380 protein-coding genes, 1 other RNA gene, 7 pseudogenes and 1 riboswitch (1 of these 389 only partly in view) are annotated in these 461373 nt (G+C 71.5%); of the genes and pseudogenes, 187 read left to right on the forward strand and 201 right to left on the reverse strand.

Features of this window, described 5'->3' with window-relative positions:
- Positions 1-280: 280 nt before the first annotated feature.
- The 5 genes from WMF28_RS27965 to WMF28_RS27985 form a co-directional block, all read right to left on the reverse strand.
- Positions 281-730, reverse strand: coding sequence for a hypothetical protein (locus WMF28_RS27965; RefSeq protein ID WP_437596382.1), 450 nt, complete (start codon positions 728-730; stop codon positions 281-283).
- 8 nt (positions 731-738) lie between these two features.
- Positions 739-1713, reverse strand: coding sequence for a hypothetical protein (locus tag WMF28_RS27970; RefSeq protein ID WP_437596383.1), 975 nt, complete (start codon positions 1711-1713; stop codon positions 739-741).
- Positions 1714-1940: 227 nt separating this feature from the next.
- On the reverse strand, positions 1941-6965 hold the full coding sequence (locus tag WMF28_RS27975; protein ID WP_437596384.1) for an AAA family ATPase: 5025 nt from the start codon (positions 6963-6965) through the stop codon (positions 1941-1943).
- A gap of 308 nt (positions 6966-7273) precedes the next feature.
- Complete coding sequence (locus WMF28_RS27980) at positions 7274-7543, reverse strand: Imm10 family immunity protein (RefSeq protein WP_437596385.1); 270 nt, start codon at positions 7541-7543, stop codon at positions 7274-7276.
- Positions 7544-7965: 422 nt separating this feature from the next.
- Positions 7966-8883 carry a hypothetical protein gene (locus tag WMF28_RS27985; RefSeq protein ID WP_437596386.1) on the reverse strand — a complete coding sequence of 306 codons (918 nt, stop codon included), beginning with the start codon at positions 8881-8883 and terminating at the stop codon, positions 7966-7968.
- A gap of 552 nt (positions 8884-9435) precedes the next feature.
- Between WMF28_RS27985 and WMF28_RS27990 the strand changes: the two genes are divergently transcribed.
- The 4 genes from WMF28_RS27990 (at position 9436) to WMF28_RS28005 (ending at position 12158) form a co-directional block, all read left to right on the forward strand.
- Positions 9436-10419: a DUF1552 domain-containing protein gene (locus WMF28_RS27990; protein ID WP_437596387.1), complete on the forward strand. Its 984-nt coding sequence runs from the start codon at positions 9436-9438 to the stop codon at positions 10417-10419.
- Positions 10416-10592, forward strand: a complete 177-nt coding sequence (locus WMF28_RS27995; RefSeq protein WP_437596388.1) for a hypothetical protein — start codon at positions 10416-10418, stop codon at positions 10590-10592. Before WMF28_RS27990 ends, WMF28_RS27995 begins: the two co-directional genes overlap by 4 nt.
- Positions 10593-10707: 115 nt before the next feature.
- Entirely contained in the window at positions 10708-11010 is a 303-nt protein-coding gene (locus tag WMF28_RS28000; RefSeq protein ID WP_437596389.1) for a hypothetical protein, read from the forward strand.
- Positions 11011-11225: 215 nt separating this feature from the next.
- Positions 11226-12158 carry an integrase core domain-containing protein gene (locus tag WMF28_RS28005; RefSeq protein WP_437596390.1) on the forward strand — a complete coding sequence of 311 codons (933 nt, stop codon included), beginning with the start codon at positions 11226-11228 and terminating at the stop codon, positions 12156-12158.
- A gap of 224 nt (positions 12159-12382) precedes the next feature.
- Here the strand turns inward: WMF28_RS28005 and WMF28_RS28010 are convergent, their stop codons facing one another.
- Positions 12383-12589 carry a hypothetical protein gene (locus tag WMF28_RS28010; protein ID WP_437596391.1) on the reverse strand — a complete coding sequence of 69 codons (207 nt, stop codon included), beginning with the start codon at positions 12587-12589 and terminating at the stop codon, positions 12383-12385.
- A 28-nt stretch (positions 12590-12617) separates the two neighbouring features.
- On the opposite strand from WMF28_RS28010, the gene WMF28_RS28015 reads away from it, so the two are divergent.
- Both WMF28_RS28015 and WMF28_RS28020 read left to right on the forward strand, forming a co-directional pair.
- On the forward strand, positions 12618-13778 hold the full coding sequence (locus WMF28_RS28015) for a glycoside hydrolase family 11 protein (RefSeq protein WP_437596392.1): 1161 nt from the start codon (positions 12618-12620) through the stop codon (positions 13776-13778).
- Positions 13779-15025: 1247 nt separating this feature from the next.
- Entirely contained in the window at positions 15026-15208 is a 183-nt protein-coding gene (locus WMF28_RS28020) for a hypothetical protein (protein WP_437596393.1), read from the forward strand.
- Here WMF28_RS28020 and WMF28_RS28025 read toward each other — a convergent pair.
- Positions 15195-15671 (reverse strand): DUF4260 domain-containing protein, encoded by a 477-nt coding sequence (locus tag WMF28_RS28025; RefSeq protein ID WP_437596394.1) that lies wholly within the window; start codon positions 15669-15671, stop codon positions 15195-15197. The two genes, WMF28_RS28020 and WMF28_RS28025, sit on opposite strands and share 14 nt — an antisense overlap.
- Positions 15672-15784: 113 nt before the next feature.
- Here WMF28_RS28025 and WMF28_RS28030 point away from each other — a divergent pair, with 113 nt between their 5' ends.
- Positions 15785-16747: a LysR family transcriptional regulator gene (locus tag WMF28_RS28030; RefSeq protein WP_437596395.1), complete on the forward strand. Its 963-nt coding sequence runs from the start codon at positions 15785-15787 to the stop codon at positions 16745-16747.
- 166 nt (positions 16748-16913) lie between these two features.
- Here WMF28_RS28030 and WMF28_RS28035 read toward each other — a convergent pair whose 3' ends face one another.
- Complete coding sequence (locus WMF28_RS28035; protein WP_437596396.1) at positions 16914-17114, reverse strand: hypothetical protein; 201 nt, start codon at positions 17112-17114, stop codon at positions 16914-16916.
- 88 nt (positions 17115-17202) lie between these two features.
- Complete coding sequence (locus WMF28_RS28040; protein WP_437596397.1) at positions 17203-17454, reverse strand: addiction module protein; 252 nt, start codon at positions 17452-17454, stop codon at positions 17203-17205.
- A 254-nt stretch (positions 17455-17708) separates the two neighbouring features.
- On the opposite strand from WMF28_RS28040, the gene WMF28_RS28045 reads away from it, so the two are divergent.
- Entirely contained in the window at positions 17709-18230 is a 522-nt protein-coding gene (locus WMF28_RS28045; protein ID WP_437596398.1) for a hypothetical protein, read from the forward strand.
- 114 nt (positions 18231-18344) lie between these two features.
- Here the strand turns inward: WMF28_RS28045 and WMF28_RS28050 are convergent.
- From WMF28_RS28050 to WMF28_RS28060, 3 genes and pseudogenes are all read right to left on the reverse strand, one after another.
- A pseudogene (locus WMF28_RS28050) lies at positions 18345-18571 on the reverse strand (dihydrofolate reductase family protein); the annotation flags it as partial.
- Between the two features lie 152 nt (positions 18572-18723).
- The gene (locus tag WMF28_RS28055; RefSeq protein WP_437596399.1) at positions 18724-19173 is read right to left on the reverse strand and encodes a hypothetical protein; all 450 of its coding nucleotides are present in this window, start codon (positions 19171-19173) and stop codon (positions 18724-18726) included.
- A 130-nt stretch (positions 19174-19303) separates the two neighbouring features.
- Complete coding sequence (locus tag WMF28_RS28060; RefSeq protein ID WP_437596400.1) at positions 19304-19483, reverse strand: hypothetical protein; 180 nt, start codon at positions 19481-19483, stop codon at positions 19304-19306.
- Between the two features lie 388 nt (positions 19484-19871).
- Here WMF28_RS28060 and WMF28_RS28065 point away from each other — a divergent pair, with 388 nt between their 5' ends.
- The gene (locus WMF28_RS28065) at positions 19872-20063 is read left to right on the forward strand and encodes a hypothetical protein (protein ID WP_437596401.1); all 192 of its coding nucleotides are present in this window, start codon (positions 19872-19874) and stop codon (positions 20061-20063) included.
- 472 nt (positions 20064-20535) lie between these two features.
- Positions 20536-21363 carry an NAD-dependent epimerase/dehydratase family protein gene (locus WMF28_RS28070; protein ID WP_437596402.1) on the forward strand — a complete coding sequence of 276 codons (828 nt, stop codon included), beginning with the start codon at positions 20536-20538 and terminating at the stop codon, positions 21361-21363.
- A 319-nt stretch (positions 21364-21682) separates the two neighbouring features.
- On the opposite strand, the gene WMF28_RS28075 is transcribed toward WMF28_RS28070, so the two are convergent.
- The 4 genes from WMF28_RS28075 to WMF28_RS28090 form a co-directional block, all read right to left on the reverse strand.
- On the reverse strand, positions 21683-23035 hold the full coding sequence (locus tag WMF28_RS28075; RefSeq protein WP_437596403.1) for a DUF1552 domain-containing protein: 1353 nt from the start codon (positions 23033-23035) through the stop codon (positions 21683-21685).
- A 522-nt stretch (positions 23036-23557) separates the two neighbouring features.
- Positions 23558-24175, reverse strand: coding sequence for a hypothetical protein (locus WMF28_RS28080; RefSeq protein WP_061626173.1), 618 nt, complete (start codon positions 24173-24175; stop codon positions 23558-23560).
- Between the two features lie 104 nt (positions 24176-24279).
- Entirely contained in the window at positions 24280-24951 is a 672-nt protein-coding gene (locus tag WMF28_RS28085) for a hypothetical protein (protein WP_437596404.1), read from the reverse strand.
- A gap of 1115 nt (positions 24952-26066) precedes the next feature.
- Entirely contained in the window at positions 26067-26195 is a 129-nt protein-coding gene (locus WMF28_RS28090) for a hypothetical protein (protein WP_437596405.1), read from the reverse strand.
- Positions 26196-26588: 393 nt separating this feature from the next.
- Between WMF28_RS28090 and WMF28_RS28095 the strand changes: the two genes are divergently transcribed.
- From WMF28_RS28095 to tnpC (WMF28_RS28115), 5 genes are all read left to right on the forward strand, one after another.
- Positions 26589-30437 carry an RHS repeat-associated core domain-containing protein gene (locus tag WMF28_RS28095; RefSeq protein WP_437596406.1) on the forward strand — a complete coding sequence of 1283 codons (3849 nt, stop codon included), beginning with the start codon at positions 26589-26591 and terminating at the stop codon, positions 30435-30437.
- Positions 30438-30472: 35 nt separating this feature from the next.
- Positions 30473-32989: an AAA family ATPase gene (locus WMF28_RS28100; RefSeq protein ID WP_437596407.1), complete on the forward strand. Its 2517-nt coding sequence runs from the start codon at positions 30473-30475 to the stop codon at positions 32987-32989.
- A gap of 299 nt (positions 32990-33288) precedes the next feature.
- A complete protein-coding gene (locus WMF28_RS28105; protein ID WP_437604222.1) occupies positions 33289-33702 on the forward strand; it encodes a helix-turn-helix domain-containing protein in 414 nt (137 codons plus the stop codon).
- Positions 33699-34043, forward strand: coding sequence for an IS66 family insertion sequence element accessory protein TnpB (gene tnpB / locus WMF28_RS28110; protein WP_165374362.1), 345 nt, complete (start codon positions 33699-33701; stop codon positions 34041-34043). The genes WMF28_RS28105 and tnpB (WMF28_RS28110) overlap by 4 nt, the downstream gene beginning before the upstream one ends.
- Before the next feature lie 257 nt (positions 34044-34300).
- The gene (tnpC, locus tag WMF28_RS28115; protein ID WP_437596408.1) at positions 34301-36343 is read left to right on the forward strand and encodes an IS66 family transposase; all 2043 of its coding nucleotides are present in this window, start codon (positions 34301-34303) and stop codon (positions 36341-36343) included.
- A 1151-nt stretch (positions 36344-37494) separates the two neighbouring features.
- Here tnpC (WMF28_RS28115) and tnpC (WMF28_RS28120) read toward each other — a convergent pair.
- From tnpC (WMF28_RS28120) to tnpA (WMF28_RS28130), 3 genes are all read right to left on the reverse strand, one after another.
- Positions 37495-39099 carry an IS66 family transposase gene (gene tnpC, locus WMF28_RS28120; RefSeq protein ID WP_437596409.1) on the reverse strand — a complete coding sequence of 535 codons (1605 nt, stop codon included), beginning with the start codon at positions 39097-39099 and terminating at the stop codon, positions 37495-37497.
- Between the two features lie 120 nt (positions 39100-39219).
- Positions 39220-39591: an IS66 family insertion sequence element accessory protein TnpB gene (gene tnpB, locus WMF28_RS28125; RefSeq protein ID WP_437596410.1), complete on the reverse strand. Its 372-nt coding sequence runs from the start codon at positions 39589-39591 to the stop codon at positions 39220-39222.
- A complete protein-coding gene (tnpA, locus tag WMF28_RS28130; protein WP_437596411.1) occupies positions 39588-39929 on the reverse strand; it encodes an IS66 family insertion sequence element accessory protein TnpA in 342 nt (113 codons plus the stop codon). The genes tnpB (WMF28_RS28125) and tnpA (WMF28_RS28130) overlap by 4 nt, the downstream gene beginning before the upstream one ends.
- A gap of 299 nt (positions 39930-40228) precedes the next feature.
- On the opposite strand from tnpA (WMF28_RS28130), the gene WMF28_RS28135 reads away from it, so the two are divergent.
- On the forward strand, positions 40229-40894 hold the full coding sequence (locus WMF28_RS28135; RefSeq protein WP_437596412.1) for a hypothetical protein: 666 nt from the start codon (positions 40229-40231) through the stop codon (positions 40892-40894).
- A 215-nt stretch (positions 40895-41109) separates the two neighbouring features.
- On the forward strand, positions 41110-41346 hold the full coding sequence (locus tag WMF28_RS28140; RefSeq protein WP_437596413.1) for a hypothetical protein: 237 nt from the start codon (positions 41110-41112) through the stop codon (positions 41344-41346).
- A gap of 241 nt (positions 41347-41587) precedes the next feature.
- Here the strand turns inward: WMF28_RS28140 and WMF28_RS28145 are convergent, their stop codons facing one another.
- The 5 genes from WMF28_RS28145 to WMF28_RS28165 form a co-directional block, all read right to left on the reverse strand.
- Complete coding sequence (locus tag WMF28_RS28145) at positions 41588-42700, reverse strand: ImmA/IrrE family metallo-endopeptidase (protein ID WP_437596414.1); 1113 nt, start codon at positions 42698-42700, stop codon at positions 41588-41590.
- A 150-nt stretch (positions 42701-42850) separates the two neighbouring features.
- Positions 42851-44386 (reverse strand): RNA-directed DNA polymerase, encoded by a 1536-nt coding sequence (locus tag WMF28_RS28150; RefSeq protein WP_437596415.1) that lies wholly within the window; start codon positions 44384-44386, stop codon positions 42851-42853.
- A gap of 306 nt (positions 44387-44692) precedes the next feature.
- Positions 44693-45928, reverse strand: a complete 1236-nt coding sequence (locus WMF28_RS28155) for a phosphorylase family protein (protein WP_437596416.1) — start codon at positions 45926-45928, stop codon at positions 44693-44695.
- Positions 45925-46269: a hypothetical protein gene (locus tag WMF28_RS28160; protein ID WP_437596417.1), complete on the reverse strand. Its 345-nt coding sequence runs from the start codon at positions 46267-46269 to the stop codon at positions 45925-45927. The genes WMF28_RS28155 and WMF28_RS28160 overlap by 4 nt, the downstream gene beginning before the upstream one ends.
- A gap of 167 nt (positions 46270-46436) precedes the next feature.
- Positions 46437-47408, reverse strand: coding sequence for a hypothetical protein (locus WMF28_RS28165; protein ID WP_437596418.1), 972 nt, complete (start codon positions 47406-47408; stop codon positions 46437-46439).
- Positions 47409-47813: 405 nt separating this feature from the next.
- On the opposite strand from WMF28_RS28165, the gene WMF28_RS28170 reads away from it, so the two are divergent.
- A complete protein-coding gene (locus WMF28_RS28170) occupies positions 47814-48764 on the forward strand; it encodes an integron integrase (RefSeq protein ID WP_437596419.1) in 951 nt (316 codons plus the stop codon).
- A gap of 365 nt (positions 48765-49129) precedes the next feature.
- Here the strand turns inward: WMF28_RS28170 and WMF28_RS28175 are convergent, their stop codons facing one another.
- Positions 49130-49408, reverse strand: coding sequence for a helix-turn-helix domain-containing protein (locus WMF28_RS28175; RefSeq protein ID WP_020464947.1), 279 nt, complete (start codon positions 49406-49408; stop codon positions 49130-49132).
- Between the two features lie 161 nt (positions 49409-49569).
- Between WMF28_RS28175 and WMF28_RS28180 the strand changes: the two genes are divergently transcribed.
- From WMF28_RS28180 to WMF28_RS28200, 5 genes are all read left to right on the forward strand, one after another.
- Positions 49570-50223 carry an RNA polymerase sigma factor gene (locus WMF28_RS28180; RefSeq protein ID WP_437596420.1) on the forward strand — a complete coding sequence of 218 codons (654 nt, stop codon included), beginning with the start codon at positions 49570-49572 and terminating at the stop codon, positions 50221-50223.
- 5 nt (positions 50224-50228) lie between these two features.
- Positions 50229-50855, forward strand: a complete 627-nt coding sequence (locus WMF28_RS28185; RefSeq protein ID WP_437604322.1) for a JAB domain-containing protein — start codon at positions 50229-50231, stop codon at positions 50853-50855.
- 395 nt (positions 50856-51250) lie between these two features.
- Complete coding sequence (locus WMF28_RS28190) at positions 51251-51502, forward strand: UPF0175 family protein (protein ID WP_129572626.1); 252 nt, start codon at positions 51251-51253, stop codon at positions 51500-51502.
- A 272-nt stretch (positions 51503-51774) separates the two neighbouring features.
- Positions 51775-51996, forward strand: coding sequence for a DUF3368 domain-containing protein (locus WMF28_RS28195; RefSeq protein WP_437596421.1), 222 nt, complete (start codon positions 51775-51777; stop codon positions 51994-51996).
- Positions 51996-52172: a JAB domain-containing protein gene (locus WMF28_RS28200; protein WP_437596422.1), complete on the forward strand. Its 177-nt coding sequence runs from the start codon at positions 51996-51998 to the stop codon at positions 52170-52172. Before WMF28_RS28195 ends, WMF28_RS28200 begins: the two co-directional genes overlap by 1 nt.
- A 65-nt stretch (positions 52173-52237) precedes the next feature.
- Here WMF28_RS28200 and WMF28_RS28205 read toward each other — a convergent pair whose 3' ends face one another.
- Entirely contained in the window at positions 52238-52480 is a 243-nt protein-coding gene (locus WMF28_RS28205; protein WP_437596423.1) for an addiction module protein, read from the reverse strand.
- 212 nt (positions 52481-52692) lie between these two features.
- Between WMF28_RS28205 and WMF28_RS28210 the strand changes: the two genes are divergently transcribed.
- The 3 genes from WMF28_RS28210 to WMF28_RS28220 are packed head-to-tail and all read left to right on the forward strand — an operon-like array spanning position 52693 to position 54125.
- Positions 52693-53097: a hypothetical protein gene (locus WMF28_RS28210; protein WP_437596424.1), complete on the forward strand. Its 405-nt coding sequence runs from the start codon at positions 52693-52695 to the stop codon at positions 53095-53097.
- Positions 53098-53131: 34 nt separating this feature from the next.
- Positions 53132-53554: an HNH endonuclease gene (locus WMF28_RS28215; RefSeq protein WP_437596425.1), complete on the forward strand. Its 423-nt coding sequence runs from the start codon at positions 53132-53134 to the stop codon at positions 53552-53554.
- Between the two features lie 22 nt (positions 53555-53576).
- Positions 53577-54125 carry a JAB domain-containing protein gene (locus WMF28_RS28220; RefSeq protein WP_437596426.1) on the forward strand — a complete coding sequence of 183 codons (549 nt, stop codon included), beginning with the start codon at positions 53577-53579 and terminating at the stop codon, positions 54123-54125.
- Positions 54126-54769: 644 nt separating this feature from the next.
- On the opposite strand, the gene WMF28_RS28225 is transcribed toward WMF28_RS28220, so the two are convergent.
- On the reverse strand, positions 54770-55123 hold the full coding sequence (locus tag WMF28_RS28225; RefSeq protein ID WP_437596427.1) for a hypothetical protein: 354 nt from the start codon (positions 55121-55123) through the stop codon (positions 54770-54772).
- A 174-nt stretch (positions 55124-55297) separates the two neighbouring features.
- Here WMF28_RS28225 and WMF28_RS28230 point away from each other — a divergent pair, with 174 nt between their 5' ends.
- From WMF28_RS28230 to WMF28_RS28245, 4 genes and pseudogenes are all read left to right on the forward strand, one after another.
- Positions 55298-55522 carry an addiction module protein gene (locus tag WMF28_RS28230; RefSeq protein WP_437596428.1) on the forward strand — a complete coding sequence of 75 codons (225 nt, stop codon included), beginning with the start codon at positions 55298-55300 and terminating at the stop codon, positions 55520-55522.
- 88 nt (positions 55523-55610) lie between these two features.
- A pseudogene (locus WMF28_RS28235) lies at positions 55611-55859 on the forward strand (JAB domain-containing protein); the annotation flags it as partial.
- A gap of 703 nt (positions 55860-56562) precedes the next feature.
- A complete protein-coding gene (locus tag WMF28_RS28240; protein ID WP_437596429.1) occupies positions 56563-57432 on the forward strand; it encodes a formate/nitrite transporter family protein in 870 nt (289 codons plus the stop codon).
- 410 nt (positions 57433-57842) lie between these two features.
- Entirely contained in the window at positions 57843-58238 is a 396-nt protein-coding gene (locus WMF28_RS28245) for a VOC family protein (protein WP_437596430.1), read from the forward strand.
- A gap of 156 nt (positions 58239-58394) precedes the next feature.
- Here WMF28_RS28245 and WMF28_RS28250 read toward each other — a convergent pair whose 3' ends face one another.
- The 4 genes and pseudogenes from WMF28_RS28250 to WMF28_RS28265 all read right to left on the reverse strand — a co-directional run bounded on the left by WMF28_RS28250 (position 58395) and on the right by WMF28_RS28265 (position 61508).
- Complete coding sequence (locus WMF28_RS28250) at positions 58395-59099, reverse strand: NADPH-dependent F420 reductase (protein ID WP_437596431.1); 705 nt, start codon at positions 59097-59099, stop codon at positions 58395-58397.
- Between the two features lie 386 nt (positions 59100-59485).
- Positions 59486-59572 (reverse strand): annotated as a pseudogene (locus WMF28_RS28255) (alpha/beta fold hydrolase); the annotation flags it as partial.
- Between the two features lie 104 nt (positions 59573-59676).
- A complete protein-coding gene (locus tag WMF28_RS28260; RefSeq protein ID WP_437596432.1) occupies positions 59677-60594 on the reverse strand; it encodes a hypothetical protein in 918 nt (305 codons plus the stop codon).
- A gap of 305 nt (positions 60595-60899) precedes the next feature.
- Positions 60900-61508, reverse strand: a complete 609-nt coding sequence (locus tag WMF28_RS28265; RefSeq protein WP_437596433.1) for a GyrI-like domain-containing protein — start codon at positions 61506-61508, stop codon at positions 60900-60902.
- 712 nt (positions 61509-62220) lie between these two features.
- On the opposite strand from WMF28_RS28265, the gene WMF28_RS28270 reads away from it, so the two are divergent.
- The 5 genes from WMF28_RS28270 (at position 62221) to WMF28_RS28290 (ending at position 69182) form a co-directional block, all read left to right on the forward strand.
- Positions 62221-63840: a serine/threonine-protein kinase gene (locus WMF28_RS28270; protein WP_437596434.1), complete on the forward strand. Its 1620-nt coding sequence runs from the start codon at positions 62221-62223 to the stop codon at positions 63838-63840.
- 10 nt (positions 63841-63850) lie between these two features.
- On the forward strand, positions 63851-64837 hold the full coding sequence (locus WMF28_RS28275; protein ID WP_437596435.1) for a tetratricopeptide repeat protein: 987 nt from the start codon (positions 63851-63853) through the stop codon (positions 64835-64837).
- A gap of 52 nt (positions 64838-64889) precedes the next feature.
- Positions 64890-66503, forward strand: a complete 1614-nt coding sequence (locus WMF28_RS28280) for a hypothetical protein (protein ID WP_437596436.1) — start codon at positions 64890-64892, stop codon at positions 66501-66503.
- A 160-nt stretch (positions 66504-66663) separates the two neighbouring features.
- Positions 66664-67431 carry a hypothetical protein gene (locus WMF28_RS28285; protein WP_437596437.1) on the forward strand — a complete coding sequence of 256 codons (768 nt, stop codon included), beginning with the start codon at positions 66664-66666 and terminating at the stop codon, positions 67429-67431.
- 56 nt (positions 67432-67487) lie between these two features.
- Positions 67488-69182 carry a hypothetical protein gene (locus WMF28_RS28290; protein ID WP_437596438.1) on the forward strand — a complete coding sequence of 565 codons (1695 nt, stop codon included), beginning with the start codon at positions 67488-67490 and terminating at the stop codon, positions 69180-69182.
- A gap of 78 nt (positions 69183-69260) precedes the next feature.
- On the opposite strand, the gene WMF28_RS28295 is transcribed toward WMF28_RS28290, so the two are convergent.
- Both WMF28_RS28295 and WMF28_RS28300 read right to left on the reverse strand, forming a co-directional pair.
- The gene (locus WMF28_RS28295) at positions 69261-70118 is read right to left on the reverse strand and encodes a hypothetical protein (protein WP_437596439.1); all 858 of its coding nucleotides are present in this window, start codon (positions 70116-70118) and stop codon (positions 69261-69263) included.
- Positions 70119-70134: 16 nt separating this feature from the next.
- Entirely contained in the window at positions 70135-70347 is a 213-nt protein-coding gene (locus tag WMF28_RS28300; RefSeq protein ID WP_437596440.1) for a hypothetical protein, read from the reverse strand.
- A gap of 1012 nt (positions 70348-71359) precedes the next feature.
- Here WMF28_RS28300 and WMF28_RS28305 point away from each other — a divergent pair.
- From WMF28_RS28305 to WMF28_RS28315, 3 genes are all read left to right on the forward strand, one after another.
- A complete protein-coding gene (locus WMF28_RS28305) occupies positions 71360-72739 on the forward strand; it encodes a S41 family peptidase (protein WP_437596441.1) in 1380 nt (459 codons plus the stop codon).
- 90 nt (positions 72740-72829) lie between these two features.
- Complete coding sequence (locus WMF28_RS28310; RefSeq protein WP_437596442.1) at positions 72830-73564, forward strand: hypothetical protein; 735 nt, start codon at positions 72830-72832, stop codon at positions 73562-73564.
- A 40-nt stretch (positions 73565-73604) separates the two neighbouring features.
- A complete protein-coding gene (locus WMF28_RS28315; protein WP_437596443.1) occupies positions 73605-74387 on the forward strand; it encodes a hypothetical protein in 783 nt (260 codons plus the stop codon).
- Between the two features lie 135 nt (positions 74388-74522).
- Here WMF28_RS28315 and WMF28_RS28320 read toward each other — a convergent pair whose 3' ends face one another.
- A complete protein-coding gene (locus WMF28_RS28320) occupies positions 74523-76160 on the reverse strand; it encodes a glucose-6-phosphate isomerase (RefSeq protein WP_437596444.1) in 1638 nt (545 codons plus the stop codon).
- 144 nt (positions 76161-76304) lie between these two features.
- Between WMF28_RS28320 and WMF28_RS28325 the strand changes: the two genes are divergently transcribed.
- The 7 genes from WMF28_RS28325 to WMF28_RS28355 all read left to right on the forward strand — a co-directional run bounded on the left by WMF28_RS28325 (position 76305) and on the right by WMF28_RS28355 (position 86766).
- Positions 76305-79232 carry a 2-oxoglutarate dehydrogenase E1 component gene (locus WMF28_RS28325; RefSeq protein ID WP_437596445.1) on the forward strand — a complete coding sequence of 976 codons (2928 nt, stop codon included), beginning with the start codon at positions 76305-76307 and terminating at the stop codon, positions 79230-79232.
- Positions 79229-79693, forward strand: a complete 465-nt coding sequence (locus WMF28_RS28330; protein ID WP_437596446.1) for a PaaI family thioesterase — start codon at positions 79229-79231, stop codon at positions 79691-79693. The genes WMF28_RS28325 and WMF28_RS28330 overlap by 4 nt, the downstream gene beginning before the upstream one ends.
- A gap of 242 nt (positions 79694-79935) precedes the next feature.
- A complete protein-coding gene (locus WMF28_RS28335; RefSeq protein ID WP_437596447.1) occupies positions 79936-80652 on the forward strand; it encodes a hypothetical protein in 717 nt (238 codons plus the stop codon).
- A gap of 435 nt (positions 80653-81087) precedes the next feature.
- On the forward strand, positions 81088-81462 hold the full coding sequence (locus WMF28_RS28340) for a response regulator (RefSeq protein WP_437596448.1): 375 nt from the start codon (positions 81088-81090) through the stop codon (positions 81460-81462).
- Positions 81459-82505, forward strand: a complete 1047-nt coding sequence (locus WMF28_RS28345; RefSeq protein WP_437596449.1) for a response regulator transcription factor — start codon at positions 81459-81461, stop codon at positions 82503-82505. Before WMF28_RS28340 ends, WMF28_RS28345 begins: the two co-directional genes overlap by 4 nt.
- An 89-nt stretch (positions 82506-82594) precedes the next feature.
- Entirely contained in the window at positions 82595-86245 is a 3651-nt protein-coding gene (locus tag WMF28_RS28350) for a hybrid sensor histidine kinase/response regulator (RefSeq protein WP_437596450.1), read from the forward strand.
- 161 nt (positions 86246-86406) lie between these two features.
- Entirely contained in the window at positions 86407-86766 is a 360-nt protein-coding gene (locus tag WMF28_RS28355; protein WP_437596451.1) for an S-adenosylmethionine decarboxylase family protein, read from the forward strand.
- Between the two features lie 53 nt (positions 86767-86819).
- Here the strand turns inward: WMF28_RS28355 and WMF28_RS28360 are convergent, their stop codons facing one another.
- Positions 86820-88244: a peptide MFS transporter gene (locus WMF28_RS28360; protein ID WP_437596452.1), complete on the reverse strand. Its 1425-nt coding sequence runs from the start codon at positions 88242-88244 to the stop codon at positions 86820-86822.
- Positions 88245-88750: 506 nt separating this feature from the next.
- Between WMF28_RS28360 and WMF28_RS28365 the strand changes: the two genes are divergently transcribed.
- Complete coding sequence (locus tag WMF28_RS28365; RefSeq protein ID WP_437596453.1) at positions 88751-89839, forward strand: hypothetical protein; 1089 nt, start codon at positions 88751-88753, stop codon at positions 89837-89839.
- Positions 89840-90141: 302 nt separating this feature from the next.
- Positions 90142-91230, forward strand: a complete 1089-nt coding sequence (locus tag WMF28_RS28370) for a proteinase inhibitor (protein WP_437596454.1) — start codon at positions 90142-90144, stop codon at positions 91228-91230.
- A gap of 344 nt (positions 91231-91574) precedes the next feature.
- Here the strand turns inward: WMF28_RS28370 and WMF28_RS28375 are convergent, their stop codons facing one another.
- Complete coding sequence (locus tag WMF28_RS28375) at positions 91575-92168, reverse strand: RNA polymerase sigma factor (protein WP_437596455.1); 594 nt, start codon at positions 92166-92168, stop codon at positions 91575-91577.
- A gap of 255 nt (positions 92169-92423) precedes the next feature.
- Between WMF28_RS28375 and WMF28_RS28380 the strand changes: the two genes are divergently transcribed.
- Complete coding sequence (locus WMF28_RS28380; RefSeq protein ID WP_437596456.1) at positions 92424-93497, forward strand: endo-1,4-beta-xylanase; 1074 nt, start codon at positions 92424-92426, stop codon at positions 93495-93497.
- 116 nt (positions 93498-93613) lie between these two features.
- On the opposite strand, the gene WMF28_RS28385 is transcribed toward WMF28_RS28380, so the two are convergent.
- Positions 93614-94192, reverse strand: coding sequence for an HdeD family acid-resistance protein (locus WMF28_RS28385; protein ID WP_437596457.1), 579 nt, complete (start codon positions 94190-94192; stop codon positions 93614-93616).
- A 41-nt stretch (positions 94193-94233) separates the two neighbouring features.
- On the opposite strand from WMF28_RS28385, the gene WMF28_RS28390 reads away from it, so the two are divergent.
- From WMF28_RS28390 to tpx, 6 genes are all read left to right on the forward strand, one after another.
- Entirely contained in the window at positions 94234-94722 is a 489-nt protein-coding gene (locus tag WMF28_RS28390) for a hypothetical protein (RefSeq protein ID WP_437596458.1), read from the forward strand.
- A gap of 194 nt (positions 94723-94916) precedes the next feature.
- On the forward strand, positions 94917-95465 hold the full coding sequence (locus WMF28_RS28395; protein WP_437596459.1) for a tetratricopeptide repeat protein: 549 nt from the start codon (positions 94917-94919) through the stop codon (positions 95463-95465).
- A 157-nt stretch (positions 95466-95622) separates the two neighbouring features.
- Positions 95623-96975: an endo-1,4-beta-glucanase gene (locus WMF28_RS28400; protein WP_437596460.1), complete on the forward strand. Its 1353-nt coding sequence runs from the start codon at positions 95623-95625 to the stop codon at positions 96973-96975.
- A 353-nt stretch (positions 96976-97328) separates the two neighbouring features.
- A complete protein-coding gene (locus WMF28_RS28405) occupies positions 97329-98624 on the forward strand; it encodes an SGNH/GDSL hydrolase family protein (RefSeq protein ID WP_437596461.1) in 1296 nt (431 codons plus the stop codon).
- 415 nt (positions 98625-99039) lie between these two features.
- Positions 99040-99411, forward strand: coding sequence for a hypothetical protein (locus WMF28_RS28410; RefSeq protein ID WP_437596462.1), 372 nt, complete (start codon positions 99040-99042; stop codon positions 99409-99411).
- Positions 99412-99692: 281 nt separating this feature from the next.
- Complete coding sequence (gene tpx, locus WMF28_RS28415; RefSeq protein WP_437574250.1) at positions 99693-100187, forward strand: thiol peroxidase; 495 nt, start codon at positions 99693-99695, stop codon at positions 100185-100187.
- Between the two features lie 24 nt (positions 100188-100211).
- Here tpx and WMF28_RS28420 read toward each other — a convergent pair whose 3' ends face one another.
- Positions 100212-101681: a cytochrome P450 gene (locus WMF28_RS28420; RefSeq protein WP_437596463.1), complete on the reverse strand. Its 1470-nt coding sequence runs from the start codon at positions 101679-101681 to the stop codon at positions 100212-100214.
- Positions 101682-101925: 244 nt separating this feature from the next.
- Here WMF28_RS28420 and WMF28_RS28425 point away from each other — a divergent pair, with 244 nt between their 5' ends.
- Both WMF28_RS28425 and WMF28_RS28430 read left to right on the forward strand, forming a co-directional pair.
- Positions 101926-102909 carry a 1-acyl-sn-glycerol-3-phosphate acyltransferase gene (locus tag WMF28_RS28425; RefSeq protein ID WP_437596464.1) on the forward strand — a complete coding sequence of 328 codons (984 nt, stop codon included), beginning with the start codon at positions 101926-101928 and terminating at the stop codon, positions 102907-102909.
- Between the two features lie 374 nt (positions 102910-103283).
- On the forward strand, positions 103284-103814 hold the full coding sequence (locus tag WMF28_RS28430; protein ID WP_437596465.1) for a hypothetical protein: 531 nt from the start codon (positions 103284-103286) through the stop codon (positions 103812-103814).
- Between the two features lie 4 nt (positions 103815-103818).
- Here the strand turns inward: WMF28_RS28430 and WMF28_RS28435 are convergent, their stop codons facing one another.
- The 4 genes from WMF28_RS28435 to WMF28_RS28450 form a co-directional block, all read right to left on the reverse strand.
- Positions 103819-104865: a glycosyltransferase family 4 protein gene (locus WMF28_RS28435; RefSeq protein WP_437596466.1), complete on the reverse strand. Its 1047-nt coding sequence runs from the start codon at positions 104863-104865 to the stop codon at positions 103819-103821.
- A gap of 137 nt (positions 104866-105002) precedes the next feature.
- A complete protein-coding gene (locus WMF28_RS28440) occupies positions 105003-105401 on the reverse strand; it encodes a 6-pyruvoyl trahydropterin synthase family protein (protein ID WP_437596467.1) in 399 nt (132 codons plus the stop codon).
- A 9-nt stretch (positions 105402-105410) separates the two neighbouring features.
- Complete coding sequence (locus WMF28_RS28445; RefSeq protein ID WP_437596468.1) at positions 105411-106514, reverse strand: zinc-dependent alcohol dehydrogenase; 1104 nt, start codon at positions 106512-106514, stop codon at positions 105411-105413.
- On the reverse strand, positions 106498-107187 hold the full coding sequence (locus WMF28_RS28450; RefSeq protein ID WP_437596469.1) for a RibD family protein: 690 nt from the start codon (positions 107185-107187) through the stop codon (positions 106498-106500). The genes WMF28_RS28445 and WMF28_RS28450 overlap by 17 nt, the downstream gene beginning before the upstream one ends.
- A gap of 339 nt (positions 107188-107526) precedes the next feature.
- Between WMF28_RS28450 and WMF28_RS28455 the strand changes: the two genes are divergently transcribed.
- Positions 107527-108216, forward strand: a complete 690-nt coding sequence (locus WMF28_RS28455; protein ID WP_437596470.1) for a hypothetical protein — start codon at positions 107527-107529, stop codon at positions 108214-108216.
- Between the two features lie 110 nt (positions 108217-108326).
- Positions 108327-109322, forward strand: a complete 996-nt coding sequence (locus WMF28_RS28460; RefSeq protein ID WP_437596471.1) for an alpha/beta hydrolase family esterase — start codon at positions 108327-108329, stop codon at positions 109320-109322.
- Between the two features lie 33 nt (positions 109323-109355).
- On the opposite strand, the gene WMF28_RS28465 is transcribed toward WMF28_RS28460, so the two are convergent.
- The 4 genes from WMF28_RS28465 to WMF28_RS28480 all read right to left on the reverse strand — a co-directional run bounded on the left by WMF28_RS28465 (position 109356) and on the right by WMF28_RS28480 (position 115092).
- Entirely contained in the window at positions 109356-110033 is a 678-nt protein-coding gene (locus tag WMF28_RS28465; protein ID WP_437596472.1) for a hypothetical protein, read from the reverse strand.
- A gap of 242 nt (positions 110034-110275) precedes the next feature.
- Positions 110276-111181 (reverse strand): pectinesterase family protein, encoded by a 906-nt coding sequence (locus WMF28_RS28470; RefSeq protein WP_437596473.1) that lies wholly within the window; start codon positions 111179-111181, stop codon positions 110276-110278.
- Between the two features lie 797 nt (positions 111182-111978).
- Positions 111979-113877, reverse strand: coding sequence for a DUF4215 domain-containing protein (locus WMF28_RS28475; RefSeq protein ID WP_437596474.1), 1899 nt, complete (start codon positions 113875-113877; stop codon positions 111979-111981).
- Between the two features lie 303 nt (positions 113878-114180).
- The gene (locus WMF28_RS28480) at positions 114181-115092 is read right to left on the reverse strand and encodes a glutathione S-transferase family protein (protein WP_437596475.1); all 912 of its coding nucleotides are present in this window, start codon (positions 115090-115092) and stop codon (positions 114181-114183) included.
- Positions 115093-115272: 180 nt separating this feature from the next.
- Between WMF28_RS28480 and WMF28_RS28485 the strand changes: the two genes are divergently transcribed.
- From WMF28_RS28485 to WMF28_RS28505, 5 genes and pseudogenes are all read left to right on the forward strand, one after another.
- A complete protein-coding gene (locus tag WMF28_RS28485; protein ID WP_437596476.1) occupies positions 115273-115737 on the forward strand; it encodes a DUF3565 domain-containing protein in 465 nt (154 codons plus the stop codon).
- Positions 115738-116159: 422 nt separating this feature from the next.
- Positions 116160-116876: pseudogene (locus tag WMF28_RS28490) on the forward strand (glucuronyl esterase domain-containing protein); the annotation flags it as partial.
- Positions 116877-117193: 317 nt separating this feature from the next.
- On the forward strand, positions 117194-117655 hold the full coding sequence (locus WMF28_RS28495; RefSeq protein WP_437596477.1) for a PaaI family thioesterase: 462 nt from the start codon (positions 117194-117196) through the stop codon (positions 117653-117655).
- A 70-nt stretch (positions 117656-117725) separates the two neighbouring features.
- Positions 117726-118496 (forward strand): hypothetical protein, encoded by a 771-nt coding sequence (locus WMF28_RS28500; protein ID WP_437596478.1) that lies wholly within the window; start codon positions 117726-117728, stop codon positions 118494-118496.
- A gap of 143 nt (positions 118497-118639) precedes the next feature.
- Positions 118640-119470, forward strand: coding sequence for a fibro-slime domain-containing protein (locus WMF28_RS28505; RefSeq protein WP_437596479.1), 831 nt, complete (start codon positions 118640-118642; stop codon positions 119468-119470).
- A gap of 156 nt (positions 119471-119626) precedes the next feature.
- Here WMF28_RS28505 and WMF28_RS28510 read toward each other — a convergent pair whose 3' ends face one another.
- Positions 119627-121918: a M20/M25/M40 family metallo-hydrolase gene (locus WMF28_RS28510; RefSeq protein WP_437596480.1), complete on the reverse strand. Its 2292-nt coding sequence runs from the start codon at positions 121916-121918 to the stop codon at positions 119627-119629.
- Positions 121919-121988: 70 nt separating this feature from the next.
- Positions 121989-124295, reverse strand: coding sequence for a hypothetical protein (locus tag WMF28_RS28515; protein WP_437596481.1), 2307 nt, complete (start codon positions 124293-124295; stop codon positions 121989-121991).
- Between the two features lie 329 nt (positions 124296-124624).
- Here WMF28_RS28515 and WMF28_RS28520 point away from each other — a divergent pair, with 329 nt between their 5' ends.
- Positions 124625-124912, forward strand: coding sequence for a hypothetical protein (locus WMF28_RS28520; protein WP_437596482.1), 288 nt, complete (start codon positions 124625-124627; stop codon positions 124910-124912).
- Between the two features lie 37 nt (positions 124913-124949).
- On the opposite strand, the gene WMF28_RS28525 is transcribed toward WMF28_RS28520, so the two are convergent.
- Positions 124950-126026, reverse strand: coding sequence for an SMP-30/gluconolactonase/LRE family protein (locus WMF28_RS28525; protein ID WP_437596483.1), 1077 nt, complete (start codon positions 126024-126026; stop codon positions 124950-124952).
- A 131-nt stretch (positions 126027-126157) separates the two neighbouring features.
- On the reverse strand, positions 126158-127360 hold the full coding sequence (gene yedA, locus WMF28_RS28530; RefSeq protein WP_437596484.1) for a drug/metabolite exporter YedA: 1203 nt from the start codon (positions 127358-127360) through the stop codon (positions 126158-126160).
- A 155-nt stretch (positions 127361-127515) separates the two neighbouring features.
- On the opposite strand from yedA, the gene WMF28_RS28535 reads away from it, so the two are divergent.
- The 6 genes and pseudogenes from WMF28_RS28535 (at position 127516) to WMF28_RS28560 (ending at position 134251) form a co-directional block, all read left to right on the forward strand.
- Positions 127516-128964, forward strand: a complete 1449-nt coding sequence (locus WMF28_RS28535) for a PLP-dependent aminotransferase family protein (protein WP_437596485.1) — start codon at positions 127516-127518, stop codon at positions 128962-128964.
- Between the two features lie 161 nt (positions 128965-129125).
- Positions 129126-130892 (forward strand): hypothetical protein, encoded by a 1767-nt coding sequence (locus WMF28_RS28540; protein ID WP_437596486.1) that lies wholly within the window; start codon positions 129126-129128, stop codon positions 130890-130892.
- Between the two features lie 81 nt (positions 130893-130973).
- Complete coding sequence (locus WMF28_RS28545) at positions 130974-131420, forward strand: Rrf2 family transcriptional regulator (RefSeq protein ID WP_437596487.1); 447 nt, start codon at positions 130974-130976, stop codon at positions 131418-131420.
- A gap of 153 nt (positions 131421-131573) precedes the next feature.
- A pseudogene (locus tag WMF28_RS28550) lies at positions 131574-131651 on the forward strand (thioredoxin); the annotation flags it as partial.
- A 55-nt stretch (positions 131652-131706) separates the two neighbouring features.
- Entirely contained in the window at positions 131707-131898 is a 192-nt protein-coding gene (locus WMF28_RS28555) for a thioredoxin family protein (protein WP_437596488.1), read from the forward strand.
- A gap of 379 nt (positions 131899-132277) precedes the next feature.
- The gene (locus WMF28_RS28560; protein ID WP_437596489.1) at positions 132278-134251 is read left to right on the forward strand and encodes a serine/threonine protein kinase; all 1974 of its coding nucleotides are present in this window, start codon (positions 132278-132280) and stop codon (positions 134249-134251) included.
- A 7-nt stretch (positions 134252-134258) separates the two neighbouring features.
- On the opposite strand, the gene WMF28_RS28565 is transcribed toward WMF28_RS28560, so the two are convergent.
- From WMF28_RS28565 to WMF28_RS28605, 9 genes are all read right to left on the reverse strand, one after another.
- Positions 134259-135647, reverse strand: coding sequence for a hypothetical protein (locus WMF28_RS28565; protein WP_437596490.1), 1389 nt, complete (start codon positions 135645-135647; stop codon positions 134259-134261).
- 13 nt (positions 135648-135660) lie between these two features.
- Positions 135661-137406, reverse strand: coding sequence for a sulfate adenylyltransferase (gene sat / locus WMF28_RS28570; protein ID WP_437596491.1), 1746 nt, complete (start codon positions 137404-137406; stop codon positions 135661-135663).
- 124 nt (positions 137407-137530) lie between these two features.
- Positions 137531-138103 (reverse strand): Mov34/MPN/PAD-1 family protein, encoded by a 573-nt coding sequence (locus WMF28_RS28575; protein ID WP_437596492.1) that lies wholly within the window; start codon positions 138101-138103, stop codon positions 137531-137533.
- Entirely contained in the window at positions 138097-139047 is a 951-nt protein-coding gene (locus WMF28_RS28580) for a PLP-dependent cysteine synthase family protein (protein WP_437596493.1), read from the reverse strand. Before WMF28_RS28580 ends, WMF28_RS28575 begins: the two co-directional genes overlap by 7 nt.
- Complete coding sequence (locus WMF28_RS28585; RefSeq protein WP_437596494.1) at positions 139044-139403, reverse strand: hypothetical protein; 360 nt, start codon at positions 139401-139403, stop codon at positions 139044-139046. The genes WMF28_RS28580 and WMF28_RS28585 overlap by 4 nt, the downstream gene beginning before the upstream one ends.
- Before the next feature lies 1 nt (position 139404).
- Positions 139405-139683, reverse strand: coding sequence for a MoaD/ThiS family protein (locus tag WMF28_RS28590; RefSeq protein WP_437596495.1), 279 nt, complete (start codon positions 139681-139683; stop codon positions 139405-139407).
- Positions 139676-140548, reverse strand: a complete 873-nt coding sequence (locus WMF28_RS28595) for a HesA/MoeB/ThiF family protein (protein ID WP_437596496.1) — start codon at positions 140546-140548, stop codon at positions 139676-139678. Before WMF28_RS28595 ends, WMF28_RS28590 begins: the two co-directional genes overlap by 8 nt.
- Positions 140545-141603, reverse strand: a complete 1059-nt coding sequence (gene cysK / locus WMF28_RS28600) for a cysteine synthase A (protein ID WP_437596497.1) — start codon at positions 141601-141603, stop codon at positions 140545-140547. The genes WMF28_RS28595 and cysK overlap by 4 nt, the downstream gene beginning before the upstream one ends.
- A gap of 10 nt (positions 141604-141613) precedes the next feature.
- On the reverse strand, positions 141614-142093 hold the full coding sequence (locus WMF28_RS28605; protein WP_437596498.1) for an RrF2 family transcriptional regulator: 480 nt from the start codon (positions 142091-142093) through the stop codon (positions 141614-141616).
- A gap of 295 nt (positions 142094-142388) precedes the next feature.
- Between WMF28_RS28605 and WMF28_RS28610 the strand changes: the two genes are divergently transcribed.
- Positions 142389-144077 carry an acyl-CoA dehydrogenase family protein gene (locus WMF28_RS28610; RefSeq protein ID WP_437596499.1) on the forward strand — a complete coding sequence of 563 codons (1689 nt, stop codon included), beginning with the start codon at positions 142389-142391 and terminating at the stop codon, positions 144075-144077.
- A 489-nt stretch (positions 144078-144566) separates the two neighbouring features.
- Positions 144567-145373 carry a helix-turn-helix domain-containing protein gene (locus WMF28_RS28615; RefSeq protein ID WP_437596500.1) on the forward strand — a complete coding sequence of 269 codons (807 nt, stop codon included), beginning with the start codon at positions 144567-144569 and terminating at the stop codon, positions 145371-145373.
- A 392-nt stretch (positions 145374-145765) separates the two neighbouring features.
- On the opposite strand, the gene ptsP is transcribed toward WMF28_RS28615, so the two are convergent.
- From ptsP to WMF28_RS28650, 7 genes are all read right to left on the reverse strand, one after another.
- Positions 145766-147763, reverse strand: coding sequence for a phosphoenolpyruvate--protein phosphotransferase (ptsP, locus tag WMF28_RS28620; protein ID WP_437596501.1), 1998 nt, complete (start codon positions 147761-147763; stop codon positions 145766-145768).
- The gene (locus tag WMF28_RS28625; RefSeq protein WP_437596502.1) at positions 147760-148044 is read right to left on the reverse strand and encodes an HPr family phosphocarrier protein; all 285 of its coding nucleotides are present in this window, start codon (positions 148042-148044) and stop codon (positions 147760-147762) included. The genes ptsP and WMF28_RS28625 overlap by 4 nt, the downstream gene beginning before the upstream one ends.
- Entirely contained in the window at positions 148041-149102 is a 1062-nt protein-coding gene (gene rapZ / locus WMF28_RS28630; protein ID WP_437596503.1) for an RNase adapter RapZ, read from the reverse strand. The genes WMF28_RS28625 and rapZ overlap by 4 nt, the downstream gene beginning before the upstream one ends.
- Positions 149099-150394 (reverse strand): HPr(Ser) kinase/phosphatase, encoded by a 1296-nt coding sequence (hprK, locus tag WMF28_RS28635; RefSeq protein ID WP_437596504.1) that lies wholly within the window; start codon positions 150392-150394, stop codon positions 149099-149101. The genes rapZ and hprK overlap by 4 nt, the downstream gene beginning before the upstream one ends.
- Complete coding sequence (locus tag WMF28_RS28640; RefSeq protein WP_437596505.1) at positions 150391-150870, reverse strand: PTS sugar transporter subunit IIA; 480 nt, start codon at positions 150868-150870, stop codon at positions 150391-150393. Before WMF28_RS28640 ends, hprK begins: the two co-directional genes overlap by 4 nt.
- 414 nt (positions 150871-151284) lie before the next feature.
- On the reverse strand, positions 151285-151653 hold the full coding sequence (gene hpf / locus WMF28_RS28645) for a ribosome hibernation-promoting factor, HPF/YfiA family (RefSeq protein ID WP_437596506.1): 369 nt from the start codon (positions 151651-151653) through the stop codon (positions 151285-151287).
- Positions 151654-151892: 239 nt separating this feature from the next.
- Positions 151893-152237, reverse strand: coding sequence for a sigma-70 domain-containing protein (locus WMF28_RS28650; protein WP_437596507.1), 345 nt, complete (start codon positions 152235-152237; stop codon positions 151893-151895).
- A gap of 340 nt (positions 152238-152577) precedes the next feature.
- Between WMF28_RS28650 and WMF28_RS28655 the strand changes: the two genes are divergently transcribed.
- Positions 152578-153444 carry an oxygenase MpaB family protein gene (locus tag WMF28_RS28655; protein ID WP_437596508.1) on the forward strand — a complete coding sequence of 289 codons (867 nt, stop codon included), beginning with the start codon at positions 152578-152580 and terminating at the stop codon, positions 153442-153444.
- A gap of 61 nt (positions 153445-153505) precedes the next feature.
- Here the strand turns inward: WMF28_RS28655 and WMF28_RS28660 are convergent, their stop codons facing one another.
- The gene (locus tag WMF28_RS28660; RefSeq protein ID WP_437596509.1) at positions 153506-154561 is read right to left on the reverse strand and encodes a serine/threonine-protein kinase; all 1056 of its coding nucleotides are present in this window, start codon (positions 154559-154561) and stop codon (positions 153506-153508) included.
- Between the two features lie 227 nt (positions 154562-154788).
- On the opposite strand from WMF28_RS28660, the gene WMF28_RS28665 reads away from it, so the two are divergent.
- Positions 154789-155820, forward strand: a complete 1032-nt coding sequence (locus WMF28_RS28665) for an isocitrate/isopropylmalate dehydrogenase family protein (RefSeq protein WP_437596510.1) — start codon at positions 154789-154791, stop codon at positions 155818-155820.
- Between the two features lie 493 nt (positions 155821-156313).
- On the opposite strand, the gene WMF28_RS28670 is transcribed toward WMF28_RS28665, so the two are convergent.
- A complete protein-coding gene (locus WMF28_RS28670) occupies positions 156314-156757 on the reverse strand; it encodes a gamma-glutamylcyclotransferase family protein (RefSeq protein ID WP_437596511.1) in 444 nt (147 codons plus the stop codon).
- A 346-nt stretch (positions 156758-157103) separates the two neighbouring features.
- The gene (locus tag WMF28_RS28675) at positions 157104-157775 is read right to left on the reverse strand and encodes a DUF2378 family protein (protein WP_437596512.1); all 672 of its coding nucleotides are present in this window, start codon (positions 157773-157775) and stop codon (positions 157104-157106) included.
- Between the two features lie 536 nt (positions 157776-158311).
- On the opposite strand from WMF28_RS28675, the gene WMF28_RS28680 reads away from it, so the two are divergent.
- Complete coding sequence (locus WMF28_RS28680; protein WP_437596513.1) at positions 158312-159025, forward strand: M15 family metallopeptidase; 714 nt, start codon at positions 158312-158314, stop codon at positions 159023-159025.
- A gap of 3 nt (positions 159026-159028) precedes the next feature.
- Here WMF28_RS28680 and WMF28_RS28685 read toward each other — a convergent pair whose 3' ends face one another.
- Positions 159029-159520, reverse strand: a complete 492-nt coding sequence (locus WMF28_RS28685) for an acyl-CoA thioesterase (protein ID WP_437596514.1) — start codon at positions 159518-159520, stop codon at positions 159029-159031.
- A 134-nt stretch (positions 159521-159654) separates the two neighbouring features.
- Positions 159655-162525: an ATP-binding protein gene (locus WMF28_RS28690; protein WP_437596515.1), complete on the reverse strand. Its 2871-nt coding sequence runs from the start codon at positions 162523-162525 to the stop codon at positions 159655-159657.
- Between the two features lie 112 nt (positions 162526-162637).
- Between WMF28_RS28690 and WMF28_RS28695 the strand changes: the two genes are divergently transcribed.
- Entirely contained in the window at positions 162638-163771 is a 1134-nt protein-coding gene (locus WMF28_RS28695; RefSeq protein ID WP_437596516.1) for a hypothetical protein, read from the forward strand.
- 120 nt (positions 163772-163891) lie between these two features.
- Here the strand turns inward: WMF28_RS28695 and WMF28_RS28700 are convergent, their stop codons facing one another.
- The gene (locus WMF28_RS28700; protein ID WP_437596517.1) at positions 163892-164509 is read right to left on the reverse strand and encodes a hypothetical protein; all 618 of its coding nucleotides are present in this window, start codon (positions 164507-164509) and stop codon (positions 163892-163894) included.
- 147 nt (positions 164510-164656) lie between these two features.
- A complete protein-coding gene (locus tag WMF28_RS28705) occupies positions 164657-166009 on the reverse strand; it encodes a penicillin-insensitive murein endopeptidase (protein ID WP_437596518.1) in 1353 nt (450 codons plus the stop codon).
- A gap of 125 nt (positions 166010-166134) precedes the next feature.
- Here WMF28_RS28705 and WMF28_RS28710 point away from each other — a divergent pair, with 125 nt between their 5' ends.
- The 6 genes from WMF28_RS28710 (at position 166135) to glmM (ending at position 172571) form a co-directional block, all read left to right on the forward strand.
- Positions 166135-166893: a CoA transferase subunit A gene (locus WMF28_RS28710; RefSeq protein WP_437596519.1), complete on the forward strand. Its 759-nt coding sequence runs from the start codon at positions 166135-166137 to the stop codon at positions 166891-166893.
- Between the two features lie 25 nt (positions 166894-166918).
- The gene (locus tag WMF28_RS28715) at positions 166919-167584 is read left to right on the forward strand and encodes a CoA transferase subunit B (protein ID WP_437596520.1); all 666 of its coding nucleotides are present in this window, start codon (positions 166919-166921) and stop codon (positions 167582-167584) included.
- A gap of 10 nt (positions 167585-167594) precedes the next feature.
- Positions 167595-168452 (forward strand): acetyl-CoA carboxylase, carboxyltransferase subunit beta, encoded by an 858-nt coding sequence (accD, locus tag WMF28_RS28720; RefSeq protein WP_437574310.1) that lies wholly within the window; start codon positions 167595-167597, stop codon positions 168450-168452.
- Complete coding sequence (locus WMF28_RS28725) at positions 168449-169771, forward strand: bifunctional folylpolyglutamate synthase/dihydrofolate synthase (RefSeq protein ID WP_437596521.1); 1323 nt, start codon at positions 168449-168451, stop codon at positions 169769-169771. The genes accD and WMF28_RS28725 overlap by 4 nt, the downstream gene beginning before the upstream one ends.
- An 84-nt stretch (positions 169772-169855) precedes the next feature.
- A complete protein-coding gene (locus tag WMF28_RS28730) occupies positions 169856-170908 on the forward strand; it encodes an SDR family NAD(P)-dependent oxidoreductase (RefSeq protein WP_437596522.1) in 1053 nt (350 codons plus the stop codon).
- A gap of 220 nt (positions 170909-171128) precedes the next feature.
- Complete coding sequence (glmM, locus tag WMF28_RS28735) at positions 171129-172571, forward strand: phosphoglucosamine mutase (protein WP_437596523.1); 1443 nt, start codon at positions 171129-171131, stop codon at positions 172569-172571.
- 43 nt (positions 172572-172614) lie between these two features.
- On the opposite strand, the gene WMF28_RS28740 is transcribed toward glmM, so the two are convergent.
- Complete coding sequence (locus WMF28_RS28740) at positions 172615-173619, reverse strand: ATP-binding cassette domain-containing protein (RefSeq protein WP_437596524.1); 1005 nt, start codon at positions 173617-173619, stop codon at positions 172615-172617.
- Positions 173616-175040: a sigma-54-dependent transcriptional regulator gene (locus WMF28_RS28745; protein ID WP_437596525.1), complete on the reverse strand. Its 1425-nt coding sequence runs from the start codon at positions 175038-175040 to the stop codon at positions 173616-173618. Before WMF28_RS28745 ends, WMF28_RS28740 begins: the two co-directional genes overlap by 4 nt.
- Before the next feature lie 391 nt (positions 175041-175431).
- Here WMF28_RS28745 and WMF28_RS28750 point away from each other — a divergent pair, with 391 nt between their 5' ends.
- The 5 genes from WMF28_RS28750 (at position 175432) to aat (ending at position 182548) form a co-directional block, all read left to right on the forward strand.
- Positions 175432-178401: a carboxypeptidase regulatory-like domain-containing protein gene (locus WMF28_RS28750; RefSeq protein ID WP_437596526.1), complete on the forward strand. Its 2970-nt coding sequence runs from the start codon at positions 175432-175434 to the stop codon at positions 178399-178401.
- A gap of 86 nt (positions 178402-178487) precedes the next feature.
- Positions 178488-179228, forward strand: coding sequence for a hypothetical protein (locus WMF28_RS28755; protein WP_437596527.1), 741 nt, complete (start codon positions 178488-178490; stop codon positions 179226-179228).
- Positions 179229-179291: 63 nt separating this feature from the next.
- Positions 179292-180614 carry an ergothioneine biosynthesis protein EgtB gene (gene egtB / locus WMF28_RS28760; protein WP_437596528.1) on the forward strand — a complete coding sequence of 441 codons (1323 nt, stop codon included), beginning with the start codon at positions 179292-179294 and terminating at the stop codon, positions 180612-180614.
- 143 nt (positions 180615-180757) lie between these two features.
- A complete protein-coding gene (locus WMF28_RS28765; protein ID WP_437596529.1) occupies positions 180758-181759 on the forward strand; it encodes a glycosyltransferase in 1002 nt (333 codons plus the stop codon).
- Between the two features lie 66 nt (positions 181760-181825).
- Positions 181826-182548 carry a leucyl/phenylalanyl-tRNA--protein transferase gene (gene aat, locus WMF28_RS28770; RefSeq protein WP_437596530.1) on the forward strand — a complete coding sequence of 241 codons (723 nt, stop codon included), beginning with the start codon at positions 181826-181828 and terminating at the stop codon, positions 182546-182548.
- Between the two features lie 39 nt (positions 182549-182587).
- Here aat and rbfA read toward each other — a convergent pair whose 3' ends face one another.
- The 7 genes from rbfA to WMF28_RS28805 form a co-directional block, all read right to left on the reverse strand.
- Positions 182588-182962 carry a 30S ribosome-binding factor RbfA gene (gene rbfA, locus WMF28_RS28775; RefSeq protein ID WP_437596531.1) on the reverse strand — a complete coding sequence of 125 codons (375 nt, stop codon included), beginning with the start codon at positions 182960-182962 and terminating at the stop codon, positions 182588-182590.
- Positions 182959-183354 (reverse strand): DUF503 domain-containing protein, encoded by a 396-nt coding sequence (locus tag WMF28_RS28780; RefSeq protein ID WP_437596532.1) that lies wholly within the window; start codon positions 183352-183354, stop codon positions 182959-182961. Before WMF28_RS28780 ends, rbfA begins: the two co-directional genes overlap by 4 nt.
- Positions 183355-183362: 8 nt before the next feature.
- On the reverse strand, positions 183363-186482 hold the full coding sequence (infB, locus tag WMF28_RS28785) for a translation initiation factor IF-2 (RefSeq protein WP_437596533.1): 3120 nt from the start codon (positions 186480-186482) through the stop codon (positions 183363-183365).
- Between the two features lie 15 nt (positions 186483-186497).
- On the reverse strand, positions 186498-187634 hold the full coding sequence (locus WMF28_RS28790) for a DUF448 domain-containing protein (protein WP_437596534.1): 1137 nt from the start codon (positions 187632-187634) through the stop codon (positions 186498-186500).
- Between the two features lie 46 nt (positions 187635-187680).
- Positions 187681-189324, reverse strand: a complete 1644-nt coding sequence (gene nusA / locus WMF28_RS28795; RefSeq protein ID WP_437574324.1) for a transcription termination factor NusA — start codon at positions 189322-189324, stop codon at positions 187681-187683.
- 30 nt (positions 189325-189354) lie between these two features.
- On the reverse strand, positions 189355-189999 hold the full coding sequence (gene rimP / locus WMF28_RS28800; protein WP_437596535.1) for a ribosome maturation factor RimP: 645 nt from the start codon (positions 189997-189999) through the stop codon (positions 189355-189357).
- A 274-nt stretch (positions 190000-190273) separates the two neighbouring features.
- Positions 190274-191458: a phosphoglycerate dehydrogenase gene (locus WMF28_RS28805; protein ID WP_437596536.1), complete on the reverse strand. Its 1185-nt coding sequence runs from the start codon at positions 191456-191458 to the stop codon at positions 190274-190276.
- 61 nt (positions 191459-191519) lie between these two features.
- Here WMF28_RS28805 and WMF28_RS28810 point away from each other — a divergent pair, with 61 nt between their 5' ends.
- Positions 191520-192533, forward strand: coding sequence for an FG-GAP repeat domain-containing protein (locus tag WMF28_RS28810; protein WP_437596537.1), 1014 nt, complete (start codon positions 191520-191522; stop codon positions 192531-192533).
- Here WMF28_RS28810 and WMF28_RS28815 read toward each other — a convergent pair.
- The 3 genes from WMF28_RS28815 to WMF28_RS28825 are packed head-to-tail and all read right to left on the reverse strand — an operon-like array spanning position 192490 to position 196716.
- Positions 192490-194304, reverse strand: coding sequence for a hypothetical protein (locus tag WMF28_RS28815; protein WP_437596538.1), 1815 nt, complete (start codon positions 194302-194304; stop codon positions 192490-192492). The two genes, WMF28_RS28810 and WMF28_RS28815, sit on opposite strands and share 44 nt — an antisense overlap.
- Positions 194305-194316: 12 nt before the next feature.
- On the reverse strand, positions 194317-194955 hold the full coding sequence (locus WMF28_RS28820) for a hypothetical protein (RefSeq protein WP_437596539.1): 639 nt from the start codon (positions 194953-194955) through the stop codon (positions 194317-194319).
- A gap of 15 nt (positions 194956-194970) precedes the next feature.
- Positions 194971-196716: a protein kinase domain-containing protein gene (locus tag WMF28_RS28825; RefSeq protein WP_437581981.1), complete on the reverse strand. Its 1746-nt coding sequence runs from the start codon at positions 196714-196716 to the stop codon at positions 194971-194973.
- Between the two features lie 325 nt (positions 196717-197041).
- Here WMF28_RS28825 and WMF28_RS28830 point away from each other — a divergent pair, with 325 nt between their 5' ends.
- The 7 genes from WMF28_RS28830 (at position 197042) to WMF28_RS28860 (ending at position 209398) form a co-directional block, all read left to right on the forward strand.
- Positions 197042-198208, forward strand: a complete 1167-nt coding sequence (locus WMF28_RS28830) for a hypothetical protein (protein ID WP_437596540.1) — start codon at positions 197042-197044, stop codon at positions 198206-198208.
- A 221-nt stretch (positions 198209-198429) separates the two neighbouring features.
- Positions 198430-200175 (forward strand): serine/threonine protein kinase, encoded by a 1746-nt coding sequence (locus WMF28_RS28835; protein WP_437596541.1) that lies wholly within the window; start codon positions 198430-198432, stop codon positions 200173-200175.
- Positions 200176-200430: 255 nt separating this feature from the next.
- The gene (locus WMF28_RS28840; protein WP_437596542.1) at positions 200431-203037 is read left to right on the forward strand and encodes a TonB-dependent receptor domain-containing protein; all 2607 of its coding nucleotides are present in this window, start codon (positions 200431-200433) and stop codon (positions 203035-203037) included.
- 8 nt (positions 203038-203045) lie between these two features.
- A complete protein-coding gene (locus WMF28_RS28845) occupies positions 203046-204596 on the forward strand; it encodes a hypothetical protein (RefSeq protein WP_437596543.1) in 1551 nt (516 codons plus the stop codon).
- Positions 204597-204729: 133 nt separating this feature from the next.
- Entirely contained in the window at positions 204730-208362 is a 3633-nt protein-coding gene (locus WMF28_RS28850; RefSeq protein WP_437596544.1) for a S8 family serine peptidase, read from the forward strand.
- Positions 208363-208647: 285 nt separating this feature from the next.
- Positions 208648-208959: a hypothetical protein gene (locus tag WMF28_RS28855; protein ID WP_437596545.1), complete on the forward strand. Its 312-nt coding sequence runs from the start codon at positions 208648-208650 to the stop codon at positions 208957-208959.
- Between the two features lie 13 nt (positions 208960-208972).
- Positions 208973-209398, forward strand: a complete 426-nt coding sequence (locus WMF28_RS28860) for a DUF6968 family protein (protein ID WP_437596546.1) — start codon at positions 208973-208975, stop codon at positions 209396-209398.
- A gap of 271 nt (positions 209399-209669) precedes the next feature.
- Here the strand turns inward: WMF28_RS28860 and WMF28_RS28865 are convergent, their stop codons facing one another.
- From WMF28_RS28865 to WMF28_RS28895, 7 genes are all read right to left on the reverse strand, one after another.
- A complete protein-coding gene (locus tag WMF28_RS28865) occupies positions 209670-210008 on the reverse strand; it encodes a hypothetical protein (protein ID WP_437596547.1) in 339 nt (112 codons plus the stop codon).
- A 556-nt stretch (positions 210009-210564) separates the two neighbouring features.
- Positions 210565-210873: a DUF6968 family protein gene (locus WMF28_RS28870; protein WP_437596548.1), complete on the reverse strand. Its 309-nt coding sequence runs from the start codon at positions 210871-210873 to the stop codon at positions 210565-210567.
- Positions 210874-211729: 856 nt separating this feature from the next.
- The gene (locus WMF28_RS28875) at positions 211730-212473 is read right to left on the reverse strand and encodes a hypothetical protein (RefSeq protein ID WP_437596549.1); all 744 of its coding nucleotides are present in this window, start codon (positions 212471-212473) and stop codon (positions 211730-211732) included.
- A 147-nt stretch (positions 212474-212620) separates the two neighbouring features.
- On the reverse strand, positions 212621-213679 hold the full coding sequence (locus WMF28_RS28880) for a hypothetical protein (protein ID WP_437596550.1): 1059 nt from the start codon (positions 213677-213679) through the stop codon (positions 212621-212623).
- 168 nt (positions 213680-213847) lie between these two features.
- The gene (locus tag WMF28_RS28885; RefSeq protein WP_437596551.1) at positions 213848-214885 is read right to left on the reverse strand and encodes a hypothetical protein; all 1038 of its coding nucleotides are present in this window, start codon (positions 214883-214885) and stop codon (positions 213848-213850) included.
- 220 nt (positions 214886-215105) lie between these two features.
- The gene (locus tag WMF28_RS28890; RefSeq protein WP_437596552.1) at positions 215106-215633 is read right to left on the reverse strand and encodes a hypothetical protein; all 528 of its coding nucleotides are present in this window, start codon (positions 215631-215633) and stop codon (positions 215106-215108) included.
- The gene (locus WMF28_RS28895; RefSeq protein ID WP_437596553.1) at positions 215633-216109 is read right to left on the reverse strand and encodes a hypothetical protein; all 477 of its coding nucleotides are present in this window, start codon (positions 216107-216109) and stop codon (positions 215633-215635) included. The genes WMF28_RS28890 and WMF28_RS28895 overlap by 1 nt, the downstream gene beginning before the upstream one ends.
- A gap of 154 nt (positions 216110-216263) precedes the next feature.
- Between WMF28_RS28895 and WMF28_RS28900 the strand changes: the two genes are divergently transcribed.
- From WMF28_RS28900 to tnpC (WMF28_RS28920), 5 genes are all read left to right on the forward strand, one after another.
- Entirely contained in the window at positions 216264-217049 is a 786-nt protein-coding gene (locus WMF28_RS28900; RefSeq protein ID WP_437596554.1) for a hypothetical protein, read from the forward strand.
- An 870-nt stretch (positions 217050-217919) separates the two neighbouring features.
- Positions 217920-218789, forward strand: coding sequence for a hypothetical protein (locus tag WMF28_RS28905; protein ID WP_437596555.1), 870 nt, complete (start codon positions 217920-217922; stop codon positions 218787-218789).
- Between the two features lie 363 nt (positions 218790-219152).
- Positions 219153-219491: an IS66 family insertion sequence element accessory protein TnpA gene (gene tnpA / locus WMF28_RS28910; protein WP_437596556.1), complete on the forward strand. Its 339-nt coding sequence runs from the start codon at positions 219153-219155 to the stop codon at positions 219489-219491.
- On the forward strand, positions 219485-219907 hold the full coding sequence (gene tnpB, locus WMF28_RS28915; protein ID WP_437596557.1) for an IS66 family insertion sequence element accessory protein TnpB: 423 nt from the start codon (positions 219485-219487) through the stop codon (positions 219905-219907). Before tnpA (WMF28_RS28910) ends, tnpB (WMF28_RS28915) begins: the two co-directional genes overlap by 7 nt.
- Complete coding sequence (gene tnpC, locus WMF28_RS28920; protein WP_437596558.1) at positions 219904-221580, forward strand: IS66 family transposase; 1677 nt, start codon at positions 219904-219906, stop codon at positions 221578-221580. The genes tnpB (WMF28_RS28915) and tnpC (WMF28_RS28920) overlap by 4 nt, the downstream gene beginning before the upstream one ends.
- 391 nt (positions 221581-221971) lie before the next feature.
- On the opposite strand, the gene WMF28_RS28925 is transcribed toward tnpC (WMF28_RS28920), so the two are convergent.
- The 3 genes from WMF28_RS28925 to WMF28_RS28935 form a co-directional block, all read right to left on the reverse strand.
- The gene (locus WMF28_RS28925; RefSeq protein ID WP_437596559.1) at positions 221972-222196 is read right to left on the reverse strand and encodes a hypothetical protein; all 225 of its coding nucleotides are present in this window, start codon (positions 222194-222196) and stop codon (positions 221972-221974) included.
- Positions 222193-222672, reverse strand: a complete 480-nt coding sequence (locus tag WMF28_RS28930; protein WP_437596560.1) for a type II toxin-antitoxin system VapC family toxin — start codon at positions 222670-222672, stop codon at positions 222193-222195. Before WMF28_RS28930 ends, WMF28_RS28925 begins: the two co-directional genes overlap by 4 nt.
- A 428-nt stretch (positions 222673-223100) precedes the next feature.
- Positions 223101-224681 carry a phosphorylase family protein gene (locus WMF28_RS28935; RefSeq protein WP_437596561.1) on the reverse strand — a complete coding sequence of 527 codons (1581 nt, stop codon included), beginning with the start codon at positions 224679-224681 and terminating at the stop codon, positions 223101-223103.
- Between the two features lie 444 nt (positions 224682-225125).
- Here WMF28_RS28935 and WMF28_RS28940 point away from each other — a divergent pair.
- A pseudogene (locus WMF28_RS28940) lies at positions 225126-225913 on the forward strand (IS5 family transposase).
- On the opposite strand, the gene WMF28_RS28945 reads toward WMF28_RS28940, so the two are convergent.
- Positions 225910-226593 carry a hypothetical protein gene (locus WMF28_RS28945; RefSeq protein WP_437596562.1) on the reverse strand — a complete coding sequence of 228 codons (684 nt, stop codon included), beginning with the start codon at positions 226591-226593 and terminating at the stop codon, positions 225910-225912. The pseudogene WMF28_RS28940 and the gene WMF28_RS28945 sit on opposite strands and share 4 nt — an antisense overlap.
- Positions 226594-227094: 501 nt before the next feature.
- Here WMF28_RS28945 and WMF28_RS28950 point away from each other — a divergent pair.
- Positions 227095-227724 (forward strand): tyrosine-type recombinase/integrase, encoded by a 630-nt coding sequence (locus WMF28_RS28950; RefSeq protein WP_437596563.1) that lies wholly within the window; start codon positions 227095-227097, stop codon positions 227722-227724.
- Positions 227725-228088: 364 nt separating this feature from the next.
- Here the strand turns inward: WMF28_RS28950 and WMF28_RS28955 are convergent, their stop codons facing one another.
- On the reverse strand, positions 228089-228370 hold the full coding sequence (locus WMF28_RS28955) for a helix-turn-helix domain-containing protein (protein WP_437596564.1): 282 nt from the start codon (positions 228368-228370) through the stop codon (positions 228089-228091).
- A 165-nt stretch (positions 228371-228535) separates the two neighbouring features.
- On the opposite strand from WMF28_RS28955, the gene WMF28_RS28960 reads away from it, so the two are divergent.
- The 5 genes from WMF28_RS28960 to WMF28_RS28980 all read left to right on the forward strand — a co-directional run bounded on the left by WMF28_RS28960 (position 228536) and on the right by WMF28_RS28980 (position 234273).
- Positions 228536-229186 carry an RNA polymerase sigma factor gene (locus tag WMF28_RS28960; RefSeq protein ID WP_437596565.1) on the forward strand — a complete coding sequence of 217 codons (651 nt, stop codon included), beginning with the start codon at positions 228536-228538 and terminating at the stop codon, positions 229184-229186.
- Positions 229183-229809 carry a JAB domain-containing protein gene (locus WMF28_RS28965; RefSeq protein WP_437596566.1) on the forward strand — a complete coding sequence of 209 codons (627 nt, stop codon included), beginning with the start codon at positions 229183-229185 and terminating at the stop codon, positions 229807-229809. Before WMF28_RS28960 ends, WMF28_RS28965 begins: the two co-directional genes overlap by 4 nt.
- Before the next feature lie 202 nt (positions 229810-230011).
- Positions 230012-232708 carry a vWA domain-containing protein gene (locus tag WMF28_RS28970; RefSeq protein WP_437596567.1) on the forward strand — a complete coding sequence of 899 codons (2697 nt, stop codon included), beginning with the start codon at positions 230012-230014 and terminating at the stop codon, positions 232706-232708.
- Positions 232709-232864: 156 nt separating this feature from the next.
- Positions 232865-233107 (forward strand): hypothetical protein, encoded by a 243-nt coding sequence (locus WMF28_RS28975; RefSeq protein WP_437596568.1) that lies wholly within the window; start codon positions 232865-232867, stop codon positions 233105-233107.
- Positions 233108-233538: 431 nt separating this feature from the next.
- Positions 233539-234273 (forward strand): high-affinity nickel-transport family protein, encoded by a 735-nt coding sequence (locus WMF28_RS28980; RefSeq protein ID WP_437596569.1) that lies wholly within the window; start codon positions 233539-233541, stop codon positions 234271-234273.
- Between the two features lie 27 nt (positions 234274-234300).
- Here the strand turns inward: WMF28_RS28980 and WMF28_RS28985 are convergent, their stop codons facing one another.
- From WMF28_RS28985 to WMF28_RS29020, 8 genes are all read right to left on the reverse strand, one after another.
- Entirely contained in the window at positions 234301-235059 is a 759-nt protein-coding gene (locus WMF28_RS28985; RefSeq protein ID WP_437596570.1) for a response regulator, read from the reverse strand.
- 4 nt (positions 235060-235063) lie between these two features.
- Complete coding sequence (locus WMF28_RS28990) at positions 235064-236251, reverse strand: sensor histidine kinase (protein ID WP_437596571.1); 1188 nt, start codon at positions 236249-236251, stop codon at positions 235064-235066.
- Positions 236251-236772, reverse strand: a complete 522-nt coding sequence (locus WMF28_RS28995; protein WP_437596572.1) for a Rab family GTPase — start codon at positions 236770-236772, stop codon at positions 236251-236253. The genes WMF28_RS28990 and WMF28_RS28995 overlap by 1 nt, the downstream gene beginning before the upstream one ends.
- 3 nt (positions 236773-236775) lie before the next feature.
- A complete protein-coding gene (locus WMF28_RS29000) occupies positions 236776-238515 on the reverse strand; it encodes an OmpA family protein (protein ID WP_437596573.1) in 1740 nt (579 codons plus the stop codon).
- Positions 238516-238609: 94 nt separating this feature from the next.
- Entirely contained in the window at positions 238610-239200 is a 591-nt protein-coding gene (locus tag WMF28_RS29005; RefSeq protein ID WP_437596574.1) for a hypothetical protein, read from the reverse strand.
- 322 nt (positions 239201-239522) lie between these two features.
- A complete protein-coding gene (locus tag WMF28_RS29010; protein WP_437596575.1) occupies positions 239523-240221 on the reverse strand; it encodes a hypothetical protein in 699 nt (232 codons plus the stop codon).
- Positions 240218-241465: an MbnH family di-heme enzyme gene (locus WMF28_RS29015; protein ID WP_437596576.1), complete on the reverse strand. Its 1248-nt coding sequence runs from the start codon at positions 241463-241465 to the stop codon at positions 240218-240220. Before WMF28_RS29015 ends, WMF28_RS29010 begins: the two co-directional genes overlap by 4 nt.
- Positions 241466-241470: 5 nt before the next feature.
- Entirely contained in the window at positions 241471-242436 is a 966-nt protein-coding gene (locus WMF28_RS29020) for an MbnP family copper-binding protein (RefSeq protein ID WP_437596577.1), read from the reverse strand.
- Positions 242437-242743: 307 nt separating this feature from the next.
- Here WMF28_RS29020 and WMF28_RS29025 point away from each other — a divergent pair, with 307 nt between their 5' ends.
- Genes WMF28_RS29025 through WMF28_RS29035 form a run of 3 tightly spaced genes read left to right on the forward strand, consistent with a single transcriptional unit; the run spans position 242744 to position 246608 of the window.
- Positions 242744-244846 (forward strand): TonB-dependent receptor, encoded by a 2103-nt coding sequence (locus WMF28_RS29025; protein WP_437596578.1) that lies wholly within the window; start codon positions 242744-242746, stop codon positions 244844-244846.
- An 8-nt stretch (positions 244847-244854) separates the two neighbouring features.
- Positions 244855-245748 carry a hypothetical protein gene (locus tag WMF28_RS29030; RefSeq protein ID WP_437596579.1) on the forward strand — a complete coding sequence of 298 codons (894 nt, stop codon included), beginning with the start codon at positions 244855-244857 and terminating at the stop codon, positions 245746-245748.
- Entirely contained in the window at positions 245745-246608 is an 864-nt protein-coding gene (locus WMF28_RS29035) for a hypothetical protein (RefSeq protein WP_437596580.1), read from the forward strand. Before WMF28_RS29030 ends, WMF28_RS29035 begins: the two co-directional genes overlap by 4 nt.
- Before the next feature lie 180 nt (positions 246609-246788).
- On the opposite strand, the gene WMF28_RS29040 is transcribed toward WMF28_RS29035, so the two are convergent.
- The 7 genes from WMF28_RS29040 to WMF28_RS29070 form a co-directional block, all read right to left on the reverse strand.
- On the reverse strand, positions 246789-248543 hold the full coding sequence (locus WMF28_RS29040) for a protein kinase domain-containing protein (RefSeq protein WP_437596581.1): 1755 nt from the start codon (positions 248541-248543) through the stop codon (positions 246789-246791).
- Between the two features lie 63 nt (positions 248544-248606).
- Positions 248607-249854, reverse strand: coding sequence for an NAD(P)/FAD-dependent oxidoreductase (locus tag WMF28_RS29045; RefSeq protein ID WP_437596582.1), 1248 nt, complete (start codon positions 249852-249854; stop codon positions 248607-248609).
- A gap of 68 nt (positions 249855-249922) precedes the next feature.
- Complete coding sequence (locus WMF28_RS29050) at positions 249923-250687, reverse strand: class I SAM-dependent methyltransferase (protein WP_437596583.1); 765 nt, start codon at positions 250685-250687, stop codon at positions 249923-249925.
- A gap of 80 nt (positions 250688-250767) precedes the next feature.
- The gene (locus tag WMF28_RS29055) at positions 250768-251793 is read right to left on the reverse strand and encodes a dipeptidase (protein WP_437596584.1); all 1026 of its coding nucleotides are present in this window, start codon (positions 251791-251793) and stop codon (positions 250768-250770) included.
- A 57-nt stretch (positions 251794-251850) separates the two neighbouring features.
- Positions 251851-252168: a quaternary ammonium compound efflux SMR transporter SugE gene (sugE, locus tag WMF28_RS29060; RefSeq protein ID WP_437596585.1), complete on the reverse strand. Its 318-nt coding sequence runs from the start codon at positions 252166-252168 to the stop codon at positions 251851-251853.
- A 19-nt stretch (positions 252169-252187) separates the two neighbouring features.
- Positions 252188-252253: riboswitch (guanidine-III (ykkC-III) riboswitch) on the reverse strand.
- 91 nt (positions 252254-252344) lie between these two features.
- Positions 252345-253769, reverse strand: a complete 1425-nt coding sequence (locus tag WMF28_RS29065; protein WP_437596586.1) for a pectate lyase family protein — start codon at positions 253767-253769, stop codon at positions 252345-252347.
- Positions 253770-254095: 326 nt separating this feature from the next.
- Positions 254096-255007: a LysR family transcriptional regulator gene (locus WMF28_RS29070; protein WP_437596587.1), complete on the reverse strand. Its 912-nt coding sequence runs from the start codon at positions 255005-255007 to the stop codon at positions 254096-254098.
- Positions 255008-255125: 118 nt separating this feature from the next.
- Between WMF28_RS29070 and WMF28_RS29075 the strand changes: the two genes are divergently transcribed.
- The 4 genes from WMF28_RS29075 to WMF28_RS29090 all read left to right on the forward strand — a co-directional run bounded on the left by WMF28_RS29075 (position 255126) and on the right by WMF28_RS29090 (position 257826).
- Positions 255126-255896, forward strand: coding sequence for an SDR family NAD(P)-dependent oxidoreductase (locus WMF28_RS29075; protein ID WP_437596588.1), 771 nt, complete (start codon positions 255126-255128; stop codon positions 255894-255896).
- Positions 255897-256131: 235 nt separating this feature from the next.
- Positions 256132-256332 (forward strand): hypothetical protein, encoded by a 201-nt coding sequence (locus WMF28_RS29080; protein ID WP_437596589.1) that lies wholly within the window; start codon positions 256132-256134, stop codon positions 256330-256332.
- A 37-nt stretch (positions 256333-256369) separates the two neighbouring features.
- Positions 256370-257425 (forward strand): hypothetical protein, encoded by a 1056-nt coding sequence (locus WMF28_RS29085; RefSeq protein WP_437596590.1) that lies wholly within the window; start codon positions 256370-256372, stop codon positions 257423-257425.
- Between the two features lie 5 nt (positions 257426-257430).
- Positions 257431-257826: a hypothetical protein gene (locus tag WMF28_RS29090; protein ID WP_437596591.1), complete on the forward strand. Its 396-nt coding sequence runs from the start codon at positions 257431-257433 to the stop codon at positions 257824-257826.
- Here the strand turns inward: WMF28_RS29090 and WMF28_RS29095 are convergent.
- The 3 genes from WMF28_RS29095 to WMF28_RS29105 form a co-directional block, all read right to left on the reverse strand.
- Positions 257732-258517: a prolipoprotein diacylglyceryl transferase family protein gene (locus tag WMF28_RS29095; protein ID WP_437596592.1), complete on the reverse strand. Its 786-nt coding sequence runs from the start codon at positions 258515-258517 to the stop codon at positions 257732-257734. The two genes, WMF28_RS29090 and WMF28_RS29095, sit on opposite strands and share 95 nt — an antisense overlap.
- Positions 258518-258599: 82 nt before the next feature.
- On the reverse strand, positions 258600-260069 hold the full coding sequence (locus WMF28_RS29100; RefSeq protein ID WP_437596593.1) for a glycosyl hydrolase family 8: 1470 nt from the start codon (positions 260067-260069) through the stop codon (positions 258600-258602).
- Positions 260070-260170: 101 nt separating this feature from the next.
- Positions 260171-260617 (reverse strand): hypothetical protein, encoded by a 447-nt coding sequence (locus tag WMF28_RS29105; protein ID WP_437596594.1) that lies wholly within the window; start codon positions 260615-260617, stop codon positions 260171-260173.
- A gap of 322 nt (positions 260618-260939) precedes the next feature.
- On the opposite strand from WMF28_RS29105, the gene WMF28_RS29110 reads away from it, so the two are divergent.
- Positions 260940-261326, forward strand: a complete 387-nt coding sequence (locus tag WMF28_RS29110) for a fucose-binding lectin II (RefSeq protein WP_437596595.1) — start codon at positions 260940-260942, stop codon at positions 261324-261326.
- A gap of 1007 nt (positions 261327-262333) precedes the next feature.
- On the opposite strand, the gene WMF28_RS29115 is transcribed toward WMF28_RS29110, so the two are convergent.
- Entirely contained in the window at positions 262334-263071 is a 738-nt protein-coding gene (locus WMF28_RS29115; protein WP_437596596.1) for a pyridoxine 5'-phosphate synthase, read from the reverse strand.
- A gap of 164 nt (positions 263072-263235) precedes the next feature.
- Positions 263236-263577 (reverse strand): SPW repeat domain-containing protein, encoded by a 342-nt coding sequence (locus WMF28_RS29120; RefSeq protein ID WP_437596597.1) that lies wholly within the window; start codon positions 263575-263577, stop codon positions 263236-263238.
- 335 nt (positions 263578-263912) lie between these two features.
- Between WMF28_RS29120 and WMF28_RS29125 the strand changes: the two genes are divergently transcribed.
- Positions 263913-265022 (forward strand): THUMP domain-containing class I SAM-dependent RNA methyltransferase, encoded by a 1110-nt coding sequence (locus WMF28_RS29125; protein WP_437596598.1) that lies wholly within the window; start codon positions 263913-263915, stop codon positions 265020-265022.
- 67 nt (positions 265023-265089) lie between these two features.
- Here the strand turns inward: WMF28_RS29125 and WMF28_RS29130 are convergent, their stop codons facing one another.
- Positions 265090-267132 (reverse strand): protein kinase domain-containing protein, encoded by a 2043-nt coding sequence (locus WMF28_RS29130; protein WP_437596599.1) that lies wholly within the window; start codon positions 267130-267132, stop codon positions 265090-265092.
- A 488-nt stretch (positions 267133-267620) separates the two neighbouring features.
- Between WMF28_RS29130 and WMF28_RS29135 the strand changes: the two genes are divergently transcribed.
- From WMF28_RS29135 to WMF28_RS29145, 3 genes are all read left to right on the forward strand, one after another.
- Positions 267621-272576: a hypothetical protein gene (locus tag WMF28_RS29135; protein ID WP_437596600.1), complete on the forward strand. Its 4956-nt coding sequence runs from the start codon at positions 267621-267623 to the stop codon at positions 272574-272576.
- Positions 272577-272811: 235 nt separating this feature from the next.
- On the forward strand, positions 272812-273414 hold the full coding sequence (locus WMF28_RS29140; RefSeq protein WP_437596601.1) for an N-acetyltransferase family protein: 603 nt from the start codon (positions 272812-272814) through the stop codon (positions 273412-273414).
- A gap of 190 nt (positions 273415-273604) precedes the next feature.
- A complete protein-coding gene (locus WMF28_RS29145; RefSeq protein WP_437596602.1) occupies positions 273605-274807 on the forward strand; it encodes an MFS transporter in 1203 nt (400 codons plus the stop codon).
- 34 nt (positions 274808-274841) lie between these two features.
- Here the strand turns inward: WMF28_RS29145 and WMF28_RS29150 are convergent, their stop codons facing one another.
- Positions 274842-276029 carry a M14 family metallopeptidase gene (locus WMF28_RS29150; protein WP_437596603.1) on the reverse strand — a complete coding sequence of 396 codons (1188 nt, stop codon included), beginning with the start codon at positions 276027-276029 and terminating at the stop codon, positions 274842-274844.
- 108 nt (positions 276030-276137) lie between these two features.
- On the opposite strand from WMF28_RS29150, the gene WMF28_RS29155 reads away from it, so the two are divergent.
- Together WMF28_RS29155 and WMF28_RS29160 are read left to right on the forward strand one after the other, a co-directional pair.
- Positions 276138-276668 (forward strand): hypothetical protein, encoded by a 531-nt coding sequence (locus tag WMF28_RS29155; protein WP_437596604.1) that lies wholly within the window; start codon positions 276138-276140, stop codon positions 276666-276668.
- A gap of 195 nt (positions 276669-276863) precedes the next feature.
- Complete coding sequence (locus WMF28_RS29160; protein WP_437596605.1) at positions 276864-279278, forward strand: fused MFS/spermidine synthase; 2415 nt, start codon at positions 276864-276866, stop codon at positions 279276-279278.
- Positions 279279-279301: 23 nt separating this feature from the next.
- Here the strand turns inward: WMF28_RS29160 and WMF28_RS29165 are convergent, their stop codons facing one another.
- Entirely contained in the window at positions 279302-280114 is an 813-nt protein-coding gene (locus WMF28_RS29165) for an OmpA family protein (RefSeq protein WP_437596606.1), read from the reverse strand.
- A gap of 127 nt (positions 280115-280241) precedes the next feature.
- On the opposite strand from WMF28_RS29165, the gene larE reads away from it, so the two are divergent.
- A complete protein-coding gene (gene larE / locus WMF28_RS29170; RefSeq protein WP_437596607.1) occupies positions 280242-281102 on the forward strand; it encodes an ATP-dependent sacrificial sulfur transferase LarE in 861 nt (286 codons plus the stop codon).
- Between the two features lie 180 nt (positions 281103-281282).
- On the opposite strand, the gene WMF28_RS29175 is transcribed toward larE, so the two are convergent.
- The 3 genes from WMF28_RS29175 to WMF28_RS29185 all read right to left on the reverse strand — a co-directional run bounded on the left by WMF28_RS29175 (position 281283) and on the right by WMF28_RS29185 (position 285122).
- Positions 281283-282128 (reverse strand): pyruvate, water dikinase regulatory protein, encoded by an 846-nt coding sequence (locus WMF28_RS29175; RefSeq protein WP_437596608.1) that lies wholly within the window; start codon positions 282126-282128, stop codon positions 281283-281285.
- Positions 282129-282229: 101 nt separating this feature from the next.
- A complete protein-coding gene (dnaJ, locus tag WMF28_RS29180; protein WP_437596609.1) occupies positions 282230-283330 on the reverse strand; it encodes a molecular chaperone DnaJ in 1101 nt (366 codons plus the stop codon).
- A gap of 52 nt (positions 283331-283382) precedes the next feature.
- Positions 283383-285122, reverse strand: coding sequence for a class I adenylate-forming enzyme family protein (locus tag WMF28_RS29185; protein ID WP_437596610.1), 1740 nt, complete (start codon positions 285120-285122; stop codon positions 283383-283385).
- Between the two features lie 48 nt (positions 285123-285170).
- On the opposite strand from WMF28_RS29185, the gene WMF28_RS29190 reads away from it, so the two are divergent.
- The 3 genes from WMF28_RS29190 (at position 285171) to WMF28_RS29200 (ending at position 288577) form a co-directional block, all read left to right on the forward strand.
- The gene (locus WMF28_RS29190; protein WP_437596611.1) at positions 285171-285575 is read left to right on the forward strand and encodes a PilZ domain-containing protein; all 405 of its coding nucleotides are present in this window, start codon (positions 285171-285173) and stop codon (positions 285573-285575) included.
- Positions 285576-285635: 60 nt separating this feature from the next.
- Complete coding sequence (locus WMF28_RS29195; RefSeq protein ID WP_437596612.1) at positions 285636-287879, forward strand: hypothetical protein; 2244 nt, start codon at positions 285636-285638, stop codon at positions 287877-287879.
- Positions 287880-288013: 134 nt separating this feature from the next.
- Positions 288014-288577, forward strand: coding sequence for a hemerythrin domain-containing protein (locus WMF28_RS29200; RefSeq protein WP_437596613.1), 564 nt, complete (start codon positions 288014-288016; stop codon positions 288575-288577).
- A 50-nt stretch (positions 288578-288627) separates the two neighbouring features.
- Here the strand turns inward: WMF28_RS29200 and WMF28_RS29205 are convergent, their stop codons facing one another.
- On the reverse strand, positions 288628-289785 hold the full coding sequence (locus WMF28_RS29205; protein ID WP_437596614.1) for a hypothetical protein: 1158 nt from the start codon (positions 289783-289785) through the stop codon (positions 288628-288630).
- A 73-nt stretch (positions 289786-289858) separates the two neighbouring features.
- Between WMF28_RS29205 and WMF28_RS29210 the strand changes: the two genes are divergently transcribed.
- Positions 289859-290164, forward strand: coding sequence for a PilZ domain-containing protein (locus WMF28_RS29210; protein WP_437596615.1), 306 nt, complete (start codon positions 289859-289861; stop codon positions 290162-290164).
- A 47-nt stretch (positions 290165-290211) separates the two neighbouring features.
- On the opposite strand, the gene WMF28_RS29215 is transcribed toward WMF28_RS29210, so the two are convergent.
- From WMF28_RS29215 to WMF28_RS29225, 3 genes are all read right to left on the reverse strand, one after another.
- On the reverse strand, positions 290212-291498 hold the full coding sequence (locus tag WMF28_RS29215; RefSeq protein ID WP_437596616.1) for a FecR domain-containing protein: 1287 nt from the start codon (positions 291496-291498) through the stop codon (positions 290212-290214).
- On the reverse strand, positions 291495-292460 hold the full coding sequence (locus tag WMF28_RS29220; protein ID WP_437596617.1) for an RNA polymerase sigma factor: 966 nt from the start codon (positions 292458-292460) through the stop codon (positions 291495-291497). Before WMF28_RS29220 ends, WMF28_RS29215 begins: the two co-directional genes overlap by 4 nt.
- A gap of 320 nt (positions 292461-292780) precedes the next feature.
- Positions 292781-293167, reverse strand: coding sequence for a hypothetical protein (locus tag WMF28_RS29225; protein WP_437596618.1), 387 nt, complete (start codon positions 293165-293167; stop codon positions 292781-292783).
- Between the two features lie 101 nt (positions 293168-293268).
- Between WMF28_RS29225 and WMF28_RS29230 the strand changes: the two genes are divergently transcribed.
- Both WMF28_RS29230 and WMF28_RS29235 read left to right on the forward strand, forming a co-directional pair.
- Entirely contained in the window at positions 293269-294120 is an 852-nt protein-coding gene (locus WMF28_RS29230; RefSeq protein WP_437596619.1) for a purine-nucleoside phosphorylase, read from the forward strand.
- Positions 294117-294581 carry a cytidine deaminase gene (locus tag WMF28_RS29235; protein ID WP_437596620.1) on the forward strand — a complete coding sequence of 155 codons (465 nt, stop codon included), beginning with the start codon at positions 294117-294119 and terminating at the stop codon, positions 294579-294581. The genes WMF28_RS29230 and WMF28_RS29235 overlap by 4 nt, the downstream gene beginning before the upstream one ends.
- Positions 294582-294615: 34 nt before the next feature.
- Here the strand turns inward: WMF28_RS29235 and WMF28_RS29240 are convergent, their stop codons facing one another.
- Positions 294616-297738, reverse strand: coding sequence for a response regulator (locus tag WMF28_RS29240; protein ID WP_437596621.1), 3123 nt, complete (start codon positions 297736-297738; stop codon positions 294616-294618).
- 205 nt (positions 297739-297943) lie between these two features.
- The gene (locus tag WMF28_RS29245) at positions 297944-299068 is read right to left on the reverse strand and encodes a 6-phosphofructokinase (protein ID WP_437596622.1); all 1125 of its coding nucleotides are present in this window, start codon (positions 299066-299068) and stop codon (positions 297944-297946) included.
- Between the two features lie 325 nt (positions 299069-299393).
- Here WMF28_RS29245 and WMF28_RS29250 point away from each other — a divergent pair, with 325 nt between their 5' ends.
- On the forward strand, positions 299394-300638 hold the full coding sequence (locus tag WMF28_RS29250; RefSeq protein WP_437596623.1) for a lysylphosphatidylglycerol synthase transmembrane domain-containing protein: 1245 nt from the start codon (positions 299394-299396) through the stop codon (positions 300636-300638).
- 47 nt (positions 300639-300685) lie between these two features.
- Here the strand turns inward: WMF28_RS29250 and WMF28_RS29255 are convergent, their stop codons facing one another.
- Positions 300686-302170 (reverse strand): Do family serine endopeptidase, encoded by a 1485-nt coding sequence (locus WMF28_RS29255; protein ID WP_437596624.1) that lies wholly within the window; start codon positions 302168-302170, stop codon positions 300686-300688.
- A 315-nt stretch (positions 302171-302485) separates the two neighbouring features.
- Between WMF28_RS29255 and proC the strand changes: the two genes are divergently transcribed.
- Together proC and rnpB are read left to right on the forward strand one after the other, a co-directional pair.
- Positions 302486-303343 carry a pyrroline-5-carboxylate reductase gene (proC, locus tag WMF28_RS29260; protein ID WP_437596625.1) on the forward strand — a complete coding sequence of 286 codons (858 nt, stop codon included), beginning with the start codon at positions 302486-302488 and terminating at the stop codon, positions 303341-303343.
- Positions 303344-303417: 74 nt separating this feature from the next.
- Positions 303418-303837, forward strand: an RNA gene (rnpB, locus tag WMF28_RS29265) — RNase P RNA component class A.
- A gap of 66 nt (positions 303838-303903) precedes the next feature.
- On the opposite strand, the gene WMF28_RS29270 is transcribed toward rnpB, so the two are convergent.
- Both WMF28_RS29270 and erpA read right to left on the reverse strand, forming a co-directional pair.
- On the reverse strand, positions 303904-304755 hold the full coding sequence (locus WMF28_RS29270; protein ID WP_437596626.1) for a sigma-70 family RNA polymerase sigma factor: 852 nt from the start codon (positions 304753-304755) through the stop codon (positions 303904-303906).
- A 425-nt stretch (positions 304756-305180) separates the two neighbouring features.
- On the reverse strand, positions 305181-305504 hold the full coding sequence (gene erpA / locus WMF28_RS29275; protein WP_437478668.1) for an iron-sulfur cluster insertion protein ErpA: 324 nt from the start codon (positions 305502-305504) through the stop codon (positions 305181-305183).
- Positions 305505-305899: 395 nt separating this feature from the next.
- On the opposite strand from erpA, the gene metH reads away from it, so the two are divergent.
- Positions 305900-309655, forward strand: a complete 3756-nt coding sequence (metH, locus tag WMF28_RS29280) for a methionine synthase (protein WP_437596627.1) — start codon at positions 305900-305902, stop codon at positions 309653-309655.
- 80 nt (positions 309656-309735) lie between these two features.
- Positions 309736-310542, forward strand: coding sequence for a class I SAM-dependent methyltransferase (locus tag WMF28_RS29285; RefSeq protein ID WP_437596628.1), 807 nt, complete (start codon positions 309736-309738; stop codon positions 310540-310542).
- Positions 310543-310714: 172 nt separating this feature from the next.
- Here WMF28_RS29285 and WMF28_RS29290 read toward each other — a convergent pair whose 3' ends face one another.
- Both WMF28_RS29290 and WMF28_RS29295 read right to left on the reverse strand, forming a co-directional pair.
- Positions 310715-311419, reverse strand: a complete 705-nt coding sequence (locus WMF28_RS29290; protein WP_437596629.1) for a glutathione S-transferase family protein — start codon at positions 311417-311419, stop codon at positions 310715-310717.
- Between the two features lie 170 nt (positions 311420-311589).
- Positions 311590-312417, reverse strand: a complete 828-nt coding sequence (locus tag WMF28_RS29295; protein ID WP_437596630.1) for a DUF3025 domain-containing protein — start codon at positions 312415-312417, stop codon at positions 311590-311592.
- 113 nt (positions 312418-312530) lie between these two features.
- Here WMF28_RS29295 and allB point away from each other — a divergent pair, with 113 nt between their 5' ends.
- On the forward strand, positions 312531-313886 hold the full coding sequence (gene allB, locus WMF28_RS29300; protein ID WP_437596631.1) for an allantoinase AllB: 1356 nt from the start codon (positions 312531-312533) through the stop codon (positions 313884-313886).
- The gene (locus WMF28_RS29305; protein WP_437596632.1) at positions 313865-315418 is read left to right on the forward strand and encodes an allantoicase; all 1554 of its coding nucleotides are present in this window, start codon (positions 313865-313867) and stop codon (positions 315416-315418) included. Before allB ends, WMF28_RS29305 begins: the two co-directional genes overlap by 22 nt.
- A gap of 91 nt (positions 315419-315509) precedes the next feature.
- Here WMF28_RS29305 and WMF28_RS29310 read toward each other — a convergent pair whose 3' ends face one another.
- Positions 315510-315959 (reverse strand): CHRD domain-containing protein, encoded by a 450-nt coding sequence (locus WMF28_RS29310; protein ID WP_437596633.1) that lies wholly within the window; start codon positions 315957-315959, stop codon positions 315510-315512.
- Between the two features lie 317 nt (positions 315960-316276).
- Here WMF28_RS29310 and WMF28_RS29315 point away from each other — a divergent pair, with 317 nt between their 5' ends.
- Positions 316277-316945, forward strand: a complete 669-nt coding sequence (locus WMF28_RS29315; protein WP_437596634.1) for a TetR/AcrR family transcriptional regulator — start codon at positions 316277-316279, stop codon at positions 316943-316945.
- A 234-nt stretch (positions 316946-317179) separates the two neighbouring features.
- On the opposite strand, the gene WMF28_RS29320 is transcribed toward WMF28_RS29315, so the two are convergent.
- From WMF28_RS29320 to WMF28_RS29330, 3 genes are all read right to left on the reverse strand, one after another.
- Entirely contained in the window at positions 317180-318352 is a 1173-nt protein-coding gene (locus WMF28_RS29320; RefSeq protein ID WP_437596635.1) for a formylglycine-generating enzyme family protein, read from the reverse strand.
- Positions 318353-318634: 282 nt separating this feature from the next.
- Positions 318635-318976, reverse strand: a complete 342-nt coding sequence (uraH, locus tag WMF28_RS29325) for a hydroxyisourate hydrolase (RefSeq protein ID WP_437596636.1) — start codon at positions 318974-318976, stop codon at positions 318635-318637.
- Between the two features lie 69 nt (positions 318977-319045).
- Positions 319046-320479, reverse strand: coding sequence for a DUF6986 family protein (locus WMF28_RS29330; RefSeq protein ID WP_437596637.1), 1434 nt, complete (start codon positions 320477-320479; stop codon positions 319046-319048).
- 213 nt (positions 320480-320692) lie between these two features.
- On the opposite strand from WMF28_RS29330, the gene WMF28_RS29335 reads away from it, so the two are divergent.
- Positions 320693-322963 carry an alkaline phosphatase D family protein gene (locus WMF28_RS29335; RefSeq protein ID WP_437596638.1) on the forward strand — a complete coding sequence of 757 codons (2271 nt, stop codon included), beginning with the start codon at positions 320693-320695 and terminating at the stop codon, positions 322961-322963.
- Between the two features lie 88 nt (positions 322964-323051).
- Here the strand turns inward: WMF28_RS29335 and WMF28_RS29340 are convergent, their stop codons facing one another.
- Together WMF28_RS29340 and WMF28_RS29345 are read right to left on the reverse strand one after the other, a co-directional pair.
- Complete coding sequence (locus WMF28_RS29340; protein WP_437596639.1) at positions 323052-324314, reverse strand: hypothetical protein; 1263 nt, start codon at positions 324312-324314, stop codon at positions 323052-323054.
- The gene (locus WMF28_RS29345) at positions 324311-326320 is read right to left on the reverse strand and encodes a zinc ribbon domain-containing protein (RefSeq protein ID WP_437596640.1); all 2010 of its coding nucleotides are present in this window, start codon (positions 326318-326320) and stop codon (positions 324311-324313) included. Before WMF28_RS29345 ends, WMF28_RS29340 begins: the two co-directional genes overlap by 4 nt.
- A 145-nt stretch (positions 326321-326465) precedes the next feature.
- Here WMF28_RS29345 and hisF point away from each other — a divergent pair, with 145 nt between their 5' ends.
- From hisF to WMF28_RS29375, 6 genes are all read left to right on the forward strand, one after another.
- Positions 326466-327269 carry an imidazole glycerol phosphate synthase subunit HisF gene (hisF, locus tag WMF28_RS29350; protein ID WP_437596641.1) on the forward strand — a complete coding sequence of 268 codons (804 nt, stop codon included), beginning with the start codon at positions 326466-326468 and terminating at the stop codon, positions 327267-327269.
- On the forward strand, positions 327266-329647 hold the full coding sequence (locus WMF28_RS29355) for a hypothetical protein (RefSeq protein ID WP_437596642.1): 2382 nt from the start codon (positions 327266-327268) through the stop codon (positions 329645-329647). Before hisF ends, WMF28_RS29355 begins: the two co-directional genes overlap by 4 nt.
- Positions 329648-329680: 33 nt before the next feature.
- On the forward strand, positions 329681-330064 hold the full coding sequence (locus tag WMF28_RS29360; protein WP_437596643.1) for a TerB family tellurite resistance protein: 384 nt from the start codon (positions 329681-329683) through the stop codon (positions 330062-330064).
- Positions 330065-330383: 319 nt separating this feature from the next.
- Positions 330384-331997, forward strand: a complete 1614-nt coding sequence (locus tag WMF28_RS29365) for a delta-60 repeat domain-containing protein (protein WP_437596644.1) — start codon at positions 330384-330386, stop codon at positions 331995-331997.
- Between the two features lie 140 nt (positions 331998-332137).
- Positions 332138-333589, forward strand: a complete 1452-nt coding sequence (locus WMF28_RS29370) for an imelysin family protein (RefSeq protein WP_437596645.1) — start codon at positions 332138-332140, stop codon at positions 333587-333589.
- The gene (locus tag WMF28_RS29375) at positions 333576-335045 is read left to right on the forward strand and encodes an HTTM domain-containing protein (RefSeq protein WP_437596646.1); all 1470 of its coding nucleotides are present in this window, start codon (positions 333576-333578) and stop codon (positions 335043-335045) included. The genes WMF28_RS29370 and WMF28_RS29375 overlap by 14 nt, the downstream gene beginning before the upstream one ends.
- An 18-nt stretch (positions 335046-335063) precedes the next feature.
- On the opposite strand, the gene WMF28_RS29380 is transcribed toward WMF28_RS29375, so the two are convergent.
- Positions 335064-337325, reverse strand: coding sequence for a TonB-dependent receptor family protein (locus WMF28_RS29380; protein ID WP_437596647.1), 2262 nt, complete (start codon positions 337323-337325; stop codon positions 335064-335066).
- 443 nt (positions 337326-337768) lie between these two features.
- Between WMF28_RS29380 and WMF28_RS29385 the strand changes: the two genes are divergently transcribed.
- A complete protein-coding gene (locus WMF28_RS29385) occupies positions 337769-337972 on the forward strand; it encodes a hypothetical protein (RefSeq protein WP_437596648.1) in 204 nt (67 codons plus the stop codon).
- Here the strand turns inward: WMF28_RS29385 and WMF28_RS29390 are convergent, their stop codons facing one another.
- The 5 genes from WMF28_RS29390 to WMF28_RS29410 form a co-directional block, all read right to left on the reverse strand.
- Complete coding sequence (locus tag WMF28_RS29390; protein ID WP_437596649.1) at positions 337973-338908, reverse strand: FAD binding domain-containing protein; 936 nt, start codon at positions 338906-338908, stop codon at positions 337973-337975.
- On the reverse strand, positions 338905-339390 hold the full coding sequence (locus WMF28_RS29395) for a (2Fe-2S)-binding protein (protein ID WP_437596650.1): 486 nt from the start codon (positions 339388-339390) through the stop codon (positions 338905-338907). Before WMF28_RS29395 ends, WMF28_RS29390 begins: the two co-directional genes overlap by 4 nt.
- Complete coding sequence (locus WMF28_RS29400; RefSeq protein WP_437596651.1) at positions 339387-341732, reverse strand: xanthine dehydrogenase family protein molybdopterin-binding subunit; 2346 nt, start codon at positions 341730-341732, stop codon at positions 339387-339389. Before WMF28_RS29400 ends, WMF28_RS29395 begins: the two co-directional genes overlap by 4 nt.
- 93 nt (positions 341733-341825) lie before the next feature.
- Entirely contained in the window at positions 341826-342464 is a 639-nt protein-coding gene (locus WMF28_RS29405; RefSeq protein WP_437596652.1) for a nucleotidyltransferase family protein, read from the reverse strand.
- Positions 342461-343405 carry an XdhC family protein gene (locus WMF28_RS29410; protein ID WP_437596653.1) on the reverse strand — a complete coding sequence of 315 codons (945 nt, stop codon included), beginning with the start codon at positions 343403-343405 and terminating at the stop codon, positions 342461-342463. Before WMF28_RS29410 ends, WMF28_RS29405 begins: the two co-directional genes overlap by 4 nt.
- Before the next feature lie 188 nt (positions 343406-343593).
- Between WMF28_RS29410 and WMF28_RS29415 the strand changes: the two genes are divergently transcribed.
- Positions 343594-345498, forward strand: coding sequence for a HEAT repeat domain-containing protein (locus WMF28_RS29415; RefSeq protein WP_437596654.1), 1905 nt, complete (start codon positions 343594-343596; stop codon positions 345496-345498).
- 1739 nt (positions 345499-347237) lie between these two features.
- On the opposite strand, the gene WMF28_RS29420 is transcribed toward WMF28_RS29415, so the two are convergent.
- The 11 genes from WMF28_RS29420 to WMF28_RS29470 all read right to left on the reverse strand — a co-directional run bounded on the left by WMF28_RS29420 (position 347238) and on the right by WMF28_RS29470 (position 362480).
- Positions 347238-348551: a hemolysin family protein gene (locus WMF28_RS29420; protein WP_437596655.1), complete on the reverse strand. Its 1314-nt coding sequence runs from the start codon at positions 348549-348551 to the stop codon at positions 347238-347240.
- 60 nt (positions 348552-348611) lie between these two features.
- Positions 348612-349955 carry a glutamate--cysteine ligase gene (locus WMF28_RS29425; protein ID WP_437596656.1) on the reverse strand — a complete coding sequence of 448 codons (1344 nt, stop codon included), beginning with the start codon at positions 349953-349955 and terminating at the stop codon, positions 348612-348614.
- A 60-nt stretch (positions 349956-350015) separates the two neighbouring features.
- The gene (locus tag WMF28_RS29430) at positions 350016-350990 is read right to left on the reverse strand and encodes a homocysteine S-methyltransferase family protein (RefSeq protein WP_437596657.1); all 975 of its coding nucleotides are present in this window, start codon (positions 350988-350990) and stop codon (positions 350016-350018) included.
- Positions 350991-351181: 191 nt separating this feature from the next.
- On the reverse strand, positions 351182-354004 hold the full coding sequence (locus WMF28_RS29435) for a VWA domain-containing protein (protein WP_437596658.1): 2823 nt from the start codon (positions 354002-354004) through the stop codon (positions 351182-351184).
- The gene (locus tag WMF28_RS29440) at positions 354001-355908 is read right to left on the reverse strand and encodes a vWA domain-containing protein (protein WP_437596659.1); all 1908 of its coding nucleotides are present in this window, start codon (positions 355906-355908) and stop codon (positions 354001-354003) included. Before WMF28_RS29440 ends, WMF28_RS29435 begins: the two co-directional genes overlap by 4 nt.
- A gap of 2 nt (positions 355909-355910) precedes the next feature.
- Complete coding sequence (locus tag WMF28_RS29445) at positions 355911-356864, reverse strand: DUF58 domain-containing protein (RefSeq protein WP_437596660.1); 954 nt, start codon at positions 356862-356864, stop codon at positions 355911-355913.
- An 18-nt stretch (positions 356865-356882) separates the two neighbouring features.
- Entirely contained in the window at positions 356883-357887 is a 1005-nt protein-coding gene (locus WMF28_RS29450; protein WP_437596661.1) for an AAA family ATPase, read from the reverse strand.
- Positions 357888-357966: 79 nt separating this feature from the next.
- Positions 357967-359904: a hypothetical protein gene (locus WMF28_RS29455; protein ID WP_437596662.1), complete on the reverse strand. Its 1938-nt coding sequence runs from the start codon at positions 359902-359904 to the stop codon at positions 357967-357969.
- Positions 359905-360242: 338 nt separating this feature from the next.
- Positions 360243-361145 (reverse strand): response regulator transcription factor, encoded by a 903-nt coding sequence (locus tag WMF28_RS29460; protein WP_437596663.1) that lies wholly within the window; start codon positions 361143-361145, stop codon positions 360243-360245.
- 118 nt (positions 361146-361263) lie between these two features.
- Positions 361264-361929 (reverse strand): hypothetical protein, encoded by a 666-nt coding sequence (locus WMF28_RS29465; RefSeq protein ID WP_437596664.1) that lies wholly within the window; start codon positions 361927-361929, stop codon positions 361264-361266.
- The gene (locus WMF28_RS29470; protein ID WP_437596665.1) at positions 361929-362480 is read right to left on the reverse strand and encodes a hypothetical protein; all 552 of its coding nucleotides are present in this window, start codon (positions 362478-362480) and stop codon (positions 361929-361931) included. Before WMF28_RS29470 ends, WMF28_RS29465 begins: the two co-directional genes overlap by 1 nt.
- A gap of 506 nt (positions 362481-362986) precedes the next feature.
- Between WMF28_RS29470 and groES the strand changes: the two genes are divergently transcribed.
- The 3 genes from groES (at position 362987) to WMF28_RS29485 (ending at position 365592) form a co-directional block, all read left to right on the forward strand.
- A complete protein-coding gene (groES, locus tag WMF28_RS29475) occupies positions 362987-363277 on the forward strand; it encodes a co-chaperone GroES (protein ID WP_437478775.1) in 291 nt (96 codons plus the stop codon).
- A gap of 33 nt (positions 363278-363310) precedes the next feature.
- The gene (gene groL, locus WMF28_RS29480) at positions 363311-364939 is read left to right on the forward strand and encodes a chaperonin GroEL (protein WP_437596666.1); all 1629 of its coding nucleotides are present in this window, start codon (positions 363311-363313) and stop codon (positions 364937-364939) included.
- A 119-nt stretch (positions 364940-365058) separates the two neighbouring features.
- The gene (locus tag WMF28_RS29485; protein ID WP_437478779.1) at positions 365059-365592 is read left to right on the forward strand and encodes a GNAT family N-acetyltransferase; all 534 of its coding nucleotides are present in this window, start codon (positions 365059-365061) and stop codon (positions 365590-365592) included.
- An 88-nt stretch (positions 365593-365680) separates the two neighbouring features.
- On the opposite strand, the gene WMF28_RS29490 is transcribed toward WMF28_RS29485, so the two are convergent.
- Both WMF28_RS29490 and WMF28_RS29495 read right to left on the reverse strand, forming a co-directional pair.
- A complete protein-coding gene (locus tag WMF28_RS29490) occupies positions 365681-366208 on the reverse strand; it encodes a TrmH family RNA methyltransferase (RefSeq protein WP_437596667.1) in 528 nt (175 codons plus the stop codon).
- 15 nt (positions 366209-366223) lie between these two features.
- Positions 366224-367021 carry a PDZ domain-containing protein gene (locus WMF28_RS29495; RefSeq protein ID WP_437596668.1) on the reverse strand — a complete coding sequence of 266 codons (798 nt, stop codon included), beginning with the start codon at positions 367019-367021 and terminating at the stop codon, positions 366224-366226.
- A gap of 103 nt (positions 367022-367124) precedes the next feature.
- On the opposite strand from WMF28_RS29495, the gene asnS reads away from it, so the two are divergent.
- The 4 genes from asnS to WMF28_RS29515 all read left to right on the forward strand — a co-directional run bounded on the left by asnS (position 367125) and on the right by WMF28_RS29515 (position 371676).
- Entirely contained in the window at positions 367125-368465 is a 1341-nt protein-coding gene (gene asnS, locus WMF28_RS29500; RefSeq protein WP_437596669.1) for an asparagine--tRNA ligase, read from the forward strand.
- 790 nt (positions 368466-369255) lie between these two features.
- Positions 369256-369993, forward strand: coding sequence for a class II glutamine amidotransferase (locus tag WMF28_RS29505; protein WP_437478787.1), 738 nt, complete (start codon positions 369256-369258; stop codon positions 369991-369993).
- A 28-nt stretch (positions 369994-370021) separates the two neighbouring features.
- Positions 370022-370720 (forward strand): hypothetical protein, encoded by a 699-nt coding sequence (locus WMF28_RS29510; protein WP_437596670.1) that lies wholly within the window; start codon positions 370022-370024, stop codon positions 370718-370720.
- Positions 370721-370761: 41 nt separating this feature from the next.
- Positions 370762-371676, forward strand: a complete 915-nt coding sequence (locus tag WMF28_RS29515) for a patatin-like phospholipase family protein (RefSeq protein ID WP_437567525.1) — start codon at positions 370762-370764, stop codon at positions 371674-371676.
- A gap of 49 nt (positions 371677-371725) precedes the next feature.
- Here WMF28_RS29515 and WMF28_RS29520 read toward each other — a convergent pair whose 3' ends face one another.
- The 5 genes from WMF28_RS29520 to WMF28_RS29540 form a co-directional block, all read right to left on the reverse strand.
- Positions 371726-372211 carry a hypothetical protein gene (locus WMF28_RS29520; protein ID WP_437596671.1) on the reverse strand — a complete coding sequence of 162 codons (486 nt, stop codon included), beginning with the start codon at positions 372209-372211 and terminating at the stop codon, positions 371726-371728.
- Between the two features lie 124 nt (positions 372212-372335).
- Positions 372336-374270, reverse strand: a complete 1935-nt coding sequence (locus WMF28_RS29525; protein ID WP_437596672.1) for a beta-ketoacyl synthase N-terminal-like domain-containing protein — start codon at positions 374268-374270, stop codon at positions 372336-372338.
- Positions 374267-375133 carry a hypothetical protein gene (locus WMF28_RS29530; protein WP_437596673.1) on the reverse strand — a complete coding sequence of 289 codons (867 nt, stop codon included), beginning with the start codon at positions 375131-375133 and terminating at the stop codon, positions 374267-374269. The genes WMF28_RS29525 and WMF28_RS29530 overlap by 4 nt, the downstream gene beginning before the upstream one ends.
- 41 nt (positions 375134-375174) lie before the next feature.
- Positions 375175-377487 carry a beta-ketoacyl synthase N-terminal-like domain-containing protein gene (locus WMF28_RS29535; RefSeq protein WP_437596674.1) on the reverse strand — a complete coding sequence of 771 codons (2313 nt, stop codon included), beginning with the start codon at positions 377485-377487 and terminating at the stop codon, positions 375175-375177.
- A gap of 25 nt (positions 377488-377512) precedes the next feature.
- Complete coding sequence (locus WMF28_RS29540) at positions 377513-377779, reverse strand: phosphopantetheine-binding protein (RefSeq protein WP_433927994.1); 267 nt, start codon at positions 377777-377779, stop codon at positions 377513-377515.
- A gap of 83 nt (positions 377780-377862) precedes the next feature.
- On the opposite strand from WMF28_RS29540, the gene WMF28_RS29545 reads away from it, so the two are divergent.
- Together WMF28_RS29545 and WMF28_RS29550 are read left to right on the forward strand one after the other, a co-directional pair.
- Entirely contained in the window at positions 377863-378654 is a 792-nt protein-coding gene (locus WMF28_RS29545) for an enoyl-CoA hydratase/isomerase family protein (RefSeq protein ID WP_437596675.1), read from the forward strand.
- A gap of 113 nt (positions 378655-378767) precedes the next feature.
- Entirely contained in the window at positions 378768-379616 is an 849-nt protein-coding gene (locus tag WMF28_RS29550; RefSeq protein WP_437596676.1) for an RNA polymerase sigma factor, read from the forward strand.
- Positions 379617-379675: 59 nt separating this feature from the next.
- Here WMF28_RS29550 and WMF28_RS29555 read toward each other — a convergent pair whose 3' ends face one another.
- Complete coding sequence (locus tag WMF28_RS29555; protein WP_437596677.1) at positions 379676-381220, reverse strand: flavohemoglobin expression-modulating QEGLA motif protein; 1545 nt, start codon at positions 381218-381220, stop codon at positions 379676-379678.
- Positions 381221-381349: 129 nt separating this feature from the next.
- Here WMF28_RS29555 and WMF28_RS29560 point away from each other — a divergent pair, with 129 nt between their 5' ends.
- Positions 381350-382384, forward strand: coding sequence for an AAA family ATPase (locus WMF28_RS29560; protein WP_437596678.1), 1035 nt, complete (start codon positions 381350-381352; stop codon positions 382382-382384).
- 25 nt (positions 382385-382409) lie between these two features.
- On the opposite strand, the gene sixA is transcribed toward WMF28_RS29560, so the two are convergent.
- On the reverse strand, positions 382410-382931 hold the full coding sequence (gene sixA, locus WMF28_RS29565; protein WP_437596679.1) for a phosphohistidine phosphatase SixA: 522 nt from the start codon (positions 382929-382931) through the stop codon (positions 382410-382412).
- Positions 382932-383013: 82 nt separating this feature from the next.
- Positions 383014-384963 (reverse strand): MopE-related protein, encoded by a 1950-nt coding sequence (locus WMF28_RS29570; protein ID WP_437596680.1) that lies wholly within the window; start codon positions 384961-384963, stop codon positions 383014-383016.
- Between the two features lie 258 nt (positions 384964-385221).
- On the opposite strand from WMF28_RS29570, the gene WMF28_RS29575 reads away from it, so the two are divergent.
- The 3 genes from WMF28_RS29575 (at position 385222) to WMF28_RS29585 (ending at position 387419) form a co-directional block, all read left to right on the forward strand.
- Entirely contained in the window at positions 385222-385389 is a 168-nt protein-coding gene (locus WMF28_RS29575) for a hypothetical protein (protein WP_437596681.1), read from the forward strand.
- 347 nt (positions 385390-385736) lie between these two features.
- Positions 385737-386255, forward strand: a complete 519-nt coding sequence (locus WMF28_RS29580) for an SMI1/KNR4 family protein (RefSeq protein ID WP_437596682.1) — start codon at positions 385737-385739, stop codon at positions 386253-386255.
- A 54-nt stretch (positions 386256-386309) separates the two neighbouring features.
- Positions 386310-387419: an RluA family pseudouridine synthase gene (locus WMF28_RS29585; protein WP_437596683.1), complete on the forward strand. Its 1110-nt coding sequence runs from the start codon at positions 386310-386312 to the stop codon at positions 387417-387419.
- Here the strand turns inward: WMF28_RS29585 and WMF28_RS29590 are convergent.
- The 3 genes from WMF28_RS29590 to WMF28_RS29600 all read right to left on the reverse strand — a co-directional run bounded on the left by WMF28_RS29590 (position 387400) and on the right by WMF28_RS29600 (position 389945).
- A complete protein-coding gene (locus WMF28_RS29590; protein ID WP_437596684.1) occupies positions 387400-387663 on the reverse strand; it encodes a hypothetical protein in 264 nt (87 codons plus the stop codon). The genes WMF28_RS29585 and WMF28_RS29590 overlap by 20 nt on opposite strands.
- 84 nt (positions 387664-387747) lie before the next feature.
- A complete protein-coding gene (locus tag WMF28_RS29595) occupies positions 387748-389289 on the reverse strand; it encodes a hypothetical protein (protein WP_437596685.1) in 1542 nt (513 codons plus the stop codon).
- Complete coding sequence (locus WMF28_RS29600) at positions 389286-389945, reverse strand: Maf family protein (protein ID WP_437596686.1); 660 nt, start codon at positions 389943-389945, stop codon at positions 389286-389288. The genes WMF28_RS29595 and WMF28_RS29600 overlap by 4 nt, the downstream gene beginning before the upstream one ends.
- 233 nt (positions 389946-390178) lie before the next feature.
- Here WMF28_RS29600 and WMF28_RS29605 point away from each other — a divergent pair, with 233 nt between their 5' ends.
- Entirely contained in the window at positions 390179-392134 is a 1956-nt protein-coding gene (locus WMF28_RS29605) for an OmpA family protein (protein WP_437596687.1), read from the forward strand.
- Positions 392131-393015 carry a PPC domain-containing DNA-binding protein gene (locus WMF28_RS29610; protein WP_437596688.1) on the forward strand — a complete coding sequence of 295 codons (885 nt, stop codon included), beginning with the start codon at positions 392131-392133 and terminating at the stop codon, positions 393013-393015. Before WMF28_RS29605 ends, WMF28_RS29610 begins: the two co-directional genes overlap by 4 nt.
- A gap of 50 nt (positions 393016-393065) precedes the next feature.
- Here WMF28_RS29610 and WMF28_RS29615 read toward each other — a convergent pair whose 3' ends face one another.
- The 10 genes from WMF28_RS29615 to WMF28_RS29660 all read right to left on the reverse strand — a co-directional run bounded on the left by WMF28_RS29615 (position 393066) and on the right by WMF28_RS29660 (position 407411).
- Positions 393066-393659, reverse strand: a complete 594-nt coding sequence (locus WMF28_RS29615; protein ID WP_437596689.1) for a polysaccharide biosynthesis/export family protein — start codon at positions 393657-393659, stop codon at positions 393066-393068.
- A complete protein-coding gene (locus WMF28_RS29620; protein ID WP_437596690.1) occupies positions 393659-394996 on the reverse strand; it encodes a hypothetical protein in 1338 nt (445 codons plus the stop codon). Before WMF28_RS29620 ends, WMF28_RS29615 begins: the two co-directional genes overlap by 1 nt.
- 95 nt (positions 394997-395091) lie before the next feature.
- The gene (locus tag WMF28_RS29625) at positions 395092-395667 is read right to left on the reverse strand and encodes a hypothetical protein (RefSeq protein ID WP_437596691.1); all 576 of its coding nucleotides are present in this window, start codon (positions 395665-395667) and stop codon (positions 395092-395094) included.
- A 211-nt stretch (positions 395668-395878) separates the two neighbouring features.
- Positions 395879-397321 carry an AgmX/PglI C-terminal domain-containing protein gene (locus WMF28_RS29630; RefSeq protein WP_437596692.1) on the reverse strand — a complete coding sequence of 481 codons (1443 nt, stop codon included), beginning with the start codon at positions 397319-397321 and terminating at the stop codon, positions 395879-395881.
- A gap of 190 nt (positions 397322-397511) precedes the next feature.
- Positions 397512-398102 (reverse strand): hypothetical protein, encoded by a 591-nt coding sequence (locus WMF28_RS29635; RefSeq protein WP_437596693.1) that lies wholly within the window; start codon positions 398100-398102, stop codon positions 397512-397514.
- 49 nt (positions 398103-398151) lie between these two features.
- Positions 398152-398406 carry a hypothetical protein gene (locus tag WMF28_RS29640; RefSeq protein ID WP_437596694.1) on the reverse strand — a complete coding sequence of 85 codons (255 nt, stop codon included), beginning with the start codon at positions 398404-398406 and terminating at the stop codon, positions 398152-398154.
- Between the two features lie 8 nt (positions 398407-398414).
- Positions 398415-399767 (reverse strand): tetratricopeptide repeat protein, encoded by a 1353-nt coding sequence (locus tag WMF28_RS29645; protein WP_437596695.1) that lies wholly within the window; start codon positions 399765-399767, stop codon positions 398415-398417.
- Complete coding sequence (locus WMF28_RS29650) at positions 399764-404131, reverse strand: tetratricopeptide repeat protein (RefSeq protein ID WP_437596696.1); 4368 nt, start codon at positions 404129-404131, stop codon at positions 399764-399766. Before WMF28_RS29650 ends, WMF28_RS29645 begins: the two co-directional genes overlap by 4 nt.
- Positions 404128-406536: a tetratricopeptide repeat protein gene (locus WMF28_RS29655; protein WP_437596697.1), complete on the reverse strand. Its 2409-nt coding sequence runs from the start codon at positions 406534-406536 to the stop codon at positions 404128-404130. Before WMF28_RS29655 ends, WMF28_RS29650 begins: the two co-directional genes overlap by 4 nt.
- A 26-nt stretch (positions 406537-406562) precedes the next feature.
- Positions 406563-407411, reverse strand: coding sequence for a hypothetical protein (locus WMF28_RS29660; protein ID WP_437596698.1), 849 nt, complete (start codon positions 407409-407411; stop codon positions 406563-406565).
- 493 nt (positions 407412-407904) lie between these two features.
- On the opposite strand from WMF28_RS29660, the gene WMF28_RS29665 reads away from it, so the two are divergent.
- Both WMF28_RS29665 and WMF28_RS29670 read left to right on the forward strand, forming a co-directional pair.
- Entirely contained in the window at positions 407905-408525 is a 621-nt protein-coding gene (locus WMF28_RS29665) for an RNA polymerase sigma factor (RefSeq protein WP_437596699.1), read from the forward strand.
- 19 nt (positions 408526-408544) lie between these two features.
- Positions 408545-409522, forward strand: coding sequence for a zf-HC2 domain-containing protein (locus WMF28_RS29670; protein ID WP_437596700.1), 978 nt, complete (start codon positions 408545-408547; stop codon positions 409520-409522).
- 72 nt (positions 409523-409594) lie between these two features.
- On the opposite strand, the gene WMF28_RS29675 is transcribed toward WMF28_RS29670, so the two are convergent.
- A complete protein-coding gene (locus WMF28_RS29675; protein WP_437596701.1) occupies positions 409595-410095 on the reverse strand; it encodes a TIGR02266 family protein in 501 nt (166 codons plus the stop codon).
- Positions 410096-410218: 123 nt separating this feature from the next.
- Positions 410219-412933, reverse strand: coding sequence for a glycosyltransferase family 39 protein (locus WMF28_RS29680; RefSeq protein ID WP_437596702.1), 2715 nt, complete (start codon positions 412931-412933; stop codon positions 410219-410221).
- A 657-nt stretch (positions 412934-413590) separates the two neighbouring features.
- Here WMF28_RS29680 and era point away from each other — a divergent pair.
- Together era and der are read left to right on the forward strand one after the other, a co-directional pair.
- The gene (gene era / locus WMF28_RS29685) at positions 413591-414523 is read left to right on the forward strand and encodes a GTPase Era (protein WP_437596703.1); all 933 of its coding nucleotides are present in this window, start codon (positions 413591-413593) and stop codon (positions 414521-414523) included.
- The gene (gene der / locus WMF28_RS29690; RefSeq protein ID WP_437596704.1) at positions 414520-416403 is read left to right on the forward strand and encodes a ribosome biogenesis GTPase Der; all 1884 of its coding nucleotides are present in this window, start codon (positions 414520-414522) and stop codon (positions 416401-416403) included. The genes era and der overlap by 4 nt, the downstream gene beginning before the upstream one ends.
- A gap of 76 nt (positions 416404-416479) precedes the next feature.
- Here der and WMF28_RS29695 read toward each other — a convergent pair whose 3' ends face one another.
- Together WMF28_RS29695 and WMF28_RS29700 are read right to left on the reverse strand one after the other, a co-directional pair.
- Positions 416480-417706, reverse strand: a complete 1227-nt coding sequence (locus WMF28_RS29695; protein ID WP_437596705.1) for an ArsA family ATPase — start codon at positions 417704-417706, stop codon at positions 416480-416482.
- Between the two features lie 102 nt (positions 417707-417808).
- Positions 417809-418375, reverse strand: coding sequence for a hypothetical protein (locus WMF28_RS29700; RefSeq protein ID WP_437596706.1), 567 nt, complete (start codon positions 418373-418375; stop codon positions 417809-417811).
- A 47-nt stretch (positions 418376-418422) separates the two neighbouring features.
- Here WMF28_RS29700 and WMF28_RS29705 point away from each other — a divergent pair, with 47 nt between their 5' ends.
- From WMF28_RS29705 to WMF28_RS29715, 3 genes are all read left to right on the forward strand, one after another.
- The gene (locus tag WMF28_RS29705; RefSeq protein ID WP_437596707.1) at positions 418423-419157 is read left to right on the forward strand and encodes a tyrosine-protein phosphatase; all 735 of its coding nucleotides are present in this window, start codon (positions 418423-418425) and stop codon (positions 419155-419157) included.
- A gap of 72 nt (positions 419158-419229) precedes the next feature.
- Positions 419230-419844 carry a TetR/AcrR family transcriptional regulator gene (locus WMF28_RS29710; protein ID WP_437596708.1) on the forward strand — a complete coding sequence of 205 codons (615 nt, stop codon included), beginning with the start codon at positions 419230-419232 and terminating at the stop codon, positions 419842-419844.
- Positions 419845-419929: 85 nt separating this feature from the next.
- Positions 419930-422044, forward strand: a complete 2115-nt coding sequence (locus WMF28_RS29715; protein WP_437596709.1) for an ATP-binding domain-containing protein — start codon at positions 419930-419932, stop codon at positions 422042-422044.
- Here WMF28_RS29715 and WMF28_RS29720 read toward each other — a convergent pair.
- Positions 421992-423359, reverse strand: coding sequence for a protein kinase domain-containing protein (locus WMF28_RS29720; protein ID WP_437596710.1), 1368 nt, complete (start codon positions 423357-423359; stop codon positions 421992-421994). The two genes, WMF28_RS29715 and WMF28_RS29720, sit on opposite strands and share 53 nt — an antisense overlap.
- Before the next feature lie 357 nt (positions 423360-423716).
- Here WMF28_RS29720 and recA point away from each other — a divergent pair, with 357 nt between their 5' ends.
- The 4 genes from recA to WMF28_RS29740 all read left to right on the forward strand — a co-directional run bounded on the left by recA (position 423717) and on the right by WMF28_RS29740 (position 427748).
- Positions 423717-424895: a recombinase RecA gene (gene recA, locus WMF28_RS29725; RefSeq protein ID WP_437596711.1), complete on the forward strand. Its 1179-nt coding sequence runs from the start codon at positions 423717-423719 to the stop codon at positions 424893-424895.
- A gap of 19 nt (positions 424896-424914) precedes the next feature.
- On the forward strand, positions 424915-425412 hold the full coding sequence (locus WMF28_RS29730) for a SixA phosphatase family protein (RefSeq protein WP_437596712.1): 498 nt from the start codon (positions 424915-424917) through the stop codon (positions 425410-425412).
- Positions 425413-425741: 329 nt separating this feature from the next.
- A complete protein-coding gene (locus WMF28_RS29735; protein ID WP_437596713.1) occupies positions 425742-426602 on the forward strand; it encodes a hypothetical protein in 861 nt (286 codons plus the stop codon).
- Positions 426603-426776: 174 nt separating this feature from the next.
- Positions 426777-427748, forward strand: a complete 972-nt coding sequence (locus tag WMF28_RS29740) for an HDIG domain-containing metalloprotein (protein ID WP_437596714.1) — start codon at positions 426777-426779, stop codon at positions 427746-427748.
- Positions 427749-427769: 21 nt separating this feature from the next.
- Here WMF28_RS29740 and WMF28_RS29745 read toward each other — a convergent pair whose 3' ends face one another.
- Positions 427770-428504 carry a hypothetical protein gene (locus WMF28_RS29745; RefSeq protein WP_437596715.1) on the reverse strand — a complete coding sequence of 245 codons (735 nt, stop codon included), beginning with the start codon at positions 428502-428504 and terminating at the stop codon, positions 427770-427772.
- A gap of 131 nt (positions 428505-428635) precedes the next feature.
- Here WMF28_RS29745 and WMF28_RS29750 point away from each other — a divergent pair, with 131 nt between their 5' ends.
- The 5 genes from WMF28_RS29750 (at position 428636) to WMF28_RS29770 (ending at position 433667) form a co-directional block, all read left to right on the forward strand.
- Entirely contained in the window at positions 428636-430075 is a 1440-nt protein-coding gene (locus tag WMF28_RS29750; RefSeq protein ID WP_437596716.1) for a hypothetical protein, read from the forward strand.
- Between the two features lie 105 nt (positions 430076-430180).
- The gene (locus tag WMF28_RS29755; protein WP_437596717.1) at positions 430181-431389 is read left to right on the forward strand and encodes a serine/threonine protein kinase; all 1209 of its coding nucleotides are present in this window, start codon (positions 430181-430183) and stop codon (positions 431387-431389) included.
- A gap of 110 nt (positions 431390-431499) precedes the next feature.
- A complete protein-coding gene (locus tag WMF28_RS29760) occupies positions 431500-431967 on the forward strand; it encodes a peroxiredoxin (RefSeq protein ID WP_437596718.1) in 468 nt (155 codons plus the stop codon).
- Positions 431968-432095: 128 nt separating this feature from the next.
- Positions 432096-432644 (forward strand): hypothetical protein, encoded by a 549-nt coding sequence (locus tag WMF28_RS29765; RefSeq protein WP_437596719.1) that lies wholly within the window; start codon positions 432096-432098, stop codon positions 432642-432644.
- 201 nt (positions 432645-432845) lie between these two features.
- Complete coding sequence (locus tag WMF28_RS29770) at positions 432846-433667, forward strand: alpha/beta hydrolase (RefSeq protein ID WP_437596720.1); 822 nt, start codon at positions 432846-432848, stop codon at positions 433665-433667.
- A 10-nt stretch (positions 433668-433677) separates the two neighbouring features.
- On the opposite strand, the gene WMF28_RS29775 is transcribed toward WMF28_RS29770, so the two are convergent.
- Together WMF28_RS29775 and WMF28_RS29780 are read right to left on the reverse strand one after the other, a co-directional pair.
- Complete coding sequence (locus WMF28_RS29775; protein ID WP_437596721.1) at positions 433678-434424, reverse strand: metallophosphoesterase family protein; 747 nt, start codon at positions 434422-434424, stop codon at positions 433678-433680.
- Entirely contained in the window at positions 434421-435326 is a 906-nt protein-coding gene (locus tag WMF28_RS29780; RefSeq protein WP_437596722.1) for a hypothetical protein, read from the reverse strand. The genes WMF28_RS29775 and WMF28_RS29780 overlap by 4 nt, the downstream gene beginning before the upstream one ends.
- A 337-nt stretch (positions 435327-435663) precedes the next feature.
- On the opposite strand from WMF28_RS29780, the gene WMF28_RS29785 reads away from it, so the two are divergent.
- Together WMF28_RS29785 and WMF28_RS29790 are read left to right on the forward strand one after the other, a co-directional pair.
- The gene (locus WMF28_RS29785) at positions 435664-437070 is read left to right on the forward strand and encodes an NAD-dependent succinate-semialdehyde dehydrogenase (protein ID WP_437596723.1); all 1407 of its coding nucleotides are present in this window, start codon (positions 435664-435666) and stop codon (positions 437068-437070) included.
- 148 nt (positions 437071-437218) lie between these two features.
- On the forward strand, positions 437219-437572 hold the full coding sequence (locus tag WMF28_RS29790) for a DUF1801 domain-containing protein (protein ID WP_437596724.1): 354 nt from the start codon (positions 437219-437221) through the stop codon (positions 437570-437572).
- 61 nt (positions 437573-437633) lie between these two features.
- Here the strand turns inward: WMF28_RS29790 and WMF28_RS29795 are convergent, their stop codons facing one another.
- Positions 437634-440060, reverse strand: coding sequence for a substrate-binding domain-containing protein (locus tag WMF28_RS29795; protein WP_437596725.1), 2427 nt, complete (start codon positions 440058-440060; stop codon positions 437634-437636).
- Positions 440061-440199: 139 nt separating this feature from the next.
- On the opposite strand from WMF28_RS29795, the gene WMF28_RS29800 reads away from it, so the two are divergent.
- From WMF28_RS29800 to WMF28_RS29815, 4 genes are read left to right on the forward strand one after another with little or no spacing between them, the layout of a single operon-like run.
- The gene (locus tag WMF28_RS29800; RefSeq protein ID WP_437596726.1) at positions 440200-441177 is read left to right on the forward strand and encodes a fumarylacetoacetate hydrolase family protein; all 978 of its coding nucleotides are present in this window, start codon (positions 440200-440202) and stop codon (positions 441175-441177) included.
- Positions 441174-441848 carry a maleylacetoacetate isomerase gene (gene maiA, locus WMF28_RS29805; RefSeq protein WP_437596727.1) on the forward strand — a complete coding sequence of 225 codons (675 nt, stop codon included), beginning with the start codon at positions 441174-441176 and terminating at the stop codon, positions 441846-441848. Before WMF28_RS29800 ends, maiA begins: the two co-directional genes overlap by 4 nt.
- 39 nt (positions 441849-441887) lie before the next feature.
- Positions 441888-443039: a 4-hydroxyphenylpyruvate dioxygenase family protein gene (locus WMF28_RS29810; RefSeq protein WP_437596728.1), complete on the forward strand. Its 1152-nt coding sequence runs from the start codon at positions 441888-441890 to the stop codon at positions 443037-443039.
- Entirely contained in the window at positions 443039-444199 is a 1161-nt protein-coding gene (locus WMF28_RS29815; RefSeq protein WP_437595317.1) for a homogentisate 1,2-dioxygenase, read from the forward strand. Before WMF28_RS29810 ends, WMF28_RS29815 begins: the two co-directional genes overlap by 1 nt.
- Before the next feature lie 14 nt (positions 444200-444213).
- On the opposite strand, the gene WMF28_RS29820 is transcribed toward WMF28_RS29815, so the two are convergent.
- The 4 genes from WMF28_RS29820 to WMF28_RS29835 form a co-directional block, all read right to left on the reverse strand.
- Entirely contained in the window at positions 444214-444759 is a 546-nt protein-coding gene (locus WMF28_RS29820) for a hypothetical protein (RefSeq protein WP_437596729.1), read from the reverse strand.
- 14 nt (positions 444760-444773) lie between these two features.
- Entirely contained in the window at positions 444774-445205 is a 432-nt protein-coding gene (locus WMF28_RS29825) for a deoxyhypusine synthase family protein (RefSeq protein ID WP_437596730.1), read from the reverse strand.
- A gap of 70 nt (positions 445206-445275) precedes the next feature.
- A complete protein-coding gene (locus WMF28_RS29830; protein WP_437596731.1) occupies positions 445276-448497 on the reverse strand; it encodes a hypothetical protein in 3222 nt (1073 codons plus the stop codon).
- Between the two features lie 120 nt (positions 448498-448617).
- Positions 448618-449691, reverse strand: coding sequence for a DUF72 domain-containing protein (locus WMF28_RS29835; protein WP_437596732.1), 1074 nt, complete (start codon positions 449689-449691; stop codon positions 448618-448620).
- A 556-nt stretch (positions 449692-450247) separates the two neighbouring features.
- Here WMF28_RS29835 and WMF28_RS29840 point away from each other — a divergent pair.
- Together WMF28_RS29840 and WMF28_RS29845 are read left to right on the forward strand one after the other, a co-directional pair.
- Positions 450248-450448 (forward strand): hypothetical protein, encoded by a 201-nt coding sequence (locus WMF28_RS29840; protein WP_437596733.1) that lies wholly within the window; start codon positions 450248-450250, stop codon positions 450446-450448.
- A gap of 377 nt (positions 450449-450825) precedes the next feature.
- Entirely contained in the window at positions 450826-451230 is a 405-nt protein-coding gene (locus WMF28_RS29845; RefSeq protein ID WP_437596734.1) for a hypothetical protein, read from the forward strand.
- A 276-nt stretch (positions 451231-451506) separates the two neighbouring features.
- On the opposite strand, the gene WMF28_RS29850 is transcribed toward WMF28_RS29845, so the two are convergent.
- The 5 genes and pseudogenes from WMF28_RS29850 to WMF28_RS29870 all read right to left on the reverse strand — a co-directional run.
- On the reverse strand, positions 451507-451869 hold the full coding sequence (locus WMF28_RS29850) for a hypothetical protein (protein ID WP_437596735.1): 363 nt from the start codon (positions 451867-451869) through the stop codon (positions 451507-451509).
- Complete coding sequence (locus WMF28_RS29855; RefSeq protein ID WP_437478904.1) at positions 451866-452048, reverse strand: hypothetical protein; 183 nt, start codon at positions 452046-452048, stop codon at positions 451866-451868. The genes WMF28_RS29850 and WMF28_RS29855 overlap by 4 nt, the downstream gene beginning before the upstream one ends.
- Positions 452049-452156: 108 nt before the next feature.
- Positions 452157-452546, reverse strand: coding sequence for an RNA recognition motif domain-containing protein (locus WMF28_RS29860; RefSeq protein WP_437596736.1), 390 nt, complete (start codon positions 452544-452546; stop codon positions 452157-452159).
- A 502-nt stretch (positions 452547-453048) separates the two neighbouring features.
- A complete protein-coding gene (locus tag WMF28_RS29865) occupies positions 453049-453972 on the reverse strand; it encodes an undecaprenyl-diphosphate phosphatase (RefSeq protein ID WP_437596737.1) in 924 nt (307 codons plus the stop codon).
- Between the two features lie 849 nt (positions 453973-454821).
- Positions 454822-455085: pseudogene (locus tag WMF28_RS29870) on the reverse strand (hypothetical protein); the annotation flags it as partial.
- Positions 455086-455782: 697 nt separating this feature from the next.
- On the opposite strand from WMF28_RS29870, the gene WMF28_RS29875 reads away from it, so the two are divergent.
- Positions 455783-456313: a response regulator gene (locus tag WMF28_RS29875; protein WP_437596738.1), complete on the forward strand. Its 531-nt coding sequence runs from the start codon at positions 455783-455785 to the stop codon at positions 456311-456313.
- 131 nt (positions 456314-456444) lie between these two features.
- Here WMF28_RS29875 and WMF28_RS29880 read toward each other — a convergent pair whose 3' ends face one another.
- Entirely contained in the window at positions 456445-456939 is a 495-nt protein-coding gene (locus WMF28_RS29880; RefSeq protein WP_437478915.1) for a VOC family protein, read from the reverse strand.
- A gap of 55 nt (positions 456940-456994) precedes the next feature.
- Positions 456995-457888, reverse strand: a complete 894-nt coding sequence (locus tag WMF28_RS29885; RefSeq protein ID WP_437596739.1) for a helix-turn-helix domain-containing protein — start codon at positions 457886-457888, stop codon at positions 456995-456997.
- A 172-nt stretch (positions 457889-458060) separates the two neighbouring features.
- Between WMF28_RS29885 and WMF28_RS29890 the strand changes: the two genes are divergently transcribed.
- Positions 458061-458363 carry a hypothetical protein gene (locus WMF28_RS29890; protein WP_437596740.1) on the forward strand — a complete coding sequence of 101 codons (303 nt, stop codon included), beginning with the start codon at positions 458061-458063 and terminating at the stop codon, positions 458361-458363.
- Between the two features lie 46 nt (positions 458364-458409).
- On the opposite strand, the gene WMF28_RS29895 is transcribed toward WMF28_RS29890, so the two are convergent.
- Positions 458410-459525 carry an ADP-ribosylglycohydrolase family protein gene (locus tag WMF28_RS29895; protein WP_437596741.1) on the reverse strand — a complete coding sequence of 372 codons (1116 nt, stop codon included), beginning with the start codon at positions 459523-459525 and terminating at the stop codon, positions 458410-458412.
- A 629-nt stretch (positions 459526-460154) separates the two neighbouring features.
- On the opposite strand from WMF28_RS29895, the gene WMF28_RS29900 reads away from it, so the two are divergent.
- Positions 460155-461373: the 5' portion of a glycoside hydrolase 5 family protein gene (locus tag WMF28_RS29900; protein ID WP_437596742.1), read on the forward strand. 425 nt of this gene lie beyond the right edge of the window; 1219 of the gene's 1644 nt are visible here — the first part of the coding sequence; its start codon is at positions 460155-460157; its stop codon lies beyond the right edge, outside the window.

Below are 461373 nucleotides of genomic sequence, written 5' to 3' on the forward strand. Positions count from 1 at the left end.
CGCCGATTTCACGACGGCCGACATCAGGATGGCCGGCGTCCTGCGCAGCACCCGCAAGGCCGACCTGATGGAGCCCTTCCCGAGGCTCAAGGCCTACTACGAGCACTGTCAGGCCCGCCCGGCGTGGCGGCGCACCCTTGGCCTCTACGCCGAGCGACTCGGCGTGAACGTCGACGACATCCGCCAGAGCGTAACGATCCTGCGAATGAGCGGCGGGCGCAAGCCCGTCCAATCCATTCGCCAGTCAGGCCGCCTCTTGGCCTCTTCCTGCATGAACGCGTCACGAGCGATGTCGCGCGGTCGGCGACCATTCGAGTCGAAGCCTCGGACACTCATGCCCAAAGGGGTCTCGCTCCAGCTGCGCGGCTTTACTGAACTCGACATCTCGTGCACCATCAACGTAGAGCAGCCGAAACGGGCAGTAGCAGCCGTCGACAAAGGCGACGCAGAAGGTCGTAAACGGATTCGTCAGCCCCGCGGGGCCAAGGATGAACGCTTCAAGCTCCGTACGATTGGCGAAGCCCCAGACAGAGGACTCTGGCACATGGCCCGCGTGATCGACCACGATGAAGCGATCGTTCAGCTCGATCTCCGGGAAAAACGGCGGCTGAAGAATGCCAGCCGTCATTTCGACCCTGGAGAGCGTCTCCAAGAAGTCGCCGCCGTCGAACGCCCAGGGGTCAGCGACCGCGCATGCGGTCAGGGCGTCGGCCAGCTGAATCAGGCTCATAGAAGCGCTCATGCACTCGTTAGCCAGGACAGCGATGGCGACTGCTGGAGCCCGATACGCCACGCAGCCACAACCCCTTGCTTGGACGTCGTGTCGATCGCAATCAGAAGCTCACGATCATGAATGACCAGCGCGGCCTCAAGCGAGGCTGGGAGCTTATGCTGTGCCGCGATCTCCACGGATGTCCCGTCGCACGTGCACACATAGACATCCTGCCCATCAGCAAGAACCAGTTGCCGGCCGTCAGGGCTCAGGCTCATCCAGGAAAACGGAACGGGGGCATCCATCGCGACTACCTTGGCGTCAGGCTGAGCTCGCACGAACGCCAAGCGTCCCGACATGCGATTGTGCGTCACGCTCTGGATGGTCACGTCAAACGGAACGCCGAGACCAAGCAGAACCACAGCTGCCTGATCCGCATACGCTGCATGAATGAAGGGGCCGGGTGCTGCGATCGTTGTGAGTGTCACTTCGGCGACATCGAGCATCGTAACGACGCCCTCACTGCCTGAACATATCAGCGCGCTTCGAGCGTCATGACGATAGAGCCCCTGGCAGGAACCGACTGACTTGCGGCGACAGGAGCCGTCATCAAGGTTGAAGAGTCCTACCGTCGGTCCTCGCGAGGACATGCACACAGCAAGCTCGCCGATGCGCACAGAGCGATGAGCGTACTGTGGCACACCCTTGTCCCAACGCCTTGTCTCGCACAGCGTTGCTCGTTCAAGCTCAAGAAGGCGCTTGCCGGACGCGACGAGGATGGATTCTGGCGAGGGGCTCAAAGCCGTCGAATACACGGCGGACCGGACGCGAGCGCCGCCGGTGACTTCACCGTCCGACAACGACAAGCGCCGAAGCGACAACGACGCGAAAGGAGTGCCCCAGCCATCCGAGACCAGCAGAGATCCCGTCATGGCGTCATAGACAGGCACCATCGAGCCGGTCAGCGAGTACGGAAGGTCGGTCGTCCAGATGGGTGTCATTGAAGCGTGGGAGGATGAAGAAACGGGCTTTCAGGGTCTCTGGCGTGACCAGCCCTCTCGACCGCTGACCGCCGCTTCCGCGTGGCGCGCCTTGAACTCCGACCCCACCCCCTCGCGCCGCCCCGATACATCGTGGCAAGATAGCGTATCCGAGGGCTGCCCCACCTTGTCAAGGAGACCGGCGCACGGTCGCCTGGCGCATGGTCGCCCTCCCCGGCGGCGGCGCCTCAGCCGCGGCCGCGGGTATGGGCGAGCGCGTAGGCCATGCCGCTCTGCAGCGTGCCGAGCGTCAGCAGGCCGCCGAGCCCGGCTGCATCGCGGACGAGCAGCTTGGCCGCCTCGGGCCGCACCCCGGTGAGGATCGCCTGGGCGCCGACCAGGCGCAGCGCGCTCGCGGTCCGGGCGAGGATCGCCGCCGGGGCGGCATCGAGCTGGCGCACGCCGGTGATGTCGAGGATCACCACCTGCGCGCGCGTGCGGACCGAGCCCTCGAGGGCCGTCGCCAGCACCTGCGACGCGCGGGCGTCGTCGAGCACCCCGATCAGCGGCATCACCACGATGCTCTCCGTGATCGGCAGCAGCGGCGCCGCCATGTCCGCCAGGCGCTCCTCCTGGACGCGCAAGATCTCCGTCTGCGCCGCCGACCGCTCGCGCTCGGCCCGCTCTCGCTCGCCGATCTCGCGGCGCGTCTGCGCGTGGGCCTCGCGCAGCGCCTCGCCCTGGCGCACCAGGTCGGCGTTGACCGCCTGGAGCTGCTCGAGCGCGGTCTGCAGCTCGTGTGTGCGCACCTCGACCTGCTGCTCGAGCTGCTCGCGGGCCTGCTGCACGCTGGCGTACAGCCGGGCGTTCTCGATCGCCACCGCCACCTGCGCCGACAGCAGCTGCAGCAGCTCGACGCGCTCGGGCGCGAAGGCGTCGCGGGTCGCGTTGTTCTCGACGTAGAGGATCCCCGACAGCCGGCCCTGGTGGAGCAGCGGCAGGCACAGCACGGAGCGCGGGCGCTGGCTGGCGACGTAGGGGTCGCGGGCGAAGCGGGGCTCGGCGCCGGCGTCGCCGAGCAGCACGCCCTCGCGGCTGCGAGCGACGAAGCGGACCACCGAGGTCGCCAGGGCGGCGTCGTCGCGCATCGGCTGGTCGAGGCCGACGCGGACCTCGTCGGGCGCGGTGCGCATCTCGGCGGCGATCGACAGGTCCTCGCCCTGCGGCACGAGCAGGAAGCCGCGCTGGGCGCCGGCGCGGAGCATGACGATCCGCATCAGGCGGTCGAGCAGTCGGTCGAGCACCAGCTCGCCGGCGACCGCCTGGGCGGCGCGCATCAGGCCCTCGAGGTCGAGCGAGCTGCCGCCGAGCATGCGGTTGGTGGTCGTCGAGCGGCCCGTGCTGTGCCCGGCGCGTGCGGGCGCGGGCGGGGCGAGCAGGTCGGCGCGGGTGAGGAGCAGCTGGCTCGCCTTGGCGGCCGCGCCCCAGCGGGCGAAGCCGACGTGGGCGTCCTGCAGGTAGGCGCCGGCCAGCGCGCGACGGTTGCGGCGCAGGTGCAACCGCGCCGCGCACTCGCTCGCCAGCGCCGCGTGGAGCACGAACCCACGCGCCTGCGCCTCGGTGATCGCCTGCTCGTAGCCCGCGATCGCCTCGGCGTCGCGGCCGGCCAGGCGCGCCGCCTCGGCGTCGAGCAGGTGCTGGAGCGCCACGAACTGCGACGGGTTATTCGTCGACCACGGCCGCAGGGCCGCGCGCTCGCGGTCGAGCTGTTGCACCAGCGCCTCGCGCTCCGCCTCGCCGGCCGCGTCCCAGCGGGCCGCGGCGACCAGGCCCGAGTAGGAGTACTGCTCGGGCGAGTACATGTGCCCGGCCCCGGCGCCGCTCTCGTGCAGCTCGCGGGCGCGGACGGCGAGCTCGAGCCCGCGCTCGTGCTCGCCGTACAGGTAGGCGAGGCGCAGCTTGCTGACCGCGTAGAGCCACGGCACGAGCCCCCCGGGCGGCATGTGGGCGACGAACGCGTCCTCATCGAAGCCGTCGCCGCCGAGGGCGCTCGTCGCCGACTCGCCCATCAAGTTGACGACCACGCGGCGCATGAACTCGACCACCGCCGTCGACGCGACGTCGCGGGTCTTCCGCAGGAGCGTCGTGACGTCGTCGATGCGGGCCTCGGCGCCGCGGATGTCGGCGTCGGCGATCAGCGCCAGCGCGGCCGATTGCAGGCAGTAGAACGACACGTAGGCGAAGTTGCCGACCTCGAGCGCGACGCGCCGCGCCGAATCGCGGTACTCCTCGCCGGCCGCGTACGGCTGGCGGTAGAACACGACCGACGTGCCGAACAAGAAGTGCACCATGCAGCGGGTGCGCAGGTTGCCGGTGCGCTCGTTGAGCTTGACCCCGAGCTCGCCGAATTCGTAGGCCTTGCCGAGCTCGCCGGTGACGCCGGCGAGCAGGATGCTGTACACCGCGTAGCTGTAGTCCGACCCGTCGACGTTGCCGTGGCGCAGCGACAGGTTGACCATGTGCAGCACGATCAGGGGGAACAGCGCCGGCCTGCCGACGAACACCGGCCCCGACATCGAGGCCAGGAGCCGCATCACGACCTCGACGTCCGGGTCGCGCGCCGGCGGGGCGTCGAGCAGGGCGCCGATCCGCCGCTCGCCGAGGTTCTCGTGGGCCGCCGCGAACGCGGCCGCGACGGCCTCCTGCAGCGCCGGGCCCTCATCGGGCAGGCCGATGCCGTACATCGCCAGCGCCGCGCGCCCGGCCGCGACCACCGCCGCGAAGTCGCCCATCGCCGCGTGCAGCAGGACGCGGAGGTCGTAGACCTGCGCCCGCTCCTCGCGCGAGCGCGCCCGCGCGAGCGCCTCCTCGAACAGCGCGTCGGCCTCGGCGAACGCCCCGCACAGGTACGCGCACTCGGCCAGCTCGACGCGCAGCGCGAACCCGAGCTCGAACCAGTGCGCCCACGGGTCGGCGCCGAGGCACTCGCAGCCGGCCTGGAAGTACTGCCGCGCCGCGTGGTAGGCCGTCGCCGCGCGCGCCCGCCGGCCCGCGCGGAGGTTGAGTCGCGAAAGCTCGAGCCGCTCGTCGCCGCCGATCCGCGGCAGCGCCATATCGAGGTGGCCGACGACCTCGAACAGCGCCTCGTCGGGCACGCCCGCCGGGTACGCGTCGCGCAGCAGCCGGCCGACGCGCAGGTGCGTCGCCTCCCGCACCTCGCTCGCCAGCAGCGAGTCGGCGGCCTGCTGCACGCGGTCGTGGAGGAAGCGGTGGAGATCGTCGCCCTCGCCGCCGGCGAGCGGCACCACCAGGCCCTCGCGGACCAGCTCGCCGAGCGCCGCGGTCGCGTCGTCGCCGTCGTCGCCGCCGACGGCCGCGAGCACGCGCCACGAGAAGCGATAGCCGACGCACGCGGCCCGCTGCAGCAGCCGCTGGGCCGCGGGGGTCAGGCGGCGGATCTTGCTGGTGACGAGGGTGACGACATTGTCGGTGACGTCGCGCGCCTGCACCTGCGCGTCGTCCCACACCCACCGGCACGCGGCGGGGTCCCAGCGCAGGAGGCCGTCCTCGGCGAGCAGCAGCAGGAACTGGCCGATGAAGAACGGGTTGCAGTGGGTCTTCTCGCCGACGATCCGCGCCAGCGCGGCGACCTGCGGCCGCTCCATCACCAGCGTGTCCGCCAGCAGCTCCTCGACGTCGGCGAGCGCCAGCGGACCGAGCGGCACGTCGCCGACCTCGACCCCCGCCGCGCGCAGATCGGCGAGCGCGGCCGGCAGCGGGGGCCCGCGACCGACGTCGTCGTCGCGGTAGGTGCCGAGCACCAGCAGGTGCCTGCACTCGGCGTCGAGCAGCATCTCTTGCAAGAGGCGCAGCGACGCCGGGTCGACCCACTGCAGATCGTCGAACGCGAGCACGAGCGGGTGGTCGGCGGCGGCGAAGACCCGCAGCAGGGCGGTGAAGATCAGGTTGAAGCGGTTCTGCGACTCGGCCGGGCCGAGCCGCGGGACCTCGGGCTGCGGGCCGACGATGAGCTCGAGCTCGGGGATCAGATCGGTGAGCAGCTTGCCGCTGCTGCCGAGGGCGGACGCGAGGGCGCGCCGCCACGCCTCGAGGACCTCGGGCGCGGCCGTCAGCAGGGTGCGGCACAGCTCGCGCAGCGCCGCGGCGATCGGGGCGTACGGCGCGCCGCGGTCGTATTGATCGCACTTGGCGGCGACGAAGAACCCGCCGCGGGCGACCGGCGCCGCCAGCGTCTGGACCAGCGCCGACTTGCCGGCGCCGCCGGGCCCGCGCACGAGCAGCAGCGTGCGCGCGCCGTCGGCGACGCCGGCGTAGGCCGCGAGCAGGACGTCGATCTCCTGCTGCCGTCCGTACAGGCGCGGCGGGATCCGCGGGGTCGACGGCCGGTCGGCGCTGCCGAGCGCGAACGGCTCGATCGTCCCCGTCGCTGCCCACGCGGCGGCGCAGCGCTGCAGGTCGGCCCGCAGCCCGGCCGCGCTCTGGTAGCGATCCTCGGCCGCCTTGGCGAGCAGCTTCATGATGATGTCCGACAGCACCGGCGGCACCTTCGGCATCAGCACCGCCGGGGCGACCGGCACGCGCGCGAGCTGGCTGTGGACCAGCGCCATCGCGTCGCCGGCCTCGAACGGCAGCACCCCGGTCACCAGCTCGTAGAGCGTCACGCCGAGCGAGTACAGGTCCGAGCGCGCGTCGACCGGCCGGTTCATCCGCCCGGTCTGCTCGGGCGACATGTACGCCAGAGTGCCCGCCATCCCCGCGCCCGCATCGACGCGCAGCGCCCCGTCCTCGCCGCCGGCGATCGCCAGGCTGAAGTCGATCAGCTTCACCTGCCCGGTCGCCGGGTTGTGGACGATGTTGTGCGGCTTGACGTCGCGGTGCAGCAGCGGATAGCGGTGCAGCAGGTCGAGCGTGCCCGCCACCTCGACGCCGATCGCCAGCACCGCCGCGAGGTCGAGGGCGCCGGCGTGGAACAGCACGTCGAGCGAGCGGCCATCGCAGTCCTCGAGCACCAGCGCGAGCTCGTCGCCGATCGTCTCGAGCGCGTGCGCCTTGATCACCCCCGGCAGATCGAGCGATCGCAGCACCGCGAACTCCCGCCGCAGCGCGCCGTGGATCGCCGGCGCGAGCGGCCCGCCCTTGCCGATCTTGACGACCACGCGGGCGCCGTCGCGGGCGCGGACAGCCCGATGGATCACCACGCCCGCGCTCTCGTGCAGCTTCGCGGTGAACGTGTACGCGCCCTGTTCTGCCATGCTTTTGTGCCTCGTGACCTGTCGATCGTCGCGCCCAGCCGCCGCGCGAACCATCGATCGCGCCACCGCTTCCGAGTGTACGTCCAGAGCGTACGTGGCGCGGCACCACCGGGTAAAGCATCGGCGTCAGCGCATCGCCGCCCCGCCGGCCGCCTCGCCGACCGCCGCGGCGACTCGAGGCGCGCGGACACCGCGGACTGTACGCAGCAACACGCGCCGGCATTCACCGCGAGGACCTCCGCGCCGGCGCCAATCACCGCACTGCGGGGTTGCGCTCGAATCCGCGTGCACCCCTGCCTTCGCGCACCTCACTCGGCGAAGACCATGTCTTCCGGGGGGAGAGTGCTCCCTCGGAGCCGGCACGCCTCGATCCCAGCGTAGGTCGTGGCGCCCGTGTGAGTCGAGATGGAGTACGTGTCCTGCCCCAGCTCTCGGTCCTGATCATCGAACGGGTCGAGCCGACGCTGGACCTCGATCCGCTCACCCTCGCCATCGGTCGACGACGCGAGCACGACGACGTAGGCGTCCATCTCCGGGACGGCGAGCGCTTCACCGGCTCGTGCGTGGAGCGTGGTCATCCGGGTCCGGCCTCCGTGGTCGCCGCGTAACAGGACGCGAACTCCCGGTCTGAGGAGGGTATCCACCCCGGCAGGAAGCTAACGTGCTGAACCTTGCAGCGCGGTCACGTGGCTAGCTCGAAGCAATATCGAGTCGAAGGCTGGCAGAGCAGCGCGCTGCACGACATGCACAAGGGTGGCATCTGTTCTGCGAAGTGGACCATTCTTGGGCTCTGACCATCCGTCGATTGGTCGACCGAAGCCGCCGGGCCAGGTCTGTCCAGATGGTCGCCGTCCGTGATCTCCTCACCGAAAATCTCACGGTTCGGCTCCGCGCCGCAAGGCCCAAGCGCTGTCCAGCGCCACAGGGTAGATTCGCCGAACAGCCGCGGCAGTCACCGCCTCTCCGACGCATCGCCTTGTTGGGCCGCATCCGTCCATCCTCAGGAGAGCACTTCGGTGGCCGTCTTCGCCCCGAGGACGTTATCGATCCAGCGGTCGAGGGTCGCGACGTCCGTGCATGCCTGGATGTGCGCGCTCTCGTCCTCGGTGAGCGCGATCCCTGCACGCGCAAGCAGCCGCAGCAGCGTGTCCCTCTTGCCCTTGAGCTCGCCCTCACGCATGCCCTCGAGCTTGCCTTCACGCATGCCCTCGAGCTTGCCGCGATCGACGAGCTTCTGCACGAACGGGGGAAAGGTCGCCTCGCCTTCGATCTGCCGTTCCATGACCAATGCCTCCAGAGCCTGCCTCATCGGCTCACGCAACCCGTTCCAGATGAGCTGAAAATAGACCATCGCGTGCGCCTGGTCGAGCCGGCCGAGGGCAGCGAGCGCCGCCTGCACCACGGTGAGCCCGCTCGGCCCGTTGCCGTGCGCCACCGCCGACAGCACGGCGAGCTCCGTCTCCTTCTCCGCGTCGGCCGGGTCGATGCTCTCGGGGACCACCGCCGGACCGAGCACCAGCGGCGCGACGTGGCCGCGCCCCAGGCCGAGGTCGATGTTCTCCGCGGCCCAGGCGGCCACGCCGGCGTCCGGCGCGATCACCAGGACGATCGTGCCGCAGCGCTTCCTGACGCGCACGACCGCGACGTACGCCGGCCACGAGTACTTCTTGTCCGGGTCCATGTCGCGCTGTACCTCGATGACGATCGCCAGCACCAGCGCGTCGCTCTCGTCGCGAAGCTCGAGCACCAGATCGGCGCGGAACTCCACCGGGATGAGCTGGTCGAGCGACGACTCGACCACCGCGACCGCGGCGTGCGGCGGCACCTCGACGTGGAGGAGCGTCGCGAGCCAGCGGGGCGCGAGCTCCGGGTGCTCGCGGAACATCTCGACGAGGGCGTTGTGCTCGAGCGTCGGCATGACGCTCGGCCTTCAGCACCCCCCATGCCGGCACGAAACGCCGGGAAAATGCGAGCAGATCTCCAGCTCAGGGGGTGGCGGCGCCATGGCGGACGCAGGCGGCCAGCGACGCCGGCTGGGAAGCGGACCGGGCCGGCGACGGCGGCTGGGGCACGCCGGGCCAGGGCGGCGGCGGAGGCGGCGGCCGCAGGGGAGGGCACGGCGCGTGCGGCGCGGCGAGCAGGAGAGGCGTCGGGGGAGGCTCGGGCGGGGCCGGCGGCTGCGGGCGCGTCTCGCGGTCGTTCATCGGTCGCTTCGGAGCGTCAGCGCCACCGCCTCGATCGCTCTCGAGGACTGCCGCGACGTGCCGAGTTGCCGCGTCGAGCCGTGCTCGGCGGGGCACCTTTCCGCTCGACGGACGCCCGGCCGAACGAAATACAAATACGTTCACGGGCCCGTGGGCATTCTATGGATGATGGAGCGGTGGCAACCCCGGGCATCCGAGGGCGTTCCGAGTGGCAGCTGGGCGTTTACCTCCATTGAGGCAGGAGAATTGCGACCATGTCGAAGCGCATGAACCGAAGAATTTTCCTCCGGGGGCTGGGCGGAGCTTGTGTCGCGGCGCCGTTCCTCGGCTCGATCTCCGACCGCACCGTGATGGCTCAGCCGGCCACGCCACCGAAGCGGCTGATCGTGATGTACACGCACTATGGCTGCATCACGACGCGGTGGTTCCCGAAGAAGTCGCACGGACCGCTCACCGCCGCGGACCTCGAGTCGACGACGCTCAAGCACCTGGCGCCGTACGTCGACAAGCTCCTCATGCCCCGAGGCATCCGCGCGATGAACGAGTGGACGGCGACGCTGGCGCGGGGGCAAGGGAACGATCGCCACACGCAGGTGAACGGGTCGTACTTCACTTGCCACCCGGTCACTCCCAACAGCGACGACCCGTTCAGCTTCGTCGAGGAGACGAAGTTCAAGGCCATGCCGACCGGTCCCTCGCTGGACCACGTCATCGCACGACAGCTCAGCCCGCAAGGCACTCCGTTGCTCTTGAACACGACGGGTCAGACGGATAACGCCCAGTCAGCGTTCTCCTACTCCGCCGCCGTGACCCTCTTCAAGGGCCTGAACGCGTCGCAGGCCTTCAGCAGCCTCACGGGCATCTTCGAGGCGGGGGAGCCGCCGTCTCCGGACACCTACGCGGCGATGCGCGGCAAGAGCATCCTCGACCTCGTGAAGGATGATCTTCAGACGCTCGAGCGGTTCGACATGAGCCGAGCCGACAAGCAGAAGCTCGCAGCCTGGAAGGAGCTCCTCCACTCGACAGGAAACGTTGTGGCTTCTGCGCAGTGCGACACGTCCCTCGCCACGGCGCTCGGTGTGACGCCGGAAAACATCGACCTGGCGAGCACGGTCCCGAGCGTCGACGACAGGCTAGCGAGATCACGTGTGCCGACGGCACTCCGAACGAGGTCGACGGGATGTCCCAAGAAACGGGGACCGATCCGTCGCTCGCCAACGCGCCGATCAACAAGTACTTCTGCAGCTTGATGAACGCCCTCGGGGTCAAGGCAGGCGCGGATGGTTTCCCGGCACGGGGCGGTTCGGAGCCGGTGACCCACTTCGGCATGTACGACCGGACGGAAGACTTCATCGGTGGCGGGATCAATCCCCCCACCATCCACGATCCAGGCGAGTTCGCCGCGCTCAGGGCGAGCTCCTGAGCGGTCTCGTTCCCGAGCCTGTCGCGCCCGGGTCATGAACGCGCCGCGGCGGCCCGGTGCTCCGGCGTGGCGGCAAGCGGCCTCGGCGAGCGCGGCGCCGACGTAGCTCTTGCCCGTGCCGGTCATGCCGATGGCGATCACGTTCTGCTTGGCGCGCCCCCCAGCCGCAGGCGCCGAGCCCACGCACGACGCTCTTGTCGAGGCCGCGGGCGGGGTCGCACCACAAGTCCTCAGCGACGACAACGCGTTCTCCGAGGCGCAGCTCAAGACGCTCAAGTGCCAGCCCGACTATCCGGCGTCGACGCACACGGGTACGACCAGCGACGCGCCCGAGCCCGGCGCCACGCCCGCCGCGGCGCGACCTCTGCCGCTCACGTCCCAGAGCCGGAACGCGCCTCTCCGCGCGATCCACGCATAGGATTCTCGTCCGGCCTGTCTCAAGCCTGGTGGCATTTTCCGCTCTCTCTGTGCCAAGGTCGGGTGAGACAAGCTGCCCCTGGAAATCTGTGGTGAGACGGCGGAGAATGGACCTGACCCGTGCTGAAGCCTTCCCACCTCCGATCCGTCGACCCTACCCCAGCCCCAGCGGCGCAGGGCACGGCTTCCCGCCCGAGTGGCGTTGCCGTCGAGACCGTGCCGACGCCGGGCAAGCGGCGGAAGTTCTCGGCGGCGGAGGAGCTGCGCATCGTTCGCGAGGCGGCCGCGTGCCCCCAGCGCGGGGACATCGAGCCGCTGCTGCGCCGCGAGGGCATCTACGGCTCCCTCCTGACGGCCTGGCGCAAGCAGCCCGCCCTCCACGGCAGCGAGGCTCTCGCGGGGCGCAAGCCCGGCCGCAAGCCGAAGCAGGACGCGAAGGACCGGCGCATCGCCGAGCTCGAGAAGCGCCTCGCCTCCACCCGCACGATGTACCGGTTGCTCGCGGTGTCCGGCGAGAGCGCGCAGCTCGCCGAGCAGCTCTTCGCGGAGACCGTCGCCCGCCACGGCGTCGAGCCCGGCTCGCTCACGGTGCACGCCGACCGCGGCTCCGCGATGAGGTCGGAGGGGCTCGCCCAGCTCCTCGGATCCATCGGCGTCGGTCGTACCTTCAGCTGGCCTCACGTCAGCGATGACAACGCGTTCTCCGAGGCGCAGCTCAAGACGCTCAAGTACCAGCCCGACCATCCGGAGCGCTTTGCATCGCTGACTCATGCACGAGCGTGGTGCCAGGAGTTCTTCGGCTGGTACAACGACCTTCATCAGCATGCTGGCCTTGCGCTCTTCACACCTGCTGATGTATTCTACGGCCGCGTCGAAGGTATCGCGGCCCGTCGGCAGGTCGCCCTCGATGCGGCCTACGCCGCGCATCCTGAGCGCTTCCCGAACGGTCCGCCCGTCGTACGCAGGCCGCCTGCCGCGGCAGCCATCAACCCGCTGTCCGTAGACGACGCCGGAGAGGCCGCGGCGTCGACGCACACGGGTACGACCAGCGACGCGCCCGAGCCTGGCGCCACGCCCTCCGCAGCGGCGCGACATCAACCGCTCACATCCCAGAGCCGGAGCGCGCCTCTCAACGCGATCCACGCATAGGATTCTCGTCCGGCCTGCCTCAAACCTGTTGGCAACTTCCGCGGACGCTCCATGGCGCATAGATTCAGTCGAAGGACCGCATAATCTTCCAGAGAGAGCATGGCCCAGGACACAATTTTTGCCAGAGAATGGGTCAAGGCATAAGCCGTGAAGCATCATATGACCACATATCGTCAGCAAGCAATCTGGAAAACATCTATGACAAATTTGAAGCAGAATCAATTCTATCGTTGGTTCGCACTGGCGTTCGCGTCAGTCGCGCTAGCAGGCTGTGGCGGTGACAACAATACCGCAGACACCTCGAGCAGCTCATCGTCTTCTAGCAGCTCTTCATCCTCCAGCTCCAGCTCCAGCTCCAGCTCCAGCGCCAGCTCATCTTCGAGCAGCGCCAGCTCATCTTCGAGCAGCTCCAGCTCGTCTTCGAGCAGCACCGGTTCTTCTAGTGGCGATCTCGCATTGGTGGTCGCCATCAACTCCGGTAGCAATTCGAGCGCAACGATTGATGGCGTAGAGTACCAGGCGGACAAATACGCTCGCGGCGGCTCGACCAATAGCACGCAAGACGCTGTCGTTGGTGGGCCGCTCTATCAAACAGAGCGGCATGGCTCATTCAGTTATGAAGTCCCGGTTACCGCCAACGGCAACTTCACCGTTAAATTGCACTTTGCGGAAATTGCTCAAAACAGCGCTGGCTCACGCAGCTTTAGCGTTGCAATCGAAGGCAAGACCGTCATTAGCAATTTGGATCTTTATGCCGAAGTTGGTCATGACGTGGGCTACACGGAGACCTTCGCGGATATTGCGGTGAATGACGGCAGCGTCACTATTGAGCTGATTAAGGGCGCAGAGAACCCCACCATCGCAGGATTCGCTATTTTTTCCAACGATGGAGAATTGGACACAACGGTCACACCCGTCCCCGACCTGTCCAAGTTCTCAGCCTACACTCAGAGATACACTGACAAAACAGTGATCACTTCAAATCACGCAACGGGCCACGTTGGTGATTTCTTCTTCACCCACTGGAAAGATGGCGGTTCGACATCTTTGACCGTGGACCCGAATGGCGAATTCAGCGTGACCTGGCAGGGCGGTGGCTACAACTATGTCGGTGGTCCAGGATGGCATTACGGAGATGAGAACCGGGTGATCGGCTACCGCTTCAACAGCGACAGCGGCGCGAGCTATATCACGTTGTACGGCTGGGGGTACGACAAGAGTATGCCCACTTCAAACGCGGCACACCTGGTGGAGTATTACATCCTGCAACGATGGAGTTATGATCCCAGCCAGGGTGCCACCGCCGGCAAGAGCTTCGTGAGCAATGGTGTTGAGTATTCCACTTACCGCTCAACGCGGCAGCAGCAGCCCTCTATCAATGGTCGCTCCACTTTCTACCAGTACTGGAGCAAGCCTGCTCGGCAGCAGGCCCTCGGACAGGACCACAAAATCATATTCGCCGATCACGTGAAGGCATGGGCCGACACCGGCTGGATCATTCCGAACATGAACAATCTGGACGCGAGCGACGATCCCACCTATCAGGTCATGGCCGTCGAGGTGTTCAACCCCGGCAGCAATGGAACTGCAGCTGGTCGCGTTTGGAACGAGACGCCCTAATCGGTCGGGTAGCCCCGGGCGGTTACCCGCCCGGGGCCCCCAGTCCCGGTAGGGACGACCCTTTCGGGTCGCCCCCCGGACAGAGCCCGGCGTGCAGATTTCCCGCACCGGGCTCCCACCGCCGGTCTACGGGCCAGCGAATCTTCGATCGGGCCAGGGGTGCACGACGCGCGGAGGCGGAAGAGGGTATAGGGCTCGGCGAGCTCGGCAAATCACCCGGATCCGAGCTGAGCGTCGCTTCTCCGCAGCGCCCGTTCCAGCACGCCCGGACCTCGATGTGCGCCGACGCATTCGCGGCGAGCCCGATAGGCCCCGAGATCTGGACGCCGTCCTCGCAACCGACGTCCGTGCCGTTGCACAACGGACATCCGGCGATGAGCGCCGCGAGCGCGAGGAGGGCCGTCCCGGCGGCGGCCGCGCGCAGCACCGCCCGGCCGCGCCAGCCGCCTCCCGCTCGGGTGTCCCCACGCCTCGAGGAGGACGGATCGATATTCAGGATCGCTGTGGCCGAGGTGCCGGTTCCCTTCATGATACCCTCATTGATGCTGGCTAACGCGCCGTGGGCGGGCCGGACCTCCGATGCGGGATCAGGCTAGCCGGGCTGGCGATAAGCAGGTGTCGAGGATCCCATCCACGCACGGGGCGAGCAAGTTATATGCTCGCCCGCCGGGCGCCGCGGGGGGTCCAGCACGGTTCCGGCAGCGAGGCGCGAAGGGGCGTGGGGTCCGGGCGGCGGGCGGCGTTCGGAGCGCATCCAGCGCGGCGCGCTCGTGCCGCCCTCGAGCCCGTGCCGCGCGCCGCGCACCTTGACGCCGGCGAGCGCGTCGCCCCGAGGCGGGTACCGTCGGCGGCGATCGGCACGGCATCGTTCGCCGGACCGCCAAAGCCCCATGCGGCGATCGTGACGATGCGCAGCCTCACACTTTCGCCCTCCGGCTCGACCCGGGCAGCACGCCACCCTGGCGCGGCAGGGCGGGGTCAGCCATCAGACGCCCGTGCGCGCCGCGCGAACTGCTCGGCACTCAGCCAGCTCCGCTCCCATCGGTCCCCCGCTCGCCCCACGCCACTCTCGTCGCCATCGCTCGCTCCTTCGTCGCGATGGGAACTGGTAACCGGCGCCGCACGGACCGTCACGATGGCGTTGGGTTGCGCGACGAGCGCGCGGCCATTCTTCACTGTCCGAGTGCTCTCACAGATTTCTGATCCACTGTTCGAACTCACCCACCGGGCACTGCGGGTGCAAGAGGGTGCAAGAGATAGACACCAGCGCCGTCTGCGGCGCGGACCATCTCGATCAGGTGATGCGGCTCGATCCGAAGCTCTCGCAGAATTTCGAGGTCCTCGGTGAAGTTGTCGAGCCGGGCTGCCGTCCACTCTGTTACTTCAGCAGCCGTCTTCAGGTCGCGACCGTTGTCATCATCGTTGCTTGACAGAGCGCTTCGAGCCCACGCGGCCGAGGTGCGTGTCGCCGAACGCCGTCCCGTACTTGAGCCCATAGCCCAGCATCCGGTCGAAGCCGATGTGCCCGACCCAGATCGCCGCGCCGAGCAGCAGCGCCGGCGAGCCAAGCGCGACCGACGCGACCGCGAGCAGCGCCGGAGCCAGATGGCTGTGCCCCGCGTTGTAGGCCACCGCGCCCACCCGCGGGCCCGCAAGGTAGCCGAGCATCGACAGGTCGGGCAGGAGGAACAGCGCCGCGAACCATCCCCAGCTCCCGCCCAGGTGCGCGTAGGCGAGCAGCGCTGCTCCGAGCACGAGCGCGCCCTCGAGGCGCAGGAGCGCGCGCGGCATGCCCTTGGCCCCGCCCGCCGAGACCTCGCAGGTGGGCTGCGGCGCGGGGCGGCGGGCAGAGGGAGCAAGGTCGAGCGCAGGGAGCGTCGCGGCGGTGGTCATGGTCGTTCTCCTCGTCGTGCGTACCGGCGCGGGTGCCGGCGACGTGGAGAGCATGGTCGCTGCGGGTGCTCATGAACATTGTACAAATGCGTCCATCCGCTCATCATCTTTTGATGAGCCCAGCCGAGCCCTCGTGGGACCTCTACGGTGCCTTCCTTGCCGTCATGCGCACCGGCAGCCTCTCCGCCGCCGCGCGTGCCCTCGACGTCGCGCAGCCCACCGTGCGCCGTCAGATCGAGCAGCTCGAGTCGCAGCTCGGCGTCGTGCTTTTCACCCGCGCGCCGAACGGCCTGGTGCCGACCGAGCTCGCGCTTGCCACCCTGCCCTACGCCGAGTCCATCGCCGCGAGCGCGCGCGCCCTCGTGCGCGCCGTGTCGAGCCCCACCGGTGCCGACCGCGGCACCGTGCGCGTCACGTGCAGCGAGGTCGTCGGCGCCGAGGTGCTTCCCCCGATGCTCGCCGCGCTCCTCGTTGCTCATCCGCGCCTTCAGATCGAGCTCGTCGCCACGAATCGCACCGAGGATCTCCTGCGCCGCGACGCCGATGTCGCCGTGCGCATGGCGGAGCCGACGCAGGCCGGCCTGGTGAGGCGCTGCGCCGGGCGCGTCGAGCTCGGCCTCTTCGCCACCAAGGCGTACCTCGCCGCGCGCGGTGCCCCGACGTCGCTCGCGGGGCTCGTGCCGGACCACGCCCTCATCGGCGCCGACGGCTCCCGCGCCATGATCGACGCGATGGCCGCCGCCGGGCTCGCCACCACGCCGCGCGATTATGCGTTCCGCAGCGACAGCGACATCGCCAAGCTCGCCGCGGTGCGCGCCGGCCTCGGCATCGGGGTGTGCCAGCTCCCGCTCAGCCGGCGTCCGGTGCCGCTCGTGCGCGTGCTGCCCGCGCTCGCCTTCCACCTGGACGCGTGGGTCGTCATGCACGAGGATCTGCGCGCCGTGCGCCGCGTCCGCCTCGTCTTCGAGCACCTCGTCGCGCAGCTGGGTGCCTACGCGACCCAGGCACGCGAAACACGGCCCGTGGCGGCGAAGGCCCGGCCGCCGGGCACGCGGGGGAGGCCCAGCTCGGGCTGAGCGGCGAGGGCCCCTTCAGGACGACCGAGGTGGGGTCTCCCACCTGGCCCACGTTGACACCGCGCCCGCCTCGCTGGAGTGGAGCTCGCCCGCGTCCGTGCAACGCCTTGAGAGTCACGTGCAGCGAGAAGCGACGTCGGGTGCATTGCCGTATTGGGCGGGCCATTCACAAGGCACGAGTGAGCCAGTACAGCGGACGCCGCTTTGCATGCGCGATGGCGAGCACGAGCGTGTGCTCGGGGTGCACCTCGAACGCAATGACGTACGGAAAACGGTCGACGATCGCTCTGCGAATGCTCTGTGGTGCAGGAGAAGTTCCTGGCCAGATCTGAAAAGATGTCGGGACCTCTCCGATCCGATCGAGCATCGACGAGACCTCGGCGATGAACTCGTCGCCCAGCCCGGGGCGCGTCTCGTCGTATCAGATCGCCGCCGCGCGAAGCTCGGCGCGCGCCTCAGGATGAAGCTCGACCCGCACGCCGGTCCTCGAGCTCCTTCAGGAGCTCCGCCCGCGCCGTGCCCCAGTCGACCGTCTGGACCTTACCCTCCGCGACCTCGCGCGCTCGGCGCGTCAGCTCACCCGCCCACGCTGCTGCGACCTCCTCGGCGTCGGGCTCCTCAAGGCTGGAGAGCACTTCTTCTGCCAGCCGGGCCCGCTCGTGGCGGGGCAACAGCAGCACCTGCGCGAGAAGTTCCTCGGTGGACATAGGGAAACTATAGCATGGCTCGGGTCCGCCACGCACGGCGATGCCGCCTCCAGCTCGATGGCCCGCCGCACCCGCGCCAGGCTGGTCTGCTCGCAGCCAGAACAGGCGATGGCACGGGCATGCCGATGCTTCTCCGAGCCGCGCAAACACGGAGGTCGAGATCCTCCGAAGCTGGATTCACCCCTCCTACGGCTGGAGGGGATGGCGGCGGGGACTTGCCCGGGCCGAGCCGTGCACCCGACGGCGCCGATGGGATGGTTGGCGGGAACGCGTGCTCGGCGGAGACCGTGGCCGGCGGGCCTGCCGTGGCGAACCCGCGCGAGGGCGGGCTCCCGAGCGTCGGCGGCAAGGGCGATGACGGATTGCCCGACGGCGCGGAGGACTGTCGCGACGGCGAGACGACGCCGACGCCGAACCCCAGCAACTACGGACGGCGAGGACGCGGGGACGGGGCCGACGTGGGCTGCACGGACGGTGACTACGGGAGCTACGACGCGCGAGGCACCGTCGGCGCCCTCGGCCAGGGCATCGGGCGCATCAGCGAGGCCGGCTGGGAGGCGAACTGGACCGGCGACGGCGGCTGGGGCACGCCGGGCCAGGGCGGCGGCGGAGGCGGCCGCAGGGGCGGGCTCGGCGTGTGCGGCGCGGCGTCCAGGGGGAGCGCCGGGGGAGGCTCGGGCGGGGCCGGCGGCCGCGGTGGACGAGGCGGCAAGGCGGCAAGGGGGGCGAGAACGGCTATCCGAGCATCGGCATCGTCGCGCGGCACGCCAGGGTGACCGTGCGCGACAGCGAGATCGAGACGTCCGACGGCGGCCCGGGCGGCGACGGCGGCGAGCCCCAGCGAGGCGGACGAGGCGGCCGGGGCGCACGGGGCGGCGTGCTGGAGGACCCGCGATCGGACTGCTCGGCGCCTTTGGCCAGAAGCCCGACCAGATATCGTAGGTGCGACGGCCAAGCCGCAGATCGAAGCTCTCGTCATGCGCGGCGATGACTGCGTCCCGGCCAGCGGGGTCCGATAGGGCGCGGTCCAGTCGCCGTTGGGGAAGTCGCCGTCTTCGCCGGAGACCTGGATCATGCCGTCCAGCGAGATGTGTTCGATGATCGCGAGCTTTCTCAGTTGAGTCTTCGTGCTCTGGGGTGCCAACACCCAGGCATCGGCATCAAGCGATGTGTGCCGTCTGCCCAACGATCCTGCGAATCAACGGCGGCCGCAAGCCCGTCGGATCCATTCGCCAGTCAGGCTGCCTCTTGGCCTCCTGCATGGACGCGTCACGAGCGATGCTGCGCGGTCGGCAGCCATTCGAGTCGAAGCTTCGGATACTCATGCCCAGAGGGATCGCGCTCCAGCTGCGCGGCTTTGCTGAACTCGATATCTCGTGCACCATCAACGTATAGCAGCCGAAACGGGCAGCAGCTGCCGTCCACAAAGGCGACGCAGAAGGTCGTGAACGGATTCGTCAGCCCCGCGGGGCCAAGGATGAACGCCTCAAGCTCCGTACGATCGGCGAAGCCCCAGACAGAGGACTCTGGCACATGGCCCGCGTGATCGACCACGATAAAGCGATCGTTCAGCTCGATCTCCGGGGAAAACGGCGGCTGAAGAGCGCCAGCCGTCATTTCGATCCTGGAGAGCGTCTCCAAGAAGTCGCTGCCGTCGAACGCCCAGGGGTCAGCGACGGCGCATGCGGTCAGGGCGTCGGCCAGCTGAATCAGGTTCATAGAAGCGCGCGGGAGGCGGCTACGTAGGTCGGCCTGACGTCTTGGGCTTCTGCCGCGTGTGGGTGCGCTGCGCGCGCCCACACGCCGGTCAGCAGGCCCTTGTTGGGCGGAGCTATCGCCCATCGCCTCGTCACGAGGCGTTGCGAACGAGCGTCACCTCGCGCGGTGGCAGCCGTACGATCTTCCGCCCGCTCTTGGCCTCGCGCGCCTTGAGCGCCTCGGCGAGCTTATCAATATCATAGTCGTGCTCCTTGGCGATGGCGTCGCGGGGAGCACGGACCTCGTCGATGATGGAATCGGAATAGCGCATGATGTTACTCCTCCACGAGCTCCAGAGGCGTGCAGATAACCGGAGGCTCGAAGCCACCAGCTCGGCAGATCTCCGGGGTCGCCCGCCGAAGCTTCGTCGACCACGAGCTGCGAGATGTACAAATCGTAGGCGTCCCGCCGTGCCCACCACTCGCCGGTCACCTCTTGATGCGCCGCTCGCACCAGATCGCGGCTCGGCCTGGCAGTCAGGTAGCTGACGATGCTGGTTTCCACCTAGACGCTCGGTTTCATGCACGGGCCTCGGGGATGAAGCTCGTGGATCGTACAGGCCCGCGGCAGACCAGGCAACGCTCATTCGGCCACCCCGACCGACGAGCGAGCAGGCGGTCTGCATCGCCGCGAGGAGGCCGAATCGTTCATGGCGGCGGGTGCTCGCGCTGCACGGCGCCGTCTGCGTGCTCGCCGCGCCCGCCCTCGCCGCGCTCCCTGCTGTCGTGGCGCTGAACGCGGCGGTGTCGCTGGCGCTGCTGGCCATCGCCGTCCGCGCGTTTCCGCCGCCGCCGATCGTGACCATGCTGGTCGCGACGGCGTGCTTCGGCGCGGCGCTCGTGGTGCGCTGAGCGTGCGGGCGATGATAGCTCATAGCCCATCGCAGTCGCCACGAGCGGCCCGTCGGACGAACCGTTGCGGCATCGCTCGTTCAGGTTCCGGCGCACCGCGCTGCAATCGTGAGGCGGCGGCCCGAATGCGCGCTGGCTCGTCTCGGTACACGACGAGATATGGAAAGCGACGCACCCGCTGCCGCGCGCCGAACGCATGCGCTTCGAGCCCGCGTGGCGCCGCCGGCCCGAAGCGAAACATCAGCTCGATCTCGGGGCGCGGGATCGAGACGTGCGGCGCGTCGCCTGTGCGCTCGTTCGCGAACAGCGCCTCGACGGCCGGCGCAATCGACGCGCTGGGCGCGAGGCGATGGCGGCGGGGGCTCGCGTGCAGGACCGGAGGACGAACGTGCGCGCCGATCGCGCATGCCCGCGCGTGACATTGTCCGCTTCTTCCAATTCCCAACCCGCGCGCGTCGCTAGCATCGCGGTCATGAAGATCCTCGTCACCGGAGCGACCGGAAAGGTCGGAAGCCGTCTCGCAAAGCGCCTCGCCCGCCGGGGCGATCATGTCCGCGCCCTCGTGCGCGATCCGAACCGCGCCGCCGAGCTGCGCGAGCACCGGGTCGAGACCGTGAAGGGCGATCTCCTCGACGAAGCCTCGCTCGCGCCCGCGGTGCGCGGCATCGACGCGGTCGTCCATTGCGCCGCCTTCTTCCGCGGCGCCACCCCGGAACAAGCGCACACCGTCAACGACCTCGGCACGCAACGACTCGCGGCCGCCGCCCGCGCCGCGAACGTGAACCGCTTCGTCTTCACCAGCACCGGGTTGGTTTACGGACCGAGCGGCGGCCGCCTCGCCCACGAGGGCGACGACTGCGCGCCGCCACCGGGCTACCCCGCGAGCAAGCTCGCCGCCGAACGCGCGCTCTTCGCCCTCGAGGGCCTCGATGTGCGCGTCCTCCGCCTCCCCTTCGTCTACGGCGACGGTGATCCGCACATCGAGGAAGCGATCCCGATGATGCGCGGCTGGCCGCCGTCGCAGCGCATGGCCTTGATTCATCACGCCGACGTCGCGCAGGCTGTCGCGCGCGTGCTCGACACCGCATCGCCTTCGCACCGCATCTACAACGTGGTCGACGACGAAGCCCCCGACCTCGCCACCGTCTTCGCGTCGGTCGGCGCCCCACCGCCCGACGGCTCGGCCGGCGAAGCGGCCCGAGCCTTCGACGTCCTCCTCGACGGCCGCCGCATCCGCGAAGATCTCGGCTTCAAGCCCGAGTTCCCGCGCCTCCAGGATGCGATCGCGGCGGGCGCGTGATGTTCTCCGGTCGTCCAGGTAGGCGGACGCGCATGCCTCAACACGCGCGCCATCGACCACAGTCGGTCAACGAGCGCCACGAGACGCGGGGCACCGCTGGATACGGCGCTCCACATCGCCGGTGAAGTCGGGTAAGTCCGCGCCACAGTCGCGAGGCGGCGGCCCGCAGGCTGGGGCGTGAAGGCGACCCGCGGGCGCGTAGCGACGACGAGCACGTGGAGATCCACCCGATCGTCGATCTCGACGGTCGAGGATGGCTCGCGCCCGCCGCTTGCGCCGGCGGCGAAGCTCGCCTTCAGCCAAGCATCGCGGGAAATGCCTACATGAGGTTCGTGAGCGGCCCGGTGCAGTACGCCGGCGCGCCGAACCTGGTCCGGGTGTCGCCGAACAGGTTCAGGATCGAGACGAGCAGGTTGTTGTGCGGGAGGTTCGGGTACCGGACCCAGCGCCCGGTGCGCAGGCCCCCGCCGCCGCCGGCCAGCAGGAACGGCATGTTCGTCTTCGCGTGGGTCGGCGGATGCGAGATCTCGGAGCCGAAGAAGACGACGCTCTCGTCGAGCAGCGAGCGCCCGCCCATGTCGACCTTCTCCATCTCCTGCAAGAGATAGAGGTGCTGCTCCGAGTACCAGGTGTAGATGAGCTCGCACTCGGCCGGCCTGAAGCCGCCCATTTCCTGGTAGAAATGGTGGTGCTCGGCCAGGTTCAGCCACGGCAACGTGTACTTCGCCTCGGTGTCGCTCCACTGCAGGGTGCCGACCGCGGTGATGTCGCAGGCGAGCGCCATCACCAGCATATCCGTCATGAGCTTGCCGACCTTGGGGATCGCCGCGTCGGTCGAGGGGTCCTTGATCGAGCCGGGGTCGTCCGCGTTGAGCCCCGCGCTCGGGTTGTAGTCGGACGTGTCGACCCTCGTCGGGACCCGGCAGGCGCTCGTCGCAGCCGGCGTGCTGCCGAGGCTCTGCTCGATCTCGCGGATCTTCGTCAGGTGCTGGTCGATCTTGTGCTTGTCGGCCGCGCCGAGCCGCGCGGAGAGGGCGGCGTAGCGCCCGTCGAGGAAGTCGAGGATCGATCGCTTCCGCGCGAGGCGGAGGGCGGCGTCGTCGCTGGCGCCGGGGTTCAGCGTGCCGAAGAGCTCGGTGAAGATCTCCACCGGATCCAGGCGCGGCGGGATGGGGCTGTACGACGCGGTGTCCTCGAAATTGGCGACGTTCATCGGCGACATCAGGCCGTGGGACTTGCCCGTCGCCCAGCGCACCGCGAGCTGGACGCTCGCCTTCGCCGTCCGACCGGCGGAGATCCGGGAGGCGATCACCTGATCGATGGACGGCCCCCCCGCGTAGCCCGCGTAGCCGGTCGAGTGAACCATCTGCTCCGTGCCCGTGAGCCAGGCGATGATCCCGGCCTGGTGCTGCTCACCGCGCGCGCTCTTCATGTCGAGGCCGTCGACGACGAGCAGCCGGTCCTGCACCGGCGCGAGCGGCGCCAGGATGGGACCCAGGGTGAAGCTCGTCTCGGTGCCGGTCGGACGCCAGCGGTCGATCAAGGTCCCGCCGGGCGTGTAGACGGCGACGAAGCGCCGGGCGGGGGCGGGTTGCGCGCGCGCCAGGCGCTCGGTTCCCATGATCTCCAGCCACGGGAGCGCGACGGCGATGGCGCCGGCTCCTCGCAGCATGGCACGTCGGCTCAAGCGGAATTTCGACATACCCCTCTCTCCTGTCGTCGGGATGGCCGAGCGAGGCCCCCGAGAGGACGCGCCTGCTTTGCTGTCACGCCTCGTCCGCTCCGGACGCACGGAGGCTTCCTCATCGAACCACAGGCATTCTTCATGAGGAGTTCGAGGTCATCGCGAAGGCCACGAACGGAGCTTCCGGCAGCGCAGAGAACGCCAGCATCGTTCTGGCGAATCAACGGTTTCACCAATGGCAGTAGCAGATCGCCATCGGACCGGCTCACCACGAGAGCAGATATTGCCGGAGCGAAGTTTTTCCGTCGCAGCGTGAACCTGCTGCTCACCGCGACGTGGCATGCCACAGCATCTCGGTCGCGGCCCGCGCGTTCGGCCGCCGCCGTGCTCTTCCCCGGCGGACACCCCTCGCCCCCATCACGCCGCCGCGCCGGCCCGCCCGCCGCGGTGCCTGAGCTCCGGCGTCCAGGAAGAGCACCGGGGCATCATCCCCAGCAGCCTGCTCGCGGTTCAAGACGAGGGGCGCAGCGTGGGATCGTCGCCCGAGAGCTGGGGAAGCATCGCGACGAACGCCCAGTCCTGCCCGCCCGAGTCATCGAACGTCAGGTGAACGCGGTCGCCGTCGCGCTCGAACGTGATGGTGAACGGCGCACGATCGAGCAAGGCGTCGTCCGTCGTCGTGAACGGCTCCTCGTAGTCCTCCTCGACGAGGAACTCGGCCGACGCCGCCGCGCGAGCCTCGGGATCGTCCACGCGCACCACCAGCCGCGGCGCGTCGGTGGAATGCACCGCGCCGAGCCCGCGCAGCAGCACCTCACGCAGCCACGCGCCGCCGAGATCGAAGCCGCCGCCCCAGAAGAACACCAGGCGATCGACGCTGAGCACGTTCGCCTCGTCATTGAACAGGCCCTTGAGCAGGAACCGCGACGTTGCGTCGCCTGGCCACGGCACGCCGTGCCGCCGCCCGAACTCGACCAGCGGCGCGGGCACGGCGCCCTCGCTCCACGGCGCGTCGGCGGTCTTCTCGTAGATGGCATAGTCGGCGACGAGCCGCCGCAGCTCCGCCGCGGCCTGCTCCGCCGCAGCGACCGTCGAGAACTCCGCTGCCTGCATCACGACCTGACTCATGCATGCAGCGTATACGATTCCGCGGGGCGACTGCGAGGAAACCGCCTGTTCACGGGACGCCGCGCTCCAGGAGGCGGGGCGGAGCGGTGAGCGGAGACGAACGGTCAGTTGATGTCGAAGAACTGCTGGCAGCAGCCCTGCGTGAGGTGACACACCTCCCTGGGCGCGCCCTCGCACGTCCCGACCTCGACTCCCTCGACGAGACACGAGCACATCGTCGTACCGTCCTCGGATGGCCCGCACTTGACCTCGTGCTTCTTGCTGAGGCACGTGGACGAACACGCGCACTCGTTGCCCTCCAGGCCGTGCGGGTAGTCGCACTCCAGCCCGATGCACCCGTGAGCGTCCAGGCACGCGTAGTACGCGTCCTTCTCGTCCTGGCAGTCGGCGGGCAACCCCTGCTTACAGGTGGAGGCTTCAGGCAGCCAGCACGAATAGTACGCGACGAGCTCGTCCTCGCACGCGGGGCGGGACAGCGGGACGACTATCAAGCTACAGTCCTGGACGCAGTTCGTATCCGGCGGATCGCAGCCGTACAGCTTGTGCGCCTCACAGATAGCCAAGCACGCCTGCATAGCGCTCGGGCCTTCCGCTTCGCCGCCGCCGCTGCCGCCGCTGCCGCCGTCGCCGACCATGGTGGTGCCGGTGCTGCCGCCGCTGCCGCCGCTGCCGCCGTCGCTGCTGCTTGGCCCGCCGCCGCTGTCACTGCACGCCACCACCAGCGTGGACAGGGCCATCATCGACACGAGCCAACCGGTGCGAACGTCACGTTTCATTGCAATCTCCTTAGCTTGTCATTCAGTGCTCGCCGAGCGCGGTGAGGAAGCGGGCGATGCTGCTCGGCTCGGTGATCATGGCGACGAGCTTCATCCTGCCTGATCGAGGTCGCGCTGCTGCAATCGTTGTCATCGGTGCATTCGCCGCCATCGGCCACCTTGCCCACGAAGACCGTGGAGCACTCGGGGTGCGAGTCGAACAGAGCGTCGATATCGAGGAAGTCCGCACAAGTGTTCTTCAGTACGGCAATGCAGCGCGCGGCTTTCTCGTACTCCTGGACGGAGGGGGCCGAGTGGCCGGGCAGCTTTCCCGGTCCCATGGCGCGTGCCGCCACCCGCCGCCTGCGACGCAGTTCCGGCGACGCTTGCGCGACGCGGAGCAGGTCGGATGTGGATGCGAGGCGAGCGGCCGATCCATGATGGGAGCGGCGCCCTCACCTCGCTCGGCGTACACCCATCGACATCGCGACAGCGCAACGAGCGTGCCACGGGAATCTGGCCTGTGACGCTCCGGCGCGACGAGGGGGCGCCCGTCCCGGCGGAGCGCGGGAGCGGTCGCCTCGTCGCGTCCGGGACGCGGGCATCGGCGCGTGATGGCAGTCCTTGCCGCTTTTGCCTCCCGGGGGGCTGGCAAGCCTTGCCATGAAGGCAACGCTTGCCATGCGCACGCCGGTCCAGGGCGAGTCCCACGGCGTGCTCGATCCCGGGGCGGCCGCGTCGGCCGTCCTGCGCAGCGCCGTCGGCCGTCCTGCGCAAGCCCCGGCGCCCTCCTGCGCGGCCCCGACGCCCTCCTGTGCGGCCCCGGCGCCCTCCTGTGCCGCCCGGCGCCATCCTGCGCGGCCCCGGCGCCCTCCTGCGCGGCCTCGGCGCCCTCCTGCGCGGCCTCGGCGCCCTCCTGTGCACCGCCGTTGGTGTCCTATGCAACAGTCGCCGCCGTCCTACGCGGCCCCGTGCCCCTCCTGGGCGCCTCCATTGGTGTCCTTTGTTACAACCGTCCGGCTCCCGCGCAGCCCCGGTGGTCTCCCGCGCAGCCCCGGTGGTCTCCTGCGCAGCCCCGTCGCCGTCTCGGGTGCCTTTCTCCCTTCCGGCTCGCCGTTTTCCGTTCCGTCGTCCTGCTACCCGAGCATCGCCCTCGCCGCGCTGCACGCCAAGGTGGCCGTGCGCGACACCGAGATCCGGCCGCTCCTCGCCCCCTCGATCGTCTGCTCGGGCTCGTCGAGGCTCTGGATCCGGGCGGCCGCCACGGCCGCTCCGGCGCATCGCCCCCCGCCTCCCTCCTCACGCCGCTTGACGACTATCCGCTGCTCGGCCCAGGCGGCGCGGCGGAGTCGTACTCCGGCCTCCCCACGCGCACGCTCAACATGGCGGCGCTGCTCCTCTGCTCTCCGCGGCGTCACCCAGACGTTGGCTCTCGTGCAGCCGACCCTGCGGACGCTCGCGCCCGGGCCGGGAGACATTCCGCGCACGCGCTGGAGCGAGCGCGGCACGCGAATCGCGGCGGAGCAGTCGCGTTCGACGCGGCGGGGCGGCGAGATTGACGGTTACATTCGAGTTCTGGCAGCATTCCCGTCATGGCTCGCACCGCCCCTGTCCCGAACATCCCGGCAATTCCTGGCATGAACCCAGGTGTGTTTGTCATGGGCGGAGGCGCTGTTTCCGGCGGGCGTGGCGGAGTCTCGGGCCGCGGCAAGGGGCGAGGACAGGGGGCCGGCGGCAAGAACGGCGGCGACAAGGCCAAGGGCGGTGGGAAAAACGCGTGCGGTGCCGGTAAAGACGGCGGCGGCTGCCCGAACCACCATGGAAGCAGCGGTAGCGGAAGAATCGCTCAGGGCGAGCCGGTCGATGTGGTCACCGGCCGAGTGTTCACGGTCCCCGAGACGGACGTCGACCTCCCGGGTCCCCTGCCCCTCCAGTTCGTCCGGTCGTACGGGAGCCAGGCGCGTGAGCGGGACGTCGGCCTCGGCTTCGGATGGAGCCACAGCCTCGCATGGGCGATCGAACTTCGCCGGCGGACCACCATCGTCGTCACGGCGGACGGGATCGAGGAGGAATTCGGGCTCGTTCCGCGGGACTCCGGCGTGATCGGCCCGCACGGCTGGATCCTCCATAGGGAGGGCGACGGCTTCTCCCTCGATTTTCCGGACGGGGACCGCCTGCTGTTCGAGCCGGATCCGGCCGCCGGTACGCAGCATCGCTTCCGCCTCGCTGCGCAGGTCGATGCGTTCAACAACCGAATCGCCCTCACCTATGTCGAAGGGCGCCTGGCCCAGGTCACCGACAGCGTGGGGCGCGTCCTGCGGCTTCGACCGGCGTCCGCGGGACGTATCGGCCAGATCGAGTTCGTGAGCCGCGCGTCCGGGGGGCGTTCGCTCGTCCTCGCGCGCTACCAGCACGATCAAGCCGGCGATCTCGTGGCGGTGACCGATGTGGACGGACACAGCACGAAGTACGGCTACGACGACGACCACCGGCTCGTCTGGCAGCAGAGGCCGACTGGGCTCACATTCCACTATCGATACGACGCCGCCGGACGATGTGTCGAGACATGGGCAGACTACCCCGGCGCGGTCGATCCGTGCCTCGCCGCCTCAGTCCCGGCGTTTCTGTCGGACGGCAAGACGCCGGCGAAGGGCATCCACCACGTTCGGCTCGACTTCTATCCCGATGGCTACTCGGAGGCCACAGACGCAGTCACATTTCACCGTTACTTCGGTAACGAGCATGGGAAGGTCGACAAGGCCATCACGGCCGGGAGCGTGTATACGCGCACGTATGACGAGCGGGGCCACCTGAGCTCGTTCACCGATCCGCTCGGAGCGACGACCCGCTGGACGCGCGATATCTTCGGCAACGAGACGCGAATCGTGGACCCGCTCGGGAACGAGACCTTGATCGAGCGGCTGCGGAACGGGAATATCCGCAAGATCATCGATCCGGAAGGGGGCGTGACGGAGGTGGCGTACGCCGAGCGAGCGATCTTCTGGACCGATCCGATCGGCGCGACCTTCGAGGTCCGCTTCGATTCTCGCGGCCTCATGGAATCGACTGTGGCCCCGACGGGGCATCAGACACGTTACCGTCACGATGATCACGGCAATCTCGTCGAGGTGATCCGCGCCTCCGGCGCGCGCTGGACGGCCGCGTACGACGAGCTCGGGCGGCGCACGGCGGAGCGCGACGAGGGCGGGCGCGTGACCGAGTTCTCCTACAGCGACAAGGGGCTGCTCCTCGCGGTACGCGAGCCGAACGGCGCTGTCACGCGCTACGACTACGATGGTGACGAGAACCTCATCCGCGTGACGGACGCTGACGGTCGAACGACCCGCCTCGTGCGCGGAGGCACCGGCTCGCTGGCGGACGCCATCCTGCCGGACGGGAGCGTCGTTCAGCTCCGGTACGACCGGCAGGAGCGACTCGTCGAGATCCACAACGCGAAGGGGGAGGTGTACTCGATCGAGGTCGGCGCCCTCGGCCTCCCGATCGAGGAGAAGACGTTCGATGGTCGGGAGATCCGCTATCAACGCGACGCGCTCGGGCGCGTCCTCCTGATCCGCCGTGGCAGCGAGTCAACGGCGCTCGAGCGCGACCTCGCCGGGCGCGTGGTGAGGAAGATCTACGACGACGGGGCCGAGGAGCGGTTCATCTACAACGGCCGTGGCGAGGTGATCCTGGCGGAGGGGAGCGGGTGCACGGTCGAGCTTCGACGCAACGCGGTCGGATGGGTGATCGGGGAGAAGCAGGTCGTGGACGGCGAGGCGTTCCTGATCGAGGTGACCTGCGATCGGGTCGGGACTGCGCTCCGGAGGGCGACGTCCCGTGGTCACGTGGTGGAATGGGCCTTTGATGAGGCCGGGCGCCGCACGCGCACGCGGCTCGACGGCAGGCACGAGATCCTCTCGTGCCACGACGAACGGGGGCTCACGGTCGAGACCCTCCTGCCCGATGGAGGCCGCATCGACACGCGGCACGATGCGCTCGGCAGGCTCGTTACACGGCGGGTGTCGTCGTCATCCAGCCCGATCGCGATGCGGCCAGGCGAGCCGGAGTGGGTCGGACCCAAAAGGGCCAACGTGACCGTGGATCAGGCCTTCCAGTATACCTCGGCAGGGCACCTCGCGGCCGTGTGGGATGCGCATCTCGGACACAAGCGCTTCGAGCACGATGCGCTCGGCCAGCTCCTGGCGGTGATCCCCGAGGAGGCGCGCGATGGGCTCGCGGCCGGGCGGCCCTCTGCTGTCGAGCTCTTCCGCTATGATTCCGCCGGAAACCTTCACGAGCGAGGCGAAGGGGCGGAGGAGCGCAGCTATGGGAAAGGGGGCCGGCTGGAGACCAAGGGCTCCACCCGCCTCCTCTACGACGAGCAGGGGCGGCTGATCGAGAAAAGGGCGCGAGGCGCTGCCGGGGACGAGCACGTGACGCGTTATGCCTGGTCGGCGAGCGGCATGCTCACGAAGGTCGAGGGGCCGGGCGGGACGACGGTCGAGCTCACGTACGATGCGTTCGCGCGAAGGATGAAGAAGACCGTGTGGCAGCGGGGAGAGGGCGGTGAGGTGCGCCTCCTGCGCACGACGCGCTTCTGCTGGGACGCGATGACCCTCGCGCACGAGATCGCGTCGACCCCCGAGGGGAATACCGAGGAGCGCACCTACTGCTTCGATGAGAGCGGGGCTCCGTGGGCTCACCGCGACACGAGGCACACCGGGGAGGGGCCGGTCGTGGGGCCGTGGCTCTTTTATTTGAACGAAGCCATGACGGGCTTTCCGGAGCGCCTCGTGGATGGCAAAGGTGAGGTCGCGGGCGAGCTGTTCCGCACTGCCTGGGGGAAGGTGACGTCCGAAGCCGGAGACCGCGCGCCGACACCGGTGCGCTTCCTGGGGCAGTACGAGGACGTGGAGACGGGGCTCTTCTACAACAGGCACCGCTACTACGATCCCGATCTCGGGAGGTACATCTCGCCCGATCCCGCGGAGATCGACGGCGAGATGAACGCCTACTGGTACGCGCGCAACCAGCCGTGGACCCTCGTCGATCCCGATGGGCTCATCTATTCCCGCATCCTCGACAGGGACGGCAACGTCCTCACGTACGTGGATGAAGACGGCAGCACGAAGCCGTACACGGGAAGGAACCCCAGCGAGGGAGGCAAGGTCTCGCCCGCCGGTCACATCAGCGACAAGCCGTGCGCGGAGGCGCAGGTCTTGACGGTGATGGGGGACAACATCCGGAGAGACGTGATGAAAGAGCAGAAAAAGGTGCGCGTTCAGGATCGCATGACCCCCGAGCAGACCGACGCCGAGGTGAACCGGCGCATCAAGAAGAAGTTCCAGGACGAAGGCCTCTCGATCGAGACGTACGACAGCGCGAAGATGCGGAAGCGGGTCGACCCGTGCGAGAAATGCGGAGCGATGTTCGAGAGGCTCGGCATTCAGGAGCACGTCATCGGGGCGAAGGGCAAGAAGGGTCAATACGGCGTTTACAGGGCCTAGAACAGCGGAGGCGAACGCCCCACGCCGAGGTGCGCATGCATCAAAAGGAAAAGGAAAGAGCTCCCGCGCCCATCTCGTGGACCGAGGGGGAAGAGCGCGCCCGTGAAGCGCTCGAGCGATGGCGCGCTGCTCCGGGCCCCGCGTGCGTGCTGCACGGCCCTCCGGGAGCCGGCAAGACGGCGCTGTGTACCCGGCTCGTTGACGAGGCGGTCGAGCGCACGCGGGGTTGTGTCGCCGCGGTGCAGGTAGGACGGGCGAGCGCCTTCGTCTTCGAGCAGGAGATCCTCGCGTCGCTCCTCGAGCAGCTCGGCGAGGACGTGCTGCACCCTCCGCGGGACGTCCTGAAGCTGCGCTCCGAGCTCCGGAACAGGCTGGCCAATGGCCAGGACGAGGACGAGCCCGAGGTGCTCCTCGTGCTCGATGGTCTCGACGAGTGCGTCGACTGGCCTCGCGACGCTCGGGGTTCGACGCTCCGGGAGCTAGGACTGCGCGTTCGATGTCTGGTCTCCATCTCGGGCGGAGAGGGCGAAGCGCACGCCTGGAGGGAGCGCCTCGGATGGGAGGACGCGGATGCGCTCCTCGTCGAGATTGCACCACCTTCCCCCGCGGCGGCGGAGAGCCGAGGCATTCCGAGCTGGGCGGCGGCAGGGGGAGACGGCGGACCGGAGGCGCTCGCCGCGGAGGTCGAGCGTGAGCTCCGGCGCCTCGACGGAGGAGAGGTCGCGCTGGAGGTGCTCTCCCTGCTGGCGCGCGCGCTCTCGCCGCTCGATGCAGAGGATGTCGCGGAGCTCCTGGAGATTGACGACTTTACCGCGCGCGGTCTCCTGCACGTGGTCCTACCGTCCCTCGATCGGATCCTGCGCTGGGATGGGCCGGCGCGCGCGCTGAGGTTCCAGCATGAGGCGCTGCGGGTCGCGTGGGCGCAGCGGAGCGCCGGTCGCGACGAGGCGATCGAGGCGTGTTACCGGGACGCGATCGCGCGATGTACCGCGGAGACCTCCCGCCGCCGGCCGGCCTACTTCCGCCGTCATGCGAGCGCGCACCTCGCGCTCGGCGGCGCTCCCGTCGCCTCGATGCTCGCCTTTGCCGAGCCGGGCTGGGTAGCGGCTGCCTCTGCCGAGGCGCTCGCCGATGCCCTCCTCGATCTCCGCCGCCTGCGCGATCGTATCGGAGAGGAGGTGGAGCGCTGCGGCTCCATGCCTCCCTCCCTCGCCGCAGCGCTCGTCCGCTGTGCGGCGGCGCAGGGCGCGGCGGCGACGCTGGGAGACGCGGAGCCCTGGGCGACCCCGGACGCAGACCTCGTGACTCCATGGCTTGAGGCGCACGCGGCGCGCGCGCTGTCCTTGCTCGCCCTCTCTGCGGAGGTCTCGCCGTCCGCCCGAGCCGGGGTCCTCGAGCGAGCGTTCGAGATCGCCGAGAACACGGGCGCGGGGTGGCCAAGCCCCTCGGCGCTGGTCGCCGTGGCGGAGGCGGCGGAGGGCGAGAGGCGCATCCGGGTTGCGCGCTTCGCGCTGGCAGCTGCGCGCCGGTCGGAGGAGGGGGATGCGGTCTGGGGGCTCGTCGCGGCGGCGGGCCTGCTCCCCGAAGAGGAAGCCCAGGAGGTCGCGGCAGAGGCCATCGCGCGCGCGGGAGGGGCGCCCGCGCTCGTGCCTGGGCCGAGGGTGAGCGAAGCTTCCGCCGTCGCGCTGGAGCGGGCTTCGCGTTCCCTGCCTGCGCCCCAGCGGATCCGCGTCCTCGCCCGGTTGCTCTCCGCGCTGCCGGCAGAGGCGAGAGTTCGTGCTGTTCAGGAGATCGAACGACTCTGGGCGCCCTGGTGCTTCGAGACCAGGGAGGAAGCCGAGGCCGTGACGCCTTACCTGTCCGAGCCTCTCCTGGAGAGGGCGCTCGAGGAGGTCCCGGTCTGGCCGGTGCATGCTCTCGGTGCACGCCTGGTCTCGGTCGGGCGAGAGGACGAGGCGCGCGCGCTCGTGCTGCGGTGGGCGGGGAGCAGCGCAGGCTACCGGGCGGACGCGTTGCTTCGCCTTGGTGAGGCGCTCCCTCCGGGCCGGCGGCCGGTGGAGGAGGTGCGGGCACTCTTCGAGGAGCTCGCCCCGGAGGAGCGGTGCCATCGGGTCAAGGAGCACCCTTCCGCTTCGGTCGCGCTCCTGGGGGACGAAGCGGCTTTACGAATCGCGGAGGGCTGCGTCGAGCCCTCCGGGAGCTATGCGCGGACTGGCGCGCTGGCGCGGCTTGCAGGGGCGCTCCCTGAATCGATGCGCGCCGAGGCGGCACGGCGTGCGGTGCTTGCCTTCGAGGCAGGAGGCCACGACGCCGACGCGCTCGGCGATCTCTGCGGGGCCGCCCCCTGGATGAGCCCCGCCGATGCGGCGCGGCTGCTTTCGGCGAGCCTGCTGGACGCCTCGGGGACTCCGTCGCTGGCCGGTGTCTTCCAGGGATGGGCGAGCGTGGCGCAGCTCGCCGGCCTCTTCCGTCGAGCCGGAGGGGAGGAGACCGTGCTTGCGGCCGCAGAGGAGGTGGCGCTCGCCGGAAGGTGGTTGCACCGCGTGGGGTGACCGCGTGCGCACACGCTTCGATACCCCGGGGCCGTCCTGCGCAGCCCATTGGCCCTCCTGGATAAGCCCCAGCGCCGTCCTGTGCGGCCCCGGTGGGCCTCCTGCGCGGCCCCCGGCGCCCTCCTGCGCAGCCCCCGGCGCCCTCCTGCGCGGCCTCGGCGCCCTCCTGTGCACCGCCGTTGGTGTCCTATGCAACGTAGCCGCTCCGCGGACCGCATCTTTTCCCTGGCCAGCTTCGGTTGCACGCTACGCGACGTCCGATGAGGGCCGCGCCCTCGTCGAGCGAAGAGGAGCGAGCAATGCCAGGAAGCAGGGAGCTGGTGCAGCTGCGTGCAGAGCTGTCGAGGTATCGAGAGCAGAAGAGCCGTGGGAAGTACCCGAGCGAGCTGCGGGAGCGAGCCGAGGCGTACGCCAGGGAGCGTTCCCGCGCGGGGGCGACGCCGACCGAGATCGCCACGGAGCTCGGTGTCCACAAGATGACCGTCGACCGATGGGTGGCTGGCGGTGAGCGCGCAGACGAGGGTGCGTTGCCAAGAGCCACCAATGCGGCTCAGCATGTTCCGTTTCTCCCCGTCGTGGTGCGCCCGGAGCGCCGAGAGGCGCCGCCTGTGCGGCTCAACGTGGCATTTGCCGATGGGACGCGGATGCAGGTATGTGGGATAGGCGCGCGCGACCTCGTGGAAGCGATCGAAGCGCTGCGGAGGGGACGGTGACCCCCGCGACGATAGCCGTCTATCTGGCGGTCGGTCCAGTGGACTTGCGTGGCGCGTTCGACCGGCTCGCCGCGATCACCCGGCAGGTGCTGTGCCTGGACCCGGCCAGTGGCGCGCTGTTCTTGTTCCTCAACAGGAGGCGCAACCGGCTAAAAGCACTTTGGTGGGACCGCAACGGATATACGATTCTGTATAAGCGTCTCTCGAAGGGTGCGTTTGCTCTGCCCTCGTTCACCGAGGCCGACGGCAAGTGTATCGAGCTGTCAGCACAGGACTTCGCGCAGCTGCTCGCCGGCCTACCCGTGGAAGAGCTGGCAAGCCGCCGCCGGCTGGTCCACTGAGGCGCCTGCGCCGGCGCTCGTTCACCACGCTGCCGGCGTCAGCGCGGCCCGATGGCGGCCGGCGCAGCCGGATGCGGAGATGGAGCAGGGCGCGAGCTGCATCGCGCCCGAAGACCTCGCGGGAGCGCGGCGCCGATGGCGCACCACGTCTGCCCTGCATTCCCGTCTTCGGTGAGAGATTCTCGTCGAAAGTAGCGACACGTCGGCTGCATAAGGTACTTGTCAAGGGCAAGCGGAGAGGGCATCCATGGCGCGCCTTGACCTCGACGACACGATCCGGTGAGGCCGCGCTGCCGCAGTCGGCGGAGCCAGAGCGCCTTGACGGCGCGGCGCTCGTGCTCGGCTACCTCCAGGCCAGGGGACAAGCCCAGGGGAGCCCCGCCGACCCCGGGTCGGCGGTCGACGCGCTGCTCCGGCGGGTGCAGGAGCTCGAGGCGAGGCTGGCCGAGCTCTCGACGGCGGAGCAGCAGGCCCAAGAGCTCGCTCGCACTGTCGAGTCGCTCAAGGCGTACAATCAACAGCTGCAGGAGACGATTCGGACCTTGGAGATCGGGTTCCGGCGCCACGTCTCCGAGCAGGTCTCGCCTGACCAACTGCGGCTTTCGCTGGCCGGCGAGCCAGGCGCCTGTCCGGCGGAAGCTTCGTCGCAGGCCGAGCACTGCGCGTCGCGCGATGCGGACCCGAGCGACGGCAGCAACCAGCCGCCGGGCTCCGCGAGCCCGCCGGAGCGCGCGGGGACGGCAGAGTCCTCCTCCGGCTCGGAGCCCAGAGGCGGCAAGCGAGCCAAGCGCCACGAGCACGGGCGCCGTCGCATCGGTGTCATCCCGAGGGTGGTCATCGAGTCGCTGCCGCCGGAGGTGCTGCTCAAAGGCATCGAGCGCTTCGAGCGTGTGGGCGCCGAAGACAGCTCGGTGATCGGCCACCGGCGCGGCGGCCCCGTGGAGATCGTCTGGCGTCGCCTCAAGTACGTGGCCAAGGCGGAAGCCCCGGCGGCGAGCAGCGGAGCGGGCGAGATGCCTGCTCCTTTGCCAGCAGGTGGGCCGGCCGTCACGCACGAGCTCGACGAGCCCCTGGTCGTGCGGGAGCACGAGCTCTTGGGGATCCCCGCGGACACGGGCTTCAAGCAAAACCCCTTCGTCGACGGCGTCCTCGTACGCTACACGCCCGGGTCGGACGCTGCGGAGGACAGCGGCGGACCGGTGAAGATCGCCTCGCTGCCGGAGCGCCCGATCGATAGATGCCTTGCCGATCCGAGCCTCTTGGCCCATCTGTTCGTCCACAAGCTCGATTACCACACGCCCTACTACCGGCAAGAGGTGGAGTCGGAGCGCCGCGGCTTCCGCATCAGCCGCGGCAACATGACACGCTGGCAGTACGATTGTGGTGGCATCGCGATGCGCATCGCCGATGCCCTGTGGAGCGACGCGCTCTCGAGGTCGTGGTTCGCCATGGATGCGACGGGCACCGCCATCCGGGCCAAGGAGAAGCACCGCTACGGGCATGTCTTCGTCCTGGTCGCGCCGGGCGATGGGGTGCTGTTTCGCTATACACCGACGTACGACGGCCCCACGGTCGCGAAGCTCTTCGGCGGCTACCAGGGGACGCTCGTCGCCGATGCCTCGGCCAACCACAACGTGCTGTTCGGGCCGGGCAAGGCGCGCGAGGCCGGCTGCTGGAGCCATGCACGAAGGCGCTTCTTCAAGGCGTTCAAGGCCGGGGCGGGCAAGGAGGCGGTGTTCGCGCTGCAGGCCATCCAGGCGCTCTTCCGCGTCGAGGAGGGATGTGCCCTGTGCAGCCCGGACGAGCGTCTCGAGATCCGGCAGCGCGAGTCCGCACCGCTGATTGAGAAGCTCTTCGCCTGGGTCGAAGCGCAGCGGCAGGTCATCCCGGAGCATTCGCCGTTGCGCGAAGGGCTGGTCTATCTGCACAACCAGAGGGAGGCACTCTGCGAGTTCGTCTCCAACGGGGAGATCCCCATCCACAATAATGCCAGCGAGAGGGCGCTGCGCCGCGTCGTCAAGGGACGGCGCAACTGGCTCTTCCACGGCAGCGACGAGCATGCTGTCCGGGCGTGTGCCATCACGTCGCTCATCGCTACCTGCCAGGTACACGGGCTCGACCCCGAGCTCTACTTGCAGGAGATCCTGACCGTGGCTCCGAGCTATCCGCTCAGTCGCATCCTCGACCTGAGCCCCAAGAATTGGGTCGCGACGCGACAACGCCTCATCGCCGAGGGGCGGCTCAAGTACCTGGACTTGGCTCGGATCACCGGCTCGCGCCTCGCCCTGCGCGATCGCTGATCGCGCCGCGTTGCCCGCGTCCGTCGCGCCCACAGCGCTCGCCGCGTCCAGCACGGCCGAGCCAGGCGCGCGTCCTTTCCGCGCCGAGGTGCGTCGGGTCGTCGAGCCGGTGCTGTCGTCGCATCGCCCTGCCACCGTCGAGCGCGTCTTGGCGGGGCGCCTTCGGGTCGCTTCGCTTCGGAGCTGCTTGTCTGCGCCTCGGGTCGGCCGCCGTTCGCCCATCTCGTCCGCGGACGGCTGGGCGGCGCTCTTGCGGCGCCGCACGCCTGTGGCCTCGGCAGATCCCGCGCGCTCCTCCTGCCCGGCCGCGCCACGCGCGCGCCCCTTCGCGCGGGCGGGGGCGTCCTCGCGGCCTTGCCACGCGACATGCGGCGCGGACAGCTTCAGCACCGCCGTCGTCAGGCTCGGGACTTCGACCCCCTCCTCCCCGCTCCGTCGCTTCGCCATCGCACCGCGACTCTACGCACGTGGCCGCCTTCCACAAGCACGCTTCAGAACGCGCTCTGCGGAGCGGCAACTATGCAACACTCGCCGCCGTCCTACGCGGCCCCGTGCCCCTCCTGGGCGGCTCCATTGGTGTCCTTTGTTACAACCGTCCGGCTCCTGCGCAGCCCCGGTGGTCTCCCGCGCAGCCCCGGTGGTCTCCTGCGCAGCCCCGTCGCCGTCTCGGGTGCCCTTTGTGGTTGCTGCGCAACCCTTTCTCCCTTCCGGCTCGCCGTCTTCCGTTCCGTCGTCCTGCTACCCGAGCATCGGCCTCGTCGCGCTGCACGCCGGGGTGACCGTGCGGTATGCGTCCTGTAGACCCCATCCTCGCGTGGTGCGCGCCGTCGCCGTAGATTCGCGACGCGATGCGAGAGCAAGAGCGGTCTGCGACGAAGGGTGGCTGGGCCCAGCAGCGAGCGGAGGAAACGGCGGTCGACGCCGAGGTCGCCGCCCGCGTGCACGTCGCCCGCAGGCGCGCGGCGGCGAAGCCGCGTGCCGCCGATGCCGCTGCCGGGCCCGAGTCGTCGACGAGGCGCCGGAAGCCATGCGTCGACCGCGCGAGCATCGAAGAGGCGGCACCAGCACCCCAAAGCCGGCGAGCGACGCGCCCGGCGGGCGGCAAGGCGGCGTCCATGCCCGCGGCAGTGGACGGCGACGCAGAGCAGCGATCAGCTGGGCGTCGCGGCTGGCGCCCGGGGCCACGGACTGGCCGCGAGCCGCTGCCGAGCGTCGGCGTTCTCGAGGGTCTGCTTCCAGGACTTGGGAGCGAGCTCGATGACCCGCTCGGGGGGCCAGGTTGGCAACAGGATCAACACGTCGCGCAAGTAGGCCCACGGCTCGATGCCGTGCAGCGCACAGGAGGCGATGAGCGACACGATGGTGGCGTTCCACTCGGCGCCGTCCTTGCTGCCCACGAAGAGCCAGTTCTTCCTGCCCACGGCTTCACGACGGAGCTCAAGCTCGCTCCGATTGTTATCCAAGCGAAGCCGCCCATCCTCGAGGAAGCGAGTGAGTGCGGTCCATTGGTTGAGCGCGTAGCCGATGGCCCCGGCGATGGGGCTCCGCGGCAGGACGAGCAGATCCTCTGTCTCAAGCCAGACGCGGAAGGCCACGAGCACGGGCTCGGCATCGATCCGGCGCTGCTCGGTTCGACGGCTCGGAGGCAGCTCCTTGGTCTCCTTGTCGATCGCGTAGAGCTTGCGAATGAAGCCGATGGCTACCGTCGCGCGGTCCCGGTCGGAGGTCATCGCTTCGAAGAACTTCCGCCGGCAATGGGCCCAGCAACCGACCTCGGTCACCTGCTCGGTGCGGTAGAGCTGCTCGTAGACATTCGAGGCGTCGGCCTGGACATAGCCCTTGTAGCCGCGAAGGAACGCCTTCGGGCCATCCTGGTTGTGATGGGGCGTGAATCGGAACAGGACGTGCTCTCGGTCCGCCACCAGGACCCAGAAGTGGCCCCGCCGGCACTTGTCCTTTGCTTGCACGAGCACGCCGGTGGCATCGATGGCGATGCAGTGCGCGTTCAGGGCATCGTTGGTCATCGCCCCGACGAGGATCGCGAGCTTATTGGCGCACGATTCGACCCAGCCGCACAGCGTCGAGCGCGAGAGGTGAAGGCCCCAGCGCTCGAAGATCTTCTCCAGCCGGTGGAGCGGCAAGTGATCCGCGTACTTGCTCACCAGCACGTGCGCGAGCAAACCCGGACCGGCGAGACAGCGCGGGATCGGGCTGTCGGGGACGTCGGCGATCGTGATGCCCTGCTCGGGCTCCCCTTTGACCGCGAACTTCGGCCTCACGATCTGCAGCCGCACGAAGCTCGCGGGCCGCCACTCCAGCGTCTCCGATATCTCCTCGCCGACGCGGACAAGCGCGGTCGCGCGCTCATCGTGCGCCTCCGGCGGCAACAGCTCGATCCGCTCGACAGGCAGATGCTCGGGCAGGCGTTGCCGTCCGTGCGGGCGGACCTGGCGCCCCTTGTCCCCGCCTCCGGAGGAGCCGTTCGGCGCCGCGCCATCGCGGCCGTCCGGCGAGCTGGTCGCGCCCGCGTCCGGCTGCGCACCGGCGCCCGCGAGCAGCTGCACGATCGCGTCGAAGGCGAGCTGCATCTGCCCGGGGTCGACGTGCTCGGCCTTCTGGCCGAAGATGTGCCGGCGAAGCCGCTCCAGCTCGATGCTGGCGAGCTCGTAGAGCTTGCGGTACTCGTCCCGCTCGTGGGCAGCGCGCGCGAGCTTGTCCTTGAGCTCACGAATCTGCTCCTCGATCGGCTTGCTCACGGCGCGGTAAGTACTCGTGAGCTCCTGCTTTTTGAAGGGGTTTGTTGAGAAAAATTACTGCCTCTCACGGGAATGCATCCATGGGTGCTACCCGCGAGAAGGCAGAGCTATCAGGTAGGATCAGGGGGCTGGAGGCGAGGCAGTCTCGGCGAGCCGGACCTCTCGCCGCAACTTCGAAGGCGAAAGCGCGATGCCTTCAAGGATCTTCGCGAGCTCGGCGGCGTCGATGAGGACGCTTGTGGCTCCCGGAGTGACGGCACGCGGGGCTCGGAATGCCCCGCGCTCAAGCCTTTTGTAAAGTAGACAGTACCCGCTGCGGTCCCACCAAAGGGCCTTGCAGCGGTCGGCTGCCCGGTTGAAGAAGAGAAACAGCGCTCCGGAGAGCGGGTCTTGTCGTAGCACCTCGCGCACAACGGCAGCGAGACCATCGAACGAGCGGCGCAAGTCGAGCGGCTCGGTGGCAACGTAGATCGAGACGCGGCCAGGGATCATCGCGCCCCCCCGAGCGCACGAACAACGCGCGCTAGCATCACCTCATCGAACGACGGCGGGACGCGGACGACCGCTCCGTCCGGCAAGACGATCTCCAGCGGTGCGCTCGAGGAGGGCGCCGTCGCCTCCGGGGAGGCTACCACCACCGGGAGGAATGAAGGCAGCTTCGCCGCGTCCGAGCGGTGCCGGTACTCGCTCCGCTTCATCCCCAGTCGGCGGCTCCAGGAGTAGAGCGTACCTGGGTTGACCCCCTCCTTCTCCGCGAACACGCGGGCTGAGTGCCCGCTCTTATGCCAGCGCGCCACTCGGTCGCGCCAGGTGCGTGTGCTCTCGTTCATCGACACCTCCGGCTCGGGGTTTTACGCAGCGCCGGTGCTCCAGGACAGCATGGTGGTCGCCGAACGGATACACCGTGCGCGACAGCGAGATCGAGACGTCCGACGGTGGCCAGGCCGGCGACGGCGGCGAGCCCCAGCGAGGCGGACGGCGGGCTCTCGAGCGTCGGCGGCGAGGGGGCTGACGGATTGCCCGGCGGCGCGGAGGACGGGCGCGACGGCGGCCCGGCGCGGTCGGCCGGTGAGACCATCCGGTGCCGTATTGAAATCTCCAGGGCCGTGATCCAGGTCCACACGGCAGCATGTGGAGCGCACTGGCCGAGGACCGGCGGCAAAGAAACGAGGGCTGGCGCACCCGGCCAGGGCATCGGCCGCATCAGCGAGGCCGCGAGGCCGGCTGGGCGACGGACTGGGCCGGCGACGGCGGCCGGGGCACGCCGGGCCAGGGCGGCGGCGGCGCCCGCAGGGGCGGGCTCGGCGTGTGCGGCGCGGCGTCCAAGGGGGGCGCCGGGGGAGGCTCGGGCGGGGCCGGCGGCTGCGGTGGACGAAGCGGCAAGGGGGGCGAGAGCGGCTACCCGAGCATCGGCATCGTCGCCGCTACACGCCGAGGTGACGGGGCGCGACTGCGAGATCGAGATGGCCGACGGCGGCGAGGGCAGCGACGGCGGCGAGCCCCAGCGAGGCGGACGAGGCGGCCGGGGCGCACCGGGCGGCGTGCTGGAGGACCACTCGGCCTATTCCTGCAACGGGGCCCCGGGGGCGACGGCGGCGAGGGCGGTTATGGCGGCCCGGGGCGCGGCGGCGACTCGATCGGAATCGCCCACCTCGACGAGGACCGGCTCACGGCCCTGGGCGTCACCTTCACGCTGGGGCCGCCGGGCAAGGGCGGCATCAGCTGGGATGAGGAGGGCAAGGTGATCTCGGGCGAGGATGGCGTCGCCGTGGAGACGCTCCGCCTTCCTGAATAGCTGGATTGGATCTCGCCCGCGCCCGCGCAACGATCTGGCGATGAGCCGCGCCGTCCAAGGTGGGCCGCTGGCCCACCTTGGACGGCGTCGGATCCATCGCTGAGTTGGGCGACTGGGCGCGATCAGGTCGACCTCCCCGCCGCTAGCAACCGGGCGTAAAGAGCGCGCTCGTAAGCGCTTCGAAACCTTCTGCCCATGTTCCTACCGACGTTCTCGTGCTCTTCGACAATTGTGTTCAGCTCATGGTCCCGCAGATGCCCATGAAAAAAGAGCCACCCGAGTACGTGAGGAGTCGTCTGAACGCGCGCGAGCGAGAGTACCTCCACCGCCAACTTCTCGCCGCGGTCGTCATCGGTTTGCGCGCCAATGTTAAGCCGCTTTGCGAGGGCGATGGTAGCAAGCTCGCCCTTTCCGAGTCGCCTCCGCTCGCGAAGCAGGTCAATCTCTTGTAGGTCTTCGACAGCAAGGGGGTGATCCCCAAACTGACCGCGTCCACGCGCATCCGCCAAACGTGCACAAAGTTCCGCGTCACCAACCGTCGGGTTCTTGCGCGGCTTGTGAAGGCACTCGTAGACACAGTATCCCGCCAGAGCGAAGTGAAACCCAACCGCCTTGCAAACACCGTAAAGCTTCTGCGAGGACAGAAGGTTCCAGACTGCGCACGTATCTACAACTACGTGCGCGACAACTTGGTCAGGTCGCCGCTCGATCATGACCGCCACCTTGAAATAGCTGCTGCAGCTCACTCATCTCAGCCTCGTCAAGCATCAGCATTTCGGCCGTACGGGATCTGGTAACGAATCCCCGCTGACATGCCTCGAAGCAAAGATCGACATAATACGAGGAAAGCCCTTGCTGTAGTAATCGCACTTTGCGAGTTCGCTGCTTCGGCGTAAGCGACAACGGCAACTCGGGGTCATTTTTCGCATTTCGCGGGATACGAAGGCCTCTAAATTTCAGGGCCGCAGCGTCGGTCAGACGCCCGTCCCGCACCAGGGCACGGCGAAGTGGCTCGACGTTGACCTTCAACCGGTCAGCAAGATCCAAAAACATATCCTCCGTCAGGGTCTCGCCGTCAACTCGTCGGAGGAGTGTCGGCGACATGAGAAACGCCGCAGCAAAGGTGTCAGCGCGCACTTCGCGAAGACGGTCGTGTGACCAGCGTGACGATGACGGCACGAAGGAAACGACATATTCTTGGTCGCGATCAAAAATGGCATGAGCCGCTTCGTGCGCTGCCGTAAACCGCTGTCGGTATACATCCTCGGAGTAGTTTACGAGGATGCTTGGGCCCGCTGTTGGATGATCGATAAATAGCCCTGAGATATTCTCGTTGTCCAAGCGCCGTCGGAAGACGTGGAACCCGAGCGCCCGCAAGTCGTGAAACACGTCGGGGACTTCGTTTGCACTATGGCCCAGCGCGCGCCGCAGGCGTTCAGCTGCCTCATCGCCATGCGCCTTGAAATAGGTCCCTTTGGGCACGAAGGCAAACCGAACTCGCGGTGGCCGTCCGAGTTCGTGGAGCAAGAACGACTCATTCTCGCAAAGAAACAGGAATTCTTGAATCGCCCAACGATCACTTGTCGACAGTTCTGAGGCATATGCGCGAAAGAGCTTCTCAGTTCGCTCCAGGGCCGTCTGCTGTTCGTTCGAAATCAGAAATCGGTAATCCTCAAGTTTAAAATGATCGGCGAGAATGAGGATCTCGTCCCCCGTTGGCATCGCCGCTGCAGCTTCAAGGGCGCCGATTCGTGCCTCAGAGACTCCAGTCGTGCGTGCCAACTCGGCGCTCGTCTCGCCAAACATATCGCGAAGCCGACGAAGCTTGTCAGCGAAGGAGGGGAGGTCTAGCGGCACAAGGAACTCTCACAGGCTCGCAAATGGTGCGTTCGGATCTTACCTCGACGGCATGTTCCGTTGGGCGGCTCCTGGTGCACAATAGCGAACGAGCGGCCGCTAGTCATACTTCCCCCCGGGCGAAGGTTCAGGAATCTCGAGTGGGGTTGCTGGATCGATGAAGCGTACTCCCTTGCTCCGGGCACTTGCGAAGAACGGATCTGATGCGGCCGGATCGACTGTCACAGCGGGAAGCCACCCATGTCCGAAAGCTTCGTACGCCACGAGCCAACGAGGTTCAAAGAGCTCGCTCGCATGGGCCATAGGAGCCCACAGAGCCTTCTGAAGTGGGCGCGAGAACGCAGACTTGCTCTCGGCAAATAGCGTCATGAGTACGCCGATGGGGTCGGTGACCTTCTCCAACGCCGCAATAACTGGCTCCTCGAGTCGGATCCCAAAGACAATTGCCCCCCAGAGTGCCCAGGCAATGTCGCCGCCATGCTGCAGCGCGGAATGCCTGCCAAGGATCGCGCTGAGAGCGCGAGCCAGCGATGACGTAGCAACAGGAAGCCCGGCGCGCTTATGCTGGTAGGCGATGTAGAGAGCCGTCTGAAGCGTGCCCGGATCCGCCACAGCTGCTTGAAAAAGCAGTTGCTGAAGAACCGACGATGCGGATTTTGTGTCGACATCGGAGAGGCGCCTTACCGCATATTTCAGCACCGGGTCCCCAGGGAATGCGTTGGCAAGGTCAAACGTCCTGCTAAAATACCTGATGAGCTGGGACTGGAGTACGCTCTGACTCTTTGAGCCGAGTGAAAAGGCAGCCAAGTCTTGAGCCCACGGAGTGTCAAGCGTGCCGGGCAGCTCAATGATCCGAGTTTTTCGTGGGTTGAGTTGCAGTTCATACTCGGCCAGAGAGTCTTGTAGAACATTCCGCGCCTGCTCAGCCTCGGCGAATGTGTCGAAGACAAACTCATAGTCATCGACGAATCGAAACCCGAGCACGGACGAGCCGAGCCTTCCGACCACGATCTTGTCTACTTCGGTGAGAATCGCCTCACCAAGCGGGAGTGACGTGTCGGGGCCGATCGGGATGCCGACGGTTTGCCCTGATTGAATGTTTCGGCTCGCCTCGTCGAGTACGTTCCCGAGGAGAGGAGGCCCACCGGTTGCGGATTTCTTCGTGCTACGATCTGACTTGGCGATCGCCTTTGTGTGAAGTGCCCACGGAATAGCGTGTGTATACATACTAGCGTAGCAGGCCGACACATCTCCCTGAAGAACGTATCGGGCTCCGACACGATACTCCGCGCGGAGTTGGGGAATATGTTCTAACGGCGTCTCCCACGTGATCGCGCGAACCGAGTCCACTTTAGGTTTCGTCCAAGAAAGGGGCGACGTCTGACAATGGCCATAAAGCGCAGCCCAGTTGGAGCTAATGGCATCTGCCAGGGCGATAAAGTGGACGGGATTGGGGATGGAGAGTGCGCGGCGCACTGAAGCGTATTTTGAGTACGAGTAGCGAAGGGCGTACGAGTCCCGAACCAAACTTGCGGGAAGTGCCCGGAAGTGCGCCGCCAGGGAGGCTGAGGTGAACGGGGGAGGCAACTCTTTCGGCAGGTACCCGCGGGCGAGAAGATCGGTCGTGGTTGTCATCGTAAAGTCTCGAAATAGGGTGCGCGCTCCTGAGCTCGCGTCACTGGCGCAGCAATACCGATCGCCTTACGATAGCGCGCCCGGTCCCCAGATGGAAGAGCCACGTTGAATGGCCTCCGCGTCCTCGAAGCTGACGGTCCAGCTTGGCGTCCGCCGGTCGCGGCCACGGCCTGCAGGCGCCGCTGCCCGTGGCCGTAGGCGCCGTCTCTGCTCCGCCTTGGCGCCCAGTGACCGCCCGCCCAACGCTCGGATGAGCCGCAAAGCAAGCGCACGAAGTAAGCTTGGTTTGTCGGATCCATCCGTGAGTTAGGCACCTCTTCCCTCTCGCAGTGATCGAAGTTGATCGTACACCGCCCAGATCGCGTGAAATGCGCTCGACTCCCGCGGCTTAAGGCGCTTCGTCTGTGGCCCCTCGATGTCGCAGAGTTCGATGATCTCCTGACCGAGAACGTTGTTAAATCCTGCCAGGGAAATCGTACCGTTGAGGACCCGACCAGATGCGTCTTCATAGACGTTGAGCCACGTCTCCAAGGCCTGTTCATGGTCCGCAACGAGGGTTGCATAGTATGCGTCAGAGTTGTCGGGGATTCGAGGGGCGCCCCCAGGCTGACCGGAAGTCAGAAACCGCATGATGACATCGCCAGTCTTTGCTCGTTGTTGATTCGCATCGTTGCGAGCCTTGACCAGATTCTCAAGTATGAAGTCTTCTGCTGATGGTGGTCGGGGGGCGAGTTCGGCGGCAATAGTGCCAGTCGGTCGAGCGAGCGCGTCCGCGAGACCGGGTTCCAGTAAGAGTGCCTTCAGTAGAGTCGCCGAGTTCACAGCGGCCAGGGGCTGTGCGTCCTTGTTCTTGGTTCCGTCCGCCCAATCGCATATCGACTTGATGATGAGCCACTCTACTCTCGCTCGTTCTGCTGCCGCGTATGCCCCTGCGCCTTCCATCTCCCCACCAACAGCATCCGGAAATGCGAGAAAAAGCTGCCTCTTTCGGTCGATGTTGTCAACCAGCTCTTCGCCAGAGATAATGGGACCGAATATCGGCTTGCGTTCATCAGCGTTACTGTCGGGTTTCCACCGAAAGCGAAGATTCTTGACGCGGTTGAGGAGAGTGAGCCCCGCCTCCGGGCGCGGACCGCGCTGCTCGGTAGTCGTAGCGCCGACTCGAGCGGAATCGTACGGACAGACCTGGGTCGAAACCAAGATGTCGCCGAGCATCTGCTTTTGGTCGTTGACATTCTTCCCAAAAGCGATCCCGATCAAGAAGAGCGCTCGCGGGTGCCACCGCTCGAGAAGGCGAGTCCCAGCCTGAATGGATCCATCGCGGCCGATGGATCCCTTCTCGCACATGGACAGGGCACATGTGTACGTGCCGAGTGTACCGAAGTAGTAAATGGATTCGCGCCAGAAGACCTTGAGGACGTGGTCTTGATCGGGAGCAGGCTGCATCAGCGCAAGAGTGGCATCGAGCTCGACTTCAACGGCAACGAGTACGCCGACATCGGCTGAACGAGAGAAAAGGGCATCATGCTGGACCGACTTCATTTCTTGGCCTGGGCAGTTGACTGTACCTGTTGCATGAGTGCGGCGAGGGCATTCTCGTACGCTAGGGCGCCTTGGATCGACGACTTCTTGACAAGAACCATCACTCCGACTTCGATCCCAAGGGCCTTGTCGACGGCCTTGAGCAGCGTCTCTTCGTCGGCAGACGCTAGCTTTGCGCCAGTGTCCGAGTAGGTAAGAGAGTCGATGTCGGAAAGAATGCTGGAGACCGTCGCTTCGAACGACGCTCTGTCCGCGCTGGCAGTTTTCGCCTTGGTGACGGTGGTTGCGGCTTGGGCGATCTGCGAAGCGTACTTCTTTGCATAGTCGTCAATGGTTGCCATCTACTTCAACTCCTTCGTAACCGATCTCATGACGTGACACCAACGGTTGCTCGTGTGCCTAACGCCAAATTCAGCGGCGGCGCGAAGCGCCGTCCGATGTAATTTGATGTTAGCAGGCCCCGGCACCGGGCTCCGACTCATAAGCGCAACAAATCCGTGCCCCCAGGTCATGATTCCATCCGTCCGGTGGCGGGATCCCAGCGACGCACTTGACCGCGCGGCCGGAGGGGTGGAACCGCCACTAAGCCGCCCGACTTCTGGATGATGGCCTCGCATAGAGCCTTCGCAGTGGCGAAACGTGGGAACTCCACGATCCATCCGCCTTTCGGCCCATTCGGTACCGGTCGAATCAAGCCATCGATCATGCCCTGAAGATCGTCCCAGACCATCTTGCCCACGTCAAGAGCCGTGACCGTCGCCGGGGCTATACGTGTGGCGCGCGGAACGAAGCTCGTGGAGAGGTCCGCGAGCGCGGAGGAAGTTGGCTGCGTCCTCCCGACGATTACCCGATAGTGCTCGAGGTTCGTGCAGCAGTGGATTCCCGCCGAAGTCGCGTCCGAGAGATTGTACCGATATGCGTCACTGTTCTCAAGGCCCCGGCCAGCGACGGTGGTGGGGTCACCGATCAGGTACCGCCGCGCGCGGCAGTGCCCGCGGTTGTTGCAGGGGCTCCGCGAAGTGCGCCTCGTCGTCGCCCATGGGAGGACTTCATCGACCACCAGAACGGTATCGACCCAAACTTGAGTGGTAGGGCCGCGACCGCCCTTCGGGTCGTACTTCCCGTAGATGATGACGTCGCCTGTCGCGACGCAGTGGGACAGCAGTCGGTCATGTCGGCCCGAGGACTCACGGACATAGTGGTTCCGAGCCCGCTTGTTGATGCGACAGAACGAGTGGAGCGGCCCGAACGGAGCGGAGAGGACGCAAGGGTCCTGATTACTCCCAACCACGTTTTGGCCGTAGCCGTCCGCGAAGACTATCGCGTGGTCCGTCTTCACTTCCGTCAACGAGACGAGGGTCGCGTCGACGTCGAATGGGACGCGGCCGGGCGGTGTCCCGGCCCCGCGGCCCGGCTGCAGAGCATGCGGGAAGAAGAAGGCTCGCCGCGGGAGGTGTTCTGCTTCTGCGGGAAGTGTCATGCGCTCCTATGCCCTGCTAACGTCGCAATCATCTGTGCCGCGCGACATATCTTCGCATTTTTGCATGTAGGCTGCGAACCGCGGTGCCCGATCACCGTGTTCTCGCGGATGAGTCGCGGCACCCCGCAGCATATCTAGATATCCCCGCGGATAGGTCGCGATCTTCCGCAGGCTATCTGCGCATCTCCGGAGATAGGCCGCCGCTACACAACTACGTATCGCTGTTGATGGGCTTCGGACGGCGACGGTGTGCCGAGAAGCAAGATGCGTGCCTGTGATTGATTGCCTCGGGCGACTGATGTGCGGCCCAAATATCCGCTGGCCGCCGCAAATCGCGCCCGCCCTGCGCCGATAAGGGTCACTGCGGGTCCGACGAACCGGCCCCAACCAATCGGAACCACCCCCATGACCCTCATCGAAGCCGTGCGCGCCACCATCCGGCGCCTGCATTACTCGCCGCGTACCGAAGAGGCGTATGTCCACTGGATCCGGGCATTTATTCGCTTTCATCACGGCAAGCACCCACGGCAGATGGGCGCGGAAGAGGTCACGGCCTTCCTCAACGATGTTGCGGTCGCGCGCCGCAGCGCGGCGTCCACGCAGAACCAAGCGCTGTGCGCGCTCCTCTTCCTTTACAAGCGGGTCCTCGACCTGCAGATACCCCGGCTCGAAGCGCTCGAGCGTGCCCGCCGGCCGGAGCACCTCCCCACGGTCCTCTCGCGAAAGGACGCTCTCACCTTGCTCGAGCACCTGATTCCACCTTTTCGACTCATCGGCGAGCTCCTCTACGGAAGCGGCCTCCGCCTCCTCGAAGCGCTTTCGATTCGCGTCAAAGACGTCGACCTTGATCGACGGCAAATCATGGTGCGCCGCGGGAAAGGACAGCACGACCGGCCGGCCTTGCTCCCCGCTCGGGCGCGCGACGAGCTGCAGGCCCAGCTCGACGCCGGGGCGCAACGGCACAAGAAGGAACTCGCGGCTGGCCGCGGCGAGGTCGACCTGCCCCACGCTCTGCGAGCGAAGATGCCAGGAGCAGCCACGAGCCTCCCCTGGCAGTACCTCTTCCCCGCCTCTCGCCGTTGCACCGATCCAGCGACGGGTCGACAGGTCCTCTACCACCTGCACGAATCGGCGGTGCAAAGGGCCGTGAACAATGCCGGACGGGCGTCGGGGCTCACCAAGCGCGCGACATGCCATACCCTCCGCCACAGCTTCGCGACCCACCTGCTCGAGGCGGGCACCGACATCCGGACGATCCAGACATTGCTCGGCCACAAGGATGTGCGGACCACGATGATCTACACCCACATCGTCGACCGCGGCCCTCTCGGCGTAATCAGTCCTCTCGACCGCTGACCGCCGCTTCCGCGTGGAGCGCCTTGAACTCCGCCCCCACCCCCTCGTGCCGCCCCCATGCATCGTGGAAAGGTAGCCTAGCCGACGGCTGGCCCACCTTGTCAAGGAGGCCAGCGCAGGACCGAGCGGGCTCTCCAACGGACGAAGGCGCGAGCGGTTCCTCGATGCCCTACCCCTCCGAAGCGAAGAAGTGGCCCTGCAATGGCCCGGCCAGTCATCGGCTGGGGCCCTCAAGCTGCTACGGCCTGTAGAGTTCGCCGCGGCGCGGTGCAGCGTCTGCGCAAAGCATGCGCCAGTTCTGCGTCACGGTGAGGAGCACCGGCGATAGCCGTAGGCGGTCGACTGCGGGCAGCGAGGGATGGCCGTCAAGGGCCGGCGAGACGCTTGCGCGGCCTCCCGCGCGTCGTCTCCGGCATCTCGGCTGGCCGGAACAGTGCTGCTGGTGTCACGCCGAGGGCGTTGGCGATCGCCACAAGCGCCGCGACGCTGACGTTGGTCTTCGCGCGCTCGAGGCGATGGAGCAGGCCAGGGCTCACGTCCGCCGCTGCCGCCAGCTCGTCCTGGGTCAGCCCTCGCCTGACCCGAAGCCGCTGCACGTTCGCCGCGATGTACCGAAAAACCGTATCAGTCTCGATGGGTTCCATCGCCACGGGCTGAACCTGGGAGGGCCAAAAGTAGTCGTGGATTGCGACTTTACTTGACTCGGATCGTGCCTCGCACGTACCCTGAACAAAACACAAAGTGCCCCCGCGACGGCTGGCACCGTCCGGAGGCGTGGCCGAACCCCGCGTTCACGAGGTCCGACATGGAAACCGTACGTCTACGCCCTGACCAGGGCCAAGAGATCGATCCGCCCTCCCGTCGCCGCCCCCGCCCCGCTGCTCTTAGCCAGCTCGCCCGCCCGTCCAAACCCCTTCATCCCCAGCCCCCGCACCCCGCCGTCTACCTCGACCCCACCGCGCTCCTCGAACAGCGCCCGCTCATCCGCCGCACCCTCCGCGCCCGCGGCGTTCTCCCCGCCGATCTCGACGACCTCACCCAGGACACCCTCCTCGGCGCCTGGCGCAGCCTGCGCGCCGGCAGCTTCCGCCCGTCCCCCGCGCTCCCTCCCGCCGACGCCCTCCGCCGCTGGCTCGCCGGCATCGCCTCGCGGCAGGCCTCGCACTACCGCGCCAAGGCCCACCGCCGCCACGAGCTCCCCGCGGTCGACCCGGACCGCCTCTCCGCCTTCGCCGCCCCCTCTCCCGAGGCCCGCCTCGTCGCCCGCGGCCTCCTCCGCGCCTTCCACCGTCTCCGCCCCGAGCTGCGCGAGATCCTGTCGCTCGCCGCCACCGGCCTTTCCTCGCTCGAGATCGCCGCCTCCCTCTCGCTCCCGCGCCCCACGGTCGCCACCCGCCTCCGCCTCGCGCGCCGCCTCTTCGCCCGCGCCCTCACCCGCTCTCGGAGGTGGCCCCGATGAGCCCGATGAGCCGCGCCCCCGTCGACGCCCCCGCCGAGACGGCGGCCGAGCTCCCGACCGCGACCGAGGCCGCCCTCCTCGAGATGGTGCTCGGCCTGCCCGGCGTCGGCCCGCGCCTCCTCGGCACGGCCGCTCTCCCCTCGCTCGGCCGCCTCTCGCCCGCGGCGCTCGCCGAGCGCACCCAGATCGCGCTGTTCGACGCGACCCGGCTCGCCGCCGCCTTCGAGCTCGGCCGCCGCTACCACGCCGCCCGCGCGCGCCGGGGCGCGCTCCTCACCGACGCCGCCCGCGTGGCGCGGTACTTCGGCCCGAGGCTCGCCTCCCTGGTCCACGAGGAGCTCTGGATCGCGGCGCTCGACACCCACGGCCGCGTCCGCGAGACGCGCCTGCTCGCCCGCGGTTCCGACGACGCCCTCTACGTCGGCCGCTCGACCGTCCTGCGCACGGCGCTGGACATGGCCGCCCACAGCTTCGTCCTGGCCCATAACCACCCGAGCGGCGACCCGACGCCGACCCGCGAGGACGAAGCGATGACCCTGGAGCTGCGCCACCTCGGCTCGGAGCTGCACGTCCCGCTCACCGCCCACGTCATCGTCACCCCCAGCGGCCGCTACGCCGCCGTCCACGAGTAGGTCTCCTCGCGGGGCGCTGCGCCCCGCCGCCGGCGCGCCCCGCCCCTGCGCATCCAGCCGAAAGCCCCGGCGCATCGCGCCGGCCGACTGCTCCGCAAGCCTCCGGCAGCGGCGGCTCAGACTGGCGGATGGCGTCCCCGCCCCATCTGGTCCGGCCTGGTGGATGGCCATCGCGGAAGTCTCTGGTCACAACACCGGGCAGGATCCGGGCAATGACGGTCGGCGAGACGCCTGGCGCCGCTTGCCTCGCCCGTGAGAGCAGGCGCGCGCGAGGACCGCATGCTCGCTCCGATGAAGATCGCTGAGCTCCTCAGCGTGCTCGCCCGGCACCTTTCGCGCTAAAATTCGTGCTAAAAGCAGAATTGCCCGCCCCTCCGAGCAACCAAGGATGGAACATGGCAACTCGACAGATTGTGGTGGATGTGCCCGAGAAGGTGCTCCTTGCGGAGAAGATGGACGAAGCTGAGTTCGCGCGAGAGCTCCGCACCCTCGCCGCGGTCAAGCTGTACGAGCTGGGGCGGCTCTCGTCCGGCCGCGCTGCGGAGCTCGCCGGCATGGCGCGAGTCGAATTTCTCTTGAGTCTGGGTCGTTACAAGGTTTTCCCTCTCGACGCCGAGCTCCGCGCGCTGGAGGCCGCAGTTGGTTGAGGCCATCAGCAATACCTCACCCCTGCTGTACCTTCACCGCATCGGCGCCATCGACTGGCTCGCCGAGATGTTCAAAGACGTCTGGGTCCCCAGCGCTGTGGATCTTGAGTTGAAGGAGGGGCGACGCAAGGGGTATGAGGTCCCCACGCTGAGCACTCATGGGTGGGTGAAGATCGTCGACCCCCAATCCAAGCCATCGGAATGGCTCGCGCTCGACCTGGGAGCGGGAGAGCTTGCAGCCATGGCCCTGGCTCTGGAAAATCCAATCCCGTGTGATTCTCCTCGACGATGCGCTGGCACGACGCACGGCTCAAGCGGCAGGGCTGGTCGTCTGGGGAACGCTCAAGATCTTGCTGGAGGCAAAGTCTCGAGGGATCACGCAGAACGTCGGACCGTGGGTCGACAAGCTCGCCGATGCGGGCATGTGGCTGTCTGGCGAGATCCGCCAGAGAATCCTGTCGCTGGCTGGGGAACTGGGTGAGCGGCCGCCTTGATGAATCGTCGATCGTCGAAGCGCCAACGATCCCACCCCAGCAGCGACCCGACGCCGATCCGCGAGGACGAAGCGATGACCCTGGAGCTGCGCCACCTCTCCGCGGAACTGCACGTCCCGCTCACCGCCCACGTCATCGTCACGCCCAGCGGCCGCTGCGCCGCCGTCCACGAGTAAGCCCTCGTACCAGTCCGCCGCCTCCCGGATGTCCAGCTCGGCAGACGGGCGAACGAGGAGCCGACTCATCGACGCGTTGCGAGGCGCGCACGGAGGTCGGCCTCGACCTGTTCCCAGGACCGGCCAGCATCCGGTGCGGCCTCGTACTCGGCGAACCGGCGATCGAGCTCGGCCTTGTGCCACTCGGGTACCGGCACCTCGTCCTCCCTCGCCGCGATCCGCTCCCAGAGCGCCTGGACGTACTCGATCTGCTCGTGCACGGTGAGGTCGTCGAAGCCGGGCGGCGGGCCCTGGATGGCTCGTTCCATGAGCCGCAAGATACCACGAGGTACCGCGACGGCGCAGCACACGGCCCTGGCGGTCGAGAACGAGCGGCGCCGACGACGAACCACGCACTGCCGCGCCGTCCGGCCGAGCCCGGGCCGCCTCGTCATCGCGGTCGGCGGAGAGGAGCGGGGGGTGCTCCTCGTGCTAGGCTCGACGGCGGAGCGGGCTTGCCTCCCGCGTCCACCCCAGCGCGATGTCGACCGCCACCGTCACCCTCGCTCTCCCCGAGGCGCTCTACCAGCGGCTGAGGGGGACTGCGCTCGCGACCCGACAGCCGCTCGAAGCCGTGATGCTGCGGGCGCTGAGCCTCGGCAGCCCTCCCGCCTGGGACGACGCGCCCCCGGAGTTCCAGGTCGACCTCGCCTGCCTCGACAAGATGGACGACCAGGCGCTCTGGCAAATCGCGAAGAGCCACAGGTCCGAAGCCGAGCTCGCACGCTACGACGAGCTGCTCGACCGGAACACTCAGGGGCTCCTCACGCCGGCGGAGCGCATCGAGCTCGCGCGTCTTCGCCACGAGAGCGACCTGTTCATGCTCCGCAAGGCGCACGCTGCGGCGCTCCTGCGATGGCGCGGGCACGCCGTCGCTTCTCCGTAGCGCGCGCCCTCCACGAGATGGAAGACGGACTGCGGTGTCAACCTACGTCTCCGAACTGCTCCGTTCTCGTATCGAGGAGGCCGATCGGCGCCGCTGTCAATACTGCCTGACAAGCGAGGCCAATAGCGGAATTCCCCTGACTTACGATCACATCACGCCGGTCTCGAAGGGCGGGCCGACCTCGTTCGAGAATGTATGCCTCGCATGCCGCCCATGCAACGAGTTCAAGGCAGGCGCCACGGAGTCGGTCGACCCGCTGACGGGAGACGTCGTGCCGCTCTTCAATCCGCGCCTCCCTCGCTGGAGCGATCACTTCACGTGGAGCGTCGACGCAACCAGGGTAGAGGGCGTGACACCGTCCGGTAGAGCAACGGTCATCGCGCTCCGGATGAACCGCCCGACGATCGTCGCCGCACGTCGGCGCTGGGCCGAGGTGGGCTGGCACCCGCCCGCGTAGCGCTGGCTACCCCTTCATCGAGATGGTGCTCGGCCTGCCCGGCGTCGGGCCGCGCCTCCTCGGCACGGCCGCTCTCCCCTCGCTCGGTCGCCTCTCGCCCGCGGCGCTCGCCGAGCGCACCCAGATCGCCCTCTTCGACGCGACCCGGCTCGCCGCCGCCTTCGAGCTCGGCCGCCGCTACCACGCCGCCCGCGCGCGCCGGGGCGCGCTCCTCACCGACGCCGCCCGCGTGGCGCGGTACTTCGGCCCGAGGCTGGCGTCCCTGGTCCACGAGGAGCTCTGGATCGCCGCGCTCGACACCCACGGCCGCGTCCGCGAGACGCGCCTGCTCGCCCGCGGTTCCGACCACGCCCTCTACGTCGGCCGCTCCACCGTCCTGCGCACGGCGCTGGACATGGCCGCCCACAGCTTCGTCCTGGCCCACAACCACCCGAGCGGCGACCCGACGCCGACCCCCGAGGACGAAGCGATGACCCTGGAGCTGCGCCACCTCTCCGCGGAGCTGCACGTCCCGCTCACCGCCCACGTCGTCGTCACCCCCAGCGGCCGCTACGCCGCCGTCCACGAGTAGGTCTCCTCGCGCGGCGCAGCGCCCCTGCGGAGGGGCGCCCCGCCCCTGCGGGATCACACCCGGAGCAAGGCCCGGTCAACCTCCAGCACGGATGTGGCGGCACCGCGAAGGGCCGGACGTTTCAGCGCTCGCTTCCACCAAGCAAAGCGGCCACGGCTGCCCGAAGACGCGTGATCTCTCCGTGGAGCGCCTCGTTTTCGCGCCGCAGACGCGCCTCCGCCTCCCGTGAACGCGAGAGATCGGATCTCTGCGCGTGAAGGACGTGGAGCAGATGGCGCCTCTCGATGAGCTGCGGGCGGTTGAGGTGCAGTCGCTGGATGTGAAACCAGCCACGAGGCGTGAGCCCGATGAGCCGGCCGTGGACCGTCTCCTCGACGTGCGCGCCGAAATCGTCACGCTGAGGGCGAAGGAGCCGCAAGCTCTCAGGTGCATCGTGTGCGGGCGCATAGTCGCCCTTGAACCGGTTGCACGCGGTGCAAGCGTAGACGAGGTTCTCGATGTCATCGGACCCCACCCGCTGCCAGCGGGTGGAAGTGTTCAATCTCTAGCTCGCCCCCCACGGACGTTTCGGAAACGTCGCAGTAACCACACCGGCCACCGAAGGCGACCCGGACGACGGCGCGCATTTCCGTCGAGACGGCCATTCACGCAGCGTGCAGCGGGCCGCCGTCGATGCGGGCAAATCCGTCGAGGATGGAGGCGCGGCGCCGGTCGAACTCCTCGAGGAACCTGCGCGTGTCGGCCACGAGGGCCTGTTGCTGGGCCATGAGCTGGGCCAGCTGTTCGTTCTCGCTCTCGACCCGAGCCAGCTCGGCCGCCACGTCTCCGGCCTCGGCACGCAGCCGAGCCATCTCCGGGGCAAGCAGCGCCGCCTCCTCCGCCTCGATCCGCGCCATGAGCGCCGCTAGCTCCGCCTGCTCGGGCTCCGTCAACGTGCCGGAGAGCTCCTTGCCACGGAGATGGTCGAGCTTGCTCTGGTCATCCTTGGTCCAGCTCATGACAGCCACCCTAGCCATACCAGGCCAGGAGCACCGGGGCAACGGCCGGCCTCTCCTACCTTGCACGAGAGCATGGTCGTTGAGCAGGACAGCTCGTCGCCGTCGTCGTGGCATCGCCTCGGCGATGGGGAAGCGCGCCTGGGCAGCCTCCGAGGCGCGCGGTACAATCCCCCCGTGAACCTTCCCGAGCTGGAAACCGCAGCCCTGAAGCTGCCCCTCGCGGAGCGCGCACGTCTCGCAGAGACGCTTCTGGAAAGCCTGGATGAGCTCTCCGAGGAGGAGCACAGGCGCCTCTGGACCGAGGAAGCGACGCGCCGCGATGCAGAGCTCGACGCGGATCCGTCCCGGGGACGACCGGCCGAGGACGTCTTTCGTGACGCCCGCGCGCGGCTCCGGTGACGCTCCCGGTCATCGTTCACGATCTGGCTGAGGTCGAGCCAGAAGCGGCGGCCCTTCACCTGGCGCGGGCGCCAGTAGTCCGGCTCGGCGCCTGCTCGCCCGCGGATCCGACGACGCCCTCTACGTCGGCCGCTCCACCGTCCTGCGCACGGCGCTGGACATGGCCGCCCACAGCTTCGTCCTGGCCCACAACCACCCGAGCGGCGACCCGACGCCGACCCGCGAGGATGAAGCGATGACCCTGGAGCTGCGCCACCTCTCCGCGGAGCTGCACGTCCCGCTCACCGCCCACGTCGTCGTCACCCCCAGCGGCCGCTACGCCGCCGTCCACGAGTAGGTCTCCTCGCGCGGCGCTGCGCCCCTGCGCATCCAGCCGAAAGCCTCCCGCGCACCGCCCCAGCCGGCAGCCCCGCGGTGCGTTCGCTCCCGTCATCGCGGCTGGCCGGGGAGGAGCCGGGGTGCTCCTCGTGCTTGGCTCGACGGCGAAGCGGGCTTGCCTCCCGCGTCCACCCCGGCGCGATGTCGACCGCCACCGTCACCCTCGCTCTCCCCGAAGCGCTCTACCAGCGACCGAGGGGGACTGCGCTCGCGACCCGACAGCCGCTCGAAGCCGCGATGCTGCGCGCGCTGAGCCTCGGCTGCCCTCCCGCCTGGGGGAGAAGGAAGTCCAGACGTTTCGGAGACGTCAAGTCCCACCGTTGGGACTCTTCATCCAGGATTCCGATTCGCAGGACAAGACACGGCAAACGCGCCTCGGCGGGTCCACCTGGGGCGGCGTGAAAGGGGATCCCTGCGCCGGCCCCAAACATCTCCTCTCGATAAATCGCAGTTCGATCGTCGACGGAAACATTGACGAAATGAAGCCGCGTCTACACTCCGCGGGACGTCGAGAGAGCTCGATCACTCCGGCACACGCCGGGGCGATCCGTTCGCGCTGCCGCCCAGGCCGCGCCGGCCAGCGCGGCGCGGCCTGACAGGGGCGGGCGCGCCAAGCTCGAGTCCTGTCGCAAGTCACGTCTTCACGGAGGAAAGCCAAGCTTATGTCCTATTTGGCGCCGGCAGAATTTGTCACCAAGATGGTCGATGCGGGCGAGTCCAAGGTCTTCATGTCGACCCGGGACACGTTGATCCGAGCGTACATGGCCGGCGCGCTGCTCGCGCTCGCCGCCGTCTTCGCGGTGATGGTCACCCAGCAGACGGGATACCCGATCATCGGCGCGATGCTGTTCCCGGTCGGCTTCTGCATGCTGTACCTGCTGGGCTTCGATCTGCTCACGGGTGTGTTCGTGCTGTCGCCGCTGGCGCTGATCGATCGCCGCAAGGGCGTCACCCTGGGCGGCGTCCTGCGCAACTGGGGCCTGGTCTTCACGGGCAACTTCGCCGGCGCCGTCACCGTCGCCGTGATGATGGCGGTCGTCTTCACCTTCGGCTTCTCCACGGAGCCGAGCGCCGTCGGCAAGGCCATCTCCGGCATCGGCGAGGCGCGCACGCTCGGCTACAAGGAGTATGGCGCCGCCGGCATGCTGACGCTCTTCGTGCGCGGCGTGCTCTGCAACTGGATGGTCTCGACCGGCGTGGTCGGCGCGATGATCTCCAACACCGTCGGCGGCAAGGTGACGGCGATGTGGATGCCCATCATGCTGTTCTTCGCGATGACGTTCGAGCACTCCGTGGTGAACATGTTCCTGTTCCCGTCGGCCATGCTCATGGGCGGCAACTTCTCGGTCATGGACTACATCGTGTGGAACGAGATCCCGACCGTCGTCGGCAACATGCTCGGCGGCATCACCTTCACGGGCCTCACCCTGTACGTCACCCACCTCAAGACCGCCCCCAAGCTCGTCCCCGCCGCCAGGGAGCGCGAGCTCCCCGCCGAGCCGCTCCGCGCCTCCACCAGCTCCGCCTCCTGACGCGCCCGCAAGCAAGCGGCCCGCCCCCGGCGCTGCGCACCTCCAGAATCCACGTCCGCAGCCCCTGGCAGCACAGGCCGTGCGTCCGACGGCGGCCGGGCCCCGGCGGCAGGCCCATGATGCGCGTTGCGACCTGCGCTGGACGGGCCCCCTCCGGTGTTCCGCAGCCCCGTCTCGGGTTCCAGCCGAGGCGGAGCGCTCTGCCCGACGTGCAAGGTAGCACGGAAACCTACGTTTCCCGGCGTTTCCGCGTCGATGTGACATCACGCGTCCTGGCCCGTGCGCGACGGGCCGCTCCCGGCGTTGGGCCTGCCCATGGAGCTGCCGGCGTGGGGCGCGAAGATTTTTTTCGAGCGACCGATGACTTCTCCGCGGGCGGGGGGTCCATGGAGCAAAAGGAAGACCACCTCATGTCCCACAAGCTCTTCGTCAGCCTGCCCATCAAGAACCTCGATCGCACCATGGCGTTCTTCAAAACCCTCGGCTTCACGTTCAAGTTCACGGACGAGAACGCCGCCTGCATGCTCATCGGCGAGCACGCCTACGCGATGCTGCTCGTCGAGCCGTTCTTCAAGACGTTCACCAAGAAGGAGATCTGCGACACCGCGACGCACGTGGAGGGGGCCTTCGGGCTCTCGTGCGCGAGCCGCGCCGAGGTGGACGCGATGGTGGCGAAGGCGCTCGCCGGCGGCGGCAAGGAGGCGGGGCCGCCGCAGGACCACGGGTTCATGTACGGGCGGAGCTTCGAGGACCTCGACGGGCACCACTGGGAGGTGCTGTGGATGGATCCAACGGCCGCGCAGTAAGCCGCACGGATCTCGGCGGAGGAGGAGGGATTCGAACCTCTCGTCCCCGGTCGGTCGATCCTGGCAGCAGCCGTCAACTGCCTGGTGGGCCGTCTGCCCTGATCAGGGCACCACCTCTCGACACCCTCCGGGTTGAATTCAATTCTCCCCGGAGGCTCAGCTCGGGCTCTGCGACGCGATGAGCGATCGCAGCCAGTCGTCCGAGGCCTTGCGGTACTCGGGGACGCGGCTCCGCTCGGCCGCGGCGAGCGCCTCCTTCAGCCGAGGCGCGTCGAAGTCGTGGATGTAGCAGGGGGTGCCCGGCTGCTGGCGCCACGAGTCCTCGAGGCCGCCCGCGTCGACCGGATCGAAGCCGAGCTCGTCGACGAGGCGCATGACCTTCGCCCGCGCTTCCGGCGGATCCCCCGCGATCGGGAGGGCGACGCGCCCCGGCGTGCCCTTCGGGCTGCCCTTCGCGAGCAGGCTCTCGAAGTAGATGTTGTTGAACGCCTTGACCACCGGCCGCCCGATCTGCTCGGCGACCCACGCGCTCTCGACCTGCCCCGCCTCGATGGCCGGGATGCTGCCGTCGCGGACCGGGTAGTAGTTGTTTGTGTCGATCACGACCACGTCGGCGGGCACGCCGGCGAAGAGATCCTTCGGCAGGTCCACGACCGCGCGCTGGGGGATCGTGACGACCACGATCTCGCCGCCGCGCGCGGCCTCCGCGGCCGTGACGGGGGTGGCCCCGGTCTCGGCGGCGAGCTCGCGGAGCGTTTCCGGCCCGCGCGAGTTCGCGATCACGACCTGGTGACCGAGCTTCCCCAACCGCTTCGCCAGCGACCCGCCGATCAAGCCGGCACCGATGATTCCGATCTTCATTCGTCACTCCTTCGAGCCGAGCCGCCCGCGATCGAGCGCGGAGGCCGGCGGTCCAGGTGCGTCGTCTGACGCAGACGGGCGATCGCTCGCGCCGTTCACGTCGGAGACGGGCTGTACCACAACGGGCCGCCCCCGGCCCGCGCAGGAGGCTGCCCCCAGGACGACCTTGCCCTCGGGGGTTGACCTGACCCTCAAGGTAGGACGACCTCATCCACGGACAGCGCGACGTCGCGCCCTTGCTGGGCCAGCAGCGGGCGCGTGCTGCGCGTGCAGCAACACCCGATTCGGCACAGCGGACGAGTGACCGCAGCAGCTACGCCAGCTCACGCAAGAACGACAGGACCACCTCTCCCAGGCGCTCGGGTTGTTAAAATCGATCTCGGGCGAAGGATGAGGCCGCGGATGGCCCCCGCCCCTCGACTCGCCACCACCGCGGCGGTCATGCCGCCCATCGAGTGGCCAAGCAGAACCGGAATAGCTGGATTCGAGCTCGCCCGCGCCCTCGCAACGCCCCGCGATGAATCAGCCGGCAAGGCCCGTCGGATTCATCGCCTTGCTGGGCCGCGTCCGTCCATCGTCAGGAGAGCACTTCGGTGGCAGTCTTCGCCCCGAGGACGTTATCGATCCAGCGGTCGAGGGTCGCGATGTCCGTGCATGCCTGGATGCGCGCGCTCTCGTTCTCGGTGAGCACGATCCCTGCACGCGCAAGCAGCCGCAGCAGCGTGTCCCTCTTGCCCTCCAGCCTGCCCTCACGCATGCCCTTGAGCTCGCCCTCACGCATGCCCTCGAGCTTGCCGCGATCGACGAGCTTCTGCACGAACGGGGGAAACGTCGCCTCGCCTTCGATCTGCCGTTCCATGACCAATACCTCCAGAGCCTGCCTCATCGGCTCACGCAACCCGTTCCAGATGAGCTGAAAATAGACCATCGCGTGCGCCTGGTCGAGCCGGCCGAGGCCGGCGAGCGCCGCCTGGACCACGGTCAGCCCGCTCGGCCCGTTGCCGTGCGCCACCGCCGACAGCACGGCGAGCTCCGTCTCGTTCTCCGCGTCGGCCGGGTCGGTGATCTCGGGGACGACCGCCGGACCGAGCACAAGCGGCTCGACGTTGCCGCGGCCCAGGCCGAGATCGATGTTCTCCGCGGCCCAGGCAGCCACGCCGGCGTCCGGCGCGACCACGAGGACGATCGTGCCGCAGCGCTTCCTGGCGCGCACGACCGTGACGTACGTCGGCCACGAGAACCTCTTGTCCGGGTCCACGTCGCGCTGGACCTCGATGACGATCGCCAGCACGAGCGCGCCGCTCGCGGCTCGAAGCTCGAGCACCAGATCGGCGCGGAACTCCACCGGGAGGAGCTGGTCGAGCGACGACTCGACAACCGCGACCGAGGCGTGCGGCGGCACCTCGACGTGGAAGAGCGTCGCGAGCCAGCGGGGCGCGAGCTCCGGGTGCTCGCGGAACATCTCGACGAGGGCGTTGTGCTCGAGGGTCGGCATGACGCTCGGCCTTCAGCACCCCCCATGCCGACACGAAACGCCGGGAAAATGCGAGCAGAGCTCCAGCTCAGGGGTGGCGGCGCCATGGCGGACGGGGATGGCCACCTCGCGCCACGCCAGGACACGGCGGCCCAACGTCGTCGTTCACTTCACACGCGGCCGGAGGCCGTCGGGTGGAATCACCACAGCCGGGGCAGTGTGCGTGGGCGATGACGACGTCGAAAAGCCCCATGATCCTTCGCTCGGCTAACGCCTGAGTCAAGCCGTGCCGCGAAGCGGCGTGGGCTTGAACGATCGGCCAGCCATCACTCCATAGGCTGGCGGACGATGGTCTTCCACTTGGCCGGATCGGCGCGACGTATGTCGCTCAGATACACCTCGTGGTGCTTTCCTGCAAGCGCCGAGCGCGCACCGATAAAATCATGGACTCGCTGGATGGTCGGTCCTTCTTCAGTGAAGGGGCCAATGTGAAGTACCTGAGCACATGATCCTTCGGCGAAGCTCTCCAGCCTGAGCGCGTCCACCACGGGGAGCGCCTTCTTTCGCCTCACCTCCACCATGGCCCCCTGGATCACCGCCTCCTCCACGAAATGAGGCTGCATGATCATCATCGTCCATTTCCACCTCGACCTATCGTCCGAGGTGAAGACGGACATGTCATCCGACCACCAAAGGCCTTCGAGAGGCATCACCGCATAGTCGATTCCTTGCGCCCCCTTCTTCACCATGAACTTCGTCGTGTAGGAAACGGAGAACAGCGCTTCCACTGCCCCGGCATACCCCTGTGATGTGTTGGGGTCGCCCTCGCCGTCGATCATGAGGAACCGAAACGTTGGCACTTCAACCTGAACCACCTCCTTCGCGGATGCCTGGTAGAGATGCTTGAGCTCCCTCTTGAGATCAACCTTCGACACGAATGCACCTGTTGATAGCTAACGGCCACGTGCTCACCAGCGGCTGACCGAGCAGCGAGGCCGGGCGGCGGGCCCTGGATGGCTCGTTCCATGAACCGCAAGATACCACGAGGCACCGCGACGGCGCAGCACACGGCCCTCGCGGGGCGCAGCGGCCCCGCCGCCGGGGCGCTGCGCCCGTGCGCATCCAGCCGGAAGCCTCCGTCGTTCGGGGAACCATGGACTCCCCCTGGCGGGTTCAAGGTCGATGGTGGCTCCGTCAGCATGGAATGATGGGTCGGCCATCATTCCATGCTGCAACGGCCATCGTCGAAGCCTGCGGGGTCAACCCCCGAGCATGGCTCGGCCAACCTCCAGCACGGGTTCAGCAACATCGCGAATGGCCAGGCGTTCACCCTCCCAGGATGGGGGCATGCTGGCGAGGACTTGCCCGGGCCGAGCCGTACCCCCGACGGCGCCGATGGGATGTACGGCGGCGACGCGTGCTCGGCGGAGACCGTGGCCGACGGGCCTGCCGTGGTGAACCCGTGCGAGGGCGGGCGCGGGCGTACCTTGACGGTTTCGCGCCCCGCCGCGCCAGACCGGGGTAACATGCGCCCGTCATGCATCGCGCGCCCGCCAGCCATCCCTGCCGCGCTCGCCGCGCTGGCTTCGCCGGCCTGGCCGGCGCAGCGATGACCCCCGTGGCCACGACCGGGGGTGGTCTTCGCCGATGACCCGAGTCGAACCCGCGGGCTTCCGGCCCGAGGCGCTTGTAGGCCAGGTCCTGCGCGGCAAGTGGCGCCTTGAGCACCTGCTCGGCTTCGGCGGCATGGCCATGGTCTACGCCGGCACGCACCGCAACGGGATGCGCGGCGCGGTGAAGATCCTCCGCCGCGAGCTGTCCGAGGACCAGGAGGCGCGCTCGCGGTTCCTGCGCGAGGGCTACGTCGCCAACCGCGTGGACCACCCGGGCATCGTCCGGGTGCTCGACGACGACGTCACCGACGACGGCTCGGTGTTCCTGGTCATGGAGCTGCTCGAGGGCGAGACGGTCGAGGCGCGCCGCGCGCGCGAGCCGAGCGGCATGCTCGGCGTGAACGAGGTGCTCGGCATCGCCGACGACCTGCTCGACGTGCTCGCCGTCGCGCACGAGCGCGGGATCGTGCACCGCGACCTCAAGCCAGACAACCTGTTCCTCACGCGCCAGGGACAGCTGAAGGTGCTCGATTTCGGCATCGCGCGGTTGCGCGAGCTCTCGTCCCCGACGAACAACGCGACGACGCGCGCCGGCACCCTGATGGGGACGCCGCAGTTCATGCCGCCCGAACAGGCAAGGGGGCAGTGGGACAAGGTCGACGCGCGCACCGACCTCTGGGCCGTCGGGAGCACGATGTTCCAGCTCCTCTCGGGGCGGTACGTGCACGAGGCCGAGACATTCCCGCTGCTCCTGCTCGCCGCCATGACCCAGCCGGCGCCGCCCGTGGGCAGCGTCCTGCCCGCCGTGCCCCCGCCGATCGCCGCCGTCATGGACGTGGCCCTCGCGTTCGATCCCGACCGGCGCTGGCCGAACGCCCACGCGATGCAGCGCGCGCTCCGCCAGGCGCGGGGGGGCGCGGCGTTCGACCCGGCCCCGGGCTCGCACGCGGATCCGGCGCGCATGTCCGCGCACCCGGATCGGGGGCGCGCGCTCATGTCCTCGGATCCCGGGCGCCCGACCGTGCAGGCGCGAGGCCCAGGGAGCGGGCCGCGCGGCACGGAGCTCACCGCGGCGAGCCCGGGGAGCGGCGGCGCGGTCGGCGCCGGCTCGGCCGGCGGCGGCACGGCCAGCGCCGGCACGGTCTCGCCGGTCGTGGAGCGCTCGGTCGGCACGGAGCGCCCGGCGCCGCGCTCGGCGGTCCTGGGCGCGATCCTGGCCGGCGCCGGCGCGCTGGCCGTGGGTGCCCTTGTCGCGCTCGTGTGGTGGCAGCGGGGGAGCGCTGGCGGGGACGCAGAGCACCCGTCCAGCGGATCCGCGGTGGAGGCCGAGCCGCGCCCTGCCGCGAGCGCCGGGGCGGAGCCGGAGCCGCACGGCGGCGCGGGTGCGCAGCCCGCTCCGTCCGGCGACGCGGTCCCGGCGATCGCGCCGTCCGCGCCCGCGCCCACGCCGCCGCCCGCGCCCACGCCGCCGCCCGCGCCCACGCCGAGCGCGTCGGCGACCGGGGCGCCGTCGAGCGCGACCGCGGCCACCTCGAGGCCCGCCTCGGTGGGAAAGGCGCGACCGCCCGCGACCGCTCCGGTGAAGACGCCGCCCGCGCCGACGCCGGCTCCCGCGCCGACGCCGGCGGAGGACCCGTACAACCGGAGACGTTGAGGTCGCACGGATGGGTAGATTGAGCTCGCGTAGACGATTCCCGGCCGAGGTGCTCGCCCTGGGAGGGGCCGCGCTCCTCGCCTGCCCCGACGCCTCGGCGCAGGCGCGCGATCCCGCGGTCGCGGAGGCGCTGTTCGACGCCGGCAGGGCGGCGCTCCACGCGAAGGACTACGAGACCGCGTGCCCGAAGTTCCGGGAGAGCTACGAGCTCGATCCGGCGCCCGGGGCGCTGCTCAACCTCGGCGACTGCGAGGAGAAGCGCGGCAAGATCGCGACCGCGTGGTCGATCTTCCGGCAGCTCGCGCGCGATCTGCCGGCGAACGACGACCGGCGCCCCATCGCGCAGGCGCGCGCCGCCGCGCTGGAGGGCCGCGTGCCGAGGCTCACCATCCGGCTCGCGCCCGGCGCGCCGGCGGACACCGCCGTGCAGCGCTCGGGGATCCCGGTCGGCGCGGGCTCGCTGGGCGCGCCGTTGCCCGTGGACCCGGGCGAGGTCCAGGTGACGGCGACGGCGCCGGGCCGGAAGCCGAAGACGTTCACGGCGCAGCTCGCCGAGGGCGCGCAGGCCGAGCTGCTCGTGGCGCCTGAGGAGCCCGCGGCCGGCGGCGCGAGCGCAGGGCCCGCGCTCCCCCCGAAGCAGGGCCCGGAGGGGGCGGGGAGCTCGACCTGGCGAACGGCCGGCTGGATCGGCGCCGGCGTCGGCGCGGTCGGGATCGGCGTCGGCGCCGCGTTCGGGCTGCGCGCGCTCGGGAAGAAGGGCGACGCGGAGGCCTACTGCAACGAGGCCAACGTCTGCGGGGAACAGGGGATCCGGCTGCAGGAGCAGGGCACGACCGCAGGGACGATCTCGACGGTCGCGTTCCTCGTCGGGGCGGCGGCGCTGGGCGCCGGCGCGGTGCTCATCTTCACGGCGCCTTCCCCGGCGCAGGCGTCCTCGGCCCCCAGGGCGATGGTGGGCGTGGTGCCAGGAGGCGCCGTGGCGAAGGTGATCTTTTGACGGCGGCCGTACGCGCCGCGCCACGGGAGGCGGGAAGATGACGCGCGATCTCATGAGCACTCGACCCCTGTTCTGCGCCGGGCTGCTCGCCGTCGTGGCCACAGGGGGCTGCAACGCGATCATCGGGCTCGAGGTCGGCGAGCTGGACTCATCGTCCGGCAGCGCGGGCGCGACGTCGGCGAGCGTGTCCGCGGTCGGCACGGGCGGCGGCGGCCATGGCGGGGGTGGCGGCGGCGGGGGTGGCAGCGGCGGGGGTGGCAGCGGCGGCGAGGGTGGCGGCGGCGGGGAGGAGGCGCTCTGCGGCCATGTCCGCGAGGGGGCTGTCCGCGCGCCGTCGAGCGAGTGGGGAAAGCTGTCGGGCCTGTCGGTCGCCGGCATCGCGGCGCTGGACGGCGCGGTGACGGCGATCGTCAAGGAAAGCCGAGGGCTCGACACCGCGCCCGACAAGATCGGGTTCTCGGTCGCGAGGTGGGACCCGTCCGGGACCCTCGACGGCGCGTACGGGATGCGGACCGGGGACCTGCCCGGCAGCGTCTGGCCCGAGCACCTCCTCGTCGTCTCGGACGTCGCCTACGTGACCGGGGCGTCGGATGCGCCGTTCACCCTGCTCACGCCGGACGGCGGGTGCTCCGTCGGCGCGCACGCCGATACCGGGCATAAACCGAGCTTTCTGGCGGCGCTCGACCAGCTGGGCAAATGCAGCTGGATCTGGAGCGTCGACGCCGAGCTCAACACCTCCCCGATCGCTCTGGCGGCGACGCCCAAGCGGGTCGTGTTCGCTGTCTCGGTGTCGGGAGCGGCGCGCGCGAGCACCGACGATTGCCTCCTCGGGACCGGCGACGCGCGCGGGTCCACGGAGCTCGTGGGGCTCGACGCGGACGGCATGTGCATCTGGAACCTCGCGTTCGATACCACCGCGACCGTCCGCGTCGAAGAGCTCGTCGCCTCCCCGGAGACCGGGGAGGTGCTCGTCGTCGGCGACTACAATGCGCCGGATGGGGGGATCAAGATCCAGGCGAAAGAGCTCCCCGCCACACCGGATCGCGACCTGTTCGTCGCGCGCGTCCGGCTCGAGGACGGCGAGGTGACGGAGGTCCTCCCGCTCAGGGCCCCTGGAAACCAGTCGGCGGCGCGACACGGGGCCGCGCTGCTCCCGGGCGGCGACCTCGTGCTCTCCGGGACGTACACCGGGCCGTCCTTCAGCTTCCAGGACGACTGCCCGCTCCTGCCGGAGGCGGGGGAGACGGAGAACACCTTCGTCGCGCGCGTCTCGAGGGGTGGAGTGGCCTGGAGCCGTGGATTCGGCGACGCCGCGGAAGATCAGATGGTCGTCAGCCTCGAAGTGGACAGCGTCGGCTCGATCTACGTGACGGGGACGCTCGAGGGCGAGATTCCTCTGGGGCCCGGCGAGAGGCTCGCGGCCGAGGCGGATCAGCTGTCGAGCTATCTGATCGTGCTCAGTCCGGGCGGCGGCGTCCTCTCGGCCACCGCGCTCGCGGGGGCCGGCACCGTGGCCGTCTGGTCGGTCGCGCCGGGCGCGACGCTCGGCGATCCGCTCTACATCGCCGGTGAGCTGACGGACACGTTCCCTCTCGTGCCCACCGACAACCATCCCATCCAGGCGCCGGGAGAAGGGTTCATCGCTCGGTTGAAGGGCATGCCGTGACCGCCGCGCGCGCTCTCGAGCGCGCGCCAGGCGAATAGCCCACGACATTTCCACACGACACCGCAGAGCCTGCCACGCACGGCAGAGCCTGCCAGGTGCGGCGCGGCGCATAATCCAGCCACCGGTTGACGCCGGTGGGATCGGCAGCTTCCATTCGTGCATGCGCTTGCTTCACCGATGTTTCCACCTGGCTCTCCCCACCGCCGCCGCCGCCCTGAGCGCCGCAGCGGGGTGTGATTTCCCCGACGCCACGTTCACCGACGACACGAGCGCCGCGAGCGCTGGCGGAGCCGGCGCCGGCGCCACCACGTCGTCGGCGAGCACCGCCGCCTCGTCCTCGGACGCAGCGGGCTCCGGCGGCGGCGCGGCGACCTCCGGCGCGGGCGGCGACGGCGGCGGCGCGGCGGCCTCCGGCTCCGGCGGCGCGGGCGGCGCGGGCGGCGACGGCGCTGGCGGCAACGGCGCGGGCGGCGACGGCGCGGGCGGCGACGCGGCGACCTCCAGCGCGAGCGCGAGCTCGGCGGTCTCCGGCTCCGGCGGCGGCGCGGCGAGCTCCAGCTCCAGCTCGGCCGTCTCCGGCTCCGGCGGGGGCGGCAGCGTCGACTGCGACGCCGACGACGATGGCTATCGTTCGACCGCGTGCGAGGGCGGCAACGACTGCAACGACAACAACCCCTCGGTCCACCCCGGCCAGCCCAGCACGTTCTACGAGACGCCGATCAGGCCGGGGGGCGGCTTCGATTACGACTGCAGCGGCGCGGAGGAGCGGGAGCTCCCGGTGGTCAACTGCAGCGGCCTCGTTTGCGCGGCGACGACCAACGTGTTCCTGACGAACGTCGCGTGCGGAGCCCGAGGTCCATTCGGCGGTTGCAACGCCCTCTGCCAGACCACCATCATCTATCCTGACTCCGTCAGGGCTTGCCACTGAGCCCGCGCTGGCGCGATGGTGGCCTCGGGGATGCCACGCAGCGGAGAACCGAGCCGATGAAACGCGAACCTCGTACGATCCGATCCATCGTGTCCTGCGCCGGCCTGTTCGCCGCCGTGGCGGGCGGCTGCAACGCGCTCATCGGGCTCGAGGTCGGCGAGCTGGATTCATCGCAGGCCGGCGCGGGCGCGGCCCCGGGCGCGACCTCCTCCTCGGAGGTCTCGGGCACGGGCGGCTCGGGCACCGGCGGCATCGGAACGGGCGGCATAGGCGCGGGTGGCTCCGGTGCGGACGGCTCCGGTGCGGGTGGCTCCGGCGCCGGAGAGTCGGGCGGCGGGGGCTCGGGCGCGGGAGGTGCGGGCAGCGGCGGCGGGGGCAGCGGCGGCGGGAGTCCGGTGTGCAGCGACGCCGGCGGCGCCATCATCGAGCCGTCGGCCAAGTGGGGCGAGACCCTCGGCTTCGACGTGGGCGACCTCGCCGCATCGGGCGGCGCGTTGACGGCCGTCGTCACGGATGTCCTCGACGATTCGGCGTATCACTTCACCGTCGCGAAGTGGAGCGCCGGCGGGGCGCGCGACAGCCGCTACGGGCTGGCGGCGAAGGGCGTGTGGGGCTTGCACCTGGCTGCCGGCAGTGACTTCACCTATGTGGCCGGGGAGTCCGAGGGGGCCATCAACCTGCCCACCGGGAATCTCAGCGCATGCCGCGTTGGCCCGCCTCTGCTCGATACCGCCTTCACGACGAGCTTCGTGGCGGCGCTCGGTCCAGAGGGCAAGTGCGGGTGGGTGTGGAGCGTCGACGCCAAGCACGGTACCACCGCGCGCGGCCTCGCGGCGACCTCCGAGGCGGTCGTCTTCGCCGTCGACGTGTCGGAGGCCGGCAGGAGCTTCGGGCCGTGCGCGCCCGGGGACATCCCGGCCGATTCGGCGCTGCTCGCCGCGCTCTACCCGGCGGACGGCGCGTGCAGGTGGCAGCGCCGCCTCGGACCGCGAGCGGCCGTGACCGTCAAGGCGATCGCCGCCGACACGAGGTCGGGATCGAGGCTCTTGACCGTCGTGGGCGACTACGACTCGCTGAGCGGAGACGTCTCGTTCGGCGGAGACACCCCCTTCGCCTCGCAGCGCCGCGATGTCTTCATCGCGCGCTATGTGTCGAGCAGCGGCGCCCTGCAGGACGTGAAGCCGCTGAACCTCGACGGCGATCAGCAGGTGGCGCAGCACGGGGCCGCGCTGCTCCCTGGCGGCGACGTCGTGATCGCCGGCACGTACCGCGGGCGCATCAGCTTCGGCGATCGCTGCCCGGCGCTGCCCGACGCGGGGGAGACGGAGAACTTCTTCATCGCGCGCGTCTCGGACGATGGCGTCGTGTGGAGCCGCGGGTTCGGCGACGCGACGGAGAGCCAGATCGCCGCCGGCGTGGCGGTGGACGAGGGTGGCTCGATCTACGTCACGGGCGAGTTCACGGGCGCGATCGCGCTGGGGAGCGCCGGGATGCTCACGACCTCCCGGAAGCGGGCGGGATTCCTCATGAGGCTGGATGCCCAAGGCAACCTCATCTCGGCGGCCCGGTTCGAGGGAGACGGCTCCGTCGCCGTGCGGATCGTCGCGGCGAGCGGGGCATCCGGCGAGCCTCTCTACATCGCAGGCGTCGTGGCGGGGACGCTCGACCTCCCCGGGCTCGACAAGCCGCTCGGCAGCGACGGCGATCGGGAATCGCACGGGTTCATCGCGAGGCTGTCGGGCATGCGCTGATCCGCGGGCGCGTGCGCGGACGCGCCGGGAGCGGCGGCTCCGGCGTGGAGGATCTGCGGGACCAGGAGGGGACCGGGGTCAGCGGTCGCAGCACGCCACGTGCGTCTCCCCCGGCTCCAGCTTGCCGCCTTCGATCGTGGAGACCGAAGGGGTGCAGGAGCCGGGTTCGTCCTGGATGAAAGCGGATCGCATCGCCGCGAGCGGTGCGTTGGCGACCCTGCTGCACAGCGGTGACTCGATGTTGGTGATCAACGTGTTGCCAAGTGCGTCGAAGCAGCGTTCATCCTGGTAGAGCGTGATTTGCGCCGTGCATTCCCCGCCGGTCGGCGCGCCGCAGGAGCAAGGCGTGCAGGTGCGGGCATCGATGACGGTGGAAAAATCATGCCGAAACGGGTAGCCCTTCCAGCATTCTCCATTGGCCTGCGTAGGGTAGCAAGAAAAGGCGTATCCAGGAATCCGGTGTGGAGTCTTGGGCTTGCAAGCCCTCACATCTGCCAGGGGACGGCGCCACGGTTCCGGCGCCGGTGCCACGGGGGCGCAGGGAGCCAGCGCCGGCGGCTCGAAGGTCACGGACGCGAAGGCGTCGCTCTGGATGGGCGTGGCAGCCGCCGCGCAAGACCCGTCCCAGGATTCGCTGGCTTCCACGGAGCCGACGTCGTCCTCGCCAGGGCAGACCGAGGCGTGCACGGTCACCTTCGACGGCAGCGTGCAGGCGGCTGGGCCGCACTCGCAGGCTTCGCATTTGTCCGGCGTCTCCTTCCCGACCAACCCCTCCCACAAGACCTCATCTCCGAAGAGGCAATCGGTGCTATCGCCATGGTTCTCAAACCGAACGTAGAAGTGTTCGCGCTCGTCTGGAGACGGCAAATCGTAGGACTCCGGCGAACAGCCGATGGGAGCGAACGCGGTCAACGTGAGGAACACAGCCGAGCGCATCGTGGTCACCAACCCTTCACGGCAGCGGTTCCGTGGCGCAGCAGAACACGCGCGTATCGTCATGTTCCACCAGGCCGCGAGTTTCGGAGGTGCTCGTCGTCGGCGTGCAGGTGCCCGGCTCGTCCTGCGTGAGGATCACGCGCACAGCCGAGAGCGGCTCGGGCGCGGGGGTGTCGTGGCATGTCGTGTCGTTGAGCCCGACCCCGAAACCCGTGTCAAGCTGATTCACACACGTGGTATCGCCGTACAGGAGCACGTCGACCCTGCAATTACCTCCTGACGCTGCAAGCACACGGCGTACACGTGCGGTTGTCCCGCCCTCGATGGGTGTTCGCTAAGATGCAAGCTTGCATGGCTCGCCGCGCCGGACGCGAGGGGACCTTATCCGGCGTGGCGTTGCTCTCTACATCATCTAGCCGCCGGCAGGGAGCGTCCCAGCTGCCACCGTGTTTCATTCGTTCAAGATTGTCGCATTGGGAAATCGACAACAAAATTCTCGCTCGATAACAAAAAAAGCACGTAACAAGGGCGACGGGCCGTCAGGAGCGGACCGTTCTGTTGATTTTTTGGGACTCCAAGGTGATCGGTACTCTAGGTCCGCCGGCGCGGAGCCGCCGCGAAGCGGCGCAGAAGTCCGGCCATCCTGGCCGACCTCCTGGCTGGCGGGACTGGTCAGCGGGTCGGGACGGGTTGTGTGCCGCAGCGTCGAAGGCCATGGTGTGCCGAGCGCCGTGGACCGTGGGGCTGGCGAAGAGCGTGAGGAGGCCCAATTGCTGCGCAGGACACATACAAGACCGCGCAGGAGGGTACCGGCGCTGCGCAGGAGGGTACCGGCGCCGCGCAGGAGGGTACCGGCGCCGCGCAGGAGGGTACCGGCGCCGCGCAGGAGGGTGCGCGACGCTGCGCAGGAGGACACCGAGGCTGCGCAGGAGGGACGGCGACGGTGCGCAGGCGCCGAACCATGGTTGCGCAGGACACGAACAGGGCTGCGCAGGAGGGTGCGCGACGCTGCGCAGGACGCGCGCGATCCTGACGCAGGACACCCCAACGGGTGCGCAGGAGGAGAGCGCCGGCTGCGCAGGACGCCGCCGAGACGCTCTGCAGATGCGCCCGGGTCGGCCTCGCCCACGCCTCGCCGCCGCGCCGGAGCCCTGGATCTCGCTGCGATGCCGTGACCTCCTTCACGGACCCGAGCGGCTCCGGTTGCGCCGGCGGCGCGGGCCGTCGCACCCTCGCGCGCGATGCCCGCCCCATGCTCGCTCCGCCGGCCGCGGCGCGCCGCGGCCGGCGCGAGCGCGGCGCTCTCCTGCGCCTTGCTCGCATGCGCCGCGCTCTCCTGCGCCCCGGCGCCGGCGCTCTCCCCCACGAGGGAGCCCGCGCCGCTCCGGAGCGTGCGCATCGCCGACGGTGATCTCGACGGCGAGCCGCGGACCGTGTCCGCGGCCGAGGCGCTCCGCGATCTCGATGACGCGCGCTACGCCTTCGAGCACGCCTACGCGGGCCTCGACGGGCGCTCGCCGTCTCCCTCGCCGCTCGCGATCGCCCGGGCCCAGGGCGCGCTCCGCAGCCGCGCGGCGTGGCGCCCCGCCGAGCTCGCGCGGCTCCTCCACGACGTGTTCGCGGCGCCCGACGGTCACCTCGCGTTCGGCCACGGCGGCCGCGCGCCGCTCCGGCTGGCCGCGACCTCGCCGCCCGCGCCGCGCCTCGAGCGCGCGGCCGCCGCCGAGACCGCGCCCCGCGCGGCACCTCCGCGGCGGCGCGATGCCCCTCCGCGGCGGCTCGATTCGCCGCGCCGCCTCGGCCACGGCCCGCCCGTCGAGCTCACGCGGAGCCGCGATGGCGTCCCCATGCTCGCCATCCGCACCTTCAGCAGCGCCGCCGCCCCGGCGCTCGCGGCGCTCCCTGCGCTCGCGGCCGAGCTGCGGCGAGCGCCCGCCTTCGTCGTGGATCTGCGCGGCAACGCCGGCGGCAACTACCTCTTCGCCGAGCGCTTCGCGCTCGCGCTCACCGACGCGCCGCTCTGCGCGCTCGACGAGCGCGAGGTCATCTCCGTCGCGGCCGCCGAGGGGCGCGCCAACAGCGTCCGCCGGCGGCTCGCGCGCGGCGACGTCCCGGACGAGGCGCGACCGCGCTTCGTCGAGCACCTCGCCGCGCTCGAGCGCCTCGCCGGGACGCTGCGGGCGCGCGCCGTGGGCCGCGGCGCCGCGGCGCCGCGCGCCGACCTCACGACCCGCGGCGCGCAGGTCCGCGGGCGGGCGACGGGGCCGCTCGAGGGGCGCGCCGTCTTCCTGGTCGACCGCGGCTGCGCGTCGGCGTGCGAGATGCTGCTCGCGCTGGTCCGACAGATCCCGGGCGTCCTCGTGGCCGGGCAGAACACCCGCGGCGGCATGAGCGTCGGCGAGCTCGCGTTCTTCCGGCTCCCGCGCTCGGGCGTCACCCTCTCGTTCGGCACCCGCGCGTTCCGCGACCCGCTCGGCGACTTCGCCGAGCTGCGCGGGTTCGAGCCCGACGTCCGGCTCGACGGCGCGGACCTCGTCGAGGAGGCGGCTGCGCTCGCGCTGCGCGGAGCGCCCTCGGGCCCACCCCGCCGCGACGCGCGGACATCGTGCGCGCCTCGTTGAGTTCGCGAGCGGTGCGCGTATCCTGGCCTCGCTGCACCGAAGCCACCCGCAGTTCCTTGGAGTCGCCGCGCGAGCGCGACGGGAGCCAGCATGCCGATCGGGCATACCGAAGGGAGTATCGTTCCACGTCGCCGCCTCGCCGCGCCGCGCGCCCGCCGCGCGCAGGCCGCCGCGCTGCTCGCGGCGCTGCTCGGGCTGGCCGCGACGGCGGCCGCGCAGGAGCCGGCCGCGCCGCCGGAGCCCGCGCTCGGCAGCACATCGGCGAGCCCCGCCGCGCCGAGCGCTCCTCCCGCGCCTGCGGGCGCTCCTCCCGCGCCTGCGGGCGGCGCGCTGGTGCCCGTTCCGCAGGGCTACTACTTGCCGCCGCCGTCGCTCCCGCCGTGGGCGAACCCGCGGACCATCCAGTACGAAGAGGGGGACCCGATCCCGCGCGGCTACGCGCTCAGGACCAGGCCGGACCGCACGCTCCTCGGGGCGGGGCTCCTGACGTTCGGCGTTCCGTACGCGATCTCGTTCACGGTCGCGGGCATCGCGACCCTCGCGGACGAGGATTTCGACGAGTTCGGGCCGCTGTTCATCCCGTTCGTCGGCCCGATGATCGGCACGGCGACCATGGACGTCGAGGGCGCGGGCCTCTTCTGGCTCGCGATGGACAGCGTGCTCCAGGTGAGCGGGCTGCTCCTGTATGCCGCCAGCTTCGCCCACGAGGAGGTCTATTTGGAGCGCCAGTTCTCGGTGAGCCCGCGCGGCCCCGAGCACGCTGCGTCCAGGTGGCCTGCGATCTCGATAGGCCCGTCGTCCGCGGAGCTCCGATGGCGATTCTGAGCCGGCGATCCTGCGCCGGGAGCTCTCACCCCGAAGGGAGATGCACGTGATCGCGATCCGCACTGTCCTTTCGATGGCCTCGCTGCTCGGCGTGCTCGCGCTCGCTACGCCGGCCGCCGCGGAGGGCGTCGCACCGTCCGTGCAGGGCGCGCAGCCGCCCCCTGGCTACCCGCCGCCGGGCGACGCGCCTCCAGGCTACCCGCCGCCTCCAGGCTACGCGCCTCCAGGCTACCTGCCTCCAGGCTACGCGCCTCCAGGCTACCCGCCGCCGCCGGGCTACGCGCCTCCAGGCTACCCGCCGCCGCCGGGCTACGCGCCTCCAGGCTACCCGCCGCCGCCGGGCTACGCGCCAGCTGCACCGCCCGTCATCCTCGGCATGCCGCGGACGCTGCCCTTCAAGGAACGCGAGCCGCCGCCGGCGGGCTACCGCCTCGAGACGCAGATGAGCCGCCGACTGGTGGTCGCGGGGTCCATCGTCCTCGGCACCGCGTGGGCGCTCGCCGCGCTGACGGCCGGGAGCATCCTCGCCGAGGGAGAGAGCGAGGCCGGCAGCTACACGCCGCTGTTCGTGCCCGTGGGCGGCCCGTTCATCACGCTCGCCACGGGCGAGGACATCGACTTCTCCAGCGACGGCGGCCAGGTCGCCGGCACGCTCGTGCTCCTCAACGGGCTCACCCAGGTGACGGGCTTCGCGCTGCTCGTCGCGGGCCTCGTCTCCAATCAGCAGGTCTGGGTGCGCAGCGACATCCCGCGCAAGGTGTCGCTCCACACCCCCGAGCTCCTCGTCGGCCCGACCGGCGGGACCCTGCGCGTCCAGTTCTGAGGCGCGAGCGCCAGGAGCGCCTCTCGGCTCCCGGCGCCTCCTGCGTCCTTCACGCCTCGCCTCGCGCCTCGCCGGGGGCCCGTCGGCCGCCCCGAGCAAGGCAGCACGCTCCCCCCGGGGGGGTGGACGCCCCCCTCACCGCGCCAGCCGGTACGTCGCGTCGAACGGCGAGCCCCCCTGCGGCACCTCCCGGACGACCCCGCGCTCCGGGTTCGCCGCGAGGTGGCGCAGGATCCAGAAGACCGTCTCGACGTCGTCGGTGCCCGCCGCGCGCGCGATCTCCTCGATCGGCAGCGCGCGCCCCGCGCCGGCGGCCAGCGCAGCGAGCACCTTGGTCTGCAGATCCAGCACCTCCTGCGCGGCCTTCTTCCCGGCCTCGACGCCGGGCTGGTGGTACGCGTTGATGCCCACGAGCGACGCATACAGCCCGACCGCGCGCTCGTAGAGCGCGATCAGCATGCCGACGGCGCGCGCGTCGACCGTCTCGATCGTGATCGAGATCGACTCGCGCCCGCTCTCGCTGAGCGCCTTGCGCGTCCCCTGGAGGAAGCCGGAGAGGTAGTCGCCCGTCGTGACGCCGGGGTCGACCTCGATCGCGCCGCGCGACGGCGCGCGATCGCGGAGCACCTCGATGAACGTGACGAAGAAATTGTCGAGCCCGTCACGCAGCTGCTGCACGTACGCGTGCTGATCGGTCGAGCCCTTGTTGCCGTAGACGGCGATCCCCTGGCAGACCTCCTTGCCCTGGAGATCGAGCCGCTTGCCCAGCGACTCCATCACGAGCTGCTGGAGATAGCGGGAGAACAGCTCGAGCCTGTCCTTGTACGGGAGCAGCACCATGTCCTTCCGGCCCACGCCGCCCGTCGCCGAGTACCAGGCGAGCGCGAGCAGCGCCGCCGGGTTCCGGGGCACCTCCTTCGAGCGCGTGACCTCATCCATCTCGCGCGCCCCCTGCAGCATCTCCACGATCGACAGCCCCTGCAGCGCCGCCGGCAGCAGGCCGACCGCCGAGAGCTCGCTCGTCCGCCCGCCGACCCAGTCCCACATCGGGAAGCGGGCCAGAAAGCCGTGCTTCGTCGCGAACCTGTCGAGCTCGCTCCCCTCCCCTGTCACCGCGACCGCGTGCGCGCCGAGCGAGAGGCCGAGCCGCCGGTACGCCGCCTCGAGCTCGAGCATCCCGTTGCGCGTCTCCTTCGTCCCGCCCGATTTCGAGACAATCACCGCGAGCGTCGCGCCGAGGTCGTCCCCTATCGCGTCCAGCGTGCGATCGATCCCGTCAGGATCCGTGTTGTCGAAGAAGTACGGCTGCATCCGGTCGGCCGGCGTCCCCAGCGCCGACGCGACGAACTGCGGCCCGAGCGCCGAGCCGCCGATCCCGACGACGAGCACCTTGCGGAAGCGGGCCGCCCGCTCCGGCCGCACGCGCGCCGCGTGCACGTCCGCCGCGAAGCTCAGGATCCGCGCGTTCGTCGCCTCGATCGCGGCGCGCAGCGCGGCCTCGGGCGCGAGCTCCGGCGCGCGCAGCCAGTAATGGCCGACCCGGCGGTCCTCGTCGGGGTTCGCGATGCTCCCGCCCTCGAGCGCCGCCATCTCGGCGAGCGCCGCCTGGATGCGCGGCTCCATCGTGGCGAAAAAATCTTTCTCGAAGTGGATCCGGCTCACGTCCAGCCACAGACCGAGGCTGGGGTCGTGGAAGAGGTGGTCCCGGAAGCGATCGAAGGGGAGGACGGCGGGCGCCGGTCCTCGACCCGGGGTTGCGCGGTCTTGATCCATGGTCCCCCTTGTACCGCTTCTCCCTACCATTTCTCCAGGCGCTCGGACCCCTTGTCCGGACGATGATCCGCCCCATGAGCCGGAGTCATCGGAAAACGACTCTAGCGTGCCGACCCGACCCGCGTTATTTGCACCACGAACACGATGCAGCTTGATTTCGGAATCAATGCAGGGCTCGTCGAGGAGCTCTATGCTCAGTACCTCGAGAACCCCGAGTCGGTAGACCCTGGCTGGCGCTCGTTCTTCGAGAGCAAGAACGGCGGAGCGGCGCCCATCAGGCTGCCCGCTCCCGCCGCGCTGCCGGCCATCCAGCCTCACGTGCTGCGGCCGTCGACGGCGCCCGGGAACGGGCACGGCAAGACGAACGGCGAGGCCGCGAAGACGCTGGAGGCCGCGTTCGCGCAGACGCTCAGCGAGCACCCGACCTCGCTCGAGACGCCGCGCGATCTGAAGGTGCTCGCGGAGGCCGCGCTCAAGGCGCGCGTGTACGCCCTCGTGAACGCCTACCGCGTGCGCGGCCACCTCTTCGCGCACGTCGACCCGCTCGGCCTGCCGCCCGCCACGCCGCCCGAGCTCGACCTCACGAACTTCGGGCTCCGCGTCGAGGACCTCGACCTGGCCTTCCCGACGACCGACCTCGCCGGCGTGCCGCCCGTCCTCACGCTGCGCGAGATCATCCGCCGGCTCGAGGAGACGTACTGCCGCTCGATCGGCGTCGAGTTCACGTTCATCGAGGAGCCCGAGGCGCGCCAGTGGCTCCAGCAGCAGATGGAGTCGACGCGCAACCGGCTCACGCTCGACCGCCAGAAGCAGCTCCGGATCCTGACGAAGCTCTCCGACGCCGAGATCTTCGAGCAGTTCATCCACAAGTCCTACGAGGCGGGGACGAAGCGCTTCTCGCTGGAGGGCGCCGAGAGCCTCATCCCGCTGCTCGACCTCATCATCGAGCGCGCGGGGTCGCACGAGGTCGACGAGATCGTGGTCGGCATGGCGCACCGCGGCCGGCTCAACGTCCTCGCGAACATCATGGACAAGAGCCTGCGCGAGATCTTCGCGGCCTTCGAGGACAAGGAGGCGGAGCGCCACCTCGGCAGCGGCGACGTCAAGTACCACCTCGGCTACTCGACCGACCGGACGCTCGAGAACGGGCGCAACGTCCACCTCACGCTCACGTTCAACCCGAGCCACCTCGAGTTCGTGAACCCCGTCGTGCAGGGGCGCGTCCGCGCGAAGCAGGACCGGCGGCTCGCCGACGGCGCCCCCGACGCGCGCCGCCGCGTGATGCCGCTGCTCATCCACGGCGACGCGGCGTTCATCGGCCAGGGCGTCGTCGCCGAGACGCTCAACATGATGAACCTCCCCGGCTACACGACCGCCGGCACGGTCCACGTCATCGTGAACAACCAGGTGGGCTTCACGACCGATCCGATGGAGGGGCGCTCGACCCGCTACGCGTCGGACATCACCCGGATGCTCAAGGTCCCGGTGTTCCACGTGAACGGCGAGGACCCCGAGGCGGTCGCGCACGTCGCGCAGCTCGCGATCGACTACCGCGCGCGCTTCGGCTCGGACGTGGTCATCGACATGTACTGCTACCGGCGGTACGGCCACAACGAGGGCGACGAGCCGCGCTACACGCAGCCGCGGATGTACGCCGCGATCGACAAGAAGCCGACCGTGCGGCAGGTCTACGTCCGGCGCCTCATGGAGCTCGGGCAGGTCACCGAGGAGAAGGCCGAGGAGATCGTCGTGCGGCGCCGCGAGGCGCTCGCCGCCGCGCTCGACGAGGTGAAGCAGAAGGGCTTCGCGCCGGTGCTCTACTCGATGGGCGGCGTGTGGTCGCACTACCGCGGCGGCGCCGATCACGCGACGCCGGACGCGCCGACGAACGTGCCGGCCGAGAAGCTCATCGCGCTGTCGCAGCGGCTCCTCGAGCTGCCCCAGGGCTTCAAGGCGCACCCGAAGGTGCTGCCGACGCTCAAGCTGCGGCACGATCGGCTCGTCGCCGGCGAGCCGTTCGACTGGGGCACGGGCGAGATGCTCGCCTACGCGACGCTGCTCGCCGAGAAGACGCCGGTGCGGCTCTCCGGGCAGGACGTGCAGCGCGGCACCTTCAGCCACCGGCACGCGGTGCTGCGCGACGTGGAGACGAGCGCGCGCTACGCGCCGCTGTCGCACGTGGCCGAGGCGCCGGGCCGCTTCGAGGCGTTCAACAGCCCGCTCAGCGAGGCGGGGGTGCTCGGCTTCGACTTCGGCTACAGCCTCGACTACCCGGACGGGCTCGTCATCTGGGAGGCGCAGTTCGGCGATTTCCTCAACGGCGCGCAGGTCATCGTCGACCAGTTCCTCACGTCGAGCGAGGACAAGTGGCACCGCCTGAGCGGCATCGTGCTCTACCTGCCGCACGGCTACGAGGGCCAGGGGCCGGAGCACTCGAGCGCGCGCATCGAGCGCTGCCTGCAGAACAGCGCCGAGGACAACATCCAGGTGTGCAACCTGACAACGCCGGCGCAGCTGTTCCACGTGCTGCGGCGGCAGGTGCACCGGCCGTGGCGCAAGCCGCTCATCATCGCGACGCCGAAGAGCCTGCTGCGCGTCCCGGCGACGTCGAAGGGCCCGCACCGGCCGGTGTCGACGATCAAGGACCTCGCCGAGGGCAAGTTCCACCGCGTGCTGCCCGACACGAGCGGGGTCGATCCCGGCGACGTGAAGCGGGTCCTGCTCTGCTCGGGCAAGGTGTACTACGACCTCGCGCTCGCGCGGGAGGCGCGCGGGCTCAAGGACGTGGCGATCCTGCGGCTGGAGCAGCTGTTCCCGCTCAACGAGGAGATCGTGAACGCGCTCGCGCCCTACAAGGACGGCACGCCGCTCGTGTGGGTGCAGGAGGAGCCGCGCAACTACGGGGCCTGGTACTACATCCTCGCGGTGCTCCGGCAGCGCATCGGCGACCGGCTGCCGCTCTCGTGCGTGAGCCGCTCGCCGAGCGCGAGCCCGGCGACCGGCTCGCGCGCGAGCCACCTCCTCGAGCAGAAGATGCTGATGGACGAGGCGTTCGTCGGGGGCAGGAGTTGAGCGAAGCGGCGAGCCTGCAGGACAGGTACGCGCCGCAGAGCCGCTGCTTCGGGTGCGGGCCTGCGAACGACAAGGGGCTCCGGCTGAAGAGCCGCGTCGAGGGCGACGCGGTGGTCTGCGACTTCACGCCGGAGCCGCACCACGAGGCGTTCCCCGGGATGCTCAACGGCGGCATCATCGGCGCGCTGCTCGACTGTCACTCGAACTGGACCGCGGCCCACCACCTCATGCAGGCGCGGGGGGCCGACGCGCCGCCGTGCACGGTGACGGCGGACTTCCACGTGAAGCTGAGGAAGCCGACGCCGCTCGGCCCGCTGCGCCTGCGAGCGCAGGTGGCGGAGGCGGAGGGCGACCGCGTCGTGATCGAGGCGACCCTGGAGGCGGGGGGCCGGGTCACGGCGACGTGCCGCGGGACGTTCGTGGCCGTCAAGGAAGGGCACCCGGCCTACCACCGCTGGTAGGCCTGCGGGCCGCGCCGGGCGGCGTCGTGCGGTGAGCGGCGGGCGGCCTCTCGCGCCGCCGCGCCGCCCGTCCGTGACCGAGAAGGCGGTGCTCGCCGCCCCGTGGCACACGCGATGCTCGCGCCCCGGCGAGCGGCGCCCCCGGCGGGTCGCGCGGCGCAGGTCGCGCAGCGCGGATCGTGGAGCGCGGATCGCGGATCGGCTCCGCCGCCTCGTGGCGCCGCGAACGAGGAGGATCCGCAATGAAGGCAAACACGGGGTTCGTGGTCGCCGCGGGCGCGCTCGGCGTGCTCTGCGCGCGCGCCGCCTCGGCGCAGGATTTCGGGGGCGACGTCTCGCCGAGCTACCTGAGCTCGCCGCTCAGGGCGCCGAGCAACGCGCTCGAGCTCGGGGTCGGCGCCGGGTACACGCAGGGGTTCGGTCGCATCGGGAGCGAGCGGCGCCTTCGCGACGTGTCGGGCCCCGGCGCCGGCGTGGCCGTGAAGCTCGGCTACCGCGCGACGCCGAAGCTCGGCCTCGGCCTGACGTCGAGCTACGAGCAGTACATGGCCATGGGCCCGGAGCGGCGCGATACCGACGTCCGCGGCATGACGGCGGGCGTGGAGGCGAGGTTTCACCTCGCGCCGTTCGAGCGCATCGATCCGGTGATCTCGCTGGGCAGCGGCTACCGGGCCCTCTGGACCGCAGCGCCGGGCCGGCAGCGCGACACGCTCACCCACGGCTTCGAGCTCGCGCGCCTCGGCGCGGTGATCGACGTCCGCATGTCGGACAGCGTCGCGCTCGGCCCATCGATCGGCGGCGGGCTCGACGTGTTCCTCCTGGAGCGCACCGGGGGCGCCAGCGCCGCCCGCGAGGTCCGGGGCAGCCGCGTGAACAGCTTCGTGTTCGCGGGGCTCGAGGGGCGCTTCGACATCGGCGGCCACCGCGCGCGCGAGATCGTCGAGATCGCGCGGCGCTGAGCGCCCGGGGACCGGCTCGCTCCGGCAGCGTACGTCCTGAATCGACTCCTCCCACCTGCGACAGGCCATCTCGCGGCCGCGCCGCTCTCCCCGTCACCGCTCGACACGTGCTGGACACAACGCAGCTCCCCCGCCGGGGAGAGGCGCCGACCGAGGACACCCGCTCTCGGAGAAGCACCTTCGTGACGGAGCAAACACCGATTTATATGGACCCTCAAAAACCGATACCGTAACGTACGAGACATCGACTCGACGAAGGCGGCGCAGACGGGGGACACGACCGCTCGGGAGCTCTTGAAGGCGGAATAGCCGCCTGCCGACGCCGCGCTCGCGGGCAGCGCGGGGCGCCGCCTCCTGGCGCGCGTCGGGGTGACGGCGGCCGCGTTCGTCATCGGGCGGGGCGCTGCGAGATCTTGCTTTCAAGGGGGCCACCTCATGACCACCATTCTCCTCGTCGAAGACAACGAGATGAACCGTGACATGTTATCGCGACGCCTGCTTCGCCGTGGATACGCCGTGGTGACCGCCGTGGACGGCGAGTCGGGGGTGGAGCTGGCGCGGGCCAAGCAGCCGCAGCTGATCCTCATGGACGTCGGCTTGCCCAGCATCGACGGCCTCGAGGCCACCCGTCGCCTCAAGGGAGACACGCGCACCAGGGACATTCCCATCATCGTCCTCACCGCCCACGCGATGACCAGCGACAGAGAGCAGGCCATCGAGGCGGGAGGCGACGACTACGACATCAAGCCCGTCGAGATCGAGCGCCTCGACGCGAAGATCCAGACGCTGCTCGGCCGGGAGTCGCCGTGAAGCGCCCGGCCGATCCCCTCGCCGGGCGCAGCGCCGCGACGAGCGACAGGCCTGGCCGACAGGAGCTCTGGAGATCGCTCGTCGCGCACCTCCGCCACGAGCTCCACACGTCGCTCACCGCGATCGTGGGCTACGGCGACCACCTCCTGGAGTGCCTGCCCCTCGACGCGCCGACGAGCACGTTCGACGCGCTCAACGGGCTCCGGGGCATCGGGGCCTTCGTGCTCACCCAGGTCGACGAGCGCATCTCGGAGGAAGCCCTCGGCAGCCGCGACGCGCAGGCGCTGCTCTGCAGCCTGCGTGAGCTCAACGCCGCCACCGAGCCGCACACGAGCAAGATCGAGCCTCTCTGCGCGGAGCTGCTCTCCCGGTTCGAGCGCGAGGAGCGGTCCGCGTTGATCCCCATCCTCTGCAGGATCCAGGCGGCGGGGGTGATGCTGCGCAACCTCATCGCGGGGTACTCGCAGAGCGCCCTCCCGAAGGCCCCTTGGCTCGGGCTGCCGCTCGGCCAGGACGAGCCTGCCCCTCCTGCGCCGCTCCCCCAGGCCAGGGCCGGGGGCATCGGAGGACGCCTGCTCATCGTGGACGACAACTCCGTGAACCGCGACATGCTGACCTCGTGCCTCGAGCGGCGGGGGTACGAGGTGGACCAGGCGCCCGGGGGGCGCACGGCGCTGCAGCTCATCCGCGAGAACGACTATGACTTGATCCTGCTCGATCTCGTCATGCCGGATCTGAACGGCCTCGAGGTCCTGGAGAAGCTGAGGGGCGAGGGGCGCCTCGGCTTCGCGCCGGTGGTCCTGCTCTCCGCGTCCGACAAGCTCGGCGACGTGGCGCGCGGCATCGAGTGCGGCGCCGAGGACTACGTGACAAAGCCGTTCAACATGGTCCTGCTCCACGCGCGCATCCGCGCCTGTCTCGAGCTCAAGCGGCTCAGGCAGTGCGAGGAGGCCTATGTCACGCTGCTCCGCGAGCACCGGGCGCGCGCGGAGGAGGCGCAGCGCGCGGCGCGCGGCGCCGCGGACGAGCCGGGCGGGGGCTGAGCGAGGGGGACCGCTCCGGCCGGGGCGAGGGTCCGTGAACACCAGGGCGCCTGGCCGCGGCGTGCCGCGGCGGCGCGGAGCGGCAGGCCATGCAGGTCATCCACGGCATCGTCAGGGAGAGGCGCGAGTACAACAGCTGGGTCGCCAACGAGACCATGGAGGACTACTCCCTCCGCTACGCGCCGAGGTCGTTCCGGAAGTGGTCCCCGGCGCTCCTCGCCAACACGGCGCTCGGCGGCATCTCGTTCCTGGCGCTGGAGGCCATCGGCGGCTCGCTGATCGTCAGTTACGGATTCACGAACTCGCTCTGGGCGATCCTTGTCTGCAGCGCCGTCATCTTCCTCACGGGCCTGCCGATCACCTATTACTCGGCGACCTACAACCTCGACATGGACCTCCTGACGCGAGGCGCCGGGTTCGGTTACATCGGCTCGACGATCACGTCGGTCATCTACGCGTCGTTCACGTTCATCTTCTTCGCCCTCGAGGCCGCCATCATGGCGCAGGCCCTCGAGCTCTACTTCGGGCTGCCGCTCGTGCCCGGGTACCTCGTGTGCTCGGCGGTGATCATCCCGCTCGTGCTCTACGGCGTGACCCTGATCAACAAATTCCAGCTCTGGACCCAGCCGCTGTGGCTCGTGCTCATGGCGCTGCCGTTCGTCTTCGTGCTCCAGAAGGACCCGGAGGCGCTGTCCGGCTGGACGAGCTTCGCCGGCAGGTCGCCGAGCGGCAACGCGTTCGACCCGCTCCTCTTCGGCCTCGCGGCCAACGTGAGCTTCTCCCTCATCGTGCAGATCGGCGAGCAGGTCGACTACCTGCGGTTCATGCCGGACAGGACGAGATCCAACCGCCGCCTGTGGTGGATCGCGCTGATCCTCGCGGGCCCGGGGTGGATCCTCCTCGGCGGCGCCAAGCAGCTGGCCGGCGCCTTCCTCGCGTCGCTCGCGGTGAGGCAGGGCTCCAGCGTGGACGCGGCGCTCCGGCCGGTGGTGATGTACCTGGCCGGCTACGAGCACGTCTTCTCGAACCGGAGCGTGGTCCTCCTCGTGGCGATGGCGTTCGTCGTCGTCTCGCAGCTCAAGATCAACGTGACCAACGCCTACGCCGGGTCGCTCGCGTGGTCCAACTTCTTCTCGCGGCTCACGCACCGCCACCCCGGCCGCGTCGTGTGGCTCGTGTTCAACGTCGCGATCGCGCTCCTCCTCATGATGTTCGGGGTCTTTCAGACCCTCGAGAAGGTGCTCGCGATCTACTCCAGCGTCGCGATCGCGTGGATCGGCGCGATCGTGGCCGACCTCGTCGTCAACAAGCCCCTCGGGCTGAGCCCGCGGTACATCGAGTTCAAGCGGGCGCACCTCTACGACGTGAACCCGGTCGGGGTCGGCGCGATGGGCGTGGGCGCCGCGGCGTCCATGCTCTGCTTCGCCGGGGTGTTCGGCCCCGCCGCCGCGGCGTACTCCTCGTTCATCGCGCTCGGCCTCGCGTTCGCGCTGTCCCCCGCCATCGCCTGGCTCACCAAGGGCAAGTATTACATCGCCCGCCACAACGCTCATTTCTCGAACGACAAGGACCATGGCGTCGCGCAGTGCTGCGTCTGCGAGCACGGCTACGAGCCGCAGGACATGGCGTACTGCCCCGTGTACGAGGGGGCGATCTGCTCGCTCTGCTGCACGCTGGACGCGCGCTGCCACGACGTCTGCAAGACGCCGCGGGCCGGGGTCGACGCGCGCCGGGCGACGGCGCTCCGCGCCTTCGTGGCGGAGCGGCTGTCGGCGCGGCTCTCGTCGCGGCTCCTGCGCTTCGCGCTCGTGTTCCTCGCCATGGCCGGCGTCGTCGGGGCGCTCTTCTGGCTGTTCTACTGGAGCGCTGCCCTGACCCCCGAGGCGCGGCCGGAGGTCCTCGCCGCGTTCATCAAGCTCTATTCGGCGGTGGTGGTCCTCATCGGCGTGGGCGCCTGGTGGCTCGTCCTCTCCTGGGAGAGCCGGGAGCTCGTCGAGGAGGAGCTGGATCGGCAGAACGAGCAGCTGCAGCAGGAGATCGCCCTGCACAAGGAGACGGAGCGGGCGCTGTCCCAGGCGATGGAGAGGGCCGAGGTCGTGAACCTGCAGCTCTCCGAGGCCAAGACGCACGCCGAGGCCATGGCGAGGGCGGCCGAGCGCGCGAACCTGGCCAAGAGCCAGTTCGTCGCCAACATGAGCCACGAGCTGCGGACGCCGCTCAACGCGATCCTGGGCTACAGCGAGATGCTCCAGGAGGACGCGACCGACCTCGGCAACCAGGCGTTCGTGTCGGACCTGGGGAAGATCCATCAGGCCGGCGCCCACCTCCTCGGCCTCATCAACGACGTCCTCGACATGTCGAAGATCGAGGCGAGCAGGATGGAGCTCCACCCCGAGTCCTTCGACGTCCAGGCCCTGCTCGACGAGGTGACCTCGACCGTGCGCCCGCTGGTCGCGCAGCACCGGAACACGCTCTCGATCCACCGCCCCGACAGCGCGATCACCCTGCACGCCGACCCGCGGAGGACGCGGCAGATCCTCTACAACCTCCTCAGCAACGCGGCGAAGTTCACCGCCGACGGCGCCGTGCGGGTGCGGGTGGCGCTCGAGGGCGGGCCCGGCCGGCCGACGCTGCACCTGCAGATCGAGGATGAGGGCATCGGGATGACGGAGGAGCAGCTGAAGCGGCTGTTCCAGCCGTTCGTCCAGGCCGACTCGTCGACGTCGCGCAGGTACGGCGGCACCGGGCTGGGCCTCATGCTCACGAAGCGGCTCGTCGAGCTCATGGGCGGCGCCATCGACGTGACGAGCGAGCCCGGCAAAGGCTCCACGTTCAGCGTGCGGCTGCCGCTCGCGGCGGCGCCCGACGAGGCCGCAGCGCGGAACGGCGCGGCGGACGGCCACGGCCGAGCCGGCGCCGAGGCGTGGACACCGGGTCACGGGGACGCGCAGCGGCTCGTCCTCGTGGTGGATGACGACGCCACGGTGCGCGACCTGCTCAAGCGGCACATCGAGGCGCTCGGCCACCACGTGGCGCTCGCGCCGGGCGGAAAGGAGGGGCTGCGCCTCGCCGGCACGCTGTTTCCCGATGTGATCACGCTCGATCTCCTGATGCCCGAGATGGACGGCTGGCGGGTGCTCTCGGCGCTCAAGTCGACCCCGGCGCTCGCGTCGATCCCGGTGATCGTCATCTCGATCGTCGAGGAGCGGGGCATCGGGTATTCGCTCGGCGCCGCGGACTACATCACGAAGCCGGTCGAGCGCGAGGCCCTGGAGCGCGCCCTCGCGCGCTGCGCGCTCCGGAGCGGGCGCAGCCCGCGCGTCCTGGTGGTCGAGGACGACGCGCCGAGCCGGGAGCTGCTCGAGGGGATGCTGCGCCGGTCGGGCTGCGACGCGCTGTCGGCGGCGAACGGGCGGCTCGCGCTCGATCTCCTGGCCACCGACACGGAGGCTCCGGACGCGGCCATCGTCGATCTGATGATGCCGGAGATGGACGGGTTCGAGCTGATCGAGCGGCTGCGCCTCCACGAGCACTGGCGCCGGATGCCGCTCATCGTGCTCACCGCCAAGGAGCTCACGGACGAGGATCGCGCGCGGCTCCGGATGGGCACGGAGAGGGTGTTCCAGAAGGGCCAGCTCGGCCTCCAGGAGCTGCTGGAGGAGGTCCGTGTCTGCGTCGAGGCCGCGGCGCGGGCCGGCACCTCCCGGGCGCCAGCGCCGGCCGGAGCGCCCGCGGCGTGAGCTCGCCGGCGCGCCCCGCGCGGCGCCGGCGCGCCGACCCGCTCGTGCTCGCGGCGAGGCGCCCCCGCGGCTCGGGCCGCTCCGATTCCGGTCCCGCGCCGCCCGGCCTCGGCTATCCTGCCCAGCCAGCGCGGCGCCGCCGCTGCGCGCCCTGCCCACCGATGCGGTTGTACGTCGCCCTCGCTCACTTCGAAGGCTGTCCCTTCGACTTCCTGAACAGCCCGACCGCGCTCCGCGGGGCGCTGGAGGCGGCCGTCGCCGCCGGCCCGTTCACCCTGCTCGAGGTGGTGGTCGTCCCGTTCTCGCCGCAGGGCATCACCGCGTGCGCGGTCGTCAGCGAGTCGCACGTGGCGCTGCACTCCTGGCCCGAGTCGGGGCGGCTCTTCGTCGACGTCGCCTCGTGCAGCACGCTGGAGAGCGTCCGCCGCGCCGTGGCCGCCATCGGGAGCGCGCTGCCCGAGGGGCGGCTCGCGGTGCTCGACGAGCGGATCGTCGAGCCCGGCGGGGCCCGGGCGCCCTGACGCGGGCGGCGCCCCCCGCCTCGGGGGCGCCGCCGCGCCGGGAGCTGCCCGGTTCACTGATTGCCGATGACCCGGCGGAGCGGCTTGTTGAACGCGAACATCGCGGCGCCGGCGCCGATGCCGAGGACGGTGAGCATCAGGAAGAACATGTCCTTCGACCAGCGCTCGTAGAAGATGCCGAGGAAGCCGCTCAGCGTGTTGCCGAAGAAGCTCGAGACGAACCACATGCCCATCATCATCGAGACGATGCGCACCGGCGAGACCTTGGTCACGAGCGACAGGCCGATGGGCGACAGGTAGAGCTCGCCGATCGTGAGGAGCAGCGTGCAGAAGAGCGGCCAGAACAGGCTGCCCTTGCCGTCGCCGACGGCCTGCGCGCCGAGGATCATCACGATGAACGACACCCCGAGGAGGGTGCAGCCGATCGCCATCTTGGACACGCTCGTCGGCTCCGTGCCCCGCCTCGCCTGCCAGCGCCAGAAGATGTCGAGGAGCGGGGCGAGCAGGATGATGCAGAGCGGATTCCACGACTGAAACCACGTCGAGGGGAGCTGGAAGCCGAGGACGCTGGGCCATATCGTCTTCTCGTCGGCCCAGCTCTGCATCGTGTTGCCCTGCTGCTCGTAGACCGCCCAGAAGACGATGTTGAGGGCGCAGAGCGCCACGAGCGCGCCGACGCGCTTCCACTCGTCGCTCGTGAGCGGCTGCTTCTCCTCGCCGGTGCCCTCCGCCGCCTTCATCAGGTTGTCCTTGGCGAGGTACTTCTGCCCCATCAGGTAGACGACGAGCCCAAGGCACATCCCGACGCCCGCGGCGGCGAAGCCGTAGTGCCAGCCGTAGATGGCGGCCAGCGTGCCGCACGCCAGGTTGCTGATGAAGGCGCCGAGGTTGATGCCCATGTAGAAGATGGTGAAGGCGCCGTCGCGGCGCGGATCACCCTTCGGGTACAGGCTGCCGACCTGCGTCGAGATGTTGGGCTTGAACGCGCCATTACCGAGGATGAGCAGGAGCAGCGCGAGGAAGAACGAGTTCTCCAGCGCCATGACGAAGTGTCCGACGGCCATCAGGACACCGCCGATCACCACCGTCTTGCGCTGGCCCCACACCCGGTCGGCGAGGATGCCGCCGAAGAACGGGGTGAGGTAGACGAGGCCCGTGTACAGCCCGTAGAGCACGGACGCCTGCTCGCCGGGCGCGCTCGGGAGCAGGCCCCGGATGAACTCCCAGCCGAACACCGAGGCCGGATCGCCATGGACGAGCTCGCACGGCGGCGCGTGCTGTCGGCACCCCTGGTACGCCTCGCGCGCCGTGACGAACAGGTAGTTCGCCATATACAGCTTGAGGAGGCCGCGCATGCCGTAATAGGAAAAGCGCTCCCACATCTCCGCGAAGAAGAGGATCACGAGCCCCGGCGGGTGCTTGAAGCGCCTCTCGAAAGCGGTGACGGGGAGGGCGGGCTCGATTGCTTGCTCGCTCAATGCTGTCTCTCCACGAGCCGGGACCACGCTGCGTGGTCGTCGGGTGATGCAGGGGATCGTGGGGCGTGATGCCCCTCGCAGGCGGATGCTAGACGATCCGCGACGCCCACGTCACGCCCTTGTTGCGCACAGCGTCGAGCCGGGTGAGCAGGGTGTTCACGTGGGCGACCCCGCCGCGCCGTGGCGACGACCCGGCGTTCCAGACCGGCGGGATGTGCTGAGGTCGCCCTACCCCGGCAGCGCAGCCGCCGCGCTGGCGGAGAGGCCGCCGCGCCGGCGCCCCCCGGCGGGACGGCGGTCGCGGCGACTGGGCAGCATCGGCCCGGGCTGTCCTCGGTTGTGCCGGGAGCGCCACGGAGGCCGCGGGATCCGCCCTGGCCGCGTGCTGGCCTTGTCTTCCGGCAGGGGAGATCGCCAGTCGAGGCTTCCGGTGAGGCGCCGCCGGTCGCAGGTGATTCGTGATGCGAACTCCCCAGCTCCGCTCCGTCCCGAGGGACAGAGCACGTTTGAAGAGTCTCCTCTGGATTCCGCTCCTCCCTGCCTGCGCCGGGCTCGAGCCCTCGCCGCCCGCGGCGTGCGCTCCCGGCGAGGAGCTCTTTCGCGGGCGGTGCGTCCACCCTGCTGCCCGCTACGAGCCTGAAGCGCGCATCGACCGGGACAACGTCGTCGCCTTCGGCGAGCCGCCCACCCGGCTCACGCTGCCGGAGCCGCCGCGCAGCGGCTTCAGGCTCATCGCGCCGCCGCGGCCCCTCGCGCCCGGCGAGGAGGCGACCTTCTGCCTCTCATGGCCCTTCCCTGCCCTCGTGAACGAGACCGTCCACGCGGCGCGCGTTTACACGACGGCCGGGCTGCACCACAGCAACGTCATCGCCAAGCCGGTCGATCCATCGCTCGGGCCGAACCCGTACCCGGACTGCCATCCTGGCGCCGACGACCCCTTTGGCGCGCTGCCGGCGGTCATCCCCGACGTCCTCTTCGCGAGCTCCACCCAGGTCGTCGGCGACGAGACGCTCGTCTTCCCGGAGGGGATGGGCTTCACCCTCGACTCGTCCCGCGAGATCGCGACGAGCGTCCACCTGCTCAACACGTCGGCCGAGCCCGCGGTCGTCGAGCTCGCTTACGACTTCTTCACCATGCCTCTCTCGGAGCGCACGGAGGAGCTCGTGCCGTTCGTCATGAACGTGAACGACTTCCTCGTCCCGCCGCGCGCCACCCGGACCGTCGGCGCCGCGTGCTCGACGTTCGGCGGGAACATCGTCTCCCTCATGCCCCACACGCACCGTTACGCCGAGGCCTTCGACGTGGATGTCGTCCGCGAGGACGGCGGCGAGGCGCGCGTCTACGCGGGCGGGGCGTTCGACCTGGAGGGCGACATCGAGGTCTACCGGCCCGCAATCGCGCTCGAGGAGGGCGACTCCCTCCGGTACGCGTGCAGGTTCCGGAACACGTCGGACCACGATCTCACCTTCGGCCTCGGCGACAACGAGATGTGCACGCTGTTCGGGTACATGTACCCTCCCGAGAAGCAGCTCGCGGCGATCTCGGTGCGCGACGGAGAGCCCTGTCTCTCGTTCGGCATCGGCGCGTTCCGGTGAGGGGCTGTCGTCGCCGGCGGGCCGCTGCGCCTCCGAGGAGGGTCTGTCGAGCGTCGGGGGTGGAGAGCTCACGCCGGCCGGCCCGTCACCTCGGACCGCCGTGGCTGCCGAGCTTGCCAGCCCTCCGAGCCGCGCCTTCACCCACATAGATGTGATCTGGCACACTTTTTTTCACCACAAAACATTGTGCAATGATTGCACAATCATGAACAAACAGTATACATCGGGACGCTCGCCGCGCAGAACAGTAAGCTAAATCACAATATCCTTTCGTTCGAAGGCCACGTTCAGGAGATTCGACCGTGAAGCAAGAGCTCCTCCATTCACCGCACGTGATGCTGGGCGCAGCGCTCCTCGTCTCGGCCTTCGGAGGGCTGGGGGCCTGTCGAGAGACCGAGGGGGAGCCCGGCGGCGGCGCCGGCGGCGTGGGCACGGGCGGCGCCGTCTTCCAGTGGCCCGAGCAGGCCTGCGTCGACCCGATGGCCGGCGAGCCGGCCGGGCAGAGCGACGGCAAGGTCTGCACGTTCGGCGCGATCTCGGGCTGCACCGAGCCCGGCCGCCTGTTCACCGACTACGCGTCGTGCGAGCCGGTCTTCACGCAGCGCCCGTACTGGCCCGCTCCTCCCTCGGAGTACAGGACCCCGAGCGATGATCCACGCCTCTCCGACCCGCAATGGCTCGGCGAGCTCGCCTGGGTCACGGAGCAGACCGAGGCGTGCGGGTGCGTGTGCTGTCACTCGGAGGACGCCGCGCCGGCCGCGGGGCCGTCGAACTGGTACATCGAGGCCGGGCCGGTCTGGACCGACAGCTTCTATCCGGCGGGCCTCGCGCTGGTCGCCGGCTGGGTCTCCTCGGATGCGCTCGGCGCGTATCCGGCGGACCAGAACAACGGCTTCTCCCGCGACGTCGCCGGCCTGCCCACCACCGACCCGGCGCGGATGGTCGCGTTCTTCGAGGGCGAGCTCCGGCGCCGCGGATTCACGAAGGAGGATTTCGCGGACCAGACCCCGTTCGGCGGGCCTCTCTACCAGCAGAGCCTTTACGCGCCGAGCGCGTGCGCGGCGGGGGAAGGCGTGGACGCCGCAGGCAAGATCACCTGGACCGGCGGCGACGCCCGCTACGTCTATGTCTTGTCGGCGGACGCCGAGAACCCGGGCGCCCCGCCCAACCTCGACCTGCCCGAGGGGACGATCTGGCGGCTCGACGTGCCCTCGAGCGGCCAGCCTGTGAAGAGCGGTATCACCTACGGCGAGGTTCCACCGGATACGAAGCAGGGCTATCCCGCCGACGGGAGCCCCGAAAAGCTCGTCCCGGGCACGAGATACTACCTGTACGTGTGGGCGGACGTCGCCATCCCGATCACGCGGTGCCTGTTCGAGGTTTCACCCTGAAGCCAGCCTGCTCGACCGGTGGCTGTGGCGCCGAACCTGTCGCGGGCGCCACCAGGCCTCGGAGGAATATTCTGTGGGTCAGATTCCTCGTCATGCCGTATTCGATCCTCAGTTTCCAGCGACCCGCAGACCGAAGGAATCGGCTTGTGTAAGATCGGCGCCCCGCGCCCGCCACGACGCCGCCGACGCCCACGGCCGCGCCCCCCGTGCTCGCCGCGGCCGCGACGACGCCGAGCGCGACGAGCGTGCGCCGGGTCAGGCCGCTCGGCGGGCTCTCGTCGAGCGCCGCGCGGAGGAGCGTCGTTTGCAGCGCTCTCTCCTTCTGGTCCAGGAGGCGCTCAGGATCACTCATGGCACTCACCTCGCAAATGGCCCCGCGCCTCGAGCCGCCTCACGGCGGCCTGGAAGTGCTCCCGCGCGCGGCGGAGGCGAGAGGCGACCGTGCCCGGTGGGAGCTCGAGCATCGCGGCGATGGCCGCCATCGTCATCTGCTCCAGCTCGAACAGCACGAAGATCGCGCGCAGCTCGAGCGGCATGCTCTCGAGGATGGCGTCGAGCGCCTCGCGGGCGCGAGCACGATCCATCATCTCCTCGGGATCCGGCGCCGGATCCACGCGCTCGTGGGGCTCCTCCAGGAGGACCTCCCGTCGCCGCTGCTGCGTCCTCCGCGCGTGCCAGGCGATCCGCTGCGCCGTGCTGAACAGGAACGCGGACTCACGGCCGGTCTCGATGGCCGAGAGCTTCCGGGTCGCCACGAGGAAGACCTGCTGCACCGCGTCTTCCGCGTCGGCGCGCGGCACGCCGAGCCGCACAAGCGAGCGCCACACGAACTCCGAGTGCTCCGCCACGAGCGCGGCGATCCGCCCCGCCGCCCCCCGGCCCTCGGTCAGAACGGCGGCGGGGAGATCCATCAGGGTCAGCGCTTCACCACGGCTCACACCTCGTGCAATCTCCGGATCGCGACCGCCTGATCATCAAAAACAGAGGCCTGCGCCGACATGGAGCGCCCACGTGACCGCGGACACCTCGTGGATGAGCAGGGCGGGCTCCTCGAACACGAACGAGCGCCGCACCAGCGGAAATTGCGGTCCATCGTGCGCGTCGGCGCGCACGCGGGCGCCGTGCGAGTACAGGTTTACTGTACCTGGCTGGCGCGTGCGCTGGCTGCACGAGCTGCTCGGCTGAAACGAGGAGTGCCGCACTCGCCTGGCGACCTTGGCGACCCCAGGAACCTAGCGGAGAAGTACGCGAGCTACTTCCCGATCGGAGCAGCGGTGGATTCGCAGTCGTACATGACGCACGCCGCGCTGCTGAAGACGCACTTCAACAGCGTCACCGCCGAGAACGAGATGAAGTTCGAGTCGCTGCAGAGGACCGAGGGCAGCTTCTCCTACGACGCGGCGGATCGCATCGTGAATTTCGCGGTCGCGAGCGGGATGAAGATCCGCGGACACGCCCTGGTCTGGCACAGCCAGAACCCCGCTTGGCTGTTCTCGAACGGCTCTGGCGGCACCGTCTCGAAGCAGACCTTGCTGGCACGCATGAACAGCCACATCAGCAACGTGATGCGTCACTTCCGGGGCAAGGTCTACGCGTGGGACGTCGTGAACGAGGCCATGATGGAGGACGGCACGTACCGCACGGGCAACCTGGCGGAGGGTCAGAAGAGCCGCTGGCACGAGATCATCGGCGAGAGCTATATCGCGGAGGCCTTCAAGTCCGCGCACGCAGCCGACCCGGACGCCAAGCTGTTCTACAACGACTTCTACAACTACATCCCCGCCAAGCAGCAGGGCATCTACAACATGCTCAAAGGCTTGCTCGCTCAGGGCGTGCCAGTCCACGGCGTGGGGCTGCAAGCTCACTTCAACGTCGAGCCCTCCACGGTGACCACGAACCAGGCATATTACCAGCACGTGGCCAACCTGGAAGAGGCGATCAAGCTCTATTCGTCGCTCGGCCTGGAGGTGCAGGTCACGGAGCTCGACATCTCGTTGTACATCCCCGGCATGACGTACAACCAGAGCACGTTCTACACGGCCGCGACCTTCAGCGACGACCTGAAGGCCAAGCAAGCCGCGCGCTATCGGGAGTTCTTCGAGCTGTTCCGGGAGTACAGGACCGTGATCACGGGCGTCACCTTCTGGGGCATAGCGGACGACAACACCTGGCTGTCCGAGTTCAGCTCGGGGCGCAAGGACTTCCCCCTGCTCTTCGACGTCAACCACGACCCGAAGCCGGCCTACGACGCCGTGGTGGGCTTCTGAGCGGTCACGAAGGCGATACGAGCTGACCTGGCGCGACCGGGGGGGCGTTCGATCTGGAGGGCGACATCGAGATCTATCGGCCGGTGAGCGCGCTCGATGAGGGGGATCCCTCCCCCTCAGGTCCCGTGGATCGGACCGGCGCCCTGGCGCAACCTGGCGACGCCGATCCCGCGAAGCCGGATCCCCAGCGCGATCAGGAACACGCCGAACACGAGCGCATACGCCCCGATCCACACGATCATCACGAGCGCGCCAGCGCCGGGCGACGCGAACATGAACACCCCGAGCGCGATGGAGAGCACCCCCGCGAGGCCGAGCAGCCACTCGCCCTCGATGTGATCGCGGAGCCGGATGGCCACGCCGATCTCGAGCGCGCCCCGGAGGATTGCCCACGCGCCGATCCAGAAGACGAGCGCGACGGCGGTGATACCCGGCAAGAGCAGCGCGATGAGCCCGATGCCGACGCCCACGATCCCCTCGAGGAGCAGCACCCACCAGCGCCGCCGCTCGTCACCGCCTCGGACGGCGCCGGCGATGCTCGTCACGCCCTCCGCGACGGCATAGACGCCGAAGACGAGGATGAGCGCCTTCAGGCTGATCCGCGGCACGGCGAGCGTGAACGCGCCGAAGAGCACCGCGAACACGCCGCGGAGGACGGGCGCCCACCAGTTTCGAACAACGAAGTCGGTCATCATCGCATTCTCCAAGAAGGCGCGCCCTCGGGGCGACGTGCATCATGCGACGCACCATCGCGAAGGCGCTGAGCCTGCCGCCCGCCGCCGTAGCGACCTATCTGCTCGTCCGCTCGCTGCCGCTGCATTCCGGTGCATTCACCGCCGGCCCCCTGAAATGCCGGCTGTCCGGTCGCCCGGCTGCTCTGCTTGCCTTGCTGCGACCTGGAGACCGGCACGCCCTGGTCCGCCTGCTGGCGCTGCTGTTCCGCCATGGGAACCTCCTCTCCCCTGAGCGATCAGCAAGCGCAGTGCCGCGCCACCAGCGTGAAGCAACGCGCTGCACGGCGAGCGGGCGCGACGCTTCGCGCTGTGCAAGGCCACGCCGCGCGCGGCGCGACGTCGCAGAAAGCCCACAAGAGCCCGCCTCGCGGGGAGAGCGCGCCCGGGAGAGCCTCGAGGAATCGGCCATCGCCACTGCGCGACTGCCTCACGATCTCCACGAAGCGCTCGAGGCTGTACGGCTCCTCGGCCGGAGCAGCGGCTCGTGCTGAGCGGGCAACTCTCGCGCGGGGGCCGCCCTCATCAGCAAGCGCACGAGCCATGGCCTGCGGCGGATCCATGTCGACGGCACCGACGTCTCCCCCGCCTCGCTGACGCCGGCGGCGCCATCTCTCGTGAGCGGCTCTCCCCTTCTCCTCACTCCGATCGCTACCGCCCACCGCCCCTCCGCGCTACGTTGGCCGCCGTGGACGCACCCCGACCGTCCGGCCCCCGCCGCGCGCTGCTCATCGGCCTCCCCCTCGCCGCGCTCGCCACGGCGGCCTTCTTCTTCATGGACCGCGACGAGCCCCCCGCACCGAAGGCGCGGCCGTCGAGCGCCGAGTCCACCGCAGACACGAGGCCGCAGCGACGCGATGAGCCATCGGCCATCCCCCCCGCGCCGCCGCCGGCCGCCGCCACCATGCGCGCCGCAGCACGGGAGTTGGAAGCAGCGCCAGCCCCGCCGGACACCGACCCCGAGGCCCGTGTCATCGAGCGTATGCGCGCCGCGTTGACGAGCGACCCCGAGGAGGTGCTCCGGCTCGACGACGCCGCGTCGCGCGACTTCGGCGACAGCCCCCGCGTCGCCGAGCGCGGCCTGCTCCGCGTGCGGGCGCTCGTGCGCATGGACCGGACCGGCCAGGCCCGCAGCCTCGCGGAAGACCTCGTCGAACGCTATCCGGACGACCCCTCGGCGAAGAGCGCCGCCGCGTACATGGGGATTCACCCCAGGCCGCGTGGGCCCTCCCGGTAAGGCGAAATACGCTGGCTGCCTTGCAGGAGAGGCGATGACCTCGCCAGGGCCGCTGTGACAATCATCTTGTAGCCATGGCAGAACGTTACGCGCCGAGTCACTGAACCGATTAAGAGATCGGGCTGGCTCGCTCGCGCGTTTCTGGCGATAATCGGCCATGCGCAACTGGCTTCTTCTTGTTGGGGTTCTCCAGCTCACCACGGCTGGACTGGGCTGTGGCGACGGGGCAGGCTACGGCGGCGAGGGCGGCGAGGGCGGCGCGGGCGGCGACCCGGCGGACAGCGGCCCTACCGGCAGCGGCTCCTGGGGCACGGCCGGGCCGACAGGCACGGGCGCCGGCTCGCCCACCGGCACGGGCGCCGGCTCGCCCACCGGCACGGGCGCCGGCTCGCCCACGGGCGGGCCCGCGAGCACGGGCAGCGGCGACCCCGTGGGCAGCAGCACCAGCAGCGGCGGAGAGCCCAGCACCTGCACCGAGGAGGACGTCTGTCCGTTCGACGCAGGGGTCGAGATCGCCTGCCGCCTCCGCTTCATGTACGGCGTCAACTACGCCTGGCGCGACTTCGGCGCCGATTTCGGCGGTCAGTCCCGGTGGAGCCAGGCGGGCATCTCGGGCAAGCGGGGCCAGGTGCTCGCCGATCTCCAGGACATGCGCGCCAACGGCGTCGACGTGGTCCGCTGGTGGATCTACCCCCGCTTCTACGGGGACCAGATCACGTTCGACGGGCAGGGCAACCCGACCGGGCTCGGCGGCACCTCGAAGCAGGACATCCTGGCGGCGCTCGAGCTCGCGGACCAGGCGCAGGTCAACGTGATGTTCACGCTGTTCTCCTTCGACGGCTTCCACAAGACGTCGCACAACCCGCCGAACGGCCTGTCGGTCTGGAGCATGGGGCCCCTCGTCGCGGACGCGGGCCGGCGCGCCCGGCTCATCGAGAACGTCGTCCGGCCCATCGCCCAGACGGTCGCGTCGAGCCCGCACCGCAGCCGCATGCTGGCCTGGGACGTCATCAACGAGCCCGAGTGGGCGATGACCGGGCCGAGCCTCCACGGCGACGACCCGCCGTTCGAGGGGGACTCCAGCAAGTTCGACCTCGTCACGCACCCGCAGATGGAGGCGCTCGCCAAGGAGTCGGCCGCCGTGCTGAGGGGCGAGACCGGCGCGCCCGTGAGCGTCGGCAGCGCCGCGATCAAGTGGGGTCAGGCGTGGACGAAGTCGGACGTCGACTTCTACCAGGTCCACATGTACGGCTGGGTCAACGACCACTTCGCGTACAACAAGCCCCTCTCCGAGTACGGGCTCACGGACAAGCCGGTCGTCATGGGCGAGTTCCCCATCAACATGGCCGAGATGAACGTGGGCTACGACAAGTTCGTGAGCGATCTCTACAACATCGGCTATGCGGGCGCGCTCTCCTGGTCGATCACCGATGGGAACTTCCCCTGGTCGTCCCACAAGACCGCCGTGAAGGCGTTCGCCGATCAGCACCCCTGCGAGACGCGGTACTGAGCACCGGGTGAGCGCCGCTGTCCGCGGCGCCCCGCACCGCTCCATCGAAGCCGAACCTGGCTGTCACGCCGGCGTGGCGAGCTCGTCCCGGACAGGCCAGGCCGCGCCGGTGTGACAGATTGCCCCAGCGTGTGGCGCATTGGCGCATGGGCGCTCGGCGGCGCCCTATCGAGCCCGGCGAGGCCATCTTTCGGGGTGCCGGCGCTCCTTCTCCGCTCCTCCGGCGGCTCATGCCGCCCCCCGGGGCATCTACCGATCTCGGCGTCTCCACGCCCGCATCGCGGAGTCTGGTCCCGGTTCGCAGGGAAAGATTGGTGTTGTGTGCGCCACGGGCCTGCAGCATCCTCCGCCGCATGAAGACAGCTGCTTACACAAGCCTCCCGAAGCTCGCTTTCGCCGTCTGCATCGCCTTGTCGGCGCTGGCCGGGTGCGGGGACGACGATCCGAACGGGACGACGGGCGCAGGCGCATCGACATCGACCAGCGCCTCGGGCGCAGGCGGCGACGGCGGCACCGGCGGCACCGGCGGCGCAGGCGAGGGCGGCGCAGGCGAGGGCGGCGCAGGCGCAGGCGCGACGTCGTCGAGCGCGAGCGGCACCGGCGGGGGAAACCCCTCCGGGGACACCATCCGCTTCATCGGCCGCTTCGACACGACGAAGCCCGAAGGCCCCCGCTTCTCCTGGGCCGGCAGCGCGATCGCCACGCGGTTCTCGGGGACGTCGATCAGCGTCCGCTTCAACGACGCGTCGACCGCGGCGCAATCCAACTTCTTCCAGGTGGTGATCGACGGCGAATCGAAGGGCGTCCTCAAGGTCAACGGAGACGAGGAGCTCTACAAGGTCGCCGAAGGGCTGCCCGACGGCGAGCACGATCTCCTGCTCCACCGCCGGACCGAGCCGCTGGTCGGCGTGACGCAGTTCGTCGAGTTCGTCCCGGAGCAGGGCGAGGCGCTCCTGCCGGTCCCGCCCGCGCCCGAGCGCCGGATCGAGGTGATCGGCGACTCGATCTCCGCCGGCTACGGCGTCGACGGCGCGGACGAGACCTGCCCCTTCACGAGCGACACGGAGAACAACTACCTTGCCTACAGCGCCCTGACGGGCCGGATGCTCGAGGCCGACACCACGATCGTCGCCTGGTCCGGCAGAGGCGTTTACCGGAACTACGACGATGAAGCGGCCGACACCATGCCGAAGATCTACGGCCGGACGATCGCCGACGAGCCGCAGCCCGCATGGGACTTCTCGTCCTGGGTGCCGCAGGTCGTCGTGATCAACCTGGGCACGAACGACTTCAGCATCAACGTCCCGGCCGACGCCCAGTTCCGTGGGCCGTTCACGAACGCCTACGCAGGCCTCGTCGACACGGTCAGGAAGAACTATCCGGACGCGTTCATCTTCTGCACCATCGGGCCCATGCTCAGCGACGGTTTCCCGGAGGGCGCCGAGGCGCTCAGCCGCGCGCGCGACTACATCGGCCAGGTGGTGGAGGACCGGACCGAAAGCGGCGACGATCGGGTGCGCTTCCTCGAGTTCCCCCCGCACGCCAAGGAGACGGATGGGCTCGGCTGCGACTGGCACCCGAGCGCGAAGAAGAACCAGCAGATGGCCCAGCAGCTCTCCGAGGCCATCAGCGAAGAGCTCGGCTGGTAAGAGCAGGGCGACGAGGCGCAGGGACATCGATCCCCTCCCCCGCGCCCCCAGCCGCGCCGCGGCTCGTCGCTCTCTGCGCTCCATCGAGCAGCCTACCCACCAGAGCGACCTTTTCTCCAGCACCCCGCAGCAGCTCGACGCGCCGAGCCACCGCGGTACGACCGCCGTGCGGCGCCGGAGCATCGTGTCACCGGCGCCTCTCATCCGCTGTGGCACGCCGCTACACCCGCTGCACATCCGGTACAGCGCGCGCGCCACGGCGCGCGAAAACCGATCCGATTTCCTCGCCAAAGCGTGATCAGGATGGCGTTCCAGCCTTGGTACACGCGGTGCATCTCTTTTTATATCAGAACACCGGGCGGGCGGCGCAGCGGGAAGCGCGTGGGAGTGCCGCCGAGCGAGGAGATGATCCATCATGCAGACCAAGCAAGGCGGCTCCCAGCGGGCCACCCGCAGAAGCCACGGACAGGATATCGTGGAGGCAGCGCGCAATAGCGCGAGTCGCGCGGACGATCGCGACGCGTTCATCCCCGACCCGGGGGACGGCCCCACGCAGGGGGTGGACGAGTTCGCCGAGCAGATCGCCGAGCAGTACCTCGCCTCCGCGACGTCGGGCAGGGGCGACACCGCCGAGGATTACGAAGACACGATGGATTCCGAGGAGCTCGGGGGCCCCTTCATCGTCACCACGGCCGAAGAGGAGATGGGGTACAGCAGGGATTCGATGAACCCCGACGACGCCGAGGTCGAGCCGTTCCCCCTGGTCAGCCGCTCGCCCATCGGCTGAGGGTCCAGCGCGAGCGGCGGCTCGCGCTGGCGGGCGCGACCGAGAGCTCGCGCTGACGGATGCGCGCGGCAGCTCTCGCCGGCAAGACGGTCCGACAGCGCATCGCCCACGCGGCAGGTCGACCGGCGCCTCGAAGCCGGCGGCCTGGGTGGATCTGCTTGGCTTCCGCCCTCCGCGCGCTTACGACCGCCGCTGCCGCACAGCTGCGCAGAAACAGCTGCACAGAAACAGCTGCGCAGAAACAGCTGCGCAGAAACAGCTGCACAGAGGAGGATACGACCATGGCTCAGACCAAGTTCAAGGGAAGCCCCGTCCACACCGCCGGCGAGCTGCCGTCCGTCGGCGCGACTGCCCCCGATTTCACGCTCGTGAAGAGCGACCTCTCGGAAGGAAAGCTCTCGTCCTATTCCGGCAAGAAGATCCTCAACATCTTCCCGAGCGTCGACACGGGGGTCTGCGCGAAGTCCGTGCGCACGTTCCACGAGCGCGCCGAGAAGCTCCCGGGCGTGACGGTGCTCAACATCTCGGCGGACCTGCCGTTCGCGCACGGCCGCTTCTGCGCGGCCGAGGGCATCAAGAACGCGGAGGGCCTCTCGACCTTCCGGGGCGATTTCGGCGAGAAGTACGGGGTCAAGCTGGTGGACGGGCCGCTCGCCGGCCTGCTCGCGCGCTCGGTCCTCGTGCTCGACGAGCAGAACAAGGTCGTCCACGCGGAGCTCGTCCCGGAGATCGCGCAGGAGCCCGACTACGACGCGGCCCTCGCCAAGGTGCGGTGAGCCGGATCGCGGGCGGCTGCGCCCTCACGTGCACGCGCGCCTGGTGAACCGGATGCGCAGCCCCTCCGGCTGCATCGCGAACGCCATCCGCTCCCGCACCGGCGCGGTGTGATCCGCGAGGTGCACCGTGAAGCTCCGGAGCACCATGCCGACCGTCACGGCGCACTCCAGGAGCGCCATCGAGCGACCCGGGCAGATGCGCGGCCCGCCGCCGAAGGCGAGCGCCATCCTCGGCTCGTGCGGCAGCGTCGCGGGCGCGCCGGCGAGCCAGCGCTCGGGGAGAAACGACTCCGGATCGCCGAAATACTCGCGCTTGCGACCCGCCGCGCGCGTGAGCGCCATGACGCCCGCGCCGGCGGGCACCGCCACGTCGCCCACCGCGGTGTCGTGGTTCGCCTCGAGGCAGAGCAGCGGCGCCGCGGAGCGCAGGCGCAGCGTCTCGTGCGTGACGGCGCTCGTGTACTCGAGGCGCTTGCTCTGCTCGAGCGTCGGGATCAGGGCGGCGCCGAGGACGCGATCCGCCTCCTCGCGAGCGCGCGCCTGCACGTCGGGGCGTGAGCCCAGGTAATAGAGGATCCACGCGAGGGTGTTCGCCGTCGTGTCCTCGCCGGCGAGCAGCATCGTGAGGACGTTCGCGTAGACCTCGGCGTCCGAGAGGCGCGCCTTCGGGTCCTCGCCGTCGCGCGCCGCGATCATGAGCTCAAGGAGCGTCCGCGGGCGGGCGGGCCGGTCCGCGCCGCCCTCGATCTCGCGCCGCGCGGCGGTCACGAGCTCGAGGATGAACCGCTTCACCGCGACCACGGCGCGGTCGTAGGCGCGGTCGGCGGGGAGGCCCAGGTAGCGCCAGTAGGGCAGCGGCGCGAGTATCCGCCGGTTCAGGCCGAGAAAGACGCGCTGGAGGTGCTCCTGGAGCGCGTCCGGCCCGCGGGCGAGCGTGTTGAGATCGCGACCGAAGGCGACCGACGAGGTGACGTCGACCGAGTAGCGCATGAGATCGCCGAGGACGTCGCGCGCGGCGCGCTCGTCGGCCGCCTGCGCCCAGAGGTCGCGCAGCCTGCCCGTGATCTCGCAGATGCTCGGGAAGAAGCTCTCGATGTGCCGCGCGTGGAACGTCGGGTTGATGAGCTGCCGCTGCTTCCGCCACGTGTCCCCGTCCGCCGAGAACAGCCCGACCATGTCCGCCTCGCGCGACACGTCCTCGATGGTGCGCATCCGCCGGAACACCGCGGGGCGGCGGTGGAGCACGTCGCGCACGAGCTCGCCGTCGGCCACGACGAGGATCGGCCGGCGGCCGAGCCGCACGACGAACAGGTCTCCATGGACGCGCCACCATCGCTCGAACTCGAGGTGCCAGCGGTCGGGGTGGATCGCGAGCAGATTGCCGATCACGGGCAGCCCCCTCGGCCCCGGGAGGTCCGCCAGCGCCCGCCGCGGGCGCGCGGGCTCGGCGCCGCGGCGGATGGAGTCATCCATGGCAGGGAGCGTGGCCTTCATGCTCTCTTCATACAGAGCCGGCGCGCCCCGGCGCAAACCCGACAGGCCATGAAGGACGCGCGCTGGTCGCGCGCTGGTAACGCTGGGCCCATCGAGGCAGGCGCGCTCTGCGTCGGCGTCCAACAGCGACGCCGGTGGGCGTGCGTCGAGGCGCTCGAGGCGGTGCGGATCCGGGCGCCTCGCGATCGGCCGGGCGGGAGCGCGGCGCTGGCGTGGCGGCGTGGGCGCGGGTAGAGACGCGGACATGGCGGAGCCGCTGGAGAGAGAGCTCGCGAGGCTGTCCGGCGAGGAGATGGTGGCGGCGCTCGGCCTCGGCGGGGCGCCCGCGTGGGTGCGCCGCGCGGGGTGCGCGGCCTTCGCGGTGCCGTCGTTGCCGCTCGGGCGGGTGCTCGCGCGGTTCGATCGGCGCACCGGCGAGGCGGGGCTCCACGTGGCGGCGCGGGAGGCGCTCTCCGGCTTCGGCGCGCGGTGGGCGGCCGACGCGGCGCCGCCGTCGCGGGGGGCGCTGCTGGTGGTGTCGAATCACCCCGGGGCCTACGACGCGCTCGCGCTGATGGCGGCGCTCGGCCGGGGGGATCTCATGATCGTCGCGGCCGAGCGGCGGTTTCTGCGGGCGCTGCCTCATGTGAGCCAGCGGCTGCTCTTCGTGCCGATCGACGCGGGCGGCGGCCGGCGCGAGCTCGCGGCGCGGACGGCCGGGGTGCGCCGCGCGCTGCGGCACCTGCGCGGCGGGGGCGCGCTGCTGCACTTCCCGGCGGGTCGCATCGAGGCGGATCCGGCGTTCGCGGGCGCGGGCGAGGCGCTGCTCGGGGCGTGGCACCCGAGCGCCGGGACGCTGCTGCGCGCGGCGGCGGCGGCGGGGGGGCGCGTCGCGGTGGCGGTCGTCTCGGGGGTGCACTCGCCGCGGGCGAAGCGGCTGGCCGTCACGCGGTGGGCCGAGCGCCGCGGGATCAGCACGCTGGCGCCGCTCCTCCAGGTGGCGCTGCCGGGCTTCGGCGACGTCGACGTGCGGGTGCGGCTCGGCGAGGCGCGGGAGGCGGCGGCGGTGGTGGCGGGCGGGAGGGACGATGACGCGGGGCTCACGCGGCGGCTCCGGGAGGAGGCGGCGGCGCTGCTCGCGGGGGACGCGAGGGGCGCGGGGGGCTCACCTCTCCAGCGGCCCTCCAGGCCTTGGGTCCGCTCGCCGGGGGACGACAGAAAACGAGATTGTCCCGGCTGCTGCGGTTGAGTGCATGCAACCGCCTCAAGCGGTCGGCCGACGCCACGGACAGCCAGACATCTGACCAGGAATCCATCGTGCAAGACGAGAGCACGAGAGGACGAGAGCACCGCCACGCGCCACGGCAGTTCGAGCCGATGCGATGAAGCGCACAGGCGAGTCCATTCCCGCGAACAGGACAAAATTGTCGCAACCTGAGCTGATTATCGTCCGAAAGGCGCACGAAAGGTGATGAGGGTCGACGGGAAGACGGATTTCCACACTCCCGGCCCTGATCATTCCCATGGGCTCGCGCAAATTACCGCGGCAAAACGCGCAAATTGGTCGATTTGCAGATTGACTTGTGGATCGACCACGCATGATCCTCACGACTGAGGACACCCATGCTCAGAACACTGCTCGCCACCGCGTTGTTGCTCGCGCCGCTCGGGTGCGGCAGCGACTTCGAGCCGCCGCTGGTCGCGGGGAGAGCCGTGCTCACCCTCGGGGCGAAGCAGTTCTTTCTCGACACGGGCAACAACGGGGAGACCGCGGTCGCGTTCGACGAGGACAATCAGCGCAGCTGGTACACCGATTGTGGGGTGAAAGGCGATGAGTTCGAGGTGATGATCCTCAACAGTCCAATCCGCGAGAAGAAGGGGTTCTGGGGGATCACCCTCCGCGCATCCCACGACATGAGCCAGGACGCCTGGAACGTGTCCGCCAACCTGGGCGACGACGCGCTCAACGGTGTTTGCCAGCTGAACCACAAGACGACGCGCGAGAAGGACCCTTACGAGGGGGAGCTCTCCGTGGCGGCGTGCATCGTGAAGGACCCGACCCCCGACGCGGACGGCCTGCAGGAGGCCCGGTTCGACGCCTTCGTCCGCGCCAAGCGGTGCTTCCTGCGCAATCCCGTCGGCGTCGCGGAATGACGGCTCAGCGCGCCGTCGCCACCCGCGCGAGCACCGCGCGCACCGCGACCGCGGCGCCGTCCCAGGTGGGCAGCGCCGCAGCCCGGAGCAGCGCCGCGCGGCGCATGCTCTCCCGCAACGCCCCGTCCTCGATGAAGCGGGAGAGCGCCCGCACGAGCCCCTCGCCGTCGTCCCACAGCAGCGCCTCGGCGCCGTCCTGCACGACCTCGGCGATCGCGCCAGCGCGGGCGGCGAGCACCGGGACGCCGGCGCGGACCGCCTCGGTGAGCACCATGCCGTAGCCCTCCAGCAACGAGGGCAAGACCAGCGCGTCCGTCTCGGCGAGCGCGGCCGCGAGCGCCTCGTCGTCGAGCACGCCGGGCACCGCGACGCGCGCCCGCAGGTAGGCGGAGCCGGCGATCGCCCGGCGCACCCGCTCGGCATAGGCCGGATCGCGCGCCGCATCGCCGATGAGGCGCAGCGTGGCGCGCGCGCTCCCGACCCGCTCGAACGCCGCGAGCAGCTCCAGCAGCCCCTTGCGCGGGATGAAGCTCCCCACGAACGTGAGCCGCAGCGGGCCGCCGTCCCGCGCGGCGCGGGGGCGCAAGGGGAGCCGGTCCGCGCCCGGCGTCGCCACGTCGACCCGGTCGAGCCCGTGCTCGCGCCGGAGCCGCGCCGCGCTCGTCGCGCTCGTCGCGAGGTGCGCATCGCAGAGCCGGATCACCGCCCCCTCGGCGAGCGAGAGCGCCGCGCGCCGCGGGCCGGGCGGGAGCTCCCACGCGCTCAGGTGGTGCACGAGGAGCACGCGCGCGATCCGCCGCGGCAGCGCCGCGAACGCCGGCACGAGCTCCGGGAAGCAGAGCTCGTCGCCGACCACGACGGCAGGGTCGATCCGGGCGAGGCGCCGCGCGAGCGCGAGCCCGGCCAGCGCGCGCGACCGCGGCGCCGGGTCGAGGGACACGACCTCCACGACGTCGCCCCGCGACCGCAGCCGCTCGATGACGAGCCGATCGTAGATGTACCCGCCCGTTGTCTGGTCGAGGGCGCCGTAGACGATCCAGGCGATGCGCATGGGTCCGGAGAGCAGCTCGACCTGATATACCCCCCTCGCGACGCGCAGCAACGCGACGCCTGCCCTGGCCCCGCGGCGCGGCTCGCCCGACGCCCGCCCTCGCGGCACGCCCCGCGGGGCTCGCCCGGCGGCGGGCGCTACAGGTCGCGCTCGAAGCCCGCGTACGCCGACGGCGACTCGCGGACGAGCACCCGCAGCGTCGCGCCCGGGTGCGGCGCCTCGTCGGCGGGCAGCTTCGCGATGTCCGCGGCGAGGAGGCCGGCCACGTGCTCGGCCACGCGCTCGGTCGTGGAGGTGCGCCCGGGGAAGGCCTGGTGCTCGTCGAGGTTCTGGTAGTCGATCGTGTCGAGCGCCCGGCGCAGCGCCGCGTGCAGCGCGCCGATGTCCATGACCACGTGGTGCGGGCCGAGCGCCTTCGCGCGGATCTCGACCTCGATGGCGTACGTCGCGCCGTGCATCCGGGTCGCCGGACCGAAGAACGGATCGGAGAAGCTGTGCGCGATCATCACGTGATCGCTGACGCCGAGGAGGAACATGGCAGACCTCTAGGTGGCCTCTCGCGTACCCGATCGCGCGCCGTACTGGAAGACCGTCTGCAGCCTCGCCCCGGGCGCGGCGGCGAGCTCGGCGTACACGGACGGCGCGGCGTCGAACGGGACGGGCGGGTCCAGCAGCGCGTCGAGGGCGGCGTCCTCCAGGAGGGCGCGCACCAGCGCGAAGCGCCGCGCGTGATCCCAGCGGGGCGCGCGCTCGGGCGGGATCGTCGAGACCTGGCTCGCGCGCAGGCGCAGCCGCCGGCGGTGGAACTCGGCGCCGAGCGCGACCGGGCTCGTCCGCGCCCCGTAGAACGACGCGACCGTCACCGTCGCCTCGCGCGCCGCGTGCGCGATCGCGCGGTCGAGCTCGCCCGGGTCGCCCGTCGCGGCGATGACGATGTCCGCGTCGCCGCGCGGCCGGTCGTCCTCCGGCCGGATCGCCGCGGCAGCGCCGAGCGCGAGGCCGGCCAGGCGCCGCCGCTCGCTCGGCTCGATCAGCCGCACCGCTGCCCCGGCGCGCCGCGCGAGCGCCACGACGAGCAGCCCGACGACGCCGCCCCCGAGCACCACCACGGCGTCCCCGAGGCCCACCCCCGCGTCCCACACGCACGTGATCGCCGTCTCGAGGTTCGCGGCCAGCACCGCGCGCTCGCCCGGGATCGCGCGGGGCAGCGCGCGCGCCGCGCCCGGCCCGAGCAGGTGCAGATCGCCGTGCGGCGCGAGCGCGAAGACGCGGTCGCCCAGGCCGAGCGCCGCGCCCTCGCCGCGGGCGACGACCTCGCCCACCCACGCATAGCCGTAACGGCGCGGGTAGGTCGGCGCGCCCGGCGCGTCGAGCGAGGGATCGAACGGCGTCGGCCCCTCGCCGCGGAAGAGCAGGAGCTCGGTCCCCTGGCTGACGCCCGAGGCGACCGCTCGCGCCACGACCTCGCCGGCCCGGGGCTCGCGCGGCGGGGCGCCCCGGCGCACCTCGACGAGGCCGGGCCGGACGAACCAGAGCTCACGGGCGGGCGGCGCGGGCGCCGTGAGCGGCGCGGGCATCTCCGGCGGCGCGGGCATCTCCGGCGGCGCGGGCATCTCCGGCGGCGCGGGATCGTCAGTCGGGATAGGCAACTTTCCCTCGCAAGAGCAGGTTGCTCCCCAGGAGCTCGAGCGCCGTCTCCCGCAGGTCGATCGCCGACGCGGGCGACGCCTCTCCCAGGGCGCCGACCGCGGGGATCGCCGTATCACCGAGCAGGCGCGGCGCGATCTCGACCTCCGCGCGGTCGGCGAGCCGCGCGCGCAGGAACGAGGTGAGCACGGCGCCGCCCCCCTCGACGAGCAGCCGCCGCACGCCGCGCGCGTGGAGCTCGGCGAGGGCGTGCGGCAGCGAGACGCGGTCGTGGTCGTCCGCGGGCACGACGACCACCTCCGCGCCGTGCTCCTCTAGCCGCGCGCGCGCAGCGTCCAGCGCGCGGCCTGCCGCGCCGAGGACGAGCACGCGCCCGCCGGCCGGCTGCCCTCGGCTGGACGACCGCAGCAGGCGCGCCCCCTCCGGCACGCCGAGGGCGCTCGCCAGCACGACGCGCATCGGCTGCGGGCCCTCGCACAAGCGTACGGTCAGCAGGGGATCATCGATCACGACGGTGCGGATCCCGACGAGCACCGCGTCGTGCTCCGCGCGCGCCCGGTGGGCGTGCTCGAGCCCCGCGGGCGTGCTGATCTCGACGCGCTCGTTGAGGGTCGCGATGCGGCCGTCGAGCGTCTGGGCGAAGTGGAGCGTGACCACCGGGCGCGGAGGGCTCATGGCGTGCTCGCGGGCGCCCGCGCGGCGCGGCTGACCGCGCGCGCCGCGCGGGCGTTGGGGGACGGCGTCTTCGTCCCGAGCCGGAAATCGAGCCTCCGCGCCACGGCGCCACTCTAGAACAGAACGCCTTATCCGGGGAGGAGGGCGCGCCCTGAGGAGCGCGCGGCGCTCGCGCCGGATGAGCAGGGCCCCCGGGTTGCCCGTCTGAACTTGTACCCCGTCTCCGAGCGCCTTCATGCCCACGACGGAAGCCTTCATGCCCGCGACGGAAGCCTTCGCGAAGGCGGCGGGGCCAGAGCTCGCTTGCCGCGCCGGTCCGGGCGCCTTAAGCGAGCCCCGGTGCCCATCGGCTGGCCAGATCTCTCGGCGCGCTGCGACCGCGCGGGTATCCCGCTGCGCGGCGGCTTCCACCCCCTCGACGCCGACGGCGTCCCCGCGGCCGGAGGCCTCGCCGCGGGGACGCTCGTCCTGCTCGGCCATGCCGGCCCGTCCATGTGGCGCGCCTTCTCCCGCGCTCGCGCGCAGGCCCCCGATCTCGCGCTCGACGACTGGACCCTCGCGGTGGTCTCCGCGCTCGCCGCGGAGCTCGGCGCGGCCGCGCTGTTCCCCTTCACCGGCCCTCCGTACTGGCCTTTCCAGCGCTGGGCGCAGCGGGCCGAGCCGGTGTACCCGTCGCCCCTCGGCATCCTCATCCACCCGCGGTTCGGCCTCTGGCACGGGTATCGCGCCGCCCTCGTCTTCGCCGAGCGGCTGTCGCTCCCGCCGCGCGAGGCCCCGCCGAGCCCCTGCGCGTCCTGCGCCGACAAGCCCTGTCTTGGCGCCTGCCCCGTCTCCGCGTTCTCGCCCCGCAGCTACGATGTCGCCGCCTGCGTCGGCCGCCTCGACGCCGAGCCCGCCGGGGCGTGCATGACCGGAGGGTGCCTGTCGCGCCGCGCGTGCCCGGTCGGGCAAGAGCACATCTATCCCGACGAGCAACGCCGCTTCCACATGCGCGCGTTCCGCCGCGCCGCGCCGCCCGCGGGACGCTAGACCAGAGCGCCGCGTCGCCCGAAGCCGCGAAGCGGGGGCACGACGCACCCGGCGTGCAGGACGCGATCGCAGGTGACAGCACGGGACCGCTGGCAGATAGTGAGCCCGCCATGCTCCAGCGCCCCCTGCCAGCCCTGATCGCCTCGCTCTCTCTCGTGGTCGCGTGCAGCAGCGACAACCCCGGCGCGGGCGGTGGAGGCGCAGGCGGCGCGATCTCCCAGGACGGAGGCGGCGGCGGCGCAGGCGGCGCGGCATCCGGTGCGTCGGGCAGCACAGGCAGCGGCGCGGGCGGCGGCGGCACGTCCGGCAGCGGGAGCGCACAGGGGAGCTCGACAGCCAGCAGCGGCGGTGGCTCCGGCGGCGCGAGCCCGACGCCGAGCGCCGGCTGCGACAAGGACGCCTCGCAGCCCCTCGCGCAGTGGGTCGCGCAACCCGACCTGAACATCGAGTCGGTCGATCGGAAGTGGTGGGTATGGCTGCCCGCGAAGTACGACCCGACGCGAGCCTACCCGGTGGTGTTTCTCTTTCATGGCTGCAGCTCGGGCGACAACAACGTGCCGATGCAGCGCCAGACAGGGGAGGACGCCATCCTGGTGCGCGGCGTCGGCGTGTCGAGCAACACCTGCTGGGACGCGTCCGCGAACGGCCCAGACGTCGCTTTCTTCGATCGGATGCTCGACGCCGTGCTCCAGGATCACTGCGCCGACGCGTCGCGCGTCTTCGCGGCCGGTTACAGCAGCGGCGCGTGGCTCATCAACACGCTCGAGTGCCGTCGCGGCGACAGGCTGCGCGCCGCCGGGTCGGTGGCGGGCGGCGCGGTGAACCCCCGCGACTGCGTCGGACAGGTCGCGCGCATCTTCGTGCACGACGCGAACGACAGGGACAACGACATCAGCGGCAGCGTTGTCGAGCGCGACCGCCTGCTCGAGGCCAATCACTGCGACGCCGAGCGCGAACCGGTGCCCGAGGCGCCGTCGCCGTGCGTGCGCTATCAGGGCTGCGACGAGGGGTACCCGGTGATCTGGTGCGAGACCAGCGGACAGGGCCACGATCGCCAGGACGCCCTCGCGCCCGCTGCGTTCTGGGGCCTGTTCACCGAGCTCTGAGCCGGAAACGAGCGACGCGCAGCTCCGCGCCGGTCAGCGCGGGCTGCACTGCACCACGCAGATGGCCGAGGCGCCCTTCGCACGCGCGCTCGCCTCGCACGACCGCTTGGCTTGCTGCGAGGCCAGGAAGCGGTCCTTCCCTCCGCCGTTGCCGAACACCATCTGATAGTTGCAGGCGCCCGCAAAGCCGCAGACGCGCACGGATGCGCTCGCCGTGCACCACCAGGACGCCCCGCCCGTCGCGCTACCGCTGCTGGGGCCTCCGTTCGAGGAGCCCTCGCTCGGCGCGGTGGGCGTCCGCCCCCCAGCCAGCGAGGGCGTCGGCGCTTCGCCCTTCCCGTCGTCGCCGGAGGGCGACGCGACATCGCCCGCCACCTCATCGGCCTCCAGGTCCGGGCGGAGCGGGGTGCTCGTCGACGCGGGCGGCACGGGCAGCAGGGGCGAGCCGCCGCCCGTCGTCGACACGTCGGAGAGCACGGGCTCGCCGACCGCTTGCTCCGGCTCCGCCCTCGCCACCAGGTACACCGCGCCGCCGATCACGACGAGGGCGCCCACGCCGAGCGCGAACAACCCGCCCACGACGGCGAGCACGATCACGAGCGGCGACACGCCGGGCTTCGGACGCTGCGGAGGAGGGTAGTAAGGCGGCCGCTGGGGAGGATAGTAAGGCGGCGGCGGCGGACGGTTCTGAGGATGCCCATGACCGAACATCCCGCAGTCGTAGCGCAACGGAGCCGTCCGCGCTGCGTGGGATACTTGCTCACGCTGTCGGCGAACGACGGTTCACGAGGCGACCGAGGCCGCCCGCACGCCGGCCTTGCCGCGCGCGCGCCTTCGCCGGCTCGGCGGGGGGAGGATCGGACCGGGGGCTCATCCCCCGCCTCGTCGCGCTCCCGGCGACGCAGAGGCCGACGTCGTTGGTCGTGAGCGACAAGGGCTGACGAGCGGCGCTCTCAGTCCGCAAAAGTGGGTGTCCAGGGCGCGAGCATGTTCTCGACCGTATAGCTTGCAGCCTCGGCCGCGCTGAGCTGCTTGGACTCGCGGGCTCGCTCGCTCGGCCTCGCGCCGGGTCCCGTGGTCATGTGCTCGGCGAAGCGCGCTGTCGCGAGCGTGTTTTCGCTCATGCGGACCCATCCGACGGCCGAGATGTGCGCGCCGAGCTCGGTTCCGAGGTAGGTGGCCGCGCCGTAGGGTCTCCAGTTGCGACCGAGGGCGATCGAACCGGACCTGATCGATCCGGCCGCCGTGGCCTTTCCTCCGAGGAACACGATTCCGAAGGGAATGGATGCGTCCGTGCTCGGCGCGGTGATCGCCGTCCCGCTCGCGACGTTATGGACCGTACAGTCCTCGAACACGGCCGTGGCGCCGCCGAAGATGAAGTCGACGGTGCCCTCGATGTAGCAATCCCTGAAGTACTGCGATCCGTTCTTCACATAGAGCGTGTCCTGGTAACCGATGGCCCGGCAGCGACGGAACTGCACGCGACTGCCGGAAACGAGGAGCGCCACGGCCTGCACGCCTGGGCCCGTGCTGTTGGCGAAGGTGATGTTCTCGGCGGAGACGTCGTTCGCGGAGATATTGACGCTGAAGCTCCCCGAGGTGCCCAGCGTGCCCCCTGCGCCGTTCGAGGTGTTCGCGTTATCGCCGTAGGTGAGCACGGTCGTCTCGGCCTGACCTGTCTGGCCGCAGAGCGTCACGTGGGGACGGTCGACGACGAGCTTCTCGGCGTAGGTCCCGGGGGCGATGCGAAGGATGGTGGGCGTCGTGTTCGACCTGGCGACGCTGTTGATCGCGGCCTGAATCGAGGTGAAATCACCCGAGCCATCTCGGTTCACCTCGATGAGCGGCCCCCTCGTCACGCTGTTGCAGTCGGACGTACCGCTGCCGCCGCCTGAACCACCTGCGCCTGAACCACCTGTGCCTGAACCACCTGCGCCTGAGCCGCCGGTCCCCGAGCTTCCGCCGGTACCGCTCGCGGGGCCGCGACACAGGCAATGGTCGGACTGGTGCCCCGAGTCGCACGACACGGGCGGGAGCGCCTCGTCGGCGCCGCAGCTTCCCTCGAGGTTCTCGGAGGCGGCCTCACAGGCGAGACCTGCGGCTGCGCACACCGCCGTGCAGCCGCTCCCGTCCTGGAAGACGGCGCCGCAGAAATCCTCGCCCGAGGTGCAAAGCTCGAAGCCGGCCGCTTCGATCCGTGAGCAATCGACGGGCGCGCCGGCGCTCCCGCCGGTGCCTGCGCCTCCCGAGCCCCCGGGCGACACCGTACCGCCGCTCCCCGTCGTGCCGCTCGATGGCCCGCCGGACGCGGCGGACGAGCCGCCTCCGGCGGGCGAGCCGCCTCCGGCGGGCGCGGCCAGATCATCGGGGCCTTGCTCGCTCGAACAGGCGAACGAGGCGAATGAGCAAAAGAGAGCGAGAAGCGACGGGAGCGCGAGACAGGAGCCAGGACGCGACATAGGGGAGTTCTCCAGAACGCAGGCAGGGGGCGTGTCAGGTGCACCTCAGCGAGCGGATGCGAGGCGAGCCGGCGGCGGACGCGTCCGCAGGAGCCAAGGGGCGAGCGAGCGACGGATCTCCAGCGCTCCCCAGCTCGCGCGCCGCCGTCCAGCTGCTCGTTTTGAGCGGGCATGGCGAGGGGCGCGCCTCCGCCGGCTCAGCGGGGGACGAGGTTGCGGCAGCCGCTGCCGCAGGCGTCGCCGTCGCGGTTGTTGCCATCGTCGCACTCCTCGACATCCTGCACGATGCCATCGCCGCAGAACTCGCCGAGCTGGCAGCTCGGTCCGCACTCGCCATAGCCGCCGTCGTTCACGCCGTCGTCGCACTGCTCGCCCAGGCCGACGACGCCATCGCCGCAGATCGCGGTGCACTCGCTGCGCGCCGTCGCGAAGCCCTGCAGCGTGAGCTTGAACGTCGACGCCGCGGTCTGGCGCTCGGCGTGGAACACGGCGATCTGATAGACGCCGCCGTCCACGAGGCCGAGGTCGACGTTCCGCGCCGGGATGACGTCGTCCTCTCCTCCGGCGTAGGTCACCCGGCCTGCCCCGCTTCCGCCGATGACGAGGTGCCCGGTGACGGCGCTGTGGATGCCGCCCACGTCGACCGCGAGGCGATCGTTGATGAACACCCACACGTCGTCGTCGCCGGTGAAATCGAGCACGTACTCCTCGCCCGCCGTGTACTGGAACCAGTAGCGGATCTCGCTCGTGAAGTGGAAGTTGTGGTCCGGGGTGCCATCCTCTTTCAACCAGCTCCCGTCCCCGTAGCTCGGGAAGATATCGGCCGGGACGCGCTCGGCCGCCGGGGTGAAGCGATCGCTGTCGACCGGAAAGAACAGCGGATTCCCATCGTAGGTGGCGTCCACGTACCTCGCCCAGTAGACCCCGCCGCGCGCCTCGCAGCTGTGGAACTCGGGGCTGTGGATATCGCCGCAGGCCGCGGTGTTCTCGGTCGTCGAGGTACAGGGCTCCCCGTCCTCCTCGTTACCGACGTTGCCGCAATAGTGCGCGCTCTCCGGGGACAGCAGGGTCCACGGCTCGCCGTCCGCGCCCCAGCGGTTCACGAAGCGACCATCGCCGGTGTCCCACAGCGTGAGGGTGGCGACCGTGGTGCTGTTGGTGCCGGGCACGTCGTGGTACCAGTCGGCGAAGCTCTGCGCGCTCGTGACCAGGCTGTTCGCGACCGCCATGTGCGCAGGCTTCTTCTCGGCGTCGAGCCGGTTCGCGACCATGCCGAAGACCGGCACGCTGCGGCCGGGACCCTTCGGCTCGAAGTCGGGGTGGGCCGCCCGGAAGTCGCGGAACACCACCGGCACAGCCATGGATCCCGAAGGCTGGGGCACGGCGCAGCGATACCCGGGCTCTGTCGTGCAGGCCCCGGAGCACCCGTCGCCGTCGATGTTGTTGCCGTCGTCGCAGTCCTCCCCGAGCACGAGGCCGTCTCCACAGCGGGAGGCGCAGGAGCCCGCGGAGCAATCGGGCTCGGCCTGACACGTCGAGGAGCAGCCATCGAAGGGCATCGTGTTGCCGTCTTCGCAGCTCTCGGCCCCCTCCTGGGCGTCGTCGCCGCAGGTCGTCTCGGTGCAGGCGCTCGGGCTGCCGCCGCATTTGTAGCCCACCTCCACCTTGCAGGTCGGCGAGCAGCCGTCGCCCGGCTCGGTGTTGGCGTCGTCGCAGAGCTCCGGAAACACCACGGCACCGTCCCCGCAGCGGGCGGCGCGGGTGCAGGCAGCGCCGGGCCTGGGGCAGGACCAGCCCGGCTCGACCGAGAGGCAATCTGCGGGGCAACCGTCGCCTCCCGCGAGGTTGCTGTCGTCGCAGGCTTCGTCCGAGGTCAGGATCCCGTCACCACAACGGAATGTGGCGCCGTTGTCGCCGATACCGAAGTCGCCGCCGCCGAGCCCGCCGCCGGTGCCGGTGTTGTCCCCGGCGCCCGAGCCACCGCCGCCGGGGATGCCCGTGCTGTTGCTCACGCCGGACGCAGAGCAGCTCGCCAGCACGGCAAGGCTGCTCGCGATGGTGATCGTCGACCCAAGCCACGAAGCACGAGCACGCATGACCCGCTCCTTTCGGCCGCGCCCCCGATCGCTCGGGACGCGTGAAGCGGCCGCAGTCTTCCACGCGGATGCCCTGAACTCGAGCCCCTCGTGCGCCGAGCCGACGCCCGCACGATCGTGGCGTGGAGGATACGCCTTCGCCGCGCGGAGAAATCCCGACACAGCGTTGTTTTTCTGCGAGGGTGGATCGCAGAGGGCTCTTGATCAACCAGGTATGCAGCGTGGCTGTATGATGGGGCGGAGGCCGCGAGGGGCTTGCTTTTCGGATCCCTTCTCATCGCGCGCCTGACACCTCGGCGCGGCTCACTGCTTCGTGATGCGATACCCCGCGCGCGGGAAGTGCAGCGCGATCTCGCCCACGGCCGGATCGTGGCGCCGGACCGTGATCTCGGAGGCCGAGAGCCGCACGACGACGCCCCGGCTCTCCTCTGGACCGTAATCGTCGGCCGCGATCGCCACCGCATCTCCCGGCCGGAGGCCCTCTCCTGCCGCGATCTCCCCGCCTGCGACGTCGGCCGGCTCGGACGCCCGGGCGCTCGCGAGCGCCTCGGCGGCGCTCATCGGTCGAGGGTCGCCCGGGCCGAAGGCCTCGATGCGCGCGAGCCACGCCGCGAGCGCCGGACGCGCCTCGACCGCCGCGAACAGCCTCACGCCTTGTTTCATGAACCACACCGGGTGGAAGCACGCCGCGTCCGCGATCGAGAACGCGTCGCCCAGCAGGAAAGGCCGGTCGCGCAGCTGGCCGTCCAGGCGATCGAGCGACAGCAGCGCCTGACCCAGGGCGTGCGGCGCCGCCCCGAAGATCGCGTCCTTGCTCAACGCCGGCGACATCGCCGCGCGATCCGCGAGGATGCCGGGCGGCAGGACAGGAAACAGCTCGACGACCACCGGCGGCACGATCTGCTGCATCAACCGGTGGTCCGCCCAGTCCTCGATCAGCCCGGCCAGCCCGGCCTCCCCGGGCGGGAAGCAGGCAGGCTCCGGCCGTAGCTGCTCCAGGCGCCGCGCGATGCACGCCGTGTCGCAATAGACGTCCGCGCCGATCTGCATGACCGGGATCCGCCGGTAACCGCCGGTGAGCGGCGTCAGCTCCGGCTTCGGCGCCGTCATCGGCTGTTCGACCGAGCGCCACGCGATCTTCTTGTATGCGAGGATCCGGCGGATCTTCTCGGCGAAGAGCGACAGGGGATAGTGGTGGAGAACGATCTCGGCCATGGGAAAACCTCGCGTCGGGGCGACCTTCTCTGGTCGACGCTCATCCTGGACAGCGCGCCGCGCGCCGTTCCTGGAGGATCTTGCGATCTTTGAGCCATCGCCGGAGGCGCTCGGCAGAGCGCCCGCCAGGCCGGCGGAAGCCGGCGTGACACCCGTCCTCGGATCGGGTAGCTCGACGCCATGCATCGAGCGATCACGGGCTACCATCGGGACGACGCGAACGACTGGGTGGCCGAGCTGAGCTGCGGTCACGGCCAGCACGTCCGGCACACCCCGCCCTTCATGGTGCGCCCCTGGGTGCTCACGCCCGAGGGCCGTGCGTCCATGCTCGGAACCGAGCTCGACTGCGTGCGTTGCGATCGGCTGGAGATGCCCGACGGGATGGTGGCGTACAGCCGGACGGCCGAGTTCGACGAGGGCACGATCCCGGGCGGCCTGAGAAAGAACCACACGACCAAGCCCGGTGTGTGGGGCGTGATCCACGTCGTCTCGGGGCAGCTCCGCTATCACATCGACGGGCTCGGCGGTCGCGAGATGCTGCTGGATCCGGAGTCCCCGGGGATCGTCGTGCCAGAGGTGCTGCACCACGTCGACCTCCACGGTCCAGTCCGGTTCTTCGTGGAGTTTTACCGCAAGGCAGGGTGACCCCGATCGGCCGGCCGCGTCGATTATCGGTAGAGCATCGCATTTCCAGGAGAGTGAACGAGCCTCATAAGGTTCTATGCCCGAGCCAGCGCGCGCAACGTGACTGTACGCTGCACGGCAAGCTGCACGCGAACAGCACGGCAAGCTGCACGCAAGCAGCACGCAAAACCGCCTCGACCAATTAAAGAGTCTTTACTTTCGCCACGAATTTGCATCAATGTTTTTTTGGCGGCTGCGCGTCCGAGCTGCTCTTGCTTTCTAAGATGCCCAGCCTCCTCACGCGGTGTATCCGCAGGTGAGCATCTCTCCGACCAACATCGTGGTTGCCAGGCATGTCGTCGGCACAGGCCCGCGGGTGCGACCGTGATCGGGAGCACGCTGGCCGCTCATCTTGAACTCTAACCAATGGATCGGGGGGCGGCTCACGTGGGACGGGCAAGTTCTACGACCTCTACGGCAGGAACCACTCGGCCAGCTCGATGATAGCGTGGGCGTGGGGTATCAGCCGGATCATCGACGCGCTCGAGAAGCCCCCGTCAGCCAACATCGACCCGAGGCGCATCGCCGTGACGGGTTGCTCGCGGGATGGAAAGGGCGCTCTCACTGCAGGCGCGTTCGACGAGCGCATCGTGCTGACGATCCCTCAGGAGTCGGGCGCCGGAGGCTCGGCGAGCTGGCGCGTCTCGCAGGCAGCCGCCAACTCTGGGCAGAACGTGCAGACCCTGTCCAACGCGGCCAATGAGCAGCCGTGGTTCCGCCAGAATTTCGGCTCGACCTTCGGCAGCAGGGTGAATAACCTCCCCTTCGATCACCACATGGTCATGGGCCTCGTCGCGCCGCGCGCGCTGCTCGTCCTCGACAACAGAATCGACTGGCTCGGCATCGATAGCACCTTCACGGCTGGGTCCATCGCCCACGCGATCTGGGAGGGCCTCGGCGCGCCCGACAAGATGGCCTACTGGCAGCTCGGCGGCCATGAACACTGCCAGTTCCCCGCCGCGCAGCGGGCGCTCCTCGAGGCCTACGTGAAGAAGTTCCTCGTCGGAGGCGGCAGCGGCGAGACCAACGTGGTCAGGAGCGACGGGGCGAGGGCCGACCTGAACCGGTGGATGAGGTGGACGGCGCCGCGCCTCGAGTGACCGCTCCCGCCGGAGCGGTCGCCTGGCCACCGCACGAAGCGCTCGTGCAGACGACATGATGTCTGCCGCCGGCAGGGCGCGTCACTGGACGCGCCTGCCCGCGCGCACACTCGGGAGCAGCCCGTGACACCGAGCCGTGCGCGGCGTCGATCCAGAGAAGATCGGTGCGCTCTGGAACGAACCAGCGCTCGTCGCCCATGCGCTCTTCACCTGTACGATAATTTTACACCGAATGCCATATCGGCTCACGGCTCACGGCTCATCAAGGCGCCCGGAATTGTCACCAATCAACCTGAGCGGTGCTCTACGCTGTCTCCATGGCCGAAGGGGAATCCGAGGACTTCGCCGCGGCGCTCAACGCCGCGAGCATCGACGGCTGGGTCAGCGCCATGGGTCTCCGGCTGATCCGCGCCACGGGCGACGGGGTGGAGGCCGAGCTCGACGTCGGACCGCAGCACCGGCAGGCGTACGGCATCGTGCACGGCGGCGTCCACGCGGGGCTCATCGAGACGCTGGCGTCGGTCGGCGCCGCGCTCCACGCCCTGCCGGCCGGCCGCTCGGTCGTCGGGCTCGAGAACCATACGAGCTTCCTGCGCGCGGTCCGGTCGGGGCGGCTCCGCGCCACGGCGCGGCCGCTCGACCGCGGGCGGCGCACCCAGGTCTGGGAGGGCTCGGTCCACGACGAGGAGGGCCGGCTCTGCGCCACGGGCCGCGTGCGCCTCCTCGTGCTGGAGCCGGACGCCGTGCTCGCGGGCCAGCGCGCCGGCACGCCTGGCTGACGCCGCCTGGCCGCCTGATCGCAGCCGCCTTCGCGAGGTGCCCCCGTTGCGCGACGCAGCCGCCCTTCGGATGATCGATCGCATTCCCCGGCTCGGGTGGGTCACCGCGCCCTCGCCGGTCGCCGCGCTGCCGCGGCTCGCCTCCGCGCTCGGCCTCGACTTTCTCGGGATCAAGCGCGACGACCTCTGCGAGCCCCTCCACGGCGGGATGAAGATGCGGAAGCTCGACTACGTGCTCGCCGCGCCCCCGCGCTCGACCGCGGCGGCGTGGTCCGCGGTGGGCGGCATCGGCTCGGGCAACGTGGCGGCGCTCGCCGTCGCGGCGGAGCGGCTCGGCTGGCGGGTGCACGCGCACCTGTTCTGGACCGACCCGTCCAGGAGCGTGATCGACAACCTCGCGTTCATCGCCTCGGGGCCGACCTCGATCCGGTTCTATCCCTCGCGCCTCGAGCTCGCGCTCGCGCGCCCTTCGCTCTTCCTGCCGCTGCGCGCGCGGGACGGCGACGGCGCGGCCATCGTGCCGCTCGGCGCCACGTCGGCGTTCGGCATGGTGGGCGTCGTGCGCGCGGCGCTCGAGTCTACACCGGCAAGGCCATGGCCGCGCTCATGGCCGACGCGCGGGGTCGGCGGCTCGGCCCGGTGCTGTTCTGGCAGACCGCGCGGCGCGAGCCCCTGCCCCGCCCATCCGGCTTCTGCGAGCGGCTCCCGTCGGCGCTGTCGCGGCGGCTCGACACCTACCGTGGCGGCAGCTCTCGATAAAAAACCTACCTACCCACCAGCGCGTCTCCGGTGGACCGGCCGCTGTCGCGTCGTCACAATTTTGTGGTTCGACCCGCTATGATGGCGGGATAAGATCGTTTTCTCCCTTGCGCCCTGGGCCGGCGTTTGGTTTGGCTGCCCTGGCGCGTATCCGCGCAACTCACGCTCAGAAGGAGTCTTCGCATGCTTCAGCCGCTGCAATCGAACTGGTGTGCTCCGCTCGCAATGATGCTGGTCTTGGCCGGGGTCGCCTGTGGCGGCGGCGACGGCGGGTCGAACGGCTCCGGGGACAGCTCCGGCGCCGGGGCTGGCGCGGGCGCGGGCTCGGGCGGCGACGACTTCGGAAGCGGCGTGGCGGTGGGGCCGGGCGCGGGAAGCGGCAGCGGCAGCGGCAGCGGCAGCGGCAGCGGTTGCGACGCGAACCTCACGGGCATCGTGCGCGACTTCCGCGCCTATGCCCGCGGCGACGGGCACCCCGACTTCGAGACGTTCACGGGCAGCGGCCTGAAAGGCATCGTCGAGCGCGAGCTGGGGCCGGATCAGAAGCCCGTCTATGCGCACCAGGGGGGCACCGAGCACACAACCGGGCCGGCCGAGTTCGATCAGTGGTATCGCGACGTGCAAGGGGTGAACATGCCGATCCAGTTCACCATCACGCCCACGGTCGACGCGAACGGCATTGCCACCTACGACAACCGGGCGTTCTTCCCCATCGACGGGAAGGGCTTCGGGAACGAGCGGAGGGAGCACAACTTCCACTTCACGTTCGAGCTCCACATGAAGTTCGTTTACAGCGGCGGCGAGGTGTTCTCGTTCAGGGGCGACGACGATCTCTGGGTGTTCATCAACAACCGGCTCGCCATCGATCTCGGCGGCCTCCACAGCCCGCAGTCCGACGAGCTCGACCTCGACGCGATGGCCTCCGAGCTCGGGATCGTGCCCGGCCAGGAGGTTCCGCTCGACTTCTTCCACGCCGAGCGGCACACGGACGAGTCGAACTTCGTGATCCAGTCGACGCTCGCGTTCACGAACTGCGAGCCCATCTTCGTCGACTGAGCAGGGCTCGCGCGGCGCGCGGAAGAATTCGAGGCACAGAGCCACAGAGCCACAGAGCCACGGAGGACACAGAGTTTCTCTGTTCTCTCCTCTGTGTCCTCCGTGCCTCTGTGGTTCGAATTCTCATGAACCCACAGACGACGTGACGACGCGGCGCTAGAACCGGAACGACCCGCTGACGAACGTCGAATCCGCGAGCCGGTAGGGCACCCCCATGATCTCTCTCGGCCGCGGCCCGCGCGCGAGCTCGCGCGGGAGCTCGTAGGTCTGGTCCATCAGCCGGATCTCGAGCGGCCCGGAGTCCTCGACCTCCAGCGACCACTCGATGCCTCCGGGCGGCAAGCCCATGTAGGTGAATCCCCAGCGGACGTTCCGCCTCGCCCCCGCGCCGCGGGCCGACTCCTCCACGCGCCGCCCGTCCACCTCCGCGCGAATCACCTCGGTCGGGGACGCCACCTCGGCGAGCAGCCAGGGGGCTCCCCGGGGCGACGCGACGCGGACCCGGAGCGACCGGACGCCGCCGCGCACCGCGTCGCCGAGCACCGTGAGCGAGGGCGGCGGCAGGGCGAGGGACGGCGCCTCGCTCTGGCGGGTCACGCGCACGAACGGCACCGCGAACGAGGGCGACTGCGCGCGCTCCGCCGGGAAGTACCCGGCGGTCCACGGGTCGAGGTCCCGGTCGGCCGAGAGCCAGTGGGCCCGCTCGGCGGCGGTGTCGAGCGCGTAGGCGAGGCTCGCGGGCCGGGGCTCTGCCTCGGTGAAGCCGAGGGGCGCGCAGGCGACGACGAGCGCGGCGAGGCCCGGCAGGGCGAACGCGAGCGCGAGACGCCGCGAGAGGCCGCCGCCGAGCAGCTCGGCGTGCGGCAGGAAGAGCCCGAACACGAGCGCGACGGCGAGGGCCGGCGCCGCCGCCATCGGCAGCCCCAGCGCGACGAAGAGCAGGTACGGGCCGGGCACGGCCAGCGCGACCACCGGCACCGCGGCGGCGACGAGGAGCGCCGCGTCGGCGAGCGTGGGAGGGGCGTCGCCGCGCCGGATCGTCACGGCCACGAGGCCGAGCAGGGAGAACGCGAGCGGCCAGGCGAAGTAGAAGCTCGCGCCCGGCATGAAGAGGCTCGCCCCGACGAGGAGCAGCAGCCACAGGAGCAGCGCGCCGAGGGCGAGCTCGCAGGCGCCGAGGCGCCGCCGGAAGAGCCGGTAGCCCGCCGCGGAGACCGCGAGCGCGGCGAGGGCGAGCGCGAGCCGGAACGCGGGCGCGTTGTAGGGCTCGAACGGCATCACCCGCAGCACCGGGTGGACGCGCCGGAGGATCCACCCGAGCCCGCCCACCGCCGCGGCGGCGCCGGCGAGCAACGCAAGAAAGGCGAGGAATCCCGAGGAGATGCGGCCGAGCGAGGCGACCTGCCGGCGCCGCGCGACAACGACGGCGCCGGCGAACAGGCCGGCGACCAGCGCGGCGATCGGGCTCGCCCAGCCGATCGGGTGGGAGACGACGTGGGCGCCCCAGGTGTTGAAGTACACCGCGTCCTCGCGGTCCCGGTGCCGCAGGTCGAGCCCGCCGAAGCGGCGCGCGAGCGAGAGCGCGTAGTCCCCGGCGTGCTGCACGCTCCGGAGGTCGAGGTTGCTCAGGGTGTCGGACGGCGTGTGGTAGTGCGCGGCGTCGTCGCTGAAGGCGAAGTTCAGCCCGGGGATGCCGGCTCGCTTGAAGACGCTGAAATCGGTGCTGTGGCCCAGGCGCCGCGCGACCTCGGGGAAGAGCGACGACGCGATCGGGAACGGCGCGGCGCGGCCGAGCTCGCGGACGGGAAACGCGTCCCCGGGCCCGGTCTCGAACATCGCGACCACGCCGCCGGCGCCGCGGGCGTCGAAGTTGAGCGCGATCCCCACCTCGCCGCGCAGCGGGTGCTCGTCCATGAACGCCTTGCCGCCGAGCACGCCTCCCTCCTCCGCGTCCGTGAACAGGAGGAGCACGTCGTTGCGCAGCGGTGGGCCGCTCTTCAGCGCGCGCAGCGTCTCCAGCAGCGCCGCCACCGCGCTGCCGTCGTCGGCGGCCCCCGGACTGCCGGGCACCGAGTCGTAGTGCGCCACGAGCGCGACCGCCCGGGTGCTGTCCGCGCCCGGCAGCCGCGCCACGAGGTTCTCGACGTGCGCGGCGTCGTACGGCAGGCCCCACTGCCGGCTGAGGACCGAGGTGCTCTGGACCTCGGCCTGCACGCCGAGGTCCGCGAGCTTCGCCAGCAGGTAGTCGCGCGCCCGCCGGTGCCCCGCCGAGCCCGTGGGGCGCGGCTCCGCGGCGATCTCCAGGAGGTGCGCCCTGGCCCGCTCGGCCGAGAACACGTCGGGCGGGGCGCTGGCCGGGATGACGCTGGGAGGGCTCAGCTGCGCGATGCGCAGCGCGACGAGCGCGAGGAGCGCAAGGGCCAGGGCGAGACGGGGCGACCGCGCCATGCCGCGGTCGTATCACCGTTCCTCGGCGATGCAGAGCGCGCGGTCTGCCCGCTCTCGCCCGGGCTCCGCGTCAGCCCACCGGCGGGGCGTGCCTCGCGCCGCCCTGCGGCCTGCCGCCGCCCCCGCCGGGCCGGTCGATGTCCGGGCCGTCGTCCTCGGGCCGGCGCGACAGGCGCACGGCCGCGCGCCGGTAGAGCTCGGTGAGCGGCGCGCGGTGCGCGGCGAGGAGGATCGTCGCCCCGGCCAGCCACAGCAGCGCGAGCGGCACGAGCGCCGAGGACGTCGTGTAGATGAGCACGGGGTGGAAGACGCGATCGCGCGTGACGAGCTCGCGGCTCGCCTGGACGGCGCGGTCGTAGTCCGGGAGCGTCAGCGCCACCGGCGTCACCCCCTCCAGCACGGCGCCGCCGGGCGCGAGGGAGCCTCCGCCCTTGGCCTGGTCGTCCAACTTGGCGATGCGCGCGGACGAAGGCGGCGCCATGGACGTCTCGTACGACGAGTTCCATCGCTCGCCCCGGTAGCGCCCCGCCGAGACCGCGAAGAGCCCGACCAGCAGCGCGATGCCGCCCATGCCGAGCAGCACAACCATCGCGACCGCGCGGCTCGTGCCCCGGAAGAGCCGCCCCACGAGCCACGCCGCCCCGGCCGTCGCGATCCCGACCAGGAGCGCCACGAACGTGGCAGGCGCCACGAACCACAGGCCCGCCATGATCAGCCCGCCCAGCGCGCGCAGCGCGCGCAGGCGCCCGCGGCTCGGCGCCCCGCCGGGGCGGACGGCGATCCACGCCGCCACGAAGCCGAACGCCACGGCGACGGCGTCGCCCGAGTCCGCGAACCACACCGGCCGGTCGCCGCCGAGCAGCGCGAGCGGCACCACGCGCTCGGGCAGCCCGACCGTGAGCGCCACCTCGCTCGCGGTGAGCGGGTAGCTCGGCATCGGCAGCTCCATGGATCCGCCGAGCGGGCGCACAACCGCCTGCGCCAGCGACTGCACCTGGATCCTGTGGCTCCCCGTCTGCAGGGGCACGAGGACCTCCTCCGCGGCCGCGCCCTGGTGCATGATCCGCTGGGCCTTGCCGTCGGTGGCGAGGAAGATCGGCCGCCCGCCGGGCGCGTAGGTCAGGTAATCGATGCCGTTGTTCTCGTAGGTCAGCGCGTCGTCGGCCACGAGGTCCCCGCGCTCGGTCAGGATCAGGGTGCGGCGGTGCTCGCGCACCACCGCGGCGAGCACGTCGACGCCCGCGAGCGGCTCGACCTCGACCTCGACGCGCTGCCCTCGCTTCAGGAGCAGCAGCCGCGACGTCGCCTGGGTCCGCGGAATCGGCGACTCGGCGGCGTCGACCTGGCGAATGTCGCCCTTCACCGTGAGGCGGTGCTCCACGTCCGACTCGAACAGCCACCACTCGTAGGCGGAGCGCGGATCGGGCGAGAAGCCCCCGACCTTCGGGAGCGTGCCCGAGATCGTCATCTCCGCGGTGCGGCCCGACGTGGGCAGCACGAGCTCCCCGCCCTCGATCCGGAAGCCGCTCGCGCCGGTGACGTCGAGCACCTTCTCCCCGAACGCGAGCGGCAGGCGCACCACGCCGAGATCGCTGCCCGACCGCAGGACGAGCCGGTACTCGAAGCTGACCTCCCGCCCGACCCGCACCGCGCGCGCGAGCTGGAAGACCGTGGGGCCCGCGCTCTGCGCCGCCGCGCCCCCGTCGCGGCTGAAGTGGAGCGTCGCCCCCGAGAGCCCCGAGAGCTGGGCGCCCTCCGCGACCGAGCCGCCGGTGACGTCGGCCTCGAACGTGTTGAGCGGACCGGCCACGAGCAGCGTGAGGTCGCCCTCGAGCCACAGCGAGCCTCGGAGCACGAAGCGGCGCGCGGCCGTCCAGAGGTAGTAATGGCCCTCGGCGAAGCTGATCGGCGCGGCCTCGCGGCGCGACGCGGGCCTTCCATCGTCGAGCACGGCCTCGATGCGGAGGTGCGCCGGCGGCCCGAAGAGCGGGATCGCCACCGGGCCGTCCGCGAGCACGCCGCCCGAGAGCTCGAACTGGAGCGGCCCCTCGCCCACCGCGCCGGTGATGCGCAGCCGGTCGAGCGCGTAACAACGCTCCGCGCAGCGCCCCGGGCCGCGGCGCTGGTCGACCCAGCGGGAGAGCATCTCCAGCTGGCCTGCCCACGAGTCCGGTGGAGGCCCAAGCGCCTGTGCCTGCGCCTGCGCCGCGGCCGTCTTCGCCGGGGGCGCCGCGGGCGCCGCGCCCGCGGCAGGCGCCGCCGTCGGCTCGCCCGGCCCCTGCGCCAGCGAAGGCGCGGGAACGGCGAGCAGCAACAGCACCACGAGGAGCCAGAAGAGCCTTGAAGGCGCCGCCTTGTTCCAGCGCGCTATCGACATAGGGAAACTCCCTTCCTTGACCTGCCGAGCGAACGCGATGGCCGCCGCAGCGTCCTCATCAAACAACTTAGTGAAAAGCGACTGCAACAAAATCGACATGAACCCTTGACAGTTAACGCGTTGCGTCGCAGTGTCGTGACGTCGCGCTTGTGCCTCCGACGGGACCACCGAGTGGCGCTGTTGGCTGGCATGGCCGCGCGGCGAGGCCCCTCGCTCCAGTGCACATCGCGTCTTGCGGCGACGCGCGGGACCGGGAGGTCTGCGCTCGATGGATCCTTTCTGTACGCCCGCGGCCGTCGCGGGGGGACAAACGAAGTGGGAGGCAGATCATGAGTGAGACCCAGAGCATCACGGAGCCGAAGGCCGAGAACAGCGTGAACGGGAGCGCCGCCCCCGCAACGCAGGCGGACGCGGGCGCCGCGACGCCGGCGACCAAGCCGCCCTTCGTCGAGACGCTGCGCGAGCTGGGCACCTCCTGGGCGGGGGTGGCGATCGGGTATGGGCGGATCGCGCTCGAGCACGCTGCGCGCACCCTCGACCGGACGGCGGGAAAGCTCGGCGAGCTTCAAGGGAAGCTCAAGAAGGGTGACGTGGCCGCGGCCGAGGGCGCCCGCTGAATTGCCACCGATCCGGCGCGCCGCCGAGGAGCGTTCATCACGGCGCTTCTGGCGGCGCGGGGACCGGCGCGCCGACGATGCCGACCGCAACAGCGTAGATCGAGCCGGCTGCGCCCCCGACATAAAGGGTCCTTGCATCGAAGCCGGGGCCCGATCCGAACTGCGCATTGGCGACCCCGGTCGGAAAGCTCGCCAGGAGCTCCGGCCCTCCCAGGGCCGCGCCGCCCCGATCGAGCCGCACGCGATAGAGCTCTCTGTCCTTGTTATCGAGCGTGTAGAGGTGACCGCACGTGTCGAGGACGAGCCCATCGAGCGTGGCCGACGCGACCGTCGCCACGAGCGCGGGCCGCGCGTCGGGGGCGGCGAGGTCGATCCTGCGGATCTCGCCCGCGGAGGAGTTCGTGTAGAAAACCGCCCTTCGCGCCGGGTCGAAGACGATTCCGTTCGGCTGGCTCACCTCGGGAGCGCCGCTCGCGATCTCGTCGACCGTGGCGTCCGGGTTGAGGCGGAGCACCCGGCCGCCGGCGAGGTCCGTCGCCCAGACGTTGCCGTCCGCGTCCGGAGAGAGACCGTTCGGGTCCTGGAGACCCTCGACGTACTCGGAGACGATGCCGGTCGCCGAGATCTGGACGACGTCGCCCTGGCGGGGCCGCGCCGCCACGAGGGTCCCGTTGGACCGATAGCGCAGCCCGAGCACGTCGCCCGGCAGAGACGCGAAATTCGAGGTGTGCGTCGTGGCGTCGAAGCGAACGAGGTTCGGCCCCTGCTTCGCGACGAGGTAACCCTGGCCATCGAACGCGAAGTCCTCGCTGCCGCTGAACACGTTTGTGACCAGCGTCGGCTCGAAGGGCCCGGGCGCGACCGCCGCGCACTCGCCCGTCGGGCCCCCACCGCCGCCGCCGCCCGCGCCCACGCCCACACCCGCGCCCACGCCCACGCTGCCCTCCGGCCCGCCGCCTTCGCCGCCGACGCCTTCACCGCCGCCCCCGCCGCCCGAGCTGCTCGACGTCGCGCCCGCCCCGCCGCCCGACGTCGCGCCGATGTCGCCGCCGCAGGCCGAGGGCGCGCCTGAAAGGAGCAGCGCCCATCCGAGCAGCCGGAAACCTCTCCTCATCGACCTCGCCTCCTCGCGGCGCACACTACACGTCGCCCCCCGCATTGCCTACGGTCGACGGCGTTCGTGCAGAGCGGCGTCCGCCCGGGGACCACCACCGCGGCCGAGGCGCCCCACGCTGCCCCCGCTCTCTAGTGGCGGGACCGGGAGACGATGACGACGCCGGCGCCGACGATGGCGGCCGCCGCCCACGTCGTCGCGGAGGCGCGCTCGCCGCCGAGCAGGATGCCGAGCGCGATGGCGACGATCGGGTTCACGTAGGCATAGCTCGTCGCGATCGCCGGGCGCGTGTTCCGGAGCAGGAACGTGTACGCGCTGAGGGCCACGATCGACCCGAACACCGTCATGTAGCCGAGCGCGAGGAGCGATCGCGCAGACGGGGGCGCCGCGAGGTGCTCGCCGGTGAGCGCGCTGATCCCGAGCATCACCGGGCCCGCCGCCAGCATCTCCGCCGCGACCGCCATCGGCCCTTCAGGCAGCGGCAGCGAGCGGCTGTACATCGAGCCGAGCGCCCACGCCACGGGGGCCAGCACGATGAGCAGCGCCCCGGCGTGCGCCGCGTGGAGATCGCCGCCGAGGTGGAGCAGCGCCGCGCCGGCGAACCCGACGAGGAGCCCGAGCCATTCGCCCCGGGAGACCTCCGGGGCCCCGGCGGACGCGCCGCGCGCGCCGCGCACGGTCGTGAACAGCGCCAGCCAGAGCGGCATCGTGGACACCACGACGGCGGCGACGCCGGAGCTCACCCACTGCTGCGCGACGACGACGAGCCCGTTGCCGAAGACGAGCAGCAGCACCCCCACCCGCGCCGCCGCGCCCCACTGCCGCAAGGTCGGGCGAGGGACGCCGCGCAGCCGGAGCCCCCCGTAGAGCAGCGCGCCCGCCGTCACGAAGCGCACCCCGGCCAGCAGGAACGGCGGCAGCGTCTCGAGCGCGATCGAGACCGCCAGGTACGTCGAGCCCCAGATCAGGTACAGCGCGGCGAGCGAGAGGAGCACGAGCCAGCTCCCCCGCGCCCCCTCGATCGCCGCGCGCCCCCGATCGAGCGCCGCGCGCACCGTCCGCTGCGCCTCGCCCGCGGCCACCGCGATCTGCGCCGGCTCGAGCGCCTCCACCACGAGGAGCCCGCGCCCCTCGCCTCCATAGCTGGCCCCCGCCTCCAGCACCACGTCGTCCGGCGCCCCCTCCCGGGTGATCCAGACCGAGCCGGCGGTACAGCTCAGGAGCAGCGGCCCGCCCCGGAGACGGTGCGTCCACAGGCCCCCCTTCCCCAGCGCGATCCGCGACGATTCTCGGGGGCGCGAGCGCGCCTCCGGAACAAGTGAGGTCAATTTCATGGCGCCGAGCTTGGGCTCAAGCGAGCGACCGGCACAGAGGCAGTCCGCCCGGCATTGAGGCCGGCACAGTTCGCGGAATCGGCGACTGTGCTGGTCCTCACGCCCGCCGGCTGTACCGGTACCGCAGCGCCCGCCCGGTTGTACACTCGTCCCTCGTGCAGGTGCCCATCGAAGCGGAGGCCGAGGCCCATCTCTACGATCGCGTCGCCGCGCACATCGCCGCTCTGATCGGGCGCGGCGCGCTGCGGCCGGGCGACCGGATCCCGTCGGTGCGGCGGCTCAGCCGGCAGCAGGGGGTGAGCGTCGCGACGGTGCTGCAGGCGTACCTGCAGCTCGAGAACCGCGGGATCATCGAGGCGCGCCCCCAGTCGGGGCACTACGTCCGCGCCCGCCGCCTCTCGGCGCTCCCCGAGCCGCGGGCCGCGCGCGCCTGCACAACCGCCTCGCGCGTCAGCGTGAAGAGCCTCGTCTCGAAGGTCTACCGGGCCTCCCGGGATCCGCACATCGTCCCGTTCGGCGCGGCCTGCCCGAGCCCCGAGCTCCTGCCCACCGACAAGCTGAACCGGATCCTCAGCGCGATCGCGCGGAGCGCGGGCGGCGCGGGCGTCTCGTACGACCCGCCACCCGGGCTGCCGGCGCTGCGGCGGCAGATCGCCCGGCGCTCGGTCGAGTGGGGCGTCGCGCTCTCCGCCGACGACATCGTGACCACGGTCGGCGCCATGGAGGGGCTCCACCTCTGCCTGCGCGCGGTCGCGCGCCGCGGCGACACGGTCGCGCTGGAGTCGCCGGCGTACTACGGGCTCCTCCAGCTCATCGAGAGCCTCGGCATCAAGGCGATCGAGGTCCCGTCGCACCCCCGCACCGGCATGGACCTCGACGTCCTCGAGGAGATGCTGGGCCGCCACCGCATCAAGGCGTGCCTCGCGATCCCGAACTTCAACAACCCCCTCGGCAGCGCCATGCCCGACGAGGCGAAGGAGCGGCTCGTCGCGATGCTCGCGCGCCGCGACGTGCCGCTCATCGAGGACGACATCTACGGCGACCTGCACTTCGGCGACGTCCGCCCCCGCCCGGCGAAGGCGTTCGATCGCAAGGGCCTCGTGATGCTCTGCTCGTCGTTCTCGAAGACGATGGCGCCGGGCTACCGGGTCGGCTGGACGGCCCCCGGCCGCTTCCTCGACGAGGTCGAGCAGCTCAAGTTCGGGCAGAGCGTGGCGTGCGCGACCTTGCCGCAGATGGCGGTCGCCGAGTTCCTCGAGATCGGCGGGTACGACCACCACCTGCGGACGCTCCGGCGCCGGCTCGCCGCCCAGGTCGCGCGCATGAGCGAGGCGATCGCCGAGCACTTTCCCGCCGGCACCCGCGTCTCGCGCCCGGCGGGCGGCTTCGTGCTCTGGGTCGAGCTCCCGCCCGGCGCGAGCGCGCTGGACGTGCACGATCGCGCGCTCGATCACGGCATCAGCGTCGCGCCGGGGCCGATCTTCTCGGCCAAGCACCGGTTCTCGAACTACATCCGGGTGAACTGCGGCTACCCGTTCACCGACCTCACCGAGCACGCGGTCCGGACGCTCGGGCGGCTCTGCGCCGAGGCGGCGGAGGCGTGACCCGCCCGCCGAGGCGGCGAGGGGCGCCCGCGCGTCGGGACGGCGAGGGCGCGCCGCGGCGGACGGCGCGGCGGGCCACGGGCGGTCGCGCCCTGGATGCCGTACCCGCCCTGAAGTAGAACCTCGTCGCTCGCCACGAGCGCCCCGACGAGCCCACGACCTTGCGTCCCAGACTTCCCGCGTCCCTTCCTTCGCCCGCGCCGCCGCCTGCGCTCCGTCCCTCCAGGCCCGCGTGCGCGGCCCGTCCCTCGCCCGCCCGCGCGGCCTGGGCGCTCGCGGCCCTGCTGGCGGTCGCGCCCGCCTGCCGCGCCGGGGCGACCACCTCGCCGGGCGCGCCGGTGCCGGAGGCGCTGCGCGCGCTCCCGGATCGCATCGACGGCAGCACCCTGCTCGGCCGGGACGCGCAGCGCGCCGCCGAGGCCGGCGCGGGCCCGCTCCGGGTGATCGGCGCCGACATGGCGTCCGACGGCGATCGGGTCGGCGCCTTCGTCGAGGTGCCCGCCGGGGAGTGCATGCTCGCGATGGCGCGCGTCTCGCCCACGATCGGCGACGTCGACCTGTTCGCCTTCGAGGACGACGGCAGCGCCTTCTCCACGGACGAGGCCGCCGACGCGCGCGCCTCCATCCTCGTCTGCCCGCCGCACCCGCGGCGGCTCTATGTCATGGCGCGCGTCATGTCGGGCGCCGGGGCGGTCAGCGTCGGCGTGCAAGGCGTCCCGGTCGAGGCGGCCGACGCCGTCGCCCGCGCCGTCGGCGCGCGCGGCCGGGCCGGCGACGAGAGCGGGCGGCTCGAGTCGTGGCCCGGCCTCGAGGCGAAGGTCCGGGCGCACCGCGGCGCGGTCGGCGCGCGCTGGGAGGACGTCCGGCGCGTCGCGCTGCCCGTCGGCTCGAGGACCGCGAGCCGCATCGGGGCCACCCTCGACGGCGGCCGCTGCATCGACGTGCTCGTCTCGCCGAGCGACGAGGTCGCCTCGCTCGAGGTGGTCGCGGAGGACGAGACCGGCAGGATCGTCGCGCGCGCCCGCGAGCGGGGCCAGGATCGCCTGCTGCTCCTCTGCTCGACGATCTCGATCGAGCTCTCGATCGCCGTCCGCTCGCGCGGCACCCAGGGCCTCGTGGCCGTGGTCGTCGGCCGCTCGCAGCCGGGCGCCGAGGCGGAGATCTCCGGGGCCACGCCGATCGAGCGCGTGACCGAGAGCCGCGACCTCGCCGAGGCGCGGGCGGCCCACGGCCGCGCGCTCGCGGGCCGGGGCTACGGCGCGCCGCGCGTGTCGACCGGGGCGGCGCGGCTCGGCAGCCGCACGACGCTCCCGATCGAGCTGCCGGCCGGCTGCGCGCGGATCGACGTGCTGGCCGGCAGGCCGCTCGCCGACGTGCTCGCGGAGCTCTGGAGCGACGCCCACGCCCTCCTCGGCCGCGCCCGGGGCGGCGCCCGGGCGACGCTCTTCGCCTGCGGGAGCGGCGGCCCCGCCCGGATCGACGTCGAGTCGATGGCGCAGCCCGGCCCGTTCGCCGTGGAGGTCCGGAAGGAGCCCAAGGCCCCGCCCGCGCTCGTCGCGCACCCGCTCGCCGCCGCGAGGCTGCTCGGGCGCATGAGCGCCGCCGGCCTCGTCGACGCCGCGGCGGCCTCCGGCGCCCAGGCGGTGGCGCTCGACGCCTCCCGCCTCAAGATCCTCCCGCTCCAGATCCCGGCCAACACGTGCGCCGAGGTGATCGCGGCGCTCGACGCCGGGGGCGCCGGCGTCGATCTGCGGCTCGTCGACACCTCGACCGGGGAGAGCTCGCTCGCCCGCGCGCGCCATATCGTGTCCGACAGCCGCTGCGCCGGCGCCTCGCCCGTCCCCGCGTCGATCGAGCTCAGGCTCGCCGACGGCAAGGGCGAAGCCCTCGTGCTGACCCGCACCTCCTCCCGATCGCCGTCGCCCTAAGGCCGCCGCCGCGGAGCGGCGCCTCCGCAGGCTTGACAGCGGACACCTCGGAGCCCTCAGATACGGCCGAGAGGCCCTTTCATGTCGTCGGGTCGCTTCGCCATCGCCACGCACGCCCTGGCGCTGCTCGCGCAGACCGGTGAGAGCTGCGCGAGCGACGCGCTGTCGGCGAGCATCAACACGAACCCGGCGTTCCTGCGGCGCATCCTCGCGCGCCTGTCGCAGGCCGGGCTCATCGAGGCGCGGGAGGGCCGCGCGGGCGGCTATCGCCTGGCGAGGCCGGCGAAACGGATCCGGCTGAGCGAAGTGTATGCCGCCGTGGAGCCGGAGGGCGCCATCGCGCCGAGCCCGTGCGAGCCGAACGCGAAGTGCCCGATCGGGGCGGGGATCCTGCGGGCGTTCGACGAGGTCGCGGACGCGGCCAACGAAGGGCTGCTGCGCGGCCTCTCGCAGAAGACCGTCGCGGACATCGCGCTCCGGGCGCAGCACCTCGGTCGCCCTGCGCCGGCGCCGGCCAAGGCCCGCTGATCGGCCCGCGCGGCGGTCTCCCCTCCCCTGGCAGAAACTGAAACCGTGCCTATAACAGTTCATGCGAGCGTCGCTGTCGCGACAAGGCCGGCGTCGAGCCGGCGCGCGCGGCAAGGGGCGCTCGCTCCCGAGGAGAACTGAAAGGACAGCGCCATGGGCAGCAGCAACGTCATTGAAGTCAACGACCTGAATTTCACTCGAGAGGTCCTGGAGACGGACACACCGGTGCTCGTGGACTTCTCCGCGTCCTGGTGCGCCCCCTGCAAGCGGCTCGCGCCGATCGTCGATGACGATCGCGGCGGAGACGGCGGGCCAGGTCAAGGTGGTCAAGCTGGACGTCGACGCGTCGCCCGCAGCCGCGAAGCGCTTCGGGATCCGGGGGCTGCCGACCGTTGTCGCCTTCCAGAACGGCGAGCCTCTGGGGCGGCACATCGGCCTCACGAACAAGAAGACGCTGCTCGCGCTCCTCGGACGTTGAGCATGTCGAGCGCGCCGGGCCTTCCGCCGGCGCCTCACCGCCGATCGCCTGCGTCGTGATGCTCCCCACACATGACGCGGATGCCGCCGCGGCGGCGTGCGCGGGTTTCCGACATCGACCTTCATTTGCGCGAGTCGCGCGCCTTCACCGCAGCGGCGCGCGTGGTGTGCGACGCTGCATCGCTCGTCCGCTGTCTTCGACGGACGCAGCATCCCGTTGACATCACCCCCCGATACGAGATCCTCTCGGCAAGGAAGCCCAGCATTCCGCAGCGCTGCTCGCGGCCGTCCGTCGAGGAGGTCCGGGGGTCGCCACGCGGAGCCCTGCCGGTGTGGGGTTTTGCTGGCATGGCGCGACTCAGCCTGGCTTCCCGAAGGCCATGGCTCTGTTCGACGACGACTTCGAGACGCTCGAGCAGCTCCCCGAGATGCGAAAATCTCGCGGAAAGGGCGGGGATTCGCACGGCCAGAGCCCCACGCCCGTGAACCCCGGCCGCGCCCGGGCGGAGCTCTCGGATCTCACGAGCGACGGCCCCCGCTACCAGGTGCGCTCGCTCCTCGGCGTCGGGGGGATGGGGGAGGTCCACTTCTGCAGGGACCGCCGCATCGGCCGCGACGTGGCCATGAAGGTCATCCGCGCGGAGCACCAGGGCGACACGACGCTCCGCCACCGGTTCCTCCGCGAGGCCCGGGTCCAGGGCCAGCTCGAGCACCCCTCGATCGTGCCCGTCTACGACCTCGGCCTGGACGCCAAGGGCTCGGCGTACTTCACGATGAAGCGCCTCCGGGGCCTCACGCTGGCGAGGATCCTGAACGAGCTCCGCGAGGGCGACGCGACGGCGCTGCAGAGCTTCTCGCGCCGCAAGCTGCTCACCGCGTTCTCGTCCATCTGCATCGCCGTGGACTTCGCCCACTCGCGCGGCGTGCTCCACCGCGACCTCAAGCCCGCCAACATCATCCTCGGCGACTTCGGCGAGGTGTACCTGCTCGACTGGGGCGTCGCGAAGCTCATCGATTCGCCGCACCAGACGATCGACATGGGGGAAGATCCCATGAGCACGAGGACCATCCCCGGCGACGTGCTCGGGACCCTCGGGTACATGTCGCCGGAGCAGGCGCAGGGGTGCGTCGACACGCTCGACGTGCGCAGCGACGTGTACTCGCTCGGGGCCATCCTCTTCGAGCTGCTCACGCTCAAGCCGCTCCATCCGAAGAAGGATCGCGGCGAGATGCTCGACTCGCTCATCCACGGGGCCGACGCGCGGGCGTCGGTGCGCGCGCCCGAGCGCGAGGTGCCCCCGGAGCTCGACGCCATCTGCGTGCGGGCGACCCGGCGCGAGCCGTCCGAGCGGTACCCGACCGCGCGCTCGCTCTACGAGGCGGTCGAGCGGTTCCTCGACGGCGACAAGGACGTGGAGCTCCGCCGCGGCCTCGCGGCGCGGCACGCGGGCCTGGCCGAGGAGAAGGTCGCCATGGCGCTCGCCGGCGGGAGGGAGGCCGAGAGCGCCCGCAAGGCGCTGCTCAGCGAGGTCGGCCAGGCGCTCGCCCTCGATCCGTCCAACGAGCGCGCCCTGGAGACGCTCCGGCGCATCCTGACCGAGCCGCCGCGCGAGATGCCGCAGGAGGTGCTCGCCGAGCTGGACGCGACCGCGGCGACGCGGCACCGGCTGCAGCTGCACGCGGGCATCCGCGCCGAGCTGCTCGCCACGGCGATCGCGACGCTCGTGGCCGCGGTGTGGCTGGGCATCCGCGAGTGGCAGGTCTTCGGCTTCATCCTGGGCTTCACGGCCCTGGCGGCGCTGATGAAGTTCATCGCGGCGCGCCTCGTCCACCGCCGGTCCGCAGAGTGGTACGCCTACGCCGGGTTCGTCTTCAACGTGCTCAGCTTCCTGTTCATCGCGCGCGGCTTCGGCCCGCTGCTCTTCATGCCGATGCTCCTCGTGATCTTCACGTACGGCAATTCGTTCACGTACCGGACGGCCTACCGCGTCGCCGTCGTCGTCACCGGCTGCGTCGCGGTGCTGGCCGCCGCGTGGATCGAGTACTCGGGCATCCTGCCCCGCTCGTACGAGTTCACGGGCGGCGCGATGGTCATCCTGCCCCAGGCCGTCGAGCACTCGAAGGTCCCGACGATCACGGCGCTGACGCTGACCACCCTGTTCATGCTTGTCGTGCCGGCGTTCATGATGGGCCAGCACCAGCACGCGCTCCGCGACGCGGAGCGACGCGCGTTCCTGCAGGCGTGGCAGCTCCGCCAGCTCCTGCCGGAGCGGGCCCAGTCGGGCGCCGTGACAAGGCCCACGCCGGAGCCGATCACCTCGCGCCGCCCGAGACGCCCCCGCACCGAGGGGTGAGCCGGCGTCAGTCCATGGGCCAGACCGAGAGGACCCAGACCGGCGAGCCGCCGCGCGCGGACACGCGGACGGCGGCGCTCTCCTCGATCTCGGAGCAGAAGGCCACGCCGGCGCCCTCGCTGTGCTCGCCCGCGTCGTCGCGCGCGGCGCGATCGCCCAGCTCGACCGAGATCCGGAGCGCGCGCATCTCGCCCCGGACCAGCGCCGCCGCCGCGAAGTAGCAGCGGCCCGGCTCGACCTGGACGGGGACGAGCGTGTCGCCCTGCGCGCCGACGGCCTCGACGATCGCCTGCGCGCGCGGCGCGGGCGCGCGGCGGCGCTGCAGCGCGAAGGCCAGGTTGCCCCGGGCGCGCGCGCCGAAATACCCCGGCACGTGCGAGGGCATCGGCCACTGCGCGTCGGACAGCACGACCTTCACCGGGCCCGCCGCCCCGAGGAACGGCACCTCGACGACCCCGGGCTCCCCGAGACAGAAGTCGAGCCGCGTGTCGGGCGCGTCGGACCGGTCGCGACCGAGCAGCCTCCCCGTGCCCACCTCGCGCGCCTCGGCGTCCAGGTCGGTCGCGCGGCGCACCGCGACGCCCGGGACCTCGGCCATCAGATCGAGCCGGTGACAGCCCTCGCTGAGCTTGACCGAGAACTGCCCGGTCCCGACCGATGAGGCGCGCATCTCGACAGGCGCGACGCGCGACGCCCCGTCCGCGCGGGCGCGGCGCGCGGCGCGCGCGACCCGGGCGTCGAGCGGCCCCGGCTCGGCCGGTCGCCCCGGGTCGCCGCGCGGCGCGATGGGCCCGGACACCCGCTCGGGCAGGATGGCCTCGAGGCGCTCCGGCGGCCCGCTCGACGCCGCGACAACGACATCGAAGGCGCCTCGCGTCGAGAGCACCTCGACCGCCACGCGGCGCAGCCCCTCGCGCGCGGCCCCGCACCGGAGGATCGCCGCAGCCCCGGCGACGCTGTGGATGCGGCGCTCGTCCTCGGGATCCTGGCCCCGCAGCCGGTGCACGAGGCCCTCCAGGGCGGAGGGCTCGCCCGCGAAAGAGTCCGGCTCCAGCGTGAACTCGACGGTGCGCGACGCGAGGAACACGACGGTGAGGCACTCCTCGGCCTTCGGTCCAGCCGCGCCGGCCGCGCCGGCCGCGCCGGCCGGCGGCGGGTCCACCGCCACCACCCTGACGCGGCCGTGCTCGATGAAGAGGGGGGAGAGGCGCGCCACGCGCGCGCCCGAGAGCGACCACATCCGCGCGACGCGCGCGGCATCATCGCTGAGGTCCGCGCGCGCCGGCGCCGCCGCGGAGAGGCCGGCGAGCGCGGTCAGGAGCGCGAGGGCCGCGCCGCGCGCGGCGCCGGCGGCCGCGCGGCGGCCCCGCTCGACGAGGCCGCGCGCCGCCGCCATCACGGCTCCAGGGCTACGACGAGCGGCGCATCGCCTCGATGAGGATGCGCGCGACCTCCGGACGGGAGAACTCGGGCGGCGGCAGCTCGCCGCGCTGGAGCATCTCGCGCACCTTCGTCCCGGACAGATTGACCTGCGTCGACGCGTCGCCCGGCGCCGTCTTCGCGGTGGCCATCGCTCCGACCACCGTCGAGTAGAACGCGTTCTCGAAGTTGAGCGTGGCGATGCCGAGCTCGCCGGGGCTGAAGACATTGAAGATCTCCTGCGCGTCGTACGTGCCGTAGTAGCTGCCGACGCCGGCGTGATCGCGCCCGACGATGAAGTGCGAGCAGCCGTAGTTCTTGCGCGCGAGCGCGTGGAAGATCGCCTCGCGCGGGCCCGCGTAGCGCATCGCCGCCGGGTAGATCGAGAGGAGCACGCGGTCCTTCACATAGTACTTCGCGATGAGCTCCTCGTAGCAGCGCATCCGGACGTCCGCCGGGATGTCGTCCGACTTCGTCGCGCCGACCAGCGGGTGGATCATCAGCGCGTCGCAGCTCTCCAGCGCCGTCTTGGTGATGAACTCGTGCGCCCGGTGGATCGGGTTCCGCGTCTGGAACCCGACGATGCGGCGCCACCCCTTCTCGGCGAAGTACGCCCGCGTCACCGCCGGGCCCCGGTCGTACGCCGGGAACGGCGACTCGACCGGCCGCTCCAGCACGCGGATCTCGCCGCCGACGTACACGGCGCCCGTGCTCATCAGGTAGGCGACGCCCGGGTGCTTCGTCTCGGTCGTCCGGAACACCTCCTGCGCCTCGAGCTCCTTGTTCGGCCGCCACTTGTCGCTCAGCTCGATGACCGCCACGATGCGGCCGTCGCGCGCGCGGAGCGCGGCCTCGGAGCCCACGCGGAGCCCCTCCGCCGCCTGCTCCGAGACGGCGAGCGTGATCGGCATCGACCACGGCAGGCCGCTCTCGAGCCGCATCTCGCGCACCACGCGCAGGTAGTCCTTCGAGTTCATGAAGCCGCGCAGCGGCGAGAACGCGCCGACCGCGATCATCTCGACGTCGCTCTCGGTCCGCTCGTCGAGCTCGATGACCGGCAGGCCCTTCGCCCGCTCGGCGAGCGACGCCTTCTCCGCGCCCTCGACCCACCGGTTCACGAGCTCGCCGCCGTGCGGCGCGATGAGCCCGCGGCCGCCGCCCGCCGCCGCCCCCGCGGCAGCAGCGCCGGACACCGCGACCGCGGCGCCGCGGCGCGGGACGTACCCGACCTCCTCGAGCTTGGCGAGGATCTTGGCGAGGCTCTCCTCCTTGGTCTCCTTGTCCGTGTAGACGACCACCTCGGGGCTCTCGGGCGCCTCGTACGGGTCGTCGATTCCCGTGAAGTTCTTGATCTCGCCCGCGAGCGCCTTCTTGTAGAGCCCCTTCGCGTCGCGCTCGGCGAGCACGGGGATCGCACAGGAGCAGTACACCTCGACGAACTGCGGGATCTGCGCCCGCTGCTCGTCACGGATCGCCTTGTACGGGCTGATGGCGGCCGTCATCGCGCACGCGCCCGAGCGGGCGATGAGCTTCGCCACGTATCCGATCCGCCGGATGTTCGTATCGCGGTCCTCCTTCGAGAACCCGAGCCCCTTCGAGAGGTTCGTGCGCACCTCGTCGCCGTCGAGCACCTCCACGTGGACGGAGCGGGCGCGGAGCTCGGCCGAGAGCATCGCCGCGAGCGTGCTCTTGCCAGCGCCGCTCAAACCGGTGAACCAGACAACAAAACCTGACATTTAGGCAACTCCTTCGATGATCAAGTGACAACTGCGGAATCGGCCTCGCTGGGCCTCGGGAGTAGATCCCTGCGAGCGGGTGCGGGCAGCGCGAGGACGACGGACGCGCCCCGGCGCGATGAGCTCAATCGACGACGGTGAACGTCGACGCGACGAACGCGGTGCCATCCCAGACGAAGAGGCGGTGCTCGGCGATCCGGGGCTTCCCGTCCGGGCCCCCGTCGCCCGAGCCGCCGCGCACGCTGGTGACGAGGAACGCGAGCGGGAACGCTGGCCCGGGCCCCATCACGATCTGGGCCCCCTCCTCGGCCGGCGGCTCGCCGCCGCTCATCATGGCGGCGTCCGTCGGGCTGAAGTAGGCGCCGGCATCGAGGTGCGAGTGGTATAGCACCTTCACCGGGCGCCCCTCCGCGGCCCCCTTCTCGACGGCATCGGAGAAGCGCTTCCCGTTGAAGTCGAAGAACGTCCGCGCCGTCCGGAAATACCGCTCCGGATCGACGGCGTGGAGCTTGTTCGCGATGTTATCCATCCGGATGTGCTCGTCGCAGAGCAACGACTCGCCCGCGGGCCCCTTCAGGTACCCGCAGGCCTCCTCGTCGCGCGCGTAGCCGGCCAGCGCCTCGTCCTCGACCGCCTTCAGGACGCCCGCCTTCAGGACGACTCCGCCGGCGGTCCACGGGTGAGGTGACATCACCATAGGTAACGCTTCTCCCATTTCATAGGCGCAAAATAGCGGTCGCCCCGGTCCGGGACAATCGCCACCACGCACCCTCCCTGCTGTTCGCGGTGCAGGCGCTTCGCCACCTCGAAGGCGGCGAAGATGGCCGCGCCGCCCGAGTGCCCCACGTGCAGCGCCTCCTCGCGGGCGAGGCGGTCGGACATGTCCCAGCCGTCCTCCGTCGTGATGCGCATCGTCTCGTGGTACGCGCCCCCGTCGTGGATGGCGGGCACCAGCGAGCTCGGCAGGTGCTTGAGCCCCTCCAGCCCGTGGAGCGCGTCCGCGGGCTCGACCGCGATGCAGCGGATCGGCCGGTGGTGCTCCCGGAGCCGGCGGCTCGTCCCGACGATGGTGCCGCTCGTGCCGACCCCGGCCACGAAGTGCGTGATCCGGTCGCCGACCGCCTCGAGGATCTCCCGCGCGGTGCCGTGGTAGTGGGCGAGCGGGTTGTCCTCGTTCGAGTACTGGTCCGGGTAGAAGTACTTCTCCGGGTCCTTCTCGACCAGCGCGCGCACGTGGCGGATCGCGCCGTCGGAGCCCTCCATCGGGTCGCTGAGGATGAGCTCCGTGCCGAACGCGCGCGCGATGTCCTTGCGCGCCTTGGACACGTTCGACGGCATGACGAGCGCCACCTTGAAGCCCATCGCCGCGCCGAAGATCGAGTAGGCGACGCCGGTGTTGCCGCTCGTCGAGTCGATGAGCGTCTTTCGGCTGGTCAGGCGGCCATCTTCGGCCGCGCGGCTCATCATCCGCAGCGCGGCGCGGTCCTTCACCGAGCCGCCGGGGTTCGTGAACTCGAGCTTCGCGTACACCTCGACCGACGGCGTCTCGCGGCCGATGCGCGAGAGGCGCACGAGCGGCGTGTCGCCCACGGCGTCGACGACCGACCCGAGCCGGATCGAGCGGGCGAGGGAGTGCCTCATGACGGCGCGCCCTCCGGCAGCCCGCCCTCCGGCGCGCTCCGCTGCCCCGCCCCGGCGCCGCCCCGGCCGAGCGCGACCCGCATCTCGGCGAGGGTCGCCCGCGCCCCGGCAAGCACCGCCCGCGCGGCGGGCGACGCGACGAGCTCCGCGGGCGCGAGCGCGGCGACGTCGATCGCGCCCTCCGCGAGCGCGCCGAAGCCGGCGCCGCGCGCGTAGCGCTCCGCCACCTCGTGCGCGAGCGGCGGCGCGCCGCCGCTGCCGCCGAGCACGCGCGCCGTCGCCGCCCCGAGCCTCGCCTGTCCCTCTGGACCGATCTCCGCGAGCAGCACCTGGCGGAGATAGCGCGGGTCGTCCACCTCAGCCCCCGGCGATCGCCGGCACGATCGCGATCTGATCGCCGCCCTTCACGGGCGTCTTCAGCCCGTCGAGGAAGCGGATGTCCTCGTCGCCCACGAAGATGTTCACGAAGCGCCGCACCCCCTTCTCGTCGAGGAGGCGGTCGCGGATGCCCGGGTAGCTCTTCTCGAGGTTCTCGAGCAGCTCGCCGACGGTGCCGCCGGCGGCTTGGACCTCGTCCTGCCCGCCGGTGAGGGTGCGGAGCGGGGTCGGGATGCGGACGGTCGCGGTGTCAGCCATGGTCTTGGTCTCCAGTGTTGAGATGGGTCGGGGAGCCGCTCTCGCGGTCCTTTTCAACGTGGGTCGGGGAGCCGCTCTCGCGGTCCTTTTCAACGTGGGTCGGGGAGCCGCTCTCGCGGTCCCCTTCTTCTACAGCACACGAGATCACGTAGCGGGACGCGTCGATGGTCGCGATGTCGGCGCGCTCGCCGCACAGGGCGCAGCTGGGGCGCGCGGCGACAGGGACGCTCCGCAGGGTGTCCGAGAGGCCGTCGTAGGTCGCGATCCGGCCGTAGACCGACGTGTCGCCCGCGAGGATCGCGAGCGCCCGGTCCGCCGCGAGCGCGCCGGCCACGCCGCACACAGGGCCCGCCACGCCGGCCGTGGCGCAGTCCGGCGCGTCCCCGGTCGGCAGGTCCTCGAACAGGCAGCGGTAGCAAGGCCCCCCCTCCGCCGCCACCGCCATCACCGTCGTGCGCCAGCGGATCGCCGCCGCGTGCACAACCGGCGTCCTCGTGAGGCGACACACGTCGGCGATCAGGAACCGCGACGCGAAATTGTCGGTCGCGTCGACCACGACCGAGACGCCCGGCAGCAGGCCCGCCGCCGCGCTCGGCGCGAAGCGGCCGTGCCGGCGGTCGACCCGGAGCCCCGGGAAGCGGCGGCGCAGCGCCTCGGCGAAGGCGTCGAGCTTCGGGCGGCCGACGTCGTCGGCGTCGAACAGGATCTGCCGGTGCAGGTTGGTGAGATCGACCTGGTCGTCGTCGACCACCCGGAGCTCCCGCACGCCCCCCGCCGCGAGCACGAGCGCGGCGGGCGCGGCGATGCCCCCCGCCCCGACGAGGAGCACGCACCCGCGGATCGCCTCGCCGTCGCCGCCGCTCATCGGAAATACTCGTCCAGGCTGAAGTACCGCTCGCCTGTGTCGCAGAGGACCGTCACGACGTTGGCGTCGGGGCCGAGCTCGCGGGCGACGTCGAGCGCCACCCGCACCGCGGCGCCGGCGCTGATGCCGACGAGCAGCCCCTCCTGCCGCGCGAGCGCCGCCTTCGTCTCGTACGCGGCGCGATCGCTGACCGTGCGCACCTCGTCGACCACGCCCGGATCGTAGTTCGCCGGGACGAACCCGGCCGCGAGCCCCTGGATCTTCGTGGGCCCGCGCTCGCCGCGCGAGATCGTCGCGCACGACTCGGGCTCGACCGCGATGACGCGCGTCGCGGGGCGCAGCCGCTTGAGCACGCGCCCGACGCCGCTCACCGAGCCGCCCGTCCCCACGCCGGCCACGAACGCGTCGATCGCCAGCGACTGCCGCGGGCCGGACCGCCCGGGCCGGTCGAGGCCGGCCATCGCGTGCAGGATCTCCCGCGCGGTCGTCTCCGCGTGGACGCGCGGGTTGTCGGGGTTGTCGAACTGGCTGAGGATGACCGCCCCCGGGATCTCGGCCGCGAGCGCGCGCGCCCGCTCGATGGCGCCCTCCATCTGCAGCTCGGGCTCCGTCAGCACGACCTCCGCACCGTAGGCCTCGAGCAGCTGGCGCCGCTCCAGGCTCATGCTCGCCGGCATCGTCAGGATGCACCGGTACCCCTTGGCCGCGCACACGATCGCGAGCCCGATCCCGGTGTTCCCCGACGTCGGCTCGATGACCACGCCGCCCGCGCCCGCGCCGAGCTGCCCGCGCGCCTCGGCGCCCTCGATCATCGCGAGGCAGATCCGGTCCTTCAGCGAGCCGCCCGGGTTGTACTGCTCGGCCTTCCCGAAGACGCGCCCCCGGGGCGTCGCCACGTCGACGCGGCCGACCTCGAAGAGCGGCGTGTCGCCCACGAGGTCGAGCACGCTGTCGACGACGCGCGGGTGCGAGGGCAGCGGGGGCAGCTCGGCCTCGCCCGCCGCGGGTGCGCGGGGGACGCCGGGGGACAGGTCGGCTTGGTCGGGGCTTCTCATGGCTGTCAGCTCAGATCACGTAGGTCGACCGCTCCGGCCGCCCCTTGCGGTGCACGCCGAGCTCGACCCCGCGCTCACAGACGTCGGCGATCGACACCGAATCGAAGCAGCGCTCGATCGCGAGGGCCAGATCGAGAAACACCGCCGTGGGCGGATCGAACGGCGAGCTCTCCGGGCTGCCGTCGTCGTCCGGCACGAGCACCGCGACCGGCCCTTCCAGGGCGCGGACGACGTCGCCCAGGCTGATCTCGCTCGCCGGCCGCGCCAGGTGGTAGCCCCCGCGCGGACCCCGCTTCGAGCTGATGAGCCCGGCCTTCTTCAGATCCTGGAAAATCTGCTCCAGGAACCGGGCCGGGATGAGCTCCCGCTCCGAGATCTCGCGGATCTGCGTCGGCCGCCCGTCGTTGTGGAACGCGATATCGAACAATGCGCGCACACCGTAGCGACCCTTGTTCGAGAGCTTCACCGACAGCCATATGCATTGGTGCATCGGAGAAGTCAAGAACCGCACAAAGAGCGACTTGTGCTTCGTTCCGTGCGACACGGCACCCGAACAGCGCACAGAAACCGGGCGACGCGCCGAAATTGACAGCCGGGGTTCACCGTCCGCTGCGTCACGGCGACGCGTCGCTCGGCTTCCTGTTGAACCGGATGGGACGTGTTCAGTAGCTTCGAGTCGATGAGGCTGCGAGTCGCCGCGCCTGCCCACATGGGCGCGCGGAACCGGATCGACGCGTCCGCGTCGGACGGTTCGGGCTGCGGCGCACCAACCCAGGAGTCGGCCGGTGGCTTTCTATCAAGACCCCCCATCACTCGGGAACCAGTACGACGATGACCGCGTGCTGCGGTCCTACCTCGCGCGGGTGCTGCCGCGCGAGGTAGCCGCGTCGATCACGCCCTCGCTCCGGGAGATGGGCGAGCTCGCGGGCGGCCGCCTCTACCGCCTGCAGCTCGCCGATCGCCCGAACGAGCCGAAGCTCACGTCGTGGGACGCCTGGGGCAAGCGCGTCGACCAGGTCGAGGTGACGCAGCTCTGGAAGGAGGCGGCGCGGATCGCGTGCGAGCACGGGGTCGTCGCGACGGCGTACGAGCGGGCGCACGGCGCGCTCTCCCGTGTCCACCAGTTCGCGCTCGCGTACCTCTTCGACGCGTCGAGCGACGTGTACACGTGCCCGCTCGCGATGACCGACGGCGCCGCGCGGGCCCTGCTCGCGAGCGAGAACCGCGCGCTCATCGACCGCGCGGTGCCCCGCCTGACGAGCCGCGACCCGGCGCTCGCCTGGACGTCGGGGCAGTGGATGACCGAGCGCGCCGGCGGCTCGGACGTGGGGCGGAGCGAGACCGTGGCGCGGCCCGGGCCGGACGGGGCCTACCGGCTCTACGGGACGAAGTGGTTCGCCTCGGCCGCCACGTCCGAGATGGCGCTCGCGCTCGCGCGCCCCGAGGGCAACCCGGAGGGCAGCCGCGGGCTCGCGCTGTTCTACGTCGAGCTCGCGGGCGAGGCGGGGCGCCGCGAGGGCGTGCTGCTGAACCGGCTGAAGGACAAGCTCGGCACCCGCAAGGTCCCGACCGCCGAGCTCACGCTCGACGGCGTCCTCGCGACGCCCGTCGCGGGCCTCACGAACGGCGTCCGGGCGATCGCGCCGATGCTCAACGTCACGCGCACCTGGAACGCGATCGGCGCCATCGCGGGGATGCGGCGGGGGCTCTCGCTGGCGCGCTCCTACGCCCAGAGCCGCGTCCAGTTCGGCACGACGCTGGCGGAGAAGCCGCTGCACATGGACACGCTCGCCGAGCTCCAGGCCGAGTTCGAGGGCGCCTTCCACATCACCTTCCGCGCGATCGAGCTGCTCGGGCGCGAGGAGACGGGCTCGCTCACCGAGTCGGAGGCGAAGCTCCTGCGGCTGATGATCCCGCTCGCGAAGCTCACGACCGCGAAGCAGGCGGTGTCGGTGCTGAGCGAGGTGCTCGAGGCGTTCGGCGGCGCCGGCTACGTCGAGGACACGGGGCTGCCCCGCCTGCTGCGGGACGCGCAGGTCCTCACGATCTGGGAGGGCACGACGAACGTGCTCGCCCTCGACGCGCTGCGGGTGATCCAGAACGACGGCTCGCTCGACATCCTCGCGGCCGAGGTGGCGCGCCTCCTCACCGGCGTGGTCGAGCCGAAGCTCGCCGAGGCCGAGACGGCCGCGTCGCGCGCGGTGTCCCACGCCCGCGCGTGGATCAAGGAGATGGCCGCCAAAGACCGCCCCGGCCTCGAGGCGGGCGCCCGCCGGGTCGCGATCACCCTGGGCCGGGCGCTGCAGCTCGCCCTGCTGGTGCGCCACGCGGCGTGGGCCATGGACCGCGAGCGCAGCCGGACCGCGCTGGCCGCGGCGGTCCAGTTCGAGCGCAACGGGGTCGACTGCATCCGCGACCACGACCCCGACACCATCGGGGCGCTCGCCGAGACGCGGCAGAAGCCCGCCACCTGAACCGACGACGCCGCACACGGCACTGAACAGCGCCCCGAGCAACCCGGGTGCTGCGCCGCCTTCAGCGGCCGGATCCGTCCTGCCTCGCGAGCCTGCGACGAATTTTCCGCGGACTACCTGCGTTCTAAGCGCACAGAATAAATGATGGGTTTCAGATAGTTGCGGACGCCGTGACGGACCGGATGCGGACGATCTTTGTCCTACCGGCGCGCGAAGGCACTAGACGGAACTAACTGAACGGGCATACAGTAATCCGTAGCTGCGGCGCTGAACGCGTGCCCGACGGGGGCGGCGTGCGGGTGGTCCTGTCCCTGGGGGCGGGGGCCGCCGGCGCGGCGTCTCCGGTGGGGCGAGATCCGCCTGCGCGCGCCCGCTCCGGCGCGTGAGGGACTTCGTCCGCCTCGTGGACGGATCGGGCACGCGTGGCCCCGGGCACGCGTGCGGCGCGCGGTGGTGGCGAGCGCACACGACGAGCTGCGAAGAGGCGAGATGAAGACGCAATACACGCTGCTGTCCGGCGAGACGGTCGAGTTCGCGACGCCGACCGGCGAGCTCGGCACCTTCCTGTGCCGGGTGCTGGCGGCGGCCCGGGATCCGTCGGTGTCCGAGGCCGAGTTGACCGAGCTCGTCCTCGGTCCGGAGAACCCGCTGCTGGACAGGACCGCCGTGGCGGGGCGGAGCATCGCGACGGCGGAGGTGTACCGCGATCCGGCGTTCCACGTGATGCTCGACTGCCTGGCGCGCAAGCGGCTGCCGCCCGAGTCGGCGGTGGCCACGCCGCGGACGCGGTACACGATGACGGTGCCCGAGGCCGCGCAGCAGCTCGGCATCTCGGAGAGCGCGGTGCGCCAGGCGATCTACGCGGGGCGGCTGCGCGCGAGCAAGGAGGGCGGCACCTACTACCTCGATCCGCACGCGGTGGCGGGTTACCGGGTGAGCAAGCGCGGGCCGCGGCGGCAGGACCAGGACGCGAAGGGGCCGCCCGGGGGGACGCTCGACGCGCGCATCGGATCAGGCCCGGACGCGAGCTTCCGGGTGAAGCACAGCCGCGACGACTTCGAGCTGACGGAGAAGCGCGGACCGGAATGGACGGGCAGGATCCCGGCGGGGTGGCGGCGCATCGCCGTCCTCGGCACGTCGAAGGATCGCTCGCGTTACTGGGAGATCGAGCCGGCCGAGGGGGAGAGCGTGCTGCACTTCGAGGGATTCTACGTCCGCGGGGGCTTCCGCATCGTCGAGACCGTGAGCAGCACGCAGCGGGCCGTGGCGGCGTTCAAGGGGTTCCAGCCGCGATGAGCGCGGGCGGCGCCCGCCGGATCAGAAGCGGGCCTGGACGCTCGTTCCGACGCCGATGTTGTTCCTGGACAGCGCGGCGAGGTCGACGCGGAGGACGAGCGAGGCCTCGGTGTCCAGCCCCTCGATGAACCCCGGCATCTACCGAGCGCCACCGCGCAGGCGGTCAGCGCGCGCGACACGCGCGACGCGGCCGGCGCCGCGGGCGAACGCCCCGGCGCGCCCATCGCGCCGCGCGCCGGAGAGGGGGAGCCTCGGAGGGCGGTGTCGTTGCCCCCGGCGCCGCGTCCATGGCTGTACGGGACTTCATGGAGCGGTATCACGCCACGAAGCCATCCACACGAGCTCAAGCGAAAAGGAGGTGAGCGGGCGAGGCGGTCGACCCGCGGCGCAGGTCACCGCGCGTCGCGCTCTCCCGTGAGCAGATCGTAGAGATCCGGCGCGAACGCCGCGGCGACGCAGCACTCGACCTCCTCCGCCGTGGCGTAGGCGAGCGCCTCCGCCGCGACCGACTCGGCCTCGGCGACCGTCACGCGCCGGAGCGTCTCCTTGATTTCGGGGATCGCCGCCGCCTCCATCGAGAAATCGCGGAGGCCCAGGCCGAGCAGGAGCAGGGCGGCGAGCGGGTCGCTCGCCATGGCGCCGCAGAGCGAGACCGGACGACCGAACTCCTGCCCCGCCCGGATCACCTTCGTGATCAGCCGGAGGATCGAAGGATCGAAGGGCGAGGCCAGGTAGGCGAGCGAGCGGCTGGTCCGATCGACCGCGAGCGCGTACTGGATGAGGTCGTTCGTCCCGAGGCTCATGAACGCGGCCTCGCGCGCGAAATGGTCGACCATGATCGCCGCCGCGGGCACCTCGATCATCACGCCGAGCGGGATCTCGTCGGCGCACGGCTGGCCGCGGGCGCGCACCTGCTCCTGCGCGCGGTGGAGCAGCGCGCGCACCTGCCGGAGCTCGCCGAGGCCCGCGACCATGGGGATCATGATCCGCACGTCGCCGTAGGCGGAGGCGCGCACCATGGCGCGGAGGTGCTCGAGGAAGACGTCGGGGCGCGAGAGCGCGAGCCGGACCGCGCGGAGGCCGAGCATCGGGTTCATCTCCGGCGGCACCTGGAAGGTGGAGACGAACTTGTCGCCGCCGATGTCGAACGTGCGCAGCGTGACCGGCTTCGGGCGGAGCGCCTCGACGACGGCGCGGAAGATCTCGAACTGCTGGTCCTCCGAGGGGGGGGACGTGCGATCGATGTAGAGGAACTCGGTGCGGTAGAGGCCGATGCCGTCGGCGCCCTGATCGCGCGCGAGGATCGCCTCGGCCGGGAGCTCGACGTTGGCCCGGAGCGACACCTTGACCCCATCCTTCGACTGGGCCGCGCGGTGCCGGGACTCCGAGAGCTCCTTGGCGAGCGCGCCGAGGCGCTCGGCGCGGGCGCGCGCCTCGGCGAGCTCGGCGGGCCCGGGGCGGACGATGACCGAGCCGCGCAAGCCGTCGATCACGACGATGTCGCCCGTGATCACGCGCTGCAGCACGTCGCTGACGCCGACCACAGCCGGGATCTCCAGCGCGCGCGCCATGATGGAGGTGTGGCTCGTGCGGGTGCCGACCTCGGTGACGAAGCCGACGACCGGTTCGTCGACCATGGCCGCGGTGTCCGCTGGCGACAGATCGTGCGCGATGAGGATGGTGGGCCCGGAGAAGCGCGGCAGCGCCGCGCCGAACGTCGCGGGCATGGCGATCGAGTTCTGCAGCTCGATCAGGCTGCGGGTGGAGAGCGGCGAGGTGTCCCGTGAGGACGGCGGCTCCTGGGGCGGGAGGCTGAAGGCGCGCAGCAGGCGCTCGCCGACGAACATGACGTCGTGGCTGCGCTCGCGCAGGTAGGGGTCGTCGAGGGCGGCGAAGCGGCCGGCGATCGCCTCGCAAGCGGTCGCGGCCGCCCACTCGGCGCATTGCCGCTCCTCGGTGACCTGGCGCTTCACGGCGTCGGCGAGCACCTCGTCGCCGAGCATCAAGAGGTACGCTTCGAGGATCGACGCCTCGGCGCGGTGATCGCCGACGCGCTTCGCCATGTCGCGGAGCTCGTCCTGCGCGCGCTCGACCGCGGCCTCGAAGCGCTCGATCTCTGCCTTGATCTCGCCGGAGCTGACGCGGCGGCGCGGGTGATCCGTCCTGTGCCCGCCGATCACGACGGCGGCGCCGATGGCGACTCCGGGCGACCCGGAGATGCCCCGCAGCGTCTCGGTCCGGGCGCCGGGCGGCAGCGAGCTCCCGCGGGCGCCGGGCGTCGCCGGGTCGCTCGTCGCGCCGGGCGCCGCCGGGTCGCCCCGGGCGGCGTCCGCCGGGGCGGGAGGATCGCCCGGGGCCCCCGCGGAGAGCGCGCTCCGGCCGCGCGTCACTCGGGTTCTCCGAAGCGCGAGGCGATCAGCGCGCCGATGGCGGAGACCGCGTCGGCGGCCTGATCGCCGGTCGCGCGGACATCGATCACGGTGCCCATCGATCCGCAGAGCAGGAGCACGCCCATCACGCTCTTCGCGTTGGCCGACTGCCCATCAGGCCCGGTCAGCGAGATCTCGCAGTCGTAGCGGCCGGCGAGCTGCACGAGCTTCGTCGCGGCGCGCGCGTGCAGCCCGCGCACATTGATGATGGTGAACCGCATCGTCACCGGCTCGGTCGTCACCGCTCGCCCCCCGTCACGCTCTTGTCCGACGCCGGGCGAGACTCCGGCGCGGCCGCTCCCGTCTGAACCCGCCGGAGATCCACGCTGGGCGTCCCGGCCATGCCCTCACCCGCCCCCGAGGGTACTATACTACTGCTCACGCGGGCGACGTCCCGGTGCACGACCGTGATCGGGAGCCCCGTCTTCCGCCGCAGGCTGTCGCTGAGCACGTTGGTGAGCACGACGGAGCGGTGCCGGCCCCCGGTGCACCCGATGCCGATCGTGAGATAGCTCTTTCCCTCGCTGGCGTAGCGCGGCATGCAGAACGAGAGCAGCCCCTCCGTTCTGCTGATGAACTCGAGGGCATCTGCGTTCTTCAGGATGTACTCGCGCACCGGCTCGTCGTTGCCCGTCAGCTCGCGGAGGCCGTGGACGAAATACGGGTTGTCGAGGAAGCGGACGTCGAAGAGCAGATCGGCGTCGAGCGGGATGCCGTACTTGTAACCGAACGAGATGAACCGGGTGGACATCCGGGGCACATCGACCTTCGCCGGGCGCAGCCGCTCGATGACGACGCGGCGCAGGTCGTGCGTCGACAGCCGCGTCGTGTCGAGCTCGATGGTCGCCCTCGCCCGCAGCGACGCGAGCCGCTCGCGCTCGAGGAGGACGCCGTCGAGCATCGCGATGGCGCCGCTGCCGCCGGTCGTCAGCGGGTGCGGGCGCCGGGTCTCGCTGAAGCGCCGGAGCAGCGTCTCGTCCGAGGCGTCGAGGAAGAGGATCACCACGTCGCGGCCGACCCGGATCGAGTCGAGCGCCGCCGTGGCGCCCGCGAGGAACGAGCCCACCCGGACGTCGATGCCCAGGCCGATCCGGGTGATCCCGCCCGCCTCGCACGCCTCGACCGCCGGCTGGACGAGCGACGTGGGCAGGTTGTCGACGCAGAAGAAGCCGAGATCCTCCAGGGCGTGGAGCGCCGTCGACTTGCCCGCGCCCGAGAGGCCCGTGACGACGACGACGCGCGACGTCGCGCCGTCGGGCGGCGGCTGCGCGGGCGGCTGCGGATCGCCTCCGCCGCTCACCCTCGCCTCCTCGGCCGCGGCAGGCTCACGGACGACTCGGTGGCGTCGAACCCGGGGCTCGGCCGCTCCGGGGGCGGGGGCGGCCTCCCCCGCTCCACGGGCTGCCGGTAGGCGCTGCTCGGCGGGCTCTGCAGGTCCCCGTGGCCCGGCCGCGGCGGCCGGGGCGGGCCGTGCGGCGCCGCGTGGCGCGGGGCCCCCTCCTCCGCGAGCCTCACCGGCGGCGGGACCGACGACTCCTCGGCCGAGCGCTCGCGGAGCAGCTCGCCCTCGACGGAGCCGAAGAACTCGCGCGCCGCGTGGAACCCGGCGTTCTTCAGGAGCTCGTTGCGGGCGGCGACCTCGAGGATCGACGCCATGTCGCGGCCCGGGCGCACCGGGATGACGAGCTCGCGGATCTTCACGCCGAGGATTGTGTGGTACCGCTCGTCGAGCCCGAGCCGGTCGTACTCGGTGTCCTTCGACCACTCGACAAGCTTCACAACGACGTCGATCCGCTTCCGCTCGCGGATCGAGGTGACGCCGAAGAGGTCCTTCACGTTGAGGATGCCGAGGCCGCGCACCTCGAGGTGGTACCGGAGGAGCTCCGCCGGGGCGCCGAACACCATGCCGGGCGGGCGGTAGTCACACTCCACGGCGTCGTCGGCCACGAGCCGGTGGCCGCGCATCACGAGGTCGAGCGCGCACTCGCTCTTGCCGATCGCGCTCGATCCCATGAGCAGGAGGCCCACGCCGAAGACGTCGACGAGCACGCCGTGCAGGCGGATGCGCGGCGCGAGGCGATCGTCGAGCAGCGCGTGCAGGGCGGTGATCGTGACGCTCGACCGCACCGCCGAGACGAGGAGCGGCGTCCCGCTCTCCTCGGCGCACTGCGCGAGCTCCGGCACGGGGACGAAGCCGATGCCGGAGCCGTTGGTCTCGAACGGCTGGTCGCCCTGCGTGATGATGACGCAGCAGAGGCCGAGCTCGAAGAAGCCGCGCAGCGACAGGAGCCGGTCCTCGCGGGTGAGCTTGTGGAGGAACGAGAGCTCGGTCTGCCCGAGGATCTGCACCCGCGTCGGGACGATGCCGTGGAAGTGGCCGACGAGCGCGAGCCCCGACTTCTGGATGCGGGTGTTCATGATGGGCCGGTCGAGGCCCGCCGCCCCGGCGATCAGCGTGAGCTCGATGCCGAGCCCTTCGTCGGCCATCAGGCTCCGCACCGTGAGGGCGGGGCGGTCGGGCCGCCCTGCGCCGGTGGGGGGCACCCGGCCGCCTCCGTCCCCTTCCTGTGTGCTGCCGCGCGAGCTGCTCATGATACCGACCTCCCTTCCTCGGCGGCGATGAGCTCGAACGCCGCCCGCCCGGTCGAGGCGCCGAGCAGCCGCCTTCTGAACGCCTCGTCCCGCAGGAGGCGGGAGATGCGCGCCAGCGTCTTCAGGTGCTCCCCGGTGGCCCGCTTCGGCCCGATCACGGCGACGAGGATGGACACCGGCGCCCCGTCGATGGCGTCGAAGTCGATCGGCTTCGGGCAGAGCAGCACGGCGCCGATCAGCCGCTCGACGCCCTCCATGGCGCCGTGGGGGATGGCCACGCCGCTGCCGACGCCGGTGGACTGCAGGCGCTCGCGCTCGGCGAGGACGCGCTCGATGTCCTCGGTCTTGACCCCCTGCTGCCCTGTCGCGAGCAGGGCGGCGAGCCGGTGGAGCGCGTCCGCCTTGGAGCGGACGACCCCCTCCTGCTCGCTGGCGACGGAAACCTGGTGCGCGGTCAAGATGTCGCAGACTTGCATGCTGATTTCGGCGCTCGGGAGAGGTGAGAGGGCTCTGGAGTGGCGCCCGTGGCACGGACGGCGCGGCGCTCGGCCAGGGCCAGGCGCGCCGACGGTGGCCATCGTACCCTGGGGACCTCGGGTACGCGACTCAAGGACGCTATCGCGGCCAGCGGCCCCGGAGGGAGCGTTCTTCGCCTCGTGATCGCGGGCGACCGCCGCAGCGCGGGCGGCGGGATCCCGCACGCGTTGCCAGCACGCGTGCGGGATCAGGCCCGCGGCGACGATCGCCCTTCGACGCCGCGGCGGCTCGCTTGCGGGGAGCCGCGGCCGCCGCGACAGCGAGCGCGGCGGCTCACCTGCGGGAAGCCGCCGCCGCCGCCGCGACAGCGAGCGCGGCGGCTCGAATGGGGTGCGCCCCGCCGACTCGGCGGCTCAGGATCGGGTGCGTCCCGCCCCTGCCACCGCTTCCCTCTCCACCTCGGCGGCGTACTCTCCGGCGCTCGTGCCGCCGCGCTTGCGCGCTATGGTGTGCCCCTTTCCATCGCGGATCTGCCGCTCGATCTTGTCGTGGACCATGTCGATCGATGCGTACATGTCCTCACCCTGCTCGGTCGCCTGGAAGGCCAGGCTGCCGGAGGAGATGCGGACGTCGGCGACGTGGGTCAGGCCCTCGACGGAGAGGGTGACCTGCGCCGTCATCGCCTGCCTAAGGAATTTCTGGAGCTTGGCGACCTTCTCGTGAGCATACTTTTTGACGGCCTCGGTACCCACCATGTGCCGGAACGTGATCGTAATGTTCATCAGGCCAGCCTTCCTTCCCTGACGCGTACAGGAAACAATCGACTACGGATACAGAGCACCCCTCCATCTCCATAGTAACACTGCTGTAGAGCTCTGGTCTGCCCTCAACGGCGCGGCGCTTTCGTTTTGTTTGGCTCCGTTTCGTTCTGCTCGTTCTGCATGCCCTTGCTGGGTCTTGCCGAGTTTTGCCGCGTCTTGCCGCGCTGCGCTGCGTCCGGCGTGGCCTCCACGCGTCCTCTTCAACAAGTCTTGGCACGCCCGGCTTGTTCCAGCGCCCGGCGCACCGTGTGCGGGGCATGGCCAGAAGCCAGCGCGATCTCGCCGATCGTGGGTGTGCGCCCAAGCTCGGCCGCGAGCCGCCTCGCGCTCGCGAGGACGGCGCGGAGCACCTCGACGTCGCCCGAGTCCAGCGGCTCGGCAACGCGGAGGCCCTCGGACTCGAGCTGGTCGATGATGTGCTCCACCTCCTCATACGAGACCGGCCGGCGGTCGATGACCTCGGCGATGTCGTTGAGGTCCACCCGACCGGTCGACCGATGGCGCGTAAGGAGCTCCTGGATCATGTCGTCAATGACAGGCTGCACGGAGCTAGGGTGCCACCTTCGCGCAGGCAGCGCACGCGTAGCCGCCCCAGCGCCGGCGCCCGTACCTCTGAGCCGCCCGAGCGCTCCGGCCCGTCCTCCGCGACCGCCCCGGCGGCCGGGGCGGTCGCGGAGGCCTGAACAGCTGACGCGCGGGGCGCGGGCCGCCTCGCCCCACCCCCACGTCATGGCCACGGCGCCCGGTGTCCGTCCTCACCTCGTCTGCTCCACCTCGGCGCATGGGCAGCCCCCGCACCGGCTCAACGACGTCTCCGCCAGAGACCGCGGAGATATGATAGACACAGTGGAGTCATCGAGCGGATACATATCAGGAGATCTATCCATGCGCTGGGCTCCTCCCGAATCGCGATCCCGTTATGCGATCCGCGACCATATCGAGGCGAACCTCGATCCGGTCAAGGACCATCAAGAAATCGCGTTTCTCACGACATACTATGATTTCCCGTGGGACACGCGGCGCGCCCTCGAGCTCGCGCTGCTCCGTGTCTTCGGCATCGCGAAGGGCACACCGCTCCTGGTGCAGACAGGGGAGCTCCTGCAGCGCACCCAGAAGCGCTACGACGACACGACCCTCATCCTCTCCGAGATCCTGGAGAACGGATACGACAGCGAGCGCGGCCGGGCGGCGCTGCGCCGCATGAACCAGCAGCACAGGCGCTACACCATCCCGAACGACGAGTACCTGTACACGCTGTCGACCTTCATCTTCGAGCCCGTCCGCTGGAACGAGCGCTTCGGCTGGCGGCCGCTGACCCGGAAAGAGAAGCTCGCGGGGTATCACTACTGGAAGCAGGTCGGGACGCTCATGAACATCCGGGACATCCCGCCGAGCTTCGAGGCGTTCGAGCGCTTCAACCTCGAGTACGAGGCGGAGCACCTGCGGTTCTCGGAGAACAACCATCGGCTCGCCGTCGCGACGCGCGACCTCATGCTCGGCTGGGTGCTGCCGAAGGCCCTGTGGCCGCTCGGGGCGCAGGTCATCCACGCGCTCATCGACGATCCCCTGCTCGACGCGGTCGGGCTGCCGCGGCCGCCGCCCGCGCTGCGCCGCATCGTCGCGGCGGCGCTCCGCGCGCGCGGCCCGCTGCTGCGGGCGATGCCGCGCCGGCGCTCGCCGCGCCTGCTCACCAGGATGAAGAACCGCACGTATCCGGAAGGTTACCGCGTCGAGGACCTCGGCGCGCGGTGACCCTGCATCGGCCCGTCAGCGCATCGGCGCATCCGCGCCGGAGGGGATACCGCCTGTCCGTTCAGGGCAGCTGGCGCCGCAGGAACTTGAGCGCCTCGCGCGCCGCCGGGTTCACCGGCTCGTAGACGTCGGGGGTCTTCCGGAGCGGCGCGCCGATCGGCTCGCCGGGACGGGCGCCGAGGATGCGCTCGACGTCCTCCAGGAGCGATTGCATCGAGTCGAAGCGGTTCCCGGGCAGCTTGCGGAGCGCGGTGGCGACCAGCGCCTCGAGGCGCCGGTCGATGCCGGGGCGGATCGTGCTCAGGCGGGGGGCCGGCGTGCAGGCGTGCTGGGCGACGACCACCACGTCGTCCGGCGAGGAGAAGGGCAGCTGGCCGGCGAGCATGCGGAACATCGTGATACCGAGGGCGTAGATGTCGGTGCGGCCGTCGACCGGATCGGCGAGGGCCTGCTCCGGGGCCATGTAGGGGACGGTGCCCAGCACGAGGCCGGCCGCGGTCACGGGGCCGGATCTCAGCTTGGCGAAGCCGAAATCCATCACCTTGAGCACGCGCCGGCCGCTCGGGGAGCGGACGAGGAACATGTTGTCCGGCTTCACGTCGCGGTGGACGATCCCGACCGCGTGCGCGTCGGCGAGCGCCGACGCCGCCTGCCGTATCAGCGGCAGCGCGACGGCCTCGCTCACGGCCACCTCGCGGCGGAGCAGGACGCCGAGCGACTCGCCGGTGAGGAGCTCGAGCACGATGAATGGGGACCCGTCCTTGCGCTCTCCCGCGTCGAAGACCCGGATGATGTTGGGGTGCCCGAGCTCGGCCGCCACCTCGAGCTCACGGAGGAACCGCTCGCGCTGGGTCCGGTCCGCGGCGAAGTTGCGGTTCAGGATCTTGATCGCGACCTGCTCCTTCGTGCGGCTGTCCACCGCGAGGTACACGCGCGACATCCCGCCGGCGCCGATGAAGCCCTGGATCACGTAGCGATCCTCGAGGACGGCGCCGAACTGCCGCGTCGGCTGCGCGGGCGGCGCGGACGACAGGGACTCGACGAGGCGGGCGCCGTCGTCGGGGCAAAAGCCGTAAGAGCGGTCGGCGTACGCGCGGTGGCAGCGCGGGCAAATCATGGACGCGCGTCATGATGGCGGCGCGAACGGGGAACCTCAAGGGGACTTGCGCCCGGCGGGCGATCTCGCGAGGGGCCGACCGGACGAGGGGAGGCCGCGATCTACCTCGCCGGAGCGGCGGCGCGTCCCGCCGCTCCGGCGAGGTAGATCGCGGCGTGCACCTCGGTTATGTGTGCGACTTTCCTCCTCAACGCGACGATCACCTCGAGCCCGAGAAGAGACAGCCCGTGACCTCACCGAAGCACCCTGCGACCCTGATCCCCGGCGACGGCATCGGCCCCGAGATCGTGGAGGCGACGCTGCGCGCCCTCGACGCCCTCGGCGCGCCTTTTGAATGGGAGACGTGCGTGGCCGGCATGGCCGGCGTCAAGGAGGCCGGTGATCCCCTGCCCCGGTCCACGCTCGACAGCATCCACCGCACGCAGCTCGCGCTCAAGGGGCCGCTCGAGACGCCGATCGGCGGGGGATACCGCTCCTCGAACGTGCGCCTGCGGCAGGAGTTCAAGCTCTTCGCGAACGTGCGGCCCGCGCGCACGCTGGTCCCGGGCGGCCGCTACGAGAACATCGACATCGTGCTCGTGCGCGAGAACCTCGAGGGCCTCTACGTGGGCTTCGAGCACTACATCCCGATCGGCAGCGACGAGCACGCGGTGGCGATCGGCTCGGGCGTGAACACCCGGGTCGGCTCGCGCCGCATCGCCGAGTTCGCCTACGACTACGCCGAGAAGCACGGCCGCAAGAAGGTCACCATCGTCCACAAGGCCAACATCATGAAGGCCCTCACCGGCCTCTTCCTCGAGACCTCGCGCGAGGTGGGCAAGGGCTACGAGGGCCGCGTGGCGACCGACGAGCGCATCGTGGACGCGTGCGCGATGCAGCTCGTGCTGAACCCGTGGCAGTTCGACGTCATCGTCACGACGAACCTCTTCGGCGACATCCTCTCGGACGAGATCGCGGGCCTCGTCGGCGGCCTCGGCATGGCGCCGGGGGCCAACATCGGCCAGCACGCCGCCATCTTCGAGGCGGTGCACGGCTCGGCGCCGGACATCGCCGGCAAGGGCGTGGCGAACCCGATCGCGCTGATGCTCGCCGCCGCGATGATGCTCGACCACGTGGGCCACGGGGAGCTCGCCGGCCGCCTGCGCGCCGGGATCGACGGGGCGCTGAACGTGGACGGGGTGCGCACCCGCGACCTCGGCGGCAAGTCGGACACGAAGGCGCTCACGGACGCCATCGTGGCGCGCATCCAGAACGGCTGAGCGGTCGCGGCGGACCTCGTGTCGGCCGTCGCGGCGGAGGGCGCCGCGGGCGCGGGATCAGTCGCCGCCCGAGGGCGCGGCCGGGAGCGGGAGCGTGAAGTGGAAGGTCGTCGTCTCGCCCGGCTCGGCAGGTCGTCCCCTGGCCGCGCGCCGCCCGGACGAGGGGCATCTCGTGGCGCGGAAGGGGCTGCCCGCCCGGCGCGCAGAGGAGCACGCGCTGGGCGGGCGCGGGCGTCGTGAGGGGGTGCGGGCCGCCGCAGAGCTGCCGCAGCGGCGGCTCGCCTCCGCGAGCTGGGCGGAGGCCGCTGCGGGCTCTCCGTTCGTGCCCGGGGTCCGGTCATGCGCCGAGATCATCGTCACGCGTCCTGGGGCTTCGGCCTGGCACCTGCGGAGGAAGGCGCCGCTCGATCGGATGGCGCGTCGGCCTCGTTCCGGCGGCGTGAGCGAGCGGACGGGGGCGGGCGGTCCATGCTGTGGGCCGAGCTGTCGGCGGTCAGCGGGACGGATCGAAGCGGCGTTTGGCCCAGCTCACGAGCGGGCTGTTGTCGCGGGTCCGCGCGGCGCCGGGCGCGCCACGACGTTTCCGCCAGTCGCCTTCGCGGACGCGGCGGCATCCTGCGGCCTGTTCCATCGAGAGGAGGTAGGCCTGGGCCTCCCGCCCGTCGGCGAGGCGAACGGCGGCGCGACGGTGCAGGATCGGGTGTCCCCGGTGCACGTCGAGCGCGGCGAGCGCGGCGAGCGCGACGGCGTAGAGCTCGCCGGTCACGGCGACGAGCCCGCCCTCGACGAGGGCGCCGCTCGTGCCCAGGTCGACGAGCGCGTACTGGGGGGTCGTGCTCGCCTCCCCGAGCGGGCGTGCCGCCGAGAGCCACTCATGCTGGTCCTCGCCCTTCATGAGGTTGTCGTAGACGAAGAGCGTGATCTCGCTGGTGGTCATCTGGCGTGGTCCCCGGGACGGGCTCGGCGGCCCGGCAGAGACCCTCGCAAAGGGAGGGGACGGGCGCAAGGTCGGCCGGGAGGACGCGGGCGGGGAATCGGCGGGAGATGCAGCGCCATGGGAACGTTGCACCTGCCCGCTCGGGAGCTGTGACTCGGGGTTGAGGCTCGGACGAGGGGGGTGCCGCGATGAGGGGAGATGGCTCGTCGACTCTTGAGCTGTCGGTCAGCGCGTGGACGAACGCGCCTCGCGTACGTCGGTCTCGGCAACACCCGATCTCGCCACGGTATCTCGCGATCGGCTTTACGACCGGATTGACCGCCCTCTTACCGCCGCCGGCGTGGCCCTACCAGCTCACCACGAACTGCAGCGCGTCCGGCCCTCGCACATCCACGGAGATCGTCGGCTTGGCGCCGTATCCCATGACGAGCGCCTCGAAATTCCCCAGCGGGTACTCCAGCGTGCCACGGAAGCTGCTGATGTCGATCTGCACCTCCGACGGACCCAGCTGCCGCGCCCTGGCCGACGGCCCCTTCACGAGGGCGCCGAGGCTGCCCGTGTAGCGCATCAGCGCGGCGCCCGGGTCGGTCGCGAGGTGCATCGTGATCCGACCGAGCGCGCTCTCCCTGAACGCCGCGACCTGCTGCCGCGCCAGGCGCCGGTACGCCTCGCGCGAGCTCCGGTTCGGGTGCGAGAGCCGCGCGGCCGCGTCGTAGAGTCGCAGGAAGTCCCGCATCGGATAGTCCGAGAACGGCAGGTAAAGCCCACCCCGCGGCGGGCTGGCCAGCGTCGTCACCACCTGCGCAAACCGCTCCCCGAGCGTCGCCGCCAGCGCGTTGAAGAACATCCCCTTCATCGCGTAGAACTCGGGGACACCTGCGACAGCGGCGTCGATGTCGATGTTGCCGAGGAGCGGGTCGGACGGACGCGCCTCGAAGGACGCACCGTTCGGCCCCACGAGCGGCCCCTCGGCGGCCGGCGCGCTCGACGGCATGACGCTCCGAGGCACGGTGCGCACGACACCGCTTCTGGGAATCGGCGTCTCGTTCGCTTGCCGTTGCTGGTCGCTGCGGACCTCTTTCATCATGGTGCTCGCCGCGGAAAATCCTCGACACGGGGCCGCTTGCGGTAACCACCGCAGCAGAGGGAACACTCCCGCTATTGCAACGGCCATGCCGCCCGATGTCGGCACGAGTCACCGCACGAACACGGGGGTTCACGGCGGATTTCCCTTGCATGGATGAAACGCCGCTTCAGCGGTGCAACCGGGGGCGATGGCCCAGACGGTACCGACCTCCGCTCCGGCCGCGAGCACGCGTAGGCGGAGACACACATCCGAGAGCGCCCGGGGCGAAGGGATACCGCGTCTGCGCCGCGGCGCCATCGCGGTGACGCGGTCGCTGCGACGCAGTGCGCCGCCTGCCGCAAGGGTGCGCCCTGTCGCCTGACAGCGCTCTCCTGACAGGCGCCTGCGGCAAGTCCTTGCCGCGCCTGACGCGGCCTGCTTAACCTCCGCGCGTGAACGCGAACGGTCGGACACGGGTGCATCTGCTCGTGGCAGCAGCGATCGCTCTGCTCGCGGCCGGCCCCTCGGGGCTCGGCGGCGGGCCCGTCGCGGAGGCCAAGGAGGCCGCCGGGGGCAAGAGCAAGAAGAAGAAGGCGCCGCAGTACGAGTGCCGCCCGCAGAGCCCGCAGAAGTTCCTGAAGCGGCGCACCTTCGTCCAGAAGGGCATGCTCAACCCGAAGAAGCACGCCAAGGCGGTCCGCTACCTCGCCGAGCATTACGGCCACGTCGATACCGAGGAGACGCGGCGCTACAATTCCGAGAGCGCCCACGCCCAGGCCACGACCGTGCGGTTCATGGGCCTGCCGCTCTCCATCCACGAGAAGGTCGCGCCCGCGCTCCACTGCGTCGAGAAGCGGATCCGCGCGACGTGCAACAGCAAGTCCCGCCGCTACACGCCGCGCGCTGTCGGCGGGTTCCGCACGGCGAACAGCTACCGCGGCGCGGAGATCTCGAACCACCTCTTCGGCACCGCCATCGACATCGATCCCGAGCGGAACCCGTGCTGCGGCTGCGTCGATCCGTGGCCCACGAGCCCGCTGTGCCAAGAGAAGAAGCGCACCGCCTACGAGCGCGCGGCCCTCTCCCGCTGCTGGATCAAGGCGTTCGAGCGCTACGGCTTCGACTGGCTGGGCCACGACGACCTCGAGGACACGATGCACTTCGAGTTCCTCGGGGATCCCGACCGGTTCAAGAAGAGGTAGCGCTCACGCCCCGCCGCGGCCGCCCGCGCGCCGGGAGAGCCGGCGCGCGCGCCGCTCTGCCGCGGCCTCGGCGAGGCGGCGATCCTCGTCCGTCTCCAGCCGGAGCGGCGGCACCGCCGTCGGCCGCAGCGACGCGTCGACGGCCACGAACGTCATGAAGGCCGTGACCGTGGGCCAGACGTCGCCCGTCGTCGCGTCCTCCCCCTCGACCGACACAAGGATCTCGAGCGACGTGCGGAAGGTCGCCGTCACCCGCGCGGACAGGCGCACGACCTGACCGACCTTGATCCCGCGGTCGAACGAGAGATTGTCGATGCCGGCGGTGATCACCGTGCTGCCGGTGTGCCGCTGCGCGCAGATCGCAGCGCACAGGTCGACCCAGGCGAGCACCTGCCCCCCGAAGATCGAGCCGAGCGCGTTCGTGTGCGTCGGCAGGACGTACTCGGTCATCGTCGTGACCGAATCGGAGGCGCGCTTCTCGTGCTGTGCTTTCACCCGCCAGATGTATCACCGCGCCCCCGAGCTCGTCCCCGGCGCCGCGCCCACGACAGGCCCCCGGGGCGGGGGCCGGACGCCTCGGCGAGACCTCCCCTCCCGCGCGCTCAAGGACGAGCGCGGGCGACGCGGCGCTAGCTGGAGGTGGAGACCCGCCCCGGGCTCGGGAACAACGCCGGCTCCTCCGGGGTGGGCGTGCGGCCCGGGCTCGACGAGGAGGCCGGTGGCCTGGAGAGCCCCGCCGGCCCCGTCGGGAGCGTGGGCTCGTCCTCGAAGCGCATCGACGTGACCTTCAGCCGCGCGAAGATCGCCTCGGCCCGCTCGTTCATCGTCACCGCCTCGCGCCGCGCCGCCATGTTCGCCACGAAGCTCCGGTCGGTCGTCAGGAACCGCGCGTAGGCCTGGAACGTGCGCGCGAGCTCGAGCTCGTTCCCCGTCTCCTCGAAGATGCTGACCGACCGCGCGAAGTAGGCGCGCGCGCTCTTCGTGTGCGCGCTGCCCCAGCCGCCCGCCGCCGTGATCTCGCCGAGCGTCCGCAGCGCGATGCCGAGGTGCACCTTGCTCCGGACCGAGGCGAACAGGTCCACCGCCCGGCTGATCGAGTCGCGCGCCTTCTCCAGATCGCCCCGGAGCATGTAGGCCTTCCCGAGGGCGCGCCGCGCCTCGGCCAGGCCGAGCCGGTCGCCGAGCTCGTCGCAGAGCTCCTCGGCCTGCTGCAGCACCCGCACCGCCTCGTCGGGATCGCCGCTCCGGTAGAGCGTCCCGCCGATGTTCGTCAGGATGAGCGCCGTCCGGTTGCGATCGCCGACCTGCCGCGCCACCTCCAGCGCCTCCTCGAAGAGCTTGAGGGCGCGGCGGTGGTCGCGCTGGTCCTGCGCGATCATCCCGAGGTTGTTCAGGCTCATCACGACGCCGAGCAGATCCGAGATCTCGCGCCGGATCGCGAGCGACCGCTCGAACGTGTTGAGGGCCTGCTTGAACTCGCCCGAGTCCTGCAGGGCGAGGCCGAGGTTGTTCAGCGACAGCGCGATCGAGCGGCGGTCGCCCATCCGCTCGCGGCGGGCGAGGGCGTCGCGCAGCCATTTCAGCGCCTCCTGGTACTCGCCCCGGAGCCAGTGCAGCTTGCCGATGTCGTCGATGGTCGAGGCGATCCCCCGCTCGTCCCGCGCGCCCTCGAAGAGGCGGAGCGCCGTCGTGAGGTGCTTGCCGGCCTCGTCGAGCGAGCCGCTGTCGCGGTAGAGCCGCCCGATGCGGTTGTGCGCCGCGCCGCCCTTGCGCCGGTTGTCGAGCCGGTAGGCGAGCGTCAGCATCTCGCGGAAGGCGGCGAGCGCGTCGTCGATCCGCCCGGCGAGCTGCTGGACGTCGCCGTAGTCGTGGAGCGCGTCGATGCGCCGCGCGACGTGCGCGTCGCCGAGCAGCGACAGCCCGCGCGCGTAGTACTCCGCGGCCTTCGCGTTCGAGTAGCGCCCGCGCGCCACGTCCCCGGCGTCGAGCAGCGACAGCCCCGCCCGCACCGCGTCGCCGATGCGCTCGCGGTGCGTCGCGAGCTCGGCGAGGAACTCCTCGCTGGCGCGCACCGCCACCTGCTGCTCCAGCCACTCGGCGATCGCGTGGTGGTACCGCCGCTGGGCCGCGGCGCTCATCCGCTTCTGGAGCGCCTCGCGCTCCTTGTCGTGCATGAACACGAACTCGTCCGAGCCCGCGAAGCTCGACTCGCTCTGCTTGCGCAGGTAGCCGCGGTCGCACAGCGAGCGGAGCGCGGCGTTGATCCGGTCGAGATCCTTGTCGCTCTCTTCCTCGCCCCACAGCTCGGGCGCCTGGCAGCCGGCCCGGCCGAGCACGAACAGCGCGCCGCTCCAGAACGCCGGGCCGATGGTCGCGGCCTGCTCGAGCAGCTGCCGGCAGTCGTGATCGAGCGCGGCGAGGCGGACGTTCACCGCGTCCTCGACCGTCATCGGGAGGTGCGCCGTCGACAGCTTGCCGAGGTGCACGCGCCAGCGCGGCCCGCCCGAGTCGGGCGCGAGCTCCTCGATCACGCCCTGGTCGTGGCAGATGCGGACCATCTGCTCGACGAGCGCCGGGTTGCCGTTCGCGAAGGAGCAGGCCGCCTCGACGAGCTCGGGCGGCGCGCCCGGCCGGCCCTGCGACTCCGCGCCCGCGGCGTCGACGACGACGACGTCCTCGCCGCCGCGCGGCATGCAGGGCGCGAGCAGCGCCCTCGCCAGCTCCGCCGCCTCGGCCTCGCCGAGCGGCGTGAGCTCGATCAGCGCGTGGCGCCGCTCGCCGACCTTGCCCCAGTCGTCCTCGCGGGTGAGCAGCTCCGGGCGGGCCGCGCAGACGATCAGGACCGGGCCCGCGAGGTACTCGATGAGGTAGCGCAGGAGCGCGAGGGAGTCGTCGTGGGCGGCGTGGATGTCCTCGAAGACGAGGCACACGGGGCCCTGGGCGGCGTCCGCCTCGAGGAACGCCTTCAGCACGGCGCGGCGGATGAGGTCGGCCTGCGCCGGGTCGTCCTGCACCGCGCGGGTGAGCGGGCTGTCGCCGAACGCGAGCCCGATGAACTGCCCGAGGAAGTAGATGACGTCCCCGACCTTGCGGTCGCCCATCACGTGCGCGACCTGCGCGCGGACCTCGGCGCGGGCCGCGTCCTTGTCCATGCCGTCCGAGAGGCCGAAGCGGGCGCGCAGGAGCCGCGTGAAGATGCCGTACGCGGACGCCATGTCGCCGGCGCTGCCCGCGTAGACGCGCAGCGCGGCGGAGCCCTGGCGCTGCCGCTCGAGGAAAGCGCGCGCGAGCCGGCTCTTGCCGATGCCCGGCGGGCCGACGAGCGTCACGGTCCGGGTGGAGCGCTCCCGCTCGACGGCGTCGAGGGCGCGGGCCAGCGCCGACAGCTCGGCCTCGCGCCCGATCAGCGGTGCGCGGGCGGGCGTCGCTGCGCCAGTTGCACTGTCCTCTCGGCTCATCTCCATGGCCTCCACGTCGCCGGGGGCCGCAGCGCGGGACATTCCCCTCGGCTCATCTCCCTGCCTCCGCGTCCCCGGGTGCCGCAGCGCGGGACACGATGTCCCGAGCCTATACCAGGTTCGGCTTCGGTGGCGCGTGCGGTAAGCTGCGGGCGTGGACGACGAGGTCACGGGGACGCCGCGGAGCGCCGGCAACACGGCGCGCAACGCCGCGGAGATCCGCGGGCGCATCACGGCCTGCTTCAGCCTGGCCGAGCTGCGCCGCTTCGCAGAAGCGCTCGGCGTGCCCGACATCCCCTGGGATCGTGGGATCCAGGGAGCGGCGCACGAGCTCGTCCGCCGCTTCGAGCAGCGGCGCGAGCTCTTGTCGCTCGTCGAGCAGCTCCGCGCGGTGCGGCCGCTCGTGGAGTGGCCCGACATGCCGATGGTGCCGCCGGCCACATCGATCGCGCAGGCGCACACGGACATCCCGCGACCGGCGCCGCTGCCGAAGCTCGCGCCGCTGCAGGTCCCCTCGCCTCCCACGGAGGTCCCGACGCTGGCGCCGCCGCCGATCCCGCCGACCACACGGACGCCGACCGTCCCCATGGCGGAGCCCGCGAAGCCGAGGTCGCCCGGCGCCGCCGGGCCGGCGTACCGCGCGGCCGGCCCTCCGGGCGCCGTCGAGCGCGCGCCGGCCCGCGCCTCGCGCCGCATCGATTCGCGCCTCCTGCTCGCGGCCCTGGGGCTCGTGGCGGTCAGCCTGCTCGTCGCCTTCCTGATCGGCAGGGCGTCGAGCGCGCCGGACGACGCGGCGGCGCGGGCGAGCGCCGCGCCCGCGAGCGCCGCTCCCGCGAGCGCCCCGCCGCCGGCGGCCCGGCCGGACGGGGTCGCGGCGCGCGCGGCCGCCGCGATCGAGCGCCGGATCGAGAGCGTGGCGCGGGCGTGCGAGATCCCTCCGGGCTCCGCGGAGGACGTGATGCGCCGCGCCTTCGAGCGCTGCGGACGGGCGCCCCACCCCCCGGCGCAACGGACGGCCCCGGCGCAGGGGAGCGATGCGCCGGCGGCGGAGCTCCCGGCGTCGCCGCCGGCCGCTGCAGGCGCGGCGCCTCGCGCGGCCGCCGCGGCCGGCAACGCGCCCGCCGGCGGCAACGCCGGCTGCGTGGGGGCGTGCGAGCGGCGACACAAGGCGTGCAGGGCGACCCAATGCGGCAAGGAGCCCACGCAGGGCAGCCAGTACCAGCGCTACCAGAGCTGCCTGTCGACGTGCCTGGAGCAGGCGTCCAGGTGTCGCCTCGGCTGCCTCTGAGCTCCCTCCCGCTCGCGGGCGCTCTGTGAACGGCGGCGTCGCGCGGGCCCCGTGAACGGCAGGGCCCCGCGGGGGCTCGCGCCAAGCGACAGGCGCCAGCCGCGCGATCGCGGGCCGGCGTCAGAGCGGCGGGCGGCTGCGGCGCATCACGCCGACCGTGGCGGTCGGCTGGTGCTCGGGGCAGCCGGTGCGGCCGGACCGGTTCGGGTCGAAGTCGATGCGGAGGCAGGTCTTGCAGACGCAGAGATAGACGTCGTGGAACTCGCGGTAGTTCAGCATGTCCGCCGAGAACAGGCTGAGGACGATGTCGCTGAGCAAGTCCTCTTCGCGCGGGCACGACTCCCAGAGCGCGGCGTCTCCGGCGCGGCGCACGCGCCCGCCGTCGATCGCGGCGGCGAGGAAGCGATCGTCCGCGGCGGGCGGCATGAAGGCGCGGAGCGAGGCGAGCACCCGGAACCGCGCCGCCTCGACGAGCTCCTGGAGCTCGGGCTCGTCCGGTTCTACCGGGGCGAGCGCCACCTGCTTGGAGAAGCCCTCGGTCACATAGGCCGGGCGTGGCATCCGCCCGGGCGCCACGAGGTGCTTCTCGAACCAGCGCGCGAGCGCCACGCCGCTCTGGGGAGGCTTGTCGACGAACGTGAGCGCCGCGAGCAGCGCGCGCCGATCATGACCGCTGGCGACGAGCGACGGAGTAGATGGAAGCGTGGGAATCGAGGTGTGGGAGTCAGCTTGGCGCATGAACACCCCCCTTTATCCATCCCAGTCTGCACGAGGATTTCTCTCGCGGTCCAGATGCGATGGCGCCCCGGTCAAAGATTGCGGAACCGCCTGCGACGCACTGCGTCATCGACGCCTGGCTGTGGCGGCGCGCGGAGGAGGCGGGCCTCAGTCCGTGATCTTGAGCGCCCCGCTGTCGTCGAGCGCGCCGCTCGCGTCGGCGCCGTCCGAGTCGGCCTCGACGTCGTCGTGAGGCGTGGACCCTCGCAGAAACGACAGGTCGAGGCCGCCCATGGGCTGCCGCGCTGCCGCGCGCGCGGCGGCGGGGAGCGCGTCGGCTCCACCCGCGCGCGGCGCGGCGCGGCGCCCCTCCTTTTCAGGGCGCGGCTCCTCGCGGCGCGGCTCCTCGCGGCGCGAGCCCTTCGCGAGATCGCGCCGGCTCGCTCCGGCCTCGCGGGGCCGCTCCGGCGCGGGCGTCGCGGGCGTCGCCTGCGGGCGCGCGGCCTGAGCGCGGGCGGAGGGGGTCCGGAGCGCCTTGTCCGTCTTCGCCATGCGCGCGCGCGTGCGGAACGAGGGGGCGTTCTTCGCGAGCTCGATGCAGCTGCCGCGCCCGGCGCGCGGGCAGGAGATGCGCACGTGCATGTGGTCGTCGTGCGGCTCCGCGCCCGTCGGCTGCATCATGGCGAACTGCGCGCGGACGAGCAGCGCGCGGGAGACGCCGATGCGCTTGGCGTGGGCGAGCAGCGCGTGCCGCAGCGGATCGGAGATGAAGATGTGGCTCACGTGGGCGCGGGGGTCGGTGAGCAGGTGCTGCACGAGCAGCCAGTTGCGCGGCAGGTCGAAGCGCGCCCCGGGCAGGCTGGTCGAGGCGAGCCGGGCGTTGAATCGCAGGAAGCGCGGCGCGTGGACCTGCTTGCCGCGGCCGTCGAGCGCATAGAAGCCGAGGTCGACGTCGCGGCCGCTCTCGTGGGAGCCGTGGCGGTGGACGTCGCCGCCGCGCTGGCGCGACAGGTCGCCGACGTCGAGCACCGCGCCCGGGAAGCGCCTGGCCACGCCGCGCGCCGCGCGCTCGATCATGCCGACGAGCGCCGGCATGCCCCAGCGGACGTCGGCGTGCGCATAGGCGGGCACGACGCGGATGTCCTTGCGCGAGGTGTCGAGCCGCACGCCGCCCTCGAGGCGCCCCTCGTTCGGGTGGCCGACCGACGCGGCGGGCGCCTTGGGCGCGGCCTTGGTCTTGGCCGGCTCGGCCGATCTCGACCCGGCGTCGCCGGCGCGGGGACGGTGGCCCTTGCCGGCGTCCTTCGTGACCCGCGCGCGCGGCGCCCCCGCGCGCGCCCGTGTGCCCGCGGCGGGGCGCGCCTTCGAGCCCGCCGGCTCTTTCGCGGCGGAGCGCGCCTTCGAGCGCGCCGGCGTCTCCGCGGCAGAGCGCGCCTGCGCGTCCGGCGCCGCGGCGACCGCCGGGGCGCCGGGCAAGGAGAGCGCCAGGATCGTGAACAGCAAGGAGAGCGGTCGAGGCACACCGGTGCGTTACGGGGTTTCGGCGGGTAGGGCCAAAAAGCCGGCGCCGCCCGGTCCCCGTGCCGCGCTGCGGCGGCAGCGGAGGCTTTTGCCTCGCGGCCAGTTGGGCTACCTCTCGGTCGGCCATGGACAAGGTCTTCAAGAGCGCGCTGGATGCCGTGAGGGACATCCCCGGCGGCGCCACGATCCTCTCGGGCGGCTTCGGCCTCTGCGGCATCCCGGAGCGCTGCATCGCTGCGCTCCGCGAGCTCGGCACGAAGGATCTCGTGGTCGTGTCCAACAACTGCGGGGTCGACAGCTTCGGCCTCGGGATCCTCCTTCAGAACCGCCAGATCCGGAGGATGATCTCGTCGTACGTCGGCGAGAACAAGGAGTTCGAGCGGCAGTACCTGAGCGGGGAGCTCGAGGTCGAGCTCACGCCGCAAGGCACGCTGGCCGAGCGCATCCGCGCCGGGGGCGCCGGGATCCCGGCGTTCTACACCCCGACCGGGGCGGGCACGGCCATCAGCGAGGGCGGGCTGCCGGTGCTCTACAACCCCGACGGCACGGTGAAGAGGTACTCCGAGAAGAAGGAAGTGCGGCAGTTCGACGGCCGCGACTACGTGCTCGAGCCGGCCATCCGCGGCGACTTCGCGCTCGTGAAGGCCTGGAAGGGCGACCGGTTCGGCAACCTCGTCTACCGCCACACCGCCATGAACTTCAACCCCATGATGGCGATGGCCGCGAAGGTGACGATCGCCGAGGTCGAGGAGCTCGTCGAGGTCGGCTCGCTCGACCCGGACCACATCCACACGCCCGGGATCTTCGTTCACCGGATCTTCCAGGGCGAGCGCTACGAGAAGCGGATCGAGCGGCGCACGGTGCGCAAGGCGTCGGCCGCCTAGGCGCGGCGCCGGGACAGGGGACACGATGGGACTCACGCGGGAACAGATCGCGCAGCGCGCCGCGCTGGAGCTCAAGGACGGCTACTACGTCAACCTCGGCATCGGGATGCCGACGCTCGTCGCCAACTACATCCCCGCCGGGGTCGAGGTGGTGCTCCAGAGCGAGAACGGGCTGCTCGGCATCGGCCCTTACCCGGCCCCGGGCGAGGAGGACCCGGACCTCATCAACGCCGGCAAGGAGACGGTGACGATGCTCCCCGGCTCGGCGATCTTCTCGAGCGCCGAGTCGTTCGCGCAGATCCGGGGCGGCCACATCGACCTCGCGATCCTCGGGGCCATGGAGGTCTCCGAGAAGGGCGATCTTGCCAACTGGATGATCCCCGGCAAGATGGTGAAGGGGATGGGCGGGGCGATGGATCTCGTGGTGAGCGCGAAGCGCGTCGTCGTGATCATGGATCACGCGGCGAAGAACGGCGCGCCGAAGATCCTGACCGAGTGCGCGCTGCCCCTCACCGGGCGCGGCGTGGTCCACCGGATCATCACCGATCTCGCCGTGCTCGACGTGACGCCCGAGGGGCTCGTGCTGCGCGAGCTCGCGCCCGGCGTGAGCGCCCGAGAGGTGCAGGAGAAGACACAACCAACGCTCCGGGTCCCCTCCGATGTCCAGGAGATGGGCCAGCGGGGCGCCTGAGGGTTCGCCGATGACCTGGCCCGAAAAGACCCTGCCGACGACCGACGCGAGCGAGAAGCGCTCGCTGGGAGCGGGCGTGTTCCGTCGCTGCGACGGCTGCTCGCACACGCACGACGCCTCCGAGCTCGCCCGCACCTTCGAGGTGTGCTCGCAGTGCGGCCACCACCACAAGCTCGACGCCGAGGGGTGGCGGAGGCTCCTGCTCGACGACGGCGAGCTCGCCCAGTGGGACGACCACCTCGTCCCCAACGATCCGCTCCGGTTCAGCGACGGCAAGAGCTACCGGGACCGCGTCGCGGCGCTCCACAAGAAGGGGCGCGCGAAGGAGGCGATCGAGATCGGCCGGGCCAGGCTGGACGGCCGCGACATCGCGTACGGCGCGTTCGTCTTCGCCTTCATGGGCGGGAGCATGGGCTCCGTCGTCGGCGAGAAGATCACGAGGCTGTTCGAGCGCGCGACGCGGGAGGAGCTCCCGGTGGTGCTCCTCCAGTCGTCGGGCGGCGCGCGGATGCAGGAGGGCATCCTCTCGCTGATGCAGATGGCGAAGAGCGTGGCCGCGCTCGAGCGCTACCGCAAGACGCGGCTCCCGTTCCTCTCGGTGCTGCTCCACCCGACCACGGGCGGCGTGGCCGCGAGCTTCGCCTTCCTCGGCGACGTGAACATCGCCGAGCCGAAGGCGCTCATCGGCTTCGCTGGCCCCCGGGTCATCGAGAACACGATCCGGCAGACGCTGCCGGAGGGCTTCCAGCGGGCCGAGTTCCTGCTCGATCACGGGATGGTCGACGCCATCGTGCCGCGCCCCGAGATGAAGGCGTACATCGGTACGCTGCTCCAGCACCTCGTGGGCAATCGCCAGGCGCGGCGATGAGCTCGGCGGCGCCGCGGCTCCCGGCGCTGCTCGCGGCGCTGGGGCAGCGGGCGCCGCGGGGCATGGTGCTCGGGCTCGACCGGGTGCGCGAGGCGCTCGCGGCGCTCGGCGACCCCCAGGCCGCTCTCCGCGCCGTGCACGTCGCCGGCACCAACGGCAAGGGGAGCGTGTGCGCGATGGTCGAGTCGGTCGCGCGCGCGGCCGGGCTCCGCACCGGGCTCTACACGTCGCCGCACCTGTCCCGCTTCGCCGAGCGCATCCGCATCGGCGGCGACGCGATCGGCGACGCGGCGCTCGAGCGCGCGCTCGCGGCCGCGCTGGAGCGGGTCCCCTCGCCGCTCACGTTCTTCGAGGCGCTGACGGTGGCCGCGTTCGTCGCGTTCCGCGACGCGGACGTCGACCTCGCGATCCTCGAGGTCGGCCTCGGCGGGCGGCTCGACGCGACCAACGTGATCGCGGCGCCGCTCTGCACGGCGATCACGTCGATCGCGTTCGACCATGTGGCCCTGCTCGGCCCGACGCTGGCCGACATCGCCCGGGAGAAGGCCGGCATCCTCAAGCCGGGCGCGCCCGTGGTGCTCGGCCCGCTCGATCCCGAGGCCGACGCCGCGATCGAGGCGGTCGCACAGGCGATCGGGGCCGGGCCGCGCCTCCGCGTCACACGGGCCGAGCGCGGCGGGCGCGCGGGCGAGATCGCGGTGGGGCGCGCGGGGCCTGGAGCGCGCGCGACGCGCGTCGCCGGGCCGGGGCGCCGCGCGATCGAGGTGGAGCTCGGCCTCCGCGGGGCGCACCAGGCGGAGAACGCAGGCGTGGCGTGCGGGATCGCGTGGCGGCTCGCGGGCCGGTGGCCCGAGATCGAGCGGGCGCTCCCGGAGGGGCTCGCCGCGGCCCGCTGGCCCGGCCGGCTGGAGCGGATCGACGCGGGCGCCGCCCAGGTCCTGCTCGATGGTGCGCACAACCCGCACGGCGCGCGGGCGCTCGCCGCGTGGCTCGACGAGGAGGGTCCGGGCGCGGCGCGCACCGCGCTCGTGTTCGGAGCGATGGGCGACAAGGGGTGGGGCGAAATGCTACAGACGCTCGCCCCGCGTGCGCAGCGGCGGTTCTACGCGACGCCGCAGGGCCGCGCGGCCGCTCCGCTCGATGCGCTGCGCGACATCGCGCCGGGCGAGCCGATCGGCGATCCGCGCGCGGCGGTGGCGAGGGCGATCGAGGTCGCCGGGCCGGGTGGGCTCGTCGTCGTGGCCGGCTCGATCTACCTGGTCGGCGAGGTGCGGTCGGCGCTGCTCGGCATCGTGCCGGACCCGGTCGTGACGCTCTGAAGCGAGCGCGCCGCCGTGCGATGTGCAGGCGCGTCGCTGCGTGACGGCGCGCCGGTCTGGCACGGGCGATGCCGGTCCGGCGGCATGGCGTTCAGGAAGCGGCGTTCTCCGGTTCTCTTTCCTGCGGCGGCCCTCGGGGCGGCCGCGTTCGCGCGGACGGCGTTCCGCGCCCTGCGGCGGCTCGACCTGCGCGGCCGGGTCGTGGTCGTCACGGGCGGCTCTCGCGGGCTCGGGCTGCTCCTGGCCGAGGAGTTCGGCCGGTACGGCGCCCGGGTGGCGATCGCCGGCCGCGACGCGGTGGCGCTCGACCGGGCCGAGCAGCGGCTGCGGGCGCTCGGCATCGAGGTGCACGCGGTGGCGTGCGACCTCGGCGATCGCGCCGCCGCCGAGGCGTTCATCGACGGCGTTGCGAGCGTGTTCGGCCGGATCGACGTGCTCGTGAACAACGCTGGCATGATCCAGGTCGCGCCGATGCAGGACCTCGGCGTGGAGGAGCTCGAAGACGCGATGCGCTCGAACTTCTGGAGCGCGGTCTACACGACGCTGCGCGCGCTGCCGCACCTCCAGCGGCAGGGGCGCGCGGCGCGGATCGTGAACGTGGTGTCCATCGGCGGGCGCGTCGCCGTGCCGCATCTGCTCGGGTACAACGCGTCGAAGTTCGCGATGATGGGCTTCTCGGAGAGCCTCCGAGCCGAGCTCTGCCACGGCAGCGCGCCGGGCCCGCGCGTCACCACGGTGATCCCCGGGCCCATGCGCACGGGGTCGATCTACAACGCCGAGTTCGGCGGCAGCCCCCAGCGCGAGTTCGGCTGGTTCAGCCTGGCCTCGTCGATCCCGATCGCGACGATCGACGCGCGGCGCGCGGCGCGGCAGGTGGTGGCGGCGGCGCGCGAGGGGCGCGCCGAGGTGAAGCTCGGGCTGTCCTCGCACCTGCTCAGCTGGGCGCACGGGATCGCGCCTCAGACGACGGTGCGGTTGATGGGCCTGCTCAACGCGCTCCTGCCGTCGCCCCGCGGCGGCGCGGGGACGACGCGCGGGCGGGATCTGCACGCGCCGGCGCAGGCGTCGGTCCTGCTGCGGCTGAGCAACGAGGCGGCGCGGCGCAACAACGAGGCGCCGCCTGAAGCGGCGCGGTGAGCGGCGCGCCGCCGCCGGCGCGGTGACCGGCGCGCCGCCGCCGGCGCGCGGTGACCGGTGGCGCGGGGAGCGATCGCGTCGCACGGAAGCGGCGCGATGAGCGACCGCATCGAGACCGGAACGATGAGCCCAGGGTCGCCGCGCCGGCAGTTGGCCGTAGGCTGTCTTGGCAAAGGTTGCTAAGGGTGGTCTCCTCAGCCCAGACCCACAGAGAGGGACCGTGCCGAAGCACACCAAGAAGGATCATAGGGAGGGCGCTCCGTCGGCGACGGGCGCACCACAGAAGGCCTCCGGGGGGCGCAAGCTCTTCGGCACCGACGGGGTGCGCGGCGTGGCGAACCAGCCGCCGATGACGCCCGAGATGGCGTTGCGGCTCGGGCGGGCGATCGCCTTCGTCGCGAGCCACGGGAAGTCGCGGCAGGTGCGGGTGGTGATCGGGAAGGACACGCGGCTGTCCGGCTACATGCTGGAGACCGCGATCGCGTCCGGCGTGTGCGCCATGGGCGGCCGCGTGATGCTGAGCGGGCCGATCCCGACGCCGGCGGTCGCGCAGCTCACGCAGAGCATGCGGGCCGACGCCGGGGTCGTGATCAGCGCGAGCCATAACCCGTATCAGGACAACGGCATCAAGATCTTCGGGCCCGACGGCTACAAGCTGCCCGACACCGCCGAGGAGGAGATCGAGCGGCTCATGGAGAGCCACGAGCTCGACGAGGCCCGGGTGGTCGGGGCGGCGATCGGCAGCGCGGTGAAGCTCGACGACGCGCGGGGGCGGTACGTCGTGTTCTGCAAGAGCACGTTCCCCACGGCGCTGTCGCTCGACGGCGTGAAGATCGTCGTCGACGCGGCGCACGGGGCGGCCTACCGCGTGGCGCCCTCGGTGTTCACCGAGCTCGGCGCGCACGTGACCGCGCTCGGCGTGAAGCCGAACGGCCGCAACATCAACCGCGAGACGGGCGCGCTGCACCCGGAGAACGTGACGACCGAGGTGCTCAAGCGGGGCGCGGCGATCGGCATCGCGCTCGACGGCGACGCGGACCGGGTGATCATGGTCGACGAGCGCGGCCAGGTCGTGGACGGCGACGCGATCATGGCGCTCTGCGCGCTCAGGATGCTGCGCATCGGCAAGCTGCCGCGGAGCACGATCGTGACGACGGTGATGTCGAACCTCGGCCTCGAGCGCGCGCTCAAGGCCCAGAACGGGCACGTCGTGCGGACGGCGGTCGGGGACCGCTACGTCGTCGAGGCGATGCGGAACGGCGGCTACTCGTTCGGCGGCGAGCAGTCGGGGCACCTCATCTTCCTCGACCACGCGACGACGGGCGACGGCATCGTGGCGGCGCTGCAGGTGCTCGCGATCATGATGGAGGAGGACAAGCCGCTGAGCGAGCTCGCCTCGAGCGCGATGCAGCGGGTGCCTCAGGTGCTGGAGAACGCGACGTTCTCGACGCGGATGCCGCTCGACAGCATGCAGCGGACGCGGATCGCGGTCGATCGCATCGAGAAGACGCTCGGGGACAAGGGGCGCATCCTCGTGCGGTGGAGCGGGACGGAGCCGAAGCTGCGCGTCATGGTCGAGGGCGAGGACGCATCGACCATCGAGGCCTATGCGCTCGAGATCATCGAGGCGGCCAAGCAGGACGTCGCCGGCGCCACGGCCTAGCGCCCCCCTCTCCTCCCCATCCACGGCGCAGCGCGAGGCTCGCTCAGAGGGCGCGGCGCATGAAGAGGTCCTCGAGCGTCTCGCGGCGCGGCGTCACCTCGACCACCTGGGCGCCCGCGGCGAGCGAGCGCTGAAGCACCTCGCGCACGCCCGCCTCGCCCTCCACGTCGACCATCACGACGTCGCCGCGGCGCGTGGTCGCGAAGCCCAGCGCGCCGAGCTCCTCGAGGAGGGCCGGGCTCGCGCCCGCCAGCGTGACGTCGGTGCGCAGCACGTCGCCCCGCAGGAGCTGCCGGATCGCGCCGCTCACCACCACGTGGCCCTCGCGCAGGATCGCCACGCGATCGCACATCGCCTCGACGTCGCTCAGGATGTGCGTCGAGAAGAAGATCGTCCGGCCCTGATCGCGCTCCGCAAAGATGAGATCGCGCACCTCCTTGCGGCCCACCGGATCGAGGCCGCTCATGGGCTCGTCCAGGATCAGCATCTCGGGATCGGCGACAAGCGCGGCGGCCAGCCCCGTGCGCTGCAGCATCCCCTTCGACAGCCGGCGCACCTGCCGATCCGCGGCGTACGCGATCTTCACCTGATCGAGCACCTCCATCGTCCGCCTGCGCAGCGCCGCGCCGCGCATCCCGGACAGGCGGCCGCAGAGCTCAACGAACTCGCGCGGGGTGAGGTAGGGATACACGTACGGGTTCTCCGGCAGAAAGCCGATCTTCCGGCGCGCCTCGGGCGACGGCACGCGCGCGCCGAACAGGTACGCCTCACCGCCGGTCGGGGCGATGAGGCCCGTCAGCATCTTGATCGTCGTCGTCTTGCCGGCGCCGTTCGGCCCGAGAAAGCCGAAGATCTCGCCGCGGCGCACGCCGAAGCTCACTCCCTTGACCGCCTCGACCGCCTTCCGGCGCAAGAAGCCCACCTGGAACGTCTTGAGGAGGCCGCGGACGTCGATCAGCAGCTCGCCGTCCAGCGCCTCCCCGCCGGCACCGGCCGGCACGGCGCGCCCGCCGCGCTCCTCGACGCTCGATCCGGCACCGCTGCTCATGCGCCCTCCTCACCCTCGGGGCTCTCGCCGGACGCGCCGTCTCCCGGCCGCGCCCGGCCACGCCCGGCCGCGCTGTACTCGTGCAGCTTGTACTGGATCTTGCGCGGGCTGATCCCGAGGATCGTCGCTGCCTTCGAGGTCGAGCCCTTGCACGCCTCGAGCGTGCGCAGGATCGCGTAACGCTCCAGGTCGTAGATGGTGCTCCCGGGGACGCGCGGCATCGCGTCGGACGCCTCGGCCGGCTCGGACCCCATCTGCGCCGGCAGGTGCCGGAGCTCGATGCGCGCGCCGTCGCAGAGCACCGCCGCCCGCTCGATCGCGTTCTCCAGCTCGCGCACGTTGCCTGGGAACGAGTAGCTCGTCAGCGCCGACAGCGCCTCGTCCGTGAAGCCATCGATCCGCTTGCCGTTCTCCTGCGCATAGCGGCCCAGGAAGAACGTCGCGAGCTCGGGGATGTCGCTCCGGCGCTCGCGGAGCGGCGGGATCTCCAGGGTGACGACGTTGAGCCGGTAATAGAGATCCTCCCGGAACAGGCCCTCGGCGATGCGCTGGCGCAGGTCGCGGTTCGACGCGGCGAGGATCCGCACGTCGACCTTGAGGGTCTCGTTGCCGCCGACCCGCTCGAACGTGCGCTCCTGCAGGAAGCGCAGCAGCTTCACCTGCGTGGCGAGCGGGATCTCGCTCACCTCGTCCAGGAACAGGGTGCCGCCGTTCGCCTGCTCGAAGCGGCCCTCGCGTCGGCCGACGGCGCCCGTGAAGGCGCCGCGCTCGTGGCCGAACAGCTCGCTCTCCAGGAGCGACTCGCTCAGGGCAGCGCAGTTCAGCCGGACGAGCGGCGCCTTCGCCCGCGGGCTCGCGCGGTGGATCATCTCGGCGATGAGCTCCTTGCCCGTGCCCGTCTCGCCCACGATCAGCACGCTCGCGCGGCTCGGCGCCACCTGCTCGACCAGCCGGAGGAGCTTCGCCATGCTCGGATGGCTCGCGATCACGTGGCCGAACGCGTTGCGCTCGCGCAGCCGCTCGCGCAGGCGCGAGTTCTCCTGGAGCAGCCGCGCCCGCTCCACCGCGCGCTCGACCACGACAGCGAGCACCGAGAAATCGAGCGGCTTCGTCAGATAGTTGTACGCGCCCTTCTTCACCGCCTCGACGGCGCTCGAGATGGTGCCGAACGCCGTCATGACGACGAACGTCGCGTCCGGCAGCGCGAGCTGAGCCTTTTCCATCATCCGGATGCCGTCGAGCCCCGGCATCTTCAGGTCGGTCAGGACCACATCGGGCGCGAACTCCTCGAGCTTGCCGAGCGCCTTGAAGCCATCGGCCGCGGTCTCGGTCGTGTATCCCTCCTCGCGGAGGATCTCGGAGAGCGCCGCGCGCGCGTTGGCCTCGTCATCGACGATCAGGATGCGCCCGCGGGATGCCATGGTGATGGCTTTCCTAGCATGCGTGCCCGCAGAATTGGGCGACTGCTCGGCCTCGGCCGAGGAGCGCCGTCGCCCCGGGGAGGGGCGCCGTCGCTCGGGGCGCCGCGGTCGAGCACGTTTGCGACCGGGTCGCCGGCGCCGCGTGCGCGCAGAACGCGCAGAACGCCGAGCCCGCCGCAGAAACGAGGCGCGAAGCAGGCCGAACGACCGGACCTCACCGGCGCGGCGAGGCCGCACTTATCGAGGCGTGCGGCGCGGCCTGTCGAGGAGCTGCCGCCGAAGAAAACCGCTGTTTCGTGTGCGGCCCGGAGTGGTACAACGGGCCGCGCGCGAGGTCTCCACCGTCCCGATTGGCGGGCGTTTCCTTGTTCGATCTCGCGGATGAGGCTCGATGCATACGCTTCGGAAGGTGTTCGCCGACAGGCTCCGGCGCGCTGCGCTCACGGCGCTGCCGCTCGCCGGCTCGCTCACGCTCGCGGGCGCTGCCGAGGCGCAGCAGCCGCAGCCGCCCTTCGGACCGCAGCCACCTCCGGGCCAGCCGGCGCAGCCGCCTGGCTCGTTCGGGCCCCAGCCTCCTCCCGCCCAGCCCGGTCCTTTCGGGCCGCAGCCGGGCTTTCCGGGCGACGCGTCACCGCCGCAGTTCGGCCCGCAGCCGGGCTTTCAGCCGGGCTTTCCGGGCGACGCCCCGCCGCAGTTCGGCCCGCAGCCGGGCTTTCAGCCGGGTTTTCCGGGCGACACGCCGCCGCAGTTCGGGCAGCAGCCGGGGCAGCCGCCGCCGGACGCGAGCTTCTCCTTCGGTGCGCAGGCGTCCGCCGGCGATCAGGGCCTCCAGGCTGGCGCGACGGCGCCGCGCTCCACCGCGTGGGACGAGGAGGAGCGCGCGCTCTCGCTCGCCGCGCAGCCGAACCTGTGGGGGTCGACCGGCCTGCTCAGGACGTCGTACGCGGGCTCGGGCGCGCCGGGCACCTTCCGGGTGTCGTTCCTGCTCGACTGGTTCTCGACGAGCGGCTTCCTCTGCGATCCGGCCGAGTCGACGCTCGCCGGCCACCCGATCACCTGCGGCCCCGACGCGCAGGAGGACTCGGCGAGCCACGTGGGGGCGTTCTTCACGCTGAACGCGACCCCCCTGCCCTTCCTCGAAGGTTACGCCTCAATCCGCACGTTCGCGAACGCGAACGACCAGGGCCGCCCGCGGCTGCTGCAGGTGCTCGGCGACACGACGCTCGGCGTGAAGGCGTTCACGCCCCCGAAGATCGGCAAGCCGTTCACCTTCGGCGGCGAGGCGCAGCTGCTGCTGCTCAACGGCACGGGCGACGTGGGCCTCGCCGGCGGCGGCACGAGCGCGGTCTTCCGCGGGCTCGCGACGCTCGATCTGCGCAAGCCGCAGGGCAAGGGGTTCCCGCTGCGGGTGAACGTGAACCTCGGCTACAAGGTCGACAACTCCGGCAAGCTCGTGGAGGAGGTCGAGAAGGAGCGGGCCAAGGCGTTCACTGACGAGCGTGATCGGCAGCCGATCTCGCGCATCGAGCGGTTCGGGCTCGGCATCAACCGGGTCGACTTCTTCCAGACCCACCTCGGCGTCGAGGTGCCGCTGCCGAAGGTGCAGCCGTACCTCGAGTACACGCTCGACATCCCGGTGAACCGGCAGGGTTACGAGTGCCACACGAGCCGCGTGTCGCGCGGCGACGTCTGTCTCGGGCTCGACGACTTCGCGTCGCCCGACCCCCAGAGCCAGGGCGGGCCGGGCTACGCCGCGGCGCCGTCGCGGCTGTCGCTCGGCGTGCGGGTGACACCGTTCGAGAAGGCGTTCCGCGGGCTCTCCGGGCATGCGGCGTTCGACCTCGGCCTGTCGGCGACCTCCGTGTTCATCGAGGAGGTCGCGCCGCAGGCGCCGTGGACGCTGTATCTCGGGATCGGCTACGCCTACGACACGAAGCAGAAGGCGCCGCCGCCGGCCCCTGCGCCGCAGATCATCAAGGAGCCGCCGCAGCTCGTGCCGGCGCCGCAGAGCTTCGTGCGCGGCTTCGTGCACGAGCAGAACCGGCCCGACGCGGCGGTGGCCGACGCCATCGTGACGGTCGATGGCGCGCCCCAGCCGCCGTACGCGACCGGTCCGGATGGCCGCTTCCTCACGCGGCACCTCGAGCCGGGGACATACACATTCAACATCCGGGCGAACGGCTACAAGCCGGGCACCTGCCAGGCGACCCTCCCCGCCGGCGGGGCGGCGCCGGGGCAGCCCGGCATGTTCGGCCCGCAACCGGGGCAGCCCGGCGCCTTCGGCCCGCAGCCCGGCGCCTTCGGCCCGCAGCCCGGACAGCCCGGCGCCTTCGGCCCGCAACCGGGGCAGCCGGGCGCCTTCGGCCCGCAACCCGGCGCCTTCGGCCCGCAACCCGGACAGCCGGGCGCCTTCGGCCCGCAGCCGGGCGCCTTCGGCCCGCAGCCCGGCGCCTTCGGCCCGCAACCCGGCGCCTTCGGCCCGCAGCCCGGCGCCTTCGGTCCGCAGCCCGGCGCCTTCGGCCCGCAGGCCGGACAGCCCGGCGCCTTCGGCCCGCAACCCGGACAGCCCGGCGCCTTCGGCCCGCAGCCGGGGCCCTTCGGCCCGCAGCCCGGGCAGCCGGGGCCCTTCGGCCCGCAGCCGGGGTTGCCCGGCGCTGCACCGAGCGCGGCGCAGCCGCAGGGGCCGACCTTCGTGGACGTCGACTGCTCGCTCGAAGCGCTGCCCAAGACGGGCAACATCGTCGGGACGGTGAAGGACGCGGAGAGCGGGGACGCGGTCGCCGGCGCGACGATCCGGCTTGTCGACGCGGCGGGCCGCGAGCAGACGGCGACGGCCGACGCGAGCGGCGCCTTCCGCTTCCCGGATCTGCCGGCCGGCGCGGTGACGCTCAAGGTCGAGGCGCAGGGATACATGAACCACGTCAACCAGGCCGACGTCCGGACGAGCGAGGACACGCGCGCCGCGCTCACGGTGAACAAGCGGCCGAAGGTCTCGCTCGTGAAGGTGCAGGGCAACGAGATCAAGATCTCGCGGCAGATCCACTTCGAGACCGACTCGGCGAAGATCCTGGGCGACTCGAACGCGCTGATGGAGGAGATCGCGGACGTGCTCCAGCGGAACCCGAACATCCGCAAGGTCGAGATCCAGGGGCACACCGACAACACGGGCGGACGTGAGCACAACCAGACCCTCAGCGAGGCCCGGGCGAACTCGGTGCGCGCCTGGCTGGCCAGGGCCGGCGTGGACGCCTCGCGGCTGCTCGCGAAGGGCTACGGACAGGACCGCCCGGTCGCGCCGAACGTCACGCCCGCGAACAAGGCCAAGAACAGGCGCGTGCAGTTCATCATCGTGGAGAAGTGAGCCTGGCCCGCCGTCGGGCGGGTCCGGCGCACGGCCGCGCCCCGGGGTCGCTTGTCGGCGCCGGGGCGGTGCGATAGGGCACGCGCATGATGAAGCACGTCGTCGTGGGCGCGCTCGCGGTGATGACGGGTTGCGCGGCGCCCACCCCGGTGCCGGACGCCCAGCCCGTCGAGAGCGCCCGGCCCCCCTCGGCCGCCGCCGCGCCCACGGCGGCGGCGGGCGCGGCCGAGGCGGCGCCGCCGCCGGAAGACGCAGGTGCGCCAGGCCCGCCGCAGGATGGGGGTGCTCGCACGGCGGCCGAGGCGGCAGCGACGGACGGGTCATCCCCGCCGGGATCGCCGCCTGTCCCTGGCGCGGATGCCGGCGCCACGGCGACCGCCCTCGCGACGAACAAGATCCTGCCGCCGCTCGAGAGCGAGGAGCTCACGGCGCGGGCCAGGGCGCTGTTCGACGCCATCGTGAAGAACGAGCCGGCGCTGGCCGATCCCTTCTGGTTCCCCAAAGAGCCGTTCATCCCGCTCAAGGACGTGAAGGATCCCGGCAAGTACTGGGACAACCTCCACGCCGCCTACGCGAACGACGTGAAGGCGATGCACCGGAAGCGCAAGAGCTGGGAAGGCGCGCAGCTCGTCGGCTTCGAGGTCGGCTCCAGGCCGAAGTGGGTGCCTCCGGGCGACGAGGTCAACAAGATCGGCTATTACCGCTCCTTCCACGGCAAGCTGAAGTACGAGATCGACGGCAAGCCGGCGAGCCTCGATGTCCACACGATCATCTCCTGGCAGGGTCGCTGGTACATCACGCACCTCGGCGACTTCAAGAAGCGCTAGGTGCCCGCTCCCGGTCGCCGCGGCGACACCTCTCGTGGAGACGAAGGACCCCAGAGGAACGCGATGGAACAGCCAGAGCGCGTCGCGGGCAGGCTGAGGGCGCGGTACGACGCCGTCCGGGCGTTCACGGAGTCGCTCTGCGCGCCGCTCTGCGCCGAGGATTACGTCATCCAGTCGATGCCGGACGCGAGCCCGGTGAAGTGGCACGTCGCGCACACGACGTGGTTCTTCGAGACGTTCGTGCTCGGCGAGCGCGCCGGATACGCGCCCTTTCACCCGCGGTTCGGGTACCTCTTCAACTCGTATTACGTGACCGTGGGCGAGCGGCACTGCCGCCCGCGGCGCGGGATCCTGTCGCGCCCGACGGTGGAGGAGATCTACCGCTACCGGCGCCACGTGGACGAGAGGATGCGCGAGCTCCTCGACGAGATCGGCGCGGGCCAGCACCTCGATCTCGCCTTCACGATCGAGGTGGGGCTGCACCACGAGCAGCAGCACCAGGAGCTGATCCTGACCGATCTGAAGCACGCGATGGCGCAGAACCCGCTGCGCCCCGCGATCTTCGGCGGCGCGCCGCCGGGCCGGAGCAGCGGCGGAGCTGCCGGGGAGCTCCGCTTCGTGGAGCACGCCGAGGGCGTCCGCTGGATCGGCGACGGCGGGGGCGCGTTCGCGTTCGACAACGAGACGCCGCGGCACCGCGTGTTCGTGGGCGCGTTCGCGCTCGCGGAGCGGCCGGTGACGTGCGGCGAGTATCTCAGGTTCATGCAGGACGGCGGGTACGCACGGCCGGAGCTCTGGCTATCGAGCGGCTGGGATGCGGTCGCCGCGAACCGGTGGGAGGCGCCGCTCTACTGGGAGCATCGGGACGGAGGGGCTCAGCTGTTCACGCTCCACGGGCTCCGCGAGGTGGACCTCGATGAGCCCGTCTGCCACGTGAGCCACTACGAGGCCGACGCCTACGCCCGCTGGGCAGGCGCGCGGCTCCCGACAGAGGCCGAGTGGGAGACGGCCGCGCAGGGCGCGCTCTCCGGCGCCGAGGAGGTCCCTGGCAGCACCTCGCCCGGCGTGGCGCCACCGGGGAATTTCGCCGAGCGCGGGCGCTTTCACCCGGAGCCCGCGAGCGCGCCGTCGCGACCGGGAGCCCCGCGACAGCTGCTCGGCGACGTGTGGGAATGGACGTCGAGCGCGTATGCGCCCTATCCCGGCTTTCGCCCGTGGCCCGGAGCGCTCGGCGAGTACAACGGCAAGTTCATGAGCGGCCAGCTCGTGCTGCGCGGCGGCTCCTGCGCGACCCCGGCGACGCACGTCCGCGCGACGTACCGGAATTTCTTCCCGCCGGACGCTCGGTGGCAGATGAGCGGCATCCGGCTGGCCCGCGATCTCTGACGCGGGCCGCCTGACGCGGGCCGTATCGGCGCCCGCCCGGTACCGCGCATCGCGGCTCGCCGCGCCGACGCGCCCCGCCGGCGAGCCGCGGGCGGCGCTCCCTTCCTGTGGACGCTGCGCCGGCGCGCCGCCATGGTCTCGGCATGGCGCCGCTCGTCTCCGTCTTGCTCCCGTACCGGCAGGCGGAGGCGACGATCGAGGAGGCGCTGGAGAGCGTGCTCGCCGAGCGCGAGGTCGATCTCGAGGTGATCGCCGTGGACGACGGCTCCACCGACGCCGGCCCGGCCAGCGTCGCGCGCATCGCGCAGCGCGACCCCCGTGTCGTTCCGATCGCGACGGGCGGCGTGGGGATCGCGCGGGCGCTCTCGCGCGCGACGGAGGCCGCGCGCGGCGAGCTCATCGCGCGCATGGATGGCGACGACATCTCGGTCGGCGGGCGCCTCGCGCGGCAGGTCGAGGCGCTCCGGCGGGATCCAGGGCTCGGCGTCGTCGGGGCCCGCGTCGAGGCGTTCGCGGCGGGGCCGATCGGCGAGGGCATGCTCCGCTACGTGGACTGGCTGAACTCGATCCTCACGCCCGAGGACCACGCGCGGGAGATGTTCGTGGAATCCCCGCTGTGTCACCCGTCGGTGATGCTGCGGCGGAGCGCGCTGGAGCAGGTCGGCGGGTTCCGTGAGACCCCCTGGGCGGAGGACTACGACCTGTGGCTGCGCCTCGACGCCGCCGGCGCGCGGATGGCGAAGCTCCCGGAGCTCGGCCTGCGCTGGCGGCACCGCGAGGGCCGGGCGACGTTCGCGGATCCGCGGTACGCGATCGCGCGCTTCCTCGAGGCAAAGGCGCACTACCTCGCGAGAAAGCTCGGCTCGGCGCGCCCCGTGGCGGTGTGGGGCGCGGGCAAGACCGGCCGGCGGCTGGCGAGGGCGCTCGCCCGGAACGGCGTGACGCCCGAGCGGTTCGTGGACATCGATCCGCGCAAGATCGGCCGGATCGCGCAGGGGGCGCCGATCGTCGACCCGTCGCGGCTTTCGCGGGGCGCGCAGACCCTCGTCGTCGCCGTGGGGGCGCGGGGGGCGCGCGCGCTCATCCGCGCTCACCTCGCCGCGCGCGGCTTCGTCGAGGGCTCCGACTATGTGTGCGCGTCCTGAGCGCGCGGCGCGCAGAGCGCCTCTTTGCAACCGCAGGCTCTGGTGGGAGGATTCGAGGTCACAGCGATGCGCGTCCCGGTGCTCACGAGCAAGCTCGACTTTCCTCCGCCCGAGCGCGCGACCCCCGAGGGGATCGTGGCCGTGGGCGGCGAGGCCTCGCCGGAGCGGCTGCTGACCGGCTACCGCCGGGGCATCTTCCCGTGGCCCCACGAGGGGCTACCGCTGCTCTGGTTCTCCCCGGATCCGCGCTTCGTCCTGCCGCCGCGCGAGGCGCACATCCCGCACTCGCTGCGCAAGCGGGTGCGCCGGGGCGAGCTCGAGGTCCGGACCGACACGGCGTTCGCGGACGTCATGCGGGCCTGCAGCGCGTCGCCGCGGCCCGGGCAGAGCGGCACGTGGATCACCGAGGAGCTCGTCGACGGATACACGGCGCTGCACGCCGCCGGGGTCGCGCACAGCATCGAGGCCTGGTCGAACGGCGAGCTCGTCGGCGGCCTCTACGGCGTGTCGCTGGGGCGCATGTTCTTCGGCGAATCGATGTTCGCGCGCGCGCCCGACGCCTCGAAGGTCGCGTTCGCGACGCTGCTCGGGAACCTCGTCGCCTGGGACTTCACGCTGGTGGACTGCCAGGTGTACACGGAGCACCTGGAACGCTTCGGCGCCGTGGAGTGGTCGCGGCGCGAGTTCCTCCGCGCGCTGAAGACGGCGCTCGACGCCCCGACGAAGGTGGGGCCGTGGCGCTTCGACCTCGAGCCCGCGCAGGCGATCGAGCGGCTCATCCCGCGGTGATCGCGCCCGGAGAGCGCGCGGCGCTGCCCGGCCCCGGCGCTACGAGCGCGGGGTTCCTGGCTCCTCCTTGATCTCCCGGAGCAGCTCATCGATCCGCCGCTCGGCGTCGGGGCCCTCGTCGTAGAAGAAGCGCAGCGTCGGCACGACGCGCAGGCCCATCGTGCGGGCGACGTCCCTGCGCAGCCGGCCCGACGCCGCCTCGAGGCCCTTGAGCAGGGCGCGGCGCGACGCCGCGTCCTCCGCCCCGAACTCGTGGCGCACGTGGATCTTCGCGCTCTGCAGATCGTCGGTGATCTCCACGCGCGACACGAGCACGCCGGCGATGCGCGGATCGCGCATCTCCCGGAGCAGGTTGGACAGGTCCTCGCGGAGCCGTTCTGCGACCCGCGTCGCCCGCTTCACCGTGCCGCTCATTCGTCGTCCTCTGCGTCCTCGAACATGTCGGAGGCCGCTCCCAGATCCCTGTCCTCGCGATCGAGCGCCTGCTCGATGCCGCCCTGCACCCCCGCTCCTCCCTCACCGAACGGCACGATCTCGGTCGCCCGGTCGCTGAGGACGGCGTGGGGCAGCGATCCGGCCATCGCGGCCACGTCCGCGAGGACCTTGTCGCACATGGCCGCCGAGTTCGAGACGACCGCGACGCCGAGCGTCGCCCGCCTCGGATCGTCGAGCACGCCGACCTCCGCGATCGACACGCGCATCCGGCTCTGCGCCCGCTCCTTCAAGGATCGCACCACGCTGCGCTTGTCCTTGAGGGAGCGGGCCCCGACGATATCGAGGCGGAGACGGAGAACGCCGACGAACATCTAGCGGCTCAGAGCTTCGTCTTGATCTCTTCGATCTCGAAGCTCTCGATGAGGTCGCGCTCCTTGATGTCCGAGTAGCCGTCGAGCGAGATACCGCACTCGAACCCCTCGACCACCTCTTTCACGTCGTCCTTGAAGCGGCGCAGCCCCGAGAGGCGCCCCGTCCAGATGACGGCGTTGTCCCGGATCAGGCGCGCCTCGGCGGTGCGCTTGACCGAGCCGCTCACGGCCATGCAGCCGGCGACCGTGCCCGCCTTCGTGATCTTGAAGACCTGGCGAACCTCGGCGCGGCCGAGGACCTTCTCCACCTTTGTCGCGGGGAGGAGCCCCTCCATCGCGCTTCGGATGTCGTCGACGGCGTTGTAGATGATGTTGTAGAGCCGGATCTCGACGCCCTCGTTCTCGGCCAGAGCGCCCGCCTTGCCGGCCGATCGGACGTTGAAGCCGACGATGATCGCCTTCGACGCTACCGCCAGGTTGACGTCGCCCTCGGTGATGCCACCGACGGCGCCGTTCACGATCGTGACCTTCACCTTCTCGGTCGTGAGCTTCGCCAGCGCGTGGGTGATCGCCTCGACCGAGCCCTGCACGTCGCCCTTGATGATCAGCTTGAGCTCGAGCTGATCGGCCTCCTGCAGGTTCTTCGTGATCGACTCGAGCGAGACGCGCGAGTCCTGCGGGATCAGCGTCTTCGACGCCTTCTTGCGGCGGGTCTCGGCGATCTCCTCCGCGGTCTTCCCGTCCTTGACGGCGTGGACGGGATCGCCCGCGCTCGGCACCTCGGCCAGGCCGAGGACCTCGACGGGCGTCGCCGGGCCGGCCTCGGCGACGGAGCGCCCGAGCTCGTCGGTCATCGCCCGGACCTTGCCCCACGCGGCGCCGGCCAGGAGGATGTCGCCCGTGCGGAGCGTGCCGTCCTGGACCATGACGCGCGCGACCGGCCCGCGGCCACGATCGAGCAAGGCCTCGATGACGGTGCCGCTGGCGCGCTTCTTCGGGTTGGCGCGGAGGTCCTGGACCTCGGCGAGGAGCAGGACCGACTCGAGGAGCTGGTCGATGCCCTGCCCCAGCTTCGCCGACACGCTGCAGAACATCGTCTCGCCGCCCCATTCCTCGGGCTGCAGCCCGAGCGCGGCGAGGTCGCGCTTGATCTTGTCCTCGTCGGCGCCCGGCTTGTCGATCTTGTTCACCGCGACGATGATCGGCACCTTCGCGGCCTGCGCATGCGAGATCGCCTCCTTTGTCTGGGGCATCACGCCATCGTCGGCCGCGACCACCAGGATCACGATGTCGGTGAGCGAGGCGCCGCGGGCGCGCATCGCCGTGAACGCCTCGTGACCCGGCGTGTCGAGGAAGGCGATCGTCCCGCGCGGCGTGTCGACGCGGTAAGCGCCGATGTGTTGGGTGATCCCGCCCGCCTCGCCCTCGGCGACGGTGGCCTTCCGGATCCTGTCGAGCAGCGACGTCTTGCCATGGTCGACGTGACCCATGACGGTGACGATGGGCGGACGGTTCTCGAACTCCTCGTCGGCCTCGGTGCCGGCCTGCATGGCCGCGGTCAGCGTGTCCTGCTCGCTGACGGCCACGTCCTCGACGCTCCAGCCGAACTCGCTCGCGAGGATCTTGGCTGTTTCGGCGTCGAGCGTGCTGTTGATGTTCACGCCCGTCATGCCCATCGACAGGAGTCGCATGAGCACGTCCGTGGCCTTCAGGCTCATCTTCGCGGCGAGCTGCTGGAGGGTGACCTGCTCCTCGATCTTGATGACCTTCTTGTGCGAGGCCATCTCCTGCGTGGAGACCTGGACCGGCTTGCGCGGGAGAGAGCCCGGGCGCGGCCGCCCGAACATCCCCGGACGCGTGTTCCGGCCGCCCATGGGCCGGCCGCCTGGACCGAAGCTGGGACCGCCGGGGCGCGCTTGCTGGGCGTTCGCACGCGGATCGTAGGTCGTGCGCCGCGCCGGCGGCGTGCCGGTGCGGGCAGCAGGCATCGTGACGCCGGGGCGCCCCTGCCACACCTCGATGCCGGTCTTCGGCGGCGAGGACGGCCGGCGCGGCGCCTGGCTCGCGCCCGCCGCGTCCTCCGGCTTGGCCGCGGACGCCGATGCGGGCGGCGCTGTCGGCCGGGATCCCGGGCGGGCCGCGGACGACGCAGGGTGGTGCGCCGGACCGGAAGGCCGATGCGGCGTGGAGGGCGGCTGCGTCGACCGAGACGCCCCTTGCGCCGGGGCAGGCACCGAGGCGGCCTGTGTCCGGGCCGGCGCAGGCGCCGCGGTGGACGCGGTCGCTGCGGCAGGCGCGGGCGCTGCAGGCTTCGCCGGAGCCGGCGCAGTCGCCTGCGCCGCGGTGGGCGCGGGCGCTGCAGGCGCGGCGGGAGCAGGCGCTTGCGCCGGTGAGGGCGCAACCGCGGCGGGGGCCGGCGCGGCAGGCGCCGACTCGGCAGGGGCCGGCGCGACGGCGGCGGCAGATGGCGCCGCGGCGGCGGCGGACGGAGCAGGCTTCGGCTCGGGCGAGGTCACCTTCGTCTCCTCCGCGAGCGCGGGCGCGGACGCCGCGGCAGACGCGGGTGCTGCGGGAGCGGGAGCCGCCGGAGGCGGCGGCGCTGCCGGCGCTACCGCAACGGGCGGCGCTGCCGGGGCAGGTGCGCTGGGCGCGGGCGCTGGCTCGCGCGGGCTCGCGGCGACCACCGGCTCAGGAGCCGGCGGCGGGGGCGATGCGATGGAAGCGGCGGGCGGTGGAGCGGGGCGATGGACCAGCGCCTCTTCTTCCTGAGCAACGCGCTCGTGCGGCGGGGGAGCAGCAACGGACGCAGCCGCAGGCCGCGAAGGCGCCGGCTCCGGAGCGGCGCGCACCGGCGCCTCCGGATCCGGCCCGCGGCCCGGCGACGACGGCTCGGGATCGGCCCCAGGCCGAGCACGGCGCTTTACGACCGTGGGGCGGATCCGCTCCTCCACCACCTCAGGCGACTTCTGCCGCTCGAGGTGCCGCTTAACCCGCTCGACGACGTCGGATTCGACGGCGCTCATGTGATTGCGCACGTCGCCAATACCCATGGATTGGAAGAGCGCGACCAGCGTCTTCTGGTCCATGTTCAGCTGCTTGGCGACCTCGTAGACCCGGACTTTGCTCATGCACCTCGCTCCACGTTAACCAATCCGCTTCACCCATCCGCGCGGGCGACCCGTTGCGGCCACTCTGTCCACCGTCGTGGCGCGTCCGGTAGAACCGGACCTCGCCGCCGTGCCCCCGACCGGGCCGCCTTCCCCGGTGCCCCGCGCGATTGCAAGAAGCCGACCGGACCCACTCTTTGACGCCAGCCGCTCGTCGCGGCCAGCAAGCCCGCCCGCCGGGCTGTCAGGTTTTTCCCCGCCCCCCTCGGACGCCGGCCGAACGCCAGCGCTGAGGTGCTCGACGTCCACCCCCGCCCTCCCCGATCCACGGCGAGGGGCCGGGCCAGCATGGCCGGACGCAGCCTTCCGTCGTTCGGGGCCCCCACCTGCCTCCGACCGGACAGCCGCGTTGCGCGCCGACCGCCCCCTTCGACCGGAGCTGCCACGCCCGCCCTCCGCGGCGCCCTCGCCCCGCTCGATGCGGGCGCAGGTGTCCACGACGTGCGCTGCGTGCGCGACGGCGACCGCGAGCGGCGCCGAGGAGATGGCCATCACCGCCACGCCGCTCTCGCGGCCCGCCAGGGAGCCGAGCACCTGTTGGGTGCCCCATGCGACAGCGCGCCCCGCCGCGATCGCCCGCCGCACCTCGGGTAGATCCGCGCCTGCCGGCGCGTCGCACGCGACCAGCAGGAGCGCGGCCTCTCCCCGCTCGCACGACCCCACGACCGCATCGGCGCCGATCGCCACGCTCCGAGAGCGGACGGCCGCACGGATGAGCCCCTGGAGCCGGCGCTCCGTCGCCCCCCGGATCGCCCGCGCCAGCGAGACGGCCGTGAGCGGCTCCGCGCCCGGGGCGGCCTGATCGCCGTCGCCCTCCGCGCCCGGGCCTACATTTCCCCGGATCGCGTGGACCCGTCCCTTGGCGGCACGGGCGAGCCCCCGGGCGACCGCGGCCGCCACGCAGTCCCGCTGCGGATGGACATGCGCGCCCCGCCCGAACCCGCCGTCGCCCGGATCGACCGCGATCACGCCGCCGGGACCGAGGATGAGCCGGACGAGCGGACGAGCGCCGCGGACGTCATCGACGCCGACGCGCTCCCCGCAACCGACGCACGTGCGCACCCGCCCCCTCTCGAAGGGCTCGCGCTCACCCGCGTCGTTCTGTCTGCTCACCGCTGATTCCATCCTCGGTCCTCTGAACCCCGCTCCTTGAAACGCGTTACACGTGTCTCGCTTCGGCGGCTCGGCGAATGTCCGCCCGCGCTGCATCGAGCACCTTCTGCTCGCTCTCGACGAAGTCCCGCGCGCCCTGCTTGATGGCGCGCGCCTTCTTGATGCCAAGGCCCGTGCGGATCGCCAGCCGATCCTCGTCTTCTCGCAGCAGGTCCTCCACGCTGCGGTACCCGGCTTCCTCGAGCAGCACCACCGTCCGCTCGCCGACGCCGCGGATGAACATCAGCCGCTCGCGGTCGGTGAGGGGCTCGGTGCGCGAGCTCGCGGTACGGATGCGCTCCTGACGCAGCCGCTCCATCGTCGTGTCCGCCTGCGCCTTGATGCGCTCGGCGGCCTCGGCGCCGCCGAGGCCCGGGATGGCGGCGAGCTCCTCGACCGAGGCCTCGCTCACCTCTTCCAGAGCACGGAAGCCGAGCCGGTACATGGACTTGGCGATCTGCTCGGTCACCCAGTCAATCTGCTGCAGGGCGGAGATCGCCTCCTCCTCCATCTGCTTGAACTTTGTCTCGCTGATGATGTCGAGCTTCCAGTTCGTCAGCTGCGCGGCGAGCCGCACGTTCTGGCCCTTGCGCCCGATCGCCAGCGACAGCTTCTCGTCCGGGACCACGAGCTCCATGCGCCCGTCTGCCTCGTCGACGATCACCTTGTGCACCTCGGCCGGCTGGATCGCGGCGATGACGTAGCGCGCCGGATCCCTGTCGAAGGGCACGATGTCGATCTTCTCGCCGCGGAGCTCCTGGACCACGGCCTGCACGCGCGAGCCCTTCATGCCCACGCACGCGCCCACCGGGTCGACGTCCGCGTCGCGGCTGGTCACCGCGATCTTGGAGCGGGCGCCCGGCTCGCGGGCGACCGACACGATCCGCACGATGCCCTCGTAGATCTCGGGGACCTCGGCCTCGAAGAGCTTCTCGACGAGCCGGGGATCGGAGCGGGAGAGGATGACCTGCGGGCCGCGCGCCTCGCGATCGATGTCCTTCACGTACGCGACGATGCGGTCCCCCGGCCGGTACGTCTCGCGCGGCGTCTGCTCGCGGAACGTGAGCACACCCTCGGTGCGGCCGATGTCGACGATGATGTTGTTGCCCTTCTCGAACCGCCGCACGATACCGCGGATCAGCTCTCCCTTGCGATCCTTGTACTCATTGAAGATGAGATCGCGCTCGGCGTCGCGCACGCGCTGGAGCAGGACCTGCTTCGCCGTCTGCGCGGCGATGCGCCCGAAGGTCGTGCGGCCGTGCTTGAGCTTCAGGATGTCGCCGTACTCTTTGTCCTGATCGCGCGCCTTCTCCGCGTCCTCGGGGCGCCAGAAGACCTGGAAACCGAGCTCCTCGCCCAGGGTCGCGTCCAGCTTGAGCTTGTCCACGTCAGTGATGGAGATCTCGCGCTCCGGCTCCGCCACGGCCTCGACCACGGTCATGTACTGGAAGAGGTCGATCTGCCCGCTGTCCTCGTTGAAGCGCGCCTCGAGCTCGCGGGTCGGGCCGAAGACGCTCTGCGCGGCCTTCAAGATCGCGGCCTCGATCGTCTCGACAAGGATCTTCTTGTCGATCCCCTTCTCCTTCGCGACCTGATCGAGGATGCTGCCGAGGCTCGTCTCCGAGGTCGGCATCGCTGCCATCGTTGCCATGACGTCCCTGTCTCCTGATCTTTCTTCTCTCTACTTGCGCTTCTCGGAACCGCGCGCGCTCCGCATTGAGGCCGGTCGCGGAGCCGCCTCCGCGAGCCGCTTCGTCGGCCCCGACTCCTTAGCGGTCTCCTTGCCCTGCCGCTGCCCCTTCTTGGGCTTGGGCTGCGACGAGAGCTCGAAGACGAGGCGCGCCTCGATGACATCCGAAAACGGCGCCTCGATCCGCTTGCCGTCGACCAGGACCGCGACCTGCCCCTCCGGAGCCGTGAGGAGCTCGCCCCGGAGCAGCCGCTGGCCGTCCGGCGCCGGGCGCGACAGCTTCACCTTCGCCGTCTTGCCGAGGAAGCGGGCGAACTCGGCCGGTGTGCGCAGCCGCCGGTCGAGGCCCGGAGAGCTGACCTCGAGGTTGTAATGGTTGGGTATGAGATCCTCGACGTCGAGGACCGAGGAGACGTCGCGCGACACATCCACGCAGTCCTCCAGCGTGACGCCGCCGCCCACCTCGGCCGCCCCCTCGCGCTCGATCGTGAGCCGAAGCGTCCAGCCCGCGCGCTCGGTGGTCCACTCCAGGTCGACGAGCGTGACCCCGCGCGTGGCAAGCACCGGCGCGAGGGCGTCGCGAACGCGCCCGAGATCGAACACAGCTCCGGTCGAAGGCTCCATCAGTTGCGGCATGGGAGAGACGTCACCCTTGGCGGATCCGGGAACTTTCAGCGCCATGAACCCCGAGCGACGGTGCCCGGCGCCCCTGCGCCAAAAAAAAAGAGCCGATTCCCGAACTGGGAACCCGGCTCGCGGATCCGCCTAGTTGTCGGCGGACAACCTAGTCGAATGCTGGGCCTCATGCAAGGGGGGATACGGGCAAACCGCCCCCTCGTGGCCGGGGATCTCCCCGCCGGTTCGCCCCCGCCTTGGCCTGCGCCGCGTCACCGCCGGAGGGCGGGATGCCTTACGCCAGATTCGGCAGCGCGACGATATCCACGTGCAGGACCTCCTCAAACGCCGCGATTTCCTTCAGGCAGGCTTCGCTCGGCCGGCCGGAGACCCGCATCTTCGTGCACGTGGCAGTGGCCCCATCGAAGACGGTATTTGAAATCTCCTCGATGTTGATCCCGTGCCGCTTCATGACGCTGAGCGTGTTCGCGAGCACGCCGACCTTGTCCAGCATCCGGACGACGACCGCGTAGCGAGCGGGCGAGGTAGCGCAGATGTTGACCACGTTGGGCAGCTCCTCCTCCGTCATGAAGGAGCGGATGATCCGGGCCGTCTCGAGGGCGATGGCCCGCTGGGCCTGCTCCGTCTGCGCGGCGATGTGCGGGGTCCCATAGACGAGCCCCCGCGCGAGGAGGTGCGACTCGAACGGCGCCGAGCCCCTGTCGGGCTCGCCGGCGAAGACGTCGAGGCCGACCCGCAGCCCCTTGCGCGGGATGAGCTCCTCGAGCGCGGCGTAGTCCAGGACCTCCGGGCGCGCGGCGTTCACGACGATCGCGCCGTCGGGGAGCGCCTCGAGGACGCTCCGGCCGACGATGCCGCGCGTCTGCGGGGTGGCGGTCAGGTGGATGGTGAAGATGTCCGAGCGGGCAGCCAGGTCCTCCAGGGTCCGGGCGTAGCTGACGTCGAGCTTGGCGGCGCGGCCCGGCGTCAGCGAGCGCGACCAGGCGTGCGGCTCGAGCCCGAAGGCGCGGGCGCGCACCAGCACCTCGCGGCCGATCGCGCCGAGCCCCGCGATGCCGATCCGCCGGCCGAACAGCCCCCGGGCCGCCGAGTACTTCGTCTTCTCCCAGCGGCCGGCCCGGAGCTCGGACGTCGCGTCGACCAGCCGGCGGTCGAGCGCGAGGATGAACGCCATCGTCAGCTCTGCCACCGCGGTCGCGTTCTTGCCGGGGCAGTTCGCCACGTAGACGCCGCGCGCGCTCGCCGCCGCGACGTCGATCGTGCCCACGCCGACCCCGGCCCGCACGATCAGGTTGAGCTGACGGCCCGCCTCGATCGCCTTCGCGGTGACCTCCGTCGAGCGAACGACGAGAATGCCGATCCCGTCCAGGGCCGCCGGCAGCGTGTCCTTGGTGAGCTCCGGCCGGGACTCGATCTCGATCCCGAGTACCTTGAGCTCTTCCAGAGCCGAGAGATCCATCTTATCGGCGACTAGCAGGCGCATGCGGAAGGGAACGGTAACAGAAAAGCTCTCGCTGACGATGTGCGTTTTGCTCATCGCCTGCGCCAGCGATCATCAGGTCTCGCCCTGGGGCACCGCGCGCAGGCCGCGCCTCGGCGCGTACGTCGCGCCCCCGGACCTCGAGGCTCAGCTGCGCGCCATCGACGTGGAGACCGCCGAGCTCGGGCTGAAGCTCGAGGTCGAGCTCCGCGGCGCGCTCCCGCGCCGCGGGGGCGAGGTGGTGCTGCGCGGCTACCGCGGGACCGACGCGCTCGGGCGCCGCACCTCGGCGGTCCGCGTGGCCACCCCGCGCGGCGTGGTCATGGCCGCGGGGCCCCTCGACAGCGGGCGCGTGGACCGCAGCCAGGCGACCCAGCTGGTACCGTCGCTCCTCCCGGGATCGCAGCCGGACGCGACGGAGCAGCTCGGGGCGTTCCGCTCGGGGACCGATCTCAACCGCGACGGCGCGCCGGACGTCGTGCTCAGAAACGAGGCGGGAGAGCTGGAGATCTGGGGCGTACAGCCGCTCGGCGCGGCCCGGTACGCCGTCGAGCTCGCGACGCCGCCGCGGTTCGCGCTCGACGTCGACCACGACGGCACGCTGGAGCTCGCCGGTCGGATCCACGTGGCCGAGGAGGATCCCATCGCGCCGGATCTCCTCGACGTCGCGGGCTTCGAGGGCGATCGCTACACACACCGGGGCAGCGCGGCGCAGGCGTTTCATGAGACGCGCGCGCGAGGCCCGGGCGCGGAGGCCGCCGGGCCGGGCACGCGGCAGGAGCCGCCGAAGGACGACGCTGCGCGGCTCAGGGGCGCGCTCGAGCAGGCCTGGCACGCGCGGCTCGCGGGCAGGCCGGCGGCGGAGACGCTCGCGGCGCTCGACCGGGAGCCGGTGCCGCCCGCGCTCCGGGGGGCGTTCGCGGCCCACCGCGCGCGGGTGGCGAGCGCCGCCCCGGCGGCGCCGAGGGGCGCCCCGGCCGGGGAGGAGCCACGCGGACGCGACGGCGCGCCTACTCGTCCGCAGGGAGCATCGGGAACGCCTGACCGGCGCTGAGGACAATGATGCCCGGGATCGCACCGGGCCCGCTGTAGCCGCGCGTGAGAGGGAAGCCCCAGTCGACGCGCGTGACGATGCGGTTGAACTGCGGGAAGAGGGCCCGGAGCCCGAAGCCCGCCGACTGCTTGAGGCGCAGCTCGTCGTAGTCATCGAACGCGTCGCCGGCGTCGAAGAAGGCCGCGCCAGCGAGCTGACACGACCAGATCTCCACCGGGCGCGTGCGGAGCTCGAGGTTCGCGGAGAGCACGTCCTGGCCGATGAACGCCGCCGACTTGTACCCGCGGAGGCGCGTCTCGCCGCCGAGCGGCGACCGCCTGTTGAGGTAATTCCGGTAGCGGTCGAGCAGCCGCACGTCGAACACGAGCCGCCCGACGCCGAAGCTCGGCGTGTGCACGCGCGCGCGCGCCTCGATCGAGGCGTCGAAGATCTGGGAGCGATCGAGCTCCGTGACGCTCTTGACCACCGCGCGCGCGAGGCCGTCGCCGAGCGCGACGGTGTACGCCGCCGCGGCGGAGACCCCGAGGAAGCTACGGGTGGAGTTGAGCGCGGTCGTGACCGGGTAGAGCACGATCGAGAGCTCGTGTCCGAGCCGGTAGTCCTCCTGAAGCGCGAGCGTGTTGAAGTCGAGCACGCGCGAGAAGCGGGTCGAGTACGTGGAGTACTTGAACGTCGGCGCGACGCGGGTGTCGCTCACCGGCATCACGCGCGCCTCGAACTCGGCGATCGCGGCCGGGGCGAAGCCCGCGGGCGCGACCATGCGGTACACCTTGCGGCTCGCCTCGATGCCCACCGAGAAATCGTGCTTCACGGCCGAGGCGGCGGCGCCGAAGCTGCGCGTGACGGCGTAGCCGCCCACCAGGAGATCGCTCCGGTAGAGGTACGGGATGCGGTCGTCCTCCGTCGTGGCGCTCGCGTCGAAGGTGGCGAGCTTCGTGCCGATGAAGCGGCGGGTCACCTCGTCGCGCCAGGTGACCTCGGCGTCCCAGGCCCACTCCGCCTCCGTCGCGTAGAGCGGCTGCCCGTACACGAACTCGCCGCGCGTGCCCTCGAGCTCGCCGGTCTTCCGATCGATGATCGCGTTCAGCTCGGTCCGCATCCGCACGTGGCTGCCCCCGATGCCCGGCATCGCGTAGGCGACGCCGAGCGAGAGCGCGCCGGGATCGAGCGTGAGCTGCGCCGCGACGGCGTGGTGGATGCCGAGCAGGTTCTGCTCGGCGGCCTGCAGGAAGAGCTTCTCGAGCTCCCCCTCGGCGATGCGGTAGTCCGTGTTGAGGCGCAGGCTCCAGACGTCCTTGGTGGCGACCGCGACCCGCACCCGATCCGACGCGCTGCCCCGCACGGCGAAGACGAGGACGAGCGACACCTGGCTCAGGCCGCGCAGGTTGCGCGCCGACTCATCGGCGAGCGCCTGCGCGTAGGGACGCCCGACCGCGAGCAGCACCTCGCGCCGGAGGACGTACGGCCGCGAGAGCGCGTGGAACCAGTTCAGGAAGGACGGCGCGGGATCGCGGTCCTCGATCACCTCGAACGGGACCACGTCGATCCCCTCGACGATCTTGCCCTCGGGGGCGGGATCGAGCGTCGCGCCGAGCCGCGCCAGGGCGCGCTCGATCGTGGCGCTCTCGTAGCTCGAGTAGCCCTCGTGCCGCCGAGGCTCGGCCGGCGCAGCCGGCGCGCCCTGCTGCGCCTGCGCCTGCGCCGCGATCGCGATGAGCCCCCCGAGGAGCGAAGGCGCGCAGCGCATCAGCACGATCGACGCGCGCCGCACGAGCCGCTCGCCTCAGAAGGAGTCGCTGGCAGGGTACGTCGCCATGACGTTGATCTTGTACTTCACGTACTGGTGCGGGATCGTCCCCCAGTCGGGCGTCGGCATCGCGCGCTTCACGCAGCGGAGCAGCTCCTTCGTCTTCGCGCGGTTCACCGTCGTCGACTTGCCGGCGTAGACGTTGGTGCGCTTGCGCCGGAAGTCCATCTCGAAGACGAAGCTCACCGTGATGCTCGCCTTGCCGGACGGGGCGCACTGGACGTTGTCGCGGATCGCGCGCGCGAGGGCGTCCTCGAAGAACGTGACGTGATCGCAGCGCTCGGGCGGCGTGGTGCCCGGGCCGGGGTTCTCGCACTTGATCGTGGTGAACGGCGAGAGCTTGACGCCCTCGGCCAGCGCGGCGCCCGCGTCGGCGAGCGCCCCCGCGTCCCAGGCGTAGGCGCCGGCGTCGGCCGTCGCGGCGTCGGCGGACGGGATCGACTCAGGCTTCGGACGGCGCCAGAGGTAGAGCGGCACCGCCACGAGGATGAGCCCCGCGACGAGCGCGATGATGATCTGCAGCCGCACGGGGCGCTCGCCGCCGCCGCGACCGAGGTAACGGTACGGCGAGGGCTGAGACGGCGGGCTGGACGGGAACGGAGGCCGGCTGTTCATCGGACGCGCTCAGGTTCAATCGATGAGCGTCCGCGCAGGGCGCCCGGGCTCGCCCTTCACCAGCGTCGCGCCAAGCTCAAGCGTCTCGGGGAGCATCCCCTGAACCTGAGCGACCACCTGCTCGACCACGTGGCGAGCCTCGTCGATGCTCGGACCCACGATCGAGACCACGAACTTGAGCGGACCCGTCCGCCCCGCCACGGCGGGGGTGAGGCTGAGCAGGAGCATCTCGGTCAGATCGATCACCCGCTGCGCCGCCTTCCGCAGGGCGAGCATCTCCAGGATGGTCGGGCGCTCGCTGACCTGGCGGTTCGGCCCGCGCAGCTCGTAGCGCGCGACCTGCATCGGCACCTCGGCCCAGTCGGCGAACAGGCCGTCCTCGTCGATCGCCTTCATCAGGTGCTCGCGCACGAGCAGGCCGGTGAGGCCGTCGCGCTTCGCGAGGTACTGCTTCGCGCGCCGGTGCTGCGGCGAGTCCGGTCCGAAGGTCACGAGCTTCATCCGGCACTCGCCGACCTGCACCTCTCCGCCGTGCAGCAGCGAGACCTGCGACTTGCGCTCGTAGTTGAAGTCCGCGTAGGTGCCGTTCGTGCTGCCCTGATCCTCGATGAGCCACGAGCCCGTCTGCCACTTGAGGATCGCGTGCGCCCCCGAGACGGTCGCCTCGGGCACGCACAGGCTCTGATCGCTGCGCCGGCCGAGCGCGAGCTTCGTGTCGTGCAGCGGCAGCAGCGAGCCGACGATCTCGGGCGCGTTCGTCGCGTACGTCACGAGCAGCGACTGCGCCGCGGGGGTGAAGTTCAGCTTGAGCGCGCCGCCCGGCGGCGGCCCCGGATCGAGGCGCTCGCGCGGCAGCTGGATCGGGCTCGTCGTGAGCTGCGACGGGTTGAAGAAGCGCATGTGCCGCGCCTGCGGCCGCATCGACGGATCTTCGTTGAGGCCGCGGAAGATCTGCCGCACCTCGTCGATCGACAGGCCCGCCGGGACGTCGAACATGATCTGCTGCTTCATCGTCTTGAGCCGCGGCTTGTAGCCGGGCTCAGGGACGCGGCAGGTCCACATCTCCCAGAGCGTCAGGGCCATGGCGTACACGTCGTCCTCGGGGCTCGCGCCGCCGTTGCGCAGCCGCTCGGGAGACATGTAGTTCGGCGTGCCGCCGTCGGGCGGCGCGCCGGGGCGGCGCGCCGAGGCGCGCGCGCGCTCCTGCGCGAAGCCGAAGTCGAGGATCACCGCGCGGCCCTCGGAGACCATCACGTTGCCGGGCTTCAGGTCGCCGTGCACGAGGCCCTGCGCGTGGATGGCCGCGAGCCCGTTGCAGACCTCGCTCGCAATCTTGCGGAACTCGTCCGCCGTGTAGCCGCCCTGGGCCTTGCGCTTGCGGATGTGCGTGTGGAGCGTCTGCCCGGGGATCTGCTCCATCACGAGGATGGGGCCCCAGGGGCTCGGCGCCAGATCGTGCACGCGGCAGACGTTCGGGTGGCCGACCGAGCGCGCGAGGAGGAGCTCCTGGCGGAGCGCCTCGTCGTCGCCCGGCATGCGCGACTCTTCGCGGACCACCTTCAGCGCCACGGTCTGCTGGGTCGAGCGATCAAAGGCCAGGAAGACCTCGCCCATGCCGCCTTTACCGAGGCTCTGACGGATGTCGTAACGGTCGTTGATGACCGTTCCGGCAGTAATGGGAGGGGGGGGTGTCTTGGTCACGGCCCGCGGTGGATAAAAGGAGCGCGAACCGGAGCGTGCCCGACACCGGCTGCGGCGCACAGCGTCGTCCATCTGAACGTGGAGCGCAACGGTCGTTCTGGGGGACAGGCAGGACACCGCGCGGCGGCAGCCGCCGGCCCGCTGGTTTGTGCCGAGATCGCCCCTCCGGACGCCCCGGGCGCCGGGATCTCTTGACGATGGCCGCCGATTTGTTTACGCGCCTCGATCAGCCCGGCGCGACCGCCGCGCGCCGGCGCTGGCGACGCGAGGTGCACCGGGCTGACCGAGCCGGTGGAGCCGTGATCCGGCGCAGCCCTCCGCCGGCCCGGAGCCCGGGACGGACGCGATCACCGGACCGCAGCGCCGCGGATCCTCGGAGGCATCGATGCGCTGGGACGGCTGGATCCGACAGGGAAGAGCGCGCCTCGCCGCGGCGGCGCTCTGCGCGGCGGCGGCGCTCGCGCTGGGCTGCGGCGACGACACGGACGGGAGCGCCGGAGCGACGTCGGGCGGGAGCGGCGGCGCGGACGGCGCCGGGTGCCTCGACGCGCGATCCCACGACGCGCTCTTCTCGCTTGTCGACCCCGCGTGGTGCGCCGTCGCCGTCTACAGGACGGACGAGGAGCTCGGCTTCGCCTCGGTGACGTGGGGACGCCACGGCGGACCGATGCTCGCGCGGACCGACGCCGAGGGCGCCGTCGAGATCGTGCGGCTCACGCCGCCGGACGGAGCGGACGGGGCGCTCGCCGTGGCGCGGACGACCGTCGACGTCGGCATCCCCGACGGCGCCTTCCTCGGCGGACAGGCCGTGGACCTGCCCTTCCTCGGCTGGACGGCGATCTCGTGGACCCGCGCGTTCCCCGACACGCGCGGGGAGCTGGTCCTGATCGAGGACCGCGCGGTGGCGAAGCGCTACGAGGTGAACGGCTTCTTCGCGGCCGCCGCCGTCGAGGGGCGCCTGCTCCACACCGGGCTCTCGCCGCTCGGCGATCCCGCCGCGGGCCCGAACGGCCTCTATGCAGCCGACCGCTGCGGCGCGGCGGGGCAGGACGCGCGGCTCGTGCCGGAGGGCGACGCGAGCTGCGCGGAGCCCGCCGCCGTCGGGGCGTGGGGCGACAGCTCCGGCCCCGTCGCCGCCGACCTCCGCGGCAACGTGTTCGCCGTGCTCCCGTCTGCAGACGGAACGCAGCAGGCGCGCGGCTTCGCGGCCAGCGCGATCGCGCGGGGCGCCGGGCCTGCGGAGGGCGACGTCCTCTTCTCGCTCCCGGGCAGCGGCATGAGCCTGGCAGCCCTCGCGCCCGAGCAGGGCGCGCCGGGCCTCCTCGTCTTCCAGCCGAGCGACCCCGCGACCTACGAGGCGCTCGCGCCGGTCGCCGTCGCCTTCAGCGACGACGGCGGTCGCGTGCGCGCCGACGGCTCCCCGGCCCCGCTCCTCGAGCTCGCGACGGCGGGCACGTCGCTCTCGCTCCTCGCCGACGAGGCGAACCGCCTCTGGATCGGCGGCCCCCTGCCGAGCGGCGGGTTCCTGTTCGCTGTCGCCGTCCGACGCTGAGCCACCACCGGCGGCTCACCGGCGCGATCACCGCGCCGGGGAGCCGCCGCACCGCGGCTCACCGACCGTCCGGACGGCAGCGCACCACACGTCGCGCATTTCCTGCGTGTATCGTGGCACTGCAGATTGACACGTCAGAGTCGCCTCAGTCACACTGCTCCCGAGGCGGCTGCTGTGTGTCCAATCTTCACCTCCTCACGCTGCCCGAGGAGAGGCACGACATGCCTGATGGCCGACAGCGAGAGGTAAACGGCAGCTCGAGGACATCGAGGTCTGCCGCGCCGGATCCGCTGCTAGGGCGTGTCATCAACGGCCGCTTCAAGGTTGTCAGCGTCATCGCCCGCGGCGGCATGGGCAAGGTGTACAGGGCCGAACAAGCGCCGCTCGGCCGCATCTGCGCGCTCAAGGTGCTGAGCCCCAAGTACGAGGGCGACCACGATCCCGAGTTCCACAGGCGCTTCTTCCTCGAGGCGTCGACCGCGGCGAAGCTCTCGCACCCGAACACGGTCACCGTGTTCGACTACGGTCATAGCGACGACGATATCTACTACATCGCGATGGAGTACATCGAGGGGAAGACCCTCCACCGCGTGCTCCGCGAGGAAGGGCCGTTCCTCGAGGCGCGCGCCGCGCACATCGCCCGCCAGATCTGCCGGTCGCTCCGCGAGGCGCACGCGATCGGCGTCGTGCACCGCGATCTCAAGCCGGGCAACGTGCTGCTCGTCGACCACGAAGACGAGCAGGACCACGTGAAGGTGCTCGATTTCGGGCTGGTCAAGGACACCCAGAGCGGCGAGGACCTGACGCAACAGGGCCTGTTCATGGGCTCGCCCAAGTACATGGCGCCCGAGCAGATCGCCGGCTGCGACGTGTCCGCGCGCACCGATATCTACGCGCTCGGCGTGATGATGTACGAGATGCTGTCGGGACAGGTGCCCTTCGACAAGGGCGCGAGCGTCGGGACGCTCATGTCGCACGTCCACGACCCGGTCCCGCCCATGCAGGTGCACAACCCGACGCTCTCCATCTCTCAGACGATGGAGGGGATCGTCTACCGCTGCCTGGAGAAGGACCCGGCGCAGCGCTTCTCCTCGATGAACGAGCTCGTGACCGCGCTCAAGTTCGCCGCGGGGGGCATCTCCACGCGAGACACGGGCGAGACCGCGCTCCTGCTGCCGGGCGCGGCGAGCTACCGCGCGTCGGCCCCCTCGTATCCGTCGGCCTCGTCGTATCCGTCGATCCCCTCGTATCCGTCGGCTCCGTCGTACTCGACGATGGGCGAGCTCCCGGGCCTCTCCACGCCGAGCTCGTCACCGCCCACGAGCTCGCCCGTGACCTATACAGGCCCCCTCGCCACCGACAGCGCGCTGAAGCCGCCGGCGGCGCCCCTCTTCGTCGCCCCGTCGATCACCGACTCGATGGGGCCGCGCCCGGCGCCGCACGCGGAGGGCCTCGCGTCGACCCAGCCCGGCGCGAGCCCGGGTCGGAAGGTCGTCCCCTGGGCGATCGCCGCGGCCCTCGCGGCCGTGGTCGGCGTCGCCGCCGTCATGACGACCCGCGCGCCGGCGGTAGAGACGAGCGCGGCGGCGCCCGAACCGGGCGCAGGGAGCGCGCCGGCCGCCGAGACGGCCCCGGAGGCGAACGCGCCCGCGGCGAACGCGCCCGCGGCGCGCCCGCTCCAGGTCGAGAGCACGCCGCCCGGAGCGGCGGTCAGGGAAGGCAACAAGGAGCTCTGCACCGAGACGCCGTGCGAGATCATCTGGCGCGGGAGGGCGGCCGCGCTCGCGTCCGAGCACGAGCTCGTGTTCGAGAAGCAGGGCTACAAGCCCGCGATCGTGCGCGTCTCCGGCGCCGAGGAGAAGGTGCGCGCGAAGCTCGATCCGGCCCCCATCCCGGCGCCGGGGACGCCGAGCAAGCCCCGGGCGAACGTCCAGAAGGCCGAGCCGTACAAGAGCAACCCGTACTGACGAGCGCGCGGACGCGCGCCGGCCGCTCTGTTAGAATCGCCGCGCCTTCGCGGTTGGGACCTCTTACCATGACCGCGGTGGCTTCGCGCGAGGGGCGTGGCGGGCGCTCCTCGCGTCGATGAAGTGTTCGGTGTGATGTGGAGAGCGGCGCCGTCCGCGCTCCCGAGCTCTCGCCGGGATCGCCGTCGCGACCCGGCCTTTGTCGCCGGAGGCTCGCGGTCGCGCCCCCGGCCCCGATGAGGACAGGGCGAACGCATGTCGTCTTCCGATTCCTGCTCGCGCGGCCTCCGCGGCGCCGCCCCGACGAACGACGCCCGCGCAGCGCGGCCGCGCGGCGGGGCCGCGCTCGGGCGGAGGCTCTTCGCCTGCGCCGTCGCCCTCGGCGCGATGACCGCCGCGCGAGGCGCGCTCGCCGACGCCCGCACCGAGGCGCGCCTCCACTTCCGGGCGGGCATGGACCTCATCGCCCAGAAGCAGTTCGACGAGGGCATCCGCCAGCTCCAGAAGGCCAACGAGATCCTCCCGCACCCGAACGTCGTCTTCAACATCGCGCGCGCGCACGCCGAGGCCGGCCACATCGAGCAGGCGATCGCCGCGTACCGCGAGTACATCGCGAGCGACCCCCCGGACAGGGAGCTGGCGACGCGGATCATGGAGCAGCTGGAGCAGCGCCTCGCCGCGCAGCGCGCCGCGGCGGCCCCGGAGCCGAAGCAGCCGCCGGCGCCCGAGCCGCAGCCGCCCGGGCCGCAGCAGGGCGCCCCCGGCAACGCGCCCGCCCAGCCCACCGCCGAGGGCGCGCCCGCGAGCGCCGCGGTCCCGGCGCCGACATCGAGCGCGGCCCCCGTCGACGCCGCGGGGCTCGTCGGCGCGGCCCGCACCGAGGACGTCTACCAGGAGACCGTCATCACCGCGTCGCGCGGCGCCCAGAGCCCGCTCGACTCCCCGAACTCGACGACCATCGTCACCCGCCAGGACATCCGGCTCTCCGGGATGACCCGCATCCCGGAGCTGCTCCGGCGCGTCGCCGGCATGGACGTCATGCAGATCACGGGCGGCGACGAGAACGTCTCGATGCGCGGCTTCAACAGCCGCCTCGCCAACAAGCTCCTCGTCCTCGTGAACGGGCGCACGGTCAAGAACGACGTGCTCGGCTCGACCTTCTGGGAGGCGCTCTCGATCGACGTGGATCAGATCGAGCGCATCGAGGTGGTGCGCGGCCCGGGCTCGGCGCTCTACGGCGCCGACGCGTTCGCCGGCATCGTCAACATCATCACGATCGAGCCCGGCGTCGGGAAGAGCGGCTTCCGCGCGGGCTACGGCGATCACCAGCAGGGCTACGGCTCGGTGTGGACCTCGGCGCGCGAGGGGGACTTCGCGTACCGCCTGTCGGCGGGCTACACGCGCTACCCGCGGTGGACGCGCGAGGTCGCGGACGACCGGATCGACCTCGAGACCAGCGGCCAGAGCCAGGATCTCGGCGCGCAGAGCGTGCGCATCGACCTCCGGGCCACGCAGCGGCTCGGGCCGCAGCGCGAGCTCGCGGTGGGCGCCGGCTATTCCCGGAGCGAGCTCGACGTCTACGGCATCGGCCCGTTCAACGACTACAACCTGGAGGCCGCCAACACGGACGCCTCGGTCGCGTACCGCAGCGAGAACGTCAACGCGCGGACGTACTACTCGCACATCGACGGGTACTCGCAGCTCAACGCCGCGTACCTCGGGCACCCCCTGTACGCGGGGCGGCCGCGGCAGCACATCGTGAACGCCGAGCTCGAGTTCGTGAAGACGCTCCGGGCGCCCGCGCCCGTCGTGCACGACTTCCACATCGGCCTCGGCTACCGGCTCAAGGCGACCGACTGGAGCTACCTCGACGACGACATGCCGATCGAGCACCACGGCTCGGTGTTCCTCCAGGACTCGATGAAGCTCGGAGAGCGCGTCACGCTGGTCGCCTCCGGCAGGCTCGACTACGTGCCTTACCTGGAGCGGCTCATCCCGTCGCCGCGCGGCTCCGTCATCGTCAAGCCGACCCCGCGCCAGGCGATCCGCGTCTCCGGCTCGACCGCGTTCCGCTCGCCCACGTCGCTCGAGGCCTACGTCGACCTGCCGATCCAGCTCGCGATGCCCGGCCTCGAGTTCCTCTCGACCACGCGGCCGCCGGTCAGGTCCGGCGTCATCATCGACCCCGAGCAGATCATCACCGCCGAGGCGAGCTACCTGAACCAGCAGAGCGACCACTTCGAGTTCGAGCTCACCGCGTACTACAACCGCGTGAGCGACCTCATCGTGCTCGCCGAGCCGCAGCGCACGACGCTCTCGCAGCGCGCCCAGGGGTTCGGGGGGCTGAACCCGGAGACGGGGCGCTACACCTCTGGCCTCGGCGGCTTCGAGAACCAGTGCGACATCTACCACGGGGTCGGCGGCGAGCTCGGCGGCCGCGTCTACCCCGCCGAGGGGCTCGACGTCTTCGCCAACTATGCGCTCAACCTGTCGGAGCAGGAGCTCCCGGCCGGGTGCAACGCCCTCAAGGACGGGCGCACAAGCCAGCACAAGGTGAACGCGGGGGTCCAGGTCCGCACCCCGGTCGGCGTCGACGGCGAGGTCACGTTCCACTACCAGTCCGAGCAGAAGTGGGCCGAGCAGGTCCCGGCGGGGACGGCCATCGCCACGCACATCTACGAGCTGCCCGCGTACACGCTGCTCAACGCGCGCCTCGGCTACCGCTTCCTGAACAACCGCGCCGAGATCTCCGCGACCGTCTTCAACGCGCTCGACGGGCTCGGCGATCAGCCGCTGCAGATGCACCCGTTCGGCAACCGCATCGGCCGGCGCTTCATGGGATTCCTCAGGTACTCGCTCTAGGCACCCCCATGCTCGGACCCACCCCCCGCACCGGTCTCTTCCTGCTCGGCGCACTCCTCGCGGCCCTCCCGGGCTGCGAGGCGGTGGACGTCTTCATCCCGCTGCCGGACCACAGCGGCCCCGCCGGGGTGCTCGACGGCACGGTGACGTACGCCGGCCCCCGGCCTTGCACGAAGGACGGCCGCGTCGTCGGCGCCGCTGTCGTGCTCGGCTTCGACACGCGCCTCCTGCCGCCGCCGGAGGGGCTCGGCACCTCGGCCGCGAGCATCGACGTGATCCCCGGTGACGAGCTGTTCGGGGGCCTGGGCGCCGCGCTCGATCTCACGAGCGACGGCGTGCTCCGCTGCCCCGAGCCGGACGATCCGCCCGTGACCGTGAGCGCCACCTGGAGGCTGTCGCCGCTGCCCGCCGGCACCTACCAGATCCGCGGCTTCTACGACCACGACGGCGATTTCGACCCGACCTTCAGCATCGCCAACCTGCCGAGCCAGGGTGACGTGGCCGGCGGCGCGATCGAGAACGCGACCGAGGTGCTCGGCGGCGCCGCCCCGCGGTACCGCGAGATCACGCTCGCCGCCCCGATCCCCGCGACGGGCGCGCGCGTCAGCGGCATCGCGGTCACCCTCGGCCTCCCGCTCCCGCTGGAGCGGCCGATCTTCCACGTCGCCGAGGTCCTCGCGCCAGCCTCCGGCGTCCGCCAGAGCTCGAGCGAGGTGGTCATGGCTTCCGACTTCCAGCTGGAGACGTTCACCCTTGTCGATCCCGTCGGCACCGAGGCGTCGCTCCTGCGCCTGCGGCTCGCCGCGGGGGTGCCGGGCCGAGAGGTCGCGAGCGCGGCGAAGCCCCCGATCTCGCTGCCGGTGGGCGGCGAGCCCGCGCCGACCCTCACGTACGCGCGCCAGGACGTGAACCGCGACGGAGCGATCGACGCCGACGACCACGTCCCCGACTCGGCCCTGATCCCGGCGCTCTTCCCGATCTCGGTGTTCGCCAAGCTCGACGACGACGACCCGCTGGTCAGCCAGGCCGCGCCCGCGGTGCTCCTCCAGGGGCTCACGATCTACGACGACCTCGCGACCACCGCCACGCTCGGCGCGGAGCCGCTGGACGAGCCGCGCGAGAGCGTGCTCGTCGGCGTCCGGCCCGCTGCGCTCTGCATGCACCCGACCGAGCCGAAGGGCGTCCTCGTGATCAGCCACGCGACGGACACGGAGGGCAACGCCATCCTCCCCGAGCCGGATGACGAGGACGCCGACGCATGGGACGTCCGCGACGTCGAGGAGGCGCTCACGCGGCAGTTCGGGCGCGCGATCGAGGTCGTCTACGGCTGCCTGCCCGAGGGGCGCTACGCGCTCAACCTCATCTACGGCACCGGCCAGGCCTGGACCGTGCCCAACGAGGCCGGCGTGTGCGCGCCGTCGGAGAGCGCGTCCACCAACGCATGCGGCGCGCGACCGCGCCTCGCGTCGCAGGACATGGTGCTCCGCATCGGTCCGCCGGACGACCCGGCGTACTGCGCCCAGCACCCCACCCCCGAGGCCTGCACGCCCTCGCCCTGAGCGCCGCCGCCGCGCCCGGTCCCCCGCGGCGCGCAGGCCTCCGCGAACCGGGCGCGGGCGCGGGGAAAGCGCCGTTTCCTGCGGCTGGCGCCGGTTGCCTCGCGCGCATGGACCGATGGTAGGGTCCCGGCATATGCGCTGCATTCGCTTTTCCTCGCTTGCTTTTCTGGGGGCGCTCGGCGGCGCCGCGGCGGGCGCGCTCGTTCCCTCCGATGCGTCCGGCGGCTGGCCGCCGCCCCCCTCGGCCAGCGCAGCGGACATGGCCGATCCGGAGAGCTGGCCGAGCGATCCCGAGTACGGCACCTCGGCCACGCAGAGCGGGCAGTGGAGCTTCTACTCCTTCATCCCGGCCCCGAGCGAGGGCGTCCGCCCGCGCCCGGAGGAGACCGCCGCCGGCATGGCGATCGATCTCGCGTGGCGGCTCACCCAGGGAGACCCGCGCGTCAGGATCGCCGTCACCGACTCCGGGATCCTCTGGGGCGAGGAAGATCTCCTCGAGAAGGTGTGGATCAACCGGGGCGAGCTCGCGTCCTACCAGCCGCTGCACGCGGACGGCGCGCCGTGCGCGGGCGACGGCGAGCTCGCCGGCTTCGACTGCAACGGCGACGGGGTCCTGTCCGCCTCGGACTACAAGAACACATCCTGGCTCACGCCCGCGGCGTCGGAAGGGCGGCCGCAGGGCGACCGGAACGGGAACGGCCGGCTCGACGCCGGCGACCTCATCCTGCACTTCTCGGACGGGGTCGACGACGATCAGAACGGCTACGTCGACGACATCGCGGGCTGGGACTTCTTCAAGAACGACAACGATCCGTTCGACGACACCCGGAACGGCCACGGCACCGCGGGGGCGAAGACCTCGGCGGCGCAGACGAACAACCAGCTGGGCGGCGCGGGCGTCTGCCCGCGATGCAGGGTCGTCCCGCTGCGCGTCGGCGACAGCCACGTCGCCGACGCGCAGGACCTCGCGAAGGCGCTCCTCTACGCGGCCGACCTCCGGGCCGACGTCGTGCAGTGCCCTGTGACCGCCGTCGACAGCACCGCCTTCCTCCAGGAGGCGCTCGACCACGCCTACGCCAAGGGGACGCTCGTCGTCGCGTCGATCGGCAACGAGGGCTCGCGCCACCACAGCGCGCCCGCGACGAGCAACCACGCGCTGCCCGTGAGCGCCGTCCGCTACGACGGCCAGAGCGTTACGACGTCGACCTCGTTCCTCGACGCCTCGCCGTGCTCGAGCTTCGGCGGCAACAACCTGCTCGCCGTGTCGAGCGCCGGCTGCGCCAGCGACGCGACCGCCGAGCTCTCCGGCATCGCGGGGCTCCTGTACTCCGCCGCCCTGGAGCGCGGCGTGACCCTGTCCCCCGGGGAGGTGCGGGGCCTGCTCATCGCGAGCGCCGACGACATCGCCGTGCCGGAGTCGCGCGAGCCGGGGTCGCCGTACCGCTCGTCGCAGCCCGGGTTCGATCAGCGGTTCGGCCACGGCCGCGTCAACGCGAACCGCGCCGTCGAGGCGCTCCACGACGGGCGCGTGCCGCCCGCGATCGACCTCACGTCGCCGCGGTGGTTCGAGGTCCTCTACAAGGATCAGGTCCAGGTGCCGGTGCCGATCGAGGGCACTGTCTCGGCGAAGCGGGCGACGGCGTACGACTACTCGGTCGCGTGGGCGCCGGGCGTGCAGCCGCTCGCCGCGGACTTCAAGGTGATCCACCGGGAGGTGAACGTCGCGCCGACGGTCACCATCGGCGGCCAGGGCCCGATCGCCTCGCTCGACGTGCGCACCATCGACACGTCCCACGCCCGCGACGCCGACAGCCCCCACGGCGAGAACGATCGCGCGATCACGGTGCGCATCCACGCGGTCGCCCACTACGGCGGGGCCACCGGCAACGTGGAGAGCGAGGCGCGGCGCACGTACTACGTCGCCAGCGATCCGACGCTGGTCCAGGGGTTCCCCCGCTTCATCGGCGACAGCGGCGAGGGCAGCCCGAAGCTCGCGGACCTCGACGGCGACGGGGCCCGCGAGCTCATCTACCCCACGGCCGGCGGCGAGCTGCACGTGCTGAGGATGACGCCGAAGGGACCCGAGCCGCTGCCGGGGTTCCCGTTCCAGACGCGGCACGCCGACGGCCTGCTCGATCCCGCGCCGTCGCGGGCCACGCCCGTCTACCGGAGCGCCCGCGCGTACGGCGAGGTGGCCTGGGAGCTCGGCCGCGAGCCGATCCTGGGCGCGCCCGCGATCGCGGATCTCGACAGCGACGGCGCGCAGGAGATCGCGGTCTCCACCTGGCCGGGCACGATCTACGTGGTCGGCGCGAACGGCCTCCTCCGGGACGGGTGGCCGGTACGCCTGCCCGAGATCCCCTCGTGCCCGCTCGCTCCCGGCGCGCCGGCGAGCGCGCCGTGCATGTCGGAGGGGGCGCGGATCGCGCGGGGGGCCTCCGCCTCGCCGGTCATCGCCGACCTCGACGGCGACGGCCGGCTCGACGTGATCCAGGCGGCCTTCGACGGCAAGGTCCATGCGTTCGACGCGAACGGCCGCGCGCTGCGCGGCTGGCCCGTGGAGGTGCACTACACGGGACCGCTGGCCGCCGAGCCGGCGCGGAGCCGCCTGCTCGCGACGCCGGCCGTCGCCGACTTCAACGGCGACGGCCTCCCCGACCTGCTCGTCGGGTCGAGCGAGCGGCTCGGCGACGACGGCGAGGCCGGGGCGGTCTACGTGCTCGACGCGCGCGGCACGGCGGCGACCTCCGGGCCGGTGCTCGCGGGCTGGCCTGTCACGATGCCGTCGCTCTCGCTCGCCCCGCTCGTTGCGCAGGGGATCACGGCCTCGGGCGTCGTCGGGCGGTTCGACGGCGCGCTGGCCGGCGTCGTCCAGGGCAACGGCGCCGCGCCGCTCGTGCTCCCGGCTTCGCCCGGCGCGCAGGACGCGCTCCTCGCGACCCCGGCGGGCGCGCTGCCGCCGGCGCGGGGGGGCTCGCAGGCCGGGCTCGACCCGACGTTCGGCCCGCTCTCGCCCGCCGCGGGCGCGCGGACGATGCTCCCGCTGCTCTCGCATCCCGCGCTCGGCGACGTCGATCAGGACGGCACGCCCGACGTCATCGCCGCCGGCTCCTCGGAGGCGGCCGCGCTGGCCCTGGCGGGCGCGCGCGGCGCGGAGCAGCCGGGGCCTCACCTGCTCGCGGTCTGGAGCGGCAGGTCGGGCGCGATGCTGCCGCGCGCGCCGTTCGTCCTCGAGGATCACACGCTCGGGAACAGCCAGGCGGTGGTCGATCTGAACGGCGACGACTATCCCGAGGTGCTGACGGGATCGAGCGGCTATTTCCTGCACGCCTTCGACGGGTGCGGCCGGCAGCCGCGCGGGTTCCCGAAGCACACAGGCCAGTCGATCGCGACGACGCCCGCCGTGGGCGACCTCGACGGCGACGGGAAGCTCGAGGTCGTCGTGGGCACCCGCGACGGCTGGCTCTTCGCCTGGCGCACCGAGGCGACGACGGACGCGGTCATCGCCTGGGAGAGCTTCCACCACGACAACCGGAACACCGGCAACCTCGAGACGCCGCTCGATCAGGGCAGCGGGCGGCGCGCGCCGCGCCCGCTCACCGTGGACCTGTGCGAGGGGGCGCAGCAGCCTCCGGTCCTCCTCCGTCCAGGCGGCGGCTGCGCCTGCGCGACCGCGGGCGACCCGCAGCGCGGGGGCGGCGAGGGCGCGGCGCTGGGGGCGGCGCTGCTCGGGGCGATGGCGCTCTGGGGGCGGCGGCGGGCGTAGGGCGGGAGGGGGCTGGGCGGCGGAGGCGGCCGTGGGCGAGCTCCGGGTCCTTCCTCCGGGGGCCGTGGGTTGCCCATCTTGGGCGTCCTGTCAGCGAACTCGGCGCCGCTCCGCTGCGGCGCTGCGCTCCTGGCCTTGTGGTGCTCATCGACCGATCGGTTGACGAATACTCGGACCCGGGGGCGTATCGCTGCCAACGGACGTGCCGGCACCGGCAACCATGGTGCTTTCAATGAGCATCAGCGGCACACGTCGGGTGGCGCTGATGTCGCAGCAGGAGCAGCCATGATCGGCAAGTATTTGTTCGCCAGTCTTGCCCTGCTCTCGCTCCCATCCTGCGTAGGTGAGTTGAGGGAGGACGCGGCCGACGACACGAGCGAGGAACCGAGCGTTGCTACGGCAAACGATGGAGCGGACGAGGCCGACCCGCGAGGTACCTTCGAGCTTACCCTGTGCGTTGCCATCGCCGCGGACAGGGTGAAGGTCAAGGAGGCGTTCTGTCGCTCGCTCAAGGAAAGTGACCAACGGGGGCGTTGCTGGTCGCATCGCTTCGACAGGCCCATCAAGTGGATCAACTGGTGCATCTACGAGTTTTAGCTATCCTGCGTAGATGGCTCGACAAAAATACAAGGTCATAGCTGTTCGTCGGTATAGCGTCGCAGGTGAACCAGGTCGCGAGATCGTTCTAAAGATCGGTGAACCAATACAGCCGGCGTCGCCCAGTGGATCGTGGACGTGCCCTGTCTTTCTTGAGGGGCTAGAGTCGGACATCCAGTATGTCGAAGGGATCGACGCCGTCCAGGCAATCCAAAGTGCCATGCGGTACACGCGGCACGCGCTGGACAAATGCGGGCTGCCGATTACTTGGATGGAGCAGGAGCCAGGAGACATCGGACTGCCGCTTCCTATAGATAGCCCGTTTGGTCTCTGGTTTCAGCGCAGACTAGAAAAGCTCGTAGATGATGAAACGGAGCGCATGGGCGAGATAGTGGCCGAGGTTCTCAAGGAACGGGCACGAAGGAAGCGTGGGCCTTGAGGCTCGCTCGGTATCCCGCGGCGTCGAGGTGGACAACGGCGCGCTCGGGAGCGCGCCGGCGTCGCGCTAGACCCCCAGGACCTCGAGCCAGCGCGCTCGACGAGCTCGTCCCAGGACGTCGACGCCGGCGCGCGATGATCACCGACACCGCGTGATGGCGGAGTGTACGGCGGCGTAGAGGGTCCTGGACCTGTGCTGCTAGCTCGGGTTTTGCGGTCGTAGAGCGACGGGATCGAGGCCCCAGGTGCCTCACTCTCCGCCTGCCGCCGACTCAGTCGGCAGTGTCCGGTGGCGTGCTGGTATCCGCTAAAAGCGCCCATTCCGGGAACAAATCATCTCCGTGGACTGGCAAGGTCAGGCGCCCTCTCATCGTGTACCACGCGATGTATTTAGAAAGCCCGATTATTCCGGAGATGATGGCGCCAAATCCATCGTGTCCCCATACTGGCGGCAATTTCCATTCTTTTTCTGGGTCGATGATGTCGATGTCGACCTCCCAATCGTTATCCGGCCGTTGTCGGGGTCGGCCGACGCGAAGCAAAATTTCCCGTTCCTGCTCCGCTTCTTCTGCTGGCAAAAATGCCAGTTTCCGTTCGCCGATGATGTCCATGATGGCATCATAGCACCAGGCTTTCCTTCGGCTGCAACCCGGTACCCGCGACATCATCAGCATTTCGCATGACATTGCGCGTTGCCGGATGCCTTCGCGCCATGACACCGAAGTTTCCACCTTGCCGGAACGTGCTGGCAGAACCTGTCGATTACTTCCCAGAAGGCCGTGCAAGCGTCCTGGCATCTGCCGCGCGGCCTTGCGTCCGGCGTCGTATGCGGATCCTCTGGTGTGGTTGAGTTCTCGAATCCAGATATTATATCCGATTCGCTCCAAATGTCATCGAGTGCTGCGTCGGGCTCCGGCGCATCGTTCGTATTCGACGCGGGCGCGCCTGGCATCGAGGCGGCCGTGGGCGAGCTCGGGGCCCCTCTCCGGCGGCCGTGGGTTGCCCATCTGAGGCGCCCTGTCAGCGAGCTCGGCGCCGCCCCGCTGCGGCGCGGCGCTCCTGGCGCTCATGGCCCTCTTCGACCGATCGGTGGACGAACACCCCGACCACTGAACAGCGGGCCGTGGAGGTCGAGGAGCGCGTCGCGACATCGACGAGGCCACGGGCTCACGACTTCGAAATGTCGATCTCGGGGAACCCGACACACTCCATTTCGAACCGCGAGAGCCGGCCAACTGCTTCATACTTGGATAGCATCGTTGGGATCAAGTAGAGCGCGCCATACAGCGCCTGAAATGCATCGAAGCCGGCCCCATGGGACTTATGGGTGTCCCCCGCCCCAGTGACCTCTACGTCAGCTTCCCAGCACAGGGCTGCTGGCCTGTACTCGGGCGCCCAGACTCGTACCTGGATATTTTCTTGGCTCCCGTTCGGTAGTGTTAGCGTGAGGGTGCGTTCTGCGATCGGGTCCGGCATGACGCCCCAGCTAGCGCACTCGTTGGCGGTGTCAAGTGTACGAGCTCAGCAGGAGCTCAAGCACTTCTCCCGCCCATTGTTGCGCGCCTTTTCACAGATGCTCCTCATGAGGAAGGGCGATCGCTCTTCACAGTAAAGATCCCATCGGCTCGATAGCGCGAGGCATGCAGCAGGGCAGCTGGAACGACACTTGTTGTGGCCTGCGGCTCGACCTTGCATGTGCTCCCGCAGGCACAGAATCGTGTCCCCGCGCGTCATGTACTCGGTTGAGCCAGCCGCTCCACACATGAGCTGCCAGAGGTCGGCCCCATCGTCTACCGCATCTTCGCACCTGCCTCGTGTGGCTCGAATTTCCATGGGTTCAACTGCGACACTGCTCTCATCATCAAGAACAGCCTCCGATCCCGGTGTCGGGTCCAGCGCGCACGCGGAAATGGAACAGCAGACGATGGCGGTGGTGATGGTGTCGAGTGCTCGCATGCCGGCGCTGTTGCGATCGGCGTGCCGGGCGGAAGTGTGCTGCTGTGGGGCGGGTCAACAGCTCTGCGCCTGGTCCAGGCTTGGCGCATGGCAAGGGCCAGGCGTAGAGGTGCGTGATGCTGCTGAATCTCGTGTCTTTGCCGGCTCTTCTGTCCCCTGCTCCGCGGCGCGGCCGTGGTGTCGAGGCCGACTCTTGCGGTGCTTCTACCTGCTCTTGCGGTGCTTCTACCTGGAGGAGATGATCCCCTCGTCGAGAGGCGAGCCACCCGAACCCCCCCCCCGCGCGCCCGTGCTGCCGCTGACGGCGCTCGCGGCCCTGGAGCGCGCCGGCGTCGATGACCACGGCGAGTCCGGGCGGCACCCCGCTGCTCCCTCATCAGAACTGGCAAGGCGGGCAGTCCGCGCCGCAGTCGACGTCCTCCTCGTCGCCGTTCCTCAGGCCGTCGTCGCACGTCCTGGGCTGGCACTTGCCGGCGAAGCAGACGTTGCTCACACAGTCGTTGCCCCCCTTGCAGCCCTGCTCGTCCGCGCACGGATCACAGTACGTTCCGCCGCAGTCGACGTCGGTCTCCGTGCGGTTCTTGATGCCGTCTCTGCAGCTCGCGGCCCCGCAGAGCCTGTCCTCGCCGCAAACGCCGGTGAGGCAGTCTGTTCCGGTATTGCAAGGCGCGTCTTTCGGGCATCCTTCGCATCGTCCGCCACAGTCTATGGACGACTCCCCGATGGCTTCGTCGCGCATCCTGTTCGTGCATTCGAGCGGGACGCAGGCGCCATGCTCGGAGCACATCAGCGATCGATCTTCGCAGTCTTCCGCCCTGAGGCAATCGACTATGTCCCCGCTCCCGTTGCAGAACCCGGAGCCGTTCGGGACCGGTCCGGCCTCCAGTGGGGCGTTGCGCCGCATCACATCGTTCTCGTTTTGGTCGCAGAAGTCTCGCGTGCACGGGTTGCCGTCGTCGTAGAAGTCCTCGAGCTCCGGTCTCGCTACGCCGTATCCGGCGCTGTCGCACATGTCGACGCGGCAGTCCCCGCGGAGGTCGCTCCTGCTCTGGACATAGATGTCCAGCTCGCAGAGTCCATCGACGCACGAGCGCGTGCCGCACAAGTGAGTTAGCGGCACGGGGCAGTCTTCCTCGGTTTGGCATGGCTTTGGGGCCCACGGATTGAAGACTGTTGGCGGTGGTGTGTCGGCTGAGCAGGCGAACCAGACGGCAGCGGCGGCCACAGCGAAGGCTGAGTAAAGTAGTTTCATCCGTGTCTCTGCGGTTCAGGGACGCTCGTCGGCGCCGGTGTTGAGGTAGAGCGGGCAGGACGGGCATGTGCCGCCGCAGTCGATGTCGGTCTCACGATCGTTCTGGACGCCGTCGTTGCACGACGGTGCCTGACACTTCCCGTCCGTGCAGACGCCGCTACCACAGTCGTCGTGCGCGTGGCACTTCAGCTCAGGACCGCACGGCGGGCAGCTCGGCGAGCCGCAGTCGACGTCTGTTTCACTGGCGTTCTTGATGCCGTCGTAACACTCGGGCGCTGTGCACTTCTTGTTGCTTCCGCATTTGTGCTCGACGCAGTCGGAGTCGGACTCGCACGCGACCCCGACCGGGCACGGATCGCACAGGCCTCCGCAGTCGATGGCCGTTTCATCCCAAACGGTGTCCTTCACGCCGTTCTTGCAGCTTGACGGAACACAGCGTCCGCGTGGAGAACACAAGATCGCCGGGTCCAGGCAACTCTCGTCGTCGACGCACTCCACGCGCTTTCCTGCTCCGTCGCAGTAAGAAACGCTTTCGGGCGCTCGTCCTGCGGGGATGGGGATGTTCGCGTTCTCTGAGCCTACGCACGTGTCGACGGTGCACTCGTTGGCGTCGTTGAATACGTCTCCAGGACTGTCCTGGTAGACGATGCGGCCCGCCGGATCACAGATCCTGCTCTTGCAGTCGCCAACGAGCTGAACGAGCGCCTTGGTCATTTTGAGGCGGCACACCCCTCCAACGCACTGCGCGTCACCGCATCGCGAGTCTATCGGGCCTGGGCACTCCTCCGCCGTCGTGCAGAGATCCACGTGACACTCCGCGGCCGGACGGCACTTCCGCTCGCACTCGTTGAACGCCGCGCCGGGCTCGCAGCACGCCTCCTCGTCGGGGTTGGGGCACTCGCAATAGTCGTTGATGCACTCCGTTCCATCCTCGTACTCGCCGCTGGGGCAGTCGTCCGTCGTGTCACATGGAAGCTTGAGCCGAGCATCGACGAACGTCTCCCCGGCGCAGGCTCCCCAGAGGGCTGGGATCGCCACGATCATCAGACAGCAGGCGCCGGCCTTCTTCCGCATGCGCGGGAGGGTACCAGAGCAGCAGGCGAGCGAGAGCCGACAGGGTGGGCGCGACTTCGAGCGCGGAGGCGAAACCCCGAGCACGACCCCATTACGTAGAGCGCCGATTTTTTTCCACGAAAACGTGATGAAGAGGAGGTACCGAGGCGCGCTGCGTTGCTCCGCGGCCTACCAGGAGACGGAGACCATCGCCCCGGGAGCGCTCCCGACCCGGACCGGCGCGTCCGGCGCCAGCAGGTAGGCTGCCGCCCCGGCGCCGGCGGCAGCCAGCCCTGCACCGATGAAGGCGCCGACGGAGATCGCCGTCCAGGTCGTCGCGCGGCCGTCGGCCGCCGTGAACTCGCCGCAGGCGGAGGCGCCGGGGCAGCCGTGCGCGTTCTCCCATCGAACATGGTGGAGGGCCCTGGTCCGGTCGTCGGCCGCATCGTTGGCCCTGACGACCGAGACGCCCCCGAGGACGCCCAGCGCCGCGGAGCTGGCGGCCAGCGCGCCCGTGGTCCACCAGCGCAGCGCGGGGCCGGGCTGGGAACGCGGCGGCGCCGCCGGCGGCAAGCCGCGTCCGCCGCTCGCCACCGGCCGCAAAGGCGGCGCCGCCGGCTGGGCGGGGACGAACATGAGCCGCACGGTCCGCTCCCCGCCCGCCTCGACAGCGACGACATCGCCGACCTTCGCGCCGCCGAGCTGCGCCGCCACCTGGTGCTGGCCAGGGGCCACGAAGACGGGGTGCTCGAGCGGAGAGACGCCCACCTGGCGCCCGTCCACGAGCACGTCGGCGCCAGGGTCGCTCACGCGCACCTCGAGCGCGCCGATGTGCCGGCGCGCCTCGGCGAAGTTCGCCCGCGCGGCCTCGTACTTGTCCCTGTGGCCGGGCGGAACCTGGATCTTCGGCGCGTCGGGCGTACCGACCCTGTCGAAGTAGATCGTCAGGAACTCCGCCGCGGTCGCGAACTCGCGGAGCCTGAACGACAGCATCCCCACGTTGAACGCGTCAGAGGCGCTCCCGGTGAGGCGCCACAGCGTCAGGTGAACGTCACGCGCGTCGGCGATGCGCCCTTCGGCGACCAGCCGCTCGGCCTGCTGCTGCAAGTCGAGCTCCGCCTTGCTCGGCGGGGGGCGCTGCGGCAGCGGCGGCCCTGCCGCGGCAGGCGACGGACACGCCAGCAGCAGCGCAAGCGCGAGGACCGGGCCATAGAGCGGGCGTCGCATGGTCTCACTCCGGGAGCTCGGGGGTGGGGATCGCCCCGCGCATCCGGGGCGTCGTCATCGCTACCTCCATCCGGGCCGGCGGCGAAGCGCTCTTTCCCCTGTCCGCGCCGCGTCGCCCTGCCAGCACCTCCCGGCGGCTGCCCCAGCAACCCCGGGACGCGTGCCAGCAGCGCTCCGCCGCGTACACACCTTCGCGCTCGCGCTGCTCTGGACGGTTCCGTCAGGGCCTGCAGCTGTTGGTATGAAACGGATGGTGCCCCCATACGACCGAGAAGAGACAGAGGTAGATCGTAGCTGTCCCCTTCCATATCTTGTCCACGTCAGGAACAACCTCATTGCCGAGCTCCGGGGGGATTGGCTGGTAGCCGCGATAGGTGTCCTCGATTTCCTGAGCGATGTCGCTCGCCACCGGCTCCTCGTGGGGGTCGTCCGTGCGATGGACGGCGTAGTAGGGACCGAGGAAGCTCACGTGGAAACCGAGCGAGTGCGTGGGAAGGATGATGTGGGCCGAGTACGCTGGGTCGACCCACCCTGCCAAGATATGGAGCGACTCGTTTTGCAGGCGGTATCGAGCCCCCAACCGGCGGAGCATCGTCTCCCACGTCCCGTATTCTGCCCGTCCGCGTTTTGCGAAGTCCACCAACCGGCGGTGCTCCTCCGTAGCGTCGTAGCCGGGATCGTGCCTAGGCATACCACTTGGGTAAAAGCGGTAGATCACGTCAAACAGATCGGAGCGTGTCACGGTCATTATTTGACTCTGGCACCGAGCTTTGGGTAGCGAAGCGCGAACAGTTCTTCCATCTTTTCCCGGAGTTCTCTGCAGAACATTGCTGTTGGGCGTTTGTAGTCCAAGGGACGCATGGCCTCTGTCGCCAGCTTCGCGCTCATTGCTGCTGCTCGTTTCGATGAAATCTTTCCCATGGACGTGGACCGGAGTGGCATCCCGACAGTGACGGAGCAGTCCCAACGTCTGAGGCGACGCGGGAACGTGAGTCTCCAGAAATGTAGGTTGGCCTTCGCCTCCTGCCACCCTCCGGCCCCGCCTCCATGATGCCCCACGAGGGTGACGAACGGGAAGTCGCTCGCGTCGAAGCCTCCGAAGGCGGGGAGTTGCTCTTGAGCCTCCCCGGTCGATTCGTCGGGGGTCGGTTCGGCGTCGAGGACGCACGAAACGGCGAAGAGCGAGCAGAGTATGGTGAGCACGACAGCGGACAAACTCTTCACGCGAGAAACCTAACGTCCGCTCTCGAGCCAACAAGTCAGTGCGATGGAGTCCGGCGATTCCCTAGAGCGTGGTACTACCGGCGCGTCCGAAGTTGGCTGGTTCTGAAAAGGCGTGCCGAGGGGCGGCGCCGAGGTACACAGGAGGAGGACAGCGATGAAACGACGTGGTCTCTTTGGGGTAGCCGTGGTGGCGTGCCTCGGCTTTGTCGCGCCGCCTGCCGGGAGCGTGGAGAACGATGGAAGTGAGGAGGTTGGGTCCGATGATGACGAATGGGACCTGATCATCACGGGCATCGCGGCGACCGATCGTCTGGCCGAGTCGGTCCGCCCGGCCGCCGTCGCGGCCGAGCTGGGCGTCACCCATGGCGACCTCGCGCGCGCCTTGCGGGCGTTCCAGATCGCGATCTACGAGCTCCGCGACGGTCGGTACGAAGGGCCGCCGGTCACCGACGAGGAGGCCGCGGCCGCCCGCAGGCTGGCGGATCTCGTGGCCATCTGGGCAGACACGGGCGTGGCGTCGGCAGAGATCCAGCCGCTGGCGGCCGAGGCGCTGGCGCCGTGGACGTCGTTGCCCCCGACAGAAGCCACGGAGTCCGCGGAGGAGGCCGAGTTGCGCGAATGGGTGCCGGTTGGGCTCGTCGCAGCGTTCGAGCTCGCGCAGTCGGGCGACCCAGCCGCAGCTGCATCGGAGCAGGAGCGCGGCCCCATGGAGCTGGAGCGCGGCATGTCGGCGCTGCACACCTTCATGTGCGATCTGCACCAGCAGGGCGCCCCCGGCGAAGTCCTGAAACTTACGCAGGCCGAGCTTGCCGCGTCGTTCGAGCTGGCGCGCCTGATCGCGAGATGGTCGACTGGCGCCGCGGCCGCGCCGGAAATCCAATCCCTCGCGGCAAAGGTCGTCGCGCCGTGGGGCTCGTCGTTCGCCATTTCCTTCGAGTAGTGACGCGGCGAGCCAGCAGACAGCGCGGCCGCGGCGTCGAGGTCGGGGGCGTGACGGCGCTGGCTTCCCCCTGGCCCGAACTCGGGCATGTTGCCGGCGACGAGGAGCTCGAGGGCGGGTTCGGACCGCGGGCGGCGGCCGCGTCGAGTTCGCCCGCACTGTCCCCTGCGCCGTGGCGCAGCCGTGGTGTTTCTACCTGGAGGAGATGATCCCCCCGCGCGTCCCGGGGCGTCGTCATCGCTACCTCCATCCGGGCCGGCGGCGAAGCGCTCTTTCCCCTGTCCGCGCCGCGTCGCCCTGCCAGCACCTCCCGGCGGCTGCCCCAGCAACCCCGGGCCGCGTGCCAGCACCCGCTGGTACGCCTCCTCGGACCTGCTGGTACGCCTCCTCGGACCTGCTGGTACGCCTCCTCGGACCTGCTGGTACGCCTCCTCGGACCTGCTGATACGCCTCCTCGGACCGGCTGGTACGCTTCCTCGGACCGGCTGGTACGCTTCCTCGGACCGGCTGGTACGCCTCCTCGGACCGGCTGGTACGCCTCCTCGGACCTGCTGGTACGCCTCCTCGGACCGGCTGACACGGTTCCGGGTCGTCTCGGCGGCGCTGGCCGCGCTCCACGGCCCGCCGGCCGCGCTCCACGGTCTGCTGGATTCGCGCCCCGGCCTGCTGGGACGCGTCCCGGCGCGCCAGCGCAGCTGCCCGGCGTTGACAACGTGCACTTCGGACGGCCGAGCCCGTCTGGATTGGATTGCCCCGAGCCGGCGTCGACAACGTGCTCTTCGGACGGCCGAGCCCGTCTGGATCGGATTGTCCCGAGCGCTGCCGTGGTGTTACGCTCGCCCGCTCGCCACCCCCACTGGAGGTAGGTTCATGGGAATCGAACTGTCGCAAGAACAACACGCGGTCCTGAAAGAGACCCGCGCCGTCGCTACCCCCGCAGAGTTCCAGTCCTTCCTGGAGACCGCGCGCCCCGAGATGGACCGCATCGTCCGCGAGGTCATGGAGCCGAGCCAACCGATCTCGACCACCCTCACGGAGCTCCGGGACCTCTATCTGTCGGTCGTCCAGTACGAGGCGCCGCTCGCGAGCAAGGCCTACGGCCCCGAGCGCCGCGCGCTGCTCCGCGGCGCCATCCAGCTCCTCGACACGGCGAACCTCTGGTTCGGCGAGGGCAGGCGCACCGGCGCCTACCAGGTCCGGCCCGTCGACCAGGTGATCAAGGCGAGCCGGCCGTGGCGCGCGCGGCTCAAGGCGTTCGCCGACCAGGCGTTCGCGTTCGAGCCGGACGTCGCCGAGCAGTTCGCCGACGTCAACACGAGCGGCACGCTCACCGAGGAGACAAGCGATCTCGCCATGCTGCTCCGGCTCGCCCAGCAGCACCAGACCCGCCTCTCGCCCGTCGGCCTCACCGAGGTCTTCCTGCGCGAAGGCAGCGCCCTGCTCGACGAGGTGAGCGGCCGCGACCTGCTCGGCATCCTCGGCCTGCGCAACCGGGAAGAGGCGATGGTGCTCCGCAACTCCATCGTGACCTATGCCACGCTGCTCGGGAACGAGGCGCGCGCCGCCGGCGTCAACGCCTGCTGGGACATCCCCGAGGGCAAGCGCCGCTTCAGCGCCACCTCGTTCCGCAACGCCCTGCGGAGGCTCCGCCCGAAGCGCCGGGGCACCGCCGCCGCCGCCAAGCCCGAGCCCGAGCCCGCCGAGCCTGCGCCGGGCGAGCCGACAGACGCGCCGGTCTGACGCCGCGCCGGATCGGGAACGCGGCGGGCTAGCGCTGCGGACCCGCCGCAACCCCTCCGTCATTCCGGCAGGAGCGCCTCGCCCAGCCGGTCGCGCTCCGCCAGGGCCGGGCTCTCCTCCGGGAAGACCTGGTTGACCTGCTCCGCGCCCCGCGCGAGGCACCGCACGAAGTCGGCGAGCCGCGCCAGGTTCTCATCGGCGCGCGCTGGCCGTTTCGGGAGCGCCTGCGAGGGGCTGCGGCGCGGGTCTTCGGCCTGGGCGCGGCGCGGACGGGAGCGGCGGGGAGTAAGCGCCTGGCCAAGGGCATCGTGACCGTCCGCGCGGCGTCGGTTACCTGTTCCCATCGCGACGAAGGAGGAAGCGATGGCGACGAGAGTGGAGTGGGCCGAGCGGGTGGGTCGATGGGAGCGGAGCGGGCTGAGTGCCGAGAAGTTCGCGCGCCGCGAGGGCTACAAGCCCAAGCAGCTGTATTGGTGGCGCTGGAAGCTGCGGGCTGACGGGCCCGCGCAGCCGGTGCCGTTGTCGCTGACGGAGACGCCGCGCTTCCTGCCCGTGCACGTGGTGACCGACGCATCGCCGGTCGCGGCGGAGCCGATCGAGATCGCGCTGCCCAACGGCCGGGTGGTCCGCGTTCGGCCGGGCTTCGACCCGGCCACGCTCGAGCGGGTGCTGGCGCTCGCTGCCGAGGAGGTGCCGTGCTGACGCTGCCGCCGTCGGTGCGCGTGTACGTTGCGGCCGAGCCTACCGACCTGCGCAAGAGCTTTGATGGCCTGTCGGTGCTGGTCGCTCAGTGCTTCGGAACCGATCCACTTTGTGGGCATCTGTTCGTGTTCAGGAATCGGCGAGGCGACCAGGTGCGAGTCCTGTTTTGGGACCGCACCGGCTATGTGATCGTGGCAAAAAAACTCGCCCGCGGCCGATTCCACCTCGCCCGCGACCTGCCCAAGGGAGCGACGCACGTCGAGGTCGAGGCGGTCGAGCTGTCGCTGATGCTCGAAGGCCTCGACCTGTCGCAGGCCGTACGGCGCAAGCGCTGGAGGCCCGGCGTGAGAAATTTCGACGCGTCGAAGCAACGCTTGATGGATGCGCGCGGGATAGATATCCAGCGCCCCACGTGAGCAGTCCCCCTCCGTCCCAAGCACAGCTCCCCGCCGATCTGGCCGATGTACGACGCAAGCTCGAGCAGCTCGCGGCCGACGGGCAGGTGCCGGCGCTCATCGAGCTGGTGCTCGGGCTTCTGGTGCAGCTGCGCGACAAGAACACCGCGCTGTCGGCGAGGCTCGCGAGCGCGCTGCGTGAGCTGTACGGCCGCAAGAGCCAGAAGGTCTCTACCGAGCAGCTGATGCTGCTGTTCGCCGAGCTCGGCGCCCAGATGCCGCAGGGGGGCGCTGATTCGACGCCCTCGTCAGAGCCCGGAGCGGAGGCTCCTGCGCAGCCGGAGCAGGGGCTGGTGCCGCAACCTCCTGAGCCGCCGAAGCCGCCGCGAGGACGGCGTGGGCGCGCGCCGCTTCCCGCACACCTGCCGCGCGAGACGCGCGTTGTGCCCGTCCCCGAAGCCGAACGGAAGTGCCCGCAGTGCGGCGCGGACAGGAAGTGCATCGGTCACCGTACGAGTGAAGTTCTCGAGTTCGTCCCTGCGCAGTTCCGGGTCATCGAGGAACAGAGGGAGAAGCTCGCCTGTCCGCGCTGCCCCGAGCAGGGGGTTACGACGGCGGACAGCGAGAAGGTGATGGATCGGGGTCGCCCGGGGCCGGGGCTGCTCGCGAGCATCATCGTCGAGAAGTTCGAGGACGCGATGCCGCTCTACCGGCAGGCGCAGCAGTACGCTCGCTTCGGTGTGTCGCTGTCGCCGTCGACGCTGGGAGAGTGGTCGGCGTTCGCACTCGATGTGCTCGCCTCGGTGGCCAAGAGGATCCAGGAGCGTGTGCTGGGCGCATGCTACCTGCGCGCCGATGACACCGGGATGCGCGTGCTGGATCAGAATCATCCAGCGGGGGTGAAGCGAGGGCACATCTGGGCCTTCGTCGGGGCGGAGCTCGTCGCGTTCCTGTACGCACCGGACTGGAGGGCGAAGCATCCGGCTGCCCAGCTGCAGGGCTTCACAGGCTACCTGCAGGGCGATGGCTACGCAGGGTACGGTGCGATGTTGCGCGGAGACGACGGTGGCGAGGTGATCGTGCCCGAGGAGCGCCGGCTCGGCTGTGGAATGCACATCCGCGCGAAGTTCGAGAAGGCGGCGAAGGGCGGCGACGAGCGAGCCGCTGTAGCGCTTGCGTACTTCAAGGCCATCTACCGCATCGAAGCTGCCTGCAAAGCTGAGGCGCTGTCCGCGGAGGCACGCCTGACGCGCCGGCAGGAGCTGTCGCTCCCCGTGCTCGAGAAGCTCTATGAGTGGATTCACGAGCTGCACCTGCGGCTCGTGCCAAGTACGCCGCTATACGTCGCGACGCTGTACGCCATCAACCAGGAGGCAGCGTGGCGGCGCTGCTTCACGGATGGGCGCTTCGAGATCGACAACGGTGAAGTCGAACGGCGGATAAGATGTGTGGCGCTCGGAAGGAAAAACTACTTGTTCGCGGGCTCGGACAAGGGAGCTGAACGCCTCGCCGTCGGCTACACCGTATTTGGCTCGTGCCGGATGCACGGAGTCAACCCGCTCGCCTGGGCGACGGAGGTGATCGGCAAGCTGCAGGCGGGCTGGCCGCGCGAACGCCTGGACGAGCTGCTGCCCGACGCGTGGGCGCGAGCGTCGCTCGCGGCTCCGGCCGCTGACGACGCCGACGCGTCCTGAACGACGCGGACCTCAATCCTCGCCGCCGGGGGTCCGGGGGGAAAGCTTCTCGCCGGCCCTCTCGCGTCCGCCCGCGTCTGCCCGGACCATCGGTAGGCGCCGCCCCGCGCCCAGCATCGTCGACCCCGGTGAGAGCCGCAAGGGGTTGCCCCCATGGCGATGGGTGGGCGGTTACGGCGGGGACACCGCGTCTGCGCCGAGGGCGCGCGCCGCGAGCGCGCTCGGTGGAAGCGGCGCGCCGCTGCGCGAGGGCTCGCGACTCCGCGCGACGGCGGGCGGCCGGCGAGCCACGCGCGCCGCGCCGCGGCGGCCTCCTTGTGCGGCCGCCGCGCTCGGATCACGAGGCGCGCAGTCGCCCGTGGCGGGTGCGGGCCGAACGACGCCTTGGCAATCAGCGGCGAGGTGCGGGCGTCGTCGCCTGCGCCTCGTCCGCTGCATTGCCTTGTTGGGCGGCCTCCGGGCCACCGCTACGCGGAACGATCGAAACGTGGTCTGTGGCGCTGCCTGCTTCAAGGCGTCGAAACGCCTTGAACAGCTCGTGAACGTCATAGCCACATTCCTTCGCAATTTCGTCGCGAATTGCGCGAACTTCATCGACGATGGCATCGCGAATCATTTCTCCTCCTGTGGCGGCAGCTCGTCTGGTGTGCAGATGATGGGCGGTCGAAACCCACTGTCTCTACACACGGACTCTATGCGTGGTCGCATCGTGGCATTCGCAATATGCGTGCAGTTCCATGTCAGCAGAAAATCGAGGCCATGAACGGCCGCTATGGCCACGTGCGCGGCGTCGACGATTGCCTTTGCGGGCATGGCTGCCTGCTTGATGAGGGCCGCGGCAAGCGTCTCCGCTTCCTCGGCTCCTGACAGGACAGCGATCCCCGCGGCTGCCCCGAGCCGCCGAGCAGCTGCCGCGGGGTCGCCCCGGCGCGCTTCGGTCAGCACCGGGTCGGAGAGGAACAGCTCGAACTCGTCTCGCCGCGCCCACCAGCCGATCGTGACCTGCTGGCGGGCGGCCTGGATGACATCTCGGCTTGGCAGCGCGGTCAGATAGCTCAAGATTGACGTTTCGCCATAGACGCGCGGTTTCACGGGCGGCTCCTGGCGAAGGCGCGCTCCCGCCGACGCACCTGGAGCATACCAGGCCCAGGCACGCGCGCCCAGGTCGTCCCGCGCAAGTCCTCGTATCGATCGGAAAAGTCGGGAGGATCAGGACGGTTCAGAGAGTGGGCGGCCTGCTGGTCGTCGAGACGGGCCCATCCGGGCTCGAGCGCGCATCCTCGATCGTCGAGACGGGCCCGTCCGCGCGAGCCCGCCAGGGGCAGACGCCTGGGAGGCTGTACTCCGCTGGAGCCATAGCTGCCTCGGCTCACGCCTGCCCGCCCAACGCCCTGGGGCTGAGCCGCCGCGCGCGGAGCGCGCGGTCGGATCCAGCCCCTTGTTAGCCGGCTTCATCAGACGGGCAGCCCGGCGCCTTCCGGTTTACCGGCTCCGGCGAACTTCTGCAGAGCAGCCGCGCCCTAATCGTCGAGAGCAAGATCGATTGCCTTACGGGTCTCCTCCGAGGAAACGTAGAATTCGGTGCCAAGCCTGTCACTAACGAAGAATTTATCAATCCTGGATCGGTACTCGAGCAGGTCACTTGCGCGGACGGGAAACGACGCTGCGTCGCCGACTTCCAGTTCTCTCGGCAATAGAGGCATGCCGAGAGCAGTAGTACCAATCCAGCCCTTTGTCGTGACACCGCGTTCCGTAAAATACACACCCCCATCGAGGAAAACCTTGGTGACACCGTGATTTTCGACTATAATGATCACTACGTCGATTGGCTCTCGACCGGCGCCGGGAAGTATGATGCTCCCGTAATCCGCGCGCACCCTAACATCCTGCCTTGGCGGGGCGCTGCGCTGTTCCGGAGGCCTGGGTGCCGCATTGGGATCCCGCGGCGTGAGTGTACTGACGAGCACATGTGCGGCGAATACCGCTGCGTGGTGCGAGGCGGCAGCCTGGCTCCCTGCGGCATCCGCATCAGCCTTGTCGTCTATACAATCTGAGATCCCGCGGACCAAGAGGGTGGCAATGTCAGCGTTGGAGTGAGCGGCGATCAGCGTGCCTCGTCCCTCCATTTCAACTGCCAACGTGTCGCCGTAGTGTCTCTTGATCAGTTGGTACGTCGCGGACTTGGTTGACGCGACCACCTTCTCACCAGCAGCAATGGCGCCGACATGAACTTGAATCTGCGCCGGGATGTTCTGTCCCTCTTTCCATTTGTCATTCCGACCAGACGCGCGAGCCCGCTGGACAAACTTATACGCAGGCTCACCGATACTCGGACGTACTGATTCAGACTCCGCATCCTTTGCGGATTCGTAGCCATAGATTTTGTTCGCTACGACGACGTCTCCAAGGCGTACGTCCTTAATACCGCCGGCCACACCGACGAAAGCGAGGGCCGAGGGTACGAAGAATGCGATCGCGCGTTCAGCTTCCATCGCTGCCGTCTGGTTCCCTGCACCGATCTCTGCGATGGCGACGCGTAGGGGCCCAAGTTGACCTACTTCATAGATCGTACCCTTCGGGTGGACAGCTTCACGCGGGTCGGTAATCAACGCGCGCACAGCGGCGTATTCCACGCGCAATGCCGTAAGAAGCACAACGTCGCAGGTTTGAGGCGCGGCCATGGGTTCTTGGAGGGAGCTGACGAGCTCGCGGGGACGTCGACCCACTTCCGCGTGGGTATCGATGCCTTCAAGTGTGCCCAGCAGCCCGCGGATCCAGTCGGCAGTCAGACCGCTATTGCGCTCCACAGTGAGTCTTTGGTCCCTCTCCTCCTGAGAGAGCCGCGTGATCCCAGCGAACACGCGCTCTGCCGAGGAGAGTCGCGGAATGTCACGCCAATTGGGGACGGAGCTGGCGCGATCGAACGCTGCGAGGTGTTCAGGGAACTCTGCGGCAATGTAGACACGCGCACGCCCGACCCACCCCGAGACCTGGGGCGCCACCGCCCATGCCCCCAGAGGCTCGGGGGCCGAAGTCCGGATGGAAATCAGCTCCCGATGAAGGGCTTCCATCTGCTTGTCGCGAAAGGTGTGCGTCGCCATAGGTGCACAAGGTACCACAGTCAGGCCGACGACTGTAGGTCCGAGCGGCAGCGTCTGTTCAACGCTTCGTCGAGCCGTCCGCTGCCTCGCCGGGCGGCGCGTGACGCAAGGCGCTTCACGGGAACGTCGCCATTCCGGGAGGTCCGGGCGAACATCTCCTCACTCCGAGACCTTGGCTCATGTCCGGCTAACGCCTGCGGCATCTGCCGCGGGCGCGGAGCGCCCGTCGGCAGCATGCCGCCGTTGGGCGGCTTGGCGCGGCACGAGCGGGATCTCTCACCAGCCCCAACGAGTACGAAAGAGCTGGGGCATCGGCATTGGCTTCCCACTGATCTGCCGATACTGCTTAGAGCACCTAACAATAGCCCGCTGACCTCGCTCGGGCGCCCGCTCGCTTGAGACAAACGGCACACGCATTAGATTGCACGCGTGGGCAAGCTATTGGTGCCGGACGAGCTCTGGAAACGAATCGAACCTCTATTGCCGAAGACGGAGCCGAAGCCGCAGGGCGGCCGGCCGCGTACGCCTGATCGAATCGCCCTGACGGGGATCTTGTTCGTTCTCAAGACGGGGATTCCCTGGGAATATCTCCCGCAAGAGCTCGGCTGCAGCGGCATGACGTGCTGGCGCAGGTTGCGCGACTGGCAGCAGGCTGGCGTCTGGGGTCGGCTCCACGAGGCCCTGCTTGATGAGCTCGGCGGAGGCGACAAGATCAACTGGGAGCGTGCTGCGCTGGATGCCTCGCTGGTTCCGGCAAAAAGGGGGGTGAAGAGACTGGCCCGAACCCCACGGATCGCGGCCGGCCGGGCACGAAATATCACCTCCTGGTCGATCAGAATGGTATCCCGCTCGCCGTCGAGATGACGCCGGCGAACGTCCATGACTCGAGGATGTTCACGCCTATGGTGGATGCGGTGCCGCCGATCGCGCGTCCTTGCGGCCGACCGCGGCGCCGCCCAAAAAAACTGCACGCCGATAAGGCCTACGACGACCCGGCCCTGCGCTTGGCTTGCCATCTGCGCCACATCGTGCCCCGCATCGCTCGCAAGGGCATCGAGTCATCGGAGAAGCTCGGCCGTTACCGCTGGGTCGTCGAACGGACGATCGCATGGCTCCGTCGCTTCCGGCGCTTGACTGTGCGGTACGAGCGCCGTGCCGATATTCACCGAGCGTTCCTCCAACTCGCCATATGCCTGATCTGCCTCGGCTATATCCAGACCGGGTTTTGTTAGGTGCTCTTAGAGTCGAACCGCCACCGCTGCTGTGCGGCCAGCTTCTTGGGACCGCAAACCCGCTTGTACTCCTCCCAGCGGCACCGGGCCTGATGGACCGTGAGCACGATGTCGTCGGGGCCGGACGCGCGCCTTTGCTGCGACACTGCTACACTGACAACGTCATCGTCCTCGAGACCCATGCCGGACGCCACCCACTCGAGCCTATCGTCGAAGACGAGTGACAGCTGAGTGCCCTCAAGACGAAAAAGGCTCAAGCGCGTCGTCCCGCCCATCATGCCGTAGGACCACGGCGTTCGCATCCCAAGCAGAGTTTCGTCACCTTGAAAAGAGTACGAACGGGAATCGAACTCGGTACGCCCATAAAGCAAACCGTCGGGATCCCAGCCTGGCACTGTGCCCCGCGCTACCAACGTAAGCGCAGTTCCCAAACGCTCTAGCACGGCGAGCCGCGTGTTCACCCGGCAACCTCCGCAGACGAACTCCGCGTCCGCATCTTCGCCAATGTAGTGCGCAACTACCAGTAGCGTCCGCGCCGAAGTGACCCACTGCCGAACGCGATCGACACGTACAGTACCTCCTGCTGCCGACGAACGCTCAACCGATGTGTCAAAGTCCGGAAAAATCCCTACGAGCACGTCGCACAGCGTGAACTCGGCGAAGGAGTGAGGGAGGAGCAAAGGCTCCTCCTCTCGGAAGGCGCGGCGGCACGCCGGGATGCGCGGATCCGCACTTGGTGGGCTGCCGGTGGGCTGCCGGCCATCCGCAGCTTCTGCAGTTTGGGCCGGTGTTGGCGCTGCGTCTTCTGCGACAGCCCGTTCTCGGTCGCGGCAGCCAAGTCCGGCGACCGCGGCGACAGCGAGCCAGGCGAGAGCGGCCGCCCGTCGGAGTCCGCGTCCGGCTGTCGTGGTCATATCTTTAGGTCTCCGTGTGCGTAACCGTGGTCCGCCCAACGTCGCAATTAGCTGTGACGCATGACATATCTATGCATTTCACATGTAGGCCGCGAACCGTGGCACCCTATCTCCATATTCCCGAGGATAAGTCGCGGCCCATCATGGCCTATCTCCGCAATCCCGCAGATAGGCCGCGACCTTCCGCAGCCTATCTGCGGGATTGCGGAGATAGGCCGCCGCTGCGTACCTACGTATTCCCGTTGCTAGGTCTCGGACGGCGACGGCGTGTCGTCGCGCAAGATTCGCGCCGACGGCTGGGTACCCATCCGCTTCCACAGCGGCAAGCCCCCACGGCAGATGGGCGCGGAAGAGGTCACGGCCTTCCTTGACGAGCTTGCGGTCGCACGCCGCCCCGCGGCATCCACGCAGAAGCAAGCGCGGTGCGCGCGCCTCTCCCTTTACAAGCGGGTTCTCGACCTGCAGATACCCCGGCTCGAAGCGCTCGAGCGCGCACGCCGGCCGGAGCACCTCCCCTCGGTCCTCTCGCGACAGGAGACGCTCGCCTTGCTCGAACACTTCGTTCCGCCTTTTCGGCTCATCGGCGAGCTCCTCTACGGAAACGGCCTCCGGCGCCTCGAAGCGCTTTCGCTTCGTGTCAAAGACGTCGACCTCGATCGACGACAAATATCGGCAGTGCAAAGGGCCGTGCACGATGTCGGACGCGCGGCGGAGCTCGCCAAGCGCGCGACATGCCGACCCCTCCGCCACAGCTTCGCGTCCCACCTGCTCGAGGCGGGCATCGACATCCGGACGGTCCAGGCGCTGCTCGGCCACAAAGATGTGCGGACCACGATGATCGACACCCACATCGTCGACCGCGGCCCTCTCGGCGTCATCAGCCCCCTTGGCCGCTGACCGCCGCGTCAGCGGGGAGCGCCTTGAGCTCCGACCCCACCCCGTCGTCCCGGCCCCACCCATCGTGAAAGGTAGCGTACCTGACGGCTGCGCCGCCTTGTCAAGGAGACCAACGCGTGTTCGTGCGGGCTCCACACCGGACGACTCGAGCTCGGCCGCGGCGTCCACGCCGCGCGCTCGCGATGGGCATCCCCCGCGCCGATCCCGTCATCGTCACGCCCACCGGGGCAGCTCCGTCCCGAGGCAGGCGGGCGGCCCAGGATCTGGGCGCCGGCGTGCCATGGGCGATGCCGCGCGCGACGCACGTGACGTGGGCGCCGCCTCGTTCCGCAGCGGCCTCGAAGCGCTTGCCCAACGGTCGGGATCACAGCTCGCGGGGTCGTGCCTTGCGTGGCCGGCCCCGCTTCACCGGCGGTAGCTCGCGCTGGCGGAACAGCACCCCAGGCCGGACGCCGAGCACGTCGGCCAGCCTCACAAGGACGGCCACCCCGACGTTGGTCTTGGCGCGCTCGACCTTCTGCAGAAAGCCGAGGGCGATTCCGGCTGCGCTGGCGAGCTCTTGCTGCGTCATGCCGCGCTTCAGGCGGATCCGGCGGACATTGGCCCCGATGAAGCCGAGCACCTCCTCCAGCCGGGCATCAGGCATGGCGAAGGCGTCGTCTCTCCTGCGACCTGGAATAGAATCTCATATGTCTCATTTGTGTTGGCGTGCTCCCGCCGCGCCACCTAAGCTCCCCACAAGCAAGTGCTGCCCGCGACGGCGCCAACCGTCCGGGCAGCGTGGCCGAACCCCGCGCAAACGAGGTCCGACATGGAAACGGTACGTCCACGCCCCGAACAGGGCCAAGAGATCGATCCGCCCTCACGCCGCCGGCCGCGCTCCACGGCGGGCGGCCGGCTCGTCCGCCCGCCCGAGCCCCATCGAGAATCGCCGCCCCCCGCCGTCTATCTCGAAGCCGCCGCGCTCCTCGAACAGCGCCCGCTCATCCGCAGCACGCTCCGCGCCCGCGGTGTTCGCGCCGCGGATCTCGACGACATCACGCAGGAGACCGTGCTCGGCGCCTGGCGCAGCCTGCGCGCCGGCCGCTTCCGGCCGTCTCCGGGACAGCCGCCGGCCGACGCCCTCCGCACCTGGCTCGCCGGTGTCGCCTTGCGACAGGCATCGCACTACCGCGAGAAGGCGCACCGCCGGCACGAGGTGCCCGCGGTCGATCCTGACCGGCTCGCTCCCCTCGCGGCGCCCTCTCCGGAGGAGCGCATCGTCGCGCGCGGGCTGCTCCGTGCCTTCCACCGTCTCCGCGCGGAGCTCCGCGAGGTCCTGGCGCTCACCGCCACCGGCATGACGATGCGCGAGATCGCGGCGGCACTCGCGATCCCGAGGCCGACGGTGGCCACACGCCTCCGCCTCGCGCGGCGCCTCTTCGCCCGGTCCCTCACCCGCCGGCGGAGGTGGCCCCGATGAGCAGCGCACCCGCCGACGCCCCCGCCGAGACGGCAGCCGAGATCCCGACCGCGACCGAGGCCGGCCTGATCGAGATGGTGCTCGCCATCCCGACCGTGGGGTCGCGCATCCTCGGCACGGCCGCCCTCCCCTCCCTCGGTCGCCTCTCTCCGGCGGCCATCGCCGAGCGAACCCAGATCGCGCTCGTGGACGCGACCCGCCTCGCCGCGGCCTTCGAGCTCGGCCGCCGCGCCCACGCCGCGCGCGCTCGCCGAGGCGCGCTCCTCACCGACGCCGCCCGCGTGGCGCGGTACTTCGGCCCGAGGCTCGCGCCCCTCGTCCACGAGGAGCTCTGGATCGCGGCGCTCGACAGCCACGGCCGCATCCGCGAGACGCGCATGCTCGCCCGCGGTGTCGACGACGCCCTCTACGCGGGCCGCGCGACCATCCTGCGCACGGCGCTGGACATGGCAGCCATCCGCTTCGTCCTGGCCCATAACCACCCGAGCGGCGATCCGGCGCCGACCGAGGAGGACCAAGCGATGACCCAGGAGCTCCGCGATCTCTCCTGCGCGCTGAACGTCCCGCTCCAGGCGCACGTCATCGTCACGCCCAGCGGGCGGTACCAGGCCGTCCTCGAGTAGGCCATCGCGGGGGCGGCGCCCCCGCCTCACCTGACCCCCTCGTCCCCGGAACCTCCGCGCGGCGCCGCTGTCTTTCCGCAGGCACGACGGACAGCCGGCCAGCGCGGCCGAGCGCCCGCCTGAAGGACGCGGATCCGCGCGTCCTCGGCGCGGTTCCTGATGACGTGAGCGCGCCGCTCCGCGCGGCGCACAGGGGAGATCTATGCCCAGCGCGAACACGACGGACGCCGGGGATGGCGCCACCGCCGCCACCCATCCAGACCTCACGGCCGCGAGCCCCACCGACGCGGCGAGCACCGGCGAGGCCGCGGTGGCCGCGGTGCGCTCCGTGGAGATCCTCATCTCCTGGGGCACGACCGTCCTCCTCGTCCAGCACCTCGCGCCGCCCCGCGCGTTCGACGTCGGCGAAGGGCGCGACGACGGGCGCCCGTGCGACGGCTTCCTCCCCGAGCGCGTGCTCGGCGCGCGCCGCGCGCCCCTCCTCGAGGTCGATCGCGCCGGGCGCGTCCGCTTCGTCCTGCTCGGCGCCGCGACGGGGACGCTCACCCTGGGCGGCGCGCCCCTGTCCGCCGCCGCCGCGCGGGAGCGGCACGCCGGCGCGGCGCACGCGGAGATCCCCGGCGCGGTGCTCGTCCCCCTCCCCGCGCACGCCCGCGTGGACGTCGAGATCACGGGCGTCCGGATCCAGGTCGGCGCCGACGTCGCCGCGGGCGAGCGCGCGCGCCGGTCGCTCGTGAGCCGGAAGAGCGTCGCCCTCCACGCCGCCTCGGCGGCCCTGCACCTCGGGCTCCTCGGCGCGCTCGCGCGCTGGGCCCCACCCCCCGTCGACCCGTCCTCCGGCATGAGCGCCGATCGGATCGCGCTCGTGCAGCAGTACCTCGCGTCCGCAGACGAGCGCGAGCTGCGCGCTTCACACGAGGAGGAAGGCGAGCAGAGCGCGGACGCGAAGGAGGGCGGCACGGGAACGAGGGCGAAGGGCGAGGAAGGATCGATGGGCAACCCGCACGCGCCCGGGATGGCGATGGGGAACCGGTGGGGGGTGGCCGGCCCGAGCGATCGCCACGCGCCGCACGGGACGCCGCAGGAGGCGCTGCGCGACGCGGCGGAGTTCGGGATGATCGGCCTGCTCAACCGCGGCGCCGGCGGCCAGCCGAGCGCGCCGACGACCGCGTGGGGCCACCCCAGCGCGCCCGCGGGCGCCGGCGGAGCCGGCCTCCCCCTGGACGGCCTCGGGGACTCAGGCGGCGGGGGGCTGGGGCTCGGCGCCATCGGGACGATCGGGCACGGCGCGGGCGCCGGGACAGGCCAGGGGTTCGGCAGCGGTCTCGGGCGCGCCGGCGCCGCCGCGCCGCCGGGATCGCCGCGGGGCGCGGCCGCCCACGCTCCGGAGGCCGAGGTCCCGCTCGATCCGAACGGCCGCTTCGCCACCACGTACCGGCCCGGGGGCGGTCACCTCGCCGCCTTCGAGGCCGCCCTCGCGCGCGGCGTCGTGCCCGAGGCGGAGCGCGAGCTCGTCAGCGACGTCGGCGCCCGCTACGCCCCGGAGGTCCCGCTCGCTCCCGGCAAGGCGCTCGGCCTGCGGACCGACCTGGAGCGCGCCGCGCTCGGACCGGGCGGCGGCGCCCTCCACCTGCGCCTCGCGCTCCGCTCCGCCGCGGCGGCGGCGGCGCGGCCGCACCTCTCGGTGCACCTCGTCCTCGACACGAGCGGCTCGATGGCCGGCGCGCCGATCGAGAGCGCCCGCCGCGCGGCGCAGGCGCTCGTCGACCGCCTCGCGCCCACCGACGACTTCTCGCTCACCACCTTCTCGAGCGACGCCGAGGTGAGGATCGAGGACGGCCCGGTCGGCCCGCGCCGCGCGGCGATCCGCGGCGCCATCGAGGGGATCCGCGAGGGCGGCGGCACGAACATCGGCGCGGGGCTCACGCTGGGCTACGCGCAGGCCAGCCGGCCCGGCATCCCCGAGGACGCCGTGCGCGTGGTGCTGCTCGTCTCCGACGGCCGCGCGACAAGCGGCCTCACCCACGGCGAGCGGCTCGCGCGGCTCGCGCTCGATGCCTTCCAGCGCGGCGTCCAGACGAGCGCGCTCGGGCTCGGCGACGACTACGACGGCCAGCTCATGAGCGCGATCGCGAGCGACGGAGCAGGCGGCTACTACTACCTGCGAGACCCCGCGCAGATCGCGCCCGCGCTGTCGACCGAGCTCGACAAGCGCCTCGACCCGGTGGCGACCGCCGTCGAGGTGCGCGTCCGCCTGAAGCGCGGCGTCGACCTGCTCCGCGTCTACGGCTCGCGCCGGCTGAGCGACGCCGAGGCCTCCCGCGTCCGCGCCCAGGAGATCGCCGCCGACGTCGCCGCGCTGTCCCGGGACAGGATCGCGGTCGACCGGCGCGACGACGCCGAGGGCGGCATGCGCTTCTTCCTGCCGATGTTCGCCCGCGATGACCGGCACGCCCTCTTGCTCAAGCTGAGCGCCGAGCCCGGCACCGGGAAGCGTACCCTGGCGACCGTCGAGCTCAAGTACAAGGACCGACTCTCCAGGAAGAACGTGATCGAGGAGATCCCGATCGAGGTGCGCTACGCGGACAGCGACGCGGCGAGCGCGGCGTCCGTCGACGCGTCGATGACGCGGACTCTTCAGGGCTTCGCCGCGGGCGAGTCGCTCGCCGAGGCCGCCGCCCGCGTCGGGCGAGGCGACCCGAGCGGCGCGGCCGCGCTCCTCACCGAGCGCGAGGGCATCCTGCGCGAGGCGGCGGCCCGGCTGAACGAGCCGCTGTTCCTGGAGGACGCTGCGCGCCTCGCGCGCCTCCGCTCGCACATGGGCGCAGAGCACGGCCTCGGCGACCCGCTCGTGCTCGCGATGCTGCTGGAGACGGCGGGCCGATCCCACCTGCGCTGACGCGCGCAATCGCAGCGCGCGCACGGGCGGAGGCGTCGCCCAGGTGGTAGGCTGAGCGCGGCCATGACAGAGAGAGTCTCATCGACCGGCCGCGCTGCGCTGCGAGAGTCGCTGCTCCAATTCTCCGCCTTCGCCGACGCGCTCGAATCCCGTGCCATGCGCGAGGCCATCGAAGCCTGCGTTACCGTCCTGGACGCTCCAGGACCGCTTGACAAACGCGTCCTTGCCCCGTGGCTCAAGGTCGTCCACGAGCGCGCCGCCGAGGTCTTTCGTCGGGGCATCCGCGAGACCTCGGGGATGCTGCGCCAGCAGATGATGCACGGGCTGAAGCAGGCCGAAGAGGACGCGGTCTGGATGCAAGAGGCCATCGACGCGCTGAGTCGAGACCACGCCAACTGACACGCCGGGAGGAGACGGCATCTGGGGTCCTGGGGACCAGGCGCTCGTACAAAAGATCTGTATTCCTCGAACCACGCTGGAAGCGACGCGGCGTGGGACGATGGTTGTGGATGGACTGCTGATCGACGGCTGATCGACGGCTGATCGACGGCTGACCGGCTGCTGCCGGCTGCTGATGGATGAGCGCGCCTCGTCAGGCTGCGCTGTTCGTGTGTCACGCATCACCGCGCCCGACGAACCGACTTTCTTGGGCCGAGTCAAGACGGCATTCTTCACCGGATCTGCCGGGAGTCCAGGGAGCTCCGCGGGCCGGACGAGACGAGACCGCGCGCTGGAGCGCCACGCGAGGGCCGGTGCGCCGCGGGCGCTGCAGGGAGCCGCCCCTTCGCCGGCGTAGCACGGGGCGCGTGGTCCGTGCTACGAAACGGGCCATGTTCGCCTCGGCGTTTCCGCTGCTGCTCCTCGGCTTCTCCCTCGGTATGCGCCACGCCACCGACGCGGACCACGTGATCGCGGTGGCGACGATCGTGAGCCGCGTCCGGAGCCTCGGGGTGGCGCTGCTGATCGGCGCGATGTGGGGTCTGGGGCACACCCTCACGCTGATGCTCATCGGGGGTGGCATCCTCCTGTTCGGGCTCGTTGTGCCGCCGCACGTCGGCCTGGCCATGGAGCTCACGGTCGCGCTGATGCTGATCGGCCTGGGCGCGTACCATCTCCTGCGGCTCTACCGGGCGGTCCGGCGGGGCGAGCCGCAGGCGCAGGGGGCGGAGCATCACGACGGCCACCGGGACGGCGTCGGCTGGGCGGATCGCGTCTTCGGCCGGTCGCGCGCCTACGTGAGCCTCCGGCCGCTGCTCATCGGCGTGGTGCACGGGGTGGCGGGCTCCGCGGCGGTCGCGCTCCTCGTGCTGACCACGGTGCGCGATCCGCGGTGGGGGCTCGGGTACATCGCGCTGTTCGGCGCGGGCACGATCGCCGGGATGATGCTGATCACCGGGATGCTGGCCGTGCCGTTCGCGTACACGAACGCCCGCTTCGGCGGGATGCACCGCGCCCTCGGCGCGGCCGCGGGCCTGCTCAGCGTGGGCTTCGGCCTGTTCCTCGCCTACGACATCAGCATCGGGTCCGGGCTGTTCACGGCCAACCCGCAGTGGACGCCCGGCTGACGGCGCCCGTCCGAGGCCGCCGGGCGCCTACCGGCTCGCGGTCGACCACGCGCGCTCGGCCTCGCGCGGCGGCGCCGGCGCGAGGTGGGCGTCGATCTGGGTCATCAGCCAGTCCATGAACTCGTCCTTCAGGATCGTCTGCGCCACGTGCAGGTCGGTCCAGACGGGCGCGCGCGCCGCGGCCCGATCGCTCGTCTGCACCACGACCGGGATCGTGCAGAACCTCGCGTCGGCGCGCATCGCGCGGATGAGCTCCATCCCGTTCATGACGGGCATGTGGACGTCCACGATGGCCAGCGCCACGGGCTCGCTCGAGAGCAGCGCGAGGGCGTCGCGCCCGTTCTCGGCCTCGAGCACGGTGAAGCGCGGCTCGAGGATGAACCGGTAGCACGCGCGGATGTCCGCGTCGTCGTCCACGACGAGGACGGCGACCCCCTCGGCGGCGCCGAGCACGCGCTCGACGGCGGCGCGCAGCTCCGCGGCGGTGACGGGCTTCCGCACGTAGCCGGCGACCCCTCGCAGGATCGCCTCCGCCGGCTTGTTCACGACGGAGACGAGCATCACGGGCACCCGCTCGCGCGACTGCACGAGCCGGTTGAAGGCGAAGCCATCCATCTCGGGCATCAGGAAATCGGTGAGGATGAGGTCCGGCGTCCAGGTCCGGAGGAGCTCCAGCGCCGCGCTCCCGCCGCTCACGGTCCGGACGTCGTACGCCGCACTGTCGAGCGCCTCGGCCATCCACGCGAGCGTCCCCGAATCATCGTCGACCAGCAAGAGCTTGGCCATGTCATCACTCCCTTCGCGTCTCGCACTGGGCCCCGCCGCCCGCCGCCTCGCCCGCCGCGCCGACGCGCCGCAGCCGGACCCAGAACCTCGCCCCTCCTTCCGGCCGCGCCTCGTGGCCGATCGCCCCGCCCCACCGCTCCACCGCGATCCGGGCGCCGTAGAGCCCGAGGCCGCTGCCCGCCCCCGGGTCGCGGCCGTACGCGAACTTCTGGAACAGGCGCGGCGCGATGGCAGGCGAGACGCCCGGGCCCTCGTCCTCCACCGTCAGGCGAGCCCACCCGGGCTCGTCCTCGTGCACGAGGACCCGCACCGACGTGCGCGCAGGCGCGAAGCGGAGCGCGTTCTCGACGAGGTTGGAGACGACGCGCGCGAGCCTGCGCCCCTCGCCGACGACGCAGCACGGCGGTCCCCCGCCGCTCTCCGGCGGTCCTTCCAGGCGAACACACCGGCTGCACGCCATGGGCAGGAGCCCCTCGACGACCTGAGCGACGGTGCCGCGCAGGTCCGCCACCTCGGCGAGCTCGCCGCCGGAGGCATCGAGCGCGGCCCCCTCGGCGGCGAAGGTGTCGAGGATCTCCCGGATGAGCTCGCGCTGCCGCAGGGCGGCCTTCAGCGCGACCGCGGCGAGCGCGCCGCACTTCTCGGGGAGCGGCTGCTCCTGCAGCAGGGACAGGGCGCCGAGGAGGCTGTTCAGCGGGCCGGAGAGGTCGTGGACGATGCAGTGGACGAGGACGTCCTTCCGCTCGACCTCGCGCGACAGCGCCTCGTGCACGAGGCGCAGCTCGCGCGCCCGCTGGAGGACGCGGCGGCGCTCGTGAAACAGCGCGTCGTTCCGGGTGATCACGAGCAGCCGCGAGGAGCCCACACAGAGCGCCGTCGCCTCGAGGTGCAGCGCCTCGTCGTCCTCGGTCATCTGCGTCCAGCAGTCGGATTGCACGCCCCCCTGCGTCCAGCAGTCGGCTCGCGCGCTCCGCGATGCGTCCGTGGACCAGGCCCGCTCCGCCTCGGGGAGGAACACCTCCAGGAACGGCAGCGCGCGATCGATCCGGAGCGGCGTATCGCGCCACGGCGGCGCGATCCCGAGCCGGAGGAACCACGGCGGCGGCTCGCCGCGGACGACGAAGGCGCCGTCGCGCAGGCGCTCGAGCACGAGCTTGTCCAGCGCCGAGAGGAGCCAGGTGTCCACGTCCATCAGCCCCGCCACAAGGGCGCATCGCTCGCCAGCATGGCGCGCGCGAGCGCGCTGAACGCGCCCTCGACCCCGGCGCCGGTCTTGGCGCTCGTCCTCGCGACCAGGAGGCCCGCCCTCCTCAGCCTGGCCTCGGCGGCCTCGTCGATCTCCCACGCTGCCGTGAGATCGGCCTTGTTCAGGGCGACGACGGACGGGAGCTCCCCGGCCGTCGCCCGCGCGGCGGCGTGGAGGCGGAGCCCCGTCTCCACCGTGAAGCGCCGCGTGCCGTCGATGACGAGGAGCAAGCCCGCGGAGCCGCGCACGTACGATATCTGGACGTCCTGGAACTCGTCCTCTCCGCTCAGGTCCCAGAGGACGAGGTCGAGCTCGCGATCATCGCACCTCACGCGCCGCGTCTCGATCGTCACGCCGATGGTCGTCAGGTAAGACTCGGAGAAGATGCTGCGCGCGAAGCGGGCGACGAGGCTCGTCTTGCCGACCCCCGTGGCGCCCAGCACGCAGACCTTGCGTTTCTCCGCCATGACTCACTCCTTGCTCGCCGCGCGCAGGTCCACAAGGAAGATCACGCTGCGCGCGCGCCGCGCGTCCGCGCCGGTGATGCACCCGCTCGGCGCCGCTCCCCCGGGGCAGGACGGGGACAGGAGCTCGCGCCGCAGGCCCGCGCCGCTCGCGCGCAGCCGGTCGGCCGGGATCCCGCGCGCGCCGAGCTCGGCCGCGACGTGCTCCGCGCGGGCCGCGCTGAGCGCTCGATTCGACGCCTCCGACCCGACCGGATCCGCGTAGCCGATCACGCGGATCTCGGCGGTCATGCCGGCCTCGCGCGCGAGCGCGAACAGCCGCTCGGCCGCGGCCGCGGCCTCGTCGACGCGCGCGCGCTGCCCGGAGGAGAGCCGCGCAGCGCCGCGGCGGAAGAGGAGCTCGATCCCCTCGAGGGATCTCGCCGCGGCGCGCGCCCGGTCGATCGACTCCTGGGCCTGCAGGCGCTCGCCGTCGAACCCCGAGACGCCCGGGAGCACCGCCGCCGACCAGCGCGCGCGCTCGATCCAGCGCTCGGGCGCGACGCCGCTGGCCACGAGGACGCCGTCGCGCAGCGAAAGAGAGACCCCCGGCGGCGGCTCCAGCGCCCGCGCCGCCCGGCGCTCGACGATCTGCGGGTGGAGAGAATAGAAGGGCTCGAAGCGCAGCGTGACCGCCGGGGGCGCGGGGACGCCGCGCTCGATGACCGCCCTCGGATCGGCGGCGAGCGGATCGCGCAGGCCCGTGAGCGCGACATGGCCGTCGCGCCGCTCCGCCGCGGTCACCAGCAGGCCGGGCTCGCGCCGCAGCGCCTCGACGCAGTCGGCGAAGCGGCGCTGGTCCTCCCACGAGGCGCGCATCCAGAAGACGAGGGCGGTCGCGGCGAGCGCGGCCAGCACGGCGGCCGCCGCGACCGCGGCCCGACCTCGGCCCGGGGCCGGCTTGCGTTGCTGTTGCAGGCAGCTCGAGAGCAGCTCGCGGGCGCCGGAGAACGGCGTCCGATCGCCGCGGAAGCCGGCGAGCTCGCCCCCGTACGCGAGGTGAACGCGCTCCAGCGCCTCGCACAGGACGGTCCCGTACGCCGGCGGCGCCACGCCGCGCACGATGGCCACGAGGAGGGCCGACGGGCCATGCTCCACCCACCCCGTGAGATCTCCCACGCGAAAGCGCTCCAGCCGCGCATCGGTCCGAAACGCGTCGTGGGCGAACGCGTCGATGGCGGTGAGCATCGCCGAGACCTGATCGGGATCCCTGTAGGGGATGTCCTTGGCGCTCACGTGCTCGAGGACGATCCCCGTCCCGCGGTGGACAAGGAAGAGCTGCTCGGTCCGGTAGACCATCGAGCGGAGCAGCACCACTTCGGCGAAAGAACGCCCCGTGCGGCGCGCCTCGAGGCGCCAGCGCAGGCTCTCCCAGGAAAGGCCGAGGGCGAGCGCCTCGTTGAGGCGCTGGATCATCGCCCGGAGAGCGCAGGCCACGGCCCCGCGGATGGCCGGCCCCATGGCGGGGGAGATCGCTTCCGCGAACGACCCCGGGTCGCGGCGCACGCGCTCGTGGATCGCGGCGGCGATGAGCGGCTCCAGCGCCCACGAGAGCGCCTCGCCCTTCTTGCGGCTCTCGATCACGGCCTCGGGCAGCACCCCCGCGACCATCTCGGCCATGGACTGGTCCAGCCGCTCCTCGAGCCGCCGGATGCGGCGCTGCTCGGGGCCCACGAGCAGGGGGCGGAGGTCTTCGAGCGTCCTCACCGGCGAGGGTGCCCCGCGACGCGCTCTCGGCTGTCCCATCGTTCGTCTCCGGACCTCCGCGCCCGCACCCGCTCACCGGAGCGGCGCCGTCGCCTCACGCGGCCTCGTCCGAGCGGCGCTCCGTCTTCTGGTACCGCTCGGACTCCGCGGCTCCCTCGCGCGTCGGCGTGTCCGGCGCGCCCGCGTCGATGCTGTCGGCCCACATGGCGGCGAGCTCGCGCTCGAGCAGGTTGCTCAGCTCGCTCCGCGTACGCCGCGTCTCGTCGAGGAACGATTTGGACTGCTCGAGCAGCTGTTGCCGGAGCTCGCGCTGCGTGCGCTCCACGAGATCTTCCAGCCGCTGGACCCGCTGATCGAGCAGCTCGAGCGCCTCGCGCGAATCGCGCGCGACGTTGCCGAGCGCGCCGGCGCTGGCCGCGCGGTGGGCCTCGGTCGACGCGCTGAGCGCCTCGATCTCCCTGCGCACGTGCGCCTCCAGCACGTCCAGGCGCCGTCGCGCCTCGATCCGGAGCTCCTCCGCCTGGGCGGCGACCTGAGCGTCGGTGTGCGAGAGCCGGCGAGCGAGCTCGCGGAGCTGGGCGCCGCACAGGATGTCGCGCACCTGCTCCAGGCTGTTGGTGATCGCGGACTCCGCGTGCCCTGCGCTTGCATCGAGCTCCGTCCGCCCGCTCGTCCTCATGGTCATGATGAAGATCCCCCGACGCGCTACATGGGTCAGCGCCGCGGCTGCTGGTAGCCCTCGGGAGGGCGTCGGGGCTGGCCACACAGCGCGGGCCGAGAAGCCGCTCGGCCGCTCCGGGGCGGCGCACGGGGGCTCCCGGAGCGCGGGAAGATGCGTGCGCGCGGGGACGGACCACCCTCCTGCGCGACGGAGGGCCTCCGGGCCGCCACGGAGGCCCTCAGGGCGTCACGGAGAGGCCCTCAGCCTCCAGGGCGCCACCGGACCCTCAGGGCGCCACGGAGGCCCTCAGGGCGCCACGGAGGCCCTCAGGGCGCCACGGAGGCCCTCAGGGCGCCACGGAGAAGGAGACCGGCTCGCCGGGGAACGGTCCGCCGCCCTGCACGATGCGGTTGTTCTCGAACACCGCGTTGATCACGCTGGCGGTGATCGGCGCGCCGGCAGCGCGGAGCTTTTCCCAGGCCGCCGCGTCCGGCGTGTAGCTCAGCTTCGTCGTGAACACCCGGAGCAGCCCGTCGCGCTCTGCAGTCGAGAAGACAAGGAAGTAGGCGCGCCCGTTGATGGGCGTCCCGTGCGCCCGCGCCGCGCGCACCGGCCCGAGGAGCGCGCCGACCTCCGCCCAGAGCGCCCCCCCCGCCGCGCCGAAATCCCCCGCCCCCGCCGCGGCGCCCGCGAACCGCAGCGCCGGCGCGGCCCGAGGGGCCGTCCACTGCGCCGCGCCCGCGACATGGAAGGTCAGCTCCGGCGCGGCGTCGCCAGCGAGCGTCGCGCCCTCCGCGGGCGCGTCGAACACCGTCCCCTGCGACGGCTCGTCCTTCGGCTCCGCCGCGAGCAGCGCGAGCAGCGCCTCGTCGGTCGCGCCGCCCTCGTAGATGACGTCGTCCAGGTCCGGTCCGGACGATGTCCCGCTCGACGTGTCCCCGTGGTCGTGGTCGTGGCCGCACGCGCCGGCGTACATCGCGGCCGACACGAGCGCCGCCAGCGCGGGGACGAGGAGCGCCCTCTGGAGGATGGGGGCCCGGCTCACGGCGCCTCCGCCCACGGATCCGCGTAGCGCGGGTCCTTCAGAAACGCATCGTCGGTCAAGCTCTGCAAGAAGGCGATCACGTCTGCTTTCTCCTCTGCTGTGAGATCGAACCCGGTGATGAGCTCGCTCTTGAACTTGTTCTCGCTCCCCACACCGGCGTTGGGGCCGTCCTCGATCGTGCGCCCTCCCGCGGCGTAATGGTCGAGCACCTCCTCGAGCGTCGCGACGCTGCCGTCGTGCATGTACGGCGCCGTGAGGGCGATGTTGCGCAGCGTGGGCGCGCGGAACCGGCCCATGTCCGCCTCGTTGCCGGAGATCTCGTAGACCCCGGCGTTGCCCTCGGGGTAATCCCCGCTCCCGCCGATGTTGTAGAGACCCGTGTTGTGGAACATCACCTCCGTGAAGGTGGTCCCGTCGTGCTGCACCGAGTCCGACAGGTTGAAGCCGCCATGGCAGTGGAAGCACTCGAGCTTCTCGGAGAAGAAGAGATCCATGCCGCGCAGCGCCGCGTCCGGCATCCCCGAAGGGTCGCCGTCGTAGCGGTACCGGTCGTAGGGCGAGCGGTACGAGAGCAGCGACCGCTCGAACGCCGCGATCGCCTTCGTGATGTTGGCGAGGTCGATGGGGGCCTCGTCGCCGGGGAAGGCCGCGGGGAAGAGCTCCTGGTACAGCGGCTCGCCCCGGAGCCGCTCGAACAGCTCTTCTTCCATGCCCACGAGCCCGAGCTCGACAGGCGTCTCGCCGAACATGGGAAGGAGCGCCTGCTCCTCGAGCGTGTCGAGGAGCGGGTTCCCCCAGGTCAGCGTCGTGAGGTAAGCGACGTTGACCAGGGCCATCGAGCCGCGCGAGTGCAGCTGGCCGGTCGACCCCTTGGCGCTCGCGAGGCCGTCGGTGAACGCGAGCTCCTGGACATGGCACGAGCCGCAGGAGTACGTGCCGTTGCCGGACAGGCGCCTGTCGTAGAACAGCCGCCTGCCGAGCTCGACCTTGACCGACGACATCGGGTTGTCCTGGGGGACCTTCGGCACGGGAAAGCCCGGCGGCAGCCCCCATACGTACGGGCCCGCGTCGCCTCCCCCGCCATGTCCACCATCGCCCCCGCCCTGGCCGCCGGCGCCCTCCCCCGAAGGCCCGCCCGCGCCCGGCGAGACGTCGCCACAGGCACAGGCGAGGGCCGCCAGCGCGGCCAGGGCAGAGGAGAGCGCGGAGCGGCGGAGGGCGGTCACCAGAGCGAACATCGTCATGGCTCCTAGTCTATCCTGAAGAACGACTGCTGCTCGGGGCGCGGCGAGCCGTCGGCGGTGTCGATGCCGAGGTGGAGGAACAGCGGCGGACAGTCGGGATCCGTCGCGTCGGACATGCAGCCAGGCGTGCCGCCGGCGTTCCCCGACACGTCGGTGTCCGAAACGAGCGCCGCATAGTCGACGAGCACCTTCGTCGTGAGCGGATCGATGTCCTGGATGACGATCTCGGCCACGTTGGGGCGGTCGCACGCGGTCACCTCGCCGCCCTCGCCGGCGACGCAGCCGGTGCTCCCGATGTGCACGATGAAGGGGATCGCGCCCACCTCGGAGACGCTGTCGATGCGCAGGAACTTGTACCCGGCCTGCCAGCTCCAGAACAGCCCGGTCAGGTTGAGCGGCGACGGCGCGACCGAAGCGTCGCCGTGGTTGAGCTCGAACGGGACGCCGAGCTTGAACGACAGGCCATCGTACTCCCCGGCCGGAACCGTCCCGCGCACGAGCCCGTTCGTCTCCTGCGTCCCGTTGGCGCAGCTGCCCGACCTGTCCTCGAAATCGAGGAGCACGACGTTCTCGTGCTGCCACAGCCCGTCCTGTTCGAGCGAGAGCGGCACCTCCTCGCCGTCCGCGCGGCGCAGGCGTACATCGTGAATGTACAGGCGGAAGTCGTTGAGCTTCACGTCCGTCGCCGCGGTGCCGACAGCGTACGTGTCGCTGCAGGAGAACACCTCGTCACGGACGCGGCCCTCGAACTGCAGCTCGACAGCGACCGCCGCGTCGCCGCCCCCGGCCCCGCCGCCGCCTGCCTCGCCGCTCCCCCCCTCGCCGCCGGCCCCGCCGCCGGCGGCGCCCGTCGAGGTCGATGATGTGCCATCGGCGGGGCTCCCCCCACCATCGCTGCCGCACGCCGTGAGCGAGAGCGCCGCCCCGACCAGCGGGAACAAGAGCCATGACGCACGAAGACCGCGTTTCATGAGAGTCCTCCTGAGGAACCAAGGAACGATGCGCGCCACGATAGGCCGCGTCATCACCAACCTGAATGCGACATCTTGTCGCGACCGCTGTCGCGCTCCGCTCCATCCCACGAATCGAGCGGGCATCGAAAAATAGCTCCTGCTCGTCCCGGTGCGGCGCCCCGCGGCCAGCGACAAGGAACGCCGCGGACACCCCGCGCCGGCCGCCTGAAACCTCTAGCAGGCGCGCCGGTGGGATCCCAGGCGAGCGAGCGCATCCAGCCGCGTAGCACGAATTCAGAAAAACGTGCTACGTAGCGGTCCCGCTGTGATCCTCTCCCTGCGCACGGCGCTCGCGCCGCTCCTTATCACCACGGCCGCCGTCCCGGCGCGCGCCGGTGACGCCGCCGCCCCTCCGCCGCCCGCGGCGGCCGAGGCCGCGACCGGCGACGCCGCGCCGATCGCGGTCGTTGTGCAGGGCGCGCCGCCGCCGCGCAGCGCCTCCGAGGCGGTGCGGGAGCGGGCCGAGGTGCGGGCCGCGCCCCACCGCACCGCGAGCGACGTGCTGCAGCTCGTGCCGGGCGTGTTCGCCGCCCAGCACAGCGGCGAGGGCAAGGCCCACCAGATCTTCTTCCGCGGCTTCGACGCGGTCCACGGGCAGGACCTCGAGATCTGGATCGCGGGCGCGCCGGTCAACGAGGTGTCCAACGTCCACGGGCAGGGCTACGCCGATCTCCACTTCGTGATGCCCGAGGTGATCCGCGAGCTCCGCGCGCAACCCGGGTCGTACGATCCGCGCCAGGGGGACTTCGCCGTCGCCGGCACCGTGCGCCTCGAGCTCGGCTACGACGAGCCGGGGATCACCGCCACCGCCTCCGCCGGCTCGTTCGGCGCGCGCCGGCTCTTCCTCGCCTACCACCCCGAGCACGCCGAGGAGACAACGTTCGCCGCGTTCGAGGCGTACACGACCGACGGCTTCGGCCCCGCCCGCGCCGCGAGCCGGACCTCGGCCATCGCGCAGGGCGTCTACGAGCCCCTCGCGGGGGTCCGCGCGCGCGTGATGGTGTCGGCGTTCGCCTCGCGCTTCGGCTCCGCCGGCGTGCTGCGCCTCGACGACCTCGAGGCGGGCAAGGTCGACCGCTTCGCCTCGTACGACCCGGATCAGGGCGGCGACTCGTCGCGCGCGCAGCTCGTCGTCGACCTGCGCTCGTCCGGCGGCGACGCCGCCCGCGGCGAGGGCCTCTCGCTCGCGCCGTTCGTCGTGCTGCGCGCGCTCCGCCTGCGCTCGAACTTCACCGGCTACCTCGCGGATCCGACCTCCGGCGACGCCACCCAGCAGCTCAACGAGGCGATCACGGCGGGCGCGACCGCCTCGTACCGGCTCAGGTTCCCGGTGCTGTCGGAGCGCGACACGTTCGAGGCGGGCGTCGTCGCGCGCACCGACTGGATCGAGCAATCGCAGCGGCGCCTCGCGGCCGTCGACGGCCGGCCGACCGCGACGCTCGTCGACGCGAAGGTCCGCGCGACAGACCTCGCCGGCTACCTCGACGCGTCGATCCGGCCGGCGCGGCGGGTCACGGTGCGCGGCGGGCTGCGCGCCGACGGGCTCGCCTACCAGGTCGTCGACCATGCCGGCGAGGGCGCGCAGGCGCGCAGCGCGCAGGGCGTCCACGTGGGCGGCAAGGGCACGATCGACGTGACGCTGCTCCCCGGGCTGCACGCGCTCGCCAGCGCGGGCCAGGGGTTCCGCTCGCCCCAGGCGCGCAGCCTCGGCGAGGGCGAGCGGACCCCCTTCACGCGCGCGCTCTCCGCAGAGGCCGGGCTCCGCTACGCGGACGAGCTCGTGAGGGCGTCGGCGGCGCTGTTCCACGCGCGCCTCAGCGAGGATCTCGTCTTCGACGAGGCGACCGGCCGCAACGAGCCCGTCCCCGCCACGGCCCGCACCGGGGTGGCCCTCGACGCTGTCGCGCGCCCCGCGCCGTGGCTCGTGTCGAGCGTCGGCCTGACCTACACCCGGGCCGCCTTCACCGCCGCGGGCGGGCGCCACGCGGCGGGCGATCTCCTCCCGTTCGTGCCGCAGGTCGTCGCGCGCGCCGATCTCGCGGTGACGCCGCGCCTCGGCGCGCTGTTCGGCCGGCGCCTCGAGGCCCGCGCGGGCGCCGGCGCGACGCTGCTCCACGGACGCCCGCTGCCGTACGGAGAGCTCGGGCGCGACGCGCTCCTCACCGACGTGACGGCGCACGTCCGCTACCACCGCGTCGAGCTCGGGCTCGACGTCTACAACCTCCTCGACGCGGCCTGGTTCGACGGCGAGTTCGTCTACCCGTCGAGCTTCACCCGGGGCGCGGCGCCCGACCTCCTGCCCGCGCGGCACGTGACGGTCGGCGCCCCGCGCAGCTTCCTCGTCTCGCTCTCGCTCTTTCTCGGATGAGGTCCTCGATGACATCCACCACAGCACACGAAAGGCCCCGCCGGCGCGCCGCGCTCGCCGCGGCGGGGCTCCTCGCCGCGGGCGCGCTCGCCGCCGGGTGCGGCGCCGCGGGCGGCGACTCGACCGCCGGCAAGCGCCTCACGCTCGCGACCGAGATCGCCGCCGACGCGGCGCCGGCCGAGCCGTTCACGAACGCGCTCGGCTGGACGATCACCCTGTCGAAGGCGCACCTGTCGGTCGGGCCGCTCTACTACTTCGAGGGCGCGCCGTTCACGGCGCTGCGCGCGGCGCCGGGCCGCGGCGGCGCGCCCTCGCTGCTCGACCGGCTCGCCCGGTGGGCCGTTCCGGAGGCGCACGCCCACCCGGGCCATTATCGAGCCGGCGAGGCGAGGGGCCAGATGACGCAGCCCACCTCGGTCGACCTGCTGGAGGGGGCGACCGCGCTCGCGGACGCCGACGCGGTGAGCGGCGTCGTGCGATCCGCGCGCTTCACGTTCGGCGCGCCGGCAGCGGGCCCGTTCGCCGCGGAGCTCGACGGGCACGTCGTCGCCCTCGAGGGCCGCGCCGAGAAGGGCGACGTCGCGCGCGTGTTCCGCGCGCGCGCCCTGCTCGCGGACGTCGTCAGCGACGCGACCGGCGAGCCGGCGGTGGAGGGGTGCGTCTTCGAGGAGATCTACCTCGACGGGCCCGGCGTCGTCACGCTCGTGGTCAAGCCGGCGGTCTGGCTCGACCAGGTCGACTTCGAGGACGTGGCCGTGAGCGACGACGGCGCGCCGGCCGATCTCGAGCCGGAGAGCCAGGCCCGGCGCGGCTTCGCGCGGGGCCTCAAGAAGGGGACGGCCTACGCGCTCTCGTTCGCGCCCGGCGCCCCGCAAGAGCAAGAGAAAGCGAAGGAGCGATGAGGATCACCGGAGGAATGTACGCGGCGACGCTGTCGCTCGCCGCGACGGCGCTCGCCGGCTGCGGCGATGACGGCGCGTCGGGGGCCGGGAGCGTGGCGTTCTCGACGTGGGGAGAGGAGTACATCGAGCAGGAGATCCCGGCCGCGGATCTCGAGGACGGCTGGAGCGTCCGGTACGAGAAGTTCCTGTTCGTCCTCCGGAACGTGACCGTCGCCGATCGCGAGGGGAACGTCGGTGCGCGGATGGAGGGCTCGATCCTGTACGACCACACGAAGCCCGGCGTGAAGCCGGTGGTGACGTTCGAGGGCCTCGAGGCGAAGCCCTGGGAGCGCGTCTCCTACGAGATCGGCCCGGTGGACGCGGACACCGCGCTCGACGGGGCGACCGAGGAGGACAAGGCGCTGATGCTGGCAGCGGGCGCGTCGGTGCACATCGAGGCGATCGCGCGGAAGGGGGACGGGGGCGACGAGAAGCGCCTCGACTGGACCTTCTCGCTCGCGACGCGCTACGCCGACTGCCAGGGCGAGAAGGCCGGCAAGGAGACCGAGGGCGTCCTCGTCACGAACGGCGGCACCGACACCGTGGAGCTCACGATCCACGGCGACCACTTCTTCTACGACGACCTCCAGTCCGCGGCCGCTTCGCGCCGCTTCGCGCCGATCGCCGCCGCGGACGCCGACGGCGACGGCGCCGTCACCCTGGAGGAGCTCGCCGCGGTGCGCCTCGTCGCGATCCAGGAGGGCGGCTACGGCACGGGCAGCGCCGGAAATATCAATGATCTCGGTGCGTTCGTCGCGGCGCTCTCGGGCACGCTCGGGCACTTCCGCGGCGAGGGCGAGTGCGTCTCCGAGGGCCCGTGACCGGGCCGGCCGGCGGCTAGAGCGACAAACGGGTTGAAACTGCCTGAAAAGAGCAGAATTTCGAACCGCCAAGGCGCCAAGGACGCCAAGAAGAGAACAAATTCTTGGCGTCCTTGGCGCCTTGGCGGTCCATTTCTCGGTCGCGCAACGTGATCGGTGCTCTAGCTCGGCCCGCGGAGCTCACTCGATCGCGACGGTCGTCGAGACCTCCTGGAGCTCGTTCCCGTCGAACGGCGGCACCCGCGTGGAGCCGAGCACCATGTGCACGCAGCTCCCGGCCGGGGTCATCGCGACCCTCGGATCGATCCCGATGCGCTGCACCGCGCCCGCGGGGTTGAAGAACACACGCGCCGTCACCGCCTTCGGCCCCTCCCTGCCCTTGCAGTGGACCGGCGCGGTCGACCCCTTGCGTTGCAGCGCGGCGTGGGCCGCCGCGTGATCGAACGGCCTCGCCGCGCTCGGCTGCGCCGTGGTCGCGGGCGCGCCGCCTTCGCGCGAGGGGCGCGGGGCCTTCGGCAGGAGCACCGGCCCGTGGCGAGGGCCGGGCGCCGGCTGCTGGGCGTCCGCGCCGTCCGCGCCGGCGGCCGGCGCCGGCGGGCGCGCCTCGTCGCCGCGGCCCGTGCTGACCACCATGGGGTGCGCCGGCGCGGGCAGGCGCTGCACCAGCTCGACATCGCGCGGCGTGCGGCCGGTGGCGAACGCGAGCGCCGCCGCCGCCGCGGCGCCGCCGAGCAGGCCGCCCGCGAGGAGCAGCATGGGCCTCCACCAGGCCGGCCGCGGGGGGGCTTCCGCCGGCGCGCTGCTCGCCAGGGCCGGCGCGCTCGCCGGCGGAGAGGACGCGCCCTGCCGCGACCGATCCGCCGGCTGCGAGGAAGGCGGCGCACCCCAGCGCGCGCCGGGGGCCGCTGACGGCGGACGCTGCGCGTCGGCGGCCACCTCGGTCGGGCCGGTCATCGAGAGGCGCGAGGCCGTCCCCGCCGCCGTGACAGCCGCCGCCGCGATGCCGGGCGGCGCCACCGAGATCGCGGCGCCGCGCGGGTCGACGAAGAGCGCCGGCCCGAGCGCGTCGAACGCCTCCTGCGCCGTCTGGAAGCGCTGCGACGGTTCGCGCGCGAGGCAGCGCGCGAACCAGGCGTCGAACGGGTGCACGATGCTGCCGGCACTCCCGAGCGCCGTCGCGCGCGTCGAGGCCGGGTCGATCGGCTCGAAGAGGATCTCGCGGAGCAGCACGGGCATCGCGGTGCCCATCGGGTCGTTCGCGGCGCGCCAGTACGTGCGGCCGGTGAGCATCGCGAAGGCGATGAGCCCGAGCGCCCACACGTCGGTCGCCGGCGCGATCTGCCCGCGCGTTTCCGTCTGCTCGGGCGCCATCCAGAGCGGCGTGCCGAGCGACGCGGTCGCCATCGTGCTCGCCTCCGCGGCGATCTTCGCGATGCCGAAGTCGAGGACCTTGACCGACCACGGCGCCGTCGCGCTGTGCGTCTTCGCGAGGAAGACGTTCTGCGGCTTCATGTCCCGATGGACCACGCCCGCCCGGTGGGCGGCGCCGAGCGCGTGGCAGAGCTGCTGGAAGATCTCGTGCACCTCCTGGGGCGGGAGCGGGCCGCAGCGCTTCATGCGCTGCGCGAGGTCTTCCCCCTCGAGCAGCTCCATCGCGAGCCACGGCACGCCGCTCGCCGGGTCGATGCCGGCGCCGATCACCTGCACGATGTGATCGCTCTCGACCAGCGCGCCGACCCGCGCCTCCTGCTCGAAGCGCTCGCGCAGGCGGGTGTCCGCGCAGAGCTGGGGATGCATGAGCTTGAGGGCGCGCAGCTTGCCGGTGCTCGCCTGCTCGGCGATGTACACGGCGCCCATGCCCCCGGCGCTGAGAGGTCGAACGATCCGGAACTCTCCGAAGAGCATCCCGGCCGCCGGCTGAATCGGCGCGATCATGGCCGGCGATGCTAGCATGGTGCTGTCGAGGGGGGCCGGCGCGCACCGGCGCGGCGCGGGTCGCTACGGGTGCGCGCCATCGCCATCGCCATCCACGCCCCGCGGCGGGATCGACGCGACGAGACGCTCGATCCCGAGCCGGCCGACGACGAGCGCGCCCGTCGCCGCGGCGCGGAGCGCGTCGGGCGCCGGCTGAGGTCTGCCGGCGAAGTGGCGCATGCCGAAGCGCAGGAACGACGGCTCGCCGAGGAGATAGCGCTCGACGCGCTCCCGCGGCGCGCCGTAGAAGGCGCGCATCACCCGGCGGCGGAACCGGATGTCCAGACCGAGCAGCGAGCGCTCGACGCGCCGGGCCCAGTCGTGGAACCCGAGATCGCGGGCCTCGAGCTTCTCGGCGAGGTACTCGCCCGCGAGGGCGCCGTACGTGATCGCCTGGGCGATCCCCTCTCCCAGCATCGGATCGATGCCCGCGGCCTCGCCGACGAGCAGGACCGCAGGCCGCGCGACCGCGGCCCTCCGGTCGAGACCGCGCTCGGCGAAGCGCTTCCGCCGGTAGCGGTCCGGGTCGAGGCCGAGCGCCGCGAGCCGGCTCCGGAGGACGCGCTCGGCGTCGGGCGCGGGGCGCGCTGCGCCGAGGGCGCCCTCGTGCAGCACGTACGCTCCCCGGCAGACGAGCTCGCGCCCGCCCACGATCGTGGGAAAATCCCACAGATAGCCGGGGAACGAGCGGTCCCGCATCTCGAAGTGCAGGAGGTCGCGCGCCCGGTCCGCCGCGACGGGCTCGGTGTCGACCTCGACGGCCTGCGCGCGCAGCCTGCCGAACGGCAGCCCCATCGCGCGGCGAACGACGCTGCCGACCCCGTCCGCGCCGACGACGACGCGGCCGTCGAAGGCCCCGGCCGAGCTCTCGATCCGGGCGCCGTGGGGGCTCAAGGAGGCGCCGGTGACCCGCGCCCCCTCGACGATCCGGACGCCTCTCGCCCGCGCGGCGAGGGCGAGGGCGCGATCGAACTCGACGCGCCGGACGACGCGGCCGATGTTCCCCTCGCGGAGCGCGATCTCGCCGGTCTGGAACGCCGCGCTGACGCCGTGCACCACGACCGAGGGCACGTCGATCGTCACCCCGATCGCCGCGAGCGCCCTGTCCGCTCGCTCGCCGAGCCCCCCCGCGCAGCACTTGTCCCGCGGGTAGCGCTCCTTCTCGAGCACCACGATCCTGTCGGTGAGGGCCGGGCGATGGTGGGCAAGGAAGATCGCCGTGCTCAGGCCCGCCGGCCCGCCGCCGACGATCACGACTTCATGCGCCGACATGCGGCGCCGCTCTAGCACGGCGCACCCCGCAGCGGGCGCACGGGATGCTCGGCGGGCGCGCGGGACGCTCAGCGCCGCTCGTAGGAGGCCACGAGCGTCCGGTACGGAAAGAGGTACACGCTCTTGCCCGCGAGGTCCGGGTGGTTCCCGGCCAGCTCGCGGACATCGTTCAGGACCGCGTACCGCTCCTTCAGGGGGAGCGCGGAGATGTAGCTGGTCGAGGCGATGCGCTCGAGGAGCCCGTCGAGATCGAGCTCCTGCGTGTGGGTGAGCTCATGCTCCCGGATCGACGCGAAGAGGCGGGAGTCGGAGAAAGGCTGGCGCCAGGCCCCGAACCGGTGGACCGGAGCATCCCGGCCGTAGCGGTCGAGGATGTGGGAGATGCGAGCGACCCAGTCGACGCGCTCGTCCCGCAGGTTGAAGAGCAGGGAGAGGCGCCCCCTCGGCCGGAGCACCCGGTGGATCTCGGTGAGCGCGAGATCGCCGTGGAACCAGTGGAACGACTGCGCGGCGACCGCGGCGTCGACCGACGCCTCGGGCAGGGGGATCGCCTCGGCCACGCCGTCGAGCGGGATGGCCGACGGGACCATCTGGCCCAGCTTGCGGCGCATCCCCTCGACCGGCTCGAGCGCGAGGAGCCGGGCGCCCGTCGGCACGAGGAGGCGCGTGAGCTTGCCGGTCCCCGCGCCGAGATCGAGCACGGTGCTCGCGGCGTCGATGCGGAGGGTATCGAGCAGGAGCTCGATCGCGCCGCGCGGGTAGTCGGGGCGCCCCTTCTCATAAGCATCCGCTGCAGTGGCATAGCCCTGTGCAGCGAGGCGATGGAGAGTCATGGCCTGCATCCGCTCCGCGTGAGGATGAGTTCGTGCAGCGCCGGAGGGACCACCCACCCCGACGGCCCTGTCGAGCGAGACTACGCAGCCTGGAGCCTCGTTGGAAGTGGATTATCGCCCAAGGTGCGCATTACGTTATCACGCAGCAATTTGCCGATGACACGCTCGCTCAACCCAGCTTGGAGCAGCGCATCCGTCAAGAGCGGAAGATGGGCGGCATCGCACAGCTCTCGTGTGGGAACGATGAAGCCGTCCCAATCGGATCCAAGCGCGGGGGTGTCCTCGCCGGCAACGTTGATGATGTGCAGGAGGTGCTTGACCACGGGGGCGAGGCCGTTGCCGCCGAGGTAGAGCGGGCAAAAGATGATCCCGGCGCACCCGCCGCGGTCGGCGAGGGCGCGGAGCTGCTCGTCATCGATGTTGCGCCAGTGCTCGAACGCGCCGGCAACACCGGTGTGGCTGACCATGGGTGGCCGGCGCGCGAGCGCGCACGCCTCGAGGAAGCCAGCGCGGTTGATGTGCGCGAGGTCGACGATGACGCCGAGATCCTCGGCGCGGCGCACGACCTCGCGGCCGAAGGGGGTGAGGCCTTCGCCGTCCCTGCGCCCGCGGCCGTAGGCGGGATAGCACACGTCGTTGGCGCTGAAATGGCAGAGCCCGAGGTAGCGCACGCCGCGCCGCGCGAAGCGCTCGAGCGTGTCGAGGTCGCCCTCGAGGGCGTGCGCCCCCTCGATCCCGAGCAGCGCCGCGACGGCGCCGCGGGCGCTCGCCGCCTCGATGTCCTCGGCGGTGAGCGCCTTCGTGAGGCGGCCCGGCTGCGCGCGGACGGCCTGTTCCAGGAGGTCGATCTGCTCGTCGACGACGGCGGCGAGCCCGCGCCGCTGCCCGATGGGCACCGAGACCAGGCCGAAGAACTGCGCGCCGACGCCGCCCTCGACGAGGCGGGGGACATCGACGTGCCCGGCCAGGGCAGCGAGCGGCAGCGGCGGCTCGTGGCGCTCGTGCAGATCGTAGCCGACCCAGCGCGCCCACATGAGGCTGTCGGCGTGGAGATCGATGGCGGGGAACTGCGCGTGCAGGGCGCGGGCTTCGGGGGTTCCGTGCATGGAGAGGAGGTTAGTCGACCCGAGGCGGTCGGTCGTGCGCGCGGGAGCGGAGATCGCTCAGGCGCTCGACAGCTTGAGGCCGAGGATGGACACGACGAGCAACGCGAGGAAGCCGAGCCTCGCGGGCGTCGCAGGCTCGCCGAACAGAACGATGCCGGCGATCGCCGCCCCGAACGCCCCGATGCCGACCCAGACGGCGTAAGCCGTGCCGATGGGCAGGGTCCGCGACGCGGCCTCGAGGAGAACGAGGCTCGCGATGATCGCGGAGATCGTGAGCACGGTGGGCAGCGGGCGCGTGAAGCCGTGTGTGTACTTGAGCCCGATAGCCCAGCAGACTTCGAGCAGACCTGCGAACAGCAACAACAGCCAGGACAAGATGAATCTCCTCGTGGTGGCTGCGTCGTCTTGTCCTGACCGGGTACGGCGCGTCTCGTCCGGGACGCTCTCGTGGAGCGCCGCCGGGAACCTAGCAGGCGCAACGGGCTGCGCAACGAGCTGGGCGGCGACGCGGTGCGGCGCGGCTTGCTCGGCCTCTCACCCTGTCCGGTGTTCTAGTCGAGCTCGTCGCCCTGGGGCATCGCCAGGCTGCTCTCGGCATCGCTGATCAGCGCCGCGGCGAGCTCGTTGATGTACTCCTCGACCGCTGTGTATCCGGACGACATCACCTTGCTGTGATCGCCTGCGTTGGACGGGCTGAGGCCGCGCGCGCGCTCCCACGCGTCCGCCATGCCGTCGCCGTCGGCGTCGGCGGGCGCCTTCCCGGGGGTGAGCCCTTCCATCAGGTTCTTCGCGTAGCGAGCGCCCCACGCGCCGTCGCGGCGCTCGATGTTCTGAAGGACGCCTCTCGTCACGACGTCGTGCGGCAGCGCGCCCGCCTGCGCGAGGACGAGCCGAGCGGCGTCCGCCGCGCTGTGCGTCGTCACGGGGATGTACCCCGGGACGTCGCGCGAGAAGTTGAACTGCGACGACGCGCGGTGCGACTCGGGCTTGTTGAGACGGCTGAAGCTCGGGTGGAGGAACGGCTTCTGCCAGGGGTTGTTCACCACGCCCGTGAACCTGCCAGGATCGTCGATGTAGTTGTCGGCGAGGAAGTACTTGAGCCCCGCGCCGGCGCTGCCGTCGAAATAGAAGGGGATCAGCTGATCGCTCGGCCCCTTGATGTACGCGTTCCCCACGATGTTGAACTGGCCGCTCGCCCGGTTGTGATGCACGAACCCGTGCCTGACATTGTAAGCCACGTTGTTGCGGATATCGGCGGGGCCGTTCGCGACCGCCGGGCACCTCGCCTTGTGATGGGCGAACAGGTTGTGATGAATCGTGATCCGATGGCCATCAGGGCCGTTGATGAGACCGTAATTGTGCGCCCCCTCTGGATGGCCCGTGGTCGACGACGACTCGATGGTGGACCACTGCACCGTGACGTCATCCGCCTCATAGAGATCCAGGGTCTCGTCGACGCCCCAGGCGATGGAGACGTGATCGAGGATCAGCTTCGAGTTCAGCGAGAACTGCGCGCCGTCGAACTGCTCTCCGGCCGAGCCGCCGAACACAGGGCGGACTCGCAGGAATCTTACAATGACATTGTTGACCGCGTTCGAGTACCTGGAGAGGAGGCGGCCGCGCACGGTGATGCCCGCGCCCGGCGCCGTCTGGCCCGCGATCGTCACGTTTCCATTGCGGATGACGGCATCCCCTTCGATCACGCCGCTCACGTCGAAGACGATGATGCGCGGCCCGCTCGCGTCGAGGGCCGCCTGGAGGCTCCCCGCCCCGCTCGCCCGCAGGTTGGTGACCTTGATGACGCGCCCGCCGCGCCCGCCGGTCGCGACGGCGCCAAAGCCCTCTGCACCGGGAAACGCCGGGAGCGCGCTCGCCGGAGCCGACAGCGCCGTGAGCGCAGACACCGCCGCGATCACGCAGCCGAAGCGGCGAAGCCCCTGTGCTCCAATGGAAGAACAAGTAGGAAGGTATGTCATGACGTTCGCTCCCCTTTCGTACGTCTTAACCTCAAGCCGTAGTGTGATGACCCTACAGGACCGACTTCATCGACGGCAATCGACAATTGCCAATCCGTGCGACAGGGCACACCAAAAGCGATCTGGCGATTTCAACTCGCCAGATGAAGCGAGCTTGGTTATCCTGCACGTGAAGCGCACAGGCGGGCTCATGACATACCGAGACGCTCCCACCCGCGACGACAGCGGGCACACGCAAGAAGAACAAACACCGAACAACGCGCGCGCGGGGAGAGGAGATTGCCAGTCTCGACGACCGCGCAGATCGATTGAACACGCCCGCGCGCTCAGCGGTCGAGCGCGTCGAGGTGCGGAGAGAGCACCTCGGTGATCCAGCTCATCACCGCGCGCACGCGGCGCGGCACGCCCCTGCCGTGCGTGTGGAGGAGCGAGACCGGCATGGGCGCGCAGGTGAGGGCGGGCAGGACCTCGACGAGCACGCCCGCGGTGATGCTCTCGAGCACCCCTACCCGCGGCGCCTGGATGATGCCGAGGCCCGCCACGCACGCCGCGCGATAGGCGTCGGCGCCGTTGACCGTCACCACGCTGCGCATCGGCCGCTCGCGGTAGCCGCCGTCATCGGGGTACTCGAACGACGGCGCCTCGGCGCCGAGCGCCGACGAGTAATGCACGACGAGGTGCCGGTCGAGATCCTCGAGTCGACGGGGCGTGCCGTGCTTGCGCAGGTACGCCGGGCTCGCGCAGTTCATCATCCGCAGGACGCCGAGCCTGCGGCCGACGAGCTCCGCGTCGCCCGGCGCGCCGACGCGCACGACGCAGTCGAAGCCCTCGCGGAGCGGCGCGACGCGCCGGTCGGTCGTGCTGACGACCATCTCGAGCTCGGGGTGGCGCGCGAGCAGCTCGGGCAGGCGCGGGATGATGACGTTGCACGCGAAGTTCACCGGCAGATCGATCCGCACGCGCCCCCGCAGGGCCCTCGCCGACTGGAACATCCCGCCGATGTCGTCGGCCTCGAGCACGAGGCGGCGCGCCCGCGGGAGGAGCGCCTCCCCGTCCGGCGTGAGGCGCACGACGCGCGTCGAGCGCTGGAGGAGCCGGCTGCCGAGCTCCGCCTCGAGCGCCTTGAGCCGCAGCGACACGCGCGCCTTGGGCATCCCGAGGTGCTCGCCGGCGCGCGTGAAGCTCTCGAGCTCGGCCACCTTCACGAAGATCTTCAGCGACTCCAGGTCGACGCTCATTGTTTCGCCTGGCGAAACAGTGTGTCGGTTCTCCCGGCCTTTATCAACCCGGAACGGAGCGCTATTCCTGCTCTCAGACAGCGGCGAGCGGCCGCGTCACCCGCGAAAGGACCTGATCATGAGCACATCGAAGCCCAATCCCGTCGCCCTCATCACCGGCGGAAGCCGCGGTCTGGGAAAGAGCATGGCCCTCCACCTCGCCGATCGCGGCGTGGGCGTCGTCATCACCTACCGCAGCGGCGCGGCCGAGGCGGCGGACGTGGTGAAGCAGATCGAGGCCAAGGGGAGCACCGCGGCGGCCCTCGCGCTCGACGCCGCCGATACGCGCAGCTTCGACGCGTTCGCCGGGGCGGTGAAGGCGGAGCTCGCCGGCCGCTTCGGGCGCGACCGCCTCGATTACCTGGTGAACAACGCCGGCATCGGCGCCCACGCGAGCTTCGCCGAGACGACGGAGGAGCAGTTCGACGCTCTCATGAACGTCCACCTGAAGGGGACGTTCTTCCTCACGCAGAAGCTCCTTCCGCTCATCGCGGACGGGGGGCGGATCCTCAACGTCTCGTCGGGGCTCACGCGGTTCTCCTTCCCCGGGTACGCCGCCTACGCCGCGATGAAGGGCGCCGTCGAGGTGCTCACCCGCTACATGGCGCAGGAGCTCGGATCGCGGAAGATCGCGGTCAATGTGCTCGCGCCGGGCGCGATCGAGACCGATTTCGGGGGCGGCGCCGTGCGCGACAACGCCGAGCTCAACAGGATGATCGCCGCCCAGACCGCCCTCGGCCGGGTCGGGCTCCCCGACGACATCGGCGGCCTGGTCGCGCTGCTGCTCTCGCCCGAGGGCCAGTGGATCAACGGCCAGCGCATCGAGGCGAGCGGCGGAATGCTGCTCTGAGGCGCGTCCGGTCCGTGCGAGCGGCGAAGAGAGACAGCGAAACGATTCGACGAGCTCAGGGCGAATCGCCGCGCTCACCTCGGGTGGCAGCGAGCCTGGAGCCCCCCTCCCCGCGCATCGGTTCGTCGGTGGTGCTCCCCGGTGTCCTCCCAAACCCGGCCGAGGTCGTCTATCATGAGAGAGGGCGCTACCAGGGCCCGCGCACCCGTCCTTGCTTTGTCCACCGAGAGGATCGATGAAGACTTCTTTTCTGCGGATGGCGTCCCGGTTGAGCTTCTTCGCGCTCGTCGGCGCCGGCTTCGGCGCCCGTGACATGTGCCTCGGCAACGACGGACCGCCCCCTGCCCCGCCCCCCGAGCCCGCGGACGCCGGCGAGGACGGAGCCATGAGCCAGCGCCCCGCGGTCCCGACCCCGCCCGACGTGCGCCCCATCTGAAGGCGCGCCGAGGGCTTGCGTGGGAGGGCGGCTTCACGTGCTCGCAGGGTCGGTCGGCGCCATCCCGGCGCCGCCGCTCGACGCCCCGCTCGCGGGCCTCGATCACCTGCGCCGCCTCGGCCTGCGCCTCCTCGGTCCCTCCCTCTCGCGCTCGCTGCTCGTCGAGCGCGAGCGCCGCGTCGCCGTCCTCGGTTCGACCCTCCTCGTCGCCGCGCTTCTCCTCGCCTCGACCTGGCCCGTGGTGATGCTCGTGCTCGGCCCGCTCCTCTGGGGCATCCCGCACGTGCTCGCGGACGTGCGGTACCTCGTGGCGCGCCCGGGCCTGCACCGGCGGCCTCTCGTGCTCGCGGCGATCGGCGCGGGCATCGTCGCCGCGGGCCTCGGCTACGGCGTGCGCGGAGGCCTCTTCGGTGCGGCGCTCGCGCTCTGCGCGGCGCGCGCCTCGTGGCCGCGCCGGCTCGTCGGGCTCGGGGTCGTGGGCGCGCTCTTTGCCGTCGCGCAGCGCGCGGGGTACGCCGCGGACCTCGCCTTCGCGCACCTGCACAACCTCGCCGCCGTCGTGATCTGGTGGGCCTGGCGGCCGCGACAGACGCGCCTGCACCTCGTGCCGATCGCGCTCTTCGCGGCGGGCGCGGCGGCGCTGCTCTTCGGCGCGGCGGGGCCCTTGCTCGCGTGGAGCGGCGGCGCGGAGGCGCCGTGGACCGGGCTCGAGATGCGTCACCTCGCGTGGACCTTGAGCCCGACGCCGGCGGGCCCGCTCGCCGAGCGGTTCGTTGTGCTCTACGCGTTCGCGCAGGCGACGCACTACATCGTCTGGCTGCGGCTCATGCCCGAGGACGACCGGCCGAGCAAGACGCCGCGCTCCTACCGGCAGAGCTTCCGGGCGCTCGCGACGGACCTCGGCGGGTGGATCCTCTGGCTCTCGGTGCTCGGCGCGCTCGGGCTCGCCGGCTGGGCGTTCTTCGGCCCCGGAGCGGCGCGTGACGGCTACCTGCGCCTCGCGTTCTTCCACGGCCACCTCGAGCTCGCCGCGGGCGCGTTGCTCTGGGCCGAGGGGCGCCGCGCCCTCTCCCCGGCGCACGCCTCCGCCTGACGCGAATGTCGACCGGGGAGACGCTCGTCCGCGCCTGCGTGGCGTTCGTGCTGACCCAGGTGATCGAGGTCCCGATCTACCGACGTGCGCTCGGCGTGCGCCCGCTCGTCGCGTTCGGAGCGAGCCTGATCACGCACCCGATCGTGTGCTTCGTGATGCCGGCCGCGTGGAGGACGCTGTACGTGGCCGTGATCCGAGACGATCCGCGCTTCGTGCTGGGGGAGACGGGCTACTTCCTCGGGTATGGGGTCCTCGCGGAGGGGTTCGCGGTGGCCGTGGAGGCGGCGTACTTCTGGAAGGTGGGGATCACGGCGCGGCGGGCGTTCGGGTGGGCGCTCGCGGCGAACGCGACGAGCTCGCTCCTGGGGCTCGTGCTCCGGGCGGCGACGGGGTGGCCTTGAGCCGAAGCAAGGCGATCCCGAGCGGGATCAGCGCCCCGAGGCAAACCCACTGCGCCGCCGTGAGCCCCTGCCATCGGGGATCCGGCATCCCGCCGAAGTCCTCGGCGCGCAAGAAATCGAGCCCGAGACGCAAGACCCCGTACGCCACCGAGAGCGCGCCCGTCACGACGCCCGGCCGCGACGCGCGACGCGAGGTGAGGACGACGATCCCGACGAGGAGCGGCGTCGCCATCCACTCCAGCAGGCCGAGGTCGAAGCGCGCGCCGCCCGGGTACCGCACCGCGAGCCACGATGTCGAGAGCCGGCCCGGGTGATCGTGCGCGAAGGCGCACGCCGCGCGCGCGAGCAGCCATCCGAACGGGAAAGCGAACGCCGTCGCGTCGGCCGCGGCGAGCAGGGGCATGCGGAGCGCCCGCGCGAGGCCCACGAGCCCCACGATGGCCCCGAGGCACCCGCCCGCCGACGAGAGCGTCCCGCCCCCACCCACGAGCCGCCCCACGCCGTACGCGCCCCCGATCGCCGCGGCCGCCGTGCCGATCGCCAGCGCCTCGATCGCCCCCGCCGAGCCGAGCCCGAGCGCGCGAGCGCGCCGCACGAGCGCGAGGTGGTTCACGACCACCGAGAGCGTGAGCAGCAAGCCGAACGCGTGGAGCCCGAACGGCAGGGTCGGGAACGTGAGCCAGGGGATCACGGGCTACGGCTGCGATATTGGGCGCCCGCAATCCCCGGAGGAATCCGAGCGCCCACGCCCTACCGCCCCCACACCCGCCGGACTAGCGCTTACCGGAAGCAGGAGACGCCGAGGCCTGCGCTGGCGGCATGATGACGCGGAACTTCCCGCTCAGGTGCAGCAGGGACATCGTATAGAGCATGCCGTCATAATACCGCCACTTGCCCGTGGGCGCCTCACGTTGATACACGTCCTCGACGAAGCGCCAGGCCCGCGGATGGGTAGCAGCCAGCGCCGCAACGCCGTTCATCGACACGAGTCCGAGCGAATCGTGCTCGACGATGGGCTTACCCTCGAGGGTGAAGTTGGCCCGGTACTTCGGGCCCTGTGACTCGAAGAACGCGAGAAGTCTATCGCTCAGCTCGGTCTCCCGCGGATCCTTCGCCCACCATGCCGCATCCACCGACCAGTTCATCGCGGTGCGGAACGCGTCGTAGCGGAAGTTGGCGGTCCCTGCGTCCCAGGAAGCGGCCTTGGGGGTGCCATCGAAGTTGGCGTAATCCGGAGCGAGCCCGGTCTTCGGATGGGTCGTCTTGACGAAGTAATCGCGGCTCACCTTGGCCGCTTCGGCCCAGAACGCACGATCCGCCTCGGGGCCCCAGGCCGCCCAGAGCTCGTAGAACGCAGGCAGGTGATACGATGGATCGGTATGATCGCCGTTCTTCGAGAAGTTATCCGAGTCCGGCGTGAATCGCACCATCTTGTGCTCGGCATTGAAGAGCGAGAGCAACGTGGTCTTGCGCTTGTCGGCGTTGACCGGTCCGGTGATGGACTTGCGGTTCTTCATCGCGTCGAGGAGGCTCAAGGCCTCCTTCCGGTAGTCGTAAATCCCTTTGCCGTTTCCCCAACGGTGGGACGCAAACAGCAATGCCGTCGCAAAATACTCTTCCGCGTCGGCGGCAGGATTCTCATCGATGGCCGTGCCATCCGGGCGCATCTGCCAGGAGAAATAGCCGAATCCGGGGTGACGCGGATCCGCGTGATACATGTGAGACTTGGCCCAGTTCCACAGAGCATCGAAGTCAGCCTTTTGATCGACCTGCACGGCGATCATCATGCCGTACGACATCCCTTCGGAGCGGATGTCATTGTTGCCGATGTCCATGATGTACGCCTTGGGGCCGTTCGCGTTCTTCCCCGCCGCGAACATGACGGCTTGTTCCTTGGGATCGCCATGGAACAGCTGCGCGTAGGCCTTCGCGATCTTGGCGTCGATCTCTGCGGGTTTGTGCCCCAGCTCGGCGAACAAATTGCGATACTCACCCGTGACGTACGCCCCTTTTGCAGCGGGCTGAAGCGGAGGACCCAGGGGCGCGGGCTCCGCCGCCGGGGGCGCCTGAGCCGCGCCGCCCTGGCTCGAGGTGCCGGCCGGAGCGGCGCTGCTGGCTTGATTCGTGGCGCTCGCCTGGTTGGGAGAGCCAACCTGGTTGCCTTGGTTGCTCGGCGCGCAGGCGATCACCGTGAGCGCAAACCATGACGATGCGACCGGAAACTTTAGCATTCTCAAGTTCATCACTGTCCTCTTTAGCGAGCTCGCATCCTATCGGAAAGGTGCTCGGCGTCAACATCATTGGCGAGCTAACATGTGCCATGCTCGCAAAGTGCCGCCCTCACTCAACAGCCTCGGGGCTCCGCCGTCGCGGCGCGCCCCCATGCGGCCTCGATGGCGGCGCGGACAGGGCGAGCCAGCAAGCCCTCGTCTTCAGCCGCGAGCGACAAGCCGCCTTCGCCAGGAGCGATGGCGGCCTCGATGAGCCACGACGGCAGGCCTGTTCGTCCTCGATCCATGTCCCGGCAGCCGCGGCCCTGGCCCGGCACGCCGGGCGAGGAGCAGGAGCGCCCGAGGATGGCCGCCGCGGAGCGCGTCCTTGGGAACGACGCCCCGGCGCGAGCGCCGCTCGAGGCGCGACGCCACGGCCTGCCGGGCGTCGCGCCCGCGCCGGACACGGCGGAGCGGCCGCCGAGCACGAAGAACGGCGCGCCGGCGGCGCCGAGCGAGCGGGCCCCCTCCTCGTCGGCGCGCGCCTCGGGCGCGTGCGAGGTCGGACCACACGTCCGCACGGAGCTGCTCCATGAGCCGGAGCGTACGTCGCGGCGGATTACGAACGGTAGGACTTTTGCCCATGTCAAGCCCGGCGGGGACGGCGCCCGGCGAGCCGTCCTGGCCCGTGAGACACCAGCTTGCCCCGTCGCAGGACCGGCGCGCCGTGCTTGGCTAAGTCAGATCGGTCTGCCCATGACCGCTTCCAGCACGGGAAGATGTTTGTCGTTGCACGCTTGCGGCAGGTTTGATAGCCATCCTCTGACGCCGCGAAACCGTCCCCCTTCTCGACGGTCCTTCTCCCGGCCGCGGGGCGCGATCCATAGGAAGGAACATGAGCACATGCCTCAATTGACCGGCAACACCTGTGAAATCGATGAGCTTCCGGATGGTGTGACCGTAACCATCAAAGTGACGACCAACTCGAGGTACACACAAAAGATCACCGTGACTCGCAACGATGAGGTGCTGTGCGTCTTCGCAGGCTCTGGTGAGCGCAACGCGATGACTGGCCAGTCGACCGTCGTCTCCAATGCAAGGGCGAAGCTGCGAGCGAAGTTCGAGTATCAAACGGACATCAACGCAGAATGGCTCAAGTCCCGCCAGCTGAAATCTGGCGGTCCTTATGTGATAGGCAACTACAACCTCATGGTGATCGTCGCTGAGAATGGAGACGACGGCGACTACAACGACAGCATACTTGAATTCAGCTGGAACACGCCCACGTAGCGGTGTCCGGAGCTCCGGAGGCGGGGCGCCGTGGGGGTCCGCGGGCGGCGCCCGACGGCCCATTTCCGTTCGATGTGGCACCGGGCGAGCGCATCGTCCCCGAGGGTCGCGGCCCACCGAACGTGAACGACGGAGACCGCCTCAAGGACCGCGACGCGCGAGTCCACTACACGTTCGTCGCGCCGAAGTATCGCTGGACCGAAGCGAAGTTGGTGACGCCGGGGAGAGCCTCTCAAGGCCGGAGGGCGTGACCCGCAGCCCCGCACACGACTTCCACAAACGACGTGATATCGTCGCTTTCGGACATCAAGAAGACACGGCCATCGGCCAGAAAAAAGCCACCGCCTCGTGTCGAGATCACCGAGCCGGAGACCTCGCCAGCGAGCGCGACGAGCTCTCCGTTCATCAACCTTGCAAAGGGGGATCGACCGGGATTCATGCGCGAGCACACCGTGCTTCGTCCCGGCCAAGGAAGAGCAGTCGGCCACTGCCGCGCCTCCGGACTCGATGAGGAAGAGCGCATCACTCACCGTTTGCCCGTCTTTGTCGAGAAGAATGATGCGGGGATCCCAGGTTACGTGGGCGTTACCCGGCGCAACACGCTCACCGTCGGCCGACGGTTGCGACCGGATTCGCGGCCATAGCGCGAGTGAAGGCGTCGAGGACCCTTTCAGGACCCACTTTGGTTCCGTCGGGAAAAAGTCGGTGCACCAGGATGGCCCCTTCATATCCCGACCTCTCATCCTCCGAATAAGCCACCAACACGTGGCCGTGCCGGACGCGCCCGCATCGCCTCCCCCATCGCTCACCAAGGAGCCAGCCGCTCCGCCGTCCGCGCCGGTCCCACTCGCTCCCGAGCCACCCGCATCCTCTCTGAGGGAGGCGAGGTTGGCCGCGCGCTCCGGGCAGCGCGGGCTCGGCGATCTCCACCTTCGGCGTCGCGGAGCGGCGCTCGACCGCAGAGATTCACCGAAGCCGGTGAGATCCCCTCCGCGGCGTCCGCCCCGCTACCGCGCCGGCGCGCGGCGCCCCTCGACCGCCGCGAGGTAGTCGAGCACCGACTGCTTCATGCCGACCTCGAGCGCGAGCGCCACGAGGTGGTGGCCGATCGACACCTCCTGGATCTGCGGCGCCTCGCTCACGAGCGGCGCGAGGTTCTCCACGGTGAGGTCGTGCCCCGCGTTGATCCCGACCCCGGCCGCCGCGGCGGCGCGCACGGTCGCGACGATCTTGTCGAGCTCCGCGCGGTGCTCGCCGCGATCGAACGCCTGCGCGTAAGGCCCGGTGTAGATCTCGATGCGATCGGCCCCCATCTCGGCGACCACCGGCACGACCGCGGGGTCCGCCTCGACGAAGAGGCTTGTCCGGATCCCCTCCTCCTTGAGCCGCTTCACCACCGGCTGGAGGAGGAAACGCCACTTCACGACGTCCCAGCCGCGGTGCGAGGTGAGCTCCCCGGGCGTCACCGGGACCAGCGTGCACTGCGTCGGCCTGAGCTCGAGCGTGAGGTCGAGGAACTCCTCGCGGAGATCGCCCTCGAAGTTCGTCTCCACGGTGGTGATGTGGCGAGTCACGGCCCGCGCGTCGTCCGGTGTGATGTGCCGCCGATCGGCCCTCGGATGGATCGTGATGCCGTGCGCCCCGTAGGACACGATCTTCCGGGCGAAGGAGAGGACGCTCGGGGCGTCGTGTCCCCGCGAGTTCCGCAGGAGCGCGATCTTGTTCACGTTGACGCTGAGCTTCATGGGGGCATCCTCTCGCCGGCTCGGGCGCGGCGCTCGCGACGCCGCTATACACGATCGACGCCGCGAGGCGAACACGCCACGAGCCGGCCGAGGGGACGCGGCCTGCCGGCGACGCCGGACCGGACGCCGCGCCCCGCGCTCCCGCCCGCCGCGGCCCGGCAGCTCTACAGGCGCGGCACGGTCCGCGCCCCCCGCACCGCGACCTCGGTCGGGACGAGCGACACGATGAAGATGCCGATGGCGACGAGCGCGTTGTTCCACACCGTCCCCGCCGACAGCGCGGGTATCGACCAGGCGCTGACGAAGAGCCAGATCGCCAGGATCGTGTTGAGGTAGCGCGCCCGGGGCGCCCAGATCGCGAGCACGGCGAAGAGCACGCACAGCGCGCCCACCACCCAGGTGTTGGTGAACTGCCCCTGGCTGTGCCGCCAGAGGAACGCGGAGATGACCAACCAGACCCCGAGCGCGATGCTGATGCCGCGCACGGTCGCCGTCCGACGCTGCATGGCTTCACCCCTCCTCTCCTGGCGCCGTGCCGGCGCTCTCCGCCGTGCGGCGCCCCCGCTCCCTCGCTCCCTCGCTCCCTCGCTCCCTCGCTCCCTCGCCCGCTCGCCGCAGCCCGCGCGCAGGCGTCACGCCCCCGAGCGGCCCGGAAAGGCCGAGTCCGCTCACCCCCTCATGCCGAGCGCCGGCGTGCCCTGCGCCCGACCCACACATCAACGAGCTCGCCGAGCTCCGTGCGAATCCAGTGCCACCGCCGCGGCCCGCCCGGCTCGCCCGGCAGCCGCAGGGCCGTTCGTGAGGGCCGCCGCGCGGCGGTTCGGCTACAAGCCCGGTCGCCATGGACTTCTTCGCGACCGCCGCCAAAGGCACCGAGCCCGCCCTCCGCGACGAGCTCCGCGAGCTCCGGTTCCGCGGCGTCCGCGCCGATCGCGGCGGGGTCCACTTCGCCGGCGCGGCGGACGAGGGCTTCCGCGCCTGCATCGAGCTCCGCACCGCCGTGCGCGTGCTCGCGGAGCTCGCCTCCTTCGACGCGCCCAGCGGGGACGCGCTCTACGAGGGCGTCTCCCGCGTCGACTGGGCGCCTTACCTGAGCCCTGTCCACACGCTCGCGGTCCGCTCCTCCTGCCGCTCGAGCGCGTTGACCCACACCCAGTTCATCGCCCAGCGGACAAAGGACGCCATCGTCGACCAGATCCGGCGCCGCGTCGGCGCGCGCCCGTCGGTCGACCTCGAGGACCCGGACCTCGCCCTCTTCGTCCACCTCGTCCACGACCACGCGACGCTCTACGCGGACCTCGGCGGCGCCGCGCTCCACCGCCGCGGCTACCGCACGCACATCGGCGAGGCGCCGCTCAAGGAGACCCTCGCCGCCGCGCTGCTCCGCCTCTCCGGCTGGGACCGCGCCCGCCCGCTCGTCGACCCGATGTGCGGCGCCGGCACCATCGCCCTCGAGGCGGCGCTCTGGGCGCGGGACATCGCCCCCGGCCTGCGCGCGCAGCGCTTCGGCTTCGAGCGGTGGGCCTGCCACGATCAGGCCGCCGCGCAGCGCACGACCGCCCTCCGCGACGCCGCCCGCGCGCGGATCCGGCCCGAGGGCCCGCCCATCCTCGCCGCCGACATCGATCCCCGCGCCGCCGAGATCACCCGCGGCAACGCCCGGATGGCCGGCGTGCAGATCGACGTGCGCTGCCAGCCCATCTCCGCGCTCTCGAAGGCCGAGCCGCCGGGCCACGTGCTGACCAACCCGCCCTACGGCGAGCGCCTCCCGGGGACGCTCGCCCTCTACCGCGACATGGCGGCCGCGCTCTCGCGGCTCGCGGGCCACCGCGTCGCCCTCCTCGCCGGCACCGAGGACATCGAGCACGCGATGCGCCGCCGGCCGGAGCGGTCGCTCGTCGTGTTCAACGGCCCGATCGAGTGCCGGCTGCTCACGTACGACATCCCCTGAAGCGCGCCTCCCCGCGCGGCGCGCGCCGATCGCGCGGAGAGGCGCGGCGCGCGTCAGCCAGAGCGCGTCAGGAGAAGAGGCGCATCAGGAGCACCATCGCCGCCGCCGTGAGGACCATCCCCGCGACGAAGCCGATGATGAGCCCGCGCTTGCCGGCGAGCCAGCTCGGCTCCCGCACCGGCGACGGCGCGGGCGGCGCCTGCGGCACGAGGAAATGATCCGGCATCGTCGCGCTGCGCTCCAGGACCGTGCGCTCCGCTGTGAGCGTCGAGGCGAGCCCGAGCGGCAGCGACTCTGCCGCGGACCCCGGCGCGGCGCCGCCGGCCGCGGTCTGTCGGCCCACCTCGGCGCTCCCGGCGACCTCTGCGCTCGCCGCACCGAGCCCTGACGGGCTCGCCGCCTGCAGCTCGCCGGGCTGAACCGTGGGCATCTGGCTGTCGGCCGGCGGCGGGTACGAGACAAGCCGGAGCGTGTTGGCGACGCGCTTCGGTCTCCCCTCCCACGCCGCCGCGTCCGGGTCGAGCTGCGGGCTCGGCGGCGTCGGCGGCGTCGGCGCGGAATCGACGCGCACCAGGCCGACCTCGGCCCGCTTCTCCGGCGTGCCCAGCCCGAAATCCTCGGCGGAGCGGAGCGTCGCCTTCACCTCGCGCCCCGGCGGCGTGAGGTCGAGCTCGTCGCCCTCGTCATACGCATCGTACGACCCGGTGTGGACCCGGACCCTCGCCGGACCGAGCAGCTCGTCGCGGCGGACCATCGTCAGCGTGCTGTCCTCGCCCGCATCGCCCGCATCGTCGGACGAGCTCGGCCCGGCCAGGCCGTTCCCCGAGAGCAGCGCCTCGCTCTCGCTGTGGGACCAGGACGGGAGCTGCAGCGAGATCTCCGGCACCGACTCCGCGGCCCAGCGCTGCGGCTCGGCGCCCATCGACGGGTACACGCCCGGCGGATCGAGCGTGGGCGGGAAGTCGAGGGGGGGCGTGCGGAGCTGCACCGGCGGCGGGGGCCCCGTCTCCGGCGCGACCGTCCCGGAGACGAGCGTCCGGGCCGACTCGATCGACGCCTCCGCGCGCGGCTCCGAGCCGAGGAGCGGCACCGACGTCGAGCTCGGCAGCGACGTGAGCGGCGGGAGCGACGACTGCGGCCGCGGCGGCACGTCCCGCGAGAGCACCGAGCTCGGCTGCCGGCGCGAGATCGGCCCCAGCCCCACGGCCGTATCGGGCAGATCGGCGAGCAAGGTGTGCAGCGCATAGCCGAGCTCGCGCGCCGTCTGATGCCTGTCCGCCGGCTGCTTGGCGAGCACCTTGACGAGCAGCGCCTCGAGCCGAGGGTCGATCCCCGGCGCGCAGCTGCTCGGCACCGGCACCGGCGCATGGATGTGGAGCGTCGCCGTGTGGAGCGGCGTCTCCCCCTCGAACGGCAGCCGCCCCGTGACGAGCTGGAACAGCAGCACCCCGCACGTGTACAGATCGGCCCGCGGATCGATCGGCAGCAGCCCGCACTGCTCCGGGGACATGTAAGCCGGCGTGCCCACGAACGTGTTCGCGCGCGTGACGACCGACAGCGGATCGGCGTGGATCCCGGGCTCGTCGCCGGCGAAGGCGGTGTCGAGGATCTTCGCGATCCCGAAATCCAGCACCTTCACCCGCTCGCCGTGAGGGTGCGTCAGGTCCGGGACCACCATGATGTTCTCGGGCTTGAGATCGCGGTGCACGACGCCCATCTCGTGGGCGACCGCGAGCGCCTCGCACACCTCCGAGAGGATGCGGACCGCCCTCACCTGACCGATCGCGCCGTGGCGCTCGAGGAGGACGTAGAGGTCGTCGCCCACGAGCAGCTCCATCACGATGTAGCTGAGCGCGCCCTCGATCCCGTACTCGAAGATCTTGACGGAGTTCGGGTGCTTCACCCGCGCCGCCGCCTTCGCCTCGCGCTGGAAGCGCCGGACGAACGCGCGGTCCGCGGTGAACTCCGGGTTCATGATCTTGATCGCCACCCGGCGGGGCTCGGCGTCGCGCTCGGCGATGAAGACGCTGGCCATCCCGCCCTCGCCGAGGAAGCGGGTGATCGTGAACCGCCCGGCCACCTTGCGGCCGAGGAGAGCGTCATGCCTCATGCGCCTGGCACCCGCCCGCGCCTGCGACGTTCGCTCGTCACCGGGCCGCCGTACCGCCCACCTGCTCGCGGGCGCCCGCGCAGAAGCGCACCGCCACCAGGGCCGTCCGCGCGCCTGCGCGACCCGCGCGCTCGATGCGAGGGGGAGTGCACGCGGCGACCATACCAAAGAACGTGACAGGGGACGACTTGTCGACCCCCCGGCGGCGAACACGGCCGCCTCCCAGCGCGCCATCGGCCGTCCCGACCACCGTTCCCGACCACCGTCACCCCGGACACGGCGCCGGTCGCAGGCTCGACCGACGGCAGTTAACTCTTTAACGCCACCCCAGGTGCAAATGTGCGACAGTTGCTTAACTTATCGAAAGGGTTCGCCTTCGAGCGTTGGCAGCATTCTTGCTTGGGGGAAACGCCTCGCGCCGCGCCGGGTGCGTCGCGAAGGGCCGGCTTGTGCATCGATCTCGACAGGCAGCTTCCGGAGGATCGTTGATGAATCGAATTTTTAGGCGCGCGGTGCTCCTTGGCACCGTTGCGCTGACCGTCGTGGGGGCGGGCTGCGCAGAGGAGCGGCAGTCCATCAGAAAGGTCCAGAGCGATGCGCTCGCCAAGTCCTTCTTCGTCGGAGGGAGCTTGGCCGACATCGCCGACGACCCCGAGTTCTACATGCGGGGCACGGTCATCGACGTCGGGTACGGCGCTGCCCAAGATGGCCTCTTCACGTCGACGTACGCCCAGCCCGTCTCTCGCATCAAGTGGGAGGTCACCGAGCGCCAGCTCAATGCGCGGCTCGCTTACGAGCGCATCGAGGGCACCGACACCAAGGGCAACACCTATAACGGGCTCACCAAGAAGACGACGAACGACGGCCAGATCGTCGCGAGCTACGCGATCGAGTCGCACTTCGACATCCGCCGCGACTACAACCCGGCGACGGGCGAGGAGTCGAACGTCATCGTCGAGAACACGACCGACAAGCTCTGGTTCGATCGCGAGTACATGCGCGTCGACTGGTCGCGCAACCTCGCGACCGACGCCTACGACTTCGACACCCTCTCGATGCTCGGCATCTACGGAGGCGTCGAGTACGAGCCGCTCGCCTATTACGTCAACGATCCCAACGCCGCCGACGCCCCGAAGTTCGACGCCAAGAACGGCTACTTCGACGTGACGACGAAGGCGTTCGCCACGCCCGCCCTGCTCGACCTCTCCAGCCTCGGCTGGGGCATCGACAAGTTCCCGGCCTGCATGCTCCCGGGCGAATTCGCCGGGGGCACCGACCCGTACGGCAACTGCAACCCGGTCGAGATCACGATCCGGCAGTCGTTCAAGAAGGTGGTCGACACCGACTACGAGCCGGTCGACTTCGACGGCGTCCGGTTCCAGGCGTTCGGCATCTTCAACTTCGACTACCGCTACGGCTACGAGCGCAACTACGGGATCCTGGACAACCAGTGGCGGCGCTTCGCGGCCCGCTACAACCTCTGGAAGCGCAGCCACTACTACACGAGCCCGGAGACGATGGAGGGCGCGATCGCCTGCGCGACCCGGGAGACGACCCAGGGCTCGAGCGGCGTGATCGCCGATCCGAACCGCGACGAGGACAAGGACGGCACCGCGGACGAGTGCGCCGCGGCCGGCCCGGGCTCGCAGTGCGACGTGTACAAGCAGAAGTGCACGCTGCCCTACGCGCAGCGCGAGGCCGTCGTCATCCCCTGGTACCTCGGCGGCAACACGACGGAGGACCTCTTCGAGGCGACCCACTGGGCCGCCGAGGAGTGGGATCTCGCGATGAAGACCGCGATCCAGACGTCGCGCCTCGTCGAGTGCAGGAAGACCGCCGGCGCCGACTGCGACGCGCGGTTCCCGATGTGGAGAGGCCAGCAGGACGACATCGACGAGGCCATCACGATCTCGCGCGACCTGAACGCGTGCCGCCGGGCGAACGGCTGGGACGCGCCGCAGTGCGACCAGGCGGCCTGGGCGGCCGTGACGAACCTCTCGGAGCGGCGCGGCAACGACCAGGCGACGCTCGCGATCGGCAGCGTCGTGACGCAGCCGCCGGTGATCGTCCTCTGCCACAACCCCGTCATCGCGGGCGATCACCCGGCCTGCGGCGAGGAGGGGCTCGCCCCGCGGCTCGGCGACCTCCGCTACAACAGCGTCCTCATCGTCGACAAGCCGCAGACCCCCTCGCCGTGGGGCATCATGGCCGACGCCGACGACCCGATCACGGGCGAGAAGCTGGCCGCCAGCATCAACATCTGGAGCCACGTCACCGACTCCGCGGCGCAGGGGCTGCTCGATCTCGTCCGCTACATCAACGGCGAGCTCCCGACCGCCGAGATCACCGAGGGCAAGTACATCCGCGACTGGGCGCAGGCGAGCCGCGTCTCGGGCGGCGGCAAGGGGCCCACGATGACGAAGGACGAGGTGACCTCGCGGCTCGCGAGCGCCACGAAGCTCGACCCCGAGGCGTACAAGGCCCTCGTCGCGCAGGGCGCCTCCCCCGCGCTCAAGGCGATCATCCAGCCGATGAAGGCCCAGGTCGCCGACATCGCGGTGCGGGGCGACATCGCCTCGCCGCAGCAGGCGGTCGTGAGCGCCCGCATGAAGGCGGCCCGCGGCAGCCTCGCCGAGGCGGAGCTCATGAACCCGGCGATGCTCCAGCGCGCGGGGATCCCCGCCGGCATGCCCGTCGAGGGCCCGCTCGCCGACGCCGCGTCGCCGTTCGGGATGAACAACCCGAAGGTGCAGTCGCAGCTCCGCCGCATGCACGACAACGCGCTCGCCAAGCGCGGCGCCTGCATCCTGCACGAGGCCCCCGAGGCCTCGGCGATGACGGGCCTCGCGGAGGCGCTCCGCGAGAAGTTCCCCGTGGGCGACAAGGAGACCGACGCGGACAAGCGGGGGCGCTACGAGCGGATGTTCAAGTACATCCAGCGCCGCTACCAGTACGCGGTCATCGCGCACGAGATGGGGCACTCCGTCGGCCTCCGGCACAACTTCGTGAGCACCTACGCCTCCCTCTTCTTCCGGCCCCAGTACTGGCAGCTCAGGACGAAGAACGGCACGATCAAGGCGGCGTGCACCGGCGAGGCGGGCGAGAACCCGGAGGAGTGCGTCGGCCCCCGCTACTTCGACGCGATCACGGACGAAGAGCAGAAGAACATGATCTGGATGTTCCAGCACTCCACGGTCATGGACTACCCGGGCGACGTCTCGCAGGACCTCGTCGGCCTCGGCGTCTACGACTTCGCCGCCGCGCGCTTCTTCTACGGCGACACGGTGAGCGTCTACGACAACGGCGACCGCAACTACGCGGCCGGCGGCAAGGTCGGCGGCGCGCTCCTCGCCGCGACCGACTCCTTCGGCGGGCTGGCCGGCATCAAGTACGGCACGTTCGCGAAGGGCGACGCCAGCGTCACGGACTTCCACTACTCCCAGCTGCACTCGCAGTACGGCATGATCCGCGACTGCTACGACGTGCCGACGGAGCCGCCCGCGAGCTGGAACGAGGCGGTCGACGGCAAGTGGCACCAGGTCATCGACGGCGGCATCGTCACGGTCGGCAACGACACGAAGCGCTGCCGCCAGCAGCCGGTCGACTACGTCGGCTGGAGGCACCTGCGCAAGCCGACGAACAAGGAGACCTCGATCGGGAGCTTCCGCGGCGGTCCGGCGGTCGACGAGCAGAACCGGGTCCGCGTACCGTACGCGTTCGCGAGCGACAACTGGGCTGACACCGGCAACGTCTCGGTCTTCCGTCACGACAACGGCGCCGACCCGTACGAGCAGCTGATGTTCCTGCTCACCTCCCAGGAGAACCGGCACATCTTCGACAACTTCCGGCGCGACCGCACGACGTTCAGCGTCCGCAGCGCGGCGGATCGGTCCTACAGCCGCTACAGCGAGAAGCTCCTCGGCATCGCGGGCGGCATCGGGTTCTTCGGGACGATCTACCAGGATCTCGCGACGAACCAGGGCCTGTCGTTCGACACGCTGTGGCCGCTCCTCATCGACGGCGGCCTGGAGGAGAACGTCGTGGCCGCGACCGTGGCCTTCGACCACTTCGCCCGGCAGCTCTCGCGCCCGGAGGATGGGCCGCACTACCTGCGCGATCCGCTGTTCAACGACCCGGTCCTCCGCTCGAACAAGGACGGCGACGACTACGGCGCCGGCACCGACTTCGGCGGCTTCGGCGGCACGACCAACAGCCCCGTGCTTGTGCAGATCCCGAACGGCTCGACCGGCTACCTGAAGGACGTCGGGTTCGGCGGTCACCCGCTCGAGAACGCGAACTCGGAGGACAACGGCGACTTCGACACCGACTTCACGATCAACGCGGGCAGCTACTACGACAAGATCAACGCGGCGATCCTGCTCTCCGAGTCGGAGGACCGGTTCGTGAGCAGCTCCCGCCGCGACTTCTACGACGCCCGCTTCCGCGCGGTCGGCATGGCCGACGTGCTGCCCGAGGGGTACCGCCGCCTGCTCGCCAACGCCCTCACCGGCGACCGCTCGCTCCTCGCGCCTCGCCTCGAGGCCGACGCGAACGGCTTCCCGGTGGTCGACGTAGACAGCACGGATCCCGACCCGCTGGCGAAGGAGTTCCCGGCGCGCCCGATGGGCTGGGTCAGCTGGTGGCCGAACGAGGGGCCGAAGGTCTGCTTCCCGACGGACGGGAAGAACCTCTGCTCGAGCTACCTCGGCGGCGACTTCAACCCGGAGACCGTCCCCCGCACCATCGCGGTCGATCCGCAGATCGGCTGGGAGGTGCAGAAGTTCCTGATCGCCTGGACGCTCGCGTACATCCCCGCGAACGGCAAGACGAACTGGATGGACATGCTGCGCGTCTACCGGCTCGGCAGGGACGCGGATCCGGGGATCGAGCAGCGCATCGAGTGGCAGGATCCGACGTCCGGGCAGATCTACTACGCCCGCACGTACGGCATGGAGTGCCTCTTCGGGATCGGCAAGGACAGGGCGGCCTGCGAGGGCACCGGCGGCAAGTGGGTGCAGAAGGGCATCGCGGCGCGCGTGCTCGAGTACGCCAACGCCCTCACCGCGAAGGGGTACCAGCTCGACCCGAGGCACGAGGCGCAGCCGGGCAACCCCACCGACAGCATCCCCGCGGATCCGGCGTACGTGGCCGGGTACGGCCCCGGCTTCAACAGGTACGGTCGCGCGATGGTCACATACCACCCCGACGGCGCCGCCATCATCATCCCGGACCCGGCCATCAAGGACGTGCCCCCGGTCGGCGCGCTCAAGGACGTGCCGGCGTGCGATCAGAACATCAACCCGAACTGCACGCAGCTCACCGTCTACAAGAACCACTACGCGTACGAGCTGAAGAGCTACAAGTCGGTGCCCGACTACATGCTCCAGATGATGGCCAGGTTCGGCCTCGCCGATCCTGACCAGCTGGGCGTGTACCTCGACTGATCCGCTCCTGGCTGCACCGGGGGCCCCGCGCCGGGGCCCCCGCCCTCCTCTCCCCTTCCAGCTCCAGCAACCCGAGCGCGCGGACCACGGCCTTCGCGGTTCGCCCCGCGCGCGGCCGTCGCCGGCCCTCCACCCGGCTCAGCCGGGGCCGCCCGACCCCGCCCCCGCCGCCGTTGGAGGTCGCGCGGGCGCCGCGGCGGCATTACGCTCCCCGCGGCGCAGCGCGCGCCACGGCATGGACGTTTCCCTCGCCCTCCCCGCCATCACCCCGGCGCAGCGCTCGGACGCGCGGGCCTTCATGACTTACCTCGTCGAGCACGTGGCCGAGTCCGGCCGCCGCGGCGCGCCCCATTTCGCCGTCGTGACGTCGCTCGCCCCCGACGAGGTCGAGAAGAGCGCGCGCGACCGCTGGAGCAAGGCGCTCGACGAGCCGCTCTGGGGGCGGGCCTGGCTGCTCCGATCGACCGAGCCGCCGGCGCGCGTCATCGGGCACATCGAGCTGCGCGGCGGCCGCGTCTGGTCCGAGAGCCACCGCGCCGTCCTCGCGATGGGCATCCTCGGCCCCTACACCGGGCAGGGCCACGGCCGGCGCCTGCTCGAGACGGCGATCGCCTGGGCGCGCGACAAGGCGGGCCTCTCGTACCTCGATCTCGGGGTCTTCTCCAACAACGAGCGCGCCATGCGGCTCTACGCGCGGATGGGCTTCGTCCCGATCGGCACCCGCGAGGACGCGTTCCGGGTCGACGACGCCATCCTGAACGACATCCAGATGACGCTCGCGCTGCGCGCTCCCGACCCGCGCCCGGACGCGCGCGGGGCCAGGCAGGCCGGGCGCTGACCCCCGGCGCAGCGGCGCTCCGGGCCGGCGCGCCGGCCGGGCGGGGCCGCCGAGGCGCGCTGGAGGGTACCCGCCGCGCCGCAGATGCGTCATGAGGACACCGCCGTCCGGGCGCCCGGTCTGCCGATCCGGCCACCTCCGGCACAGATCTCCGCGGTCCTCACCGCCGTCATCGCCACCGAAAGCCACCATGCTCCGCTCGCCGCTCCTGCCGATCTTCCTTACCGTCTTCGTCGACGTCCTCGGCCTCACGCTCGTCCTGCCGCTGCTGCCGTTCTATGCCGAGCACTTCGGCGCCAGCGAGCTCATGGTCGGCGTGCTCGCGGCGAGCTACGCGGTCTGCCAGCTGATCTCCGGGCCGATCCTCGGGCGGATCTCGGACCGGGTGGGCCGCAAGCCGACGCTGCTCGCGAGCCAGACCGGCACGTTCCTCGGGTTCCTCGTGCTCGGCTCGGCGGGCTCGCTGTCGATGCTCTTCGTGGGGAGGATCATCGACGGCCTCACGGCCGGGAACCTGACGATCGCGCAGGCGTACATCAGCGACGTGACCCGGCCGGAGGAGCGCACAAGGGCGTTCGGCCTGATCGGCATCGCCTTCGGCGCGGGGTTCCTGCTCGGCCCGGCCGTCACGGGGGAGCTCGCGAGCCGGTTCGGCTACGGCGCCCCGGCCTACGGCGCGGCGGTGCTGTCGCTGCTGTCGATCGTCCTGACGGCCACGCTGCTGCCGGCGAAGCCGATCGTGCCGGCGGCCTCGCCCGAGGCGGCCGCGGCCGCGCCTGCTCGTGCGGCGACGACCGGCCGCGGGGACGCCTTCCGCCGGCTCTTCGATCGGCCGCTCCCGCGCCGCCGGCTGCTCGAGTTCTTCGCCTTCACCCTCTCGTTCTCGACGCTCATCGGCGGCCTCGCGCTCTTCCTCGAGCGGCGCTTCGCGTTCGGCATCAAGGAGACGGGCTACCTCTACGCGTTCTCCGGCCTCATCGGCGGGAGCATCCAGGGCGGCGCGATCGGCCGGCTGGCGAAGCGGTACGGCGAGGAGCGGCTCGCGCTGATCGGCTTCGGCGCGATGGCGGTCGGCTACGGGCTGCTCGGCGTGGCGTCCGCGCTGCCCACGCTGCTGGTGCTCGTGGCGATCGGGGCGTTCGGCTCGGCGGTGGTGCGGCCGGCCGTCACCACGCTGCTCACGAAGAGCGTCGGCCGCGACGAGCAGGGGGCGGCGCTCGGCGTGAGCCAGTCGCTGGCGAGCATCTCGCAGATCATCGGCCCCATCGGCGCCGGCTGGCTGATCGAGCACCGGGCGCTCGCGGCGTACGGCCTGATGGCCGCGAGCTTCGCCGCCGTCGGCGTCGTCCTCGGCCTGCAGAAGATCCCCGTCGGCGAGCCGGTCGAGTCCTGAGCGGCGCGCTCGGACCGACCCCGGGGCGGCGCGCTCAGGGGCGCGCGCCCTTCACGAAGGGCAGGACGGCCTCGACGAGCGGCGGCGTGGCGTCGTCGAGCTTCCGGGGGTTGTACCAGGCGAACGGCTCGACGAGCCGCGATGGGCGCAGGCCGAGCTTGCCGCGCGAGCACTCCACGAGGAGCGACAGCGCCCCGTGGCGATCGTGGAGCCAGTCGATCTCCAGGCCCGCCTTGCGGATGCCCCAGGCGAAGCGGACGTAGGACATGGCGCGGTACGGCGTGCGGTCCACGGCGCGCGCGACGCGCAGGGCGAAGGCGCGGTGCTCGGCGGCGTCGGCCACGGGCCGGAGGCTGTGCGCCGGCGGGTACAGCACGGCGCCGCCGGCGCTGTGCAGCGACAGGGCGCGGTCGATCCGGCGCGAGGACAGCGCGTGCGCGATCGCCTCGACCTCGGGCTCGCTGGCGGGGCGGCTGCCGGGCGAGACGACGAGCCCGATGAGGCGCTGCACGAGGCCACGCTCGTACCACCCGGCGTCGAAGTTCCGGTTGAGGTCGACGCCGCGGGCGTTGCCGCGCACGTAGCGGTGGCGGCCGGAGCGGAGGTTCATCTCGACGCGGAGGAGCCCGTCGGGGTTCACGATCGGGACGGCGAAGATCGACCGGCCGCCGAGGTCCTCGGTCGCGAGGCGGTCGAGCAGCGCGATGTGCGCCTCGATGCCGACCCATTCGAGGGGGTGGATCCCGGACAGGATCACCGTGGTCCGCCCGCGGCCGCGCGGCCCGGCGCCCGCGGAGCCGCGCGGGTCGAGCGGACCGGCGCGCACGGGCGGCTCCGCGGCGGCGTCGGTCGCCGACGGCTCGTCCGCGCCGCCCGGCGCGCCGCTGCCGCCGTGGGGCGAGGCGCCGTTCGCGGAGCTCCGCCCGCCCTGGGAGAGCAGCGCCGGGCGCCCCACACCCAGCCGATCGCCGGCGGCCGGGCGGACTGCGCCGAGGTGGACGGCGAGCAGCGGCTCGCCGCGGACCGAGCGCCCGATCAAGGAGAGCTGCGCTCCCCGGTCGGCGAGCCGCTCGATCGCCTCGAGGAGCTCGCCGTAGCCGCGGTAGGGGCCGAGGCCGCGGCGAGCGAGCTGGCGCGAGAGGGGCGCGCGGCGATGCACGAAGAGGGCCGCCCTCAGGGCGGCCCGACCTTGCTCTTCCGACGCCGGATCGGACTTCGGCATGCAGGGCTCACCTTTACCCGAGATGACATGAACTATAGAGCACTGGTCGTGCCTTCGCGCGACCCGGACCAGGCCGATCCCGGGATTACCGTGACAGCGGGCGCACGAATGGAATTCGATAGCAACGGGTGGGCGGAAGGACGTATCGAGCTCTTGCCGCCGGGCCGAGGCTGGTCGCTGCTGTCGCCCGAGCCGGAGGCGCGGATCGACGAGCACCGCTGGGCGCATCAGGCGCGCGTCTTCTTCGGAGCGGAGCTCGCGGTCGTGCAGAAGAAGGCGTATCCGTCGGGGGCCACGCCGATGGTCGACGCCGTGGAGGTCGACATCGCCCGCGCCGGCGGCGCGCCGAGCCGGGTGCTCGTGCTGACGGCGCCGCTGGATCGTGCGCCTCTCCTGCGGACGGCGGCGGCGGCGGGGGTGCGGGCGATCGGCGGGCGCGGGTTCGACGCGCTGCTCGCGCGGGCGCGGCGGGCCTGGCAGGTGCGCGAGCCGCCGGTCGCCGGCGATGACGCGCGAGCGCCGCTGGTCGTGACCGCGGTCCTCGCGGCGGTGCTGCTCGCGCCCGTTGTGCCGCCCGGCGAGGAGACGATCTTCGGGGTGAAGGGGGCTCGGGAGCGGCTGCAGCGGCTCGGCTGGTGACGGCGCGGCGCGGGACGCTCGCTCTGTGGAGCGCCCTATCGCGCCGCCGCCCGCCCCTATCGCGTCGCCGCCCGTCCCTATCGCGCCGCCGCCCGTCCCTATCGCGCCGCCGCCCGCCCCTATCGCGCCGCCGCCCGCCCCTATCGCGCCGCTAAGGTGCCTGCTCCTCGCGCGCCTGTACTAGCTTGCGCGCCCGTGCGCACCCGCTTCCCGCTCGTGGTCGCCCTGTTCTTCGTCTCCGGCGCGACCGGCCTCCTCTACGAGGTCGCCTTCTCCAAGCTGCTCGCCTACGTCTTCGGCGCCACCGCCTATGCCGTGAGCACGGTCCTCGCCGCCTTCATGGGCGGCCTCGCCCTGGGCGCGCACCTCGGCGGCCGCCACGCCGCGGCCGCCCGCCGCCCGCTCGTCGTCTACGGCGTGCTCGAGGCGATCGTCGGCGCCATCTGCGCCGTCTCGCCGTTCGTGTTCGAGGCGCTGACCTCGACCTACGTCGCCGTCGCCCGCGCCGCGCCGGACTCGCTCGCGCTGCTCACCGCGGCGCGCGCCGCGCTGACCGCCCTCGTGGTCGTCGTCCCCACGGTCGCGATGGGCGCCACGCTCCCGGTGCTCTCGCGCATCCTCCGCGCCGGCGCCGCGCCGGACGGGGGCGCGCCCCCCTCCGAGCACGAGGCCGCGCGCCGCCTCGCCTCGCTCTACGCCATCAACACGGCGGGCGGCGCGGCCGGCGCGCTCGCCGGCGCCTACGTCGTCCTCCCGCACCTCGGGATCCGCGGAGCGCTCTGGTCCGCGGCGATCGCCAACCTCGTCCTCGGCGCCATCGCGATCGTCGCCGGGCTCCGCGGCCCGGCGCCCGTCCCGCCCACCGCCGTCGCGACCGACGCCCCCGAGGCTCGCTCCTCGGAGGCTCGCTCCTCGAGCGCCCCTCTCCCGCCCGCCATCGGCCGCGCCGAGCCGCCGTTCCTGCTGCCGCTCGCGTTCGCCTCGGGCTTCCTCGTCTTCGCTGCCGAGGTGGTCCAGACGCACCTGCTCGCGCTGCTCATCGGTAACAGCGCCTACGCCTTCGGGCTGATGCTCGCCGTCTTCCTCGTCTGCCTCGCGGCCGGCGCCGCGCGCGCGCCGGCCCTCGCGCGCCGTCACGGCGAGGGCGCGCTCTGGCGCGGGCTCGTCGCCGCGGCCCTCGCGCTCGCCGCCACCATCCCGCTGTGGGACCAGCTCCCGCGGCTCTTCGCCTTCGCGGGCAAGCACGTCGACGGGTGGGCCGGCCGCGAGGCGTGCCGCGCGCTCGCCGCGCTCGCGATCCTCGCGCTGCCCACGCTGTGCATGGGCATCACCTTCCCCCTCCTCCTCGCGCGCGCCGCCGCGCACGCCGACGTCGCCGCGCGCGTCGGCAAGCTGACCTCCGCGAACACCCTGGGCACGATCGCCGGCGCCATCATCACCGGCTACCTGATCCTGCCCGCGCTCGGCTCGGAGCGCGCCCTCCTCGCGATCGCGCTCGCCTTCGCCCTCACGGCCGTCCTCGCCGCCGCGCGCGCCCGCGCGGAGCTCCCCCGCGCCCTCGCGGTGGCCGCCGCCGCGGCGGCCCTCGTCGCGCTCTCGCCTCGCTGGGACATGGCCCGCCTCACGAGCGGCGCGAACGTCTACTTCGCCATGGGGCCGCGCCCCGAGCGCATCGACTTCGTGCGCGAGGACGTGCACGGCGGCGTCACCACCGTCGCGCGCCGCGCCGGCGTCACGACCATGTACACGAACGGCAAGTTCCAGGGCGACGACGGCCCCGAGATGACGGCGCAGCGGCGGTTCGCGCACTTCCCCTCGCTCTTCGTCCGCGACACGCGCGCCGCGCTCGTCATCGGCCTCGGTACGGGCACGACGACCGGCACCATCGCGGCCTACCCCTTCGAGCGCATCGACGTCGCCGAGATCTCGCCCGCGATCGTCGAGGCCTCTCGCCGCTTCTTCGCGGGCCCGAGCCTCCGCGCCCTCGACGACCCGCGCGTCCGCCTCTCGCTCAACGACGGCAGGAACGAGCTGCTCGTCGCCCCCGAGGGCCGCTACGACCTCATCGCGATCGAGCTCACCAGCGTCTGGTTCGCGGGCGCCGCGAGCCTCTACAGCCGCGAGTTTTACGAGCTCGCCCGGTCCCGGCTGACCGAGGGCGGCGTCCTGCAGCAGTGGGTGCAGCTCCACCACATCCGGCAGCGCGAGCTCGCCGTCGTGATCCGGACGATGCGCAGCGCCTTCCCGCACGTGGCGCTGTTCGTGGGCGGCGCGCAGGGCATCCTGGTCGCGAGCGCCGCGCCGCTCTCCGCCTCGGAGGCGCGCCTCGCGGCCCTCGACGCGCGCCCGGCGCTCCGCGCGACGCTCGCCGGCGCGCGGCTCGCGGATCTCCTCGACGATCTCGTGGCCTCCGGCGACGATCTCGACCGCCTCATCGCCGACGCGGCCGAGGACGGCGGGCCGATCCTGTCCACGGACGACAACCTCTACCTCGAGTACGCCACGCCGAAGGGCAACGTGCTCCCGTACGGCGCGTCGCTGGAGGCGGCGCTCACGCTCCTGGAGCGGTACCGCACGCGGTCGCCGCGCGCGCGCCACCTCGCGCCCTGAGGGCGCTCAGGCGCTGAGGGCGCTCAGCCCCCGCCCGCCGGGGGAGCCCCGTCCTTCGCCGGCGCTTCCTTGGCAGGCGCGCTCGGCTTGAGCGGCTCGCCCTCCGGCCCCCCGGTCTCGGCCGGCCGCTTGACCGGCACCGGCTTGATCTCGTCGCCGGTCGCCACGAACGCCTTGCGGGGCGGGGGCGCCTTGGGCGCCGCCTGCGCCGCGCGCAGCTTGCGCTCCTCGAGGCTCAGCACCTCCAGCGCGAGGCCGCCCGCGTACGGGTCCTGCCCCTGGAAGGGGCGCCCGTTCACCTCGGCCACGTGGAGCTCGACCCGGCGGTTCTCGCTGCGACCTGCCGCGATCTCGTTCGGCCCGAGCGGGCGCGACTCGCCGAAGCCGACCGCGATCAGCCGGAGGTTCTCGACCCCGCGGTCGACAAGCCAGTCGGCGACCGCGAGGGCGCGCCGCGCGCTGAGCTCCTGGTTGCGCTCCTCGCTCGACTGCGCGTCGGTGTGCCCCTCGATCCGCAGCCGCGTCACCTCGGGGTGCTCCTTGAGGAACTGGAGCAGCGTCTCCAGCGTCTTCTCGCTGCCCGGCCGGATCACCGCCTTGCTCGTGTCGAAGACGATCTTGCCCTCGATGTAGACCTGGCTCTCCCCGCCCTGCTCCGACCAGGCTCTCTCCGGGTACCAGCGCGGGAGCGGCCGCTGATCGTCCGCGCGCGGCAGGTCCCGCGGCGGCAGCCGGTTGTCTCCGCACCCCTGGCCAGCGTGCGCGGCGGCCGCGAGCGCCACCGCGACCGCGAACGGCAGGGCGGTGCGGCCTGCCTGCTTCCTCTTCGGGTCCATCTCGCCCTTTAGCGTGTCAGAACCGGCGCTCGAACCGCAAGTAACCTGGCGGCATCGGGCGCGGATCCCACCGCGGGCGCCGGGCCGACCGGCGCACCAGACGGCTTGTGGTAAAGGGAGGAACGCCATGTCCGCGCCGTCGCTCACGCCCGAGGGCTCCCCCATCGACCCCAAGCTCGCCGGGCTGCGCGCCCGGCTCCGGGAGCTCGGATCCGTCCTCGTCTGCTACTCCGGCGGGGTGGACAGCGCCTTCGTCCTCGCGGTCGCCCACCAGGAGCTCGGCCCGAAGGCCGTCGGCATGACCGCGGTCTCGCCGAGCCTCGCGCCCGCCGAGAAGGACGATGCCACGGCGATCGCCCGGCTGATCGGCGCCGACCACCGCCTCGTCGCGTCGTCCGAGATCGACGACCCGCGCTACGTGGCGAACAACCCCGACCGCTGCTTCCACTGCAAGAGCGAGCTCTACCGGATCGCCGTGCACAAGCGGTCCGAGTGGGGGCTCGCGGCGATCCTGAACGGCACCAACACGGACGACCTCGGCGACTACCGCCCCGGGCTCGAGGCGGCGCGCGAGGCCGGCGTGGTGAGCCCCCTCGTCGAGCTCGGCTTCAGCAAGGCCGACGTGCGCGCCGGCGCGGCGCGCGTCGGCCTGCCCATCTGGGACAAGCCGGCCGCCGCCTGCCTCTCCAGCCGCATCCCCTACGGGACCAGCGTCACGCGCGAGCGGCTCTCGCAGATCGGCGGCTTCGAGGGCGCGCTGCGCGGCCTCGGGTTCCGCCAGGTCCGCGTCCGCTACCACGATGACCTCGCGCGCATCGAGCTCGACGCCGGCGAGCTCGCGCGCGCCGCCGAGCCCTCGTTGCGCGCCGAGATCGTGGCCGCCGGCAAGCGGCACGGCTTCCGGTACGTGACGCTCGATCTCGGCGGGTACAGGACCGGCAGCCACAACGAGGTCCTCGTCGGCCGCGCCCTCAAGATCGTGAGCTGACCGGCGGCGCGCCCCGCCGCACGCCCATCTGGACACGCCGCACGCCCATCTGGACACGCCGCACGCCCATCTGGACACGCCGCACGCCCATCTGGACACGCCGCACGCCCATCTGGACACGCCGCTTTCCTGCCTTCGCGCCGTGCGGCGGCGTCGCGCGTCCCGCTCGGCCGCGCGGCCTCACATCAGCGACGAGCGCGCGGCCTTCGCGCGCTCGTCGCGCTCCTTCAGGTGCTCCAGGATGATCACCGCCGTCTCCTCGATGGCGCGCCCCGTGACGTCGACAACCGGCCACTCCGGGTGCGCGGCGAAGAGCCGGCGCGCGTAGTCGAGCTCCTGCCGGACGTGCTCGCGCATCGCGTAGTTCGTCTCGGCGGGCATCCCGAGGTGGCGCAGGCGCGCCTGCCGGATCTCGCAGAGCTGATCGAGCCCGATGGTCAGGCCGACGACCCTGTCCTGCGGGGCGTCCACGAGCTCGGGCGGCGGCGCGACGCCGAGCACGAGCGGCAGGTTCGCGACCTTGAGGCCGCGCTGCGCCAGCAGCGTCGACAGCGGCGTCTTCGACGTGCGCGAGACGCCGACGAGCACGATGTCCGCCCGCTTGAAGTTCCTCGGCTCCTTGCCGTCGTCGCTCTTGACCGCGAACTCCACCGCCTCGATGCGCCGGAAGTACTCCTCGCTGAGCGGCAGCATCGCGCTCGGCAGGTTGATCGGCTCCCGGTCGAGGAAGGTGCCGAGCCGGCCGATGAGCGAGCCGATCAGATCGATCGCCTCGATGTTCAGCTCGGCCGTGGAGGCGTGCACGAACTCGCGCAGCTCGGGGCTCACCACCGTGAACACGACGAGCGCCCCCTCCCGGGCCGCGCGCTCGAGCACCGGCCGCGCGATGTCCGGCGTGCGCACCCGGGTGTAGAGGCGGATCTGCACCCCCGCGTCCGGGAACTGGAGCAGCGCGGCGCGCACGGCCTTCTCCGCCGTCTCTCCCGTGGAGTCGCTCAGGACGTCGATGAACTTCGGTCTATCCATGTCCGATGCCTCCTTCGCCATGTCGGCTCAGACGCTCGAGGCAGCGCTCGTGCCTCTGCGTTCAGCGGGACGCAAAGGATCACCCGCGGGCGCACGGCAGGTCAACCAAACAGACCCTTGAGCTTGTCCATGAAGCTGGCCTGCTGCGGCTGCACGTTCTCGCCGAGGTCCTTCGCCAGCTGCGAGATGAGCTCCTTTTGCGAGGCGGTGAGCTGCGTCGGCACCTCGACGCTCACCTCGACGAGCTGGTCGCCGCGCCCGCCGACGACGCGGCGCGGGATGCCCTTGCCCTTGATCCGGAGCACCGAGCCGGGCTGCGTGCCCGGGGGGATCCGCAGCCTGCCCTTCCCGTCGAGGGTCGGGATCTCCAGCTCGCCGCCGAGCGCCGCGCGCGCGAACGAGATCGGCACGGCGCACACAACGTCGTCGCCGACGCGGCGGAAGAGCTCGTGCGGCGCGACGCGGATGGTGAGCTCGAGATCGCCCGGCCCGCGATCGGGGCGGACGGCGTTGCCGCCGCGCTCCACGAGCCGGGTCGCGCCGTTCTCCACGCCCGCGGGGATGGTCACCTCGATGGTCTTCTGCTTCGCCGCGAGGCCGGCGCCGCGGCACGTCGTGCACGGGTCGGTCACGATCCGGCCCGTGCCGCGGCACCGGCCGCAGGGGCGCTCGATCGCGATGGGGAACATCCCCTGCTGCATCCGGACGCGGCCGCGGCCCGCGCACGCCGCGCAGCGCTCGGTCGACGCCCCGGGCGCGGAGCCCGAGCCGGCGCAGTCGCCGCACGGCTCGACGCGATCGTAGGTGATCTGCTTCGTGCAGCCGAACGCCGCCTCCTCGAAGCTGATCCGCACCTCTTTCTGCAGCGTCCCGCGGTCGCCCACCTTGATGCCGAGGGCGCCGAGCAGGTCGCCGAAGATGGCGTCGAGGTTGAGGTCCTGCATGTCGAAGGGCACGCCCTGGAAGCCCGAGCCGGCGGGGGCGCCGACGGCGGCGGGGCCGAACCGGTCGAACGCCGCGCGCTTCTGGGGATCGCTGAGGATCTGGTAGGCCGCGTTCAATTCCTTGAAGCGGACGTGCGCGCCCTGGTCCCCCGGGTTCTTGTCGGGATGGTGCTGCGCGGCGAGTCGCCGGAAAGCGCTTTTGATTTCATCCTGCGTCGAGGAACGCTCGACGCCCAACACTTCGTACGGATCCCGCACGAGGTGCGAAATAGCATCGATCGCCCTCCCGGGACAGCAGCTACCGGCGCGCCTACTCCGCTGGTTTCGGCTCGGGTCCGGCGAGGTCGCGCTTCATCACCTTGCCCGTCGGGTTGCGCGGCAGCGCGTCGACGAAGACGATCTCGCGCGGGACCTTCGGGCCCGCGAGCTCTGCGCGGCAGTGCGCCTCGATGTCGTCCTCGCTCGCGACCGCGCCGGGGCGCAGGGCGACGAACGCGCGCACGCGCTCCCCCCACGCGCGATCCGGGACGCCCACCACGGCGGCCTCGGCGACCGCCGGGTGATCGTGCAGCACCGACTCCACCTCGGCGGGGTACACGTTCACGCCGCCCGAGATGATCAGGTCCCGCTTGCGGCCTTCGATGTGGTAGCAGCCGCGCGCGTCGCGGCGCGCGAGGTCGCCGACCGAGAAGTAGCCGTCCAGCATCGACTCGCGCGTGGCGTCCGGATCTCTGTGGTAGCCGGAGACGAGCAGGGGGCTCCTCACATAGAGCTCGCCCACCTCGCCGTCGCGGCACGGCTCCCCGTCCTCGCCCACCAGCATGAGCTCGCTGCCGGCGACCGGGCGCCCGATGGTGCCCGGCGACGCGCGCAGATCCTCGGGGCCCGCGATCGTCACGATGCCCGTCTCGGTCGCGCCGTAGAAGTTGAAGAGCCTGTCGCCGAACACCCCCATCACCTTCGTCGCGAGCGCCGGCGGCAGCGGCGCGCCGCCCGTGAAGATCGCGGTGAGCGACGACGTGTCGTGGGCGCGGAGGCGCGCCTCGCCGAGCTCGAGCACGCGGTGGAGCATCGTCGGGACGACCGCCGTGGTCGTCACGCGGTAACGCTGGATCGCCTCGAGGAAGAGCTCCGGATGGAACTCCGGGAGGATCACGATCGTCGCGCCGAGGACCAGGGAGAGGTTCACGAAGCCGAGCGCCGTGAGGTGGTAGAGGGGGCACACGGCGAGGTGCACGTCCCCCGCGCGCATCGGGGTCGCGCCGATCGCCCCGAGCGCCGACACGACGACCCCGCCGCCGAAGCCGCGCACCGCGCCCTTCGGCTTGCCGGTGGTGCCGGAGGTGTACATCACCACCGCGGCCCGCTCGCTCCGATCCGGCGCGGCGCCGCGCTCGGTGATGAGCTCGTCGAAGTGCGCGAAGCCCGGGGCGCGCTCGCCGACCGCGATCATGCGCTCGCGCGGGATCCCCTCGAGCCGCGGCGCGGCCTCGCGGATCACGTCGGCGATGTCGGCGTCGAACACGAGCAGGCGTGCCCCGGAGTGGACGGCGAGGTAGGAGAGCTCGGCGGGGGTCGATCGCCACGAGGCCGTCACGACGGACGCGCCGACGCGGGCGAGCGCGATCTGGCTCATCACGAACTCGGGGCGGTTCTTGAGCGCGAGCAGCACGGTCGCGCCCGGGCCGACGCCGCGCCGGTCGAGCGCGTAGCCGAGCCGCTCGATCGCCTCGTTCAGCGCGAAGAACGAGTAGACCCGATCCTCGGCCGGGGCCTTCACGTCGCCCTCGGCCGCGCCGCGCGCGAGGCTCCGCGGGTCGACCACCGCGATGCGGTGCGGGCTGTTCTCGGCGTAGAACCGGAACAGGAGCGACGGGTTCGCCTTGCCCTTCGCGAGCTCGCGCGCGAGGACCTTGAGCCCCGGCCAACGCAGCGCGGCGAGGAGCCCCGTCTGCGTCACCGCCCGCCCGGCGACGAGCGCCCCGTCCTTGAGCGCGCCGATCCTGCGCCGCCCGCTCGCGACCGCGGCCCTGGCACCACCACGTTCCATGGGCGGCGACTTTACTCTGGGCCGCGCGCGCCGTGGTAGGGTGGTGCCGTGACGGAGACGGACCGCCGCTCAGCCAATCGGGCCGCGATCGAGCTGAGCGTGGAGTACAAGCGACTCAACACGTTCTTCGCCGACTACACGCGCAACATCTCGAAAGGCGGGACGTTCATCCGGACCGATCGCCCGCTCGCGATCGGCACCGAGTTCGTCTTCGCCCTCTCGATCCGCAACCTGGCCGAGCCGCTCCGCCTCCGCGGGCGGGTGAAGTGGATCGTGATGCCCGCCGAGGCGACGGAGGAGGCGCCGGCGGGGATGGGCATCGAGTTCCAGTATGCGAGCGAGGCGGAGAGCGCCGCGACCGAGGCGGTGGTCGAGCAGCTGATGATGAGCGAGCTCGGCGAGACGCTCGCGTCCAAGCTGCTCGGCCGCAGGCTCGGCGACGGCTCGCGGTAGCGCTGGCGACAGAGCCCCGGGGGGGTGCGCGCACGCTTCGCCCGTGTACACTGCCCCGCAATGTCGCTGCCGACCTTGCTCCCCCGGCGCCGTCTCGCCCGGGGTCTCGCCGCGCTCGCCCTCGCGCTCTCTCCCCTCGCCTGCGGGGCCTCCGGTACGCCGGGGGCGAAGGGGCCGCCCGGCGCCGAAGGCCGCGCCGCTGTCGTCGAGGTCCGCGACGCCGATTTCTCCGGCAGCCTCTTCACGATCGTGCGCGACGGCAAGCAGAGCCCGCAGCGCACGGGCCTGCTCATCGGCGTGATCCGCAGGCAGCTCGCGCACGCCGCGGCGCGCTTCCACGCCGGGCAGCCCGACCGGGCCGTCGACAGCGTCCTCGGCGCGCTCTACCTGGTCCGTCCCGGCGAGGGCCACGCCGAGATGATCGACGCCGTGGGCGAGCGCGCCCTCGCCGGCGCCATCGAGCGGCTGAGCCCGCGCGGCGACGAGGGGCGGGTGCGGGCGCTCATGGAGCTCCGCGCCGCCGCGCTGCCGAGCGGCAGCCGGGCCCGCGCCGAGGTCGACGAGCACCTGGCCGCCCTCGATCGCTGGATGAAGGAGACGCGCACCGGCGGGCCGCTCGAGCAGCTCGGCATGGAGCAGCGCGCGTCCGTCTCGCGCGCCCTCGTCGACAGCCGCCCGGAGACGATCCAGCGCGCCGCCGCCGCCACCGCGGCGTGGATCGACCGGGCGATCGAGTTCAACATCGAGTTCCGGCAAGGGGGGAAGCGGCCGGAGCGCGAGGAGGCGGTCGAGGCGGCGCGCGCGCTGGAGTCGGGCGGCGCGAGCATGGCCGCGCTGTTCCTCCGCTACGGCGACGCGAAGGGCGCGCTCGAGCAGATCGACCGCACGAGCGCGCGCCGGGTGATCCCGCCCGGCCTGTACGAGCGGATCAAGGCCGCCGCGTCCAGCGACGACGCGGTCTCGTGGCAGGCGCTCGCGACCGCCTTCGCCCTCCACGACACGCAGGAGCGCGACGCCGAGACCGGGATGCTGCAGGACCTGCTCAACGGGGCGATCTGGGGCACGGCCCTGGAGGCCTACCGGCGCGATCCGCTGAGCTACGACAGCGCCACGCTGATCTCCCAGGTGATGATCCGCCTCGGCATGTCGGAGGCGACGCCGCTCGTGGTCGCCGGCGCGCTCGGCGACCGGCCGAGCCCCGGCGCGCTCGGGGCCGCGCTGGGGCTCCTCTTGGGCGCGCTCTCGGAGGAGGCGTCGAACGACGATTTCGAGGCCGCCCGGCGCACCTACAGCGCCGCGGGGCCGCTGCTCGTGCTCGCCGACCGGGCGGCGCGCGGCGGCGCCGTGCTCGATCCGTCGGGCGCGCGCGTCCGGTCCCTCATGGCATCGCTCGAGCTGCGCGCCGGCAACCTCGCCGGCGCGCTGCCGCTGCTCCGCGCCGCCACGGCGGCCGAGCCGACGGTCAACGGGCTCACGCTCCTCGCGATGGCCGAGCGGCAGTCCGGCGAGCTCCAGGCCGCGCTGGAGGACGTGCGGCGGGCGCTGGGAGCGCCGGACGCGCGCACCGCGCCGCTCGAGATCATCCAGGCGCACGTGCTCGCCTTCGAGCTCCACCGCGAGGTGGGCACGCAGGAGCGGGCCAAGGAGTCGCTCGACGCGGCGCTCGCCGCCGCGCTCGACGCCCGGCAGCGCGCGCGAGATCCCGGCACGAAGGCGCGGACGGAGCGGCTGCTCGGGCGCATCCTCGATGGCTATGGCGACGAGAAAGGCGCGACCCGCGCCTACGAGCGGGCGTTCGCCCTGGTGGCCGCCGAGCCGCCGCAGCTCGGCGCCACGATGCTCGACGCCGTGGGGCGCGCGCTCGTCGAGCGCGATCTCCCCGCCGCGCGGCGGGCGCTGAAGCGCGGCCTCGAGGCGAACGTGGACGAGGAGGATCTCGTCTACGGCGGGCTCTGGGTCCTCCTGCTGGAGCGCGCCCTCGGCGTCGCGACGGACGGCACCGCGGGCCGCGCGCTGGACAGCGCGGCGAATCGCGCGTCCTGGACAGGGAAGCTCGCGGCGTGGGCGAACGGCAAGCTCAGCGACGCGGATCTCGACAAGCTCGCCCAGAGCGCGGCGCAGCGCGTGGAGGCGCAATTTTACACGGCGATGGCCAAGAAGGCGGCCGGTGATGCGGGCGCGGACGAGCGGCTCCGGGCGGTGTCGAAGAGCCCCGTGATCGACCTGCTCGAGGTGCACCTCGCGCGCGAGATGCTGGCCCCCGAGCTGCGGATCGAGCTGCCCCGCAACGCGAGCCTTCCTTGAAGGAAAGGTGGGATGTCGTGCCCCGCGCTGGTCAAGCGGCGAGGTGATCGGACGGCCAGCGCGCCGGCGCGTGAAACCGCGAGCGGAGAGAAAAAAGCTTCCACGCCTCCGCGCACTTGCTCGATCATCGATTGATGCCCGATGACCGGAACGATCCGCTCGAGAAGCTCACCGCCGCTCACCGGAGCCTGGAAGAGAACCTGAACGACCTCGCGCGCGCCGCGCGGGCGCTCAGCGATGCCCCCGGGCGCGCCACGGCGCTCGAGGGTCTCTCCAGCGTTGTGGCCTACTTCGAGCGGTCGATGAGCCGGCACCAGGAGGACGAGGAGCGCTCGCTGTTCCCGCGGCTCGCGGTGCTGGAGGCCATCGCGCCGACCCTCGATCGCCTCCGGCAGGAGCACAAGGCGCATCAGCGCGCGATCAACGCGCTGCGCGCCGCGATCGAGCGCGACGGCGGCCCCGAGGCGGTGGAGGTGCTCCCCCAGCTCATCGAGAGCCTGCGCGCCGCGTACCAGAGCCACGTGGCCTGCGAGGAGCAGGAGGTCTTTCCGGCCGCTCGCCGGTTCCTGCAGGCCTCGGCCATGCAGGGGATCATGAACGAGATGGAGACGCGCCGGGGGCGCGGCGCGCAAGGCAACCCTGCCAAGGGGATCAGCGGGCGCCCTCACCGCCCCGGCGGGATGCGCAGGGGCCCGTAGCGGCTCGGCGCGCCTGCTCGAGTCGCTCCTCGAGCGCGGCGCTCGGTCCGCTAGAACGACTCCTCGCTCGCGCGCTCCAGCGCCGCGCGCAGGTGGTTCTGCGCCCGCAGCGTGTACGCCCCGTCGGGGTGCTGCTCCAGGTGGCTGCGGAACGCCTCCGCCGACTGCACGAACTTCCTCAGCCGGTAGAGGGTGACGCCGCGGGCGAGGTGCCTGGGATACGCCGGGTCGAGCGCGGCGAGCTCGTCGATCTTCTTCAGGCGATAGTGCTCCTCGGCGCGCTGCGCCTCCGCCGCGCGGAGCGCCGCCGCGCGGAGCGCCGCCGCGGGCGAGCGCGACCCCGGCTCGCCGGCCTGCTGCTCCGGGCGCGCCGCCGCCTCCGCGGCGGGAGGCGCCGCGAGCTCCTGCGCGCTCCTCCCGCCGAGCGGGTGCGACAGCAGGAACTTGAACAGCGCGCGCTCCTCGTCGAGCGCCACCCCGAACGGAGCTCGCTGGAGGCCCACGATGGCGCCCCAGCGCTTCTTGAAGAGCACCCCGAGCACGGCGCCATCCATGGCGACGCGGCGCGCCTCGCCGCCGCCGCGCGGCCCCGCCTCCCCTCGCCGCAGCCATGTGTTTCGCCGGAGCAGCCCGATGAAATTGCCGCCGAGTTCGCGGAGCTCGTCGGACTCCTCGCCGGTCGCCTCGAAGCGGCGCACCTCGCGGACGAACGAGCGCATCTGGTAGGCCCGCAGCCGGAGCACCGCCTCGTCCCCCTGGGCGAGCGCGGGGCCCACGGCCTCGAGCACGCGCTTGCGCGCGGCGAGGAGCTCGGCCTCGGTGTGATCCGCGTCGGCGTCCACGACCCCGAACGCGCGGATGGCGGAGCCGAGCTCGCGCACCTCGGCGTCGAGCCCGAGCTGCTCGGCCTCTCCGGCGCGCGCGATGTCCGCGTCCCGCGTCCGCGCGAGGGCCTGCGCGTCGGCGAGCGGCAGCGGCAGCTCGGCGGGCTCGACCGATCGCGGCACCGTGAGGATGGCCGCAGTTCCCGCGATGAAGATGGCCACGAGCCCCGGCTCCCAGCCGTCGAGGTGCCGCTTCCAGCCGCGGCGCTCCGCCGGGCCCTCCGCGCGCGGCGACGCGGTGGAAGACGCGACGGCCCGGCTGCGGCTCGACCGAGCCGAGCGCGGCTCCCGGCGCTTGACAGCGACGCTCTCGGCTCGCGACATTGATCGTCTCCTCTGCGCTCCAGAATACCCCACGCGGCGACCTCCAGCGCCGCACACCTAGCCAGCGAGGCACGTGCGAGATCACCGCAAGCACCCGCGCAAGCTCATCGAGCTCTCGATCGCGTTCCGGATCGGCGACGGCCCGCCCGTCGATGCGACATGCCGCGACATCAGCCTCGGCGGGATGTTCATCAATACCAGCTCGCCCGCTCCCTTCGGAGCGACCATCGAGGTGCTGCTGTCCCTGGCGGGCCTGAAGCAGGCCGCCGCGATCCCGTCGGTCGTGCGATGGACCACCTCCGAGGGGATGGGGGTGCAGTTCGGGGTGATGGGCGCGCGGGAGACCTACGCGCTCACGCAGCTCCTCGGCTCGCTCTGAGCCTCCGCGCGGACGGCCGCGCAGCGCTCCCCGCGCGACGGCCGCGTTCAGTCCTCGATGGTCAACGGGATGGCGAGCTGCCTCGGGCCCTCCGCGAAGCGACCCTGGTAGAGGCCTGCAGCGCAGGCCTGCAGCGCAGGCCGGAGCGGCGGGTCGAAGCGCACGGCGGCGACGCTGCCGTCCGGGTGCACGGAGATGCGCAGCGTCGAGACGATCGACCTGCGGACCAAGGACGAACCGCCAGCGCTCTCGCGCGCGAAACAGCTCGACAGCAGCGACTGCACGGACGCTGACGTCAGCGCCGGCAGGTGAGCGGTCGCCTGCGGGTCGGAAACCGGCTCTGCGACGGCCAGCGACGGCTCGATCGGCGACGGCGGAGGCGGCTCGTCGACCGCCGGGGCGGCCGCCTCGGCGGCCGCCGAGAAGACGGGCGAGGCGGGCTCCTCCACGTGAGCGACGGCCACCGGGGCCGCAGCAGCTCCGCTCGGCGGACGCACGCCGGCGGTCGGCCGGGGCGACTCAGGCGGACGCGCCGGCTCCGGGGGCGCGGCGAGGGCGCTGTCCTGCGGCGCGGGGCGCTGGAGGAGGCGCGCCTCGCGGCCGCCGTCGAGCGAGAAGGTGCCGCGCGACGGACCGACGAGCAGGTGCGCGGTGGTCGCGCCGCGGTACGCCGCGGGACCGACCGCGACGGTGCCGTGCTCCACGTCGACCTCCACGCGATCCTCCAGGCGGGTCACGGTGAAGAGCGTGCCGTGCACCGCGACGCGGGTGCCGTCCACCTCGACGGCGAACGCCTCGACGAGCCCCTCCTCGGGCGCGCGCGTGACGACGTCGGCCCGCACCGAGCCCCGCTCGAGCGCGATCACGTGGCCGACCCCCGCCGCGCCCACGGCGCGCACCACGGCGCGGCTGTTCGGCAAGAGCGTCCAGCGCACCGAGCCGACATCGACGAAGGAGATCGCGTGGGCCGCGGCCTCGACGGAGTCGCCTGGCCGGAGGGCGCGAAAATCCAGGTCGTCGGCCGCCCCGGCGGCCCTGGGCACGTCCGCGAGATCGCGGGCGCGCGGCGGCGTCGACGTCGCCGCGACGGGCGGGGCGGAGCGCCCGGCCGCGAGGACCGCGAACGCGATCGCCGCCGCGGCCGCCGCGAACGCGAGCGCTCGCCCGAGCGGCGAGCGCTGCGGCGGAGCGGCGCGACGCTCCGAAGAGGGCCGATCGATCCGCGCGAACAGCTCGCGCTCGATGGCGTCCCAGCGAGGCTCCGGAGGCTCCTCGGCGCGGAGCAGCCGCTCCATGTGCTCCCGTGCCCGCTCGTACTGCTTTGCGCCGCTCACATGTCCTCCGCGTCGACAGCCGCTTGATCCGCCGCGGGATACCCCACTGCAGCGCCCCCTCTAGAAACCGGTTCGCGCGTCGCCTCCGGACCTGTGGCGTCCACCTTGTCCGCGCCGCCCTCGGCCAGCTCGACGGCGAGCTGGGCGAGCGCGGGCTCGGCGCGCATCATCGCCTCGATCTCCCGGCGCGCATAAAACAGCCGCGTCCGGACGGTCAGGACCGGGGCGCCGACGATCTCCGCGATCTCGGTTGGCGCGATCCCCTCGAGCTCGTGGAGGACGTAGACGACCCGCTTCTTCTCGGGGAGGCGCTCCAGCACCCGCCGGAAGGCGTCGATCCTGCGAGCGCGAGCGGCGTCTTCGTCCGGGAGCATGCCGCGGTCGGCCTCAAGATGGATGCTGGGCTCGCCCGCGAACACCGGCCGGGAGCGCGCCGCGCGCCGAGTCATCAGCACCGCATTGACCGTCACCCGGTGGAGCCACGTCGAGAACTTCGACTGCCCCCGGAAGTCCCCCAGGCTCCGGTGCACCTGGATGAACACCTCCTGGATGACGTCCTCCGCGTCGGCGGTCGGCCCGAGCATCCTGAAGACGAGCCGCGCGACGTCGCGGCGATAACGACGGAAGATCTCGGCAAAGGCCGTAGGGTCGCCGCTCTGGAAGCGGCGGATCCACTCGCCCACGTCGTCGGGCTCGGTCACGGGCGGAAGCCTATCCGCCCCCTCGGCGCTCATGGAGCTCGATGGCGAGACGACGAGCGCCGGACGGCGAGATAGGTCATGGCGCGCGAGCGCCGCGTCGAGCGCCACGCGCGCGTCCTGCGCGGCCCGGGCGTCCGCGCGGCCGTTCGGCGCCCCCCAGCCGAGGGGGAAGAACGACAGCGGGAGGTGCGCCCAGAACGCCCCCGTCTCGACCGCCACGGTATGCACGAAGGTCTCCGATGCGCCGAGCAGCCGGACCATTCATGGCGCTGCGAAGGCCGATGGCCCGTGCAGCGCCGCCCCGGGCCGCGATGACGCCCGGAAGCGCACAAAAGTTGTTCCTCCGGGCACATCGGCGCGACCTTCCGGCGCATGATCATCATCGCCGTGTCGCTGACCGTGGCCCTCGTCGCCGCCGACCTGCTCGAGCTGGGCTCGCGCCGCCGCGATCGCGCGTAGCGACCGGCTTCAGGCCCTGGACAAAAAGGTGCCCGGCTTGAGCCCACTTCGGCCTCGGGCCGACGTGCGCTCAAGCCGGGCGACGGGAAGAACCGTGGGTGTACCCGGGTCGTCCGGCCGGATCAGCCCGCGGCCTCGGCGCCCTCCGCCGCGGCGCCGCCCTTCTTCGGCAGCTCGAAGAGCGCCGACAGCTCGACCTTCTCCTGCTTCTTCTGCTCCAGGATGCGGTTGACCGCGCGCAGCAGGCGCGTCTTCGCAGGGCCGCTGATCGGCTTGCCCTGCAATGCCGCGCCCAGCGTGCGGTCGGTCACCGGGCGGCCGCTTCGCGGCTTCTTGGTGCTGGCGGCCTCCTTCTTCTTCGCAGCATCCTCGCTGCTGCGCGCCAGCCGCTTGGTCAGGCGGATCGCCCGATCCTCCGGCTGCAGCCGCTCGATCTTGACCGACACCGCAATGATGCGGCGGGGGTCGATCTTCTGTTCCTTCAAGAAATTTTCGATCTTGGTGCCCATCGTCGTCACTTACCCCGAAAGGGCGGCGACCCTATCACGCTCGGTGCCGCTGTGCATCTGCGACGTTTACCTCCCGCGTCGCCCTCGGGTAGCTTGTCGCGGTGACCCTCCTGGCCGAGCTCGACGAAGCAGCGCGCATCATTCACCAACGAATTCCGGCGTCTCCGAGCATCGGCGTGGTGCTGGGATCAGGGCTCGGGGGCTGGGGCGACGAGCTCTCCGGGCTCGTGAAGGTCCCCTACGCGGAGATCCCCGGCATGCCCCGGCCCGCCGTCGAGGGGCACGCCGGCTTCCTCTGCGCCGGGCGCGTCGGCGATGTGCCGGTCGTCTGCTTGCAGGGGCGCGCGCACCTCTATGAGGGGCACCCGCCGGCGAAGGTCGCGTTCGGCGTCCGCGTGCTCGCGCGGCTCGGCTGTCGCGCCGTGCTCCTGACGAACGCGGCGGGCGGCATCCATCCCGGCTTCGCCGCCGGCGACCTCATGCTGCTCACCGATCACCTGAACCTGATGGGGGTGAACCCGCTCCTCGGGCCGAACGACGAGGCGCTCGGCAAGCGCTTCCCCGACATGACCTACGCGCACGATCCCAGGCTGCTGGAGCTCGCGCGGGCGGCGGCGAGCGACGCGAGCGTCCCGCTGCGCGAGGGGGTCTACGCCGGTCTGCTCGGGCCGACGTACGAGACGCCCGCCGAGATCCGGATGCTGCGCGCGCTCGGGGCAGACGCGGTCGGGATGAGCACGGTCCCGGAGATCATCGCGCTCAGGCACATGGGCGTGCCGGCCGCGGCCATCTCGTGCATCACGAACCTCGCGGCGGGCCTGACGCAGCGCGAGCTCGACCACAAGGAGGTCGAGGAGACCGCCCGGAGGGCGCGCGCCCAGTTCACGGCGCTGCTCTCGGCGTGGGTCCGCCGCGTCGGCGAAGGCGCCGCGGCCGGGAGCTCTGCGTCGTGAGCCGCGCCCCGCAGGACGCCGTCGAGGCGCCCGCCGCTACCGAGGCGGCGCGGGCGATCGACTGGGACGCGCTCGACCGGGCGGCCCTCGCCGTCCGGGAGCGGGCGCACGCGCCGTACTCGGGCTACTGGGTAGGCGCGGCGATCCTCGTGCGGTCGGGCCGCGTGTTCGCCGGCTGCAACGTCGAGAACGCCTCGTACGGGCTCACGCTCTGCGCGGAGCGCTCGGCCATCGCGCAGATGGTCGCGGCCGGCGAGCGCGACCCGATCGCGCTCACCGTCGCCACCAGCGGGCCCATCCTCGGCAGCCCGTGCGGCATGTGCCGGCAGACCCTCGCCGAGTTCGCCGTCGATCTCCCGATCCGCCTCATCGCCGCCGGAGGCGGCAGCGTGGCGCCTCGGATCACCTCGCTGGCAGCGCTCCTGCCCGAGGCGTTCGGGGCGGCCGCGCTCTCGCGCTGATCGCCCCCGCGCCCCGCCGGCGAGCGCCGCCGGCTCACTCGATCGACAGCGCGTCACCCTGATCGATCTGCGACAGCGCCGAGGCGAGCGCCTCCCGCGCGCGCTCCAGCGAGGCGCGGTCCTCGCCCCACTTCGAGCGCGCCTTCTGGAGTCGGGCACGCTCGACGGCGAGCTGCTCGGCGAGCTGCTCGCCCTGCGTCCTCAACGTGTCGCGCTCCTCGGTCCGGTCCGAGAGCTGGGCGCCGAGCTCGCGCTCCCGCTGCTCGGCCTCGGTGAGCCGGCCCTGGAGCGCCTCGACGGCGCGCGCCCGCTCGGCGAGCTCCCCCAGCAGGCGATCGCGCTCCTCGACGCGGGCGGACAGCTCGCCCGTGCGCTGCTCCAGCTGCTGCTCGAGGTCGCGTGAGCGGGCCTCGAGGTGCGCCACCTGGTTGCGCGCCTGCCCGAGCTCGGTGGAGAGCCCGCGGGCGATCTCGTCCAGCTCGTGTTTCTGCGCCGTCCAGGCGGCCTCGCGCTCGGCGATCTCGGCCTGATGTGCGCCGCGGAGGTCGGCGAGCGCCTGCGCGTGCGCCGCCTCGATCTGCGCCTGCCGGTCGGCGGCGCGCGCCTCGATCTCGGACACCCGGGCCGCATGCGCCTGCTCGGCGGCGCGAACGGCCTGCTCGCGCTCCTCGATGAGCTCGCGCTCTCGGGCTGCGAGCCGCGCCGCGAAGTCCTCTCGCGTCGCCTCGAGCGCCCGCGCGTGCTCGTCCGCCTGTCCCTCGATGGCGCGGGCGTGCTCGGCTCGCAGGCTGAGCAGCGCGGCCGCGTGCTCGCGGTCGCCCCGCTCCACGTCCTCCGCATGCTCGCGCCGCAGCGCCTCGACGGCGGTCGCGTGGTCGCCCCGCAGCGCCTCCAGCGCGGCGGCGTGCTCGGCCTGCTGCCGCTCGACGGCGGCGACCTGCTCGGCGCGCACCACCTGCAGCGCGGCCGCGTGCTCCGCGTTGATCCGCTCGACGCCGGCGGCGTGCTCGACGCGCGCCGCGTCCAGCCCGGCGGCGTGCTCGGCGCGCGCCGCGTCCAGCGCGTCGGCGTGCTCCCGGTCGCGCCGCTCCGTCTCGCCCGCGTGCTCGCGCCGGAGCGCATCGACGGCGGCCTCGTGCTCGCCCTGCGATGTCTCGACCGCCGCGGCGTGCTCCGCCCTCAGCCGGTCCAGCGCCGCGGCGTGCTCCGCCCTCACGCCGTCCACGGCCGCGGCGTGCTCCGCCCTCACCCGCTCGATCGCCGCAGCATGCTCGGCGGCCTGCTTGTCGGTGGCCGCGGCGTGCTCGCCGGCCAGCCTGTCGGCGGCGGCGCGTTGCTCGGCGGCCTGCTGCTCCACGCGGGCGGCGTGCTCGGCGTTCAGCCTCTCGACCTCCGTCCGATGCGCCGCCGTCGCCTGCTCGAAGCGCTCCCGCTCCGCCTGCGCGCTCTCCTCGATCTCGCGCCGCGCCGACGCTTCGACGGCGGCGATCGCCTGCGCCCTCTCGTCCGCCGCGGAGCGCAGCGCCTCGGTGTGCGCGGCCTCGACGCTCATCAGGGCCTGCCGGGCCGCCGAGACCTCCGCGTCGCGGGCGACGACCTGCGCCTGCATCTTCTCGGCGCGCGCCTTGAAGTCGTCGGCGCGCTTCGCCGCGAGCTCCTTGTCGGCGCGCAGCGACGCGAGCTGCCCGTCGAGGTCCTCGCTCGCACGCTCGAGCTCCAGGATCCTGTCGACCTGATCGGCCTTCTCCCGATCGAGCGACAGCGATTGATCCCTGAGCTCCAGGAGCTCCTTGTCCTTGCGCGACATCTGGTCGCGGAGCGCGAGGATCTCCTTGTCCTTCTTGTTCAGCGCCTCGCGCAGATCGAGGAACTCGCGGCTCGACACGCCGCCGGGCCTGGAGCCGCTGCCGCCGGCCGCGAGCTTCGCCTTGACCTCGTCGAGCTCGCGCCGCAGGCGGACCGCCTCCTGGCTGCCGTCGTTCGCCGTGGAAATCTCGCCCTCGAGGCGGAGCGACGTGGCGCGCGCAGCGGCCACCTCCTTGGTGAGGCGGACGATCTCGCTCTTGGACCTGTCCACCTCGGCGCGCAGGCGCTCGATCTCGCCCGCGTCGACGTCGGAGCGATGCGGCGCTGGCGGCGCCGGGGTCAGCCGTCCGCGCTCGGAGACCGGGGCGCGGTAGGCGCCCCCGCGCTCGGAGACAGGAGCGCGGTAGGCAGCCACCGGCGACGAGCTCACCGGCGGGGGCACCGAGGCTGGCAGGGGCGTGCCGGTGGACGTCGGCGTCCGCGTCGACGGCACGACCGAGGGCGTCCGCGTCGACGGCGTCCGCGTCGACGGCGCGACCGAGGGCCTGACGTCGGTCAGCTCCTCCTCTTCGTCGCGGATCAACCGGGTGAACGCGCCGCCGATGAACTCCTCGATGTCCTCATCCGACTTGCGGGAATCCGACCTCACGACGGCGGCCTGAGGAGGCTTCGTCGGTCCTGGCGCCCGCACACGCTCCTGGGCGGACGGCGACGGCGGCGCGGCGGACGGCGGCCTCGGCACAGCCGACGGCGGCCTCGGCGCGACGGACGGCGGCCTCGGCGCGACGGACGGCGGCCTCGGCGCGACGGACGGCGGCCTCGGCGCGACGGACGGCGCCGGCGGCGCGACGCTCGCAGACGTGCCGTTCGAGCCCACCGCCGCGGTGATGATCGTGGGATCCCCGGAGTCCTCGTCGATGTCGGCCTCGAGCACCTCGGCCTCATCGATCATGATCGGATCGGCCTCCGCGTCGTCGCCGTCGAGCGGGACATGGTTGCGGATGTGCTCGAGGAGCTCGCCGAACGCGATCGGCTTGTGGATGTAGTCCTCGGCGCGCGTCCTGAGCTTTCGGTGCTGCTCGAACGTCTCCTCGCTCGACTCGCTCGACATGATGACGAGCGGGACGTCCTTGAGCTGCATGTCCTTCTTGAGCTTGTTGCAGACCGAGAAGCCGTTCATGCGCGGCAGCTCGATCGACAGCAGGATGAGGTCGGGGCGATCGGCCGCGGCGGCCTGCAGGCCGACGTTGCCATCATCGACGACCTGAACGGTGCAGCCGAGGCGGCCCAGTTCCGTGCGGAGCTCCCCGGCAAACGCCGGATCACTCTCAAATACGAGGACTTTCGTCATGTTCCGGGGTGTGCGCGGGTTCGGAGGGGAACCCAAGATATCGGCCCCCTTCGACGAGTGTCAAACACGAGGCTGGTCGCCATGCTCAGGCCGCCCGGCCGGCGGCGCGCCGCGCGAATGAGACCCGGTGGAAGGCGAGCCTGGACAATCCGCCACGGCTCCTGCCGGGCCGACGGCCGACAGCGGCACACCCGCGCGCCCGGGATCAGGAGGCGGCGAAATGGCCGGACGGCTCGTCGCCGAAGCACAGGCCTATCTCACGGGCCGTGACGACCGTGTCCGAATCGAGCGGCACCGTCTTCGTCTTGCCGGCCACGTCGTCGAGGGAGACCAGCTCGATCCGGTTCCCCCGCAGCGCGACCATCCCGCTCCCGCAGTCCTCGACGAGGAAGCGCATCGCGGACGCGCCGAAGCGGAGCCCGAGCAAGCGGTCCGCCGTCGTGGGTCCGCCGCCGCGCAGCAAGTGGCCGAGCACCATCGAGCGCGCTTCCTTGCCCGTGCGGGTGGCGAGCTCCTTGGCGACGCGCTCCGCCACGCCCCCGAGGACGGGGGTGCGGCGGAAGGCGTCGCCCGCGTCCTTGATGACGAGCTCTCCCCCCTGCGAGCACGCCCCCTCCGCCGCCACCACGATGGAGAAGCGCCGCCCGCGCGACTCCCGGAGGCGGATCTTCTCGGCGATCGGCTCGTACTGGAACGGGATCTCCGGCATCAGGATGACGTCGGCGCCCCCGGCGATCCCGGCGTTGAGCGCGATCCAGCCTGCGTGCCGCCCCATCACCTCCACGACCATGATCCGCTCGTGCGCCTCGGTCGTGGTGTGGAGCCGATCGAGCGCCTCGGTCGCGATGGAAACGGCCGTGTCGAAGCCGAACGTGACGTCGGTGCAGCAGACGTCGTTGTCGATCGTCTTCGGCACGCCGATGACGAGGGGCAGCCCGCGCTCGAGGAGCTGGTGCGCGATCCGCATCGAGCCGTCGCCGCCCACCGCAATGAGCGCGTCGAACCCGAGCGCGCGGAACCGCCGCACGAGATCCTCGGACCGATCCCGCGGCACGAGCCCGTGCTCGCCCGGCATCGGATAGTGGAACGGATCGCCGCGGTTCACGGTACCCAGGATGGTGCCCCCGAGGTGCGCGATGCCCCGCACCCGCTCGCGGTCCAGCCGGATGAGCCCGTCCGGAGAGTCTTCGAGCAGCCCGCGGTAGCCCTGCCGGATCCCCCAGACCTCCCAGCCGCGCTCGATCGCGGCGAGCGTGGCCGCGCGGATCACAGCGTTGAGCCCGGGCGCATCGCCGCCTCCGGTATTGATAGCGATCTTACGTGCCGCCATGAGACGGCCAGCATCGCGAGCCCTCCTCGGCGACGCAATAGACAATAGACATCTTCCTCGCCCCGGCCTCGAGAGCCGCGGAACGAGCGTGAGAGCCGCGCTTCGCGGCGACCACGAACGACGGCGCGCGCCGCGCTGGACGAGCGCTGGACAACACAAGAAACGCCCCCGCGAAACGTCGTTCGCACCGGCCACGCGCGTCCTGCGGTCGGGCCGCCCCGGGACGCGTCTGGCGCGCCGGGGCGAAGCGCCGCATGACGGTCGCGAGCGCCGGCGACAGGGTATAGGGCATGCGCAGGCGATCATCCCGGCTGCGCGCCCCCGTATGAACCGCGCCACCCTGATCCGAGGCATCCAGGTCATCGTCACGCTCACGCTCGCGTCGTTCGCTTACGTGCTCTACAGCGAGATCCACGACAAGCAGGCGAGCCTCGCCGCCGGGCTCGCGCACGTGCGGCCGGGCTGGCTGCTCGTCGGCGCCGTGCTGGCGCTGCAAGAAGGCGTGTTCGGAGGCCTCAGGATCTGGGTCCTCGGGCGCGTGCTCTGGCCCGAGCTCCGCGTCCGCACCGCGGTGACCGCGGAGTTCGTGCTGATGTTCTGCGCCGGCGTGACCCCGGGGCAGGCCGGCGCGGCGCCCTCGCAGGCCGCCGTGCTCGTCCACAGCGGCATGCGGCTCGTCGATGTGGCCACGGCGGAGCTGCTCACCGCCTCGTGCACCGTCACGTTCTTCCTTCTCTCGGCCCTGGCCATCTTCGTGCTGCGGCAGAACGGGGCGCTGGTCATGCACGGGGGGGCGCAGATCGAGTGGCTGCTCTTCTTCACCGTGGCCATGTTCGGCTCCGCGCTCGTCGCGCTGATCGTCGCGGCGGCGTACCCGCCGCTCCTCAAGGCGATCGTCCGCGCGCTGTCGGTGCCGCTCGGGGGGCTCCTGCGCGCCGCGCTGCTGGTCGCCCGACGCGTGCCGCGGCTGCGGGCCCGCGCCGACGCCGGGCTCGCCGCGCGCCGCGCCACGACCGCGCGCCTGCTGCGGAGCGTGGACGAGTTCCACGAGGGCTTCCGCGTCTACATGCGCCGCGGCAAGCGCGCCTACGCCGCCGCGCTGCTGCTCACGTTCGGCTTCTTCTGGTCGCGGTTCGCGGTCGCCTACTTCGTCCTGCTCGGGCTCGGCATCCCGACGTCGCCCTCGACCTTCGTCTCGGTGGGCCCGCCGATCGTCCAGGTCGTCCTGACCCAGACGCTGCTCAACTTCGCGCTCTACATGAGCCCCACGCCCGGCGCGAGCGGCGTCGCCGAGCTCGGCTCGAACGCGCTCATGGCGCCCTGGGTCCAGGGCGCGTTCGTGGTGCCGTACATCGTCATCTGGCGGGTGCTCGCCCTGTTCCTCTGCATGTTCGTGGGGGGCATCTATGTCTTCCGCTACCTCGGCGCCGACGTGCTCGAGGAGCGCGTGAAGCGGACGGAGGCGGAGAAGCGCGCGCTCGCGGAGGCGGCGCGCGCCGCGGACGCCTCGCCTGCGAGCGCGCCCGAGGGAGGAGAAGAGACCGCCGGCCGACGGCAAGGCGTGGGGTGATCGGGAAAGACCGGCGCGGACCGGCGCGCGCCGGCCGCGCCGCAGGATCAGCGCGCAGGGATGGGCACGGCCGCGAACTGGACGAGCTTCCCGCGCCGCACCTTGAGGAGCGCCATCGACCCCTCCTTGACCTTGGCGATGACCGCGCGGAGGCCGGCGGTGTCCTTGATGGGGGTGCTGTTCACCTCGACGATCACGTCGCCCACCTGGAGATCCTGGACGTTGCTGCCCGACGCGAACCCGTCGACCCGCACCCCGCCGCCGGGCGCGTCGGAGATCTGGATGCCGAGCTTCTCGGAGCTCTGCTGCCGCTCGGGCCGGGCGCCCTGGCTCGGCCGCGCGCGGCTGGCCGCGTCGCCCTCCTCGTCCTGCAGCGCGTCCAGCTTGGCCCGGAGCTCGTGCCGCTTCTGGGCGCGCACCACGGTCACCTCGATCTCGGAGCCGGGCGCGTTGCGCGCCACGTTGCGCCGAAGCTCCTCGGCGTGGTGGATCGGGACGCCGTTCACGTCCACGATCACGTCGCCCGGCTTGATGCCGGCGCGCGCGGCGGCGCCGCCCGGCTCGACCTCGGCGACGAGCGCCCCGCTGGGCGCGTCGAGCTGGAGCGCCGCGGCGAGCTCGCGCGTGACCGGCTGGAACAGGAGGCCGAGCTTGCCGCGCTCGACGTGCCCCTTCTCGCGGAGCTGCGGGAGCACGTCCTTCAGCGCGTCGACCGGGATCGCGAAGCCGATGCCGTTCGCGCCCGCCCGGATCGCGGTGTTGATGCCGACGACCTCGCCCCGCCAGTTGAACAGCGGCCCGCCGCTGTTGCCCGGGTTGATCGAGGCGTCGGTCTGGATGAAGTCGTCGTACGGCCCCGCGCCGATCGCGCGCGCCTTCGCGCTGACGATGCCGAGCGTGACCGTGTGGCCGAGCCCGAACGGGTTGCCGACCGCCAGCACGTGCTCGCCGACCCGCAGCTGCTCGCTCGTCCCGAGCGGGGCCACGGGCAGGCCGTTCGCGCCCTTCAGACGGAGGAGCGCGAGATCGAGCTTGGGATCGCGCCCGACGACGTCGGCCTCGAACTCCCGCTCGTCGGCGAGCCGCACGCGGACGCCGGACGCGTCGTGGATGACGTGCTCGTTCGTCACCACGTAGCCGCTCGGATCGATGATGAAGCCGGTCCCGAGCGCCGTCTGCGGGGGCCGCGGGCCCCGCGGGTCGAGCCGGCCGCCGCCCTGCGGGCCGAAGAAGTACTCGAAGGGATCGAGCCGCTCGGGACCGCGCGACTCGTGCATCGTCGTGATGTTGACGACCATCGGCCTGACCCGCTCGGACAGCGCCGCGACATCGAAGGTGGCCGGCACCGGCGCCGGCGGAAGCGTCACGGTCGAGACGGGCGGCGGTGCTGCAGCGGGCGGCGACGCGACGGCAGCCTGCGTGGAGGGGGGCGTGGCGTGCGCCTGCTGGCCGCACCCACCGAACGCCAGCGCCGCCATCGAGAGCAGCGCGAGGGCCGAAGCGCGAGAGCGAGAGGAAACCGCTTGAATCATGGAATCTCCGTCGGGCAGTCGAAAGGTCCCGTCCTGCGTTCGGCGAACAGGGAACCGACTGCGTTCATTCCGCCGCACAGATAACGCCACGACGTCCGCTGACAAGGGCGCTCGCGGCGCGCCGGGGGAAGGCGCGCCGGGGGAAGGCGCGCCGGGGGAAGGCGCGCCGGGGGAAGGCGCGCCGGGGGAAGGCGCGCCGCGCGTCCGCCCGCCCGTCCATGGCAGCACGCCGCGCTGGCGGCGACGACCGTCGAGATTTGAGCCGCGGGCTCGGCAGGGCTGCTAGGGTGCGCGCTCCTGGAGGCGAGCATAGCGATGGGGAGCGACGACGGCCGGCTGCGAGGGCGCAAGATCGGGTTTCTTGGCGGCGGGAACATGGCAGAGGCGCTCATCCGAGGCCTGCTCCAGGGGGGCGCCGTGGGCGCGGAGCAGATCCGGGCGAGCGATCTCAAGAGCGAGCGGCTCTCGTTCCTCCACACGCGGTATGGCATCGAGACCACGGAGGACAACGAGGCGCTCTGCCAGTGGGCCGACGTCCTCGTCATCGCCGTCAAGCCGCAGATCGTCGATCGCATCCTCGCCCCCCTCTCGTCGGGGCTGGGCCGCACGGATGTCGTCATCTCGGTGGCGGCCGGCGTGCCGATCGACGCCATCGAGGCCCGCCTGCCGGAGGGCGCGCGCGTCATCCGCAGCATGCCGAACACCGCCGCGATCGCGCTGGCCGGCGCCACGGCGATCTCCGCCGGGAGCCACGCCACGAGCGACGACGTCGAGATCGCGCGGACCCTGTTCCAGGCGGTCGGCCGCGTGGTCGTGCTCGACGAGTCGCTGCTCGACGCGGTGACCGGCCTGTCGGGCAGCGGCCCTGCGTACATCATGCTGATGATCGAGGCGCTGGCCGACGGCGGTGTGAAGGTCGGCCTCGGCCGGGACGTGGCGCTGCTGCTCGCGGCGCAGACGGTGTACGGCGCCGCCAAGCTGCAGCTCGAGACCGGCGAGCACCCCGGCCGCCTGAAGGACATGGTGACGAGCCCCGGCGGCACGGCGATCGCGGGGCTCCACACGCTGGAGGCAGGCGGGCTCCGGCGCACCTTGATCGACGCGGTCGAGGCCGCGTCGAACCGGTCGGCCGAGCTGGGCGCCCAGATGGCGCAGAAGCTCCGCCGCACCTGAGTGAAGGGGCAGCCTCGGGGGCGCCGCGCGGAGGTGTTGGCCTTCGGCCGTCTCTTGACTATCTTCGCCGCGTCGCAGCGGGACAGGCGATCGCCGGCGGCCGGGGAAACCCGGTCGCGGGAGGAAAGTCCGAGCTCCGCAGGGCAGGGTGCCGGGTAACGCCCGGTGAGAGCGATCTCGAGGAAAGTGCCACAGAGAACAGACCGCCGCGCCGCGCGCTCCGCGAGGGGCTCGCCGCGCGGCAAGGGTGAAACGGCGGGGTAAGAGCCCACCGCGCCCTTGGCAACAAGGGCGGCACGGCAAACCCCACCTGGAGCAAGGCCGCGTAGGGAGGCGTCCGCGGCGGCAACCGCCGTCGCGGCAAGGGTTGCCCACCCCAGGCCTCCGGGTTGGCTGCTTGAGGCGCGCGGCAACGCGCGTCCTAGAGGAATGATCGCCGGCGCGAGGGGGGCGACCCCCCGCGCAACAGAACTCGGCTTACGTCCCCTGCGACCACAGAGCCCCGCCTCGGCGGGGCTCCGTGCTTTTGTGCTCGCCCGCCGCTCACCTGTGGCAAATCGCTACGCCGCCAGCGGCTGGAGACGGTCGCGCAGCTTCTTCTTTGCGCGCGCCTCCAGCTGCCGAGCCCGCTCGCGCGACACCCCGAGGCGGCGCCCGATCTCGGCGAGCGACAGCTCCTCCTCCGGATCCGCCATCATCCGGGTCTCGACGATGTACCGCTCGCGCGGGTCGAGGTTCTCGACGGCCTGCGTCAGCCGCTCGCGGAGCAGCGCCCCCTCCTCCGCGCGGGAGAAGCGCTCCTCCTGGTCCTGCTCGTCCGCCGGCAGCGTATCGACCAGCGACCGGGCGCCGTCCTCGAACACCTTCGTGTCGAGCGAGACGTCCCGGGCCTCGAGCCGGTGGGCCATCTCCAGCACCTTCTCCGCGGGCGCGCCGAATTTCTCGGCCAGCAGCCGATCGCCCTCCTCCCCCTCGCCCACGAGGCCCGCGATGCGCGCCCGCTCCCGCCGCAGGCGAAAGAACATCTTCGAGCGGAGCGGGCCCGAGCCCACGCCGACCAGGCTCCAGGAGTGAATGACGTGGTTCAGGATGTACGCCCGGATCCAGTAGGCCGCGTAGGTCACGAAGCGATTTCCACGGTCCGGGTCGTACTTGCGGATCGCGTGGACGATCCCGAAGTTCCCCTCGGCGATGAGATCGGCGAGCGGGATCCCGTAACGCCGGTAGCTGATCGCGATCGAGACAACATGCCTCAGGTTCGCGAGCGCGAGAGCGGCCGCGGCCCGCTCGTCGCCGTGGTCCCGCCACCGTCGAGCGAGCTCGACCTCGTCCTCGCGCGACAGCTCCGGGATCTGCCGAACATGCGTGATGTAGCGCGAAACCGCGCTGGCCTGATCTCGGGACGTTTGCACAGGATTTCCTTCAAGGTCCGAAGACCCCGTTTCGGTTGATGAGGCCGGCCGATGCCGTACCTCGGCTCCTGCTGTCGAGGCCGGCCGACGCCGGGCCTCGATCGCGTTGATCGCTTCGCCGGCACTTGCCGCCGAAGTAGTTGGTTCGAGATACCGAAGAGAGCAGCCCACCCAGGCTGCGATGCAGCTGGCATGCCGCCCCGGGCGGGCAGGTTGTACACCGTGGCTGCGAAGCCATGGCGCACGCCGCTCAGGCTCGCCTGCGCGAGCACTGAGGCAAAAAGGAGGCACGAGAGAGCCGGGAGGGTCTCGATGCTCCGGGCGGAGACGCCCGGGAGCTCGTGTGCATCTCACGTCGGCCGCTCCGCCGAACGACGGAGCGAGCCAGGGCGGACGTGAGGGTCAGCCGGAGTGCGAGCGCGCGCTCAGACGGAGAACGAGGAGCCGCAACCGCAGGTGCTCTTCACCGTCGGGTTGCTGAACTTGAAGCCGGAGCCGTGGAGGCCCTCGACGTAGTCGATCTCGGTTCCGTCGAGGTACTGGTAGCTCAGCGGGTCGATGTAGAGCTTGATGCCCCGGTCCTCGAACTCCTCGTCGAACTCGGTCGGCTTGTCCTCGAAGTACAGGTCGTAGGAGAAGCCTGCGCATCCGCCGCCCACGACGCGCAGGCGCAGCCCCTGCCCCATCAGCTCCTCCGCGGTCGCGATCTCCATCACCTTCTCGGCGGCCTTCTGCGTGATCGTGATCATCCTGAAATCTCCTCTGCGTGCTTTGTCCGGCCGGGGACGGCTGCCCTGCCCGAGGGGGCGCTCGCCCCGCTCGAGGCGAGCCGCGCGGTGAGCCCGGCCGGCCGTGCCCTGGGGTGGGGTGCTCAGGGCTAGCCAAAGATACGCACCTCTAGCGATGTCCGCCAGTGCCTCAGCCGGAACGGGGTACGCGATCGACCCGACGCCGCCCGTCCAGGTGTAGCCGCCATTCGCCCAGGGGCCCGCCCCCTCGTCCCAGGTGAGAGCGCACCAGGTGAGGCCTCGGACCAGAGGAAGACCGCCGCCCTCGCCGACCGCAGGCGGCGCTTGACGCGTGCCCGCAGATCCGCCAGGCTACCATCTCCTTATCCGGATTAGTGGATAGAAAGAGCAGGGCCATGAGCGGAAGCGAACACCCCACGCGCATCGAGGAGATCCTCGACACCCGGATCCTGTGCCTCGACGGCGCGATGGGCACGATGATCCAGCGCTATGGCCTGGGCGAGGCCGACTACCGCGGCGAGCGCTTCCGCGACCACGCGATCGACCTCAAGGGCAACAGCGATCTCCTCGTGCTGACGCGGCCGGACGTCATCGCCGAGATCCACGGCGCGTACCTCGAGGCCGGCGCCGACCTCATCGAGACGAACACCTTCACGGGCACCTCGATCGCCCAGGCCGACTACCGGCTCGAGTCGCTCGCCTACGAGATCAACGTGACCGCGGCCCAGATCGCCCGGAAGGCGGCCGACGCGTGGACGGCGCGCACACCCGGCAAGCCGCGCTTCGTCGCGGGCGCGCTGGGACCGACGCCGAAGACGCTGTCGATCTCGCCGAGCGTGAACGACCCGTCGTTCCGCGCGGTGACCTTCGACGAGCTGCGGCGGGCGTTCGTCGAGCAGGTGCGCGGGCTCGTCGACGGAGGGGCCGACGTGCTCCTCGCGGAGACATTCCTCGACACGCTGAACCTGAAGGCGTGCATCGTCGCGATGGAGGAGGTCTTCGCCGAGAAGGGGCGGCGCCTCCCGATCCTGCTCAGCGTGACGATCACCGACCGGAGCGGCAGGACGCTCTCCGGCCAGACGATCGACGCGTTCTGGACGAGCGTGGAGCACGCGAGCCCGCTCAGCGTCGGCCTCAACTGCGCCCTCGGCGCGAGCGACATGCGGCCATACCTCGCGGATCTCGCGAAGGTCGCCCGGGCGCGGGTGAGCTGCTACCCGAACGCCGGCCTCCCCAACGCGTTCGGCGAGTACGACGAGCTGCCGGAGACGACGTCGCGGCTGCTCGCGGAGTTCGCGGAGAGCGGCCTCGTGAACATCGTCGGCGGCTGCTGCGGGACGACGCCGGACCACATCCGCGCGATCGCCCGGGCGACGGCCGAGCTCAGGCCGCGGCCCCTGCCCGCGGAGCGCGACGGCTTCGGGCGCTTCAGCGGCCTGGAGACGCTCGTCATCCGGCCCGACACGAACTTCATGATGATCGGCGAGCGGACCAACGTGACGGGCTCGGCCCGGTTCATGGAGCTCATCAAGAAGGGCGACTTCACGACCGCGCTGGAGGTGGCGCTCGACCAGGTGCGCGGCGGGGCGAACATCCTCGACGTGAACATGGACGAGGGCATGCTCGACTCCGAGCAGGCGATGACGACGTTCCTGAACCTCATCGCCACCGAGCCCGAGATCGCCCGCATCCCGATCATGATCGACAGCTCGAAGTGGTCGGTCATCGAGGCGGGGCTCAAGTGCATCCAGGGCAAGGGGATCGTCAACTCGATCAGCCTCAAGGAGGGGCCGGAGGACTTCCTCAAGAAGGCGCGCGTCGTCCGGCGCTACGGGACCGGGGTCGTGGTGATGGCCTTCGACGAGCTCGGCCAGGCCGAGACGGTGGAGCGGAAGGTCGCGATCTGCCAGCGCGCGTACAGGCTGCTCATCGAGGAGGCCGGCTTCGATTCGCAGGACATCATCTTCGACCCGAACATCCTCGCGATCGCGACAGGCATCGAGGAGCACAACGAGTTCGCCAAGAACTTCATCGAGGCGACGCGGATCATCAAGGCGACCTGCCCGGGGGCGCGCGTGAGCGGCGGCGTGTCGAACCTGTCGTTCTCGTTCCGCGGGAACAACGCGGTCCGCGAGGCGATGCACTCCGCCTTCCTGTACCACGCGATCCGGGCGGGCATGGACATGGGCATCGTGAACGCGGGGCAGCTCGCGGTCTACGAGGACATCCCGAAGGACCTGCTCGAGCGGGTGGAGGACGTCCTCTTCAACCGGCGCCCGGACGCGACCGAGCGGCTCGTCGATTTCGCCGAGCAGGTGAAGGGCAAGGGGAAGAAGAAGGAGCTCGACCTCGCCTGGCGCGAGGCGCCGGTCGAGCAGCGGCTGTCGCACGCGCTCGTGAAGGGGCTCGTCGACTTCATCGAGGCGGACGTGGAGGAGGCGCGCAAGAAGTACGAAAAGCCGCTCTCCATCATCGAGGGGCCGCTGATGGACGGGATGAAGATCGTCGGCGAGCTGTTCGGCGCCGGGAAGATGTTCCTCCCGCAGGTGGTGAAGAGCGCCCGGGTGATGAAGCGGGCCGTCGCGTACCTCATGCCGTTCATGGAGGCCGAGAAGGCCGCGGGCGAGTCGTCGTATCAGGGGAAGATCGTGATGGCGACCGTGAAGGGCGACGTGCACGACATCGGCAAGAACATCGTGGGCGTGGTGCTCGGGTGCAACAACTACGAGGTGGTCGACCTCGGCGTGATGGTGCACCAGGACAGGATCCTGGAGGCCGCGCTGAACGAGAAGGCCGACATGATCGGGCTGAGCGGGCTGATCACGCCGTCGCTCGACGAGATGGTCAGCGTGGCGCGCGAGATGGAGCGGCGGGGCATCCGGCTGCCGCTGCTCATCGGCGGGGCGACGACGAGCCGGCAGCACACGGCGGTGAAGATCGCGCCGGAGCTCGGCGGGACCGTGGTGCACGTGCTCGACGCGTCGCGGGCCGTGGGCGTGGTGTCGAGCCTGCTCGACGCGGCGAAGCGCCGGGCGTTCGACGCGCAGAACCGGGAGGAGCAGGCCCGGCTGCGCGAGCTGTTCGCGAGGAAGCGGGCGAAGCCGCTCGTGACGCTCGCCGCGGCGGACGAGGGGCGGCTCAAGATCGCGTGGCGGCCCGAGGACATCGCGGCGCCGTCGTTCACCGGGCGGCGCGTGGTGGACGACATCTCGCTCTCCGAGATCGCGCGGTACATCGACTGGACGTTCTTCTTCACCGCCTGGGAGCTCAGGGGCCCGTTCCCGCAGATCCTGGAGCACCCGCAGTACGGCGAGGCGGCGCGCGAGCTGTTCGAGCACGCGCAGAAGGTGCTGCAGCGGATCATCGACGGCGCGCTGCTCGAGGCGCGGGGCGTCTACGGGTTCTGGCCGGCGAGCGGCGAGCAGCGGGACATCGTGCTCTACGGGGACGCGGCGCGCTCGCGGGAGCTCCTCCGGTTCAACATGCTCAGGCAGCAGCAGGTGAAGGCCGCGGGCGGCGCCGAGGAGGACGGCGAGAAGGCCTCTTTCGGGGCGAAGCCGCACCTGTCGCTCGCCGATTTCGTGGCGCCGAGGGAGAGCGGGCTCGCCGATCACGTCGGCGCGTTCGCGGTGACGGCGGGGATCGGGCTCGATGAGATCGTGCGCGCGTACGAGCAGGACAAGGACGACTACAGCGCGATCATCGCGAAGGCGCTCGCGGACCGGCTCGCTGAGGCGTTCGCGGAGCTGCTCCACCAGCGGGCGCGGAGGGACTGGGGCTACGGCGCGGGAGAGGCGCTGACCAACGACGCCCTCATCGAGGAGAAATACCGGGGTATCCGGCCGGCGTTCGGGTATCCGGCGTGCCCGGATCACACCGAGAAACGCAAGCTGTTCGCGCTGCTCGACGCGCCCTCGGTCGGCATCGAGCTGACCGAGACCTGCGCGATGATGCCGGCGGCGAGCGTGAGCGGCATCTACCTGGCGCACCCCGAGGCGCGGTATTTCATGGTGGGGCGCCTCGGCAGGGATCAGGTCGCCGACTACGCGAAGCGCAAGGGGATGACGCTCGAAGAGGCGGAACGGTGGCTGTCGCCGAACCTGGGGTATGAGCCGGGGGCGCTCGAGACAGGCGCCAGGAAGGCTTCATGACGGCAGGCGTCGGAGCCTGCAGGGGACGACCGTCACGGCCGCGCGAGGCGGCACGGCTCGGGCCGTGATAGACGGCGTCCATGCCCGAAGCCGAATGGTTCGACATGAACCGCGCCGCCTGGAACACGCGCACCCGCGTGCACCTGGCCTCCAAGTTCTACGATCTGACCTCCTTCCGGGCCGGCGCGAGCTCGCTCAAGCCGATCGAGCTCGATCAGGTCGGCGACGTGCGCGGCAAGTCTCTCCTCCACCTCCAGTGCCACTTCGGTCAGGACACGCTGTCCTGGGCGCGCCTGGGCGCGCGCGTGACCGGGCTCGACCTCTCCGACGAGGCCATCCTCGCCGCGCGCGCGCTCGCGGAGGAGCTCTCGCTGGACGCGCGGTTCGTGGAGGCCAACGTCTATGACGCTCCAGCGGCCGTCGGCGGCGAGACCTTCGACATCGTGTTCACATCGTACGGTGTGCTCGGCTGGCTCCCCGACATGACGCGCTGGGCGCGCGCGGCCGCCGCGTGCCTGAAGCCCGGGGGCGTCCTGCACCTCGTCGAGTTCCACCCCGTCGTGTGGACGTTCGACGACGCGTTCGAGCACATCGCCTATCCGTACGACGGGCACGGAGAGCCGATCCCCACCGAGGAGACAGGCACGTACGCCGACCGCGACGCGCCCGTGAGGCTCAAGGAGGTCGGCTGGAACCACGGTATCGGGACGGTCGTGACGGCGCTCCTCGACGCCGGGCTCACGCTGGAGCGGCTCCGGGAGATCGACTGGTCTCCGTACGACATCTTCCCGGACATGGCGGAGGGGCCGCCCGGGCAGTTCCGCATGAGGAGGTTCGGGCGCCGCTTGCCGCTGGTCTATGCGCTCGCGGCGCGGCGGCGGTCCTGAACGGGGTTCGCCGGCTCGCGATTGGCGTTCGACCCCCGTGCAGCCTGGCGTTGGGCCTGGTCGCGGGGGGCTCGACCCCCGTACAGCCTGGCCTTGGGCCTGCTCGCGGGGGGGTTCGACCGCCGTACAGGGCTGGGTCTTCTCAGCTCGTCCTGCGTGGGCGAGCGGCCGCTCAGGCCACGAGCGCGTTCAGCGGGCTCTTCCGGCCGAGGCCGCCGTGGAGATCCTGGACGCGGCCGAGCCACGCGAGCAGCGGGTCGTCGCTCTTGAGGAGCGGGGCGGTGGCGATCGACGCGATCCAGAGCAGGAAGCCCGCGACGATGTAGTCCGCATAGCCGGGGTGCGCCCCCGAGAGGAACGGACCGCCGCCCTGTAGCGTCAGTCGAACCGAGTCGAAGCCCGCGCGCGCCGCGTCGATGCGCTCCGCGCGCTCGCTGGCCAGCTCCTCGAGCGTGCGGCCGAACAGCTTCTCCCGGCTCTGCCGGAAATAGGCGCGGTCCCTCTCGAGCGCGTGATCGTGAATGTCCTTCAGGTAGCTCATGAGGAGCGATCTGCCGGCGCTCACGAACAGGCTGGCCTCGACGAAGCGACAGAGCTCGCGCTCCGCCGCCGAGCCGAAGAGGCGCGGCTGGTCCGGATAGGCCTCGTCGAGGTAGTCCGCGATCACCCAGGAGTCGCCGACGGTCTTGCCGTCATCCTCGATGATCGGCACGGTCTTGTGCGCGCCGCCCGCGATCGACGGGATGTCCGTGAGGGCGGTGGGCACGGTCTCGAACGGGAGGCCCTTGTGGGCCAGCGCGTACTTGATACGCCAGCAAAACGGGCTCGGCCTGCGATCGTCGCGCACCTGGAGATCGTAGAGTCGGATGGTCGTCATGGCGGCGGCCATCATCCGGGCGACCCGCTCGCGGGCGCAAGCCTCGCGCACGATCTAGGCGCGGCCGCGCCGCCGGCCGCCTTCCTATACGACCTCGCGCCCCCCAGACCACAGCCGCGCTCCGGGGAACGCCTCCTCGATCGTCGCAACACAGAGCGGCGCTCACCCGCTCAGCACAGGACGCGCTCGTCGACCGGGAGCCGCGCGCTGCGCTCGGGGTGCGCGAAGCTGCCGGGCGACCGCAGCGCATCGCGGAGGCGCGCGTCGGCCAGCGAGACGAGCGCGTCCGGCGTCGCCGGCAGCGGGCCCTCGCACGGGATGGGCTGCACCAGCGCGTGGACCGTCGGACCGGGCCGGAGGAGGCTCTCGTAGAGCGCGTGGCCGAAGACGAGCGCCGCGACCTCGCCCCGCTGCACGGCGTCCCGCACCTCGCCGGCGCAGCGCCCGAGGTCGGAGGCGTCGACGAGCAGGGGCGCCCGGCGTGCGTGCGTGTCGTCGTAGAGCAGCAGCAGCCCACCCTCGTCGAGGAGCGCGAGCCCGTCCAGCTCGCGCGTGCGCGCCGCCGGGAGCGCCTCGGCAGACGGGTCGAGGCGCTCGGCGATCGCCCGGTGCTGGCGCGCGTGGAGCGCCGCCTTGGCGCGCGGGAACGCGGCCCACACGAGCATGTTGAGGAAGTCGTGCCAGTTCCTCGGACGCGTGGGCACGCAGCCCTCGACATGGATGCGCGCGTCGTAGAGCGCCGAGAGGTCCAGCGGCCCGTGCCGCCCGCGGCGCCGCGGCCTCGGCGGCTGCTCCACGAAGCGGACGGGGAAGCCCTCGCCGAGCGCCCGGTTGTAGTCCTCGACCGGTGGCCAGTCGACGCACCCCGCGAACGCCTCGGCCCGCGGGCGGATCGGCCAGTAGAGACGGCTCTTCTCGTGGAAGAGCGGCTCCCAGGGGACGGGGCCGCGCCCCGGTGCGCCGCCCTGGCGCGGCGCAGCTCGGCCATCGGCGCTCACGCCGGCAGCGTAGGAGCAGGACGGCGAGAGCTCAAGCCGCGACGGAGCGCCGCCTGGGCGGGCCGCCCGGCGCCTCGGCGGGCCGCTCGGCGCCGTGGTATCGTCGCATCCCGATGACGCCGGACCTCATCGTTCGCGGGCTGCGGGTGGTCACCGGAGGCGTCGTGCGGCCGGCCTCGGTGCACATCCTGGGCGGCACGATCGTCGCCGTCGCCGGACATGACGAGGTGCCGGAGGGCTGCCCCGTCGTGGACGCGCAGGACGCGGTGGTGATGCCCGGCCTGGTCGATGCGCACGTGCACATCAACGAGCCCGGACGGACCGAGTGGGAAGGGTTCGAGACGGCGACGCGCGCCGCGGCCGCGGGCGGCGTCACGTCGCTCGTCGATATGCCCCTCAACAGCATCCCGCCGACGACCACGGTCGCGCACCTCGAGGACAAGGCGCGCGCGGCGGAGGGCCGGTGCCTCGTCGACGTGGGCTTCTGGGGCGGCGCCGTCCCGGGCAACGCGGGAGAGCTGATTCCGCTGCTCGAGGCCGGCGCGCTCGGCTTCAAGTGCTTCATGGTCGACTCCGGCGTGGCGGAGTTCGGCCACGTCGCCGAGGCGGATCTGCGGGCTGCGCTCGAGGTGCTCGCGGGCACGGGGGCGCCGCTGCTCGTCCACGCCGAGCTCCCCGGCCCCATCGACGCGGCGCGCGCGGCGCTCGCCGGCCTCGATCCGCGGACGTACGCCGCCTACCTGCGCTCGCGGCCGCGCGAGGCGGAGGACGAGGCGATCGCCCTGCTCGCGGCGCTCTGCCAGGCGACGGGCGCGGCCGCGCACGTGGTCCACCTCTCGTCGGCGACGGCGCTCGGCATCCTGAGGCGGGCGCGCGACGGCGGCGCCGCGCTGTCCGCGGAGACGACGCCGCACTACCTGCACTTCGCCGCCGAGGAGATCCCGGACGGCGCGACGCCCTTCAAGTGCGCTCCGCCGATCCGGGAGCGGGAGAACCGCGAGGAGCTCTGGGCCGCGCTCCAGGGCGGGCTCATCGATCTCGTCGTCTCCGACCACTCCCCGTGCACGCCCGAGCTCAAGCGGATCGAGGCCGGCGATTTCGACGCCGCCTGGGGCGGGATCTCGAGCCTGCAGCTCGGCCTCTCGATCGTGTGGACCGACGCCCGCCGCCGGGGCATCCCGCTCGAGCGGCTCGCGGACTGGCTGTGCCGAGGGCCGGCGCGGCTCGCCGGGCTGCGCCGCAAAGGGGAGATCCGGCGAGGGTTCGACGCGGATCTCGTGATCTGGGATCCCGAGGCGACGTTCCGGGTCGAGCCGCCGCTCCTCCAGCACCGGCACAAGGTGACGCCGTACGCCGGGGAGGAGCTCCACGGGGTCGTTCAGGCCACCTACCTTCGCGGCGAGAAGGTGTTTTTTCGCGGGAGCTTCTCCGGGGAGGCGAGGGGACGATGGCTGAAGAGAGAGGGGTGACGGCGCCGGCGTTCACGGAGGCGCTCGATCTCGCCTCGGAGCGCCTGGGCGGCGCGGTGATCTCGGCGAACGACGAGTTCTTCGCGCCGAAGGAGAACCTGCTCAAGGCCGGAAGACCGGTGTTCCTGGAGCACGAGTACACAGATCGCGGGAAGTGGATGGATGGCTGGGAGACGCGCCGGCGCCGGACTCCCGGGTTCGACTGGTGCCTCGTCCGGCTGGGGCTGCCCGGGATCATCCGCGGGGTCGTCATCGATACGGCGTTCTTCCGGGGCAACTACCCCGAGCACTGCTCCATCGAGGCGTGCGCGGCGCGGCCGGATACGCGGGTGGAGGAGCTGCTGAATCCGCGGACCCACTGGGTCGAGATCCTGACGCGCTCGGCGCTCGCCGGCGACGCGCAGAACGCGTTTGCGGTGAGCTGCCCCTCTCGGCTCACGCACCTCCGCCTGAACATCTATCCGGACGGCGGGGTGGCGCGGCTCCGGGTGCACGGCGATGCCGTCCCCGACTGGCGCCGGCTCGACCGGCCGGGCGCGGAGCTCGACCTCGGGGCCGCGGAGAACGGCGCCCGCGTGCTCTCGTGCAGCGACATGTTCTTCGGGGTGCGCCACAACCTCATCCTGCCCGGCCGGGCGGCGAACATGGGAGAGGGCTGGGAGACGCGCCGCCGGCGGGGGCCCGGGTACGACTGGGCGCTCGTGGCGCTCGCGGCCCAGGGCGAGATCCGCCGGATCGAGGTCGACACGAACCATTTCAAGGGCAATTACCCCGACAGCTGCATGATCGAGGGGATCGACGCGGCGGGGCGCCCCGTGGAAGAGCTCGCCGGCGCGGGCGACTGGCGGGAGATCGTGCCGCAGACGAAGCTCCAGGCGCACACGCGCCACCTCTTCGAGGAGGAGCTCCGCGCGGCGGGGCCGTTCACGCACGTCCGCCTGAACATCTATCCTGACGGCGGCGTGAGCCGGCTCCGCATCTTCGGAAAGGCGACCCGGAGCGGGGCGGCGGAGCAGCGGCTCCGCTGGCTCGACGCGCTCACCGAACGGGAGGCGGAGGCGGAGCTCCGCGCGGCGTGCGGGGCGTCGTCGTGGGCGTCGCAGATGGCGGCGGCGCGGCCGTTCCGCGACGAGGAGGCGCTGCTCGCGACGGCGTCGGCGGTGTTCGCGCGGCTCGGTCCGGAGGACTGGCTCGAGGCGTTCCGCGCGCACCCCCGCATCGGGGAGACCTGGCCGCAGGCGGAGGCCGCGGAGGCGAGCGCGACGGCGAGGCGATTCTCGAGCCAGGAACAGGCGGGGATGAACGCCGCGGCCGAGGAGCTGCGGGAGGCGCTCGCGCAGTACAACCTCGCTTACGACGAGAAGTTCGGGTTCATCTACATCGTCTGCGCCACCGGGAAGAGCGCGGACGAGATGCTGGAGATGCTGCGCGAGCGGATCGAGCACACGCCGGAGGAGGAGCTGCACATCGCGGCGGAAGAGCAGCGGAAGATCACGGAGATCCGGCTGAGGAAGCTGCTGCGGGGCGGGTAGATCCGGGGAGGCACGGCCCCCGGGGAGGGAGCTCTTCATCGGCACAGCGCCTGTCCGGGCTGCCGGGGTGACCGGGCTCCTGGCGAGGCGTTCAGCGCGAGAGCTGGCCTCGCAAGGCGCCGTCGGGGAAATCGGCGGTGCGGACGGCGACGTAATACCGCTCCGGTGCGGTGAGCAGCGCGCTCATGTCGTCGCGGGCCGCGCTGACGCAGCCGCTGGAGCTGCCGCCCGTCGGCGGCATCAGCGTGATGACACCGCGGCCCGCGTGGCCGGCCCGGCCCTCGTGGACGCGCGCCGCGACCGCCGGCGCGATGCCGGCGACCGTGAGGTCGAAGCAGACCTCGCCCCGGACGAGATCGAACGTGAGACGGGCCGTGCCGCTCCCCCTGGGATCGCCGGGACCGGGCACCTCGTCCTGCCCGGTCAGCGCGGCTGTGAGCGGGCAGGCCGGGCGCTCAGGCAACGCCGCGGGCAACGCCGCGCGCGAGAGCGCCGTCGCGAGGAGGACGGCGCCCAGAGCGGACATCGTGAGATGCTGCATGTCTCCCTCCTGCACATCCCAGGGATGCGCCATGCAAGGGCGCCACAAGGAGCAAAGACGACGCCGGGCCCGCGCGCCGCGCGACGCACGCCCGGCACGTCGCGCGGCGGCGCCCGGCGAGGGCTGCGACGGACACGCTTCCTCCCCGGGTCGCGTCGGGCAAGCCGAAGAGAGGACGCCAGCGGAACAAGAGCGCAGCAAGAGTGTAACGAGAGCGCGGCAAGAGCGTAACGAGAGCGGCCCAATGCATGAACCGGAGTCGCCGCTTCTGCCGAGATTGAACCCGGATCGACGGAAGCGTAGGGTGTCCGCCTCTCATGATCTCGACCCGAAAGCCGTCCCGCGCCGCGACGTCCCGGCGCGTCGAGGGCAAGCCGCCCCGCCAGCGGCTCGACCTCGACGCGCGCCGCGCGCAGCTGCTCGCGCTCGGGCTCGAGCTCTTCAGCCAGCGAGCCTACGACGACGTATCCATCGACGAGGTGGCGCAGGCCGCAGGCATCTCGAAAGGGCTTCTTTACCACTATTTTCCCACCAAGCGCGATTTCTATATCGACGTCCTGCGTGAAGCGGCGCGCGAGCTCGTCGAGCGGTCGCTGGACGTCGACGACGTGCCGGAGCCGGAGCGGCTGCGCACCGGGCTGGACGCCTATCTGGCGTATGTCGAGCGACAGGGGATCTCCTACGCAGCCATCTTCCGGGGCGGCATCGGCTCGGACGCCGAGGTGCTGGCGATCATCGAGGAGACCCGCAGCCGGTTCCTCGACAAGCTGCTCGCCGATGCGCCGGTGGCCGAGCGGCCCCCGGCGCTCCGGGTGGCGCTCCGCGGGTGGATCGGGTTCGTGGAGGCGACCAGCCTCGACTGGATCGAGCGCCACGAGCTCGACCGGGCGTCGCTGCGCGATCTGCTCGCCGATCTGCTGCCCGAGGTGGTGAGGCTGGCGCTGCTGCACGCGGGCGGACAGGGCGCGGCCGGGGGTCAGGGTTGACGGCGAGTCCGCCTTCTGCCAGGAGACGAGCGCGCGCGACGCGCGCGGAGAGCACGGCGGAGGACCACGATGAGCACAGAGAACCCGAAGATCGAAGACGACTGGACCATGCCCAAGCTCATCGCGCTTGCAGCCGCGACGCTCACCGTGGCCTTCACGGTCATCTATCTCATCTCCCCCTGACCGCGGCGCCTCACGGCGCCGGTCAGCGTGGCTCACGAAGCGCGGCCGGCGCTACAGCGGCCTTGCGCAGCGGACGCCGAGCGCGTCCGTGAGATCGGCCGGGTCCCAGCTCTCCCGAAGGGGAGTGGAGATGTCCTCCGCTTCGGGCTGCCACCAGCTGCCGCCGCGGATCACCCGCGTGGAGCCGCCCTCGACCTTCGCGCAATCGGAGCACCGAGCGAGGTACGGCCCATGGAAATCCAGGGTCCACTCCCACAGGTTCCCCGCGAGGTCGGCCTGCCCCCACCGGCCATCGCCTCTCGGCGATTTCGAGCCGACAACCGCGCTGCCCGCCGCGTCGTACACGGCGTACGTCGCGTTGGGAAACGCGTTGCCCCACGGATACTCCCGTTGCTCGCCCCCGCCGGCAGACGCATGGTTCCACTCCGCTTCCGTCGGGAGCCGCCCGCCATCCCAGGCGCAGAACGCGAACGCAACGAACCAGCTCACACAGCTGATCGGCCTGGCCTCGTTGTCGCCCGTGTCGTCAGTCCACGTGTGCAATCCCGGCTTGCACTTCAATGCCTCCCTCAGCTCGGCCTGGGTCGCCGGCAAACGGGAGCCCCACCCGTCGTCCCAGCCGCTTCGCGGGATCGTCGGGTGAGCTCCGGCGCCGCCGGCAGGTCGGCTCTCGGGATACGCCTCGACGAAGCTGCGGAACCGTCCGACCGTGACCTCGTACCGGTCCAAGCGAAGATCGCTCACCTCCGCAGGATAGGCCTCGTCGTTGCTCCGGTCGTACCTGCCGCCCGGAACGCGTGGGCTCGCGCAGCAAGGCTGGTTCCGCTCCGGACCGCAGGCCTCGCCTGCTCCGGGCGAGCCGCCCTGGCAGCTCCGCGGCACGACGCACGCGCCCGCGCCGCACCACCCAGCGCAGCCGACAGGTCGCCACTGCCCGTCTCCGCCGCACGCCTCCAGGAGATCGCCGGCGCACCGCGCCTCCGCGGGAGAACACGCCACGGGGCTCCCCCCGCCGCTGCCAGCCGCCTCGCCACCGCTGCCAGCCCCGCCGCCGCCCGCCTCGCCACCGCTGCCAGCGCCGCCGCCGCCGCCCGCCTCGCCGCCGCGACCGCCTCCCGCAGCGGCGGATCCACCTGCTCCACCGGCGGCGCCATCCCCTCCCGTGGCGCCTGGACCGACGAAGCGCCGCTCCTCCGGCGCACACCCGGGCGAGGGCGCAACCATCGCGACGACGAGCAAGCCAGCACCGCGCCGACGATCCCGCGCTTCACCTGAGCGAGTTCGTAGAGAGCCCACCGTTTCCCCTCCAGCTGCCCCAATACCGAGCAGCGTCCATCGTATCATGCGCTCCATCGCCGTGCGTCACGCCGGGGCCGCCGCCGCCGCGGACCCCTCGATCGCATCCGCATCAGGCGCGACCAGCGCACGCGCTCCAGCGCGCGACGCTCGAGCGCCCATGCTCCGTCGCGCCGCCCGCGGGAGCGCGCTCAGCTCTCAGCTTCCGCCTCAGCTTCCGCGGTACGTGGTGTAACCGTAAGGGCTGAGCAGCAGCGGCACGTGATGGTGCTGCGCCGGGTCCCGGATCTCGAAGAGGATCGACACGGTGGGGTAGAAGCTCTCGACCCCGAGCGCCGCGTGATAGGCGCCGGTGTGAAAGGTGAGCCTGTAGGTGCCCTCGAGCGGCCGCTCGCCGGGCGGGAGCAGGCCTCTCTGCCGGCCGTCGTCGTCGGTCGGGCCCCGGCCGACCTCCCGGTAACCGCCGCCGTCGCCGACCTCCAGCACCACCAGCACGCCGCTCGCCGGGCAGCCTCGCGACGTGTCCAGGACGTGCGTCGTGATCGCGCTCATCGGTTCTCCTCGGGCCCGGGCCCGCGGCCCGTGCCCCTTGTGCGATGCGTCCGTTCCGATGCTCTCCTATCACACGCTCCGGCGCGCCACGATGGCATGGAAGGATCGCCCCCTGAGCTCGTCCGGCGTGAGGCCGGTCCTCTCCGCCGCCTCGACCTCCGTCATCGCGCCCGCGCTGATCGCGCGCAGGAAGAAGCGCAGGAGCCCCTGCCCCGTCGCGGCGTCGTCGAACACCGTCCCGGCGACGGTCGCCTGGGCGGCCCGCTCGATGAAGCCCCGCAGCCGGGCAGAGCTCGCCTCGACGCCCTCCAGGAAGAAGGCGTAGGTGGCCGCGTAGCGCACCGGGAGCTCCGCCGGGTGCAGGTCCCAGCCCTGGTAGTAACCGCTCCCGAGCGCGCGACGGACCTGCTCGTACTTCAGCCGCCATGCGCCCACGACGGCGCGGCGGTTGTCCTCCATCTGCTGCGGTGTGAGCGGCGCCCCGCCGGGCCGCGCGCGGTGCGGCGCGACGGGCAGGACGTTGCTCGCGCCGTCGGAGAGCCAGACCCCCGAGCCGGCCAGGGCTATCTGCATCACGTGTCGCGCGAAGTCGCACGCCGGGTGGGCAAGGTGCTGATGCGCGGCCGTGATCTCGCAGCTCGCCGTGTAATCGTAAGCACCGAAGTGCGCCCCCGCGCACCGCCCGCGGGCCGCCTCGACCATCCCGGGCAACGCGATCTCCCCGCGCGGGCCGAGGATCGACGCCGGCGTCTCGACCATCAGCTCGATCCGGATCGAGCCCGCGGGCAGGCGCAGCGCGCCCTCGAGCGCGTCGAGGGCGTCTGCCAGCGCGGAGACCTGCTCGGGCGCGACAACCTTCGGCAACGTCACAACGAAGCCGGGCGGGAGCGCGCCGCCCGAGGCGGCGACGAGCGAGGAGAGGAAGAGGTCGAGCGTCCTCAGGCTCCGCTCGGCGCATTCGTCGCCGAGCGACTTGATCCTGATCCCGAGGAACGGCGGCAGGCCGCCCGCGGCCATGCCGAGGGCGACCTCGCGCGCGGCGGCGGCGGCGTGCGCGTCCTCCTCGTGGCCTGGGCGCACGCCGTAGCCGTCCTCGAAGTCGATGCGCAGGTCCTCCACGGGCTCGCGGCGGAGCTTGTCGAGCACGCGTGCGTACACGGCGTGCGCGAGCCTCGCCGGCCCGGAGGCGCGCGCCGCCGCGCCGCCGCCGGCCTCGATCGCGGCCGAGAGCGCGAGGGCCTCGGCGCGCTCCTCCGGGAGCCCGTCGGCCCCTGGCAGGCCGATCGCCCGGGCGAAGACGGCGAAGTCGGGGGCGTGCTCGTCGACGACGCGGAGCGCCACCGCCCCGAGCTTCCGGGCCGTGTCGGCCTTGAACAGGTGGGCGCCGCCGTAGACGGTATGGACCGGCTGGCGCGCGCCGGCGCGGCCCCGCTCGGGATGCCCGCCGCGGAGGCGCGCGAGGGCGCCGCGCAGCGCTTCAGGGGAGAGGTTGGTCTGGAACATGACATCCTTTCAGCGGGTCGAGCCCGCACGAGAGGCCGCCTTACTCGGCACGTCAAGTAGCCCTCGCGCCCTTCGCGCGGAGGCGCCATGCTGCGGCCCGCGGCGCCCGAGCGAGCCCGAGGAGCGCGCGGGCGCGCGGCGCGAGGGCGGGCCCGGCGCCGCCGTTGCGCGCGCAGCGCCCGGGGTGTATCCGTCGTTGGAGGACTTCAATCGATGATGAGACGTCGAGACTTTCTTCGCGCCACCCTGGTGACCGCCGGCTCGGTGGTCGTGTCGACTTCCTGCACCGACGAAGAGGGCGGGCCCGGCGCGTGCGATGTACAAGAGGATGACGCGTCCTTTCCCCAGTCGGTGGCCTCCGGAGACCCGAAGCCCGACAGCGTCGTGCTGTGGACCCGGCTCGTCGACAGCGACCAGAAGACGGATCTCAGCCTGTCGCTCGTCGTCGCGCTCGACGAGGGGTTCACGCAGCTCGTGACGCTCAAGGCGACCTCCGGCAACGCGGCCACCGTGGGTTCGAACAGCACGCGGTTCCCCGTGACCGCCCGGGCGGAGTTCGATCACTGCGTCAAGGTCAAGGTGAGCGGCCTGAGCGCCGGGACCACCTACTATTACCGCTTCTACTACACGACGGGAGACGGCTGTGTCAGCTCGCGCATCGGCCGGACGCGGACGGCGCCGGCGCCCGACGCGGACGTGCCTGTGCGCTTCGCCTTCGTGTCGAGTCAGGACTACGTCGGTCGCTACTACAACGCGTATGCGGCCCTGGCGAGACAGCAGCTCGATTTCATCGTCCACCTCGGGGACTACATCGTCGAGACGACCGGCGATCCGAGCTTCCAGGCCCCCTCGGAGGAGCGCAAGATCACCTTCTCGGACGCGAACGGCGCCATCGCCTTCGAGCCGGCGCAGGGCGCCCCGTACCACGCCGCCAAGTCGCTGAGCAACTACCGGGAGCTCTACAGGACGTACCGGTCCGACCGGGCGCTCCAGAGGGTGCACGAGCTGTTTCCCATGATCGCCGTCTGGGGCGATCACGAGTTCTCGGGCGATTGCCACGGCGCGACAGCGACCTATTTCAACGGCCGGCAGCCGGAGACGGACGAGGAGCGGCGCAAGGCGGCGAACCAGGCCTGGTTCGAGTACATGCCGGTCGATTACACGGCGGGCGACGACTTCCGCTACAGCAAGACGGTCGAGTACCCCGAGGACATCACCATCTACCGGGACTTCACCTTCGGAAAGCACGTCCACCTCGTGATGACGGATCTCCGCACCTACCGCGCGGATCACCTGATCCCGGAGGACGGCTTCCCGGGTAAGATCTTCGCGAAGATCGGCGCTTTTGGCGCCCCGAACGACGTGCCCGAGCTAGCGGGCAACTACATCGAGAACATCGATACCTTCGAGGACGGCTACTACGCGAACGTGCTGAAGGAGGCCGCGCCCGTGCTCGGCTTCGATCCGAGCCTCGGGTACACGCAGGACGAGCGGCCCCGCACCATCAGCGTCGCCTTCGTCAATGCGATCGTGGAGAAGCTGAACGAGCAGGGGGCAGAGCCGCCGCTGGACCTCATCGACCCAAGCGTGAGCGCCTTCTGGGATCGCGGGCTCGCCTACGTCGATCTCGGAAAGTACGTCGATCTCGCGCTCGAGAAGCCCGACTTCTACAGCGCGTTCGGGTCGCGCTATTTCGTGGTCAAGGACACCTTCGATGCGGCCTCGCTGATCGCGTTCAAATCGACGCCCGCCGAGGCCATGGTCATGGGGGAGGCACAGCTGGCGTGGTTCAAGGACAAGATCAACGGGTCCAAGAGCACATGGAAGGTGTGGGGAAACGAGTACTGCCTTTCACAGCTCGCCATCGATATAACGATGTCCGCCACAGAGCCGGTCAACCGGCGCTTCTACCTGAGCTGCGACGGCTGGGACGGCTTCCGCGAGCAGCGGAACGCGCTGCTCCGCGAGATCGCGGCCCCCAACGTGGTGGCGATCTCGGGCGATCCCCACGCCTTCTTCGCAGGGACGCCGGCCGTCGACAGCGCCGACGCCGACCCGCCGAAGATCGTGGAGTTCGTCGGCGCCGCGATCTCGTCGACGACGTACCAATCGCGGCTGCAGAAACAGGTGGCCAGCCATCCGCTGCTGAAGAACGTCAACGAGATGGCGAACATCGCCGAGCTCATCAACGTCGACCCCTCCGAGTCCAAAGCGACGATCAATCCGTACCTCGCCTTCAGCAACACAACGAGCAACGGATTCTGCATCGCCGAGGCGAACGCCGAGGAGTTCGTCGTGAGCATGCACATGCTCCCCGCCGACGCGCTCGCGAAGCCCCTGTACGAGGAGGCCGACGCGGCGACGCTCGACGACCAGATCACGATCACGCGGTTCAGGACGGCCGCGGGCGAGTCGGAGCTGTACGTGGACGAGGAGGGCACCTGGAAGAAGTGGACCCCGAACACGACGAGCCAGGACGGCTGACCCACGGCCGTCCCCGATGCACCGCGCGGGCGCGTTGACCGCACGCGCGCGGCCGGCCGCAGGGGGCGCCAGGGCCCGGGCGCGCGGCTCAGCGCGCCAGCATCACCACGGTGCCGTCACGGCAAGCGATCGCCATCCGCTCCTCGCCCGCAGGGACGACGGCGACCGGGGCAGCGCAGACACGCTCGGCGGCGATCGAGACGTTGCCGTCCGCCTCGACAACGCCGGCACGGCCTCCCGCACGCACGAAGCCGACGCGGCCCGTGCGATCGATCACGACCGGCGGGCTCGGCTTCGCGTCCGCCGCGCCCAGGAAGCCGGAGAGCCCGGCGGCGGGCGGGGCGGCGAGAGGCCGGTCGATGGCGACCCGGAGCGCCTCGTTGCCCGAGGCGTCGACCCCGAGGAGCAGGCCGACGGTCGAGAGGACCACGGCCACGCCGCCGACGCCGACGGCGGGCGGCCCGTCGAGCCCGCCGAAGGCGCCGCCGACGCGGACCCCGGTGGTCCCGGTCGGCAGATCCAGCGCGACGAGGCGGCGGCCGTCGATGACCGCGAGCAGCGTGCGGGCGTCGGCGAGCGCGGCGCCGCGGCGGGGCAGGCCGCCGAGGGAGCCGAGCCGCCTCGGCGCGCTGGGCGGACGCCAGGTCAGCACCGCGCCCGACTCGGTGGTGACGAGCGTGCCGCCGGGGCCCGCGAGCAGGGCGCCGGTCGCGCGCTCCGGGATCTCGGCGCGGGCGCGCACGCTCCCGTCCGCGGCGAGCTCGACGAGGGAGCGCCCCGCGGCGACCACGAGCCCGCCGTCGTCGAGCGCGAGCGGCGTCACGTCGGCGTCGCGCCCGCGGAGGCCAAGGGGGACCGCGAAGCGCACGCTCCCCGCAGGCGTGAGCCCGACGGCGAGGCCGGACGAGGTGATCAGCGCGAGGGTGCCGTCGCTCGTGATCGCGGCGGGCGCGAGCGGCGCGCTGTCGCCGATGCGCACGCGCCAGCGCTCCCGGCCGTCGGCGCCGAGCTTGACGACCTCGGGGACGGTCAGCGTGAGGAGGAGGTCGCCGTCGGCGTCGACGAGCGGCGCCGCGTCGATGCCGGCGCGGAGCTGCCTCCGCCACGCCTCGCGCGCAGGGATGGGCAGCCGCGCCGCGGAGCGGCCGGTGCGGTGCGCGTCGAGCCGGTCGCTCGGGGCGAAGCCGCGGGGCGCGCCGACCACGATCGTGCGCGGCCGGCTCGTGTCCACCGCGTCGGCGAAGGCGAGCGGCGCCTCGGCGGGGAGCAGGGCCGCGGCCGCGGCGAGGCCCGCCCTCCAGAGGCGACGCGGCCGGCGCGGGCCGCGCTCTGTCGCGCGCGCGGCGCTCATCGGCCACCCTTCAGGGTGAACTCGACCCACACCTCGGGGATCTCGGCGCCGCCCGGCGCGGCGAACGGGGGCGCGACGCTGCCATAGGCGGTGAGGACGTCCCCGCGCTGGGCGGGGTTCTCGGCGCCGTGGACGAGCCGGACCTTGCACGCATCCGGCGAGCGCGCCGCGGCGCCGGGGCTCGCGCTCGCGGCGGTCGCGCCGGCCTCCTTGCAGCCGGAGGCGGGCGGAACCGAGAGCAGGATCAGCGTCGAGTACCCCTGCCGGCGCGCCTCGAGGACCTCGCCGGTCAGCGCGATCGGCTTGCCGATGTGGTCCTTCCCGCCCGCGGCGAGCTCGGCGTAGCCGATGGGACCGCGGCCGGCGAACTCCTTCGCGGCGGCGGCGAGCCGGTCGACCCGGCGCACCGCGATCTTCGCGATGCGCGGCGCCATGCCCTGCATCTTGGCGCGCACCTCGAACTGGGTCGCGCCCACGGATGAGACGTTCATCACGTGCGCGAAGGTGCCGTCGGGGCGGACCGCGATCGGGTGCGCGCCGGCGAAGAGCTGGGCCCCGCGGGCCGTGCGCCCGGCGAGCACGAAGCTCTCCTTGTCGATGACCACGCTCGGGCCGGGCGCCTCGATGCCGAGCGGGACGATGCCGACCGCGACGCTCACCATGCCCTGCTCGCGCGGGCCGTCGGGCGGCGCGACGGTGTACGGCACCTGCCGGCTCAAGGTCTTCGTCTCGTCCGAGAGCCCGGTGACCGCCGCGGTGACGTCGATCGACTCGATGGCCCGGCCGCTCGTGAGCGCGACCTCCTTGCCGTCGAGGATCACCTGCGTGCCCTTGCTCGCCTCGACCACGACCTGGATCGACGGGCGCTCCCCTTGCAGGGTGCCGAGGTCGGGGCGGATCCGGTAGGCGACGTGGATGGAGACGCCGACCGTCTCGTCGCGCCCCCTCCCGGGGCGGTCGATGGCGACCTTCATCCGGTTTTCGCCGACGGAGAGCGGGCTCGCGAGCGGGATCTGCGCGACGCGGGCGGCGATGGTCGCGCGGCCCTCGCCGATGGAGACCGCCGTGCCGTCGGGGCAGCTGTCGCACCGGAGCTCGATGACCTCGCGGCCGCCGGCGTCGGCGCGGGCGCGCGCGGTCACCGGGGGCGCGCTCGGCCAGAGCAGCGCGAACAGGACGGCGCCGAGCGCGAGCACGCCGCCCGCGGCGACGACGACGACGGCCCGACGGGACGTGCGCGCGCGCGTGCTCGGCGGCGCCGGCGCCAGCCGCTGCTTCAGGCGCTGCGGGCGCATGAGCGCCGGGTTCCGCAGCGCCGGGGCACGGAAGCGCATGGGGGCGATCGTCGCGCCGAGCTCGCCGGCCGGCTGGTAGCGCGCCTCGAGCTCGGGATCGGGCTCGGCCGGGGCGCCGGGCGCGAGCGGCGCGATGCCGGGCCGAGCGACGCCGACCAGCGTGCGGGACGCTGCCGGCGGCGGCGCCGGACCGCGCGCCGCGGGGAGGCTCGGGGCGAGCGGCACGGTAGAGTCGAGGAGCTGCGCGCCCGGCGGCGGGTACGCCGGTGCGCCCGGCGGCGGGTACGCCGGCGCGCCCGGCGGCGGGTACACAGGCGCGCCCGGCCGCGCCGGCGCATCGAAGCGCGCGCCTGACGCGACTGCGCCCGGGGTCCCGACGGCAAGCGTGCCCCCGGACAGGCGCGGATCCGCCTGCACGGGCGCCTGGCCGAAGATCGCGGCGGGCATGCCGACGATCGTGCGCGATGCGGCGCTCGGCGCGCCGGCCATGGGCGGCAGCGCGGCCTTGCCGTGGCCCGCGCCGCCCGGATCGGCCGGGGCGGGCGGCGTCTGCCGGAGCAGGTCGGGGAGCGCGACGCCGACCATGGTGCGGGCCACGGGCTTCAGGCCGTGATGGCCCGCCGCTCCGCCCGGCGGCATGAGCGCGGCGCCACAGTGCGGGCACGCGTTCGAGCCCTCGGGGATGGGTTTCCCGCAGTGCGGGCAATGCATGGGCGCCATGGTAGCGAGGAACCGCGGCGCGGTCAGGCTCCGGGCGTCCAGTCCACGCGCGGCCCCATCGCTGCGACGGAAACGCCGGCGAAAGCGCGCCTCGCAACAGTTGGCCCACGCGCGGCAGGTACGCTAACGCCCACGTATGCTCGCGAAGCGCATCATCCCGTGCCTCGACGTCAAGGACGGCCGCGTCGTGAAGGGCGTCCGCTTTGTGGGGCTGCGGGACGCCGGCGATCCCGTCGAGGCCGCCCGCCGTTACGACGCCGAGGGCGCCGACGAGATCACGTTCCTCGACATCACCGCGTCGCACGAGAAGCGCGGCATCATCCTGGACGTCGTGGCGCGCACGGCGGACGTGCTGTTCACCCCGCTGACGGTCGGCGGCGGCGTCAAGTCCGAGGAGGACATTGAGGCGCTCCTCCACGCCGGGGCCGACAAGGTGGCGATCAACACCGCGGCCGTGAACGATCCCGACCTCGTGCGCCGCGCCGCGGACCGGTGGGGCGCGCAGGCGATCGTGGTGGCGATCGACGCGCGCCGGATCGCCGATCCCTCGCGTGTGGCCTGGACCGTGGTGACCCACGGCGGCCGGCGGGATACGGGGCGCGACGCGGTCGCGTGGGCCGAGGAGATCGCGCGCGCGGGCGCCGGCGAGCTGCTCGTCACGAGCATGGACCGCGACGGCACGCGGGACGGGTACGACCTCCTGCTGACGGCCGCCATCGCGCGGGCCGTGCCGGTCCCGGTGATCGCGTCGGGCGGCGTCGGGACGCTGGATCACCTGCGCGCCGGCCTCGTCGAGGGCGGCGCCGACGCCGCGCTCGCCGCGTCGATCTTCCACGACGGCGAGTACACGATCGGCGAGGCGAAGGCGTACCTCGCGGCGGCGGGGGTGCCGGTCAGGCCGGCGCGCGCGAGCGACGCGGCGGCGCGGGGGCTCTCGTGAGCGCCTGCGTCACGCTGGAGGAGGTGCTCGCGGCGGCGCACGCGCGGTGCGCCTCGCTGGTGCCGGAGACCTCGGGCTACCTCGCGCTGGCGGTCAGCGACGCGACGTCGCGCCTGCCCCTCCGGCTCGACCATCGCGCGGTGCTGCTCACGACCGAGGGCACCGTCACGCTGCGCTCGCGCGGCGAGGCGGTGGCGCCCGCGGAGGCGGCGCGGCTGCTGCGCGATCTGCTCGCGCGGCTGCTCGCCTCGTCCGCGGGCAGCATGCCGAGCCTCGCGGCGACCGCGCGCCCGCGCCCCGCGTCCGAGCAGGACCCGGACGCGGTGGCGCGCGAGCTCGAGGCCGCGCTGATCCCGGTGAACCGCAACGCCGCCCGGCGCGCGCTGGCGCGGCTCGCCCGCGAGACGCTGCGCGCCAAGGAGGCCGGCCGGCTGAAGCGCGCGCGGGCGGAGGTCCAGGCGAGGCCCGCGGCGCAGGAAGCGAGCGAGAGGGCGCAGCCGCCGCCCGCGCGATCGCAGCACGAGCCGCGCGCCGAGGCAGCGGTCGCGCCCCGCGGCCAGGCCGCCGTGGCGCCGCGTGACCCAGCCGCCGCGATGCGCGACGAGGCCGCGCCGCCGGCGCCGGCGATCGTGGCGCTCACCCTCAGCCCCGGGCCGATCGCGCCTGCGATCGTGGAGCTCACCCTCAGTCCCGGGCCGGTCGCGTGCGAGACCGCCGGGCCGCCGCTCCAGGCCTCTGCGGTGGCGGGCGAGGTCGCCGGGACCTCGGCCGTCGAGCCGTCTCCCGAGCATGCCGCGCGCTCCGAGGCGCAGACCGGCGCGGTCGAGCCCCCCACGCACGCCGGCGCGCAAGCCGAGGCCTTCCCGGAGCCGACACCCACCATCGTGCAGGCGGTGGTGGAGATCGAGACGGCCGGAGCGCCGGCCGAGGTCCCGGTGATCCCGGAGCTCATCGAGCCTGTGCGGTCGATCGCGCCCGTGGCGCTCATCGCGTCGAGCTCGCCGATCGCGCCGGCGGTGGCGGCCGTCGCACCTGAAGGGACGCGCGCCGTGGCAGGATCATCGCCCGTCGCCTGCGCCTCGGGGTACGGGGAGGCGCTCACGAGCCCCGAGGGGATCGAGGTGTTCCTCGTCGACTTCTCCCCTGCCCCCGCCCGCGTCGCGCCGCCTCCCCGGGAGCCTACGCCGACCGACTCGATCCTCGTCGAGCTCTCGCCGGATCCCGCCGGCGTCGTCCCGCTCTCGCAGGAGCCGACGCCCACCGTGGCCACGGCCGTATGGGCGGAGAGGATGGCGGCCGAGGGCGCCGCGGCCAACCACCTGGCGGAGGCGCCCGCCGGGGCGACCGAGGTTCCGGCGGAGGCCGTCGAGGTTCCGGCGGAGGCCGGCGAGGTTCCGGCGGAGGCCGGCGAGGTTCCGGCGGAGGCCGGCGAGGTTCCGGCGGAGGCCGGCGAGGTTCCGGCGGAGGCCGTCGAGGTTCCGGCGGAGGCCGTCGAGACTGCGCGCGCCCCCGCCATCCATTTCAAGGTCGAGGAGGCGGCAGCTCTCCAGGTCACCCCGGCCTACGACGGCTGGCCGCTCGTCCGTCGGGAGCACCTCGGCGCCGTGCCCGCGGGTCCTCGAGCGCCCGTCGCGTCGCTCGAAGAAACGCCGGAAGCGCGACACACGCTGCCCTGGCCCCTTCCGGCGCAGCGCGGCGACGGTGCTCCGGCCGCGGCGGCCCCGCCTGCGGCGGCCGAGACCTCGGCGGCGGTGGAGGCGGATGCCCCGGTGTCGGCGCTCGACGCCGTGCCGGCAGACCCGCCCGCGGACGCGGCCCCGGCGGAGGAGCCGTGCCCGGCGGGCCTCGCTCCCATCGACGCCATCGTGTGGAGCGCCTCGCGTCGATCCCGGAGCGCGCGCCCCCCGGCGGACGGCGCCGGAGCTTCCCGGGTCGACGAGCTCGTCGCGCGCTTCGTGGCGCAGTCGGAGCACAGCGCGCAGCGCCGCGCCGCGCGCAGCATGAAGGCGCTCGCAGGCCTCGACCTCACCCTCACGCCTCCCCCGGTCGCGGCTCTCTCCGCGAGCTCCGCGCTCGCCATCGCGGGCGTGCGCTCGCCCGTCCCCGGGGCGGGGCGTCCCGTTCCGTCCGAGCGCGCCGCGCCCGAAGCCGAGCCGGTCGCGCTGGACGAGGGCAGCAGGCCGCCTGCGCCCCTGGTGACCCGGCGCCGGAGAGGCCTGTCCCTGTGGCTCGCGCTCGTCGCGCTCGCCCTGCTCTTCGCCGGGCTCGCCGGGACGCTGCGGCCGGAGCTCTTCGCCTCGCTGGCCGGGCCGCTCGCGCGCGGCGCCCTGCACGTCGTGCCGCACGCGGAGGCGAGGACGCCGCCCCCTCACGATTGACGTTGCCCCGGAGGAGCGACGACACTCGTCGCCATGCAAGAGCAGAGCATGGCGATCGTGAAGTCGCTCGTGAGCGTGGCGTGGGCGGACGGCGAGCTCCACGACACCGAGCGCGAGATGGTGGAGGGGCTGATCGCGGCGTTCGAGGCAAGCGAGGACCAGGCCAAGGAGATCCGCGCCTACGCCGCCGAGCGGAAGACCCTGGACGACGTGCCCCTCGGCGAGCTCGGCGGCGACGACCGCCGCACGCTGCTCCAGCACGCGGTGCTGCTCACCTTCGTCGACGGCGAGCAGCACGACGCGGAGAAGCAGTACCTCGCCGCGCTGTGCAAGAAGCTCGAGATCCCCGAGCTCGAGTCCGAGCAGCTCATCCAGTCGGCCGAGGCCCGCGCCCGGCGCCTCCTCACCTTGCTCTGACGCGGCGGCGGCGGCGCCCGCGCGCTGCCAGCCCGAGCGGCATGACGTCGAGACCGCTGCGCGATTGAGGCGGACGGAAGACCGGCAGCAGGGATGCGCCGAGGATCGCCGTGGCACAGCTTCAATCCAGGCGATTCGCGCCTCGAGAACGGGCGTGGAGGCAACGCCGCGCTGCCCGTCCCGGCGAGATCCCCGGCAATCACCGGCCCATCGACGCGCCAGATCCAGCGGAATCTCTTGACAGAGCGGTCTTCCTGCACATACATTTCCGCCTCAGTTAGCGACTTTCATTATCATCTTCATGAAAGGGTCGTCGATCATGCCTTCGAGGAGAACCTGGCTGTCCGCTCATCGGACCGTTCTCGCGACGTTCGGAATTTCCTGGTGCGTGCTGTTCGGCGGGGTGGCTGCGTGCGGTGACGACACCGACGGCCAGGAGAATTCTGGAGGCGCCGGGGGTACAGGCGGTGCGACCTCGACGAGCAGCACCGGCGGGGGCGGTGAGGGCGGGGGCACCGGCGGCGCGAGCGAAGGCGGCGGCGGCGCGGGCGAAGGCGGCGGCACCGGCGGCGCGAGCGAAGGCGGCGGCGGCGCGGGCGAAGGCGGCGGCGGCGCGGGCGGCGGCACCGGCGGCGCGGGCGAAGGCGGCGGCACCGGTGAGGAGCCCTGGGCGGACGGCTTCGCAGGGGTCGTGGCGCTCGATGAGGCCGCCGACGACCGCTTCTGGGCCGTGGCGTTCGACGCCGAATCGAAGGCCTACGCCGCGGGACACGTGGCCGTGGAGGGCGACACCCACATGGTGGTGGCGCGCTTCAACACCGATGGCTCGCGCGACACCACCTTCGGCACGAACGGGATAGCGAAGGTCAACGTGGTCGCGGGCGGGACCGCAGAGACCGCGCGCGGCATCGTCCTGCAGTCCGACGGCAAGGTCGTGCTCGCGGGCAATGTCGAGCACGACCCGAGCGCCACGCCGCCCGACGCGGATCTCGCGGTCGTACGGTTCAACACCGACGGCACGCTCGACACGACCTTCGGCACGGACGGCATCGCCATCCACGATCTCGGCGCCGGTGACGGCAACACGGGCGACATGCTCTGGGGCGTCGACCGCGACATCGACGATCAGCTGGTCCTCTTCGCCTCCAAGAAGGCGGAAGGCCGCGCCGATCGAGACCGCGCGATCGTGCGGCTCACCGCGGACGGCGATCTGGACACCACCTTTGCGACCGAGGGGGTTCACACGCTCGACGTCGACGGGCTGAACCTGGGCGACAACCCGCGCAACGGGCTCGTGCAGCCCGACGGCAAGATCTTCTCTTCCGGTTACACGAGCGTGGGCGGCAGGAACCAGATCGTGCTGCTGCGGCTGAACGACGACGGGACCCCCGATACGACCTTCTCGTCGGACGGCGTCGTGAGGCTCGCGCCGTTCCCGGTCGGCATGGCCGAGGCCTACGGCGCGGCCCTCCAGTCGGACGGCAAGTACGTGACCACCGGATACGGGCGCGCCGAGGAGAGCGGCCCTGTGGACCTCGTGTCCTTCCGCGTCACGGCCACCGGCGGTTTCGACGCCTCCTGGGGCGTGAGCGGCGGCTTCCTGCTCGACGTGGCCGGCGACAACGATCGCGGGCGCAACCTCCTCGCCCTGCCCGACGATCGCGTCGTGATGGTCGGGAGCGCCACCCCCGCCACGGGGAATGTCGATGCCATGATCGCCGTGCTCGATCGGAACGGCGCCCCGGACGCGCGCTTTTCTCCGAGCGGACATCGGCTCTACAGCTTCGATCGTTCCGATGACTCGCTCTTCGGCGTCGCGGTGTCCCCGAACGGCGCCTGGATCGCGGCCGCCGGATACCGGTCCGACGGCAACGGGCCCGAGGACGACGACGCGACGCTGGTCCTGCTGCCGGTCCCGGCCCCGAGGGACTGACACGACCGATACGAGAGGCAGCGCGCTCCCCGCCTCGTGTTGACGGACGGGGAGCGACCGACGATCCTCCCGTGAAACGAGCCTCGGCCGCCGCGACGCCGCGGGGCCCGGGGCGAGCGCCCGTATCCCAGGAAGGCTGCATGAACAGCGTGAGGCCGAGAATGAACCGGGCCCCGAACGGGAGCGCAGCCCACCGCCTCCCGGCGGCGCTCCTGCTGTCGCTCGTCGGCGTCGCCACGGTCGTCGCGTGTCGCAAGCCTCCCCCGAACGAGGTTGTCTACACCGGCCAGAACGCGGGCCCCGGCGGCGCGCAGCCATCGGGCAGCGGCGGGGCTGCGCCCGCGCCTTCGACCGGGAGCGGCGCCGGGAGCGCCACGACGGCGAGCGCCACGACGGCGAGCGCCACGACGGGCGCCTCCACGAGCGCCGCGACCGGAGGCGCGGGGGGCGGCGAGCCGGGCGTCGGTGACGTCTGCGCCCCGGTCCCCATCGCTGAAGGCCCCTTCACGAAAGCCAAGCTGCTCTCGGCGGCCGCCGATTGCGCGCTGAACCGCGCCTGCGAGTTCGAGGCGCAGGCGCGCGCGCTCAGCGAGAGCGCCTCGGCCCTCGCCAGCGACCCGGGCGAGCCGAGCGCCTCCGCCGCGCGCGGCGCCTGGCTCGCCGCCATGACGGTCTGGCAGGAGGCAGAGATCTTCCGCTTCGGCCCCGCGGCGAGCTCCGCGCATCCTGGAGGGCAGGATCTCCGGGACCAGATCTACGCCTGGCCCCTCGTGAGCCGGTGCAAGATCGAGGAGCAGATCGTGAGCCGGGCCTACGCGCAACCGAGCTTCTCCTCGTCGCTCATCAACGCCCGCGGCCTCGCCGCGTTCGAGTACCTCGTCTTCCACGGTGGCGGCGACAACGCCTGCTCGCAGTTCTCGACCATCAACGCGAGCGGCACCTGGGCGGCGCTCGGCGCCGGAGAGCTCGCGCGGCGCAAGGCCGATTATGCCGCCGCGGTGGCCGCGGACGTGCTCACCCGCGCGGGCGCGCTCGCGCGCGTCTGGGCGCCCGAGGCGGGGAGCTTCCGGGAGAAGCTCACCCAGGCCGGCCACGGGAGCCCCGTCTTCGCGACCGAGCAGGACGCGCTCAACGCGGTGAGCGACGCGATGTTCTATGTCGAGAAGGAGCTCAAGGACTGGAAGCTCGGGCGGCCGCTCGGCTTCACCGCGGACTGCGTGACGCCCACCTGCCCGGAAGCGCTGGAGTCCCGCTTTGCCCTGGTCTCGGCGGCGCACCTCCGGGCGAACCTGAGAGGCTTCCGGCGCCTGTTTCAGGGCTGCGGCGAGGGCGGCGAGGGCGTCGGGTTCGACGACTGGCTGCGCGAGATCGGCTCGGGCGATCTCGCCGATCGCATGCTCTTGGCGCTCTCGGGAGCCCAGGCGGCCGTGGACGCGCTCGACCTGCCGATGGAGCAGGCGCTCGCGACCGACCGGGCGAAGGTCGAGGGGGTCTACAACGCCGTGAAGGCCCTGACGGACCTGCTCAAGACGGAGTTCGTCAGCGCGCTGAACCTCGAGCTGCCCCAGTCGTCGGAAGGTGACAACGACTGAGCTCCCTGACCGCGCGCCCTCCCGCGGGCTCGCGGCGGCGTGGTCGCGGGCGGCCGGGGCGCTGGCTCGCCCGGTCGATATCGCCTGGCTCGCCGCGTTCCGCGCCCTGTTCGGGCTCACGATGTGCGTGAGCATGGCGCGCTTCGTCGCGTACGGCTGGATCGACGAGCTCTTCGTCAAGCCGAGCTTTCATTTCAAGTACTGGGGCTTCGCCTGGGTCGAGCCGCTGCCGCCGGCCGGGATGCACGCCCTGTTCTGGGCGCTCGGGGCGCTCGCCCTGGCGATCGCCCTCGGCCTCATGTTCCGCGTCGCGGCGCCCTTGTTCGTCGTCGGCTTCACCTACCTGCAGGTCATCGACGTCACGACGTACCTCAACCACTACTACCTCGCGAGCCTGCTCGGCCTCCTGCTCGCGGTGTCGCCCGCGCACCGCGCCTGGTCCGTCGACGCGCTGTTCTCCCGGCGCCGCGAGCGCTCCGTCCCGGCCGCGTGGCTGTACCTGTTCCGCTTCCAGGTCGGCGTCGTCTACACGTTCGCGGGGCTCGCCAAGGCGCACGGCGACTGGCTCCTGCACGCGCAGCCGCTCAGGATATGGCTCGGCTCGCGCACCGACATGCCGGTCCTCGGCCCGCTCTTCACGCACCCGTGGGCCGCGCCGCTCATGAGCTGGGCGGGGTTCCTGTTCGACACAAGCATCGTCTGGCTGCTCCTCGTCCGGAGGCTCCGTCCCTTCGCCTACGTCGCGGTGATCCTGTTCCACGCCGTCACGCGCGCGCTGTTCCCGATCGGGATGTTCCCGGTGATCATGGTCCTGTCCGCGCTCGTGTTCTTTCCCCCGACGTGGCCCGGGTGGCTCGTCGCCCGGGCGCGCGCGCTCCTCGGCCACGGCAGCGCCGGCGGCCACGGCAGCGCCGGCGAGCGGCCCGCGCTCGCGGGCGACCTTGCCGCCTCGCCGGCGGCGCCCCCCGCGCGACGGCTGCGCGCGCTCGGGCTCGCGCTCGGCGCCGCGTACTGCGCGGTCCAGCTCGCGCTGCCGCTCCGGTTCCTGGCGTACGGCGGCAACGTGCGCTGGCACGAGCAGGGAATGCGCTTCTCGTGGCGCGTGATGGTCCGCGAGAAGAACGGGAGCGTCACCTTCATCGTCCGCAACACGCAGACCGGCCGGACGTGGCACGTGAGCCCGCGGGAGTACCTGACCCGCCAGCAGGAGCGCGAGATGGCGGGCCAGCCCGACCTCATCCTGCAGCTCTCTCGCCACATCCGGGGAGACTTCGAGCGCCGCGGCCGCGGGCCCGTGGAGGTGCGCGCCGACGCCCTCGTCTCGCTCAACGGCCGCCGCATCGCGCGCCTCATCGATCCTGGCGTCGACCTCGCCTCGGTCCGCGACGGCATCGCCCCGGCGTCTTACATCCTCCCGGGCCCGAAGGAGCGTCCGCCGCACCTCCGGCCGCTCTGATCGGCGCCAGGCTCCGCGTCAGAACGACGCCTTGGCCCCGACCTGGATCCAGCGCGGCGCGTTCGGCCGGGCGCCGAAGGGCCGGCGCGACACGATGTACTGGGAGCCGAGGATGTTGCGCGCGTTCGCGTAGAGCACGAGCGGCCCGACGACACGCACCTTGGCGCTCGCGTCGATCAGGAGCTGCTCGTCGGTGGCGAGCGCCTGGGACATGGGCTCGCCGCCGGCCTTCTCGCGCATCGCCGACACGTAGCTTGCGCCCACGACGACGCCGGCGCGCTCGTGCTCGACCCCGACCGACAGGCTCGCCTGGTGCCGCGGCACGTAGGGCATCTCGTCCCCCTTCGCCACCCGGCCGAAGATGGGGTCGTCCGAGGTGAAGCTCGAGAGAAACTCGGTCTGGGTGAGCGTGTAGGCCACGGTGATCGGCAGCTTCAGCTGGCCGAGCGGGACCTCGTGCTCGGCGTAGGCCTCGACGCCGTAGATCCGGGCCTCGCCCGCGTCGTACTGGCGGTCGAGATCCGCGTCGAGGCAGCCGCTCGAGAGCGTGCAGACGTCCGTGATGTTCGAGTAATCGTTGTAGTAGCCGATGAGCTCCGCGCGCAGCGGTCCGTCGGCGAAGCGCGCGCCGCCCTCGTAGTTCACGCTGAGCTCGGGCAGGACGTGCTCGTCGCTCCCCGGCGCCGGCGGGCTGAAGCCGCGGTAGACGCCGGCCAGGAGCCCGAGCGCCTCGGTGAGCGCGTAGTAGGCGCCGGCGCCGGGCAGGAGCGCCCGCGCGAGCCGCGTCTGCTCGCTCCCGGCCGCGCGATCCACGAACGCGGAGCGCATCATCTCGATCCGGACGCCGGGCGTCACCGTGAGCGATCTCCACGTGACCGCATCGCTCGCATGGAGCGCGGCCGCCTCGGTCCACGCCTCGTTGAACTGGGTCACGACGGTCGGGCCGCCGTCCGGCACGAGCGTGCCCCCGAGCACGTGAAACCCGTTCTCGCTGTGGCGGCGCTCGACCCGATCGTAGTGCAGGCGCAGGCCGTACTCGACGCGGTGCGAGACCGGCCCCGTGGTCGTGTTCCAGCGGACGCGGGTCTCCACGCCATGGGCGGCGAAGTCGCGCTCGTTGGGGCCGATGAGCAGCGTCTCTCCCGGCGTCGAGCTGTCGAGCTGCCCGGTGAGCACGGCGTAGTACACAGCGTTCTGCGGCGTGTCGGGGGCGGCGAGCACGTCGAACAGGTTGGCCCCGCGGAAGCCGTTCACCTTGCGCCACGCGCGCGAGAAGTCGCTCCGGTAGACGGTCGTCGTCACCGACAGGTCCGGGGACGGCTCGATCACGTGGGTCAAGGCGACCGCGGTGCGGTGGTTGCGCATCCGATCGAGCGCGCTCACGCCGTAGCGGCGGCGCGGGCTCGCCTCGAAGTCCTCGTCCGTGATGCCGAGGTACGTCTCGTTCGAGAGCTCTTCCGAGTACGTGAGCTTGAGGCGGAGCTCGTTCTTGATGCGCGCGGTCGGGTCGATGACGTAGCTGCCCTTGAGCATCACCTCGTTGCGGTAGAACCCGGTGTCCGCGCCGCCCGGGAGCTCCTTGAACCCGTCGCTCCGGAGGTGCACGCCCTCGACGAGGAAGTCCATCTGACCGTCGCTCGACCCGAGATAGCCGTGCGCCTTGCCGTAGCCGTACTCGCCGAGGGCGAGGTCGAGCGCGCCCGAGGCGAGCGACGGGGCGGAGCGGGTGATGAGATCCACCGTGCCGCCCACGGTCTGCGGGCCGTACGCGATGGCCCCTGGCCCCTTGATCACCCGCACGTTCGACATGCGCGTGATCAGGGGGAAGTAATAGGCTGCTGGCGCGGAGTACGGCGCAGGCGAGATGGGGACGCCGTCCTCCATGAGCGTCACCTTCTTGCTGCGATCGGGGTTGACGCCGCGCACACCGATGTTCGGCCGCAGGCCCAGCCCGTCCTCGCCCCTCACGTACACGCCTGGGACGCTGATCAGCACCGCGTGCGGGTCGTCGTGCTCGAAGCGCTCCAGCTGGCGGCTCTTGATCACATGGGCAGAGCCCGCGGTCCTCGTCACGCGCGTCCCCGCGACCGTGACCTCCGCCGGCGCTTCGCCACGAGGGGGCGGCGCCTGCTCCGGTGCGGCAGCGCCCTGGACCTCCACCGGCGCTCCGCCACGAGGGGGCGGCGCCTGCTCCGGCGCGGCAGCGCCCTGGACCTCCGCCGGCGCTTCGCCACGAGGGGGCGGCGCCTGCTCCGGTGCGGCAGCGCCCTGGACCTCCACCGGCGCTCCGACATCCGGAGGGGGACCCGAAGCAGAGGGGTCCCCTGGGCTCGGTTCAGGAGACTGCGCATGGGCGCGGGTCAGGGTGAGCAGAAGCACGGGCGCGGCGAGGCCAAGCCCGCGTAGGGAGGTACGGAGCAGCATCAAATGCAATAAATTATACAAACTAAAATTACCGTGCGGCGCTCGTGTCGGGCTCGCAGTGTCGCGAGCGCGCGGGTACCACGACCCCGTGCAAAATGAAAGTCAAAATCAATTAAGGTCACCGAGCGGCTCTTCTCGCATGTCCTGGAACGTCGGCGCGGCCCGCTTTTCGAGCCGCGAACCCCGGCGAACCGAGGCTTCCGCGCGATGTTTGCCGCGCCGTCGCGCGCGCGTCGCCCCGCCAGCGCATCCTCCCGCCGCTCGGGCCGTCCCGGAGCGTTCGTCGTCGAGGAGTGCTCATGAACTACGATATCGGCATGATCTGCCAGGCCTGCGGCTGCGTCACCATTTTCCAGGCTGGCACCAACACCCCGCGGCGATGCGCTCGCTGCGATGACGTGGACATGGATCCCCCGCCCGCGCCGCCGTCGCGCGAGCGGCCGGCGTGCTCCGGCGGGCGCAGCCGCCGACTCGAGGCCGCGCAGCTCGACTGGATGGAGTGATCAGACCGGCGCGCCGAGCTGCCGGAGGAGCTCTCGCATCACCCCGCGAGCGCAGTGCTCCCGGTAGGCGCGCGTCGAGCGCACGTCGTCGATGGGCGAGATGTCCTGCGCCACCGCGGCGTCGAGCTCCGCCGCGGTGAGCTCGTCGAGCGGGCGCGACATGCAGAGCGCGCGCACGCTCGGCAGGAGCGCCGTCGTGGGCGCGACCGACGCCATCCCCAGCCCGAGCCGCACGAGCCGCCCGGATCGCACCTCGGCCACCCCCGCGAGCGCGACCTTCGAGATCGCCTGAGCACGGCGCGCGCCGACTTTCCGCCAGTACCAGGGCGATCCGGCCTCCGGCAGCGCGATCTCCACCGCGACGATCACCTCGTCCGGCGCGCGCGACGTGCGCTTGTAGCCCGTCTGCAGGGCGCTCATCGGGATGCGCCGCTCCCCCCGGACGCTCTGCACCACGACGATCGCGTCGTAGGCGGCGAGCGCGGCCACGCCGTCGGCCGCCGGCGACGCGGTGGCCAGGTTGCCGCCGAGCGTGCCGCGCGCCTGGATCTGCACCGCGCCCACGTCGCGGCCCATCCGCGCGAGGAGCGGCGCCCGCCGGGCGATCGCGTCGCTCCGGCGCATCTCCAGGTAGGTCGTCGCGGCGCCCACCCGGAGCGTGTCGCCCGAGATCGAGATGCCGCGCAGGTCCGGGAGCCGGGACACGTCGACGACGATCGGCGGCGCCGCCGGATCGGCGCTCGCCGGCGGCGCCGCCGCCGCCGGGGCGGGCACACCGAGCGGAGGCCTGAGCTCCTGCTCGACGACCCAGTCGGTGCCGCCGGCCAGGAGCGCGACCGGCGCGCCGCGCGCGGCCTGCTCCGCCACGAGCTCGCACAGGGGGCCGAGCCCGGAGACGCGCCGCATCTCGAACAGGGGGAGATCCGCGATGCTCACGGGGCCCTCCCCCCTCCCCCGCCCCGGCGCAACGCCGCCGCGGCGCGGACGCTCTCGACGATCCGCTGGTAGCCGGTGCAGCGGCACAGGTTGCCCGCGAGCGCCTCGCGCACGTCGAGCTCCGAGGGATCCGGGTTCCGCACGAGCAGCGCCTCGGCGGAGACGAGCATGCCGGGCGTGCAGATCCCGCACTGCGCGCCGCCCTCCTCGATGAAGCAGCGCTGCAGCGGCGACAGGTGCCCGGCGGCGGCGAGGCCCTCGACCGTCGTCACGTGCCGCCCCTCGCACTGCCCGATCGCGACGAGGCACGCGTTCACGGGGTCGCCGTCGATCAGCACCGTGCACGCGCCGCACTCGCCCTCCGCGCACCCCTCCTTCGTGCCCGTGAGCCCGAGCGGCCCCCGGAGCGCGTCGAGCAGCCGCGAGAGCGGCGGCAGATCGAGCTCGCGCGGCGAGCCGTTGACGACGAGCGATATCTTCATGCGCGCTCCCCTCTCCCCGCCGCCGGCCGTGGCGCCGCGGCGCCGCGCGCCGCCTCGAACAGGCGCTCCGGCGTGAGCGGCAGCGCGCACGCGGCGATCCCCGTCGCGTGCTCGACCGCCGCGGCCACCGCGGGCGCGCCGCCATCCATCGGCATCTCGCCGATGCCCTTGGCCCCGCCGCCCGGACCGAGCGGGAACGGCGCCTCGACAAGGACGACATGGAACGGCGGCGCGTCGAGCGACGTCGGGATGATGTAGTTGGTCATCCTCGGGTTCCTGATCTTGCCGCCCTGCCAGACGATCTCCTCGGAGAGCGCCCAGCCGATCGCCTGGAGGCTGCCGCCCTCGATCTGCCCCTTGCACATCACCGGGTGGATCGCCTTGCCCACGTCCGCGGCCGACCAGAAGTCGACGACGGTCACCTCGAAGGTGTCGAGATCCACCTCGACCTCGACCACGTCGCACGCCCACCCGAAGCACGGGTACGCGTCTCCCTTGTAAGCCTCGTCGTCCCAGCGCACGTGGCCCGGTGGCTCGTACTGCTTCAGCGACGTCACCTGCCCCTCGCGGGCGAGCAGCCGGTCGGCGGCCTCCTCGAAGCTCAGCGCCGCCGGCGCCGCTCGGCTCGCCTGCCCCTCCTGCGCGGCGCGCGGCGGCCGCGCCGCCTCCTGCTCGTCGCGCACGCGGCTCGCCAGCTCGCGCGCCGCGGCCTCGAGGATCGACCCGACCACCATGACGGTGCGCGACGCGACCGTGGGGCCCGAGTCGGGCACCCTCGTCGTGCACGGCACCTCGAACTCGACCCGGTCGATCGGCAGCCCCGCCGCGTCCGCGGCGATCTGCCGGAACACCGTCTCCGTCCCCTGGCCGATGTCGGTCGACGCCGTGCGGATGCGGAGGCGCCCGCCGGGCGCGAGGTCCACCGCGATCTTGCCCTTGTAGTAGCGCTCGCCCGACCCGGTGAAGCCCGCGCCGTGCATGAACACGGACAGCCCGATCCCGCGCGCCACGCGCCCGCGCACGACCGGGCCGGCCGCGCGCTTCTGCCGGTAGCCGCTCGCCGCGATCGCCTTCGCGATGCACTCCTCGCCCGCGACGCTCTCGCGGAGCACCTGCCCCGTCGCCGTCGAGTCGCCGGGGCGCAGCACGTTCTTCGCCTTCAGGTCGAGCGGATCGCAGCCGAGCTCCCGCGCGACGCGGTCGAGGTGCCGCTCGATCGCCCAGATCGTCTGCGGCGCGCCGAAGCCGCGGAAGGCGCCGTTCGGCGGCGTGTTCGTCGCGACCGCGGTCGCCTCGATCCAGACGTCGTCCCAGCGGTAGGCGCCCGACGCGTGGAGGGCGCCGCGCGACAGGACCACCTGCGACAGCGTCGCGTACGCGCCGCCATCCATGAGGACCCGGACCTTCAGCGCGCGGAGCGTCCCGTCCCGATCGCAGCCGCTCGTGATCTCGCAGGACGCCGGGTGGCGCTTCGTCGTCGCCTCGATGTCCTCCGTCCGGTCGTAGATCATCCGCACCGGGCGGCCGCTCTTCCTCGCCAGGAGCGCCGCGTGGAGCGCGATGATCGACGGGTACTCCTCCTTGCCCCCGAAGCCGCCCCCGGTCACCGACTGCGTGATGTGAATCCGGTCGGGCGGCAGCCCAAACGCCTTCAGGAACGCCTTCTGCACGTAGAACGGGCACTGGATCGAGCCGGTCGCGTGCGCGCCTGCCTCGTCCCACCAGGCGATGACCCCCTGCGGCTCGATGTAGAGCTGCTCCTGGTGGTGCGAGGCGTACGTCCCGGTGACGACCACCTCGCAGCGCGCGAGCGCCGCGTCGATGGCGGCCTCGCTGCGCTCACGCTCGGCGTCCGCGCACCCCTTCGTGATGAGGTACCGCTTGATGACGTTGTCGGTGCCCCAGAGGATCTCCTCGCCCTCGAGCGCGGCGCGCATGTCGAGCACCGGCGGCAGCGGATCGATGTCGAGCGCGACGGCCTGGACCGCCCGCGAGAGCTTCAGCCGATCGGCGCAGCCGAGCAGGACGATCGGCTCGTAGGCGTGGTTCACCTTCCCGGTCCCGAGGATCGGCTGATCGTCCAGGATCAGCGCGACCACGTTGACCGGGACATCCTCGGCGAGCACCACCGTGACGTCGCTCCAGTCGAACGCGGGGTCGAACCGCACCCCCCGGAGGATCCCGCGCGGCACCGGGCTCCGCACGGTGCGCCCGAAGATCTCGCCCGGCATCGCCGGGAGATCGTCGACGTAGCGCGACGCCCCCGTGACCTTGGGGGGGCCGTCGGCGCGGGGCACGCTGCTCCCCACGGCGCTTGCTGAAGCTGGAGGGCTCGTCGCCATTCTTCTGCTCCTCCTCACCGACGATAGCCCGGTCGCCCTGGCGACGTCGACCCAGGCGCGCTGCGCGATGTCGTCGACGATCGCCGATCGCCCTCAGGTGAGAAAGCGCGGCGGCCCCCCGAGCACGCGGATCACGTCCACCGGGATGTTCAGGTCGTGCAGCACCCTCGGATCGTCCACCTCCTCGCCCACGCACCTGTCGCCGAGCGCCCGCAGGTGATCCCGGAGCGGCGGCGGATCCGGCTCGAGGTAGCGCTGCAGCGCCTCGGCGCGCAGCACCACCGGGTGGCCGCCGCGGCCGAGGTGCCGCGGCCGCACCGCAAGCGGCGGCGTCGCGGACGACGCGCCCGCGTCGAGCCGGGCGAGCAGCCGCGCCACCGTCGCGGCGCTCGCGGGGGGCACGTCGACCGGCGTCACGACGACGGCATCGGCGTCGCCGATGCGCGGCGCGGCGACGGCCAGCGAGCCCGCTGGGCCGAGGTCGTCCGGGGCGGTCCACGAGACGAGGTCGATGCCTGGCCGCACGTGGGCCAGGAGCGCGTGAAAGACGGAGGTGCGCACCACCACGAGCACCCGCGCGCTCTCGGCCGCGAGCCGCGCCTCCGCGTGCGCGATGGCCAGCGGCCGCTCGGCCCCTCCCTTCGCCCCCGCGGGCCAGGCGAGGAGCGCCTTCGGCCCCCCGAGCCGCTTGCCCGCGCCCGCGGCGAGCACGATCGTGATCACGGTCTTCATCGAGCCTGCTCCTCCCCCGCCAGCGCAGTCGCGGCGGGCGACCACCGAGCACGCTGTCGCCCCGAGCGCCAGGCGACCAGCTCCGCGGAGAGGGCGACGCTGATCTCGGCCGGGGTGCGCGCCCCGATGTCGACGCCGACCGGCATCCGGACCCGCGCGACGTCGCTCTCCGACACCCCCTTCGACTCGAGCCGCGCGCGCGTGCGCGCCGCCTTCGCCCGGCTCCCGACCCCGCCGACGTAGCCGAACCCGCGCGCGAGCGCCCACTCGATGGCCGCCTGGTCGAGCCCGTGGTCGTGCGTCATCACGAGCGCCGCCGCCTCGCCGAGATCCCTCGGCAGGCCCGCCGCCACCTCGGGGTCGTCGTGATCTGCAAGCACGAGCCGCACCTGCCCCGCGAGCGCCGGCAGGGGCCCCTGCTGCGCGCCGTCATGTAAAAGCGGCACGCCGGCCAGCGGCCCCGACGGCGGCACGCGGGCGGGATCGGCGGCGGCGGCGCGCGCGTCGCAGAGGGTGACCCGGAAGCCCAGCGACGCGAGGAGCGGCGCCGCGAACGCGCCCACGTGCCCGGCGCCGATCACGAGCACGTGCACCGCGGGCAGCATCGGCTCGATGAGGACCTCGACCGAGCCGCCGCAGCACATCCCGAGGCTCGGGCCCAGCCGGAAGGTCTCGAGCTTCGGGGTGCTGGCGAGCTCGTCGAGCGCGCGCCCCATGATCCCGAGCGCCGCCCGCTCGACGGCGCCGCCGCCGATCGTGCCGATCGCGGTGAGATCCTCGAGCAGGCAGAGCTTCTGCCCCGGCGTCGACGGCGCCGAGCCGTGCCGCGCCACCACCGAGGCGAGCACCACCCGCCGCCCCGCCTCGATCGCGCCGAGCGCCGCGCGCAGCACGTCGTGCGGCAACGCCGTCCGCGGGATGACCTGGCTCAGATCCGGCATGGTGGAACTCTAGCGACCCGGGGACCGAAGACGAGAGCGCCGAGAGGTCCTACGCTGAAAGAGCTTGCCGGAACGGCGCGCTTGTCGCGAAAGTCGAGCGCGCGCGGCGAGCGACGCAGGCACCCCCTGGATCCCGGCCGGCTGCATCCGCTGGGATCCCCAATGAAAACGTGGAGATCCCAGACTCGATGAGCTCCCCCGCCACGCCCGACCCCGACCTCCAGCGCGCCCTCTCGGACCCGGGCTTCACGCCGGGGCGCCGCCACTTCACCGCCCTCCTCTCGCTGCTCGAGACGGCCGGCGAGCCCGCCGAGCGGGCGCTGCGGCGCGCCGGCGCGGCCGCGCTGCCGGCCGCGCTCGAGCGCGCCGCCGGCGCGGCGCCGTCGCTGCGCGCGCCGCTCACCCGGCTCATCGGCAAGCTGATGGCCGCCGCGCCGCTCGATCCCGAGGTCTCCGAGCGGGCGCGCGACTACCTGCTCGCCTGCCTCCGCGACGACGATCGCCGCACGCGGCGGATGGCGGCGGTGGCGCTCGGCAAGCCGAAGGCGGCGGATCTCGGTCGCCCGCTCGTCGAGCAGGCGCTCGCCGAGGCGGCGCGCAGCGAGCGCTCGCCCGACGTCCGCCGCGCGCTGATCGACGCGCTCGGCAAGGTCGGCGGCGGCGCCGCGCTCGACGTGCTGGCCGAGCTCGGCGGCGACGACGACGTCGCCGGCGTGCGCGCGCGCGCCGAGCTCCTGGCCAGGAGGACCCTGTCGCGCGGCGAGCCGTCGGAGATCGCCGGCGATCGCGCGCCGGAGCTCCCTGTCCGCGTGGCGGTGCGCTGCCGGCGCGGGCTCGAGGCGCTCCTCGCCGAGGAGCTCGCGGCGCTCGACAAGGGCTCCCCCGGCGGGGCGCTCGTCCCCGAGCTCCGGAGCGATCCGTGCGGCGGCACGCGCGTCGAGGTGATGCTGAGCGGCCGCCTCGACGTCCTGTTCGGGGCCCGCACGATGCTGTCGATCGCGCTGCCGCTGCCGCTGCGGAAGCTCGATCCGGGCGCCGATCTCGCCGCGGCGGTCGCCGAGCGCCTGCTCTCGCGGGAGTCGCTCGAGATCCTGCGCCGCTTCACGCGCGGCGCGATCCGCTACCGCATCGACTGGGCCGGCGGCGGCAAGCGCCGGGCAGCGGTGTTCCGCGCGGCGGCGGCGGTCGAGGCAGGGGCCCCGGAGCTCGTGAACGATCCGACGCAGAGCACGTGGGACGTGGTCGTCTACGAGGGCGCGGGGCGCGTCCGGGTCGAGCTCGCGCCGCGCCTGCCCGACCCGAGGTTCGCGTACCGCCAGGGCGACGTGCCCGCGGCGTCGCACCCGACGATCGCGGCGGCGCTCGCGCGCATCGCGGGGGTGCGCGCCGACGACGTCGTCTGGGATCCGTTCGTCGGCTCGGGCCTGGAGCTCTGCGAGCGCGCCCTGCTCGGGCCGTACCGGCGGCTCGTGGGCTCGGATCGCGATCCTCGGGCCCTGGAGATCGCGCGGGAGAACCTCGACGCCGCGGGCGCGCGCGACGCGGAGCTCCTCCAGCGCGACGCGTACGGCGGGCCGCCCCCGGGCGACGCCCCCACGCTGATCCTGACCAACCCGCCCCTCGGGAGGCGCGTCGAGCGCACGGGAGATCTCGACGCCATGCTCGAGCGCTTCGTCGAGGGCGCCGCGCGCGCGCTCGCGCCGGGCGGCAGGCTTGTGTGGATCTCGCCGTTCCCCGAGCGGACCGAGGCGGTCGCGCGCCGCTCAGGCCTCCGGCCCGAGGCGCTCCAGCGCGTGGATCTGGGCGGCTTCGACGCCCAGATCCAGAGCTTTCACAAGGCGGCGGTCCAGCCGCAGGCGACCCTCGACCGAGGCGACGGCCGGCGCGGGGATCGGCTGGACCGTCCCCTCCCCGGGCGCACCGGGCGCGGCCCCCAGCAGGCCCAGCTGCGCGGCGAACAGCATCGCCCCCGCCGCCAGGAGGAGCGCCACGAGCACCGCGATGATCATCCCCAGCCGCCCCGAGCGATCGGGGGGCGGGTCGGTGGTCATGCCGTCGAGCCTGCCGAAGGACGACGGCGCCGGCGCGGCTGAGCCCTGCTGCGCCGGCGCCGCGCTCGGCTGCGCGGCGAGGGCGTCCTGCGGGGGCGGCGACGCTGGCTGTGGCGGGCTGATCGCGCCGACGGCAGCGACGCGCGGCCCGGGGAGCCCGCCGCTCGCGGCGTCGGGGCTCCCGGACGCAGGGGCCGGGAGCACCCCCGGCGCGCGATCGACCGGCGCTCCAGCGGGGCGGCCTTCCGTCGCCGCGTCGGCGAGCGCCTGCGGCGTGCTGACCGGCGCTGCCGCCATGACCTGAAGGGGCGCGTCGGACGTGGCCTGGGATGCCTCCCGCATCCGCGTGGGGACGTCGTCCTCGTCGTCCTCGTCGTCGACGACCGTGGGCGCATCCAGCGTGAGCTCGTCGTGGATGTCGTCGTCGAGATCGCCCAGGAAGGGCATGTCGTCGTTGCGCTGCGGATGCGGCCTCGCCAGCGCGCCGTGCTCCGCGCCCGGACGCTCGCGCCCGACGAACGCCGGGGCCGGCACCCCGAGCGCCGACGGCTCGCGAGGACCTCCGGCCGGCAACCCCGCGCTCGCTCCGGGCCGCCCGGCGCTGCTCACGCGGTGCGCGACGGAGGGCGTTTCTCCGAAGGGCGGCGGCGCTGCGGCCGCCGGCCCCGCCGCTCCGCGGAGGTCCAGGGGCGACCCCTCCCGCGTGAGCGTCATCGGCTTCTCGCCTTCGCGCTCATCGCCGAACGACTGGATCAGCGGGACCGCCCCGACGCCCGGGAGCCGCCCTCGCGCGGCCGGAACGCGGCCTCGCGTCGCCGGAGCGGCCGGCGTTGCAGGCGCGGCCACGGGCGCCCTGGGGACGGGGGCGGCACCCAGCCTCGGCGGCGACGCGCCGTGGTACGCCGCTGGAGGCTGCAGGCGCTCAGGCGGAAGTTGCGGCGGCGGCTGCCCTGCGGCCGCTGCCGCCGCGCGCTCCGCGATGATCGCGTCGAGCTGGCTCGAGCTCAGCGGCGCGACGCGCATCAGCGTCCGCACCTCGTCGTCGTCGTCGTCGTTCGTCGCGTCCTCGTCGTCGAGCGGGAGCAGCGTGCGCACCGCGGGGTCGGGGTGCCATTCCTCGAGGGCGCGCCGGAAGGCGGCGGCGTTCGTCGTGCGGACGGAGCGATCGCGCTGGAACGCGTCGTCGAGGACCCGCTGGAGATCGTCGTCGCCAACGTCGAAGACCGCGAGCGGCGCCGGCGAGGAGCTCCCGATCCGTTGCCGCGTCTCGGCGTCGCTCCCGCCGCCGAAGGCGCTCGTTCCGGTCAGCACCTCGTAGAGCGTCGCCGCGATGGCCCACACGTCGTCGCCGGGCGAGAGCGTCCCGCCCGCGATGCGCTCGGGCGACTGGTAGGCGGCGCGGCTCGGCGTCTGGCGCAGATCGGCCAGGATGGCCTTCGAGGTGCGGTCGACCGCGGTCGTGAGCACGCACTCGGGCGAGATGGCCCCGTGCGCAACGCCGAGGGCGTGCAGCGCCTCGATCCTCTTCGCGAGGCGGATGGCCCAGCCGACGGCGTCGAGCTCGTTCAACGGGCCATCGCGCAAGATCCGAGTTGCAAGCGTTTCCACTTACGAAGCCAGCGTAGTACCGGTTCGCCGAAGTTTGTACCGGGATCCGCGTGCAGTTCGCATCGGGACCGACCAATTCCGGGATGCGCGTCCAGCCGCGCACCTTCCTCCGGGGCGGCGCCCCCGACGGACGGCGCCGGCGCGCGGCTCTGCGGCGCGGGGGGACGCGCTCGTCACGACCGCTCGCCCCCGGTCGCGTCGGTCGGGACGATGCGGACGCGGCGCACCCTCCGGCCAGCCACGTCCATGGCCACCAGCGTGTAGCCCTCGCACTCGACGCGCTCCCCGGCCTCCGGTGGGTGCTCGAGCCGGCCGAGCATATAGCCGCCGACCGTCTCGACGGTCTTCACCTCGGGCAGCAGCACGATATGGGCGTCGCGCTCCAGGTCCGCGAGCAGCACGCGGCCGTCGACGTCGACGATGCCGCCGCCGCGGCGGTGGATGGGCGGCACCTCCTCGTCGTTCTCATCGCGGATCTCGCCGACGATCTCCTCGATGAGGTCCTCCATCGTGACGAGCCCGATGAACTCGCCCGAGGCCGAGGTGATGATCGCCACCGGCACCTGGCGCGCCTGCATCTCGAGGCGGAGGCGCTCGACCGAGGTGTTCTCGCGCGCGAAGATCGGCTTGCGGAGCAGCTCGGCCACGCGCGCCGCGCGGCGTCGGTGGCTCAGGACGTCGAACAGATCGCGGAGGTGCAGGTAGCCGAGCACGTTCTTGCCCTGCTCATCGAGCACCGGGTACCGGGAGTACCCGGCGTCCGCCACGATCCGCACCGCCTCCTCGATCGTCATGTTCGCGCGCAGGATCGCCGCGTCGGAGCGGAGCGACATCACGTGCCTCGCCGTGCGCCGGCGCAGGTCGAAGATGCGCACGAGCATGCTGCGCAGCGCCGGATCGAGCCCCGCGGGGCTCTTGGTCAGGAGCAGCCGGAGCTCCTCCGAGGTGTGCGCGATCTCGGCCTCGCCCACCGGCCGGAGCCCGAAGAGCCGGACGAACCCGTTCGCCATCGAGTTGAGCACCCAGATCACCGGCCACATCAGGACGAAGAACACGTGCAGCGGCCGCGCCGCCCAGAGCGTGACCTTCTCCGTCCGCTGGATGGCGAGCGACTTCGGCGCGAGCTCGCCGATCACCGTGTGGAGCGCCATGATCACGATGAACGCGATGCCCACGGCGAGGGCGTGCGCGCCGACCCCAGACCACGCGCCGAGCGGCGCGAGCATCGGCTCGATCAGGTGGGCGATGGCGGGCTCGCCGATCCAGCCGAGCCCGAGGGACGCGAGCGTGATGCCCAGCTGGTTGGCCGAGAGGTACTCGTCGAGCCGCTGCGACATCTGCAGCGCGAGCCGCGCGCGCGCATCCCCCTCGCGCACGAGCTGCTCCAGCCGCGTCGGCCGCATCTTGACGATGGCGAACTCGGAGGCGACGAAGAACGCGTTGAGGAGCACCAGGAGCGCGGTGCCCAGGAGATAGACAAACGTCATGCCGGTCGACGTCCTCCCGCGGGCGCGCCTGCCCCCCCGCGCCTCGGCGACGAGCCGCGCTTAAATCCGCGCACGATCGAGGATCTTGCTTCGCAGGTCCGGGTCGTCGTTGCTGAGTCCATCGACGAGAGCATCGGCCGGGGACTGGCCCTTGGCGATGAGCGCGCTGAGCCGCTCGAGGTGGACGCGCTCGTCCTTGCCGCTCTTGCTCAGGCGCGCGCGCCGCTCGAGGCCGCCCGAGGCGATCGACACGAGCTGCTCGGCCAGCGCCGCGAGCGGCTTGCCGCGGAACGTAGCGCGGAGCGCGCGCTCGGCGATCATCGGGCGCACAGCTTCGAGCTCGTCGAACCTGAAGCTCTCGGACAGGGCGTCGGCCTCGTCGAGCGCGCGCGCGTCGTACAGGATCCCCGCCCACAGCGCCGGGAGCGCGCAGACCAGGTTGCCCGGCAGCGAGTCCGCGCCGCGGACCTCGATGGTCCGCTTCAACCGGACCTCCGGGAAGAGGGTGTTGAGGTGCATCTCCCAGTCGGCGCGGGTGGCCCGGTGCCCCTCGCGGCCGTGCTCCAGGAACTCACGGAACGTCTGCCCCGTGTTCTCGATCACCTCGCCGTCGCGCTTGATGAGGAACATCGGCGCGTCGACCGCCCACGCGACGTAATCCGAGAAGCGGCGGCCGCGCTCGAGCACGTTGCGGAGCAGCCCCTGCCGCGACGGGTCGACGTCGAGCCAGACCTTGGCGCGGTAGCTCCGCCCGCCGAACAGCGCGCCCTCGTAGAACGGCGAGTTCGCGAAGATGGCCGTCACCAGCGGGGAGAGCCGGAGCGACACGCGGAGCGCGCGCATCGCCGCCTCCTCGCTGGCGTAGTCGAAATTCGCCTGCACCGTGGCGGTGCGGCGCATCATGTCGAGGCCGTGCGCGCCGCGCGTCGGCAGGTAGCGCCGCATGATCGCGTAGCGCGACTTGGGCACCCAGGAGAGCTCGGCTTGCGACGCGAACGGGTGGAACCCGATGCCGAGCCACGCGAAGCTGAGCTCGGCGGAAATGTCGCGCAGCTCCGCGAGGTGCCCGCTCATCTCCATACAGATCTGGTGGATGTTCTCGAGGGGCGCCCCGGACAGCTCGAGCTGCCCGCCCGGCTCGAGGGTCACCGAGGCGCCGGCCCGGGCGAGCGCGATCAGCGGACCGCCGGGGGTCTCGTGCTCGGGCGTCCAGCCGTGCCGCTCGACGAGCGCCTGGAGCACGGAGAGGATGCTCCGCTCACCCTCGTAGGGGAGGGCGGCGCCCGTCCTTGCATCGACCCCGAACTTCTCCGCCTCGGCGCCGATCCGGTGGAGCGACTCGGGCTTCACCGCTTCGTGGAAGGGAAACAGCAGATCGTCGAACGTCTTCAACGGTTGAGACATCGACTCGCTCGCGTGGCTTGCATCGGCCATCATCACGTTTCCGGTTTATTTCGTTCTCGCCTAGAGCGCGCGCCTAAGCAGGGGCGCGCGCTGCGTCGTACGGAGCATCTTCGCGAGCGCACCGACGTGCGCCAGCGTTGTCCCCGTCCCTCCCCCGAGCATTCGCGCGCCGGCCTCGATGAGCCGCACCGCGGACGCGGCCCAGGCGTCGCACGCCTCGGCGGGCGAGAGGCGTTCGGCCCCCTCTCCGTGCGCGGGCTCGACGCCGAGCAGCACGCCGACCTGGGCCTCGTGGGCGACGCCCTCGAGGCGCCGGAGGATGTTGAGCCCGAGGTCGACCGACGCGATCTCGAAGAGCAGCGCGTCCGCGCCGCTGTCGAGCGCCCCCCGGGCGACCTCCTCGAAGCCCTCGCCGTCGACGGTACGTCCGGCCCCGTCGAGCTCCACGAGCGCCCACGTCGCCAGCTGCGTCGTGCTGGCGCTGACCACCGCCGCGCGGCGCGCGAGCCGCGCGACCGCGGGGGAGACGCACGCCGCCTGGACGGGATCGAAGCCGCAGGCGACGAGGATCTCGCAGCCGGCAGCGGCCAGCCTGGCCGCATGGACCGCGTAATCTTCCGCAATCCGGTCGGCCATGGGCGCGGCGGCAGTGTGGCCCAGGATACCGGCCACCGCCACGCGGCGTGCGGCCGCGCCTGCCGCCTCCGCCGCGAGCTCGACCGCGGTTCCGGTCAGCGCGGCGGCTCGGAACCCCATGCCGATGGGCGCCAGGGCACGCGTCGTCGTCGCGGACGTGAGGGCCCGGATCACGTCGATCCCCAGCGCGATCTCCTGCTCGTGGAGCTCCGCGATCGTCCGAGGCGACTCGCGGAGCAGCCGGCCGAGGGCGGTGTTGGAGGAGACCGAGGCGCCCCGGCCGCGGAGCGAGGCGAGCGGATCGCCGCTGATAATGAGCGGACGACCTACCGGAGGCCGAGAGGTGGAGGCCTCGAGCGCGTTCACGTCCTTCGCTGCTTTCCAGGGCTCCTCTACCACCGGTCTATAAGGGGAAACTAGCCCAAGACAGCCCCTCCGCGTCGCGAAATGGTGCGGGCCAGCGGTCTGGAGCACAGCGATCCATGCAGCGGAGTCGGGGGCAACCTGATGGATGCTCGCCGATGCTGGGCGTGACGGCGGCGCGAAACGGGGGATCTGCGATCATAGGGGCTCGGTTGTGCCGCGGGCCGTCATACGGCGGGGAGGCTCCGGCCTCCTACCCCGCGGCCGCGGCGCGCGACGAACTTCCGGTCGAAGAGCCGCACCCGCCGGACGAACAGATCGAGCAGGAAGACGAGCATGGCGGCATAGATGAACCGCTGCCAGAGCTCCTCGTGGAAGGTCACCTTCTCCCCGGCCGGGTCGAAGATGGCCGCCACGCCGTTCGGATCGACCGCGCCGCCGGTCGACGTCGCGGCCTTCTCGAGGGTCGCGAGCTCGGGCTCGAAGCTCGCGTACTCGCGGGGGTACGGGTTCGAGACGTGGCCGTAGCTGACGGCGACGGGCCGGAGCGAGCCGTCCTCGGCCTCGCGAAGGTGCTCCGCCCGCAGCAGGAAGGAGCCGTACCGATCCAGCGCGAGCGCCGTCTCGTACCGGCCCGGCGCGGTCTGACGCATGTCGACAACCCGCGTCGTCCCGCCCGGCTCGGGCCCGATGATGCTGAGCCGGGAGGTCAGGTTGTTCTCGAACCGGTCGTCTGCCCCGAACGCGTCCACGGACGCGCGCAGCTCTCCGTCCACGATCTCGGCCTTCATGTCGAGCTCGCGCCGGTGCTTCTGGCGCATGTGCTCATGGATGAGCTGCCCCCAGAACTTCTCGAAGCCCGGCCACCTCAGCCACTCCACGGCCCAGCGCGCCTTGACGTCGCTCGTCCAGGCCAGCGTCCACCCGAGGCCGACCCGCCAGCGCGCGAGGATCGGCTCCTCGGTGTCGCTCGTGAGCAGCTCCTGGGCCGGCGACGGCTTCAGCTTGGTCGAGACGTAACCGTGCAGGTTCGGCGCCGTGCGGATGTCGATGCCGCGGAGGAACGCCGCGTCGCCGACCTGCGTGACCGGAAACCACTCCTCGACGGCGGCGGCGCGCGCGACCATCTCGGTCTCCTTGGTGAAGATCCGCGGCAGGTTGTTCGGATCGGGGACCGCGTGGAAGCGCCCTCCGCCCACGTCGGCGATCATCTTGAGCAGCTGCTCGTCGAGGTCGTTCCCCAGCCCCACGGTGGTCACCGTGATCGACTCCGCGATCATCGCGGACACGAGGTCGCGGATGCCGCCCGTCGACGCCTTGCCGTCGGTGAGGAGGATGACGTGCTTCTTGCGCGCCTGGGTCACGGTCATGTCCTGGTAGGCGGCGTCGAGCGCGCTGAAGATCTCGGTCCCGCCGCCCGGCTGGATGCGCGCGATCTCGCCGGCGATCCGCGAGCGGTTGCGCGCGGGCTGCATCTTCACGTACCGGGTCGGCGCCGAGTCGAACGCGATGACCTCGATCAGGTCGTCGGACGACAGGACCCCGGCGGTCGCCTTCGCTGCGGCCTTGGCCATCTCGAGGGGCAGCCCGGTCATCGACCCCGAGCGATCCATGACGAGCGCCATCGCGACGCTCGGCATGTCCTTCTTCCGCTCGTTGTCCATCCGCACCGGCAGGATCCGCTCGATGGTGGTGCGGTACCAGCCGCCGAGGCCGTACCCTGACTCGCCGCCGGCGAAGAGGAACCCCCCGCCGAGATCGCGCACGTAGCTCTCGATGATCTCCTGCCCCTGCAGGCTGAGCGCTTCCTTCGGGGTATCGGACACGATCAGGAAGTCGTAGCGCTCCATCTCCTTGAGGGAGCCGGGGAAGCCGGCCGGCGGCCTGACGTCGACGTCGAGCTGCTGCGCGGTGAGCGCGCTCGAGAGCGGGCCGGCGTGCTGCGGCGTCCCCTCGATGTAGAGCACCGACGGGCGCCCGGGCACGTCGATGGTGGTCGCGTACCGGTTGTTCTCCTTGAACTTGTCGTCGGCGATCTGGTCGAGCTCGAGCGCGTAGGTCACCTGCCCCGCGATGCGCACGACGCTCTTGAACACGACGTCGTTCGGCCCCGCCTTGAGCTCGAGATCCCGGATGCCCTCGAGGCCGTTCAACGCCTCCCCCTGGAACAGCCGCACGCGGGCCCTGGTGGCGCGGCTGGCATAGATGTCCGCGTGGATCTCGAACGTCTCGCCGACCTTGACGCGGTCCGGCATCCTGAGCTCGCGCACCGCGACCTCGGGCGGCGCGGGTCGCCGGTATGGGATGGCGAACAGCCGTACCCCGAAATCGCGCGCCCGGTTGGCCTCGGCCAGCACGTCGCCGTCGGTCTGGACGCCGTCCGACATCAGCACGGCGCGCTTGAGGTAGCCGGGCGGGTACAGCCCGTAGGCGAGCTGGAGCGCCGCCTGGAGGTTCGAGCCGGCGCCGAGATCGCCGCGCTGTCCTTTCTCGTCGAGGTGGCGGCCGATGGCCGGCGCGCGCCGCTCCGCGTCGCGGCCGGCCGCCTCGCCGGCGGCGTGCTCGACGAGCCGCGGCCGTCGCGCGAACGTGATCACCTTGATCACGCCGTCCTCCGGCTTCTCGGCAAACGCCTTGTCGAGCGCCGCGCGCGCGTCGCCGAGCGACTCGTCGGTGACGGACTCCGAGACGTCGATGAGATAGATGGTGGCGACCTTCTCCGTGGTCGCGGTCCTCGCGAGCCGCGACAGCCCGAGCGCGATGAGCGCGACGAAGGCGATCCTCAGCAGCACGGAGAGCACGCGCTGCGGGAGGGGAAGGTCGGCGAGCGATCCCGCGAGGACGCCCACGAACCAGGGGGCGAGCAGGAGCGCGCCGAGCATCTTCGGGTTGAGGAGCTCGTACTTCACCCCCTCGCGCACCCACGTGAGCGTCGGATCCGGATGCAAGATGACGTACTTCCGGTACGCCCAGAACAGGATCCCACCGAGGGCGGCGCAGGTGATGGCCCACGCGACGACGCGGAACTTGCGGCCACTGAACGCGCTCACACCGTCACCCTCCTGTGGTACGTGAACCACTCGATCGCGGTCACGAGGAGCACCGCCGCGAGCAGGTAGACCCAGAGCTCACGGCGAACGCCGATCTTGAACTCGCTCACCGCGCCCGCGCCGCGTCCGTCGACCTTGAGCTCGGCGGCGGGTGCGATCGCGCTCTCCTGCGGCGCGGAGAGGTTCGCGGCGAACATGCTCTCCTCCTGCGCGCCGGCGGCGCCGACGCGCAGCGTATAGAAGCCGGCGTGCTGCCCGAGGAAGACGGCGCGCCCGTCCTGGATCGGGACCGCCCGCTTCGTCCCGTCGGGCAGCTCCAGGCTGGCCGACTCCGCGGACGAGGACGCCGGGATGTGCCAGACCGCGCCCGTGCGGAACGAGGAGATGTAGCTCGTGTCCTCCTCGACGAAGTCGTTGATCGCGTTGAGCAGGAAGAGCGGCCAGGCGATGCGGAGGGGGAAATCGCTCTCGCGGACGTCGAAGCCGAGCGCGACGAATTTGACGCCGCCGCGCCGCCCCTCGATGAGCAGCGGGCCCTTGTAGCTCCGGCCGACGACCCTGTCTTCCTTGTTGCCCTTGAGCACGTGGGCGCGCGCGATGTTCACGTCGCTGAGCGCCGTGTAGCGCAGGAGCGGGTGCTTCGCGTCGAGCTCGTCGAACCCCAGACGGTAGTTCGGATCGTCGTCCAGGATCTCCTTGCCTACCTCGAACGGGAGGGTGGTCCCGGTCGGGTTGAGGTAGAGCAGGCTCCCGCTCCCCGGCGCGACGCTCGGCGCCACGCCGTCGAAGATGGTCACGTCGAACGACGACGCCGTCGGGTAACGCTGCGGCTCGACGTACGTCACGTCGAGGTACTCGTCGAGGAGCAGCGCCGCCTCGAGGAACATGTTCCCCGCGGAGACGACCTGGACGCGCGCGCGGCGCCGCTCGGGGAGGAGCGCGTACGCGCGGTTGTCCGCCGGGAGGTCATCGGAGCTGCCGTCGGCCAGCGCGAGCTTCGCCTCGAGCGTCTTCGATGCGCCGGAGAGGTTCGGGTAAAAGCGGGGCAGCTTCTCCTTGGGCTTGAGCCGGAGGCGCGTCAGATCCGTGAGCTGGCCGTCGCCGAGCAGCGACAGCTCGAGATCGAGCGGCTCGTCGCTCGTGTTCGTGACCTCGAGCATCACCTCGTAGCGGCTCTTGTCGAGCGGGTAGCGCCGCACCGAGAACTCGGTGATGGCGGCGTTCCTCTGGCCCGTGCCGATGGGCAAGAACGAGAGCTTGATGTCGCCGAGGTGCACCGGCCCGCCGGCGTCGGCCGGTTCGCCGAGCGCGCCGTCGCTCACGACGATGACCTCCGGCGACGGGAGCCCGCTCAGGGTATCGCCCGCGAAGCGGAGCGCGCGCGCAAAATCGGCCGTGGCGTCGGTCGGCTTCACCGCCGCGACGGCGGCCTCGAGATCGGCGATCTCGCCGGTGAGCGTGGACAGCGGCGTGACGGCCGCGTCCATCTGGGCCAGCAGCATGCGGTCGCTGCCGGACAGGCCACGGACCATCTTCCTGACCTCTTCCTTCGCGAGCTCGATGCGCGAGGGCGCGACGTCGACGGCCTGCATGCTCGCGCTCGCGTCGACGAGGACGACGATGTTGCGCCCCTCGACGAGGTTCGCCTGCGGGCGAGGATCCCCGAGCGCGAGCAGGAGCAGCGCGAGGAGCGCGAGCTGCAGCAGGAGCGAGAGGAGCCGCTTCAGCTGCGAGAACAGGCTCGTCGCCTCCTTGTCCCGGAGGACGCGCTCCCAGATCTTCGAGAAGGGGACCGCGACGGGCCGCCGGCGCAGCTTCAGGATGTAGAAGACGACGACCACCGCGCCCGCGAGGGCGCCGATCTGGAGCAGAGTCTGCAGCGGGACGCCGGTGAAGTGCAGCATCGCTACCGGAGGAAGCCGCCTCTGCGGAACACGCGCAGGATCAGCTCGTCAAAGGGGACGGACACGTCGGCGCGGAAGTAGCTCACCTGCCGCGACGTGCAGAAGCGGCGGATCTCGTCGAGGTACTGGTCGTACGCCTCGGCGTAGCGATCGAGCACCTTCGCGGTCACCGTGACCTCGCGCTCGTCGCCGGTCTCGCAGTCGTAGACGCGCACGTCGCCGCGCAGCGCGGGCCGAGCCTCGCCCGGGTCGACGATGTGGAGCACGAACGGCTCGAACCGGTTGTAGCGGAGCACGTTGATGCCGCGCTCGAAGCCCACCGGATCGTAGAGGTCGCTGAGGATGACGGCGAGCCCGCGCCGCTTGTGCTGCGCCACGAAGGTCTTCATCGCCTCCCCCAGATCGGTCGCGCCGCCTGTGCGCGCCTGCCCGAGGAAGCGGAAGATCCTGAAGATGCGCGCCTTGCCGCGGGTCGACTGCATGCGCCCGCTGATCTCGTCGGTCGCGGTGACGATCGCGATGCGGTCGAGGTTGGCGAGCCCCACGTACGCGAGCGCCGCGCAGAGGCGCTTCGCGTGCCGCAGCTTCGCGCCGTCGCCGAACGCCATCGACGCCGACGTGTCGAGGATGAAGTAGATCGAGAGATCTTCCTCCTCCTCGTAGAGCCGGATGAGGAGCCGGTCGAAGCGCTGGTACGCGGCCCAGTCGAGGTACCGGAAATCGTCGCCGGGGGCGTAGTCCCGGTGATCGGCGAACTCGACCCCGGAGCCGGTCTTCTTTGTCCGCCGCTCCGCGCGCATCGCTCCCGAAAAGACGCGACGGCTCACCATGGCGAGGTAGTCGAGCTTGCGCTGGAACTCGTCGTCGAAGAGCTCCTCGTCGGGGGCGCCGGCGGAGAGCGCGGAGAGCCGGCGCAGCGGCGCGGCGGCCCTCTTGAACGCGTCGAAGAGCCCCATGCTACCCTAGGCGGCGCCTCATTTGCTCTCCGGCAAGTGCTTGAGGATCGCCTGCAGCACCTGGTCGGTCTTCACGCCCTCGGCCTCTCCCTCGAAGTTGAGGAGCACGCGATGGCGCAGCGCGGGCAGCGCGCACGCGCGCACGTCGTCGACCGACGCCGCGAACCGCCCCTCGAAGAGCGCCCGGATCTTCGCGGCGAGCAGGAGCGCCTGCGCCCCTCGCGGCGACGCGCCGAACTTCACGAACCGCTTCACCTCGTCGAGGCTGTCTCCCTCGGTGGGGTGGGTGGCCTGCAGGAGCCGCACCGCGTAGTCCTGCACGTGCTTCGCCACGGGCACCTCGCGGACGAGCCGCTGCATCGCGACAATCCGCTCCCTGTCGAGGACCGGGCGCACCGCGACCGCGTCGGTCCCGGTGGTCCGCTCGAGGATCGAGTTCAGCTCGTCGCGGCTCGGGAACGGCACGTGCAGCTTGAAGAAGAACCGATCGAGCTGCGCCTCGGGCAGCGGGTACGTCCCCTCGCTCTCGAGGGGGTTCTGCGTCGCCAGGACGAAGAACGGCTCCTCCAGCGTGTAGCTCTGCCGCGAGACCGTGACCCGGTGCTCCTGCATGGCCTCGAGGAGCGCGCTCTGCGTCTTCGGCGTCGCCCGGTTGATCTCGTCGGCGAGGACGATGTTCGCGAAGATCGGCCCCTTGCGGAACGAGAACGACCGCTGCCCGCCCGCGCTCTCATCGATGACCGTGGTGCCGATGATGTCGGCGGGCATCATGTCGGGCGTGAACTGGATGCGTGAGAACTGGAGCTCGAGCGCCTCGGCCATGGTGCGGACGAGCATCGTCTTGCCGAGCCCCGGTACGCCCTCGAGCAGCGCGTGCGAGCCTGCGAGCATGCACGTGAGCACCCCATCGACCACCTCGCGGTTGCCGACGATGACCTTCCCCACCTCCTCGCGCAGCCCTCCGATGCTCGCGCGGAACTCGTCCACCTCGGCCCGCGCTGCTTCCTTCGTCTTCTCGGCCATAGCTTCCTGCTTCGCGCCCGCTGTCGCGGAGCGCCGCTAGTCTAGAGAGGCGCGGTCGCGCTCGAGCCGCCGGCTCGACTCACTCGCGCGGCCTGATGAGCTGGAAATACCGGTTCACGTAGAACCGGTATCCATCAGGGATCTGGTCCTTGTTGATCTGCTGCTCCGCGACCGTGTGATAGTCCGTGAAGACCTTCTTGTAGCCGGTCCCCTTGAAGCCCCGCTCGGCGGCGCTGAGGATCACTTCGCTGTTCGACGGCCCCTGCTGCGTGTCGAGCCCCTGCGCCTGGACGTCCTGGGTCCCCATCTTCGGGTCCGTGCGCTTGCCCGCGACCTCGCCGCCGCGGCTGGAGCCGGCGCCGTCGCCCCCGGGCTGATTGCCCCCGTTGCTGTTGCCCTGGCCGCTCCCCTGCCCGTCCTGTCCCTGCCCCTGCCCGCCGGGCATCAGGATCTTCTTGCCGCCGGGCCCGATCACCAGCTCCTGGCCCTTGCCCTGACCGCCCTTGCCCTGACCGCCCTGGCCTTGCTGACCGTCCTGGCCTTCCTGCTCGCCGTTGCCCTGCCCCTGCTGGCCCTGCCCCTGCTGCTCCTCGCCGCTGCCCTGGTTGCCGCGCGCGCGCTTGCCGAAGCGGAGCATCCTCGCCATCCGCTGCTTGCCGCCCTGCCCTTGCTGGCGCACGAGCTCCCGGAGCTCTTCGAGCCGCTGGCGCAGCTCTTCCTTCTCCTGCTCGGACATCTCCTCCTGCTGCATCCGGTTGATGTCCTCGGCGGCCTGCTCGAGATCGTCCGCTGACATCCCGAGATCGCGCATCAGATCCTCGGCGGCCTTGGCGAGCTCCCGGTCGAGCCGGTCGAGCTGGCGCCCGGTCCGCTCCTTTTGCTCGGCCTCGCGGTCGAGCCGCTCCAGCTCGCGCTCCTTCTTCTTGAGCAGCCGCTCCTCTTCGGACTTCTGCTGCTCGTTCGCGGAGGCCTTCTGCTTCTGCTTGAGGAGCTGCTCGCGCACCTCGGCCCGCTTCTCGTTGATCGCGGCGAGGGCCTCCTTGCGGCGCGAGGCCGCCTCGGCGAGCGCCTTGCGCAGCCGCTCGATCTCGGCCTTGTTGAACTTCTGCTTCTTGTCGCGGAGCTTCTCGGCGAGCTCCTTCAGGTCCTTCTTCGCCTTCTCGAGGTCCTTCTTCTCGAGGGACTCCCCCACGCCCTTCGCCAGGTCGCTCTTTTTGAGATCGATCCCGGTCTCCTTCAGCGCCTCTTCGAGCGCCTTCAGGTCGGCCTCGGCGCCCTTGAGGAGCTCGCGCTCGAGCGCCTCCATGCGGCGGAACGCCTCGGTCCGATCGAGGCGCTTGTTGGCGATGTCCTCGATGAGCTGGTTGAACCGCTCGACCGCGGACTTCATTTCCGGGCTCTGGTCCTGCCGGTCGAGCGCCTTCGCCGCGTCCTTGAAGAGCTCGAGGTCGTCGGGCGACATCGCGAGCGCGTCGATGGTCTGCGCGACAGGCGCTTGCTTCCGCGGGGTGCGCACCTCGAGCAGCGCCACCGCCAGCACGCCGAGGCCCACCGCGGCCGAGGTCCAGAGCTCGCGCGGGAACGCGAGCGGCGCGGCGCCAGCGGGGCGCAGCGTTGCCGCGTGCTCGCAGGCGTCGTCGATCGCCGCCTCCATCAAGGGGGTCCGCTGCGCCGCGGGCAGCGTCTCGAAGGCGAGGGCGTTGGTCAGCCGGTCGTGGAGACCGTGGTGCCGGTCGAGGGCGATCGTGCCGGCGCGGGGAGGCAGGCGGCGCAGCATCGCCAGCGCGAGGGCGACCAGCACGAGCAACCCCGCGCCGAGCAGGATCTGCCGCGCGCGCGGCTCGCTCAGGTGCGCGGGGAGCGCCTTGTGGACCGCGAGCGTCCCGGCTGCGAGCGCGAGCGCGAGGGTCAGCGCGGTCGGCAGAGCGCGCAGCGCGCGCCCGAACCGGAGCCTCAGCTCGACGGCGAGCGCGGCGCTGCGGATGCGGTCGAGATGCTTCGTGCGAGAGTCGCTCACGGTGCTCAGCGCTCCGGGCGCCCCCCGCGGGGGCCCTCGAGGAGGAAACGTCGCAGCATTGTACCCGCTGACGGGTCATGCGCCCGAAAGTTCCTGGGAGGCTGCGCGCGACGCGTGAAGAGCATGACGCGCGGCGAACCCCGATCATTCCCGCGCAGGGCAGCCTCTGCGCTCAGCGGACTTCCGGCATCGATCGCGCTCCGGAGAGTGCGTGAGGGCTCTCCCTCCGATTTCCGACCGGATGGATCCCCTGCGCCCAGGCGCCAGCAGCGCGAACGCGTGCGTTCTATTGGGAATGACGTGACCGGGCGCGCGCGCGGCGCGGGCCCCAGGGTGGCTTACTTCGCCGTCTTCTTCTTCTTGGGTGCCGCCTTCGTGGCGGCTGTCTTCTTCGCCGCGGCCGGCTTCTTCGCCGCGGCCTTCTTGGACGCCGCTTGCCTCGCGGCCGGCTTCTTCGCCGCGGCCTTCTTGGACGCCGCTTGCCTCGCGGCCGGCCTCTTCGCCGCCGGCTTCTTCGCCGCGGCCTTCTTGGACGCCGGCTTCTTCGCCGCCGCCTTCTTCGCCGCCGCCTTCTTCGCCGCCGGCCTCTTCGCCGCGGCCTTCTTCGCCGCCGGCCTCTTCGCCGCGGCCTTCTTGGACGCCTGCTTCTTCGCCCCCGCCTTCTTGGACGCCGGCTTCTTCGCCGCCGCCTTGGTCGTCGCAGCGCCGTTCGCCGCCGGCTGCTTCGCCCCGGTCGCGCGCACTGCGGACGGTTGCTGCGCGCGCGGCGCCTCCGCCTCGCGCTCCTCGCCTGCTGCGCTCGGCTGGACCTTGCAGCCGTTCGCTTCGGGCAGCTGCTTCGCGTAACGCGCGAGCGTCTCGCGCACCCGCGCATCGAGATCCGCGAAGTCGAACGGCTTGTTCAACCAGGCGTCCGCGGCGAAGAGCGGCGACGTCATCTCGTTCAGGTTCTCGCCGATCCCGGTGAGCATGATGACGCCGGTGCTCGCGAACGGCCGGCCGTCGGACGTGTCGCTCTTCAGCCGCTTGCAGATTTCCCAGCCGCTCATGCCGGGCATCATCACGTCGAGGATCACCAGGTCCGGCTGGTGCTCGCGCGCGAGGTCCCAGGCCGAATCGCCCTCGGAGGCCTCGATCACCGAGAACCCCAGGTTCCTCAGGTGACGCGCAACGAGGCTCAACATCGCCGGTTCGTCTTCGGCCACCAGCACACGGGGCGGCATCATGCTCGCGGAAGGCATCTTGGATGCGGATGAGAGTACGTGCGCGCGAACCGGTCAAGAGAGAACGAGCCCGCGGCCGCGACGGGCGCTCGGAGGCGTCCCCCAAGGACGACCCCGAGCGCCGGCGAGGACGCGATCAAGCGGCTCGCGCGAGGGCTATCTTTTCCGTCTGCCCCGCCGCGTAGAAGCGTCGGAGCGCGGCGAACAGCTCGGCGTGCCGGCCGCGGCGGGCAAACTCGGCCTCCAGCCGGCCCGCGAACCGCGCCGCCAGATCGTTCGCGATCCGGTAGCGATCGCCGGTCTCCGTGCCCGGGGGATCCATGAACGTGACGCGCTCGAACAGGTGGGCGCGGATCCGCGCGGCGCGCTCGGGCTCGAAGCACGCGGGCCCCGGTGGAGCGACCTCGCGGCGGCGCCGGAGCGGCGGGCCCGGAGGCTCCACCTCCTCGGCCAGACCGCCGTGGACGAGCAGCACGTACTTGTCCACCTCGGCCTGGAGCTCGAGCTCGAGCTGGGTCGTCGGGAGCTCCCTGCGCGCCCGCTCGGCCACATAGATGAAGTGGCTCACCCCCTCGACGATCTGGCAGATCTCGTCGAACGTCCCCTCTCGCCCCCGCGTGATCGCGCGGCGAGGCAGGTGCAGCGCCACCTCGATGTCCCCGTCCGCGTGCCGGATCAGCAGCGCTTCGCGCGCGCTGCCGTCCGTAGGCCGGATGAAATCGTCGACGGCGGGCGCGTCGTCGAGCGCGTAGGTGCGCGCGAGGTGCTGCTGGATCCGACCGGGGAAGGTCGCGCCCGGCATCAGTTGAGCCCGCCCGTCCCACGGCCCGGCACGATCCCACGCGCCCCGAGCTCCTCGGCGAGGCGGCTGGAGCCGGTGCGGACCCAGCGCTCGTACAGCCGGAGCACCGAGCGCTCGTCCCGAGCACCGGACGCGAGCGTACCGTCGGCCACATCGTTCAAGACGCTCACGAAGCGCTCGAACTTCTCGGCCATCTCCGAAAGAACATCCGGGCCCTGGCCGACGCGCGCGTTGAGGCGCAGCATAGCGGCGGCATGGTGGTAGGCGGTCGACCCGACCCCGACCACATAGCCGCGATCGACGCCCTTGAGCTCTATGTGGCCGCCGAAGAAGCCGACCACGTAGAGAACGCCGTCGCCGAGGTTGCGCAGCCGGCGGAAGCGCTCGGCTCCGGAGGCCTCCAGGGCATCGCGCAGGAGAAAGGTCAGGGGCTGGTTGAAGGCGGACTCGGCGTGCTCGTCCGGGTGAGCGAAAGCACAAAGCAGACCGACCAGGTAACTCGACGCCGCCTCGGTCGCGGCGACGTTCCGAACTCGGAGCGCCTCGTCCACAACCTCTCGAAAGTAGCGGGTCATGCTCGGGGACACAGAGATCGCTTGGCTCACGGGGGCACCTCACCTGCGCGGGCGCCCTGGATACCGACGTAACCCGGGCCACCGCGCGCTCAGGCCAACCAGACACGTCCTGTCGGCCTCCATCGGGCTGGAGACCGTGAGGGCGTCGCGTCACGCTGCTGCCGCATTTCCGCCCTCATAGGCTCACTTTAGCCGATGGCCCTGAGCGAGCCCAGCCTCACGCCCCGGACCTTTCCTTGGGATCTTCAGGGTTTACAGCCACCCCGGCGCCTGGCTGCTAGCCCGAAAAGTGCCGGACTGGCCCGCGCTTGACACCCCGGAGAGGGTGGCTATCTTCCGCGCGCTCGCTAGCACTCTCCTGAGGTGAGTGCTAGCAAAGTGCCCAGACTGCAATCGTATGGGACCTTGCGGCAGCTCAGGCGGGCTGTCTGGGTCCTGCCGTCTCGAGGGACGCGGCCGCTCGTCCCCGGAGGATTCGCAAGATGAAGATTCGACCGCTCCAGGACCGCGTGATCGTTCAGCGCGTGAAGGAAGAAGAGAAGACCAAAGGGGGTCTCTACATCCCGGACACGGCGAAGGAGAAGCCGATCGAGGGCACGGTCATCGCCGTCGGCAACGGCAAGGTCGGCGAGGACGGTACCGTGCGGAAGCTCGACGTCAAGGAGGGTGATCGCATCCTCTTCGGCAAGTACTCGGGCACCGAGGTGAAGATCGACGGCGAGGAGCACCTCATCCTCCGCGAGGACGACATCCTCGGCGTGATCGAGAAGTGACGCGGGCGACAGCAGGAACTTAGGAGAGACACCATGGCAGCCAAAGAAATCATCTACAACGAGTCCGCCCGCAGCATGATCCTCGCGGGCGTCAACGCCCTCGCCGACGCGGTCAAGGTCACCCTCGGCCCGAAGGGGCGCAACGTCGTCATCGAGAAGAGCTTCGGCTCGCCGACGGTCACCAAGGACGGCGTCACGGTCGCCAAGGAGATCGAGCTCGAGAACCGCTTCGAGAACATGGGCGCCCAGATGGTCCGCGAGGTCGCCTCGAAGACGAGCGACATCGCCGGCGACGGGACGACCACCGCGACCGTGCTCGCCCAGGCGATCTACCGCGAGGGCTCCAAGCTCGTCGCGGCCGGCCACAACCCGATGGAGATCAAGCGCGGCATCGACAAGGCGGTCGAGGCGATCGTGGCGCACCTCCACAGCACGGCCAAGCAGACGAGGGACGCGAAGGAGATCGCCCAGGTCGGCACGATCAGCGCGAACGGCGACGAGACGATCGGCAAGCTCCTCGCCGACGCCATGGAGAAGGTCGGCAAGGAGGGCGTGATCACGGTCGAGGAGGCCAAGAGCGCCGACACGACGCTCGACGTGGTCGAGGGCATGCAGTTCGACCGCGGCTACCTCTCGCCGTACTTCGTGACCGACCCCGAGGCCATGAAGGCGAACCTCGAGGACGCCTACATCCTCATCTCGGAGAAGAAGATCTCCAACATGAAGGACCTGCTCCCCGTGCTCGAGGCGATCGCCAAGAGCCAGAAGCAGCTCCTCATCATCGCCGAGGACGTCGAGGGCGAGGCGCTCGCGACCCTCGTCGTGAACAAGCTCCGCGGCACGCTGCACTGCGCGGCCGTGAAGGCGCCGGGCTTCGGCGATCGCCGCAAGGAGATGCTGAAGGACATCGCGACCCTGACGGACGGTCAGGTGATCGCGGAGGAGCTCGGCCTCAAGCTCGAGAACGTCACGATCAGCGATCTCGGCCGCGCCAAGACGGTCATCATCGACAAGGACAACACCACGATCGTCGGCGGCCAGGGCAAGAAGGACAAGATCAAGGCCCGGCAGCAGGAGATCCGCGCCCAGATCGAGAACACCACGAGCGACTACGACCGCGAGAAGCTCCAGGAGCGGCTCGCGAAGCTCGTGGGCGGCGTCGCGGTGGTCAAGGTCGGCGCTGCGACCGAGACCGAGATGAAGGAGAAGAAGGCCCGCGTCGAGGACGCGCTCCACGCGACCCGCGCGGCCGTCGAGGAGGGCATCGTCCCGGGCGGCGGCGTCGCGCTCATCCGCGCGCAGAGCTCGCTCGAGAAGATCCAGGTCAACGACGAGCAGCGGTTCGGCGTGAACATCATCCGCCGCGCCATCGAGGAGCCCCTCCGCCAGATCTCGGCCAACGCCGGCGAGGAGGGCTCGATCGTCGTGCAGAAGGTGCGCGAGGGCAAGGACTCGTTCGGCTACAACGCGGCGTCGGGCACCTACGGCAACCTGCTCGAGATGGGCGTCATCGATCCGGTCAAGGTCGTCCGGTCGGCGCTCCAGAACGCGGCCAGCGTCGCCAGCCTGATGCTCACCACGGAGGCGCTCATCGCCGAGCGGCCGAAGGACGAGAAGGCGGCGGCCGGCGGGGCCCACGCGGGCCACGGCCACGACTTCTGATCGCGGCGCGGGCAGCTAGCCCCGCGGGCGAGGGCCGGCTTCCTCCTGGGGAAGTCGGCCCTTCGCCATTTCGACTTCCGGCAGGCCGCGACGCGTGATCTGATCCGCGCAGGTTCGCGATGAGCACCCTGACTACCGAGCGCCTAGATCTGACCCCGGTCTCGCTGCCCCTGCTCGAGGCGGTCATCCGCGGAGATCGCCTCGAGGCTGAGGCGATCTCGGGGGCGCGCTTCCCCGACGCCTGGCCCGGGCGCGCGCTCGTCGAGCGCGCCTTCAGCTCACCCCTCGACCGGCTGCGCGAGGATCCGGACGCCTTCCTGTGGGGCACGCGGCTGATGGTGACGCGCGGGCAAGAAGAGCGCGTCGTCGTGGGCAGCGTGGTGCTGAACGGCCGGCCCGACGCGACCGGCACGGTGGAGATCGGCTACGGCGTCGAGGGCAGGTCCCAGGGACAGGGCTACGCGACCGAGGGGTCGCGCGCCGTCCTGCGCTGGACGCTGCAGCAGGCGAGCGTGAGGCGCGTGATCGCCACCACGCCGGCCTGGCACCGCGCGTCGCTCCGGGTGATCGAGAAGCTCGGGATGCGCCCCGCCGGGACGCTCGATCACGACCTCCTCGGCGAGCTCCTCGTCTTCGAGCGCTTCCGCGAGTAGCGGCCCCTCGCCCCGCGCGGACACCGCGCGGCGGCGCGGCTCAGCCACCCGCGGCTCAGCCACCCGCGGCTCAGCCGCCCGGCGCGGCTCAGCCGCCGGCGCGGCTCACGCCGCCGCGCGGGTCGCGCCGCCGCGCCCACTCGCACAGGGTCATGCCTGCGGCGATCGCCACCGGGTACGAGTGGTTGATCCCGTACATGGGGATCGCGATCACGTCCTCGCACGCGTCGAGCAGCACCGGCGGCAGCCCGTCGTCCTCGCTGCCGAAGAGGAAGACGAGCCCGTGGGGCAACGGCGCCTCCCAGAGGGTCCGCCGCGCGTGATCGCGCTCGACGCCGATGAGGGGGCGGCCGCGCGCCGCCTCGAGGAAGGTCGCCTCGTCGGGGCACTCGACGAGGGTCTCGTACTTCTGCATGCCCATCGAGGCGCGCTCGTAATAGGGCTCGGTCCCGATCAGGAAGATCTCCCGCACCAGGAAGGAGTGCGCGACGCGGATGATGGCGCCGATGTTGAACGGGTTCTTCGCGCGGCAGACGGCGATCGAGAAGTCATTCCGCAGGGGGGCGAGCTCTTCGCGGATCTCCCGGGTGGTGAGCCCGAACGGCGGGATCTTCACGGTGCGCTGGCTCCTTTACTCGCCGGCAGAGAAGCGATCGAACAGGGGATAGATGGGCCCCTCGTGGACCCTGAGCCGCTCGGTCGCGCCTGTTGTGTGCTTGACCAGGAGCACGAGCCCGGCGCGCGGCGCGGCGTCGAACACGCCCCGGATCGCGGCGACCGACAGGCGCCGCACGGGCCGCCCCGCGATCTCGAGCACCTCGTCGCCCTTGCGGAGCCCGGCGCGCTCGGCGGGCCCCCCCTCCACGGTCCGCGAGATGAACGCGGAGCCCGAGTGCAGCTCGTACCAGAAGCCGAGGCCGAGCTTGGCGTGGGCCGGCTCGAACGCCAGCGTGAGCCAGCCGCCCCCGTCGAGCTCGACCTCGATCTCCGCGGCGGCGCGCTGCGCATCGGTCGGCCGGCCGATGTCGCGCACCCCGATCGGCGTGTCGAAGAGCGCGTCCGACTCCCAGACCTCCACGCGGAGCCGATCCTCGGGCGAGATATGGAAATTTCCGCTGGGACCGCCGGGCCACGTCGGGTCCAGGGTGTCCGCTTGCACCTTGGTCCGAAAGATCTCCTCGCCGTTGAGCAGGACGCGGACATAGGGGTCGGGGAGGCCGCCCGCCTCTGGATCCCAGGCTCGACCGTCCCGCGTGCGCTCTGGAATCCTGGCCTGGACGATCCGGAGCCACCGCACGTCCTCAGGCGGCGGAGGATGCAGCTCCTGCCCTGGAGGGGGCTCGTGGAGCCGGGTCGCGAGCTCCGGGTAGAGGAACGAGCAGCCACCTGCGGCGAGCAGGATGCTCCCTGCGGCGAGCAGCTTGGACAACGCAAGCGCACAGAGCGCGCGACGCTTTTGGAAGGCCACGATGGCGCCATTTTTGGCCGGTGCCGGCGTCAGCCGCAACTAAACCGTGCTATTTCGGGCCCCCATGCAGGACTCGCCCGTCATCGCTACCAGCGACCTCAGCGAGCACGTCGACAGCAGGGTCGTGCTCCGCGGATGGCTCTACAACAAGCGCTCAAGCGGCAAGCTCCACTTCCTCGAGCTCCGCGACGGCTTCGGCACCGTCCAGTGCGTGATGGCGAAGAGCGACGTCGGCGACGAGGTCTTCGCGGCGGCGGACAGGGTGACCCAGGAGAGCGTGATCGAGGTCACGGGTCAGGTGAAGGCGCACCCGAAGCGCGCCGGGGTGGTCGAGGTCGTCGCGTCCGGCTTCCGCCTGCTCGGCCCCACCACGGGCGAGTACCCCATCTCCCCGAAGGAGCACGGGACCGATTTCCTCATGGATCACCGCCACCTCTGGCTGCGATCGAGGCGGCAGCACGCGATCTTGCGCGTGCGTCACACCATCATCCAGGCCATCCGCGACTTCTTCGACGGGCGAGGGTTCACGCTTGTCGACGCGCCCATCTTCACGCCGAACGCCTGCGAGGGGACGAGCACGCTCTTCCAGACCGACTACCACGGCGACAAGGCGTACCTCACCCAGTCGGGGCAGCTCTACATGGAGGCAGCGGCGGCCGCGTTCGGGAAAGCGTACTGCTTTGGCCCCACGTTCCGCGCGGAGAAGTCGAAGACCCGCCGCCATCTGGCCGAGTTCTGGATGGTCGAGCCCGAGGTCGCGTTCATGGACCTCGAGGGGGATATGGACCTCGCGGAAGACTTCCTCTGCTTCATCGTCGAGCGCGTCCTCGAGCGGCGCCGGCCCGAGCTCTCCGTGCTCGAGCGCGACGTCACGAAGCTCGAGTCCGTCAAGAAGCCGTTCCCGCGCATTCGTTACGACGAGGCCGTCGCCCTCCTGAACGAGGCGCGCGTGGAGAAACGTAAGACAGCGGCAGAGTCTGAAATTCCAGACTTTCCCTGGGGCGAGGATCTCGGCGGCGAGGACGAGACGATCATCTCCAGCCGGTATGATCGCCCCGTCATGATCCACCGTTATCCGGCCCAGGTGAAAGCCTTCTACATGAAGCGCGATCCGACGGACAGCCGGCTCGCCCTCTGCGTCGATGTCCTGGCCCCCGAGGGCTATGGTGAGGTGATCGGGGGCGGGCAGCGCGAGGACGATCTCGCCACACTCGAGCGGGCAATCGAGACGCATCAGCTGCCCCCCGAGGCGTTCAGCTGGTACCTGGATCTGCGCCGGTATGGCACCTTCCCGCATGCGGGCTTCGGGCTGGGTGTCGAGCGGAGCGTCGCCTGGATCTGCGGCCTGCCCCACGTGCGCGAGACAATCCCGTTCCCGCGTATGCTGAATCGGCTCTCGCCTTAGTGCCGCGCGTCAGAGCTCCTGACCGTATGTCTGGCCGCCGCCCTGCCGCCCCTCGCGCGCCGCCCGGGGCTGCTCCTCGGGTCCTGGCCGCGCGCTCCGCTCCGAAGGCCGCGCATGCACAGCTGCCGCTGCGCAGCGGCCCGCGGTGCAGCAGCCGCCTGTGCCGGCCGCACGTCGCGCGGCCAGAGCGAGCTACCGGCGGGGCGGCCGAGCGCTGCTGGACGCGCGCCACGGCGCGATGCGCCACGGCCTCGACGCGATGAGCCGACGCGTAGAGCAGAGCAGACGAGGCTAGCCGCTCGCGGGGGAAGGAGCGGCAGCGGGAAGGAGCGGCACGGGGAAGGAGCGGCAGCGGGAAGGAGCGGCACGGGGAAGGAGCGGCAGGTAGGAGCGCGCCGTGCGAGGAGCGTGAGTAAGAGGTAACGCGACCGGCACCGGCGGCACCGGCACAATGAGAACGAGCGGCGGGCAGTGTGGTCAAGCCGTGCCCGCGACCAGCGTCGCCGCCGGGGATCCGTTTTTGCTCCGCTTGCACGGCGACTCTGTCGTATCAAGAAAGCATAGGGCGCAACCCGCGACCCACGCTCACTCGGCCGACCGACGGAGCCACCCCTGCTTGCAGATGAGGGAGCGCTCTACCGGCGAGCCGGACCCTGCCCCCGCCCCCGGCCCAACTCGCGAGGACAAAGCTATGGCTCGTCTCGTCGGCTTTATCGGTAACCGTCCGGATCTCGGCGCGCGTGCGATCGAGCTTGAAGACCGTGCCCTCACGGTTCGGCGAAAGGAGGGCGTGATCCCTGGCTGGGGCGTCGGCTTCTACCAGGGAGGAGAGATTCTCCTCAAGCGCCGGCCGATCGACGATCGACCCGAGATCAGCCTGGTCGACATGACCAAGGATGTGCGCGCCGACATCCTCGTGGCGCATGTCCGGGCTGCGACGGTCGGCAGCCTGCGCACCGAGAACACGCACCCGTTCCGCTACCGGCAGTGGCTGTTCGCCCACACGGGCACGGTCGAAGGGTTCGCCCGACTGCGGAGCCAGCTGAGCGACTCGCTGCCGCAGTTTCTCCAGCGCGACGTCCGCGGCGAGACGGACAGCGAGATCCTCTTCCACCTGTTCCTGTCGTTCCTCCACGACAGCGGCCAGCTTGATCGGCCCAACGTGGACGCGGCGAGCGCGCGGGCGGCCCTCCGGTCCTCCGTATCGCTCGTCGATCGGCTCTGCGCGGAGGAAGGGGCCGGACCGAGCGCGATGAACATCGTGGTCACGAACCCGGAGTACCTGCTCGCGGCCCACGGCGGCACGCCGATGGCGTACCGCATCTACCAGGGCAGCGACGACATGGAGCGGCTCCTGAGCGACGGCGGCCTCGGCCGGATGCGCATGCCCGATTACGCCGCGAGCCGGTTGACGCTCGTCGCGTCGGACTTCGACGACGACCAGGCCCCCGCGGGGTGGACCGACGTCGGCGAGCGTGCGATCGTGACGTTCACGCGCGCCGATGCTCCAGCGATCGAGCCGATCTGACCGCCCCCATGGCCCGCAGGGGGCCGGGGTGCATGCATGGCCGGCCGGCGTCTCCGACGCCTCGCAAGCGCCGCCGGCGCTCCCTTCGCTGCTCATCGCCGTGCTCATCGGCTCATCCCTCCTGGGGTGCGGATTCGGAGGAACGGCCGCGTTTCCCGCCGCTTCCGAGCTCCCCGACGAGCGTCGCCGCCCGGACGGCGTGGCGATCGATCCGGCGAGCGCTCCACCGGAACCCGCGAACCAGGCAGACGCCAGCGACAGCGTCGTGACCCTCCGGACGCCGCTCGGCGTCGGCCTGGCGCTGGACGTCGTGGCCGAGTTCTTCAAGCGGATCATCGCCGAGGACAGCGAGGCCCTGGGCGAGCTGCTGACGCGCGATGCCCTCGCGATCCACACCGGCTCCAGCGGATCGGGGCAGCCGCCGAGCGCCGGGCTCTGGTGGGAGCAGCGGTTCCGGCGGCTCGAGTATGGAAAGCTCGCCGGAGAGCCGGTCTACCGGGAATCGGAGCTCCAGATCTTCCGGGCGGAGGACGTGCTCGCGACGCCGCAACACCCAGCGATCCAGCCCGAGACGCTCGACGACCAGGACATCGTGATCCGCGTGCCGATCATGACGGCTCGGATCGCGGCGGATCGGCTGCTCGGCGACGAGCTCGTGGTCTGGCTGCGGCGAGACGGACCGAGATTCAAGATCTATCGGCTGCTCGAGGATTTCCAGTTACAGTAGGCTTTGCGCTTGTGCCACATCTCCGACAAGATCAGGGCTCGATGAGCCGCCTCAAGATCGCGTTCGTTGGCTCCGGGGGGGCAGCGCGAGGTCTGGCGCACCTCGGCGTGCTGAAGGCTTGCGAGGAGCTCGGGATCCATCCAGAGATCTACGTGGGCGCGGGGGCTGGCGCGCTGGTCAGCGCGACGTACGGGCAGGACATCCCGCTCGATGTGCTGCTCGACGCCTACCGCCTCCCGTGGAGACGGCGTCACCGCGGACCTCGCCTCCACGTGTCGAGCTTCTTCGGAGCGCCCGCGCTGCGCGATCTGCTCGACCCGGGGTACCTCTGCTCGGGGGTGTTCTCGATCGATCGGCTCGAGCGCTACGTGCGCCGGACGCTGCCGATCAACGACTTCCGGCAGCTGCCGCACGCGGTCTACGTGACGGCGGTCGACGTGGACAGCGCCAAGCGCGTCGTGTTCGGCCCGGGCTATGACGAGGCCACGCCGATCAGCCAGGCGGTGGCCGCGAGCTGCTGCGTGCCCGGCCTGTTCCGGCCCTATCGCATCAATGGCCGCTATCACCTGAGCGGCGAGGTGATCCGGACGCTCTCCGCCGACGTGGCCGTGAACGCTGGCGCGAACATCGTGATCATCTCCAACATCTACCGCCCCGAGGAGCGCGACGAGTCGCAGCGCTCGATCGCGAGGAGCGGCGCGCCCGGCGTCGTCCGGCAGTCGCTCAGCATCCTCCTGGCCGAGAAGGAGCGCCGCGGCGTCGAGCTCCTCTCGAAGCTCTACCCGAACGTCACCTTCCTCGACGTGGCGCCCGCGATCGGCCGATACAGCTACATGAACCGGTTCGCCGCGAAGCCGCTCGTCCTGCGCGGCTACCGCACGGCGCTCCGCGTGCTCGCCGCCGCGAAGGAGAAGGGCGTCTTCGATGCCCCCTCATCGAAGAGCGCGCTGAACTAGCTCCGCCCCCTGCGTCGCTCGACGGCGCCGCAGGGCAGCGGCCGAGCGGCTACATCCCCGCGACGATGCGAAACTCGTCCTGGTGCTCCACCAGCTCGAGGCGGTTGTCGTCCACCTTGCGGCGCCACTCTTCGCCCTTGCGACCCGGGATGCGGTAGCTGGCGCTGAAGGTGTAGTCGACGAAGATGAGGTCATCCTCCCTGAGGACGCGCCGGTAGCGGATCTCGTAGCGGATGGCGCGCGCCTCCTGGAACTTGCCGGTGAGGTACTCGCGCAGGCCGGCGTAATCGAGGTCGTCCGCCGCGTCGATGTTGCCGCCGTCCTCGTAGTACTTGGGCGAGGCGAGCTGGAGCAGCGCACCGACGTTCTTGCTCTCCACCGCGTTGCGGTACTTCTCGCAGAACGAGATGATCTTGCGGTTCTCGTCGTTGTCCTCGACGTCCGTGTTCGGGATGTAGTGGGTCGCGCAGCCGGCGAGGACGGTCGAAGCGACGACGAGGAACGAGGCGACAGCTTTTGTTTGGCGGCAGAGCATACGCGGGCAGGACAACGCTCAGGGGAAGTGGCTGATTCCAGCCGGGGGACCTTGCCAGATCGAGGTGCAGATCGGCAAGCGAAGCGATCAGGACCACGGCGGATGACACGGACGGGCGTACCCGCTACCCGTGCTCATCGAGCCAGCGGAGGAGGGCGAGATGACCGACCGGCCCCTCGTGGTCGACAGGGAGGTCGAGCTCGACCTGGCGCAGGCGCCCGGCATCGCCGGATGCCGCCTGCCCGGCGTCGCCGGGAGCCGCCTGGAGGAGGAGCGCGACGGCGCCGCAGGCGAGCGCGCGGTGCTGCGCGCCGGTGAGGCCGAGCAGCTCGCGCGCGACCGGCCCCGCGTCGTCGGCCGCGACGACGACCATGCGATCGGCGTCGGAGGACGCGACGAGCTCTGCCGCGGCGCGGAGCGCCTCCAGCGCGCCGCCGAGCCCGGCGCCGACCGCGAAGCTCGGCCCGGTGAGCTGGTACGCGATGGCGCACTCGCCCGCGATCGCGTTCGGCGACGTGGCGGGAAAGAGGCGCGGCTCGACAAAACGGGCGCCGCGCGCGCGACGGCGGGCGTCGTAGACATCGTTTGTGTCGATCGTCGCGAGCGCATGGCCCGCGACGATGCCGGCGCCCCGCAACGAGTCGGCGCCGACGACGCCGGCGAGGGCCGCCACCGCGGTCAGCCCGAGACGGCAGAGCGCGTCGAGGCGCGCGAGGCGGTCGCGCGCGATGCCGGTCGCCTCGGCGAGGCGCGCGAGATCGAAGCCCGTCACGCGCGCCTCTGCGCGAAGGTACACGGGGCGAGCGCGCCGCGGCGTTCGACCGCTCGCGCAGGACGTGAGCAAGAGCGCGGCGTTGGCGCCGCCGAAGGCCGCCGAGAGCTTGAGCGCCGCAGCGAGCGGGCGAGGCTCGGCGCGCTCGAGCAGGAGGGCCGGAGCGTCGGGATCGAGCTCGCCCTCGGACGCCGCCGGCGGGGCGATGGACGCCGCGAGGGCAGCCGCGGCCGAGAGCGTCTCGAGCACGCCCGCGGCCCCGAGCGTGTGTCCGATCTGCGCCTTGAACGGGTGGACCACGGGCGGAGGGAGACGGGCGCCCGGCGGCTCGCCCGAGCCCTCCGCGAGGCAGGGCGTCGCGAGCAGCGCGGCGATCGCGCGCGACTCCATCGCGTCGTTGTACGGCGTCGCCGTCGCGTGGGCGCTGACGAGGCCGACGCGCGAAGCAGGCCACCCGGCGTCGGCGAGCGCCGCGGCGCCGGCGCGCATGAGCCCCGAGCCCGTCCGATCCGGGGCGGTGATGTGCACCGCGTCCGTGGAGGCGCCGAAGCCGGCGACGCGAACCATCACCGGGGCGCCGCGGCGGCGATCCTCGCGGACGAGGGCGACGACGGCCGCGCCCTCGCCGAGCGCCATGCCGTCACGGCCGAGGCGGAAGGGCCGCGACCTGGACGCCGTCGTCGCGCGGAGCGCCTCGAAGCCGGCGGCGACGAAGGTGCTGAGGGCGTCGTAGCCGCCGGCGAGCACGAGATCGCAGGCGTCGCGATCGAGCCAGCGGAGGCCGAGGCCGATGGCCAGGGTGCTCGCGGCGCACGCGGCGAGCAGGTGCGTGCGCCGCGGGGTCCGCTCCAGCCCGAACGCGGCGAGCGCATCGTTGAACGGCGCGAAATAGGTCGCGCCCGAGGCCAGCGCGGCGCGCGAGGCGGCGTCGGCCCCCTCGGCCCGGGCAGCGAAGAACCGCTCTGCGGTGAGCATGCCGCCGCTGGACGTGCCGAGGGCGATGCCGATGCGCTCGCCCCGCCAGCCCGGGCGCACGCCCTCCAGCGCCGAGAGCGTCTGCGAGAGCGCGGCCTTCAGGAGATCGGTGGCGCGATCGGTCCCCGGAGCGACGCCGAGCGCTGCGGGCGCGCGAGCGGCGAAGGGCCGCAGGAGACCGGCGCGCACGAGCCCTTCGTCGCGCGCGATCGCGACGGGCGCGGACTCGCCAGCGTCGGGGACGCGGTAGGCGAGAGGGCCGAGGCCGAGCGCGGAGACAGCGCCCGAAGCGATGACGCAGGCATCGCTCATGAGTCGTCCCCCGGCCCGATCGCATCGGGATCGACGAAGGCGCGCGGATCCGGCGCGCGGTCCCGCTCCTCGGCCTCGCAGATCACCGTGACGAGCAGCCCGGTCGATGCCTGCGCGTAGCGCACGTGGCCGCAGCCCATGCCCTCGGCGATCACGATCTCCTCATCGAGCCGGCGCCGGCGCGCGCCCTCCGCCGACCACGTCGTGCGGCGCGCGCCGATCAAGCCGCGCTCGTTGATCCTCAGATCGATCACGGCGTCGCCGTCGCGCAGGACGAAGGCGGCCGTGCTCGCGGCGCGCTCGTACCAGAGCAGCGTCCCCGCTGCCGGGTGGAGCATCCACCAGCGCAGGAAATCTACCGGCAGGCCGCGGAGCGATGCCCGTGGCGTCGCGGCATCGCCGCGCTTCAGCAGATCGAGCGCGGGGACGGCGAAGCGGAAGCGGTCGCCGCGTGCCCATAGATCGAGCGCGGTGGTGCCGCCTGGCCCGAGGAGGATCATCCGGAGCGCGCCCTCCGGCTCGAGGACCGCGCTACCCGCCGCGGGGGGGCTCCCGTCGATCGCTGGCGGCGCGATCGCGATCGCGCCGCGGGCCTCGAGCACCTGGCCGGTGCGCGGCTCCCGCAACGCCAGGCGGACGCGGAGCGTGCGCGGGCCGGCCCCCTCGACCTCGCGGCGGAGATCTGCGAGGCGCTCTCGCCCCTCGCGCCACGCCGATCGGTCGGGCCGCGCGGCGGACGTGCCCGGCGACGGGAGAGGCAGCATCCGCGCGAACTCGGCGTCGAGCGGGCCGCCGCGCCGCGCGACGTTGGCGGCGCAGGCGGGGGCGCACGCGAGCGAGAGCAGGAGGCACACAGCGCTCACGGGGCGGCGCACACGACGGCCGGGCGCAGGCAGCGATGTCGTCACGCGTCGCCGGGAGCGACAAGCAGGATGGCGTATCCGCGGTCGGGTGCGCCGCCCACGATGAGCACGCTCGCGAGGGCGCCGCTCGCGAGCGCCGCGACCGCCGCAGCAGCAGCGAACCCGCCAGCGCCCTCGTGATCCCCTGCGCGCGGCGCCAGCGTGGAGCACGGCACCTCGGCCCACGGCGAGCCCCGCAGGCAGGCGACGATGCGCTCCGCCTTCCGCCCGACGAACACGGCGGCGGGCGTCGGGACGCTGGGCTGCACGCGCTGCCCGACCTCTTCGGGAGGGCCGGGGGGCGCCGGCGCCGGCGCTCCCGCGAGCATCCCCGCGCCGTCGCCGCGCCAGGAGCTCCACCAGGCCACCGTCGCCACCGGGCGCGCCCCCCGCTCGCGCACCCGCGCGGCGCTCTCGAAGAGCAGCACGGCGGCGCCCTCGCTGCGCACGCCGCAGCTGGCGACCTGCGAGCAGATCGGACCGAGGCACCGCTCGACCATGGGGCTCGCCTCCTCGACGCTGCCGGCGGCGAGCACCTCCCCTTCCCCGGCGGTGATGAGCTCGATGGCCGTGACCATGGCCGCCTCCGCGGTCGCGCCGAGATCGGCCATGGCGAACACTGGCCCGCGGAGGCCCAGGTAGATGGAGGCGTGCCCGACCGGTGACGAGGGGACCAGGTTCGGGAAATCGGCGGGGCTCGCGTACTTCGCCCCCTTGTCGTAGATGCGCCGCATGTAGGCGGTCGAGGCGTCGACGCTGCCGAAGGAGGCGCCGACGATGGCGCCGGGCAGGGTGCGGCTCGGCGCGACGTCAGCCGCCGGGTCTCCCGCGCCGGCATCGCCCTGAGCCGCGCCGCCGAGGCCGGCATCCGAGATCGCCGTGAGGATCGCGGCCGTCGTCAGGCGGCCGGCGCGATCGAGCCGCCTCGCGCGCGCGAGATCGAGGTGCGCGCCCGTGTTGAAGGCGATGGGGCCCTCGGGTGGCGGAGGGCCGGGCTCGAGGTACGCGGCGCCGCCGCGGGACGCGAGGACGCCGAGCGGACCGATCGTCGCGGCCGCCGTCACGACGACCGAGCGCCGCACAGGCGCGCTGCCGACGCCGAGCGGCGGCGGAAACCGATCGGGCTGCGCGAACACGAGCACGCTGTCCGTGCCGCCGAAGCCGAAGGAGTTCGACATCGCCGCCCGGATGGGCGCCTCGCGCGCCTCCTTGAGGTGCAAGAGCTGGCACGCCGGGTCGACCTCCTCGAGCCCCCCGGTCGGCGGCATCACGCTGCGCGCGACGGCGAGGGCGGTGATCGCCGCCTCGACCGCGCCCGCAGCGCCGAGCGTGTGCCCGATCTGCCCCTTGGACGACGAGACGGCGATGCGGCTCACCTCGGCGCCGAGACAGGCGCGCAGGGCGGCGCTCTCCATGACGTCGTTCAGCGGCGTCGCGGTGCCGTGCGCGTTGACGTAGTCGAGATCCGACGGCGAGAGGGCCGCGCACCGGAGCGCGTCGCGCATGACGCGGGCGGCGGTGCGCCCCTCGCGCTCGGGGTTCGTGATGTGATGCGCCTCGGCGCCGGTCGCCCATCCGCGGAGCTCGACGATGGGCTCCGCTCCCCGCGCGCGCGCGGCATCCTCCGACTCGAGCAGCAGGAACGCCGCAGCCTCGCCCAGGTTCAGCCCGGCGCGCCGCCGATCGAACGGGCGGCACGGCTCCGGATCGACGGCCGCGAGGGCGCCGAAGCCGGTGTACGTCAGCCGGCACAGGCCGTCGGCGCCGCCCGCGAGCACGCGGGTGGACAGGCCGGCGCGGAGCCAGGCCGCGCCCAGCAAGACGGCATTGGCGCCGCTCGAGCAGGCGCTGCAAACGCTCCTCACCCGGCGGAACGGGCCGACGACGGCGCGGACGTGATCGGCCGTCGACGAGAGCGGGTGCGAGAGCATCCGCTTCAAGGGAGCGATCGCGCTGGGATCGTGCGAGAGCCAGGCGAGCAGCTCCTCCGTCTCGAACATCCCGGCGGTCGTCCCGCCGACCACCAGGTCGACCGGCATGACCCCGGGGTCGACGCCCGCGTGTGCGAGCGCCTCGCGGGCCGAGAGCACGGCCATCGCGTCGGTTCGAGACCACCCTTCCGCCTCGCCCGGCGGAGCGACCTCCTCGGCGGAGAGATCGCGGACCTCCGCGGCGATGCGCGCGCGCGTCCCGGGGATCTCGAACAAGGAGAGCGGCGCGAAGGCCCGGTCTCCTGCGACGAGCCGGTCCATCGTCGCCCTCGCCCCGCGCGCCAGAGGCGAGACGACCCCGATGCCCGTCACCCAGATTCGCACGCTCGAACGGCTCTCTGCGGCGGGATCACGCGGCCGCGGTCGACTTGAGGATGTGGGCCACGAGCGCGTCCACCGATGCGAAGATCGGCCTCGCCTCGTCGCCCTCCGGGATGCGGACGCCGAAGCGCTCCTCCACGCTCATGGCGAGCTGGAGCGCGTCCAGCGAATCGAGGCCCAGCCCCTCGCCGAACAGCGGCGCGGCGTCGTCGATGTCGGCCGGCGTCTTCCCCTCGAGGTTCAGCTCCTCGACCATGAGTTCTTTTAACTTCTGCCGCACGTCCTGCGCGTTCATGAGCACGTCCCTGCGGGGTAGCACAATCTCGCGCCATTCTACCAGGGGGCAGCGCTTTTTCTGACGGTTTGGTAAAGAGGCCCATGGCTCTCGTCGACTACGCCACCTCTGCAGGCGTCGCGCTGCTTACCCTCAATGATCCGCCCGTCAACGGGTACACCCACGAGATGATGAAGGACCTCGACGCGGCCATCCTCGAGGCCCGCTTCGACAACGATGTACATGTCATCGTCATCACCGGGCACGGCGAAAAGTTCTTCTGCGCCGGAGCGAACATGAACATGCTCCGCGAGTCGGATCCGACGTTCAAATACTACTTCTGTCTCCACGCAAACGAGACGCTGAGCCGCCTCGAGCACACGCCAAAGCTCTGCATCGCGGCGCTGAACGGTCACACGGTAGGCGGCGGCCTCGAGATCGCGATGGCCTGTGACCTCCGCATCGCCCGCAAGAACGCCGGAAAGATCGGCCTCCCGGAGGTAGCGCTCGGCGTCCTTCCCGGCACGGGCGGCACCCAGCGCCTCGCCAGGCTCATCGGCAAATCCCGGGCGATCCAGCTGATCTGCGAGGGCCAGACGTTCGATTTCGAGACGGCGCTCGCGGTCGGCCTGGTCAACGACGTCTGGGAGACGGCCTCCCACGACGAGTTCATGGTCCGGATCCTCGCGTACAGCCACACGTTCACGCTGCCGGATCGCGCGGCCCTGGCGGTCGGACGCATCAAGCGCGCGGTGCAGACCGGCTTCGAGGTGGGACTCGAACAGGGGCTCGCCCTCGAGCGAGAGCTCCAGGCGGAGCTGTTCGCATCGGAGGACGCTCGCGAGGGGCTCGCCGCATACATGGAGAAGCGGAAGCCGGTGTTCCAGGGCAAGTGAGCTCGCGCTGCACGTGCCATGCAAATTTGTAATTTATATTACAAATAAACGGCTTCCCTGGGGTGGTCTGACGATTTTCAAATCAACGGGGATTGCTGCACGTAAGTTCAGGCATGCAAGAGCCTCTTGGGCACGTACCGCTCCTGGAGCGGCCCAGCTTCGAGACCGTGTACACGGTTGGCCTGTCGTTTCTCCGGCAAGCGCTCCGCTGGCTCGGGGTAGCGGAGCGCGACATCGACGACGTCCAGCAAGACGTGATGATCGCTGCATATCACGCCCTGGAAAGCTTCGATCCGAGGCGCAGCACAGACGGGGCACGCGCCGGCCACCCCCCTTCCGGGCACAACCCCAGCTCGGAGCGCAGGGCTCCGCAGACGGCGATCCCGCTCGGCGAGCCCCTCAAGCGCTGGCTGTTCGGCATCGCGTGGCGACAGGTAGGCCACTACCGCGGGCGAGCCCATCGCCGCCGAGAGATCGCGGTCGGCGCGGGGACGAGCTGGCCGTTCGACCTCGCCGACCCAGGCTTGAGCTCGGAACAGCTGCTCGCGCGCGAGCAGAGCGGCCAGCTCGTCGGCCGGTTGCTGGGAGCGATCGACCTCGAACGACGGGTCGTCCTGATCATGCACGACCTGCTCGACGTGACGACCGCCGACATCGCGCGCGATCTGGACGTGAACGAGAACACGGTGCGCAACCGACTCCGGCTCGCCCGCGAGGACTTCCGCGTGGCGGTGAAGCGCATGAACGCCGAGGACCGGCGCGCGCTCCGCGATCCCTTGAGCCTCCCGGTCGCGGAGCGCTCAAGAGCGGTGGACGGAGAGGCGCTCATGAGCGCGGCCAGGCTCGTCCCCGAGGTGCCGGAGGCGATCCGGCGCAGGCTCTGGATCGCGGTGACGCGCGCGATCGCACACGCGCACACGGCCGGATCGAGCGCGCAGGCAGCCGCCGCGCCGCCCGTTTGAGCGAGCACCGAGCACGTCGAGACGGGCGCCGCCGGGAGCGGCGCGCGGGTCGGGCGCGATCAGTGCTCCAGCATCCTGCCGTAGTGCTCGGCGAGCGCCGTCCCGCCGAGGCGAGAAAAGAAGGATGAATAGCAGATCCAGATCGCCAGCCCGTTCATGTCGTCGAACAGCGGCGGGAGATACGGGGGCGGGCGGATGATCCCGTCGGTCACGTGCGCATGGAGAACAGGGACGTCCTCGTGCGCGACTTTCCCCACGAACAGGAAGGGAATGAGCATCGCTCGATCTTGCTGAATGGCAGCGCGCATGAAGGCGTAGTTGAGGACAATCCCCTTGCAGTAGCAGGCGTCCTTCGTGAACGGCGCTCCCCCGGCGAGAACGCCGCCGCGGAAGACGCGCCGGGCATTCTGGAAGCACTCCTCTTCCTCGTACCCTTCGGTGCGGTACCACTCGAACACGTCGAGGAAGGACGCCCCGTCCTCCGCTTTGTCCACCGCGAGGATGCGGTCGTTCAGCTTCTTCGCGCGACGCGGCGTGCTCCTGAAGGTGAGGATCTCGACCAGGACGGCGAGCCCTTCCTGAACCGCCGTGGTGCGCGGAGGCCCCTTCGCCAGCCAGCGCGCCACAGGCTGAGCCTGCCCGTTCAGGCTGGTCGCGACGTGCACCCACCCCTCGTGCGCCTCGAGGATGTCGACGTCGCTCCTGGAGAACATCGCGCCGCTCCTGATCTTCACATAGTCGCTGCCAGCGGCGGCGTCCGCGAGGAGCGTGTCGTCCACCTGCACGCGGATCGACGCGCCGCCGAAGAAGCGGTCGAAGCGGCCATTCAACTCGAGCGCCGCCATCTCCGCCGTGATCTCGCGCTGCTGCGACGGGCCGAGCCGCTCACCGCCGATCGCCGTCAGGAGATCATAGAGCACGAACCCCATGTCCCGCACGCTCGTCTTCCCGTCGGGCAGCTTGTCCTTGGGGGAGCCGTACAGCTCGCGGGACAGGGTGTAAAACGCCTTCGTTCCCCGCCCCATGAGCATGGTCACGACCTTCCTGTACTCGTCCGCGGTCGTGCGGAGGATCTGGCCGAGCCGATCGCGCTTGCCGAGCTCCCGCTCGGCGTCGCGGAGGATCTCCTCGAGCTCGCGCTGCTTCGCCGCCGGGTCGAACCCGAGATCTTCCGAGTAGGTCACCCTGGGCAGCTCGCGCTGCTTCGAGCGGAAAAACTGCTCCTCGACCTCGCCTTCCCACCGGAGCGCCTGGAGGATCCGGATCGGACGCTGCGCCTCTAGCACCCGCTGGGCCAGGGTCGCGAGGATCTCCTTGTAGGAACGCCACGGCCCCGCGACCGGCGGAAGCGGCGCGTGCGGGATCGGTCCGTCGTGCAGGCTCAGCGACTCCAGCGGCGCCGACGGCGCTTCGCCGTTCGCCCCACCGCCCTCGTCAGGGCCGCCCTGTCCACCCGCCGCGGAGGCCTCGATGCCGTCCTCCGCCGCGCCGGTGCCGCCGCGGGGCGGCTCGTCCGCTGGCTCGCTCACCGTGAGCTCGCGCTGCGCCTCCCCGTCCGCCGTGTGCGCCCCCCTCCTCTCCCGGGCCTCAGAGCTCTGCGCCATTGCGATCGATTGCTAACACTGGCTCACCGGTCGGAGCAAACCTCCACGGAGCAGAACGCCGCCGCGGTGAGCGCTGGCTCCGCCGGGTCCTTGTCGGCATCGCGGCCTCGGGGTACGAGCCCTGCCCGTATGAGCGACCCCGAGCCCACCAACGACGCCGAGACGACCGCCGACGAGGAGTCGAGCTCCCTCTCGGATGCCGCGCTCCTCGAGCGCACAGCGGAAGGAGCCAAGCGGCTCCGCTCGGCGATCGCGGCGGCGGTGGTCGGGCAGGACGACGTGGTCGAGGCCATGCTGATCACGCTCGCCGCGCGCGGGCACGCGCTGCTCGTCGGCGTCCCGGGGCTCGCCAAGACGCTGCTCGTGTCGTCGCTCGCCAAGGCGCTCGACCTCAGCTTCGGGCGCGTCCAGTTCACGCCGGACCTGCTGCCCGCCGACATCACGGGGACCGACGTGCTGCACGAGCAGCACGGATCCCGGAGCCTGCGCTTCCAGCCCGGCCCCATCTTCCACAACCTCGTCCTCGCGGACGAGGTGAACCGGACGCCGCCGAAGACGCAGGCGGCGCTGCTCGAGGCGATGCAGGAGCGCAAGGTGACCGTCGGGACCACCACGCACGCCCTGCCCGACCCCTTCCAGGTGTTCGCGACGCGGAACCCGATCGAGCAGGAGGGGACGTACCCGCTGCCAGAGGCGCAGCTCGATCGCTTCCTGCTCGAGATCCACGTCACGTACCCGAGCGAGGCCGAGGAGCGCGAGGTGGCGCGGAGGACGACCTCGGGGAAGCCGCCGACGATCGCGGCGGTGCTCCGGGCCGCAGAGGTGCGTGCGATCGGCGGCCTCATCCCGAGGATCCCGGTGACCGACGAGGCCGTGGATCTCGCGGTGCGCCTCACCAGGGCGACGCGGCCGGGGACGGAGCGCGCCGCGCAGGAGGTCCGGGACTACGTGCGCTACGGCGCAGGGCCGCGCGGGAGCCAGGCGCTCGTGATCGCCGCCAAGGCGCGCGCAGCGCTCCGCGGCGAGGCAGCTGCAGACGTGGACGACGTGCGGGCGCTGCTGATCCCAGCGCTGCGGCACCGGATCGTGCTGTCGTACCGCGCCGAAGCGGACGGCGTGCGCGACGTCGACGTGCTGAGCGCCGTGGAACGATCGGCGCGCTGAGCGCGCGTCCGTACCTCCCCGCCGCTCAGCGGGAGCGGGGCGCCTGCTGCTGCGCTTCCTTCACCGAGTCGACCGCCTTCATGGCCTTCAGATCCAGGGCGAAGCGCAACGTCCCCGGCCCACGCCCGTCCCAGCTCACCGCAACGACGCCGCTCTTCTTCATGCCTGTCCAGCCGACGTCGCCGAGCAGCGACGTCACCAGCGCCGACAGCGAGGGCTCGTGCCCCACGAGCGCCAGCGGCTGCGGCCCCTGGTACTGCGAGAGGAGGCGGAGGATCTCTGCGGTGTCCCGCGAGGGAGATAGCTCGGCGACCACCGAGACCTCGTCGGTGAGCTCGGCAGCCTCGGCGATGATCTCCGCGGTCTGCACCGAGCGCACGAGGGGGCTCGTCCAGAGCGCCGCAGGGCATCGGCCCTTCTGCTTCGCGAGCCACTTGGCGACGCGCCGGGTCACCTTGCGACCCTTGCCCGTCAACCAGCGACCGGCGTCACCGAGGTCGGGCGCGTCATCCACGGCCTGGCCGTGGCGAATGATGAGGATCTCCATGCCGTGACCTTAGCCCGGGCGACCGCCAGCTGGGGAGCGCCGTGCGCGCGGACGAGGCGAGGGGGCGCCGGCCTCCGAGCCCTCAGAACTCGCACTGGCTGGTCGCGTCGTTGCAGTGCGAGCCCGGCGCCACGAAGGGGCAAACGCTCCCGAAGAAGCTGTTGCACGGCAAACCGCACGTGTACGCCGTGTGCGCGTAGCAGATCTGCCCCGCGTCGCAATCGGCGTCCGAGGCGCATCGGCAGTTGAAGTCGTCGGGGATCCCGTTGCCGTTTTCATCGAGGCCGTCGCAGCACTCCGTCACGTAAAAGTCGCTTGCGCTGCAGTCCTCGTCAGCGCAGTCGAGCGTGCCGTCGCAGTCGTTGTCGATCCCGTCGGTGCACGCGGCGGACCCGAACTCGGGACCAGGCGCGGCGCCGTTCGCGCAGCCCCGGCAGGGACCGAAGGCGGCGCAGTCGGGATCGGCGCAGTCGACGTAGTGATCGCCGTCGTTGTCGAGACCGTCGTCGCAGCGCTCGCTCGGGTTCGGGGCGATCGCGACGTTGAGCACGAAGGGGCCCTCGTTCGCGCCGCCCCCGGGATCGATCGTGTAGCCGTCGAGGAAGACGAAGTACGTGCCAGGGTACAGGATGCTGAAGTCGAGCAGCGAGGACCCCGACGCGCCGCCGCTGTCGTCGTCGCAGCCGATCTCCCGGCCGGAGTTGCAGATGCCGGTGCGGACGTAGAGCACCGAGTCGAAGCTCGACCCCCGCGAGTCGAGGCGCACGCGCGACGGCGCGGTGAGCACGAAGAAGAAGACCGCCTCGCCGGCGTCGCCGCCGCACGCGCCCCGGGTCTCGCTCACGTGGCCGGTCGTGTCCCCCGTGTAGGTGCCGGTCCCGGGGATGCGCCTCGGCGAGAGGCAGTTCGCCTGCGCGAGCACGCACACCGGGCTGCTCGCGCAGTCCGGATCCCGGCAGTCGATCAGGGCGTCGCGGTCGTCGTCGAGCTCGTTGTTGCACTGCTCCGGCGTCGGCTCGCAGTTCGGCGCGAAGACGCAGGCGGCGTCGGCGCAGTCGATGTGCTCATCGCAATCGTTGTCGACGCCGTCGTCGCAGACCTCCGGCACGCAACGATCGCAGGCCGCCGCGGAGATGCACTGCGGGTCCGCACAGTCGATCCTCCCGTCGCAGTCGTTGTCCTGGCCATCCTCGCACCGCTCCAGCGAGCCGGGCGGCTCGCACACGCAAGGGAAGAAGTTGCGGCAGTCCGGGTCGGCGCAGTCGACAAGGAGATCGCAGTCGTCGTCCGCGCCGTTGTCGCAGCGCTCTCCCTGGAGGCTGCAGGCGCACAGCGGGTCGGCCCCGCAGCTGTCGTCATCGCAGTCGAAGACGCCGTCGCAGTCGTCGTCGACGCCGTTGCCGCATTTCCCGGCCTCCGAGGCGGAGCAGCCGCAGGCGGGGGTCCCCGAGCAGTCCGCGTCGAAGCAGTCGACGATGGTGTCGCAGTCGTCGTCGACGCCGTTCTCACAGCGCTCGCCGGCGGGGCTCGGGGTACAGCCGCAGTCCTGCCCTGCGGCGCACGCGGGATCGAAGCAGTCGCTCACGCCGTTGCAGTCGTTGTCCGCCGCGTCCGTGCAGATCTCCGGAGCGCCCGGGAAGACGGACGGGTTGAAGTCGTTGCAGTCGCTCCCGCCGCAGATCGTCGGCCCCACGCCGTCCCCGTCGTCGTCGCGGGGACGGTGCTCGCAGCGCCCGGCCTCGCAGTCGTCGCTCGTGCAGTCGTCGCCGTCGTCGCAGTCCGTGGGGCTGCCGCACGCCGCGAAGCCTCCGGCGCCGTCGCCGCCGTTCGACGATGTCGACGCGCTGACGCTGGTCGTGCTGACGACCCCACCTCCGACGCCGGCATCCGAGGGCTCGAGGAGGCTCGTCCGGCCGCACGCCCCCACCAGCGCGCCGAAAGCCGCCCACGCCCCGATCGCGACGAGGGATCGTCGAATCCCGGGGGACCGCGGATGCGCCTCCCCGACCCATGCTGAAGAGCCCGGCTTCATCTCTGACCCTCTCGGACCGGCCGCATGGTGCCCACGCGTCGATTCACTTTACACGCCCGAGTTTCCAGGGAAGCAAGTCTTGATCCCCCTGATGCTGTCCGGTCTGCCTGCGCGGCCCCGAGGCCCACCGCCTCGATCGACGCGGCTGGATCACGAGGAGGTGCCAGGACGGCTGGCGGGCGGGGTCGTGCGCCGATCAGGCTGGCTCGCGCCGCGGATCAAGTTGCGGGTCGACGCATCCGCGTGTAACGAGGCGCGGTGGGCGCGCAGCTCCAGATCGAGTACGAGCGGCCGCCCGACGGCCTTCAGCGCGGCCGTTACCCTGCGCCACAATGGGTCATCCTGGCGGTCGGCGCCGCCGTGGTGCTCGGGGCGGTCGCCGTCCTGATCTGGCGAGCGCGGCGCAGCTTCCGCTCACGAGAGTAAGGCGGACCGCGTTCGGCGGGACGCCGGTGACGCGGAAAGCGCCGGTCGCTCGCTCCCGGCGGATGAATGATCGACAGCAGGTGCGATCGCAGGTTGACACCGAGCAGACCGGACCGGTAGGCACCTTAGAGGGACGCGCTCCCGGTCGGCTGATGTAGAGTGCCGCCCGAGCGCGCGACGCGCCCGCAACAACCGGGGCCGAAAACGCGGCCTAGTGAGGCCCTTTGGTTCCTGAAGAACGCCGCGCAACTGCGGCCCGTGGATACATGGCACCGATCGAACGTGGCGTTGAGCTTGTGCATCGGGTGATCGCGCAACTGAAAAAGCGCCCTTCCAGCCATGCCGCCGTGGGAGCGAGCCAGGCGGCGCTCGATGCGCTCGAGTCGAAGTTGATGGTCGAGCTGCCGCCCACGCTGCGGGTGTTCCTGGAGTTCGATTTCACCCTCGATAGCCTGGGCCCGCGGTTCAAGGGGCGGCATCGCTTCGGCCAGGACCCGTCGGCGCCTCGACCGAAGCTCACCTCGGTCCGCAAGCTGGCCGAGGCGAAGACCGACCTCGGCTGGACCGAGTCGCGCCTCCGGAGCAAGGTCGTGCGGTTGCCCAACCTCCCCGGTCAGCCGTGGAACGCGCTCTACCTCGGAGAGGCCAGGCGGGACGGCGAGCTCGTCATCCTCGGCCTCGACAACGAGGACACGAACGTCCGGGTCTTCCCGCGCTACACGGCGTTCGACCTGTACCTCGTCGAGCAGTGCGGCCTCGGCAGGCTGTCCGAAGCGCAGCGGCTCGAGGACCTCGAGTCGCACATCGCGCTCAACCCCGAGCTCGGGACCGCCGAAGAGGACGACGAGGGCGATACGGAGTATTGATCGCGCGGCGAGCGACGCCCTCGCGCTGGCGCCGCTCGGCCGTGAACGACGCCCGTGACGAACGCGATGGCTGCCGGTGGGGAAGCGCTCCACTTCCGAGTGGACGACGGCGACCCGCGTGACCGGCTCGACAAGCTCGTCGTCCACCTGCTGGAGCGCGCGGGCCGCGCGACCTCGCGCGCGGCGGTGCAACGATGGATCGCCGCCGGTCGGATCCTCGTCGATGGGGAGCCGGCGCGCGCGTCGGTGGCGGTGCGCACGGGCGCGCTTGTCGACATCCGGCCGGAAGGGCCGGCGCCCTCCGCCGCGGCGGCCGACCCTGGCGTGGTCATCCCGGTGGTGTACGAGGACGAGCACCTGCTCGTGATCGACAAGCCGGCCGGGCTCGTCGTGCACCCGGCGCGCGGGCACGAGTCGGGCACGCTGGTCAACGGGCTGCTCGCCCTGCCCGGGTTCGCGCTGGCGCCGGCCGATCCTCGCGACCCCATGGGGCACGTCCGCCCCGGGATCGTGCACAGGCTCGACCGAGGCACGAGCGGCCTGCTCGTCGTGGCCAAGGACGAGCCCACCCGCGAGGCGCTGAAAGCGCGGTTCGCCAGGCACGAGATCGAGCGCGAGTACGCCGCGATCGTGGCCGGCGAGGCGCGAGACGCCACCTACGACACGCTCCACGGCCGCCACCCGACCGACAGGCTCCGCTACACGTCCTGGATGCGCAGCGACGCCGGCCGCAGCGACGCCGGCCGCAGCGACGCCGGCCGCAGCGACGCCGGCCGCAGCGACGCCGGCCGCAGCGACGCCGGCGCGCGCGCCACGGCGCCGCGCCGCGCGGTGACGCACGTCCGCGTGCTCGAGAGGCTCGGCGACGCGGCGACGGTCGTCGCGTGCTCGCTCGAGACGGGCCGCACCCACCAGATCCGGGTGCACCTCGCCGAGCGCGGCAGGACGCCGATCCTCGGAGACCCGCTCTACGGCAAGCCGCCGAAGAAGCCGGCGGTACGGGCGATCGCGGAGGAGCTCGGGCGGCAGGCCCTGCACGCGCGCGTGCTCGGGTTCATCCACCCCGCCACGCGAGAGCCGGTGCGCTGGGAGAGCGCCCTGCCAGCGGACATGCGCAAGGCGCTCGACCAGCTGCGCAGGCTCGCTACCAGATCTTCGATTTGATGTGGCCCTTGGACTTGATCAGGATGTCCACGAGGGCGCGGTCGTAAAAATTCTTCTGGAAGAGATCCGGCGACACGCGGCTCTTGTAGAGGGCGCGACCCTCCTCGATCTCCTCGGACAGGACCGTGAAGAGGTCATCCTGCTGGATGCCCTGCACGATCTTCTCCTCGTTGTAGAGCGAGAGATCGCTTGCGATGGCGCGCGCAAGGCGGCGCGCCGCCTCTTCGGTTTCAATCAAGGGCATCCGTCTCTCCTCCATGTTCGCCGGCCGGGGGCACGCGCTCCCGAGCCGGCGGGCGCCTAGGATGCAGCAGCCCAGGCGGCGCTGTCAAAGTAGCTCGTCTTCCGGACCGCTCGGCGGCGCGGAGACCGCCTCGCCCGCGGGGCGCGGCGCGCCGACGCGAGGCGGATCCGAGCTCTGGCGCGCCGCGGCGAGGGCGGCGAGCCCCGAGAGGAGGGGGAACGCGACAAGCGCGTAACGCCCCGCGCCGAAGAACACGGCGTGCGTCGCCGCGGTCGCAGCGAGGACGGCGAGCGCGGCGACCGCGAGCACCGGCGCCCGGAGGAGCGCGCGGCCCTGGAGCAGCGCGAGGCCGAGGAGCGCGAGGTAGCCCACCCACGCATGGACGTGCAGCGCGGCGACGACCCCCAGCGCGAACAGCGCGAGCCGAGCAAGCAAGAGCGCGCGCTGCGCGAGCCAGCGACGGCGAGCGCGATCACGAGGAGCGACGGGCGTCTGCGCGGGCTTGCGCGCTGCCCACATGAGCGCGAAGAGGAGGACGAACCGCTCGAACGCGGTCTCGACGGCGCCGAGCGCGACCTTGTCTCCCTCGCTGAACGCCGCCGGGTTCGAGGCGTGCAGGTACCACCCGGCCGCGCCACAGTAATCGAACGTCGCCGCGAGCTTGCGGGGCACGAGCCCGAGCCAAGCGCCGGGGTGCTCCGCGATGTAGCGGCGCGCCTCACGGCCGAAGCAGGCGTCCTTGCCGGCCTCGTCGAAGACCTCGCGGCACGCCTCGGGCACCTGGATGGGCGCCCAGGCGCCGGTGGAGGCCGGGTCCGCGCCGATGAGGAGGTTCCAGCCGCCGTTCACGCTGACCAGCGCGCACTGGTTCATCCGCACGCAGTTGCGCGCGGTCCAGGGCGCGCACACGAGGAGCGCCGCGATGACGGTCACCAGGACCGGCGCCGCGCGTCGCGCCGCGCGCGCGGCGAGGGGCTCATCGATCCGGGCACCGTCGCCGGGCGGAGAGCCCAGGAGGGCGAGGCCGGCGAAGAGGGGCGCGAGCAGGAGCGCCTGCGGGCGGACGAGGGTTGCGACGCCGACGAGCAACCCGAGGACGGCGAACGGAGCCAGCGCCGGGCGGCGCTCGCGCGCCCACGCAGACGCCCACGCCGCGCAGGCGACGAGCGCGCCGGTGACGCCCTCGGTCATGAGGGCCGGGGTGTACGCGACGAGCCCGGGGTGGAGGGCGACGAGCGCGCCCGAGAGCGCCGGCACGGCGCGCGAGCGCGGCGCAGCGCGGGCTGCCAGGCGGTGGACGGCGAGCGCCGCGAGCGCGCCGAGCACCGCGTTCAGCAGCATCGCGACCGCAGGGTGCGCGCCGAGCAGCGCGTACAGCGCCCCGACGGCGCCCGGATAGCCGACCGGATAGTGCGCGGCGTACGTGACGACGCCGTCGGGCCACAGCCACGTGTAGCCGAGCCCCGCCGCGATCCGCTCGGCGATGCGCTGGTAATAGGCGCCGTCGGCCGCGGGCGGGAAGCGCCCGGCCGCCCAGACGACGACGGCGATCCGCACCGCGAGGGCGAGGCCGAAGATCGCGCCCGCGTCGCGCCGGCGCGCGGCCATCGAGACGTCGTCGCTCATGACGAACGCGCGGGCGACAGCGGGAAGCGCGCGAGCAAGCCGGCGGCGCGCAGCGCCGCGACGACCTCGCACGCGGGCAGGCCGACGACGTTGGAATAGGAGCCATCGATGCGCGCGACGGCGAACGCGCCGACGCCCTGGATCGCGTAGGCGCCGGCCTTGTCGAGCCCCTCGCCGGTCGCCGCGTACGACGCCACCTCGTCGTCGTCGAGCGCGCGGAAGCGCACGCGCGTCACGACCGTCTCGGCGTGGAGGGCCGCGGCGCGGCCCGGGACACCCGCCGGCGCGAGATCGACGTGCCCGCCGCCGGCGATCGCGAACCGGGTCCAGACCTGGTGCTCGCGGCCCGAGAGGGCGCGGAGCATGGCGCGCGCGTCGGCCTCGTCCCGCGGCTTGCCGAGGATGGAGTCCTCGAGGATGACCGAGGTGTCAGCGACGAGGATCCCGCCGGTCCCGGCCGCCTGGTGCAGGCGCTGCGCGGCGGCGAGCTTCGCCAGGGTGACTCGCTCCAGGTAGGCCATGGCCCCCTCGCCGGGGCGCCCCGCCTCGTCGACCTCGGCCGCCGCGACGCGGAGAGGCAGGCCGAGCGTGGTCAGGATCTCTCGCCGGCGCGGCGAGCCGGAGCCAAGCAGGAGCGGATGCGCGTCGTCGATCATGGTCGTGCGGACGCCGGCGGCGCCGGGCCCGGCCGGGCGTGGTCGTAGCACGGCGCGAGAGCGACCGCGGGGCGCAGCGCATCGCGGAGCGCCGGGTGCCCCCCGGATCGCGCCGAGACGATTGCTGTTTTGACTCTCACCCCGGCAGTAGTAGAGGGTCGGGCGCGATGCGCGCCAACTGCAGGGTGCCGGCACGATCAAGCCTTCCGCTGCTGGTGGCCTCCGGGATCTTCATGGCGGCGCTCCTTCCCGCGCTGGCGCGCGCGGACGAGTGCGCGCCAGCGAACGGGCTGTCGGGCTGCATCGACGCCGACAACCTCTGGCCCCACGCGGGCGGCGGCCCCTTCTTCGCCGTGGGGAGCACGGGGACGGCGCCGAGCGCGAAGGCCTCGTTCGGCCTCGTGGCGAGCTACCTGTCGCGGCCGGTGGGCCTGCGCGTCGCCTCGCCCGACCCTGACGGGACGGTCGTCCACGTGCTCGACAACATGTTCGACGCGACCTTCCTGTGGTCGCTCGGGCTCACCGATCGCCTCGAGGTCACGGTCGCCGCTCCCGTCACCCTGTACCAGGACGGCGCGGGCTTCTCCGATGTCCTCGGCACCGACACGGAGCTGCAGCGCAGCGTGATGCGCGACACGCGCCTCGGCGCAGCGTTCGCGATCGTGCCGCCGCCCCGGCAGGGTCCGCTCGACGGCTTCTCGCTCGCAGCGCGCCTGGAGCTGGGTCTGCCCACCGGCGACAAGACCGTGTTCGCCAGCGCCGGGACCGTCACGTTCGCGCCGACCGTCACTGCGGCGTACCAGCTCGGCGAGCTCCGGCTCGCGGCCGAGGCCGGTGCCAGGCTCCGCGGCTCGAGCGCGCTGATCGACGTCGCGATCGGCTCGCAGCTCCTCGGCGCCCTCGGCGCCGCGATCGACGTGCTCCCGGACCGCTGGCTCACGGCGTCCGCGGAGGCGTTCGCCCTCTACACGCTCGCCGAGCAGCCCGTCCGGGGCGCGGCGCCGGTGCCGGCGGAGTGGATCGTCTCGGTGACGAGCGCCCCGCTGCTCGCCGGCGACGTCTCGCTGTCCGCAGGCGGCGGGAGCGCCCTCCCGTTCTCCTCCGAAGGCGCGCTCACCGCGCCGCGCTTCCGGTTCAACCTGGGGCTGCGCTATGCGCCGACGGGACGCGACGCGGATGCCGACGGCGTCCTGGATCGCGACGACGCGTGCCCGTTCATCGCGGAGGATCGCGACGGGTATCAGGATGGCGACGGCTGCCCCGATCCCGACAACGACGGCGATCGGATCCCCGACGGGCGCGACAGGTGCCGGGACGAGGCCGAGACGATCGACGGCTTCCAGGACGACGACGGCTGCCCCGATGTCGACGACGACAACGACGGCATCCCGGACGACATCGACGCCTGCCGGAACGCCGCCGAGGATCGCGACGGCTTCCAGGACGACGACGGCTGCCCTGATCCCGACAACGACGGCGACGGGATCCCGGACGAGCGCGACATGTGCCCGAACGGCGCAGAAGACGTCGACGGCTTCAAGGACGACGACGGCTGCCCCGATCCCGACAACGACATCGACCAGGTCCCTGACGTCAGCGATCTGTGCCCGGACGCGCCCGAGGATCGCGACGGCTTCCAGGACGACGACGGCTGCCCCGATCCCGACAACGACGAGGACGGCGTGGCCGATGCGGCCGACGCATGCCCGGTGACGGCCGAGACGATCGACGGTACGAGCGACGCCGACGGCTGCCCCGAGCCGGCGGCCAGGTCGCTGCCGCAATGGTCCGGCGACCGGATCCTCCTCGACGGCCTGGTCCGCTTCCCTGCGGGGAGCGCACGGGTACCGCCGGCCCTGGCCGCCCAGCTCGGCATGATCGCCCAGCTCATGCGCGGGCGCATGCCCCTCGACGTCGTCATCGTGGAGGCCTACCCCGATCGCCAGGGCGATCAGTCGACGCGCGCGATCGAGCTCGCTGGCGCGCGCGCGAGCGCCGTCAAGGAGCGCCTCGCAAGCGCAGGATTCCCGGCGGACCGGATCACGGCCGCCGCTGGCGACACATCAGCCATGCGCGCGAAAGACGCGCCCCAGATCGAGGTGACGGCGACCCGTGCTCGGCGCTCGGAAAAAGCCCCCCGTGCTCCGGGCGCAGCCTCCTCGACCCCCGGAGAGAAGAAACCGCGATGAACGTTCTCGAGGCACGCCGTGCCCGCCATTTGATCATCCGCCTCGATCGGGGCGAGGAGCTCCCAGCAGCGCTGGTGCGCGCCCTTGACGAGGCCGAGGCGCGCGCCGGCTGGATCGAGGGGACAGGCTCGCTCGAGAAGGCGGAGATCGCGCTGTTCGATCAGGCCTCCCGCACCTACGCGAAGACGCGCGTCCTCGAGGGGCCCTGCGACGTGGTGGCGCTCTCCGGGAGCGTCGCGCTCCAGCAGGGCGAGACCTCGCTTCGCCTGTCCGCCACGCTCGCCCGCGAGTCCGGCGTCGGTCTCCAGCTCGCCGCCGGCGAGCTCGTCTGGGCGCGCGTCTACGGGCTCGAGCTCCGCGTCACAGCGTTCGACGATCTGCCCCTCGTGCGGGCGTTCGACGATCGAACGGGCCTCATGCAGCTCGCAGCCCAGTCGACCGGCATCGCGGCGACCGTGAGCGAACCGCCCCGGATGGCGCCTCCGGCGCAAGCCGCCGAGCCGACGCGCACGGCGGCGCCTCCGGCGCAGGCCGCGGAACCGCCCCGCGCGATGGCCCCGGAGCCGCCCCGCGCGGCGGCCTCGGTTGCCGAGCCCGCCCGCGCGGCGACGACCTCCGTCATGGAGCCCACCCCTTTGCCGCTGCACCGCCCGGTCCGCCCTCGCCAGGAGGAGGAGAGCTATCCGGAAGTGGGCGACAGCGTGACCCACTTCCACTTCGGCGAGTGCACCGTGATCAGCTCCGACGGCGAGCGGATCCGCCTCCGCCAGGAGCGCGACGGGCGCGTGCGCGAGGTCTCGCTGACGATGCTCCGCATCGAGCCTCACACCGTGGATCCGGCGACGGGCAGGAAGCAGTTCCGCCTCGCGCGGAAGAACTGAGCGCACCGCGCGCCACCTCGCTCGAGAGGTGGCGCGCAGCGCGTCGTCGCTCAGAAGACGCGCTGCGCGACGTTGATCGAGTCCCCTGCCTGGAGAGGCACATCGGGGATCTTGTTGTCGATGATGTCCTCGACCGAGACGGTGGCGAACACGGTCTTGCCCTGGGACTTCCTGCGGATCGTGACGCGATCCTTATTTGCGATGCTGTTGAATCCCCCCGCCATCGAGATGGCGCGGAGCAGCGTCATGCCAGGTTGAAGCGGCAGGGACCCGGGCTTCTGCACCTCGCCGAGCACCTCGACCCGCTTCGAGTTATACTCCTTGATGCTCACGCTCACGCTGGGGTCGGTGAGGACCTGCCCCTCCATGAGCTTCGCGCGGACGAGCTCCGCCACTTCCTGAGGCTCCAGGCCCGCGATCTTGAGCCGCTTCACGTAGGGGAAGTCCACGGTGCCATCCGGCGCGACGGTGAACGCCGTGGGCAGCTTGTCTTCCCCGACGATGCGGAGCTCGAACACATCTCCGACACCGATGGTCGTCGCCTCCACCGGAGGGGGCAGGTTCACCGGCTCGGGCTGGCGCGACGAGCAGGCGGCGATCACCAGCGCGAGGAAGGCGGCGGCCCACCGACCGGAACGCCGCATCACATGAACCAGCGCACGCCCAGGTAGGCTTCGAGCTGCTGCCATCCGAGATAGTTCGTCGCCCCGGACTCGTCGAGGATCCTCAGCGCGGTGCTGCTGACGTTGTTGCCGTACCGCAGGGTCGAGTTGATCCCCAGAGAGTCCCCTATCCGGTACTCGCCGAACAGAGAGGCATCGATACGGACGTCCGTCCAGGGCTCCTGACGCTCGACCAGGCGTCCGTTGCCCGCCGGGATCTCGGGAAACACATGGGCTGCCACGCCGCCGTCGACGATGAGCAGAAACCGTCCGCCGAAGAAGTAGGTCAGCTTGAGGTACCCGCGATCGCGCTCGAAGTAGCTCGCGAGGAAGCTGTCGTGAAAATCGCGCGTGAAGCCAGCCGAGAGCGAGGAGAGCGCGAGCGTCGCCGCCTCAGGATCGGTTGACGGGTTCGGCGTCAAAAACCACTTCAGCTCGAGCTGGCCAATGACGCTGTCGAAGTCGTGCACGACGTCCCCGGCGTTGTTCGGCGTGTAGAAGCTCGCGCCCCAGCCGGCCATCGCGAGGAGACCGAAAGACGGCGTCACAAGACCGTTGATCCCGATCTGGGCCCGCAGAGGATGAGAGGCGAGCTGAGCGCCCGGATTCGGGTAATCGACGAACCCGAGCGACGCGTCGTAGATGAGCGCGGTGCGCGGCAAGAAGCGCCAGCGGCCTCGCGTCCGGACGATATGATGCATGTTCGTCAGGCTGTCGTACTCATCGACCTCGAAGAACGTGCCCATGAAGCGATAGCCCAACCGCCAATCGAGCAGCCCCCCGCCCGGCGTCCACACAAGCTCTGCTCCCGCGCCCGCGTTGACGCGCCGGAAGCTCTGGTTGGAGATCCCGATATCGGAGGAGGCGATGGTCCGGCCGAGCGACGCATCGAGGATCGCGGACCACGGGCGTCGGGGCAGGATCGTCAGGTTGGCGTCGAGTATGCCGCCGATGTTCCGCTGCTGACTCAGCCGCTCCTGCCCGCGCTCCGACCCGGATACCGGGACGAACTCATCGTAGGTCGCGGCGATGCCGCCGCGAAACTCGACATCCGGCGGCGGCGCGCCGGGCGTCGCCTCCTGGCGCTGCTGGCTGAGCGTCGAGAGCGAGAAGGACGGCGTGATCCGGAGCCGCATCGAGCCCACAGGCCCGATGTCGTCCGCGCTGGCCTGGTCTCTCTCGGCCCTGCGGAAGAAGTTGGAGTCATAGCCGAGCTCCGCGGCGACGCCCGGGTGCAGCTCGAGGTCGCCGGTGCGTATCCCGATGCCCTCGGTGTAGCGACGATCCTTGAGCCAGGGCTGATCCTGCGCCAGGGCCAACGCCGGGGACAGAGTGAGCGTCAATACGGCAGCGGCTATGGTTTCACGAAGTTTCATCGCCTATTGGGCAGTGGCAATCCGAGAGAGGCGGTCGCCTACCGAAAACAGCTGCTGCACGCAGGCGGCTCGATGATGATCGGGTTGACGGGATACTCGGAAGGATCCTCCTGGGGGAGATTCGGATCGATCGTGGCCGTGACGGCACTGTCGCCGACGAAGCCCGCTTCCTGGCCGATGCACTGGTTGGCCTCAGCCGTCAGTTGCTCGGCCCGCTGCCGCAATACCGTCAGGATCGTGAACTCGTGATTGGAGAGATCGGCATCCCGCCGATTCACGGCGAGCTCCAGGCCCTGCCGCCGCTCGCGGGCGGAACGGATGGCGACGTCGATCTGATTCAGCTTGTCGTTCAGGCAGAGCGTCTTCACGACGTCTCGCTGCGAACGCGCGGTCTCGAGCTGGCGACGAACGGACGTCCGGGCCCCGTCCATCCGGGCGAGGAAGGTCTCGCTCTGCGCGAGCTGCTCGGCAGGCGAGAGCGTCACCTGCCGCGCGAGGCCCGCGGATGCATCCGGCGGAGGCGCCGTCTGCGCCTGCGCAGCAGCGATGCCATGGCCGATCACAACCGAGATCAGCGCGACTGCTGCGAAGCCGGGGATCTGTTCACGCTTCATCGAAGCCTCCGAAAGTCAGGCCCGCGCAGTATAAGTGCGGGCAGACGCCGTTGTCAAAACGCAATGAACATGCCGGGCATCCAGCGGCTCACCCCATCGGGAGGACCCGTACGAGGTACTTCCCCATTGGATGCGCGACGCCAGCACGCCATTCACCTTCAGGCGAAGCGAGGAGATTGCGCCTTGTCCACGGAGTCGGGTGGCATCGGGTCTATTGGCTCACGAAGGTGACAGGAATCACAACCGTCGCGCCACCGCCCTCGGGCGGCGCGAACTGCGCGCTCTGGACGCGCGCGACGACGCAGGAGACCACCGTCCCGGACAGGCCGGAGCCCCCGGAGGGAGTCGCCGAGAGCACCTCACCGTTGGGGCCGATCTTCGCGGTGACCCGGACCGACCCCTTCATGCTCGGGTCCTCCTGAAGACCCTTGTTGTAGCAACGACGGAAGCCAGCCGTCATCCCTGCCACAACGGAGGGTGCGTTCGAGACGCTCCCGCCGGAGACCGCGGCACCGCCCACCTGGGCGTTGCCCACCGGTCCCTTCACCGTCTGCGCCGAGCCGGCGGTCGCCGGGCCGCTGGTCCCGGTGTTGCCGATGCTCGCAAGGCCACCGCCGCCGGCGGAGCCAGGTCGCACTGTGCCCCCACCGGCGGCGCCCATGTTCAATCCCGCCACACCGCCCTTTCCGACGCCGGACCCGGAGGCGGCCGCGTTTTCGAGGAGGCCGGTCGGCACATCGCCCGAGCTGAGGACGCTGGCTGTGGCGTTCGCGCTCGAGTTGAGCGCGCCCAGCATCTGCATGTCGAGCTGCGCGAGCTCGTTTGTGAGCGCCGAGGCGCGAGCGTCGCTCATCCCGCCGGAGCCCTTCCCCGGGCTGGCAGCCGCGCCCTTGTTCCCGCCGCCGCTCGCGGCCTTGGGCGCCTCGGCGGTGGGCGCCGCCGTCGCCGCCGTCGCCTCGGCGTTCTCCTTCGGCTGCTCGACCGCCGGCGGCGGGGGCAGCTGCTTCACGGACTCGAGCAGCGCCGCGACGTCGACCTCATCGTCGACGACCGGGTCCATCCAGTCGGAGTAGATCGACCCCACGGCTCCGAAGTGGAACAGGAACGAGAAGGCGGCGATGATCGTTGTCGTCCAGTCGATGTCGTTCGCGATCCCCGACTTCACCGAGACGGGCAGCTGCGGCTTGGGCTGCACCGGCGGCGGCGCGACGAACTGGAACAGGAACGTCGTCTCCCCCACGACGATCTTGCCGCGCGCCTCTTCGCTGAGCTGGACCTGATAGGCCTGGGCATTGCCCACGGCCGCGCGCTTGGCAGATGACTTGAGCGTGGAGAGCTCCGAGACGCCGGCCTTGAAGGCGACCCGGCCGGTCATCCCGTCCAGGAAATTGAGGAAGTACTCGCCGCCCACGAGCTCGAACAGCCGAAAGCTCGGCGGGATGCTCTTGCTCGGGATGACGAACATGCTCTTTTCGCTGGGACCGATGGTGACGTGGGTGCGCTGCTTGATGACACGCTCCTCGATCACCTTTCCCCCCTGGACCAGGCCGATCCTGAGGACCTTCGGGCCGGTCACCGGTGCGACCGCCCGCATGACCGCGGTCATCTGCCCGGGCTGCCCGGGGCGCGACGGGGTAGGGTGCTGCTGGGTCATTCCAAGGGGCTCCGGGAGAGAGGGGACGATGCAGGGGCCGCCGCCGATCGCGCGCGGCAGGCGGAGTCGCACCCCCGGGCCCGGTGGGCCCCGGGCCTGGAACCGCGGAAGGAGCGCTGCACGGCGGAGGGCACCACAGCTCGCGAGGGTACACGGACAGGTGGGGGCGGTCCAGGAGAGCGCGCCGCGCTCAGGGGCGCGCGCGGCGCGATCGCCGCGGTGATACAGAGGGCGCGCTGGCGGCCCGGACGACGCTGTCGAGCGGTCCGAGAGCGACGCCGACGAGCGCATCGACGGCCTCGCGCTTTCGCGAGGCGGCGGTGCGGCCGACGCGCCCGGCCGCCGCGGACGCGATCGCACCAGCGGCGCCCGCGACCAGGACGAGCGCGATGACCGATGGCCCGGCCCGCGCGAGGAAGGAGAGCGTGGCCAGGAGCAACGCGGCGAGCGCCGAGAGACGCGCCGCCGCGCGCGGCCAGCCCGCGCCGGCGTCGAGCCGCTGCTCGAGCTCGACGAGGAGATCGTTGGCCGCCGCGATCTTCGCGCGCGGGTCCGCGGCGGACATGACCTCGAGCGCGAGCCGGCGCTCCCAGCTCTCCGGCGGCGACCGCCTCGCCAGCTCGGTCAGCCGCGCCTCGCCGGGCAGCGCGCGGAGCGAGCGCGCGAGCGCCGTCAGGTCGCCGCCCGTCGCGCGCGCGACCTGCGCCGGATGCTTCCACGAGATCACGGCGCAGGCGCCGCTCGCCGCGAGCGACACCGCGATGAAGAGCGCGGCGGACACACCGCCGCCTAGCGCTCGGCGCGCGAGCCGCCGCCGGCGGCGCGAGGCACTAGAACGGCTCCTTGAAGATCGCCTGCTCGATGCGGTCCAGGAAGGGCTGACGCAGCTCGGCGAGCGTGAGCTTCGGCTGGATCCGGCTGACGTCGACGGCCGCGATGGGCTTCTGGATGCGGCCGGTGATCGTCACCTCGGCGAGCGTGATGACCCCGCGCTGCTTGCCCTTCTCCTGCGCGCTCGCGCGCTCGCCGTGGCAGAGGATCGCGAGCAGGAACGAACCCAGCGCAAGTATCTTGTACGTGCTCATGGTCTCCCTCACCTGTCGGTCGCGGCGTCGGCGACGCCTCCATCCGCCGCGGCGGCAGGAGGTGCCGCGGGCTGCGCTGCGGCCGCAGCCGCGTCGAGCTCGCCCTCCTTGAGCTTGGCGCGGTTCAGGAGCTCCTCCGAGTCGTCACGCTGGCCCTTGTTGCGCAGCTCCTGGAACTTCGTCAGCGATTTTATCGCCTCCGCCACCTGCTGCTTGGGCGTCATGCCGGGGACGCTGGGGGCGAACAGGTAAAGCAGGCCGAGGTCGTAGTGGACCTGGGGCAGGTTCGGATTCCGGGCGAGCACCCAGTCGAACTCGCGCTTCGCGTCGCCGTAGCGCTCGATCAGGCGGTAGGCGTCCCCGAGGTTGAGGTGCGCGGCCACGTGCTCGGCGTCGAAGCGGACGGCGCCCTCGAGGAGGGGCAGGGCCTCCTGGGCGTTGCCCGCCTCGAGCAGGTAGGTCGCGAGCTGCACCCGCGCCTCGACGAGATCGGGGCGGCGCGTCACCGCCTTGCGGAACTCCTCCAGCGCCGCGGCGCGCTGCCCCTGCTCCCGGAAGATCAGGCCGCGGAGCAGCAGCGCCTCCGCGTTGTCCCTGTCGCGCGGCGGGTTCTCGCTGACCGGCTCGAACCCGTCCAGGATCGCCTGGAGCGCGTACAGCGCGAGATCGAGGCGCCGGTTTCTGTAGTGATCGCGGGCGATGACGACCATCGCCGGCCGGTAGTCCGGGTTGATCTTCAGCGCTTCCTGCGCGATCCGCTGGGCCGAGCCGGTGTCCTTCTGGAGCGACTTGATCTCCGCGAGCGTCGCCGCGACGGCCGCCGACTTCGGCATCTGGCCGCGCTTCTCGTTGAGGAGCCGCTCGGCCTCGCCGAGCTGGTTCTTCCGGGCGAGGAGCATCGCGTACGCGATGATGGCGGGCTCGTAAGCCGGCACGAGCGTGAACGCCTGGCGGTAGCTCGCGCCGGCGCCCTCGTCCCGGAGCCGCTCCTGCACCACGCCGAGCGAGTAGAAGGCCTGGTGCGCGCGCGGATCGGCCTGCGCTGCCTGCGTGAACTGCGCCCTCGCGTTGGCGAGGTCGCCGATCGCGAACGACTGCAGGCCGCCCTGGTAGAACGCCGCCGCCCGGGCGTTCATGGCCGGATGCGTGGCCTGGGCAGGCTGGTCGTACGGTCGCGTCGAGCTCGGCGCGTCGTTCATGCCGTACGGCGCCTGGACGGGCGGGGCCGCGCCAGGACCCGTCATGGGGCGGGTGGGCACCTTGGGCGGCGGGGTCGCCTCGTCGCCGCAGGACGCGAGGGCGAACGGCGACACGACCGCGAGCAGGCTGACGAAGAGGGTGACAGAGAGGCGGCGCTTCATGGGACGACCGGCAGGGGCAGGGGGAGGCCGTCGGGCGCGAGCGGCGGAGTCATGCCGGGCCGCGTCCGGAGGAAAAGGCCATCCTTGTACTCGAACGGACGCTTCGTCTCGGGGTCGATGATCCCCTGACTCCACTCGCGGAGCTTGGCGTCGCCGAGGATGTCCGTGAAGAACGCGAGCCGCTGGATCGCATAATCCACCGCCGGATTCCGGACCTTCCACGCCTTCGCCCAGACGACGGACTCGACGTAGAACTTGACCATCGCCTTGTCGGCGTCGGTGAGGAGCCGCTCGCGCGCCGCGCGCCACTGCTCGCGCCGGTTCTGGCGGAGCGCGTCGGCCGTCTCCTGGAGATCCTCGCGATCGCTCGTCTCGGCGAGCTTGAGCAGCTTCTCTTCCTTGTCCGTGTAGAGCCTCAGGCCCGGCGGGCGTGCGTTGTAAAGGCCCGTGCGGCAGGAGTCGTAGAGCGAGCCCTGCCGCGCGCGCGCGGCGACCGACCACTGCCGCGATTCGTAGGCGGCGATGACCTCCTGGAGCTCCTTCCAGTACCGATCGTTGGCCCTGGTGATGTCGGCCTCGAAGGCCCGCTTCACCTGATCGATGACCCCCTCGTAGCGGTGGTGCCCCGTGTCGTAGTCGAACTCGGCCTTGATGCGATCATCGATGGCCTTGTAGGCGCACTCCGCGGCCATGTCGGCCTGCACCGATCCCAGGGCCTTCGCCTTGTCGCCGGTCGCCGAGCTCCGGAACGCCGTGAAGGCCGTCATGGTGTTCTTGCACCACTCCCGCGCCTTCGGATCGGCGGCGGCGCTGCGCATCTTGGACGCGTGGTAGGCCGCCTGGACGACATACCCGCGCGCGGCCGGGTTGTTCTTGTTGGCCGCATGATAGGCCTCCATCGATTGCATGGCCTTGGTGCGCGCGGCGCGGTTCGGGCCCTCGTCGGACCCCTGCTCGTCCCAGGCCTTCAGGTCCGCCGACGCGACGAGGAAGTCGATGTCGGCCTTCTGCTCGGGGGGCGGGTTCAGGCCCATGAAGGTGGCGCGCGAGGCGGTCATCTTGTCGCGCTCCCCGATGTTCGCGTAGAGCAGCGCCGAGTTCCGGGCCGCGTCCCGGCGCGCCGCCTGCTCGAACCGGGTGTTGCGAGCGATGGTGTCGTAGGTCTCGGCCGCGCTGCGGTAGTTGAAGAAGAGGACATACGCCGCGGACAGCGCGTCGTAGGCCTGCTTCAGGTACTTCACCCGCTCGGCGTAGCGCTTCGGATCCGGGTTCTTCGGAGGGTTCGCGTCCGGATCGCCCTTCTCGAGCTTCGCCAGGTTCTCCTCGTTTCCGTACTCCTTGATGAACAGGGAGTACATCGCGATGGCCTGGTCGTAGTCGCCCACCTGCTTGTAGCAGTAAGCGCCGTTCATCGCGGCCTCCGGCGCCTCGTCGCGGGCCGGCGCCTTCTCGAGCGCGACCTTGTAGAGCGCCGCAGCCTCGCGCCAGGCGGCGACGCGCGCCGGGCCGTCCGGCATCTTCTCGGCCTTCTCGAAGGCCCGGGCAGCGTCGAGGTAATAGCCGCGGGAGATCGTCGGCCGGGCGATGTCGCCCTCCTTCAGCTTCTGCTCCTCGCTGACAGCGCAGCTCCGCGTGAGCGCCGCCTCGGCCAGCTTGCGGCTCTGCTCGACGTTGTTCTCGAGGTTCGACATCGTCGTGAGCCGCTCCCACGCCTTGTAGCCGAACTCCGTCTTGCCGCACTGCGCGTTGTAGATGGGCTCGAGCCGCCTGCGCGCCTCGGCGAACTGGCCGTAAAGGAAGTAGTAGTCGGCCGCCTGGAACGCATAGAGTTCGATGTTCTTCGGGGCGTCGAGCGCGGGCGGGACGCGCTGGATGTACTCGTCCCGGGCGGCGACGGACGCCTGGACCTGCGGGGGCAGCGGCTCGGCGATCACGCGCTGCTCGTCGCCCTCGCCGACGAGCTTGACCTTCTCGCGCGGCTCGAGCCCCTCGGCGCCGTTCGTCCGCTGGAAGAGCTTGTGCCGATCCAGGAGCGCCTGGTGGGCGGTGTCGACGACCATGTACGCCGCGGGCTGCAGGTACTTGTCGTCCTCGTTGGAGTCCCGCACGCTGACCGCAGAGCTCCTCGCCAGCTCGACCTCCTGCGGGGTGGGCGAGCGATCCATGGCCACCGCGATCACGACGACCATGTGGTGCGCGTCGGCCAGCCAGTACCGGCTCTCGTACGCGTCCGGAGCGTTCTCGTCCTGGGCCAGGTAACCGGCCCAGCCCTGCGCGGCGAGGCGATACTCGCCGAGCGCCCGCTCGAAGATCGGGTCGCGCGTCTCCTTGTCGCTGACGGTCAGCGCCTGCTGCACGAGGGCGCTGCCCGCGTTGGTGTGATCGGCGGCAGCCCGGCGGAGCCCGCCGCGCACGAGCCGCTCGGCGGTCTGGATCGCCTCGGGATCGTCCTTGTTGGCCTCGACCCACGGGGTCGTGCCGACGTACTGGGCGAGCTTCGTCCGCGCCTCGAGCGCCTTCGCCGAGTTCATCGCGCGCTCGGCCGTCCCCTCGCGCGACTGCGACGTGAGCGTGTCGTAGATGTCCGCGATCTGGTTCTGGATCACGGGCGCGTCACGGTGCATCGGCCACTTCTGGAGGATGATCTCGCTCACCTCAATCGTGTTCCGGTACTGGTTGAGCTCCTTGAACTCCAGCGCGAGCGCCTTGTAGACCTCGACAGTCCACTTCTGATCCTGCGGGATCAGCTTGGGATCCTGGACGCGCTCGATGGCGATCCGCATCTTCTGCTCGGCCATGCGCGGGTCGGTCTCGACGTCGAGGACGTCATTGCGCGGGATGTAGGGCTCGTCCGGCCCGGGGCCGACGAAATCCAGGTACGTGAGCGAGCCGGCGATATAGGTGTACGCCTCCGCCCGGAAATCCGCGCCTGGGTCGCCCGTGAGCTTCTCCTGCTCGTCGGTGTAGCGGAGCAGCTCGATGAACTGGCGTACCGAGGTCTCGTAGCGCTGCTGCTTGAAGTACGTCCAGGCGAGCTTGTACATCGCGACGCCGTGGACAGGAGGCTTCTTGTACTTGATCGACTGCCGGTAGGACGACTCCGCCCTGTTGTAGTTGAACGGGCCGCCGGCGCGATCGATCTCGTTGAAATGGTAGTCGCCGATCTGCCACCAGACCTCGGCGATGTAGCGGGGCTCGGCGCCGAGCGCCGTCTTCTGCGGGATCGGCTGGCAATCGTCAGGATATGGCGTGCTGTAGGCCGTCTCGTCCTCGACGACGGGGGCCGCCCCCCTCGCGGCCCTGCGGGCGGGCTGGATCGCCCGGCCGCCCGGCGTGGAGCGGATGGGCGTCGGGTGGCGCGCCTCCCAGCCGGTCCAGTAATCGTCGTCGTGGTCCTGCGGGAGCCTGCCGACCGTGTCGCGCGTCGGATCCTTCGGGTCGGGCGCGACGGGATAGGGATACCTGTCGTGGCACACGAGCGAGCGCCACACCTGCTGCGCCTCGGGGAACCGGACCGAATCGTTCAGCGCATGGCCGAGGTAGTAATAGATCCCGGCGAGCTCGCGGTACTGAGGGAACTCGTTGATGACGCGCTTGTAGAGCGCGATGGCCGGGAGCAGCGCGAGGCTGAGATCCTCGCTCGCGTCGGTGTCGGTGCGCGCGCGCTCCTCGTAGAGCGCGGCCAGGCGGAACATCGCGTCGGGGGTGTTCTCGGGGTGAGCGTTCGGGCCGCTGTAGCGCTGGACGAACACCTCGAGCCGGCGGATCGCCTCTTCCCGGGCGTCGCGGAGGCCCTTCCGCTCCGTCTCGATCTCCCGGTCGAGCGACGAGAGGATGCGGCGGCGCCTGTCCTCGTAGTGGTGCTGCACGATGCGCGTGATGGCGCTCCGGTAGTCGCGGGCCGCCTTCTCGTAGGCGGCCGCTTCCTTCTCGAGCGCGGCGAGCGCGGCGAGCTGCGCGGGCGTCGGCGGTGGAGGCGGCGGCGCCTGCTTGCGCCCGACGGACATCGGCGGCGCGAAGGGTTGCGCCGGCGGCAGCGCCGCCGGCGCAGGGGCGGCTCCGGCCTGCGCAGCAGGCGCCCCGGCCCCTGGCGAGGCCGTGGTCGGCGCGGCCGCAGGAGCGGCGGAGGTCGCCGGCCCGGGCGACGGCTGGCCGCCCGGCTGCGAGCGCGCGAGGGGCGCGACCGCCAGCACCAGGGCAAGGCTGGCAACCCCGAGCGCGCCGCGCGGGCGACGGCGCCCCGCTCTCACGGCGTCGCCGAGCGGCACGCGCGCGCCCCCGGGCTCGAGGATCTGCGCCCCTGCCCCTGCGCGCGGTGCGCCAGCGTTCTGCGGCGCGCTCGCGCCGCCCTGCTGCTTGCTCACTTCTCGTCCTCCGGATCGCCGCTGTCGTCGAGGACCTCGTCGAGCTCCTCCTTGAGGAGCCGATCCTCACGGGCGCGCTCGACCTGCAGGCTGCGAACACGCGTCATCTGCTCCTCGCGGACCTCCCACGCCTCCTCGGTGATGCCGACGTCGGCGCGGAGGATGATGTTCTTCAGCCTGTCGCGGACGAGGCCGAAGTTTCGCATCGCGACCTCGCCGACGACGAGGCGCGCCTCCCGGTCGAGCGCGTCGAGCTGCACCGAGTAATGCACGACGCTCGCCGTCTCCCGGCTGACGATCTGCCGGAGGCCCGAGGACTTCTGGGCGACCTCTCCCTCGATCTCGCGGAGCGCCGCCTCGACCTTCGCGTCCGCCGCGTCGCCGGCGCGGAGCACCGGCGTGACCCGCTGCGCGTACGCCGCGAGATCCGGGCCGCCGGCGCCCGCCGCGGCCAGCGCGACCTCGCGCGTCAGGGCGTCGCGGTGCGCCTTGCGCGTCTGCGCGTCCTCGATGAAGCGCTGATCGCCGAAGCCGACCTGGACCCGGCCCGCGCTCACCTGCTTGCGGAGCACGTCCGCCTGCTGGCGATAGAGCGCGAGGTCCCGCTCGTTCTGCGCGAGCTCGTGCTCGAACCGGGCGATGCTCGCGGGATCTCGGACGACCCCGGCGTGCGGCCCATCGCGGAGCAGCCGCCTGAGCCCGTTGACCGTCGCCTGCAGCGTGTCCATCTGCAGCGTCAGCTGCTGGAGGCGCTGCGACTGGGTGTTCCACTGCTTGAGCGCCTGCGTCTCGCGATCCTGGAAGTCGCCGTCGGTGACGGGTACCCGCGAGAGGCGCTTCTCCAGCGCGCGGCGCCGCGCGCGGACGCCGCCGATCTCGCCCGAGAGCGAGCCGTCCTCCACGTCGTCCATGCCCTGGCCGAGCGCGAGGCGCGCCAGCGCGACCCGGTTGAGCAGCGCGAGCGCCTTCTCCTCGCCGGCCTTGAGCTCCGGGAACGCGCGCACCCGGTTGGGCGAGCTGAGCACGGCGTTCAGCTTCTCGATGAGCTCGTTCGATTGCTTGATCAGCTCGCGGCAGTAGTGGATGTCGTCGATGACCGCGAACGCAGCCGGCCCATCCTCGGCCTCGCGCGCCCACTGCACCGCGAGCGGCGGGAGCGCGGAGCTCGTGTCGAGCGCCTCGAGCTGCTCCTGGCTCAGCTTGTCGTAGTAGACCGCGGGATCGCTCGTCGAGCCGAGGAACGCATCCACGCGCGCGCGCATCGGATCGTAGGTGGCGCGGACGCCCTCGTACACCTTCAGCGCCTTCTCGAAGCGGCCGGCGCGCAGCATCAGGTCGCCGCGGAGCAGCGAGCCGTCCGCGATGTTCTGGCTGTCCGGCTCCGCGATGGCGAGGATCTCGAGCGATCGCTGGGCGCGATCCACGTCGCCCAGGCGAACGTAGACCCAGGCGAGCTCGTAGAGCATGGCCCCGAACTCGGGCGAGACGCGGTCGATGTGGCCGTACGCCTGCACGGCCTGTGCCCACTGGTCGGCCTCGTAGAAGAGCCGCCCGATCGCGAGCCACGCAAGGTCGATGACGCGCCGGTGCTCCGGGGTGTCGGCCGGCAGCTGCGTCACCTTCTGGAACAGGTCGATCGCGGCGACGTAGCGGGTCTTGGGCACCGCGGGGGGCACGTCGCCCTCCTTGAGCGGCTCCGGCGGGGGCGTCGCTTCCTTCACCGCGATGAGGCCGAGCAGGTATCTCGCCTGGTGGAAGTACTCGCTCCGCGGGTCGACCGCGCCGAGCGCCGCCTTCGCGCCGGCGAAGTCCTTCTTCACGTAAAGGCCCTTGCCGCGCGCGTACGAGAGGGCGCTCCCCGCCGCGGAGGACGGGATGTTGTTCATCGACGCGAAGATGGCGTCGAGGGCGTCGTAATCCTTGATCCGGAGGCAGATGTCCACGAGCCGTCCGAGCGCCTTCGCCTGGTAGGCGGCGAAGCGCGGCTCGGCGCTGCTCGCGACGATCCGCTGGAACGCGCGGCGGGCCGAGAGGTACTGCTTCGAGCGGAAGTACGTCTCGCCGAGCAGCGTGAGCGCGTCCGGGAAGGCCGTCGGATGGTCAGGGTACTTCTCGACCACCTGGTTCAGCACGTTCGCCGCGCGCTCGTAGTCCCTGGAGCCCATCAGCAGGACCGCATCCGCGATGCGCTGCGCCGGGGTGCGCTGCTCGCCGCGGGACTTCTGGATCGCCGCCTGGATGGCGCCCAGCCCGGAGCCGACGCCGCTGATCTGCTGAGACGCGCTCGTGTAAGCGCGCTCGGAGTCCAGGGCCCACGCATCGGCAGGGGCCACGGTCGTGGCCGCGCCGAGCAGGAGCAGGCCAAGCAAGGCAGGGGTAACCCGCGATCCGGAGTCCCAGGTCATGGCGACTTGTCCTAACGAGCTCGAACCTACTTGCCACCCGCGGCGGCGGCCGGCTGCCCGGAAGCATCCGAGAGGCCGCTAACGATCTTCTCGACGAAACGGACCGCCGGGCGCTCTTCGAGCGGGGTCGTGACCCCCCCCTTCTCGAACGCGACCGCCTGGAGGTTCATCGTTTTCCCCTCGACCGCCGTGAAGGAATGGCTGGAGCGCACCTCGAAGCGGTAGCCGCGGAGGTAGGAGAACACCCCGTAGCCGTTGCCCTGCAGGTTCACGAGCACCTGGAGGGTGTGATCCCCCGGCGGAACCGAGCCGTTGAAGATCGGGATCTCGGTCTGCTCCGCGAGGGCGCCCGACTGATCGGTCTTGTTGTACTGAACGGCACCATCCAGGACGATCAGCACGCGGGTCACGCGGAACGCGCTCGACAGCTCGTTGTTGAACCGGATCGAGGCGCGCGAGCCGGCGCCGCCCCCGGAGAGGATCGTGTCGCTGAGGAGCGAGAGCCGCGTATGGCTGCGGCGGATCTGCTCCTTGAGCTCATCGATGCGCTGCTCCAGATCGCGTAGCCGCACCGCGTAGGTCGGGCCGTCCATCGCCGGGGCGGCGGTGGCGCCCGCAGCCGGCGCGACCGTCGATGCAGCCGCGGCGCCCGTCGTGGCAGGCGATGCAGCCGTGCCCGCAGCCGGGGCGCCCGCCGTGGCGGCGGGCGCAGGGGCGGCTTGCGCTCCCGCCGCAGGCGCTGATGCGGCCGGCGCCGCAGAGGCGGCAGGAGCAGCGGCCTTGCCCGACGCGCCGTCGGGGCTCTGCGCGAGGGCGGGCATGACCATCAAGAACGAGGCCCCCACCCCCACAGCCAGCATCCTGATAAGTCGCATCGAAAGGTAACCTCGTGGTTTTACCCTCGTCAGCAGAGGGGGGCGACCTCACGCCCGGTGCCGGCGAGTCTAGTGGCGGCGGGCTTCCGAGCGCAACGACCTGGACAGCTTCCTCACCCCCCGGCAGAGCGCGTCGCCGCTCGCGACGCAACGGCGGCGCGAACCATGCAGCGAAAATCCTGCGGGAGCCCTCACCCAGCGCACGTCCGCGGCGTCCTCAGCCGGTCGACGATGCGCTGCCACGAGGACGCCACGCGACCGAAAGCGGGCTCCCCTCCGGACGCCCGCGCCCCTCCCCTCGCCGCGGGCGAAGGGGGCTCGCTCGCTCGGGGGCGGATCCGCTAAGGTGCGCTTGTGTCAGGGGAAGGAGAGCGCCTCAGATCTTCGAGCCACGCTGCGCGTCCGATCCGATGCCGCGGTCGTCGCCACGAACACCCCGCCGGTCGGGCCGCCGAAGGAGCGCCGCAGAGGCTCGGCCGCTCCGGGAGCTAGGATGGTCCCGATTTCTCGAGAGGAGGTCACCGACGAAGCCCTGATGATGCGTTTTCAGGGCGGCGACCGCGCCGCATTTGCCGGGCTCGTCCGGCGGCACAAAACGCCCATCTACAACTTCATCCTGCGGCAGATCCGCGGGCCTGCGATCGCCGAGGATCTGGTGCAGGATGTGTTCGTGAAGATCGTGCAGAGCGCGTCCGACTTCAAGCATGAGGCGAGGTTCACCACCTGGGCCTACGCCATCGCGCGCAACGTCTGCATCGATCACCTGCGCAAGATGTCGCTCCGGCGCCACCCGTCGCTCGACCAGGGCTCCGGCGACGGCAGCGACGGGCCCACGCTCGGCGAGCGGACCGCGGACCCGGCGCCCCAGGCCGCGGTGGACCGGGTCGCGATCGGCGCCGAGATGGGGCAGCTCATCGTGCGCGCGGTGGAGGGCCTCCCGCACGAGCAGCGGGAGGTCTTCCTGCTCCGGGAGATCGGGCACGTGCCCTTCAAGGACATCGCCCAGATCGTGGGGGTGCCCGAGAACACGGTGAAGAGCCGGATGCGCTACGCCCTGGAGCGGCTTCAGGAGGCGCTCTCGGAGTACGAAGATTACGCGAGGGCGCTGCGCTAGCGCGCCGGAAGAGCTGTCTATGGACTGCGAGAAGTTCGACCAGCACGTGATGGACGCGCTCTACGACGAGCTCGACGAGCTGACGCATGCGGCCATGAAGCGGCACATGGACAGCTGCGGCCGGTGCGCCTCGGCGTTCGCGGGGCTGCGCGCGGCCCGCGACGCCGGCCCCTTGCCGCTCGAGGAGCCGAGCGAGGAGCTCGAGGCGCGGATCCTCGACGCGGTCGAGGTCGCGCAGAAGAAGACGCCGTTCCGGCGCAAGGCGCTCCGCGCGCTCGCCTGGGCCGGCAGCCACGCGATGCGGCCGCAGCTGGCGATGGCGGCGCTCTTCGTGCTCGTCATCGGCTCGAGCCTGCTGCTGCTGCGGCCGAAGACCGGCGTGGCCCCCGTGCGGGTCACCGAGTGGGGCCAGCCTGCGTCGGTTCACCATGAGCCGCCCAGCGTCCCCGCGCCGGCCGCCCTGGCCACGTCGACGGAGGAGGGCGATGCCCGGCGCCCGGCCGAAGCGAAGGCGGGCGAGCCGCCGAGGACGCTGGTGGAGGCGGCGAAGGAGAAGAGCGCGCGCGCGGCCGCGGCCCCCGAGGACGGCGCGAGCGCCGCGCTCCGGGAGGCGCAGACGCTGCAGCGGAAGTCGGGCTGCGCGGCCGCCGTCGGCAAGCTCGACGAGGTCGGCGCGCGGTACCCGGGCACGCCGGCCGCGCACGCGGCGATGTGGGAGGCGGCCCGGTGCTACGAGGGTGCCGGGGAGACGGAGAAGGCGCGAGAGCTGCTGCTCGCGCTGCGCCCCGCGAAGGGGTATGGCGACCGCGTCGAGCAGATGCTCGCGGGCCTCGAGACGAACGTCGGGCGCTCGCAGGCCAAGAACGCGATTCCGATGGCCTCCCGCCCCGCGGCGGCAGCTCCACCTCGGCGCGCCGCGCCGAGCGCGAAGCCCGCGGCGCCGCCGCGCGCAGACGACGCGCAGGAGCCGGCGCAGGCGGCCCCCTCGACGCCGTGATGGGACGCTGACGGGCCGCGGGCGCACGCGCCGGCGTCGCCGCGATGGACGCCGCGGGCGCACGCGCCGGCGTCAGTTCGACCTCACCGGCGCATCGCGGATGTAGGCGATCGTCCTGATCGTGTCGACGATGCGCTCGCGATCGTCGGGCGTGAGATCGACGAAGCGGATGCCCATGCCCGGGTTCGGGTTGTCGTGGAGAGGGCGCACCTCGTTGATCCACTGCACCGTCCCCTCGAGCACGTACGAGCCCTCGGCCCCCGGCGGCGAGAAGCGGAGCGTGAGCCGCGTGCCGATCGAGAGCGGCTGCGTCGTGCGGACGAAGATGCCCATCTCCGAGATGTTGGTGATGGAAGCGTAGAGGAACGTCTCCTCCGTCTCGCAGTCCACGAGCCACGTGACGTAGAGGCGCTCGGACGAGCGTCGGTTGAGCGAGTCCGGGGCGGAGCTCTCGCGCTCGTCCTCTCCGCCGGCGTGGCGTTCGTCCCCGTAGGCGCCGCTCTGCGCGGGGGATGCCGATGAACCGCCAGGCACGTCGGGCGGATGGTTGGAATCACCACGGCCCCCGGTCATGTTTCTGCGACTAGCCGCTTTCCGCACGCGCGTCGAGGGCGCTCGACGACGAGGACCGCGCGCGCCAGGCGCACAGGGGACCCGCGCGCCATGGCATGCGTCGGGCACCCCACAACGAGCGGCTCACCGCACGCGGATGACGCCGCCGCGGATGCGGTTCTCGTGCTCAGGCCCGCGCGACACCTGAAAGCGCGTCTCGCCGGCAAAAAGGCCGAAGTAGAACGCGTAGTCGCCCGGGGTGAAGTTGGGCTCGAGCCGGAGCTCATGGTCGTCCACGATGACGTCGCCCGGTTGCCACAGGCTCGGCGGGTAGCGCCCCTCGAGCACGGGGTGGTCGCCGTTGTAACGGCGCTGGAACCCATCGATGTGAACGAACATCTTCCAGTTGCCGACGATCGACCGGTGGACCCGGAAGTAGGTCCGCAAGTGGTAGGTCTTCTGGGGGACCACGCTCGAGACCTTCTGGCCATCGTCGTCGGTCAGCTCCCAGCCGAGCACCTCCAGCTGATCCTCGAACATCGCGTCGATCGGGTTCGCGGGCGCGACGGGCTCGTCGAGCACGACACGGCTGAGCCAGCTCTCGTTCGGTCGACCGCCGAGCTCGTTCGACGCGAGGAGGATCTGGCTCGATCGACCGTCGAGCACGGGCAGGTTGCGCTTGTGGTGCTTGCGGAAGAGGCTGTTCAACCGGGGCAGCTCGTCGGATTTGACGACGAGCCAGCGGCGAGCCCCGGGAGCGGCGGATCCCTCCGCAGCGCTGTCCGCCGTGGCGGTGAGCCAGGCGAACGCCCGCGGGACGTCGTCGAACGACGCGATCTCACCGCCCTGGTAGTAGGCCGCCGCGCGGCTCCGGACGCCGAGCGTCGCGAGCGGCTCGCCGGGTCTGCGCAGCGACCCGTACGACGCGAAGACCGCCTTCGGGGAGAGCTGAGCGGCGAGCGCCGGGTAGTACCAGAAGCTCAGCGCGAAGCCGGCGAGGAGGCCGGCGAGCAGCGTGCCGAGGGCGCGGGGCATGGCAGCGCGCGCGACGACGAAGCGGAACGCGTCGCGCATCGCGATGAGCACCACGGGCGCCGCCGCGAGCAGCAAGGGCAGCGCCCACCACGCGTTCATCCCGTACGCGGCGAGGTGGTTCGGCATCCGCGCCACGGTCCCCCATCCGATGCGCCTGCCGACGAAGAGCATCGCGCCGACGCCGACGAGCGCCGCCTCGAGGACGATCAGCAGGAAGAGCAGGTTGCCGCCCCAGATGCGGGCGAGCTCCCCGGCGCCGGCGTGGAGCTCGTCGGCGAGGCGCCGCGCCCACGCCTTGAAGCTGCGATCGAGCTCGCGGGGCTGCTCCTCGATCCAGGTGAGCGCGACGAGGCCCCCGAACGCTATCAGGACGAAGCGCATCGCGGAGGCCGCCTCTTCCTCGAAGCTCTTCGGGAAGACCGGCTTGTCGACGGAGAAGACGCTGAGGGCCCTGTCCGGCGAGAGGACGAGGTCGCGGTAGAGGACGAACGCGAGCACGGAGCAGCCGACGGCGAGCGCTCGCGAGGAGGGGGCGCCGCGCTCGAGATCGCGGATGGCGAGCGCGGCGATCGCGGCGAGGAGCGCGGGGCCGCTGAACGGGAGCGCCCCGGCGTGCGGCGCGAGCAGCGCGAAGGCGCCGTAGGCGAGCGCCGACGTGACGACGAGGGCGATCCGGACGCCTGCCTCGCGATCGAGGCCAGGCGCGACGACCTCGGCCCCTGGCTCCACGGCAGGGGCGCGGAAGATGCGGCCGATGGCGAACGGCAGGAAGGCGCTCCACGGGAAGAGGGCGTGTCCGAGCTGGCGCAGCGTGAGGTCGAACGTGGACTCGACCGGCGGCTTCTTGAGGAGCGCGACGCCGAGGGCGCGGGGGAGCGGCGCGTCGGCGCTGGAGCTCGCGAGCACGAGGAGGCCCTTCGCCGTCGCGGCGACGCCGAGCAGGAGCGCAGCGCAGCCCACGAGGTCGCCGAGCGTGGGGCGCGGGCCCTCCGGCCCGGGCCAGGCGCCGGACGTCCGGAGCACGAGCCAGGTCAGGCCGGCGCCGAGCGCGGGGACGGCGACCCCGATCAGCAGGCCGCGGCTGAGGTATCCGGCGGCGAGGCCGAGGATCCCCACCGCGAGCCACGCGGCCGGCGCGAGCCGGGCGCCGCGTTGCGCTCGTCGCCTGCCCTCGATCAGCGCGCCGGTCAGCCCGCAGAACGCCATCGTGAGCGCGGCCATGGTGACGATGTCGCCGAGCATGGTGCGGGCCTGCATCACGTAGAGCGGCATCGTCGCGAGCACCGCGACGCCGTACAGGCCGGCCTTGCGGTCGACCAGGCGCGCGAGAAACTCGTAGAGCACGAGCGCGCCGGCCAGCCCCCACAGCGCGAGCGGGAGACGCCCGGCCCAGTCGTGCAGGCCGAACAGCCGGAAGCCGAGCGCCATCGAGGTGAACCCGAGCTCGCCCATCCCGAGGTCGGTCAGGGTCGGCAGCTGCCCGGCAGACGCTGCGAGATCCACGCCGCGCGCGCCGAAGACGTGGATGGCGATGCGGCGGGCAAGGTCGGCGTTGTCGAGCTCGTAGGGGTCCCAGATCCCGCTCGTGCCGAGGAGGGGCAGCAGCGCGAGGGCCGCGAGCGCGAGGGCCGCGAGCCGCGCAGGGCCGGCTCTCCAGGCGCCGTCCACCGCGCCGGCGCGGCCCCTGGCCGGCGCGCTGCCGGCCTCGGCCGAGCGGTCCTCGCGGGGTGGTGCCTCGTCGTGGGACGGGACTCCGGTCGCTTGCGGGTCGGGGGCGGCGGGCGGGGCTCCGCTTTGTGGATCCCCTCGGTGGACGCTCGACATGCGAGGCATCCCCTTACCGCCTTCGCGCACGCTTGACCACGGATCGTAGGGAAGCGTTTGTAGCCCCCCTGGGCGTCTGCTATCGCGCGCGGCGTGGTAAAAGGCCGTCCCCAGAGTGCGCCCAAGGGCGCGAAAGCGCGCCAGCAGGCGTCGAAGCCCTCCCCGGCTGCCGCCGGCCCCCGTCCCGCCAGGAACGGTGGCCGAGGCAGCCGCCGGGGAGCGCAATCCGACGAGGAGCCCCGGACGGGCGAGGCGGCGACCCCGCCGGCGCGCCCGCCCCGGGGTGAAGACGAGGCGCACGCCGACGACAGGCCGCGAGGCGCGGGTAAGCGGGGCGGCGACGCGCGCGCGGCCGGGCGGGGCGGCGCCGAGCGCGCTGCCGGGCGGGGCGGCGCCGAGCGCGCTGCCACCAAGGCAGGGGCTACCGAACGGGGCGCCAGGAAGAGCCGGAGCTCTGCGGCGTCTGCGGCGCGCTCCTCCGGTGCAGCCCGCGGCCTGGCAGGACGTGAGCCCCGCCCCGCTGGCGACGCGAAGAGGCGACCGCTCCCCGAACGGGCGGCGGGCGCGCGAGGCGGCGGGCAGCAACAGCGAAGGAAGAACGCCGAACCGAGGCGGACGGAGGAGCCGGACGCTTCTCTGCCGCGACGCTCCGGGCGCGTGGCCCTGGTAGGGCGGCCCAACGTGGGCAAGTCGACGCTGCTCAACGCGGCGCTCGGCCACCCGCTCGCGATCGTCTCGCCGATGCCGCAGACGACGCGCGACGCGATCCTCGGGGTCGTGCACCACGGCCAGGCGGAGATCGCGCTGCTCGACACGCCCGGGCTGCACCGGCCGCGCACCGAGCTCGGGCGCGTGATGAACCAGGCGGCGCGCGAAGCGGCGCGGAGCGCCGACGTCATCGTCTTCGTGACGGAAGCGCCGGATCCTGCGCGCCTTCCGCGGCGCGCGAAGGAAGGCGAGGACGGCCCGCCGCTCGTGCCGCATCCGGGCGATCTCACGCTGCTCGCAGACCTGGGGAGCGAGGCGCCGGTGGTGTTCGTGCTCAACAAGGTCGACCGGATGCGGGACAAGGCCCGGCTGCTGCCGCTCCTCGACGCGTTCGGCAGGCTGCGGGATTTCGCGGCGATCGTCCCCATCTCGGCGCTGCGCGAGAACGGCGTTCAGCGCGTGCTGGACGAGGTGGCGAAGCTCTGTCCCGAGCGGGACTGGGGCTTCGCGCCCGATGAGCTCACCGACAAGCCGACGCGCTTCTTCGCCGCCGAGTACGTGCGCGAGCAGATCCTCCGGGCGACGAAGGCCGAGGTGCCGCACGCCAGCGCCGTGCAGATCGAGCGCTACGTCGAGCCGGCGGGCGACGGCGTGCTGCACATCGACGCGACGATCCACGTGGAGCGGCCCGGGCAGAAGAAGATCTTGATCGGCGCCGGCGCGGAGCAGCTGAAGCGGATCGGCACGGAGGCTCGGCTCCGGATCGAGGAGCTCGTCGGGCGGCAGGTGAACCTCAAGCTCTGGGTGCGGGTGACACCGGAGTGGCGGGAGTCGCTCCAGCGGCTGGAAGAGCTCGGTTACAACAAGGGAGAGACCACGTGAGCGCGGCAAAATCAGCTCTTTCGAGGACGACCAGGCGCGGTCAGGGTGCCGCCGGAGGGGGTCGGGCGACGAAGACGGGCGCCGCCCCCGAGAAGAGGCGCGGCGCCGCTCCCACGAAGGGCGCCGCCCCCGAGAAGAGGCGCGGCGCCGCTCCCACGAAGGGCGCCGCCCCCGAGAAGAGGCGCGGCGCCGCTCCCACGAAGGGCGCCGCCCCCGAGAAGAGGCGCGGCGCCGCTCCCACGAAGGGCGCCGCCCCCGAGAAGAGGCGCGGCGCCGCTCCCACGAAGGGCGCCGCCGTCTCCAGCAAGAGCGCCGTCGCTGTCGCTCCCAGAAAGAACGCGGCAGCGTCCGGCAAGGGTGCTGCAGCGTCCAGCAAGGACGCCGCCGGTTCGAAGAAGGGCAGAGGATCGGGCCCGAGCAAGGGGCGTGCTCCCTCCGAGCAACGCAGCCACGATCCGACCGAGCACAGGGAGGAGCCCGCGGCGGAGCTCGCCGATGAGGCCCTCGCGGCGGCCGAGGACGCCGCGGCCGATGCGCCTGCGCCGCTCCCCTCGGCCGGAATCGTGGCGCTGGTCGGGCGGCCCAACACCGGCAAGAGCACGCTGTTCAACCGGCTGGTCGGCAGGCGCGTCGCGATCGTGCACGACGAGCCCGGCGTGACCCGCGATCGCCACTACGGCGACGTCATCTCGCGGGGACGGCGCTTCACGCTCGTCGACACGGGCGGGTTCGACCCCGAGAGCGGCGATCCCATGCGGCAGGGGATCAAGCGGCAGATCGACCTCGCCATCGCCGAGGCCGACGTGATCGTGTGCGTGCTCGACGCCGTGACGCCGGTCACGCCGTCCGAGCACGCCGAGCTCGGCCTCCTGCGCCGCGCGGGCAAGCCCGTGATCTACGTCGCGAACAAGGCGGACTCGACGCGCGCCGAAGCAGAGGCGGCGGAGCTGTACCGCCTCGGGATGGAGCGGCTCATCCTGATCAGCGCCCTCCACGGCCGCGGCATCTCGGATCTGGAGATGGCCATCGAGGCCGCGCTGCCCCGGGAGCCCACGGCGCCCGAGGAGTCGGCCGAGGGGGCGCTCCGCATCGCCATCGTCGGGCGGCCGAACGCAGGGAAATCGTCGCTCGTCAACCGCATCGCGGGCGAGGAGCGCATGCTGGTCGACGCGCAGCCGGGCACGACGCGCGATCCGATCGACACCCTGGCCGAGCGCGACGGGAAGCGGTTCTTGCTCATCGACACGGCCGGCATCCGGCGCAAGGCGAAGGTGACGAAGGAGGACAGCGCCGTCGAGGCGGTCAGCGTGATGCACGCGATCCGCGCCATGGAGCGGGCAGAGGTCGTGCTCCTGCTCTGCGACGCGGCCGAGGGCGTGGCCGAGCAGGACGCGAAGATCCTCGGCCTCGCGGTCGACCGGGGGTGCGGCATCGTGATCGGCCTCAACAAGATCGATCTCCTCGATCGGAAGGCCCTCGCGAAGGCGGAGCAGGACGCCCGCGACAAGCTCGCGTTCGTGTCGTGGGCGCCGATCGCGCACGTGAGCGCGCGCAGCGGGCGCGGCGCGACGAAGCTCCTCGAGACCGTGGCCCAGGTGGCCGACGCCTACCGGAAGCGCGTGCCCACCGGGGAGCTCAACCGCTTCTTCGAGCAGATCCTCCTCACGCACCCGCCGCCCACGCACGGCGGCCGCGCGCCCCGCCTGTTCTTCGTCACGCAGGCCGAGACGTCGCCGCCGCTGTTCGTCGTGGTCGCGAGCGACCCCGAGAAGCTCCACTTCAGCTACCGGCGCTACGTGGCGAACCAGCTGCGGCAGGCGTTCGGGCTGGAGGGCGTGCCGGTCCGGGTAAAGTACAAGGAGCGCCGGCGCCGCGGATAGCCGGCGCCGCGGGCGCGCGTGCGGCCACGCCCGCAGGCGCGCCCGCAGCGCCGCACGTCGACAGGAGGGGCGGGCGCTACCCCGCCGCCCCGGGCAGCGGCGCCAGCACGTCGGCGATCCTCGCGAGGCCGGCCACATCGTAGATGTCGTAGGGGAAGGCCGGGACGTCGACGCGGACGCTGCCGCCGGTCTGCTCGTCCTCCAGCGCCGCATCGAGGGCGAGGAGGTTCAGGTGATCGAGCTTGCCCATGCGGCTCTCGTCCTCGGTGGCCTGGAGCAGGCGCGCCGCGGCGCCGGGGCCGAGCGCGAAGCCGCTCCCGTCGAGCGCGGCGGCGATCTCGGCGGCGCCGGGGAGCGCGCCGTACACCGGGTGGACGCGGTTCACGACGAACGCGTCGCGCCGCATCTCCTGCTCCCGCAGGCGATCGGCGAAGTACAGCACCTCGCGCACGCAGAGCGGATCGGGCGTCGTGACGAGCACGTAGGCCACGTCGGGGCCGCGCAGCGCCGAGGCCACCGCGTCCGCCCGCCGCTTCCAGCCGCCGAAGACCGCGTTCATCTCGTGGATGAACGCCGCGATCTGCTCGAGGAGGCCGCTGCCTGTCAGCTTGCCGATGCCCCGCAGCACCGCGGCGGTCGAGCGCGCCAGCAGGTTGAGCGACAGCTTGCCGGAGCTCTGGAAGGCCTGCACGAACCAGCGCGTCGCCGCGCTGTCGATGGCGCCCACGAGCCGCTCCGGCGCGTCGAGGAAATCCAGCGCGTTCGCCGTGGGCGGCGTGTCGAGCAGGACGAGATCGTAGCTCGGGTCGCTCCTCACGGCGTAGAGCTTCTCCATCGCCATGTACTCCTGCGTGCCCGCGAGCGACGTGGAGATGTACTTGTAGAGGACGTTGTCCAGGATCCGGTCGCGCTGCTCGGGCGACGGGGCGAGCGAGGCGACGAGGCTGTCGAACGTCGACTTTGTGTCGAGCATCATCACCGTCATCGACCCGGGCACGTCGACCCCCGCCCTTTCGAACCGGGCGGGCTCGATCGTCTGCGCCTCCGTCTTCATCTCCTCGATCCCGAGGCTCTGGGAGAGGCGGCGCGCCGGGTCGATCGTCAGGCAGAGGACGCGCTTGCCGCGGCGGGCCGCGGCGAGGCCGAGCGCCGCGGTGGTGGTCGTCTTGCCGACGCCGCCGCAGCCGACGCAGAGGATCACCCTGCGCGAGGCGAGCAGCGGGGCGAGGCCGGCGTCGTCCGCCGGGAGGGGTGCGTGAACGGCGGGCGGGGGGTTCCGAGGGGGTGCGAGCGGGCCGGGCATGACGCGCGACCTGAGGTCGCGGCCCCTTGTAGCACGAACCGGGGAAACGCGAGCGCTCGGCCTGCTGCGGGGCGAGCGCTCGGCCCGCGGTCGGGCGAGCTCTCAGGCTGCGGTGCGCAGGATGCGCAGGCACCCGGCGGCGGCCCGCGCGATGGATGCGCCGCGCTCCGCCGTGCCGCCGCGGCCGCAGAGCAGCACCTCGCTGCCCGCCACGGAGAGGCTCTGGACCTCGACCTCCGCGGTGAGCGCGGCGATGCGCGAGCCGAGCGCCGCGCTCTGGACGGCGTCCGGGTTGACGAGGAGCGGGGCATAGGCGGCGAGCTCCTCGCACGCAGGCCACGCGCCCGCCCCCGCGACGAGGCAGCCGCTGTCGTCCACGAGGACAACGACGTCCAGGTTCGCCTCGGAGCGCGTCGTCGAGAGCTGATAATGCAGCGCGGTGATCGGGTCCTCGCTGCGACGGCGCCGCCGTTCGGAGGCGGGGACCGCCTCCTCCGAGGCGTTCGCGCCCCCCTCGGCCGAGAGCGCGCCTGGGTCGACCGGCCGCTGGGCGCGGCCTCCCTGCTGGTCGCCGCGCTGGCCCCCTGCGCAGCCCTCCGACCCGGGCTGAGGCACAAGCTGCTGGTTCGATAACGAGAGCGACACGAACACCTCCTCGCCGCGAAGCATCGTCGTAGCGCACGAAGGAGGCCAACTTTGCTAAGTTCGAGGCCACGATGCGCGGCTTCATCGATCTCCACTGCCACTGGGTCGCGGGCATCGACGACGGCGTCCGCACCGTCGAGGAGAGCTTCGCCCTCCTCACCGCCCTCCGCGGCGCCGGGTTCGACACCGTGGTGGCCACGCCGCACATGCGCCCCGGGATGTTCGACAACACCCAGCAGAGCCTCCGGGCCGCCTACGACGCGACCTGCACCGCGCTGCGCTGCGCCGACGGCGCGCGCGACCTGCCCGCGCTCGACCTCTCGTCGGAGCACTTCTTCGATGACGTCGTCTTCCAGCGCCTCCTCGACGGCAGCGCCCTCCCCTACCCCGGCGGCCGCGCGGCGCTCGTCGAGTTCCCGACCCGGAGCTTCCCCGTCCGCATCGCCGAGCGGCTCTTCGACCTCAGCCGCCGCAAGCTCCGCCCCGTCATCGCCCACCCGGAGCGCTACGAGCCCGTCCTCGACGACTACTCCTCGCTGGATCCGCTGATCGACGCCGGCGCGGTCCTCCTCCTCGACGTCGCGGCCCTCACCGGCAAGTACGGGCGCGCCCCCCGCCGGGCCGCAGAGCAGCTGATCGAGGCAGGCTACTACTACGCCGCGTGCAGCGACGCCCACGCCGCCAGCGACGTCGCCGCCGTGCGCGGCGGCATCGACGCCCTCTTCGCCAGGGTCGGCGAGGAGGAAGCGACCTTCATGCTCATCGACGGCCCGCGCGCGATCCTCGAAGGAAAAATCGAGCCCTGAGCCCACGAGGGCCCGCTCCCTTGACGGCACCGCGCGCCCCGCTATAAGTGAACCAACCGTTCATTATTTGCCATGGCACAGGTACTCAAGGACGACGTCCAGGAGAGCATCGCCGCTGCCGCGCTGACGATCTTCGCACGGAAGGGGTACGAGAGCGCGACCATGGCCGAGATCGCCCGCGCGGCCGGCGTCTCCACGGGCAACATCTACCGGTACTACGCGAACAAGGACGCGCTCTTCTACGCGGTCGTGGACGACGGCTTCGCCCGCGCCCTCACGCGCCTGCTCCGCCGCCGGATGAAGGCGCTCGACGGCGTGGAGGACCTCCGGACGCTCGCGCCGACGGCCCCGTACCACCGGGTCGCCGAGGAGCTCCTCCGCTTCTGCATCGAGAACAGGCTGCGCGTCGTGATCGTCCTCGGACGGGCCGCCGGCTCCAGGTACGAGCGGTTCTCGGAGGAGACCGTGGAGCGCCTCGTCGCGCTCTCGATCGAGCACTTCCGCTCCGTGAACCCGTGCCTGTCGGTGACCGAGGCGATGCGGTTCAACCTGGACCAGATCTACCAGAGCCTCGTCAGGACGATGGTCGGCGCCCTCGCGCGCTTCGAGGACGAGGCCGCCATCCGCGAGGCGATCCACGGCTACTCGAAGTACCACCTCGCCGGGCTCAGGTGCTTCTTTGCATGAGATTTTTTCGTCTCAAAAGTGAATGCATCGTTCATCAATGCGAGCTCAGCCCCTCGCGGCGGCGAGGGGCGCACGGAGGCCCACCATGCTGGAAAGCAGGCTTGATCTGCCGGTCGAAGCGCGCGCCGTCATCGAGGAAGAGGAGGCGCTCCTCGAGCGCGTGCGCGCGGCCCTGGAGCGGGCGCGGGAGCGCGCGGCGCGCCCGGCCGCGCCGCGCGAGCTCAGGTCCGTCGCCGCGCTCCGGGAGCTCCGCGACGAGGCGGCCGCTGCCTCGGCCGACGATCTGCCGGCCGTGCTGCTCGAGATGAGCGTGCGCCAGCGCCTCATCGCGCTGGAGACCGGGGAGGCGCTGCCAGACCCGCTCTGCCCTTACCTCGCCCACCTCCGGGTCGACGAGGGCAAGGGGGCGAAGGATTACCTGCTCGGCCACACGACGTTCCTGGATCCGTCGGCCGACGTGCGGATCCTCGACTGGCGCGTCGCGCCGGTGGCGCAGATCTTCTACCGGTACCGCGAGGGCGACGAGTACGAAGAGGCCTTCCCGGGCCGCGTGGCCGAGGGCGTGGTGAAGGCGCGCCGCATCGTCGTCGTGGAGCGCGGCGTCCTCACCCGGATCGTGGGCGACGGCCTGGTCCTGACGCAGGGCGGCGACGGGCGGTGGACCCTGGCGGACCGCGGCGCGCTCGCCATGCAGCCGGGAGGCGCCGGGACCGCCGCGCGCCCCGGCAGCCTGGGTGTCGGCGCCGGCGCCCAGGAGCGCGCGCGGGCCGCCGAGGTCACCGCCCTGCTCGACGCCGACCAGTACGCCGCGGTGTGCGCGCCGCCGGAGCAGCCGCTGCTCGTGCTCGGCAGCGCCGGGAGCGGCAAGACGACCGTGGCGCTGCACCGCCTCGCCAGGATCGCCGCGCTCGATCCTGCGCGGTACCCGCTCGCGGCCATGAGCGTCATCGTCCCCGAAGAGGGGCTCGCGCGGCTGTCGCGCCGCCTGCTCGCCCCGCTCGGCGCGGGCGAGGCCCAGGTGAAGACGCTCGACGCCTGGTCGTCCGCGACCGCGCGCGACGTCTTCGGCCAGCCGATCGCGCTCTGCGCCGACCCCCCGGCGCTCGTCTCGAGCCTCAAGCGCCACCCGGCGCTCTACCGCGCGCTTCGCGACCGCTTCGCGAAGCTCGCGCGGGCGAGCACGACGCTCCCGCGGCTGCGCCGCCGCCTCGCCGACGTCTTCACGGACCGAGGGTTCCTCGAGGGCGTCGTCGCCGCCTCGGGCGGGGACATCCCGCGGAGCGCCGTCGAGGAGACCGTCCGGCACACCCTGCTGCAGATCGCCGAGCCGCTCGACCGGCAGCTCGCCTCGATCACCGTGGCCTCGATGAAGCAGGCGCTCGACGGCCGCGCCATCGCCGAGGGGACCCCGGACGAGCTCGCGGGGACGCTCGACGTCGATGATCTGCCGATCTTGCTGTTCCTGCGCGCCTCGCGCGCCGGCCTCGACGGGGCGGGGTGGTCGCACCTCGTGCTCGACGAGGCCGAGGACGTCTCGCTGTTCGAGCTGTTCGTCCTGGGGAAGCTCCTTGGCGAGGCGCGCAGCGTCACGCTCGCCGGCGACGAGGCGCAGCAGACGGCGTCGAGCTTCGCCGGGTGGGACGGGGCGCGCTCGGCGCTCGGCGTCGGCGACGCGGCGGCCTGCCGCCTCGCGGTGTCGTACCGGTGCCCGCGGCCGGTGACGGAGCTCGCGCGGCGGCTCCTCGGCGAGCTCGCGCCCGAGGCGCCCGCGCGCGCGGCGCGGGACGGCGCGCCGATCGGGTTCTTCCGCTTCCCGAGCGAGGCGCAGGCGCACCTGTTCCTCGCCGGCGCGCTCCGCGACCTCGCGGACCGCGAGCCCCGCGCCTCCGTGGCCGTCATCGCGCGGGACGAGGCCGCCGCGCGGCAGTTCCACGCGCTCGTCGCGGAGCTGCCGGAGGCGCGGCTCGTTCTGGAGGGGGAGTTCTCGTTCGAGCCGGGCATCGACGTCACCGACGTGGACAGCGCGAAGGGGCTCGAGTTCGACTACGTCGTCGTGCCCGACGCGACCGCGGCGGCGTACCCGATGACCGACGAGGCCCGCCGGCGGCTCCACGTCGCGGTGACGCGGACGTCGCACCAGCTCTGGCTCATCTCCGGTGCGGCGTGGTCGCCGCTCCTCGGCGACGTGGGGGCGAGCTGACGTTGCTCGCGGCGCTCTCCGCGCGCGGCCCGGCCGGGGCGGTGAACGCGGCCGGCGGGAGCGGGCTGTCCTTCACCGCCGTGGTCCCGGCGAGCGCGACCCCGAGGACGGCTGCCCCGAACGCCCACGCCGTCTGCGCCCACCGCCGCGGGGGGCCCGGAGGCTCGGTCTCGTCGACCGAGCCGCCCCCCGGATCGAGCGACTCGAGCGCGGCGCGCAGCTGCTGCGTGCGGAGGTGGGACGTGTCCCCGAGGACCTGCCCGATCCAGCTCGCGACCAGCACGTCGTTGCCCGGGTGCGAGGCGCCCGGGACCGCCTCCTCGAGCGCGCGCATGAGCTGCGCGGCGGTCGCCGTGCGCGCGGTGGGCGACTTGGCGAGCGCCTCGGAGACGAGGCGATCGAGCGCGGACGGGATCGGCTCGGGCGGCGGCGCGGAGCTCAGCCGCTCCGCGAGCCCGCGCCGGGACGGGACGGCGCGCGACGACAGCGGCGCGGCGGGCCGCTCGCTCGCGATGTGGGTCATCGTGCTCTCGCTGTCGTCGGCCTGGAACGGGTGCGCGCCCGACAGGAGCTCGTAGAGCAGCACCCCCACCCCGAAGAGATCGGCCCGCCGGTCGCACGGTTGCCCGCGGATGTGCTCCGGCGCCATGTACGGCGCGCTGCTCCTGAACAGGAACGCGCCCCCCTCGCCGCCCGCCGCCGCGGCGAAGGCGCGCCTGCCGTCGCCCCGCAACGACGGAGGCCGGCGCTCCGACAGCCGCTCCTCCTCGAACTTCGCGATGCCGAAATCGACCAGGCGGACGAGCCCCTCGGACGTGATGAGGACGTTGTCCGGCGAGACATCGTAGTGGAGGAGCTCCCGGGGGTTGCCGACCTCGTCCCGCAGCTCGTGCGCGGCGTCGAGCGCCGCGCAGATCTGGTAGGCCAGCCTGGCCGCGGCGAGCACGGGCGCCGGGCGCCCGCGCGCGGCGCGCAGCACCGACGAGAGGGGCTCCCCGCTCACCCACTCCATGACATAGAAGAGGGTGCCGCCCTCCTCGCCGAGATCCACGACGGGCACAACGTTCGGGTGCCGGATGCGCGCCGCGAGCGCGGCTTCCTCCAGGAACATCCGCACGGCGTCGGGGTCGGGCGAGAGCTCGGGACGAAGCACCTTGATGGCAAAGAGCTTCTGAAACCCGTGCTCCCGCCTGAGCCGCCCCGCCCAGATCTCTCCCACGTCGCCTGCGGCCACCCGCAGGACGAGCTCGTACCGGCCCAGGGAAAACCCCGGGAAAAAGCGGCCCCCACCCCCCACTTGGAAGGTGTGGCCCACAGAGGAAGAGTCCGCCAGCGTTCCCCGTGTGCGACGATCACGATTGTTGCCTGGATTGTGAGACTCCACATCAGCCGGGAAACAGCGCTTCCGACCACGACAGGATCGCCCTGTTCGGAGGCGGCCAGTCCGGGGGTCGCGCCCGGGCCGCGCCCGACGCGCCGCCGAGCGCGCCCGCCGCCAGTCCGGCCGGGTCGCTGCGCGGACGTTTTCGGTCCTATCCTGGGTGCGGGAGTCTTGCTTCCTGAACAACCGGACAGTAAAGCTGCCGGAAACTGTTGGCCCGCGCGTCGGGGGTTCGCCGGCGCGATCCCCTTCGGTCACCCCCTCCCTTTCGCCCCCCTCCCCGAGGTACGCATGAGTGACGAGAAGAACACCAAGCAGAAGTCTGCCGCCCTCGAGCTCGCGATCGCCAGCGTCGAGAAGGAGTACGGCAAAGGGGCGATCATGCGCCTCAAGGACGGGCAGAGCCTGCACGAAGAGGTCGCGGCCGTGCCGACCGGCTCGCTCGGCCTGGACATCGCCCTCGGCATCGGCGGCTACCCGCGCGGCCGCATCGTCGAGGTCTACGGGCCGGAGTCGAGCGGCAAGACGACCCTCACCCTCCACGCCATCGCGGCCGTCCAGAGGGCGGGCGGGACGGCGGCGTTCATCGACGCCGAGCACGCCCTCGACGTGAACTACGCCAAGCGGCTCGGCGTGAAGACCGAGGAGCTGCTCATCTCCCAGCCCGACTACGGCGAGCAGGCGCTCGAGATCGCCGACATGCTGGTCCGCTCGAACGCCGTCGACATCATCGTCGTCGACTCCGTCGCGGCGCTCGTCCCCAAGGCGGAGATCGAGGGCGACATGGGCGACAGCCACGTCGGCCTCCAGGCCCGGCTGATGAGCCAGGCGCTCCGCAAGCTGACCGGGACGACCTCGCGCTCGCAGTGTCTGCTGATGTTCATCAACCAGATCCGCATGAAGATCGGCGTCATGTTCGGCAGCCCCGAGACGACGAGCGGCGGCAACGCCCTCAAGTTCTACGCCTCCGTGCGGCTCGACATCCGCCGCATCGGCGCCATCAAGGAGGCCGCCGCGGGCGGCAAGGAGCCGGCGGTCGTGGGCAATCGGACCCGCGTCAAGGTCGTGAAGAACAAGATGGCTCCCCCGTTCCGCGAGGTGGAGTTCGACATCCTCTACGGCCACGGCATCAGCCACAGCGGCGACGTCATCGACCTCGCGACCGAGGCGAGCATCATCGAGAAGAGCGGCTCCTGGTTCTCGTTCCAGGGCGAGCGCATCGGCCAGGGCCGGGAGAACGCCCGCACCTACCTCGAGCAGCACCCGGCGGTGCTCGAGAAGATCGAGTCGATGGTCCTCTCGAAGCACGGGATCTCCCGCACCGGCGCGGGCGCCGCGACGAACGGCGCCGCAGCCGCCGGCGCGAAGGGCGGCGCGGCCGCGGCCGAGCCCCCCGCGCAGGCGAAGGGTCGCGGCGAGGCAGCCCCGTCCGGCACGGACGCCCGACGCCCCCCGGGCAAGACGAACTGACGCCGATCGCCCCATCGCCATGCACCTCTACGTAATGCGGCACGGCCCGGCGGAGGACCGCTCGGCGAGCGGACGCGACGCGGACCGGAGGCTCACCCCCGAAGGCCGCGCGCGCGTGGAGCGGGTCGCGATCGAGCTCCATCGCATCCGGGGCGGCGCCCCGCTGTCGCGGGTGCTCGCGAGCCCCCTCGCGCGCGCCCGCGAGACCGCCGAGATCGCGGTGCCCCTCTGCGGTGCGCCGGAGGTCGAGGTCCGGGACGAGCTCTCGATCGACGCAGACCTCCCGCTCGCGCTGGTCGCTGCGCTCGCCCGAGGCGGGGCCGACACGCTCCTGGTCGGCCATCAGCCGAACGTGGAGCACCTCGTCAGGACGCTCATCGACTCGCCCGGCCGGGGCGCGACGGGCCTGCTCCTCGCCAGCTTCTGCACGGCCCTGGTCGTCGCCCTCGAGCCCGAGCCACGCACGCAGGACCGCTGGCGCGTGGCGCAGATCGTCGACCCCCGCGCGCTCGCCTAGCGAAGGAGCGCCGCGTGCGCGCCGTGGGCGCGCCCTGTCATGGAGAGGAAGCAGGAGCCAGACGGCACGCGTCCGAGGCGGAAGGCGGCTCGACCGGAGCCAGCTCGACCGGAGCGGTCCCGCGGCGAGCCGCGGCGATCCACGCAAATCCATGAAAATGCTTCAGAAATCCGGGTAGCAGGCGGACGGCGGCGGCGACTCCCGCCATACCCCTGCGGCGAGGTCGGCCCCCTGCTTACGTAATCATAAAGCCAAACGATTTCGATGATCTCGGCCGCTCGCTTGACAAGGATCCCACCCGAGAATACGCCCAAATAAGGAGGATTGAGATGGCGGGACAGATGGCCTTCCCCTTCGCTCAACCCCCTCCAGGCCGTCTGTCGCGCAGCGGTGGGAAGGGCGCAGCATCCTCTTCCCTGTGGCCGCGCGTCTCCCGGGCCGTCGTCCGGGTGCCGGACCCCCGGCACCATCCGCTCCACATCGGCCTGCCGTCGGGCCAGCCGCAGATCTACGTGCACGAGGGGGCGCGCCAGGCGCTCATCCGGCGCCTCGAGCTGGCCCAGAAGCGGCCGGTCCTCCTCTCGGTGACCGACAACTACCGGCAGATGATCTCCTCGTCGCTGCGGGAGGGCATCCTGCAGGCGCGCGTCCACCACATGTTCCTGGATGCGCCCGCGGTCGTCCAGGAGGCGCTCGTCCGGTACGTGGTGACCCAGGACCGGGCCGCGTCGCTCGTGGTCGGTCAGTACATCGACGAGAACGGCCACCGCATCCGGGCGAGCCGGCCGGTGAGCACGCCGCTCTCGACGCAGGGGCAGACGCACGATCTGCTGACCCTGTTCCAGAAGCTCAACCACGCGTACTTCGGCGGCGTGGTCGACGCGCTGATCACGTGGGGCAAGCGGACCAGGGCGCGGAAGCCGCGGCGCACCATCAAGCTCGGGAGCTACTCGGCGGTGGAGCGGCTGATCCGCATCCACCCGGTGCTCGACCGGCCCTGGGTCCCCCGCTACTTCATCTCCTACGTCATCTACCACGAGATGATCCACCACGTGATGCCGGCGAGCCACGGCATCGGGCGCCGGATGCTCCACCCGCCCCAGTTCCTCGCCCGCGAGCGGCTCTTCCGCGACTACGAGCGCGCCCTCTCCTGGGAGAAGGACCACGTGGTCAGGCTCCTCCGCACCTGAGGCGCCGTCTCCGGCGGACGCTCGCCATCCGGCATCGCCGAGCGACGAACCTGCGCCGAGCGACGAACCATTGCGCGGAGTACCGGCTGGCTCTAAACCGGCGGACCCCGTGCGGGCCGCGCGAACCGGCGCGCCACGGGCGCTCCCGTAACCTCGAAAGTGTGGAAGGCCAGCGTGCAGGAGATTCTCACCCAGGAAGCGAGCCCGAAGCGGGCCATGGAGGCGCTCGAATGGGCCGTCCAGCGATCAGAGACGGCCGAGCCCGCGCAGCCCGAGGCGGCCACCGAGCCACGCTCCTCGGCCAGGGTGATCTCCGGGCGCCCCGCCGACTTCAAGGCGGCGGCGGCGATCTACCTGCCTGACGTCCGCAAGCTGCTCGATCGGATCATGATGAGCAAGGACGCCGAGGCCGGGCTCGACGCGCTGCTCGAGTCGGGCGCCCTCGCGGCGATGCTGCCCGAGGTCGAGGCGATGGTGGGGTTCGGCGACGGGGAGTGGCGCCACAAGGACGTGTGGAAGCACACGAAGCAGGTGGTGCGTCAGGCGGTCCCGAGGCTCGAGGTCCGCTGGGCGGCCCTGCTCCACGACATCGGCAAGACCAGGACGCGCTCGATCTCGCCGTCGGGCGAGGTCCATTTCTTCGGTCACGCCGAGGTCGGCGCGCGCATGTTCGACAAGATCGACCGGCGGCTGCCGCTCTTCGCGAAGGAGGAGGCGCTGAAGGGCAGCATCCGCTTCCTGATCCTGCACCACCTGCGGGCGAGCCAGTACGACCCGTCGTGGACCGACAGCGCGGTACGCCGGTTCGCGAAGGAGATGGGCGACTGCCTGAACGACGTGCTCGACCTGTCGCGGGCGGACATCACGACGAAGCGGCCGGAGAAGAAGCGGAAGGGGCTGAAGCAGATCAGCGACCTGGCCGACCGGGTGCTGCATGTCCAGGCCGAGGACGCGGTGGTGCCGCCGCTGCCGAGCGGCATCGGCGACGCCATCATGCGGGCGTTCGGGCTACCGCCGTCGCGGCGGGTGGGCGAGGTCAAGCGGGCGCTCGAGCAGGCGGTCGAGGTGGGCGAGGTGCCGTCGCACCAGGAGGCGGACGTCTACATCGCGTTCCTGCGGGACAACGCGGAGCGCTTCGGGATCTGAGAGGCGGCGGGCGGCCGCCGCTCAGCGGAGCGGGGCGTCGCAGGTGATGCAGCGGGAGGGGATGCCGTCTTTGTGGTAGAGCTCGCCGCAGCGGCCGCAGAGGCGGGCGTCGGCCTCGAAGGAGATCAGCTTGTCGGTCGCCTTGCAGTGAAGCCCGGCGACCTGCGGCGGGTCCAGCGGGCGCACCTCGCCGGTCGCGTCGTCGGGCGGAGGCAACGCGCCCTCCTTGATGTCGACGACTCGCCCGGGGACGCGCTTCCTCGCCTCCGCCAGGACGCGGGAGGCCGCGGGGAGATGCGCGCGCAGCGGGATGGCGAGCACGGTGCCGCCGCCCTGAACCGTGAGCGAAGACTCCGTGAGCAACAGGCCCGTGACATCGTGCCAGCCGATCCGCTCGATCTCGCCAGGCCCGTTCTCGATCGCCACGCCGGCATCACCGACACGGATGGACTTCATCGACCACTGACCGAACAGACTCGCCGCCGCGCCGAGGAGCAGCGCGCCGACGAGCAGGTACGGAGCAGCCGGGTGCGAGCCCGCCTCCTCGCCCCGGAACCACTGGCCGTAAACCCCCGCCCCCGCCAGCAGCGCCGCGACGGACATGCCGAGCAAGGTGAGGCCGAGCTCCAGCGAGGCCTTCGGCTCGAAGCGCCGCTCGCTCCGCGGATCGGTCCGCTGCCGTAGAAGAACCTCGCCCCCCTGCCCCGTGGCCCCCGAGCCCTTGCGCCTGCGCTTCACCGGTCTGTCGCCTGCCATCGGCGGCTTCCTATCGGAGGAGACGCCCGGACGCAAAGGGGCTCGGCACGAACGACGGCGCTCCGCACGAGCAGCCAGCCCGATCCGAGCCCCGACCGCGCCGCAGGGACGGAGAGGTATGCTGGGGCAACATGATCTCGATGCCCAACGCGGCGACCTATGTCCTGCCTGCGCTCAGCATCGGGCTCGCGGCGCTCGTGATCCTGGGACCAGGTGCGCAGCGCATGGCCACCGGCGTGCGGGTGTGGGGAGCGCCCGTCGCCGGAAGCGAGGCGCTGGCGCTCCGCATCGAAGGGGTGCGCCGGCTCTACGGCGCCGACGATCCAGCTGCGCTGCCGGAGCTCGAGGTGAGCGCGGCGTCCGCGGGGGCGCCGCTCGAGCGATGGATCGGCTCGACCGGGAAGGACGGCATCGGCGAGGCGCTGCTGCGCGCAAAGGGCGGGCTGAAGGCGCCGGTCGTGGTGCGGATCGCGCGGGGCGGCGACACGCTCGTGGAGCAGGAGCTGCCGCTCTTGCCCCCGCTCCCCGCGGCAGAGACGAGCGCGCTGCCCGGCGCGGCGCACACGAGCGCGCTGCCCGGCGCGGCGGACGGGGAGCTCCGCCTCCGGGTCACGGCCGCGCGGGGCGCCCTGGCAGCGCCGTTCCCGGAGCCGGTGCGCGTCGCGGTCGAGACCGAGAACGGAGCGCCCGTGCCAGGGGCGCGCGTGGAGGCGAGCGCCGTCGGGGCGGATCTCGAGGGGCAGGGCAGCGGGCCGGTGCAGCTCGCGGCCGATGCGCGCGGCGCCGCGGAGCTCACGATCAAGCCGCTGGCGCACGCCGTCGAGCTCACGCTGCGCGCGACGCGCCCGGGGAGCGCGCCGCCGGGGCCGCCGGGGTCACGGGGGGCGAGCGGCACCTGGGAAGGGAGGCTGCCCGTGATCCCTGGCGCGATCTGGCTCGACCCGGCCGGGCTCGCGGCCGGGCGGCCGCAGCTCCGGCTCACCTCCCCGGCGCCGAAGCCGCGCGCCTACGTCTCGATCGGAGGCGCGCACGGCCGCCTGCTCGGGGCGGTCGTCCCGCTCGCAGCCGACGGCGCAGGCTTCTTCTCGGGGACCCTGGCGCTCCCGGACGCACCTTCGCCCGGCGCAGCGGGCTGGGCGGTCGTCGCGAGCGACCCCTACGAGCAGGGCGCGGGTACGGTGGCCTGGCCGCTCTCGCCAGCCGCAGGCCCGGCCCTGCCGCGGCGCGTGGCGCTGCTCGCGGACGGGGTGCCGGCGGCCGAGGCGCGCGAGCGGGGCCGCGCCTCGCAGGCGCGGCGCGCAGGCCTCCTGGTGCTCGGCGCCGCCGGGGTCGCGCAGATGATGCTGCTCGCGCTGCGATCCCGGACCGCGCGGCGGCGCCTGGAGGCACACCTCGCCGCCGCGTCGGGCGGCGAGGGCGAGGACGGAACCGACGGGGCGCCGCTGTCCAGGGAAGATCGCGGCCGGCTGCTCGCCACCGTGCGGGCGGAGCCGCTCGTGTCGGTGCTCGCGCTCGCCGCGCTCGTCGGGCTCTCCTTCGCGGCGGTCGCGGCGCTCGCCACGTTCCGATGACCCGCCAGGCGCGAGGCGGCGCCGCATGGATTTCATCCGCTGCGGGGCCCGAGCCGCTAGACTGGGCAGACAGACGGGACGGGGCGGGAGGACGACAGACAGGGCATGTCCGAGCAGCAGCGTTACCGGGTCATCAAGCGCCTCGCCTCCGGCGGCATGGCGGAGGTCTTCGTCGCCGAGAGCGCGGGGATCGAAGGGTTCAAGAAGCAGGTCGCGATCAAGCGCGTCTTGCCGCAGCTCAGCAAGAAGGAGCAGTTCATCGCGATGTTCCTCGACGAGGCGCGCCTCTCGGCGCACCTCTCGCACTCGAACGTCGTGTCGGTGTTCGACATCGGCGTCGGCGACGGCACCTACTTCATCGTCATGGAGTACGTGGACGGCGCCGACCTGAGGGCCCTCCTCGAGCACCAGAAGAAGGTCGGCCGGCCGATGGACGTCGAGGTCGCCGCGTTCATGGCCGCGAAGATGTGCCAGGGCCTCGCCTACGCGCACGATCTCGCGACCGCGGACGGAAAGCCGCTCCAGATCGTGCACCGGGACATCACCCCGGCCAACGTGCTCATCACCCGCTACGGCGAGGTGAAGATCGTGGACTTCGGGCTCGCGAAGGCGTCGAGCCAGCTCGCCGAGAGCGACGCGGGCATCATCAAGGGGAAGTTCGGCTACCTGGCGCCCGAGACGGTGCTCGAGCAGGGCGTCGACCAGCGCGTCGACATCTTCGCGCTCGGGATCATCCTCTGGGAGATGCTCGCCGGGCGCCGGCTCTTCCTCGGCGACTCGGACTACATCACGGTGCGGCTGGTGCGCGACGCGGTGGTCCCGTCGCTCCAGCAGGTCAACAGCGAGGTGCCGCGCGAGCTGGAGCAGATCATCCGCCGCGCGCTCGCCCGCGATCCGGGGGCTCGCTACCGCAACGCGCGCGACCTCGGGCGCGACCTCACCCGCTTCCTCTACCGCTACGGCCGCCCGGTGAGCGAGGACGACGTCGCCGCGCTCGTGGAGCGCGCGAAGGGCGGGCCGGCGCGGGCGATCGACGGGACGCAGAAGATCGCCGAGCTCATCGACATGATGCTCCTCGAGTTCAAGTCGCTCACGAAGGAGCCGACCGCGGTCGGCAGCGGCCTCAGCCTGCTGCCCACCCTGGACGGGGCCACGGGCCTGACGCACGGGCAGGCGCACCCGAGCTCCTCGCCCCCGCGCAGCGAGGCGCCGCTCGGAGGGCTCGCCGACGAGCTGGAAGGACCGGACTCGCTCCACCAGGACGAGTCGTCCTCGTCGGTGGCGGCCTGGTTCCGGGGGCTCATCCCGCGCTGATCCCGCGCGGGCAGCGACGTTGACACCCGCGCCGCACCGCTCCATCGTCCCACGAGCGGTCACCGGCCAGGAGGACCCTTCCTCCGGCCCACAGCAAAGGTAAAGAGAAGATGAGCGTCGAGATTGGAGAGCCGTTCCCGCGGTTCGCCCTGCCGAACCAGGACGGCAAGACCGTGAAGCTCGAGGATTTCGCGGGCAAATGGCTCGTCGTCTACTTCTATCCGAAGGACGACACGCCGGGTTGCACGATCCAGGGCAAGTCGTTCACCGCCTCCAGGGAGGACTTCGACAAGGCCAACATCACCGTGGTCGGCGTCAGCGCGGACGACGTCGCGTCGCACAAGAGCTTCTGCGATAAGTTCGCCTTCACCATCGATCTGCTCGCCGACACCGGGCACGAGCTCCTCAAGGCCGCAGGCGTCGGGCAGAGCGAGTGGAAAGGCAACCTGTACTGGGACCGGACGACGTTCGTCGTCGATCCGCAGGGCGTGCTGCGGAAGACCTACCTGAAGGTGAAGCCCGAGGGGCACGAGCAGACGCTCCTCCAGGACATCGCGGCGCTCAAGGCCCAGGGCTGAGCTGGAAGGCGCCCGCGGCGCGTCCCCGGGATCCGGGAATCCGGGAATCCTGGGGATGAGCGGGACGTCCCGCGCAAAACCTGCTCTCGCTGGATTTGCCAGCGTTGCCCCCCTACCCTGTCGCCTTTGTGGCCGCACGCCTTCCCTTCGCGCCAGGTCGAATCGTATCGCTCACGGCCTTCGCGGCGCTCGCCGCGGCGGCGCTCGCGACCGCTGCCTCCGTGGGCGCCTGCAAGGACCCCGGAGTCGGCGGGGCCGGCGGTGGCTCGGGCATGGGCGGCGCCGACGGCTGCCCGATGGGGCCGCGAGAGGCGATGTTCACCATCACCGTGCGCGCGAAAGGCGCCCCCGTCCCGCCGGACACCACCGTTCGCGTCGCGTGGAGCGCAGCGGAGGAGCCGACCTTCGTCCTGAACGACCCGATCACATGGAAGACGCTCGACGAGGCCAACCTCGTGTGCGCCGTCGATCGCGCGAAGCCGCCTCCGGACGCGCTGGAGGCGCTCGTCTGCGAGCTGTGGACAGCAGGGGTGACGCAGGTGGAGATCTCGGGGACAGGCTATGAGGACTTCGAGCAGACGCTCACGCCCGTCATGAGCGAGGAATGCGAGGACTTCGTTCCTCAGGAGGTCGACATCGAGCTCATGCCGGCGGCGGACGGGGACAGCGACGAGTAGCCGGCCTGAGACCCGGGGGGCGGGGTCCCCGGTCGTGGCGCCGCGCGCTCGCGGACACGCTGGAGGAGGACGAGACAGGCGGGCTGTCGCCGTGATGCGCCCCGAGCGCAGGGCCGGCAGGAGCGGCCCTTCATCGACGAGCCTGCGCCGCTCCGTTATCCTCCGCCCGTCGCCGCCGCATTCACGGAGGGTCATCACGCCATGCCGACGAACCAGCCCCAAAGCTCCCTCGAGGAGCTCTTTCGCGAGCTCGAAGCGACCCCTCACGCCGCCGGCATCTTCTATCCGAGGCAGGTGAGAAAGGTCCCGCTCGGCGGCGCGACGGACTACGACGTCCCCGTCGCCCCCGGGGTGACCGTCGGGGCGCGCTGGCACCTGTCCGACCCGCAGAACCCCACGGTGCTCGCCTTCCACGGGAACGGCGAGACCGTCCCCGACTACGACGATATCGCCCGGGAATGGCAGGAGATCGGGCTCAACTTCTTCATCGTCGATTACCGTGGCTACGGCTGGAGCGGAGGGCGTCCGACGCTGCGCTCGCTCCACGACGATCCCGCGAAGGTCGCCGGCTTCTTCGAGCGGGAGCTCGCCGAGAAGAGCCGCGCCGCGGGCCTCGACCGGCCGCCGAAGCCGCTGCTCTTCGGCCGCTCGCTCGGCAGCTCGCCCGCGTCGCGCATCGCCAGCGAGCGCGGCGGCGCCTACCGCGCGCTGATCCTCGAGAGCGGCTTCAGCGACGTGCGGCACCTCCTCGCCCTCTTCCAGATCGAGCTCGGCGACCTGCGCGACGAGGCGCACCGCCGCTTCTCGAACCCGGAGCTCCTGAAGCACGTCGAGATTCCGGTCCTCTCCCTGCACGGCGCGCACGACAGCCTGCTCCCGCCGTTCCACGCCCGCGAGAACCACGCGGCCGTCCCGCACGAGAAGAAAGAGCTGCGCCTCATCGACGGCGCCGGACACAACGACATCCTCCTCTTCGCCCCCGCCTACTTCAGCGCGATCCGCGAGTTCCTGCAGAAGCACTGATCCGGTGCCATTACACCTCGACCAGGAGGAACGACCGCCCGGTGAGCTTCCTGAGCAGCGGCATGGCCACGTTGTAGACGGGAGTCCCCTTCGGCGTGCGCCCTTCGAGCGCTCCGTGGTGCGCGTGGCCGTGGAAGACCACGTCGGCGCCGTACAGATCGATCGGCGCGACAAGCCGGCTCGTCCCAAGGAAAGGCCTTATCTCCACGTTCTCGCCGACGGTCGTCTCCAGGATCGGCGTGTAATGCATGATCACGATCCGCTTGTCGCTGTCGAGCTGCGAGAGCGCCGTCTCGAGCTTCAGCGCCTCGGTCACGGCCTCCTGGACGAAGGCCTTGAGCGGGCCCTCGCCGAACGCCTGCAGCGTCGCGCTCCCGAACCCGCCCATGAACCCCTTCACGCCGGCAACGCCGATGTCGTCGCGCAGGATCAGGTGATCCCCGTCGAGCACCTCGACGCCCGCGTCGCCCAGGAGCCTCGCGACCTCGGCGCCCGCGCCGCGGTCGAGGTCGTGGTTGCCGAGCACGGCGGCGCACGGCACCGACAGCCCGGAGAGCGCGTCAGCGAGCACCTTCGCCTCGTCGGGATGGCCGCGATCGGTGAGATCGCCGCACAGGACGAGCACCTCGGCCTCCGCGTTCACCGCCTTCACGAACTCGCGCATCCTTCCGCCGTGCTCCGGCCGGCAGTGCAGGTCCGAGGCCGCCGCGACGCGCCGCTTGCCGCGGTCCCCGTTCCCGCCGGCGCCGGCGCTCATGATCCCGGCTTGCGGAGCCGCGCCGCCTCGACCTCCGCCCCCAGACGCTCCGCGCCGCCCGGAGCCCCCTCGCGGCTCGGCCCCCCCTTGCCGAGGTGCCGCCGCGCCGCCGCGGGCGGCCGGCGCTTCCGGCACAGCGACCCCCGCATCACCTCGGGCTCGGGCCCGGCGGGCGCAGCCATGAGCCCGAGCTTCTCGTAATCATGGGTGTACTGCCGCCGGCTGATCAGGTTCCCCCGGCAGACCCGGTGCGGCGCGTCGCCAGCCCGCGACTGCTCCAGCGTGCGCCGGCAGAGCTCCTCGACGAGCCACTCGGGCACCCGGCTCCGCGCGCCGGGATAGACGAAACGGTAGAGCGTGATGTGCGCGAACAGGACCTCCCAGTGCGGGCCGAACCGGTCGAGGAGCCGCTCCCAGTCCATCTCGTCGCCGCACGTGTAGATGAGGTGGTTCACGTCGGCCCCGTCGTACCGCTCCCGCTCGTCCACGAACGCCTTCGTGAAGATGATCTCCTCGACCGGCGCGATCAAACAGCTGTGCCCCAGGATCGTCGCAGGACGCGCGTGCTCGAACCAGCCGCAATCCACCACGCCCAGGCCGTTGCTCGACGAGAAGATGAGATCGATGAACCTGTCGCCGGCATACGCCTTCGCGATCCACCGCGGATCGAGCACCTCCGTCTGGAAGCCGACCCGCTCGAGCGCCCTGAACGCCGCCGGCACCTCCCGCTCGTCCAGCATCACGTCGAGATCCTTCGTGTCGCGGAAGATGCCGGTGTACGCAAAGAAGGCATACGCCCCCGCCACCATGAACGGCACACCGGCGCACAGGAGCGACTCCAGCGCCTTTCCCCTCACCTCCAGCTCGCCCGCACGGGATAGCGGGCCGGCGGTATCGTCCACGGGCGGCGGAGGGAGCGTCGCGCGCTCGCCGGCCCGCGTCGCCCGGGCAGAAACCGCGCGCTCCGCGTCGTCGACAGCAGGGGATCCGCTGCGGGCCATCCCGTTCTGCGTAATGAACAGAACGTGCGATGGCGACCCCCTTCCGCCCCCATGCGACCGCGCGCTGCGGCAGAAGGGCGAAAGCCGCCGGGAACGGGAACATAGGCGGGCTCGTCCTCGCTGACCATTGCAAGAAGAGGCAGGTCTGGCTCAAGCTCGCCTGCCGGGATCGCTCGGCGCGCCCTGCGCACGCAGGAGACAGGGCGCGGCCCCCGGCGCTCGAAGAGGAGGCACATCCGTGAACACCGCCATCGCGACGATCAATCCAGCGACGGGAGAGACGCTCGAGACCTTCGAGCCCCTCTCGTCGGCGGCGCTGGAGCAGAAGGTGGCGCGCGCGCACGCCGCGTTCCGCAGCTTCCGGCAGACCCCGGTCGCCGACCGCGCCCAGAAGCTGCGCCGGGCGGCCGAGATCCTGGAGGGAGAGAAGGAGCAGCTCGGGCAGCTCATGACGGTCGAGATGGGCAAGACCATCGGCTCCGCCATCGCCGAGGCCCAGAAGTGCGCGACCGTGTGCCGCTACTACGCCGACAACGCCGAGCGCCTGCTCGCCCCCGAAGAGGTCGCGACCGACGCCGACAGGAGCTACGTGGCGTTCCACCCGCTCGGCCCGGTGCTCGCCATCATGCCGTGGAACTTCCCGTTCTGGCAGGTCTTCCGCTTCGCCGCGCCGGCGCTCGTCGCCGGCAACGTCGGCCTCCTCAAGCACGCCGCGAACGTCCCCCGCTGCGCGCTCGCCATCGAGGACATCCTCCGCCGGGCCGGCTTCCCGGAAGGGGCCTTCCAGGCGCTGCTCATCGGGACCGACGCGGTGCCGCGCCTGCTCGCCGACCCGCGCGTCGTGGCCGCGACGCTCACCGGCAGCGAGAACGCGGGGCGCAGCGTCGGCGCCCACGCGGGGAAGCACCTCAAGAAGGTGGTGCTGGAGCTCGGCGGCAGCGATCCGTTCATCGTCCTCCCGAGCGCCGATCTCAACGCCGCCGTCGGGACCGCGATCAAGGCGCGCATCATCAACAACGGGCAGTCCTGCATCGCGGCGAAGCGCTTCATCGTGCACGAGTCGATCGTGCCGGAGTTCGAGCAGCGCTTCGTCGCGGCCATGCGGCGCCTCCGGGTGGGCGACCCGATGGATCCGTCGGTCGACGTCGGGCCGCTCGCCACGGCGCAGATCGTCACGGAGCTCGAGGAGCAGGTGCGGGCGTCGGTGGCCGCGGGCGCGCTCCTCCTCACCGGCGGCAAGCGGCTGAAAGGCCCGGGCAACTACTTCCCGCCGACCGTGCTCACCGACGTCCGGAGCCCCTCCCCCGCCGCCGACGATGAGCTCTTCGGCCCGGTCGCCGCCGTCATCCGCGTCGCCGACATCGATGAGGCCATCTACATGGCGAACGCCACCCGATTCGGCCTCGGGGCGAGCGCCTGGACCCGCGACCCCCAGGAGCGCGAGCGCCTCATCGACGAGCTCGACGCCGGCCAGGTGTTCATCAACGGGATGGTCGTGTCCGATCCGCGGCTGCCGTTCGGCGGGGTCAAGATGTCCGGCCACGGCCGCGAGCTCTCGTCCTACGGCCTGCGCGAGTTCGTGAACATCAAGACCGTCTGGATCGCCAAGGACGAACGCCAGAGAGGCGTGCCCGCCACCGAGTGACCCATCCCACAGCGAGCGCGTGCGCCCGACCTCGCCTGCGCTGACCTGACAGGAAGCAAGCGCCCGAACCGGAACGTCACGTCGCGCAGCCGGTTGCGTCTTCGTGGGCGTGGACCTAGCGTGGGTGATTGTGTCGGAAGATCCGGCCGTGGCCGCTCTGCTGAGCGAGTACCCGCCCGCAGCACAGCAGCTGACCTTGCACGTGCGCAAGCTGCTCCTCCGCGTCATCCCCGACGTGCACGAGCACGTCTATCCAGGCTGGCGGATCATCAGCTTCCGGATGGGCGACGGGCACGAGCACCAGATCTGCTGGCTCGCCCCGCAGCGCTTCGGCGTGAACCTCGGCTTCGAGCACGGCGCCGAGCTGCCCGATCCGAACCGCGTGCTCACCGGCAACCCCAAGTCGGCCAGGAACGTCCATATCCGCTCCGCCAAGGACGTGGACGTCGCCAAGATCGTCGCGCTTGTCGCGACCGCCATCGAGCTCCACCGGGACCGCTGATCGCGCGGGGCCCCGCGGCGCGAGGGCAACGGGCGCCGCCGCGGCTCGAAAGCGACGGGGCTCAGGAGCGACGGTAGACGACCCGCCCGCCGGTCTTGCCGAGCGCGTACGAGAACCCAAGCTCCAGGGTGGAGCGGGTGACGATGTCCCCGAGATCGAACCCCTGCTCCACCATGAGCCGCGCCGCCTCGGGCGCGATCCCGACGAGCACCACCTCGGACCCGAGCATGGCGGCGGAGCGCGCCGCCTGCACGAGGTGGCTCGCCGCGCTCGCGTCGACGACCGCCATGCCGGTGACGTCGATGATCACGACGCGCGCCTGGTGCTCGGAGATCTCCTTCAGCATCACCTCGATGAAGCGGCCGGAGCGCGCCGCGTCCAGCGCGCCGACGATCGGCATGACGAGGACGCCGGGCGCGATCGGCACGACCGGGCTCGACATCACGGCGATCGTGTCGAGGAGCGCCACCTGGCGGCTGCTCAGCGACTCGAGCTCCCTCGTGCGCTCCTTGATCCGCGAGAGCAGCCGCGCGTTCTCGAGCACGACGGCCGCCACCGAGGCCACGCGCTCGATCAGCGCCAGGTCGTTCGCCGAGCACGCGTCGGGCTGCGGGCTGCTCAGGACGAGGACCCCGAGGACCGCGTCCCGGGAGAGCAGCGGCACGCCGACCAGCGTGCGCGCCCCGTTCCAGCGGGCCTCGACGACATCGCTGAAGTGCTGGTACTCGCTCGACGCGGTGTCGATGACGAGCGAGCAGCACGAGCTCATCACCCGTCCCACCAGGGAGTCGTCCACGATCGGCGCGCGCTCGTCGTCGACGAGGCTCTCGCGCTCGGCCATGCCGATCACCAGAAACTCGAGCGACGGCGCGCGGCTCGCCGCGCCCAGCCTGCGGTTCGCGACCCGGCGGGCGGAGCTCATGGCGAGGTGATCCGAGAGCGCCACCGAGCGCGGCGTGCGCTCGACGGTGACGACGTCGACGCCCGTGTCGATGAAGCGCGACGCCGGCAGATCCGCGAGCGCCGCCTCGGCGCCCCGCGTGGCCATGTCGTAGAGCACCTGCACGCAGCGGTACCCCATGTCGTACTCGCGCTGCACGATCGCGGCGTGGATCGCGCCGTCCTGGAGCATGGCGACGGTGGGCGTGATGAGATCGAAGGCGAGGATCTTGAGGTCTCCGGCCCTGCCGAGCGTCATCGACGCGGTGCCGAAGCTCGGGCCGTTCTCGCTGCACACCCCGAAGGCGCCGGCGATCCCGGGCTTGTCGCGCAGCGCCGAGAGGGCGAGCTCGACCCCGCGCGCGGGGTCGAAATGGTTCTCCAGGGGAGCGTCGAGGCGGATCGCCGAGCCGGTGACGGCCTCGCGGAACCCCTCGAGGCGCTCGCTGGCGTTGGACACGGCGAAGGAGGGCGCCTGGGTGAGGACCAGCCCGCCCTGCGGCAAGAGCCGCTGCATCATCTCGCCCGCGAGCCTGCCGGCGACCCGGTTGTCGGTCCCGATGTAGACCGGGGCCGCGCTGCCCTCCACGGTCGGCGAGTCGATCGCGACCACCGCGACCCCCGCCGCGACCGCGCGGCGGATGAGCGGCTCGAGCGCGACCGGATCGATGGGGGCGACGGCGATCCCCTTCACGCCCCGGCGGAGCCCTTCCTCGAACAGCGCCTCCTGGGACGCGGGATCGGCGCCCACCCCGCTCCTGAACGCCACGGCGCCCCGCAGGTCCCGCCCCGCGGCCAGCGCGCCGTCGCGCACGTTGTTCCAGTACGCCGTCATGGGCCGGCGGGGAGCCCGGTAGAGGCGCAGCGTCCGCCGCGCATCCGCCGCGGGCCCTCGCCCCGCGTCCTCCAGGAGGGCGAGGTCGATCGTGCCCCAGCGCGGGCCCGTCTGCACGCTCCTGATCCCGTCCGCGAGCGTCTCGATGAGCTCGAGGAGATCGACCGACTCGGCGACGGAGCTCAGCACCTCCTCGAGCAGCCGCAGCTCCTGCGCGACCTGCGCCTTCTCCTCGAACAGGCCGCGCCGCTCGAGCGCGGCGCCCGCGCTCTCCGCGACCGACTCGACGAGCGCGCGGTAAGGGCCCGACAGCGGCGCGTCGTCCGGCTGCTCCAGCGCGAAGTAGGCGCCCGGCGCGCCGAACAGGTGCACCGGCACGACCTGCACGTGGGCCCCCTCCGGAGGCCAGCCGGGCCGCTGCGCGACCTCGGGCAGGTGCGCCCGGTACCACACAGCCGCGGGGACGAGGCACGGGCCGCGCGCCGCCTCGGGCGCCGCGGCGGGGCCGAACGGCGCCGACGCGCTCAACAGCCCGCCGTCCGACGGCATGTGCACCCGGCCCGGCAGGATGCCATCGAGCCCCACGGACGCCCTGTACACGAGCCGTCGTCCAGCGCGCACCAGCAAGCTGCCACGCTGCGCCCCGGGGAGGCTGGCCATGGCGCGCTGCACCAGGTGGTGGAGCGTCGAGAAAACATCGAGTCCGGTATTCATGCAGATCCGTTCAGCCGGTCACCCGGTCGCACGTTGCGCACGGCGCCAGAGCGCCATGCGCTAGCAGGCGTGAGCCGCGTCATGCTTGTCAAGCGAAGACGATGAGACCACCGTAGCGCCACGAGGAGCTCGCACCCGCATGAAGCTCGCCTCTCTCCGCGGCCCCGGCCGCGACGGCACGCTCGTCATCGTCCGCCGCGACGGCCTCGCCTGCGCGCCGGCCGGCGCCGCTTTCCCGACGCTCCAGGCCGCGCTCGACGACTGGGAGCGCGCCGAGCCCGCGCTGCGCCGCATCGCCGACGACATCGAGCGCGGCGACGCGGCGGTGGCCCCGCTCGTCATGGATGAGCTCGCTGCGCCCCTGCCCCGCGCGTACGAGTGGGTCGACGGATCGGCCTACATCCATCACATTGAGCTCGTGCGCAAGGCGCGCGGCGCCGAGCCCCCCGCAACGCTCACGACCGATCCGCTCGTGTACCAGGGCGGCTCAGGCGTCCTCCTCGGGCCGACCGACGACATCGTCCTGCGCGACGAGGCGTGGGGCCTCGATTTCGAGGCCGAGGTCTGCGTCGTCCTCGGCGACACCCCGCAGGGCACGCGCCGTGACGAGGCCGACCGGCAACTCCGCCTCTTCCTGCTGGCCAACGACGTGACGCTGCGCAACCTCGTGCCCGCCGAGCTCGCGAAGGGGTTCGGCTTCTTCTGCTCGAAGCCCGCCACGGCGTTCTCTCCGTTCGCGATCACGCCCGACGAGCTCGGCGACGCGTTCCGGGACGGGCGCGTCCACCTGCCGCTCCGCTCGACCTACAACGGCGCGCTCATCGGCGATCCCGAGGCCGGCCCGGAGATGCACTTCTCGTTCTTCGATCTCGTCGAGCACATCGCCAGGACCCGCAGCTTCACGGCCGGGACCCTGCTCGGCAGCGGCACCGTCTCGAACCGGGATACGGCGCGCGGCGTGTCGTGCCTGGCCGAGAAGCGCATGCTCGAGATCCTCTCGCACGGCGCGGCGAGGACGCCTTTCATGAAGCCAGGAGACACGATCATGATCGAGATGCTGAGTCGCTCGGGCGAGAACCTGTTCGGGCGCATCGCGCAGCGGGTGGTGGCCGGATGACCGCCGCGATCCAGGGGCTCACGCTCTACGGCTACTGGCGCAGCTCGTGCAGCTGGCGCGTGCGCATCGCCCTCGCCCACAAGCGCGCCCCGCACGCGTACCGGCCGGTGAACCTCGTCCGGGACGGCGGCGAGCAGCTCCGCGACGACTACCGGGCCAAGAACCCGATGGCGCAGGTGCCGCTGCTCGAGTTCGAGCAGGGCGGCGCCGTCCGGCGCGTGTCGCAGTCGGTGGCGATCATCGAGCTGCTCGAGGAGCTGATCCCCGCGCCGCCGCTCCTGCCCGCGGATCCGTACCTGCGCGCCAAGGCGCGGCAGCTCGTCGAGATGATCAACTCCGGCACGCAGCCGATGCAGAACACCGCCACCCTGAAATACGTGCAGAGCGAGCTCGGCGGTGACGAGAAGGCATTCGCGCGGCGCTTCATCGCGTCGGGGCTCGCCGCGTTCCAGGCCGCGGCCGTCGAGCTCTGCGGCCAGTTCTGCGTCGGCGATCAGGTCACGGTGGCGGACGTGTTCCTCGTGCCCCAGCTTTACAATGCGCGACGCCACGGGGTCGATCTCGCGCCGCTCTCGACCCTCACGCGGATCGAGGCGGCGTGCATGGCGCTGCCCGCCTTCCAGGCCGCCCACGCCGACCGCCAGGCCGACGCGGTCGCCGCGAGCACGTAGCTCACCCCCTGCGTACGCCCCTCGCGACGGAGGATCCGGATGACCAAGGTGGAGTCGATCGGCATCAAGCGGGTAGAGGCGCTGCACTATTACGTGCGCGACCTGGAGCGGAGCCGCAGGTTCTACACGGAGAAGCTCGACTTTCAGGAGATCGCCGCGAGCTCGCCGGAGCTCACGGCGGCGGCGGCGCAGCGGTCGGTCGTCTTCCAGGCCGGCGAGTGCGCCATCGTGTGCTCGCAGCCGCTCGGCGAGGGCGGGCGGGCGTGGCGCTACCTGCGCAAGCACCCCGACGGGGTGGGCACGATCATCTTCGAGGTGGAGGACGTGGGCCGCGCCTTCCGGCTGCTCGAAGGCCGCGGGGGCACGCCGATCGACGAGATCCACCGGGCGACGGACGAGGGCGGCACGTTCGCGTCGTTCTCGATCACGACGCCGTTCGGCGACACCACCTTCCGCTTCGTGGAGCGGCGCGGCTACCGGGCGCTGTTCCCCGGCTGCGTGGCTTACGACGCGCCGCGCGGCGGCGAGAACCGCTTCGGGCTCGCCCGGTTCGATCACATCACCTCGAACTTCCAGACGATGGCGCCCGCCCTGCTCTGGATGGAGCACGTGCTCGGGCTCGAGCCGTTCTGGAAGATCGCGTTCCACACGAACGACGTCGCGGAGGGCGCCGATCACGGCTCGGGCCTGCGCTCGGCCGTGATGTGGGACCCGGGCTCGGGCGTGAAGTTCGCCAACAACGAGCCTTACCGGCCCTACTTCAAGAGCTCGCAGATCAACGTCTTCAACGAGGAGCACCGCGGCGACGGGGTGCAGCACGTGGCGCTCGCCGTGGAGGACATCCTCGCGGCCGTGCGGGCGATGCGCGCGCGCGGCGTGGAGTTCATGCCGACCCCGGCCGCCTACTACGACATGCTGCCCGAGCGCCTGCAGCAGCTCGGCGTCGGGCAGCTCGACGAGGACGTGGCGGCGCTGCGGGAGCTCGAGGTGCTGGTCGACGGCGACGGCGCGAGGTCGTACCTGCTCCAGATCTTCCTCAAGGAGTCGGCCGGCACGCACCGCGATCCCGACGCCGGGCCGTTCTTCTTCGAGCTCATCCAGCGCAAGGGGGACCGCGGCTTCGGCGCCGGCAACTTCCGGGCGCTGTTCGAGAGCATCGAGCGGCAGCAGAAAGCGGAAGGGAGCGGCTGATGCTCGATCGCGTCGTCGCCGGGAGCGTGCCGCGCAAGCACCACATCGCCCTCCGGAGCGAGGCGGGGGAGCTCCGCTACGAGGAGTGCCTGACGCGGGAGGGCTTCGACGGCCCCTACACGATCGCCTACCACGAGCGCCGGCCGCACGAGCACCGGGTCGCGCGGGCGGCGCACGGCTTCGCGCTGCCGGTCGCCGCGCCGGCGCGCCCGCTCGCGAAGCGGCACTACCGGTCGCAGGAGCTGCCGCGCCGGGGCGGGCCCGCGATCGACTGCCGCGTGCCGCTGCTGTTCAACGACGACGTGGTGATCGGGATCGCCCAGCCGGACGCCGACGATCCGGTGTACTTCGCGAACGCCGACGCCGACGAGCTGCTCTTCGTCTTCCGCGGCGGCGGCGTCCTGCGCACGATGCTCGGCGATCTCCGCTTCGAGCGGGACGACTACGTCGTCGTCCCGAAGGGGCTCTTCCACCGCTTCCTCCCGGACGCCGCGCCCCAGCAGTGGCTCTCGATCGAGGCGGCGGACATCCACCTCCCGCGCAAGTGGCGCAACGAGGTCGGCCAGCTGCGGATGGACGCGCCCTACTCCCACCGCGATTTCCGGCGGCCGACGTTCGTCGGCCCCCTCGACGAGGGCATCCGCGCGCTCGTCGTGAAGCGCGGCGGCGCGTTCCACGGCTTCGCCTGCGAGCGCTCACCGCTCGATGTCGTCGGCTGGGACGGGACGGTGTACCCGTTCGCGTTCCCGATCCAGAGCTTCCAGCCGCGCGTCGGGCTGGTGCACCTGCCGCCGGACTGGCACGGGACGTTCGCGGCGCGGGGCGCCCTCATCTGCAGCTTCGTGCCGCGCCCGGTCGACTTCCACCCGGAGGCGATCCCCTGCCCCTACCCCCACTCGTCCGTCGATTGCGACGAGCTGCTGTTCTACTGCCGCGGCAACTTCACCTCGCGCCGCGGCGTCGGCCCCGGCAGCATCTCGCACCACCCGGCCGGCGTGCCGCACGGGCCGCACCCCGGCGCGTACGAGGCGAGCCTCGGGAGCCGCGAGACGAGCGAGCTCGCCGTCATGCTCGACACGATCCGCCCGCTCGCGGCCACCCCGGCCGCGCTCGAGGTGGAGGACCCGGGCTACCAGGACAGCTTCATCGCGGGCCCCTGATCCGGATCAGGCGCTCAGCGCATCGAGAAGCAGCGGTTGTTGCACTCGTTGAAGCGCTGGGCCTCGTCGAAACTGGTCCCGTTCAGCCCGTCGCAGGACACGCCGAGGATGCACTCGGCGTTGCACGCGATCTGCTCGGAGCACGCCTCGGCGCCGGGCGCGAAGGGGCGCCCCTGCCCGCACGCCACGAGGTGGTCGTTGGCGTGCTCGCAGACGGAGCGGAAGACGAAGACGCCGCACTGGCGGAGGCTCCTCTCCTGGTCCTCGCAGCCGTCCAAGGAGAACGCATCGTCCTTGCACTCGATCTCCTCCTCGAGGCAGGCCAGGTACTCGTCGAAGGCCGCGGGGCAGCTCGCCTCCGCCACGGCCGTCTTCGCGGTCTCCGTCTTGTCGACGCAGTCGAGGTACCGCGCCTCGCTGCAGCCGGTGCAGTCGCAGATGAGATCGCACACGCGCTCCTCCTGCGAGGGGCAGCCGGCGGACAGGAGCGCGCCGCCGGCGGCGGCCAGGGAGAGGAGCACCTCGAGGAGGCGCGGCGGGCGGGGTGTGACGGCGAGCACGCTGGCCTGCTCCGCTATTTCGGCATCTTGCCGAGCCGCTCGCGGAGGGCGCGCACGAGGAGCGGCCAGGCGACCATCGCGTCCGCGTACACCTCGGAGAAGCGGCCGCCCTCGCGCGGCGGGGTGAACTTCCCCCAGCTCACGCCCTCGGAGTAGGTGCAGCCGGAGAGGCCGCCCCGGTGCACGGGCTCGGGGCAGATGCGGACGCCGTACTGGGACCGCGGGTGCTCGGCCTCGATCCCGAGGCGATCGCCCACGATGTCGTAGAACGGCGCGACCTGCTGGGCCCAGTTGCGCGGGACACCTCCGCCGATGGTGATCCGGCTCATCGCGCGGAGCAGGTCGTCGAACGACCCGATCTTCAGCGGATCGAGCGCCTCGAGCTTGTCTTCGACCCCATCGCCGAGATGGCGGTGCGAGGAGCGCGGGTGTTCCGGAGAGGACATGGCGCGCGAACATATATACCCGCGCGGAGGGTGGGGCGTCGAGCACGAAGGCCCTCGCAGCAGCGGCGCTTCAGGGCCGGACAGGCAGGGAGCACGCGAGGCGGCGCGCTGTCCCGTGTACCGTTCCGCGTACCGTTCCGCGCGCTGTCCCGTGTACCGTTCCTCCGCCTCTCCCAGCGCCTTCGCCGATCCCACGCTCGCCACCTTCGGCGCGGCGGGCCGCGAGATCGGCGCGGACGAACGCGATCTCGCCGGCGCCGGGGCCGGCGCTGGGCTCGCCTCCGGTCCGGCGATCGAGATCGATCAGCGCGGCGACCTTCGCCACGCAAGCGTCAGGGCCTGACACACGAACGTCATAGACAGCCGTGCTCGCGGTCGCGCCGTGACCGTCGATGGACACGGAGGCGCTCGCGCGGTCGAGCACGAAGCGCGCGCCGCGCGGGCGCGCGGGGCACGCCGGCAGGCGGGTGAGCTCGGTGCGGACATTCGGGGCGATCTCCCAGCCGTCGAGCGGCAGGAGCGGCGGGACCTTCGCGGGCGTCCCCGGCGCGGTCTTCTCCGCGGGCGGGATCGGCACCGTGCGGCCGAGGGTCAGGTCGCGGAAGCCGAGCAGCAGCGGCACGCCGGCGCTCGTCGGCTGCCCGAGCGCGCGCGCGCCGCGGCTCGCGAGCGAGGCGATCGGCCGCGGGGCGTCGCCGGATTGCCAGGCGATGAGCGACGCGCCGCGGAGCCACGCAATCGGCCCGTCCGGCGCCTCGCTGAAGGCGACCTCCGTCTCGGGCATCAGCTCCTGCGGCACCTCGACGACCTCCGGGCCGCGGCCGGGCCTCGCCCGGATCAGCAGGTCGCGGCCCGGGGCGCGCACTCCGAAGACGAGCCGGTCGCCGGACGCCGCGAACCGCGTGAGGATCGCGTCCCGCCCGACGCCCTCGGGCGCGAGGCCCGTCCATGAGCGGACCCTGGCCTGGAGCTCCGTGGGGTCGAGCCAGCGCAGCGTCCACGTCACGCGCCGTGCCGCTGCGGCGCCGCCCCCCGGGCCGACGCTCCTGGCCGCGCCGTCGGGCGCGCGCGCCTCGAGCACGGCGACGGTGGAGAGCAGGCCCCAGCGCCGGTCGCTCACCGACGAGACGTGCCGCTGCCCCGTGGGCGCGGGCTTCGCGTCGCTCGCGAGCAGCGCGAGCGCCTCCTGCGCGCTGCTCGGCGGCGGCACGCCCGGCGGCGCGGGCGGCGGCCCCGGCTGCGTCGTGCAGGCGAGCGCGCGCTCGGGGAGCCCCGGCGCCGGTGGCGGGCGGTGCGGCAGGAGCAGCGCGGCCTCGAGCGCCGGCCCGGCGGCGGGCGCCCCCTGCGCTGGCAGCGCCGGCCCCCAGCCGACGCGCAGGTGGGCGTCGATCTTCAGGCCGACCTCGTTGACGGCCAGCACCCCGGGCTCGGCGAGCAGATCGCCGAGCTGGGCGGCCGCATCCATGGCGCGGGGCGGGACCTCGATGGGCGCCCACGAGCGGCCGGCGTCGGCCGACGCGAGCACCTTCCCCTCCCCGACGGCGACGCCATGGCCGCCGTGGATCAGGGCGTGCGCGGCGCCGGCCAGGCGAGCCCGCGACGCCTCGCCGCCGGGGGGCAGGACCACCGCGGTGAGCTCGCCGGCCTCGTCGGCCACCACGAACGACAGGGCGCCGTCGTGCCCCTCCTCGATCGGGCTGACCACGTGGATGTCGCCGCCCCCGTCGCGCAGCCAGCGGAGCGGGATCAGCGGCTCCTCCCTGCCGCGGGCGTCGATCACCGCGACGTGGGCGCCGGCCGCGGCGCCCTCGCGGCCCTGGCCGCCGCGCGGCGCGGGCTCCCCGCGGGGCGCGGGGTCCTCGCGCGGCGCCACGTCGCTGTTCCAGAGGCCGCGCACGATCGCGATCCGGCCATCGGCGAGCGGCCCGGCGCCGCGCCAGTGGATGTCGGTGCCCGGGCGGACCGTGATCCATTGCCCGCTCGGCTGGCGCACGCACGCGCTGCCCTCCTCGTCCGCGTCGCACGGCGCGAGCAGCATGGCGCCGCCGCTCGGCGACACGCGCAGCTCGACCTCGCCGCTCCGCAGGAGGACCGGCGGCTCGCGGCCGAGGGCGCCGCCGGCGGCCGTGACCTGGAGCACGCCGAACGGATCGTGATGCCCGTCCCCCCCCTCCTCGCCGAGCGCGCAGGCCACCCACGCCGAGCGCCCCGCGCGACCGACGCCGCAGGCGCTCAGCCACCTGTCGCCGCGGCCCACGGGGGCGACCTCGTGCAGCGCGCCCGAGGCGAGGTCCACGCGCGCGAGGAGGCCGTGGCTCGCCGTGATCGCGGAGCCCGTCCACGCCGCACCGCTCGCGATCGCGGCCTCGAGCGGGTGGCGTCCTGTCGCGCGGATCCAGCGGAGCAGCGGGGCGCCGGCGCCGGGCTCGGGCGCGCCGCCGGCCGGCGCGAGCCGCGCCTCGGCGACAAGGATCCGCACCTCGCGCTGCCCCGGCGGCGCGGCCGCGCCCGGCGTCACGGCGAGCAGCTCGTCGCCGCGCAGCCGCAGGCCGGCGATGTGGAGCAGGGCCGCGGGGTCCGCCTCCTGGCCGTCGTCGCGCAGCGCCGGCGCGACGGCGCGCCACGACGCGCCGCCGTCGGCCGTGACCGCGAGCCCTGTCGCCTCGAAGAGCCCAGCCCCCTGCCGGGGATCCCGGAACGCCACGGCGCGGAGCGGCAGGGCGGGCAAGCCCGGCAGCGCGCGCGGCTGCCCCGTCTCGATGTCGAGAAAGCTCGGCAGATCCGAGGCGGCGTCCCACACCGCGACGACGGCGGGCCCGCCGCCCAGGCGCAGGAGCTCGGTCTCGGACCGGGCGAGGAGCGCGGGCGCGCCGAGCGGATCATCGAACCGGTAGACGCCGTGGACCCCGCGCCCGACGAGCCGCGGGCCGGCGGCGGACGGCACGAGGACGAGCTCGATCAGGGGCTCGGGGCAGGCCGCTGTCTCCGGCCGAGCTGCGCCGTCGCTCCCGACGAGAAAGCGCCGGCCGCCGAGCAGGGCCATGGTGCCGCCGGCGACCCGGGGACCGACCGTTGTCGCGCCGCTCGCGTCGACCCAGCGGGCGCGCAGGAGCTCCGGCGCCGGCCGCGGGGGGTGCGCCGACGCGGGCGCGCGGCCCTCCTGGGGCGCGGGTCGGGGCGGCGCGCCCCCGCAGCGGGCGAGCGCGAGCGCCGCGAGGAGCGCGGCCGCTCGCCGCGACCGGCGCGGGGGAGCTGCGAGGCGGGGAGCGCCCGCCGCTCTGGGCTGCATCATCGCGGCGGAGCCTACCGTGATCCGCGGCCGTGGCGACGCCGCGACTGGCCGCAGGCGCCCGCGCGCGGCGCCGGCCACCGGATGCGGGGTGTCCACGGACGCTGCGGGGGCCACGAGGGCTCAGTGGACGGTCGAGGCGACCTGGACCGGGACAGTCTCGCTGTCCAGCGACTCGGCCCTGCGGGCGAGGAGCGCCACGAGCCCCTTGGCCCCGAGCACGGCGTAGTCGGACACGCAGTTGTTGAAGATCGCGTGTACCCGCTCCGCCTCCTGGGAGAGCCGCGCGACGGTCTCGGCCCACGGATCGAGCTCTGCGGGATCGTAAACGTACCTGAACTTCTCGTTCACGCTGACCGAGGCGCCCCAGGTCTCCGCGCGCCGGCCATGAAAGCGCACCACGGCGAGGCGCGGATCGGCGACGAGCGGGGTGGGAGGCATGCTGTTCTCCTTGCCCTGCGGCTCGTCGACGATGACGTAGAAGGCGCCGAGATCTCGCAGGAAGTCCACGACGCGCTCGATGCGATCGGGCGCGCCCCACGACGCATGCCGGAGCTCGACGGCGAACGGGATCCCGTCCATGCGGCCGCGGCAGTCCTCGATGACCCGCACATTGCCGCGCGTCGCCGTGAACCACGGGGGGAACTGGAAGAGCACGTACCCGAGCTTTCGCGCCTGTCGCAGCGGAGCGAGCGCTTGCCGGAAGCGCTCCCAGAGCACGTCCCTGGTCTCGGCCGGCAGGTCGCCCGGATACAGGCGCCGCCTGTCGAGGAGCCCTGCCGGCAGGGCGCGCTGGACGTCCGCGGGGAGGCGGGCGGGCTCCACCGGGTGCTGGGTGAGCGGCGCGAATGCCTTCATGTCGAGCACGAAGTCGGGCGCCGTCCGCTGGACCCACTGCTCCACCATCGCCGGGCGGGGGAGGGCGTAATAGGTCGAGTTGACCTCGACGACCGGGAACTGGGACGCGTAGAACTTGAGCCGTTGCTCCGGGCTCGACACGCCCTTCGGGTAGAATCGCTGGCTCTTCACCAGGGTGGGATCGGTCCACCCGGCGGTCCCGGCCAAGACGCGATCGAGGCGGGCGGGCACAGGCGCGCACGCCGCGAGGGCGGTCGCGCGCGCGAGCCGCTCCTCGTCCTCGCGCGGAGTCTCCTCTGGAGGCGACCGCGGCGGGTCGCGCAGGGCTGCTTCGTGCATCTCGAGAACACCCTAAGGCCCTTTCGCGGCGACGGAAGCGCTCTCCGGGGGAGAGATGGCGAAGGGTCAACGTGTCTTTGAACAGTCCGCTCTCGCCTCCTGTGCGACCGCCCGCGCCCGCTCGCCTCGCTCGACACATATTCCGTCGGCATCGGGCATTTCTCACACGTTCTGCGGGCGCTCGGGGCCGCGAGCGGGTCGCAGGGCGCCTGTGTGGTTCACGAGGGGAACCGCGACGAAATTGCCGGCGGGCGGCCCCTGCGCGGCGAGCGTCGCCGTCCCCGCCCGGCGGACCGAGCCGACCCGTCCCGTCCCTCGGCCGCTGCCCCACCGCGGGCCGCAGCGGCAGCCGGTTCGGGTCGCCGCGCCGGCCCCGGTCGACGGCGGCGCGGCGAGCGCGAGCTTTGGTCCCTTTCCGCCGGGCCTTCGCCTATGCTGCCTTGCTGCCCGGGCCGAAGGGCAATCGCTGCCCTGCCTCGCCGCACCTCGCGGCGAGGTGCTCCTGTAAGCGCGCAGCAAGTCGAAAGGGCGCAAGCCGATGCTGAAGAAAACTCTCTTGGAAAAATTGACGACGGCGAAGCAGGAGATCACCGACGCGGAGGGCAACCTCGAGCAGGCCCTCGCGGAGATACAGGTCGCGCCGCGCGCGGACAAGATGGCCGTCAGCGAGGTCGTCCAGGAGGCGTTCACCAAGCTGAGGGCCGCGCGGGTCAACCTCACCGAGCTGGAGAGGCTCGTCCTGAGCGACGAGGACTGAGCCGCGCGGACGCACGAGAATGGAAGCACGGAAGCACGGAAGGAACGAGCGGCGACGCCGACCTCGGTACGAGGCGCGCTCGGCACGGAATGGAGCCGCTCGCCTCACGCGATCCTGCGCTCCTCTCCACGTCCAGCGCATCCGCATCGAGCTCTTCTGCCCATCCCCTCGCGCCCGCCGGCCAGCGCGGCGTGCTGGCCTGTGATTGGCTGTCCTCGGCTGATGTGACTTCGATGCAGGCGCTCTCCCGTTACCCCCTCTCGTGGCCGATCGACGCCACCCAGGAGAGCCCAGATTGTGCATGCACCGCGCCGTCGACTGCGCTATACTGTACAAGGGCAGGGGCTTGGTGCATTCCTGCGCGACCGAGGTGGTAGATGTACTCAGCGAATCGTCGCAGGAATATCGAGCGGGAGGAGCGCATGCTCCTCCGCGGGAAGCGGGAACAGGCGGCTGGCAAGCTCCTTCAGAAGGTGCCGGATCTGACGAGCTTGAACCTGGAGATCCGCGAGAGCCGCCCCAACGGACTCACGAACGACACGCAGTACATCCGTCGTGTCGTCGTGGAGCACGCCCATGCGCTGTTCGAAATGCCGTGCTCGTACTCTTCCTGCGACAACGGGGGCTACGACGTGACGCGAGAGGTCCTGAACGCCCTCGCTTCGCGCGCGGCGCGCTTCGAGGGTGAATGCGCCTGTCGGGGGAGCTGTGGTGGCGAGTTCTGCTCCAGGGTCCTCCACTACGTCGCCACGGCCACGTACCGGTCGGGCCCCGAAGCGTAGAGGCGGGGGGGCGAGCGTTGTTCGCCCCGTCATCACTCGAGGCGTGTCTCGGGTGATGAGGCGTTGCTCGACGGACGCCGCGAGCGGCCCGAGCCCCGGCGATCGACGCTGCGGGCCGTCTGTCGCCGGGCCAGAGCGGTGCTTGAACGAAGAAAAGTGAGCCGCCGAGGCCCCAAGAAGAGACCTTCTTGGTTCCCTTGGCGTCCTGACGGTCTTCATTTCTGAGTCGTTGCACCGGATGAAGCCGGTGCACCGATCGAGAGCGGTGATGTTACGTTACGGCGTCTCGGGCTCGAGGTGTCTGCGCCACTCGTTCCGTGCGCTTGCGTACGCGGTCCGGGCGGCGAGCTCGCGCTCCACGCCGGTGATGGCGGGCATCTTGCGGTGCAGCAGCTCGCTCGGGAGATTGATCTCTACCTGAGTCCGCGCTTCGCGCAGCGTGCCGGGCCATCCGCCAGCAGCGGGGCGGCCTTCGCGATGAAGGTCTTGACGCCACTGCTTGGCCCACGCCTGTCCCAGCGTGGTCGCGCTCTGCTCGATGAACCGTCGCCTTGCGGTGGTCTGCGCCGAGCTTTCCGGATCAGTCTCTGGCTCGGACGGGGCGCTCTCGGCGCCCTGGCTCGGCGCTGCGCGTTTCACTCTACGACCGGAGGCTGAGGCCCCGGGATGATCCCCGCAATGTCCGGATCCTCTCCCGGTGAACCGTTGTCGCCGGGGCCCTTTTCCTTGCGGCGTGCGACGCGGTTCGCGTCTTTCTCGCGCTGCTTTTCTTGGCGCGCGCGTTCTTTTTGCCGCTTCAATGCTCCCTGCTTCTGCATGCGGAACCAGGCCTTTCGGCGCCTTCGGGCGCGTTCTTCAGCGCCCTGTGGCGCGTTCTGAAGGCGCAGGCGCGGCGGCGCACGAGCTCCGCCGCGCCGCGCCGGTGATCAGTACCGGTCGCGACCGCCGCGGCCGCCGCCACCGCCGCCGTAGCCGCCGCGGCCGCCACCACCACCGCCGCCGCCGTAGCCGCCACCGCCACCGCCGCCGAAGCCACCACCACCGCCGCCGCCGCCGAAGCTGCGCGCCGGGCGCTCCTGCGCCTCGTTGACCTTGAGCGCGCGGCCGTCGAGGACGGCGCCGTTGAGCTGCGAGATGGCGCTGTTCGCGGCCTGGGCAGAGCCCATGGTCACGAACGCGAAGCCGCGCGGCTGCCCGGTCTCGCGATCGGTCGGCATCGCGACCTCACGGACCTCGCCGGCTGCGGCGAACGCGGACTCGAGGGTCTCGCGGGTGGTGCTGAACGAAAGGTTACCTACGTAGAGACGATTTCCCATGCCATCCTGCTTTTTTTACGGCTTTCTGGTGCGCCATGCGGCGCTCTCGGCCTGCCATCCGACGAAGCCGTATCGGATCGAACGGAGACGTGCCGCGCGGAACCCCCGCGCGGTCACACGGTGCGTCGTCCAGTCGTCCGAGCGAGCTGCAGTCTCCCTCGCGAAAGAGGGAAGAGGGAAAGCGTCGTATCGAGGGCCAGGGACGTTCGTGAGGAGGAGCATCCTAGCCCGACGCGACGTCTTTCGCAAGCAGGCCGTTCCGTCTTCCGTCGCGAAGGCTGCTCCCGAGGACGCGAGCGCACGGTCACGGTCGGCGAAGGCGCCGACGAGCTCGCGGGCGCCTTCGCTTCGACCGGGGCGCCCTCACGGAAGGAATATGACGTGAGTCTGACATTGAAGAAGGTGGCCGGCTGCGACCGCGCCGCGGGTGCATGCGCGGCATCTTGCTGAGCCCGGGTGCGTCGCGGAGAGCGCGGGGCTGGCGGTCCCGAGCGTGGCGCGCCTAGGGGCGGCTCGGGTGATCGTCGGCGCGGGCGAGGCCGTCCTCTGCGGCCGCGACGTCCCCGCGCGGTGCGGGCTCGGCCGCGGCGGCGCCGACGTCGACCGGGGCGGTGCGGCTCGCGAACCAGAGCCACACGACGACGGTGCCGAGCGCGATGCGGTACCAGCCGAACGGCGCGAGGCCGTAGCGCTTGAGGTAGCGCAGGAAGACCGCGATCACGAGCAGGGCGACCGCGAACGAGACGGCGAGCCCTATGACGAGGGCCGCGGCGCCGCCGGGCGCTTCGAGGAGGGCGCGGCCGTTCTGGGCGAGGTCGAAGACGGTCGCGGCGCCGAGCGTCGGGATGGCGAGGAGGAACGAGAACTCGGCGGCCGCGCCGGTGCTGAGGCCCGAGAGCTGGCCGCCGACGATGGTGGCCATCGAGCGCGACGCGCCGGGCCAGAGCGAGAAGCACTGCGCGACGCCGATCGCGAGCGCGCGCCGCAGCGTGACGTCCTCGAGGCGGGGCGCGCCCTGGTCGGGCCGGCGCCGGCGGGCGGACTCGACGCCGATCATCAGGAGGCCGCCGGCGATGAGCGCGACCGCGACGGGGCCCGGACCGAAGAGGTACGCCTTGATGGCCTTGTGGAAGAGCAGGCCGACCACGGCGGCCGGGACGAAGGCGACCGCGAGGGCGAGGGCGAGACGGAGGCTGTCGGGGTCGCGGCGGAAGATGCCGCGCGCGGTGGCGGCGAGGCGCTCGCGGAAATAGACGACGACGGCGAGGACCGCCCCGAGCTGGATCACGATATCGAGCGTCTTCGCCGCCTCGCTCTGGTGACCGAGCCACGCGCCGAGCAGGATGAGATGACCGGTGGACGAGACGGGGAGGAACTCGGTCAGGCCCTCGAGGACCCCGAGCAGGACGGCATCGAACCAGAACATTGCGCGGAGTCTAGCCGCATGCGGGGCGCGGCGGATCGAGAGCGCGCAGAGGATCGACCGGCGCGGCGGCGGGCGCCGGAGGCCGGCGTGAGGGTGGAGCCCTGGCTCACCAGCGCCGGCGCGCGATCCGGCCAGCGAGCGCGCTCCTGGCGAGCCGCAGCCTGCTGGCGGTCGTGGCGGGGCTCAGGCCGTGCGCCCTGGCGTGGGCGGCGAGGGTCCGAGGGCCGGCAACGGGGAGGAGGTTCGCGATGGAGGGTGGATGTTGTTCCGGCGGCACGCCGGAGCACGCCGGTGTTGCGTTCTACGGTGAGCCATTGCCGCTCCTCGAATGACGCGTCCATGCACGCGAGTTCCCTGACGGTCCAGCGCTTCGCTGCGAAATCGATCAGGCGCGCTCGTTTTCACGCCCGTGATTCCGACGCGGCGCTCGCGCCGGCGTGATGACAAATCGAGCGCGTCTCCGGCTGAAGGGGCCAGAGAGAGACAGAGAGAGGGCTCGAAGGGCTCAAGGCGCCCTGGACGCCAACCAGAGAAGCAGATCTCCTGGTGCTCACGGTGCCTTGACGGCTCTCTGTTCCGGTCGAGGGGAGCGGGCGTGGGCTCGTCTTCAACGGAGAGCCGTTCAACGCGTCCTCGATGGCGGGCAGGTAGGCGCTGCCAGGGAACACCTCGCGAAGCCGGGCGGCTCGCGCTGCGGCCCCGGCGCGCATCCCCCCTGCCCCGGGCGAGCACCGACGCCTCGACCCAGGAGCGCACGGGGACCCACACATACCCTGCGACGACCGCCTCGGACGGCGATCCGCTCCTGTTGAGCCGCTCGCGGTAGGCGAGCGTCTGCGGGGACGCCTAGACCTGGGCCAGGTGCTCGTCGGGCTCGTTCATCGCGACCGCCACGGTGACCTCGATCGCCACCTGCTCGAACCCGAGGGTGGTCTCGAGCACGGACAGGTCGCCCGGCAGGAGCCAGTTCACCATGCCGTTCATCAAGATGATCCGGACGCGGGTGAACGCGCCATCGCTCAGCTTGCTGGACGGGATGCTGACCAGCTCCCGCCAGTCGAACTGCTGCTTGTCGAGCGGTGTGCCCCGCTCGTTCAACAAATCAAGTGCCACCTTGACCTCCAGTCCCCTGGCGCCGCGCCTTTGCAACGGGCGCTCCACGCAGGCGCCTGCCCTGTCCACGACATGCGAGCGCCGGATGAGGCACTCGGCCACAGCTTTCGCAAAATCGCCCGCGCGCTCGTTAACTGACGGGCTCAGCGGAGATCCGGGGCGCGCGCGACTGGCAGGCTCCAGCGGGGTAGAGACGTACGTGAGTGTGAAGATTCAAACATCGGACAGTTGTTAATTATCGCGCATCCGCGTCCGCGAGCCCGAGGCGCGCTTCCGCAGCCGCGATGAGCCGGTTCGTTCACGTTACACCTCCGACGGTTCCGGCTGCCTGGAAGACGCCAATTCACGCAGGCCGAACGGAACTCCAGATCTTCGTGCTGGCCTGTCGAGAGGGCGTGTTGCGGTGTTGACTCCAACAAACCGGGTCGTGTAAATCTCCAAAGCAGAGGCCGTCGGCGCGGGGGCGCCGGGCAGGCGCTCTACACCACGTAAGCGCGCTCGCGCACCTCCGCGACCAGCGGCACAGGACGCGGACCCGCGATCGTCGCAGGAGGCAGCCATCGTGTCATCGACCGTAAGAGCTCATCGCACCTCTTCGGAGGGTCAACACAGAGGCGCCGTATGCTCATCGTCCCGGCGGAGATACTGCGTCCTCGTTGTCGAGGACGACGAGCATGCGCTGAGCAGCATCTCTGCGGTGCTCTCCACGGATGTCGACGTCGTGGAATGTACGTCGGCGGAGCAGGCGCTCGCGCTGCTCGAAACGAAGGAGTTCCACCTGGTCTGCTCCGATCTCATGGTGCCCGGAATGAAGGGAGACGAGCTCCTCCGGAAGGTCGCGAGCATGCCCGTTTACACGAGCTGTCTCCTGATCACCGGGGCCGAGGAGCACGCGCGCTCGAAGGAGACGGGAGTTCACCATGTGCTGCTCAAGCCGTTCCATCCCGAGCGGCTGATGGCGATCGTCCTCCAGCTGGCGCGCCTCACCGAGATGAAGCGCTCGGTTCACTCGATGGCGGACTCGCTCACGCCGACCGACCCCGGGGGCGAGCTCATGTCGTGCGACGGGTCCGACACCGGGGCCGCGCCGGAGTCGTCGTCGCGGGCGCCGAGATCCACGAGGTTCGAGGCCCGCGTGACGCGCGGTGCCGCGCTCGATCTGCAGGAGCCGGAGTCGGCGAGGGCCGCCGCGCTCTCGTCCCGCGCCCGGCGACGGCCGGCCCGGTGAGCCCGCGGGGCGCGCCGCGCGCCGCGGCCCGCGGGGCGCGCCGCGCGCCGCGGCCCGCGGGAGCGCGTGAGCGCGCGCGGCGACGGGGCGACGGAGCGACGGGTCGAGGCCCCGGGCGGACGCCGCGCGGCTCAGGCGCCGCTCGGGCCCTTCTCGTCCCACCACCTCGCCATGCGCACCTGCATCTCCTCGACGGAGACGTCCTCGATGACGGCCGAGAGGATCCACTGGTGCCCGAACGGGTCCTCGATCCTGCCTTCGCGCCGGCCGTAGAACTGGTCGTCGATCGGGTAGATGATCTTGGCCCCCGCCTCGACGGCGCGCGCGGCGACGGCGTCGGGGTCCTCGACGTTCAGCGTGATGACGATGGGCGAGCCGCCGAGCGCCTTCGGGCCGCGGGCGTTCCACTGGGGGGCCTCGTCCGCGACGCTGACGACGGAGTCGCCGAGGACGAGCTCGGCACAGACGATGGCGCCGCCGAGCTTCGGGTCGGCGAGGCGCATCTTCTCGGTCGCGCCGAACGCCTTCTTGTAGAACGCGATGGCGTCCGTCGCGCCGGCGACGACGAGGTGCGGCACGACGGTGTGGTACGGGGGCGGGGCGATGGGGTGAGGTCGCTGGGTCATGGGCGGAGGATGCCGGCGCGGCCCGAGCGGGTATTGTAAAAACGTGCCGGCCGGGTCAGCCGTCGAGCGGGACGTGGTTCCGCTCGCGTCGCCTCGCGACGTACTCGGTCGGGGTGAGGCCCGCGAACGCGCGGAAGTCGTGGATGAAGTGCGCCTGGTCGTAGTAACCGCACGCGGCCGCGAGGCCCGCCCACGAGACGCGCTCGTGGCGCGCGATCGCCGAGATCGCCTGCTGGAAGCGCTGCACGCGGCAGTAGCGCTTCGGGGTGAGGCCGACCTGCTCGGTGAAGCTGCGGATGAACCGCTTCGAGCTCATCCCGAGCTGCCCTGTCACGTCGGCCACGGTGGTCGCGCGGGACGGGTCGGCGAACGCGGCGAGCGCGAAGTCGACCGCGGGGTCGCGCGCGAGCGGGCGCGCGGGGCGGCGGAGGAGCCGCGCCGTGAGCGCCGCCTCGAGCGCGCGGAGCCGTTCGTCGGGGGTCGTCGCCTCGAGGACGCGCTCGCGGACGAGGGCGGCCTCGCGGCCCCAGAGCGCGTCGAGCGAGACATGGGCGCCGCTGAGCGCCTCGGTGTCCGGGCCGAAGAACGGGGACGCGCCGCCCGGCGTGAGCTCGGCGCCAACGATCGCGCGCTGCTCGGCCGTGTCGATGGCGAAGTGCTCGGCGTGGGCGCCGCAGACGGCGATGCCGGAGAGGCGGTGGCAGCGGGCGGGGGAGGCGGCGGCGTTCGGGGCGGCGGAGACGGCGGCGGCCGCGGCGGGGTCGTACCAGCGAAGCTCGTCCTCGGCGAGGTTGATGAGGAGGCTCATGGCGCCGGTGGGGAGCACGCGCTCGAGCAGGTCGGGGAGCTCGGGGGCGGCGTAGTACCAGAGCAGGCGGACGAAGCGGCCGAGCGGTGGAGGCGGGGCGTACGTGACGAAGTGCATGGGGCGGCCCGTGGGAGGCAGCATGCCACGAGATGAGCGGAGGACGGGCAGCAAGGAAGGCGTTCCGGGCGAGCCGTGCCGCGGCCCCGCAGCGAGATCGACGGCGGGAGCTCGCCGGCTGGACGGTGGCGAAGGCGATCTCTAGGATGCGGGCTCGTGACGAGGGCCTGCGACAGGCGAACGCGGGCCGTATCCGGTGCCGGAAGCGCAGCGGGGCGAGTTGCGCGTGCTGGTGGAGCGGTGGGGGCAAAAGGGCTTCGTGGATGCCTTTCCGGAGGCAGATCTCTTCGAGATCCGGTGCGCGGAGGAGCGCGCCGTGCTGGACGCGGCAGCGCGCGGCGAGGCGATCACCAACGTCCTGCTCCACGAGTGGGATCAGGCCAAGTTCACAGAGGGCGCGGCGATTGTTCACCTCGGCGATGTAGCCGGACCGGTGCTCCTTCGCTCGCAAAGAGGGCGCCTGCCGGCAGAGCTTCAATCCGCCCGAGCGCATCCCTGATCGGATACTGATCGAGCGCGCAATCCGATCATGGCCGCGGGCCACCTCAATAAGGCGGCAGCATCCTCCGGAACCCGTGCCCCAGCGCCAGCGCCAGGAAGAGCAGGTTCCGCACCGGCAATGCCGGCCAGAAGAGGCCGAGAGGCCCTTCTCCGCCCGAAGCGCGCTCGCCCGCCGCGGCGCTGCCCTCCTCGCCGCGGAACACCCGCGCGAGCCGCGCGCCGAGCCGCCGCATCCACGGGATCGATCGCGGGAAGTCGACGATCCCGTCCAGCCAGGCTCCGGGGATCCCGCGCGCCCCGAGCGCCGCGCCCGCGAGGCCGCCGACGATCGCGCCGGTGCTGTCGGCGTCGCCGCCGAGCAGGATGACGTCCTCCACCGCGCGCCGGAAATCGCCCGGGTGCGCGAGCCAGCAGAACAGGGCCGCTGGAGCCGTGTCGACGATGAACCCGCTCACCCCCTCCTGGAGCCCGATCGCCGCGGCGAACTCCTCCGCCGAGGCGCGCCGGTCGAGCAGCTCCGCCGCGCAGTCGAGCCGGCGGCGGAGCTCCACGTCCGAGACGCGCTCGCGGAGCAGCGCCAGCAGCTCGGCCGGATTCACCTGCTCCGGCGTGCGCACCGCGGCGTACGCGGCGGCGAGCGCGATGATCCGCGCCCCCTCCTCGGCGCGCGGGTCGGTGTGCGTGAGGCGCGTGGACGCGCGCACCATGGGCTCGACGCGCGAAGGCGTGAGGGCGAGGGCCGCGCCCAGGATCGGCGCGCGCATCGCAGGGCCGTTGCCGGCCGAGAAGACGCCGCTCCGCTCCGGAGAGAACCCGAGCCAGAGCTTGAGCGTCGCCCGCAGCGTGGCGTATCCGACGCCCGCCGGGAGCGAGGCGAGCCAGCCGCGGAGCTGCCAGCCGAGCGAGCGCGCGAACCGCGCCGCGTCTGCCGGAGCGGCCAGGAGGGCCTGGGCCGTCATGCACGCATGCTCGGCGTCGTCGCTGATCATCCCGCGGCCGAGCACGAAGCGGTGCTCGAGCGGCGACGCGCCGAAGAGGCGGGCGGCGCGGCGGCGCGAGAGGCCTTCACGAGGGAGGCCGAGCGCGTCGCCGACCGCCGTGCCGAGGAGGACGCCGGCGAGCCGGTCCTCGCGATCGATCGATGTCATCTCGATGGGCATGCGAGCGCGCCTTTCACGCCCCGTGCCCGGCGAGCGCCCGGAGTCATTCGCGGAGATCCGCGCCCCTCTGGCGTCCTACCCGAGGCGCCGGCCCGCCAGCATGGCAGCCCCGAGTCAGAACGGTAGACATCATGTCGCGCCTCCGACGGCGCTTCCAGATCGGCGTTTTCGGTGGCAGCGCACTCCAGTGCAGCAGTGCTCCGAGCGCCAGCGGCCCAGAGCGGCGGTCACCCGCACAGGAGACGGGCCCAGATCGGCGTCTTCGGCGCGGAAGCGCAGATGGCTCCACAGCCCGCCGGCACATGGCTCCACAGCCCGCCGGCGCATCGCGCCACCCCCCGCCGAGCACCGCGCGTCCGGGCCAAAACGGCGCCGCCCGGCACGCTCTTCCCTGTTGACGCTGAACCGTTTAAGTGGTCTGCCACGACGCGCACCGGTGCGAGGGTGACACCCTGAGCGGAGATTTGCATCGGCGCGAGAACCGGGGAGCTCGCTGTGGCCACGGCACCACGATCACCACGACGGCGGCGCGACAGCCCGGCACGTCACCACACGCCGGCCGTGGGCTCCGGGCGGCAGAGCTCAGCCACTTTTGAGGAACGAACCTCGTACCAGGTAAGGAACCGACCATGAACAAGACCTTGTTGCTCGCTTTGGGTTTGCTCTCCCTCGCCGCGTGCACCTCCGACACGACCGACCCCAAGCCCTCCGGCGGCACCGGCGGGGCCGGCGGGGCCGGCGGCAACGACGCCACCGGCGGCGGCGGCAACGACGCCACCGGCGGCGGCGGCAGCGACGCCACCGGCGGCGGCGGGGACGGAACCGGCGGCAGCGAGCCGCTCGACTGCGCCGAGCAACCCGAAAAGTGCTACGTCCGCGCCGATGGGAGTATGCTCACGCTCAACGGGAAACCGTACAAGTACATGGGCACGAATTTCTGGTCGGCTCCTTACATCAGCCTCGAGCGCCTGCGCCTCGAGCTCGACATCCTCGAGGCTCATGGCGTCATGAACCTCCGGCTCATGGCGCTCAGCGAGGGCGACATCCCCGAGGCGCAGCAGAACGACGCGCAGTACGGCCCGCAGCGGATCTACCCCGCGTCGTCCAACGAGCCGTGCGCCGATCCGGAGCTCGAGACGTTCGCGGACAACCTGGCGACGGTGCTCGACGAGATCCACAGCCGCGGCATGAAGGCGGTCATGACCCTGAACGACTTCTGGCACTGGTCCGGCGGGATGCCCCAGTACATGAAGTGGGCCCACGACGAGGCCGACACCTCCTGCGGGGAGGACTTCGGCGCGTACCAGGTCGGCCTGACCCACCCCGAGACGGGCGCCGACCTGCTCGCGGCGGGCCACCACGTGCCGTTCGCCGGCTCGATCCGCTTCCAGGAGGGCACCGGCGAGGACTGCCAGGCCGTGGCCATCAACGAGTGGGCGATCCCGCACTCGGGCACCCTCGACCCGGCCACGAACCCCTGGCCCGACCAGATGGACCTCTCCAGCCTGTTCTTTTGCAACAAGAAGGCCCAGGAGTTCTACTTCAGCCGGGCCAAGGTCGTGATCGAGAAGCTCAAGGATCACCCGGGGATCATGGCGTGGCAGCTCGGGAACGAGCCGCGCTCCTTCAAGGGCTGGGGCCCGCTCTTCAAGCTCTGGGTCGAGAGGAACGCGAAGTTCATCAAGGACATCGACCCGAACCACCTCGTCTCCATCGGCTCGGAGGGCGACCTCTCCTACAACTGGGGGGACTACGCCAACAGCGATTTCCGGGACTTCCACGACGTGCCCGGCATCGATTACCTCACCTTCCACGTCTGGCCGGAGAACTGGGAGTGGTACGACCCGT

This window comes from Sorangium sp. So ce590 (assembly GCF_051521365.1).
Lineage (GTDB): Bacteria > Myxococcota_A > Polyangia > Polyangiales > Polyangiaceae > Sorangium.

What these genes read in the sequence shown, in the direction of transcription:
- WMF28_RS28285 (WP_437596437.1), top strand. Translation starts at nt 66,664, where the DNA reads ATGCGCTTGCTTCACCGATGTTTCCACCTGGCTCTCCCCACCGCCGCC.
- WMF28_RS28145 (WP_437596414.1), bottom strand. Translation starts at nt 42,700, where the DNA reads ATGTTTGGCGAGACGAGCGCCGAGTTGGCACGCACGACTGGAGTCTCT.
- aat (WP_437596530.1), top strand. Translation starts at nt 181,826, where the DNA reads ATGCGCGTCCCGGTGCTCACGAGCAAGCTCGACTTTCCTCCGCCCGAG.
- WMF28_RS28335 (WP_437596447.1), top strand. Translation starts at nt 79,936, where the DNA reads ATGAAGGCAAACACGGGGTTCGTGGTCGCCGCGGGCGCGCTCGGCGTG.
- WMF28_RS29040 (WP_437596581.1), bottom strand. Translation starts at nt 248,543, where the DNA reads ATGATCGCGCCGATTCAGCCGGCGGCCGGGATGCTCTTCGGAGAGTTC.
- WMF28_RS29405 (WP_437596652.1), bottom strand. Translation starts at nt 342,464, where the DNA reads ATGAAGACCGTGATCACGATCGTGCTCGCCGCGGGCGCGGGCAAGCGG.
- WMF28_RS29195 (WP_437596612.1), top strand. Translation starts at nt 285,636, where the DNA reads ATGTCGCTGCCGACCTTGCTCCCCCGGCGCCGTCTCGCCCGGGGTCTC.
- WMF28_RS29645 (WP_437596695.1), bottom strand. Translation starts at nt 399,767, where the DNA reads ATGAAGCGCCGCCTCTCTGTCACCCTCTTCGTCAGCCTGCTCGCGGTC.
- WMF28_RS29370 (WP_437596645.1), top strand. Translation starts at nt 332,138, where the DNA reads ATGAACAGCGTGAGGCCGAGAATGAACCGGGCCCCGAACGGGAGCGCA.
- WMF28_RS28105 (WP_437604222.1), top strand. Translation starts at nt 33,289, where the DNA reads ATGCCAGGAAGCAGGGAGCTGGTGCAGCTGCGTGCAGAGCTGTCGAGG.
- WMF28_RS28935 (WP_437596561.1), bottom strand. Translation starts at nt 224,681, where the DNA reads ATGGCGACGCACACCTTTCGCGACAAGCAGATGGAAGCCCTTCATCGG.
- WMF28_RS28715 (WP_437596520.1), top strand. Translation starts at nt 166,919, where the DNA reads ATGGGACTCACGCGGGAACAGATCGCGCAGCGCGCCGCGCTGGAGCTC.
- hisF (WP_437596641.1), top strand. Translation starts at nt 326,466, where the DNA reads ATGCTCGCGAAGCGCATCATCCCGTGCCTCGACGTCAAGGACGGCCGC.
- WMF28_RS28860 (WP_437596546.1), top strand. Translation starts at nt 208,973, where the DNA reads ATGGCTCGACAAAAATACAAGGTCATAGCTGTTCGTCGGTATAGCGTC.
- WMF28_RS29450 (WP_437596661.1), bottom strand. Translation starts at nt 357,887, where the DNA reads ATGGCCGAGAAGACGAAGGAAGCAGCGCGGGCCGAGGTGGACGAGTTC.
- WMF28_RS28480 (WP_437596475.1), bottom strand. Translation starts at nt 115,092, where the DNA reads ATGGCCGAGATCGTTCTCCACCACTATCCCCTGTCGCTCTTCGCCGAG.
- tnpB (WP_437596410.1), bottom strand. Translation starts at nt 39,591, where the DNA reads ATGATCCCTGGCCGCGTCTCGATCTACGTTGCCACCGAGCCGCTCGAC.
- WMF28_RS29185 (WP_437596610.1), bottom strand. Translation starts at nt 285,122, where the DNA reads ATGGAACGTGGTGGTGCCAGGGCCGCGGTCGCGAGCGGGCGGCGCAGG.
- WMF28_RS29415 (WP_437596654.1), top strand. Translation starts at nt 343,594, where the DNA reads ATGAGCTCCCCCGCCACGCCCGACCCCGACCTCCAGCGCGCCCTCTCG.
- WMF28_RS28655 (WP_437596508.1), top strand. Translation starts at nt 152,578, where the DNA reads ATGCGCTGGGCTCCTCCCGAATCGCGATCCCGTTATGCGATCCGCGAC.
- WMF28_RS28435 (WP_437596466.1), bottom strand. Translation starts at nt 104,865, where the DNA reads ATGCGCATCGCCTGGATCGTCTACGGCGCCCTCGACCAGACAACGGGC.
- WMF28_RS28840 (WP_437596542.1), top strand. Translation starts at nt 200,431, where the DNA reads ATGTCGTCTTCCGATTCCTGCTCGCGCGGCCTCCGCGGCGCCGCCCCG.
- WMF28_RS29090 (WP_437596591.1), top strand. Translation starts at nt 257,431, where the DNA reads ATGTCGACCGGGGAGACGCTCGTCCGCGCCTGCGTGGCGTTCGTGCTG.
- WMF28_RS28160 (WP_437596417.1), bottom strand. Translation starts at nt 46,269, where the DNA reads ATGGCAACCATTGACGACTATGCAAAGAAGTACGCTTCGCAGATCGCC.
- WMF28_RS29560 (WP_437596678.1), top strand. Translation starts at nt 381,350, where the DNA reads ATGAGCGACCCCGAGCCCACCAACGACGCCGAGACGACCGCCGACGAG.
- WMF28_RS29610 (WP_437596688.1), top strand. Translation starts at nt 392,131, where the DNA reads ATGAACGTTCTCGAGGCACGCCGTGCCCGCCATTTGATCATCCGCCTC.
- WMF28_RS29795 (WP_437596725.1), bottom strand. Translation starts at nt 440,060, where the DNA reads ATGAATACCGGACTCGATGTTTTCTCGACGCTCCACCACCTGGTGCAG.
- WMF28_RS29555 (WP_437596677.1), bottom strand. Translation starts at nt 381,220, where the DNA reads ATGGCGCAGAGCTCTGAGGCCCGGGAGAGGAGGGGGGCGCACACGGCG.
- yedA (WP_437596484.1), bottom strand. Translation starts at nt 127,360, where the DNA reads ATGAAATTGACCTCACTTGTTCCGGAGGCGCGCTCGCGCCCCCGAGAA.
- WMF28_RS29640 (WP_437596694.1), bottom strand. Translation starts at nt 398,406, where the DNA reads ATGAGCACGTACAAGATACTTGCGCTGGGTTCGTTCCTGCTCGCGATC.
- WMF28_RS28845 (WP_437596543.1), top strand. Translation starts at nt 203,046, where the DNA reads ATGCTCGGACCCACCCCCCGCACCGGTCTCTTCCTGCTCGGCGCACTC.
- WMF28_RS28755 (WP_437596527.1), top strand. Translation starts at nt 178,488, where the DNA reads ATGATGAAGCACGTCGTCGTGGGCGCGCTCGCGGTGATGACGGGTTGC.
- WMF28_RS28355 (WP_437596451.1), top strand. Translation starts at nt 86,407, where the DNA reads ATGCGGTTGTACGTCGCCCTCGCTCACTTCGAAGGCTGTCCCTTCGAC.
- WMF28_RS28700 (WP_437596517.1), bottom strand. Translation starts at nt 164,509, where the DNA reads ATGCGCCAAGCTGACTCCCACACCTCGATTCCCACGCTTCCATCTACT.
- WMF28_RS29030 (WP_437596579.1), top strand. Translation starts at nt 244,855, where the DNA reads ATGACATCCACCACAGCACACGAAAGGCCCCGCCGGCGCGCCGCGCTC.
- WMF28_RS29570 (WP_437596680.1), bottom strand. Translation starts at nt 384,963, where the DNA reads ATGAAGCCGGGCTCTTCAGCATGGGTCGGGGAGGCGCATCCGCGGTCC.
- WMF28_RS29240 (WP_437596621.1), bottom strand. Translation starts at nt 297,738, where the DNA reads ATGACGAAAGTCCTCGTATTTGAGAGTGATCCGGCGTTTGCCGGGGAG.
- WMF28_RS29420 (WP_437596655.1), bottom strand. Translation starts at nt 348,551, where the DNA reads ATGACGTTTGTCTATCTCCTGGGCACCGCGCTCCTGGTGCTCCTCAAC.
- WMF28_RS28560 (WP_437596489.1), top strand. Translation starts at nt 132,278, where the DNA reads ATGGCTCTGTTCGACGACGACTTCGAGACGCTCGAGCAGCTCCCCGAG.
- WMF28_RS29070 (WP_437596587.1), bottom strand. Translation starts at nt 255,007, where the DNA reads ATGAGCGTCGACCTGGAGTCGCTGAAGATCTTCGTGAAGGTGGCCGAG.
- WMF28_RS28870 (WP_437596548.1), bottom strand. Translation starts at nt 210,873, where the DNA reads ATGCCGGACCCGATCGCAGAACGCACCCTCACGCTAACACTACCGAAC.
- WMF28_RS28425 (WP_437596464.1), top strand. Translation starts at nt 101,926, where the DNA reads ATGGCGGAGCCGCTGGAGAGAGAGCTCGCGAGGCTGTCCGGCGAGGAG.
- WMF28_RS28605 (WP_437596498.1), bottom strand. Translation starts at nt 142,093, where the DNA reads ATGCACCAATGCATATGGCTGTCGGTGAAGCTCTCGAACAAGGGTCGC.
- WMF28_RS29335 (WP_437596638.1), top strand. Translation starts at nt 320,693, where the DNA reads ATGATGAGACGTCGAGACTTTCTTCGCGCCACCCTGGTGACCGCCGGC.
- WMF28_RS29625 (WP_437596691.1), bottom strand. Translation starts at nt 395,667, where the DNA reads ATGAAGCGTGAACAGATCCCCGGCTTCGCAGCAGTCGCGCTGATCTCG.
- WMF28_RS29145 (WP_437596602.1), top strand. Translation starts at nt 273,605, where the DNA reads ATGCTCCGCTCGCCGCTCCTGCCGATCTTCCTTACCGTCTTCGTCGAC.
- WMF28_RS29855 (WP_437478904.1), bottom strand. Translation starts at nt 452,048, where the DNA reads ATGCAGAAGCAGGGAGCATTGAAGCGGCAAAAAGAACGCGCGCGCCAA.
- WMF28_RS28340 (WP_437596448.1), top strand. Translation starts at nt 81,088, where the DNA reads ATGACCACCATTCTCCTCGTCGAAGACAACGAGATGAACCGTGACATG.
- WMF28_RS29220 (WP_437596617.1), bottom strand. Translation starts at nt 292,460, where the DNA reads ATGGTCCGGCTGCTCGGCGCATCGGAGACCTTCGTGCATACCGTGGCG.
- WMF28_RS28545 (WP_437596487.1), top strand. Translation starts at nt 130,974, where the DNA reads ATGTCGTCGGGTCGCTTCGCCATCGCCACGCACGCCCTGGCGCTGCTC.
- WMF28_RS29700 (WP_437596706.1), bottom strand. Translation starts at nt 418,375, where the DNA reads ATGCTTCGCGGCGAGGAGGTGTTCGTGTCGCTCTCGTTATCGAACCAG.
- WMF28_RS28475 (WP_437596474.1), bottom strand. Translation starts at nt 113,877, where the DNA reads ATGCGTGCTCGTGCTTCGTGGCTTGGGTCGACGATCACCATCGCGAGC.
- metH (WP_437596627.1), top strand. Translation starts at nt 305,900, where the DNA reads ATGAGCGGAAGCGAACACCCCACGCGCATCGAGGAGATCCTCGACACC.
- WMF28_RS29615 (WP_437596689.1), bottom strand. Translation starts at nt 393,659, where the DNA reads ATGCGGCGTTCCGGTCGGTGGGCCGCCGCCTTCCTCGCGCTGGTGATC.
- WMF28_RS28750 (WP_437596526.1), top strand. Translation starts at nt 175,432, where the DNA reads ATGCATACGCTTCGGAAGGTGTTCGCCGACAGGCTCCGGCGCGCTGCG.
- sat (WP_437596491.1), bottom strand. Translation starts at nt 137,406, where the DNA reads ATGTCAGGTTTTGTTGTCTGGTTCACCGGTTTGAGCGGCGCTGGCAAG.
- WMF28_RS28725 (WP_437596521.1), top strand. Translation starts at nt 168,449, where the DNA reads ATGAGCTCGGCGGCGCCGCGGCTCCCGGCGCTGCTCGCGGCGCTGGGG.
- WMF28_RS29205 (WP_437596614.1), bottom strand. Translation starts at nt 289,785, where the DNA reads ATGTCGCGAGCCGAGAGCGTCGCTGTCAAGCGCCGGGAGCCGCGCTCG.
- groES (WP_437478775.1), top strand. Translation starts at nt 362,987, where the DNA reads ATGAAGATTCGACCGCTCCAGGACCGCGTGATCGTTCAGCGCGTGAAG.
- WMF28_RS29730 (WP_437596712.1), top strand. Translation starts at nt 424,915, where the DNA reads ATGCACCTCTACGTAATGCGGCACGGCCCGGCGGAGGACCGCTCGGCG.
- WMF28_RS28240 (WP_437596429.1), top strand. Translation starts at nt 56,563, where the DNA reads ATGTCCTATTTGGCGCCGGCAGAATTTGTCACCAAGATGGTCGATGCG.
- WMF28_RS28520 (WP_437596482.1), top strand. Translation starts at nt 124,625, where the DNA reads ATGAGTGAGACCCAGAGCATCACGGAGCCGAAGGCCGAGAACAGCGTG.
- WMF28_RS28905 (WP_437596555.1), top strand. Translation starts at nt 217,920, where the DNA reads ATGGGAATCGAACTGTCGCAAGAACAACACGCGGTCCTGAAAGAGACC.
- WMF28_RS29825 (WP_437596730.1), bottom strand. Translation starts at nt 445,205, where the DNA reads ATGTCCTCTCCGGAACACCCGCGCTCCTCGCACCGCCATCTCGGCGAT.
- WMF28_RS28740 (WP_437596524.1), bottom strand. Translation starts at nt 173,619, where the DNA reads ATGAGCAGCGGTGCCGGATCGAGCGTCGAGGAGCGCGGCGGGCGCGCC.
- WMF28_RS28575 (WP_437596492.1), bottom strand. Translation starts at nt 138,103, where the DNA reads ATGGTGATGTCACCTCACCCGTGGACCGCCGGCGGAGTCGTCCTGAAG.
- WMF28_RS29005 (WP_437596574.1), bottom strand. Translation starts at nt 239,200, where the DNA reads ATGACCATGAGGACGAGCGGGCGGACGGAGCTCGATGCAAGCGCAGGG.
- groL (WP_437596666.1), top strand. Translation starts at nt 363,311, where the DNA reads ATGGCAGCCAAAGAAATCATCTACAACGAGTCCGCCCGCAGCATGATC.
- WMF28_RS28670 (WP_437596511.1), bottom strand. Translation starts at nt 156,757, where the DNA reads ATGACCACCAGCGAGATCACGCTCTTCGTCTACGACAACCTCATGAAG.
- allB (WP_437596631.1), top strand. Translation starts at nt 312,531, where the DNA reads ATGACGCCGGACCTCATCGTTCGCGGGCTGCGGGTGGTCACCGGAGGC.
- WMF28_RS29525 (WP_437596672.1), bottom strand. Translation starts at nt 374,270, where the DNA reads ATGAGCGATGCCTGCGTCATCGCTTCGGGCGCTGTCTCCGCGCTCGGC.
- WMF28_RS29880 (WP_437478915.1), bottom strand. Translation starts at nt 456,939, where the DNA reads ATGACCCAGCGACCTCACCCCATCGCCCCGCCCCCGTACCACACCGTC.
- WMF28_RS28070 (WP_437596402.1), top strand. Translation starts at nt 20,536, where the DNA reads ATGAAGATCCTCGTCACCGGAGCGACCGGAAAGGTCGGAAGCCGTCTC.
- WMF28_RS28970 (WP_437596567.1), top strand. Translation starts at nt 230,012, where the DNA reads ATGCCCAGCGCGAACACGACGGACGCCGGGGATGGCGCCACCGCCGCC.
- WMF28_RS28035 (WP_437596396.1), bottom strand. Translation starts at nt 17,114, where the DNA reads ATGCTCGATCGGATCGGAGAGGTCCCGACATCTTTTCAGATCTGGCCA.
- WMF28_RS29705 (WP_437596707.1), top strand. Translation starts at nt 418,423, where the DNA reads ATGCGCGGCTTCATCGATCTCCACTGCCACTGGGTCGCGGGCATCGAC.
- WMF28_RS28175 (WP_020464947.1), bottom strand. Translation starts at nt 49,408, where the DNA reads ATGGAACCCATCGAGACTGATACGGTTTTTCGGTACATCGCGGCGAAC.
- WMF28_RS27970 (WP_437596383.1), bottom strand. Translation starts at nt 1,713, where the DNA reads ATGACACCCATCTGGACGACCGACCTTCCGTACTCGCTGACCGGCTCG.
- WMF28_RS29520 (WP_437596671.1), bottom strand. Translation starts at nt 372,211, where the DNA reads ATGCTCTGCCGCCAAACAAAAGCTGTCGCCTCGTTCCTCGTCGTCGCT.
- WMF28_RS28295 (WP_437596439.1), bottom strand. Translation starts at nt 70,118, where the DNA reads ATGCGCTCGGCTGTGTTCCTCACGTTGACCGCGTTCGCTCCCATCGGC.
- WMF28_RS29695 (WP_437596705.1), bottom strand. Translation starts at nt 417,706, where the DNA reads ATGCCCGGCCCGCTCGCACCCCCTCGGAACCCCCCGCCCGCCGTTCAC.
- WMF28_RS28450 (WP_437596469.1), bottom strand. Translation starts at nt 107,187, where the DNA reads ATGAGCCCTCCGCGCCCGGTGGTCACGCTCCACTTCGCCCAGACGCTC.
- WMF28_RS29605 (WP_437596687.1), top strand. Translation starts at nt 390,179, where the DNA reads ATGGCGGCGCTCCTTCCCGCGCTGGCGCGCGCGGACGAGTGCGCGCCA.
- WMF28_RS28505 (WP_437596479.1), top strand. Translation starts at nt 118,640, where the DNA reads ATGATGCTGGTCTTGGCCGGGGTCGCCTGTGGCGGCGGCGACGGCGGG.
- WMF28_RS28990 (WP_437596571.1), bottom strand. Translation starts at nt 236,251, where the DNA reads ATGGACGTGGACACCTGGCTCCTCTCGGCGCTGGACAAGCTCGTGCTC.
- WMF28_RS29485 (WP_437478779.1), top strand. Translation starts at nt 365,059, where the DNA reads ATGAGCACCCTGACTACCGAGCGCCTAGATCTGACCCCGGTCTCGCTG.
- WMF28_RS29595 (WP_437596685.1), bottom strand. Translation starts at nt 389,289, where the DNA reads ATGAGCGACGACGTCTCGATGGCCGCGCGCCGGCGCGACGCGGGCGCG.
- WMF28_RS29515 (WP_437567525.1), top strand. Translation starts at nt 370,762, where the DNA reads ATGAGCCGCCTCAAGATCGCGTTCGTTGGCTCCGGGGGGGCAGCGCGA.
- WMF28_RS29440 (WP_437596659.1), bottom strand. Translation starts at nt 355,908, where the DNA reads ATGCTGCACTTCACCGGCGTCCCGCTGCAGACTCTGCTCCAGATCGGC.
- WMF28_RS29760 (WP_437596718.1), top strand. Translation starts at nt 431,500, where the DNA reads ATGAGCGTCGAGATTGGAGAGCCGTTCCCGCGGTTCGCCCTGCCGAAC.
- WMF28_RS29345 (WP_437596640.1), bottom strand. Translation starts at nt 326,320, where the DNA reads ATGCATTGCCCGCACTGCGGGAAACCCATCCCCGAGGGCTCGAACGCG.
- WMF28_RS29320 (WP_437596635.1), bottom strand. Translation starts at nt 318,352, where the DNA reads ATGGTTGCGCCCTCGCCCGGGTGTGCGCCGGAGGAGCGGCGCTTCGTC.
- erpA (WP_437478668.1), bottom strand. Translation starts at nt 305,504, where the DNA reads ATGATCACGATCACGCAGAAGGCCGCCGAGAAGGTGATGGAGATCGCG.
- WMF28_RS29710 (WP_437596708.1), top strand. Translation starts at nt 419,230, where the DNA reads ATGGCACAGGTACTCAAGGACGACGTCCAGGAGAGCATCGCCGCTGCC.
- WMF28_RS29770 (WP_437596720.1), top strand. Translation starts at nt 432,846, where the DNA reads ATGCCGACGAACCAGCCCCAAAGCTCCCTCGAGGAGCTCTTTCGCGAG.
- WMF28_RS28030 (WP_437596395.1), top strand. Translation starts at nt 15,785, where the DNA reads ATGAGCCCAGCCGAGCCCTCGTGGGACCTCTACGGTGCCTTCCTTGCC.
- WMF28_RS28495 (WP_437596477.1), top strand. Translation starts at nt 117,194, where the DNA reads ATGGCCGAAGGGGAATCCGAGGACTTCGCCGCGGCGCTCAACGCCGCG.
- WMF28_RS29465 (WP_437596664.1), bottom strand. Translation starts at nt 361,929, where the DNA reads ATGCCGGGCGCGACCTTCCCCGGTCGGATCCAGCAGCACCTCGCGCGC.
- WMF28_RS29660 (WP_437596698.1), bottom strand. Translation starts at nt 407,411, where the DNA reads ATGCGACTTATCAGGATGCTGGCTGTGGGGGTGGGGGCCTCGTTCTTG.
- WMF28_RS28820 (WP_437596539.1), bottom strand. Translation starts at nt 194,955, where the DNA reads ATGAACAGCCGGCCTCCGTTCCCGTCCAGCCCGCCGTCTCAGCCCTCG.
- WMF28_RS28640 (WP_437596505.1), bottom strand. Translation starts at nt 150,870, where the DNA reads ATGCAAGTCTGCGACATCTTGACCGCGCACCAGGTTTCCGTCGCCAGC.
- WMF28_RS28185 (WP_437604322.1), top strand. Translation starts at nt 50,229, where the DNA reads ATGAGCCGCGCCCCCGTCGACGCCCCCGCCGAGACGGCGGCCGAGCTC.
- WMF28_RS28405 (WP_437596461.1), top strand. Translation starts at nt 97,329, where the DNA reads ATGAAGACAGCTGCTTACACAAGCCTCCCGAAGCTCGCTTTCGCCGTC.
- WMF28_RS29885 (WP_437596739.1), bottom strand. Translation starts at nt 457,888, where the DNA reads ATGCTGCCTCCCACGGGCCGCCCCATGCACTTCGTCACGTACGCCCCG.
- WMF28_RS28045 (WP_437596398.1), top strand. Translation starts at nt 17,709, where the DNA reads ATGGTTGGCGGGAACGCGTGCTCGGCGGAGACCGTGGCCGGCGGGCCT.
- cysK (WP_437596497.1), bottom strand. Translation starts at nt 141,603, where the DNA reads ATGAGAAGCCCCGACCAAGCCGACCTGTCCCCCGGCGTCCCCCGCGCA.
- WMF28_RS29715 (WP_437596709.1), top strand. Translation starts at nt 419,930, where the DNA reads ATGCTGGAAAGCAGGCTTGATCTGCCGGTCGAAGCGCGCGCCGTCATC.
- nusA (WP_437574324.1), bottom strand. Translation starts at nt 189,324, where the DNA reads ATGGCAACGATGGCAGCGATGCCGACCTCGGAGACGAGCCTCGGCAGC.
- WMF28_RS29050 (WP_437596583.1), bottom strand. Translation starts at nt 250,687, where the DNA reads ATGACTCTCCATCGCCTCGCTGCACAGGGCTATGCCACTGCAGCGGAT.
- WMF28_RS29385 (WP_437596648.1), top strand. Translation starts at nt 337,769, where the DNA reads ATGAACTACGATATCGGCATGATCTGCCAGGCCTGCGGCTGCGTCACC.
- WMF28_RS28385 (WP_437596457.1), bottom strand. Translation starts at nt 94,192, where the DNA reads ATGATGACCGACTTCGTTGTTCGAAACTGGTGGGCGCCCGTCCTCCGC.
- WMF28_RS29830 (WP_437596731.1), bottom strand. Translation starts at nt 448,497, where the DNA reads ATGATGCAGCCCAGAGCGGCGGGCGCTCCCCGCCTCGCAGCTCCCCCG.
- WMF28_RS29130 (WP_437596599.1), bottom strand. Translation starts at nt 267,132, where the DNA reads ATGAGGCATGACGCTCTCCTCGGCCGCAAGGTGGCCGGGCGGTTCACG.
- WMF28_RS29200 (WP_437596613.1), top strand. Translation starts at nt 288,014, where the DNA reads ATGCCCGATGACCGGAACGATCCGCTCGAGAAGCTCACCGCCGCTCAC.
- egtB (WP_437596528.1), top strand. Translation starts at nt 179,292, where the DNA reads ATGGAACAGCCAGAGCGCGTCGCGGGCAGGCTGAGGGCGCGGTACGAC.
- WMF28_RS28080 (WP_061626173.1), bottom strand. Translation starts at nt 24,175, where the DNA reads ATGAGTCAGGTCGTGATGCAGGCAGCGGAGTTCTCGACGGTCGCTGCG.
- WMF28_RS29835 (WP_437596732.1), bottom strand. Translation starts at nt 449,691, where the DNA reads ATGCACGAAGCAGCCCTGCGCGACCCGCCGCGGTCGCCTCCAGAGGAG.
- WMF28_RS29020 (WP_437596577.1), bottom strand. Translation starts at nt 242,436, where the DNA reads ATGAAACGCGGTCTTCGTGCGTCATGGCTCTTGTTCCCGCTGGTCGGG.
- WMF28_RS29100 (WP_437596593.1), bottom strand. Translation starts at nt 260,069, where the DNA reads ATGAACTTGAGAATGCTAAAGTTTCCGGTCGCATCGTCATGGTTTGCG.
- WMF28_RS29310 (WP_437596633.1), bottom strand. Translation starts at nt 315,959, where the DNA reads ATGCAGCATCTCACGATGTCCGCTCTGGGCGCCGTCCTCCTCGCGACG.
- WMF28_RS28150 (WP_437596415.1), bottom strand. Translation starts at nt 44,386, where the DNA reads ATGACAACCACGACCGATCTTCTCGCCCGCGGGTACCTGCCGAAAGAG.
- WMF28_RS29750 (WP_437596716.1), top strand. Translation starts at nt 428,636, where the DNA reads ATGATCTCGATGCCCAACGCGGCGACCTATGTCCTGCCTGCGCTCAGC.
- WMF28_RS29845 (WP_437596734.1), top strand. Translation starts at nt 450,826, where the DNA reads ATGTACTCAGCGAATCGTCGCAGGAATATCGAGCGGGAGGAGCGCATG.
- WMF28_RS29630 (WP_437596692.1), bottom strand. Translation starts at nt 397,321, where the DNA reads ATGACCCAGCAGCACCCTACCCCGTCGCGCCCCGGGCAGCCCGGGCAG.
- WMF28_RS28835 (WP_437596541.1), top strand. Translation starts at nt 198,430, where the DNA reads ATGCCTGATGGCCGACAGCGAGAGGTAAACGGCAGCTCGAGGACATCG.
- WMF28_RS28615 (WP_437596500.1), top strand. Translation starts at nt 144,567, where the DNA reads ATGAAGACGCAATACACGCTGCTGTCCGGCGAGACGGTCGAGTTCGCG.
- WMF28_RS29675 (WP_437596701.1), bottom strand. Translation starts at nt 410,095, where the DNA reads ATGACCGGGGGCCGTGGTGATTCCAACCATCCGCCCGACGTGCCTGGC.
- WMF28_RS29225 (WP_437596618.1), bottom strand. Translation starts at nt 293,167, where the DNA reads ATGGGCACCAAGATCGAAAATTTCTTGAAGGAACAGAAGATCGACCCC.
- WMF28_RS28850 (WP_437596544.1), top strand. Translation starts at nt 204,730, where the DNA reads ATGCGCTGCATTCGCTTTTCCTCGCTTGCTTTTCTGGGGGCGCTCGGC.
- WMF28_RS28810 (WP_437596537.1), top strand. Translation starts at nt 191,520, where the DNA reads ATGTGCGTTTTGCTCATCGCCTGCGCCAGCGATCATCAGGTCTCGCCC.
- WMF28_RS29670 (WP_437596700.1), top strand. Translation starts at nt 408,545, where the DNA reads ATGGACTGCGAGAAGTTCGACCAGCACGTGATGGACGCGCTCTACGAC.
- WMF28_RS28460 (WP_437596471.1), top strand. Translation starts at nt 108,327, where the DNA reads ATGCTCCAGCGCCCCCTGCCAGCCCTGATCGCCTCGCTCTCTCTCGTG.
- sixA (WP_437596679.1), bottom strand. Translation starts at nt 382,931, where the DNA reads ATGGAGATCCTCATCATTCGCCACGGCCAGGCCGTGGATGACGCGCCC.
- WMF28_RS29810 (WP_437596728.1), top strand. Translation starts at nt 441,888, where the DNA reads ATGACCAAGGTGGAGTCGATCGGCATCAAGCGGGTAGAGGCGCTGCAC.
- WMF28_RS29285 (WP_437596628.1), top strand. Translation starts at nt 309,736, where the DNA reads ATGCCCGAAGCCGAATGGTTCGACATGAACCGCGCCGCCTGGAACACG.
- WMF28_RS29665 (WP_437596699.1), top strand. Translation starts at nt 407,905, where the DNA reads ATGGTCCCGATTTCTCGAGAGGAGGTCACCGACGAAGCCCTGATGATG.
- WMF28_RS28025 (WP_437596394.1), bottom strand. Translation starts at nt 15,671, where the DNA reads ATGACCACCGCCGCGACGCTCCCTGCGCTCGACCTTGCTCCCTCTGCC.
- WMF28_RS29175 (WP_437596608.1), bottom strand. Translation starts at nt 282,128, where the DNA reads ATGGATAGACCGAAGTTCATCGACGTCCTGAGCGACTCCACGGGAGAG.
- WMF28_RS28085 (WP_437596404.1), bottom strand. Translation starts at nt 24,951, where the DNA reads ATGAAACGTGACGTTCGCACCGGTTGGCTCGTGTCGATGATGGCCCTG.
- WMF28_RS28975 (WP_437596568.1), top strand. Translation starts at nt 232,865, where the DNA reads ATGCGCGAGGCCATCGAAGCCTGCGTTACCGTCCTGGACGCTCCAGGA.
- uraH (WP_437596636.1), bottom strand. Translation starts at nt 318,976, where the DNA reads ATGAGCGCGATCACGACGCACGTCCTGGACACGTCGCGAGGCTGCCCG.
- WMF28_RS29250 (WP_437596623.1), top strand. Translation starts at nt 299,394, where the DNA reads ATGAACCGCGCCACCCTGATCCGAGGCATCCAGGTCATCGTCACGCTC.
- WMF28_RS29460 (WP_437596663.1), bottom strand. Translation starts at nt 361,145, where the DNA reads ATGCCTTCCGCGAGCATGATGCCGCCCCGTGTGCTGGTGGCCGAAGAC.
- WMF28_RS29775 (WP_437596721.1), bottom strand. Translation starts at nt 434,424, where the DNA reads ATGAGCGCCGGCGCCGGCGGGAACGGGGACCGCGGCAAGCGGCGCGTC.
- WMF28_RS28290 (WP_437596438.1), top strand. Translation starts at nt 67,488, where the DNA reads ATGAAACGCGAACCTCGTACGATCCGATCCATCGTGTCCTGCGCCGGC.
- WMF28_RS29115 (WP_437596596.1), bottom strand. Translation starts at nt 263,071, where the DNA reads ATGAAGCTCAGCGTCAACGTGAACAAGATCGCGCTCCTGCGGAACTCG.
- WMF28_RS28965 (WP_437596566.1), top strand. Translation starts at nt 229,183, where the DNA reads ATGAGCAGCGCACCCGCCGACGCCCCCGCCGAGACGGCAGCCGAGATC.
- WMF28_RS28590 (WP_437596495.1), bottom strand. Translation starts at nt 139,683, where the DNA reads ATGGCTGACACCGCGACCGTCCGCATCCCGACCCCGCTCCGCACCCTC.
- WMF28_RS28305 (WP_437596441.1), top strand. Translation starts at nt 71,360, where the DNA reads ATGCCCGCCCCATGCTCGCTCCGCCGGCCGCGGCGCGCCGCGGCCGGC.
- WMF28_RS28890 (WP_437596552.1), bottom strand. Translation starts at nt 215,633, where the DNA reads ATGACCGTGACACGCTCCGATCTGTTTGACGTGATCTACCGCTTTTAC.
- WMF28_RS28245 (WP_437596430.1), top strand. Translation starts at nt 57,843, where the DNA reads ATGTCCCACAAGCTCTTCGTCAGCCTGCCCATCAAGAACCTCGATCGC.
- WMF28_RS29140 (WP_437596601.1), top strand. Translation starts at nt 272,812, where the DNA reads ATGGACGTTTCCCTCGCCCTCCCCGCCATCACCCCGGCGCAGCGCTCG.
- WMF28_RS28100 (WP_437596407.1), top strand. Translation starts at nt 30,473, where the DNA reads ATGCATCAAAAGGAAAAGGAAAGAGCTCCCGCGCCCATCTCGTGGACC.
- WMF28_RS28390 (WP_437596458.1), top strand. Translation starts at nt 94,234, where the DNA reads ATGCGACGCACCATCGCGAAGGCGCTGAGCCTGCCGCCCGCCGCCGTA.
- WMF28_RS29425 (WP_437596656.1), bottom strand. Translation starts at nt 349,955, where the DNA reads ATGTCTCAACCGTTGAAGACGTTCGACGATCTGCTGTTTCCCTTCCAC.
- WMF28_RS28690 (WP_437596515.1), bottom strand. Translation starts at nt 162,525, where the DNA reads ATGTCCCGCGCTGCGGCCCCCGGCGACGTGGAGGCCATGGAGATGAGC.
- WMF28_RS29865 (WP_437596737.1), bottom strand. Translation starts at nt 453,972, where the DNA reads ATGTTCTGGTTCGATGCCGTCCTGCTCGGGGTCCTCGAGGGCCTGACC.
- WMF28_RS28780 (WP_437596532.1), bottom strand. Translation starts at nt 183,354, where the DNA reads ATGTTCGTCGGCGTTCTCCGTCTCCGCCTCGATATCGTCGGGGCCCGC.
- WMF28_RS29600 (WP_437596686.1), bottom strand. Translation starts at nt 389,945, where the DNA reads ATGATCGACGACGCGCATCCGCTCCTGCTTGGCTCCGGCTCGCCGCGC.
- WMF28_RS28180 (WP_437596420.1), top strand. Translation starts at nt 49,570, where the DNA reads ATGGAAACCGTACGTCTACGCCCTGACCAGGGCCAAGAGATCGATCCG.
- WMF28_RS28155 (WP_437596416.1), bottom strand. Translation starts at nt 45,928, where the DNA reads ATGAAGTCGGTCCAGCATGATGCCCTTTTCTCTCGTTCAGCCGATGTC.
- WMF28_RS28485 (WP_437596476.1), top strand. Translation starts at nt 115,273, where the DNA reads ATGCATCGAGCGATCACGGGCTACCATCGGGACGACGCGAACGACTGG.
- WMF28_RS28580 (WP_437596493.1), bottom strand. Translation starts at nt 139,047, where the DNA reads ATGAGGCACTCCCTCGCCCGCTCGATCCGGCTCGGGTCGGTCGTCGAC.
- WMF28_RS28095 (WP_437596406.1), top strand. Translation starts at nt 26,589, where the DNA reads ATGGGCGGAGGCGCTGTTTCCGGCGGGCGTGGCGGAGTCTCGGGCCGC.
- WMF28_RS28830 (WP_437596540.1), top strand. Translation starts at nt 197,042, where the DNA reads ATGCGCTGGGACGGCTGGATCCGACAGGGAAGAGCGCGCCTCGCCGCG.
- tnpA (WP_437596411.1), bottom strand. Translation starts at nt 39,929, where the DNA reads ATGAACGAGAGCACACGCACCTGGCGCGACCGAGTGGCGCGCTGGCAT.
- WMF28_RS28040 (WP_437596397.1), bottom strand. Translation starts at nt 17,454, where the DNA reads ATGTCCACCGAGGAACTTCTCGCGCAGGTGCTGCTGTTGCCCCGCCAC.
- WMF28_RS28955 (WP_437596564.1), bottom strand. Translation starts at nt 228,370, where the DNA reads ATGCCTGATGCCCGGCTGGAGGAGGTGCTCGGCTTCATCGGGGCCAAT.
- asnS (WP_437596669.1), top strand. Translation starts at nt 367,125, where the DNA reads ATGCAGGACTCGCCCGTCATCGCTACCAGCGACCTCAGCGAGCACGTC.
- infB (WP_437596533.1), bottom strand. Translation starts at nt 186,482, where the DNA reads ATGAGCAAAGTCCGGGTCTACGAGGTCGCCAAGCAGCTGAACATGGAC.
- WMF28_RS29035 (WP_437596580.1), top strand. Translation starts at nt 245,745, where the DNA reads ATGAGGATCACCGGAGGAATGTACGCGGCGACGCTGTCGCTCGCCGCG.
- WMF28_RS28980 (WP_437596569.1), top strand. Translation starts at nt 233,539, where the DNA reads ATGTTCGCCTCGGCGTTTCCGCTGCTGCTCCTCGGCTTCTCCCTCGGT.
- WMF28_RS29550 (WP_437596676.1), top strand. Translation starts at nt 378,768, where the DNA reads ATGCAAGAGCCTCTTGGGCACGTACCGCTCCTGGAGCGGCCCAGCTTC.
- WMF28_RS28260 (WP_437596432.1), bottom strand. Translation starts at nt 60,594, where the DNA reads ATGCCGACCCTCGAGCACAACGCCCTCGTCGAGATGTTCCGCGAGCAC.
- WMF28_RS28595 (WP_437596496.1), bottom strand. Translation starts at nt 140,548, where the DNA reads ATGAGCGGCGGCGACGGCGAGGCGATCCGCGGGTGCGTGCTCCTCGTC.
- WMF28_RS28745 (WP_437596525.1), bottom strand. Translation starts at nt 175,040, where the DNA reads ATGGCATCCCGCGGGCGCATCCTGATCGTCGATGACGAGGCCAACGCG.
- WMF28_RS29860 (WP_437596736.1), bottom strand. Translation starts at nt 452,546, where the DNA reads ATGGGAAATCGTCTCTACGTAGGTAACCTTTCGTTCAGCACCACCCGC.
- rimP (WP_437596535.1), bottom strand. Translation starts at nt 189,999, where the DNA reads ATGCCGCAACTGATGGAGCCTTCGACCGGAGCTGTGTTCGATCTCGGG.
- WMF28_RS27965 (WP_437596382.1), bottom strand. Translation starts at nt 730, where the DNA reads ATGAGCCTGATTCAGCTGGCCGACGCCCTGACCGCATGCGCGGTCGCT.
- WMF28_RS29125 (WP_437596598.1), top strand. Translation starts at nt 263,913, where the DNA reads ATGGACTTCTTCGCGACCGCCGCCAAAGGCACCGAGCCCGCCCTCCGC.
- WMF28_RS28985 (WP_437596570.1), bottom strand. Translation starts at nt 235,059, where the DNA reads ATGGCCAAGCTCTTGCTGGTCGACGATGATTCGGGGACGCTCGCGTGG.
- WMF28_RS27990 (WP_437596387.1), top strand. Translation starts at nt 9,436, where the DNA reads ATGAACCGAAGAATTTTCCTCCGGGGGCTGGGCGGAGCTTGTGTCGCG.
- WMF28_RS28885 (WP_437596551.1), bottom strand. Translation starts at nt 214,885, where the DNA reads ATGCGACGCCCGCTCTATGGCCCGGTCCTCGCGCTTGCGCTGCTGCTG.
- WMF28_RS29255 (WP_437596624.1), bottom strand. Translation starts at nt 302,170, where the DNA reads ATGATTCAAGCGGTTTCCTCTCGCTCTCGCGCTTCGGCCCTCGCGCTG.
- WMF28_RS28280 (WP_437596436.1), top strand. Translation starts at nt 64,890, where the DNA reads ATGAGCACTCGACCCCTGTTCTGCGCCGGGCTGCTCGCCGTCGTGGCC.
- WMF28_RS29135 (WP_437596600.1), top strand. Translation starts at nt 267,621, where the DNA reads ATGAATCGAATTTTTAGGCGCGCGGTGCTCCTTGGCACCGTTGCGCTG.
- WMF28_RS28995 (WP_437596572.1), bottom strand. Translation starts at nt 236,772, where the DNA reads ATGGCGGAGAAACGCAAGGTCTGCGTGCTGGGCGCCACGGGGGTCGGC.
- WMF28_RS29895 (WP_437596741.1), bottom strand. Translation starts at nt 459,525, where the DNA reads ATGCCCATCGAGATGACATCGATCGATCGCGAGGACCGGCTCGCCGGC.
- WMF28_RS28865 (WP_437596547.1), bottom strand. Translation starts at nt 210,008, where the DNA reads ATGGACATCATCGGCGAACGGAAACTGGCATTTTTGCCAGCAGAAGAA.
- recA (WP_437596711.1), top strand. Translation starts at nt 423,717, where the DNA reads ATGAGTGACGAGAAGAACACCAAGCAGAAGTCTGCCGCCCTCGAGCTC.
- WMF28_RS28190 (WP_129572626.1), top strand. Translation starts at nt 51,251, where the DNA reads ATGGCAACTCGACAGATTGTGGTGGATGTGCCCGAGAAGGTGCTCCTT.
- WMF28_RS29080 (WP_437596589.1), top strand. Translation starts at nt 256,132, where the DNA reads ATGAAGACTTCTTTTCTGCGGATGGCGTCCCGGTTGAGCTTCTTCGCG.
- WMF28_RS28465 (WP_437596472.1), bottom strand. Translation starts at nt 110,033, where the DNA reads ATGTTCGGTCATGGGCATCCTCAGAACCGTCCGCCGCCGCCGCCTTAC.
- WMF28_RS28250 (WP_437596431.1), bottom strand. Translation starts at nt 59,099, where the DNA reads ATGAAGATCGGAATCATCGGTGCCGGCTTGATCGGCGGGTCGCTGGCG.
- WMF28_RS28515 (WP_437596481.1), bottom strand. Translation starts at nt 124,295, where the DNA reads ATGTCGATAGCGCGCTGGAACAAGGCGGCGCCTTCAAGGCTCTTCTGG.
- WMF28_RS29735 (WP_437596713.1), top strand. Translation starts at nt 425,742, where the DNA reads ATGGCGGGACAGATGGCCTTCCCCTTCGCTCAACCCCCTCCAGGCCGT.
- WMF28_RS28400 (WP_437596460.1), top strand. Translation starts at nt 95,623, where the DNA reads ATGCGCAACTGGCTTCTTCTTGTTGGGGTTCTCCAGCTCACCACGGCT.
- WMF28_RS29395 (WP_437596650.1), bottom strand. Translation starts at nt 339,390, where the DNA reads ATGAAGATATCGCTCGTCGTCAACGGCTCGCCGCGCGAGCTCGATCTG.
- accD (WP_437574310.1), top strand. Translation starts at nt 167,595, where the DNA reads ATGACCTGGCCCGAAAAGACCCTGCCGACGACCGACGCGAGCGAGAAG.
- WMF28_RS29150 (WP_437596603.1), bottom strand. Translation starts at nt 276,029, where the DNA reads ATGCCGAAGTCCGATCCGGCGTCGGAAGAGCAAGGTCGGGCCGCCCTG.
- tnpA (WP_437596556.1), top strand. Translation starts at nt 219,153, where the DNA reads ATGGCGACGAGAGTGGAGTGGGCCGAGCGGGTGGGTCGATGGGAGCGG.
- WMF28_RS28320 (WP_437596444.1), bottom strand. Translation starts at nt 76,160, where the DNA reads ATGGATCAAGACCGCGCAACCCCGGGTCGAGGACCGGCGCCCGCCGTC.
- WMF28_RS28510 (WP_437596480.1), bottom strand. Translation starts at nt 121,918, where the DNA reads ATGGCGCGGTCGCCCCGTCTCGCCCTGGCCCTTGCGCTCCTCGCGCTC.
- WMF28_RS29680 (WP_437596702.1), bottom strand. Translation starts at nt 412,933, where the DNA reads ATGTCGAGCGTCCACCGAGGGGATCCACAAAGCGGAGCCCCGCCCGCC.
- WMF28_RS28210 (WP_437596424.1), top strand. Translation starts at nt 52,693, where the DNA reads ATGTCGACCGCCACCGTCACCCTCGCTCTCCCCGAGGCGCTCTACCAG.
- WMF28_RS27975 (WP_437596384.1), bottom strand. Translation starts at nt 6,965, where the DNA reads ATGGCAGAACAGGGCGCGTACACGTTCACCGCGAAGCTGCACGAGAGC.
- tpx (WP_437574250.1), top strand. Translation starts at nt 99,693, where the DNA reads ATGGCTCAGACCAAGTTCAAGGGAAGCCCCGTCCACACCGCCGGCGAG.
- WMF28_RS29545 (WP_437596675.1), top strand. Translation starts at nt 377,863, where the DNA reads ATGGCTCTCGTCGACTACGCCACCTCTGCAGGCGTCGCGCTGCTTACC.
- WMF28_RS27980 (WP_437596385.1), bottom strand. Translation starts at nt 7,543, where the DNA reads ATGACCACGCTCCACGCACGAGCCGGTGAAGCGCTCGCCGTCCCGGAG.
- WMF28_RS29365 (WP_437596644.1), top strand. Translation starts at nt 330,384, where the DNA reads ATGCCTTCGAGGAGAACCTGGCTGTCCGCTCATCGGACCGTTCTCGCG.
- WMF28_RS29360 (WP_437596643.1), top strand. Translation starts at nt 329,681, where the DNA reads ATGCAAGAGCAGAGCATGGCGATCGTGAAGTCGCTCGTGAGCGTGGCG.
- WMF28_RS28855 (WP_437596545.1), top strand. Translation starts at nt 208,648, where the DNA reads ATGATCGGCAAGTATTTGTTCGCCAGTCTTGCCCTGCTCTCGCTCCCA.
- WMF28_RS29745 (WP_437596715.1), bottom strand. Translation starts at nt 428,504, where the DNA reads ATGGCAGGCGACAGACCGGTGAAGCGCAGGCGCAAGGGCTCGGGGGCC.
- WMF28_RS28805 (WP_437596536.1), bottom strand. Translation starts at nt 191,458, where the DNA reads ATGGATCTCTCGGCTCTGGAAGAGCTCAAGGTACTCGGGATCGAGATC.
- WMF28_RS28500 (WP_437596478.1), top strand. Translation starts at nt 117,726, where the DNA reads ATGATCGATCGCATTCCCCGGCTCGGGTGGGTCACCGCGCCCTCGCCG.
- WMF28_RS28270 (WP_437596434.1), top strand. Translation starts at nt 62,221, where the DNA reads ATGACCCGAGTCGAACCCGCGGGCTTCCGGCCCGAGGCGCTTGTAGGC.
- WMF28_RS28730 (WP_437596522.1), top strand. Translation starts at nt 169,856, where the DNA reads ATGGCGTTCAGGAAGCGGCGTTCTCCGGTTCTCTTTCCTGCGGCGGCC.
- WMF28_RS28075 (WP_437596403.1), bottom strand. Translation starts at nt 23,035, where the DNA reads ATGCTGCGAGGAGCCGGCGCCATCGCCGTCGCGCTCCCGTGGCTGGAG.
- WMF28_RS28900 (WP_437596554.1), top strand. Translation starts at nt 216,264, where the DNA reads ATGAAACGACGTGGTCTCTTTGGGGTAGCCGTGGTGGCGTGCCTCGGC.
- WMF28_RS28220 (WP_437596426.1), top strand. Translation starts at nt 53,577, where the DNA reads ATGGTGCTCGGCCTGCCCGGCGTCGGGCCGCGCCTCCTCGGCACGGCC.
- WMF28_RS28565 (WP_437596490.1), bottom strand. Translation starts at nt 135,647, where the DNA reads ATGGCGGCGGCGCGCGGCCTCGTCGAGCGGGGCCGCCGCGCGGCCGCC.
- WMF28_RS28205 (WP_437596423.1), bottom strand. Translation starts at nt 52,480, where the DNA reads ATGGAACGAGCCATCCAGGGCCCGCCGCCCGGCTTCGACGACCTCACC.
- WMF28_RS27985 (WP_437596386.1), bottom strand. Translation starts at nt 8,883, where the DNA reads ATGCCGACGCTCGAGCACAACGCCCTCGTCGAGATGTTCCGCGAGCAC.
- WMF28_RS28055 (WP_437596399.1), bottom strand. Translation starts at nt 19,173, where the DNA reads ATGAACCTGATTCAGCTGGCCGACGCCCTGACCGCATGCGCCGTCGCT.
- WMF28_RS29290 (WP_437596629.1), bottom strand. Translation starts at nt 311,419, where the DNA reads ATGACGACCATCCGACTCTACGATCTCCAGGTGCGCGACGATCGCAGG.
- WMF28_RS28135 (WP_437596412.1), top strand. Translation starts at nt 40,229, where the DNA reads ATGTGGAGCGCACTGGCCGAGGACCGGCGGCAAAGAAACGAGGGCTGG.
- WMF28_RS29120 (WP_437596597.1), bottom strand. Translation starts at nt 263,577, where the DNA reads ATGCAGCGTCGGACGGCGACCGTGCGCGGCATCAGCATCGCGCTCGGG.
- WMF28_RS28225 (WP_437596427.1), bottom strand. Translation starts at nt 55,123, where the DNA reads ATGAGCTGGACCAAGGATGACCAGAGCAAGCTCGACCATCTCCGTGGC.
- WMF28_RS28165 (WP_437596418.1), bottom strand. Translation starts at nt 47,408, where the DNA reads ATGACACTTCCCGCAGAAGCAGAACACCTCCCGCGGCGAGCCTTCTTC.
- WMF28_RS29410 (WP_437596653.1), bottom strand. Translation starts at nt 343,405, where the DNA reads ATGCCGGATCTGAGCCAGGTCATCCCGCGGACGGCGTTGCCGCACGAC.
- WMF28_RS28660 (WP_437596509.1), bottom strand. Translation starts at nt 154,561, where the DNA reads ATGATTTGCCCGCGCTGCCACCGCGCGTACGCCGACCGCTCTTACGGC.
- WMF28_RS29800 (WP_437596726.1), top strand. Translation starts at nt 440,200, where the DNA reads ATGAAGCTCGCCTCTCTCCGCGGCCCCGGCCGCGACGGCACGCTCGTC.
- WMF28_RS28315 (WP_437596443.1), top strand. Translation starts at nt 73,605, where the DNA reads ATGCACGTGATCGCGATCCGCACTGTCCTTTCGATGGCCTCGCTGCTC.
- WMF28_RS29305 (WP_437596632.1), top strand. Translation starts at nt 313,865, where the DNA reads ATGGCTGAAGAGAGAGGGGTGACGGCGCCGGCGTTCACGGAGGCGCTC.
- WMF28_RS29110 (WP_437596595.1), top strand. Translation starts at nt 260,940, where the DNA reads ATGCCTCAATTGACCGGCAACACCTGTGAAATCGATGAGCTTCCGGAT.
- WMF28_RS29015 (WP_437596576.1), bottom strand. Translation starts at nt 241,465, where the DNA reads ATGACGATGTTCGCTCTGGTGACCGCCCTCCGCCGCTCCGCGCTCTCC.
- WMF28_RS28310 (WP_437596442.1), top strand. Translation starts at nt 72,830, where the DNA reads ATGCCGATCGGGCATACCGAAGGGAGTATCGTTCCACGTCGCCGCCTC.
- WMF28_RS29155 (WP_437596604.1), top strand. Translation starts at nt 276,138, where the DNA reads ATGGAATTCGATAGCAACGGGTGGGCGGAAGGACGTATCGAGCTCTTG.
- WMF28_RS28710 (WP_437596519.1), top strand. Translation starts at nt 166,135, where the DNA reads ATGGACAAGGTCTTCAAGAGCGCGCTGGATGCCGTGAGGGACATCCCC.
- WMF28_RS29075 (WP_437596588.1), top strand. Translation starts at nt 255,126, where the DNA reads ATGAGCACATCGAAGCCCAATCCCGTCGCCCTCATCACCGGCGGAAGC.
- proC (WP_437596625.1), top strand. Translation starts at nt 302,486, where the DNA reads ATGGGGAGCGACGACGGCCGGCTGCGAGGGCGCAAGATCGGGTTTCTT.
- larE (WP_437596607.1), top strand. Translation starts at nt 280,242, where the DNA reads ATGTCCGCGCCGTCGCTCACGCCCGAGGGCTCCCCCATCGACCCCAAG.
- WMF28_RS28170 (WP_437596419.1), top strand. Translation starts at nt 47,814, where the DNA reads ATGACCCTCATCGAAGCCGTGCGCGCCACCATCCGGCGCCTGCATTAC.
- WMF28_RS29540 (WP_433927994.1), bottom strand. Translation starts at nt 377,779, where the DNA reads ATGAACGCGCAGGACGTGCGGCAGAAGTTAAAAGAACTCATGGTCGAG.
- WMF28_RS29045 (WP_437596582.1), bottom strand. Translation starts at nt 249,854, where the DNA reads ATGTCGGCGCATGAAGTCGTGATCGTCGGCGGCGGGCCGGCGGGCCTG.
- WMF28_RS28350 (WP_437596450.1), top strand. Translation starts at nt 82,595, where the DNA reads ATGCAGGTCATCCACGGCATCGTCAGGGAGAGGCGCGAGTACAACAGC.
- WMF28_RS28420 (WP_437596463.1), bottom strand. Translation starts at nt 101,681, where the DNA reads ATGAAGGCCACGCTCCCTGCCATGGATGACTCCATCCGCCGCGGCGCC.
- WMF28_RS29755 (WP_437596717.1), top strand. Translation starts at nt 430,181, where the DNA reads ATGTCCGAGCAGCAGCGTTACCGGGTCATCAAGCGCCTCGCCTCCGGC.
- WMF28_RS28440 (WP_437596467.1), bottom strand. Translation starts at nt 105,401, where the DNA reads ATGTTCCTCCTCGGCGTCAGCGATCACGTGATGATCGCGCACAGCTTC.
- WMF28_RS29330 (WP_437596637.1), bottom strand. Translation starts at nt 320,479, where the DNA reads ATGTTCCAGACCAACCTCTCCCCTGAAGCGCTGCGCGGCGCCCTCGCG.
- maiA (WP_437596727.1), top strand. Translation starts at nt 441,174, where the DNA reads ATGACCGCCGCGATCCAGGGGCTCACGCTCTACGGCTACTGGCGCAGC.
- WMF28_RS28525 (WP_437596483.1), bottom strand. Translation starts at nt 126,026, where the DNA reads ATGAGGAGAGGTTTCCGGCTGCTCGGATGGGCGCTGCTCCTTTCAGGC.
- WMF28_RS28430 (WP_437596465.1), top strand. Translation starts at nt 103,284, where the DNA reads ATGCTCAGAACACTGCTCGCCACCGCGTTGTTGCTCGCGCCGCTCGGG.
- WMF28_RS29655 (WP_437596697.1), bottom strand. Translation starts at nt 406,536, where the DNA reads ATGACCTGGGACTCCGGATCGCGGGTTACCCCTGCCTTGCTTGGCCTG.
- hpf (WP_437596506.1), bottom strand. Translation starts at nt 151,653, where the DNA reads ATGAACATTACGATCACGTTCCGGCACATGGTGGGTACCGAGGCCGTC.
- WMF28_RS29055 (WP_437596584.1), bottom strand. Translation starts at nt 251,793, where the DNA reads ATGCACGGAACCCCCGAAGCCCGCGCCCTGCACGCGCAGTTCCCCGCC.
- WMF28_RS29445 (WP_437596660.1), bottom strand. Translation starts at nt 356,864, where the DNA reads ATGGGGCTCTTCGACGCGTTCAAGAGGGCCGCCGCGCCGCTGCGCCGG.
- WMF28_RS29245 (WP_437596622.1), bottom strand. Translation starts at nt 299,068, where the DNA reads ATGGCGGCACGTAAGATCGCTATCAATACCGGAGGCGGCGATGCGCCC.
- WMF28_RS29400 (WP_437596651.1), bottom strand. Translation starts at nt 341,732, where the DNA reads ATGGCGACGAGCCCTCCAGCTTCAGCAAGCGCCGTGGGGAGCAGCGTG.
- WMF28_RS29065 (WP_437596586.1), bottom strand. Translation starts at nt 253,769, where the DNA reads ATGACATACCTTCCTACTTGTTCTTCCATTGGAGCACAGGGGCTTCGC.
- WMF28_RS28325 (WP_437596445.1), top strand. Translation starts at nt 76,305, where the DNA reads ATGCAGCTTGATTTCGGAATCAATGCAGGGCTCGTCGAGGAGCTCTAT.
- WMF28_RS28275 (WP_437596435.1), top strand. Translation starts at nt 63,851, where the DNA reads ATGGGTAGATTGAGCTCGCGTAGACGATTCCCGGCCGAGGTGCTCGCC.
- WMF28_RS29315 (WP_437596634.1), top strand. Translation starts at nt 316,277, where the DNA reads ATGATCTCGACCCGAAAGCCGTCCCGCGCCGCGACGTCCCGGCGCGTC.
- WMF28_RS29590 (WP_437596684.1), bottom strand. Translation starts at nt 387,663, where the DNA reads ATGCCCTTGATTGAAACCGAAGAGGCGGCGCGCCGCCTTGCGCGCGCC.
- WMF28_RS28765 (WP_437596529.1), top strand. Translation starts at nt 180,758, where the DNA reads ATGGCGCCGCTCGTCTCCGTCTTGCTCCCGTACCGGCAGGCGGAGGCG.
- rbfA (WP_437596531.1), bottom strand. Translation starts at nt 182,962, where the DNA reads ATGAGCGGCACGGTGAAGCGGGCGACGCGGGTCGCAGAACGGCTCCGC.
- WMF28_RS28060 (WP_437596400.1), bottom strand. Translation starts at nt 19,483, where the DNA reads ATGCGCTATTCCGATTCCATCATCGACGAGGTCCGTGCTCCCCGCGAC.
- WMF28_RS28925 (WP_437596559.1), bottom strand. Translation starts at nt 222,196, where the DNA reads ATGATTCGCGATGCCATCGTCGATGAAGTTCGCGCAATTCGCGACGAA.
- WMF28_RS28410 (WP_437596462.1), top strand. Translation starts at nt 99,040, where the DNA reads ATGCAGACCAAGCAAGGCGGCTCCCAGCGGGCCACCCGCAGAAGCCAC.
- hprK (WP_437596504.1), bottom strand. Translation starts at nt 150,394, where the DNA reads ATGAGCAGCTCGCGCGGCAGCACACAGGAAGGGGACGGAGGCGGCCGG.
- WMF28_RS29165 (WP_437596606.1), bottom strand. Translation starts at nt 280,114, where the DNA reads ATGGACCCGAAGAGGAAGCAGGCAGGCCGCACCGCCCTGCCGTTCGCG.
- WMF28_RS29815 (WP_437595317.1), top strand. Translation starts at nt 443,039, where the DNA reads ATGCTCGATCGCGTCGTCGCCGGGAGCGTGCCGCGCAAGCACCACATC.
- WMF28_RS28200 (WP_437596422.1), top strand. Translation starts at nt 51,996, where the DNA reads ATGAATCGTCGATCGTCGAAGCGCCAACGATCCCACCCCAGCAGCGAC.
- WMF28_RS28960 (WP_437596565.1), top strand. Translation starts at nt 228,536, where the DNA reads ATGGAAACGGTACGTCCACGCCCCGAACAGGGCCAAGAGATCGATCCG.
- WMF28_RS29340 (WP_437596639.1), bottom strand. Translation starts at nt 324,314, where the DNA reads ATGAGCGCCGCGCGCGCGACAGAGCGCGGCCCGCGCCGGCCGCGTCGC.
- WMF28_RS28555 (WP_437596488.1), top strand. Translation starts at nt 131,707, where the DNA reads ATGACGATCGCGGCGGAGACGGCGGGCCAGGTCAAGGTGGTCAAGCTG.
- WMF28_RS28880 (WP_437596550.1), bottom strand. Translation starts at nt 213,679, where the DNA reads ATGCGGAAGAAGGCCGGCGCCTGCTGTCTGATGATCGTGGCGATCCCA.